Source organism: Acinetobacter kanungonis, from assembly GCF_009939195.1.
Taxonomy (GTDB): domain Bacteria; phylum Pseudomonadota; class Gammaproteobacteria; order Pseudomonadales; family Moraxellaceae; genus Acinetobacter; species Acinetobacter kanungonis.
The window spans coordinates 115,344-560,593 of record NZ_JAACKC010000004.1 but is presented as its reverse complement, the minus strand read 5'-3'; the positions used below and the strand labels follow the sequence as shown (position 1 = coordinate 560,593).

390 protein-coding genes, 20 tRNA genes, 2 other RNA genes and 8 pseudogenes (1 of these 420 only partly in view) are annotated in these 445,250 nt (G+C 42.1%); 263 read left to right on the top strand and 157 right to left on the bottom strand.

The window, feature by feature from the left end:
• Positions 1-99: 99 nt before the first annotated feature.
• From GWK51_RS10850 to hisC, 8 genes are all read left to right on the top strand, one after another.
• Positions 100-423: a cupin domain-containing protein gene (locus GWK51_RS10850; RefSeq protein WP_161933698.1), complete on the top strand. Its 324-nt coding sequence runs from the start codon at positions 100-102 to the stop codon at positions 421-423.
• Positions 424-785: 362 nt separating this feature from the next.
• Positions 786-2,237: an RNA polymerase factor sigma-54 gene (locus tag GWK51_RS10845; RefSeq protein WP_161933697.1), complete on the top strand. Its 1,452-nt coding sequence runs from the start codon at positions 786-788 to the stop codon at positions 2,235-2,237.
• 170 nt (positions 2,238-2,407) lie between these two features.
• Entirely contained in the window at positions 2,408-2,740 is a 333-nt protein-coding gene (gene hpf / locus GWK51_RS10840; protein WP_100242922.1) for a ribosome hibernation-promoting factor, HPF/YfiA family, read from the top strand.
• A 138-nt stretch (positions 2,741-2,878) separates the two neighbouring features.
• Positions 2,879-3,130, top strand: a complete 252-nt coding sequence (ibaG, locus tag GWK51_RS10835) for a BolA family iron metabolism protein IbaG (RefSeq protein ID WP_100242923.1) — start codon at positions 2,879-2,881, stop codon at positions 3,128-3,130.
• 6 nt (positions 3,131-3,136) lie between these two features.
• On the top strand, positions 3,137-4,396 hold the full coding sequence (gene murA / locus GWK51_RS10830) for a UDP-N-acetylglucosamine 1-carboxyvinyltransferase (protein ID WP_142767876.1): 1,260 nt from the start codon (positions 3,137-3,139) through the stop codon (positions 4,394-4,396).
• Positions 4,393-5,094 carry an ATP phosphoribosyltransferase gene (gene hisG / locus GWK51_RS10825; protein WP_100242925.1) on the top strand — a complete coding sequence of 234 codons (702 nt, stop codon included), beginning with the start codon at positions 4,393-4,395 and terminating at the stop codon, positions 5,092-5,094. The genes murA and hisG overlap by 4 nt, the downstream gene beginning before the upstream one ends.
• A gap of 230 nt (positions 5,095-5,324) precedes the next feature.
• Positions 5,325-6,626, top strand: a complete 1,302-nt coding sequence (gene hisD, locus GWK51_RS10820; protein ID WP_161933718.1) for a histidinol dehydrogenase — start codon at positions 5,325-5,327, stop codon at positions 6,624-6,626.
• Between the two features lie 165 nt (positions 6,627-6,791).
• Positions 6,792-7,883 (top strand): histidinol-phosphate transaminase, encoded by a 1,092-nt coding sequence (hisC, locus tag GWK51_RS10815; RefSeq protein ID WP_161933696.1) that lies wholly within the window; start codon positions 6,792-6,794, stop codon positions 7,881-7,883.
• On the opposite strand, the gene GWK51_RS10810 is transcribed toward hisC, so the two are convergent.
• Entirely contained in the window at positions 7,880-9,217 is a 1,338-nt protein-coding gene (locus GWK51_RS10810; RefSeq protein WP_161933717.1) for an anthranilate synthase component I family protein, read from the bottom strand. The genes hisC and GWK51_RS10810 overlap by 4 nt on opposite strands.
• A 258-nt stretch (positions 9,218-9,475) precedes the next feature.
• Here GWK51_RS10810 and filA point away from each other — a divergent pair, with 258 nt between their 5' ends.
• From filA to filF, 6 genes are all read left to right on the top strand, one after another.
• Positions 9,476-10,465 carry a putative pilus system protein FilA gene (gene filA, locus GWK51_RS10805; protein ID WP_161933695.1) on the top strand — a complete coding sequence of 330 codons (990 nt, stop codon included), beginning with the start codon at positions 9,476-9,478 and terminating at the stop codon, positions 10,463-10,465.
• A 195-nt stretch (positions 10,466-10,660) separates the two neighbouring features.
• Positions 10,661-11,494, top strand: a complete 834-nt coding sequence (filB, locus tag GWK51_RS10800) for a putative pilus system C39 family peptidase FilB (protein WP_161933694.1) — start codon at positions 10,661-10,663, stop codon at positions 11,492-11,494.
• 41 nt (positions 11,495-11,535) lie between these two features.
• Positions 11,536-12,612, top strand: coding sequence for a putative pilus system protein FilC (gene filC / locus GWK51_RS10795; RefSeq protein WP_161933693.1), 1,077 nt, complete (start codon positions 11,536-11,538; stop codon positions 12,610-12,612).
• Positions 12,613-12,624: 12 nt separating this feature from the next.
• Positions 12,625-14,289 carry a putative pilus system OmpP1/FadL family transporter FilD gene (filD, locus tag GWK51_RS10790; protein WP_161933692.1) on the top strand — a complete coding sequence of 555 codons (1,665 nt, stop codon included), beginning with the start codon at positions 12,625-12,627 and terminating at the stop codon, positions 14,287-14,289.
• Positions 14,283-15,698 carry a putative pilus assembly protein FilE gene (filE, locus tag GWK51_RS10785; protein ID WP_161933691.1) on the top strand — a complete coding sequence of 472 codons (1,416 nt, stop codon included), beginning with the start codon at positions 14,283-14,285 and terminating at the stop codon, positions 15,696-15,698. Before filD ends, filE begins: the two co-directional genes overlap by 7 nt.
• 21 nt (positions 15,699-15,719) lie before the next feature.
• Complete coding sequence (gene filF / locus GWK51_RS10780) at positions 15,720-17,648, top strand: putative pilus system protein FilF (protein WP_161933690.1); 1,929 nt, start codon at positions 15,720-15,722, stop codon at positions 17,646-17,648.
• Between the two features lie 73 nt (positions 17,649-17,721).
• On the opposite strand, the gene GWK51_RS10775 is transcribed toward filF, so the two are convergent.
• A complete protein-coding gene (locus GWK51_RS10775) occupies positions 17,722-18,270 on the bottom strand; it encodes an NUDIX hydrolase (RefSeq protein WP_161933716.1) in 549 nt (182 codons plus the stop codon).
• A 122-nt stretch (positions 18,271-18,392) separates the two neighbouring features.
• Here GWK51_RS10775 and GWK51_RS10770 point away from each other — a divergent pair, with 122 nt between their 5' ends.
• The 7 genes from GWK51_RS10770 to fghA all read left to right on the top strand — a co-directional run bounded on the left by GWK51_RS10770 (position 18,393) and on the right by fghA (position 24,385).
• Positions 18,393-19,022 carry an NUDIX hydrolase gene (locus GWK51_RS10770; protein WP_161933689.1) on the top strand — a complete coding sequence of 210 codons (630 nt, stop codon included), beginning with the start codon at positions 18,393-18,395 and terminating at the stop codon, positions 19,020-19,022.
• A gap of 2 nt (positions 19,023-19,024) precedes the next feature.
• A complete protein-coding gene (locus GWK51_RS10765; RefSeq protein ID WP_161933688.1) occupies positions 19,025-19,555 on the top strand; it encodes a gamma carbonic anhydrase family protein in 531 nt (176 codons plus the stop codon).
• A gap of 131 nt (positions 19,556-19,686) precedes the next feature.
• On the top strand, positions 19,687-20,352 hold the full coding sequence (tsaB, locus tag GWK51_RS10760; protein WP_161933687.1) for a tRNA (adenosine(37)-N6)-threonylcarbamoyltransferase complex dimerization subunit type 1 TsaB: 666 nt from the start codon (positions 19,687-19,689) through the stop codon (positions 20,350-20,352).
• A 12-nt stretch (positions 20,353-20,364) separates the two neighbouring features.
• Positions 20,365-21,189 (top strand): undecaprenyl-diphosphate phosphatase, encoded by an 825-nt coding sequence (locus tag GWK51_RS10755; protein ID WP_142767885.1) that lies wholly within the window; start codon positions 20,365-20,367, stop codon positions 21,187-21,189.
• A gap of 5 nt (positions 21,190-21,194) precedes the next feature.
• Complete coding sequence (locus GWK51_RS10750) at positions 21,195-22,007, top strand: class I SAM-dependent methyltransferase (protein WP_171519169.1); 813 nt, start codon at positions 21,195-21,197, stop codon at positions 22,005-22,007.
• A gap of 117 nt (positions 22,008-22,124) precedes the next feature.
• Positions 22,125-23,534 (top strand): C13 family peptidase, encoded by a 1,410-nt coding sequence (locus GWK51_RS10745; protein WP_161933685.1) that lies wholly within the window; start codon positions 22,125-22,127, stop codon positions 23,532-23,534.
• Positions 23,535-23,548: 14 nt separating this feature from the next.
• Positions 23,549-24,385 (top strand): S-formylglutathione hydrolase, encoded by an 837-nt coding sequence (gene fghA / locus GWK51_RS10740; protein WP_161933684.1) that lies wholly within the window; start codon positions 23,549-23,551, stop codon positions 24,383-24,385.
• Positions 24,386-24,406: 21 nt separating this feature from the next.
• Here the strand turns inward: fghA and GWK51_RS10735 are convergent, their stop codons facing one another.
• Positions 24,407-24,682: a DUF2218 domain-containing protein gene (locus tag GWK51_RS10735; RefSeq protein ID WP_161933683.1), complete on the bottom strand. Its 276-nt coding sequence runs from the start codon at positions 24,680-24,682 to the stop codon at positions 24,407-24,409.
• 157 nt (positions 24,683-24,839) lie between these two features.
• On the opposite strand from GWK51_RS10735, the gene rpe reads away from it, so the two are divergent.
• The 7 genes from rpe to GWK51_RS10700 all read left to right on the top strand — a co-directional run bounded on the left by rpe (position 24,840) and on the right by GWK51_RS10700 (position 30,950).
• Positions 24,840-25,526, top strand: a complete 687-nt coding sequence (gene rpe, locus GWK51_RS10730) for a ribulose-phosphate 3-epimerase (protein ID WP_161933682.1) — start codon at positions 24,840-24,842, stop codon at positions 25,524-25,526.
• A gap of 433 nt (positions 25,527-25,959) precedes the next feature.
• A complete protein-coding gene (locus GWK51_RS10725) occupies positions 25,960-26,382 on the top strand; it encodes a hypothetical protein (RefSeq protein ID WP_161933681.1) in 423 nt (140 codons plus the stop codon).
• 49 nt (positions 26,383-26,431) lie between these two features.
• A complete protein-coding gene (locus GWK51_RS10720; RefSeq protein ID WP_161933680.1) occupies positions 26,432-28,273 on the top strand; it encodes a copper resistance system multicopper oxidase in 1,842 nt (613 codons plus the stop codon).
• On the top strand, positions 28,263-29,156 hold the full coding sequence (locus GWK51_RS10715) for a copper resistance protein B (RefSeq protein WP_161933679.1): 894 nt from the start codon (positions 28,263-28,265) through the stop codon (positions 29,154-29,156). The genes GWK51_RS10720 and GWK51_RS10715 overlap by 11 nt, the downstream gene beginning before the upstream one ends.
• A 261-nt stretch (positions 29,157-29,417) precedes the next feature.
• Complete coding sequence (gene sugE / locus GWK51_RS10710; RefSeq protein ID WP_161933678.1) at positions 29,418-29,735, top strand: quaternary ammonium compound efflux SMR transporter SugE; 318 nt, start codon at positions 29,418-29,420, stop codon at positions 29,733-29,735.
• 41 nt (positions 29,736-29,776) lie between these two features.
• The gene (locus GWK51_RS10705; RefSeq protein ID WP_161933677.1) at positions 29,777-30,259 is read left to right on the top strand and encodes a methylated-DNA--[protein]-cysteine S-methyltransferase; all 483 of its coding nucleotides are present in this window, start codon (positions 29,777-29,779) and stop codon (positions 30,257-30,259) included.
• A 37-nt stretch (positions 30,260-30,296) separates the two neighbouring features.
• On the top strand, positions 30,297-30,950 hold the full coding sequence (locus tag GWK51_RS10700; protein WP_161933676.1) for a nuclease-related domain-containing protein: 654 nt from the start codon (positions 30,297-30,299) through the stop codon (positions 30,948-30,950).
• Between the two features lie 48 nt (positions 30,951-30,998).
• On the opposite strand, the gene GWK51_RS10695 is transcribed toward GWK51_RS10700, so the two are convergent.
• Entirely contained in the window at positions 30,999-31,766 is a 768-nt protein-coding gene (locus GWK51_RS10695) for a hydroxymethylpyrimidine/phosphomethylpyrimidine kinase (RefSeq protein ID WP_161933675.1), read from the bottom strand.
• A gap of 89 nt (positions 31,767-31,855) precedes the next feature.
• Here GWK51_RS10695 and GWK51_RS10690 point away from each other — a divergent pair, with 89 nt between their 5' ends.
• Positions 31,856-32,500 (top strand): HAD-IA family hydrolase, encoded by a 645-nt coding sequence (locus GWK51_RS10690; RefSeq protein ID WP_161933674.1) that lies wholly within the window; start codon positions 31,856-31,858, stop codon positions 32,498-32,500.
• Positions 32,501-32,578: 78 nt separating this feature from the next.
• Here the strand turns inward: GWK51_RS10690 and GWK51_RS10685 are convergent, their stop codons facing one another.
• Both GWK51_RS10685 and GWK51_RS10680 read right to left on the bottom strand, forming a co-directional pair.
• Positions 32,579-33,322: a sporulation protein gene (locus GWK51_RS10685; RefSeq protein WP_161933673.1), complete on the bottom strand. Its 744-nt coding sequence runs from the start codon at positions 33,320-33,322 to the stop codon at positions 32,579-32,581.
• A 106-nt stretch (positions 33,323-33,428) separates the two neighbouring features.
• Positions 33,429-33,893 carry an Lrp/AsnC ligand binding domain-containing protein gene (locus GWK51_RS10680; protein WP_100242952.1) on the bottom strand — a complete coding sequence of 155 codons (465 nt, stop codon included), beginning with the start codon at positions 33,891-33,893 and terminating at the stop codon, positions 33,429-33,431.
• Between the two features lie 141 nt (positions 33,894-34,034).
• On the opposite strand from GWK51_RS10680, the gene GWK51_RS10675 reads away from it, so the two are divergent.
• The 4 genes from GWK51_RS10675 (at position 34,035) to GWK51_RS10660 (ending at position 38,430) form a co-directional block, all read left to right on the top strand.
• On the top strand, positions 34,035-35,294 hold the full coding sequence (locus GWK51_RS10675) for a D-amino acid dehydrogenase (protein ID WP_100242953.1): 1,260 nt from the start codon (positions 34,035-34,037) through the stop codon (positions 35,292-35,294).
• A 44-nt stretch (positions 35,295-35,338) separates the two neighbouring features.
• A complete protein-coding gene (alr, locus tag GWK51_RS10670; RefSeq protein ID WP_161933672.1) occupies positions 35,339-36,442 on the top strand; it encodes an alanine racemase in 1,104 nt (367 codons plus the stop codon).
• Between the two features lie 12 nt (positions 36,443-36,454).
• Positions 36,455-36,814 carry a RidA family protein gene (locus tag GWK51_RS10665; RefSeq protein WP_142767898.1) on the top strand — a complete coding sequence of 120 codons (360 nt, stop codon included), beginning with the start codon at positions 36,455-36,457 and terminating at the stop codon, positions 36,812-36,814.
• A gap of 170 nt (positions 36,815-36,984) precedes the next feature.
• A complete protein-coding gene (locus GWK51_RS10660) occupies positions 36,985-38,430 on the top strand; it encodes an amino acid permease (protein WP_161933671.1) in 1,446 nt (481 codons plus the stop codon).
• A gap of 309 nt (positions 38,431-38,739) precedes the next feature.
• Here GWK51_RS10660 and GWK51_RS10655 read toward each other — a convergent pair whose 3' ends face one another.
• Positions 38,740-39,192: a CopD family protein gene (locus tag GWK51_RS10655; protein ID WP_161933670.1), complete on the bottom strand. Its 453-nt coding sequence runs from the start codon at positions 39,190-39,192 to the stop codon at positions 38,740-38,742.
• A 76-nt stretch (positions 39,193-39,268) separates the two neighbouring features.
• Positions 39,269-40,498 carry a beta-ketoacyl synthase N-terminal-like domain-containing protein gene (locus tag GWK51_RS10650; protein WP_100242959.1) on the bottom strand — a complete coding sequence of 410 codons (1,230 nt, stop codon included), beginning with the start codon at positions 40,496-40,498 and terminating at the stop codon, positions 39,269-39,271.
• Between the two features lie 271 nt (positions 40,499-40,769).
• Here GWK51_RS10650 and GWK51_RS10645 point away from each other — a divergent pair, with 271 nt between their 5' ends.
• The 7 genes from GWK51_RS10645 (at position 40,770) to rimI (ending at position 48,654) form a co-directional block, all read left to right on the top strand.
• A complete protein-coding gene (locus tag GWK51_RS10645; RefSeq protein ID WP_161933669.1) occupies positions 40,770-42,206 on the top strand; it encodes an EcsC family protein in 1,437 nt (478 codons plus the stop codon).
• Positions 42,207-42,360: 154 nt separating this feature from the next.
• Positions 42,361-42,735, top strand: a complete 375-nt coding sequence (gene rpsL / locus GWK51_RS10640; protein ID WP_000246374.1) for a 30S ribosomal protein S12 — start codon at positions 42,361-42,363, stop codon at positions 42,733-42,735.
• A gap of 177 nt (positions 42,736-42,912) precedes the next feature.
• Positions 42,913-43,383 (top strand): 30S ribosomal protein S7, encoded by a 471-nt coding sequence (gene rpsG, locus GWK51_RS10635; RefSeq protein ID WP_004694929.1) that lies wholly within the window; start codon positions 42,913-42,915, stop codon positions 43,381-43,383.
• Positions 43,384-43,514: 131 nt separating this feature from the next.
• A complete protein-coding gene (gene fusA, locus GWK51_RS10630; RefSeq protein ID WP_100242963.1) occupies positions 43,515-45,653 on the top strand; it encodes an elongation factor G in 2,139 nt (712 codons plus the stop codon).
• Between the two features lie 94 nt (positions 45,654-45,747).
• Positions 45,748-46,938: an elongation factor Tu gene (gene tuf / locus GWK51_RS10625; RefSeq protein WP_161933127.1), complete on the top strand. Its 1,191-nt coding sequence runs from the start codon at positions 45,748-45,750 to the stop codon at positions 46,936-46,938.
• 258 nt (positions 46,939-47,196) lie between these two features.
• The gene (locus GWK51_RS10620; RefSeq protein ID WP_161933668.1) at positions 47,197-48,078 is read left to right on the top strand and encodes a metal-dependent hydrolase; all 882 of its coding nucleotides are present in this window, start codon (positions 47,197-47,199) and stop codon (positions 48,076-48,078) included.
• Between the two features lie 117 nt (positions 48,079-48,195).
• Entirely contained in the window at positions 48,196-48,654 is a 459-nt protein-coding gene (gene rimI / locus GWK51_RS10615; protein ID WP_161933667.1) for a ribosomal protein S18-alanine N-acetyltransferase, read from the top strand.
• A 37-nt stretch (positions 48,655-48,691) separates the two neighbouring features.
• On the opposite strand, the gene GWK51_RS10610 is transcribed toward rimI, so the two are convergent.
• The 3 genes from GWK51_RS10610 to trxB all read right to left on the bottom strand — a co-directional run bounded on the left by GWK51_RS10610 (position 48,692) and on the right by trxB (position 51,297).
• Positions 48,692-49,507, bottom strand: a complete 816-nt coding sequence (locus GWK51_RS10610) for an arginyltransferase (protein ID WP_161933666.1) — start codon at positions 49,505-49,507, stop codon at positions 48,692-48,694.
• Between the two features lie 19 nt (positions 49,508-49,526).
• Positions 49,527-50,261 carry a leucyl/phenylalanyl-tRNA--protein transferase gene (aat, locus tag GWK51_RS10605; RefSeq protein WP_161933665.1) on the bottom strand — a complete coding sequence of 245 codons (735 nt, stop codon included), beginning with the start codon at positions 50,259-50,261 and terminating at the stop codon, positions 49,527-49,529.
• Between the two features lie 82 nt (positions 50,262-50,343).
• Positions 50,344-51,297 (bottom strand): thioredoxin-disulfide reductase, encoded by a 954-nt coding sequence (gene trxB / locus GWK51_RS10600; RefSeq protein ID WP_100243036.1) that lies wholly within the window; start codon positions 51,295-51,297, stop codon positions 50,344-50,346.
• A gap of 252 nt (positions 51,298-51,549) precedes the next feature.
• Here trxB and GWK51_RS10595 point away from each other — a divergent pair, with 252 nt between their 5' ends.
• Positions 51,550-54,639 carry a DNA translocase FtsK gene (locus tag GWK51_RS10595; RefSeq protein WP_161933715.1) on the top strand — a complete coding sequence of 1,030 codons (3,090 nt, stop codon included), beginning with the start codon at positions 51,550-51,552 and terminating at the stop codon, positions 54,637-54,639.
• A gap of 48 nt (positions 54,640-54,687) precedes the next feature.
• On the opposite strand, the gene GWK51_RS10590 is transcribed toward GWK51_RS10595, so the two are convergent.
• Positions 54,688-55,569: a LysR family transcriptional regulator gene (locus GWK51_RS10590; RefSeq protein ID WP_161933664.1), complete on the bottom strand. Its 882-nt coding sequence runs from the start codon at positions 55,567-55,569 to the stop codon at positions 54,688-54,690.
• 106 nt (positions 55,570-55,675) lie between these two features.
• Here GWK51_RS10590 and GWK51_RS10585 point away from each other — a divergent pair, with 106 nt between their 5' ends.
• Positions 55,676-56,578, top strand: coding sequence for an AEC family transporter (locus tag GWK51_RS10585; RefSeq protein ID WP_161933663.1), 903 nt, complete (start codon positions 55,676-55,678; stop codon positions 56,576-56,578).
• A 39-nt stretch (positions 56,579-56,617) separates the two neighbouring features.
• On the opposite strand, the gene GWK51_RS10580 is transcribed toward GWK51_RS10585, so the two are convergent.
• From GWK51_RS10580 to GWK51_RS10555, 6 genes are all read right to left on the bottom strand, one after another.
• On the bottom strand, positions 56,618-56,905 hold the full coding sequence (locus tag GWK51_RS10580; RefSeq protein ID WP_100243032.1) for a PA4642 family protein: 288 nt from the start codon (positions 56,903-56,905) through the stop codon (positions 56,618-56,620).
• Between the two features lie 96 nt (positions 56,906-57,001).
• On the bottom strand, positions 57,002-57,274 hold the full coding sequence (gene minE, locus GWK51_RS10575; RefSeq protein WP_100243031.1) for a cell division topological specificity factor MinE: 273 nt from the start codon (positions 57,272-57,274) through the stop codon (positions 57,002-57,004).
• 2 nt (positions 57,275-57,276) lie between these two features.
• Positions 57,277-58,089, bottom strand: a complete 813-nt coding sequence (minD, locus tag GWK51_RS10570; protein ID WP_100243030.1) for a septum site-determining protein MinD — start codon at positions 58,087-58,089, stop codon at positions 57,277-57,279.
• 63 nt (positions 58,090-58,152) lie between these two features.
• Complete coding sequence (gene minC / locus GWK51_RS10565) at positions 58,153-58,881, bottom strand: septum site-determining protein MinC (protein ID WP_100243029.1); 729 nt, start codon at positions 58,879-58,881, stop codon at positions 58,153-58,155.
• Positions 58,882-59,003: 122 nt separating this feature from the next.
• On the bottom strand, positions 59,004-60,053 hold the full coding sequence (locus GWK51_RS10560) for a preprotein translocase subunit SecA (RefSeq protein WP_161933662.1): 1,050 nt from the start codon (positions 60,051-60,053) through the stop codon (positions 59,004-59,006).
• A 4-nt stretch (positions 60,054-60,057) separates the two neighbouring features.
• Positions 60,058-60,996 carry an acyltransferase gene (locus tag GWK51_RS10555; RefSeq protein ID WP_161933661.1) on the bottom strand — a complete coding sequence of 313 codons (939 nt, stop codon included), beginning with the start codon at positions 60,994-60,996 and terminating at the stop codon, positions 60,058-60,060.
• Positions 60,997-61,263: 267 nt separating this feature from the next.
• Between GWK51_RS10555 and GWK51_RS10550 the strand changes: the two genes are divergently transcribed.
• From GWK51_RS10550 to GWK51_RS10505, 10 genes are all read left to right on the top strand, one after another.
• On the top strand, positions 61,264-61,911 hold the full coding sequence (locus GWK51_RS10550; protein WP_100243026.1) for an OmpA family protein: 648 nt from the start codon (positions 61,264-61,266) through the stop codon (positions 61,909-61,911).
• 148 nt (positions 61,912-62,059) lie between these two features.
• A complete protein-coding gene (locus tag GWK51_RS10545; protein ID WP_100243025.1) occupies positions 62,060-64,099 on the top strand; it encodes a UvrD-helicase domain-containing protein in 2,040 nt (679 codons plus the stop codon).
• 35 nt (positions 64,100-64,134) lie between these two features.
• Positions 64,135-64,587, top strand: coding sequence for a dUTP diphosphatase (gene dut, locus GWK51_RS10540; RefSeq protein ID WP_016167263.1), 453 nt, complete (start codon positions 64,135-64,137; stop codon positions 64,585-64,587).
• A 207-nt stretch (positions 64,588-64,794) separates the two neighbouring features.
• A complete protein-coding gene (locus GWK51_RS10535; protein ID WP_161933660.1) occupies positions 64,795-66,219 on the top strand; it encodes a phosphomannomutase/phosphoglucomutase in 1,425 nt (474 codons plus the stop codon).
• 12 nt (positions 66,220-66,231) lie between these two features.
• Positions 66,232-67,131 carry an acetylglutamate kinase gene (argB, locus tag GWK51_RS10530; protein WP_100243023.1) on the top strand — a complete coding sequence of 300 codons (900 nt, stop codon included), beginning with the start codon at positions 66,232-66,234 and terminating at the stop codon, positions 67,129-67,131.
• 146 nt (positions 67,132-67,277) lie between these two features.
• Positions 67,278-68,057 (top strand): GNAT family N-acetyltransferase, encoded by a 780-nt coding sequence (locus GWK51_RS10525; protein WP_161933659.1) that lies wholly within the window; start codon positions 67,278-67,280, stop codon positions 68,055-68,057.
• 99 nt (positions 68,058-68,156) lie between these two features.
• On the top strand, positions 68,157-69,005 hold the full coding sequence (locus tag GWK51_RS10520; RefSeq protein WP_161933714.1) for a class II glutamine amidotransferase: 849 nt from the start codon (positions 68,157-68,159) through the stop codon (positions 69,003-69,005).
• Between the two features lie 264 nt (positions 69,006-69,269).
• Positions 69,270-69,725, top strand: a complete 456-nt coding sequence (locus tag GWK51_RS10515; RefSeq protein WP_100243020.1) for a bacteriohemerythrin — start codon at positions 69,270-69,272, stop codon at positions 69,723-69,725.
• Positions 69,726-69,900: 175 nt separating this feature from the next.
• The gene (locus GWK51_RS10510) at positions 69,901-70,983 is read left to right on the top strand and encodes an SLC5/6 family protein (RefSeq protein ID WP_161933658.1); all 1,083 of its coding nucleotides are present in this window, start codon (positions 69,901-69,903) and stop codon (positions 70,981-70,983) included.
• The gene (locus tag GWK51_RS10505) at positions 70,983-71,306 is read left to right on the top strand and encodes an RnfH family protein (RefSeq protein WP_161933657.1); all 324 of its coding nucleotides are present in this window, start codon (positions 70,983-70,985) and stop codon (positions 71,304-71,306) included. The genes GWK51_RS10510 and GWK51_RS10505 overlap by 1 nt, the downstream gene beginning before the upstream one ends.
• A 45-nt stretch (positions 71,307-71,351) precedes the next feature.
• On the opposite strand, the gene GWK51_RS10500 is transcribed toward GWK51_RS10505, so the two are convergent.
• Entirely contained in the window at positions 71,352-71,750 is a 399-nt protein-coding gene (locus GWK51_RS10500; RefSeq protein ID WP_100243017.1) for an outer membrane protein assembly factor BamE, read from the bottom strand.
• Between the two features lie 114 nt (positions 71,751-71,864).
• On the opposite strand from GWK51_RS10500, the gene fur reads away from it, so the two are divergent.
• Positions 71,865-72,302, top strand: a complete 438-nt coding sequence (fur, locus tag GWK51_RS10495; protein WP_100243016.1) for a ferric iron uptake transcriptional regulator — start codon at positions 71,865-71,867, stop codon at positions 72,300-72,302.
• 100 nt (positions 72,303-72,402) lie between these two features.
• On the opposite strand, the gene GWK51_RS10490 is transcribed toward fur, so the two are convergent.
• From GWK51_RS10490 to GWK51_RS10480, 3 genes are all read right to left on the bottom strand, one after another.
• A complete protein-coding gene (locus tag GWK51_RS10490) occupies positions 72,403-75,999 on the bottom strand; it encodes an AAA family ATPase (protein WP_161933656.1) in 3,597 nt (1,198 codons plus the stop codon).
• A 9-nt stretch (positions 76,000-76,008) separates the two neighbouring features.
• Positions 76,009-77,262, bottom strand: a complete 1,254-nt coding sequence (locus GWK51_RS10485) for an exonuclease SbcCD subunit D (RefSeq protein ID WP_161933655.1) — start codon at positions 77,260-77,262, stop codon at positions 76,009-76,011.
• A 106-nt stretch (positions 77,263-77,368) separates the two neighbouring features.
• Positions 77,369-77,746: a VOC family protein gene (locus tag GWK51_RS10480; RefSeq protein ID WP_161933654.1), complete on the bottom strand. Its 378-nt coding sequence runs from the start codon at positions 77,744-77,746 to the stop codon at positions 77,369-77,371.
• A 308-nt stretch (positions 77,747-78,054) separates the two neighbouring features.
• On the opposite strand from GWK51_RS10480, the gene GWK51_RS10475 reads away from it, so the two are divergent.
• Both GWK51_RS10475 and GWK51_RS10470 read left to right on the top strand, forming a co-directional pair.
• Positions 78,055-78,501 carry an ABZJ_00895 family protein gene (locus tag GWK51_RS10475; RefSeq protein ID WP_161933653.1) on the top strand — a complete coding sequence of 149 codons (447 nt, stop codon included), beginning with the start codon at positions 78,055-78,057 and terminating at the stop codon, positions 78,499-78,501.
• Between the two features lie 67 nt (positions 78,502-78,568).
• On the top strand, positions 78,569-79,465 hold the full coding sequence (locus GWK51_RS10470) for a TIGR01777 family oxidoreductase (RefSeq protein WP_161933652.1): 897 nt from the start codon (positions 78,569-78,571) through the stop codon (positions 79,463-79,465).
• 17 nt (positions 79,466-79,482) lie between these two features.
• Here GWK51_RS10470 and thiO read toward each other — a convergent pair whose 3' ends face one another.
• Together thiO and hemB are read right to left on the bottom strand one after the other, a co-directional pair.
• Entirely contained in the window at positions 79,483-80,601 is a 1,119-nt protein-coding gene (gene thiO / locus GWK51_RS10465) for a glycine oxidase ThiO (RefSeq protein ID WP_161933651.1), read from the bottom strand.
• 16 nt (positions 80,602-80,617) lie between these two features.
• The gene (gene hemB, locus GWK51_RS10460) at positions 80,618-81,631 is read right to left on the bottom strand and encodes a porphobilinogen synthase (protein WP_100243009.1); all 1,014 of its coding nucleotides are present in this window, start codon (positions 81,629-81,631) and stop codon (positions 80,618-80,620) included.
• A gap of 108 nt (positions 81,632-81,739) precedes the next feature.
• Here hemB and GWK51_RS10455 point away from each other — a divergent pair, with 108 nt between their 5' ends.
• The 3 genes from GWK51_RS10455 to GWK51_RS10445 all read left to right on the top strand — a co-directional run bounded on the left by GWK51_RS10455 (position 81,740) and on the right by GWK51_RS10445 (position 85,176).
• Positions 81,740-82,237 (top strand): thioesterase family protein, encoded by a 498-nt coding sequence (locus GWK51_RS10455; protein WP_161933650.1) that lies wholly within the window; start codon positions 81,740-81,742, stop codon positions 82,235-82,237.
• A gap of 275 nt (positions 82,238-82,512) precedes the next feature.
• Positions 82,513-83,646, top strand: coding sequence for an HlyD family secretion protein (locus tag GWK51_RS10450; RefSeq protein ID WP_161933649.1), 1,134 nt, complete (start codon positions 82,513-82,515; stop codon positions 83,644-83,646).
• 6 nt (positions 83,647-83,652) lie between these two features.
• On the top strand, positions 83,653-85,176 hold the full coding sequence (locus GWK51_RS10445; RefSeq protein WP_161933648.1) for a DHA2 family efflux MFS transporter permease subunit: 1,524 nt from the start codon (positions 83,653-83,655) through the stop codon (positions 85,174-85,176).
• A 46-nt stretch (positions 85,177-85,222) separates the two neighbouring features.
• Here GWK51_RS10445 and glpK read toward each other — a convergent pair whose 3' ends face one another.
• Positions 85,223-86,707: a glycerol kinase GlpK gene (gene glpK, locus GWK51_RS10440; RefSeq protein ID WP_161933647.1), complete on the bottom strand. Its 1,485-nt coding sequence runs from the start codon at positions 86,705-86,707 to the stop codon at positions 85,223-85,225.
• Between the two features lie 128 nt (positions 86,708-86,835).
• Here glpK and ssrA point away from each other — a divergent pair.
• From ssrA to GWK51_RS10365, 18 genes and pseudogenes are all read left to right on the top strand, one after another.
• Positions 86,836-87,195, top strand: a transfer-messenger RNA (tmRNA) gene (gene ssrA, locus GWK51_RS10435).
• Between the two features lie 178 nt (positions 87,196-87,373).
• The gene (locus tag GWK51_RS10430; RefSeq protein ID WP_161933646.1) at positions 87,374-88,444 is read left to right on the top strand and encodes a protein kinase domain-containing protein; all 1,071 of its coding nucleotides are present in this window, start codon (positions 87,374-87,376) and stop codon (positions 88,442-88,444) included.
• Positions 88,428-88,913: a hypothetical protein gene (locus tag GWK51_RS10425; protein ID WP_161933645.1), complete on the top strand. Its 486-nt coding sequence runs from the start codon at positions 88,428-88,430 to the stop codon at positions 88,911-88,913. The genes GWK51_RS10430 and GWK51_RS10425 overlap by 17 nt, the downstream gene beginning before the upstream one ends.
• The gene (locus GWK51_RS10420; RefSeq protein ID WP_161933644.1) at positions 88,910-90,139 is read left to right on the top strand and encodes a tyrosine-type recombinase/integrase; all 1,230 of its coding nucleotides are present in this window, start codon (positions 88,910-88,912) and stop codon (positions 90,137-90,139) included. Before GWK51_RS10425 ends, GWK51_RS10420 begins: the two co-directional genes overlap by 4 nt.
• A 344-nt stretch (positions 90,140-90,483) precedes the next feature.
• Positions 90,484-91,452 carry a hypothetical protein gene (locus GWK51_RS16480; RefSeq protein ID WP_171519165.1) on the top strand — a complete coding sequence of 323 codons (969 nt, stop codon included), beginning with the start codon at positions 90,484-90,486 and terminating at the stop codon, positions 91,450-91,452.
• 126 nt (positions 91,453-91,578) lie between these two features.
• Positions 91,579-91,794: a transcriptional regulator gene (locus tag GWK51_RS10415; protein WP_161933643.1), complete on the top strand. Its 216-nt coding sequence runs from the start codon at positions 91,579-91,581 to the stop codon at positions 91,792-91,794.
• Positions 91,795-91,797: 3 nt separating this feature from the next.
• A complete protein-coding gene (locus GWK51_RS10410; protein ID WP_161933642.1) occupies positions 91,798-92,499 on the top strand; it encodes a phage antirepressor KilAC domain-containing protein in 702 nt (233 codons plus the stop codon).
• A gap of 3 nt (positions 92,500-92,502) precedes the next feature.
• A complete protein-coding gene (locus tag GWK51_RS10405) occupies positions 92,503-92,847 on the top strand; it encodes a hypothetical protein (RefSeq protein ID WP_161933641.1) in 345 nt (114 codons plus the stop codon).
• A 2-nt stretch (positions 92,848-92,849) separates the two neighbouring features.
• Positions 92,850-93,152 (top strand): hypothetical protein, encoded by a 303-nt coding sequence (locus GWK51_RS10400; RefSeq protein ID WP_161933640.1) that lies wholly within the window; start codon positions 92,850-92,852, stop codon positions 93,150-93,152.
• The gene (locus GWK51_RS10395; RefSeq protein ID WP_161933639.1) at positions 93,149-95,260 is read left to right on the top strand and encodes a DUF3987 domain-containing protein; all 2,112 of its coding nucleotides are present in this window, start codon (positions 93,149-93,151) and stop codon (positions 95,258-95,260) included. Before GWK51_RS10400 ends, GWK51_RS10395 begins: the two co-directional genes overlap by 4 nt.
• 420 nt (positions 95,261-95,680) lie before the next feature.
• Complete coding sequence (locus GWK51_RS10390) at positions 95,681-97,123, top strand: hypothetical protein (RefSeq protein WP_161933638.1); 1,443 nt, start codon at positions 95,681-95,683, stop codon at positions 97,121-97,123.
• Between the two features lie 47 nt (positions 97,124-97,170).
• Complete coding sequence (locus GWK51_RS10385) at positions 97,171-97,674, top strand: DUF1569 domain-containing protein (protein WP_161933637.1); 504 nt, start codon at positions 97,171-97,173, stop codon at positions 97,672-97,674.
• A 2,668-nt stretch (positions 97,675-100,342) separates the two neighbouring features.
• A pseudogene (locus GWK51_RS16645) lies at positions 100,343-100,812 on the top strand (ABC transporter ATP-binding protein); the annotation flags it as partial.
• Between the two features lie 90 nt (positions 100,813-100,902).
• Positions 100,903-101,052 carry a hypothetical protein gene (locus tag GWK51_RS16635; RefSeq protein ID WP_235941125.1) on the top strand — a complete coding sequence of 50 codons (150 nt, stop codon included), beginning with the start codon at positions 100,903-100,905 and terminating at the stop codon, positions 101,050-101,052.
• Positions 101,053-101,057: 5 nt separating this feature from the next.
• Complete coding sequence (locus tag GWK51_RS10375; protein WP_235941123.1) at positions 101,058-101,780, top strand: efflux RND transporter periplasmic adaptor subunit; 723 nt, start codon at positions 101,058-101,060, stop codon at positions 101,778-101,780.
• Entirely contained in the window at positions 101,738-102,010 is a 273-nt protein-coding gene (locus GWK51_RS16630; protein ID WP_235941122.1) for a hypothetical protein, read from the top strand. The genes GWK51_RS10375 and GWK51_RS16630 overlap by 43 nt, the downstream gene beginning before the upstream one ends.
• A gap of 38 nt (positions 102,011-102,048) precedes the next feature.
• Positions 102,049-103,242: an ABC transporter permease gene (locus tag GWK51_RS10370; protein ID WP_161933636.1), complete on the top strand. Its 1,194-nt coding sequence runs from the start codon at positions 102,049-102,051 to the stop codon at positions 103,240-103,242.
• Positions 103,243-104,220: 978 nt separating this feature from the next.
• A complete protein-coding gene (locus tag GWK51_RS10365) occupies positions 104,221-105,546 on the top strand; it encodes an NAD(P)/FAD-dependent oxidoreductase (protein ID WP_161933635.1) in 1,326 nt (441 codons plus the stop codon).
• Between the two features lie 325 nt (positions 105,547-105,871).
• Here the strand turns inward: GWK51_RS10365 and GWK51_RS10360 are convergent, their stop codons facing one another.
• A complete protein-coding gene (locus tag GWK51_RS10360; protein WP_161933634.1) occupies positions 105,872-106,792 on the bottom strand; it encodes an IS5 family transposase in 921 nt (306 codons plus the stop codon).
• Between the two features lie 265 nt (positions 106,793-107,057).
• Here GWK51_RS10360 and GWK51_RS10355 point away from each other — a divergent pair, with 265 nt between their 5' ends.
• On the top strand, positions 107,058-107,654 hold the full coding sequence (locus GWK51_RS10355; RefSeq protein ID WP_161933633.1) for a hypothetical protein: 597 nt from the start codon (positions 107,058-107,060) through the stop codon (positions 107,652-107,654).
• Between the two features lie 159 nt (positions 107,655-107,813).
• Here GWK51_RS10355 and GWK51_RS10350 read toward each other — a convergent pair whose 3' ends face one another.
• On the bottom strand, positions 107,814-108,629 hold the full coding sequence (locus tag GWK51_RS10350) for an IclR family transcriptional regulator (protein ID WP_161933632.1): 816 nt from the start codon (positions 108,627-108,629) through the stop codon (positions 107,814-107,816).
• A 141-nt stretch (positions 108,630-108,770) separates the two neighbouring features.
• On the opposite strand from GWK51_RS10350, the gene pobA reads away from it, so the two are divergent.
• Positions 108,771-109,985, top strand: a complete 1,215-nt coding sequence (gene pobA, locus GWK51_RS10345; protein ID WP_161933631.1) for a 4-hydroxybenzoate 3-monooxygenase — start codon at positions 108,771-108,773, stop codon at positions 109,983-109,985.
• A gap of 70 nt (positions 109,986-110,055) precedes the next feature.
• Here pobA and GWK51_RS10340 read toward each other — a convergent pair whose 3' ends face one another.
• The 5 genes from GWK51_RS10340 to paaZ all read right to left on the bottom strand — a co-directional run bounded on the left by GWK51_RS10340 (position 110,056) and on the right by paaZ (position 116,065).
• Positions 110,056-110,607, bottom strand: coding sequence for a GNAT family N-acetyltransferase (locus GWK51_RS10340; RefSeq protein ID WP_161933630.1), 552 nt, complete (start codon positions 110,605-110,607; stop codon positions 110,056-110,058).
• A 32-nt stretch (positions 110,608-110,639) separates the two neighbouring features.
• Positions 110,640-111,212 carry a helix-turn-helix domain-containing protein gene (locus GWK51_RS10335; protein ID WP_161933629.1) on the bottom strand — a complete coding sequence of 191 codons (573 nt, stop codon included), beginning with the start codon at positions 111,210-111,212 and terminating at the stop codon, positions 110,640-110,642.
• 491 nt (positions 111,213-111,703) lie between these two features.
• Positions 111,704-112,000 carry a hypothetical protein gene (locus tag GWK51_RS10330; protein ID WP_161933628.1) on the bottom strand — a complete coding sequence of 99 codons (297 nt, stop codon included), beginning with the start codon at positions 111,998-112,000 and terminating at the stop codon, positions 111,704-111,706.
• 317 nt (positions 112,001-112,317) lie between these two features.
• A complete protein-coding gene (locus GWK51_RS10325; RefSeq protein ID WP_161933627.1) occupies positions 112,318-113,763 on the bottom strand; it encodes a spinster family MFS transporter in 1,446 nt (481 codons plus the stop codon).
• Positions 113,764-113,956: 193 nt separating this feature from the next.
• A complete protein-coding gene (gene paaZ, locus GWK51_RS10320) occupies positions 113,957-116,065 on the bottom strand; it encodes a phenylacetic acid degradation bifunctional protein PaaZ (protein WP_161933626.1) in 2,109 nt (702 codons plus the stop codon).
• Between the two features lie 262 nt (positions 116,066-116,327).
• Between paaZ and paaA the strand changes: the two genes are divergently transcribed.
• From paaA to GWK51_RS10210, 23 genes and pseudogenes are all read left to right on the top strand, one after another.
• The gene (paaA, locus tag GWK51_RS10315; protein WP_161933625.1) at positions 116,328-117,272 is read left to right on the top strand and encodes a 1,2-phenylacetyl-CoA epoxidase subunit PaaA; all 945 of its coding nucleotides are present in this window, start codon (positions 116,328-116,330) and stop codon (positions 117,270-117,272) included.
• 30 nt (positions 117,273-117,302) lie between these two features.
• Positions 117,303-117,593, top strand: a complete 291-nt coding sequence (gene paaB / locus GWK51_RS10310) for a 1,2-phenylacetyl-CoA epoxidase subunit PaaB (RefSeq protein WP_016167097.1) — start codon at positions 117,303-117,305, stop codon at positions 117,591-117,593.
• A gap of 17 nt (positions 117,594-117,610) precedes the next feature.
• Positions 117,611-118,366: a 1,2-phenylacetyl-CoA epoxidase subunit PaaC gene (paaC, locus tag GWK51_RS10305; protein WP_161933624.1), complete on the top strand. Its 756-nt coding sequence runs from the start codon at positions 117,611-117,613 to the stop codon at positions 118,364-118,366.
• Between the two features lie 25 nt (positions 118,367-118,391).
• The gene (gene paaD / locus GWK51_RS10300) at positions 118,392-118,892 is read left to right on the top strand and encodes a 1,2-phenylacetyl-CoA epoxidase subunit PaaD (protein WP_100242700.1); all 501 of its coding nucleotides are present in this window, start codon (positions 118,392-118,394) and stop codon (positions 118,890-118,892) included.
• 67 nt (positions 118,893-118,959) lie between these two features.
• Complete coding sequence (gene paaE, locus GWK51_RS10295; RefSeq protein ID WP_161933623.1) at positions 118,960-120,018, top strand: 1,2-phenylacetyl-CoA epoxidase subunit PaaE; 1,059 nt, start codon at positions 118,960-118,962, stop codon at positions 120,016-120,018.
• A gap of 21 nt (positions 120,019-120,039) precedes the next feature.
• Positions 120,040-120,810 carry an enoyl-CoA hydratase-related protein gene (locus GWK51_RS10290; RefSeq protein WP_161933622.1) on the top strand — a complete coding sequence of 257 codons (771 nt, stop codon included), beginning with the start codon at positions 120,040-120,042 and terminating at the stop codon, positions 120,808-120,810.
• Positions 120,810-121,601: a 2-(1,2-epoxy-1,2-dihydrophenyl)acetyl-CoA isomerase PaaG gene (gene paaG / locus GWK51_RS10285; protein ID WP_161933621.1), complete on the top strand. Its 792-nt coding sequence runs from the start codon at positions 120,810-120,812 to the stop codon at positions 121,599-121,601. The genes GWK51_RS10290 and paaG overlap by 1 nt, the downstream gene beginning before the upstream one ends.
• 3 nt (positions 121,602-121,604) lie before the next feature.
• Positions 121,605-123,161: a 3-hydroxyacyl-CoA dehydrogenase gene (locus GWK51_RS10280; RefSeq protein ID WP_161933620.1), complete on the top strand. Its 1,557-nt coding sequence runs from the start codon at positions 121,605-121,607 to the stop codon at positions 123,159-123,161.
• Between the two features lie 13 nt (positions 123,162-123,174).
• Positions 123,175-124,386 (top strand): 3-oxoadipyl-CoA thiolase, encoded by a 1,212-nt coding sequence (gene pcaF, locus GWK51_RS10275; RefSeq protein WP_161933619.1) that lies wholly within the window; start codon positions 123,175-123,177, stop codon positions 124,384-124,386.
• A 59-nt stretch (positions 124,387-124,445) separates the two neighbouring features.
• Positions 124,446-125,738 (top strand): phenylacetate--CoA ligase PaaK, encoded by a 1,293-nt coding sequence (paaK, locus tag GWK51_RS10270; RefSeq protein WP_100242737.1) that lies wholly within the window; start codon positions 124,446-124,448, stop codon positions 125,736-125,738.
• A gap of 65 nt (positions 125,739-125,803) precedes the next feature.
• Complete coding sequence (gene paaX / locus GWK51_RS10265) at positions 125,804-126,745, top strand: phenylacetic acid degradation operon negative regulatory protein PaaX (RefSeq protein ID WP_161933618.1); 942 nt, start codon at positions 125,804-125,806, stop codon at positions 126,743-126,745.
• Positions 126,746-126,781: 36 nt separating this feature from the next.
• Positions 126,782-127,384, top strand: a complete 603-nt coding sequence (locus tag GWK51_RS10260) for a DapH/DapD/GlmU-related protein (RefSeq protein WP_161933617.1) — start codon at positions 126,782-126,784, stop codon at positions 127,382-127,384.
• Between the two features lie 210 nt (positions 127,385-127,594).
• Positions 127,595-129,292, top strand: coding sequence for a potassium-transporting ATPase subunit KdpA (gene kdpA, locus GWK51_RS10255; protein WP_161933616.1), 1,698 nt, complete (start codon positions 127,595-127,597; stop codon positions 129,290-129,292).
• 15 nt (positions 129,293-129,307) lie between these two features.
• Positions 129,308-131,317, top strand: a complete 2,010-nt coding sequence (kdpB, locus tag GWK51_RS10250; protein ID WP_161933615.1) for a potassium-transporting ATPase subunit KdpB — start codon at positions 129,308-129,310, stop codon at positions 131,315-131,317.
• Between the two features lie 9 nt (positions 131,318-131,326).
• The gene (kdpC, locus tag GWK51_RS10245; RefSeq protein ID WP_161933614.1) at positions 131,327-131,944 is read left to right on the top strand and encodes a potassium-transporting ATPase subunit KdpC; all 618 of its coding nucleotides are present in this window, start codon (positions 131,327-131,329) and stop codon (positions 131,942-131,944) included.
• 10 nt (positions 131,945-131,954) lie between these two features.
• Complete coding sequence (locus GWK51_RS10240; RefSeq protein WP_161933613.1) at positions 131,955-134,609, top strand: sensor histidine kinase; 2,655 nt, start codon at positions 131,955-131,957, stop codon at positions 134,607-134,609.
• 5 nt (positions 134,610-134,614) lie between these two features.
• Complete coding sequence (locus GWK51_RS10235; protein WP_161933612.1) at positions 134,615-135,313, top strand: response regulator transcription factor; 699 nt, start codon at positions 134,615-134,617, stop codon at positions 135,311-135,313.
• Between the two features lie 532 nt (positions 135,314-135,845).
• Complete coding sequence (locus GWK51_RS10230; RefSeq protein WP_161933611.1) at positions 135,846-136,622, top strand: class II aldolase/adducin family protein; 777 nt, start codon at positions 135,846-135,848, stop codon at positions 136,620-136,622.
• 402 nt (positions 136,623-137,024) lie between these two features.
• A pseudogene (locus tag GWK51_RS10225) lies at positions 137,025-138,032 on the top strand (DUF1254 domain-containing protein).
• A gap of 12 nt (positions 138,033-138,044) precedes the next feature.
• Positions 138,045-138,302, top strand: a pseudogene (locus GWK51_RS16625) (DUF1214 domain-containing protein); the annotation flags it as partial.
• Positions 138,303-138,473: 171 nt separating this feature from the next.
• On the top strand, positions 138,474-139,085 hold the full coding sequence (locus GWK51_RS10220) for a DUF805 domain-containing protein (RefSeq protein ID WP_161933610.1): 612 nt from the start codon (positions 138,474-138,476) through the stop codon (positions 139,083-139,085).
• Between the two features lie 377 nt (positions 139,086-139,462).
• Positions 139,463-139,831 carry a mCpol domain-containing protein gene (locus tag GWK51_RS10215; protein WP_161933609.1) on the top strand — a complete coding sequence of 123 codons (369 nt, stop codon included), beginning with the start codon at positions 139,463-139,465 and terminating at the stop codon, positions 139,829-139,831.
• A 3-nt stretch (positions 139,832-139,834) separates the two neighbouring features.
• Entirely contained in the window at positions 139,835-140,446 is a 612-nt protein-coding gene (locus GWK51_RS10210) for a Cap15 family cyclic dinucleotide receptor domain-containing protein (RefSeq protein WP_161933608.1), read from the top strand.
• A 59-nt stretch (positions 140,447-140,505) separates the two neighbouring features.
• Here the strand turns inward: GWK51_RS10210 and metG are convergent, their stop codons facing one another.
• Entirely contained in the window at positions 140,506-142,566 is a 2,061-nt protein-coding gene (gene metG, locus GWK51_RS10205) for a methionine--tRNA ligase (RefSeq protein ID WP_161933607.1), read from the bottom strand.
• Positions 142,567-142,974: 408 nt separating this feature from the next.
• Here metG and GWK51_RS10200 point away from each other — a divergent pair, with 408 nt between their 5' ends.
• A complete protein-coding gene (locus GWK51_RS10200) occupies positions 142,975-143,448 on the top strand; it encodes a hypothetical protein (protein ID WP_161933606.1) in 474 nt (157 codons plus the stop codon).
• Between the two features lie 48 nt (positions 143,449-143,496).
• Here the strand turns inward: GWK51_RS10200 and GWK51_RS10195 are convergent, their stop codons facing one another.
• Positions 143,497-143,799 carry a hypothetical protein gene (locus GWK51_RS10195; RefSeq protein WP_161933605.1) on the bottom strand — a complete coding sequence of 101 codons (303 nt, stop codon included), beginning with the start codon at positions 143,797-143,799 and terminating at the stop codon, positions 143,497-143,499.
• A 315-nt stretch (positions 143,800-144,114) separates the two neighbouring features.
• On the opposite strand from GWK51_RS10195, the gene apbC reads away from it, so the two are divergent.
• Complete coding sequence (apbC, locus tag GWK51_RS10190; protein ID WP_161933604.1) at positions 144,115-145,368, top strand: iron-sulfur cluster carrier protein ApbC; 1,254 nt, start codon at positions 144,115-144,117, stop codon at positions 145,366-145,368.
• 64 nt (positions 145,369-145,432) lie between these two features.
• Here the strand turns inward: apbC and GWK51_RS10185 are convergent, their stop codons facing one another.
• Positions 145,433-145,969, bottom strand: a complete 537-nt coding sequence (locus GWK51_RS10185; protein WP_161933603.1) for a DUF2062 domain-containing protein — start codon at positions 145,967-145,969, stop codon at positions 145,433-145,435.
• 372 nt (positions 145,970-146,341) lie between these two features.
• Here GWK51_RS10185 and GWK51_RS10180 point away from each other — a divergent pair, with 372 nt between their 5' ends.
• From GWK51_RS10180 to GWK51_RS10155, 6 genes are all read left to right on the top strand, one after another.
• Positions 146,342-146,935, top strand: coding sequence for a LysE family translocator (locus GWK51_RS10180; RefSeq protein ID WP_100242718.1), 594 nt, complete (start codon positions 146,342-146,344; stop codon positions 146,933-146,935).
• Between the two features lie 128 nt (positions 146,936-147,063).
• On the top strand, positions 147,064-147,633 hold the full coding sequence (gene dcd, locus GWK51_RS10175) for a dCTP deaminase (protein ID WP_004814752.1): 570 nt from the start codon (positions 147,064-147,066) through the stop codon (positions 147,631-147,633).
• Positions 147,634-147,925: 292 nt separating this feature from the next.
• Positions 147,926-149,323 (top strand): hypothetical protein, encoded by a 1,398-nt coding sequence (locus tag GWK51_RS10170; RefSeq protein WP_161933602.1) that lies wholly within the window; start codon positions 147,926-147,928, stop codon positions 149,321-149,323.
• A gap of 10 nt (positions 149,324-149,333) precedes the next feature.
• Entirely contained in the window at positions 149,334-149,951 is a 618-nt protein-coding gene (locus tag GWK51_RS10165; protein WP_161933601.1) for a hypothetical protein, read from the top strand.
• A gap of 23 nt (positions 149,952-149,974) precedes the next feature.
• A complete protein-coding gene (locus GWK51_RS10160) occupies positions 149,975-152,212 on the top strand; it encodes a DUF6160 family protein (protein ID WP_161933600.1) in 2,238 nt (745 codons plus the stop codon).
• A 26-nt stretch (positions 152,213-152,238) separates the two neighbouring features.
• Positions 152,239-153,540 carry a hypothetical protein gene (locus GWK51_RS10155; protein ID WP_161933599.1) on the top strand — a complete coding sequence of 434 codons (1,302 nt, stop codon included), beginning with the start codon at positions 152,239-152,241 and terminating at the stop codon, positions 153,538-153,540.
• A 56-nt stretch (positions 153,541-153,596) separates the two neighbouring features.
• Here GWK51_RS10155 and GWK51_RS10150 read toward each other — a convergent pair whose 3' ends face one another.
• The 4 genes from GWK51_RS10150 to GWK51_RS10135 form a co-directional block, all read right to left on the bottom strand.
• A complete protein-coding gene (locus GWK51_RS10150; protein WP_161933598.1) occupies positions 153,597-155,312 on the bottom strand; it encodes a proline--tRNA ligase in 1,716 nt (571 codons plus the stop codon).
• 89 nt (positions 155,313-155,401) lie between these two features.
• Positions 155,402-158,506: an efflux RND transporter permease subunit gene (locus GWK51_RS10145; protein WP_161933597.1), complete on the bottom strand. Its 3,105-nt coding sequence runs from the start codon at positions 158,504-158,506 to the stop codon at positions 155,402-155,404.
• A gap of 15 nt (positions 158,507-158,521) precedes the next feature.
• Entirely contained in the window at positions 158,522-159,631 is a 1,110-nt protein-coding gene (locus tag GWK51_RS10140; RefSeq protein ID WP_161933596.1) for an efflux RND transporter periplasmic adaptor subunit, read from the bottom strand.
• A 28-nt stretch (positions 159,632-159,659) separates the two neighbouring features.
• A complete protein-coding gene (locus tag GWK51_RS10135; RefSeq protein WP_161933595.1) occupies positions 159,660-160,301 on the bottom strand; it encodes a hypothetical protein in 642 nt (213 codons plus the stop codon).
• A 281-nt stretch (positions 160,302-160,582) separates the two neighbouring features.
• On the opposite strand from GWK51_RS10135, the gene pilG reads away from it, so the two are divergent.
• The 6 genes from pilG (at position 160,583) to GWK51_RS10105 (ending at position 169,138) form a co-directional block, all read left to right on the top strand.
• Positions 160,583-160,966 (top strand): twitching motility response regulator PilG, encoded by a 384-nt coding sequence (pilG, locus tag GWK51_RS10130; protein ID WP_004723803.1) that lies wholly within the window; start codon positions 160,583-160,585, stop codon positions 160,964-160,966.
• Positions 160,967-160,986: 20 nt separating this feature from the next.
• Complete coding sequence (locus tag GWK51_RS10125) at positions 160,987-161,355, top strand: response regulator (protein ID WP_100242727.1); 369 nt, start codon at positions 160,987-160,989, stop codon at positions 161,353-161,355.
• 3 nt (positions 161,356-161,358) lie between these two features.
• Positions 161,359-161,895, top strand: a complete 537-nt coding sequence (locus GWK51_RS10120; RefSeq protein ID WP_100242728.1) for a chemotaxis protein CheW — start codon at positions 161,359-161,361, stop codon at positions 161,893-161,895.
• 47 nt (positions 161,896-161,942) lie between these two features.
• Positions 161,943-164,015: a methyl-accepting chemotaxis protein gene (locus GWK51_RS10115; RefSeq protein WP_100242729.1), complete on the top strand. Its 2,073-nt coding sequence runs from the start codon at positions 161,943-161,945 to the stop codon at positions 164,013-164,015.
• A 157-nt stretch (positions 164,016-164,172) separates the two neighbouring features.
• A complete protein-coding gene (locus GWK51_RS10110; protein WP_161933594.1) occupies positions 164,173-168,669 on the top strand; it encodes a hybrid sensor histidine kinase/response regulator in 4,497 nt (1,498 codons plus the stop codon).
• Between the two features lie 4 nt (positions 168,670-168,673).
• Complete coding sequence (locus GWK51_RS10105) at positions 168,674-169,138, top strand: hypothetical protein (RefSeq protein ID WP_161933593.1); 465 nt, start codon at positions 168,674-168,676, stop codon at positions 169,136-169,138.
• A 65-nt stretch (positions 169,139-169,203) separates the two neighbouring features.
• Here the strand turns inward: GWK51_RS10105 and dapE are convergent, their stop codons facing one another.
• From dapE to GWK51_RS10090, 3 genes are all read right to left on the bottom strand, one after another.
• Positions 169,204-170,337 carry a succinyl-diaminopimelate desuccinylase gene (gene dapE / locus GWK51_RS10100; RefSeq protein WP_161933592.1) on the bottom strand — a complete coding sequence of 378 codons (1,134 nt, stop codon included), beginning with the start codon at positions 170,335-170,337 and terminating at the stop codon, positions 169,204-169,206.
• 118 nt (positions 170,338-170,455) lie between these two features.
• Positions 170,456-170,596: an entericidin A/B family lipoprotein gene (locus tag GWK51_RS10095; protein WP_100242733.1), complete on the bottom strand. Its 141-nt coding sequence runs from the start codon at positions 170,594-170,596 to the stop codon at positions 170,456-170,458.
• A 121-nt stretch (positions 170,597-170,717) separates the two neighbouring features.
• Positions 170,718-171,590 (bottom strand): DUF1853 family protein, encoded by an 873-nt coding sequence (locus tag GWK51_RS10090; RefSeq protein WP_161933591.1) that lies wholly within the window; start codon positions 171,588-171,590, stop codon positions 170,718-170,720.
• 96 nt (positions 171,591-171,686) lie between these two features.
• Here GWK51_RS10090 and GWK51_RS10085 point away from each other — a divergent pair, with 96 nt between their 5' ends.
• The 11 genes from GWK51_RS10085 to GWK51_RS10035 all read left to right on the top strand — a co-directional run bounded on the left by GWK51_RS10085 (position 171,687) and on the right by GWK51_RS10035 (position 174,389).
• Positions 171,687-172,052: a YbaN family protein gene (locus tag GWK51_RS10085; RefSeq protein WP_161933590.1), complete on the top strand. Its 366-nt coding sequence runs from the start codon at positions 171,687-171,689 to the stop codon at positions 172,050-172,052.
• Positions 172,053-172,103: 51 nt separating this feature from the next.
• Entirely contained in the window at positions 172,104-172,610 is a 507-nt protein-coding gene (gene elsL, locus GWK51_RS10080) for a cell wall-recycling L,D-carboxypeptidase ElsL (protein ID WP_161933589.1), read from the top strand.
• A 285-nt stretch (positions 172,611-172,895) separates the two neighbouring features.
• Positions 172,896-172,971, top strand: a tRNA-Val gene (locus GWK51_RS10075).
• Positions 172,972-172,996: 25 nt separating this feature from the next.
• Positions 172,997-173,073 (top strand) — tRNA-Asp (locus GWK51_RS10070).
• Positions 173,074-173,122: 49 nt separating this feature from the next.
• Positions 173,123-173,199: transfer RNA gene (locus tag GWK51_RS10065), tRNA-Asp, on the top strand.
• A gap of 22 nt (positions 173,200-173,221) precedes the next feature.
• Positions 173,222-173,297: transfer RNA gene (locus GWK51_RS10060), tRNA-Val, on the top strand.
• Between the two features lie 13 nt (positions 173,298-173,310).
• Positions 173,311-173,387: transfer RNA gene (locus GWK51_RS10055), tRNA-Asp, on the top strand.
• A gap of 95 nt (positions 173,388-173,482) precedes the next feature.
• A tRNA-Val gene (locus GWK51_RS10050) sits at positions 173,483-173,558 on the top strand.
• A 44-nt stretch (positions 173,559-173,602) separates the two neighbouring features.
• Positions 173,603-173,679 (top strand) — tRNA-Asp (locus tag GWK51_RS10045).
• A 95-nt stretch (positions 173,680-173,774) separates the two neighbouring features.
• A tRNA-Val gene (locus GWK51_RS10040) sits at positions 173,775-173,850 on the top strand.
• A 77-nt stretch (positions 173,851-173,927) separates the two neighbouring features.
• On the top strand, positions 173,928-174,389 hold the full coding sequence (locus tag GWK51_RS10035) for a DUF2750 domain-containing protein (RefSeq protein ID WP_161933588.1): 462 nt from the start codon (positions 173,928-173,930) through the stop codon (positions 174,387-174,389).
• A gap of 3 nt (positions 174,390-174,392) precedes the next feature.
• On the opposite strand, the gene GWK51_RS10030 is transcribed toward GWK51_RS10035, so the two are convergent.
• The 4 genes from GWK51_RS10030 to yccS form a co-directional block, all read right to left on the bottom strand.
• Positions 174,393-175,178: a YdcF family protein gene (locus GWK51_RS10030; RefSeq protein ID WP_161933587.1), complete on the bottom strand. Its 786-nt coding sequence runs from the start codon at positions 175,176-175,178 to the stop codon at positions 174,393-174,395.
• Between the two features lie 133 nt (positions 175,179-175,311).
• Positions 175,312-178,050 carry a PepSY domain-containing protein gene (locus GWK51_RS10025; RefSeq protein ID WP_161933586.1) on the bottom strand — a complete coding sequence of 913 codons (2,739 nt, stop codon included), beginning with the start codon at positions 178,048-178,050 and terminating at the stop codon, positions 175,312-175,314.
• A 163-nt stretch (positions 178,051-178,213) separates the two neighbouring features.
• Positions 178,214-178,774 (bottom strand): YcxB family protein, encoded by a 561-nt coding sequence (locus GWK51_RS10020; RefSeq protein WP_100243291.1) that lies wholly within the window; start codon positions 178,772-178,774, stop codon positions 178,214-178,216.
• A gap of 160 nt (positions 178,775-178,934) precedes the next feature.
• Positions 178,935-181,109: a YccS family putative transporter gene (gene yccS, locus GWK51_RS10015; protein ID WP_161933585.1), complete on the bottom strand. Its 2,175-nt coding sequence runs from the start codon at positions 181,107-181,109 to the stop codon at positions 178,935-178,937.
• 141 nt (positions 181,110-181,250) lie between these two features.
• On the opposite strand from yccS, the gene GWK51_RS10010 reads away from it, so the two are divergent.
• Positions 181,251-182,468 (top strand): multidrug effflux MFS transporter, encoded by a 1,218-nt coding sequence (locus tag GWK51_RS10010; RefSeq protein WP_161933584.1) that lies wholly within the window; start codon positions 181,251-181,253, stop codon positions 182,466-182,468.
• A 71-nt stretch (positions 182,469-182,539) separates the two neighbouring features.
• On the opposite strand, the gene GWK51_RS10005 is transcribed toward GWK51_RS10010, so the two are convergent.
• Positions 182,540-183,097, bottom strand: coding sequence for a hypothetical protein (locus GWK51_RS10005; protein ID WP_161933583.1), 558 nt, complete (start codon positions 183,095-183,097; stop codon positions 182,540-182,542).
• A 245-nt stretch (positions 183,098-183,342) separates the two neighbouring features.
• Here GWK51_RS10005 and GWK51_RS10000 point away from each other — a divergent pair, with 245 nt between their 5' ends.
• Positions 183,343-184,842: a cation:proton antiporter gene (locus GWK51_RS10000; RefSeq protein ID WP_100243295.1), complete on the top strand. Its 1,500-nt coding sequence runs from the start codon at positions 183,343-183,345 to the stop codon at positions 184,840-184,842.
• A 30-nt stretch (positions 184,843-184,872) separates the two neighbouring features.
• On the top strand, positions 184,873-185,208 hold the full coding sequence (locus tag GWK51_RS09995; RefSeq protein WP_161933582.1) for an MGMT family protein: 336 nt from the start codon (positions 184,873-184,875) through the stop codon (positions 185,206-185,208).
• A gap of 60 nt (positions 185,209-185,268) precedes the next feature.
• Here the strand turns inward: GWK51_RS09995 and GWK51_RS09990 are convergent, their stop codons facing one another.
• Positions 185,269-185,709, bottom strand: a complete 441-nt coding sequence (locus tag GWK51_RS09990; RefSeq protein ID WP_100243297.1) for a universal stress protein — start codon at positions 185,707-185,709, stop codon at positions 185,269-185,271.
• A 349-nt stretch (positions 185,710-186,058) separates the two neighbouring features.
• Here GWK51_RS09990 and GWK51_RS09985 point away from each other — a divergent pair.
• Positions 186,059-186,297, top strand: a pseudogene (locus GWK51_RS09985) (P-loop ATPase); the annotation flags it as partial.
• A gap of 60 nt (positions 186,298-186,357) precedes the next feature.
• Here the strand turns inward: GWK51_RS09985 and GWK51_RS09980 are convergent.
• The 5 genes from GWK51_RS09980 to carA form a co-directional block, all read right to left on the bottom strand.
• On the bottom strand, positions 186,358-187,086 hold the full coding sequence (locus GWK51_RS09980; RefSeq protein WP_161933581.1) for a hypothetical protein: 729 nt from the start codon (positions 187,084-187,086) through the stop codon (positions 186,358-186,360).
• 64 nt (positions 187,087-187,150) lie between these two features.
• Positions 187,151-187,771 carry a CatB-related O-acetyltransferase gene (locus GWK51_RS09975; RefSeq protein WP_161933580.1) on the bottom strand — a complete coding sequence of 207 codons (621 nt, stop codon included), beginning with the start codon at positions 187,769-187,771 and terminating at the stop codon, positions 187,151-187,153.
• A gap of 416 nt (positions 187,772-188,187) precedes the next feature.
• Entirely contained in the window at positions 188,188-188,664 is a 477-nt protein-coding gene (greA, locus tag GWK51_RS09970; protein WP_100243300.1) for a transcription elongation factor GreA, read from the bottom strand.
• A gap of 93 nt (positions 188,665-188,757) precedes the next feature.
• Complete coding sequence (carB, locus tag GWK51_RS09965; RefSeq protein WP_161933579.1) at positions 188,758-191,991, bottom strand: carbamoyl-phosphate synthase large subunit; 3,234 nt, start codon at positions 191,989-191,991, stop codon at positions 188,758-188,760.
• 15 nt (positions 191,992-192,006) lie between these two features.
• The gene (carA, locus tag GWK51_RS09960) at positions 192,007-193,149 is read right to left on the bottom strand and encodes a glutamine-hydrolyzing carbamoyl-phosphate synthase small subunit (RefSeq protein ID WP_161933578.1); all 1,143 of its coding nucleotides are present in this window, start codon (positions 193,147-193,149) and stop codon (positions 192,007-192,009) included.
• Between the two features lie 327 nt (positions 193,150-193,476).
• Between carA and GWK51_RS09955 the strand changes: the two genes are divergently transcribed.
• The gene (locus GWK51_RS09955) at positions 193,477-193,944 is read left to right on the top strand and encodes a hypothetical protein (RefSeq protein WP_100243303.1); all 468 of its coding nucleotides are present in this window, start codon (positions 193,477-193,479) and stop codon (positions 193,942-193,944) included.
• Between the two features lie 65 nt (positions 193,945-194,009).
• On the opposite strand, the gene GWK51_RS09950 is transcribed toward GWK51_RS09955, so the two are convergent.
• Positions 194,010-194,549 (bottom strand): DOMON-like domain-containing protein, encoded by a 540-nt coding sequence (locus GWK51_RS09950; RefSeq protein WP_161933577.1) that lies wholly within the window; start codon positions 194,547-194,549, stop codon positions 194,010-194,012.
• Between the two features lie 9 nt (positions 194,550-194,558).
• Entirely contained in the window at positions 194,559-194,882 is a 324-nt protein-coding gene (yhbY, locus tag GWK51_RS09945) for a ribosome assembly RNA-binding protein YhbY (protein WP_100243305.1), read from the bottom strand.
• Between the two features lie 185 nt (positions 194,883-195,067).
• Here yhbY and rlmE point away from each other — a divergent pair, with 185 nt between their 5' ends.
• The 5 genes from rlmE to GWK51_RS09920 all read left to right on the top strand — a co-directional run bounded on the left by rlmE (position 195,068) and on the right by GWK51_RS09920 (position 200,933).
• Positions 195,068-195,718 carry a 23S rRNA (uridine(2552)-2'-O)-methyltransferase RlmE gene (rlmE, locus tag GWK51_RS09940; RefSeq protein WP_044737920.1) on the top strand — a complete coding sequence of 217 codons (651 nt, stop codon included), beginning with the start codon at positions 195,068-195,070 and terminating at the stop codon, positions 195,716-195,718.
• 136 nt (positions 195,719-195,854) lie between these two features.
• Complete coding sequence (gene ftsH, locus GWK51_RS09935) at positions 195,855-197,744, top strand: ATP-dependent zinc metalloprotease FtsH (protein WP_100243306.1); 1,890 nt, start codon at positions 195,855-195,857, stop codon at positions 197,742-197,744.
• A 146-nt stretch (positions 197,745-197,890) separates the two neighbouring features.
• Positions 197,891-198,742: a dihydropteroate synthase gene (folP, locus tag GWK51_RS09930; protein ID WP_161933576.1), complete on the top strand. Its 852-nt coding sequence runs from the start codon at positions 197,891-197,893 to the stop codon at positions 198,740-198,742.
• A 161-nt stretch (positions 198,743-198,903) separates the two neighbouring features.
• Positions 198,904-200,496 carry a vWA domain-containing protein gene (locus tag GWK51_RS09925; protein WP_161933713.1) on the top strand — a complete coding sequence of 531 codons (1,593 nt, stop codon included), beginning with the start codon at positions 198,904-198,906 and terminating at the stop codon, positions 200,494-200,496.
• 122 nt (positions 200,497-200,618) lie between these two features.
• Positions 200,619-200,933 carry a DUF5713 family protein gene (locus tag GWK51_RS09920; RefSeq protein WP_161933575.1) on the top strand — a complete coding sequence of 105 codons (315 nt, stop codon included), beginning with the start codon at positions 200,619-200,621 and terminating at the stop codon, positions 200,931-200,933.
• Between the two features lie 56 nt (positions 200,934-200,989).
• Here the strand turns inward: GWK51_RS09920 and GWK51_RS09915 are convergent, their stop codons facing one another.
• Entirely contained in the window at positions 200,990-201,400 is a 411-nt protein-coding gene (locus GWK51_RS09915) for a hypothetical protein (protein WP_235941120.1), read from the bottom strand.
• Positions 201,401-201,454: 54 nt separating this feature from the next.
• Positions 201,455-201,540 (bottom strand) — tRNA-Leu (locus GWK51_RS09910).
• A gap of 211 nt (positions 201,541-201,751) precedes the next feature.
• On the opposite strand from GWK51_RS09910, the gene GWK51_RS09905 reads away from it, so the two are divergent.
• A complete protein-coding gene (locus tag GWK51_RS09905) occupies positions 201,752-203,536 on the top strand; it encodes an alkaline phosphatase D family protein (RefSeq protein WP_161933574.1) in 1,785 nt (594 codons plus the stop codon).
• A gap of 47 nt (positions 203,537-203,583) precedes the next feature.
• Here GWK51_RS09905 and GWK51_RS09900 read toward each other — a convergent pair whose 3' ends face one another.
• Positions 203,584-204,315: a hypothetical protein gene (locus GWK51_RS09900; protein WP_161933573.1), complete on the bottom strand. Its 732-nt coding sequence runs from the start codon at positions 204,313-204,315 to the stop codon at positions 203,584-203,586.
• Between the two features lie 172 nt (positions 204,316-204,487).
• Here GWK51_RS09900 and GWK51_RS09895 point away from each other — a divergent pair, with 172 nt between their 5' ends.
• Positions 204,488-204,661 (top strand): hypothetical protein, encoded by a 174-nt coding sequence (locus GWK51_RS09895; protein ID WP_158293850.1) that lies wholly within the window; start codon positions 204,488-204,490, stop codon positions 204,659-204,661.
• A gap of 146 nt (positions 204,662-204,807) precedes the next feature.
• Entirely contained in the window at positions 204,808-205,719 is a 912-nt protein-coding gene (locus GWK51_RS09890) for a helix-turn-helix transcriptional regulator (protein WP_161933572.1), read from the top strand.
• 128 nt (positions 205,720-205,847) lie between these two features.
• Here GWK51_RS09890 and GWK51_RS09885 read toward each other — a convergent pair.
• Both GWK51_RS09885 and GWK51_RS09880 read right to left on the bottom strand, forming a co-directional pair.
• Positions 205,848-205,933 (bottom strand) — tRNA-Leu (locus GWK51_RS09885).
• A 13-nt stretch (positions 205,934-205,946) separates the two neighbouring features.
• A tRNA-Cys gene (locus tag GWK51_RS09880) sits at positions 205,947-206,020 on the bottom strand.
• A 152-nt stretch (positions 206,021-206,172) separates the two neighbouring features.
• Between GWK51_RS09880 and folD the strand changes: the two genes are divergently transcribed.
• Positions 206,173-207,021 (top strand): bifunctional methylenetetrahydrofolate dehydrogenase/methenyltetrahydrofolate cyclohydrolase FolD, encoded by an 849-nt coding sequence (folD, locus tag GWK51_RS09875; protein ID WP_161933571.1) that lies wholly within the window; start codon positions 206,173-206,175, stop codon positions 207,019-207,021.
• Between the two features lie 299 nt (positions 207,022-207,320).
• Complete coding sequence (locus GWK51_RS09870) at positions 207,321-207,989, top strand: class I SAM-dependent methyltransferase (protein WP_161933570.1); 669 nt, start codon at positions 207,321-207,323, stop codon at positions 207,987-207,989.
• Positions 207,990-208,015: 26 nt separating this feature from the next.
• Here the strand turns inward: GWK51_RS09870 and GWK51_RS09865 are convergent, their stop codons facing one another.
• Both GWK51_RS09865 and GWK51_RS09860 read right to left on the bottom strand, forming a co-directional pair.
• Positions 208,016-208,447, bottom strand: coding sequence for a hypothetical protein (locus tag GWK51_RS09865; protein WP_161933569.1), 432 nt, complete (start codon positions 208,445-208,447; stop codon positions 208,016-208,018).
• Between the two features lie 129 nt (positions 208,448-208,576).
• Positions 208,577-209,896 carry an MFS transporter gene (locus GWK51_RS09860; protein WP_161933568.1) on the bottom strand — a complete coding sequence of 440 codons (1,320 nt, stop codon included), beginning with the start codon at positions 209,894-209,896 and terminating at the stop codon, positions 208,577-208,579.
• Between the two features lie 366 nt (positions 209,897-210,262).
• On the opposite strand from GWK51_RS09860, the gene glpD reads away from it, so the two are divergent.
• Positions 210,263-211,774, top strand: coding sequence for a glycerol-3-phosphate dehydrogenase (glpD, locus tag GWK51_RS09855; RefSeq protein ID WP_161933567.1), 1,512 nt, complete (start codon positions 210,263-210,265; stop codon positions 211,772-211,774).
• A 65-nt stretch (positions 211,775-211,839) separates the two neighbouring features.
• Here glpD and GWK51_RS09850 read toward each other — a convergent pair whose 3' ends face one another.
• Positions 211,840-213,684 (bottom strand): phosphoenolpyruvate carboxykinase (GTP), encoded by a 1,845-nt coding sequence (locus GWK51_RS09850; protein WP_161933566.1) that lies wholly within the window; start codon positions 213,682-213,684, stop codon positions 211,840-211,842.
• 413 nt (positions 213,685-214,097) lie between these two features.
• On the opposite strand from GWK51_RS09850, the gene GWK51_RS09845 reads away from it, so the two are divergent.
• The 5 genes from GWK51_RS09845 (at position 214,098) to GWK51_RS09825 (ending at position 219,279) form a co-directional block, all read left to right on the top strand.
• Positions 214,098-215,030: a diacylglycerol/lipid kinase family protein gene (locus GWK51_RS09845; RefSeq protein WP_161933565.1), complete on the top strand. Its 933-nt coding sequence runs from the start codon at positions 214,098-214,100 to the stop codon at positions 215,028-215,030.
• Entirely contained in the window at positions 215,011-215,769 is a 759-nt protein-coding gene (locus tag GWK51_RS09840; protein ID WP_161933564.1) for a metallophosphoesterase family protein, read from the top strand. The genes GWK51_RS09845 and GWK51_RS09840 overlap by 20 nt, the downstream gene beginning before the upstream one ends.
• Before the next feature lie 195 nt (positions 215,770-215,964).
• A complete protein-coding gene (locus GWK51_RS09835; protein ID WP_016167026.1) occupies positions 215,965-216,255 on the top strand; it encodes a co-chaperone GroES in 291 nt (96 codons plus the stop codon).
• Positions 216,256-216,314: 59 nt separating this feature from the next.
• Positions 216,315-217,949 (top strand): chaperonin GroEL, encoded by a 1,635-nt coding sequence (gene groL, locus GWK51_RS09830; RefSeq protein ID WP_100243216.1) that lies wholly within the window; start codon positions 216,315-216,317, stop codon positions 217,947-217,949.
• Between the two features lie 163 nt (positions 217,950-218,112).
• Entirely contained in the window at positions 218,113-219,279 is a 1,167-nt protein-coding gene (locus tag GWK51_RS09825; RefSeq protein WP_161933563.1) for a LuxR C-terminal-related transcriptional regulator, read from the top strand.
• A gap of 7 nt (positions 219,280-219,286) precedes the next feature.
• Here GWK51_RS09825 and GWK51_RS09820 read toward each other — a convergent pair whose 3' ends face one another.
• On the bottom strand, positions 219,287-219,661 hold the full coding sequence (locus tag GWK51_RS09820; RefSeq protein WP_161933562.1) for a diacylglycerol kinase: 375 nt from the start codon (positions 219,659-219,661) through the stop codon (positions 219,287-219,289).
• Between the two features lie 425 nt (positions 219,662-220,086).
• Between GWK51_RS09820 and GWK51_RS09815 the strand changes: the two genes are divergently transcribed.
• The gene (locus GWK51_RS09815) at positions 220,087-223,194 is read left to right on the top strand and encodes a multidrug efflux RND transporter permease subunit (RefSeq protein ID WP_161933561.1); all 3,108 of its coding nucleotides are present in this window, start codon (positions 220,087-220,089) and stop codon (positions 223,192-223,194) included.
• A 263-nt stretch (positions 223,195-223,457) separates the two neighbouring features.
• On the top strand, positions 223,458-224,042 hold the full coding sequence (locus GWK51_RS09810; protein ID WP_161933560.1) for a DUF4112 domain-containing protein: 585 nt from the start codon (positions 223,458-223,460) through the stop codon (positions 224,040-224,042).
• Between the two features lie 60 nt (positions 224,043-224,102).
• Here GWK51_RS09810 and htpX read toward each other — a convergent pair whose 3' ends face one another.
• Entirely contained in the window at positions 224,103-225,008 is a 906-nt protein-coding gene (gene htpX / locus GWK51_RS09805) for a protease HtpX (protein WP_100243211.1), read from the bottom strand.
• A gap of 131 nt (positions 225,009-225,139) precedes the next feature.
• Positions 225,140-225,997: a lytic transglycosylase domain-containing protein gene (locus GWK51_RS09800; RefSeq protein ID WP_161933559.1), complete on the bottom strand. Its 858-nt coding sequence runs from the start codon at positions 225,995-225,997 to the stop codon at positions 225,140-225,142.
• 493 nt (positions 225,998-226,490) lie between these two features.
• On the opposite strand from GWK51_RS09800, the gene ttcA reads away from it, so the two are divergent.
• Together ttcA and GWK51_RS09790 are read left to right on the top strand one after the other, a co-directional pair.
• Positions 226,491-227,414 (top strand): tRNA 2-thiocytidine(32) synthetase TtcA, encoded by a 924-nt coding sequence (gene ttcA, locus GWK51_RS09795; RefSeq protein WP_161933711.1) that lies wholly within the window; start codon positions 226,491-226,493, stop codon positions 227,412-227,414.
• A gap of 216 nt (positions 227,415-227,630) precedes the next feature.
• A complete protein-coding gene (locus tag GWK51_RS09790) occupies positions 227,631-228,014 on the top strand; it encodes an SCP2 sterol-binding domain-containing protein (RefSeq protein WP_142768025.1) in 384 nt (127 codons plus the stop codon).
• Between the two features lie 63 nt (positions 228,015-228,077).
• Here GWK51_RS09790 and GWK51_RS09785 read toward each other — a convergent pair whose 3' ends face one another.
• Positions 228,078-229,190: a transglycosylase SLT domain-containing protein gene (locus GWK51_RS09785; RefSeq protein ID WP_161933558.1), complete on the bottom strand. Its 1,113-nt coding sequence runs from the start codon at positions 229,188-229,190 to the stop codon at positions 228,078-228,080.
• Positions 229,191-229,556: 366 nt separating this feature from the next.
• Here GWK51_RS09785 and greB point away from each other — a divergent pair, with 366 nt between their 5' ends.
• From greB to GWK51_RS09735, 10 genes are all read left to right on the top strand, one after another.
• Positions 229,557-230,048 (top strand): transcription elongation factor GreB, encoded by a 492-nt coding sequence (gene greB, locus GWK51_RS09780; RefSeq protein WP_161933557.1) that lies wholly within the window; start codon positions 229,557-229,559, stop codon positions 230,046-230,048.
• A gap of 92 nt (positions 230,049-230,140) precedes the next feature.
• Positions 230,141-230,230: transfer RNA gene (locus tag GWK51_RS09775), tRNA-Ser, on the top strand.
• Positions 230,231-231,013: 783 nt separating this feature from the next.
• Positions 231,014-232,129, top strand: coding sequence for a carbohydrate porin (locus GWK51_RS09770; RefSeq protein WP_235941119.1), 1,116 nt, complete (start codon positions 231,014-231,016; stop codon positions 232,127-232,129).
• Between the two features lie 13 nt (positions 232,130-232,142).
• On the top strand, positions 232,143-233,432 hold the full coding sequence (locus GWK51_RS09765) for a serine hydrolase domain-containing protein (protein WP_161933556.1): 1,290 nt from the start codon (positions 232,143-232,145) through the stop codon (positions 233,430-233,432).
• Between the two features lie 340 nt (positions 233,433-233,772).
• Complete coding sequence (locus GWK51_RS09760; RefSeq protein ID WP_161933555.1) at positions 233,773-235,179, top strand: aldehyde dehydrogenase family protein; 1,407 nt, start codon at positions 233,773-233,775, stop codon at positions 235,177-235,179.
• 190 nt (positions 235,180-235,369) lie between these two features.
• Positions 235,370-236,032, top strand: coding sequence for a helix-turn-helix transcriptional regulator (locus GWK51_RS09755; RefSeq protein WP_161933554.1), 663 nt, complete (start codon positions 235,370-235,372; stop codon positions 236,030-236,032).
• 276 nt (positions 236,033-236,308) lie between these two features.
• Positions 236,309-236,809 (top strand): 2-oxo-4-hydroxy-4-carboxy-5-ureidoimidazoline decarboxylase, encoded by a 501-nt coding sequence (uraD, locus tag GWK51_RS09750; protein WP_161933553.1) that lies wholly within the window; start codon positions 236,309-236,311, stop codon positions 236,807-236,809.
• Positions 236,809-237,144: a hydroxyisourate hydrolase gene (uraH, locus tag GWK51_RS09745; protein ID WP_161933552.1), complete on the top strand. Its 336-nt coding sequence runs from the start codon at positions 236,809-236,811 to the stop codon at positions 237,142-237,144. Before uraD ends, uraH begins: the two co-directional genes overlap by 1 nt.
• A gap of 46 nt (positions 237,145-237,190) precedes the next feature.
• On the top strand, positions 237,191-238,570 hold the full coding sequence (locus GWK51_RS09740; protein WP_100243120.1) for a nucleobase:cation symporter-2 family protein: 1,380 nt from the start codon (positions 237,191-237,193) through the stop codon (positions 238,568-238,570).
• Between the two features lie 183 nt (positions 238,571-238,753).
• Positions 238,754-240,049 carry a hypothetical protein gene (locus GWK51_RS09735; RefSeq protein ID WP_161933551.1) on the top strand — a complete coding sequence of 432 codons (1,296 nt, stop codon included), beginning with the start codon at positions 238,754-238,756 and terminating at the stop codon, positions 240,047-240,049.
• Positions 240,050-240,154: 105 nt separating this feature from the next.
• Here the strand turns inward: GWK51_RS09735 and hpxO are convergent, their stop codons facing one another.
• Complete coding sequence (gene hpxO, locus GWK51_RS09730; RefSeq protein WP_161933550.1) at positions 240,155-241,312, bottom strand: FAD-dependent urate hydroxylase HpxO; 1,158 nt, start codon at positions 241,310-241,312, stop codon at positions 240,155-240,157.
• Between the two features lie 425 nt (positions 241,313-241,737).
• Positions 241,738-242,454 carry a FadR/GntR family transcriptional regulator gene (locus tag GWK51_RS09725; RefSeq protein ID WP_161933549.1) on the bottom strand — a complete coding sequence of 239 codons (717 nt, stop codon included), beginning with the start codon at positions 242,452-242,454 and terminating at the stop codon, positions 241,738-241,740.
• 163 nt (positions 242,455-242,617) lie between these two features.
• Here GWK51_RS09725 and alc point away from each other — a divergent pair, with 163 nt between their 5' ends.
• Both alc and GWK51_RS09715 read left to right on the top strand, forming a co-directional pair.
• Positions 242,618-243,625, top strand: coding sequence for an allantoicase (alc, locus tag GWK51_RS09720; protein WP_161933548.1), 1,008 nt, complete (start codon positions 242,618-242,620; stop codon positions 243,623-243,625).
• Positions 243,626-243,693: 68 nt separating this feature from the next.
• The gene (locus GWK51_RS09715) at positions 243,694-244,230 is read left to right on the top strand and encodes an ureidoglycolate lyase (RefSeq protein WP_161933547.1); all 537 of its coding nucleotides are present in this window, start codon (positions 243,694-243,696) and stop codon (positions 244,228-244,230) included.
• A gap of 13 nt (positions 244,231-244,243) precedes the next feature.
• Here GWK51_RS09715 and GWK51_RS09710 read toward each other — a convergent pair whose 3' ends face one another.
• Entirely contained in the window at positions 244,244-245,257 is a 1,014-nt protein-coding gene (locus tag GWK51_RS09710) for an isopenicillin N synthase family dioxygenase (protein ID WP_161933546.1), read from the bottom strand.
• Between the two features lie 662 nt (positions 245,258-245,919).
• Between GWK51_RS09710 and GWK51_RS09705 the strand changes: the two genes are divergently transcribed.
• Genes GWK51_RS09705 through GWK51_RS09690 form a run of 4 tightly spaced genes read left to right on the top strand, consistent with a single transcriptional unit; the run spans position 245,920 to position 249,990 of the window.
• Complete coding sequence (locus tag GWK51_RS09705; RefSeq protein WP_161933545.1) at positions 245,920-246,900, top strand: ABC transporter substrate-binding protein; 981 nt, start codon at positions 245,920-245,922, stop codon at positions 246,898-246,900.
• Between the two features lie 51 nt (positions 246,901-246,951).
• On the top strand, positions 246,952-247,773 hold the full coding sequence (locus GWK51_RS09700) for an ABC transporter ATP-binding protein (RefSeq protein ID WP_161933544.1): 822 nt from the start codon (positions 246,952-246,954) through the stop codon (positions 247,771-247,773).
• On the top strand, positions 247,766-248,560 hold the full coding sequence (locus GWK51_RS09695) for an ABC transporter permease (RefSeq protein WP_161933543.1): 795 nt from the start codon (positions 247,766-247,768) through the stop codon (positions 248,558-248,560). Before GWK51_RS09700 ends, GWK51_RS09695 begins: the two co-directional genes overlap by 8 nt.
• Positions 248,560-249,990, top strand: coding sequence for an amidohydrolase family protein (locus GWK51_RS09690; protein WP_161933542.1), 1,431 nt, complete (start codon positions 248,560-248,562; stop codon positions 249,988-249,990). The genes GWK51_RS09695 and GWK51_RS09690 overlap by 1 nt, the downstream gene beginning before the upstream one ends.
• Before the next feature lie 150 nt (positions 249,991-250,140).
• On the opposite strand, the gene pdxR is transcribed toward GWK51_RS09690, so the two are convergent.
• The gene (pdxR, locus tag GWK51_RS09685) at positions 250,141-251,625 is read right to left on the bottom strand and encodes a MocR-like pyridoxine biosynthesis transcription factor PdxR (RefSeq protein ID WP_161933541.1); all 1,485 of its coding nucleotides are present in this window, start codon (positions 251,623-251,625) and stop codon (positions 250,141-250,143) included.
• Positions 251,626-251,742: 117 nt separating this feature from the next.
• Here pdxR and GWK51_RS09680 point away from each other — a divergent pair, with 117 nt between their 5' ends.
• Complete coding sequence (locus tag GWK51_RS09680; protein ID WP_161933540.1) at positions 251,743-252,393, top strand: FMN-binding negative transcriptional regulator; 651 nt, start codon at positions 251,743-251,745, stop codon at positions 252,391-252,393.
• Positions 252,394-252,415: 22 nt separating this feature from the next.
• Entirely contained in the window at positions 252,416-253,003 is a 588-nt protein-coding gene (locus GWK51_RS09675; protein ID WP_161933539.1) for a GNAT family N-acetyltransferase, read from the top strand.
• Between the two features lie 177 nt (positions 253,004-253,180).
• Here GWK51_RS09675 and ssrS read toward each other — a convergent pair.
• From ssrS to GWK51_RS09660, 3 genes are all read right to left on the bottom strand, one after another.
• Positions 253,181-253,365, bottom strand: a non-coding RNA gene (gene ssrS / locus GWK51_RS09670) — 6S RNA.
• A gap of 100 nt (positions 253,366-253,465) precedes the next feature.
• Positions 253,466-253,750 carry a cell division protein ZapA gene (locus GWK51_RS09665; protein ID WP_161933538.1) on the bottom strand — a complete coding sequence of 95 codons (285 nt, stop codon included), beginning with the start codon at positions 253,748-253,750 and terminating at the stop codon, positions 253,466-253,468.
• Entirely contained in the window at positions 253,747-254,304 is a 558-nt protein-coding gene (locus GWK51_RS09660) for a hypothetical protein (protein WP_100243107.1), read from the bottom strand. The genes GWK51_RS09665 and GWK51_RS09660 overlap by 4 nt, the downstream gene beginning before the upstream one ends.
• Positions 254,305-254,368: 64 nt before the next feature.
• Between GWK51_RS09660 and GWK51_RS09655 the strand changes: the two genes are divergently transcribed.
• The 8 genes from GWK51_RS09655 (at position 254,369) to GWK51_RS09620 (ending at position 261,357) form a co-directional block, all read left to right on the top strand.
• Complete coding sequence (locus GWK51_RS09655) at positions 254,369-254,998, top strand: UPF0149 family protein (RefSeq protein ID WP_100243106.1); 630 nt, start codon at positions 254,369-254,371, stop codon at positions 254,996-254,998.
• Positions 254,999-255,073: 75 nt separating this feature from the next.
• Positions 255,074-256,396, top strand: coding sequence for a Xaa-Pro aminopeptidase (pepP, locus tag GWK51_RS09650; protein WP_161933537.1), 1,323 nt, complete (start codon positions 255,074-255,076; stop codon positions 256,394-256,396).
• A gap of 109 nt (positions 256,397-256,505) precedes the next feature.
• A complete protein-coding gene (locus GWK51_RS09645) occupies positions 256,506-256,904 on the top strand; it encodes an Imm63 family immunity protein (protein WP_161933536.1) in 399 nt (132 codons plus the stop codon).
• 93 nt (positions 256,905-256,997) lie between these two features.
• Entirely contained in the window at positions 256,998-257,438 is a 441-nt protein-coding gene (locus GWK51_RS09640) for a GNAT family N-acetyltransferase (protein WP_161933535.1), read from the top strand.
• Positions 257,439-257,622: 184 nt separating this feature from the next.
• Positions 257,623-258,132 (top strand): DinB family protein, encoded by a 510-nt coding sequence (locus tag GWK51_RS09635; RefSeq protein ID WP_161933534.1) that lies wholly within the window; start codon positions 257,623-257,625, stop codon positions 258,130-258,132.
• A gap of 361 nt (positions 258,133-258,493) precedes the next feature.
• A complete protein-coding gene (gene ubiH / locus GWK51_RS09630) occupies positions 258,494-259,702 on the top strand; it encodes a 2-octaprenyl-6-methoxyphenyl hydroxylase (protein WP_161933533.1) in 1,209 nt (402 codons plus the stop codon).
• Positions 259,699-260,931: an FAD-dependent monooxygenase gene (locus tag GWK51_RS09625; RefSeq protein ID WP_161933532.1), complete on the top strand. Its 1,233-nt coding sequence runs from the start codon at positions 259,699-259,701 to the stop codon at positions 260,929-260,931. Before ubiH ends, GWK51_RS09625 begins: the two co-directional genes overlap by 4 nt.
• 174 nt (positions 260,932-261,105) lie before the next feature.
• Entirely contained in the window at positions 261,106-261,357 is a 252-nt protein-coding gene (locus tag GWK51_RS09620) for a hypothetical protein (protein WP_142768078.1), read from the top strand.
• Between the two features lie 63 nt (positions 261,358-261,420).
• Here the strand turns inward: GWK51_RS09620 and rsmI are convergent, their stop codons facing one another.
• The gene (rsmI, locus tag GWK51_RS09615) at positions 261,421-262,257 is read right to left on the bottom strand and encodes a 16S rRNA (cytidine(1402)-2'-O)-methyltransferase (RefSeq protein WP_142768079.1); all 837 of its coding nucleotides are present in this window, start codon (positions 262,255-262,257) and stop codon (positions 261,421-261,423) included.
• A 358-nt stretch (positions 262,258-262,615) separates the two neighbouring features.
• Between rsmI and GWK51_RS09610 the strand changes: the two genes are divergently transcribed.
• From GWK51_RS09610 to GWK51_RS09600, 3 genes are read left to right on the top strand one after another with little or no spacing between them, the layout of a single operon-like run.
• Positions 262,616-263,044 (top strand): YraN family protein, encoded by a 429-nt coding sequence (locus tag GWK51_RS09610; RefSeq protein WP_268895802.1) that lies wholly within the window; start codon positions 262,616-262,618, stop codon positions 263,042-263,044.
• A gap of 60 nt (positions 263,045-263,104) precedes the next feature.
• Positions 263,105-263,800 (top strand): BON domain-containing protein, encoded by a 696-nt coding sequence (locus GWK51_RS09605; RefSeq protein WP_100243098.1) that lies wholly within the window; start codon positions 263,105-263,107, stop codon positions 263,798-263,800.
• On the top strand, positions 263,790-264,674 hold the full coding sequence (locus tag GWK51_RS09600; RefSeq protein WP_100243097.1) for an alpha/beta hydrolase: 885 nt from the start codon (positions 263,790-263,792) through the stop codon (positions 264,672-264,674). Before GWK51_RS09605 ends, GWK51_RS09600 begins: the two co-directional genes overlap by 11 nt.
• On the opposite strand, the gene nudC is transcribed toward GWK51_RS09600, so the two are convergent.
• The 3 genes from nudC to dnaQ all read right to left on the bottom strand — a co-directional run bounded on the left by nudC (position 264,663) and on the right by dnaQ (position 268,590).
• Positions 264,663-265,436: an NAD(+) diphosphatase gene (nudC, locus tag GWK51_RS09595; RefSeq protein ID WP_161933530.1), complete on the bottom strand. Its 774-nt coding sequence runs from the start codon at positions 265,434-265,436 to the stop codon at positions 264,663-264,665. The two genes, GWK51_RS09600 and nudC, sit on opposite strands and share 12 nt — an antisense overlap.
• Positions 265,436-267,085, bottom strand: a complete 1,650-nt coding sequence (locus GWK51_RS09590; protein ID WP_161933529.1) for a chemotaxis protein — start codon at positions 267,083-267,085, stop codon at positions 265,436-265,438. Before GWK51_RS09590 ends, nudC begins: the two co-directional genes overlap by 1 nt.
• Positions 267,086-267,210: 125 nt before the next feature.
• A complete protein-coding gene (gene dnaQ, locus GWK51_RS09585; protein WP_161933528.1) occupies positions 267,211-268,590 on the bottom strand; it encodes a DNA polymerase III subunit epsilon in 1,380 nt (459 codons plus the stop codon).
• A 219-nt stretch (positions 268,591-268,809) separates the two neighbouring features.
• On the opposite strand from dnaQ, the gene GWK51_RS09580 reads away from it, so the two are divergent.
• From GWK51_RS09580 to GWK51_RS09555, 6 genes are all read left to right on the top strand, one after another.
• Positions 268,810-272,004: a LysM peptidoglycan-binding domain-containing protein gene (locus GWK51_RS09580; RefSeq protein ID WP_161933527.1), complete on the top strand. Its 3,195-nt coding sequence runs from the start codon at positions 268,810-268,812 to the stop codon at positions 272,002-272,004.
• A 77-nt stretch (positions 272,005-272,081) separates the two neighbouring features.
• Positions 272,082-273,869: an extracellular solute-binding protein gene (locus GWK51_RS09575; RefSeq protein ID WP_235941128.1), complete on the top strand. Its 1,788-nt coding sequence runs from the start codon at positions 272,082-272,084 to the stop codon at positions 273,867-273,869.
• A 75-nt stretch (positions 273,870-273,944) separates the two neighbouring features.
• A complete protein-coding gene (locus GWK51_RS09570) occupies positions 273,945-275,009 on the top strand; it encodes a microcin C ABC transporter permease YejB (protein WP_161933525.1) in 1,065 nt (354 codons plus the stop codon).
• Entirely contained in the window at positions 275,009-276,019 is a 1,011-nt protein-coding gene (locus tag GWK51_RS09565; protein ID WP_161933524.1) for an ABC transporter permease, read from the top strand. Before GWK51_RS09570 ends, GWK51_RS09565 begins: the two co-directional genes overlap by 1 nt.
• Positions 275,997-277,589, top strand: coding sequence for a dipeptide ABC transporter ATP-binding protein (locus tag GWK51_RS09560; protein WP_161933523.1), 1,593 nt, complete (start codon positions 275,997-275,999; stop codon positions 277,587-277,589). Before GWK51_RS09565 ends, GWK51_RS09560 begins: the two co-directional genes overlap by 23 nt.
• A 98-nt stretch (positions 277,590-277,687) precedes the next feature.
• Positions 277,688-278,932: an NADH:flavin oxidoreductase/NADH oxidase family protein gene (locus tag GWK51_RS09555; RefSeq protein WP_161933522.1), complete on the top strand. Its 1,245-nt coding sequence runs from the start codon at positions 277,688-277,690 to the stop codon at positions 278,930-278,932.
• 831 nt (positions 278,933-279,763) lie between these two features.
• Here the strand turns inward: GWK51_RS09555 and GWK51_RS09550 are convergent.
• From GWK51_RS09550 to argG, 9 genes are all read right to left on the bottom strand, one after another.
• Positions 279,764-279,839: transfer RNA gene (locus GWK51_RS09550), tRNA-Glu, on the bottom strand.
• Between the two features lie 42 nt (positions 279,840-279,881).
• Positions 279,882-279,957 (bottom strand) — tRNA-Glu (locus GWK51_RS09545).
• Positions 279,958-280,201: 244 nt separating this feature from the next.
• Positions 280,202-281,629 (bottom strand): amino acid permease, encoded by a 1,428-nt coding sequence (locus GWK51_RS09540; protein WP_142768090.1) that lies wholly within the window; start codon positions 281,627-281,629, stop codon positions 280,202-280,204.
• Positions 281,630-281,740: 111 nt separating this feature from the next.
• Positions 281,741-281,816: transfer RNA gene (locus tag GWK51_RS09535), tRNA-Glu, on the bottom strand.
• 436 nt (positions 281,817-282,252) lie between these two features.
• A complete protein-coding gene (locus GWK51_RS16475; protein ID WP_171479112.1) occupies positions 282,253-282,405 on the bottom strand; it encodes a hypothetical protein in 153 nt (50 codons plus the stop codon).
• A gap of 102 nt (positions 282,406-282,507) precedes the next feature.
• A tRNA-Glu gene (locus GWK51_RS09530) sits at positions 282,508-282,583 on the bottom strand.
• Between the two features lie 20 nt (positions 282,584-282,603).
• Positions 282,604-283,263, bottom strand: coding sequence for a ribonuclease T (gene rnt, locus GWK51_RS09525; RefSeq protein WP_161933521.1), 660 nt, complete (start codon positions 283,261-283,263; stop codon positions 282,604-282,606).
• On the bottom strand, positions 283,248-284,282 hold the full coding sequence (pyrC, locus tag GWK51_RS09520; protein WP_161933520.1) for a dihydroorotase: 1,035 nt from the start codon (positions 284,280-284,282) through the stop codon (positions 283,248-283,250). Before pyrC ends, rnt begins: the two co-directional genes overlap by 16 nt.
• 265 nt (positions 284,283-284,547) lie before the next feature.
• Entirely contained in the window at positions 284,548-285,888 is a 1,341-nt protein-coding gene (argG, locus tag GWK51_RS09515; RefSeq protein ID WP_100241453.1) for an argininosuccinate synthase, read from the bottom strand.
• A 566-nt stretch (positions 285,889-286,454) separates the two neighbouring features.
• On the opposite strand from argG, the gene lldP reads away from it, so the two are divergent.
• The 24 genes and pseudogenes from lldP to def all read left to right on the top strand — a co-directional run bounded on the left by lldP (position 286,455) and on the right by def (position 317,409).
• Positions 286,455-288,128 (top strand): L-lactate permease, encoded by a 1,674-nt coding sequence (lldP, locus tag GWK51_RS09510; protein WP_171334050.1) that lies wholly within the window; start codon positions 286,455-286,457, stop codon positions 288,126-288,128.
• Positions 288,129-288,153: 25 nt separating this feature from the next.
• Positions 288,154-288,897: a transcriptional regulator LldR gene (gene lldR, locus GWK51_RS09505; RefSeq protein WP_100241451.1), complete on the top strand. Its 744-nt coding sequence runs from the start codon at positions 288,154-288,156 to the stop codon at positions 288,895-288,897.
• Between the two features lie 2 nt (positions 288,898-288,899).
• Positions 288,900-290,054 carry an FMN-dependent L-lactate dehydrogenase LldD gene (lldD, locus tag GWK51_RS09500; protein ID WP_161933519.1) on the top strand — a complete coding sequence of 385 codons (1,155 nt, stop codon included), beginning with the start codon at positions 288,900-288,902 and terminating at the stop codon, positions 290,052-290,054.
• Between the two features lie 192 nt (positions 290,055-290,246).
• Positions 290,247-291,944, top strand: coding sequence for a D-lactate dehydrogenase (dld, locus tag GWK51_RS09495; protein WP_161933518.1), 1,698 nt, complete (start codon positions 290,247-290,249; stop codon positions 291,942-291,944).
• Between the two features lie 182 nt (positions 291,945-292,126).
• On the top strand, positions 292,127-294,160 hold the full coding sequence (locus GWK51_RS09490; RefSeq protein ID WP_161933517.1) for an NADPH-dependent 2,4-dienoyl-CoA reductase: 2,034 nt from the start codon (positions 292,127-292,129) through the stop codon (positions 294,158-294,160).
• Between the two features lie 87 nt (positions 294,161-294,247).
• Positions 294,248-294,337: transfer RNA gene (locus GWK51_RS09485), tRNA-Ser, on the top strand.
• Positions 294,338-294,748: 411 nt separating this feature from the next.
• Positions 294,749-295,492, top strand: a pseudogene (locus tag GWK51_RS16620) (ESPR-type extended signal peptide-containing protein); the annotation flags it as partial.
• A 207-nt stretch (positions 295,493-295,699) separates the two neighbouring features.
• Positions 295,700-298,006, top strand: a pseudogene (locus tag GWK51_RS16470) (hypothetical protein); the annotation flags it as partial.
• Positions 298,007-298,073: 67 nt separating this feature from the next.
• The gene (gene tpgA / locus GWK51_RS09465; protein WP_161933516.1) at positions 298,074-298,856 is read left to right on the top strand and encodes a trimeric autotransporter adhesin/peptidogylcan-associated protein TpgA; all 783 of its coding nucleotides are present in this window, start codon (positions 298,074-298,076) and stop codon (positions 298,854-298,856) included.
• Between the two features lie 665 nt (positions 298,857-299,521).
• On the top strand, positions 299,522-300,445 hold the full coding sequence (locus GWK51_RS09460; protein WP_161933515.1) for a LysR family transcriptional regulator: 924 nt from the start codon (positions 299,522-299,524) through the stop codon (positions 300,443-300,445).
• A gap of 382 nt (positions 300,446-300,827) precedes the next feature.
• Positions 300,828-301,583, top strand: a complete 756-nt coding sequence (locus GWK51_RS09455) for a TorF family putative porin (protein WP_161933514.1) — start codon at positions 300,828-300,830, stop codon at positions 301,581-301,583.
• A 527-nt stretch (positions 301,584-302,110) separates the two neighbouring features.
• On the top strand, positions 302,111-303,370 hold the full coding sequence (locus GWK51_RS09450) for a Zn-dependent hydrolase (RefSeq protein ID WP_161933513.1): 1,260 nt from the start codon (positions 302,111-302,113) through the stop codon (positions 303,368-303,370).
• A gap of 76 nt (positions 303,371-303,446) precedes the next feature.
• A complete protein-coding gene (locus GWK51_RS09445) occupies positions 303,447-304,847 on the top strand; it encodes an aminotransferase (RefSeq protein WP_161933512.1) in 1,401 nt (466 codons plus the stop codon).
• Between the two features lie 195 nt (positions 304,848-305,042).
• Positions 305,043-306,458: an aldehyde dehydrogenase family protein gene (locus GWK51_RS09440; protein WP_161933511.1), complete on the top strand. Its 1,416-nt coding sequence runs from the start codon at positions 305,043-305,045 to the stop codon at positions 306,456-306,458.
• A 115-nt stretch (positions 306,459-306,573) separates the two neighbouring features.
• Positions 306,574-307,920: an APC family permease gene (locus GWK51_RS09435; protein WP_161933510.1), complete on the top strand. Its 1,347-nt coding sequence runs from the start codon at positions 306,574-306,576 to the stop codon at positions 307,918-307,920.
• Positions 307,921-307,994: 74 nt separating this feature from the next.
• The gene (gene aguA, locus GWK51_RS09430; RefSeq protein ID WP_161933509.1) at positions 307,995-309,098 is read left to right on the top strand and encodes an agmatine deiminase; all 1,104 of its coding nucleotides are present in this window, start codon (positions 307,995-307,997) and stop codon (positions 309,096-309,098) included.
• Between the two features lie 198 nt (positions 309,099-309,296).
• Positions 309,297-310,049, top strand: coding sequence for a histidine utilization repressor (hutC, locus tag GWK51_RS09425; protein ID WP_161933508.1), 753 nt, complete (start codon positions 309,297-309,299; stop codon positions 310,047-310,049).
• The gene (locus tag GWK51_RS09420; protein ID WP_161933507.1) at positions 310,046-310,627 is read left to right on the top strand and encodes a HutD/Ves family protein; all 582 of its coding nucleotides are present in this window, start codon (positions 310,046-310,048) and stop codon (positions 310,625-310,627) included. Before hutC ends, GWK51_RS09420 begins: the two co-directional genes overlap by 4 nt.
• Before the next feature lie 237 nt (positions 310,628-310,864).
• On the top strand, positions 310,865-312,541 hold the full coding sequence (gene hutU, locus GWK51_RS09415) for a urocanate hydratase (protein ID WP_161933506.1): 1,677 nt from the start codon (positions 310,865-310,867) through the stop codon (positions 312,539-312,541).
• Between the two features lie 88 nt (positions 312,542-312,629).
• Positions 312,630-314,159, top strand: coding sequence for a histidine ammonia-lyase (gene hutH / locus GWK51_RS09410; RefSeq protein ID WP_100241437.1), 1,530 nt, complete (start codon positions 312,630-312,632; stop codon positions 314,157-314,159).
• A gap of 92 nt (positions 314,160-314,251) precedes the next feature.
• Positions 314,252-314,365 (top strand): annotated as a pseudogene (locus GWK51_RS16820) (hypothetical protein); the annotation flags it as partial.
• A 138-nt stretch (positions 314,366-314,503) separates the two neighbouring features.
• A complete protein-coding gene (hutI, locus tag GWK51_RS09405) occupies positions 314,504-315,709 on the top strand; it encodes an imidazolonepropionase (RefSeq protein ID WP_161933505.1) in 1,206 nt (401 codons plus the stop codon).
• A gap of 34 nt (positions 315,710-315,743) precedes the next feature.
• Positions 315,744-316,664: a formimidoylglutamase gene (gene hutG, locus GWK51_RS09400; protein ID WP_161933504.1), complete on the top strand. Its 921-nt coding sequence runs from the start codon at positions 315,744-315,746 to the stop codon at positions 316,662-316,664.
• A gap of 259 nt (positions 316,665-316,923) precedes the next feature.
• Positions 316,924-317,409: a peptide deformylase gene (gene def, locus GWK51_RS09395; protein ID WP_161933503.1), complete on the top strand. Its 486-nt coding sequence runs from the start codon at positions 316,924-316,926 to the stop codon at positions 317,407-317,409.
• 16 nt (positions 317,410-317,425) lie between these two features.
• On the opposite strand, the gene GWK51_RS09390 is transcribed toward def, so the two are convergent.
• Positions 317,426-318,208, bottom strand: coding sequence for an AraC family transcriptional regulator (locus GWK51_RS09390; protein WP_100241466.1), 783 nt, complete (start codon positions 318,206-318,208; stop codon positions 317,426-317,428).
• Positions 318,209-318,310: 102 nt separating this feature from the next.
• Here GWK51_RS09390 and GWK51_RS09385 point away from each other — a divergent pair, with 102 nt between their 5' ends.
• Both GWK51_RS09385 and GWK51_RS09380 read left to right on the top strand, forming a co-directional pair.
• Positions 318,311-319,531 (top strand): MFS transporter, encoded by a 1,221-nt coding sequence (locus GWK51_RS09385; protein ID WP_161933502.1) that lies wholly within the window; start codon positions 318,311-318,313, stop codon positions 319,529-319,531.
• A 218-nt stretch (positions 319,532-319,749) separates the two neighbouring features.
• Entirely contained in the window at positions 319,750-320,217 is a 468-nt protein-coding gene (locus GWK51_RS09380; RefSeq protein ID WP_235941118.1) for a hypothetical protein, read from the top strand.
• On the opposite strand, the gene GWK51_RS09375 is transcribed toward GWK51_RS09380, so the two are convergent.
• Positions 320,214-320,417, bottom strand: coding sequence for an amino acid transport protein (locus GWK51_RS09375; protein WP_161933500.1), 204 nt, complete (start codon positions 320,415-320,417; stop codon positions 320,214-320,216). The two genes, GWK51_RS09380 and GWK51_RS09375, sit on opposite strands and share 4 nt — an antisense overlap.
• 228 nt (positions 320,418-320,645) lie before the next feature.
• Between GWK51_RS09375 and GWK51_RS09370 the strand changes: the two genes are divergently transcribed.
• Positions 320,646-322,505 carry a Piwi domain-containing protein gene (locus GWK51_RS09370; protein WP_161933499.1) on the top strand — a complete coding sequence of 620 codons (1,860 nt, stop codon included), beginning with the start codon at positions 320,646-320,648 and terminating at the stop codon, positions 322,503-322,505.
• Positions 322,506-323,576, top strand: coding sequence for an SIR2 family protein (locus tag GWK51_RS09365; protein ID WP_100241428.1), 1,071 nt, complete (start codon positions 322,506-322,508; stop codon positions 323,574-323,576). It abuts the gene before it with no gap.
• Between the two features lie 77 nt (positions 323,577-323,653).
• On the opposite strand, the gene metH is transcribed toward GWK51_RS09365, so the two are convergent.
• Positions 323,654-327,340 carry a methionine synthase gene (gene metH / locus GWK51_RS09360; protein ID WP_161933498.1) on the bottom strand — a complete coding sequence of 1,229 codons (3,687 nt, stop codon included), beginning with the start codon at positions 327,338-327,340 and terminating at the stop codon, positions 323,654-323,656.
• Between the two features lie 440 nt (positions 327,341-327,780).
• Between metH and GWK51_RS09355 the strand changes: the two genes are divergently transcribed.
• The gene (locus GWK51_RS09355) at positions 327,781-329,403 is read left to right on the top strand and encodes an inorganic phosphate transporter (RefSeq protein ID WP_142768115.1); all 1,623 of its coding nucleotides are present in this window, start codon (positions 327,781-327,783) and stop codon (positions 329,401-329,403) included.
• A gap of 362 nt (positions 329,404-329,765) precedes the next feature.
• On the opposite strand, the gene pgaD is transcribed toward GWK51_RS09355, so the two are convergent.
• The 7 genes from pgaD to rubA form a co-directional block, all read right to left on the bottom strand.
• Positions 329,766-330,191, bottom strand: coding sequence for a poly-beta-1,6-N-acetyl-D-glucosamine biosynthesis protein PgaD (gene pgaD, locus GWK51_RS09350; protein ID WP_161933497.1), 426 nt, complete (start codon positions 330,189-330,191; stop codon positions 329,766-329,768).
• A gap of 26 nt (positions 330,192-330,217) precedes the next feature.
• Positions 330,218-331,480 carry a poly-beta-1,6-N-acetyl-D-glucosamine synthase gene (pgaC, locus tag GWK51_RS09345; RefSeq protein WP_161933496.1) on the bottom strand — a complete coding sequence of 421 codons (1,263 nt, stop codon included), beginning with the start codon at positions 331,478-331,480 and terminating at the stop codon, positions 330,218-330,220.
• Between the two features lie 12 nt (positions 331,481-331,492).
• Positions 331,493-333,487, bottom strand: a complete 1,995-nt coding sequence (gene pgaB / locus GWK51_RS09340) for a poly-beta-1,6-N-acetyl-D-glucosamine N-deacetylase PgaB (RefSeq protein WP_161933495.1) — start codon at positions 333,485-333,487, stop codon at positions 331,493-331,495.
• A 308-nt stretch (positions 333,488-333,795) separates the two neighbouring features.
• Positions 333,796-334,695, bottom strand: a complete 900-nt coding sequence (gene oxyR / locus GWK51_RS09335; RefSeq protein ID WP_161933494.1) for a LysR family transcriptional regulator OxyR — start codon at positions 334,693-334,695, stop codon at positions 333,796-333,798.
• Between the two features lie 13 nt (positions 334,696-334,708).
• Positions 334,709-335,647, bottom strand: a complete 939-nt coding sequence (estB, locus tag GWK51_RS09330) for an esterase EstB (protein ID WP_142768120.1) — start codon at positions 335,645-335,647, stop codon at positions 334,709-334,711.
• A 58-nt stretch (positions 335,648-335,705) separates the two neighbouring features.
• Complete coding sequence (rubB, locus tag GWK51_RS09325; RefSeq protein ID WP_161933493.1) at positions 335,706-336,884, bottom strand: rubredoxin reductase RubB; 1,179 nt, start codon at positions 336,882-336,884, stop codon at positions 335,706-335,708.
• A gap of 58 nt (positions 336,885-336,942) precedes the next feature.
• On the bottom strand, positions 336,943-337,107 hold the full coding sequence (rubA, locus tag GWK51_RS09320; protein ID WP_100241419.1) for a rubredoxin RubA: 165 nt from the start codon (positions 337,105-337,107) through the stop codon (positions 336,943-336,945).
• A gap of 478 nt (positions 337,108-337,585) precedes the next feature.
• Between rubA and GWK51_RS09315 the strand changes: the two genes are divergently transcribed.
• Complete coding sequence (locus GWK51_RS09315; RefSeq protein WP_161933492.1) at positions 337,586-338,131, top strand: adenine phosphoribosyltransferase; 546 nt, start codon at positions 337,586-337,588, stop codon at positions 338,129-338,131.
• Positions 338,132-338,189: 58 nt separating this feature from the next.
• Here GWK51_RS09315 and GWK51_RS09310 read toward each other — a convergent pair whose 3' ends face one another.
• Entirely contained in the window at positions 338,190-338,693 is a 504-nt protein-coding gene (locus GWK51_RS09310) for a YqiA/YcfP family alpha/beta fold hydrolase (protein ID WP_100241417.1), read from the bottom strand.
• Positions 338,694-338,995: 302 nt separating this feature from the next.
• Here GWK51_RS09310 and GWK51_RS09305 point away from each other — a divergent pair, with 302 nt between their 5' ends.
• The 3 genes from GWK51_RS09305 to GWK51_RS09295 all read left to right on the top strand — a co-directional run bounded on the left by GWK51_RS09305 (position 338,996) and on the right by GWK51_RS09295 (position 342,681).
• Positions 338,996-339,436: an SRPBCC family protein gene (locus GWK51_RS09305; RefSeq protein ID WP_161933491.1), complete on the top strand. Its 441-nt coding sequence runs from the start codon at positions 338,996-338,998 to the stop codon at positions 339,434-339,436.
• A 129-nt stretch (positions 339,437-339,565) separates the two neighbouring features.
• Positions 339,566-341,092, top strand: coding sequence for a lysine--tRNA ligase (gene lysS / locus GWK51_RS09300; protein ID WP_161933490.1), 1,527 nt, complete (start codon positions 339,566-339,568; stop codon positions 341,090-341,092).
• Between the two features lie 140 nt (positions 341,093-341,232).
• Positions 341,233-342,681, top strand: a complete 1,449-nt coding sequence (locus GWK51_RS09295; RefSeq protein WP_161933489.1) for a capsule assembly Wzi family protein — start codon at positions 341,233-341,235, stop codon at positions 342,679-342,681.
• A 4-nt stretch (positions 342,682-342,685) separates the two neighbouring features.
• Here the strand turns inward: GWK51_RS09295 and GWK51_RS09290 are convergent, their stop codons facing one another.
• From GWK51_RS09290 to GWK51_RS09280, 3 genes are all read right to left on the bottom strand, one after another.
• Positions 342,686-343,153: a hypothetical protein gene (locus GWK51_RS09290; protein ID WP_161933488.1), complete on the bottom strand. Its 468-nt coding sequence runs from the start codon at positions 343,151-343,153 to the stop codon at positions 342,686-342,688.
• A gap of 257 nt (positions 343,154-343,410) precedes the next feature.
• Positions 343,411-344,100, bottom strand: coding sequence for a pirin family protein (locus GWK51_RS09285; protein WP_161933487.1), 690 nt, complete (start codon positions 344,098-344,100; stop codon positions 343,411-343,413).
• Between the two features lie 171 nt (positions 344,101-344,271).
• A complete protein-coding gene (locus tag GWK51_RS09280; protein ID WP_161933486.1) occupies positions 344,272-345,540 on the bottom strand; it encodes a L,D-transpeptidase family protein in 1,269 nt (422 codons plus the stop codon).
• A gap of 202 nt (positions 345,541-345,742) precedes the next feature.
• Here GWK51_RS09280 and hemE point away from each other — a divergent pair, with 202 nt between their 5' ends.
• From hemE to GWK51_RS09260, 4 genes are all read left to right on the top strand, one after another.
• Positions 345,743-346,813: a uroporphyrinogen decarboxylase gene (hemE, locus tag GWK51_RS09275; RefSeq protein ID WP_161933485.1), complete on the top strand. Its 1,071-nt coding sequence runs from the start codon at positions 345,743-345,745 to the stop codon at positions 346,811-346,813.
• Positions 346,814-346,839: 26 nt separating this feature from the next.
• Positions 346,840-347,634: a DUF817 family protein gene (locus tag GWK51_RS09270; protein ID WP_328703737.1), complete on the top strand. Its 795-nt coding sequence runs from the start codon at positions 346,840-346,842 to the stop codon at positions 347,632-347,634.
• Between the two features lie 142 nt (positions 347,635-347,776).
• On the top strand, positions 347,777-348,247 hold the full coding sequence (locus GWK51_RS09265) for a DUF3015 family protein (RefSeq protein ID WP_142768130.1): 471 nt from the start codon (positions 347,777-347,779) through the stop codon (positions 348,245-348,247).
• A gap of 61 nt (positions 348,248-348,308) precedes the next feature.
• Positions 348,309-350,192, top strand: coding sequence for an Lnb N-terminal periplasmic domain-containing protein (locus GWK51_RS09260; protein WP_161933483.1), 1,884 nt, complete (start codon positions 348,309-348,311; stop codon positions 350,190-350,192).
• A 53-nt stretch (positions 350,193-350,245) separates the two neighbouring features.
• Here the strand turns inward: GWK51_RS09260 and arsC are convergent, their stop codons facing one another.
• The gene (gene arsC / locus GWK51_RS09255; protein WP_161933482.1) at positions 350,246-350,668 is read right to left on the bottom strand and encodes an arsenate reductase (glutaredoxin); all 423 of its coding nucleotides are present in this window, start codon (positions 350,666-350,668) and stop codon (positions 350,246-350,248) included.
• 88 nt (positions 350,669-350,756) lie between these two features.
• On the opposite strand from arsC, the gene GWK51_RS09250 reads away from it, so the two are divergent.
• The 3 genes from GWK51_RS09250 (at position 350,757) to arsH (ending at position 352,991) form a co-directional block, all read left to right on the top strand.
• Positions 350,757-351,080: an ArsR/SmtB family transcription factor gene (locus GWK51_RS09250; RefSeq protein ID WP_100241405.1), complete on the top strand. Its 324-nt coding sequence runs from the start codon at positions 350,757-350,759 to the stop codon at positions 351,078-351,080.
• Positions 351,081-351,240: 160 nt separating this feature from the next.
• Complete coding sequence (gene arsB, locus GWK51_RS09245; RefSeq protein ID WP_161933481.1) at positions 351,241-352,290, top strand: ACR3 family arsenite efflux transporter; 1,050 nt, start codon at positions 351,241-351,243, stop codon at positions 352,288-352,290.
• Positions 352,287-352,991, top strand: a complete 705-nt coding sequence (arsH, locus tag GWK51_RS09240) for an arsenical resistance protein ArsH (RefSeq protein ID WP_161933480.1) — start codon at positions 352,287-352,289, stop codon at positions 352,989-352,991. The genes arsB and arsH overlap by 4 nt, the downstream gene beginning before the upstream one ends.
• A gap of 56 nt (positions 352,992-353,047) precedes the next feature.
• On the opposite strand, the gene folE is transcribed toward arsH, so the two are convergent.
• Both folE and GWK51_RS09230 read right to left on the bottom strand, forming a co-directional pair.
• The gene (gene folE, locus GWK51_RS09235) at positions 353,048-353,596 is read right to left on the bottom strand and encodes a GTP cyclohydrolase I FolE (protein ID WP_171334055.1); all 549 of its coding nucleotides are present in this window, start codon (positions 353,594-353,596) and stop codon (positions 353,048-353,050) included.
• A 93-nt stretch (positions 353,597-353,689) separates the two neighbouring features.
• On the bottom strand, positions 353,690-354,376 hold the full coding sequence (locus GWK51_RS09230; protein WP_161933479.1) for a Smr/MutS family protein: 687 nt from the start codon (positions 354,374-354,376) through the stop codon (positions 353,690-353,692).
• Positions 354,377-354,935: 559 nt separating this feature from the next.
• On the opposite strand from GWK51_RS09230, the pseudogene GWK51_RS09225 reads away from it, so the two are divergent.
• Positions 354,936-355,177: pseudogene (locus tag GWK51_RS09225) on the top strand (DUF2798 domain-containing protein).
• A gap of 61 nt (positions 355,178-355,238) precedes the next feature.
• On the opposite strand, the gene trpC reads toward GWK51_RS09225, so the two are convergent.
• The 5 genes from trpC to GWK51_RS09200 all read right to left on the bottom strand — a co-directional run bounded on the left by trpC (position 355,239) and on the right by GWK51_RS09200 (position 358,799).
• The gene (gene trpC, locus GWK51_RS09220) at positions 355,239-356,045 is read right to left on the bottom strand and encodes an indole-3-glycerol phosphate synthase TrpC (protein ID WP_161933478.1); all 807 of its coding nucleotides are present in this window, start codon (positions 356,043-356,045) and stop codon (positions 355,239-355,241) included.
• Positions 356,046-356,060: 15 nt separating this feature from the next.
• Positions 356,061-357,107, bottom strand: a complete 1,047-nt coding sequence (gene trpD / locus GWK51_RS09215; protein WP_161933477.1) for an anthranilate phosphoribosyltransferase — start codon at positions 357,105-357,107, stop codon at positions 356,061-356,063.
• The gene (locus tag GWK51_RS09210) at positions 357,108-357,692 is read right to left on the bottom strand and encodes an anthranilate synthase component II (RefSeq protein ID WP_161933476.1); all 585 of its coding nucleotides are present in this window, start codon (positions 357,690-357,692) and stop codon (positions 357,108-357,110) included.
• A 187-nt stretch (positions 357,693-357,879) separates the two neighbouring features.
• Complete coding sequence (locus GWK51_RS09205; RefSeq protein ID WP_161933475.1) at positions 357,880-358,203, bottom strand: putative quinol monooxygenase; 324 nt, start codon at positions 358,201-358,203, stop codon at positions 357,880-357,882.
• Between the two features lie 11 nt (positions 358,204-358,214).
• Positions 358,215-358,799 (bottom strand): NAD(P)H-dependent oxidoreductase, encoded by a 585-nt coding sequence (locus tag GWK51_RS09200; protein ID WP_161933474.1) that lies wholly within the window; start codon positions 358,797-358,799, stop codon positions 358,215-358,217.
• 1,021 nt (positions 358,800-359,820) lie between these two features.
• On the opposite strand from GWK51_RS09200, the gene GWK51_RS09195 reads away from it, so the two are divergent.
• The 4 genes from GWK51_RS09195 to GWK51_RS09180 all read left to right on the top strand — a co-directional run bounded on the left by GWK51_RS09195 (position 359,821) and on the right by GWK51_RS09180 (position 365,217).
• Positions 359,821-360,984, top strand: a complete 1,164-nt coding sequence (locus tag GWK51_RS09195) for an OmpP1/FadL family transporter (RefSeq protein WP_161933473.1) — start codon at positions 359,821-359,823, stop codon at positions 360,982-360,984.
• Between the two features lie 321 nt (positions 360,985-361,305).
• A complete protein-coding gene (gene atzF / locus GWK51_RS09190) occupies positions 361,306-363,177 on the top strand; it encodes an allophanate hydrolase (RefSeq protein ID WP_161933472.1) in 1,872 nt (623 codons plus the stop codon).
• Between the two features lie 217 nt (positions 363,178-363,394).
• Positions 363,395-364,081 carry a GntR family transcriptional regulator gene (locus tag GWK51_RS09185; RefSeq protein ID WP_161933471.1) on the top strand — a complete coding sequence of 229 codons (687 nt, stop codon included), beginning with the start codon at positions 363,395-363,397 and terminating at the stop codon, positions 364,079-364,081.
• Between the two features lie 140 nt (positions 364,082-364,221).
• Entirely contained in the window at positions 364,222-365,217 is a 996-nt protein-coding gene (locus GWK51_RS09180) for a CobW family GTP-binding protein (RefSeq protein WP_161933470.1), read from the top strand.
• On the opposite strand, the gene dctA is transcribed toward GWK51_RS09180, so the two are convergent.
• A complete protein-coding gene (dctA, locus tag GWK51_RS09175) occupies positions 365,214-366,503 on the bottom strand; it encodes a C4-dicarboxylate transporter DctA (protein WP_161933469.1) in 1,290 nt (429 codons plus the stop codon). The two genes, GWK51_RS09180 and dctA, sit on opposite strands and share 4 nt — an antisense overlap.
• Before the next feature lie 110 nt (positions 366,504-366,613).
• Here dctA and GWK51_RS09170 point away from each other — a divergent pair, with 110 nt between their 5' ends.
• The 3 genes from GWK51_RS09170 (at position 366,614) to GWK51_RS09160 (ending at position 369,506) form a co-directional block, all read left to right on the top strand.
• Positions 366,614-367,144, top strand: a complete 531-nt coding sequence (locus GWK51_RS09170; RefSeq protein ID WP_161933468.1) for a YaeQ family protein — start codon at positions 366,614-366,616, stop codon at positions 367,142-367,144.
• 28 nt (positions 367,145-367,172) lie between these two features.
• Positions 367,173-367,511, top strand: a complete 339-nt coding sequence (locus GWK51_RS09165) for an FKBP-type peptidyl-prolyl cis-trans isomerase (RefSeq protein WP_161933467.1) — start codon at positions 367,173-367,175, stop codon at positions 367,509-367,511.
• 189 nt (positions 367,512-367,700) lie between these two features.
• Positions 367,701-369,506, top strand: a complete 1,806-nt coding sequence (locus GWK51_RS09160; RefSeq protein WP_407925977.1) for a sensor domain-containing diguanylate cyclase — start codon at positions 367,701-367,703, stop codon at positions 369,504-369,506.
• A gap of 4 nt (positions 369,507-369,510) precedes the next feature.
• On the opposite strand, the gene GWK51_RS09155 is transcribed toward GWK51_RS09160, so the two are convergent.
• Entirely contained in the window at positions 369,511-369,954 is a 444-nt protein-coding gene (locus tag GWK51_RS09155) for a GNAT family N-acetyltransferase (protein WP_161933466.1), read from the bottom strand.
• A 263-nt stretch (positions 369,955-370,217) separates the two neighbouring features.
• Here GWK51_RS09155 and GWK51_RS09150 point away from each other — a divergent pair, with 263 nt between their 5' ends.
• The 4 genes from GWK51_RS09150 (at position 370,218) to GWK51_RS09135 (ending at position 372,323) form a co-directional block, all read left to right on the top strand.
• The gene (locus GWK51_RS09150) at positions 370,218-370,685 is read left to right on the top strand and encodes a hypothetical protein (RefSeq protein WP_161933465.1); all 468 of its coding nucleotides are present in this window, start codon (positions 370,218-370,220) and stop codon (positions 370,683-370,685) included.
• 124 nt (positions 370,686-370,809) lie between these two features.
• Complete coding sequence (gene pnuC / locus GWK51_RS09145) at positions 370,810-371,394, top strand: nicotinamide riboside transporter PnuC (RefSeq protein WP_161933464.1); 585 nt, start codon at positions 370,810-370,812, stop codon at positions 371,392-371,394.
• Positions 371,395-371,415: 21 nt separating this feature from the next.
• Positions 371,416-371,691, top strand: a complete 276-nt coding sequence (locus tag GWK51_RS09140; RefSeq protein WP_142768160.1) for a hypothetical protein — start codon at positions 371,416-371,418, stop codon at positions 371,689-371,691.
• A gap of 134 nt (positions 371,692-371,825) precedes the next feature.
• A complete protein-coding gene (locus tag GWK51_RS09135) occupies positions 371,826-372,323 on the top strand; it encodes a DUF2505 family protein (RefSeq protein ID WP_161933463.1) in 498 nt (165 codons plus the stop codon).
• A 94-nt stretch (positions 372,324-372,417) separates the two neighbouring features.
• Here GWK51_RS09135 and GWK51_RS09130 read toward each other — a convergent pair whose 3' ends face one another.
• From GWK51_RS09130 to GWK51_RS09125, 3 genes are all read right to left on the bottom strand, one after another.
• Positions 372,418-373,965, bottom strand: coding sequence for a hypothetical protein (locus tag GWK51_RS09130; protein WP_161933462.1), 1,548 nt, complete (start codon positions 373,963-373,965; stop codon positions 372,418-372,420).
• Between the two features lie 249 nt (positions 373,966-374,214).
• Positions 374,215-374,388, bottom strand: coding sequence for a hypothetical protein (locus GWK51_RS16465; RefSeq protein ID WP_158293822.1), 174 nt, complete (start codon positions 374,386-374,388; stop codon positions 374,215-374,217).
• 185 nt (positions 374,389-374,573) lie between these two features.
• Complete coding sequence (locus GWK51_RS09125; RefSeq protein WP_161933461.1) at positions 374,574-375,191, bottom strand: rhomboid family intramembrane serine protease; 618 nt, start codon at positions 375,189-375,191, stop codon at positions 374,574-374,576.
• Between the two features lie 159 nt (positions 375,192-375,350).
• Between GWK51_RS09125 and nfuA the strand changes: the two genes are divergently transcribed.
• Complete coding sequence (gene nfuA / locus GWK51_RS09120; RefSeq protein ID WP_100241381.1) at positions 375,351-375,989, top strand: Fe-S biogenesis protein NfuA; 639 nt, start codon at positions 375,351-375,353, stop codon at positions 375,987-375,989.
• Between the two features lie 210 nt (positions 375,990-376,199).
• Positions 376,200-378,446: a TonB-dependent siderophore receptor gene (locus tag GWK51_RS09115; protein ID WP_161933460.1), complete on the top strand. Its 2,247-nt coding sequence runs from the start codon at positions 376,200-376,202 to the stop codon at positions 378,444-378,446.
• A 27-nt stretch (positions 378,447-378,473) separates the two neighbouring features.
• On the opposite strand, the gene GWK51_RS09110 is transcribed toward GWK51_RS09115, so the two are convergent.
• On the bottom strand, positions 378,474-379,484 hold the full coding sequence (locus tag GWK51_RS09110) for a hypothetical protein (RefSeq protein WP_161933459.1): 1,011 nt from the start codon (positions 379,482-379,484) through the stop codon (positions 378,474-378,476).
• 12 nt (positions 379,485-379,496) lie between these two features.
• Positions 379,497-380,525 carry an alpha/beta fold hydrolase gene (locus GWK51_RS09105; RefSeq protein ID WP_161933458.1) on the bottom strand — a complete coding sequence of 343 codons (1,029 nt, stop codon included), beginning with the start codon at positions 380,523-380,525 and terminating at the stop codon, positions 379,497-379,499.
• A 317-nt stretch (positions 380,526-380,842) separates the two neighbouring features.
• Between GWK51_RS09105 and GWK51_RS09100 the strand changes: the two genes are divergently transcribed.
• Complete coding sequence (locus tag GWK51_RS09100; protein ID WP_100241376.1) at positions 380,843-381,457, top strand: carbonic anhydrase; 615 nt, start codon at positions 380,843-380,845, stop codon at positions 381,455-381,457.
• A 41-nt stretch (positions 381,458-381,498) separates the two neighbouring features.
• On the opposite strand, the gene GWK51_RS09095 is transcribed toward GWK51_RS09100, so the two are convergent.
• A complete protein-coding gene (locus GWK51_RS09095; protein WP_142768166.1) occupies positions 381,499-382,128 on the bottom strand; it encodes an arylesterase in 630 nt (209 codons plus the stop codon).
• 43 nt (positions 382,129-382,171) lie between these two features.
• On the opposite strand from GWK51_RS09095, the gene GWK51_RS09090 reads away from it, so the two are divergent.
• Both GWK51_RS09090 and GWK51_RS09085 read left to right on the top strand, forming a co-directional pair.
• Complete coding sequence (locus GWK51_RS09090; protein ID WP_100241374.1) at positions 382,172-382,870, top strand: ABC transporter ATP-binding protein; 699 nt, start codon at positions 382,172-382,174, stop codon at positions 382,868-382,870.
• A gap of 2 nt (positions 382,871-382,872) precedes the next feature.
• Positions 382,873-385,350 (top strand): ABC transporter permease, encoded by a 2,478-nt coding sequence (locus tag GWK51_RS09085; RefSeq protein ID WP_161933457.1) that lies wholly within the window; start codon positions 382,873-382,875, stop codon positions 385,348-385,350.
• A gap of 17 nt (positions 385,351-385,367) precedes the next feature.
• Here GWK51_RS09085 and GWK51_RS09080 read toward each other — a convergent pair whose 3' ends face one another.
• Entirely contained in the window at positions 385,368-386,186 is an 819-nt protein-coding gene (locus GWK51_RS09080; RefSeq protein ID WP_161933456.1) for a rhomboid family intramembrane serine protease, read from the bottom strand.
• 78 nt (positions 386,187-386,264) lie between these two features.
• On the opposite strand from GWK51_RS09080, the gene mtgA reads away from it, so the two are divergent.
• Both mtgA and ppk1 read left to right on the top strand, forming a co-directional pair.
• A complete protein-coding gene (gene mtgA / locus GWK51_RS09075; protein WP_161933455.1) occupies positions 386,265-386,939 on the top strand; it encodes a monofunctional biosynthetic peptidoglycan transglycosylase in 675 nt (224 codons plus the stop codon).
• 114 nt (positions 386,940-387,053) lie between these two features.
• Positions 387,054-389,135: a polyphosphate kinase 1 gene (gene ppk1 / locus GWK51_RS09070; RefSeq protein WP_100241370.1), complete on the top strand. Its 2,082-nt coding sequence runs from the start codon at positions 387,054-387,056 to the stop codon at positions 389,133-389,135.
• 48 nt (positions 389,136-389,183) lie between these two features.
• Here ppk1 and GWK51_RS09065 read toward each other — a convergent pair whose 3' ends face one another.
• The 8 genes from GWK51_RS09065 to GWK51_RS09030 all read right to left on the bottom strand — a co-directional run bounded on the left by GWK51_RS09065 (position 389,184) and on the right by GWK51_RS09030 (position 393,030).
• The gene (locus tag GWK51_RS09065; RefSeq protein WP_142768172.1) at positions 389,184-389,810 is read right to left on the bottom strand and encodes a helix-turn-helix domain-containing protein; all 627 of its coding nucleotides are present in this window, start codon (positions 389,808-389,810) and stop codon (positions 389,184-389,186) included.
• Between the two features lie 227 nt (positions 389,811-390,037).
• Positions 390,038-390,490, bottom strand: a complete 453-nt coding sequence (locus tag GWK51_RS09060) for a DUF2726 domain-containing protein (RefSeq protein WP_100241368.1) — start codon at positions 390,488-390,490, stop codon at positions 390,038-390,040.
• A gap of 43 nt (positions 390,491-390,533) precedes the next feature.
• Positions 390,534-390,609: transfer RNA gene (locus GWK51_RS09055), tRNA-Asn, on the bottom strand.
• A gap of 99 nt (positions 390,610-390,708) precedes the next feature.
• Positions 390,709-391,014 (bottom strand): hypothetical protein, encoded by a 306-nt coding sequence (locus GWK51_RS09050; RefSeq protein ID WP_161933454.1) that lies wholly within the window; start codon positions 391,012-391,014, stop codon positions 390,709-390,711.
• Positions 391,015-391,144: 130 nt separating this feature from the next.
• Positions 391,145-391,220: transfer RNA gene (locus GWK51_RS09045), tRNA-Asn, on the bottom strand.
• 4 nt (positions 391,221-391,224) lie between these two features.
• Positions 391,225-391,300 (bottom strand) — tRNA-Asn (locus GWK51_RS09040).
• A 147-nt stretch (positions 391,301-391,447) separates the two neighbouring features.
• A complete protein-coding gene (locus GWK51_RS09035; protein ID WP_161933453.1) occupies positions 391,448-392,074 on the bottom strand; it encodes a superoxide dismutase in 627 nt (208 codons plus the stop codon).
• A 197-nt stretch (positions 392,075-392,271) separates the two neighbouring features.
• Positions 392,272-393,030, bottom strand: a complete 759-nt coding sequence (locus GWK51_RS09030) for a Nif3-like dinuclear metal center hexameric protein (RefSeq protein ID WP_161933452.1) — start codon at positions 393,028-393,030, stop codon at positions 392,272-392,274.
• A gap of 167 nt (positions 393,031-393,197) precedes the next feature.
• On the opposite strand from GWK51_RS09030, the gene GWK51_RS09025 reads away from it, so the two are divergent.
• From GWK51_RS09025 to GWK51_RS09015, 3 genes are all read left to right on the top strand, one after another.
• A complete protein-coding gene (locus tag GWK51_RS09025; protein ID WP_161933451.1) occupies positions 393,198-394,379 on the top strand; it encodes a S1C family serine protease in 1,182 nt (393 codons plus the stop codon).
• Between the two features lie 147 nt (positions 394,380-394,526).
• A complete protein-coding gene (locus GWK51_RS09020; protein ID WP_161933450.1) occupies positions 394,527-395,519 on the top strand; it encodes an NAD(P)H-quinone oxidoreductase in 993 nt (330 codons plus the stop codon).
• 160 nt (positions 395,520-395,679) lie between these two features.
• Positions 395,680-396,186, top strand: a complete 507-nt coding sequence (locus GWK51_RS09015) for a hypothetical protein (RefSeq protein ID WP_142768177.1) — start codon at positions 395,680-395,682, stop codon at positions 396,184-396,186.
• 51 nt (positions 396,187-396,237) lie between these two features.
• Here the strand turns inward: GWK51_RS09015 and GWK51_RS09010 are convergent, their stop codons facing one another.
• The 3 genes from GWK51_RS09010 to GWK51_RS09000 form a co-directional block, all read right to left on the bottom strand.
• Positions 396,238-397,578 (bottom strand): CitMHS family transporter, encoded by a 1,341-nt coding sequence (locus GWK51_RS09010; RefSeq protein WP_161933449.1) that lies wholly within the window; start codon positions 397,576-397,578, stop codon positions 396,238-396,240.
• A 242-nt stretch (positions 397,579-397,820) separates the two neighbouring features.
• Positions 397,821-399,149 carry a hemolysin family protein gene (locus tag GWK51_RS09005; RefSeq protein WP_161933448.1) on the bottom strand — a complete coding sequence of 443 codons (1,329 nt, stop codon included), beginning with the start codon at positions 399,147-399,149 and terminating at the stop codon, positions 397,821-397,823.
• A gap of 127 nt (positions 399,150-399,276) precedes the next feature.
• Positions 399,277-400,266: a LysR family transcriptional regulator gene (locus GWK51_RS09000; protein ID WP_100241360.1), complete on the bottom strand. Its 990-nt coding sequence runs from the start codon at positions 400,264-400,266 to the stop codon at positions 399,277-399,279.
• Between the two features lie 655 nt (positions 400,267-400,921).
• On the opposite strand from GWK51_RS09000, the gene GWK51_RS08995 reads away from it, so the two are divergent.
• Entirely contained in the window at positions 400,922-402,526 is a 1,605-nt protein-coding gene (locus GWK51_RS08995) for an isocitrate lyase (protein WP_161933447.1), read from the top strand.
• A 78-nt stretch (positions 402,527-402,604) separates the two neighbouring features.
• Here GWK51_RS08995 and GWK51_RS08990 read toward each other — a convergent pair whose 3' ends face one another.
• Positions 402,605-403,072 (bottom strand): copper resistance protein NlpE, encoded by a 468-nt coding sequence (locus tag GWK51_RS08990; protein ID WP_161933707.1) that lies wholly within the window; start codon positions 403,070-403,072, stop codon positions 402,605-402,607.
• A 462-nt stretch (positions 403,073-403,534) separates the two neighbouring features.
• On the opposite strand from GWK51_RS08990, the gene GWK51_RS08985 reads away from it, so the two are divergent.
• Positions 403,535-404,128 (top strand): 1-acyl-sn-glycerol-3-phosphate acyltransferase, encoded by a 594-nt coding sequence (locus GWK51_RS08985; RefSeq protein ID WP_161933446.1) that lies wholly within the window; start codon positions 403,535-403,537, stop codon positions 404,126-404,128.
• A 69-nt stretch (positions 404,129-404,197) separates the two neighbouring features.
• On the opposite strand, the gene GWK51_RS08980 is transcribed toward GWK51_RS08985, so the two are convergent.
• The gene (locus tag GWK51_RS08980) at positions 404,198-404,428 is read right to left on the bottom strand and encodes a hypothetical protein (RefSeq protein ID WP_322869401.1); all 231 of its coding nucleotides are present in this window, start codon (positions 404,426-404,428) and stop codon (positions 404,198-404,200) included.
• Positions 404,429-404,723: 295 nt separating this feature from the next.
• Between GWK51_RS08980 and GWK51_RS08975 the strand changes: the two genes are divergently transcribed.
• Positions 404,724-405,791 (top strand): 4-phosphoerythronate dehydrogenase, encoded by a 1,068-nt coding sequence (locus GWK51_RS08975; protein WP_161933445.1) that lies wholly within the window; start codon positions 404,724-404,726, stop codon positions 405,789-405,791.
• Positions 405,788-406,765 (top strand): EF-P lysine aminoacylase EpmA, encoded by a 978-nt coding sequence (gene epmA, locus GWK51_RS08970; protein WP_161933444.1) that lies wholly within the window; start codon positions 405,788-405,790, stop codon positions 406,763-406,765. The genes GWK51_RS08975 and epmA overlap by 4 nt, the downstream gene beginning before the upstream one ends.
• A gap of 59 nt (positions 406,766-406,824) precedes the next feature.
• Here epmA and GWK51_RS08965 read toward each other — a convergent pair whose 3' ends face one another.
• The 6 genes from GWK51_RS08965 to ahcY form a co-directional block, all read right to left on the bottom strand.
• Complete coding sequence (locus GWK51_RS08965) at positions 406,825-408,066, bottom strand: multifunctional CCA addition/repair protein (protein WP_161933443.1); 1,242 nt, start codon at positions 408,064-408,066, stop codon at positions 406,825-406,827.
• Between the two features lie 81 nt (positions 408,067-408,147).
• Positions 408,148-410,427, bottom strand: coding sequence for an NADP-dependent malic enzyme (locus GWK51_RS08960; RefSeq protein ID WP_100241352.1), 2,280 nt, complete (start codon positions 410,425-410,427; stop codon positions 408,148-408,150).
• A gap of 144 nt (positions 410,428-410,571) precedes the next feature.
• Complete coding sequence (locus tag GWK51_RS08955) at positions 410,572-413,433, bottom strand: putative bifunctional diguanylate cyclase/phosphodiesterase (protein ID WP_161933442.1); 2,862 nt, start codon at positions 413,431-413,433, stop codon at positions 410,572-410,574.
• Between the two features lie 170 nt (positions 413,434-413,603).
• Complete coding sequence (locus GWK51_RS08950; protein ID WP_161933441.1) at positions 413,604-414,320, bottom strand: 16S rRNA (uracil(1498)-N(3))-methyltransferase; 717 nt, start codon at positions 414,318-414,320, stop codon at positions 413,604-413,606.
• Positions 414,321-414,345: 25 nt separating this feature from the next.
• Complete coding sequence (gene metF / locus GWK51_RS08945; protein WP_161933440.1) at positions 414,346-415,182, bottom strand: methylenetetrahydrofolate reductase [NAD(P)H]; 837 nt, start codon at positions 415,180-415,182, stop codon at positions 414,346-414,348.
• A gap of 180 nt (positions 415,183-415,362) precedes the next feature.
• Complete coding sequence (ahcY, locus tag GWK51_RS08940; protein ID WP_161933439.1) at positions 415,363-416,745, bottom strand: adenosylhomocysteinase; 1,383 nt, start codon at positions 416,743-416,745, stop codon at positions 415,363-415,365.
• Between the two features lie 230 nt (positions 416,746-416,975).
• Between ahcY and GWK51_RS08935 the strand changes: the two genes are divergently transcribed.
• The 3 genes from GWK51_RS08935 to GWK51_RS08925 all read left to right on the top strand — a co-directional run bounded on the left by GWK51_RS08935 (position 416,976) and on the right by GWK51_RS08925 (position 422,107).
• Positions 416,976-420,368: an SIR2 family protein gene (locus tag GWK51_RS08935; RefSeq protein WP_161933438.1), complete on the top strand. Its 3,393-nt coding sequence runs from the start codon at positions 416,976-416,978 to the stop codon at positions 420,366-420,368.
• Positions 420,369-420,431: 63 nt separating this feature from the next.
• A complete protein-coding gene (locus GWK51_RS08930) occupies positions 420,432-420,971 on the top strand; it encodes a cysteine peptidase family C39 domain-containing protein (protein ID WP_161933437.1) in 540 nt (179 codons plus the stop codon).
• A gap of 170 nt (positions 420,972-421,141) precedes the next feature.
• Positions 421,142-422,107, top strand: coding sequence for a DUF4424 family protein (locus GWK51_RS08925; protein WP_161933436.1), 966 nt, complete (start codon positions 421,142-421,144; stop codon positions 422,105-422,107).
• 38 nt (positions 422,108-422,145) lie between these two features.
• On the opposite strand, the gene GWK51_RS08920 is transcribed toward GWK51_RS08925, so the two are convergent.
• The 4 genes from GWK51_RS08920 to GWK51_RS08905 all read right to left on the bottom strand — a co-directional run bounded on the left by GWK51_RS08920 (position 422,146) and on the right by GWK51_RS08905 (position 425,225).
• Positions 422,146-422,658, bottom strand: coding sequence for a tetratricopeptide repeat protein (locus tag GWK51_RS08920; RefSeq protein ID WP_161933435.1), 513 nt, complete (start codon positions 422,656-422,658; stop codon positions 422,146-422,148).
• A gap of 86 nt (positions 422,659-422,744) precedes the next feature.
• On the bottom strand, positions 422,745-423,083 hold the full coding sequence (locus tag GWK51_RS08915; protein ID WP_161933434.1) for a DUF3325 domain-containing protein: 339 nt from the start codon (positions 423,081-423,083) through the stop codon (positions 422,745-422,747).
• Complete coding sequence (locus GWK51_RS08910; RefSeq protein WP_161933433.1) at positions 423,080-424,870, bottom strand: PepSY-associated TM helix domain-containing protein; 1,791 nt, start codon at positions 424,868-424,870, stop codon at positions 423,080-423,082. Before GWK51_RS08910 ends, GWK51_RS08915 begins: the two co-directional genes overlap by 4 nt.
• 1 nt (position 424,871) lies before the next feature.
• Complete coding sequence (locus tag GWK51_RS08905) at positions 424,872-425,225, bottom strand: hypothetical protein (RefSeq protein ID WP_161933432.1); 354 nt, start codon at positions 425,223-425,225, stop codon at positions 424,872-424,874.
• A 247-nt stretch (positions 425,226-425,472) separates the two neighbouring features.
• On the opposite strand from GWK51_RS08905, the gene GWK51_RS08900 reads away from it, so the two are divergent.
• A complete protein-coding gene (locus GWK51_RS08900; protein WP_161933431.1) occupies positions 425,473-425,787 on the top strand; it encodes a YqfO family protein in 315 nt (104 codons plus the stop codon).
• Between the two features lie 255 nt (positions 425,788-426,042).
• Here the strand turns inward: GWK51_RS08900 and GWK51_RS08895 are convergent, their stop codons facing one another.
• Together GWK51_RS08895 and GWK51_RS08890 are read right to left on the bottom strand one after the other, a co-directional pair.
• Positions 426,043-426,825 carry a nitroreductase family protein gene (locus GWK51_RS08895; RefSeq protein WP_161933430.1) on the bottom strand — a complete coding sequence of 261 codons (783 nt, stop codon included), beginning with the start codon at positions 426,823-426,825 and terminating at the stop codon, positions 426,043-426,045.
• A 118-nt stretch (positions 426,826-426,943) separates the two neighbouring features.
• Positions 426,944-427,744, bottom strand: a complete 801-nt coding sequence (locus GWK51_RS08890; protein ID WP_100241338.1) for an enoyl-CoA hydratase-related protein — start codon at positions 427,742-427,744, stop codon at positions 426,944-426,946.
• A 104-nt stretch (positions 427,745-427,848) separates the two neighbouring features.
• Here GWK51_RS08890 and GWK51_RS08885 point away from each other — a divergent pair, with 104 nt between their 5' ends.
• Together GWK51_RS08885 and GWK51_RS08880 are read left to right on the top strand one after the other, a co-directional pair.
• Entirely contained in the window at positions 427,849-428,418 is a 570-nt protein-coding gene (locus GWK51_RS08885; protein WP_161933429.1) for a nicotinate-nicotinamide nucleotide adenylyltransferase, read from the top strand.
• 88 nt (positions 428,419-428,506) lie between these two features.
• The gene (locus GWK51_RS08880; protein WP_161933706.1) at positions 428,507-429,046 is read left to right on the top strand and encodes a YceI family protein; all 540 of its coding nucleotides are present in this window, start codon (positions 428,507-428,509) and stop codon (positions 429,044-429,046) included.
• 34 nt (positions 429,047-429,080) lie between these two features.
• Here the strand turns inward: GWK51_RS08880 and GWK51_RS08875 are convergent, their stop codons facing one another.
• A complete protein-coding gene (locus GWK51_RS08875; protein WP_161933428.1) occupies positions 429,081-429,992 on the bottom strand; it encodes a LysR family transcriptional regulator ArgP in 912 nt (303 codons plus the stop codon).
• A 138-nt stretch (positions 429,993-430,130) separates the two neighbouring features.
• Between GWK51_RS08875 and GWK51_RS08870 the strand changes: the two genes are divergently transcribed.
• The gene (locus GWK51_RS08870; protein WP_100241335.1) at positions 430,131-430,736 is read left to right on the top strand and encodes a LysE/ArgO family amino acid transporter; all 606 of its coding nucleotides are present in this window, start codon (positions 430,131-430,133) and stop codon (positions 430,734-430,736) included.
• A gap of 46 nt (positions 430,737-430,782) precedes the next feature.
• Here the strand turns inward: GWK51_RS08870 and GWK51_RS08865 are convergent, their stop codons facing one another.
• The 6 genes from GWK51_RS08865 to dapD form a co-directional block, all read right to left on the bottom strand.
• Positions 430,783-431,241, bottom strand: a complete 459-nt coding sequence (locus GWK51_RS08865) for a peroxiredoxin (protein WP_161933427.1) — start codon at positions 431,239-431,241, stop codon at positions 430,783-430,785.
• Positions 431,242-431,244: 3 nt separating this feature from the next.
• Positions 431,245-431,943, bottom strand: a complete 699-nt coding sequence (locus GWK51_RS08860) for a Dph6-related ATP pyrophosphatase (protein ID WP_161933426.1) — start codon at positions 431,941-431,943, stop codon at positions 431,245-431,247.
• A gap of 70 nt (positions 431,944-432,013) precedes the next feature.
• Positions 432,014-432,424 (bottom strand): hypothetical protein, encoded by a 411-nt coding sequence (locus GWK51_RS08855; protein ID WP_100241332.1) that lies wholly within the window; start codon positions 432,422-432,424, stop codon positions 432,014-432,016.
• Between the two features lie 16 nt (positions 432,425-432,440).
• Positions 432,441-433,109, bottom strand: a complete 669-nt coding sequence (gene queC / locus GWK51_RS08850) for a 7-cyano-7-deazaguanine synthase QueC (RefSeq protein WP_100241331.1) — start codon at positions 433,107-433,109, stop codon at positions 432,441-432,443.
• A 29-nt stretch (positions 433,110-433,138) separates the two neighbouring features.
• Positions 433,139-433,849, bottom strand: a complete 711-nt coding sequence (queE, locus tag GWK51_RS08845) for a 7-carboxy-7-deazaguanine synthase QueE (RefSeq protein WP_142768205.1) — start codon at positions 433,847-433,849, stop codon at positions 433,139-433,141.
• A gap of 82 nt (positions 433,850-433,931) precedes the next feature.
• Positions 433,932-434,753: a 2,3,4,5-tetrahydropyridine-2,6-dicarboxylate N-succinyltransferase gene (gene dapD / locus GWK51_RS08840; protein WP_100241329.1), complete on the bottom strand. Its 822-nt coding sequence runs from the start codon at positions 434,751-434,753 to the stop codon at positions 433,932-433,934.
• A 292-nt stretch (positions 434,754-435,045) separates the two neighbouring features.
• Between dapD and carO the strand changes: the two genes are divergently transcribed.
• Positions 435,046-435,753: an ornithine uptake porin CarO gene (carO, locus tag GWK51_RS08835; protein WP_161933425.1), complete on the top strand. Its 708-nt coding sequence runs from the start codon at positions 435,046-435,048 to the stop codon at positions 435,751-435,753.
• Between the two features lie 63 nt (positions 435,754-435,816).
• Here carO and GWK51_RS08830 read toward each other — a convergent pair whose 3' ends face one another.
• From GWK51_RS08830 to GWK51_RS08800, 7 genes are all read right to left on the bottom strand, one after another.
• A complete protein-coding gene (locus tag GWK51_RS08830) occupies positions 435,817-437,025 on the bottom strand; it encodes an OmpP1/FadL family transporter (RefSeq protein WP_235941113.1) in 1,209 nt (402 codons plus the stop codon).
• A gap of 180 nt (positions 437,026-437,205) precedes the next feature.
• On the bottom strand, positions 437,206-438,129 hold the full coding sequence (locus GWK51_RS08825; RefSeq protein ID WP_161933424.1) for a CysB family HTH-type transcriptional regulator: 924 nt from the start codon (positions 438,127-438,129) through the stop codon (positions 437,206-437,208).
• Between the two features lie 49 nt (positions 438,130-438,178).
• The gene (locus tag GWK51_RS08820) at positions 438,179-439,240 is read right to left on the bottom strand and encodes a sulfate/molybdate ABC transporter ATP-binding protein (RefSeq protein WP_161933423.1); all 1,062 of its coding nucleotides are present in this window, start codon (positions 439,238-439,240) and stop codon (positions 438,179-438,181) included.
• A gap of 14 nt (positions 439,241-439,254) precedes the next feature.
• Entirely contained in the window at positions 439,255-440,136 is an 882-nt protein-coding gene (gene cysW / locus GWK51_RS08815) for a sulfate ABC transporter permease subunit CysW (protein ID WP_161933422.1), read from the bottom strand.
• Entirely contained in the window at positions 440,133-440,966 is an 834-nt protein-coding gene (gene cysT, locus GWK51_RS08810; protein WP_161933421.1) for a sulfate ABC transporter permease subunit CysT, read from the bottom strand. Before cysT ends, cysW begins: the two co-directional genes overlap by 4 nt.
• A 75-nt stretch (positions 440,967-441,041) precedes the next feature.
• Positions 441,042-441,647 carry an RBBP9/YdeN family alpha/beta hydrolase gene (locus tag GWK51_RS08805; protein WP_161933420.1) on the bottom strand — a complete coding sequence of 202 codons (606 nt, stop codon included), beginning with the start codon at positions 441,645-441,647 and terminating at the stop codon, positions 441,042-441,044.
• 30 nt (positions 441,648-441,677) lie between these two features.
• On the bottom strand, positions 441,678-442,688 hold the full coding sequence (locus tag GWK51_RS08800) for a sulfate ABC transporter substrate-binding protein (RefSeq protein ID WP_161933419.1): 1,011 nt from the start codon (positions 442,686-442,688) through the stop codon (positions 441,678-441,680).
• A 161-nt stretch (positions 442,689-442,849) separates the two neighbouring features.
• Between GWK51_RS08800 and pabC the strand changes: the two genes are divergently transcribed.
• The 3 genes in view from pabC to tmk are tightly spaced (at most 7 nt apart) and all read left to right on the top strand, a layout consistent with a single transcriptional unit that may run on beyond the window.
• Positions 442,850-443,662 carry an aminodeoxychorismate lyase gene (gene pabC, locus GWK51_RS08795; protein WP_161933418.1) on the top strand — a complete coding sequence of 271 codons (813 nt, stop codon included), beginning with the start codon at positions 442,850-442,852 and terminating at the stop codon, positions 443,660-443,662.
• Between the two features lie 7 nt (positions 443,663-443,669).
• Positions 443,670-444,734, top strand: a complete 1,065-nt coding sequence (gene mltG, locus GWK51_RS08790; protein ID WP_161933417.1) for an endolytic transglycosylase MltG — start codon at positions 443,670-443,672, stop codon at positions 444,732-444,734.
• 3 nt (positions 444,735-444,737) lie between these two features.
• A protein-coding gene (gene tmk / locus GWK51_RS08785) for a dTMP kinase (protein WP_161933416.1) crosses the window boundary here: on the top strand, positions 444,738-445,250 show its 5' portion. It continues 87 nt past the right edge of the window; only the first 513 of its 600 coding nucleotides appear in the window; it begins with the start codon at positions 444,738-444,740; its stop codon lies beyond the right edge, outside the window.

Sequence of the window (445,250 nt, the reverse complement as noted above, 5' to 3'; positions counted from 1 at the left end):
AGTTAGGGGGTGTTTTTTATTGCATATCAAAAAATCCCTGCGCTTCTCACTCGTTTTATGCTAAATCTGATAAGTACAAAAATTATAAGTTGAAATTTTATGAAAGTAACAAATATATTTGATTCACTTCCGCATAATTTAAATAAGGAGGTTTTTGAGAATCTAGTCAGTTCCTCTGTAGTCAGAATAGAACGTATTGTATCAAAAGGGCAAAGCTCACCTGACAAGGGTTGGTATGATCAGGAAGAAAATGAGTGGGTTATGGTTGTTGAGGGAAATGCCTGCTTGGAATTTGAGGATGGTTCTAAAAGTGATTTATCCGCTGGCGATTTCATTAATATTCCAGCACATGTTAAGCATAAAGTACTTTGGACAGATTCTCTGCGGATTACAATTTGGCTTGCTGTCTTTTATTCTTCCTAATAGTTCTGAATGGACATTGTGGAATTCGAATTAGGCATATGATGTACCCTGAGTTTGTAGAAACAACTCATCGCAGACTTGTTTGGCATAAATATCTAAAGAGATGGTTTAAGCTTTAGCGGCCCTGCCAATATCACCTCATTTATCTGCTTCAAATTACTCAGGTAATAATCTGCTTAGCCTTATACATATTGTTAATTTGAGGGGGGAACATAGTGATGATATGGAGAACTGTTGATTACATAAATTATAGATAAAATTATAGATAAAACTTTGTATGATTTTTAATAAAATTATGCTATAAAATTATAAAGCGGCATAAAAATTGCTTATATTTTATGATTAATAATGAGTAGGGTTGTATGAAGTTATCGGTTGGACTGAAAGTTGCGAACTCATTGTCATTGACACCTCAATTGCAACAAGCCATTCGTTTGCTTCAATTATCAAGTTTAGAGTTAGAACAAGAAATTCAAATTCAACTCGACAGTAACCCATTATTAGAAAAAGTAGAAGAGCAAAATAGTGTCGAAAGTTTATCGAACTTAGAAAAAGAACAAGATAATAGTGATTTAACCAATGAATTAAATGCAGATCATTTACCTGACGACTTACCTGTGGATACCGATTGGGATGATGTCTATACTCATCAATCAACCAGTTTAGGCAGTGCTGAATTTGAAGAGCGAGAGGATAATCGCCAAGGACATCTCGGTTTAAAAGAGCATATGCTGGAACAGATTAATCTGCTGCATTTCTCTCAAATCGATCGTTTAATTGCTTACTGCATCATTGATTCTTTAGATGATAAAGGATTTTTAGATGTAGAAATTTCGGAAATTACTTCGTCTGTTCAACATCTTTTAGAAAGTATGGATTATGACGAAGAAATCGAAGATGATGAAGTCCTTGTGGTCTTAAAGCATATTCAGCGTCTTGACCCGATCGGGATTGGTTCACGAAATCTGGCTGAATGTTTAATGGTGCAACTGGAAAGCTTACCAGTACAAACGGCTTATCGAAATGAGGCAATTATTCTACTGAAGCACTATGAGTTGTTGATTTCGAATGAACTCGCTAAGTTGCTTAAGCAAACAGGCCTAAATACCGACCAGTTAAAGTCCGCTGTGAATTTATTAAAAACCTTAAAAGCATATCCGGGACTAGAATTTGAAGATAAAGACTCTGATTATCAAATTCCTGATGTGGTGGTTATGAAACGTAATGATCATTGGCAAGTCCAATTGAATCCTGATGTGATGCCAAAACTAAGAATCAACTCGTTCTATGCCAATATGATTCGTCGGGCAGATCAAAGCGATGAAAATCAATATTTGCGTAATCAAATGCTGGAAGCGAAGAATTTTATTAAAAGTGTTGATGAACGACACAAGACTTTGCTGAAAGTAGCTTCTTGTATTGTCGAGCATCAAAAAGCATTTTTAGAGATCGGGGCTGAAGGCATGAAGCCTTTGGTACTGCGTGATATTGCTGAAGAAGTGGAATTGCATGAGTCGACCGTTTCGCGTGTAACGACCAATAAATATATGTTAACCCCGCGCGGTTTATTTGAGTTGAAATACTTTTTCTCAAGCCATGTGGGAACGACTTCTGGTGGTGAAGCATCTTCAACCGCGATTCGTGCAAAAATTAAAAAAATGATTGCTGAAGAAAATGTACGTAAGCCTTTGTCAGATAATGCGATTGCGAATATGTTGAAGGAAGAGGGGATTGATGTGGCACGACGTACGGTGGCAAAGTATCGTGAATCGTTACATATTCCGTCATCTTCTGAGCGAAAAGTCTTGATCTAAAATTTAAAGTATGACTATTCTAGAGATTCATTATGACGAAATAATGAATCTCTTTTTTTATTTTAAAGGATGGTTGAAATGATTTGATCAGATTGTGCAGATTCTTTTTCTGGCTGTGAAGCATTTCGGCTGTACCTTTGCTAATCCTAAAGAAGGTGAGGGATAGAATTATGCAAATAACAATTCGTGGTCATCATTTAACTATCACCCCTGCAATCGAAGAAAATATTCGTGAAAAATTTGCCCAAATGACGAAGCATTTAGATCAAGTCAACAGTATGCAGGTGAAGCTGTCTAAAGATCATCAAATTGATAAACATTCTAAAAAAGGAAGTGCGAATCATATTGCGGAAGCTATTATTCGTTTACCTGGTATAGAGTTGTTCGCACAGGCCACGGCAGATGATATGTACACTTCAATTAAAAAATTGACGGAAAAATTAAAACGACAATTACACAAACATCGTGAATTACAAATGGATCATGCACCAGTTTTAGCTTAATCTGGATTCCGATCTGAGGAGGTTTTGATAAACCTCCTTTTTTTATCGATAAAAATTGTGCGATGACTGCTGTATTTTACTTGATTTATAGTAAAATGGCGGGTTTTACACCATTGGTCCTGTATTGAGGTCTTTGTCATGAATAGTGAACAGCTCACTGAAATTTTAAAAGCTGCTTTTCCTGAAGCTGAAGTTGCAGTTAGTGGGCAAGCTGGCAAGTTTGATCTTCGAATTGTTGATGATCAGTTTGAAGGTAAGCGTCCTGTTGCGCGTCAACAGACTGTTTATGCTCCCTTGAACTCTTATATAGCCAGTGGTGAAGTGCATGCTGTGACCATCCGCGCAATGACAAAAGAAGAATGGCGCAAAGCAAGCCTTTTTGGAGCTTAAGATTTAATGGATAAATTTTTAATTCAGGGTGGTACCAAGCTCGAAGGCGAAGTTCGAATTTCAGGTGCAAAAAATGCTGCACTGCCTTTGCTTGCCGCCATGATTTTGGCTGACTCTCCAATTACATTAACCAATGTCCCGCATTTAAAAGATGTAAATACGTTGGTGAAGTTGATTGCAGGCTTAGGCATCACCATGACTTATGAAGGTGATACGGTTACTGCGGACACCTCGACTTTAGACAACCAGTTTGCACCTTATGAATTGGTTAAAACCATGCGTGCATCCATCTTAGTGCTTGGTCCTTTGGTTGCTCGTTATGGTAGTGCGAAAGTTTCTTTACCGGGCGGTTGTGCAATTGGTTCACGTCCAGTAGATCAGCATTTAAAAGCCTTAGAAGCTTTGGGTGCTGAAATTGAAGTTGAAAATGGTTATGTACATGCCAAAGTCGACGGTCGCTTAAAAGGTGGCGAAGTTGTCTTTGACATGGTGACCGTGGGTGGTACTGAAAATATCTTAATGGCGGCAGTTTTAGCTGATGGTGTTACTACCATTCGTAATGCTGCACGTGAACCTGAAATTACCGATCTTGCGAAAATGCTGATTAAGATGGGTGCAAAAATTGAAGGTTTGGATACAGATACCTTGATCGTGACGGGCGTAGAAAGCCTACATGGCTGTGAATATGCAGTCGTTGCGGATCGTATCGAGACGGGTTCATATTTAGCTGCCGCTGCGATTACGGGCGGACGTGTAAAAACCACTCATACCGATCCATCTTTGCTTGAATCTGTCCTAGACAAGTTCGAGGAAATGGGCGCAGAAGTGACCCGTGGCGATGACTGGATTGAACTGGATATGATGGGCAAACGTCCGAAAGCCGTCAGCTTCCGTACTCTTCCACATCCTGAATTTCCAACCGACATGCAAGCACAGTTGATGGCTGTAAATGTGATTGGTCGTGGATTTGCTACAATTTCTGAAACGATTTTTGAAAACCGTTTTATGCATGTGCCTGAATTGTCTCGTATGGGGGCAAATATTGAAGTTGAAGGCAATGATGCAATTGTGACAGGTGTTGAAAAACTTTCTGCTGCACCAGTAATGGCAACAGATTTACGTGCATCTTTTTCTTTGGTATTGGCGGCATTGGCTGCTGAAGGAGAAACCTTGATTGACCGAATTTATCATATTGATCGCGGTTATGAAGAGGTTGAAGCAAAATTACAAGGTTTAGGTGCTCAAATTAAGCGAGTAAGTGCATGAGTGACATGAGAAACGATGATCCGAATTTCAACGTAATGGGTAATTTTGATCATGGTTTAACATTGGCATTAAGTAAGGGGCGTATTCTCAAGGAAACTTTACCTTTACTTGAAACAGCGGGTATTAATTTACTCGAAGATCCTGATAAATCACGTAAATTGATTTTTCCTACTACGCATAAACAAGTCCGTATCTTAATTTTACGTGCTTCGGATGTGCCGACGTATGTGGAAAATGGGGCGGCGGATTTAGGCGTTGCAGGTAAAGATGTTCTGATGGAGCATGGGGCACAAAATGTCTACGAACCATTAGATCTTAAAATTGCCAACTGCAAGTTGATGACCGCAGGTAAGGTTGGTATGGAACGTCCGAAAGGCCGTCTGAAGATTGCCACCAAATATGTCAACTTAACCCGTCAATACTATGCCAGCCTAGGTGAGCAAGTCGACGTGATTAAGCTGTATGGCTCTATGGAGCTTGCACCTTTGGTGGGTTTAGGTGATTACATTGTCGATGTCGTGGATACAGGAAATACCTTGCGTGCCAACGGCTTAGAGCCATTGGAAGAAATTTGCAAAGTGTCTTCGCGTTTGATCGTGAACAAAGCCAGTTTTAAACGTAAACAAGCCTTGTTAAATCCAATTCTTGCACAGTTAGAAACAGCCGTTGAAGATCGTCAAAAAGCCAAACAAGCCTAATCAAAACGATATTCTAAAACCGTCCTTTGGGACGGTTTTTTTATGTTCTAAGAAGTAGAATAAAATCCTGATGTCAAAATGGCTGGCTAAATTAGCTATGAATGGTTGAAAGCCACAGAATTTTTTATTGATCAAAGTCATTTCCGATGGGACTAAGTTGAATTGCTGATGTTATCTTGCCCACAACCTCATGGAAACAAGGTAAACTAACGCTTTCTAACTCAAACCTTGTGGGTAAATTGATGCGACGTTTATCGACTCAAGATCAAAACTTCAAGCAAGCTTTTGCTGACTTGTTAGCTTTTGAAACTGTAAGTGATCCTGAACTTTTAAAAACCGTAGACCAAATCATCGCTGATGTTCGTCAGCATGGTGATGCTCATGTTCTTAAACTTACCCAGCAGTTCGATCGACATCCAGCGCATCAATTTTCAGATCTAGAACTGACCCAAGCAGAACTAAAAACAGCATTTGAAGGCTTAGATTTGGAAGTGCGAGAAGCACTTGAGTTTGCGGCAGAACGAATTCGTGAATTTCACCAAGCGCAAAAACAAGAAGGCTGGACTTATGTGGATGCTTTAGGTAATACACTTGGGCAAAAAGTTACGCCTTTAGATCGCGTGGGGATTTATGTTCCAGGTGGTTTAGCCTCTTATCCATCTTCAGTGTTGATGAATGCGGTCCCTGCGCATGTGGCGGGTGTGCTTGAAATCATTATGGTGGTTCCCGCGCCGAATGGTGAATTAAATCCATTGGTGCTCGCGGCTGCTTATTTAGCGGGAGTGACACGTGTATTTACCATTGGTGGTGCTCAAGCGGTTGCTGCTTTGGCCTATGGCACTGAAACCGTTCCTTGCGTAGACAAAATTACTGGTCCTGGTAACCGTTTTGTTGCGGCTGCGAAGCGTGCAGTGTTTGGGCAAGTGGGTATCGACATGATTGCGGGTCCTTCAGAAATTTTAGTTTATGCTGAAGGCGAAAATGATGCGAAGTGGTTAGCGATGGATGTCTTGTCTCAAGCTGAGCATGACACGGTTGCGCAAGCCATCTTTATTACCCCAGACGAACAATTGCTGAATGATGTCGCGCAAGCCGTCGAAGAGCATTTGGCCGTCTTGCCAAAAGCCGAAATTGCTCGTACATCAATTGCAAACCGTGGAGCATTAATACTGGTTAAAGATCGTCAAGAAGCAATTGATTTGATTAATCAAGTAGCACCAGAGCATTTAGAGTTGTGCTTAGATGAAGCACAAGAGATGTCTGAAAACATTCGTCATGCTGGCGCAATTTTTATGGGCAGATATACCCCAGAAGCGATTGGTGACTATTGTGCAGGTCCGAACCATGTCTTACCCACTTCGGGTACGGCACGCTTTTCGTCGCCACTTGGTGTCTATGATTTCCAAAAGCGCTCAAGTCTGATTATGTGCTCTCAAGCTGGGGTCAAACCTTTGGCGAAAACCGCGGATATCTTGGCACAACAAGAGAATCTGGATGCCCATGCTCGCTCGGCACGTTATCGCTATCAATAATCCAATTACATGTGTATATGCTTAGCTGGTGAGTTGTATTGAATACATCTGAGCTAAGCATATCACACCCCGAATATCGCAGTTTGGGATAGGTTTTCACCTTTCCCAAATTTTCTTCAAAGAGAGGAAGACTTACGCCAGTAAGTTGAAAAAAAGAGATTAATAATGTCTACAATTACTACAGCACAAATGCGTTTTTGGAGTCCTGTGGTCCGTGAGTTAGAACCTTATGTGCCAGGCGAACAACCGAAAATTCAAAACTTATTAAAATTAAACACCAATGAGAATCCTTATCCACCATCTCCTAAAGTGGTGGAGGCCGTACAAGCGGTTTTAGCCAATTCTGCGGATGCATTGCGGTTATATCCCGATCCAGATGCATCTGCGCTTAAACAGGCTATTGCAAAACAACAGCAGGTGGATGTTGCTCAGGTTTTTGTTGGCAATGGTTCAGATGAAGTTCTGGCACATATTTTTAAAGCCTTCTTTATTCAAGAACAGCCGATTCTTTATCCTGATATTACTTATAGTTTTTATCCTGTATATAGCCAGTTCTTTGGGGTGAAAACGCACGTTCTCCCCTTAAATGATGACTTTGAAATTGTTGTCACAGATTATAAGCAAGCCAATGGCGGTATCATTATTACTAATCCAAATGCACCGACCAGTATTGCTTTAGGTTTGGATGCAATTGAAGAAGTGTTGCAAGCCAATCCGGATTCGGTGGTGGTGATTGATGAAGCTTATGTCGATTTTGGTGCTGAATCTGCTGTGAAATTGGTGGAAAAGTATGAAAATTTGGTGGTCTGCCAAACCACATCTAAGTCACGCTCTTTGGCGGGATTACGTGTTGGTTTTGCGATTGCCCAGCCACATTTGATTGCTGCTCTGGAAGCCGTGAAAAATAGCTTTAACTCATATCCAATAGATCGCTTTGCGATAGCAGCCGCAGTCGCTTCATTTGAAGATCAGGCTTATTTTGAGCAGCAATGTGAGAAAGTTATCCAGAGCCGTGAAAAATTGGTCAGTGAATTGCAGGCGATAGGTTTCGTGGTGTTGCCATCTAAAGCCAATTTTATTTTTGCATCTTTACCAGGTAAAGATGCAGGTGAATTGGCGGCTGAATTACGTGCGTGTGGCATTATTGTGCGTTATTTCAATAAGCCACGAATCAATCAATTCTTGCGTATTACCATTGGTACAGATGAGCAAAATCAACGTTTGGTTGAGACCTTGAAGCAAGATATTTTGCCTTAAGACTTCGTTTTCTGCCATGTATTGAGTAAATTCAACATGGCAGAAACCTTATCAAAACATTCCTGATATTCTGCATCACAGTCCGAGGCAATGGTGATTCCACCACCTGCCCACAAAGAAATCTCTTGTTGATATTTCTGAATAGAACGAATCAGAATATTCCATGAACCCGTTCCATCAAAATTAAAATATCCCATCGAGCCACAATATGCACCGCGTGGTGCACCTTCTAGTTCTTCAATAATTTGCATGGCCCGAATTTTGGGTGCGCCTGTAATGGAACCCCCCGGCAGAGCCGCGAGTAACACATCCAAGGCTTTTACCTCAGGTTGAAGTGTCGCAGTGACTTCACTGACCATATGATGCACTTGATTAAAGGATTCAATGGCAAATAATTTCGGGGTTTTAACACTTCCCGTTTCGGCATACATACTTAAATCATTACGCAGTAAATCTACAATCATCACATTTTCAGCCTGATCTTTTGCGGAATGCTGTAATTGTAATTTGGATTGCAGATCTTGCTCTTGATCCGCGTAGCGTGGCATGGTGCCTTTAATCGGTTTGGTGACCAGTTTCCGCTTGGCAAGAAACTCAATAAATAGCTCAGGTGAACAACTGAGCAGCTCGAATGCTTCTGTTTTTAAATAGCCTGAATAAGGCGCATCAGTCAGTTGCCAGAACTCTTGTGCGACTGAAAGTAAGCGACCATCAGCCTGTCCGACAAACTCCTGAGTCAGGTTTATTTGATAACAATCACCTGCTTTAATATATTCCTGAACTTGTGCAAAAGCTGCTTGATATTGTTGTTTATTCCAACGTGCTTGGCAGGGTTGAGCGAGCTGTAATGGAGCTGTTTTAGGACAAGTCTCTAGCTTGCTTTGAATCAAGGCATAGATTTGGTCTGCTCCAGGTTCATCGCTATAAAAACACCAACCATCATCGTTCAGTTTTAAATAATTTTTGAATAAACCCAGCCAATAAGATGGTTGATTTTTTGAGTGAACTTTCACTTGCTGTGCGCTGGCATAGTCATAACTGACAAAGCCCATGACACCACCACAAAAACCAGCAGTATTTTCTGGGGAATGCTCAGTTTGCTCGAAACTCAGATGCGATTGAATTGGGAGATATTCGCATAAATCATTCCTTTGATACGTGTGACGAATACCTTGTTGGATATATTCAAATTGCAGGGGGAGAAATGCAATCACGGGTGCTGAATTATTTTTTAAATAAATTAAATGAGGCAAATCATCAAGGCGAGCAAGAATTTCTTGAGCATTAAGATTTTGATCAGAAATAACTTCTTTGAAAAAAGAGGGGGTGGTCATACGCTTAGGAAAAGCTGGCATTAAAACTATATTTTACATTTTACTCGAATGTGAATGAAACAACACGGTAAATACCGTTTGTCGGTAAGATTCATATTGCGACCAACAGCAGTTGAACAAAAAATAACAGACATATAACGTTGTCAATGCCAACGGATCGCTCAAGGAAAAATGTAGCGCTGTCGAAAAACAAATAAAACAGCGGGTACATCGAGTGGTTGACATTAAAGAAAAATAATACTCTTGGGAGAGTGGAACATGAAAAATTTGACTAAACTTGTTTTAGTTTCTTCGATGGCTATTAGCGCGAATGCGATGGCTATGCAAGCAATGGATGATGCTGCATTAAGCGCGGCAACTGGTCAAGATGGTTTAAATATCGGTATTGGCATTTCTAAAGTTGAAATTGAAAAACTCTTCATTCATGACAATGATGGTTTGGCAACGGCAGCTTTGGGTGGTACTTCTACTGCGGGTGCAATTGTGATTAAGGGCAATGCTAAAACGGGTGATGCCAATGAAACCAAAGGTATTGTGATTGGTGCGAACTATGACAATGCTGGCGCCTACTTACTTGCTTCACGTAACTTGGCAGATTTAACGATTGATACTGATGCAGGTACGACGGGAACTGGGGGGGCATTCCTTAACATTGGTGCACAAGTTTCTGGTTTAGATATCAAAATTGGTGAAATTGGGGTAACAGGTTCAGGTGCACTTCCAACGGCAGCCTCTACCAGTATTCGCCGTGGTGGAGATGATGCAAACTACAATGCGATCTTGTCTGGCCTATCTTTAAAAACAGGTCCAATGTCTGCCAATATTCAATTGGGTGCAGCTCCTCAAGGTGCGATGGTGAAATTAAATGCACAAATGATTGGTGGTCTTGAAATTACTAATCTTGGTATCTTAGATAACTCAACTAAACAAGGTAATGGTGATGGTACTGCGGGTAACCGTGCAGCAGGTCAAATCTTTGTGGATAGCATTAAAGTGGCAGATGCAAATGCCAAAAACTTGACTTTGAACCAAGCGATCAGCGTGATTGGTGCCGAAGGCACATCTAAAGGTTATTTACGCATTATCAGTTCTAGCGGTGCTGTAGATAACTATGTGAAAGGTGTGCATTTAGGTAGCCAAGGTGCGTCATCAATTGGTGATGTTGAAGTACAGGGTTTACAAACCTATTACAGTACAGCACCTATGACATATACCCCAGGTGCGGTGATTACCATTTCTGGTCACTAAGTTTATGATTTTAAAAGCGCGTGAATTCACGCGCTTTTTTACAAAAAATATTCAGTCATCGAGAAATGTAAGAAAAAGCTGTTTCTTTTTGAAAAAAATAGGTATCTTTCAAAAGACAAGGAAGTATAGAGTTTTTACTCTAGAAAAATAATAAAATTCAGGCACATCATGCCGAAAACTTAAAAGTTAGGGAATATGTTAGAGATCGCATTAGGCTCGGCATTGATGTTTTATTTTGCCACTCAAGCCTTTGAAATAAAAGAAAAATCACCTGAAACAGTCTATTACACAGAAACCTTAGATTCACGGCAGGACTCCTTTACCCGCATGCATCGTGAAACCGTACAAATTCAACCTGCACTTATTGATCAATTCCGTGGCATTGTCCGTCAAGCCTACGATTACAGTTGTGGCTCCGCTGCATTAACAACCTTGCTCAATGGTTATGTCGGGACTCAACTAACAGAGCAACAGACCATGACGGGTCTGCTTAAATTTGGTGAGTCCGAGCGAATTATTGAGCGTCGCAGTTTTTCTTTGTTGGATATGAAACGCTTTGTGGCTGCATTAGGACTCGAAAGTGGTGGCTATAAGGGGGCATTTGAAGATCTGGTTGCACAGGGGCAACCTGCGATTGTTCCTATTTCTTATGCAGGTTTTAAGCATTTTGTGGTGTACAAGGCGTACAAGGATGGCCGTGTTTATGTGGCAGATCCAGCCCTCGGTAATATTAGTTTTGATGAAGAACGCTTTAAACAGGTTTGGGAAAATAACACCTTGTTTTTAATTAGTGTGCCGCCAGAACAACGTAAAAATTTATTGGCATTACAGGAAAGTGATATGCGTCATGTTGAGGATGCAACAGTGAACCGTTATGCACTGGTTGATATTCAGTATCCTCAGTTTTATATGGAAAAACTGGCGGATCGGGGGGCAACCACCTCAAGAATTGTCAATAATAACCCTGAATCCGAGATGAACGGCCAATATGTTGATCGACATTTACGCCTATATTACAAGAGCAAATAGCACGGTTTAAAGCAAATAAAAAAAGAATAGAGTGGACGGAAATGAAAAATCAATGGATGAATAAAACATTATTGCTCCTGAGTATCCAAGTCTTGATGGGGACTGCTTATGCAGCGGATACCGTAACAGAAGCGCAAGGAACGACAGCTTCAGCAAATGTGGAAAATGAGAGTGTTGCCAATCCTCAAGAGGCATCAACGGCCTTGCAGCAACAAGAGGGGGACGCCACTAAACAGACGAATTTGGAAGAAGTTTTCACCTCAAATGAGCGTCAATATTCCTTGATTAAAAGAGGGGATATTTCTGCATTTTATGATGTGGATTATACCTATTACCGCGATACCCAGTTAGATTTAGAGATGGCTCAGGGCAGTCTTTATCAGTTACGGGTACAGGAAAATGCCAGCCATACTTTAACCAATACCTTTACCGTGCAGTACGGGATATTGGATAACTTAACCTTTACTGCATCCTTACCTTTAGTCGCGAAAACTGACAATTTAAAAGATACCTCTACCGCTGGTTTAGGTGATATTTCTTTAGGCACACGTTGGGAACCCTTTCCGTTAAAAACAGGTCGTTTACCTTTAATTTTATTTGGCAATGTATCGACCAAAACTGGGGATAGTCCTTATGAAATTAATCCCACGACAGACTTGGCAACGGGCAAAGGCTATTACTCTGTTGGTGTAGGCGCGAGTACACGTAAGTATATTGATCCTGTGGTCTTGTTTGCATCTGTTTCTGCCAACTATGGATTTAAAGAAACGGGTTTAGATCAGCGCCGCGGTCCACGGGTAATTGAAGAGTTTGATCCTGGTATGAGTGGTGGCTTTTCATTTGGTTTCGCCTACTCCTTTAACTATGATGTTTCTATGACCATGTCATATCAACAAAGTTTCAATACTGGGGCAGAATTCTTATATACCTCGGGTGAAAGCTATTCTCCTGCCGACCAAACCAGTTCTACCTTTGCCATTTCATTGGGTGTACGCGTGTCACCTGAAACTATTGTAAATGGCACGCTAGGCATTGGCTTAACGGAAGATGCACCAGACGTATCTTTAGGCTTGTCTTTCCCGTTAGATATTGCAGGTTTCGGTAAAAAAATTAGCTAAGAGGGCAGTCGCATGTACAAGGTACGACTTAGCCCGTTAGTTTCAGCGATAATTTTATCGGGCTGTTCAAGTATGGCTTTTGCTCAACTTGGGCAAAATTTATCAGTAGATATTCGATCATTGGCCATGGGGAATGCGGTTACAGCCGATCCTCCAGGGGTCAGTGCAGTCCATTATAACCCAGCAGCACTCACCAAAATTGAAGGGCTGCAAACCGATGTGCAGGGCATTTTGGCTGACTTCAACATTAAGCGTCAGTATTCTGCACCTGAAGGCTATAACGTTTTTGGCTATTCAGATGATCCTTTGGTTTGTAATGATGGTCCAGAAGTCGCTTCAGATTTATGTACCGACTACAAAGGTGCGGTAAATGGCGATGTGGAATACATCAGCCTGTATGTGCCTTTTTTAAAGAAAGTGGTGGATTTAGGTGAAGGTATGCCGATGCTGGCGCCAACAGCAGGTGCTGCCTATAAGCCGCCAGGGTCAAAAACCACGTTTGCAACAGCCTTCTATGCCCCGTTGGTTGCGGGCTTTGGTGCTGAAAATGGTAATCCCAGTAATTTTATGGGGCAACAAGTTGCCTTAGAACGTTTTACCTATTTATCACCATCTATCGCTTATGAAGTCAATGATGAACTTTCGATTGGTGCTTCGGTGGGAATGTCTTATCAAGCTTTTGCTTTAAAAACCGATCTACGTTTTCCCAATGAAATGATTGGGATGCTGCGTATGATTGATGAGGTGGTGTGTACCCCGTTTAAAGACAATTCTGATGTCATCACCGACATTTTATTGCTCGGAATTTGTAATGCTGAAGAAGGCATGAATCCATTTGGCCGCTTTGGACGGATGGAAGTCGCTATGGAGCAGTCGCTGAGTCCGAGTTTTAACCTTGGGGTCATGTGGGAACCAACCGATGAGTTTAGTTTTGGTATGGTGTATCAAAGTGCAGCCAAAATGCGCTTAAAAGGGAAATACACCATTGATAACTCGAAGGCACCCCGTGAACTCATCAATGGTTTGATGTCTTCACCGACAGGACAGATTCTTGCGGCCATTCTTGGTTTTCCACAGAGTATTCCTGCGACTGAATCAGGTCTAGTGTCGATGGATTTTGAATATCCACAGCATATTCAGGCAGGGATCAAATATATGCTTCTGCCAGATTTACAAGTCAATTTTGATGTGGGCTGGACAGATTATCGCGCTTGGGACAAATTCAAGTTTGAATTTGACCGCTCCATTTCTGCTTTAAAAATTGCGAAATTGTTGTCGCCTGATATTACTGACAACAGTTTAGCCTTGCCGTTGAAGTTTGACTCACCTTGGAACTATGGCATTGGGATTGAATATTCGGCAACGGATCGTCTGAAATTACGTGCAGGATATGAGCCACGGACCAGCGCGATTCCAGATGATAAGCGCAATACCATGGTCCCAATTAACAATGCCCAATTATTCGGTTTAGGCGTCGGTTATCGTTTTGATGCCGATACTGATCTGGATTTATCCATTGGTTATTTACGCAGTAAAGATAGTATTCCTGCAAATACCAGTAGCTTATCCAACCAAACTGGGGTGAACAATATTTTGCTAAACCCTTATGCTGGATTAAACGTAAAAACTGAAACCAGTATCACAATCTTAGGCTTGAGTTATCGTACGAAATGGTAAAACACAATAACAAGAATCAGCTTTTCGCATGGGTGTCATCTTCTACGTGGGTATTATGTGGAATGCTGGCATTGCCTGCGCATGCGGGTGAGTTTTATACCATTATTGGTCCAGATGGTCGCCCAATGGTGATTCCGCGTGTGCCCTCGGAAACCAAGCAAGTTGAAACCAGAACTCAGTTGGAACCTCAACAAGTAGAGAAAATTGAATCGAGGTTAAGTCAAACCCAGCAGACACCGTCTGTTCAGACTGCTTTACCAGTAGCAAAAGGTCAGATCTCCCAAGCACAAACCGCAGTAACAGTTAAAGAAGAAACAGTAACTAAACCCCAGCCGCAATCGGTCAAGGGAAAACCCTCAATTTTCGCTCAGCAGTCGGAAGTTGTAGAAAATGTTCCAGCTAAGACTGTTGCACATCCAGCCAAACTTAAAACTCAAGTTGAGTCATCAGTTGCTGTAAGTGTGCAACCTGTAGAGACTCCGAAACAAGCATCTCCTGTGCTTGTGACAAACATGAGTCCTCAAGAAGTTACCTCATCAGCGCCAGTTAAAAACCCTGCGCTGAGCAATAAAAATACCCAAACGACCACAACCGCGAAACAGGTAGATCGTGCACTCCATAAGATTGAGGCCAATACAGCAATCGAAAAAGCCACACGCCTAGCAAGTCCTCCAATGGCTGTTCCTGTCTTATCGAAGTCGACTTCAGATGGATTTCTTGAAATCAATGGCGACCGTTATGTCAAAAATGAATATCTAGAAGGGCAAGAGTTTAATTTAGAAAATAAAAAACGCTTTTACGTGATGCCAGAAGGGGTGGTGGACAAAGAATTAGGTGCACCGCGCTTACAAGTGGTGGAACGTGAAAAAGGGGTGAACCAAGGTGTACTGGATCGACTTTTTAAATCCACACAATCTACTGAAAGTACAGTCATTACGTTATCAACCCAGTATTATCCAATCGCCAAAGATCAAGTGGTGCAGAGTCTGGGACAAGCGTGTTATAGCGATAAAAAAATCAAAAAAGCCAAAGTTCTGAAAGCACAGCAGGATGTCAATGTGTGGCCTCGGCAACCGTTGAAGGATCAGTTTGATTATGAGGTAGTTGCTGTTCAGGCCGGCATCAAAAATGTACAGCTCAGCTCTTATGCTTCTAGTCAGGATCAGCCGAGTTTTTACTGGCCTTTCGTGGCATTTTTAGACGAATCAGGATGCGTGATTGAAGGGGTAACGGGCTTTAAAAATCAGAATCGGGAAGAAAACAAGTATCGCTATGCAGTGATGGACGGCATGTTACAGCTGCCGACACAGACCCGTTATATTTTGATGACGCCATTACTTTCGGCAGTAGATGTTGAAGACCAAATATTAAGTAATCAAGGACAAATCAAACTAACAGCCATTCGTTAGTTGAGAATTAGAGTGATAGGAATGAAAAATAAATATTTATTAACTTTGGCACTTTCGACGATGGTATCAGGGCTCACAGGCTGTGGTGGTGAAAGCGCAAACGTAATTCCAGAGAAAAATAATAACAGCACGGTCAATGGTAGTTGTAGCGCTGGTGCCAATAATTGTATTGAATTCGCACTTGATTATCCTTTGGATGGACTGAACTTTTCTTGTAGCAGTGATACGCAAAACACCTTTGTTACTTTGATGGATCTCGACAATGGAGTGGCAACAGGCACCTGTAATTATAGTGATACGGTAAATGTATTTTTGTTGGGTAAAGCGGATAAGCGTATTGCTTTGGGCTCGTTCCCAATTAGTAATATTGCCTTGGTCAGCACCAATCAGATTCCACGCTTAACTGTACTGGACATTGCAGTGGGAATGACCAATCGTAATGCGACTGTGTTAGATCCAAGTGATGTTACGGTCAAGACTGCCATGAATTTGGTCAAAATTATTCAGGCTCTGGCTCTACAGCAGAAAACCATTAACACGAAAACGGATATTCAAGCGCTGTATATGAATGATTCGATTCGTGAAGGTCTGGATAAAATTACCAATTCTGTCACGGCACAGCAGATAGTGAATGGCGATTATGCGGCAATCCTTAAGCCATGGTTAGATGTGTCGGTCATTTCTGATGCTGAGGCATTTGAGGTGGTCAGCAAGTTATTAAATATTAGTAATGCCGCCGTGTATCAACCTGAATTTTCTTTATTTTCAACTTCAGGCAGTGTCATTAGCAGCTTAACCGGTTCTGATGGTTTAACAGGCTGTAATAAAGATGTGTGTGAAGCCAATGACACCACCACCAAACATTTGTTTGGGCACTTTATGTTACTGACCGATCGTCAGGGTTATACCTTCGGTAGTGGTTTGCAATGGCGGGGTTTGGCAAAATCGGGACTCACGTCTATTGCAGGGGTAAATGCGGAATTAATTCGCAGCTATAAACCCACCCAGATGACGGCCTTACCGCAAAATCACTGGATTAATCCACTGAACAAACGCATTGATCAAAATTATTATATTGGTGTGAACGACTCAAATTCAGAAGATCTGATTATCAATCAAGGGAAGTTGTATAACGACTATATGATTGCTGGCAAGGAAAAGTTCTACAAGTTACTCACACAAAAAACCGCAGTGACCTCTGATGACCTCAAAGACTTGGGGCAATGGCAACAACGTTATGGAGTGAGCGATACCTATAAAGGCTCTCTAGATATTTTTAAGGTTTATCCAATCACTTATCTAGATAAGCAAGTGTTTAAATCTAACATCAATGTTGCGACAGGGGAGAGTTATATTTTTCCACTCTACGCCGATCTGACTTTCAAATTTAGCGAGAGCAGTGTGCCGAGTCTAAAATTGGGGATCGTGATTGATGAAAATGGTGATATCCGCACCAACATGAAAGCTGTTGCTACCGATACAGATATGAGTACAGGCAGTTGTAGCCTGAGCGTTGCAAGTAATTTAAAAGACAGTAATGGCGTACAGCAATACCGCATCGGTACGACTTCACGGGCTTTTATTGATGATCGTGCAATTTCAATCCGCATGATTTTGGGAGATGAAGCATTAAAATCGGTGAATGGTGCATTGGTTGGGGTCAACTCCACCATTCAAACCTCGGCTGCAGGTGAAAGTATTGTGGTCGGTGGTGCACTGATCCATTTACAGAATTTATTAAATGCTTCGGCAGGCACTACGGGACGGATTAGCTTTACCGATTCGGCGGGTGAAAGTGTGAAATGGGCAAATAGTTATGCCAGTTTCCAGAAGGTTTATAATGCCAACAATAGCGATGAAACCGCAGATGACACCGCCTTGGCAAAATTAAGCGGGGGAACTTTGGAAATGAGTCTAGCCTCTTGCTACGCGGTAAAGACGAAAATCTAAATCCTTTTCTTACAGACTAAAAAGCCGATTCAACTGAATCGGCTTTGATCTTTAATACCGTGGTTGCAACTGTTTAACCCGTATGATCCAGACGTGTACCCAAGGTTTCTAAATGGGTGACAAATTGATTGCTTTGACGATCGGCAAAATAATGTTTTAGGGTTTGTTCTACGCTTGGGAAAGCCAGTTCCGCCCATGGAATTTCATGTTCTTCAAATAGACGGCATTCAATACTTTCTTCACCAGCACCAAAAACGCCATCAATCAATTGACCTTTAAACAGCACATAAATTTGCCCAATACGGGGAATATTGTACATACAATAGAGTTGTTCGATGTCTACTTCTGCTTGTGCTTCTTCACGAGTTTCACGTGCAGCACCTTGTTCCATAGTTTCAAACAACTCCATGTAGCCTGCCGGCAAAGTCCATAAACCATAGCGTGGTTCAATCGCGCGGCGGCAAAGCAGGACTTTATCTTCCCAAAGGGCTAAAGCACCACAAATAATTTTGGGATTTACATAATGAATCTGACCACATTCTGTGCAAACGCGACGTAATTGATGATCGCCAAGCGGGATTTTTTCAGTCGTTTTGTGTCCACAATTTCCACAGAAGTTCATATTCATCATCAATGATAAAGGTGCCACTCAGCATAACTGAAAAAAACAAGTTTGACATCTATTCTCTCCAATCCGATCAAAATTCAGCTATGATGAAATGAAGAAGAATAGAGGTGAGTGATATGGATGATCGTTCATTAACACATGTATTACAGCAGCATTTAAGATTTTCAACCCGTAAGCGGGAAGCTGAAGCTGCTGTGTTAATTGCGATTACCGATGAAACAGACCCTAAAGTATTATTAACCCGCCGTTCTGTGTATTTATCCAATCATGCTGGTGAAGTCTCTTTTCCTGGGGGAAAACGCGATCCGCAGGATACCAGTAATATTGTGGTGGCCCTCCGAGAAGCCCAAGAAGAAACCGCTTTAAATCCGTTTGATGTGCAGCTACTGGGTGATTTACCCATGCAAAAAGCGCGTAATGGCATGCTGGTCAAACCGATTGTTGGACTGATTCCACCGCAGGTTGAACTGATTGCTCAACCTTCCGAAATTGATCGTATTTTCTTTGCCTCATTACGACATTTAATGGATGCACCACCTACGCCGCATGAAGTGCGTTATGCACAGCAGTCATTGTATTTTCCCAGTATGCGGGTTGAAGATGAAATTGTCTGGGGACTAACAGCCAGAATGCTGATTTCACTGTTTCAGTATGGATTAAATTATCAAAAGGAATGGCCGTTTTTATTAAATTCGCCATTATTTTATGCCCAGCAGGCATTATTAAAAACCAAAGGACGTAATTAAACATGATGTACAAATTTGCAGGACATTCACCGAAAGTGACGCATGCTCCCTTTGATGGCTGGGTGGCTGACAATGCCACCGTGATTGGTCAGGTGGAATTGGGACAACAGGTGAGTGTCTGGTTTGGTGCAGTAATTCGTGCAGATAACAGCAGTATTCAATTGGGGGATTTCACCAATGTACAGGAAAATGCGGTTTTACATACCGATGCAGGCATTCCCATGCAAATTGGCAATTATGTGACCATTGGGCATCAAGCCATGCTGCATGGTTGTACCGTTGGTGATAACTCCTTGATTGGCATTAATGCCGTGATTTTGAATAATGCGGTGATTGGTAAAAATTGTATTATTGGTGCGAATGCTTTAATTCCAGAAGGTAAGGTGATTCCTGATAATTCCTTGGTGATGGGTTCCCCGGGGAAAGTGGTGAAAACGCTGGATGCAGATGTTGAAGCCAAGTTGAAACTCAGTGCTTTGCATTATGCCGAGCATTATAAAAAATTTACGCAATTGGAAGTTTTTGAGTTTTAATTCAATAGCGTGTTTAAAACCAAGCAGTTGCTTGGTTTTTTTGTATCTATGCTTGGAAATTCTCGCGTCCAAGATATGAGTGGAGTATCATAGCCCTCGTTTTTTAAGATTAAATTGAAGCAAGGTTGAGCATGAAATTGCTGGCATTAGAAACAGCCAATGAACAGTGTTCTGTTTCTATCGTAGATGAAAATCAAGAACTGTTTTTCCAATTGGATACGCGTGCAAAAGCTCAAACGCAAACCATTTTGCCGATGGTCGAGCAGGGCTATGCTCAACTCGGTTTGAATACCGCAGATTTAACCGCGATTGCATTTAGTCGCGGACCGGGTTCATTTAGTGGTGTTCGTATTAATGCTGCGGTGACGCAAGCACTGGCTTGGTCACATGATTTGCCCGTGATTCCTGTTTCAACCTTACAAGCATTGGCGCAAGCCGCTTATCGACTGCATGGTTTAACTGCCGTAACTGCCGTGCTGGATGCCCGCATGAGTGAAGTCTATATCGCCAGTTTTCAGTTAAATGAACAAAGCATTATGCAGGCAGTTGATGCAGAACAGCTTTTAGATTATCAACAAGCGTCTCAAGTTGCTCAATTTACTTTAGTTGGTTCAGGTTCAGCTTTAATTAAGCCAGAAGCCTTAGAATTCAAAGACATTATGGCAACCGCACAAGATATTGCACAGATTGCTCGTGTTGCTGCACAACAACAGCAGTGGGTGGCAGCCGAACAAGCACTTCCTGTGTATTTGCGTGATAATGCGTGGAAAAAAATTCCAGAACAAGGCAAATCATAATTAGGATTTTGTATGGATCTTTTACTGCTGCTGAAAGCAGCGATTATGGGTATCGTTGAAGGTATTACCGAGTTTTTACCTATTTCAAGTACAGGACATTTAATTCTGGCATCAGAATTAATGAACTTCTGGACCAAAGAAAAAAGTGATGTATTTGTAGTTGCCATCCAGATGGGGGCGATTGCAGCAGTGATTTATGAATACTGGGCTCGCCTATGGGGCGCGGCAACGGGGATGTTCACGGGTGAACCAAAAGGTCGTCATTTGGGATTCAACCTGATTATAGCGTCTATTCCCATCATTATCATCGGTCTAACCTTTGGACAAATGGTTAAAGAATTATTATTCAATGACATTACCGTGGGGATGGGACTGATTATTGGTGGTTTGATTATCATGTGGATTGAAAGAAATCCACCGAAAGTCAATGCACAAGAAGTGGATAACATCAGCTATAAAGAGGCGATCTGGATCGGTCTGATTCAGGTACTGTCTTTGATCCCAGGTACTTCGCGTTCAGGAGCCACCATTATTGGGGCAATGTTCCTTGGCGTGTCCCGTAAAGCAGCGACCGAGTTTTCGTTCTTTCTCGGTATTCCCGTGATTGTTGGCGCAGGCTTGCTCGATCTATATCAAAGCTATGATGTGTTTCAAACCACTGAAGATTGGACCGTACTTGCTGTAGGTCTGATTGTTTCATTCATCTCGGCATTAATTTTAATCCGTGCTTTGGTGGCTTATGTTGCGAAACGTGATTTCATGGTCTTCGCTTGGTATCGCATCCTTTCAGGCTTGGTGATTTTATTGTTTGCCTTTACAGGTTGGAAGTTATGGTAAGCGTAATGCGCTTATATGTGGAAACTCAGTTTCAGGAACAGGCACAGCACTATGCTGCTGTGCTCGCTTCGCGTGGTGTTGCCGTTAAAATTGAAATAGTAGAAAAACTTAATGCACGTTTTCTACGTTTAAATCCTGAATTGGCACTTTGTGTGGATGAGTCTGGGCTGTGGTTATGTGCCAATGGCATGAAAATGCAGCCTGACTGGCAAGCCGAAATTCCACGTTTGAAACGTGCATCGCTCAAATCTGAGATGATTGCACGTGCTTGCAATTTGGCTGAAAAGCCCAATTTGATTGATGCTACCGCAGGTTTGGGGCACGACACTTTGTTGTTGGCAACGCTCGGTGCCACCGTAACTTTGGTTGAACGGCATCCGATTTTATTTACTTTGCTCGAAGATAGCCAGCAGCAAGCACTGAAAGATGCTTATCTTGCGCCGATTGTGTCGCGGATTCATTTGGTCTTTGCAGACTCTGCGGATTATTTAAAGCAATGCGCTGTGCAATCCCACTATCGTGATGTGGTGTATTTAGATCCAATGTTCCCACAACGTGATCAAAATCAGCAGGCTATCAAAAAGCAAGCGCAAGTCAAAAAACAGATGCAATTGCTGCATATGCTTTTACCTGAAGATGGGGAAATGGATTTGGGCGATCAGTTGTTACCATTGGCTCAACAGATTGCAAAACGGGTGGTGGTCAAGCGTCCTCGTTTGGCGGTCTTTCTGAATGAACAGCAACCCGATACCCAATGGCAGGGCGATGCCTGTCGTTTTGATGCCTATTTTCAGCTCGATCATCAGACCTTAGGATAATTGCTTCATTATTGGGCAAAGATTTGTTATATAGTGAAAAATAATATTGATAAAAACCCGATCAAGCATAAACTAACTATGCGATGAAGCGAGTAGCACTAGCCACCTGAAAACCTTATGAAGATTGATTTCAAACCCTCCATTAATTTTTGGCACGATTTTAAAAGCAACCAAACGGCGGGACTGTGGCTATTCTTGGGTTCGCGACGTGCATTACAGATTGTCCATCCCTCGATTCTACAGCTGATTTTTTGGGGCATCTTGGGTGGTTGTGCTAATACCTTATTTAGCTGGCTCGGTGCAGGTGAGGTCGGAGACTTTAACTCGCAAGGTTTAGTCAGTTATGCGCTATGGCCATTTATTGCCTTAATTGTCGGGATTTTCCTGTCGCAACGGGTGAATAACCCGCGTTTGATGCTGGTTCCCGCTTTGTTGTGGCTGGTGTTGGACACCCATATCGCCCTGCTACAAAGTTTGATCCAGTATTTGGGCATGATGGATGTCTTGCCATATGCCTTTTATGACTATTTGCCGACCATTTTTATGGTGCTGTTTGTATGGCAAAGTTTGGCGGTGGTCTGGGTCTTTGCACGTGAATTGAAATGGCCGTGGTGGGAACGTGCGCTGATTATGCTGGCAACCCTGTTTACGCTGGTGGTGTGGCAAATGTCAGTCAAAAGCCAACCAATCTGGAAAGTTGAAGAGGTTGCCCCAACTTTTGCCGAAGATGCCTTTTATGCACAAAGCCGATTATTGAATAAGAATTTACAAGCCATTGAATATGGTGAATTTGCGCAGTCTCATTGGTATTTCTTGGGCGTGGCAGGTGCCAGTTACCAAGATGTATTTATGTCTGAAGTAAAACGCATTCGTGAACAGTTTGATACGCGTTTTGGCACCTTTGGGCGCTCGTTGATCTTGGTCAATAATCCTGCAACACGTACTGAAATTCCAATCGCTTCACGTACCAGTATGGAGCTGGCGCTCAAACGTATTGGGCAACAAATGAATCGTGAGAGTGATGTACTGTTTCTTTATATGACTTCACATGGTTTACAGAACGAATTTGAGATGGAGAATGCGCCACTGGATTTGGCACAAGTCGATCCGAAGTGGTTAAGAGAGGCTTTAGACCGTTCAGGCATTCGTTGGCGAGTAATTGTGATTTCTGCCTGCTATTCAGGTAGTTTTGTGTCTGCCTTACAGAATGATAATACTTTGATTATTACAGCTTCCGCAGCAGATCGCGCATCCTTTGGTTGTTCCAATGAAGCAGACTATACCTATTTTGGACGTGCCTTCTTTGATCAGGCGATGCGTGAACAGCACTCCATGAAAGATGCCTTTGCACAAGCCAAAGACACTGTGGCGCAATGGGAAAGTGCTCAAGGTTTTGAGCCTTCAGAGCCACAATGGTCGATTGGTAAAAATATGGATTTGATGCTGCCACAACTCGAGCAGCGTCTATTTCCGCCTACAACAATGACTCCACCCGTTCAAGCGCAAGCGGTTGCGCATACACCCTAAAAAAGGAAACCAAGATGGAATTATTACAACAAAATCGCTGTTTTGATGGTGAGCAACGTATTTACCGTTTTAATTCCAACACACTGAAAGGCGATAGCCGTTTGGGTGTGTACTTGCCGCCTCATGCACTTGAAGGTGAGGCATGTCCTGCCTTGTTCTATCTTGCGGGTTTAACCTGTACCGAAGAAACTTTTGCGATTAAAGCGCATGCGCAACGTCTGGCTGCACAATTGGGCTTAATTTTGATTATGCCTGATACCTCACCACGTGGGGATCAAGTCGCGCAAGGCGATCATTGGGATATTGGTCAGGGTGCTGGCTTTTATATTAATGCCACGCAAGCGCCGTGGGCTGAGCATTATCAAATGGAAAGCTTTATTGCGGATGAACTTTACACTTTAGTGTTGCAACAGTTCCCGATTCAACAGCATCGCGTGGGTATTTTCGGACACTCTATGGGTGGACATGGTGCATTAACACTGGCATTTAAATATCCTGAGAAGTTCAAATCCGTTTCTGCCTTTGCGCCGATTTGCGCACCAAGCCAATGTCCGTGGGGAGAAAAGGCCTTTTCGAACTATTTAGGCAATGATCAAGCGGTTTGGAAGCAGCATGATGCGACGGCTTTGGTGGGTGAGAAAGGCGCCTTGTTTAATGAAATTCTGATTGATCAGGGCTTACAAGATCAGTTCTACGCACAGTTACATCCTGCTGCATATCAGCAAGCTTGTACGCAAGTGGGTCAAGCCCTGACTTTGCGTGAGCATGCAGGCTATGATCACGGTTATTACTTTATTCAAAGTTTTATGGATGATCATCTGCAATTCCATGCGGTACAACTTGAATCATAAGTTCGCCTGAAAAGCGGAGTTTTAACTCCGCTGCCATACTGCTTCAAATTCCTGCTGTGCCATACGGCTTAAATGATCCAGTACCACCTTTTCTAAATGATCTAGCTTTTCTGCGGCTGCGGTGATTTTTACGGCTAAGTATTCCGTCTGTGGAATCAGGCTTACCTGTGCTTCTGGCATGATAATTTCAAATTGCTGCTCAGATTCTTTGACTTCAAATTTGTGTTTCCAGTGATTATATAAACGCTTGGCGATACGGGCAGATTCTAGTGTGTCAATTTGACAGCTGCTTTTCATTTTTTTCGACCATGATGTAGGAACTTTACCATAACAAATTTGCTGCGCTTGAACAGTAGTCCATTGCAACGCAACGTTGCAAAAATGAAATGTCACAGACCTTTGTCACAGTTTGCTATAATATCCGCATTAAATTCATGAACTCTCAGGTTGATCCATGGCTAAGCCTTATTTAATCGCACCTTCAATTTTATCTGCTGACTTTGCACGTCTGGGCGAAGATGTTGAAAAAGTATTAGAAGCGGGCGCTGACGTGGTGCATTTTGATGTGATGGATAATCACTACGTCCCGAATCTAACTTTTGGTGCGGGTATCTGTAAGGCATTAAAAAACTACGGCATTAAAGCACCGATAGATGTGCATTTAATGGTTTCACCTGTAGATCGTTTGATTGGGGATTTCTTGGAAGCTGGTGCGGATATTATTACCTTCCATCCAGAAGCATCGGAACATATTGACCGTTCTTTACAGTTGATTAAAGCGGGCGGTGCAAAAGCAGGTCTGGTTTTCAATCCTGCAACGCCATTGCATTATCTTGACTATGTGTTGGATAAAGTCGATCAAATTCTTTTGATGAGTGTGAACCCAGGTTTTGGCGGACAGAAGTTTATTCCAATGACTTTGGAAAAATTGCGTCAGGCACGTAAGCTTATTGATGCTTCAGGTCGCGACATCCGTTTAGAAGTGGATGGTGGCGTGGGTCCTGCCAATATCCGTGAAATTGCGGAAGCGGGTGCAGATATGTTTGTTGCTGGTTCAGCGATTTTTGGTAAGCCAGATTATAAAGCTGTGATTGATGAAATGCGTGCAGAACTGGAAAAAGTCGGTTCAGTGAATGTTTAAGTCCTGTGAATAAATGCTATACGAGTTGTGGATAACTTTGTGGGTAAGCTTGTAGATATCTATGTAGATAACCTTATGGATATCTCGTTTAAACAATAAACAATTTCACATCAAGCGTTTATAGATTAGACTTATTATGTATAAAAAGAGCACATTTGTGCTCTTTTTATTACAATTACTGCTTGAAAAAATTGTTGTTTTATTCAGCAGGGATTAAAAACCACACAGATTAAAAAGTAATTAATATCGTAAAAATGATTTGGCTGAAAGTCAGATGAAATTGGGGATTTGTTAGAAAAAATTGTGCAACACTCATTTCTTGGTTATGCTGTATAGATGCATTTTGCTGAACTGACCTTGTTGATATAGGGTATATCTGGTGTCCACAACGCTCCGCAGACAGTCTTGGTTTGTTTGCCTGATGGCTTTTGTCATGGGGTGGAGTAGTCTTGTCTATGCATCAAGCATGCCGATGCATGCAAAAATGTTGCAACAGCAATCATCAACAGTTCAGCAGCCTTCCGCACAAAATGTCGCAGAACATCCGCAGCATCAAACTGTGCCTCAGGCTCAGCCCGATTGCCATGCCGCTGCGCCTATGCAGCATCAACAACATCTGGCACAGATGGATCTGCAAAAGCCCTGCGATAGTCATTCGAGTAGTAGTACGCCTGTAAAGCAATGTGCTGATTGTGCGCAATTGCATTGTCAGACTTTAAGCGTCTGGCTGGATACCGCAGTGGCAGATCCACTCCTTCATTTTTCATCAGACCCAGCAACCAATTTGCATGGCCGTTATACAGCGCAGCACTTGATTGGTTATTGGCAAGAGATTCTCCGACCGCCCAAAGCTTAACTTTATTCAAAACAAATTTTTATTAATTTCATGAATAAAGGTATAAGTCATGTCTATTATATTTCGACAAAGCCTCATGCTTGGGCTATGTGTATTCTCATCTTCATGGGCACTTGCCGCAGTCAAAGAATATCATTTGACCATTGATGAAGGGATGGTCAATGTTACGGGGAAACCGTTAAAACGAATTACCGTGAACGGAAAATTTCCAGCCCCATTACTGGAATTTGAAGAGGGTGATGAAGCGGTTATTCATGTACATAACAATCTAAAAAATCAGGACTCTTCATTGCATTGGCATGGTTTATTACTGCCAGGTTTAATGGATGGTGTGCCCGGATTTAACGGTTTTAAAGGCATTAAACCAAATGCTGATTTTGTCTACCGTTTTAAAGTTCGTCAAAATGGCACTTACTGGTATCACGCGCATTCCAAAGGCCAGGAACAGGATGGTCTTTATGGTGCCTTAGTGATTTATCCCAAAGGCAAACAACCTGTAGCTCAACACGAGCAAGCGCAACATGATTATGTGGTGATGCTGTCCGACTTTCATGAGTCGAGCAGTGATCAGATCATGAAAAATCTGAAAAAATCGGCAGAGTATTACCAGAATCAGCGTGAAACTCTGGCAGATGTGTTCAAGCAAACACAGCGTGAAGGCGTAAAAAGTACTTGGCAAGACCGTTCCATGTGGAACCAGATGCGCATGCTCAAGACAGATTTGTCCGATGTCACGGGTTATACCTTTTTGGTGAACGGCAAAACGCCTGAACAAAACTGGACTGGTACATTCCAGCCGAATGAAAAAGTGCGTTTGCGTTTTATCAATGCTTCCGCGATGTCATTTTATGATGTCCGTATACCTAACTTAAAAATGACCGTGGTCAGTGCCGATGGACAGCCTGTCAAACCAGTCGCTGTAGATGAATTCCGTATTGGTACTGCCGAAACCTATGACGTCATCGTAGAGCCGAAACAAACGAAATATCAGATTGAAGCCGAATCGATAGACCGTACAGGTTTTGCAATTGGCACTTTACAGCCTGAAGGCAGTGCTCAAACTCCGATTACGATACCTACTGCGAGACCGCGTGCACTCTTGACCATGGAAGATATGGGACATGGTTCAGATCATGCAGGCATGCAGGGTATGGATCATTCCACAATGAATCATACAGAGATGAAGGGTATGGATCATTCACAAATGAATCATGCAGGCATGCAGGGTATGGATCACTCACAAATGACTCATGCAAAGATGCAAAGCATGGATCATTCGAATATGAGTTCTGCATCATCAGAAAACCAGTCCCACGCACAGCACCAAGTGACAACAGCTAGTCCTACAACGAATACTCCAGTGCGAGGTTGGGCGAATGCAGCAACACCACAAGGGCAAAAAGCCTTGCAATACTCGGATTTAGTTTCTTTGGAGCCACAAAAAGACACCCGACCTGCCGAGCGCGAATTGGAAATCCGCTTGGGTGGAACTATGGAGCGTTATATCTGGACCATCAATGGCAAGAAATTTACCGACATGCAGCCCTTACAAGTGAAATATGGTGAGCGTGTCCGCCTGAAATTTATTAATAACAGCATGATGGCGCACCCAATGCATTTACATGGCATGTTTATGCAACTGGAAAATGGGCAAAGCCCAGCCAATATACCAAATAAGCACACCTTGATTGTCCCACCAGGCAAAACCGTGACCGCATTACTGACTGCCGATGAGTTGGGTGAATGGGCCATTCACTGTCATCTGCTGTATCACATGTCTGCGGGCATGATGAGTAAGTTGGTGGTCGCAACAGTTGATAAGCAACAAGCCCAAGGAGCCAACACGCAAGCGACACAGCCATCAAAGCAAGGAGTTGAACATGCGCACTAAATTTACTTTAACGGCGATCAGCTCATCACTCTTGCTGCTCAGTTCAATGACTTGGGCTGAAACCGAGCATGCGACATCTCATCATCATGATCATGCTGCAATGTCGATGCCGACTGAAAGTATGGCAATGCCTACGATGGATGTAGGGATGGAACACGGTCAGATGCAGCATCAGTCTATGGTGATGTCATCTGCTGTGATTGAAGATGTTGACCACAGTTCGCATGCCAAAGAGCATGGTGGACAGATTTATCAATCGACTACGCTAGAAAGTCGCTGGTTATGGAATGAAGACGGTGAGGGTACTTTAAAATCCGAACTGGAAACCCGTATCGGCACAGATGAAAACAAGCTGTTTATCAAACTGCATAGTGACAAAGCCGAATCGCATCGTGCCGAGACCGAAGCTAAGGTGCTCTATAGCCGCATGATTTCAGACTTTTGGGATGCGCAGGCGGGGATTCAGTACCGTAATGATCCGAACCGTCAGTTGGATGAAAATCAACTGGATGCCGTTGTCGGCTTACATGGTATGGCGCCGTATTTCTTTGAAACGGATGCCTATCTATATGCAGGTCAAGATCAGCAATGGCGTTTTAGCTTGGAAACTGAGCGAGACTTATTATTGACGCAAAAACTGATTCTCAAACCTTATCTGGATATGGATGTGGTTTTTAGTGATGACTCGAAATATGCCCAAAAAACAGGGCTGAGCCGCATTGCGACGGGGCTGGAAACCCGCTATGAAATCAGCAAGCAGATCATGCCGTTTATTGATGTGTCTTATGAATACCAAAAGGGTAATCAGGAAACCACTTGGCAGCAGCGCACTGATTCTGAACAAGGCTGGCTATATGGTGCGGGGATTCGCTTTAAATTTTAATTAGGATCTAGAGCTTTAATCTTAGTTAAATGGACTGGGTTGGTTTTGTATCTAGTGATATAGATTCGGGATCAACTCAGTCTTTTTTATGGAGGAGATAAATCAGATTTGAAAATGTGTATTTGCGCTATTTTGATGCGAATTTGCATATAATACAGTCCAGTTTTAGGAGGAACGACCTCCCTTGAGGCAAAAAGAAAGATGTTTGCACCAAGAAAATTCGTCAGGACGACCTGACTCTAATCAAATGGAGGAAGGCAAATGGCCTGGATTGTATTGGTGTTGGCGGGCATGTTCGAAGTGGTGTGGGCATATTCCATGAAAATGTCTGAAGGCTTTACCCGTTTCGTCCCGAGCGTAATCACCCTAATTTTTATGGTGCTGAGTTTTGCTTTGTTGGCGTATGCCATGCGCACTTTGCCCCTCGGCACAGCCTATACCATTTGGACGGGCATCGGAGCAGTAGGCTCTTTTTTGCTGGGCATTTTTATTTTGGGTGAGCCAGCATCTGCACTGCGTATGCTAGCCGCCGTGCTGATTATTTCAGGGTTGGTGCTGATGAAAGTGGCATCCAATTAATTTCTTCTTTTTATCTTTATGTCGCAGCACAGGAGTGAGCTATGCAACTTTCATTTATGTATATGCTCACGCCTGTGGGGCAATTGAAACTGGTTGCGAATGAAACCGCACTGGTAGCAGTACTGTGGCAAAATGAAAATCCAAAGCGTGTGCGTTTAGCGGAATTACTTGAACAACAGGATCATCCGATTTTATGCGCAGCGCAGCAGCAATTGGCTGAATACTTTGCTGGGACACGACAGCAGTTTGATTTGCCTTTGGACTTTGATGGAACGGACTTTCAAAAGCAGGTCTGGCAAGCGTTGTTGCAAATTCCTTATGGTGAAACCCGCAGTTATAAGCAGATTGCGGAACAATTAGGTAATCCCGAAGCAGTTCGTGCCGTAGGTGCTGCTAATGGCAAGAATCCGATTTCAATTATTGCGCCGTGCCATCGGGTGATCGGCGCGAGTGGTAAATTAGTCGGTTTTGCGGGTGGATTGGACAATAAACAGATCCTTTTAAAACTTGAGCAACTTCAATAAAATCGTTGACTTAATTCTTTATAATATTAAGTAAAAAATGATTGCACAGATTTTCGCACCGCTATTGTCCACATTCGGGTGGATCCTCTTACTGTTTATTGCCGTTGCTCTATTCAAAGCATTCAAACCCTTTTTAAAAGGGAAAATGGGTGAGTTTGCAGTGAGTGCGCATGTCAAACTGTATCTAGATAAAAACCATTATATTTTATTGAATGATTGTACTTTGCCTGACGAGCAGAACCAGACCACGCAAATTGATCACATTTTATTGAGCCCATTCGGAGTATTTGTGATTGAAACCAAAAACTACAAAGGTTGGATTTTTGGTGGTGAACGTCAAAAAATGTGGACACAAAAAATTTATAAAAAGAGTTTTAAATTTCAAAATCCATTGCATCAAAATTATAAGCATCAGAAAGTTTTAGAAGCAATTTTGGCGGATATTGTCGACCCAGCACTGATTCATTCCGTGGTGGTATTTATGCCCGATTGTGAGTTTAAAACTCAGATGCCTCAGAATGTGTTTCGAGGCGCTGCTTGGACAGATTACATAAAGAGCTTTACTGATCCTGTTATTCCGCCAATGAAGTTAAAACGGATTCAATTGCGCATTGAAAAAGAAGTGCTGGAAAAGTCGTGGAAAACCAATCGTCAGCATGTCGAGAATTTAAAGACGTATCGCAGTGAATAAAAATAACCCCGCAATGTCACTTGGTCATTGCGGGGTGAGCATATCCTTTTAAAAGCGCTTTGGAATTTTCTGTCCGTTTGGTACAGGGGTTTCAGCCAGTTTTAACACGCTAAATAACCAAGTTTCTGCATGTTGCACTGCGATTTTGAGTTCATCGCCCATCGCGAGACGACCTGCAATAAAGCTGGCTAGTGAGCAGCCTGAACCGTGGTATTCACCTGCTAGACGCGGGCAGTGACTTTCAGCCACAAATTCGCCATCAACATATAAAACATTACGAATATAGTCGGCAGTTTGTTCATGCCCACCTTTGACCAATACCGCTTTAGCACCCATTTCAAACAGTTTTTGGGTCGCGGTTTCGAGGTCTTGCTCACCTGTGAGGGCGCGTAATTCCACCGTGTTTGGCGTAATGATGGTTGCAAGGGGGATCAATTCCACAAAGGCTTTGACCAGCGTGGCTTGATCACCCAATGAGCCACCACTATTGGCAACCAAAACAGGGTCGAGTACATAACGGTATTCAGGATGTTCACGCAAAAATTCAGCCAGTGCGGCAATATTGTCGGTGGTGCCCAGCATGCCTGATTTTACGCACTGAATTGGCAAATCGCCCACTACAGCATGTGCCTGCGCCAAAAGTAATTCTTTCGAAGTTGCCTCAAAGCCAAACACTTGCTGTGAGTTTTGAATGGTCAGTGCGGTACACGCAATTGCGGCATGCGCACCACTTTGACCAATCGCTTCAATATCTGCTTGTAAGCCAGCACCGCCAGAAGGGTCTAAACCCGAAAAGCACAGTACAGTAGGGCGCATGTACATTTCCTTAATACATTCAATTTGCGATAGTATAGGCAACTTTGAGCGAAGTCTCGAGCGTAATTTTTCGGGTTTAGGGTCGGGTTGTGATTAAGAATATTTTAATTGATTTAGATGGAACACTGACAGATCCCAAAGTGGGCATTACTACATGCGCACGTTATGGTTTGGCAAAAGTGGGGCACCCAATTCCAGAGGATGAAAATATCGACTGGATTATTGGCCCACCGTTAAAAGCCTCTTTGGCAAAGCTATTGAATGTCGACAGTAATAATGTCTTGGCAGATCAAGCTTTATTGGGCTATCGGGAACGTTTTGCCGTAACAGGCTTATTTGAAAATCATGTGTTTGATGATGTTGCCCAGACTTTAGCAGCGTTGAAAAACAAAGGTTATCGTTTGTTTTTGGCGACTGCGAAACCAGAAGTCTATGCACGTCAAATTCTAGATCATTTTGAGCTGTTGCAATATTTTGACTATCCTTATGGCAGCGAACTGAATGGTGATCGGACCAATAAAGGCGAGTTGATTGCCTATATTCTAGAAAAAGAACAGCTCAAGCCTGAAGAATGTTTGATGGTCGGTGACCGTGAACACGATATTTTCGGTGCGCGCAGCAATGGCATTGAAACCGTTGCGGTGGAATATGGTTATGGTTCTCCAACCGAACTGGATCAGGCACAACCGAAAGCACGGATTCAACGTTTTGCCGATTTGTTGAAGCTGATTTAATTTTGCAGTGATTGATTGCGTAGCCCCACTTTTCAGTACAGCGAAAATCCGTACATAGCAAAGTGGGGTTATGTCTTTTTAAATGCCGAGTGTTCTGCGGATTTGATTGGCGAGAACTGCAGGATTGGCATGTTGATGCGGAATGGTGAAACTTTTAAAGCCGTCTCCTCGAAATTTACGATCTACTTCTAACAGCACATGGGTTTGATGTTGCTCCGCCACAAAGGAGACTTCAACTTCATTGATACCACTAAACAACTGTGCAGGTTTAAACTCCAATTCTTGGTAGCAACCAAGGGTAGAGTAAAAGCCGTTGCCGCGTAGTTGACCCTTTTCCACATCAGCCGTGACCAAGTGTAAACCGCATTGTTGCATGGCTTGAATAAAGGTGTACATGGTCGGTGTCGGGCTAATCTGTAGGTAGTCTTTATCGGTCGCGTCCAGTCCCCAATCAACATCTAAATGAGTATGTAACCAAACACGGGTTTTATTCATTCGGCAGGCTAAGTCAGTCAATGGCGTTTCAAAAGGCAATTGAATTGAAAACGGGAAGCTATGCGTTTGGTTGGCAAGTAATTCAAACGCACCACTAATATGCCATTCGGCAATGCTCAAATTGGTATTGTATTCCGAGTCATTCGATTCTACTTCCGCCGTGGTCATTAACTTTAAGTAGATACCATTGATGTGTTTGTTCGAAGCCGCACCTTTAAAAATCACTTCACCATTCAGCACTTGCCCTGCTTCTAATTGGCTGTTGTGAATGCGGGTGTCCACCTGAATGCCTTGTAGACCTAAGCTCGACATGAGTTTATTTAACATGATGTAAAAAATCCAAAAAGATCAGAAAACTAAGAAAGATCAGAAAATGAAAAATAAATGATTTCTAAAATAAAGCAGCGTGAGATTAGCACAGTTCAGCTAAGACTTAGCGCATATCTAAATACAACGTCTCTTTAATTTCTTCCATCACAATATAGCTATGCGATGAAGCGGAAGAGGGCAATTTTTTCAGTAAATCACCCAATAAGCGTCGGTATGCACTCATTTCTTTTAACCGAGCTTTAACCAGATAATCGAACTCGCCTGAAATCAGATGGCATTCCAAAACCTCAGGAATTTCGACCAAATCACGTGCCACTTGATCAAATACATCACCCGATTTGGCAGACAGTTTAATCTCCAAAAATACCAGTAAATTGCGATCGACCAGTGCAGGATTGAGCCGTGCATGATAGCCAGTAATAATGCCGTCACGTTCCAGTCGCTTGACTCGTTCCGAGCAGGGTGTGGTGGATAAATTGACCCGAGAAGCCAATTCACTAATCGCAATTCGTCCTTCCATTTGCAGAATATCCAAAATCAGGCGATCTACACGGTCTAATTTACGCATAAGCTTTTCTCTGTTTTTTGCCTTTCTTTAGTGAAAATTTCATGAATATCTCTTAACTATACCTGTTAAATCAGTCAAATTCACTATTGATGTAGAAATATACTAGGTAAATAAACTGGCGGCATCAGTGAGAGAAAGGAAATGCGCGTAATCGTTTTAGGTAGTGGTGTAATTGGTGTAGCAAGTGCATATTATCTTGCGCAGCAGGGAGCGGAAGTCACTGTGTTGGATCGCCAAGCAGGTCCCGCAGAAGAAACAAGTTTTGGTAATGCAGGTCAAATTTCACCAGGGTATTCGACCCCTTGGGCAGCACCGGGCATTCCGTTTAAAGCGGTCAAGTGGATGTTCCAGCATCATGCACCATTAGCCATCAATATGGATGGCAGCATGTGGCAGTTACAGTGGATGGCACAAATGCTGAAAAACTGTAATGCGCAAAGTTATGCAGTCAATAAAGAACGTATGACTCGTGTGGCGGAATACAGCCGTGATTGTTTACGTGACTTACGTAAAGACACCGGCATCAGCTACGAAAACCGTTCAAAAGGCACATTACAGGTGTTCCGTAATGAAGCACAATTAGAAGCGGTACAACGTGATATTCAAGTTTTAAAAGAGTGTGGTGTGCCGCATGAGTTGTTATTGAAAGACGACCTTGCGCGTGTAGAACCTGCACTTGGTTTTGCCAAAGATAAATTAGTCGGTGGTTTGCATCTGCCAAATGACGAAACAGGCGATTGCTACAAGTTTACCAATTCACTGGCAGAGATTGCCAAAGCCAATGGTGTAAATTTCCTCTTTAACCAAAACGTAGAACGTTTAGTGGTTGAAGGTGATGAAATCAAAGGTGTGGTGGTGAATGGCAAAGTCTTGACTGCAGACCGTTATGTGTTGGCGTTCGGTAGTTATTCACGTGATTTCTTAAAACCACTTGAATTGAATTTACCAGTTTATCCAGTCAAAGGGTATTCATTGACTGTGCCAATTGTAGACCCTGCGTTTGCACCACAATCAACGGTATTGGATGAAACTTACAAAATCGCGATTACCCGTTTTGACCAACGTATTCGTGTCGGTGGCATGGCAGAGTTAAGCGGTTTCAACTTGAAACTGAATGATGACCGTCGTGGCACGCTGGAAATGGTGACCAAAGATTTGTTCCCAGGCGGCGATTTACCGAATGCAACCTTCTGGACAGGCTTACGCCCGATGACGCCAGACAGCACACCAATCATTGGCGCGACGCGCTTCAAAAATCTGTTCTTGAATACAGGACATGGCACCTTAGGTTGGACCATGGCATGTGGTTCAGGCAAGCTAATCAGTGACTTGGTGATGAACCATAAACCAGACATCAGCATTGATGGTCTATCGATTGAGCGTTATTTGCACGCAGCATAATTCCTGAAATAAGGAAATGATTTAGATTTTAGGGAAGAAGGGTTATGCCACGTCCAATTACCGCAGTGATTCATCAAGCTGCACTCAAACATAATCTGGCTGTTGCGCGTGCCGCAATGCCAGACAGCCAAGTTTTTGCCGTGGTCAAAGCCAATGCCTATGGGCATGGCATTGAACGTGTATATCAAGCATTTAAATCTGCCGATGGTTTTGCTTTACTCGATATTGAAGAAGCAAAACGCGTGCGTGCCTTGGGCTGGACAGGGGAAATCCTGTTGCTGGAAGGTATTTTTTCAGCGCAAGATTTATATGATTGTGCGCAGTATCAACTCAGCTTTACCGTGCACAATGAGCTGCAAATTCAATGGTTACAGCAGTTTCCTGTTGCAGCAAAATTCAAAGTATTCGTAAAAATGAACAACGGCATGAATCGTTTAGGGTTCACGCCAGAACGCTATGTACAGGCTTGGCAACAACTGCAAGATTTGGCATGCGTTCAAGAGCTGGTGCATATGATGCATTTCTCCGATGCTGATGGCGAGCGTCAAGGTCAATCGGGAATTGAATACCAACATCAAGTGTTCCAGCAGATTGTAGAGCAGTATCCAGCACCTTGTTCAATTAGCAATAGTGCGGCAATTTTAAGATACTCGACCCAGCTACGCTCAGATTACGCACGTAGTGGCATCATGCTGTATGGCAGTTCTCCAGATTTTCCGAGTCATAGTATTCAGGACTGGAATTTACAGCCCAGCATGAGCTTGCGCAGTGAGCTGATTGCGATTCAACAGTTAAATCCAAATGACAGCATTGGCTATGGCTCAAGTTTTGTTGCAGACCGACCAATTCGCGTCGGGATTGTGGCATGTGGCTATGCCGATGGCTATCAACGCATTTCACCGACAGGTACGCCTGTACTGGTGAACGCTATTCGTACCCGCACTCTAGGGCGTGTCAGCATGGACATGCTTGCGGTTGATCTCGACCCGATTCCCGATGCGCAAATTGGCAGTGAAGTGGTGTTGTGGGGTCAATCGAGTTCGGGTGCCGTATTACCCATTGATGAAGTGGCAGCAACCTCTGGCACAGTCGGCTATGAGCTGATGTGCGCAGTGACTGCACGCGTCAATTTTTCAATTCAGGAATAAGGAATTTTAACGATGTCACAACAAGATATTCAGCGCTTCAATACCACTCCGGTGATGAGCGCCGTGACCGTTTTTAACAACGTGGTGTATTTGTCAGGTCAAGTGCCTAAAAATCCTGATTTGGATATTACGGGTCAAACACAAGATGTGTTGAACACCATTGACCAGTTATTGGCACAAGCCAATAGCGATAAAAGCCGTATTTTGTCGGCACAGTTATTTTTGAAAGATTTGTCTGATTTTTCTGTCGTGAATGAAATCTGGATCGACTGGTTGAAAGATCATGCAACACCTGCACGTGCCACCATTCAAGCCGATTTGGTTAATCCCAAATGGCTGATTGAAATTGCAGTGGTTGCAGCACAAAAGTAAGGCATCTAAGGACGGAGGAAGTACCGATGGTCAGTGCAGGCATTGTATCAACCAAGAAGGTTTAGATTGCACTGACAAGGACGAAGGTTTGGTTTTATTTCAGTAATGATTGCTCGTGAGAGCGAGATAAAGCCAAGCCATGGAAAGGAATAAAAAAAGGATGTTGAGTTATGACCACGACGCGTCAGCCACAAGCAGAACAGGCAACTCATGAGTTGCAACGCAAGCTCTCCAATCGTCATTTACAATTGATCGCAATTGGTGGAGCTATTGGTACAGGCTTATTTATGGGTTCAGGCAAAACCATTTCGCTTGCTGGACCTTCAATTTTAATTATCTACATGATCATTGGCGGTATGTTCTTTTTCCTGATGCGTGCATTAGGTGAAATTCTGTTGTCCAATTTGCATTACAAATCTTTCATCGATATGGCACACGATTTAATTGGTCCCGCTGCGGGCTATTATATCGGCTGGTCCTATTGGCTCGGTTGGATCTTGGTGGGTATTGCCGACCTTGCTGCCATCATCAACTATCTGAATTTCTGGTTACCACCTGACATGGCGTTTACCCCAATCGGGCAGGCGCTGATTAGTGCAGGTTGTGTATTGCTGGTTCTTGGTCTGAATTTGTTAACCGTTAAGCTCTTTGGTGAAATTGAATTCTGGTTTGCATTAATCAAAATTCTCGCCATTTTAGGCTTGATTGTGATTGGTGGCTTTATGGTGTTCAGCCATTTCCAAGCACCGCAAGGTTCAGTGGCCAGCTTTAGTAATGTCTGGGCAAATGGCGGCATGTTCCCGAAAGGTACAAGTGGCTTCTTGGCAGGCTTCCAAATCGCCTTGTTTGCGTTTGTTGGTGTCGAGCTGATTGGTACTATGGCGGCAGAAGCCAAAGACCCTGAAAAGAACTTGCCGAAAGCCGTAAATGCGATTCCAACCCGCATTATTTTGTTCTATGTATTGGCGTTGTTTATTGTGATGTCGGTCACTCCATGGAATGAAATTCCAGCCGATCAAAGCCCATTCGTGAGCTTATTCTTGCATGCAGGGATTGGTGGTGCAGCAGTGATTATGAATTTGGTGGTGTTATCTTCGGTAATGTCATCCATGAATAGTGGTGTGTTCTCGACCAGTCGTATGCTTTATGGTCTATCTAAAGGACGTCAGGCACCAAAAGCGTTGGGTGAATTATCCAGCCGTGCTGTTCCAGCCAAAGGCTTACTGTTTTCCTGTATCTTCATTATGGCGGGTGCGGCATTGCAGTATTTCGTTCCGAATACTGTAGAAGCATTCACTTTGGCAAGTTCATTGTGTGTGATTCTGTTTATCAGCATTTGGAGCCTGATTATGGTCTGCTATATCCGCTACCGTAAATTACGCCCTGAATTACATGCCAAGTCGAAGTTCAAAATGCCGGGTGGTGTCTGGATGTCCTATGTGGTGTTAGTGTTCTTATTCTTCACCTTGGTCATTTTAAGTCTAGAGCCAGATACTTTACGTGCCTTAATCATTAGTCCGATTTGGCTGATTATTTTGGCAATTACGTATCGCGTGTTGTATTTACCTCGGGTAAAGAAGCTGACTGCTCAAAACAGTCCTGAAGTGATGAATTAAGTAAAACTTTCCTATCATAAAAAACTCACCTTCGGGTGAGTTTTTTATGGCATCAATATTGTAATGAGCTAGAGGCGATTGGAGGAGGTTTTAAGCAGGGGATTGGATTTAAAGGATGAGCGGGGTGAATCTATTTTAAGGTTAAAGTCAGTTGCTCATTCACTAGAAAGTTATACATTGAATGCCTTTTGGCAAGATCCAAAGCGATATAAAGATCAATGCTTGGCGAGTCAGAGCCTTTGCTCTAGCATGAATTGATAAGTTTATCGACAATAAAAAAAACCTCCTGACGGAGGTTTTTGTTCGGGCTTAAAAATGGGGCTTAACCACCACTAAAATCACCACTGCAAATAAAATCAGTGTTGGCATTTCATTAAAGAAGCGCCAGAACTTATGCGATTTATAATGTGCATTGCCGATCAGCTTTTTGCGGTAATAACCACAGATCAAATGATAAATGACCAACAGCCCAACCAAGCCCACTTTGAGGTAAAACCACAATGCTTCGTGATAGTGACGCGTTGCATCGCCCCAATCCACCAAGAAATGTGCCGTAATTAGCGTGGCAATCATCGATGGCCACATAATACCACGGTACAACTTGCGTTCCATCACTTCAAAGCGCTGATGACTTAGAGCATCTTCACTCATGGCATGATAGACATATAAACGGGGGAGGTAGAAGAGTGCAGCGAACCAACAAACGACTGCAATGATATGTAATGCTTTTACCCAAAGGAAAGCATCAGAAGGAGCATCCATCAATTCACCCTTTTAAGGGCAGTGTGGAAAGTTGATCATTCACTGCATGGGCAATGAATGATCAAGATTTCTTAAATTAGCCTTCCCATTTTTTGAAAATGAGACAAGCATTTACACCGCCAAAACCGAAACTGTTACTCATCACAGTATTCAATTTTGTATCGCGTTTTTCAAGTACGATATCAAATGGTTTTGCGCCTTCATCAAGTTCAGTCACGTTGATGTTTGGTGCGATGAAGTCATTTTGCATCATCAATACAGAGTAAATCGCTTCTTGTACGCCAGCAGCACCCAAGCTGTGACCTGTCATTGACTTAGTCGAGCTTAGTGGAGGAACTTGACCTTCACCAAATGCACGTTCCATTGCCAACAACTCTGTTACGTCACCAGCAGGCGTAGATGTACCGTGTGTATTCACATAGTCAATCTTGTCTACGCCGTGTTGTTTCGCTTCTTCAAGTGCCATGAGTACACAACGTGTAGCACCTTCACCAGATGGCGCAACCATGTCAGCACCGTCACTGTTCGCAGCATAAGCCACGACTTCAGCTAAGATGTTGGCACCACGTGCTTGAGCGTGTTCAAGTGATTCAAGAACCACGAAACCACCACCGCCAGCAATTACGAAACCGTCACGGTCAGCAGAGTATGGACGAGACGCTGTTTCAGGTGTGTCGTTGTACTTCGAGCAAAGCGCGCCCATCGCATCAAACAACAAGCTTTGTGACCAGTGATCTTCTTCACCGCCACCCGCAAGCATCAAGTCTTGTTTACCCAGTTGAATCAGGTTGTACGCATAACCAATCGCATCTGCAGAAGTTGCACAAGCGCTGGTAATGGTGTGTGCAACACCTTGCATTTTAAAGGCAACGCCAACGTTCGCTGTAATGGTGTTCGACATGTTACGTGGTACGAAGAACGGACCAACTTTACGCGCACCTTTAGTGTCAAGGAGTTCTTTCATTTCAATAACAGAAGCTGTTGAACCGCCACCTGAACCACCAGCAATACCGTAGCGTGGGTTGCCGCCAATTTGTTCTGCTGTCAAACCAGCATTTTCAACTGCAGCCACTGCCGCATTGTAGGCATACATCGCACACACGCCCATAAAGCGTTTTAATTTACGATCAATGTGATCGAAATCTTGTTCTGCTGCTGCACTGATGTGACTTTTGAAATTAAGTTCAGCATAAGTCGGGTTGAAACGTGTTCCAGAAATCCCGTTTTGCAATGAATGAGTGACATCTTCTAAAGTGTTACCGATACATGAGTTGATGCCCATACCAGTAATAACAACACGTTTCATCTACAGATCCCTTATATGGTGATATTTTGCGTGACTGTATGCCGTCAGGGGAGAGCCTTTATGCTACAAGTCTTCATATGATTGATTTGAACTCATAATAGCAGAAAGATTTTTGAATTCTTATGGCAAATATGATGCGTATTTGGAACAGTGGAAAAAAGCCGATTTCGACAAAGTTCTTAACTAAAAGAAACAGTTTGATGTTGAGATAAACTTAGACTATACCTAGTATTTAGCGAGAAATGAAAGAATTGAACAAGAAGGGTCAAGAATGACAGAAGCTAATAATAAACAATCAACAGGATTCCTCTCAAATGCCTTTGGGGTGGCTAAAAAGCTCAGCCAAACAGGAATTGATGTTTTGCAACATGTTGCACCAGGCTCTGTAGCTGCCTATCCGCAAGGTGCGGGAAATTCAGCTTTTATTGAAGGAAAAGCGCATTCAAAGTCGGCTTTTGACAAGAAAAAATATCAAGATGCACAGCAGATTTTACGCGAACACTTTCCGCAAGTTTCTCGTCAACTTTTAGGTCGACATTATTCCAAAGTGAATAATGTGGCGAGTTTTGTGGCACCCCAATATACCGATAAAATTAGTGATTACTTTTTTGAACGTTTAAATGCTTTTAGTTCCGATATTAGCTCGGTGGATGATGTTCTGGATCAAGCTGGGGTGAAAGATCTTGAAACCCTGACCCAAGATGTCGATCGCTCCAAGCGCATCAGTCAGGCTTTGGCTGAACAGAATAAATGGATTGCTTCTTTACAAGGCATGCTCACGGGAGCTACGGGTACGCTTGGTTCCAGTGTCGATATTCCATTGTCTTTAATTTTATCGTTACGCACCATCTATCAAGTGGGGCGCGCTTATGGTTTTGAGCTGAATAAAGATACCGAACAAGATATCGTTCAGTTCATTTTTAAACAGATTGACCTTGGGCTGATCGCAGAAAAACAAACTTTGTTGATGGCGTTAAAAGCGTTGTCACAGATGTTGCAAACGCATGATCTTGGTCAGTTACAACATCTCCTTGGTTCGAGCAATGATATTGAGACTCTAAAAAAGTGGCTACACAATGAACAAGGCGACTACAAATGGGCTTGGATGAATAAAATTCCAAACTATGCGTTCTTAAGTAAACTGACCCCAGTTGCAGGCGCAACCTTAAGTGCGGTGTATAGCTGGAAACTGATTGAAGATGTTAATCAAAAAGCTCAGGTGGTGTTTGCACAAGCGCGACAATACATTCAGCAGCATAAAGATGTTGAGCTTTCAGTGGTAACCGCTTACGAGCGGTCATTGGCTTTGTTGGCGCAGGCAGCACCGAAACTACTCACTGAAACCGTACAGCCAAGCTTGGTGGAATCTGAGTCATTCAATGATGCAGCTGAGGTGACACTGGACCATCATCAAAATATTGCCAAGGTTCAGGTCAAGCGAAAAACTGCGGCTAAACCAAGAGATGAAACTGCTCAACAGCAGCAAATTGAGCAAGGACTGGAAAAATTAGCCGGGGATTGGGTTGAACCGCATGACCAAGTGCAGCAACAATCGGCATTAACATCTCAAGCCGTCGAGGTTCTTGTGGATGGCGCTGTAGAGCAGATTGAGAATCCTTTGGCAGAGCCAGTTGTTGCAGCAAAACGCCCGCGCAAGACGCCTGCAAAAAGGGTTACAAAAAAGACTACGCCACCGACTGAACAGTAAATATCGAAAAGTGTTTAAAAAATGGCAAGAAAAGCTGAAAGCCTGATGGATTGGTGCTTTGCTTAGGTTGACCATTTTTGCATCTTGACTTACAATTGCATGCCCTCAAAAAGTAGTATTTTTTGGGGCTTTTTATTAACGGGAGAATTGCCATATGGCAACAACAAATCAGTTGATCCGTAAGGGTCGTACGACTTTAGTTGAAAAATCTAAAGTTCCTGCGTTGAAGGCTTGTCCACAACGTCGTGGTGTTTGTACACGTGTTTACACAACTACACCTAAAAAACCTAACTCAGCAATGCGTAAAGTTTGCCGTGTTCGCTTAACTTCTGGTTTTGAAGTTTCTAGCTACATCGGTGGTGAAGGCCATAACCTACAAGAGCACAGTGTTGTTCTTATCCGTGGTGGTCGTGTTAAAGACTTACCAGGTGTACGTTACCATACCGTTCGTGGTTCTTTAGACTGTGCTGGTGTTAAAGATCGTAACCAGTCACGTTCTAAATACGGTGCTAAGCGTCCTAAGAAATAATCTTTCGAGATTAGCTTCTTAGTTCTCTAGAACTGCAATCCTTTATCGTCTCGCTTGTCTGATTTCTGCATTTATTTTGTGAAATTCAAGCGACGTGTAGTAAGGCCAGCGAAAGCACATGACACTTTGTGCTACGGCTGGATTAACCTGAAGTGTCATATATATAGGTAGTTTAAAATGCCAAGACGTCGCGTAGTTGCTGCTCGTGAAATCCTTCCGGATCCTAAGTTCAGTAGCCAAACAATCGCTAAATTCATGAACCACGTAATGCAAGATGGTAAAAAATCTATTGCTGAAAGTATCGTTTACGGTGCTTTAGACCGCGTTCAAGAAAAAAACAAAGTAGACCCAGTTGAATTTTTCGAGACTACTCTTGAAAAAGTTCGTCCTATGGTTGAAGTAAAAGCACGCCGTGTTGGTGGTGCTACTTATCAAGTACCTATGGAAGTACGCCCATCCCGTCGTACTGCCTTGGCTATGCGTTGGTTAGTAGATGCTGCTGCTAAGCGTTCTGAAAAAACTATGGCTTTACGTCTTGCTGGTGAGTTGCTTGATGCAGCTGAAGGTAAAGGCGCAGCGGTTAAAAAGCGTGATGACGTGCATCGTATGGCTGAAGCCAACAAAGCATTCTCACACTACCGCTTCTAAGCGACTAAAACAGCCCCTATTCAGGAGGGTGACAAGCTGGCTTACGCTAAATTGTCATCGAATCGCTTTAAGCTGTTCGCCAGCTTAAAGCGTCCTGTTTTAAACAACAAAATTTAGGAATGCAAGAAATCATGGCTCGTCAAACCCCAATTTCTCGTTACCGTAACATTGGTATCTCTGCGCACATCGATGCGGGTAAAACAACTACGACTGAACGTATTTTGTTCTACACAGGTGTATCTCACAAAATTGGTGAAGTACACGACGGCGCAGCTACAATGGACTGGATGGAACAAGAGCAAGAACGTGGTATTACCATTACTTCTGCTGCTACGACTTGTTTCTGGTCTGGTATGGCTAACCAATTCGACCAACACCGTATCAACGTAATTGATACACCGGGACACGTTGACTTCACAATCGAAGTTGAGCGTTCTATGCGTGTTCTTGACGGTGCGTGCATGGTTTACTGTGCAGTTGGTGGTGTACAACCTCAGTCTGAAACTGTATGGCGTCAGGCAAACAAATATAAAGTGCCTCGTTTAGCATTCGTGAACAAGATGGACCGTACTGGTGCAAACTTCTTCCGTGCAGTTGAGCAAGTTAAAACTCGTCTAGGTGGTAATCCTGTACCTATCGTTGTGCCAATTGGTGCAGAAGATACGTTTGCAGGTGTTGTTGACCTCATCGAAATGAAAGCGATTATCTGGGATGAAGCATCTCAAGGTATGAAGTTTGAATACGGTGATATTCCAGCTGACCTCGTTGACACTGCGAACGAATGGCGTACTAAGATGGTTGAAGCTGCGGCTGAAGCATCTGAAGAATTAATGGACAAGTACCTAGAAGAAGGTGATCTTTCTAAAGAAGACATCATCGGTGGTTTACGTGCTCGTACATTAGCATCTGAAATTCAAGTAATGCTTTGTGGTTCTGCGTTCAAGAACAAAGGTGTTCAACGTATGTTGGATGCGGTTATTGAATTCTTACCATCGCCTACAGAAGTTAAGGCGATTGAAGGTGTTCTTGACGACAAAGATGAAACTAAAGCATCTCGTGAAGCATCTGACGAAGCTCCGTTCTCTGCGTTAGCGTTCAAAATCATGAACGATAAATTCGTAGGTAACTTAACCTTCGTACGTGTTTATTCTGGTGTTCTTAAACAAGGTGATCCGGTTTATAACCCAGTTAAATCTAAGCGTGAGCGTATCGGTCGTATCGTGCAAATGCACGCGAACGAGCGTCAAGATCTTGATGAAATCCGTGCAGGTGACATCGCAGCGTGTGTAGGTCTTAAAGACGTTACAACGGGTGATACACTATGTGATGAGAAAAACATCATTACACTTGAGCGTATGGAATTCCCAGAGCCAGTAATTTCATTGGCTGTTGAACCAAAAACTAAAGCTGACCAAGAAAAAATGTCTATCGCTTTAGGCCGTTTGGCTAAGGAAGATCCATCATTCCGCGTTCGTACAGATGAAGAATCTGGTCAAACGATTATTGCTGGTATGGGTGAACTTCACCTTGACATCATCGTAGACCGTATGAAGCGTGAATTTGGTGTTGAAGCGAACATTGGTAAACCAATGGTTGCTTACCGCGAAACAATCAAAAAGACTGTTGAGCAAGAAGGTAAATTCGTACGTCAAACTGGTGGTAAAGGTAAGTTTGGTCACGTATACGTACGTTTAGAGCCAATGGATGTTGACGAATCTGGTAAAGAATACCAATTCGCTGAAGAAGTTGTTGGCGGTACTGTACCTAAAGAATTCTTCGGTGCGGTTGACAAAGGTATTCAAGAACGTATGAAGAATGGTGTCTTGGCTGGTTACCCTGTTGTGGGTATCAAAGCGACATTATTCGACGGTTCTTACCATGATGTCGACTCTGACGAATTGTCGTTCAAAATGGCTGGTTCTTACGCATTCCGTGACGGTTTCATGAAAGCAGATCCTGTTCTTCTTGAACCTATCATGAAAGTTGAAGTAGAAACTCCAGAAGACTACATGGGCGATATCATGGGTGACTTAAACCGTCGTCGTGGTATGGTTCAAGGTATGGACGATCTTCCTGGCGGAACTAAAGCTATTAAAGCTGAAGTACCTCTTGCTGAGATGTTTGGTTACGCGACTCAAATGCGTTCTATGTCTCAAGGTCGTGCGACTTACTCAATGGAATTTGCTAAATACGCTGAAACTCCACGTAACGTGGCTGAAGGCATTATCGCTAAATTCCAATCTGGCGGTAAAAAAGGTGACGACGAGTAATCTTTCGATTACTATAAGCCCAAACTAATTTTTTAGTTAATAACCAGTTGCTCATGCAGTGATCCTGCATGAGTAGTTTAAAAAGGAAAATCAAATGGCTAAGGCTAAGTTTGAACGTAATAAGCCACACGTGAACGTGGGCACAATCGGTCACGTTGACCATGGTAAAACTACTTTAACTGCTGCGATTGCAACGATCTGTGCAAAAACTTACGGCGGTGAAGCGAAAGATTACTCACAAATCGACTCTGCTCCTGAAGAAAAAGCACGTGGTATTACAATTAATACTTCACACGTAGAATACGATTCTCCAACTCGTCACTACGCTCACGTAGACTGCCCGGGCCACGCCGATTATGTTAAAAACATGATTACTGGTGCTGCTCAGATGGACGGCGCGATCCTTGTATGTGCTGCGACTGATGGTCCAATGCCACAAACTCGTGAACACATCCTTCTTTCACGTCAGGTTGGTGTACCTTACATCATCGTATTCTTAAACAAATGCGACCTTGTTGACGATGAAGAATTACTTGAATTAGTGGAAATGGAAGTTCGTGAACTTCTTTCTACTTATGACTTCCCAGGCGATGACACTCCAGTTATCCGTGGTTCTGCTCTTGCTGCGCTTAATGGCGACGCTGGTCAGTACGGTGAGTCTTCAGTTCTTGCTCTTGTTGAAGCGCTTGACTCTTACATCCCAGAACCAGAACGTGCTATCGACAAAGCATTCTTAATGCCAATCGAAGACGTATTCTCTATCTCTGGCCGTGGTACAGTTGTAACTGGTCGTGTAGAAGCTGGTATCGTGAAAGTAGGCGAATCTGTAGAAATCGTTGGTATCCGTGATACTCAAACAACTACAGTTACTGGCGTTGAAATGTTCCGTAAACTTCTTGACGAAGGCCGTGCGGGCGAGAACTGTGGTGTTCTTCTTCGTGGTACTAAGCGTGAAGACGTACAACGTGGTCAAGTACTTGCTAAACCAGGTACAATCAAGCCACACACTAAATTCGACGCAGAAGTATACGTACTTTCTAAAGAAGAAGGTGGTCGTCATACTCCGTTCCTTAACGGTTACCGTCCACAATTCTATTTCCGTACGACTGACGTAACTGGTGCGATCCAATTACAAGAAGGCGTGGAAATGGTAATGCCTGGTGACAACGTTGAAATGTCAGTAGAATTAATCCACCCAATCGCAATGGACCCAGGTCTACGTTTTGCGATCCGTGAAGGTGGCCGTACAGTAGGTGCTGGTGTTGTTGCGAAAGTAACTGCATAATCACTTTATTGTGTGAAAAAAGCGCTCCTTTGGGGCGCTTTTTTTATATGTATAGATTTCATAAAACGAATTTTTTATTTGATTTTGATTTATTAAACATAGTTGTAATTGTCAGACAATTTCCCCTTAAAACTGTCCTTAACTGATAGTTCCTTGACCCTATCTGCCCTTATCGCTTGTAGTGAAAAACGTAATATTAGAAACAAGAAAAACAAGCATAAAGCAGGTTAGACCGTAGGGGTCTATAGGAGTCTCAGGATGAATGCTAAGGTAAAAATTACCAATCGCGCAGGTGCAAGTTTCCCTGTACGCCGTATGAATTTTAATTTTGAAAATGTGCCTGAATATTGGATGAATGGTTCTGCAGGGCTGACACATTTTATGACCGCATTATCGGCACTATTTCCAGCAGGTGAGCAATTCTTTATTGATAGTGTACGTGCAGTTCGTTATCACCCCACCATTAAAGACAATCAGGTTTTGCAAAAAGAAATCAGTGCCTTTATTGGTCAAGAAGCCATGCATACCCAAGAACATGTGGGCTTTAATGCTTCGGCACAAAAGTACGGACATGATGTCGCGCGTTTAGAACAGCAAACCGATCAAGTCATTCAAGGTTTTCGTAAAACTGCCGCTATTTTGTTTAAGCCTCTAGGTGTTACCCAAGAAATGATCGACTTGATGGGAACTACCGCGCTGGAACACTTTACTGCAACCATTGCCTCGCAATTACTGATTAATCGACATATTCAGGAATTGATGACCGATGAAACCATGTCGACTATGTGGTACTGGCATGCAGTCGAAGAAAATGAACACAAAGCTGTAGCGTATGATGTCTTTGAAGGGGTTTTTGGAACGGGTATGAAAGCTTATTTCGCGCGTTGTGGCTCTTTAATTGCAGCCATGGCAACCTTATTTGTGGTGCAAAGCTATTTTGTCTTACGCTTATTAAAACAAGACAAGCAACTTAATTTTAAGGCTTTAAAAGATATCTATATTTATGGTTATAGTCCATCCAAAGGCATTATTACAGGGATGGGGCGAGAAATGCTGGCGTACTTTAAACCAAGTTTTCATCCGAATCATTTGGATACCATCAGTTTATTGGCAAATTGGAAGGCTAAATTAGGCTTGTAACGTTAGATTCTGAACTTGAAACAGCATGGGGAGAATAAAAATATCCCTGTTGTTGTTCGTTTCTAGGCAAAAAATTTTTATAATGCCTGTTCATATAGATCAGTAAGATGAACAGGCATGATTCGTTTTATGCAGCACAGCGATGTCAATGCTGTCGCTCAAATTGAAAAATTGGTGCAAAGCCATCCTTGGACAATCACGCAATTTCAGGATGCCGTAGAGAGTTACCAAAGTACGGTGATTGAGCAGGCTGGGCAAGTGGTGGGGTTTTGCATTTTACAGCCTGTATTGGATGAAGCGAATTTACTCTTGATGGCGATTCATCCGAATCAGCAGGGCAAAGGCTTGGGCTATCAGCTATTAGATCAATCGATGGCACTCTTAAAAAATCAACCTGTACAAATTTTTTTGGAAGTGCGGGAAAGCAATCAGGCTGCAATAGCATTGTATGAAAAATCGGGTTTCCATCAGATCGATTTACGCAAAAATTACTATCCCTGCCCAAATGGCGGACGCGAGCATGCCATTATTATGGTCAAAGCCTGTACCGATGATTTCTCGCAATTGTTTAAATAGCCTTGGGTGGAGCCAATTCACTCCATCTTATATGGGCTTATTTAATAATCGAATTGTTCCAGCCTGAGGGGAGTGTGGTCATTAAGGAGTTTCCCAACAGTTGAATTTCTTCTGCACTGAGGGAACGATTAATGCGACGCCATTGCCCGTCCAGCAATAATTCTAATGGGGTGTATTGCGATTTATAGTTCATTTTATTGGAATGTGGCACCCAGTAACCCAAATAGACATAGTCCAGCTGTTGCTGTCGGGCATATTCAATTTGTTTCATAATGGCAAAAGCTCCCAAAGAACGGCGGTTTTCATCGGGATCAAAAAAGGTATATACCGCAGACAAACCATCATCCAGTTGGTCACAGGTAGATACACACAGTAATTGTTCGTCTTTCCAAAGTTCAAGGAAAAAGCTTTCACTACAGCTATGAATCAGGAATTTTTCAAACTGATCATAACTTGGGGGGAACATATCGCCATCGGCATGTCGTTCACGGATGTAACGTTCATACAAGGCATAATGTACATCACTGGCATCTTTGGGTTGGCTAATTTTTACGGTTAAATCTTGATTGCGCTTCCATGCTTTTTTTTGCTGACTGTTCATTTGAAAGTCCTGTACTGGCACACGGCAAGACAGACACTGTCGGCATAGGTGACATTCAGGACGATAGACAAAGTCACCGCTACGGCGGAATCCAACCCGAGAAAGTTCGGATAAAGTCACCACATCAATCCGATGTGCTGGATCTAGAAAAACCATCCGTGCTGATTTTTTTTCAAGGTAACTGCATTCATGTGGTGGTGTAATGTAGTACTGCAAATCATTGAGCAGGGACTTCGGGTGATAAGAATTCATAAAGATCCCTCTATTGTTCTCATTCGATTAACTGCGCAGATAACGCTATTCTTTTACTTGAAAATACACCCTCTTGATACTTTTTCCAATCGATAGGGGGTTGTTTTATAATATCTTGTAACGAATTTAAGTACTCTTGTCGAGAAATCGTACAGGCACCGAGACTGAGCAAATGCTCATTGACCAGCTGACAATCAATCCATGCGAGTTTATTCTCCTGACCGAGCAGCATGAGGGTGTAAAACGCCATTTTCGATACGTCGCTACGAGTGCTAAACATGGATTCCCCAAAACAGCCCTTGCCAATGCTGACACCATATAGTCCGCCGACAAGCTGCTCCTGCTCCCAGACTTCCACGCTATAGGCATAGCCCGCAGCAAACATGCCCAAATAGCCTTGAATGATGTCTTCTGAAATCCACGTTTCATCGGCATAGCTACGCGGCAGGGCACAAGAGCGAATCACAGATTCAAAAGCATGATTGATGGTAATTTTATAGTCATGCTTCTTCATGTTACGCAGTAGGGATTTGCTTGGATGATACTGTTCAGGTCGAATAATGCAACGTGGCTCTGGGCACCACCAGCAAATTGGTTCATCGGCTGAAAACCATGGAAAGAGACCGTGGGTATAGGCTTCATACAAGGTGGAAGGGGAGAGGTCTGCACCAATACAAATCAGTCCATGTCCTTCTGGGTCAGAGGCAATCGGATCAGGAAATAAAAATTCAGAAGGCGCTAAAGTGTGTGGCATGATGTCATTCAAAGTGTCATTCTTTGCTCTATCATACATAAAAAAACCGCCCAAATTGGGCGGTCTTGTTTGATGTAAAAGATTATGAACCTAGTGCATCTAAATATTTTTCAGCATCGAGTGCAGCCATACAGCCTGAACCTGCAGAAGTAATGGCTTGACGATAAATACTGTCTGCAACGTCACCCGCTGCAAATACACCAGCAACTGAAGTTGCAGTGGCATTACCTGAAGTACCGCTTTGTACTTGAATATAGCCATCACGCAAGTTGAGTTGACCTTCGAACATGCCCGTATTTGGTTTGTGACCAATGGCAATGAATAAGCCCTGAACGTCTACATCTTGTGTGCTTTCATCAGTCGTTGATTTTAAACGTACTGAAGTCACACCCGTGTTGTCACCCAACACTTCATCGACTTGATTGTTCCAAAGAATGCTAATTTTGCCTTCTTTTTCTTTTTCAAATAAATGGTCTTGTAGGATTTTTTCAGAACGTAAGCTGTCACGGCGATGAACCAAAGTCACATGTGAAGCAATGTTAGACAGATAAAGTGCTTCTTCCACAGCAGTGTTACCACCACCCACGACCATGACTTTCTGGTTTTTATAGAAGAAACCATCACAAGTTGCACAAGCACTCACGCCTTGCCCCATGAATTTAGCTTCAGATTCTAAACCTAAATACTGGGCAGTCGCACCTGTTGAAACGATTAGCGCATCACAGGTGAACTCTTCCATATCACCTTTAAGCACAAATGGACGAACACTCAGGTCCACTTCATTAATGTGGTCATACACGATTTCAGTGCCAAAACGTTCTGCATGGGCTTGCATACGTTCCATCAACGCTGGACCTGTTAAACCTTCAGGGTCACCCGGCCAGTTATCGACTTCGGTTGTTGTGGTCAATTGACCACCCAGTTGTAAGCCTGCAATCAGGGTTGGTTTTAAATTGGCACGTGCAGCATAAACTGCAGCGCTATAACCAGCAGGGCCAGAACCTAAAATAATTAATCGTGAGTGACGAGCGCTCATTCGCGACATCCTTTTTTTCTTTCAAAATTTATGAAATTATACGTGAAAGTGTATAACAGTTGTGTGTGATCAATGTGGGTAATATTGATCATGCAAATCGATTTGAGCTATATAGAATAAAGTTAACAACAAGCCCTCATAATCTTGCATCTTTTTTACGTGAACAGGTGCATAATATCAGGTTTTATTAAGAAACAAATTCAGGTTGTTTTCCAGAAAAACATGAATGAAAAAATGCCTACAGGACAGAGTATGACTGCGGTGTCGGGTGCTTATGCACAGCGCTTAATGATGACATTATTTTTAGTCTCATTTGGGATTTATCTGTTCCTTGCAACAGTCACTTATACGCCTTTTGATCCAGGTTGGATGCATATTTCGAGTGACACTCAACAGGTGTCAAATGCAAGTGGTGTTGCAGGAGCATGGATTTCAGATTTATTGTTTGGATTTTTAGGCTGGGCAAGCTTACTCATTCCAATTTTTTTATTTATTGAAGCAATTCAGGTCTGGTGGCCACGTAGCTTTTTGAACCGACCATTTCGTTATGCTGCCCAATTTTTTATCCTGTTGGCAACGGCAACTTTATTGTTTTTATTCTGGGAAGTGCCTGCGGACACTTTAGCCAATGCCTCTGGTGGCATTATTGGTTATGAGTTGGGGCAAAGTTTAAGTCAGCTTCTGACCATCTATGGTGCAGCAATTTTCTTGATCGTCTTCTGGCTGGTATTGTTTACCCTCGCATTTGGCGTGAAGTGGAATAAGACTTGGGAGACACTGCAAGCGACACCGGCTTACCTACAAGATTTATTTTATAAAAATGTGCCTGAAAGTGAGTCGGATTTTGACCGTACCACACCGCAGGTGAAAAAACAGGTGGTTGCTGTTGCACCGAGCAAGGCTTCTGTAGCTGTAGAATCCACAGCTGAAACTCAGCCGCAAATACCTGTAGAGCAACCTTTCGTTGCAGGCGCTGCCGCAGAACGTTTGTTTGATGATATGGTGCAGAAAGAGTCCACCACGACTCAAGCTATGGCGATTGATTTAGATGATGACGAAGAGTTTGAGAAAACTTTAGCCAAAGCACACCAACTTGAACAAGACAGTCAGCGTAAAATTGCGACAGGTGAAGTGTGGCGAGCGCTGAATACCCATAATGATCATCAGCACAAACAAGATATTGATGCATTACTCAAAGCAGCCGAAGATGAAACGGTCATTCCCAAGCATGACTTTGGTTCGGTGGTTCAGCGAGAGCATCCTGCTGATGTCCAGCTTGACGTTCCAGCCAACAAAGCCAAAAGTAGTGTCGATTGGGACGACGACGAAATTTTTGATGATTTGCTCGCGGCTGTACCGAGTGGCAAAACGGCAACCGATATCCATACTCCATTTCAACGTCCTGAAATGCAAGTCATTCAACCTGTTGAATATGCGGCTGATCTCGCAATTGCCGAATCGGCAGTTGTGGGTGCAACCGTAGCAACAGTTACTGGCGTTGCTGAAGGTGCAGTCAAAGCAAGGTTATTGAATGATGAATTAGATCGTTTTCTGGATGATTTTGATGCGGAAGAGCAACAGGCTGAAGCTGCTGCTGTAGTAACGCAGCCTACGACATCATCCTATGCGCAATCTTCTGCCTTTGTGCAAGCACCGATTCAACATGCTTCGCCAGCAGTTGCTGCAAATACTGCCGTGCAGAGCAAAGCAGAGTTATCGAAAGAAGAATTTATCGAAGCGTGGCAAGAAACTGCAGGTAAACCACAAGACGAAGATGAATTCGATTTTGATGCGCCACTGACGGATGCCGCTGGACGACCGATGTCACGTGCCATGCAGGTGGCACAAAAGCGTCGTGATTTACCAACCTTACCGGGTTTGGAATTGCTGGATCGTGTCGATCCTAATAAAAAGGTCAATTTTACGGCCGAGCAATTGGCGCGCCTGTCTGAATTACTCGAAATTAAGCTGCAAGAGTTTAATGTCAAAGCCAAAGTGGTGGAGGCTCAACCGGGTCCAGTCGTGACACGTTTTGAACTGGATCTAGCGCCAGGGGTGAAAGCTTCTAAAGTGACCAATATCTCTAAAGATTTGGCGCGTTCTATGTCGATGGCTTCAGTACGTGTTGTTGAAGTCATTCCTGGTAAACCGTATATCGGGATTGAAGTGCCGAATAGCGCGCGTGAAATGGTGCGCTTGATTGAACTCTTGGAAACACCTGCTTACCGAGACCCTGCGGGCTTACTGTCTATGGCAATGGGTAAGGATATTTCAGGAAATCCTGTGATCACGGACTTGGGCAAGGCACCACATATGTTGGTGGCGGGGACAACAGGTTCTGGTAAATCTGTTGCAGTGAACTCGATGATTCTGTCGATGTTACTGAAATATACGCCAGATCAATTGCGCTTAATCTTAATTGATCCGAAGCAGTTGGAATTGGCGAACTATAATGATATCCCGCATTTGCTCACGCCTGTAGTGACCGACATGAAAGATGCGGTAAGTGCTTTAAACTGGTGTGTCAATGAAATGGAACGCCGTTATAAGCTCATGTCCTTCTTGAAAATTCGTAAACTTGCAGACTATAACCGCAAGGTTGAAGAAGCATTGGCGAATGGCGAGGACTTAATTGACCCAACGTGGAAAGCCAGTGATTCCGTAGTAGGTGAACGCGCACCGCGATTAACCCCATTACCTTCAATTGTGATTGTCGCGGATGAATTCGCCGACATGATTATGCAGGTGGGGAAAAAAGCGGAAGAAATGATTACCCGTTTGGCACAAAAATCACGTGCAGCAGGGATTCATTTACTCCTGGCGACACAGCGTCCATCGGTTGATGTGATCACCGGTTTGATTAAAGCCAATATTCCAACCCGTGTTGCTTTACGTGTGAACAGTAAAATTGACTCGCGTACCATTCTGGATGCTGGCGGCGCCGAGGATATGCTGGGGCATGGTGATATGCTGTTTTTAGGACCTGGTAAAATTGAGCCTGAACGTGTGCATGGTGCCTTTATTTCGGATGATGAAGTTAACCGCATTTGTGATGCATGGCGCGAGCGTGGTGATCCAGACTATATCGATGAAATTTTAACCCCATATGATGAAGAACCCACTTCACGTGGTTTCGAAGAGGGGGATGCAGGTTCTGATCGAGATGCCTTGTATGATCAGTGTGTTTCTTTTGTTTTAGAAACCCGTAAAGCTTCTACCTCGTCTTTACAGCGCAAGTTTAGTTTGGGTTATAACCGTGCTGCTCGTATCATTGACCAGATGGAAGAAAATGGCATTGTGAGTTCCATGGGTGCCAATGGCAAACGTGATATTCTGGTTTAATGTTGCTTCTCAAAAAAGCCTGCTTTCTAGCAGGCTTTTTTATTGGATCTAATCATAGAACATGGTCTGTGCAAGCTCGATAAAGGCGCGTGTTGCGGGGCTCATCAGTTTTTGATTGCGGACTGCCAGTCCAATCTCGCGTTGTGTATTGGGAAGCAAGGGTCTTTTCACAACGTTGGGATGTAGCGCCAGTAATTCAGGTGTCATCGCCATATCCGCCACAATAGAAATCCCTTCGTGCTGATTGACCATATTTAAAATGGTTAACAGTTGCGACAGTTGATACTGAATCTTGGGCTGAATTTCATATTGTTTGAGCAGTTTTTCAATATGCGTTTGACTGCCCGCTTTGGTCAAAATAAAGGGATAGTGTTTGAGCTGGGTAATATCCACCTGACTCATTTGTGCGATTGGGTATGAGTTGGGAATCAGCGCGATAAAAATATCTTTAATCAGCGGGAAGGTATCCAGTTGATGATTGGGCAGGACTGCAAATCCGACATCCACCTGCTGATTTAAAATCCATTGCGTGACTTCATCATCGGTGCCTTCTTCAACAAAGACCTCGATATATGGATATTGTGTTCTAAAAGCCTGTAGCAGTTCGGGCAAAAGGTGAATTGATGCGGATGCGCCAAAGGAACCAATTCTTAAGCTGCCTTGCTGTAGCCCATGCGTTGCTGCGACTTGCTGTTGCATCACTTGTGCTGTATTCAAAATTTCTTGAGCATGAATACGCAGCTGCTGTCCAATCTCGGTGAGTAGCACAGTGTTCTGTTCACGATTAAATAACTGCACACGCCAAAAATGCTCCAGACTTTTAATGGCATGTGAAACGGCAGACTGAGAAATTCCCAGTTGTTTTGCCGCATTGCTAAAACTTTGGTGCTTTGCGACCAATAAGAAAATTTCAAGCTGGCTAAAAGTCATTAGAGGTATGAGTAAATACTCATTTTATTATGAGTCTAGATAAGGATTATATTCTGATTGCAACACGAGTCAAAGCAGACTCGTGTACAGGAATTGGAACATTACAATGAATATGATTTTGGCACTCTTCCCATTGGTTGGCTTGATTGGGATGGGATACATCTTTAAACGAACTCAATTTTTGCAAGATGAATTTTGGGGAAATTCAGAGAAATTAAACTATTACATTTTATTCCCTGCGTTGTTGTTTAGCAATTTGGCGGATGTGAAGTTAGAGCTGAGTTCAATCCTGAGTCTCTACATCTGCTTGCTGCTGGTCATCCTGCTGGTCAGTGTGTTTTTACTGATTCTTAAGGTCTATGTGCGAATTCCTGTACGCCGTTTAGGTGTCTATCTACAAAGCCAGATCCGCTTTAATACTTATATCGGGCTTTCTTTAATGGGGCTGATGTTTGGTGCAGCAGGGATGCACTTATTTGCCATGATCATTGCAGTGGCAATTCCAGTGGTGAATGTGCTTTCGGTGTGGTCGTTTAGCCAGAGTACAACGGGGCAGTTTAGCCAGACTTTGATCTCGATTGGCAAGAATCCTTTAATTCTGGCGTGTCTGGCAGGAATTTTATTTAATTTGTCAGGGCTGAATTTGTATGCAGGCGCTGCGCAGTTATTAAAATTACTGGCAAGTACCAGTTTACCCTTGGGGCTGATTTCGGTTGGCGCTGCACTGCAATTTAGCCAGTTAAAACCTGATTTCTGGCGAGTGATGTTGAATAGCCTGTCGCGATTGCTGCTGGTACCTGTTTTGACCTATGCGATAGGTAAAGGCTTGGGGCTAGAAGCATTGCATATTCAGGTATTGGTGGTATTTTTTGCTTTACCTACAGCTTCGGCATCATATATTTTGACCCGATTCTTTAATGGTGACAGTCAACTCATGGCCGCGATTATCAGCATGCAAACCCTGTTATTTGCCTTGAGCTTTCCTGTGCTGATGCAATTCTTGTTTTAGCGTCGAAATAAAAAGCCTACACGAGGTAGGCTTTGAAGCTTAAGCAAATTTTGCCAATACTTCGAGGAATTCAGCACGTTGACGCGGGTATTCAGCAATCACATCATGAATACGCTGACCTTGCGGATTGGTTGCATTCACATCACGACCATCAGCAACAAATTGAGTTAACAAGCGTTGATAGTCCATTGGGCGCATGTGTTTGAATGCATGGTAAAGAACATGAAAGTCGGCATTTACTCCTGCAGGAGGAAGCTGATTTAAATAGGCAAAAACGCGCTCATCCGACCATTCTTCATTAAACGTTGCTGGCTGAGATAATGCCATCGCAAACTCCTTGGTATATTCTTTTCAAACTAAAAAGGCAAAATAGCTGTCGCTATTTTGCCTTGAATCAATTTGCTTGACTAATCAGAATTCAGATTATCGCTCTTCAGGCAAATTGATATTCATCTCAAGCATTTCAATATTTGCTTCTGAACGAACCGACATTTGAATGTGTTGTTCATCCACACCGCGGACATAGCGGTTGACCACTTGCATGATCTCTTTTTTCATTTGGTCAATTTTATCTTGGCTTAAACGTTTTCCTAATCCCTGTTCAGAAGCCACGATGACTTTCAAGCGGTCTTTCGCCATTTGCGCGCTTGATGGTTTATCGTCACTACTGAATAGTTTACTCCAGAATCCTGCCATATTTACGCTCCAAATAATCGTGCTAACCAGCCTTTAGGTTTGACTGTAATGTGACGGTAAGGACGTTCTTCACCCAAGAAGCGTGCCACGAGGTCATCATAAGCTTGTCCAGCTTCTGCTTCATTGAACAGAATCACAGGCTTACCTTCGTTCGATGCTTGTAAAACGCTCTTACATTCAGGCACGACACCGAGTGTAGGTACACGTAAAATGTCTTTCGAAATGTCATCAATGGTGAGCATTTCTTGCTTGTCTGCACGTTCAGGGTTGAAGCGCGTAATACACAAATGCTTGCGTATACGTCCTTCGTTCTGTTCTACTTTTTTAGTTTTGCTGTCCAGCATACCAATGATGCGGTCAGAGTCGCGTACTGAGGAAATCTCAGGGTTGGTGACAATAATCGCTTCATCGGCATGGTACATCGCAAGGATTGCACCACGTTCAATGCCTGCAGGTGAGTCACAAATAATGTAATCGAATTCCTGAGCTAATTCGTCCATTACACGCGCAACGCCTTCATCTGTTAACGCATCTTTGTCGCGCGTTTGTGATGCTGGCAAAATGTATAAGTTTTCAATATCTTTATCACGAATAAGTGCTTGTTGTAATCGTGCTTCGTTATTTAAAACATTCACAAAATCATAAACTACACGACGTTCGCAGCCCATAATAAGGTCTAAGTTACGTAAACCTACGTCAAAATCGATAACAACAGTTTTGTGACCACGTAGGGCTAAACCTGTTGCAAAAGATGCACTGGTCGTAGTTTTGCCTACGCCACCTTTGCCTGATGTTACGACAACAATTTTCGCCACCGAATCCACTCCTGTTATGGTATCCCCCCTTTAATTAGCGGGGTTTTGGTGTTTATTTATACATTAAAATTCCAGAGCTTTAAATTCAAGCTCTTGGTTTTCATTTAAATAAATATGTACGGACTTTTTTACGACATGGGGTGGAATATCATCAGCAACACAATATGTCCCCGCAATTGAAACCAATTCGGCCTCTAGCGAATGACAGAAAATGCGAGCAGCACTGTTTCCACCAGCACCTGCGATAACTCTACCACGAGCACTGCCATAAATATGTATATTTCCTGAAGAGATTACTTCCGAACCGCTGTTAATGCCTGCATTCACAATAATATCGCCATGATCTTGGACTAAGCATTGACCTGTACGCAAGATTTCATCGTGATAGGAGGTAATGTGACCAATGTGACGTGCTGGCGCCGCAGCTTTGGTTTCACTTTCATCGCTTTTCGGCTGTTCAGCCACGGTTTCAACAATCACTTGTTCTTGCGTGGCTTTAATGCGTTGTAACGGTTTATTGTCGGCTGGCAGCACAGGGAATTGAATTGCACGTGCTTGATCACCCAATAGTCCGTCAATCACCGCCATTGGCTGTAAATCTAAGTCGAGCAGCAGTTGAATCAGGGCAATCAGCTCCTGTTCAACAGTACTGTCTAAAATCACAAGAGCACCATGGGTGGTGCTGTCTTGAAGTAATTGGGTCAGTTGTTGACGAATGGCATTATGGTCATTTGTGTCGAAGGTTAATCTACTAAAGTTAACCATTCTACCGGTGATCCGAATATCAGCCATATTTTATCCTTGAGACTTCGAAGCTATTGGTTTTATGCCGAAGCGATGTTGTAAATAGAGCAAATCCTAGAACAAATTCCATGAATTCTCTAGCCAAGTTTGTAACTTTTTTATCTTAATGCTTATTCTTTAGCTTGATCGAGCTCTTCAAGGTCTTCCAGCCACTGTTTTACTTTCACTTGCTTCCGAATTGCATCCAAACTTTCATAGACCGCAGACTCAACCAACTGTTCGAGCGTTTCATTATCGATGTTTAATTCGCTGACTTTTTCAGCAATTAACTTATAGGTATGGTTGGGTTGTTCAGGGCTACCTGCCATTAAAGGCTCTAAAATACCGTAAGTAATATTTTCTCCTAAACGCTGTCCGATGCTCTGAATTTGATGTTCAATCCGACTGCCGACAATTGGAATTAAACGTAACAGTTGCGTGAGTTCAGGGGTGTCTTCAATCGATTTATTGACGATGGCGCCAATATTTTGCGCAATCACTGATTGTTGTTCTTTCAGTTCAACCGCCAGAGATTCTTGCAATACTTCAGCCAAGGCTTGGGCAAATAAGGTGCGATGGTGATCGACCAAATCATGAATGATTTTTTTATGGGTAGAACTGGTATTCAGTTCATGCTTGACGCCATCCAGAACGGTAATCACCACTCGATCGGACAATTCTTCCATAATCACGCGATAGTAAAATTTGGCGCGTTGCTGAATGGATTGCGGAATAACGTTATGGCCAAGTTCATGCAGGCGAAAAACAATAATACCTGCACGGAATAACCGCAAGAAACGCAAGTGCGGAATAATCGCAAGGACTTCATACCAGTGAATAAATGGGAAGAAGAACCAGCGTCGATGATGTCGATAAATGATGGCGATGATCCAACGCACCAGCAGCTCGGTAATTAAAAACAAGATAAACCAAGCTTCGGTGGTAATGACCCAAGGGTGCAGATGCGTACGATAGAAACTGACGACGTCATCTAAATGAATCGAGCTTAAGAACCAGCCACCAATATTGCTCATCAGGAAGAAATTGGCAGCCAAGCAGAACAAGTTGAAAATAATCAGGAATACCATAAAGGTGTCATAGATCAGATAGAGTTTGAATGACCAACTCTGTGGATCGACACGATGATATTTTGATTTGGGTGCTGAACTGTTCTGCTTCATCGGTTTATACCTTATGTACTTCAGCAGTTGTCGAATACTTGGCTTTCATCTGACTAATCAGCTGATCTTTCTCAGTCCAGAGTTGATCGACCCATGCTTGGAAACGCGCACGATATTCTTCATCATCCTCATAGTTTCCGCCTAAAACCCAGTCAGGAATGTCGATTTTACGTAAATTCACGGCAATGCGACCGACTTCTCCTAACCAGAATTCGCCATAACCAGGCGCACCGTCTGGATAGACAATAGTCATGTCGACCAAGGCATCAATTTGATCGCCCAGAATATTCAGGGCGAGAGCAAGACCACCAGCTTTAGGTTTAAGCAAATTTTGGTAAGGCGAGTTTTGCTGCTGATGTTTTTCAGGGGTAAAGCGCGTCCCCTCTAAATAGTTCAACAAGGTAAACGGCTGACTGAGCAATTGTTCACAAGCTTTGCGAGCTTCTTCCATGTCTCGGGTTTTGAGTTCAGGATTTTTGGCAATTTCTTCTTTAGTATGGCGCTTCATCATTGGGAAGCCCAAAATCTTGAAGGCTTGTCCAACAAAGGGAATAAAGATGAGTTCCCATTTGGTGAAGAAACGCGTCAGCGGCATGCGGGTCAGCCCAAAATATTGATTGACGGTGGTATCGACCCAACTTTGATGATTACAGGTCATGAGATAGCGACCTTGCATGCTTAAGTCGAGATCCTCATCGACAGTAATGTCCCATTTTAAATGTGGCAATACATTATCAATCAACCAGTTATTGACACCTAACCAGCTATTGGTAATGTGAATATTGGTTTCATCCACTTTACGTGACTGTTTAAACAGTTTGGTGAAACCGAGCGCCAAAACTGGCGGCCCATGAAAAAAAGTACTGCCTGTCATGACAGAGCCAACAGTCAGTCCACGTGTGATTTTTTTTAGTATGGGTTGTTTGTTTGCTTGAGATGACATATAAAAAATAATCCTGAGTAAAATCATCCATTATCGTTATCGAATATAGTTACAAATTCTGAAAATAAAACAAGCGTTGTGTTTCGTAAATTCTTCTTCATGATTGGAGAAACGTGTAGGGAATGTGATGAATGCGCATTCAAAAATGAAATTAATTATTACAAATTGTAACTGCGCAGGCTATTATTAACAAAAAATCAATGGTCTAAGTTATTTAATTAGGCGACCATTTCAGGCATAAACAAAACACACAAATGGAGGCATGTCATGCGTGCACTATTAATTTCATCAGCAGTAGCAGGGGCGTTGGTTCTTTCAGGTTGTCAATCTACTGGCACAGGTATGGAATATGACAAAGCGGCAATCGGTGCAGGTCTAGGTGCATTATTGGGTGCTGGTCTTGCATACTCAAATGCAGACAAAGATAAAATGGGTCAAGCAGCAGCGATTGGTGCTGTAGTGGGCGGTGGTGCTGGTCTACTCTTGGACAAAAAAGAGAAACGTTTACGTGAAGAACTTGCAGGTACTGGTGTAGATGTTGACCGTAACCAAGATGGTTCGATTAACTTGGTAATGCCAAGCGTGACCTTTGCTACCAACTCTTACACCATTCAGCCACGTTTCCAAACTGCATTGAACGATGTGGCACGTGTATTACGTGAAGATGGAACAGCAAACAAACTTGCACTTGTGATTCATGGTCATACCGACAACACAGGTACAGATGCCATTAACAATCCATTATCACAAAACCGTGCTAACTCAGTGATGAGCTATTTATCTTCTCAAGGTATTTCTAGCTCTCGTATGACTGCACGTGGTTATGGTTCATCTTCACCAATCGCAAGCAATGATACGGCTGCGGGTCGTGAACAAAACCGTCGTGTAGAAATTACTGTATTCGAAACAAAATAATGAATATTTTGTTTGCTTAGAAATCATTGAGTTTCGGAAAAGCCACCTTGAGGTGGCTTTTTTTTATGAACAGATAATCGACATTTTAGGTTAGGCATCTGGGGGTTTGATGTCTATAATCTAGCTCGGAGAAAAAAGAGGAATCACTATGTCGCTGGCAAGTCAACTCAATGACAAGCAACTTGAAGCCATGAAATACACTCAAGGACCCTTGTTAGTACTTGCAGGGGCGGGTTCGGGTAAAACCTCGGTGATTACCCGTAAAATTGCTTATTTGGTTAAGCATTGTGGTATTCCTGCGCATCGTATTACAGCGATGACCTTTACCAATAAAGCCGCACGCGAGATGAAAGAGCGTGTGACTAAGCTATTGTCACGTGAAGAAGCCAAAGGGCTGTCGGTCTCGACTTTCCATACCTTTGGTCTGAACTTATTACGTCTCGAACTTAAAAATACGCCATTAAAAGCCAATTTCTCCATTTTGGATGCCGATGACTGTAAGCGAATTCTGATGGACTTGATGCATCGCGATAATATGTCGGGTGCAGAAAGCAAAGAGTTGATTGCCAAAGCCATGAAAATGATTTCAGACTGGAAAAATGATTTGATTCCACCTGAACAGGCGCATACGACTTGTGAAACGCCTGAAGACATTCAAATGGCGCATTTGTATCAATTGTACGAGCGTAATTTGCGTGCCTACAATGCAGTGGATTTTGACGATCTGATTGTGATGCCAACACGTCTATTACAAGAAAATCAAGAAGTACGAGATCGTTGGCAAAATCGTATTCGCTATTTATTGGTCGATGAGTATCAAGATACCAACACTGCACAGTATATTTTGGTGAAACTTTTGGTCGGCGTGATGGGGCAATTCACCGCGGTGGGCGATGATGACCAATCGATCTACGCATGGCGTGGCGCAAAGCCAGAAAATATGGCATTGCTAAATGAAGACTTTCGCAATTTAAAAGTCATTAAACTGGAACAGAACTATCGTTCGACTAGCCGTATTCTTAAAGCGGCCAATACTGTGATTGGCAATAATCCGCACATCTTTGATAAAAAATTATGGTCGGATAAAGGGCATGGTGAAGTCATTCGCGTGATTACCTGTCGTAATGACGATGATGAAGCAGAACGCGTAGTCAAAGACCTGATTACGCACAAGTTGATGAACGGTAAAAACTGGAAAGACTACGCGATATTGTACCGTGGTAATTTCCAAGCGCGTATTTTAGAGACGCAACTGCGTCAAATGCAGATTCCATACAAATTGTCGGGTGGTCAGTCTTTCTTCGCACGTGCTGAAATCAAAGACATGATGAGTTATTTGCGTCTGATCATTAACCCAGAAGATGACAGTGCTTTCTTACGGATTATTAATACGCCCAAACGTGCGATTGGTCCTGTGACGCTAGAAAAGCTGGGTTTATTTGCGCAGGAAAATCATCTGTCGTTGTTGGCTGCGGCGGGGGATCAACGTCTGACCATGGCAATTCCGAAAAAGGCCACTACACAACTGGCGGAATTTGCTGAGTTCATTAGCAATTTCACCCGTGAATTGCTGGAAGATGATGAGCCTGTACCAATTATTCGCCAAATGATGTTGGAAGCGGGTTACATCGATTATGTCAAAGAGACTGCGGCGACACCTGCGCAGGAAAAAACCAAACTCGACAATATTGAAGTCCTGTATAGCAGTATTCAAAGTCTGATTAACCGTGCGGAAGATGTAGATGAGCGCAATATTGAAAGCGTGATTCGCAAAATGGTGTTGCTGGATATGCTGGAGCAACAACAGGAAGAAGAAGACACGGATAAAGTCAATTTGCTGACCTTGCATGCATCCAAAGGTTTGGAATTTCCATTCGTGTATTTAATTGGTTTGGAAGAAGAGTTATTGCCGCATAAAAACTCGATTGTGGCAGAAACGGTCGAAGAAGAACGCCGTCTGATGTATGTGGGCATTACCCGTGCGCGTCAGGGCTTGACCATTACGCTGGCGGAACAGCGCAAGGCGGGTGGACAAATGCGTCAAATGACCCCAAGCCGTTTCTTGGATGAGTTACCGCAAGACGAGCTGGAATGGTTAGGGCGCAAGAAAAAGTTGGCTGGCAATGTCGATCCGAAACAGCAAGCTCAGCATTATCTCGAAAATTTACGCGCTTTAATTAAGCGTTAATTCCGATATTTATTTTTGAAACAGTAGGAAACAATATGAAGGTTCAAGTTAAAGTTCTAGATGCACGTTTAGGACAAGAATGGCCAATGCCAACTTATGCGACGCAAGGTTCAGCAGGTCTGGATTTGCGCGCATGTGTAACTGAACCAACAGTGATTGAACCAGGTCAAACGGTATTGGTGAAAACAGGTTTAGCCATTTATATCGAAGATACAGGTTTTGCAGGTTTAATTTTGCCACGTTCAGGCTTAGGTCATAAACATGGCATCGTTTTAGGTAACTTAGTTGGTTTAATTGATTCAGACTACCAAGGCGAGTTAATGGTTTCGGTATGGAACCGTGGTCAAGCTGCATTTACTTTAGAGCCAGGTGAGCGTTTGGCACAATATGTGCTCGTCCCTGTGGTACAAGCTGAGTTTGAACAGGTTGATGAATTTGTGGCAACTGAGCGCGGTGCAGGTGGTTTTGGACATACTGGTAAAAACTGATGTGAAGCTGGAAGAGCCCTGCGGCTCTTTCAGTCTGAAATATAAAAGAATTTACAACGCATGACTTTATAACACGTGCCAATAACTTAAATAGTATTAACAGTTCGATTGTTTTCGGATATAAACTAGAAATATTTTAAAACATTTATGTTGTGTGAATAAGGCAAACGCATATGCGGTTTTGCTGGATTCTGAAGTTCCAAAGATATGAATATTCAACAACCTATCTTTCCATGGCAGGTCTTTCGGGCCTATGATATTCGTGGAAAAATCACATTTTTAACACCCGAGTTGGTAGAAGCGATTGCCTATGGTCTGGTGTGCCAGTACCAGCAAGCAGCGCAAACAACTGTGGTGATTGGCTATGATGCTCGTTTGAGTAGTCCTGCTTACGCCCAAATTATACAAACAATATTCGAAAAACAAGGTTTTAATGTGGTGAACGTGGGCTGTTGTTCTAGCCCAATGCTGTATTACAGCGCGCGCCAGTTTGCAGGCAACGGCATTATGGTCACCGCCAGCCATAATCCAAAAAGTGACAATGGCATTAAATGGATTATGCAGGGACAACCGCCGTGCCCAGAGATGATTCAACAGGTTGCCTATGTTGCCAGTTTGCAGTTTTCACCACAACGCAAAGTGAGCATGCCTACTTTAAGCCATCAATTTGATGTCAGTTATTGTTTGCAGTATCAACATGCCATTTTAGATGATATGCAACTGCAACGCCCTTTTCATGTTGTGCTTGATGGTTTACATGGTTCTGCAGGGCGCTGCGCCGTTTTGGTATTACGAAAGTTAGGCTGTCAGGTCACGGCATTACGCTGTGAAGCGAATGGTGAATTTCCAGACCATGCGCCAGACCCTTCACAAGCGTGCCACTTAACGGCTTTGACGGCAACAGTGCAACAGCAACAGGCAGATATTGGGATTGCCCTTGATGGTGATGGCGATCGTTTGGTGCTGGTGGATGAACATGGCACCATTATTAGTGCAGACCGTTTAATGTCCTTGTTTGCCGAAATGTGCCTTGCAACGCATCCTCAGCATGAAATTGTTTTTGATGTGAAATGTTCGACTATGGTGCGCAATACGGTACAAGAACTGGGTGGGCAGCCGACCATGATTCGGACAGGCAGCACGTTCTTGAAGAAATATCTCATGCAATCGCAAGGGCAGGCGGTCTTTGGGGGTGAGTACGCAGGGCATTATGTGTTTAACGATGGTCGTGGTTTTGGCTATGATGATGGCTTATATGCCGCCTTGCGTGTGCTTGAATTTTTGAGTCAGCGTCCAGATTTCACTTTGTCACAAGCCTTGGCCAAATACCCTGAACGTTGTGGTACCGAAGATACCTATATTAGTACCTATAGCACCGACCCAAAATCTTTACTGGCCGATATCGAATTACATAGCCATCAGCTTGCCGCGCAACTCAGTAATATTGATGGGGTAAGGCTTGATTTTGAAGATGGTTTTGGCATTATTCGAGCATCGAATACGGGTGAATTTTTCACAGTTCGTTTTGATGCCGATAATCCTGCTCGTTTAAATGATATTCGGCAATCATTTGTTTCCATGTTAAGTGATCGATATCCTAAAATCGCACACGACATTTTAAATGCTCATTGAGGAGAGAGGCGAATGCCACATCAGCAGACTGGCATCGACAAAGCACAAATATTGACTGAAGCTTTGCCGTATATTCAACGTTTTTCAGGTAAAACGCTGGTCGTAAAATATGGCGGCAACGCAATGACCGATCCAGAGCTAGAAAGCTCTTTTGCACGAGATATTGTGCTGTTAAAAACAGTCGGTTTAAACCCGATTGTAGTGCATGGCGGTGGTCCTCAAGTTGACTCTTTCTTAAAGCAATTGGGGCGCGAATCGGATCGTATTGATGGTATGCGTGTGACCGATGCTGCAACCATGGAAGTGGTTGAAATGGTGTTGGGCGGCAGTGTGAACAAATCCATCGTGAACCTGATTAACCAGCATGGTGGTCGTGCCATTGGTTTGACGGGTAAAGATGGCAATTTAATTCGTGCGCGTAAGCTGTTGATGCAAAAGAATCAGGAAGATGGTTCGGTCCAGCACATCGATTTAGGTTTGGTGGGTGAAGTCGTTGGGGTAAAAACCGATGTACTGGAAATGTTCACGCAAAGTGATTTCATTCCTGTCATTGCGCCTTTAGGCGTCGATGATCAGGGCAACACCTATAACATCAATGCGGATCTTGTGGCAGGTAAAGTCGCTGAAGCCCTCGGTGCGGAAAAGCTGATTTTACTCACCAATATCACCGGTGTATTGGATGAAAATAAGAACTTGCTTACAGGCTTAACCACGCAAGAAGTCGATCGCTTGATTGAAACAGGCGTAATTTATGGGGGCATGATTCCGAAAGTGGGTTGTGCACTTGATGCGGTGAAAGGCGGTGTAGTCAGCGCACATATTGTGGATGGCCGTGTGCCTCATGCGACTTTACTGGAAATCTTTACAGATCATGGTGTCGGGACTTTAATTACCAACCGTGCCAAGCACTAATCCAGCAGATCATTCTCAGATCTAAAACCAGTCCTTCGGGGCTGGTTTTTTATTGCGTGTAAATTTAGAGGTTGCCTGTTTTTCCGTCATTGTATTGTCATGTGTATTGCCTAGTGTATGAACAGAACAAGAGGAGAGCATGATCAATGTTTGAAAAGCTGAATCTATATCGTCAAAATTTTACTTTGCCCTTACACAAGAAAAATACCCAGCAGACCCAGTATCGTTTTGAGTGGGCGAAAGATTTAAAACAATTACAAGAAATCCAGAAATTTCGTGCAGAACAATTCTCACAGCAATTTGGCATTGGATTCGATCAAGGTCTCGACCAAGACTTATATGATTTTGGCTGTGAACATGCAGTATTACGCGACAAATATAGTAACGAGATTGTGGCCTATACTCGCTTAAAACTGTTGCAGGGGCAGGATTTGGCGCATAGCTATAGTGCGCAAGAATTTAAAATTGTAGATGAGCTGGGACACTTGTCCAATATCGTCGAAATTGGACGTACCTGCGTGCATCAGCGTTATCGTTCAGGGCGGGCACTTTCGGTGTTATGGCTAAATTTAGTGCCGAAAGTCATGTGGGAAATGCGGGCAAAATATCTGATTGGCTGTGTCAGTATTCGCATGGAAGGCAATCAGGCACGTGCTTATTATACCCATCAATATTTAAAGCAACTGAGTCCAACTCAGACCTGTTCGATTCAACCGCAACAGGCTTTTGAGCCGACACATCCTGAATACAGTTTCCCGCAGGATGAAAAGATTCCCAAGCTGTTTGATGTGTATTTAAAGATGCATGCCAAGTTATCGCAACAGGCGTTTTACGACCGTGAGTTTAACTGTCTGGATTATTTTGTGCTGCTCGAAGTGAATAAAATGGCAAAGAGTTTTGTCATGCAAAAGCGCAGACCACGTTAAGCATTAAAATTACTGAAGCTAGCACAGATTCAGATTTACAAGCCTCACTTGCGTCATGCACAATAAACCCATAATTAATGAATGTGTTTATTGTTGCTTATGTGCCAGTTGCTCGGAATGAATTGTGCGACCCCAACGGATATTACCTTTTCGTTCCGTGGTTTTTCGCAGCGGGCGGGCATTACTTCCGATCATTGTGATGGTTTTGGAATCGCTTTTTTTGAAGACAAAGCCTGCCGTTTATTTGTCGATAATCAGTCCGCAGTGGAATCACCGATTGCGGAGCTGATTCGTAATTATCCGATTAAATCACGCAACGTGATTGCTCATATCCGTAAAGCCACCCAAGGCAAAATTAATCTGGAAAACTCACACCCGTTTATGCGGGAGTTGTGGGGGCGTCAATGGATTTTTGCTCATAATGGCGATTTGCTGGATTTTGATCCACCGTTAACTGGGCGTTTCACCCCGATTGGCAATACCGACAGTGAGCGTGCGTTTTGCTTCTTATTGGATCAACTTGTGGCTAAGTTTGGTTATGTTGAACCATCATTGAGCCAAGTCTTTGAGCTGTTATTAGAAATTTCACCGAAAATTGCAGAACACGGCACCTTTAATTTTTGTCTTTCTAATGGTCAGGCATTATTTAGTTATGCGATTACCAAACTGCATTGGCTGGTGCGTGAATATCCGTTTAAACCTGCGCAATTGATCGATCTGGATGTCGAGGTGGATTTTAGTCAGGTCACCACACCTGATGATCGTGTCGCGGTAATAACCACGGAACCCTTGACGCAGAATGAAGTCTGGCAGGCCTTTCAGCCTGGAGAAATGATTTTATTTCAGCATGGGCAGCCGATACAACGCGCCTTGACGCAGGTCGAGCGGTTGCAGCGTGAACACGCCAATCCTGCACTGAAACGTGTGACTCGCGCTGATCAATACTAAGATTGGCGTGAGAATTGCATACTTAAAAATACATGAATATTAAAATTAAGATTTTCATAATTAAAGAAAAAATAATCTTTGTGGTTAAAAAATATCTTATTCTTTTGATCGGGTATAAATTAATTAATATATATTTATCATCATCTTAGTCTTTATATTCCGCTAAAAGCCTGAATTCAGAGTAATTTACTTGTTTTTTATTTAAATTCAATCTCGTTACTATCCTTTTCCAGTAACGAATAATGAATGTTAAATGGGGGGCGTATGAAGATGAAATGGGTTCCAGAATATAATACCGGTATCGATGTAATTGATGATCAGCATAAGCGCATCCTTGATTATATTAATGAAATTGATGATGTTGCGCTTCACACTGACCGTGATCGTATTAAACAAATTCTCGATAATATTATTGATTACACCCAGTCGCATTTCACTTTTGAAGAGTCCTTACAAGAGGAAGCGGGTTATAAATACCGTGTGCCGCATAAACGCGTGCATGACTTATTTATTAAGAAAATTGAGTCGTATCGTGACCGTTTTGAAATGGGGCACTCGATTGAAGCGGAATTACATGAAGTTTTGTCAAAATGGTTGATTAACCATATTCAACACGATGACGCGGACTATGTCGGTGCCGTAAAAGAAAACATGATGGGCATTATTAAAGAAAAAGAAAAGAAAAAGGGTAAAAACTGGTTTGCACGGTTCTTCTCTTAAGTACAGCAAGGGCTGAGATTCAGCATGGAGGGGCTGTGCAAAAGAATTATAAAATTGAAAAAAATAAATAAACGCATTGGCGCAGCAGACCATCGCATTAGGTGGTTTGCTTTTCTTTTTGATTTTCACGCATGAGAAAGGCAAAATAGCGATAGATTTTTTTTAGGAATGCATCATGCAGGACAATGCTATGTCACGATGGTTATCGCCGCTGATGGCTTTTTGTTTGTCATTCATCATTATCGCCACTTTGGCACCGATTGTGGGAATACAGGCAGAGCGTCAACTCGATTTCTGGTTGCTTTGGTTAGGCACTATGTTGGTGTTGGCTTTACCGATTTGCTATTTAGAAATTGCTTTGGCCAAGCGTTCAAAAACCACTGCTTTAAATGCATTGTCTAGCTTAACCCGTGATGCCGATGCCTCTCCAAGATGGCGTCTAGTTGGCTGGTTGGCTGTAGTGTTTATCCCGTTCCTTGCGGGTGCAATGCTCTCTAGTGTCAGTCAATACAGTGCACAATGGTTAATTCAAGGTGTGGCACCTCAATTGATTTTTGTGGGGATAGCAATTGCTGCGCTGGTGTTATCACTGCTGCCTCGTTTAGCTTTGGCAGGAATCACCGCTTTAGGTGTGATTGCAGCGCTCATTTTTGCTCAAGTAAGTGGAACAGCTTTGCCTGAATGGCACATGACCGCACTGGAATTTGGCGAGTGGGGCAGTGCGACAGTTCTTGCTTTAGTCGCGAGTGGTTTAGGCTTGGGACTGTATTGGCAGACTAGCCTCGTGCAAGCCAAACAGCAAGATATCGCCAGTAAGACAGTATTACCGATTTGGTTTGCACAGTTGGTTGCCGTATTGGCATTTGCTTATTTTGCTGTAGCAGCACAGTTACCTGTGATTGCATTATTGGTTGCGACCATTGCAGGCGCAGCATTGCTACTGCAACTGTCACGTGAACAATTGGCTCAGCGTCAGATGGTCGTGGTTGTACAATGGGCGATTATTGCAGGGGCTGTATTGATCTGGGCCATTCCAGAAATCACCGCCATCTTTAATGTGGTCTTGGTACTTTGGGGCTTGGTGATTTGCCTGATTTATTCTCTTTTTGCAGGCTGGATTATGAAAATCAGCCATTTGCGTAAAGCAATGAATTTCAGCAATGAGTTATTTTACAATGTATGGCGTATAGCCGTGCGTATTGTACTGCCATTGTCAATTTTACTTGCGATTGTTTCCGTATTAGGGCAATTGATCTAATGACTGAGCAGGCAAAAGTCTGGGTGGCCTATGCCACGCCAGAACAGCAATTTCATCTAGAAGTACCTTTTCAATCAGGTATGACTGCCTTAGATGCCATTCAGCAAAGTGGTCTACGTGAGCAGGTTGAATTGCCAGAAGTATTGCAGTTGGGGATTTTCGGTGTACGCCTGCAAGATCATGCACAGGCGTTGCAAGCAGGGGATCGGGTCGAGATTTATCGAGCACTCACCATTAATCCGAAAGACATTCGACGTAAGCGAGCAGCACAAAATCCCGTCGGACGCTTTGCCAAAGGCAATCGCTTTAAACAATTGAAATGATATAAAAAACCCCTCAATGAGGGGTTTCTTTTTATTTTAAAGCGTCTATAGTGGGGGCGCAGTTAAAATTGCTTCTTTAGAACCCGGTAGACCAGGTTGTGATTCAGGAATGGTTTCTAGTCCTTCAATCTTGTTCACAATACCGTTTTGATCGAAGTAAATTTTCAAATGTTGACCATGCGCTGCTGGAATCTTGGCTTTTTTAGCATAAGTTCCTGGGATATAATTGTAGACGTAGTCCCATCGGTAAGGGTTTAACGGATCTGTAATGGTTGGACTACCCAGTAAAAAACGCACTTGTTGGTGACTCATGCCGACTTGGATTTTTGACGCTTGGGCTTGGGTTAATGGTGTTCCTTGAGGAATATCCACTTTATAAACGCCCAAGGTCGAACAGCCCGCGAGCAGTGAAGTGACGAATAACGTCAACATGATTTTTTGCATTTTGCTACACTATCCCAAATTAATTTTGATGCATTTGATCCACGGATAGATCATACTGCATCTTAACTTTGTTGCATATTCCAACTTTAGATTTGTTGAGAGAGACCTTTTTTCATGCCTATTTCAAACCAAGACTTACGCAAAGCTGGACTTAAAGTTACACTTCCACGAATTAAAATATTAGAATTATTAGAAAATTCAAAACAGCATCATTTAAGTGCGGAAGATATTTACAAGACTTTACTCGAACAGGGTGAAGATGTCGGTTTAGCAACTGTTTATCGCGTGTTAACGCAATTCGAAGCAGCAGGCATTATTCAGCGCCATCATTTTGAAAACAATCACTCTGTTTTTGAAATTATGCAAGAAGATCATCACGACCACATTGTATGTCAAAACTGCAACAAAGTTGTTGAATTTACAAATGAAATTATTGAGCATGAACAACATGCAGTGGCTGAAAAGCATGGCTTTACCTTAACTGGTCACTCACTCAATCTTTATGGTTACTGTGATGCACAGGAATGTCAGGATGCATTACGTAAAAAGTAATGTAACTTGATGATGTTGTACATCAAAAAAAGGCTTCTATTCAGAAGCCTTTTTTATTGCGTAAATGTGCGAAGTAATGACAGATTATGATCAAGGAGACTTAAGACACAATTTTAATTTGGCTCGAACCTGAACCAATCGGTTGCACCTGAATCTGGACTGGAATCCGTTCATGCATTTCTTGGATATGGGAAATCAGCACCACTTTGCGACCTTGATTTTGTAATTGATCGAACGCATTCATCACCATATGTAAGGAAGAAGCATCTAAGGTTCCAAAACCTTCATCAATAAAGAGTGATTCAATTTTCATGGAACCCGAAGCCATATTGGCAATCGCGAGAGAAAGTGCCAGAGCCGTCAGGAAAGATTCTCCACCTGAAAGCGAGGCGACTGAACGGGTTTCTCCATCCATATCATGGTCAACAATTGCCAAACTGAGTGAGTTATCCAGACGTTTTAAAGTATAGCGCTGCGAGAGCTGCGCCAATTGCTGGTTGGCATACTCAATTAAAATATCCAAATGGTATTGCTGTGCCAAGTCGCGGAATTTTTTGCCTGTGGCATCGCCCATTAAACCTGAAATTTTTGCCCAACGATGTTCTTGCTGCTGAATTTGCTGAATTTGAGTCGCGAATTGTTGTAGTTTCGCTAAATTTTGCTGATGCAATTCCAGTTTTAATTTCAATTGATCGCGCTGTTCAGCCTGTTGTTGCAATTGTTCAGTATTGGCAGCAAGTAATTGCAGCAGTTGTTCATGCGTGATTTGAGGTTGCTGTAACAGGTGTTGCTGTAATTGATTTTGTAAAGTGCTCAGTGCATAAGTTGCTTCATTCAACAGACGATCTGCCTGTTGCAAGCTTGAACGCAACTGTTGTTCCTGTGTTGAAGAAATCGCAAGCAGTTCGGTTAGCTGTGACGTGGTGAAATCAGAGTGTTGATTTAACCATGTTGTGATGTCGGTTTTGACCTGATCAAGGGCTTGCTGCTGCTGTTGCTGTTGTGCATGCAGTTGTTCCAGCGCATTTCTGTGTTGTTCAAAATTTTGACGTACCTGTTCAAAACTTTGTTTAAGTCGCTGATATTGTTGCTGTAACAGTTGACGCTGTTGATCATGCTGATGCAGCCATTCAGTGGCTTTCAGTTCGGTTGAACCTGCCATCTGTACGATCAATTGATGGGCTGCTTCAGTATTGTGTTTGCCTTTGGCTTCCACGTCCTGAAGTTGTTGCGAGAGTTCTTGATGTTGCGACTGAAGATTGTCGAGATTGCTTTTCAGTACTTGCAGCTGTTGGGTTGAATGCTCCTGTTGTTTGACCAAGAATTCAACATGCTCAAGCTGTTGTGCACGTTGCTGTAAAAGTTGCATGCACTGTTGCGCAATGGAAAGAGGCTGCTCCAGCCACATTGCTTTTTCATGTGTCGATAGACAGTCCACAACCTGCTGGATGTGCTGTTGCCACTGTTGCACAGATTCTAGTTGATGGGAAATCTGTTGCACAGTTTGGGTCAAGCTCAGTTGATCTTTATGTGCTTGATTCAGCTGTTGTAAATCAAGTTCCGTTTGCTGTTTGAGTTGTGTGGTTTTTGCAATGAATTCTTGGAGAGTTGCCGAGATGTGCGATTGCGTCTGGTCTAAATCTAAAGCAGGTCCAGATTGGGTTGAATTTTGCTGTATTTCATTCCGTTGGAGTTCAGCTTTTGTCTCTGACTGCTGCAACGCCTGTTGCAATTGTGTTTGCTCAGTACTTAGCTGGGTCAATTGTTGTTGAGCTGTTTGCCAAAGTTGCAGACAGTGCTGTTCCTGTTGCAGGGCTTGCTGTTCTTGCTGTTGCTGCAATTCATACAACGCCTTCGACACCAATTTCTCGTCATCACGATAAGGGTGTTCTGTACTGCCGCAGACGAGGCAGGCTTCGCCTGATTTTAATTCAGCACGTAAATGTTCAATATTCTCGGCATGTAGCAGGCGTTGTTGCTGCAAGAAAGCCTGCAACTTTTCACGTTCCGTTTTTGCAGACTGGAACTCTGTTTCAGCCTGTTGAACGTATTGTTGAGATTGCTGATGTTGCTGTTGAATCGCATTTAACTTGTCATGCAGACTCAGCACTTCGCTCTTTAACGCAAACCATTGTTGTAATTTTTGTTGAATGGCATCCAGATGATTCAGTTGAGTGAGCTGTAGTTCTTTATTTTTCTGATGCTGTTCTCGTTTAGTTTCAATTTGAGCAGTTGTCCCAAATTGCGCCACTAATTTTTGCAGTTGAGCTTGGTCTTGATCAAGCTGTAGCTGTGCTTGTTGCAGATTACCCAACGTATTTTCGACTTTTTGATAGTGCTGAATAAACTGCTGCAATTGCTGCAGATGTGCGTTTAAGCCTTTATCTAAGGGCGTAAAGTGATGGCTGTTGTGTAGTTGTGCCGTATAGGATTGCTGCTGGGCAGCCAACTGTTGCAACTGTTGAGCTAACTGCTGTTGCTGTTCGAGCAGAGGTTGCTGCTGTGCATCTAATTGCAGCAAACGGCTTTTGGTTTTCTTATATTCTTCGGCAATGTAGTCCCGTTCTTGCACATATTTACGTACTTCAGCCAGTTCTTGCTGATGTTGCAGCTCGAAATTTTGTAATTGCTGCAATGCAGTTTCGGCTTGAAGAAACTGCGTTTTCTCTTGCTCAAATTGAGTGGATAGCACAGTGAAGTGCTGCTGTTGTTGCTGAATTTGTGGTGCAAGTTGTTGCAGGGTATTGAGTATTTGTTGTTGCTGAAATACCACGGGGCGTATGGCAGAAAAAGTCTCAAGCTGGGTCAGATGCTGGCGATCTGCTGCTAAAGCAGCATGCGCTTGTTGTTGTACCTGATGCTGTTGCTGTTTAAGTTCAATATCCTGCTCGAATTTATGCAGTTGCTGAAACCATTGCTGCTGTTGAGTGAATTGAATTTTTTCTTGTTCGTATTGTTGAACCTGTTGTTGTACCGTTTTGAGCTGGCTACTCAGTTCTGCCAGTTCTTCTTCAGAGAGCAGTTCGATATGGTCTAAAACATTTTCCAGTTCTTTACGTTGTGTGGCAATCGATTTGGTCTTTTCAAAAGCCAACTGTCCAATTTTGCCGAAAATACTGGAGTTGGTCAGGTATTCTAATAATTCGCCACGTTCATTGTCACGGGCTTTTAGAAAAGCTGTGACTTCGGATTGCGCCAGTAACACGGCACGGGTGAACTGTTCAAAGGACAATTGGGTAATGGATTTAATATTTTCATCAACGGCTTTGCTCTTATCCGCAATCACCACATCATCGGTTAAACATTTTAAATAACGTTGTACATTTTGCAGTTTGCCCGAAGCACTTTCACGTGCGCGTTTGACTTCCCAACGTGCCAGATAACGTTTTTGATCTTGTGCAATAAAACATAATTCGGCAAAGCCATGACCCGTACCGCGACGTAACACGGTCAGCGGGGAGTTGGTCAGTAATTCCGAACCATCGCTGTCGAGGAGTTTGCCATCGCTGTCTTTGAGACGTGGGATTTTATTAAACAGTGCCAAGCACATGGCATCCAGAATGGTCGATTTACCCGCCCCAGTTTTGCCGACAATGGCAATTAAGCCTGCACTGGCTAAGGGTTCAGCATCAAAATCTATCAGATGTTCACCCGCTAGTGATGCCAGATTTTTAATTCGAATCGATAAAATTTTCATGGCAAGCCTTTAACAGTTGGGTTCTTCTTCTAAAGATTTTTGTGCTTCATTCACCAGACTCATAAAGTCTTTCAGGACCTCATCATCAGCGGCATAGCCTTGTTTTTCCCATACATTTTGGAACAATTGTACGGGTGTTGGTGGTTCAAGTTGTAGGGTGTACGCATTTGAAGCATTTTGTTCCGATGCTAAATATTGGCGTGAGATACGAACCAAACGGTAGCGATTTTCAGGCAAGGCCTGTTCAAATTGCTGGCGTAAATTAGGGGGTGGCGGGGTCAGGCTATAGTATTCAATATCGACATATTCGCGTTGATCAATACTTTCGATTTCGCCCGTAGCTAAGCCTTGCAGTTGTTGTAAAACCTCATGCATTTCACCACGAATACGATGCAGAGCAACACTGCGCGGAATGGCTAACACCTGCATTTGCAGGCGATCAGAGCTTTCTAAATTTGGGTTAATACAAATCTCTAAAACTTGATGTTTATAATTCTCTTCACTAAAGGACAGCGGAATTGGCGAACCACTATATCGGATATGTTCTTGCCCAACTTTTTGTGGTTTATGCAAATGCCCTAAAGCCACATAGTCAATCACCTCATCAAACAGTGCGGTCGAAAGCGCTTCTTCATTGCCAATAATAATTGGGCGTTCCGAGTCGGACGTTTCCGCGCCTTGCATATGTGCATGTGACATTAAAATGAGGGCTTGATCATCGCTTTTACGTCGTTTGGCTTCGGCAATCAATTGCTGGTGTAAATGTGCAATCGCATCTTTGCTGTCACTGGTCTGTTCATTGATGCCTGTGATTTCGGCAGGGCGTAAAAATGGCAGACTTAAGCACCACGCCACAATTTGCTGTTGCGTATCATAAATTGGGATCAGTAGGCGATTGAGATCAAGTTGACCTTCGGCATTTTTATGAATGACTCCGACGGCTTTGGCATTGTATTTGGACAGTAAGGGTTCCACCTGTTCAATGCGATAGCCCGAGTCATGGTTACCAGCAATCATAAGGGTTTGCATGTGTGGCGCGACGGCATGTGCATCAGCCAAGAATTGATACAATTGCTTCTGCGCACTGGATGCAGGATTGATGACATCGAAAATATCACCTGCAATCAGTAAGGCATGCGGTTGTTTCTGCTTAATTTTTTCGATCAACCATGCTAAAAACTGTTCATGTTCATACTGGCGGGAATGATTATAAAAAAACTGTCCCAAATGCCAGTCGGAAGTATGAAAAAAGCGTACAGTCATGTGATCTCTAGGAATAAGAATGCCGTGTATAACTTAGCATATTTTCCCTAGTTAAATACGCTGGAGATGTTGAAGGCGACAGCTAAAGTCGCAAGAGCACCAGTCCTTAGGCTGCATGGGGATCGAGCTGAACCAAACCAAAAGTATTGTGATCAGGATCAATGAAATAGCCTTGCCAGCATTTATTCGGAATGGCAAATTTGGGCATGGCTTCCTGTCCACCCAGTGCCAAGATTTTTGCAGCCGTTGCATCAAAGTTTTCCACTTGAATGGAGCAGGTAAAGGCATTGGTACCGCAATGAGTCGGTGGAACGTCAACAGGTCGTTTTAATAAACCACCATGCAGGTTGGCGGTTTCAATTTGATAATACTCAATCGGGAGTCCATCTACCTTGCTAAACTGCCAGCCAAATACCGCTTGGTAAAATTGCACATCGCGTTCAGTGTTGGAAGATTGAATTTCAAAGTAAACCAGTGGCTGCATTGTGCTTATTCCTATTTTTATTGTTCTGAAAAATAAAGACCGACGATTCGAGTGATGATGAAATCGTCGGTCAAAAAACGGTGGAACTCTCAAACTTTTAAGCTGCTGTTTTAAAAGTTTGACGTTCACGCCAATCTTGTTGCTTTTGGTCGAAGGTCGCCGAAAATATTGTGGATGCCGGTACAAATTAACGGTTTTCGAACCTTGTACTCTTAATAACGCCAGTGAGTTTGAATTGGTTGACAAGAAAATTAAAAAAAAGCGAAATTTTTTTTATAATAGAATTTTGCCCTGATTGAGCTGCATTCATGATACCACTCCATCGATATTTCATCTGGTTTTTTGTGCTGTGCTTTTTGTTCACATGTATTTGTGGCGTATTGGCAGCCCTGATGCCGCGCGGGATGGGAGGTATACTCACCGCAGTCCCGTATTTGGTGGCAATGATTTGGGTGCTGTTTAAATTTCTGAAACAGCAGAAACGCGCACCGACACAGACCGAGCGTAAACGGTTTACTTTAGGGTTTAGCCTGATCTTCTGGGGCTACAATTTGCTGGGGCTATTGGGTGGAATTTATTTCTTCTCACGTAGCAATCCGACGATTTGGCAAGACCTGCTGCTCTATCTGCAAAACCCGCAATTTATGGCAGTGGTGTTGATTATGTTTTTGTTAATCGCCATCCCGCTTTATTTGCTCACCTATTGGTTTTACGGGGCTCAGGCACAGCGCATGGCCAGCAAAATGTTTGGTTAATGCATGAAGGCTTGTATTTCTGGTCTATCTCATTTATAGATAAATAATCTAGCCAAGAGATTGTTTTATGTACAAGCCTGTGGTGTTGATTACGGGAGCTTCTGGATTTATTGGTTCCCATTTGCTGCCTTATTTACTGGAGCGAGACTATCAGGTGATCGGGGTTTCTCGGAAACCACAACCGCGAACCCATCCTGATTTGAGCTGGATTCAGCAATTTGACGAACTCCAACTGCAATCCATTGATTATGTGATTAATCTGGCAGGTGAAAGTATTGCGCAGGGGCGATGGACTGCGCAGCGCAAACAAAAACTGATTCAAAGTCGCGTCAGAACGACTCAAGCTCTTTATCAATTTTTACAACGTCGACAAATTTTCCCAAAATGTATCTTGTCGGGGTCGGCTGTGGGGTATTACGGAATTGATTCTGCTGAGCAATGGCAGCAAGTCTGTACAGAAGACTCCCACGGACAAGCAATTTTTATGTCGCAGCTCTGTCAAGAATGGGAACAGGCTGCCCGTGCAGATGCGATACAGCACACCAAAATTATGCGCCTTGGTGTGGTCTTTGGACGCGGTGGTGGCATCTTGCCGCAGATGTTGTTTCCAATTAAATGGAATTTAGTGCGTCGCATTGGTCATGGTCGGCAGCCTGTGGTTTGGGTGCACATTCAGGATGTACTCCGTGCAATGGAGTTCATTCTGACGAATGACACCGAACAGCAGGTATTTAATGTGGTGGCACCTGAAAAGCTAACCCAATGCCAATTTGCCTATGTTGCGGCTCAATGTTTGAATCGACATCCGATACTCAATATGCCAGCTTGGGTGTTTAAGACTCTTTTGGGGGAGCAGTCACAACTGATTTTAAATGGTCAGTTTGTGCAGCCGCAAGCCTTACAGCAGGCAGGCTTTGAGTTTAAGTTTCCGACCTTGAAGGAAGCCTTAAATGATCTGGCGTAATGGGATGCGCAAGGTATTTATCCCGCGAGTATTTCAGGCTTGAGCAATTGAGCTGGGTTATACGCTGTCACATCGAGCGTAGTCGCTTGCTTCAATATCAGTTGACGTAACAATTGTGCCGATGCAGGTCCCATACATAAGCCATTTCTAAAATGACCGAGATTGAGCCAGACATTGTCGAGATGCGGCAGTTGTCCAATATAAGGAATCCCTTCAGGAGAGCTTGGGCGTAAACCTGCCCATTGCTGCACCACAGGGAACTGAGCGAGTTCAGGCACCATTTCATAAGCAGCGTCTAAAATGGTCTGCTGAATCTGCTCAGACGTTTCGGCATTGAACCCACACTCTTGCATGCTGGAACCACAAACAATATGTCCATCCATGCGTGGAATTAAATACATCACCCGATTCATACACATGGTCGGTAACCAATGAGCAGGGGCTTTAATCAATGCCATTTGCCCTTGGACTGGACGAATGGGAAGCGTTAAACCCAGTTGTTGTGAGCATAAACCCGACCATGCACCTGTGGTCAGCACAAATTGATCGGCATAGACTTTTTGTCCAGCTTCAGTTTCGACATATTGCACTTTATCGTTTTGAAGATGAAATTTCTGAATCGGGGTTTGATCGAAAAATTGCACCTTCGGATGCTGTTCTAAATAATGGCGAATCGACTGCAACAGGCGAGGATTACGCACATTGGCAATTTCAGGGAAATAAATCGCATGCTGAAATTGCTCGGCAAGATGTGGATTGACCTGCTCTAATTGTTCACGTTGCAAATATTCGCAATGCTGCATTGGTTCTTGAAACTGGGTTTTATAATTTAAACCAACTTCAAAATCTGCCTCATCTAAAATCAGCATGCCTGTTTCATGAATCTGAAAATCAATGCCTGTGACAGGCTGTAATTTTTCATTCCAAGTCTGATACAGGGCTTTGCCGTGCTGTGCCAAATGATTGACGGCACGTGGATAGCGCCACGGATACATCGGGGAAAGAATACCGCCACCAGCCCAAGAGGCTTGACCTGCATAAGTCTGGTTATAAATACTGACCTGACAGCCTTGTTCAGCCAGTTCTAAAGCTGACAATAGACCACTAATGCCCGCACCAATAATGACGATATTCATAAGGATTCTATGTGATTTAGTTCATGGCTTTAAGTTTGAGGGCAGCTTCTTCGGCAAAGTAAGTCCAAATTCCATCGGCACCTGCACGACGGCAGCTCATCAAGGATTCAATAATCACTTGATCGGATAACCAGCCGTTTTGAATCGCGCCTGCCAACATGGCGTATTCACCACTGACTTGATAGACGAACGTTGGAACACCAAAGGTATCTTTTACTTCACGCACGATGTCTAAATACGGCATTCCTGGTTTCACAATCACCATGTCTGCACCTTCCTGAATATCCAGTGCAATTTCATGCAAGGCTTCAGCGCGGTTACCGACATCCATTTGATAATTGTATTTATTGCCACCTTTCAGGTTGCTGGCAGAACCCACTGCATCACGGAACGGACCGTAGAAGCTGGATGCATATTTGGCTGAATACGCCATGATATTGGTATAGATATGACCATTGGCTTCCAAGGCTTGGCGAATTGCACCAATCCGGCCATCCATCATGTCGCTTGGTGCGACCACATCGGCACCTGCTTCTGCATGGCTGAGCGCTTGTTTAATCAGACATTCTACCGTTTCATCATTCAGCACATAGCCAGTATCATCAATAATGCCATCTTGACCGTGGGTGGTATAAGGATCCAGTGCGCCATCGGTAATCAGCACCATTTCAGGCAATTCTTTTTTCAGTAGACGAACGGTGCTTTGTACCAAACCGTCGTCACGCCATGCCGCTTCGGCAGTGAGGCTTTTATCTTCTTGTGGCGTAACAGGGAACAGAGCCAGTTTAGATACACCGAGTTCCAATAAGGTTTCGGCTTTCTTTAATAACAGATCCGCAGAAAGACGCTGAATCTTCGGCATGCTGGGAATATCTTGGGTTTGATTTTGACCTGGCAATACGAATACAGGATAAATCAAGTGATCTGTGGTGAGTTGTGTTTCCCTGACCATGGCGCGTAATTGGTCATTCTTTCGAATACGACGCATACGAGTGGCAGGAAATGCTGGACGATTGAACGTATAAGTCATAACAATCTCACTGATCAGTATTAAACTAGGCGGTATTGTAGACCCATCCCACTGCTTTAGGTGCAAAATGCGGTCGTTTTTTCAAAATTTAAGGTGTTTGAACAATTTATGAGCGATATGGAAAAGAAATGGACAGGGGGCATTCATTTGGGCTCGAAAGTCGATATTGATGTGGTCTTGCAACAATTGTGTCATGCCTTTAACAGTTCGCCATTCTTCTCCCATAATGGCATGACGATGCGCGTGGTCGATCAGCAAATTGAAGCGTATATTGAAATGCAGCCTTATTTGATTGGTAATGTTGCTTTTCAAATTTTGCATGGTGGTGTTGCTGCAACCATTTTGGACAGCGTGGGTGGTATTGTGGCGATGGGCGAGTTGTATAAACGCGCTGAACCTGAGCAATTGCCCGATACCATTAAGAAGGTGACGCGACTGGCAACGGTGGATATGCGGGTTGATTATTTAGCCCCTGGGCGTGGCAAGTTCTTTATCGCCCGTGCTGAAACCTTACGTTTAGGGCGTAAAGGCTGCACCATGCGTATGACTTTGGTAAACGACGAAGATAAAGCCATTGCAACGGCAATTGCCTCTTATGCTTTCTAAAGTAGTTGAAAAGTAAATTATTTTGTTTGAACCTTTCTCCCAAGACAAGATTTGAGTTGCCTAGATAATGGCAGCTTGAATCAATTAATAAACCGACCAGTCTAAAAAATCATTTCTCAAATGATGAGTTTTTTATTTAAAATTCCTAGCCAAATTTATATTAAAGAAATGACTTTCTCATCGACACGAATCTTCAGTTTTTAAAAATAAGCAAAAAAACTGTTTGAGTTGTGGATTTTGTGGTGACCAAGTCTGTCTGGCTGAAGGAAAAAACGATGACAGAAGCTCCAACTACTCCACCACAATCCAATGCTGCGAATATGCAAGCCAAGCGTAAAAAGTCTTTTGCTATTTTTGGTGCAATACTGGCTATTGTTGCTGTGGGTTATTCCATTTGGGCATTCTTTTTAAATCATTCGGTCAGTACGGATAATGCCTATGTAGGCGCTGAAACAGCCTCGATTACTTCGATGGTGAATGGGCAGGTACAGCAAGTCTTGGTCAAAGATACCCAACAAGTGAAACAAGGCGATGTACTGGTTCAAATTGATGATCGTGATGCCAAAATTGCGGTTGCCGCAGCTCAGGCAGAACTGACCAAAGCCAAACGCCAATACAAGCAGACCCGTGCCAACAGCAACGCCTTAAATTCACAAGTTTTTGTCAGTGATGATGGCATTCATAGTGCCGAAGCACAGGTGCAAAAAGCACAAGTCGATTTAGGCAAAGCGGAAAAAGAATTGCTGCGTCGTCAGCAGCTCAGTGCCACGGGTGCAATCTCCAAAGAAGAATTAAGTTCGGCTGAAATTGCGGTAGCCAATGCACAGGCAAGCCTCTCGGTTTCTAAAGCGGCTTTGGCGCAGGCAAAATCGAGTCAGAAAGCAGCACAAAGCACCTTGGCGGCAAATGATGCCTTGATTCTTGATAGTGATGAAAACTCGACTCCTGATGTGTTGATTGCGGAAACCAAATTAAAACAAGCCTTGCTGGATTTAGAACGTACCCAGATTAAAGCACCGCTGGATGGTGTTGTGGCACGCCGTAACATTCAGGTGGGGCAGCGGGTTGCACCTGGAACAGTAATGATGATGGTGGTGCCAGTTTCACAACTGTATGTCGATGCCAACTTTAAGGAAAGTCAGCTAGAAAAAGTCCGTGCAGGGCAAAAGGTGAGTTTGGTTTCCGACCTGTATGGCGATGCAGTGGAGTTTCACGGAACGGTACAAGGGTTTTCTGGCGGTACAGGTTCAGCCTTTGCCTTGATTCCAGCACAGAATGCCACAGGAAACTGGATTAAAGTGGTTCAGCGTTTGCCAGTCCGTATTGCTTTAGATCCCAAAGAATTGGCGCAACACCCTCTGCGTGTTGGACTGTCCATGGAAGCCAAAATCGACTTGCGTTCGAAGTAATTTGTCATGAACCAGTATCGTCCATTTGGAGATTTACAAGGCGGTCGCTTAATGCTGGCTGCCTTTGTACTGGCATTGGCAAACTTTATGGTGGTGCTCGACATGACCATCGCCAATGTTTCAGTACCACATATTACCGGTAGTCTGGCAGTTTCAAGCTCACAGGGCACATGGGTCATTACCTCATATGCCGTGGCAGAAGCGATTTGTGTGCCTCTAACCGGTTGGTTGGCAGGGCGCTTTGGTACGGTCCGACTGTTCGTGATTAGCCTGATTGGTTTTACCACCTTTTCCGTGCTGTGTGGGCTTTCGACCAGTTTAGAAATGCTGGTGTTTTGCCGTATTGGTCAGGGGTTGTTTGGTGGTCCAATCATGCCACTCAGTCAAACCTTGCTGATGCGGATTTTCCCACCTGAAAAGCAGTCCCAAGCCATGGGCATGTGGGCAATGACTACAGTGGTTGGTCCCATTTTAGGACCCATTTTGGGTGGTTCGATCAGTGATAACTGGTCTTGGCACTGGATTTTCTTTATCAATATTCCAGTCGGGATTATTTGTGCCGTGGCTGCAATACGCTTATTAAAGCCTGCGGAAACTGATAAATTTCGCCTGCCGATTGATGCAGTCGGGCTGGCATTACTCATTCTTTGGATTGGTGCTTTACAGTTGATGCTGGATTTGGGACATGAAAATGACTGGTTTAGCAGCAGCTTTATTTGCCTACTTGCGGTGATTACGGTTATTGGTTTAGTTGCCTTTATTATCTGGGAACTGACCGAACAACATCCAATTGTCAATATTGCCATTTTCCGTTATCGCGGGTTTACCATTTCGGTCTTATCACTGGCGTTTGCCTTTGGCGGTTTCTTCGCCAGTATTGTATTAATTCCACAATGGGTGCAGGTGAATTTAGGATATACCGCAACGTGGGCGGGCTATCTGACCGCGACCATGGGCTTCGGTAGTTTGACCATGTCTCCAATTGTTGCACGACTGGCGACCAAATATGACCAACGTGCTTTAGCCAGCTTCGGTTTAATGTTGATGGGAATCGTGACGCTAATGCGTGCTTTTTGGGTCACAGATGCCGACTTTATGACTTTGGCCATGCCACAAATGCTGCAAGGTTTTGCCGTACCATTCTTCTTTATTCCCTTGTCCAATATTGCTTTGGGTTCGGTGTTAATTACTGAAATGGCATCGGCAGCGGGTTTAATGAATTTTTTAAGAACCATGGCAGGCGCGATCGGTGCCTCCATTGCGGTCACCATTTGGGATGATCATGCTAAAGTTGCACGGACTGAAATGGTGTCGAGTTTAAATCCGACTGAAATTCAAAATACTTTGCTGCAAAATGGCATGAGCAATGAAACCACATTAGGCGTGATTTCAAACTTGGTGGATAAAGAAGCCATGACCATGTCGGTTGATCATGTGTTTTTGATTTTAACCTTGGTCTTTGTGGTGGCCAGTTTAATCATTTGGCTTGCTCCGAAACAGAAGATTAAAGTGACTGGACCAAGTCATTAATATCTATAGCGAGCACCACAAGCCATAGTTTGTGGTGCTTAATGTTCTAGATTTCAGATTTTGCCCGCTTTAACGCCGTGCGCCATTGCTGTAAATGTTGCTGACGTTGATCTTCCGACATTTTTGGTTCAAAGACTCGATCGAGCTGCCAAGATTCGGAAATTTCAGAAACATCTGAAAACACACCCATCTTCAGTCCCGCCATTGCTGCGGCGCCCCATGCGGTAGATTCCAGCATTTTAGGGCGTAGCACAGGGACATTCAGCATATCGGCTTGGAATTGCATCAACATATCATTTTGACTGGCACCACCATCTACCCGTAATTCTTTGAGGGGCTGGCTAATATCGGCCTGCATGGCATTCAATACATCTGAAACTTGAAAGGCGATGGATTCTAAGGCGGCACGGGCAATATGCGCTTTGTTGGTACCGCGTGACATTCCGCATAGTAGGGCACGTGCATTGCTGTCCCAATGCGGCGCACCTAAACCCGTGAAGGCAGGCACCAACACGACGCCATCCGAATCATGGACTTGGCAAGCCAGTTTTTCTACGTCGGAGCTGTGCTGAATAATCCCGAGACCATCTCTGAGCCATTGCACAATCGCTCCTGCCATAAACACGCTGCCTTCCAGTGCAAAGGTATTCTGTTGCTGGCACTGCCAAGCCAGTGTGGTGAGCAATTGATTTTGACTATACTGAATTTGATCTCCCGTATTGAACAGCATGAAACAGCCCGTACCATAGGTGTTTTTTGCTGTACCTGCTTCAAAGCAAGACTGACCAAATAGAGCAGACTGTTGATCTCCTAAAATACCTGCAATCGGAATTTCGGCGCCCAATAAACCTGGGGCAGTATTGGCAATATAGCGGTCAGAAGAGATGATGGTCGGCAGTACAGAGGCAGGAATATTAAACAATTCTAATAATTCTGCGTCCCATTGCTGGCTGGCTAAATTCATGAGCATGGTGCGTGAGGCATTGCTGGCTTCAATCACATGTTCCGCCCCACGGGTCAGATTCCACACCAACCAGCTATCGATGGTGCCAAAAGCGACATGACCTTGTTCGGCTAAGGCTCGAAGACCAGCTACATTTTCCAGTAACCAGACCAGTTTGCCTGCACTGAAATAGGGGTCGATTCTTAAGCCAGTTTTTTTATGAATAGTGGCTAACAGATTACGTTTGGCCAATTGCTCACACCAGTCTGTGGCACGACGATCTTGCCAGACAATGGCAGGGGCAAGCGGAATGCCAGTACGTTTGTCCCAAACCACAGTGGTTTCTCGTTGGTTGGTTACCCCAATGGCTTTAATGTCTTTGGCAAATAAATGGGCCGAGGCAATGGCTTGCTGGACAACAGCAATTTGTGTGCTCCAGATTTCTTGAGCATCTTGCTCGACCCAGCCAGAATGAGGGGTACGAATTTGAGTTTCGCGTTGAGCCGTCGAGTAAATTTTTCCATGTTCGTCAAAAATAATGGCTCGGCTGGAGGTGGTTCCTTGATCAAGTGCAAGTAAATAGCTCATGTTTTTATTTTTAACTCTTGAAATATGAAAGATTACCGCAATAATGTAATAGAACGCAGTCAGTTCTGTAAATACTGTGAAATTGCCTCGTAATTTTCGATATTTATGCTATGATTGCAGCGTACTTTGGGGGTGTTCTTGGCTTCGACGCTGATGATGAAACTCATAGATGCATGCCGAGAGCGCATTTCCTCTCGTAAATCAAATTTGCATTTTAATAGTCGCAAACGACGAAACTTACGCTCTAGCTGCCTAAGGGCCGCTTGTCCGCTTCACTGAATACTTGTGGTCAGTGAACCCGACCGAAGCGAACGCACACAAGTCCGTATAGAGTCAAGCCTCGGGGCTTTATACCAAACTTAGAGGATCGCGTCTTGAACCCTGTTCGTCGGGTCTCTTGATGTTAAAACAATAGACGATATCTAAGCATGTAGTATTCTCGAGCGTAGTGTTGGCGGACGCGGGTTCAACTCCCGCCACCTCCACCAAATTCCTAACAAAACATACCAAAATATGTTTTAAATAGTAGACGAAAGGCTTGAATCTAAAGGGTTCAGGCCTTTTTTCTTGCCTGAACATACCCAAACATAACTAGCTATAGTGTACATGCACCGTGTACACTGTCATGTACATTGCAATATTTATTGAACTCATGGGTGTACAAGGGTGTTAATTGAATTATTAAAAAAACTAGATTTAGATAAACGACTTTCTGAATATGAATTTATTGAAAATATATCAGGTACTGGTAACTCTTCGGCAATCAAAGCCTTAAATAGGAAAACTTCGCAGTACGTTTTTATTAAATTTTTACTTTTTCCAAGACACGAGTCAGAAATTAGTAAATTCCAAAATGAAATTTATATAACAGAGAAGCAAGGCAATTATTCAGTTTTCTCATGTTTTCCTCGGTATTTTGAAGGCGGGGTGCTTGTAGAGAATTATATTTATTATTTTGTAACGGAATGGATTGATGGCATAACTCTAAAGAATCTGATCCCAACTCTGAGAGAGGCGGGTGATAAAGAAAAGTTATCCGTATTTTATCAAATTGTAAGAGCGCTAACAGCTTGTCTAGGTATTGAACACAGAGATTTACATCCGAATAATATTTTTATAATTCAATCAAAATTTGAAGAATTTCAAAAAATTGGGTATCAAAATGATAGTGTTTCACCTGGAATAAAAATCATAGATTTTGGTGAGGCAACGATGCCAATGGCTACACAATATGATGATTCACCAGATTTTCTGTATGAGTCCTATTTTCAGAATGGAAAGAGAATTGTTACAGCATTTAATTATCTTGCTCCGGAACTTTTTCTTCCACTTTTAGATAATAAATTTATCAGACGTTTGAATGAAAATAGTGATTTGTGGTCTTTAGGAATAATTTTTTATCTTATTTTTTTTGAAGAGAATTTGTTCTCATATTCTGATATTGGGTCATATTTAGAAAGTATGAATAATGGATCAATGAAGAGACGTATTGAGCAAGCTTCAGAAAGTTTTTTACGCATCGAACATCCTTCTAAAGAAGTAATTCATCAACTATTTAATAATATTATGAAAGTTAATTATAAAGAAAGATTAGATCTTGGAGATATTCAAAACATACTTTGGCAAGTTATCAATAATGAAATCGCATTCAGTACAAATGAAATCCATGAATTAATTAAAAATCCTATCAATTTTTTAGATAAAAAGGGACTATTAGAAGATGTTGAATACTATTGATTTATCAAGTGTTGGATTTTACCGTGCTTTTGGAGCTAATATTTCAAATGGAATACATCAAAATCGTTATATTAATGGAACACGTAAACCAACTCATATGCCTCTAGAGGCTCATCACATTATTGATGATTGGTTTGAACTTAAATTTGGTATTAAAGCTCGATCAAGCACTATATTTATAGGTATTACACGAGAAAGTGTGAATAAATATGCCCAATACAATAGTTGCATTGTAAAAAGAATTTCATTTCCTAATAACTCCCAATTTATATATAGCTTAAAAATTGAAGACTTGTTTGTTGATATTGAGGATTTGCAACATACCAAAGGCGAATTGACTAAAGAGGATATTTATCAACTTTTAGAAAATGCTGAATATCAATTAACAAATAATCCCGAATCTATTCCTGTACGTTTTTCAGGTGAAGTTATGGCTTATTGCCACAGCTTTCTTTTGGAGGATGCATGAAAAGAACAGATATCAAACGTCGCCCTTTGTCAGATACCGTACTTGCTAACCTTGAACCTGAATTAAAAGAATATCGGGAGTTAGACGGCGATGGCTTATATTTTCGTGTAAAGCCTGATGGTAAGAAAGCGTGGCTATTCAGGTATAAAAAGGCGGATGGTAAGTGGTCATGGCTTGGTATCGGTACTTACCCTGAATTGTCGGGTAAAGGTGCTAGAAAGAAAGCATCTGAGATTATTTTAGATATATCCCACGGCGATAATCCAATCATTACTAAACAGGAACGCAAACGCCAAGAGCTGGACCACAATAATGCAACCTTTGAAGTACTGGCACGTGAGTGGTTAGAAACCAAAGTAAATACATGGGTGCATGACACCATGACCCGAAATAAAGGTGCATTGGAAAAGCATATATTCCCTATTTTTGGCAAACGCCTATATACAACAATCAAACCGATTGAATGGATAAAGCATTTAAAAGGTATTCAAGAATCACAAGGCATTTTTGAGCAAGTAAATCGTATTCGAGCTATGTGTCGTGATATTTACGATTATGCAAAAGTGACAGGGCGTATTGACTACAACCCTCTAGAGGGAATTCAAAAATATTTACAGCAAGGTAAAAAGGAAAATATGGCTCATGTGAGTGAGCAAGAACTTCCAACATTAATCAGAGCTATCAATAATTATCCAACGATGGATGTCCGAATGGGCTTACAGCTTTTGGCTATGTTGTTTTGCCGTCCTACTGAGCTAAGGGGTGCTAAATGGACTGAGTTCGACCTAGAACAAGGTTTGTGGAATATCCCTGAGGAACGCATGAAGAAACGCCGTGAGCATGTTGTGCCTTTGCCTAAGCAAGCCATTGCCATCCTCAATGAATTAAAAAACTATGAAACCAATTCTGAGTATTTATTCCCAAGTAGATCCGATAAGAGTAAGCCTAAGTCAGATACAGTTTTTATCATGGCTTTGCGCCGTATGGGATACGAGGGCAGACAGACACCACATGGATTTAGGCATATAGCCAGTACACTACTAAATAACCGTGGCTTTGATGAGCGTCATATTGAATCGGCATTAGCTCATGTTAAGGATGGTGTAGCAGGGGTATATAACAAAGCCCAGTATTTAGATGACAGGGCACATATGATGCAGTGGTACGCCAACTATTTAGAAGAAATTGCGGACCAGAGCATTATTCAATTTAAAAAGACCAAGTGATATATCAGATAGTTCAATCTGCATCTTAGATCTTCTCTATAGATATACCGCGTAAAAGCTTAATTAATATATTTCCCCTTAGAAATGTTGCGTTTTTGCGATTTGGTTTTGTATGTCCTGATGTATAAGGATTTGAACTTCGCAAAGGCAGTGCGATTCATTTGCGATAGACGGCGATTCGTATGTTTTATTGCGACACACGTTGTCACTCTACTTACCCAAATATACACATTTATATTTAAATATCGTTTATGTTCAGTTTGCTAGGCCTAGGAGGCATCCGAAAGCATATACCCAATATGTTGACCTAGTGACCTTTTGGGGATGCTGTGGGAGGCAAATAAATGAACTTACCTTTAAAGACATTTTATTGTTTAGATGAGGCTGCAAGTCTATTGCGTGGGCTATATCCTCAACGGCTTGATATTGATGATTCTTACTTTTTTCAATTAGCCATCAAGGGGCATATTAGACTAGGTGTTTTTAAAGATCTTGATCAAGATAAATCTCATATTGAAAATGGGACATTAAATTTTGATTGGTATGAAGGGACTGAAGACCAAGTATTATTAATAAAGCATGTTAAGTCTGTGACATATTGTCTTTCTACGATTGAAGAAGAAGGTTCAATTTTAATTTTAAGTGATGGATCTGTTAGAGATCTATATCTTAAAGGTGAGCAAGCGATTTGTGATACAAGGTTTGACAACCTTTTCTCGTTAACAAATTCTGAGTTTTGTATACCAGAGGAAATATTAAAAGATTTATTTTTCTTTCAATATGCCGATAAATTAAGGTTTCACAAACTTTACGAGTCAATATTTTATTCAGACTCTACCAATAGTATTTACTTTGTTTTCAATGAAGATGATGGGAATTATTACGTACCAACAGAAGATCATGAAGTCCCAGATTGGGTATGTGGTTTTTGGTTTGATAGATTTGCCAATAGTTATGAGGATGAAGACAAATTTTCTGATCGAAAGATTAAAAAAGAAGAATGTTTAATATTTGGTGAAGACTTGCAATTACTGATAGATGGCAAACATAGAGAGCCTATCGAATTTAATTCTAGAATTAAAGGTGTTAATACTGAGGCAGTAAAAGAACAAGTAAGATTACACCCTAAAAGAGCCAGCTCTATAAATCAAATAATTTACGGCTTAGCTAAAATGGCTGATTTAGATTTGTCACAGCACCAGTCTGCTTATACACAATTAGAGGCATTTTGTAGTGGTCATGGTATTAAAATCCCTGAAAAGGATACATGTGGAAACTTATTTAAAGATGCTTATAGAAAGTTTAATACTTAATCCTCTAATTAGAATCTAAATAGAACGAAAGTCACTCTAAATAGAATAAGATGTATTCTATTTAGAACAATATATTAAAAATCATAAACATACTAAACCCATATTCTTTCATATATGGGTTTTTTTATGACTATCAAACCAATTCACGTCCAATTCAAAACGGCGTGCGAGTTATTAGACGTAAGCCGTGAATCATTGCGCCATATCGTGCGCACAGATGCCTCATTTCCCCGACCAATTAAAACAGGGGAGAGTAAGCAAGCCTCGGTCTACTTCGACTATGCCCAGCTTGTTGAATGGCATAACAAGCAAATGCAAAGCCTTGCAGTACTGGAGGCTTAATTCATGGATCAATTTTTACCTTTTCGAAGTATCAAAATGGATCATTTAGAAATTGCCAATTTGGTCCACAAACGTCCTGATAATGTTAAGAGAACTATTGAGAGCCTTGTCGATGCAAACATTATTGCCCATCCTCAAATTGAGGATGGGATTAAATCGGCAAATGGAGTAATACCTAAGGTCTATGTCTTTTTGGGTGAACAAGGTAAGCGCGATAGTATTGTCGTTGTAGCTCAGTTATGCCCAGAATTTACAGCTCGCTTGGTAGATCGTTGGCAAGAACTGGAATACCAATCCAAACAGCACACTGTAGACATTAACAATCCTCACGCACTACGCAAGGCATTACTTGAATATACAGAACAGGTTATCGAGTTAGAGCATAAAAATACTGGCTTGGAAAAATCCATAAAAGTAATAACTCAAACCAATCACGGCGTTAAATTCCAACAAGCTTGCAAGATTCTTAATATTAAGCGTTCTGTGTTAGCTGATTGGCTCAGTAAACATGGTTGGGATAGACGACTTAACAATGCACGTGCATCTACCCACTATAGCCAAGAACGAGGGTACTGCGAAACTAAGTATGAAGATCGCACAAAAATCAAAGCCAATGGTGAGCTAGGAAGCTATAGCCAAATTGAATTTTTTATTCTGCCTAAGGGGATGGAAGTTTTAGCTAAACATTTCGGAATAAGTGTGTGACGCATGAAAGAACTCACTATAAACCTTTTAAAACTTGCCCTTGTTTGGTGTATCGCTATTTTACTTATTGCAAGCTGTGGACATTCCGCTTATGCTAACGGCGTTCATCAGAAAGCAGATGAGCTAACCTTGGCCGGTTACAAGTTTTCACTAGGCGCACAGTCCGCTCATAGGACTTTTTTTGTGCGTGAAATCTCTATGCATTCGCATGTTATGGCGGGGCTGGAGAGGGACACCTTCGGGTGTGCAGGTGACCTAGTGAGCCTGTCGGCCAACCCTTTTCAGCTTCGCCACCCTCATTTGGCCGTGAATGGTGAAGCTTCTAATGAATCGCTAGGAGCGCATTAATCATGCCTAATAAAAATTCGTCTTTAAAAAAACAGAATCCAATATATAACTCTGGTGATTTGTACGAAGCCTACTCTTTGGCTTATGAGCAAATGGCAGATACCAGCACCATGCTAGGCGCTATTTCTAATGAATTTAAGAATCTGAAAGACTATCTAAGTAAGGTTTATGACATTCCAGATAGCTGTTTTAACGATTTAAAACGTATCATTGCTATAACAAATACGATGATTCAAGAATCAGCAGACTTTAATCAAAATCTTGAACAGCAATACCAGAATGAATATGAGGAGTCACAAGCATGATTTCTCAAAACTCCTTAACTGATTCACCTATAGATATTCTGGCGCAATGCTGGGAGTTTCTTCCTGCCCAAACTGAGTATATTCAACATCCAATCATTCAGCGTTTTGGCAGTCCATCACAGCCGATCTATATTGATCAATACAATGTAGATATAAACGGCGTGAGCTATGACAATCCTTTGATTCTGCCTATTTATGATGGGCAATTAGATCTTATTCAGTGTGCAGTGCTTCAGGACAAACAGCAAACCCAAGTTATCCCTAATGGACTGGCCAAAGGCTTTGCTATGTTCGGTGAGTTACACCAGGATAAACCTATCATCATCACCTATAACCTTGAGGCATTCTTTAAGATTGCTCAAACTGGTTACGCCGTAGCATTAGTACTATTACCAAGCCTTTGTGATAGTCATCATACCGAGTTAAAGCCATTTGATTTTGAGCAGATAGCTTTCGTAATTCACCAATTGGCAAAAGCAGGTTATACCAAGCTCTATATGCCAGTACGCCCTGAGCATATACAGCTCAAGGTATTCCAAAACCTTGAGAAAAATAGCCCCGTTCGATTGCTCAATCAATTTCAAAAGGCAGGTGAAAGCGAGTTTTTGACCGAGATTTCACAGGATGATGATGTAGAGGAAGTAAAAGCATTTCTTGATTATGCCATTGAGCAACTACCACCATTAAACCAATGGGGTGAATTATTGCCTCTGGTACAAGCTAATACAGCGTTAAATAGCCCTTATCCAATTCAGGCATTGCCACCACTGGCAAGGGATGCTGTGATAGCGATTGCCGAGCATGTACAGGCACCAATAGCAATGACAGCTCAATGTGTGATTGGTGCTATGTCGCATATTGCTCAAGCTCACGTAAATGCACCACATCCATTTAGCTCTCATGGTGAGCCGTGTAGCCTTTATCTACTCACGGAGGGGCAAAGCGGTAGCCGTAAAAGTACCAGTCGCAATATGGCAGACAGAGCCATTATTCAACATGAGCGCAAACAGTACGAGCAATATCGCCGTGATCTAGAACAATGGAAAAGTGGGCAAGCAGGATTAAACAAAAAGGATAAGGAGGCATACGGTGCAGAAAATCCACCACCACATGACCCAAGCACGCTATACAGTGACATCACTTTAGAATCTATCGCAGGGCTTTACGTGGATGGCATATTAAATAATGCATCGATTGCCAGTGATGAGGCTGGACAGTTCTTTGGTGGCTATACCATGAAAGGAGATACACGTACTCAAGCCATTGGAGGTTATGCCAAGCTATTTGATGATGGCTTTGTGGAGCGTACCCGGTCTAAATCCAACTTAAACGGCAGTGGTCGTGCTTATGATGTTCGCTTGACCTTTAACTTACAGGGACAGCATGAAGTGCTATCCGAAGCCCTTAAAGATCCTGTATTACGTGGTCAAGGCTTCCTGCCTCGCTTTATTTTAACCATTCCTGAGAACTTGGCTGGTACACGCCTACAAGATGCTATCTACCGATCTAAGAATGCCAATCATGACCACAGGCTTATTGCCTACTGGACACGGTGCGAATATTTACTTGATGACTGCCCTAGACCGCAAGGAGGGCAAGAACTGCATAATGGGCGTTATGTCATTCCTATGAATGATGAAGCAAGGGAAATAGATGCATCGTTCTACAATATGTTTGAAGAACTACAGGGCAAAGGTAAGCGTTATGAGTATCTACAGGCATTTGCCAGTCGTGCCAGTCAATTAGCACGCCGTTTGGCTACTGTATTCGCTTATTTTGAGGGTATACAGTGGATTGATGCCAAAACATTAACTGGTGCTTGTGAGGTCGTTAAGCATTCCCTGAATGAATGGGCGATGTATGCAGATATTGAGGTTAAAGCGGAAAGTGATGCTGAACGCTTGATTAAGTGGCTTGTTCGGAAATGTGTTGAACAAAAGACCAGTAGCCTTTCTAAAACATTGGCCATGAAAGGCGCGCCGTCACATCTAAGAAAAGCCAAGGAGTTTGACCCTTGTATCAATGAATTGATCGAATTTAATTATGTGCGATTGGTCACCATCAACAAATCCACATACATTGAAGTAAATCCTTTATTACTGGAATAAGCGCGATTCTGCGATTTTAGGCTGTACTCCTTGCTATGTAAGGGGTTAAGAATCGCAATTGGCTTGCGATAGCACTGCGATAAGCTGCGATTCCTTTGCGATTGATACGAGGAATCGCAAATCGCAAAACCACAAACTATATGGTTGCGACATTGAAAGCCTTACTACATAAGGTTTACAGGGTGAAATCGCAGAATCGCAAGGCTTCTATAGGTAAATATAAATTTAGATGGGTAAATAAAGCCAAACACAAATTAATCCATTGTTTTGGGAATATTGAATTGTGATTTTTAAATAATACAAAATTTTAAAAATATGACTGTTACTTAGTCTAGTATGACCACAATGCAGTACTAGACTTTTTCAATATTTTCTATATTTAATATCCAGTTTAAGTTTATTAAAAACCTTAGGTTTACCATGTCAGCGCAAGAATCAAGAAAAATTAATGGGGTTTGGTGTAAATTCAATAATCAAAATAGAATGTCAACGGTTACGCTTGATGAAGTGCGTATATGTTGTATCAAGAGAGGGATTGAGGTTATTAAAATTGAGGAATGTAATTTTGGTTTTAACCTAAGCATTCCAGCAATTAAGATTACAACTGTAAATGATCGGACAGCACTATTACCTCGCCATAAATTAATTGATATTAAAATTTATAAAAATAATATTTTACCATTCCAAAAAGAAGAAATGTTTTGGAAAAAAGTTGACTGGTTTCCACCAGTATTTATGAACCGAGAACAAATAGGTGAAGGCTTCAAAGTAGCCAATTTGAAAATTGGTTACCATGAGATTTTGCCTAAAGACGAGTTGCAGAAACGCTTTCAAGAGTTTTTCCCAACTGTATATAATTTCTCTAATATTATTCCAATAACTGTACAAACTTTTTCAGGCTCAGTAGCTATATCAAAGCATGTACCATTAATAAAAGAATCAATTTTAGCTTTTTATAGCGGAATGAGGGTAACTTCTATAGCATCCTTAATTCCGATGATCGAAGATATTTTAAATACTATCATTGAGGATTCATTTGAGGATATTGATTTAAAGACTAAAGTTGATCTATGTATAAGGCGTGCTAGAGAGAATATAAAAAATGAACATATACTAGGTGTGGATTGGATTCCTGAGGAGTATATCCAAGTTGATGTGCTGAAAGTCATGAATGAGCGCATTAGAATCATTGAGCTGATAGGTAATTGGCTTAAAAATAGTTTTTATGAGAACACTAAAAACTACCAAAACACTTCAGGATTTAATCGACATTTTTTTGCTCATGCTAAATCTGAAATTTGGCAAAATCAGTCTAATTTTTTTCGCGCCATGGGGTTAATTCAGGCATTGGCATTTATTGAATGTTTTGCAATGAAAGAGTCTAAGTTATCAATTTTCCCTCCAACTCCAGATAAAAGATCAGAGTCCTTTTACAAGGATGTATATGCTTGTTTAAATATGCAAGTCATCAAAAATACTATTTTGCAGCAATTACAAATCAATGGATGCTTACCTTTCAACCCAACAGCTTCAGATGATGGTTGGTTAAGTCGTTCAGCAATTTTATCAACTAAAATGAATGATGAAATAGTCAAAAAGCTTCGTGATAATGGATGGCAATGTCATTGTTTTGGCGAACCCATCAAATCAGGTGAATATATAACTGTACAAGCGTCAAAGAATGGTAAAAATATAAGCATAGCACTTTTATACAGTTGTGCTACAGATAATAGAATCTATAAAGAACTTGAAAAAACTTGTGATTATATCCTTTATCAAGGAGCTCCTTACAGTCAATCTTCTTATGCTCATGGAGTTAAGAGTTATGTAGGCCCATTAAATGCTTGGTTGGTTCCAGATTGAGATAGTTTTCACTATAAAATGACCTACCTTCAAGGCAAATTGTCACCTTGCAGACATCTGGAAAAATACAGGCCTCATATAATCAATTAAATTTTTTAAATACTCTTGGTATGAATCTTTCTACAATCACTGATCTTCAAGGTTTACGTAATTATCTTATCCAGCAATCTGGCTTAAAAGCAGTTACTCAACACTGGTCACTTATGCATATTTGCACACACTGTTCTCAAACCATCTTATGTGCAATGACTGGGTATCCAAAGCTAAAGCCATGGCTGATAAGAAAGACAGTTGGACCCTGCATTCTGAGTTGGTTCTTTTATCGCAATCAAATGCACCATAATTTACAGGCCGAATTAATAGGTGCCACTCCCATTGATGTGAATAATCGTGAAGCCCTTGATGTTCTCATACAAGCAATTGATCAATTCTTAGATTACAAAGGGGAGCTACAACCTCATTTTGTCTTTGGTGACTTAAATAAAGCTCAATATGATAGGTATTTCACCTTGCACATTAAAGATCATTTAAACGAAGTTAGATTTACCTAATTAGAAGGTCGCTGGGAAATGAGAGATTTCCTTAAGGGTTCCCCCTATTTTTGTATAGCTATGTAAAGCAAAATTCATGATTTAGAATCCGAAATTCACCCTTATGGATTTCAAAACTGATAGAGGACAAGTACTGGTATTTATTTAATAGTATCGCGGGCTATGACTAAAAACTACTTCTTTATGATGTTTCTAATCCTCTGAAGCTCAACAATGATAAGCATTTGAGGCGTATTTGTCAGAAGTAGATATAGTAGTATGGTGCGATTTTAAAATTCATACAGATATTAAATACTGCGAGGTCTTTGCCCCCGCTTGGGGTGCCCCCGAGGAAGTACCTACGGAAACTATTAATTGATGGTGTTGATTAAATGGAGGGGGAGGTCGTTATATTTTTCTATTTGTTCTAACGGCGAAGTACTTTTAGACCTACGCATCGTCTGACATGTCAGACAGCTAGTGTTCTTCATTGCATTTGATTCTACCACAAGGACAGAAAGCAAGCCATCTATACACTGTGTGAAAGAGCTGGTACTGGATGCATGATTTAATCATATGCCACACTGTTTGAACTCATATGCATAACACATGTTACAAGCTTCGCATCATGTGAGTAGTTCGCTCTCCCATATGTCTAGATCCTCTCGTTGCCCCACACAACCTAACGGTTATGCAGTGTTGCATTATGAAATAATCGTAGTAGGTCTTTAGATAAAAGGTGTGCCTTTAACTTTTGCCAATGATGCATTTAGAGCAAATCATTAAATACTCTTCACCATCATTTGCAAATGTCATGATTTCCATGATGGTTGACGCAAAATTGCGCTGTCTAAAGGTAGAAATCAAATATCAGGTTTTATAAGGTTTTTGCATATTTAGAAGTTAACGAGAGAGGTTAACTTTTGACATTCAGAGTTAACTTTTTAATATTGGGAGTTAACTTTTTTTAATGCCAAAAATCCATAAAATCCTTGCTACACAAGGGATACAGCAACATCAAAGATGATTGCCTTTAAAATTGAGGAGTTAACTTTTTGCTGAAAAGGGAAATTTTTTTATACGTGAGATAGGCGGTGGTGTCCGTTATATGGATACTCTTAACTTTTTACCTCCCCCCTCACACCTCATTGTTAAGTTGTGTTGTATTACGAAGTATTCGTAGTAGATCCTTTAATAGAAGATGTACCTTTAACTTTCGCCAGTGGCGAAAATTAAATAACAGTTTTACCTAGCCGATATTATTTTACTACGGCGTATTATGCATTTGATAGGAGGTATCTAGGCTGGCTAATTTGAGCATGAGATTAGCTTATAAAACACGTTTGAATTGTCCTTGATGAGTTATTACTCTAGTTTCATTTAAATAGGCTGTAAGTCATATGTGGTATGGCTTAGCACTATTTGATGGTTATTTGATTCCATCAAGGAACATCAAGGAAAACTATAACTAAAATTAGTATGTTTTTTACACATATCTACCGTTACACAGCGAAAAATTGTGCGTTACATGGAAAATTATGAATTTTCTACAGGCTATTACATGAATTTTTCTTGTGCGTTACACGGCAAAAATACCGCCGTTACATGGAAAATATGTCGCCATTACATGGAAAATTAATAAGTGTTACTAACATAAAAGACATAATTAACTGGCTGTTTCTTACTTTTAAAATATGCATTTCCAACAGAACTTAGAGTGTTTATTACAAGTAGTATTACTTGATCTGCTAATTGATAGAGTGGGACCGCATTTCAAATGTCACTCTTTGGTTTATTGGAACCAAATAAAGTTCTTGGTCGAATTTCAAATGTGAGCAGGCAATGGTTGAATGACAATGCTAATCATAAGGATAAGCTTCCAAAGCTGATCCGTTTAACATTTGAAATGTGAACGATATGTCAACCCACTAAATTTTTAATTTCGCGTATGTAAAAATTTGCCTTAGGGGGCGGTCATGTCAAAAGGTTGATTTAAACTTTTTAATACCCCCCTCCCATAAGCATTTTAAAACCTAGTTGTACTCCTGATATAACAATCAAACTGAATGAAATAAGCCTAGCAACAGATAATTTGTACACTGTGGTGTACACTGGGATTTTAAGATAAAAAATAATTATTAAATAACATATATTTACCTATTTTGTTCAATTGACGCCACCCCAAATACCTAGCTTAATATGACTGAATATGATGTTATATAAAGCGGAAAGGCTTAAATCTAAAGGGTTTAAGCCTTTTTTTATGCCTATAGATAATCCAATAGAACCAGTTTTAAAGATGAATGCACAGAATGGGGTGTCCTTATGTTGAGTGCTTTTTATGCATCAGGTAAATGTATTCTCTTAAACAATGCTATTAGTCTTAATGAAGTTAATGGTTAAGCGAGAGGGATGCGTACCGTTGCATCTGACATTATAAAAACAGAGTAGGATTCACTTTAGTGTAATTAGCATCCTACTGCGTAGTTCAATTTTGGGGTGCTAAAAATTCCATTGATCTGCGGTTATGCCATAGTATATGGTATTAATTAGAATAAATTTTAATCTAAAAAATGCGAGATCCGCCATAACACTTAGCCATAACGTAGCGGACATAAATATAAAAGCCGAGAGACCGTGCTTGGTGAAGTAAAACATTTTTCTGTGACCAGACATAAGGATAACAACTATGAAGTCGAGTCAGGATGTCCTCATCAAGTGTTCTGGTATCATCAAGGAATATGGTGTCGGTGAAGCCAAAGTGACCGCATTGCGAGGGATCAATCTTGAGGTCTACCGCGGGGAGTTACTGATTTTGGCTGGTCCTTCTGGCTGCGGAAAAACAACCCTAATTTCAATTATCGGGGGGATTTTAAAACGCGACGCAGGCACATGCAGCATACTCGGCAAAGACTTGGAAGAGATGAACACAGCTGAGCGCGCACGTTTTCGCGGAATCTCGATAGGCTTTGTATTTCAGACTTTTAACTTACTTCACTCATTGAGCATTGCTGAAAATGTTGCTGTGCCGCTATTAATCATCGGCGAAGAGCGCAAGGTTGCCCTGCAACGTGCTCGGATTGTTCTGATCAGATTGGACTTTCGGGACGCGAAGATGCACTTCCCAGTCAACTCAGTGGTGGACAGCAGCAGCGTGTCGCCATCGCGCGTGCGCTTGTGCATGAGCCTAAAATCATTATTTGTGACGAACCAACGAGTAGTCTGGATCATGCCACGGGACATGCCATGATGCAGATCTTGCGCAATGTGGCGCAAGCGCCAGATCGTGCTCTGGTCGTCGTGACACATGACACGCGTATTTATGCGTTTGCTGACCGAATCGCACACATGGATGATGGCAAGATTGCTGATATAAGCATTCAAACCGAGGAGGCGTAAGTACAATGATGCGTAAATACTTGCTCCCCATACTCGCACTGATTGGTTTACTGCTTGCCGTGACGATGGTACTGATTGGCAATAGGCAATCCCCATCATCCCAACCAATCGTTCAACCGCCAAAATCACCTTTCCCGAGCTATGTGGCTGGAGCAGGGATTATCGAGGCGAGTACTGGAAATATCGTAGTTGGCACGCCTGTGTCTGGTGTTGTGGTCGAGCTGTATGTACATGAAGGCAGCCCAGTGCAGGTTGGTGATAAGTTATTTAAGATTGATGATCGTGAACAGCAAGCGCAACTGATACCAGCCCTAGCGAAAGTCTCAGAAATTGCAGCACGTTTGGCGCAAGCCAAGAGCCAATTCGAACTCGCGAACAGCTTATCGGATAAACGTGCGATCAGCGTCGAGGAGTTAAATAATCGGCGCTTTGCAGTCAAACTTGCCGAAGCTGAGCTGGCATCAGCCCAAGCGCAAGTCAAGCAAATACAGATGGATATTGAACGCTATACTGTACGTGCATTAGTTCGTGGTCGAGTATTACAAAACAAGATTCGTATCGGTGCATTCTTAGAAGGTGGTGCACCCAGTGACTCTTCGATGTTGCTAGGCAATGATGATCGGCTATTTGTACGTGCTGACATTGATAAAATGATGCATGGCGCATCCAGCCAGGCGCATATGCCGTGGCATTTGTACGGGGTAATCCAAACTTACACACCGCTCTGAAATTTGAACGCGTGGATCCCTATGTGCTGCCCAAAACCTCATTGACGGGCGATAGCACCGAGCGGGTCGACACCCGTGCCTTGCAGGTTATTTATAGTTTTGATCACAGCACCTTGCCCATTTATGTTGGGCAGCAAGTCGATGTATTTATTGAAACCCAAGCGAATCCATCCTCAAATGGCAAACAGCCTCAAGCCACATTAGCGGCATCTTCTACGAAGGTCTTGTGAGGATCCAGACTATCTGCATGCATTGAAGGAGTACCCCAATGTTACGTATAGCCTTAAAAATGCTGCTGGGTGATCGTGCCAAATATGTGGGTTTAATCTTTGGTATTACCTTTACCTCATTCTTAGTGACATTCGCGGCATCCTACTTCGCTGGAATCATGACGCGCGGCTATGCACCCATTTCTGAGAATGGTTCTGTAGATGTATGGGTGATGGATCCTGCGGTAACTTCAGTGGAGCAAACCACCAATATGTCCTTGCAAACATTGGCTAGAGTCCGCAGTGTAGCAGGGGTGCAGTCAGCTGTACCGCTGATGTTTGCCACGGCAGATGTCCGCTTCCCAGATGGGCGCTATCAGCCCTTTCAGGTAATTGGTGTCGATGATGCAACTTTGCTTGGCATGCCGAGCATCCAAAATAAGCTAATGCCTAGCTTGCTGAGAGTTCCTGATGCTGTGGTGATTGATGCAGGGGGAACCAGTGGTAAGTTGGAAACTGCAATGCAAATTTCGGAGCAACTGCCACAAGGTAAAATAGATTTTGATGGGCCAACCCGTGAACTGACCACAGGCGATGAATTACTCCTAAATGATCATAGCGTACGGATTCTAGGGCAATCGCAAGGACTGCCTCGATTCCCACCACGTCCGTTGCTCTATACGACTTTTTCGAATGCAATTCGCATTTTGCCGCCAGAACGACGTCAACTGACCTTCGTGCTGGTGACCGCGGCACCGAAAGAGCATCCCGAGGACTTGGCAGTGCGCATTGAGTCGGCAACGGGGTTGCGTGCACGAACATCGACCGCGTTTAAATCCGATACGGTGCATTGGTTTCTGCTGAACTCTGAAGATGTGGGGGACATCGGTGCAATGCTCACCTTGGCCATGTCTGTCGGCTTTGGTGTAACAGGTGTCATGCTTTATATGTTTACCAACGAAAACCTGCGGAATTATGCGGTTCTCAGTGCGATGGGAGCCACACCGAAACTGCTTTTAAGCATGGTATTTGCTCAGGCAGGGCTGTGTGGACTTCTTGGAACGGGGCTTGGGCTGGGACTTTGTGCCATGATTGGGCAAATGGCAATAATGGCGGGATATCCATTTCGGATGATGTGGTTTACGCCAGTGCTGGGTGCCGTGATGGTTGTGTTGGTTTGTGTGGTTGCCGCTGCACTGAGCGTACGTCCTGTATTGAAAATGGAACCAAGCCAAGTATTTTCGGGACGCTGAGTGGATTTGTGATGTCTCCTTGGTTTAGTAGACATGACAGCAAAGAGGAGTTGGCGGGTTCTTTCTGATAAGATAAAGAAGAACTTGAAAACTTCTAAATCTATTTGCTAAGGTTGCAAACTATCCAGTACAACATTAAAAACTAATCGAATAAAAGTTTTAGTCTTTCCTGAAGCAAGTCATTGATCAAGAGCTGCGCAATAAGGTAAACGGTCTGATGTAACTGATGTAACTGATGTAACTGATGTAACTGATGTAACTGATGTAACTGATGTAACTGATGTAACTTACGTAAGTTTATTGTTTTCATATTTTCTAAGTTCATGAATAAACTTGAGATAAGACCGTTACCATAAAATTAGCATGTACTTTTGCCAGACATTCAATTGGATGCGCATGGTCGAATTCAGTCCCTTCTTAACTCAAAATATGATGTTCAGCAATTAAAGAATCATCCATAAAAATGGCTGTGATCAGTTTTCTTTTTGATTAAATTTGTTAAATATTTATTTTAAATAAAATTTATTTATGCTGGTTTGGTGGACGTTCATTTAAACGGATGTTGAGTCACTGCAAGCTTATTTGAGCTTAAAGAATGATGTAATTGAATAATAAAAAATTTATTTTTTCTTAAATGTCAATATTATCTCCATGTGATAGATAATGGCATTTTTGTAGATGAGTCATGGATTTTGAACAGTCATTTTAAAGTTAAATTTAGTTAATAAAATTTTATAAAACAGATATATATCATGGTTTTAATTGAAATTTTATGATTCTTAAAATAAAGCTTTAACGATGATTTTTGTCACCTTAAAGTATAAACATTTTCTGAAAAAATGTTGGCTATCACTCTTGTTTATTTTAAATATTTAGGATACATTTTGAAACATCTTGAAGGATGCTCATTCCTGAGACAATTATTTGATGGCTATGTGTCGTATGTTTCATAACCATCAAACAATTGGAGAAACAGCTATGCTGCTGAAAAATAGTGAAAACAAAAAGTGTAAAACGCGGATCGTGATTGTCGGTGGTGGCGCAGGTGGACTAGAACTTGCGACACGCCTTGGGAATCGTTTAGGCAAGAAAAATAAAGCCGAGATTATCTTGGTGGATGCTACGCTTACGCATATTTGGAAACCACTTTTACATGAAGTGGCTTCGGGCACATTAAATTCTCATGACGATGAATTGAATTACTTTGCACATGCCAAGAAGAATAATTTTGAGTTTTATTTGGGGAAAATGATTAATATTGATCGGACCCATAAAACCATTCAACTGGAAGAATTAAGTTCGCATCAGGGGGAGACAATCGCACCCAGTCGCGCGCTTGCCTATGACGTTTTGGTGGTTTCAGTCGGTTCAACCTCCAACGATTTTAATACTGAAGGTGCTAAAGAGCATTGCGTGTGTTTAGATTCACGTGCGCAAGCTGACTACTTGCAAAAAGAGTTTTTAAATCTATATCTGCAAGCACAAGCCAATAGCTTAATCGAAAATGAAAAGCCGAGTTTACTGAATATCGCCATTATTGGCGCGGGTGCTACGGGGGTGGAGTTAGCCGCCGAGCTGGATTTTGCCGCACATCAATTTTGCAAATATGGTTTGGATAGTATCAAACCCGACAATGTGCAGATTACCTTAATTGAGGCGGCGGATCGTGTCTTGCCCGCATTGAACGCCAAAATTTCCAGTTTGGCTGAGGAAGAGTTGCTCAACATGGGTATCCATGTGCGAACTCAGAGCCGAGTGAAGAAAATTGATGCAACGCATATTTATTTTGAGGATGGCACACAATTACCAGCGGACTTAAAGGTTTGGTCTGCGGGCATTAAGGCGCCTGATTTCTTAAAGAACATTGCCGATTTGGAAACTAATAGAATCAATCAATTGGTAGTTCAATCTACTTTGCAAACGACCCGCGATGATTGCATTTTCGCGATGGGGGATTGTGCAAGCTATACCCCAGAGGGTAAGGACCGTCCTTTGGCACCACGGGCACAAGTGGCAAATCAACAGGCCATTTTTTTAGAAAAGGCGTTATCGGCTTATGTTATGGGGCAACCTTTGCCACAGTTCGTCTTTAAAGACAAAGGATCCTTGGTGTCTTTAAGCGATCGAAATAGTGTGGGACATGTGATGGGTAATATTAATATTGAAGGCTTTATCGCGCGCATGATGTATATGTCACTATATCGATTCCATCAAATCGCCTTGCATGGGTTATTTAAAACAGGCATTTTGATGTTAAAAGATGTCTTAGCCAAGTCTTCTCGACCACAATTAAAAATGCATTGATTGAGACTAAGTAAATACATTTTTTTGAAGAAGAAAGTGTTTTACAAACAGACTCAATCGCTAAGCAATTGGCGGTTGAGAGTCAAGAGAGGTTTAAACTGCAAGGGTTTAAGCCTTTTAAAAATCAATCGTTATTCAAATTGATCCAACTGAATGTCGATTGTGAAAAACATTGAGAGTGATCAGAGGCTCAGGTTTAGCCAACAAACATGCAATCCTCCTTTCATCCAATTTTGACATTAAAGGCCTAAATTAGAGTTTTAGTGTCAAAGTGGCTTTGTTGCACAAAGATTTAAAAATTAAAGCTACTCTGAGCTGGTCAAATTTAAGACACAACTCGGGTATGAGGTCGGCCTAATTCCGTAAATTTATTTAATACTGCCACACGTGCATGAATCTCATTCACTTGGCTTTGAAAGTTTCTCGCACTGAGTTTATCCCCTAATAATTTGATGCAATGCATCTTATTAGTTTCTACCAAGCTTCGGCGATGATACCCAGACCACTTTTTCCAAATTGTTCTTCCTAGGCATTTGACCGTTTTCAACAATTCATTTCTCTCTAAAGATCTCAGCTTTTTGTCTTTCCAAGGCTTCGCATTTTTTCTTGGTGGAATCACCGCATATGCCTGTCGATCTGAAATGACTTTTCTGCAGTGTTTCGTATCATAAGCCACATCTGTATAGACTGAATTAATCCGCTCATCAAGTAAATCCCCGAGTACTTGTGAGTCACTGACATTGTTTGTCGTGAGCTGAACTGCCCGTATTTGCAGCGTTTCAGCATCTATACCAATGTGAAGTTTACGCCATTGGCGACGATATTCAGGCTGATGTTTCTTTCGTTTCCATTCACCTTCACCTAAAAACTTCAAGCCAGTAGAGTCGACGAGTAGGTGGAGACCATCACGACTTTTTTGATAGCGAATTGCAATATCAATATGCTTTTGTCTTCTAAAATTAGTTGAATAATCTGGTGCTATCCAATCTAATCTACAAAGTTTAATGAGGCTCTGAACAAAGCCAGTGACCATACGTAAAGAGAGTCGAAATAAGGATTTAATCATTAGGCAGCATTGGATGGCTGCGTCAGAATAAGTTTGATTTCGACCATGTTTACTTTTTGGTTGAGCGTACCATTGAGTTTTAGGATCAAACCAAATCGAAATGTTTCCTCGATTAATTAAGGCTTGATTGTATTTGGACCAGTTGATTGTACGGTAGATATTAGGTGTAGGCTGCTTCATTCGGAAATTATATTGCTGAATTAGAGCTTACGAACAGCTTTGTGCAACAAAGCCAGATGAAGCATCATGATTCTGATTTTTATTTAAATTTTTTGTTTTTGTAATATAAGGTATCCATGATATTGACTTCGCTTAGCCATGGTTAAAAAATAGACTCTATAAGGATGATAATCTTGAATTTCATTCCATTTATAAAGCTATGGCAGGTGTAGTGCAGAACGGAAGTTTGCATGACACAGCTCACCTCAAAATCGGAGGATATGCCATGAATTTCCTTAAATTTTTAATCACCGCTGGATGTATTTCTTTATTGACCCCGATGGCTTTCGCAATGGAATCCCATGGAGGTTCAAGTATGGAAGCATCGATGCAAAGTTCACTTTCAGCAGATGATAAAAAAGCAATGATTAGTGCCATGAGTGCGGCACCGATTAATGTCAGTGCAGAAGCAAAAATTGTTGCGATGGATGCAAAAGGTAAAATGCGGACCCTACGCAAAGGACAAAATAATTTTACCTGTATGCCAGATAACCCAGCCACTCCTGGACCAGACCCTATGTGTATGGATCCCGCCGCTTTAGCATGGGCAGAAGCTTGGATTGGGCACACCAAACCCGTTGAAGGCAAAGTGGGATTTATGTACATGCTCATGGGAGGGACTGATGCGAGCAATGTAGACCCTTATGCCACCAAGCCAAGTGCGAACAATCATTGGATACAAACTGGACCTCACGTCATGATCGTGGGCGCTTCACAAAGTTTTTATGATATGTATCCAAAAAGTGCGCAACCAGATACCACTGTCCCTTATATCATGTGGTCAGGTACGCCTTATCAACATCTGATGATTCCTGTGAAATAAGTAGGCATCCCACATCTTGTTATCTTCTCTCTTAGAAAAAAAGCCACGCAATTGTCGTGGTTTTTTTGTATGGTTATTCAGATGGATGTCAGTTTAGTTACCTGTTCTGGGGTGGATATTACATGTAAATATCGGCTTAGATTTAAGCCGCTGTAGCGTTTAAATTAAACCACGTAATTCGTTGGCAGCATGCCTTAACAACGGTAACACCTGCTGAATCAGATAGTCTTCACTGGTACGGTTGCTCTGTGACATACAGTTAATTGCAGCAATGGTTTGACCTTGCGCATTTAATACGGGTACTGCAAGCGCAATAATGCCTAACTCATGTTCTTCTTTCGACAGGCAATAGTCCGATAAAGCGACTTTTTCGAGTTCAGTAAAAAATTGATCCTTATTGGTAATCGTCAGTGGGGTTAGACGTTTCAGCCCGTATTTTTCTACCCACGCTTGTTGTTCATCTTTCGATAACGCCGCCAATAAAACTTTACCTGTCGAGGTGGCATGCGCAGGCAAGCGATTGCCTAAATGCATACCATAAGGGTTGACGCGAAACTGGTCTTGTTGAGGCAAATAGCTGCGGGCAATCGGCACCACTTCATGTTCATCCAGTACCACCATGGAAAAGGTCAAAGAAGTTTGCGCACAGAGTAAATTGAGTAAGGATTGCGCCACTTTTGGAAGATGCGCCGAACTTAAATAGGCACTGGAAAAGCGTAACACCCGTGGGGTAAGCCAAAAATAGTGTTCGTCGGTATCCAAATAGCCTAAAAATTTCAGAGTTTTTAAATGTCGTCTTGCTGCAGTCCTGCTGATGCCTGTGCGTTCAGCCACTTGGGTCACATTCAGGCGCTGTCGATCGACTCCGAAGGCTTCCAAAATATGCAAGCCTTTGGCTAAACCTGCAATGTAGTCTGCTTGCAGTATCTCGTCTTGTGAATGTGGATGTATGACCTTGTTCTGCTCAGCTTCCATACGGCTTATCCTGAAAAATGAATTGCTTTTGTCCGATATGCGGACAACTCTAATGATATACGGTCAATTTCAATATGGCGATATAGCTCAAAAAAACATCCCAGCGTAATCTGAAATCAGGAACGAACAAGGATGAACAGCATGGAAATTGTAAAAACAAAAGTCGCGATTATTGGTTCAGGTCCCGCAGGATTACTCCTCGGGCAGTTGCTCTATAAAGCTGGGATTGAGCATGTCATTATTGAGCAACGCAGTGCTGACTATGTGTCATCGCGTATCCGTGCAGGGATTTTGGAACAGGTTTCGGTAGATTTGTTGACCGAAGCAGGTGTCGATCAAAACCTTAAAGCCCACGGTTTACCGCATTCAGGTATTGAAATCCTGACCCAAGGACAAAAACATCGAGTGGATTTGGCTGCACTGACAGGCGGCAAGCAAGTGACCGTGTATGGTCAGACCGAAGTCACCAAAGATTTAATGCATGCCCGTGAGCAAGCGGGTTTAAGCTCGTACTATGAAGCACAGAATGTACAGGTTGATGATTTTTATACGCAGCCGAAAGTGACTTTTGAATATCAAAATCAGTCCTATCAAATTGAGTGTGATTTCATTGCTGGCTGTGATGGTTTTCATGGCGTGTGCCGTGCCAGTGTGCCTGAAGATAAAATTAAAACCTTTGAAAAAGTCTATCCTTTTGGATGGTTAGGCGTATTGGCTGATGTACCGCCTGTGGCAGATGAATTGATTTATGTGCAGTCTGAACGTGGCTTTGCCTTATGCAGTATGCGTTCAGAAACCCGCAGCCGTTACTATTTACAAGTGCCGTTGACCGATCATGTCGACAACTGGTCAGATGAACAGTTCTGGGAGGAATTGAAAAACCGCTTAGACCCTGAAAGTCGAGAAAAACTCGTTACAGGTCCATCCATTGAAAAAAGCATTGCGCCATTGCGTAGCTTTGTGACCGAGCCAATGCGTTTTGGCAAACTGTTCTTGGCTGGTGATGCTGCACATATTGTTCCACCAACAGGTGCTAAAGGCTTGAATTTGGCGGCTTCAGACATTGCCTATTTATCCAGTGCCTTAATTCAGTATTATGTAGATGGCTCCGAGCAGGGCATCGATGAATATTCGGAAAAATGTTTGCAACGGGTCTGGAAAGCAGAACGCTTTTCTTGGTGGATGACTCATTTATTGCATCGTTTTGAAACCGAAAGCGAGTTTGATCATAAGATTAAACAGGCAGAATTGAGCTATATCCTTGGCTCAGATGCAGGGCAAACCACATTGGCAGAAAATTATGTCGGTTTACCTTATGAAATTAAGCATTTAAGTGAGTTTCAGCAAGCCAGTTAAATGGTTTGTTACAGCATAAAAATGAGAGCTTTGTGCTCTCATTTTTATTTTAAACTATCTGCAATTGAGTTTAACCATCCTGAGGATGTAGCGGAGTCGTGAGTGTCAGTTGGTAAAATGCCGCGTCTAACCAGCGACCAAATTTAAATCCTGCCTGCTGAATGGTGCCTGAATGGGTAAAGCCCAGCTTTTGGTGTAATTGAATACTGGCAGCATTGTCGGCATCGATACAGCCCACCATCACATGTAATTGCTGTTGTTGTGCTCTTTCAATCAATGCCTGCATCAGGATTTTACTGAGCCCACCACCGCGATGTTCAGGGTGAATATACACACTATGTTCGACCGTGTATTTATAGGCAGGAAAGGCTCTAAAACTCCCCCAACTGGCAAAGCCCAGTAATTTCCCTGCGGTGTTGATGATGCCGAGCACGGGAAAATGCTGCTCCCGTTTGGTGGCAAACCATGTTTGCATACTTTGCAGTGTGCGTGGCTGATAGTCATACAGGGCGGTGGAATTCAAAATCGCCTCATTCAAAATTTCTAAAATGGCAGCGGCATGCTCGGTTTCATTACAGTCAATCAGTTTAAATTCGGTTGCAGTGGCTTCACTTTGCGACATTGCAGGCTCCAAGCAGGAATAAGGGGAAATATTTATGGGGTTTTGCCATCTTCAATCGCTAATACATAGCGACAAGGTGCTGCGTTTGGATTGCTAAAAATAATGGGGCGATCTACACAGATGGCAAGACAATCGCCCTGATACAGTTGATAAGTTTGATCACCCAGTTGAATCTGCAATTGCCCAGCGATGATCCAGATTTGCTGTTGAATAGCATGATCACGTTGCGTGACGTCGTAGGTGATGCGCCCCTGTGCGGGAAAAAGCACTTCGACCAGTTGCACTGAAGTTTTCGAAGCCTGAGGGGTAAGGCTACGCCGAATATAGCCAGATTCAGGATCTTGCCAAACTGGTTGCTCGGCATGGCGTAACAGTGGATCAAAGGATGCAGAGGATTCCACGCCACCGAATAAACTGGCCAGTGAAACTTCCAGTCCATTCGCCAGTTTATCCAATACCACCGCAGTCGGGTTGGCGGTGGCACGTTCAATCATGGAAATCATGGCGCGGCTGACATCACTGCGTGCCGCGAGTTCTTCCAAGGTATAGCCACGTGCTAGACGCAGTTCACGAATACGCTGTGAAATCTGTTGATGTATATCCATGTCGGCATCTGATAAGAATTTAAATCTAGTATATTAGAAATAATTTAAGATACTAGATTTATGCCGCAAAATGACGCCAAGCAATATCCTGAAGGTATAGTTTCGTATACGGGAATCGAGATCAATTAATAGCAGATCACTGGAATTTATTGAAAAATCATCAAGAAGCGTGAATGAAGATGGGATTGATATCTTATTGAAAAATCATTAACTACTTGGACATCTATTCTTCATTCATCTGGATAATTTTTATCTTTTAGGAGTAAATGAGGCTACACAAACTGTGGAACATTGTTTAATAAGTAATTATGGAACATGATGAACTATTAAAAAATCCCAAGACATCTGTGTTGGGATTTATTTAGTCAATTAAGTTTTTGAATTATATGGGTAAAAAATTAAATTGCATATAACGTGCAATATGTTAATTTTAGATAAAATAAACATAATATCCAATAATCAAGATTAGAATTGTTTAAGATAACGGCTAATTATTTATTCAGATCTATATTTTGAAGGACGATATAAACCAATAACTTTTTAAATAGCTCCCAATCATTATCATCTTTAAACTTATTTTTTAATGTAGATAAGTTTAGACGTTTATACATCTCTTCCTCACATTTAAAATTCAATAGATCCTGTATAGTTGATACTAGTTCATGAGGTTGAATATGTTCTGGAAGGTCTTTATTTAACTGAAGTAATATAGCCTCTAATGATGATAATTTACTTGATTTTATAAATATTCCATTATCTTGATTACTCGGAGAATAACTATTAAACATATCTGTCTTCATATAGGGCTTATGATTGAACTATTAAAACAGATGTTTCCTCTAAATGTCTCCATTTTAAATAATGGCGATTATAAGAAATCAAAATGTTAGAACCCATTTAAAGTGTACAAATTAGATACGACTCTCTGTTCATTTGTTTGTGAGAATCTGGTGTCTATTAGAATAAGAATATGCGCGGGGGGTAGAAGTGATTTCTGCTCAATGATGGGTTGAAAATAGGCCGATTCAAGGCGTCTTGCCTTGATTATTCAAAATGAAAAAGCGAAAGGAGAACCTTTCGCTTAATTTGATTGAGGCATGAGAAATTATTGTGCGTGTTCAGCGTTTTTCTCAAGCTGAATACTGTCACGGTAATATTGGCAGCCTTTATACAATAGGAACGTACCGAGTACACCAGCAATAGCATTGACAATCGAAATTGAATTACCCACCATCACGGTATTTTGGAAATACTTATCGGTAATTAACGCAACCGCCGTGGTGCCAATGCCTAATGCAATCAAGTTTGAAACCAAAAGGAACTTGGCAGAAACTTGCGCACGTAACTGGTTTGGCGTGAGCATTTGAGTCGCTGCGGCAGAAGCTGGAATCGGGAAAGTCGAGAAGAACATTGCCACAAAAATTAGCGCAAACGAAAGGTACATGTTATCCACTTGGGTAAACAAGACGCTTGGAATAATCAGGGCTGCACAGCCGATCATGCCGCTACGAATCGCTGCATCGCTGTAGCCACGTTTAGAGAACCAGTCGATCAACCAACCACAGAATAAAGCCCCAGAAGTATTGGCAACCAAAATGATTATTCCGAGGATATAACCTGTTTGGCTCGCATCCAAACCATGATTACGCATATAGAACGCAGGTGCCCAACCAAGTAATGCATACAGCATCATGGTGTAAAAAGAGAAACCGATGAAATGACAGAAGAAGGTCTTTTTATGAGTTTTAATAAAGGCAATCGAGTTCTTGAAAGAGGCTTTTACCACTTGACCATCTTGACCAATTTTTAAACCCTTACGTTCAGGCTCGCGTACCGTCAAAATCATCAACAACGCCAATAATACCCCGGGTAAACCGACAATCATAAAGGTCAGTTGCCAAGTTTTAATTTCACCAATCACTGGCAGAGTCACCAAGTTTACATTTTTAAGTAAACCAATCACGTAACCGCCAATCAGGAAGGCAAGCCCTGAACCAATGAATGCCCCAATCGCATATAGACCAAGGGCACGACCGAGTTTTTCTTTCGGAAAAAGATCGGCAACAATGGAATAAAACGCTGGAGAGAGCGCAGCTTCACCTGCACCGACACCAAGGCGTGACAGGAACATTTGTAGAAAGTTCTTGCTCAGACCGCAAGCCGCCGTAGCAAAACTCCAGAAGGCGATCCCGATGGAAATAATTTTAATGCGTGATTTCTTGTCTGCGAGTGCGGCAATCGGTACGCCCATAAAGGCATAGAACAATGAAAATGCCAGACCTTGCAACAAGCTGAATTGGGTATCACTCAGCATCAGGTCATGTTTAATCGGTTCAATCATCAGGGATAAAATTTGACGATCTACAAAAGAAAGAATGTACGCCACCATACAGATGACCACCACATACCAGTGGTAGGCGCTGCTACGGCTTTGTGCCGTTGGCTCATGTGTAGGCGAATGTTCTGAAACTGGGTGGTGTTCAAAATTTTGAGTTTGTGGTTGAATCGTCCTTTCAACCAGTTCTATATCGATTGATTTATCATTCATCATGCAACTTCCTGTGCTGACTGTCTAAAAATACTTGATACAAAATTTTTAAATATTATATTTATTATGTATCGTCTTATTTTTAATCTACGGTTTTAAAATGATTCGGTCAATCATTTTGTTATAAAAAGATACATTTATTTTTTAAATACAAAAAAAGGGAATCATATGATTCCCTTTTTATGGTATGCCATGCTTATGCAGCACGTTCGACTAAGGTCAGGATGTCATAAGTTGCAACCAATTCGTTGCGCTGGTTTTTGACTTTAATGTCCCATACCACGACACCATGTGGTTTTTGCTCAGGGTCACGTAAAGGTTTCGGTGTTTTTTGCTTACAGGTCAATTCGACTTGAATGGTATCGCCAATTTTCACAGGCTCTACAAAACGCAGATTATCCATACCGTAGTTGGCAATCACTGGACCTGCTGCGGCATCTACAAACAGACCAGCGGCTGCAGAGACAATGAAATAGCCATGCGCTACGCGATCACCAAACAGTGAATCTGCCGCAGCAATTTTGTCCATGTGGGCGTAGAAGTGGTCGCCACTTAAGCAGGCAAAATTCACGATGTCAGCTTCAGTCACGGTACGACGCGCCGTGAGTAAACGTTCACCCACGCGGAGTTCATCAAAGTCTTTCTTGAATGGATGTACGCGGTCTTCGAACACTTGCGCGCCCGCTGTCCAGCTATGACCGACTTGGGTCATGGCATTAGGCGAACCTTGCAAAGCGGTACGTTGCATATAGTGTTTCACGGCACGTAAACCACCGAGTTCTTCACCGCCACCCGCACGACCTGGACCACCATGCACCAAGTACGGTAATGGTGAACCGTGACCTGTACTTTCTTTCGCGCTTTCCGCATCCAGAATGTGTACACGACCATGCCATGGGGCAATTTTGGTAATCAAGGCTTCGATATTTTCATCCACATTACGGACTACAGAAGCCACCAAGCTGCCTTCACCGCGCGCCACTAAATCTGCCAATTCAGCCAGATTTTGGTATGGCATCAAGGTAGAAACTGGACCAAATGCTTCCACTTCGTGAATATGCTGAGCTTGAGTTGGTTGCTCACAAACAAGCAAAGTTGGTGGATAAAATGCACCTTTATCTACATTTTTAGCTTGAATTTGGAAATCTTGGCGTAAGTGGCTACCCAATACTACTTTGGCATCTTGGCTGAGTTGTTCCACTTTTTCAGCGACACTGAACTTTTGTTTCACGCTCGCCAACGCACCCATTGTCACGCCTTCAATTTCAGGGTCACCCACCACCACTTTTTGTAGTTTTGCTACTAAGCGTGTTTGAACGGTTTCGAGTAATGCTGCTGGAACAAAGGCACGTCGGATTGCAGTACATTTTTGACCTGCCTTCGTCGTCATTTCACGGAACACTTCACGGACAAACAAATCGATGGTTTCATCGTTGGCTTGTTCAGTCAAAATAGCACTGTTAACAGAATCTGCTTCCATACAGAATGGAATTGAATAGTGATTTAAGTGTGGATTTGCACGTAGGCTTTGACCTGTTGCTGCCGAACCTGTAAATGTAACAGTATCTTGTGGATTTAATTGTTCAATTAAATCATAAATTTGACCACAGATGAGCTGTAACGAACCCTCTGGAAGGAAACCACTTGCCAGAATGTCTTTCACCACGGCATGGGTCAGTTCAGCACCTTCAGTTGCTGGTTTCACAATACATGGCACACCGGCTAAAAGTGTTGGTGCAATTTTTTCTAACATACCCCAGATTGGGAAGTTGAAGGCATCAATATGCAATGCCACACCGGCTTTAGAGGTTAGAATATGTTTGGCACCAAAATTACCGTGTTTCGATAATGGAATCCATGCATCTTCAACCAGCGCAGTTTCATCACTCAGTTCACGACGTACAAGGCTTGAATAAGCAAATAAGGTTCCAATACCACCTTCAACATCAATCCATGCATCTTTACGGGTACAGCCGGTTGCTTTTGCCAGCTCGTAATAGTGTTCTTTACGTTCTAATAAATACTGTGCTACTTGTTTCAGGGCGTTGGCACGTTGGTGGAAGGTCCATGTGGCAATGGTGGAACCTTGCTTTTTCGCATAGTCCACAACGGCTTTGGTGTTGATGCCATGGCTACTGACTTGGTAGATCGCTTCACCTGTAATGGCATGATAAACCGTACGCAATTCCGCCTGAGATGAATATTCTTGTCCATACACCAATGAGCTTAGGGTTTTAAGTCCCTGAGCATGGTTGTCTTCAGTTGTATCGTGTTGCTCCACTGAGTTGTTTTCTAACTCTAGCATGGTAAAACTCCTTTTATGATACGTTTTAAGATGTTTTTTAGTTTTGATGTTTCATAATTTGGTATTAAAACGTGTAAAAGTCAATCGTAATTCGTATGCAAAAAAAACAAACCAAAAAAATATTTTAAATAAATACATAAAAAACAATGGCTTGGTTAAAAAATGAAATTTTAATTAAATGATACTTTAAAATTAATATTGATTTTATTTATGTATCGTTTTAATTTAGTCGTATCAACACTTGGGATAAGTGAGGGAAAAAATGAATAACCAACAACAAACGTTTGATCAGCGCATTGAAAAGGACATTTCAATCGAACCAAAGGATTGGATGCCAGACGCTTACCGTAAAACTTTAATTCGCCAAATTGGTCAACACGGCCATTCTGAAGTGGTTGGCATGTTGCCAGAAGGCAACTGGATTACGCGTGCGCCTTCGTTAAAACGTAAAGCAGTATTGTTGGCAAAAGTACAAGATGAAGCTGGACATGCTTTATACCTCTATAGTGCTGCAGAAACTTTAGGGGCTGACCGTGATGACATGATGGATAAGCTCATTGCAGGTCGTATGAAATATTCATCGATTTTTAACTACCCAACACTGACTTGGGCAGATGTTGCTGCGATTGGCTGGTTGGTTGATGGTGCTGCAATTGTGAACCAGGTTGCACTTTGCCGTACCTCTTACGGTCCTTATGCGCGTGCCATGGTGCGTATCTGTAAAGAAGAAAGTTTCCACCAGCGTCAAGGCTTTGAAGCCATGATGCAATTGGCGAACGGCACTGAAGAGCAAAAGCAAATGGCACAAGATGCGGTGAATCGTTTCTGGTGGCCAGCCCTCATGATGTTTGGTCCAAGTGATGATAATTCTCCAAACAGTGCGCAAAGCATGCAATGGAAAATCAAATTATTCAGTAACGATGCATTGCGTCAAAAGTTTGTCGACAACACCGTGCCACAAGTCTTGCAACTAGGCCTTACCGTTCCAGATCCAGACTTAAAATTCAATGAAGAAACAGGTCATTATGAATTTGGTGAGGTGGATTGGAATGAATTCTTTGACGTGATTGCTGGTAAAGGCCCATGTAACCACGAGCGTATTGAAGCACGTCGTAAGGCATGGGAAGGCGGTGCATGGGTACGTGAATCTGCCGCAGTGTATGCCAAGAAACAGCAAGAACAGCAGCAAGCACAGAAAGTTGCTTAATTCAGATCAGAGATGAAGGGAAATAAGGTCATGGATAACAAAAATAACTGGTCACTTTACGAAGTGTTCATTCGCAGCAAACAAGGTTTAAGTCATCGTCATGTGGGCAGCTTACGCGCATCGGATGATGAAGTGGCACTGCAAAATGCACGTGATGTGTATACACGTCGCAATGAAGGCATCAGCATTTGGGTGGTGAAATCTGAACTGATTACTTCTTCTCAACCAGATGAAAAACCAGAATTTTTTGATCCGTCTTTAGACAAGGTCTATCGCCACCCAACGTTTTACAACATTCCAGATGGCATTGAGCACATGTAAGGGAAGGGAGAAAAACGATGAGTACACAAGTTTTAGCAGAATTCCTGTTACATGTGGGCGATAGCCAATTAATCCTGTCACACCGTTTGGCAGAATGGTGCGGACATGCACCAGAGCTAGAGTTGGACATTGCCTTAGCCAATATTGGTCTAGATTTGTTGGGTCAGGCACGCACAGCTTTAAGCCTTGCAGGTCAGATTGAAGGTTTAGGTCGTGATGAGGACCAACTGGCGTATTTCAGAACCGAACGTGAATACCGTAATTTATTGTTGGCTGAACAGCCGAATGGTGATTTCGCCCAAACCATCGTGCGTCAATGGTTGATGGATCACTACCATGCCTTGTTATTGGCGGCACTCACCAACAGTAGCCATGCCGATGTGTCTGCATTTGCAATGAAATCTTTAAAAGAAGTGAAATACCACTTGCGCTTTTCGACCACATGGATGGAGCGTTTGAGCTTGGGCACTACCGAAGCACATAAGAAAACCCAACAAGGTATCAATCAGTTGTGGCGTTTCACCCAAGAATTGTTCCAACTTAGCGCTGCTGAAATGCAGTTGGTGGATACAGGTCTGATTCCAAATCTTGAGATTTTAAAAGATCAATGGTTGGAGACCGTGCAATCAGAATTGTCACGTATGCAACTCAGTCTGCCAGAAACAGGTGCATACCGTAGTGGTGCAAAACAAGGACTGCACACTGAACACCTCGGTTACATCTTGGCAGAAATGCAATATATGCAACGTTCATATCCAAATATGGCTTGGTAAGACGAAATCACAGGGAGTGAGTCGTATGAATTTAATTCGACATGTCGCAGATGAATGCTGGAGTGTTTTGGCTGAGGTCTCTGATCCTGAAATTCCAGTTTTGTCAGTACTCGACTTAGGCATGATTCGTGGCGTTGAACTCAATGACCAGAATGAAATTGTCGTGCGACTCACGCCAACCTATAGCGGTTGCCCCGCAACGGATGTCTTAACGGCAGATATTACCCAAGCCTTTGCAGCCAAAGGTTTGACGCCAGTAAAAGTGGTGGTGGATCTTTCTGAAGTTTGGACCACGGATTGGATGAGTGAAGCTGGCAAAGAAAAATTGCAGCAATATGGCATTGCACCGCCGCAGGGTAATTCTCACAGTTGTGGTACGCATGTCGCTTTGACCGATGGCATTCAATGTCCGCGTTGCCACAGTCAGCACACCAAATTATTAAGTGAATTTAGTTCGACAGCATGTAAAGCCTTATATCGTTGCCAAGACTGCTTAGAACCTTTCGATTATTTCAAGTGCATTTAATTCAAGACATTTGCAAAGAACCCATGTCTCACACATTGAAAAATCGAAAAGAAAGAGGGAATTTTAGATGAGCCAATTTGTACCATTAACGATTAAATCCATTCAGCCACAAACTGAACAGGCAATTTGCATTGCATTTGATTTGGCACCTGAGCAGTTTGCTGCATTTGAATATCAACCAGGTCAACACTTAACGATTCGTCATATGACGGATGAAGGTGAATTACGTCGTTGCTACTCGATTTGTAGTGATGTGGCAGAAGACATGAGCATTGCGATTAAGAAAATTGATCAGGGTCAATTTTCAACGTGGGCGAATGATCACTTAAAGGCAGGTGATGTGCTTGAAGTGATGCCACCTCAAGGCGTGTTCTTCCAAAAAGCCGCGAAAGTCGGTGGTCAAAATTACCTTGGCTTTGCCGCGGGCAGTGGCATTACCCCAATCTTATCGATTGTGAAATCGGTTCTCAACCGTCAAGCGGATGCGCAGTTCACGTTGGTCTATGGCAACCGTTCTTGGAAACAAACCATGTTTGCAGAACAAATCATGGATTTAAAAGATCGTTTTAAAGAGCGTTTGCAACTGATCAACATCTTTTCTCGCGAAATGAACGACAGTGAAATTTTTAATGGTCGTATTGATGCAGAAAAATTACAGCAATTGTTTAAGGCTGAATTGATTAATGCCGACACGGATCATTGCTTTGCTTGTGGTCCAGAAGAAATGATGACAGCTGTGGAAACTGTACTTCCAGAATTTGGCATTGAACGTAGCAAAATTCACACTGAACGCTTTAATACAGGCACTGCGCCACGTGCAACTGCACAGCAGATCGAAAGCCGTAGCGAAGAAAAGGTCAACATTATTCTGGATGGTCGTGAACTGATCATTGAAGTGTCTAAACAAGATGACAGCATTTTAGATGCAGCGCTGCGTGCAGGTGCGGACTTACCGTATGCATGTAAAGGCGGTGTTTGTGCAACCTGTAAATGTAAGGTGCTTGAAGGTCAGGTCGAAATGGCGATCAACTATAGCCTTGAACAAGATGAAGTTGAGAAAGGCTATGTGTTGAGCTGTCAGGCATTACCAACGTCAGCCAATGTTCGTTTGAGCTTTGACGAATAAGTCTGAACAAGGAGCTGCAGCATGGAATACATTAAAACCAGTTCTCCAAAATCGGGCGTGGTACTGATTGAACTGAATCGACCTGAAAAACGTAACGCTTTAAACAATGCCACCTTGCAAGAAATTGCCGATTGTCTACAACAGCTCGAAGCGGATAGCGCAGTGAAAGTGGTGGTGATTACTGGTAATTCACAATGCTTTGCTGCAGGTGCAGACCTGAATGAATTGTCCAAGCTGGATGTGGTCAGCATTCAGCAGGACCTGCGTCCACAGTTGTGGAAGCGTATTGATGAGTTTTCTAAACCGCTAATTATGGCGATCAATGGCTATGCCTTTGGTGCGGGCTTTGAATTGGCACTGCATGGAGACATCGTGCTTGCGGGTGAAAATGCACAATTTGCTTTGCTAGAAATTGGTTTAGGGATGTTGCCAGGTGCAGGTGGCACACAGCGTTTAGCACGTTTGGTCGGACAGCAATTGACGATGCGTTGGGCGATGACGGGTGAAATGATTTCTGCGCAAACAGCTCTGCAACATGGCATTACCAGCCAAGTGTGTCCAGTCGGTTTAACCGTGCAATATGCCGTGGAATTGGCGGAAAAAATTGCCAAACAAGCGCCATTGGCGATCCGCGTGATTAAGCAATCTTTGAAATCGATTCATGAAGTGACCTTAAGCCAAGGCTTAAAGCTGGAACGTCAGCATTTTGTTTGGTTGGCGGCGACGCAAGATCGTCAAGAAGGCATTAATGCGTTTTTAGAGAAAAGAAAACCAGAATTTAGAGGTGTGTAATGGAATACCAAACAGTTATTGTTGAAGAAAAAAATGCAGTGGGCTATCTCACCTTTAACCGTCCACAGCAGCTCAACAGCTTTAATGAAACCATGCACAAAGAAGTCTCGAGCGTACTTAAAGCGTGGTCTAAAGACAGCACGATTCGTGCAGTGGTGATTTCTGCTGAAGGTCGTGGTTTCTGCGCAGGTCAGGACTTAAATGACCGTGTGGTTGACCCAAATGCCGATTCACCAGATTTAGGCTTGTCGATTGAAAAATATTACAACCCATTAATCAAACTGATTACTGAAATGCCAAAACCGGTGATCTGTGCCGTAAATGGTGTAGCTGCAGGTGCGGGTGCCAATATTGCTTTGGCATGTGACTTGGTGGTTGCTGCAAAATCAGCATCCTTTATCCAAGCGTTTTGCCGTTTAGGTTTGGTGCCAGATTCTGGTGGGACATGGTTCCTGCCACGTTTGGTCGGTCGTGCTCAGGCCATGGGTTTAGCCATGTTGGGCGATAAAATTCCTGCTGAACAAGCGGTGCAATTGGGCATGATTTGGCAAGTGGTTGAAGATGATGCCTTGAAAGCTGAATCACAAAAATTGGCTGAACATTTGGCGAAGCAACCGACTTATGGTTTATCGCTGATTAAGAAAGCCATTCATGCCGCTGCACACAATAATCTGGATGAGCAGTTGATTCTAGAGCGTGATTTACAGCGTTTGGCAGGTCGTTCAAGCGATTACCGTGAAGGCGTACAAGCCTTTATGCAAAAGCGTACTCCAGAATATAAAGGTTGCTAAAACATGGAAAAGATCAATTTACAGCAGGCTCCTGTCGCTGTAATTGGTGCAGGTACCATGGGAATTGGTATCGCCCAATTGGCTGCGATGCATGGGCATCCAACCTTTGTGTATGATGTGGATGCCAGCAAAACTGAAGCTGCGTTACAGCAACTTGCTGCACAACTCACAAAGCGTGTGCAAGCAGGAAAAATGACGCAGGAACTGTATGACAGTACTTTTGCCAATTTAAGCGTTGCGCATGAGTTAGCACAGTTAGCTTCTGCACAACTGATTATTGAAGCGATTGTTGAAAAGAAAGAAGTCAAGCAAAGCTTGTTTCAACAGTTGGCTGCAGTGTGTACTGAACATACAATTTTTGCATCGAATACGTCTTCAATTTCAATTACAGCCATTGCTGCTGCGATTCCACATCCAGAGCGTGTAGTGGGTTTGCATTTCTTTAACCCAGCACCTGTAATGAAACTGGTGGAAATTATCCGTGGCTTAAAAAGTTCAGTCGCAATTGCAGATGCCTTGTTGAGCTTGATGAAGTCATGGAACAAAGTGCCTGTCTTGGCAAAATCGACACCAGGTTTCATCGTCAATCGTGTTGCACGTCCATACTATGCGGAAGCTTTCCGTGCGCTACAGGAAAATGTGACACGTCCGGAAGAACTTGATTTTATTCTGCGTGAATGTGGTCGCTTCGCGATGGGTCCATGCGAATTAACCGATTTAATTGGTCAAGATGTGAATTTTTCAGTCACGCAAAGTGTCTATCAAGAATTCTTTTATGAGCCGCGTTATCGTCCATCGTTGATTCAAAAAGAATTAGTAGATGCAGGCTGTTTTGGTCGTAAAACCAAACAGGGTTTTTACGATTATGCTCAAGCAACGCCAACTCCACAGTATGAATTGCCTGTACGTTATGCCAAATCTGTTGAGAAATTGGCGATCACCGTGAAAGGTGATTGGAAGCATTCTTCTGGTTTGATTCAGCGTTTGGCACATGCTTCACATTTAGATGTGAAATTTGCTGAAGGTACACGTGATGAAATTTTGGTGGGAGAAGTGTCTCTTCGTCTTTCATTGGGTGAGTCGGTCGATCTGGATTATGCTGCTCAGAAAGTTGTACTGATGGATTGGCATGCGGACTGGGAACAAGCCAAAGCAATTCCAGTGGTGGCTTCAGTGGCATGTGCGGAAGTTGATCAGTCGATTGTTGATAATTTGTTCATTGGCATGAATGTGATACCACTATGGACACAGGATCATGCAGGACTTTATGTGTTACGAACCATTTCAATGTTAGTGAATGAAGCATGTGAAGCGGTGTTACATGATATTGCATCTGAGCAAGATATTGATTCTGCAATGAAATATGGTGTGAACTATCCGCAAGGTCCGTTCCAGTGGGCGGAAAAAATAGGATACAACACTATTTTACAAACTCTGAAAAATCTGTATCGTATTTATGGTGAAGAACGCTACAGACCAAGTATATATTTAGCGAAGAAAACTGCACGAGGAAACGTGCAAAACAGCCCGCAATCACAACAATTTCTTATTGCTGGCTAAAGGAAGAAGACAAATGGAACAGGTTTATATTTTAGATGGCATCCGCACCCCAATTGGTCGCTATGCTGGTGGTTTAAGTGGCATTCGTGCCGATGACTTGGCTGCATTACCGATTCAGTATTTGAAAAATCAACATCCACATTTACCTTGGAATGAATTGGATGAAGTGATTTTAGGTTGTGCCAACCAAGCCGGTGAAGATAACCGTAATGTCGCGCGTATGGCATCTTTATTGGCGGGTTTACCTGATTCAGTCCCTGCCATTACCGTGAACCGTTTATGTGCTTCGGGCTTAGATGCAGTTGGACTGGCAGCACGTGCGATTAAATCGGGCGAAGTACAGTTTGTATTGGCGGGTGGCGTTGAGTCAATGAGCCGTGCACCTTTTGTACAATCGAAAGCCACAACCGCATTTAGCCGTACGCCTGAAATATTTGATACCACGATTGGCTGGCGCTTTGTTAATCCAAAATTCAAAGCGAATTTTGGTGTGGATAGCATGCCTGAAACCGCTGAACACGTGGCTGAGAAATATCAAATTAGCCGTGATGACCAAGACTTGTTTGCTTATCGCAGTCAGCAAAAAACGGCAGTTGCACAACAAAATGGTGTTTTGGCTGAAGAAATTTTGCCTGTAACCATTCAAGATCGTAAGAAAAACAGCATTACCATCGATACCGATGAGCATCCACGTGCAGATACTACCGTTGATGCCTTGGCCGCTTTAAAAGCGCCTTTCCGTAAAGAAGGTGGTTCGGTCACTGCGGGTAACGCCTCAGGTGTTAATGATGGTGCAGCTTGTATGTTATTGGGCAGTCCAGAGTTTGCAAGCAAGCATGGTTTAAAACCGCTGGCAAAAGTGGTGGCAATTGCGCAAGCGGGTGTTGAAGCCAAATACATGGGTATTGGTCCTGTGCCTGCGGTACAAAAAGTATTGAAGCAAACGGGCTTAACGCTTGATCAAATGGATGTGATTGAACTGAATGAAGCCTTTGCAGCGCAGTCGCTTGCGGTGATGCGTGAACTCGGTTTGCAAGATGATGATCAACGTGTCAATCCAAATGGTGGTGCCATTGCACTGGGTCATCCATTGGGCATGAGTGGTACACGTTTGGTGATTACCGCCATGAAAGAATTGAAGCGTCGCAATGGAAAATACGCGCTCTGCACCATGTGTGTCGGTGTAGGACAAGGTGTCGCACTGATTATAGAAAATGTGGACTAAGGAAATAGTCTAAAACGGAATAACCCGCAGTCAGGATGACTGCACTAGGAGTACAGAATATGAATAACAATGCAATGGAAAAGATTGAAACGGTTTCAGTGGACGAGTTACGTAGTGTGCAATTGGAGCGCATGAAAAAGACACTGCAACACGCCTATCAAAATAGCCCAGTGTATAAGCAAAAATTTGATGAAGCAGGGGTACATCCTGATGATTTCAAATCTTTAGAAGACTTGGCCAAGTTCCCATTTACCACCAAAAAAGATTTACGCGATAACTATCCGTTTGGCATGTTTGCGGTGCCACAGGAACAAATTATCCGTATTCATGCTTCATCAGGTACTACAGGTCAGCCGACCGTGGTCGGTTATACCCAAAACGATATTAATGTCTGGTCAGATGTAGTGGCACGTTCATTACGTGCAGCAGGCTTATCGAACAAAGATACCATTCAAGTGTCTTATGGCTATGGTCTGTTTACAGGCGGTTTAGGTGCACATTATGGCGTAGAACGTTTGGGCGCAACCGTGATTCCAATGTCAGGTGGTCAAACTGAGCGTCAAGCACAACTGATTCATGACTTTAAGCCAACGGCATTAATGGTGACTCCATCGTACTGCTTAAATATTATTGAAGCGCTAGAAAAGAAATTTGGTACGGCAAAAGACTGTTCAATCAAAACCGGTATCTTTGGTGCAGAGCCATGGACCAATGAAATGCGCCGTGAGATTGAAGATCGCCTAGGCATTGATGCTTTGGACATCTATGGCTTATCTGAAGTGATGGGTCCGGGTGTGGCGATGGAATGTCTTGAAAGCAAAGACGGTCCAACCATTTGGGAAGATCATTTCTATCCAGAAATCATTAACCCTGAAACTGGCGAAGTATTACCAGATGGTGAGTTGGGTGAGTTGGTATTCACGACGATTACCAAAGAAGGCATGCCTGTGATTCGTTACCGTACCCGTGACTTGACCCGCTTATTGCCAGGTACTGCGCGTACTATGCGCCGTATGGATAAAATTGTCGGTCGTAGCGATGACATGATGATTATTCGCGGTGTAAATGTGTTCCCATCACAAATTGAAGAACAGATTTTGCATATTCCACAATTGGTGCCGAACTACCAAATTCAAATTTGCAAACAAGGACACTTGGATACTTTGCATATTCGTGCTGAAATGCGCAAAGATGTGAGTGAAACGTTAACTCCGCAAATTGCAGCCTTATTGAAAACCCAGATCAAAACCATGGTCGGTATTTCAGTGATGGTTGAAATTTTACCAGAAGGCAGCCTGCCACGTTCTGAGGGGAAAGCGCAACGCGTCTTTGATATTCGAAAATCGGCATAAGTTTTAGTTGAATGATAGATCACATGATTTATCATTCTGATCTGACAAGGTAATAGTTGAACGCAATGAATCTCAAATTAAAACAAGTTATTGATGATTTCATTAACAACGAAGCACTGAGCGGTACCTCGCTGATTATGACCATCTTTGGTGACTGTATTTTTCACCGCGGTGGCATTATCAGCCTTGCCAGCTTAATTCAGTTAATGGATGTGTTTGGTTTTAACGAGCGTTCGGTTCGTACAGCCGTATTCCGCCTTGTCCAGAATGGTTGGCTGATTTCCGAGAAAATCGGACGGACCAGTTACTACCGTGTCACGGAAAGCAGTCGCCAACGTTTTATTATGGCAGACCAGAAAATTTACAGTTTCACGCAACAAGAGTGGGACCAAAAATGGGATCTGGTGTTGCTCAGTTCGGTCGAACTAGAAAATAAAGTCACCCTGAAAAAAGAGCTGGAATGGCTCGGTTTTGCCAATATTGCCACCAATGTCATGGCGTATCCGGGCTGTGACCATCTCAAACTGCAAAACCTATTATTGGGTTTAAAGATGACTGACCAAGTGGTGATCTTTAAAGCCGAAGCTTTGCAAATCTGGCAAGAATCTTACCCAACGGTCAAACGCATGGTCGAAGTGAACTGGCCTGTGCAAGAACTGCATCAGCGTTATGAAAAATTCATCAGTGATTTCAGAGAATTCTTTAATTTGGTCGACAGTGATGAAGAACTCAATCCGATGCAGGCCTTCCAGATTCGTATTTTATTGATTCATCAATATCGTCGAATTTTACTCAAAGATCCGAATTTACCTTTTGAATTATTGCCATCGAACTGGCTGTCGCTGAATTCACGTAATTTGAGCAGTAATCTGTATCAAACCGTAGTGTTAGCAGGCGATGAATTCTTTATGGACATTGCGCGTACTTCAGAAGGTTCAATGCCACCTGCACATCCGCAATTCTATAAGCGTTTTGGTGGCTTAAAGCAGGAAGAGCCGAGCTACTAAGCAGATAAAATAGACTCACAGTTTAAGGAATAAACTATGCCGTGTTATGCCATTGATGGTGTCATTCCCGTGGTCAGTCCCAAAGCTTTTGTGCATCCGACTGCGGTGCTGATTGGCGATGTAATTGTCGAAGATGGGGCTTATATTGGTCCATTCGCAGCTTTACGTGCAGACTTTGGCGGGATTCATATTCATCAAAATGCCAACGTGCAAGATTCCTGCATCATTCATGGTTTTCCGAATAATGTCACCGTGGTGGAAGAGTTCGGGCATATTGGACATGGTGCAATTTTGCATGGTTGCCGTATTGGTAAAAATGCCTTGATTGGTATGAACAGTGTGATTTTGGATGAAGCTTATATTGGTGAAAATACCATTGTCGGGGCCAATAGCACAGTGAAAGCCAAAGCCGACATTCCTGCTAATTCGATGGTGGTGGGGAGTCCTGCGCGTGTGATTCGGACTTTGGAAGCCAAAGAAATTGCATGGAAATTCAAAGGCACACAGCAATATATGGATTTAACCGCACGTAGTCTGAGCACAATGCAAGAAGTTGACCCTTTAACTGAAAATTCGGCTGAGCGTTTAACCCATAGTCATTTTAATTCTGATCATGTGATCAAGAGTCACGCCAGCTAAAAAATAACGCATCAGAAGAGTAAGGCTGTTCTGATGCGTGCCTCTCTACCAAGTAAAAATCATGCTGTTCATTTCCATAATTCATATCCTTTAGCTGACTTTCACTTATAAAAATTAACGCAAAATTTACGCCAACCTCTGTTTTGCATATAGAGAATTTACGCGCCTGATTTCCATACTAATGCTGACCTATTTTCGATGGCATTTGTTATGTGGGAATTTATTTCCGTATTTATTCTGGCATTGCTTTTGGCTTATCCGCTTGGATGCTATTTGGCCAATATCATGCAAACCAAACCCATGAAAAGCGATGTGCTGTTCAATTGGATTGAACGTCCTATTTATGCTGCCTTGCATATTCGTGCGCAGGGCATGACGTGCCGACAGTATTTAACAGCGTTTGTCTGTACCAATATTCTGCTGTTAATCACGAGTATTGCTGTGCTGATGACCCAAGCATGGCTACCATTTAATCCCGATCATATTCCAAATATGCAGTGGGATTTGGCATTACATACCGCTATTTCATTTTTAACCAATACCAACCAGCAACATTATTCGGGACAAGCTCAGCTGTCGTATTTATCACAAATGACTGTGATTGTTGGTCTGCAATATTTATCGCCATTGTTGGGGCTAGCCATGCTGGTGGCGATGTTAAGAGCGTTGTTTTTACAACCTAAGACTCAAACAGCACAAGGCAAAACCACATGGGACAAGATTAATTTGGGCAATTTTTGGATGGACATCATCCGTCCTTTGTTGCGCTTTTTTATCCCTTTGGCGATGCTATTTTCCTTGTTGTTCACCTTTCAAAGTGTACCTTCTACACTGTCCTCTGGTCCAGTAGTACAGGTACTCGATCAACAGGCTAAAGTTCAAACTCAGCATATTCCACTAGGTCCAGTTGCGCCAATGGTGGCGATTAAACAGTTGGGCAGTAATGGCGGAGGCTGGTATGGACCGAACAGCAGTGTACCACTAGAGAATCCAACACCGTTTTCCAATGTTTTAGAAATGCTGGCCATTTTACTGATTCCATTATCAGTAATAGTTATGCTTGGGCGTTTTATTCAGCGTCCAGCATTAATGTGGATGATCTTTGGCAGCATGTTATTGATGTCATTGAGCTCAACCGCGCTCAGTTTTTGGACCGAACAATCTTCCTTAGCTGCCAATACCGCATTGATGGAAGGTAAAGAAATGCGCTTTGGGGCAGAAGCCTCGGCATTGTGGGCAAGTTTGACCACGCAAGTGAATAATGGTTCGGTCAATATGATGCATGATTCTGCATCCCCACTGACAGGGTTGGTTGCACTGTGCAATATGCTGATTAACGCCATTTGGGGTGGTATTGGCTGTGGGCTATTACAGTTCTTTATCTATCTATTTTTAGCGGTATTTATCGCGGGATTAATGACAGGGCGTACCCCAGAGCTGTTTGGTCGAAAAATTGAAGTGACTGAAATCAAGCTACTGGCTTTGGTCATTCTGTTGCAGCCTGTGGTGATTTTAGGCTTGACTGCCATTGCGATTGCATTCCCTGCACTGACAGGAAACTCCAACCCTGCATTTCATGGCATTAGTCAGGTGTTTTACGAGTATGTTTCCGCCTATGCCAATAATGGTTCAGGTTTTGAAGGGCTGGGCGATAACACGGTGTGGTGGAATTTAAGTGCCAGTGTCGCTTTGTTGGCAGGGCGCTATAGCGTACTGATTATTCCAGTCCTGATTGCAGTGAGTTTGGCAACTAAACCTCAAGCACTCGCAGGTAAAGGTTCACTTCAAATTGAGTCGGTGACCTTTGCACTGACCATGGTCGGTATCGTGCTGATTCTTACAATTTTGCAATTTATGCCTGTAATGGTTTTAGGACCCATTGCAGACTATTTGACGATTCAAAATTAAGGTGGAGCAACTACAATGCAACATTCCAATGCGACACAACTTGATATTTTAAATAAAGAAATTGTTCAGCAAACTTTTTATAAATTGCTCCCACAGTATGCATTTAAAAATCCTGTCATGGCATGCGTATGGTTAGGAACACTGTTCAGTTTTATTGCAACGGTGTTGGGAACCACCAGTTTGGTTTTTGGCTTGCTCATCAGCCTAATTCTGTTCATGACGGTACTGTTTGCCAACTATGCCGAAGCCGTGGCAGAAGCTAAAGGGCGTGGACAGGCCGCATCCTTACGTCAGGCACGTGAAAACTTGATGGCGAACCGCGTGGCAAATCCAAATGCTGAAGCAGAGGTGATTTCTGCCAACCTGTTAAAAAAAGATGATTTGGTTGTGGTTCATGCAGGTGAAATTATTCCTGCGGATGGTGAGATTATTCAGGGTTTTGCCACTATTAATGAATCTGCGGTTACAGGTGAGTCTGCACCCGTGTTACGTGAAGCCCATACGGATCGTTCAGGGGTCATAGGTGGAACCAAAGTTTTGTCTGACCGCATTATTTTACGAGTTAGTAGTGAAGCAGGACATAGCTTTTTAGACCGCATGATTGCTTTGGTTGAAGGTGCAAACCGTCAAAAAACACCGAATGAAATCGCCCTCAGCATTTTACTGAATATTATGACCATCACTTTTGTGGTGGTGGTGGCGACTTTGCCATTTATTGGCGCGATGGTGGGCATTAAAATCAGTCTGGTATTGCTGGTGGCGCTGCTGGTGTGTCTGATTCCGACCACGATTGGTGGCTTGTTACCTGCAATTGGGATTGCAGGCATGAACCGAGCCTTAAAAGCCAATGTCTTGGCAAAATCGGGGAAAGCAGTCGAAGTTGCAGGTGACATTGATGTGCTGTTATTAGATAAAACAGGCACCATCACCTATGGTGATCGCCAAGCGACAGCTTTTCATACGGTACAGGGTGTTTCCATGCCACAGTTACGCCAAGCTGCGTTGCTATCTTCTTTGGCAGACCCGACCCCTGAGGGCAAGTCAATTGTGAAATTGGCTCAGCACCAAGGGGAATCCGCTTCGTCAGATCTGCAGATGGAGTTTATACCTTTTAGTGCTCAGACCCGTATTTCAGGGGTAGATTTGGCAGATCGGCGTCAAATTCGTAAGGGGTCTTATGATGCGATTTTACAACTTCCACATCAAAATTCATCGGTACACGCTGAATTAAAACAGATTGTGGAAAACATTGCACGTCAAGGTAAGACGCCATTGGTAGTCATGGATCAACAGCTACTTTTAGGTGTGATTGAACTGTCGGATGTGATTAAGCAGGGGATTAAAGAACGTTTTGCATTGTTGCGTGAAATGGGCATTAAAACCATTATGGTCACAGGGGATAATCCACTAACTGCTGCTGCGATTGCTGCCGAAGCTGGGGTGGATGATTACATCGCAGAAGCCAAACCTGAAGATAAATTGGACTGTATTCGCAAGGAACAGGCTGCGGGTAAATTGGTGGCGATGGTGGGGGATGGTACCAATGATGCACCTGCATTGGCACAGGCAGATATCGGCTTGGCCATGAACTCCGGTACGCAAGCGGCAAAAGAGGCGGGCAATATGGTGGACTTGGACTCTGACCCGACCAAGCTGCTGGATGTGGTTGAAATTGGTAAACAACAATTGATTACCCGTGGCGCACTGACTACATTTTCATTGGCCAATGATGTCTCGAAATACTTTGTAATTTTGCCTGCATTGTTTGCCGTGGCGATTCCACAATTAGAGGTGTTGAACGTTCTCCGTCTGAGCAGTCCGCAAAGTGCCATTATTTCTGCGTTAATTTTTAATGCCTTAATTATTCCGATGCTGATTCCACTGGCATTAAAAGGGGTGCAATTCAAACCTGCCAGTGCCTTGCAACTTTTACGTCGTAATATGCTCATCTATGGCGTGGGTGGTGTGATCTTTCCTTTTGTGGTCATCAAATTGATTGATCTTGTTGTGTCATCGTGGATTTAGGAGCTAAACATGAATACCTTACTCGAACTTCCCTTATCTCATCAGTCACAGTCTGTATTGCGTCCGACTATCGGTTTAATCTTAGTGGGATTCTTGATCGCAGGGATTGGCTATTGCAGTGTTAGTGTTTCTCTGGCGCAGTGGCTGTTCCCCGTACAGTCGAATGGGAGCGTGCTTGAGCAAAATGGTAAAATGATAGGCTCACGACTGGTTGGGCAGCAATTTGTCAGTCCGCAGTATTTCCATGCGCGCCCGAGTGCGGTGAATTATAATGTCGAGGCGATGGCAGGCAGTAATCTGGCAGTTTCTAATCCAGAATTACAACAATTGATAAGAGAAAGAGCCAAGCAGTTTGCGCAACAAAATCAGGTGGCTGAACAAGATGTCCCTTTGGAAATGCTTGGTGCCTCAGGTAGTGGCATTGACCCCGATATTTCGCCTAAAAGTGCCTTGTTACAGGTCAACCGTATTGCCCAGCAGCGTCAGTTAACTGTACAAGAAGTTCAGGCTTTGGTTCAACAGCATATACAAACACCACAGTTCGGAGTGTATGGGCAAGCCCGAGTTAATGTTCTGGAGCTGAATTTGGCTTTAGATCAGTTGTCCTCTAAAACAATAACAGAGTAGCGCGTACCTTATGCAGATCGACCGTAACAGCAAAGCAGATGCATGGTTGGCTCACAGTCAGCGTGAGCAATCGGGGCGTTTAACCATTTTCTTGGGGGCGGCACCAGGTGTAGGAAAAACTTATGCCATGCTGAGCCGTGCCCATGAGTTGATGCAACAGGGGCATCAGGTGGTGGTAGGCGTGGTGGAAACCCACGGTCGGTCTGAAACAGAGCGTTTAATTCATGGATTAAATGTTATTCCGAAAAAGCAGGTGAGCTATCAAGATCGTCAATTAGAAGAAATGGATCTGGATTGCCTCTTGCAGCTCAAGCCTGACATTGTGTTGGTGGATGAACTGGCGCACCGTAACATTCCCAACAGTCGGCACGAATTTCGCTGGCAAGATGTGAATGAGTTGCTTGATGCAGGCATTAATGTCTACAGCACCTTGAATATTCAGCATCTGGAAAGTTTGAATGATGTGGTCTATCAAATTACAGGCATTCGGGTACGTGAAACAGTGCCCGATGCGTTACTGAAGCGCCTGAAAGATATTCGTCTGGTCGACTTACCTGTACCTGAATTGCTGGAACGCATGCATCAGGGCAAAATTTATCTGCCTGATGTTGCACCGCAAGCCTTACAGGGATTTTTTAAACCTGCACACCTAACTGCTTTACGTGATTTAGCCATACAAACCGTGGCGGGGCAGGTCGAATTAGACTACCGTGAAAAGTTTATTGCACAAGGGCAAATTGTTCCGATACAAAATCATGTGCTGTTAGCGATTGATGGTTCGGAGTACTCGGAAGATTTGGTGCGCCGTGCCCATCGCATTGCCGAGCGTCGCAATGCTAGTTGGAGTGTGATTTCCATTCAAAAAAGCCAAGCGGAATCATTACAGACACTGGCGGTGACCAAAGCCTTTCATTTGGCACGCAAACTGGGTGCAGAAACCAATTTGTTGTATAGCAATCATATTGCGACTGCCATTTTACAGGCGGCTTATGATCATGGGGCATCCAATATTCTATTGGGAAAAAGTCCGCAAAAGTCGCTGTGGCAACGTCTATTTTCAGACCATATTGCCGATCAACTGTTAGAACAACAGCACCCTTTTGAAATTACCTTTGTGCAGCCGTTAAAGGAAAAAAATGTCGCAACAACCCGACAAACTTCGGCGGCGACATCATCTTTATTTGGACAAACAGAGTCGGATAATGTCAAAGAAATCCGCGAAAGTGTGTTGATTGTGCTGGCGGGTTTTGTGGCTGCCATGATCAGTGATCATTTTATTGGCTATACCGATTTGGCGCTGATTTTTATTGTGACTGTGCTGTTGGTGGCAATGCGTACGCGCATGCTGATTACCAGTATTAGTGTGTTTTGCTGTTTTCTTTTATATAACTACTTCTTTATTGAGCCGCGTTATACCTTTAGCATCAGTGCCGAGCGCGGGGTCATTACCATTATGACCTTTATGATTACTGCACTGTTGGTCGGGCGTTTAGCCAACCGTTTAAGGGTACAGGTGTTAAATTTACGTGCCGCCAATTCACTATCGCTCCAGTTGCAAGAATTGGAGCGTAAGCTGTCGAGTTGTGTCGATATTCCTCAAGTATTGAATATTGCCAAACAGCATCTGGAACATGTCTTGAATGCGCAAATATGGCTGAAAATAGGCACAGTAGAAACGGAACGACCGTCCAGCCTGAATGAAAAAGACCTAATCGCAGCAGAGTGGACTTTAAAAAATGGCAAATCTTGTGGGCGTTTTACCCAGACTTTAAGTCAATCGGAATGGTGGATGAATCCCTGCTTAGTGGGAGATGAGCGCGGAGTCATCGCCATTCGTTTTTATCTGAACATCACCACGATTAGCTATGAACAACAGCGTTTGGTCGAACTCATGATAGAGGACATTGCCCAAACCGCCGCAAGGATTCAGCTTTCACAACAACTGGAAAACTCGCGTGTAGTCGCCGAAACCGAGAAATTACGCTCGGCCTTGTTGTCTTCGGTTTCACACGATTTACGTTCGCCCTTGGCTGCAATGATTGGTTCGGCAGACAGCTTAAAATATTATGGCGAGCAGATGTCAGAACAAGATCGGCTGAGTCTACTCGACACCATACATATAGAAGGTGAGCGCCTAGACCGCTATATCCAAAACCTGTTAGACATGACCCGTTTGGGACATCAGGGTTTAACACTGGCAAGAGCTTGGATATCGGTGGAAGAATTGGTTGGTTCGGCGACTCAGCGTTTAAAACGCTATCAACCGCATATCCATATCGAAATGGAATTACCATCCGATTTACCTGACTTGTATGTGCATCCTGCATTAATTGAACAAGCACTTTTTAATGTATTGGAAAATGCCGCCAAATTTTCTCCTGAAGAAGTACCTATCTCAGTTGCTATTCAACAATTTGACGAAGTTCTACAAATTGATATTGCCGATCAGGGCGTGGGGATTCCTGAAGCGGAGCGTGAGCAGATTTTTGATATGTTCTACACCATGCAACGCGGAGACCGTGGTAAAACTGGTACAGGCTTGGGCCTAGCGATTGTGAAAGCCATTATCGGCGCACATATGGGCAGCATTGAAGCCTTGGCGGGCAGCTATGGTCAAGGCACCTTAATTCGCATACGATTACCCATTCAACAGGAGCAACCCTAAGATTTATGCCACACTCCAGCCCACTTCAAGGTTCAATTTTAATTATTGATGATGAACCACAGATTCGAAAGTTTCTCGACATTGCTTTTCGAGCGCAGGGCTATCAAGTGCTGATTGCCGAGAATGGCATGCAGGGGCTGGAAATTTTGGCTTCACGTGGAGCCGATGTGGTGATTTTAGATTTGGGTTTACCCGACTTAGACGGACAAGAGGTACTGAAAGAGCTGAGACAATGGTCAGAGGCCCCCGTGATTGTGCTGTCTGCTCGTCCTGATGAACAACAAAAAATTATGTTATTAGATGCAGGTGCAAATGACTATGTCACTAAGCCCTTTAGTATTCAGGAGCTTTCTGCCCGTATTCGGGTCATGTTCCGCAACAAACCACAACAAGCTGCACAGAATGTGGTATTTGATGATGGTCAGTTATGGGTCGATGTGGCTGAACATAGTGTCAAAATGGCAAATCAAGACATTCTACTCACCAAAAAAGAATTTCAATTATTGGCTTTATTAATTCGTCATCAAGGCAAAATCGTGCCACAAAAGCAAATTATGACGGAGCTTTGGGGTAGTACTCACGAAGAAGACACGCATTATTTACGCATTCTGGTCAAAAAGCTAAGAACAAAAATAGGCGATTCGGCATTGACCCCAAAATATATTCACACCATCGCAGGCTTAGGGCTGCGTTTTGAAGCTTAATCTAAAAGACTTATTCGTGTATTGAATCACTTTGGTTCACCCCCCCCCCCTTTATTTTTGAAACAAACGTGCACATTTCTAATGCCCGATAAAGAAAACTAAGCAGTTTCCATATCAATTAAAAATGGAAAGTTTGGCAATCGAGCTAGAGGCGAAGAAACGTTAGGAAATTAAGCTTCACCAACTGAACCTGCACTAGAACTGCAATTTAGTCGGAATCTTTTGCAGAAATCACATTATTTACTGTCAAATCTTGCAATACCTAAGCTTAGAGGTGGATGAAAATGACATTGAGCATTTGGAAATGCTGCGCTAAGTTCACCAACAAGGCTTGAGTAAAGTTTTAAATTCTTTGCTCTATGTGGTGCATGGATATGCTTCTCATTTTGAAGTATTTGCTCGTGAGCAATACTAAAAAACTGATCACGATAGCCCCTAAGCCATATGATCGCGTTTATGGAAAAACGGTAACTTCACGGAATGATGCCGTGAGGTGGTTCAACAATAATGGAAAAAAATGAAGGATTCATTGATGACAAGTTTACAAGCCCTGCAAAGTCTTAAAGAAGTTGTGTCTGAAACCGAATGGGAAGCACGCTGCCAACTGGCAGGTTTATATCGCCTAATTGCGCATTTCCGCATGACGGATTTAATTGATACCCATATCAGCTTGCGTGTACCGGGCGAAGAAGGGCATTTCCTGATTAATCAGTATGGCATTCCGTTTGAAAAAATGACGGCTTCGCATTTGGTGAAAATTGATTATGAAGGCAAAATTGTTGCGGAGTATGATCAAGGAAAAATGGTCAATACGGCGGGCTTCGTGATTCACTCAGCCATTCATGATGCACGTAAAGATGTGCACTGCGTGATTCATACCCATACTGCGGATGGGATTGCGGTTTCTGCACAAAAACACGGTTTGTTGCCACTGTCACAACATGCTTTGAAGTTTTATAACAAAGTCAGCTACCACGAATATGAAGGCGTGGCACTGTTGACCGAAGAACGTGAGCGTCTAGTCAAAGACTTGGGACAAAACCGCGTCATGATTTTACGTAATCATGGTTTGTTATCGACAGGTGATAGCATTCAACGTGCTTTCCACGAAATTTACTTCCTAGAGCGTGCTTGCCAAGCGCAAATTAAAGCCATGGCAGGAGGCGCAGAATTACATCTTCCTTCCGAAGCCGTGCGTCAACACACCACGCAGCAATTTGAAGGTGAAATCATTGAGATGGTGATGCTGAAAGCATGGAATGCAGCACTGTCTTTAATTGAGCATCAACGCGAAGAATATTGCTCTTAAGCGTTTCAAATTATTTTCCTGAGCGTTGTGTTACAGCTAAACATTGCCCAAGGCTTATTCATTCAATGACATTGTCGGAATGAATAGGCCTTTTTTATTCGTATTCACTCAATATACGTGACTGACCAGAGTGTTGAATTTTAAAAAAAGATTTTTCAAGCAGATAAAGCCAGCCCGTGAATATTACCCATTTCAAAATGAAGAGGACTTAAAAAACCAAGCATCACACCTCAGCGCATAGTTTTATATAAAGTGCTGTTTTTACGAGTGAATATTTTTTTAATTTATGTTTGAAAATCAAGCGAAAAACCTAGTGAAAGCGAGATTAAAAAGTGATAAAAATAATATAAAATTTATAACACAAAAGCGATAACATGAAAAAAAACAGCACTTCTTTCCCTTATGATGCTTGGAGCAGTAAGCACAATGTCCAATGCAGCAATTCCCGATAAATTAGCAGAAGATGCTTATCTGTACGGCTATTCAATAGATGAAGCCTATAAATTTTTCTATGAAACGGCAGTAGAAACCAAAACTCCCTTAAACCGTTTCCAAAACATTCGCCATATCGCAGACGATACCTATACCGCACCCCCCACCATCAATAACGATACCCTGCATTTAATGGGCTGGTTAGACCTGGGCGCTGAACTTGTGATTGTGAGTATTCCAGATTTTGACCAAGGTCGTTACTGGATTCTGCACACTATGGACATGGGACACTAGACTACCGCGATGATTGGTGCGCGTACCCGTGGCACCAAAGGTGGTCGTTTCATGTTCGCGCTTAAAAACTGGAAAGGCACAGTCCCAGACAGTGTAGATGAAGTGATTTATGTCGATTCTGATTTGCAGAAAATGATGGGTCGTATTATGGCGACGGGCAAAGAAGATGAGAAAAAAGCCCTCAACTATATGGACCAATGGAACATTCGTACCTTATCTGAATATTTAGGTGTCGCGGGACCAGAGCAAAAAGTCAGAACTTATCCAGACCCTGCAAAAACCTCTTGGTTAGAGCGCGTCAACTTCATGTTGTGTGAAGGCACCATGGCGGAAGCAGATAAGAAATGGGTGAGCCAATACAAGGCGATGGGAATTGCGCCATGTAATTATAAGTTAACACAAGAGCAACTCGCTGCTGCAAAAGTGGGTGAAAAGCTCGGTATGCAACATATTATCGATCTTGCTCCGAAAATGACCAATGCAGGTAAATTACTGGGTATACGTGCACAACTGGGCGATGCACAACGTGATCTATTTGCAGAAGGTACATATTTAGGTCAATGGGGCTTACCACCAGATGAAACCGTTTACTTAAAAACTGAAGTGGGTTCAGACGGTAAAAAAATTAACGGTTCCAATGGGAAGAAATACAAAATTCATTTCAAAGCACCAAACGTGAGCTAGTTCTGGTCATTTACCGTTTATGGTTCGGATGACCGACTCATGGCACACAATAAAATGAACCGTCATAGCCGTGGTGACCGTACCCTTAAACCAGGTGCAGACGGTATGTACACCATTGAACTCAGTTCAGATGAAAAAGCCAATGCCAACAATCCGAACTACTTGCCAATTCCAAACAAAGACTGCTACATCATTTTACGTATGTACGGTCCAGATAAGGCAATTCAAGACGGCAAATACCCAATGCCAGTCGTGCAAGTGGTGAAATAAGCCTAACTGATTTTACTTAAAAATCTTTTTAAATAGTCCTCGCATGAGGGCTATTTTTATTTATATAGTCATTTAAGAATTGGTTACAGGAATATATTTTAGAAAAATACACTGTTCCAGTATGATGGCATTTCCAACAATAAAATATTGAATATCAATTGGAACTTTATAATGAAAGGTACATTAGCAGATTTTAACTTCCAGATTAATGAAGGTGTGATTCAAGGGGACGATGGTAAGCGCTATAGCTTCTTTGGTTCAGAGTGGAAAGACCAAACCTCTCCCGCACGTGGGCAATATGTCGATTTTTCAGTCAATGATTTAAATCAGGCTGTTAGTATTTATGTGATGGCATTTGCTCGCCAACCCGCTTTTTCAGCAGTAAATAATGCACATTCCGAACAGTTACAAGCCGAAGAAAATTTTGGTTTCTTCGACTGGTCAATGAAATGTTTAAAAAATTACGTCAATTTTTCAGGGCGAGCGCGCCGTAAAGAATATTGGTATTTTTATTTGTTCCAAATTTTAATTGGACTGATTCTGGGAATAAGTTTGGCAATTATAGGCGTGAGTGACGCTGGTATAGATGCAATTTCTGGCTTACTTTCATTGTTCTTTTTATTGCCATCTCTTGCTGTTGGCGCACGTCGTTTGCATGATGTGAACCGTTCAGGTTGGTGGATGCTGTTGGCACTGACCATTATTGGGCTTATTCCATTGTTGATTTGGTCTGTAATGGAAACCAAGCCTGAATCGAACCAATGGGGAGAGCCAGCGAAGTAAATATATGCATTAAGACTTGATCTGACAGTGACATTTTTCTAGTGTTGCTGTTAGATGAGTTGAATACCTTTTACCTCAAGATGAATTGCTATTTTTGATTGATATTAGTGGTAATCAGTGCCCCTTTTTTGTTGTTGGATTGGAGCAACGAGGGAAGTCAAAAAGGCTTAAATATTGATAAAATTAGAGCGAAACAGTGCAGAAATAAGTAGTTTATTTATTAATCTTTACAAGTCAATTTATTTTTTGATTGAGGCTTTTTTTATTTAGTTTTAGTGATTAGGAAAACTGAGGTTGAAATATTTGATATTTAATAAAAATTAAAAATTTGCTATCTTTAAAATATCTTCTATAGAAATTTTTAACACAGATATATTATGTTCTTTATAAGTATTGATGGTGATGATATTGGGCAAAAAATAACTGCTTCTTATTTAAATAATGACATGGATAGCCTGAAGGAAATCAACTGTCTAGTTAATCATAAAACTCATCAAATTGCTGATTTTTTATCAAATATTGGTTTTACAATTATGTTCTGTGCAGCAGATGGTGTCGCGGGATTCATAGACAATGTACAAATAGATGAATTTGAATTATTCGATGAGATAAAGGCTTTTATAGGTAATGAAATAACTTTTTCTATGGGCGTCGGCGCAAGCATGCGTGAATCTTATATCGCATTATTGTCTGCCAAAAGTCATGGGAAAGATCGTGTCCATAGCTACAATGATTTAAAGGGATAACATATGGGTAAAATAATTAATATTTACTCATTAATTAAATATATTGTAACTATTACAATTATTGTTAGTTTATGTATTTACTATGGAGTTAGCTATATTTATAAGCCAATATCATTTTATCGGCTTATTACAATCGCACCTTGGGTTTGCCTTTTCATAATTTTTTTATTGAGCAACAGTACAATTAGTAGACTAATATGGGGCTTAATAGGTTGGTTTAATAAAAGTTTATATCCAGACTTGAATGGTCATTGGGAGGGAAAAATTACAACTGAAAATAATTTAGAAATCCATGTTAGAGCAACAATTATTCAAACCCTTTCAAATACTCAAATTAATATTCATACTGAAACTTCTAAATCAGAGACACTAGAAGCAACCCCATCCCATATTCATGGGACATCAAAACTTTTCTATTTGTATAGATCCATCCCTAAAACGCCTTCTTGGAGTATCTATACAGGCATGACAATTTTTGATATTCGTAGAATAAATTTTAATAATGCACAAACATTAGAGCTATCTGGTGCTTATTTTACTGATAGAAAAAGTGTGGGAAGGATTTCTTTAGTACAAAAAGGTACTGATATAAATAAAGATATTTCATTTTATTAGAAATAAATTAATCAAAGAGCAGGGTGCTCTTTGATTAATATAAAAAATTAATAGTCTACTTAAGAAACTTTATCACCAGCTTTAGCGCCAGATTCAGGTGAAATTACCCAAACACCTTCGCCATTACCCGCTGCAAGTACCATCCCGTTAGAAATACCAAAACGCATCTTACGTGGCGCAAGGTTCGCCACCATCACCACCAATTTGCCTTTTAAGTCTTCTGGTTGGTAAAACTCACGAATACCACTAAACACGTTACGCGGTTCAGCTTCACCAACGTTTAAAGTCAATTGAAGAAGTTTATCCGAACCTTCAACCGTTGCCGCTTCTAAAACTTCAGCAACACGAAGGTCAACCTTCATAAAGTCTTCAATGCCAATAATTTCCGCTTCACCGACTTTAGGCTCAGGCTTTTTCTCGGCTTTCTTTTCTTTTTTCTTTTCAGCTTTTACAGGTTCAGCAGCAGGCGCAGCTAAAGAGTCTTTAGATGCATCCACCATTGCAGCAACCGCTTTAGGGTCTACACGTTGCATTAATGGTTGGAACAATGCAATTTCATGATCCACTAATGCAGTTTTTGCTGATGCAAAGTCAAAGCGATCTAACTTCAAGAAGTCTTGTACTTGAGCCGCTAAAGTCGGAAGGACAGGCGCTAAGTACACCGCCAATTGACGGAATAGGTTAATACCCACAGAACATACATCGAGAACTTGCTGTTCTTCGCCCTCAATTTTCGCTAAAGCCCAAGGCTTTTTCTCATCAATGTACTGGTTGGCTTTATCCGCAAGCGCCATGATTTCACGAATCGCAGTCGAGAATTCGCGAGCTTCATAGGCTTTGGCAATCGAATCGCCTGCATCAATAAAGCTTTGTACCAATTCAGGCTCCGCACATGTTGCAGATAACTTGTTATCAAACTTGGTATTAATGAATTTTGCACAACGGCTGGCAATGTTTACTACTTTACCGACCAAGTCCGAATTCACTTTTTGTACGAAGTCATCAAGGTTCAAGTCTGAATCTTCAACTTTGTCCGAAAGTTTAGATGCGAAGTAGTAACGTAAATATTCAGGGTTTAAGTGCTGTAAATAAGTTTCAGCTTTAATGAAGGTACCGCGAGATTTCGACATCTTCTGACCATTCACGGTCAAGAAACCATTCACGAATAAACCCGATGGGGTACGGTAGTTGGCACCTTCAAGCATTGCAGGCCAGAACAACGCGTGGAAGTAAACAATGTCCTTACCAATGAAGTGATAAACTTCATTTTTAGAATCTTTTTTCCAGAAATCATCAAAGCTGAGTTCAGGACGTTTGGTTTTAATGTAGTTTTCAAAACTTGACATATAACCAATCGGGGCATCAACCCAAACGTAGAAATATTTGTTTGGTGCATCTGGAATTTCAAAACCGAAATAAGGCGCATCACGAGAAATATCCCAATCTGCCAAACCTGCTTCAAACCATTCATCTAATTTGTTGGCAATGGAAACAGGTAAACGACCTTCATCACGGGTCCACTTCTGTAAATATTCACCAAAGTTTGGCAATTTAAAGAAGTAGTGGTCAGAAGATTTCTCGACTGGTGTCGCACCGCTTAAAGTCGATTTCGGATTCAACAATTCAGTAGCGTTGTAAGTCGTACCGCACACTTCACATGAATCGCCATATTGATCTTCCGCCTTACATTTCGGGCAAGTGCCTTTAATGAAACGGTCAGACAGGAACATGCCTTTTTCAGGATCAAACAATTGTGAAACTGGGCGAACTGCAATGTTGCCTGCTTCGCGGTTTTTGACATAAATTTCAGAAGCACGGGCACGGTTGGTGTCGCTATGGGTTGAATCATAGTGGTCAAAGTGCACACCAAAACCGTCAAAGTCACGAATGTGTTCTTTTTGCACATTGGCAATTTGTTGTTCTGGGCTAATGCCGTTGGCTTCAGCACGCAACATGATTGCCGTACCGTGAGCATCATCCGCACAGACATAAGTCACATCATGTCCCATTGCACGCATGGCGCGAACCCAGATATCTGCTTGGATATAACCGAGTAGGTGACCCATATGGATCGGACCATTGGCGTATGGAAGGGCGTTAGTGACTAAAATATTGCGCACGGATATAACTCTCTCATTCGTAGTTAATGCAAGGGCATTGATTTTACCTTAGTTGCTGCAAAGTTGCATAAGGGATTGCGTGAATTCTTTGCAAATCCATCAGACTTTAGCGCAAGGGCAAATAAAAATAACAGCCAACAAGAAAACCTCAGGCTTTTCTATCTCTACATCTAAAGCTTAAAAATAGGAAACAAAGTTTGAAGAACAGAGGATTCAGATGCTCCAGATGACAGGGTATTGAGGGTGCAGTAAGCCAGATGACTTGCAGAGATAAAGCCAAGGATTGAAGATCAATTCACCTGCGCAACATTCTGTAGCGTCTTTGTTTCAATATGCTGTTTTGTATTTTATTCAATACAGATCACGGTATAACTATAGGGAGATGCCATAACAGAAAAAGGTGTAAAAATGACCGTTGAAAATAAAATTGATGAATTAAAAGATAAGGCTGCGGAACTTGGCGATGACCTGAAACAAGCCGCACAAGATGCACAAGCCGAAGGTGAAAAGGCCATTGAGGATTTAAAAAGTGCTGCTGCCGAAGTGAAACAAGATGCAGAACAAAAACTGGATGATGTGAAGCAGAAACTGGACGAGCAACAGGCTGCGGATGAAGATGCAGGGTTTGATAGCACCATTGAAGATGCCAAAGCCAAGTGGGCAGAAGTACAGCATCAGGCACAGGAAACCTATGAACATTTAAAAGCAGAAGCCAGCCATCTATTGGATGAAGCCAAGGTGAAATCGGCAGAGCTTAAACAGGAAGCTTCGGTTAAATTTGACGAATTGAAAGTTCAAGCGACTGAAAAGTTTGATGAATTGAAAAAAGCGGCAACCGATACCCTGAACAAATTCAAGAAAGATGATCACGATCAATCTTAATTTTTATTGTGGTCATCATTGCTCACTCGGCATGGATGTTGAGTGAGTTCAGGGATCAAGACTGATCCATTCAATTTGACGAATGAGGTTATCCACGATCGTCAAAAAATACTGCTTTCCCTCTATTTCATAGACATAACGCATGGCTCGGTATTGTTTCTGATTTTCGGTAAAGGTATAGAGACTCATCGAGCTGGGTGATTGTCCCATGCGCGTCACCAGATCATGAAAGCTGTCCCCAACTTGAATGGTGCTGCCTGAAGCCGTTTTGACACTTGAAGCTTGAAAAGTTTCAGCTTTCAGCACAGGGGAAAATGTCAGACCCAGAAAAAGCAGAAGTGGTAATTTCATAAGCGATGCCCCGTGTGATTCAGCAGCACTTTATAATTTTTAAAAGTGGTGATTGATGCTGTGATCTATCCAATCTAGGCGGAAATAGGGTGGCTATCATCAGGAGATTTGTTATTTCAGACCAATCTCAGCGCATGGGTTGATGAAATCAAAAAGCGGCTTGTGTATCTATAAAAGATTTTTGCTTAAAATCTGACAAAATTACTTGGTTTTTAACCCCTGATTTAAAAAGCAACGTAGTACAACGCTTAACCTGATTGAAAATAACCGTTAAACTATGCCATTCAGCTGTATATCCAGACTTGGAGTAAATGTATGTCGTGGCTTTCTTCACTTAAATCTGTTTTTTCGCCTGCGCAGGAGGTGAAAGAAGAAGAAATCCAGCAGGTTTTGCAGCAGTACATTTTGCCGAATTCAAATCACGCCTTAAAAGATCGTATCTCGCAAATTAATGTACAAGGTCGAGTTTTACAAATCACCATTAATACCTATCCTGAAGAAGCCGATCATTTGCAGCAAATCCATGATGATTTGGCAGATGCCCTCGAAAAATGTGGCATTCAGGAACTGAATATGCATGTGATTCAGCAAAAGACTGGACACAAGACGGGTGGCTGTGGACATGACCATGCCCAAGGCGAGAGCTGTTCTACACCTGCCAAAAATGAAAAAAGCAATTTACCTCCTGTGATGGATGCTGCTGCCCCAGCTCAGACTGAAACAGAAACCGATCCGAATAATCCACCAATTGCCAAGGCTGCACCGCAACAACGTGATGTGCCTAAACATCCACGTATTCAAAATGTGATTTTGGTGTCTTCGGGTAAAGGTGGTGTCGGTAAATCGACCACGACGGTCAATCTGGCGTTGGCATTACAGCAATTGGGATTAAAAGTAGGTGTACTAGATGCCGACATTTATGGTCCAAGTATTCCAACTATGTTAGGCAATGCAGGTAAAACCCCAATGATCGAGGCGGAAAACTTTGTTCCGCTCGACGCTTATGGTCTTGCGGTACTTTCGATTGGGCATTTGACGGGTGATCACAATACCCCAGTGGCATGGCGTGGTCCTAAAGCCACGGGTGCGCTGATGCAATTGTTCAATCAAACCTTATGGCCAGATTTGGATGTGCTTGTGATTGATATGCCACCGGGTACAGGAGATATTCAATTGACCCTTGCACAGCGTATTCCTGTAACGGGTGCCATTATTGTCACCACACCACAAAACGTGGCACTCATGGATGCAACCAAAGGAATTGAGCTGTTTAACCGTGTACAGATTCCAGTGATGGGCGTCATTGAAAACATGTCGACCCATATCTGTTCAAATTGCGGATTCGAAGAACAAATTTTTGGTACAGGTGGCGGTGATAAATTGTCTGAGCAATATCACATTCCGCTTTTAGGACGTTTACCTTTAGATGCAAAAATTCGTGAAAATGCAGATGCAGGTCAGCCGTCGGTCATTGCAGGAGATGCTGCTGCGGAAAGCTATTTAGCCATTGCAGAAAAAATTGCAGAGAAGTTAACAAAAGCAGAAAAAGACAAGAATCGTATTTTTTAAATTAACAGAAAAAAGGATGTCTTAAGACATCCTTTTTTTAATAGTTATATAAATGGCGATTGTATTATTGCACGCGTTTATTCCATTTACGCAGGACAGTCCAGCGCCAAATAATCCGAGTACTGAGATAGAGCAGCAGCGCAGCCAACAACGCTTCAAGCACCAGTCCAGTCACCAAAATTTTGGCGAGATGCAAGTCTATATGTCCATGCCCAAAATTTTTAATCCAGTTCAAAATTTGATGCAGTACGCCTAAAATCATATCTTTATCAATCATGTTGACTTGGAATATCTTACTGCCCAGCCAAAAACCCAGATATAAAATAGGTACAACGGTAAGCGGATTAGACAACCATGCCAGCGTCAAACTGAGCGGTAAATTGACTTCAATCAGTAAGACGGTCAGAACAATAAAGACACTGTGAAAAGGAACAGGCAAAATGCCCCAGAACGTTCCAATAAAGACCGCATGAGAAATAGATTTTCGATTGACGTACCAAAGCACGGGATTTAAGGTGCGTTGACCAAAAATCCGCATAAATTTGAGTTGGTTGACTTTTTCGGGAGAGGGAAGCCAAGATTGGAAAAATTTCTTTGCCATGCGAAATCAGCTTTTCAGGACAGGGTATTGTGCATGATTTGGGGGTGAAACGATAGTTCAATTCCCTTAACAGCTGTAAGGAAATATGCAGAAGTTTCACGCCTAAAACTGAAAATAAACTTAAAAAAATCGTTTATTCATGAATCTACCTTATATTTAATGAGATTTAAAACACAAATTTCAAGTTAAAAGTGAAATATATTCTTACAGAATGACTTTAAGGTTTTGTGTTACATTTTTACTGTAATTATTTGATTTATAATTGTTTAGTGTGCAAATGCTAGTCAGATAGCGGTTTTCCTTTACAATTATTTTTTTGCTATATTGAATCAATTGAACTAGGCTGCATTCACTCAAATGTGAGGTGAGCGTATGGTTTCATTGTTCTTTATAGGATTGGTGGTTTCGCTATTATTAACCCCTGGTCCAACCAATACACTGCTTGCATCATCTGGCATTCAAGTTGGCATTCGCAAATCTTTTCGTCTTATTCCTGCCGAAGCCTTTGGCTATCTCATCTCGATTACCGTTTGGGGTGTTATTATTGGCACGGTTTCTCGGCATTACCCCTTAATTCCGACCTTGCTCAAACTGTTTAGTGCTGCTTATATTCTATTTTTGGCAATTAAGCTCTGGAAAACTGCGGATGTTGAAGAGAGCTTTACTCAGCCGAGCATCCGTGCGCGTGAACTGTTCCTTGCAACGTTGTTAAATCCCAAAGCATTACTTTTTGCATCAGCAATTTTCCCAGCCATTGTTTGGATCAGAGCAGATGCCTATGTGGCCCATATGCTGGTTTTTCTCATCCTACTTGTTCCGATTGCCTTTTTCTGGACCTTCATAGGCTCTATTTTGGCAACCAATCGAGTACGCTGGTTGACCAAGTCCAATCTTCAAAAAACCGCCTCGATTGTTTTGGTGAGTTTTTCTATTCCGCTTAGTTATTCTGCACTTCTGAGTCTGTAATGATGTTGCTGCGTTTGTCCTTGCCACATCTGCAAAGATGATGTGTTCAGGGGCGTTCGTATTTCCATTAAGGCTGAATTAAGTTAAAGTACAGCGCAAGAATTGATTCAAGTTTTGGAAATAGAAGAATGGCTATAAAGTCTGATCGTTGGATTCGCGAAATGAGCGAAAAACACGGCATGATTGAACCGTATGCTGAAAATCAGGTGCGTTTTGATGAGAATGGCGAAAAGCTCATTTCTTATGGCGTATCGAGTTATGGTTACGACGTTCGCTGTGCACGTGAATTTAAAGTGTTCACCAATGTTCACTCTGCAATTGTCGATCCAAAACATTTCGATGAAAAAAGCTTTATTGATATCGAGTCGGATGTTTGTATTATTCCGCCAAACTCTTTTGCTTTAGCACGTACAGTCGAATATTTCCGTATTCCGCGTAATGTCCTCACGGTATGCTTAGGTAAATCGACTTATGCACGCTGCGGTATTATTGTGAACGTGACGCCATTGGAACCTGAGTGGGAAGGTCACGTGACACTTGAGTTTTCCAATACCACAAATTTGCCTGCTCGTATTTATGCGGGTGAAGGCGTCGCACAAATGCTGTTCTTTGAAAGTGATGAAGTGTGTGAAACCTCTTATAAAGACCGTGGTGGTAAGTATCAAGGTCAAACAGGTGTAACTTTACCGAAGGCTTAATTTTTCCTTCGATTTTGAAGCAGCCCAAAAACCTATTTGTTCAGACAAATAGGTTTTTTTATTTCCTGAAATAAGCATTCAGCACCTTATTTATCAATGCTTCATTCATCGGAAAATGCAGACATTTTCCGAGATTTTTTTGCAATCGTGTAATTATTCAGCATAATGAGGATTAAAAATGTCTTGGTGAAATGTTTCCCTCAGGGTCACATTTGACAGTAAAACAAAGCATAACCAAGTCTAGGATGAACAAAATAATGATGCGGAGCATCAAATAACAAGGAAGGTCGCGATGACGGATCGGCATACGACAATTTTGCGTAAAACAATGCTCACCAGCATGCTGAGTCTTTGTTATACATATAGTTTTGCTTTAGAAGCACTGTCAGATCAAGCTCTAAGTAATTCGACAGGTGAAGGGATTGCCATTCTGCCTGAAAATTTCAAAATGGTATTTCAAACCGCGGAAGATGGTCTGACGGCTGCACAGAATCAAAGTCGTTTAGCGAACCGAAATTATGATACGGGCTTTATCCGTTTCATACCTGTAGGTCCGCTTTCAGAGACTGCTAAAACAGCAGGTGCCAAAAAAGCAGATGTGTTTTTGTATGGTTTAGCCTTATCTGCATCAGACAACAATCTAAACTCCCGCTTTAGTAACCTTGGTTTTCACTGGGGGCAAGAAACCAATCCTTGGGTATTTAGTGTGAAATCCATCAGCACGACTGCCAACCGTGTGGTGTATGACTTTGCTGGGGTTGCACAAGACTTTAGCTATTTATCCTTGGAAGCACCATATGTATTAGATGGTGCAGCCAATACGGCAACTGACAACAATATTAAATTAGGTTTATGGGGTGATTTCTTTGCGCGTAATCCTTTGGTTGCGGCACCTGTAGATGCAAAAAATGGCGCACCAGCCAATTTAAATGGTTTGGATCAACGTCTGCGCTTACAACTGGTGGAAAACGGACTGTCGCTAAACGGATCCAATCTGAAGCTGTTTCAAACTCTGGGAGGAGCTGCGAGTTCTTCATTGCCAACCTCTTATAATAATACGCTGGGTTTAGCTGCACTGATTCGCTTGAATACTAATGATAATCCATCAACAGCGACTGAAGACAGCTCTAAAGCTTTACGCATCAGTACAGCAGAAGCATTAACTACTGATATTAATAATGATTTAACGACCCCTGCCATTTCTAAAACCACTGCCCCTAACTTTAATGCCAATGATGGGGTGTATTTATATAGCCCGAATATCAATTTGGTATTGGGTAGTGTTTATCAACCCCTTATTGTGGATACTGCTGCGGATGGTCAGAATTTTGTGATTGAGCTGACCCGCATCCCGAATAAAGCCAATGTCTATCAACAGATTTACACGGATTACACGGCCTTAGCCAGCGGTACAACTTCGGCTTATAAAGGTTCGACTTGTAACATTCAATACTGTGGTGATGCAATAAGCATGGGACAAACTTATCAGGGCAATACTGCAACCCACAGTAGTATTTCCATTGGTACAGTTGGCTTTATCAATAACAATAAATTTTTAAAAGCCGATACCAGCAATAATGCGGTTGGGGTGAGTTTTGTAACACCTACAGGGACCAAAACCAATTTAGGTTCTGCTGCCATTGATGGGGTTTTGATTCAACATTTAAAAATTACCACCACTGGGCTGTAAGGGGGAATAGATGAAGCCGTTTTTTCTAGCTGTCCTGTGCTTAAGTTCTTCAATCAGTTGGGCGGGTTTGGCCGAGTTGGATAGCACACAATTGTCGGATGTACGTGGGCAAGGTGGTGCTGACTTGAGTTGGTCATTTTCACTCAACCACACATTACCGACCAATGCCAGCGAAGTGCCTTATGAATATTCTTGTAACGGGGCGAGCAATGAATTTTGCCGTTTAGCCTTCAATGTCAGTAATCGAAAAGATGCCAGTGGCAATTTATATTGGCTGGTATTTAAGAAAATACAAGGAACGGTCGCAATTGATAAATTTCAACTCGATGGTACGACAGTGACCACCAGTGCAGGCTATAAAACTGCAATGAAACTGACGTTTTTGGATGGTTATCCAATTCAGATTCGGAATTTTGGTTTTGAAGCACTCGCGATTGAAAAGGACACGGGCAGCAGCGATGCACAAAAAGGATATTTAAAGCAAACCACATATAGTTCGACACATGAGTCGGTATTTGACCGTGGATTAGAAACAGGATTCACAGGTTTGAATATGCACGGCAATCTAGCCATGTCTGGAACCATGAAGTTTTTTAGCTGTAATTCTTCTTCGACGTCGCGTTGTTAATTCAATCACACAAGGAATGGTGAATGAGTACAAATAAAATTATAAAACTCAGTGTATTGGCTTCAAGTATTGTATGGACACAGCAGGCATTGGCTTTAGAAGCCCTTTCAGATCAAAGTTTGCGTAAAGTGTCTGGACAGGATGGTATTAGCCTGACCTATGAAACAGACCGAGTGACGATTGATCAACTAAATTGGAAAGACAATACTAATTTTGCCAATGGGACTTCTGGAAATTTAAACCTGTCTTTAAATAATATTGAGGTCAATAAAATTGACAACAATAAGATTGGAGGGAGCGTTAAGCTGGATGTAGGTACTAATGCCAATAAAACAGGTATGCGGATAGAGGCAGTGGTGAATCCAGCAAATATTCATATAGGCAAAGTCGCGGTATGTGGCGATGCTTCACGCGGAGCGGATTGTTCCAGTCAGAATACATTGGGGGCTTTAACACTCCAAAATCGCTCACCGATGAATTTTGTCTTAGAAACCAAAAGTGGGCTTTTCAATTCTAAAGACAAAGCATACCTTGAATTTGGTCTACAGAATGCCAATATTTTCCATACGCTCAAAAATGGCAGTGAATATAACCAGTTTATTTTAAAAGACTTTAACTTTAATTTTAAAGGAACGGGTTATTTATACTTAGATGCCGATAAAGGCATGGTACTTTCCACTAGCTCACCCAATGCTACGGACAGTAGTATCAATGAAGTGGTATTGGAGCGAGTTCAAGATTTGGATAATCCGGGGAAAACCCGACCTGGTTTTAATATTGATCTTAGATATAAAACCAATGTCGGCAGTGATGCCAAATCCTATACCGCCAATGACAATACGGATCAGCTCAACTCCATTATTCGTTTAGGTGCTTCTGGGCGTTTACGTAATGCAGAAATTTCAGTGAATGCAGATCGAACCAATTTAGGTGGCGCGGAAGATTCATCTATTTCCAGTAATCAAATGACAGGTTCTACAGGTCTGCATCTCAATGTAAAAACCAGTTTTACTCGTGATGAAAAAAATGCATTGGGAGTTGTTACAGCTGAAGGAACCAAATTCGAGCTTGGACATACGGGTAAAAATTCTTATGCGATAGAATTTGGTAATTTAACGCCGTTACAAATTCGGACTCAAAATGGCTCCAGTTTAGTCGACAACAATAGTTTGGCTTATGTTAACTTTGGTGACATTTATATCAATGCCGTGCAAACCAAATCATTGGAATTTGAAATTGGGCAGAACATTGCCAAATTATTGGGTAAGCAAGCTGGCATCGATCGTTATAACTTAAGTAATAAGGCGCAGAATGCCGTGGCCATTGCGGTACGTGGTATGGATTTTCAAGCCATTGCTCGAAATTCAAAATTTATTGCCAATAATAGTAATGATGCAAGCCATCAAATTACCACCCAAAGTGCGACATGGGGTTTGGGGATTCCCATATATAACTTGAATGCAAATTTAGGTATTTATGGCACCACTTATGGTGCAAACAATGCTGAAGCAATCGGTTTTGGCTTAACCATGTCGACACAAGGTCGAGACACCGCAGGTTCCAAAACAACTTCCATTATCCTGATTGATGGCGCACCGAATAGTTTTAATACCGCTGAAGAAGTGAATTATTATACGGGGCTGCGCAATATCGATTTCTTCATGGATACTCAAGGTGTATTGGCCATGGAGCAGGCGGGAATCAAACTGGACTTGCCGCGGTTAGTCATTGCGATGGGCGCAGAAATAGCCTTGGGGCAGCTACCGGGTAGCCGTTATGAAGCCGCAGGTTGTGCGACGGCTGCAACATCTAATCTTAGCTGTTTTGTACCTGCAAATAGTTTTACCAATAGCAATGATGTCTTGTTCGGGCTCGCACTGCGTTTGGACTCTTCTGCACAATTGATGATCTTACCTGGTACAGCCGCGGATAATCATTTAGCCATTCAAGGCAATATTAAGCTGAATGCTTCAGATGCAACCACCAATAAAAACTACTTGCACCTTACTAATGTCCAAGACAATGCAACCATTGGATTCGACCGTATTCAAGGTGAACTTGATTTGAATGCGAAAATTTTGGTCGAAAAAGATCAGGTTAAATTTAACAATAACATCCGCTTGAATCCGTCTAATCAGGCAGCAGGGGTCTTAAAAGCAGATGTTAATTTATACCCAACAGTAGATCGGGCACAGAATCTAGGCACAATGGTAATTACAGGTGGCAATATACGCAGCAGTTTTGGCATTACTCCAAGATAAAAAGAATGAAAGGAATTTAAGTGGTCATGAAGACAAAGTTATTATTAAGCATTTTACTGGCTACCGTTGCTACACCTGCCATAGCAAAGAGCATGCAAAGCCTTTCTGATCAGGAACTTTCTGCTGTTTCAGGACAAGCATTGTTAACGCTTCAATATTTGCAGGGAACCTCTCAAACCGATTCTACCGGTACAACCTATAATCAATCTAATATTGGATTTTATAAGCTAGGTTTAGAAGCGGTTATGGAGTTGAATGCCAATATTAATAAATTGGCGTTGGGCTGTGGTGGTGTCAACAACAGTGTACGTGCCAGTAGTTGTGATATTGATATTGATAATATTTCATTAAGTGGTTTACCCGCAAACGCTAACTATACTTCAGATGAGCGAGCAGCCACCTCAGCAAAAATTACCAACCCATTTTTGCAATTTGCCATTAAAAACCCAAATTCAGCAGCCACACGTGAAGTGGTAGGCTTTCGGGTCAGCGCAGAAAAAATTTCAGGATTGATGACTTTAGGCACCGAGAATTCTGCCACTCCGAATGGGATTAATACCTTTAGTGGTTATATGAAAACCAAAACAGCTTCTGGAACGGCAGTCACTACTCAACGAACAATGACTTATGCGGATACTGGTTTGGAAATTAAAGGAAAGGTTAAAGGTACAATTCTGGGAATTCCAACAACTCTAGATTATACCTCTGATAACTATTCATTAACCCTTTCATCAACATCAGCACCATTTACCATTAATTCAACAGTGGTTTCGGGAACACGTTTAAAAGATGTGGTATTAAAAGGCAGTGGCACCGTTGGACAAATTGATTTTTCAGGGCCTCTTACAGCGGATGTATTAGGGGGATTATTGCCATTACAAAAAAATGTAACTGGTAATATTACAGGTTTAAAAACAGATATTACCGTGAATCAAAATTTGGGTTTAATCCATGCTTTGTATCTGAATAACCCAGCATCCTTATCCTTACAATCCCAAAAAATATTATGGCCTGACGCTGCCGTTGCTGCAAATCAGGGGTGGTGGTTAGCTATGGAAGATGAAGTCGAACTCGGAAGTTTAAGCCCAACCACACAAGTGGCAATTAGCAATGCCGTGTTAAAGCAAACCATTGCTGGAATTAATAAAGACTTAACTGATAATCCTCGTGATTGTGGTCGAATCCTCGGAAGCTGTGTATTTAGTGGAGATTTGGCTGTAGGAAATATTCCTATGAATACTACGACTTTAGATTTTCCACTGACGAACTTAACCTTACAGGGGCAGAATTTCCGTTCTAACTGCTTTGGTGGGATGAAATTTTGCTAAGTTAAACTCAATAAAAAATCCCGCAGTAGCGGGATTTTTTATTCTAACTCTAAAAATTATTTGGCAATTTTTGCGAGTAATTCATCTTTAGAAATGTTCACAGATTCAGCATCGGTACGACCTTTATACTCAAAAGTACCCGCATCCAAGCCTTTCTCACCAATTACGATACGGTGTGGAATACCAGTTAACTCAAGATCAGAAAATTTCACGCCAGGACGTTCATTACGATCATCCAGTAATACGTCATAACCCGCAGCAGTTAATTCCGCATAGAGCGCTTCAGCAGCCTCAACGGTACGTGGAGATTTGTGTGCATTCATTGGCACAATAGCAACTTCAAATGGTGCAATTGCTGATGGCCAGATAATGCCTTTCTCATCGAAATTCTGTTCAATTGCAGAAGCAACAACACGTGTTACCCCAATGCCATAACAACCCATAGTCACAGTAAATGGCTTGCCATCTTCACCGAGTACTTTACAGCCCAAAGCTTCTGAGTACTTTTGACCGAGTTGGAAGATATGACCGACTTCAATACCACGTTTAATTTGTAAGGTACCTTTACCATCTGGAGAAGGATCACCTTCAACCACATTACGTAAGTCGTAAACTTCGGTGAATTGCGCATCACGTTCCCAGTTCACACCAGTCGCATGTTTATCTGCTTCATTTGCACCCGCAACAAAGTCAGACAATACCGATGCCGCACGGTCAACAATCACAGTAACGCCTTTTTCAACAAGACCTTGTGGACCGCAGAAACCTGCAGTTAAGCCAAGTGCTGTAAGTTGCTCATCAGTTGCAAAAGTTAATGGTGATGCAATCAGCGGATGCTTTTCAGCTTTGATTTCATTGAGTTCATGGTCACCGCGCAAGAACAAGGCGATAACAGGTACTTGACCCTTCTCATCGGCTACACCTTGAACCAGCAATGCTTTGACAGAATGTGCAGGATCAGATTTTAGGAATGCAGATACATCTGCAATAGTTTTTTGATTCGGTGTATCGACCAAAGTGAGCGCTTGAGTTGGAGCAGCACGCTCACCAACCAAGACGGCTTCAGCCATTTCAATGTTGGCTGCGTAATCAGATTCAGTCGAGAAGGCGATATCATCTTCACCACTTGAAGCCAAAACGTGGAATTCGTGTGAACCTGAACCACCAATCGAACCTGTATCGGCTTGTACTGGACGGAAATCTAAATCTAAACGCGTGAAAATGTTGCAATAGGTTTGGTACATCAGATCATAGGTTTCTTGTAGAGACGCTTGATCCGCATGGAAAGAATAGGCATCTTTCATAATGAATTCGCGTGAACGCATTACGCCAAAACGTGGGCGGATTTCATCACGGAATTTGGTTTGAATTTGATAGAAATTAATTGGCAGTTGCTTATAACTTTTTAGTTCATTCCGTGCCAAATCAGTAATCACTTCTTCATGGGTTGGACCCAAAACGAATGGATTATCATGACGATCTTTAAAACGTAATAATTCAGGACCGTATTGTACATAACGACCAGACTCTTCCCATAGACTTGCAGGTTGAGCCACAGGCATGAATACTTCTAAAGAGCCTGAACGGTTCATTTCTTCACGTACAATCGCTTCGACTTTATTTAGCACACGTACGCCCATCGGCAGCCAAGTGTATAAACCTGAAGCCAATTTACGAATCATACCCGCACGGAGCATAAGTTGATGTGAAATGACTTCAGCATCGTTTGGGGTTTCTCTTAACGTTGCAAATAAAAAGCGACTCGCGCGCATGAAAACTGTCCTAATATTAATCGTGAAGGATAATCCAATCTAGAATGAATCGGTCATGCATTGCTGACCGTTCATTGAACTGCCATGGATTATGCCATGATTTTCTGTTTGAGACGAAGTAGAAAATTCTTAAAGTCATCTAAGTAAGTAAAGATCACAGGCACCACCACCAAGGTCAGCAGGGTAGAGGTAATCACTCCACCAATCACCGCATGTGCCATCGGGGCACTTTGTTCTCCGCCTTCACCCAGTCCAAGCGCAAGCGGAATCATGCCCATCACCATGGCACTGGTGGTCATCAGAATCGGGCGTAAACGGGTTTTCCCTGCCTGAATAATGGCATCGTAACGGCTGCTGCCAGCTTCCATGGCTTTTTTAATAAAGTCGATCAGCAGGATGGCATTTTTGGTGACCAAACCCATGAGCATAATGATGCCAATGATTGAGAATAAGTTCATGGTCGATTTAAACAGGAACAATGCCAGAAACACGCCAATTAAAGAGAGCGGCAGGGATGCCATAATTGCGGCAGGATGGATAAAGCTATTAAACTGTGAACCCAAGACAATATAAATAAAGACAATCGACAGGGTGATGGCAGTGAGGGCATAACCTGCGGATTCAGCCATATCGGCATTTGCCCCTTGCGTATCAAAGCTATAACCCGCAGGCAGTTTGACGTTCTCCTGAATTTTCTGAATATCAGCACCAATGTCACCCGCAGGACGTCCCGCAGTATTGGCTTCTACCAATACCTCACGTGCTAAATCACGTCGATTAATCTGAGAGGCGCCGAAAGTTTGTTCTAAGCTGGCAATACTGCTGAGCGGCACCAAAATATTTTGCCCAGACTGATCCTGTTTAGTCGAATTAATGTATAAATTGCCGAGATCGCTCGGGAGTGTGCGCTGGCTTTCCGCGAGACGGACGTTTACATCATAGCTTTCACCCTGTGCATCTTGCCAAGACGTGACATCATCTCCTGCGATTAATGGACGTACTACATTAGCAATTTGACTGACGGATAAGCCGAGGTCATTGGCTAAGACGCGATTAATATGCACCGCCAAAGTGGCTTTAGGCTCTTTCAGGGAACTTTCCAAATCGACAACACCTTGGACTTGAGCCACTTCTGTCATAAATTGATCGGAGATTTTTTGAAGTTGCGCTAGGTCAGGACCTTTAATAGAGATCATGATGGGCTTTTGACCGCCAGAAACATTTTCATCGGCAGAGGCAACCGAAGTCACACGAATCCCAGCTATGCTTTTCAAACGATCACGGAATTCATTATTTAGCTGTACCAGAGTTTGACTGCGTTGTTGGCGGGGCGTGACAGTAATGCGCAAACTGACATGATTTTTTCCCCGATCAGTTGCCCCATTAATCACACCGTAAGTGCCTAAAACTTCAGGATGCTGCCTGAGAACTTTTTCTACTTGTAGTAATTTGGCTTGTGAATATTCCAGTGAAGCATTTACAGGCGTTTCAAATTTTATTCGAATTTGGGCTTTATCTGGTGTGGGAACAAATTCAGTCCCAATCATTTTAGACAAAGCTAAAGCACCAAACAGCGAGGTAATTGCGATTGCAAGCGTAATCAAGCGAAAACGTAGTGCCAGTTTTAATAAATATTCATAGAGTTGCGTTAAACGGTCAAGTTGCCGTGCAATTGCATTAAAAAAGCGTTGTAACCGGTTCGGTTTTGGGTTTTGCTGATGTCGGTCTGTCCAATGTGCAGACAACATTGGGTCTAAGGTAAAACTGACAAACATGGAAATCAGTACGGCAGTACTGACGGTGACCCCAAATTGATAAAAGAAACGTCCAATAATGCCCCCCATAAAGGCGACAGGTAGAAAAACTGCAACAATTGTCAGCGTCGTGGCTAAAACGGCTAATCCAATTTCTTTGGTGCCATCCAGAGCGGCAGTGACATGGTCTTTGCTCATATCGGCATGGCGGACAATATTTTCCCTGACTACAATCGCATCATCAATTAACAAGCCAATACTCAATGAGAGAGCCAGTAAAGTCATCATGTTAATACTAAAACCAAACGCCCAAATCATGGCTAAAGTACCCAATAAAGAGATGGGTAGGGTTAAGCCTGTGATGATGGTGGAGCGGAATGAACCCAAAAACAGCAAGACAATTAAAACTGCTAGTATTGCTCCTTCAAGAATGGTTCGAGTGACATCTCGAATACTGCCGCGAATGCCTTGGGAACTGTCGACCACGACTTTGGCACTGACACCTTGTGGTAGTTGCTTTTCAATCTTGGCGAGGGCTTTGTAAGTACCATCCACCACTTGAATAATGTTGGAGTCCGAGTTACGTAACACATCGACAGAAACAGCAGGGTTGCCATTTAAAAAAGCACTGGATTCAAGCTCTGCCTGACTGTCTTCCACGGTAGCGACTTGTTTAAGAAAAATCGGTGTCCCATTTTTTGTGGCAACAATCAGGTCTCCAAAGGCATAAGGATGAATGATTTTGGATTTAATTTCGACCACAAGTTCGGAGTTGGCTTGTTTGAGTGTGCCTCCAGGGACTTCAATATTTTCACTTTTCAGGGTGTTGATGATCTGGTCGATCCCGATGCCGTAGCTCTGTAACTTATAAGGGTCAATTACGATACGAATTTGACGCTGACTATCGCCCAATAAATTAACCGCACCTACGCCAGACACTGTTTGTAATTCTGGCACGACCTTTTGGTCGATATAGGTACTCAGTTCACGCAAAGACTGGGTCTTCGACTCAAACACAATCGACATGATGGCACTGGCTGTTGGGTCATAACGTTCTACGACGGGGTCTTGAATTTCATCGCGAAATTCTGCCGTGACTGGGGCGATTTTGTCGCGAATATCTTGTGCAGCGACAGCAGAGGGGACATCTAAATTAAATTCCACAATAATCGTGGATAGTCCTTCGCTGGATTGCGAAATGACCTGTTTTAACCCTGAAATGGTATTGATCTGATCTTCCATTTTCTTGGTAATTTCATATTCAATGGTTTCAGGTGATGCACCAGGGTAAGTGGTATGAATAACGACAAAGGGGAAATCGACATCAGGAAATTCTTCCACGCTCATGCGTTGCCATGACGCTAAGCCAAGCACCATCAAGGACAACATCATCATGATGGTAAACACGGGATATTTTACACTGATTCGGGTTAACCACATTTTCAGGTCCTGAATTTATTTATTTTTCTGAATGGTTACAGTCTTGTGGATATCGCTATCGCTAAATTTAACGCGGCTAATCTGATCACCTGTCCTAAGACCTTCGACTACAGCAAGGTTCTCACTATAACGTTGTTCCAGAACATTGATGGGAACCCGTTCAATTTTTTGTTGACGGATGACCCAGACATAGGGGTTTTGCCCGAGGTCTTGAATGCTATCTAAGGGAATGAGTTGTCCTGAGATCGTAGCAGATGCCAGAATATTTCCTTCGACAAAGGCACCTATGCTGAGAGGATTTAATGCAGAATTCGAGCTAGCATAGAACTCAATTTGGCGACTATTTAAATCCGCTAGAGGGGATATTCGGCTCAGTGTTGCTTGTAGTTGCTCCGAATTGCCTTGTAGATGAAATTCAATTTTCTGCCCTATACGTAAGGCATTACGTTGATCACTGGGTAGGCGTGCCTGAAGTTCTAAACGTGTTGGATCGACAATTTCAAAAAGGGTTTGTCCAGCCGCAACGGTTTGACCTGGTTCCACTTGGCGTTTGGTGATGATCCCTGTAATTGGACTGCGTAAAGTACCATCTTGTTCGGCTTTAAGCGCAATATCTACTGTAGCTTGCTGTGCTTTGACATTTTCTAATTGTGCCTGATAGTCGACTTGGCTTTGTTCAAACTCAACTCTGGAAATGAAGCCTTGATCTAAAAGTCGCTGTTTGCGCTGCATCATGTTTTGAGCTAGTGTTGCCTGCGCTTTGGTTGCTGCTAAATTGGCTCTTGTTTGGGCTAAACGCGCTTCATTATCTTGATTGTTTAACTGGACCAAGATTTGCCCTTGTTGCACTTTATCACCGACATCGGCTCGCACAGCAGTCGCTGTTGCAGTGACTTGGGATTGCAAACTGCTTTGATTCACAGCACGAATGCTGCCTGTGAAAGAGGTTTTCTCGACGGACTCACCGTAATTCAGTGGTACTAAATCCTGCTGTATTAGCTCGATATGACTCTGGCTTGGCGTAGCGGCAGTTTCAGATGGCTTTTGACAGGCTGTAAGTAAAAGGCTAGTCGCGATGCAGAGGCTCAGGGTTTTAAAATAAAATAATCGAGGTACAAGCTGCATCTAAACATCCTTTACTGAATTTTGCGTATTAGTTTTCCATCGCTTTTAAGCGCGCCACAATATTCGCGTACTCAGCCTGCGTATCACGATAGTTGTTTTGTAATGATTGAATCTGTTGCTTTTTATTGCTGATGTTCGTGGCATTGTTGGTCAGATTACTTTTGAGAATAGCGGGTACTGGGTCACCTTTTCGCAAGTATTCCATTTCTTGGCGTTTGAATAAAATACGATCACTTTGCAGTTGTTTAAGTTGCTCTTGCTGAAAACTGATTTGTTTCTTGAGATAAGCTAGTGCATCATCTCGCTTTTTTATAGCAACTTGACTGTTAGTATAAGCGCGTTTTAATCGTAAATCCGCTTCGCGCTGTTTGGCTTGTGCTGCCCGTTGTGGTGCTTTTTTCTCTTCTATAGCTGCATTATAAGCACGGTTGCGTTTAATCACTTGCATATTGCGATCAAGTGCTTCATAACCATAGCGAATATGATTAGGGGTCACATTGGTACTGATATTGGCGACACCTTTACTGTCGTAGTAGCGATACCAGACTGCTTTCACTTCCTCTGCGAAGGTAAATGCCGATTGTATGAATAAGAGGCTAAGCAGTAATAACCTTAAAGTTATTTCCTTTTTTGCAATGAAAGCAAGTCTGCAACTAAACTGACTTTTCATTGAGTCCCCCGCAAAGTTAAAGTTGACTAAATTACTTATTTTTAAGTAATAATAGAGTTATATTAGAACTAATCTGTACAATAAAAAACATCTATTCATTAAAAAAAAAATTGTGAGGAATTAAAGTGTGAATTTATTAGCTAAATTAGACAAAAGTGTCGATTAAGTTCAAAACTGTTCATTGAAAATACAAGTAAATATATGTTAAAAATGTTGGCAACTTGTAATAAAACTTCATATACCAAATGAATGTACATTCTAAAAATGGGACGGGTCATTAAATGGACGATAAATTTCAAAATCTAAAAGTCATGGTAATTGATGATTCAAAAACCATTCGTCGTACAGCAGAAACATTATTACAGCGTGAAGGTTGTGAAGTGGTCACCGCAGTAGATGGTTTTGAGGCATTGTCAAAAATTGCTGAAGCAAATCCTGATATTGTTTTTGTTGATATCATGATGCCACGTCTAGATGGCTATCAAACTTGTGCACTCATCAAGAATTCACAAAATTATCAAAACATTCCAGTCATTATGCTATCGAGTAAAGATGGCTTATTTGATCAGGCTAAAGGTCGTGTTGTCGGTTCAGATGAATATTTAACAAAACCATTCAGTAAAGATGAACTATTAAACGCAATTCGTAATCACGTAACAGCATAAGTTTTGCATTGGGGAAGAGCATGGCTCGTATTTTGGTTGTAGATGATTCGCCTACAGAAACATTTCGTTTCAGAGAGATTTTAGGCAAGCACGGTTTTGAAGTGATTGAAGCTTCAAATGGTGCAGATGGGGTAACAATGGCGCAAGCTGAACTCCCTGATCTTGTGTTGATGGATGTGGTTATGCCAGGCGTAAATGGTTTTCAGGCGACGCGTCAAATTGCGCGTGGAGATACCACAAAACATATTCCAGTGGTTATTGTGAGTACCAAAGATCAGGCAACTGACCGTGTTTGGGGAAAACGTCAGGGTGCATGTGATTATTTGACTAAACCTATTGATGAACAACAATTAATAGACACCATCAAGCAGCACCTCAACGCAGGATAAACTATGGCAGCGAACGGATTTATCGAATTACTTCGCTTGGCGAAACGTGGCAATAAAAACTACGTTTCAACCGAGAATGAAGTAAACCGATGGTCAGGGATTGCATTTGAAATGATGGGGCAATATTTCGTTGCCCCTTTAGGTGAGGTTTCGGAAGTTATTTATCCACCAAAATATACGCCAGTGCCAAATACTCAATCATGGGTCATGGGATTGGCAAATATTCGTGGACGACTGCTTTCAGTTGCAGATTTAGCTCATTATATTTCTGGACATCGAAGCCAATATTCACCGACTCAAAAAGTCTTATGTATCAGTCATCATGATCATTATGTCGGTTTAGTCGTCGATCAGGTTTTGGGCATTCAACACTTTAATAAGAAAAGTTTCTTCTCTAAACACAATGATTTAGATAGTAATTTACAAGAATATTGCCAAGGGTATTTCCATCAGCATAACCAACAATGGCATGTCTTCTTATTTAGTCGTTTATTGCAAAATCCAAAATACATGAACGCATCTATAAAACTTATAAATTAAATAGTCACACTCATTAAGAATGAAGGCGAAACTCGGGGAGAAGCTGCATGGGCTTTAAACTAAAAAAGAAAAATGCAGGTGAAAGTACCAACCGTGCGGGTGGTAATGCTTTAGTAGCAAAAATTCAATCACAGACGGAACAGTTTTCACGTGTATTCGGTGACAGTGAAAAGTCCAGACCATTAATTTTGGGTGCAGCGTTTTGTATCATCTTGGCCCTATTCCTTCTGTTATATCTTTTCTATAGCGTACCGCGTAATAACGAATTTACACGTAGCTTGGGTGATTTGCGTCTTTTGTCGCAAACGATTTCGCGTCAAGCAACTGAAGCAACCGCTTCAGGTACACCAGAATCGATCAAGAAATTAACAGATTCTCAAAAAGCTTTTGCTGAAAACTTAGAAACAGTTAACGATATTCATGCCAGTACGCAAGCATTGCGTGAAGTTGATGAGCAATGGAAAAAAGTATCTGAAAATATTGATTTAATTGCATCACAACAAAAAATCATTAACCAGTTATACGACACCAACATTGCCATCAGTGAAAGTATTCCAGGCATTCAGGCTGAATATAACTTGATGGTTGACCAAATGGCACGTCAAAACATGCCAAGTAGTCAGGTTGTAATTGCAAAAAACCAGGTATTCATCGCGGAACGTATTTTACGTTCAATTAACTCGGTGTTAACGGGTACAACCAACTCAAGTGCTTCAGCGGATGACTTTAGTGCCGATACTGAAACATTCGGTTCGTATTTGAATGCACAAATTAATGGTAGTGCTGAGCTGGGTGTTCAACAGATTTCTGAGCCTGCATTGCGTGAATCTTTAGATGGGATTAAAGCTGAGTATGACGAAGTATTAAAATCTGCTGCAGCAACAGTGTTAAAGAACTCTTCGCAAATTGTTAAAGTTCGTCAAGCATCATCTTCAATTTTTGAGCAGTCTGATGCCTTGTTAACTAACTTAAACAAGTTATCTGGTGGTACAGGTTGGGCAATTGCAATTCCAGCATTGGGCTTAATTCTGGCACTGATTGGTTTCTTATTCTGCGTATTTAAATTACTTGTACTTCGTGGTGAAGCCGATAAAGTACGTGTATCACGTTTACAAGAAGAATATGACCGTAACCAGAACGCGATTTTACGTTTACTGGATGAAATCGCCGACTTAGCGGACGGTGACTTACGTTCTTATGCAACGGTATCTGAAGACTTTACTGGTGCAATTGCCGACTCGATTAACTTTGCGATTGACCAGTTACGTGAGTTGGTATCACGAATTACGGAAACGTCTGCAGAAGTTGCACACTATACGCAAAACACGCAGATCATTACCAACCAGTTAGCGGAAGCTTCTGAGCATCAGGCCCAAGAAATTGCTGGTGCATCTGCCGCGATTAATGAAATGGCAATGTCCATTGACCAAGTATCTGCAAACGCATCTGAATCTGCTACGGTAGCAGAACGTTCGGTACATATTGCATCGAATGGTGCAGACGTTGTAAACCGTTCAATTGAAGGTATGGATATTATTCGTGAACAGATTCAAGAAACGTCTAAGCGTATTAAGCGCTTGGGTGAATCTTCACAGGAAATTGGTAACATTGTCGCGCTGATTAACGATATTGCCGACCAAACGAACATCTTGGCATTAAACGCTGCAATTCAAGCATCGATGGCAGGTGAGGCTGGTCGTGGTTTCGCGGTTGTAGCCGACGAAGTCCAGCGTCTAGCAGAACGTTCTGCATCGGCAACCAAGCAGATTGAAACACTGGTTAAAACGATTCAGACGGATACCAACGAAGCGGTTATTTCGATGGAACAAACCACTTCTGAGGTTGTACGTGGTGCGAACTTGTCTAAAGATGCGGGTGTTGCACTGGATGAGATTCAAAGCGTATCGGGCAACTTGGCAAAACTGATTGCAAGCATTTCTGATGCAGCAAAACTTCAGTCAGCATCGGCGGGTCATATTGCAACTACGATGAACGTTGTACAAGAGATTACCTCTCAGACCACGACAGCAACGTTCGACACAGCACGTTCGGTTTCTGAGCTTGCCAACATGGCGGAATCTTTACGTGAATCTGTAACGGACTTCAAACTACCTGAATAAGTTAGCTATTTAAGGGGATTCCGAGCGCTTCGAGTTCGGAATTCCCATCTAGTTTTAAGCATCGACCCGAGGGACTTTGAGCATGAAGTTCAGCGTGATGATTACACTCAGGTTTGAGCGCCTTTTATGGTGGCAAAGAACGTAAGAAGCCAAAGCTATGAAAGAAATATTAAAAAATTTAGTCGATACGACAACGCTTCCAGAAGATAGTTATCTTGAACAAGATGCTGAAATTCTCGAGATCTTTGTAGAAGAAATTGAAGAAATTTTTGAAGAGCTAGACAGCGTTTTTGCGCAATGGTTAGCGAATCCCTCAGATCAAGACACCTTAACGATCATTCGTCGCCACTTTCATACACTGAAAGGTTCGGGTCGTATGGTGGGAGCTAAATCTGCAGGTGAGCTAGCGTGGTCTGTGGAAGATACATTAAATCGTGTCATTTTTGGTTCAGTGGCGCTAGATAGCAAGATCCAAAAATTTGCCGAAACGGTTTATCGTATTTTCCAGTACAAGCTGTATCCTCAGTTTAAATCGGTTCAAGCAATTGAAATTGACTTAAGACCATTGGTGCTTCTAGGACAGCAATTGCAGCAAGGGCTTACACTTGAGCCTGCATTGGAAGAGTTATTGTTATTGGCGGATCAACTGCATTCTCCAGAACAAATGACTGGACTTGAATTCACTTCAGCTGAAACGGAACAGGTGCTAGAAGAAGCACCAGTAGCAGTAGAGGCACAAGAAGAATCTATTCAAGAAAGCACTGATCTTCAAGAAGTTACAACTTCAATCTTTATTGAAGAGGCAGAAGAACATCTAGCGACCATTGATCACTTCTTAAAACAAGAAGCGGATGAAGTGCCAGATTATAATGGGCTGATTCGTGCATTGCATACCTTGCGCGGCAGCTCGTCGATGGCACATATCCAGCAAATTTTTGATGCCAGTTCTAAAGTTGAAAATTTATTTAAGACGCTATTACAAGAAGATATTGTTTCGAGTTCAAATGAAACGGCATTGTTAATTCAATATGCTGAATTTGTACGTGATTTCTTACATATCCTCCGTCAAGGAAAACTTGAAGATCTGAGCCAAATTGATCAAACCTTTAATCAGGCATGGGAAGATTATGGCTTTAATCAAGAAGACTTTGATGCTACAGCCAATCCACAAGGTTTAGTCTCTCAGCTCATTGAATTAGATATTGATCTGTTGTTGGATGCGGAACTTGAATTTGAAAAACGTGCTAAAACTGAATTCCCTGCGTACATTGAGCAGCTAAGTCAAAAGGCTCAGTTACTGGCTGAGCATACCGATAATCGCGCTTCGCAGGGTATTCATGGGTTTGTACAGACTTTAGATGAATGCTATCAAGCATTACTTGCCAAAGCAGCGTTATTAAATATTGATTATGCCTATGAGTTATTTGCGCAGGCGCATCAAGAGTTTATTTACCTGTTCGATACTTTGGCAGCAGGACAGCGTATTAGCCTGTCTGAGCAAGCACAGCACGTTCTTCAAAACTTAACTGCATTTGTGCAGCAGGATTTGGAGATTTTTGATGAGGCTGAACTTAGTACGCTAGAAGACACTGTTTCAACTACGCTTGAAGTTCCAACACCTGTTGAAGAAAGTACGAAAGGGACTACAGTCGACTTTGCGGTACTGTCTAAACGTATTCATAGCGATGCTCAACTGCTCGATGCAGAAGATGCGAACCGTCAATTTGATGATGATCTGCTGGATATTTTCCTTGAAGAAGCAGATGAATTGCTCATGGGGATTGACCAAGATGTCCAGACTTGGAGTCATGATCAGTCGAATACGGCAGCACTGAATAATTTAATGCGTTATTTGCATACCTTAAAGGGTGGTGCAAATATGATTCAAGCCACTCATATTGGTTTAATCTCGCATGAGCTAGAAACCATTTATGAGCGAATTATCAATCAGCAAATCCAAGCTTCACCAGCTTTGATTCAGATTATTCGTTTGGTACAGGATAATATTGCGGATCGTATTCAAATCATTCGCGAACAACATGTCGATTATCCAGCACCAGAAGCCATTGATATTCTGAATAATATTCAGGCCTTGGTGGCTGGTGTGGCTGTTTCGACAGTTACTGAAACTGTAGTTGAGCATAAGCAACCAGCAGTGGAACATGTCGCAGTCTATGCGACCACCTCTGTAGATGCACCTGTGTCACCACCTGTACAGCCTGTAATGACGCCTGTAGCAGAAGAAGAGGACGAGGAAATTGTTGCTTGGGTTGCACCGAAAGATGTGGTGCAGTCTTTAGCTTCAGAAGAAGATGACAGTGTACGCTCAATTGTTGAAGAAACTTTCCTTGAAGAAGCAGCTGAAATCTTCGATACGATGGAGTCGTTACTGCAACAGTGGATTGAACAACGTAGTGATCGTAGTTTATTACTTCAATTACAACGTGCAGCGCACAGCCTGAAAGGTGGTGCACGTATGGCTGAAATTGAAGCTGTAGGTGCAATTTCCTATCGTTTAGAAAGTGCTTTTGAACAGTTTGCAGTGCATCATTTCAATTCGAATGTCTATGATCCATTGTTAAAAACCACTATTGCATGGTTAAGACATGCGATTTTTGAACATGATTACAGTAATTTCGATAGCTTGAAGGCAAGTCTGGAAGCGATTGAATATGCGGATGTCACGGTTCAATTACCAACACGTAATACTCCAGCTCAAGCGCAAATTACAGCGCCAAGCTTCGAATTTATTCAGGGTGATGGTGCTGAGCCACCAGCCATGATGGGTGAGTGGGAGACTTCAGGTCAATCGGATCAATCTAATGAAATGATTCGAATTTCAGCTGATCTGATTGAAAAAATGATCGATCTATCAGGTGAGAATTCGATTAACCGTTCACGTATTGAAATGGACCTTGGTCAATTAGGCAATACCTTGAATGAGATGGAATTGGCGATTAAGCGTCTAGCCGACCAGTTACGTCGAATGGAAGGTGAGTTAGAGTCTCAAATTATTGCCAAACACGGCAGTGAAGTTGGGCGTTATGCAGACTTTGACCCGCTTGAAATGGACCAATATTCATCGCTGAATCAGTTGTCGAAGTCGTTGGCGGAATCTGCATCGGATTTGGTCGACTTCAAAACGACGTTGGCTGAAAAAATCCGTGATACCGAAGGTCTGTTACTGCAACAATCGCGTATTCAGGCAGAGATTCAAGAAGGCTTAATGCGAACTCGTTTGGTTCCATTCTCGCGTTTATTGCCGCGATTACAACGTATTGTGCGTCAAACAGCTTCTACTCTAAATCGCCCTGCAGAATTGCTTGTTAACAATACTGAAGGTGAGTTAGACCGTACTATTCTCGAGCGTTTGGTGACACCGCTGGAACATATGTTACGTAATGCGGTCGATCATGGTATTGAAGATCCTGAACAACGTCAGTTAGCCCATAAACCTGAAGTTGGGAAAATTGAACTCAATATCAGCCGTCAAGGTACGGATGTGGTGGTTGAATTCCATGATGATGGTAAAGGGATTGATGTTGCCAAAATCAAAGAGAAAGCCATTTCTTTAGGTTTGATGAAAGCCGATCAGCAGCTTGAAAAGCAGGAAATTCTACAGTTTATTTTCCATCCTGGATTCAGTACAGCCCAGCAAGTGACGCAAATTTCAGGTCGTGGCGTAGGTCTTGACGTGGTGCAGAGTGCCATTAAAGCGCTTGGTGGTCATGTCACGGTGGATTCGACTTTCGGCAAAGGCACCAGCTTTAGCATTCGCGTACCAACGACGGTAGCTGTAAGCGATGCCTTGATGGTGAAATCAGGGGATCAGCAGTTTGCGGTTCCATTGGCGCAGATTGAACGTATTGTTCGAATTGCACCGACTGCCTTGGAAAGTTACTTCAACAGTAAAGACGACTACTTCAAGATTGATAATGAAAGTTACAAACTCCGTTATCTGTCAGAGTTTGTCTCTAATCAGCCTTTACCTCGCTTGGGTAGCATTGCGCATTCATTGCCAGTGTTATTAATTAAAGGTAATAGTGGTCAAACCATTGCCTTATTGGTCGATCAGTTGATTGGCTCACGTGCACAAATTGTGGTGAAACCAATTGGTCAGCAATTCTCTGCTATTGGTGCTATTGCGGGTGCGACGATTCTGGGTGATGGTCAAGTGTGTCTGATTCTGGATGGACAGAATATTGCACGTCAGATCCAAACTACACAACGTGTGAAGCATGCCAATGATCAGCGTGATACCTACCGTTATAGTGATACACGTCGTTTAATCATGATCGTGGATGACTCGGTGACGGTACGTAAGGTAACTTCGCGTCTGTTGGAGCGTCAGGGTTATGATGTGGTGACTGCAAAAGATGGTGTCGATGCCATGGAGCAGTTGGAAAATGTGAAACCAGACTTAATGCTGCTGGATATTGAAATGCCGCGTATGGATGGCTTTGAAGTAACCAACTTGATTCGTCACCATGAAGTGCATAAGCAGTTGCCAATTATCATGATTACCTCACGTACAGGTGAAAAACATCGTGAACGTGCATTCAGTTTGGGTGTAACTCACTATATGGGTAAACCATTCCAAGAGGCTGACTTGTTGAATAACATTGAAAGTCTATTGACAGTGAAACAGGGGTAAGGTGATGAGCGAAAATAGCGCGAGTAAATCGGTCTTAGATCAAATTAGTCAGCAAGAGTTACATCATCTCATCACTGTTTCTACAGGGTTTATCGATGCCTATATCATTCAATGCTATGGCAAAGTGGCAATGTTGTTACCACAGAATATTGTACTCTCTGCACTAGACAGTCCAACGCATGTTACTTCAGTGGAATGGCATGATGTCAAACTACCTGTTTATGAGGTGAATGATCCTGCTAAGAACTCTGGCGTTGCGCTTGTGATTGAAGGGGATGAAATTGATCAGCGTTTTGCCCTGATGTGTAACGAGATGCCAAAATCGGTACGTGTACGTATTTCCGAGGTTGTTGATGAGGAAATGACAGTCACTGATCCAATGGTGTTCCAGTACGTACGCATGGGTGAGCAAACCTTTCAAGTCCCAAATGTCGCGCAGATTCAAGCTAGTTTAGGCATTGGTTCATAATGCTTTAAAAATAAAAAAACCCATGTTCAACATGGGTTTTTTTTATTGCTTGTCTAGTAATGATCTTAAGCCAATAAGCCTTCAAGAATTTGTTCATAAATTTCGGCTAAAGGTTCTAAATCGTCTACATTCACATGCTCATCAATTTGATGGATGCTGGCATTCAATACGCCAAGTTCGAGCACTTGTGCACCTGTAGGGGCAATAAAACGACCGTCTGAAGTACCACCACTGGTTGATAATTCAGTTTCACGACCTGTTACATTACGAATCGCATTTTTTGCTGAGTTTACCAATTCACCTACAGGGGTCAAGAAGGGTAAGCCTGAGTGTGTCCAGTGAATTTCATAGGTCAAACCATGACGATCTAAAATTTCTAAAACACGTGCTTTCAACTCTTCAGCCGTTACTTCTGTTGAATAGCGGAAGTTAAAGGTTACAGTCATCGTGCCTGGTATAACATTAGTTGCACCTGTACCTGCCTGAATATTAGAGACTTGGAAAGACGTGGCAGGGAAGTATTCATTGCCTTGATCCCAAACCGTATCACATAGCTCAGCAACAGCTTTAGACGCCATATGAATCGGGTTAATCGCAAGATGTGGATAGGCAACGTGACCTTGTTTGCCTTTCACGGTTAAAACGGCATTTAAAGAACCACGACGACCATTTTTAACGATGTCGCCTAAATGATTCGTACTAGAAGGCTCACCCACTAAACACCAAGTCATTTTTTCCTGACGTGCTTCAAGAGTTTCAATAACTTTCACTGTCCCATTGATAGCAGGACCTTCTTCATCAGAGGTAATTAGAAACGCAATTGAACCTTTGTGGTTTGGATGTTTGCGAACAAAACGTTCAGAAGCAACCACCATCGCTGCAAGTGCAGTTTTCATATCTGCACTTCCACGCCCATACAGCTTCCCATCACGAATTTCAGGTACAAAAGGCTCAGAATGCCATGCATTTAAGTTGCCCGTAGGTACAACATCGGTATGCCCAGCAAAACAAAATACAGGAGATTCCGTCCCTTTACGCGCCCAAAGATTATCAACATCATCAAAACGCATTGATTCAATGTTAAAACCAATTTTTTCTAAGCGTTCGGCCATAATATTTTGGCAATTATGATCAACAGGTGTCACGGAAGGTTGACGCAGCAACTGTAAGCTAAGTTCGAGAGTTTCGGAGTGATTCATAGGAGGGGAAAGCAAATGAAAAATATGCGGCTATGATAGGCGAATCGAGTCAATAAAGGGAGTTTTGATATAAAAAAACCTTATCGTTTTGATAAGGTCTTGGATTGGCTTTACATGATTACAATTTATCCGCAGTTTTTTCCGCACTATCCGTCACGACATCTCCAACTTTAGAGACGTCTTTACCCACACCTGCTACTGTATTACAACCTGCGAGAAAAAATGAAAGTAATAAGGAAATAGCGATCATTTTTTTCATGACTTACTCCAAAGTTCATTATCATCTATTGGGTTAGATTAAAAAACAACCATGTTTAAAAGTAGAATCATTTCATTATAAAAAGGTTAAGGAATGTATAGCCGTATACATTCCGATTAGGTTAAGCCCGATATTGCAGTAGCGGTCGGTGACGATACATATAAAAATTTTGCACGTCAGCTTGCTGTTGATAGCAATATAAGCCATCCGTCCAAAGATGCGGAGCATGACTACTTGGAGAGTCGTTTGGACACAACCATTCGTGGCGTTGGAGTCGATGTGGCGTATAAGCCTCAGGAATAAACTCATAACCCCATAAGCCGATTCTACGTTGTAAATTAACCCAATCTGGGACTTGCTGAATGGTTGTATTCAGCGGCACATAAAGCTGACCTTTGAGCATGACAAAGCGTTGTTGAATAGGGTAGTCAAGTGCTTGATCAAACTGAAATTGCTTTTGAGTAAAGTGATTGAGCTTTCGTTTTAAGGTATCGGTACGGTTGAGTCCATACCAGTGCGAAAAGGAAAAATCACATTCGGCTAAATAATATTTAAGAGCCACTTCCCAATGTTCAATCTGCTGGGTTTCAGTATTTTTCAGTAAAAAATCCAGTTCTCCGAGGGTTCTGGCTCCAGCAATTTGCTGAATACTGTGTCCTAGCAACTCATAAGGATGATAGTCAGAATCACGTAGCCAAAACCAGACAAACATTTCAAAGCGCAAACCTAAGCGTGTGCTTTTTAACTGGTTTAGAAAGTCTTCCAATTCATGTGGATGCTGATCTAAATATAATAATCTAGATTGATATAAGTGAAAGTATTGTTGCCAGACCGTTTCGGCGTGCAATTGAAAAGGCTGATGAATCTGAAACTGATCGGGATACGCTTTCAGAATGTTGGGACTGGCAATGCTGAATGCTAGTTGTCGTACTAAGGGATTTTTAAAGTTCAACCATGGCTCAAAAAGATGGTCTTGTTGTAATGTTAAAAACATAGTGGAAACCAAAATGGCAGAACAATGTACAGAATTTAAAAAGGATAAAGTGTAAAAACATTTTATACTAGCGCAATTCTAGATTAGGGCTTGAAGATGAAGATATTGTTTTGGCGAAGTTTGGTGGTGCTCTTTGTCATCCTCGGCTTTATTGGAGCAATACTCCCAGGTATGCCAACAACAGTATTTTTAATTTTAGCTGCTTGGGCGGCTTCCAAAGGTTGGCCGCAAGTAGATGATTGGCTCATGAATCATCCGAAACATGGAGCAACACTGCGTGCATGGCGCGAAAATGGTACAGTCCCGCGTAAAGCCAAATGGATTGCTTCAATTATGATGCTGATCAGTGGTGTGATCATGTTATTTACTACGGCACCTTTTGCGGTCAAGGTTTTTACGGATTTAACGATGCTGATTGTAGCGATTTGGTTATGGCTACGCCCTGAACCAGCAGCAAATTAAGTACGATCAGTTATGCTTATCCAGAGTCGCTCTTATACGTAGGTTTCTCGAATGCAATATTCATTACAACAAGCAGATATTCTGATTGATTTGGCAGAACAAACCTTATTACTGCCTAAGCACAATAAATTTTATGTGATTTCTTCTGGAAAAAATGGCATTGGCGAGCAGGAGAATAGCGGTAAAACGCCTCGTGGCTGGCATGAAGTGGCGTTAAAATTTGGTGAAAGTGCTCCCCTGAATGCGGTCTTTATTGCACGTAAAGAAACAGGCGAGGTCTATGATCAAGAACTCGCGAATGAATTTCCTGAACGGGATTGGATTTTGTCACGCATTTTATGGTTGTCAGGTTTAGAGCCTAAATTTAATCAGGGTGAGGGTTGCGATACCTTCAATCGTTATATTTATATTCACGGTACACCAGATAGCGAACCTATGGGTATACCGATGTCACATGGCTGTATCCGAATGCGCAATCAAGATGTGGTCGAGTTATTTGAGCTGATTCCAGAAAATGCCTTGGTCTATATTTCGGAGCAGCGTTTGAATTTGAGTTAATCCTCTTGGGATTTTTTTTTGCAAAAATTATCTGCGTAGAGTGATGAGATACGTCTGATTAGGAGCAGGATAATGCTTGTTTCAGATTTTTATGTTGAAGATGAAGAACAGAGTAGAGTGAATTTTGCACATATTTTCTAAATAACTTGCAGAATTTGCTTGTTTTTATAGCAAAACACTTATTTTTTAATCACTCAAACATAAAATCATGAAAACTGTGAGAAAAGCGTTTGACACTCGTTAAAGATTCTCTATAATGCACCTCACAAACGATGAAGACGTTAAGGGCGCTTAGCTCAGTTGGTAGAGCGTCTGCCTTACAAGCAGAATGTCGGCGGTTCGATCCCGTCAGCGCCCACCAAGCCTTTACGTTAAAGATCTTACGTGCAGCGGTAGTTCAGTTGGTTAGAATACCGGCCTGTCACGCCGGGGGTCGCGGGTTCGAGCCCCGTCCGCTGCGCCACTTAAGATGTTTAATATTGTTTGTACCACATTAGTGACTTTGTGTAAGTGCAGCGGTAGTTCAGTTGGTTAGAATACCGGCCTGTCACGCCGGGGGTCGCGGGTTCGAGCCCCGTCCGCTGCGCCATTTATACAAAATTATTTAATGAGGGCGCTTAGCTCAGTTGGTAGAGCGTCTGCCTTACAAGCAGAATGTCGGCGGTTCGATCCCGTCAGCGCCCACCATATTCTTTGCGATGCAGCGGTAGTTCAGTTGGTTAGAATACCGGCCTGTCACGCCGGGGGTCGCGGGTTCGAGCCCCGTCCGCTGCGCCATTTCAAAGAAATTATGCAACCTGACAAGTTGCGAAAGATAATCCTTCGAGTTTATCTTGCATCCTAAAAATAGTGATGCTATTTTTAATGCCTTAGGGCGCTTAGCTCAGTTGGTAGAGCGTCTGCCTTACAAGCAGAATGTCGGCGGTTCGATCCCGTCAGCGCCCACCATAATTTTGACAGATTATGGATTATGGTTTTAAAGATTCCGTGTTGCAGCGGTAGTTCAGTTGGTTAGAATACCGGCCTGTCACGCCGGGGGTCGCGGGTTCGAGCCCCGTCCGCTGCGCCATTTTAATGTCTTATTTCCCTGAATAAGATGTTCAATCTAGATAAAGAGCACTTTATCTCGGTTTTATAAAAATAGGTCTCTATTTTTATTCTTCAGGGCGCTTAGCTCAGTTGGTAGAGCGTCTGCCTTACAAGCAGAATGTCGGCGGTTCGATCCCGTCAGCGCCCACCATATATCTCTTATATATTGTCTCTACTGCATCTTTTATATAGAATTTATTTCATAATAATTTCAATATAAAAATTTGTATGAGAAATCCTTATCAGCGTAAAGCTGCGCCTAAAACATCAAGTTCAAATGACAATGTGAAAGAACTTTATAAGCAGTTCATTGAAAATATGGTTGCGCAAGGTTCAATTGTGGCTTTGTATCAAGAAGGCTGGGCAATTTGTACCACGCCGACAGGGCAACGTGGATTTCCAATTTGGCAAAATAAAAGCCTCGCCAAATTGATGATTAAAGATACTTGGGCAAATTATCAAGTTCAGGAAATTCCCATCAAGAATCTGGTCGAACAGCTTATTCCGTATTTACGTCAGCAAAAAACCACCATTTCAATGGATCTTACTCCTGATGGGCATAATTTGATGGTTTTGCCAGAAAAGTTTTTGTTAGATTTAAAAAATTATTTATATCAACTGTATTTGCAAAAACCTGAGTTATTCCAGAGTATGAAGTTGCCTTTACCCCGTCAAATCCGTTTAAATTAATCCTTAAAATTCATTCAGCACCCATCCACTGAGGTAGGCGAAATATTCTCGCAGCCAAGAGTTATAGCGGTTCACCAATGGTGTAGGGGCGGCAACAGCAATAATATGGCTATAGCCTTGTTTTTTGGCGATTGCAGCCGCTCTTAAAGTATGAAAATCACTGGTAACTACTGCAATAGGTTCATTGAGCTGAATATTGAGCTGATTCAAAATGGCTTGGCTATTTTTGAGATTTAAATCGGTGCTGGTGCTTTTATCTTCCAGCCAAATACGATTTGAGGCAATTGCATAGTTGTGCTGTATATACTTCGACATAATTTCAGCCTCGGTATATTGTTCTCTAAAATCCAGCCCACCCGTCATAATCATGGGTGTTTGGGGTTGTTGTTTTGCTAGTTCAGCTGCACGATCCAGACGTTGTGCTAAAGTTGCTGAGGGCTGTCCATTTTCAATACCACTCCCCAATACAATTATGGCTTTAACAGGTGCAATTTGAGCATGACTTTGAGTTGCAAGATGCAAATACATAAAGAAGCACAGTACAGTCATGCTCCAGAGTAGAAAACCTGCCCAGCTCAAACGCCAGAGCAGGGTTCGTAAAGGTGTTTTTTGAACAACAATCTGAATCTTCTGATAAAAAATGGCAAAGCAGAGTAATCCGAACCCGATCAATACAGGCAGCAACGTACCTAAATGAATTTTATTGAGGCTGACTAAATAGATACCGTCAAGGAAGAGAATACTGCCGATAAAAGCTGAAATAAGCCGTTTAAATGGGATGAGTTGCATTGTTATTGATTAGAATCTGAAATGTTCAGATGAAATTGTAGCTTAATTCAGATGGGGAGATACTGATCTTTGCTCAGCATAAAAAAACCGAGCCCATGAGCGCTCGGTTTTTTTGAATTTAGTTGACTAGGATTTAGTACACATCTCGGCGATAACGACCTTCTTGACGAAGTTGTTCCACTGTATTTTCACCAAGAATATCATTCAGCGCTTGGTCGACATCACTTGCCATGCCTTGAATGCTACCGCAGACATAAATAACTGCGCCACGATTCATCCATGACACCAGTTCGGCCGCCTGATTGCGAAGTACATGGTGTACATAAACTTTTTCGGCTTGATCACGAGAGAAGGCTAAATCTAGACGCTCCAGCATCCCTGTGGTTTGCCACGCTTCGATGGTGGTTTGATAGAAATAGTCATGTTCACGTTGGCGTTCACCAAAGATCAGCCAATTCTGGGTGTAATCGGCACGTACACGCGCATGTAAAAGGCTCATCAGTCCCGCAATCCCTGTACCATTACCAATACAAATGATCGGACGGTTGTCATCAATCAGGTGGAACGATTCATTGTTGCGAATACGCAGGGCAATTTCTTGTCCAAGTCCTGCATGAGCAGTTAACCAGCCAGAGCCTAAACCCAATTCGCCTGTTTGATTGCTTTGCTGACGCACCACCAAGCGGAGTTTTTGTTGTGCAGGTATGCTGGCAATTGAATACTCACGTGAAGGTAAGGTATGTAATTGCTCCAGTAAATGCTCCATATTGGCAAATGGTTCAATTTCAGTATTGAGCTGTTTGTTCCATAAAGCTTGTTCAATAGGCATGCCTAGAGATTCAACGGCTGTATTCGCAGCAATCTGATGTTGAGCCATGAAAGCTTGAATACGTGCAGTGCTGTTACCCGGTTGAATTTCTGCAATATCACCAGCTTGCCAATGGGCTTCATGCTTGGCTTGCAGTTCAATATTAAATGCAGGTGCACCTAGACTCGCTGGATTGAGTAATTCACGCTTGATGAGCATCCAACTGTCAAAAGTTTTGTCAATATGCATGGCTTGTAAATCAAGCTTGCTGACCTTGGCAAGCGCGGTATTCCAACGCTGTACATCTGCAGGGTTGGCATTATCCACTTCAATGGTTTCAAATAATGCCTGTGCTTGATTCTGCTTTAACCATGTAGCAATGGCATGTCCAAAACTGCAATAACTGTCAGGATATTCTTTTGAGCCTAAGGCCAAAATTGCGAAGTGGATGTGGCTTAAATCTAGTGTGCTATTTAGCATTTTCTTGGCAAAACCAGAAGCCAAATCAGGTGCATCACCCGTACCATAAGTACTGGCAACAAACAGAACTTGCGGTGCAGTTTTGAGATCATCCAGCGTCAGTTGTTGTACGGTTTTCACCGTTACAGGTTGGCGGGCTTCCTGTAGGCTGGTTGCAGTACGCCAAGCCAGTTGCTCTGCTACACCTGTTTGTGAGGCGTAAACAATTAGCCATGGTTTGGCATTTGGGTCGATACTCACCGTGCTATTGCCTAAACGTGCTGCTTGGGTCAGTTTCTTTTGCTTTCGACGCTTCAGATACAGCATCCAGCCAGTAACAAAGAACAATGGCATTGCCAGTGCAGCAAGCATGGCAAAGAATTGATAAATCGGACCGAAGAAGCTACCGCGGTGTACAGGCAGCATGCTGCTCATGATTTTTTCATTGAGTTTTTTATCTTCATACAACTCAACATCTTGAACTTTTGCAGCTTGATAATCATAAACCGCTTTATTGCGTGCACGTTCATGTTGTGGAATTGGATCGACAAAACTGAGTTCAACTTTTCCATCTGCTTTTTTCGGCAGATTCAAAGTCAGGGTTGAATAATCATGTCCGAGTTTGGCTTGAACCCCCGTCCAGGTTTGGGTGAGTACAGTTTGCATTTGCTCAGGGCTCAAGCTCGCTGCATCTGCTTTAGAACCACGACCTTCACCTTCAGCACGTCCTCGACGTTCTGAATCACCTTTTGTAGCATCCCATGCTTGACGAGCCTCTGGATTCCGCGCATTCTCTTCAGATTGACCACGTCCTTCAGTAGGTCGTCCTTCTTCATGCGGTCGACCCTGTGGACCATGTTCACCCCGTTGTTCACCTGAAGCTCCACGTGGACCTTGACCTTCTGGCTTGCCACCTTGCATTTCAGGTTTTGGTTGTTCTACGCCCAACACCTTGAACATGCCACTCCGCCACCAATCATAAGACCAGTAGAGTCCTGTACATGCCAAAAGTAGATAAAAAATTACCACCCAAGTGCCCACTACGGCATGTAAATCCCAAAGGAAGTTACGACCTTTCAGTTGTGGTTTAACCATAAACCATTGCTTGAGCGAGTGCTTTTTCGGCCAGCGTAAGTACAAACCACTCAAGACAAAGAAAATCAGCATGAGCGTACAAGCGCCTGTAATCTGCTTTCCTACAGGACCTACAGTCAAGTTACGGTGAAGTTGTTGTACAAATTGAAAGAAGCCTTGTCCTTTAATTTCTGGCAACACTTCAGCGGAGTAGGGGTTGACCATCATGTTATAGCCACGTCGAGCACCTTCTTTCACAATATTCACGGTACTTGAAGCGGTTGGATCTTTGGCAATGGTAATGCTGTTAATCTGAATATTCGGATCGACCTGCTGAAAATGCGTGTAGAGCTCGGCAGGATTGAGCTTGTCTCGATTTTCTGCATGGACGACATAACTGTCCGTGTTGATCCATTTTAGAATTTGTTGTTCGTAAGAATAAATCGCGCCAGTCACGCCCATAATGGACAGTATTAATCCAGCGGTAATCCCCATAAACCAGTGAATTTGGAAAAATGTTTTTTTCAACATGATGGTCAAGTGTTGGATGTGTGAATAAATTGGCGAAATTATAACTGAAGATTTAGCAGATAATGTGGATTTTGCAGGTAATATTTATTCTCATTATCGTTTTTAATTAGTTTCGTAAAAAAGCCTTCATATTTCAGAAGGCTTTGGAGGAAAGGGAAGATGCTTAGATCTTCTTCGCTTCACCGACAGATTCATTTAAGTGCTTACGAATGGTCTCGAAAGAGAAATTACGTGAGTCCATACGTTTAGGTAGAATATATGCACCTTGTTGACCTTTTACTTTAAAGTTCAACAACATAAATTCTGGTGTGTTATACCATTCATAAATGTCTTTCCAACCAATTGCACCCACACCTTCTTGCATGCCCATTTGCTGGCGCATCACGATGCCGTGCGGTTGTACCCCAAGTTTCACGCCTTTAATTTCCTGCACTGGAAACTCGTTCATTTTGCGTTTCACATACCATTCTAAACCGTAAGTACGAATTGCAAGGTATAAAGCCACCCCTACAATTGCCACCCAGCAGAAAATAGTCGAGTAGTTTTTTAATAAGATGATGCCCAAAATCGCAAGAGCTACGATGGCACCCATAATCATCCATGCTTTGGTGCTAATTTTATTGGTACTACGCCAAATCACCATCTGAGCATGACGTTGCTCAGCTTCAGAGATTTCGTAGTTCACAGGTTGTAGCGTATAAGCGTATAAATTTTTTGCGGTCATAGTGAAAAGAGCACATTTAAAACTGGAGAAAGTTTAGCATTAAATACACGGGGTTGATACGTTATAAATGCATTGTATTGCGGCTAAGACGCTGCTTTTTTAATAGCAAAATCATCACATAGCCGCAAGTGTTTTATTCTAAAGTGTAAGGATAGACCGTTTAAAGTGATGCAAATTCAGTCGCCTGATCATCACGTTCATTGCTCAAACTTTGTTTGAGATGACTGAATTGTTGCAAGATACTGAACATTAAAGACAATTGCTGCAAAATAATTAACGACAATTGATCTTCCTTTTTGTCTTGGGTGAGACGTTGCCGAATGGTTTGCAACATGTTCTGCGCAGTCAAATCGGGCATTTCATCTTTCAATAGTGCACCACGAATATCATCCAGTGCCTGATCCAGCAGATTCAGGATTTCAGGATCACGAATTTGTGCACGATGCGCGCCGAGTGCTGCGATATAACTCAAGAAGGTATGGTTCAGGCAGAGAAATTCAAATGCCTGACTTTTTTGGCTTGGGTCGAAATCTGGTTCCGTAGCCAAGGTTGAAATAAGGGATGCCACATCGGCATCGGTATTGTGTGCTGCACGACGCACCACCCGATAATTCAAGCTATTATTACGTCCCTCTTTGTACTGCTGAATGACTTCATTTAAATAGGTACATTGAGCTTGTAAGCTACGCTGAATGATGTGTGGCAGGCGACGGAACTTCCAGTCAGGGAAAATAAAACTCACCCCAAGCCAAGCAATCGCACAACCAATCAGGGTATCAATCATACGAGGCAGCGCAGCAGAAAAACCTAAACCATCCAGATTAAAGTTAATCAGTGCCAAGATGGTAATAAAGGCAGTTGCTTGCGCATACTGTTTACTGCGTAATTCAAAAAACAACACGCCACTGAGAATCAGCAAGAGCAGTTGACCTTCCACCGAAGGAATGAAGTACAACACCGCTTCACCGATGATAATCCCGACCAAGGTGCCAACGATTCGTAAGCGCAGTCGGCGTTTGGTGGCGTTAAAGTTGGGTTGGCAGACAAACAGGGCGGTTAAGATAATCCAGTAGCCATATTGAATCTGCGTCACTTGCACAAAAATATAGCTGACCAGCAACACAATCGAAAGTCGGATGGCATGGCGGAATAGCACAGATTCAGGGGTCAGATGCTGTTTGATCCGAATGACAATATCATCCCAGCCTTTTAAGTCATCATCTTTGAGCTGATTTTCAATATATTTGCTCTTATCGAACACGATATTCTGTTCAGTTTCCAAGTTGCGTAGTTGTGCATCAATTGACTTCAGGTTTTGGTACAGTGCAAACAAGGCATTCACCCAAATCGGGTCATAATGATTGTCATCCCGTAATTTTTCTAAAGACACTTTCAGATTTTGAAAGGCATGCTTAAAGCGTTTGTTATGTTTATAGTTCTTGCGCAGCAAGATACTTTCACTTAAATCCTTACAGGCTTTGCCCTGAATGGAGAGAATACGTTGGAAGCGAAACAGAATATCGCTATGTTCAAACACTTTAGTCAGAATCTGATAATCAATGTGGGCAGAATCGGCACGTTCATGAATGTCCTGCGCAACAAAATAGTATTGCAAGCTGCGACGTGTATCGCGCTGACCACGGTCACCTTTCAGGCGAGTTAGCAACGCAGTTTTCATTTCATTGAAAATGCCCACCAATTTGCCGTTTTCCAATGACAAATCAATCATGCTTTGTTGATAGCTTTGCGGTGTCATGTCCACATCAAACAGATTGGATTTAGCAAATAGGAAATTTCCCAGTGAGGAATAACACTCGGACAATTTGTCCTGCACTTGGCGCACAGGGAACAACAAGAAACTGATGGTCGAAATCACTCCATACCAAGCTGCGCCTGCAACCAGCAGCGAGGGTTGCATATACCATTCTTCAAACAGATGCACACCCAGCATGGAATAGACGGAAATGACCAAACAACCATAGGAAATGGTGGCGTAGCGACGACCCAAAGAACCCAATAAAATAAAACCGATACAGGAGATAATTAGCCCAATGGCGAACAGAAACGGGTGCGGGAACAGGAAGTAAATGGAGGTTGCAGTAACAAAAAAACCAATATAGGTATAAACCAGATTTAAAAGCCGTACCGAGAAGCGATCATCAATATCACTCAAACCCGCAGCAACGACCCCTAAAGTTAGTGGGATAGTTGCCAGTTGGTGACCTAAAAAGTAGGGAACAAAGGCTGTACCAGAGAACGCAATAATCATGCGCACGTTATACATAAAAGTGGTGTTATAAGTGGTTTGCTTCAGACGAGTAAGCCAAGTGTTCAAGTGTTTTCCTTCAATAGACGTAGGTCAAATCTTTATGCAAAAAAAGAGATTTGAGTCAGGATTAATTTCACTTTTTTGATCAAGAAATAATACTATGGAGAGTGTAAGCTTGTCTTGTTTCTTCGCAGTTAAAAATTAAATATGAATACTCCCCAATCTCCCGCAACAAAGACCTATTCGACCTCTTGGATTATGTTATTGGCGTTATTAACCGCCTTAGGTCCACTTTCCATTGATATGTATTTGCCTGCTTTGCCGCAAATGGCACATGATTTTGGGGTGACTACCCAAATGGTGGCAAATACTTTGCCTGCATATTTTTTAGGGTTGGCGATTGGGCAATTGATTTATGGACCTGTGAGTGACCGAATTGGTCGTAAGAAACCGTTGTATTTTGGATTAACTTTATATGTTGTGGCCAGTTTATTGTGCGTGCTTGCTACCAATGAATGGGCATTGATCGCAGCACGTGTATTACAGGCACTGGGTGGATGTGTTGGGGTGGTCATTGCGCGAGCGGCCATTCGTGATCGTTTGGATATGAATGCTTCAGCACAGGCGTTTGCCAGCATGATGATTGTGATGGGGGTAGCACCCATTTTGGCACCAACCTTGGGTGCATTGGTGCTGAGTTATTTTAATTGGCATGCCATCTTTGTATTTCTGATGCTGATTGGCGTTGCATGCTGGTTATGTATTCATTTTTTCTTTCAAGAAACCTTACAGCCTGAACGTCGCTTACGTTTAAGTCTGCCTCAGGTTTTTCAGTTGTACGCTGCTATTTTTCAAGACCGCAGTTTCCGTATTCCAATGCTGGCAGGGTGTTTTTCGGGTGGGGTACTGTTCTGTTATATCAGCTCATCTGCATCGGTGCTGATGAATGGTTATGGTTTAAACCAGCAGCATTTTGCCATCGCTTTTGGTTCCAATGCCTTTGGCATCATGCTGTTATCCACCGTGAATAAAAAATTGGGTAAACATCTTTCCGTCTTTAGCCGTTTGAAAATTGGTGGATTTGTTCAGCTTTCAGGTGCTTTGGTGTTGGTGCTTGCAGGCATGTTGCAGCATGCACCGATTGAACTGGTGTATGTGGGGATGTTCTTGGCGGTTTCGGGGATTGGTTTTACAGGTCCGAATGCCATGGCATTGGCCATGTCTGAGCAGGGTGCGCGTGCAGGAACTGCTAGTGCCGTGATGGGCAGTATGCAATTTGCCTGTGGCTTGCTGGGTGGGGTGATTCTGAATTTCTTGGTCTGGAGCGACTTAATGAATATGGCTACCTTAATGCTGTGTTTCGTTGCCATCGCCATGCTGGCAATTTTTAGTTTGTCGCCACAAAAAGTGATGGCGCAATCCTAGAGCTGGATTGAAGCAGGAACAGTCATCACTTAAGTTATGAGTAATGACTGTTCCTTGAATGGATCGCTAATTTATTTACGTAGGAACTGCTTAAAGTTACGCAGAATGCGGAAGCTCACATACAGCGCGATGAGGGCAAAGATTGCAATGCCGAACACCACATATTTTAATTGCTGAATGTCTTGTTGGAAGAAGGCTTGGACTTGCATATCGCTATATGCAAAACGGCTGACTTTCTGCGTTTGGCTGTCATGAAATTGAATATGTTGAATGTAATGCTGCTGCCCAATTTGCTTTAAGCCTAGCACATCAATTTGACGTCGATGGGTTTGATTCTCTGCATCGGTACACAGGTCTTGGGCATAATGCTCGCAGCTCATTTTAGCTATAAAACCTTGGTTGGCGACCAGAATAAAAACAGACTCGTCAGGCTTTTGGTTATTGGTGACCAAGACGAGCGGTTTTGAAGCAGTCGATTTAAGTTCAAACTGCTGAGCTTGAGCCAAAGCTTGCGTGGCATTTTTAATTTCTAAAGTTTTGACGATACAGGTCCAGACCAGAGCCAAAGTAATTAAAAAAATACTGGCGGCGAAACACAGGCGAAAAACGGTTTTAATGGTCTGGTGCATAGATAAGCCAATATCCTAAAAGTGTATAGCGCAAAAAGGGGAGTCATTTTAGTATGAATTCAATCTAAATGCTTTGCTCAATCCTGCACAAGTTTTATGTTAAAAAAATTTAACGAAACTAGGAGGCGCACTTTAAAAGGCTGTACACTGAAAAATGTAAACAATAGTGTTTAAGCCAATATTTAGCTTGTAAATCATTGAGTTCATTCGCTCGGTTTCATCCCTTAGTTAGCTTCGGAACTCGCATGGGTAATTTTTTATTTCTTCAAATTTTCACGGTTATTTTTGCATTATCAATTGCGACAACGATTTTTAACAAGCGAATTTTAGGTTTCCCGCAAGCGATTGGCGTTCCGATTGTTTCGGCAATTTTTGTCTTTATTTTGCAGTGGGGCGCAAGCCTACTGAATGGTAATCAGTTTATTACCATCAATATTCATAATATTGAAAATGCTGTACGTCACATCGATTTTTATGACTTTCTGATTAATGGTGTGATCTGTTTTATTCTGACCTCTTCGGCCTTGAAGTTTAAAGTTTCTGATTTAAAAAGTTATTGGAAGCCGATCAGCATTTTAGCCAGTATCGCACTGGTCCTCTGTGCCGTGTTCTTTGGGGTCGTGCTCTATGGTTATCAATTCTTGGTCGGGCAGCATGTCGACTTACTGGTGTTGCTGCTTTTGGGGGCAGCCCTAGGAGCAACTGACCCGATTGGCATTAAAGGGGTCTTAAGTTCGGTACGTGCACCGCATCATTTAATGGTCAAATTGGAAGGCGAATCCTTATTTAATGATGCCATGTGTATTGCCTTGTTCATGACCTTACTGAATGTGTTGCAAGGTGAGCATTTTAGTCTAATCGGTACGCTGCAAACCCTGCTGTATGAGATTGTGGTGGCAATTATTATTGGCTGGGGCTTCGGTCTTGCCATTCTCAGATTGCTCCGCGGTAAACATGAAATGGAATCGCTGATTTTAACAACGGCTTTACTGGCTTGTGGCTCATACCTGATTGCATTGTTTGCACATGCTTCTGCACCGATTGCCTGTGTGATTGGCGGTTTAATTGTCGGTAATAAATGGAAAGAAATTCTACAAGAGCGTGAAATCCGTGAAGTGAATCATTTCTGGCATACCGTGGAAGGGATCATCAATTCATTCTTGTTCACTTTAATTGGTTTGGAACTGTTTATTTTAGATTTAAGTGTCAGTCTGATTTTGGGCGGTATCATTGCCTTCATTATTTTGCATGCTTCACGATTTGCCGCCAATTTTCTTGCATTTGCCTTTTTCCCAAGTTTTCGGAATAAAAGTTATAACGGTAGTTTAGCGATTCTGTCTTGGGGGGGAGTCCGTGGCGGGATCTCGCTGGCTTTGATTTTGGCAGTGGCCAACATTCCACAACTGAGTGAATACAGCAGTATATTGATTGGTTATACCTTTATTAGTGTACTTTTATCTGGTTTGGTGTGTGGACTTGGACTTCCAGCGGTGATGAATGCTTTTTATTACAATCCAAATGAAGAAACAGAAGGCTTCAAAGGTTGGTATCAACGTTTGTGCCATAAAATGAACCGTAAGGGATTTCAATATATTGTGGGGGAAGATGCAACGGGCAATGAAACCATTACCATTTATAACCCTGATGCCTTTGTCGATGTCAAAGCCGATGATGGCGTTGCCGCCGTGCACAATCCTGAAAAAGTCCAAGAAGTAAAACGTTTGGAAAGCCCAGGAAACTTCTAATACTTTAACGGCAAAAGGAAGATCTATTAGATGTCCGTGATGCAAACATCTTCAAAAGAATTGGCACAGTTAATTTTGCAGGTGGTAGCTTTAATTCCTTATGGAAAAGTCGCGACCTATGGGCAAGTTGCCAAGATGGCGGGTTTACCTAAACATGCTCGTTTAGTCGGGCGGGTGTTACAGCAAGTTGAAGATGCACAGTTGCCTTGGCATAGGGTGATTAATTCGCAAGGTAAAATTAGCCTAAGCAAACTCGATGCTCAGGGTGATAATCTACAAGTTGTAAAATTGCAGGCGGAAAATATTGCTGTGATTGCAGGGAAGGTGAGCTTAAAGCAGTATCAGTGGAATGGTGAGATTGAGTAGATTAGTGAGGTCTTACACCCAGTGCTGAGTATGAGTGTAAGACCAAGTCGATAAATTCAATTATTGGCGAACCACCAATACAGGGACACCTGTATCGCCAAGAATGTTTTGTGCAACGCTACCTAAGAATAATTTTTTCAGTCCTGTACGACCATGTGAACCAATCACAATTAAATCGGCATTGGTTTCTTTCGCTGCGTTAATGATTTCTTGATGAATCACTTGACCTTCAAGTAGACGTGCTTCTACTTGCAGACCTTCAGCGCTAAATTTTGCTTTTGCTTCCTCAAGGGTTGCTTGAATAGAAGTACGTGCACGTTCAATTAAATCATTGGTTTGTGCAGCAGTAATATATTCGGCTGCAATGTAAGGGTCTAAAGCAAGCACTTGTACAACAGTAATTTTGCTGCCAAATGCTTTAGCAAGCTCTGCTGCTTGTTTTACTGCTGCAAAAGAGGTTTCTGAACCGTCCACTGGAACCAAAATATTTTGATAAGCCATCTGTGTTACTCCTTGTTTTCATTACAATCATTCTAGAAGCTGTTTTATTTGAGAGTTGCGACTCAAAATTATTGTTTATGCTTTTATACTAACTCTAATTTTGACTTTATAAAACCTAGTATTTTCATAAGGATAAGGCTTTATAAACCGTCGATTCCATAACCTAACTTAGCATGTTTTTTGCCTAAAAAGTATGCGTTGTTGTACTAAAGTCGGGTAAAAATTGTGAGAAAAATGAAACAGCTAAGATAAGGCATCTTTTTATTTCAAATAGACGTAAATGAGTGAAACTTGGTCACATTTATAAGGCGTAGTATGATGTTGCTAACTTATTAATAACAAACAATACATGACTGATCAGACCCAATTAAACTGGAATAGAACGAATTTAGATAACATTCAAACTGCTTGGGAAGGTGATCTTTGGGATCGGGAACGTTTAGGCATTCAGTTGATGAACTATGTTGATCGTCTTAACTGTGGTGCTGTGCTTGCTTTGGATGCACGTTGGGGAGAGGGGAAACGTGGTTTGTAAGGCACTGGCAAAAGCATCTGGAAGATGATAAGCATAATGTAATTTATTTAAATATAAAGAAACCACTTTTTACAGGGTTTCTTAATGAGGTAAAACTCTATTCATAGTTCAAACTAATTTGGAAGTTGTTGAATAATTTGCTGGAAATTTAATGCAATTTGAGAACCACTTTCTAATATCTGTAATACAGCCCCTACTTTAAGAAGCTCATCCAAAAAGGATTTGCCTTCAGATGTTTGCTTTATATAAGAGCTATATTCTTGGTCTGTAATAATATGCCCTATAGTTTCATCAATTGATTGATGAATTTCTTTAATTCCATAGAGATTGTATTCTTTTATGTTCTTAATTAGAGAGGTTATCTGTATATAGATGTAATTTTTTACTTTTTCAGATGCATTGCTTTCTAAAATAGAATTTAGTTGGTTAGATAAATTCAGGATTAGTCCGTCTAAAGTTTGTTGATCTATTATTTTATAAGATTGGTATTTTTCTACTAATGCATCGTGTGTTGTTTCAAGTAGAAATAAATGTTCATCCGTATAGCTGTTAATAAACTGACTATGTCTAGTCAAGAGATTAACGTTTAAGAAAGCTTGATTAATAGGTTTAGACCATTTATTGAATTGTTTTTCTAATGATATAGTTCCATTGCAAAATAGTTTAATTTCTAAAATTTGTTTATGTAATTTAGCAATATTTTCTAAAATTTCCGCAGGATTATTTTCATCTATTTTAAAAAAATCAGAGAATACTCTAAGCATTTGAGTATTCATGAGGTTTGGGGAGCGTAATTCTAATAATGCCTGATGTAATTTGAATGCTTGGTTATCGTAGATCAATGTTTGTCCTTTTTGTGCCGAAATAGATCTAAAAAATTATATTATTTTATTTAAAGGTTTCAAGTTAGTTTTTTAAAGCCTTATAAATTTGAATAATATCATCTGTTTGTAACTGCTCACGCATCTTTAAAAACTGCTTTTCATCTAAATCATAAAGTTTAAGGGCAAGCAGTTTTTGAATGTCTTCTTCGGAGAAGCGGTATTTAATCACTTTGGCAGGCACACCGCCAACAACAGCATAGGGTGGCACATCTTTGGTGACGACTGCACCTGTTGCAACCACAGCACCTTCACCAAGTGTAACGCCTTGCATAATCATGGCACGGCTACCAATCCAGCAACCATCACCAATAATTGTATCTCCAGCAGGGACAAAACTACGGGTATCAAATGGAAAAGCTGAAATCCAGTCGGTACGATGCAGTTGATTTCCACCCATCATAATCACGCATTCAGCGCCAAAACACACAAAGTTGCCAATATGCAGTTGGTCAATCGGCTTTTCAGGTGTAGACGGTTTGTCATGTAAATAACGCACGACACAGCGTTCAAAGCCCTGATCCCAATAAGCCGAATAGTATGAATAATTCCCTTTAATGTGAATGTTCGGATTCCTCACGGTTTTCGAAATGAATTCGAATTCACACCAGTGTTTGACAGGGGAATTAATCAAAGGTTCAGACATGGTCGGCATCAAAAGGTATGGATGTGTGGATTATAGCGGATTGTGTGGCATTTCCCTATGGAGCATGGCGGATCATACAGCATTGGTTTAATTTACGAATGAGCGATGAGCTAGCGAAACAGATTCCAGAATAATCTGAACCAGTGTTGAATCGAATTAGGAAAAAGAAAACCCGCTATAGAAGTAAGTGCTGCTGTGACCAGAATAATCATTACAGAGCTGGTATGACTATTGATATGAATTGACCATGAAATTGCTATGAGGATTCCCAAAAAGATTCCACCAAGCGCATAGTAGAAGGCTTGAATTATTCTGTTGTCCATTCTTTGCATTGTTGTTTTGAAGATGCTTTGATTTTAAATGCTTGAGTACAAAAAAGCCCCTCTTTTGAGGGGCTAGAATCTTTAATTCAAAAATTAAAGATATTCAACGCTCACAATTTCGTATTCAACTTCACCTTGTGGAGTTTGAATTTTTGCTTCGTCGCCTTCGTTTTTACCTAAAAGACCACGTGCAATTGGAGAGTTGACAGAGATTTTATTGATTTTGAAATCTGCTTCGTCATCGCCCACAATCATGTAGGTCTTTTGTTCTTCGGTATCTAAGTTTTCAATGGTCACCGTTACACCAAAAACAACGCGACCGTTTTGCTCTAGCTCTTTTACATCAATGACTTGAGCTGCACCCAATTTACCTTCGATATCTTGAATACGGCCTTCACAGAAACCTTGTTGCTCACGTGCAGCATGGTATTCCGCGTTTTCTTTTAAATCCCCGTGTTCACGTGCTTCAGCAATAGCCGCCGTAATACGTGGACGTTCAATACTTTTTAATTGATGTAATTCTTTCTCTAAGGCTTCTTTGCCTTGGGGAGTCATAGGATAACGTTGCATTGTTGTCCCTCAAGTGTGTGAGTGTAAAAAATACAGGTTTATAAATGAAAAAAGCCCGCCACCGATAAGGTGGCGGGACTTATCGGAAACGAATTAAACTACTGTTTGTAAATCTTGCAAACGGTATACATCCATTGGTAATTGGATTCCAAATGCTTGGCAAACTGCTTCAGCACCGTTAATGGTGGTTGTGTAATACACTTTACCTTGTAACGCAGCACGACGGATCATAGCTGAGTCATACTGAGCACGTTTGCCCTCAGTGGTATTGACAATAAGGTGTATTTCACCATTTTTCAAGCGGTCTACAATGTGTGGACGGCCTTCGGTTACTTTATTTACACGTTCGCATGCTAAACCTGCTTGGCTAAGCACGTCATGTGTACCGCCAGTTGCAACAAGTTTGAAGCCGTAAGAAACAAGTTTCTTCGCAATATCAACAATGTATTTCTTGTCAGATTCACGTACAGACAAGAATGCGTGTTTAACTTCGCCTTCTGTCGGTAAACCTGGTAAGCGTTCATTTGAACCAAGCACTGCTTTGTAGAATGCTTCACCAAATGTTTTACCTACACCCATTACTTCACCTGTAGATTTCATCTCAGGGCCAAGCATTGGGTCTACACCAGGGAATTTCGCGAACGGGAATACCGCTTCTTTTACCGCAAAGTGAGTCGGAATAATCTCTTTGGTGAAACCTTGAGATTCTAAAGACTGACCCGCCATACAACGTGCAGCAACTTTCGCTAAAGATTCGCCAATACATTTCGATACGAATGGAACCGTACGTGATGCACGTGGGTTCACTTCAAGTACGTAGATGTCATCGCCTTTTACAGCAAACTGAACGTTCATCAAACCGACAACGCCAAGCTCTTTTGCCATCGCAACTGTTTGGCGACGCATTTCGTCTTGAACTTCTTGCGAAAGCGAGTATGGAGGAATCGAACATGCTGAGTCACCTGAGTGAATCCCTGCTTGTTCAATGTGCTGCATAATCCCGCCAATCACTACATCTTTACCGTCAGATACGCAGTCAACGTCAACTTCTGTTGCATCATCTAGGAAACGGTCAAGAAGAACAGGTGCTTCGTTAGACGCTTGAACTGCTTCACGAAGGTAACGTTTAAGTTCTTCTTCGTTATATACGATTTCCATTGCACGACCACCCAATACATAAGATGGACGCACAACCAGTGGATAACCCACTTTCGCCGCTTCAGAAATACCTTCTTCAGCAGATTTTACGATGCTGTTGTTTGGTTGACGTAATTGCAGACGTTGAATCATTTGTTGGAAACGTTCACGGTCTTCTGCACGGTCAATCGCATCTGGAGATGTACCGATAATTGGAGCACCAGCTTCTTCTAAAGCGCGCGCCAATTTCAACGGAGTTTGACCGCCGTACTGAACGATAATGCCTTTTGGCTTTTCAGTACGTACAATTTCTAACACATCTTCAAGTGTAATCGGTTCGAAGTACAAGCGATCAGAAGTGTCATAGTCAGTTGAAACTGTTTCAGGGTTACAGTTCACCATAATGGTTTCGTAACCGTCTTCACGCATAGCTAAAGCAGCGTGTACACAGCAGTAGTCAAACTCAATACCTTGACCAATACGGTTAGGACCACCACCGATGACCATGATTTTGTCTTTAGTTGACGGGTTTGCTTCACACTCTTCGTCATAAGTTGAGTACATGTAGGCTGTATCAGATTCGAATTCAGCTGCACATGTATCTACACGTTTGTAAACTGGAGTGACGCCCAAGTTCCAACGATGCTTACGGAATTGCTTTTGCGAAATACCCATCAAGTTTGCAATACGAAGGTCAGATAAACCTTTACGTTTGAATGAACGGATGTTTTCAGCAGTTAAATCACCAAAACCTAAAGTTTTAATTTCATTTTCAGTTTTGATGATGTCTTCGATTTGAATCAAGAACCATTTGTCAATTTTGGTAGCTTCAAACACTTCATCTAAAGTGAAGCCGTGGCGGAATGCATCCGCAACATACCAAATACGCTCTGGACCTGGAACTTTAAGTTCAACCAGAATCTTTTCACGCGCACCTTCAGCACCGACTTCGATTTTTTCATCGAAACCACAAACACCAACTTCTAAACCACGAAGAGCTTTGTTCATCGATTCTTGGAAGTTACGGCCAATCGCCATGACTTCACCCACAGATTTCATCTGTGTCGTCAATACTGGTTCCGCTTGTGGGAATTTTTCGAAGTTGAAACGTGGAATTTTAGTTACGACGTAGTCAATCGCAGGTTCGAATGATGCAGGAGTTGTACCGCCAGTGATGTCATTTTTCAATTCATCAAGGGTATAGCCTACAGCAAGTTTTGCTGCAATCTTCGCAATTGGGAAACCAGTTGCTTTAGATGCTAAAGCCGATGAACGAGATACACGTGGGTTCATCTCGATGATCACCATACGACCATCTTTTGGGTTAATACCGAACTGAACGTTAGAACCACCTGTTTCCACACCAATTTCACGTAAAACTGCTAAAGAAGCATTACGCATCAACTGGTATTCTTTGTCCGTTAGAGTTTGTGCAGGAGCAACAGTGATTGAGTCACCTGTGTGCACGCCCATTGGGTCAAAGTTTTCAATCGAACATACGATAATACAGTTGTCGTTTTTGTCACGAACAACTTCCATTTCGTATTCTTTCCAACCAATTAAAGATTCATCGATCAATAATTGTTTCGTTGGAGAAAGATCGAAACCGCGTTCACAGATTTCAATAAATTCTTCTTTGTTGTATGCGATACCGCCACCTGAACCACCCATTGTGAATGAAGGGCGGATAATCACAGGGAAGCCGAAGCGTGCTTGAATTTCTAAAGCTTGTTCCATTGATTCAGCAATGTCAGCTTTTGGACATTCAAGACCAATTTTACGCATCGCGATATCGAAAAGTTTACGGTCTTCCGCTTTTTCGATTGCTTCTTTGGTTGCACCAATCAATTCAACATTGAATTTTTCTAAAATGCCATGCTCATCAAGTGCAAGGGCGCAGTTCAATGCAGTTTGGCCACCCATCGTTGGAAGAACTGCGTCTGGGCGTTCTTTCTCAATGATTTGTGCAACAGTTTGCCAAGTAATCGGCTCAATATAGGTTGCATCTGCCATTGATGGGTCAGTCATAATGGTCGCTGGGTTAGAGTTCACCAAAATAACACGGTAGCCTTCTTCACGAAGGGCTTTACAAGCTTGCGCACCTGAGTAGTCAAACTCGCAGGCTTGACCAATCACAATCGGACCAGCACCAATAATTAAGATGCTTTTAATATCCGTACGTTTAGGCATTATTTCGCTCCTTAATTACTTCTTAGATGCTTCGATAAGTTCGATGAAATGATCGAACAATGGGGCACAGTCATGTGGACCAGGGCTTGCTTCAGGGTGACCTTGGAAGCTGAACGCTGGTTTGTCTAAACGATGGATCCCTTGCAGGGTTTGGTCGAATAAAGACTTGTGCGTAGCTTTTAGGTTTGCAGGTAAAGTTTCTGCATCAACCGCGAAGCCATGGTTCTGAGAAGTAATCATCACAGTACCATCTTCAATGTTTTGTACTGGATGGTTTGCACCGTGGTGACCATGCGGCATTTTTACTGTTTTAGCGCCAGAAGCCAAAGCAAGAATTTGGTGACCCAAGCAAATACCAAATACAGGTACGTTGCGTGCATCTTCTACAATTGTTTTTACAGCTTCAATGGCATAGTCACATGCTGCAGGGTCACCAGGACCGTTCGATAAGAACACGCCATCTGGATTTAAAGCGAGTACTTTCTCTGCAGGAGTTTGCGCAGGAACAACGGTGAGTTTGCAACCGCGGTCTGCGAGCATACGTAAGATGTTGGTTTTGACACCGTAGTCGTATGCTACAACGTGGAATTTATGTTCAGGTTGAGTAAAGCCTTGACCAAGAACCCAAGAACCTTCAGTCCATTCAAAGCCTTCAGGATCACAGCATTCTTTTGCAAGGTCTAAACCATTCAAGCCACCGAATGCACGAGCTTTTGCTAAAGCTTCTTCTTCAGTAATATTTTCGCCAGCGAGAATACAACCGTTCTGCGCACCTTTGGCACGCAAAATACGTGTTAATTTACGTGTATCGATATCGGCAATCGCAACGACATTGTGCTCTACAAGGTATTCACCTAGAGATTGTTCTGCACGGAAGTTGCTATGCAATAAAGGTAAGTCACGGATAATTAAACCGTTAGCCCACACTTTATGAATACGGCCAGACTCTGCATCTTCAGAGTTGCAACCTGTATTACCGATATGCGGATAAGTTAATGTCACAAGTTGTTGTGCATAACTTGGATCGGTCAGAATTTCTTGATAGCCAGTCATGGCTGTGTTAAAAACGACTTCACCAGTCGTACTTCCCGTTGCGCCGATAGACGTACCTTTAAAGATTGTACCGTCGGCGAGGGCTAAAATGGCGGGGATGCTCAAACCAAAGCTCCTGAACTAAAACCACAAAAATAGGGCTGTAAAAAAGCGAGTAGACGAAAAAAAAGGAAGGCTATTAAAAAAACCTACCCTCCCTCGTGTCTGCTCGCTTGTAACTTAACAGCGCATTATACGCATCAGCTATGAAGAAGTCCACGTAAAAACCAAAGAATAAAAAGATAAAAGACTTGCATTTTTTAGATCGTTGTTTTGTCGCACAAAAAATGGAAAATGTAAGCAATTAAGAATTGTCTGACAAATCAAGCCCTAAATTTGAACACATCCAGTTAAGCTGTAAATCTTCCTTACTATAAGAACAGGTTGTGCATCATGACAGTAGAAAAAAAACCGACAGAAGTGACCGATTCCCTGAAAGAGGTCGTCACTGAAAGTTCCGCAAAATTGGAAAAAGTGGCAAAGCAAGCGAAACAGCAGGTGACAGAAGCTGTGACCGAGGCTGAAGAAAAAGTCACTGAAGAGGCGAAGCAATTAAATGCCACTGTACAAGATCAAATTCGTCAGCTCAAAGAAGATGTAGTGCAGCGTATCGAGAGTTTGAAATCACAATTGAACTTGTCACAGAAAGATTTAACCGATCTGAAAGACTTTGTGAAAACGGAAGTGAATGCGGTAATTGAAGATTTGACCAAATTTGGTAAAGAGCTGAAAGATGATGTCAGTCAGATCTCGGTTAAGCATAAAGACCAATTAACTGAAACCTTTAAACGTTCTAAAGAACATACTTTAGAAGCGTGGAATAAAGTTTCGAGTAAAGATGCTTCGGAAAGCCAACCTTGAGCGAATCATGAATTTATAAAGAAAAATTTCACCTCTCCTTGTAAAAGGAGAGGAGTTGGAGTGCTTTAGAACTGATGTAGCCAATCGCGTTTATTGTGAAAATCCGCTGTTGGACTACTGTGTTGCATGGCGTAGAACTGCTCACCTTGGGAGGTCTTCAGTACAGCGGTCAAGCCAAGGAATAGATCGGACCATTTGAGCTTATGCTGCAACATAAATTCAGTTAAATCTACACTCACATTGAGTCCATAGTGCGTGCGCTTGAGTTGGTTCAACTCAATATCATACGCAGCATGCGGTGGCATATCTTCAGGATAGCGATACTCTTCAAATTGGTAGGCTTGCCATGCTTGAGAAGGGGCTAAATTGATTTCACGATAAAAATCTTCGTGCTTCACACCAATAAAAATCTCAAAGCAGGTGTTTTCCCAAAGAAAATCCTGACGTGGATGCGCTGCAATTAAAGCAGGCCAGTCAATCCACTGGTTCGGGTCACGAATCCAAAAGCCGACATTCAGCGTAAAAGGGCTGACTTGTTCAATCGCACCCACTACAGAAATGGCTTGGAAGCGTCGGTCAAATGCGCTGAGCTCGTAACTTGCCATAAATCAAAATTACTTAGATAAATGAGCGTGGCGAACAAGGTTCGAAAGTTTTGGATTTTGCTGTTTCGCTTTTTTGTAAAGCAGGGCAATTTTACCAATCGTTTGTACCACTTCAGCACCAGTCACTTCTGCAATTTCAGCAATTACTGCGACACGCGCTTCACGATCTTCACCTGCAATCTTAACTTTGATGAGTTCGTGATCATTTAATGCACGGTTGGTTTCCTCAACGACATTCTCAGTCAAACCTTGACCACCAATCATCACAACAGGATTAAGTGCATGACCAATTTGACGTAAACGCTTGCGTTCCTGAATAGATAAAGCCGCCATGAAAGATAACCTAATTTTAAAAACGACCTAGTATAGCAAAAATGAGTTAAAGCGGTTGAAATAATCGATCTTGTTGATTGAAAAAAACAGGCGGTTTAAGTCGATTTAGATACAGATGTATACTGCAAGCACTTGGTTTTTCACGTACAATAAAAAATTAGAAGTTTTTATATACATAGAGAGTTATGGCCACACGCATTACCAACCAAAAATTATCCAAAAGTAGTCGTGCGTGGATGAGAGAACATCTTGATGATCCTTTTGTGAAAAAAGCGCAGAAGGAAGGTTATCGAGCACGTGCTGCTTATAAGTTACTTGAAATCCAAGAAAAATATAAAATTATTAAGCCCGGTATGACCGTGGTGGATTTGGGTGCTGCTCCAGGAAGTTGGTCCCAAATTGCAGGAAAACTGGTCGGTGACAAAGGTTTGGTTATCGCATCAGATATTTTAGAAATGGATGCTTTACCCGATGTGACTTTTTTACAAGGTGACTTCCGCGAGGAAGAAGTCTTCGAAAAATTGTTAAATATTTTAAATGGGCGTGTTGTTGACGTTGTAATTTCAGATATGGCCCCCAATACATCAGGTAATAGAGCTGTAGATCAACCTCGTCAAATCTACCTGTGTGAACTAGCACTGGACTTTGCCAATAAGGTTTTAGGACCAAATGGGCAGTTTGTAGTGAAAGTTTTCCAAGGCTCAGGCTTTGATGAATTCCGTAAACAAGTGGTCGATAGTTTTGACGTGTTGAAGACGGCTAAGCCAGCTGCATCACGTGCTCGTTCGAAAGAAGTTTTTTTAATCGGCCAAGGGCGCAAGAAGGCTTTAAAGTAAAGTTTACTTGCCAACTCGTTAAAAATTGTGCATTTTGTACTTTTTTACATTATTGAACAGCTGGGTTTACAGCTTACATTATTAAGGTCACCCATCCTTGGGCATGATCAAATTAGATTGATATGGGAATAAAGCTTTGAGCGATCTCTTCAAGAATGCCGTGTTGTGGCTCATTATACTGGGTGTGCTGATTTTGATCTTCAGCAACATCAGTGACCGTGATAAGCCAACTGCAATGAACTATTCAGAGTTCGTTACAGCGGTGAATGCTGGTCAAATTAAGCAAGTCACAATTGATGGTGAAAGAATTAGTGGCACTAAATCAAATGGATCTGAGTTTGAAAGTATCCGTCCAGCGGTGCAAGATCCTGAATTGATGCCTAGCCTGATTAAAAACAATGTTGTCGTTGAAGGTACTGCACCACAACGCCAAGGTTTGTTGATGCAACTTCTGATTGCAAGCTTCCCTGTACTCTTAATCATTTTGTTATTCATGTTCTTTATGCGCAACATGGGTGGCGGAGCAGGTGGTAAAAACGGTCCAATGAGTTTTGGTAAGTCAAAAGCAAAAATGCTGTCTGAAGACCAAATTAAAGTTACATTTACCGATGTAGCGGGCTGTGATGAAGCGAAGCAAGAAGTAGTCGAAATTGTAGACTTCTTGAAAGATCCTGCGAAGTTTAAACGTCTTGGTGCAACCATTCCGAAAGGCGTGTTAATGGTTGGTCCACCGGGTACAGGTAAAACTTTACTGGCGAAAGCGATTGCTGGTGAAGCGAAAGTGCCATTCTTTAGTATTTCTGGTTCTGACTTCGTTGAGATGTTTGTCGGTGTGGGTGCATCACGTGTACGTGATATGTTCGAACAAGCCAAACGTCATGCGCCATGTATCATTTTCATCGATGAGATTGATGCTGTTGGTCGTCACCGTGGTTCAGGTACAGGTGGTGGTCACGATGAACGTGAACAAACCTTGAACCAGATGCTGGTAGAAATGGATGGCTTTGAAGGTAATGAGGGTATTATCGTCATTGCTGCAACCAACCGTGCTGATGTATTGGATAAAGCCTTATTACGTCCTGGTCGTTTTGACCGTCAAGTGATGGTGGGTCTTCCTGACATTAAAGGTCGTGAGCAAATTCTGAATGTTCACTTGAAGAAATTACCTTCAGTGACAGGCGTGGACCTTAAAGTTTTGGCTCGTGGTACACCAGGCTTCTCTGGTGCGCAATTGGCAAACTTGGTCAATGAAGCTGCATTGTTTGCTGCTCGTCGTAATAAAAATACGGTGGATATGCATGACTTTGAGGATGCCAAAGACAAAATTTACATGGGTCCAGAGCGTAAATCGATGGTGCTTCGTGAAGAAGAGCGTCGTGCAACGGCTTACCATGAAGCGGGTCATGCCATTGTGGCTGAAATTTTGCCGGGAACAGATCCTGTGCATAAAGTGACAATTATGCCGCGTGGTTGGGCATTGGGTGTGACTTGGCAGTTGCCTGAGCAAGATCAGATTAGCCATTACAAAGACAAGATGTTGAATGAACTTTCGATCTTGTTTGGTGGTCGTATCGCGGAAGAAATCTTCATTAACCAGCAATCTACAGGTGCTTCGAACGACTTCGAACGTGCAACCAAAATGGCACGTGCGATGGTGACCAAATATGGTATGTCGGATAAACTTGGTGTGATGGTTTACGAAGATGAAAACCAAAATGGTTTCTTTGGTAATGTCGGTAGCCGTACTATTTCTGAAGCGACGCAACAAAAAGTCGATGAAGAAGTACGTCGTATTCTGGATGAGCAATACCGTGTAGCACGTGATGTCTTGGAAAATAACAAAGATATCGCTCATGCGATGGTGAAAGCTTTGATGGAATGGGAAACGATTGATCGTGATCAAATTCGTGACATTATGGAAGGACGTGAACCACAACCACCTAAGGTGTATGTGGCTGAGAATCCTGTGATTGATGTGACGCCAACCAGCGGTCCATCTACACCACCACCATTACCAGCAAGCTAAGCTGCAAAGGTAATGTAAAAGAGAGTCTCTAAATGAGGCTCTTTTTTTATGCTGTTGCCTTAAGAATAAAAGTCGAATTGAAAAGTTTTCAGCCTGAAATAAGATTGAATTGCTACACTAGCAGCGATTGTTTCAGGAGTGTATTTATGCAACTTATGCCTTTACCGAATCGCGTTCTCAGCTGTGGTCGTTTGCGTTTAGATTTATCCCAACCACATGTGATGGGGATTCTAAACGTGACACCTGATTCTTTTAGTGATGGCGGCTTGCATAACTCCAAGGATGCTGCGGTTGCACGTGCATTACAAATGGTGGCAGAAGGAGCAACCGTAATTGATGTGGGGGGCGAGTCCACACGACCAGGCGCATCGGTGGTTGAGGTTGAAGAGGAAATTCGCAGAGTCATTCCTGTGGTGCAGGCACTCGCACAGCATGATGTCATTATTTCGATTGATACCTCGCAACCTGAAGTGATTCGCGCGGCTGTTGCTGCGGGGGCGCACATTTGGAATGATGTGCGTGCACTGACACGTCCACATGCACTAGAAACTGCGTCGGAGTTGAACATTCCAATTATTATTATGCATATGCGTGGTGAGCCGACTACCATGAATAATTTGGATCAGTACCAAGATGTGACTGAGGATGTAATTGCGGAGTTACAGCAGCGTGTTGATGATGCTTTAGCGGCTGGGGTAAAACCTGAACATATTATGATTGACCCTGGTTTTGGTTTTGCCAAGAATGCTCAGCAGAACTTGCGACTGTTAAAAGAGTTCTGGAAGCTAAATCGTATGGGTTATCCCATCTTATCTGCATTGTCGCGTAAGCGCTTTATTGGTGAGGCACTGGGCGGTGCTGATGTAGTAGAGCGTGCAGTGGGTTCTGTTGCAGCACATTTGCTCAGTATTCAGCAAGGTGCAAGCATGGTGCGTGCGCATGATGTGAAAGCCATGTCTGATGCGATTAAAGTGTGGCAAGCCATGCAATCTGCTTAAAAAGCTGCTGAATTTAAATATGCTGCTGGATATAGAACGATAAATGATATGTGATGCATCGCTCTTAGGTATTTTTTCAAGGAACGTGCGTTGTAATACGGGGCTATGTTTGCAGAATGATGGAATTGAAATTTAAATAAAATAACGTTGGATAAATCATGATGTTAAGACCTAAATTTTTAGTGCTTGCTGTAACGGGGATATTGTTGGCTGCCTGTGGTCAGGTTCCGCCACAGCAAATGTCGATGAGCAGAGCGGCAGCTGTTGGTTTGGCGATGCCTGCACCAATGGCTATGATGAGCATGCCTGAAAATATGCCATTGCCTATTGAAAATACTGAGAATTATCAGAAAATAGAAACCAATCCTGTGCATGTGGTTGCGCAGCAGCCTATCTCTACCTTTAGTATTGATGTGGATACGGGAAGCTATACTAATGTTCGGCGCTATTTGACACAGGCAGCGCAATTGCCTCCTGTGGATGCTGTACGCATAGAAGAAATGGAGAATTATTTTAACTATCACTATCCAAATCCTGTGGGGCAGCATCCATTTTCGGTGAATACTGAAGTGGTTAATTCTCCTTGGCAGCAAAATGCCAAAATTATCAAGATTGGCATTAAGGCTAAAGATTTGCAGATGCAGCAATTGCCACCTGCCAATCTGGTATTTTTGGTGGATGTCTCTGGCAGTATGGATGCGGAAAATAAATTACCCCTCGTCAAAAAGACTTTAACTTTGCTGACAGAGCAATTGCGCCCGCAAGATAAAGTCAGCATTGTGACCTATGCTAGCGGTGAAGATTTAGCACTGCCACCCACTTCTGGCGCTGACAAGGACAAAATTTTAAAAGTCATTCATCGCTTAAAAGCAGGCGGGGCGACCTCAGGGGAGCGCGCTATTCAACTGGCGTATGATCAAGCGCAAAAGTCTTATATTCAAGGTGGCATCAACCGTATTCTGATTGCAACCGATGGTGACTTTAATGTCGGAATTACTGATTTTGACACCTTAAAGGGCATGATTGCGGAAAAACGTAAATCAGGCATTTCCTTTTCCACTTTTGGCTTTGGTTCTGGAAACTATGATGAGCAGTTAATGGAGCAATTGGCAGATGCTGGAGATGGGAACTATAGTTATATCGACAATGAGCGTGAAGCCAAGAAGGTATTACAGCGTCAACTCAGTTCGACACTGGCAACCGTTGCACAGGATGTCAAAATCCAAGTCGAGTTCAACCCCGCAACGGTCAAAGAATATCGTCTGCTCGGTTATGAAAATCGCCTATTAAAAAATGAAGATTTTAATAATGATCGTGTAGATGCAGGGGATATTGGGGCGGGGCATACGGTCACAGCCTTATATGAAATTATTCCAGTCGGGCAAAAAGGCTGGCTGAATGAATCGCGCTATCAGGCACCTATAAATTCAAGCAAAGCCAACACGCAAGAATATGCTTATGTGAATGTGCGCTATAAACAACCGCAACAGAGTCAAAGTATTTTGTTGAGCGAGCCAGTGCTTACACGGAGCCAAGACTTGGCGCAGGCATCGGCTGATACGCGCTTTGCGATTGCTGTTGCGGCTTATGCACAGCAATTACGGGGTGGGAAATATAATGCGCAGATGCAATGGGATGATATTTTCAAGTTAGCACAAAGTGCAGCACAGCCAGATGAGTTTGGCTTACGTGCCGAGTTTCTGGATTTGGTGAAAACAGCAAAAAGCTTGAGTACCGAGCCTGTTAAACCTTAATTCTAAGTTTCTGTATTTTTTCATGATATTTAAGGGTGGAATTTAATCTGCCCTTTTTTATTTGGTAAAAGCCAGTCTTTATGCTATATAGGCTCGCGTTTATTAGTAGTTTGAGTGGCTGTATGTTTGCAGATTTACTTCTCCCGATGTTTGATGATGAATATTACCCAGATGTATTGGTGGCTGAAGTGCAGCAATGCATTGTGCAATTTGCCAAGAAAGTGGCAAAGGTTAAGGACAGTACATCTGAAATTTATCGATTTGCAAATGATACTGTTTCTGCAATTAATGAAATGAAGCCTCAGTTTGAAGATTTAGATTCATCGCTCGATGATACTGCGGCTGATTATATTGCTGAAGCCATGATGATGGTGGTACAAGAGCATGGTCATTTCGATGTGGAAATGGAAGAGCTGATTGCGAATCGAGAGTGGTGAGTCACTCTCTGTTTTTTATGTTGGTGAGATGAATTGGATTAATGCAAGATTGAGGTTTACAGTTCATCTAAAAGGTCATTTAAGTGACAGCTTTGATTTAAGTGCTCATCTTCAATTGCATTGACCGTCATCACATATTCATCTTTGATTTTTTCAGCATTGGCACTGAGATTCAGCCAAAACTTTGGATAAGTTTTTATGAGTGTGCGTATGTGCTGTTCATCACGTATATGGTTAAAACTTAACTTAAACTCTGCATCTACAGACTTACATACATGTAAGTAAAGCTGCTGGTCTTTTTCGAGAATCGTCCCAGCAAACCGATCATAAAATTTTTCAGTATTTGTCTCTACAGCTTTGGTTTCTGCGTGAGCAAGGTTTGAAAGACTCAGGATTAAAGTCGTAAGGTTTAGAATTTTTTTCATCTTGTCATGGTTGAATGATTTTAATTTATAAATTATAGACATAAAAAAACCAGCTTTCGCTGGATTTTTATTGCACCATTTTAAGAAGTATTAAAATGGTGCCCGGGGCCGGACTCGAACCGGCACGCTTTGAGGGCGGGGGATTTTAAATCCCCTGTGTCTACCTATTTCACCACCCGGGCATGAGCGCAATAATAGAGTACCAATTTATTCTTTGCAAGATGATTTCTTAGTATTTGCTTTATTTTCAGACAATTCATGAATTTGTGATCAAAAAATCACAATTTTAACGACAACAGGTACTTGCCTTGTCATCATATGTTCATGCAATTGAGATCATCATTAAATATTCTTTGCCTATTTTTTAAGTCACGTTTCTAGTGGATTAAAAAAATGACAAATACATTAACGCGCCGTGAACTCATTCAAAAAACTTTAGCTGGTTTTGGTGCGGTTTCCTTACCTCTTTCACTCACCGCATGTGGTGATGACTCGGATAATGCTTCGGGTTCAGGTGTTAGTGTGCAATTTGCACATGGTGTTGCCAGTGGCGACCCGTTACAAGATCGTGTGATTATTTGGACGCGTGCAACGCCTAGTGAGCTGCAAGCACGCTTAGAAATTGTTTGGGAAGTGGCAACTGATCAGCAATTTACTCAAATGGTTGCGACAGGCAAAGTACAAACCAGTCCAGCACAAGACTACACGGTAAAAGTGGATGTCACAGCACTCTTGCCACAGCAGCGCTATTTTTATCGTTTCCGTTTTGGGCAAAGCGTTTCACCGATTGGACAAATGAAGACCTTGGCTGTTCAGGCTGCTCAGGTGAAATTTGCAGTTTGTTCCTGTTCCAATTATCCCGCAGGTTATTTCTATGTTTACCGTGAAATGGCGAAACAGGATGTCGACGTGGTGCTGCATCTGGGGGATTATATTTATGAATATGGCAAAGATGGCTACGCAACAGAAGATGCGGAAAAGCTCGGGCGTTTGCTTGCAGATGATAATAATCAGGAAATTATTGGTTTAGATGATTATCGCAAACGTTATGCTTTGTACCGTCAAGATTTGGATTTGCAGGCATTGCATCAGCGGCATCCTTTTATTGTAATTTGGGATGATCATGAGCTAGCCAATGATACTTGGCGCGATGGGGCGGAGAATCATACTGAGGCAACTGCACAAGCGCAAAATGAAGGGAAATTTTCTGAGCGTAAACTGGCAGCGTTACAAGCCTACTTTGAGTGGATGCCAATTCGTCCAGTGTCAGAAGATGATCATTTACATATTTATCGTCAGTTTGATTTTGGTTCACTGGTGCAGTTAACCATGCTGGATACACGTATTATCGCGCGGGATCAGCAATTGGACTATGCTAATTACTTGACTGCACAAGGTTTGAATGCGATGCAGTTCCAGCAAGACTTGTTGGCGCAGGATCGGACTTTACTTGGCTATGAGCAGCGTGACTGGTTGTTGCAAAAATTAATGAGTAGTAGTGCCACGTGGAACGTATTGGGACAACAGGTACTGATGTCAAAAATGTTTATTCCTGCTGAGCTTTTGTTGTCTTTGGCTGAAATCAGTAGTGGCACGGTTACGACTGAAACATTGGCGAAGATGAATGCGCAAATTACAGAGCTGGTTCAAATCAAATTACGGTTACAGGCGGGTGATCCAACTCTGACTGACTTAGAAAAGGCACGGGTCAATACAGTTGCACCGTATAATTTGGATGCATGGGATGGTTATTTTTATGAGCGAGAAGTACTGTATGCAACCCTAAAGAACTTGAATAAGAAAGTCGTCGTCTTGGCAGGGGATACACATAATGCTTGGTATTCTGAGTTGCTGAACAAAGATCAAGATATGCTGGGCGTGGAGTTGGCTACCAGTTCGGTGTCTTCACCTGGTTTGGAAAAATATTTAAGTATTCCTTTGGCACAATTGCAGCAATTTGAATATGCATTTCAGACTTTAATTAATGATCTGGCATACTGTAATTTGAATCAGCGGGGTTATTTGTTGGTCAATTTTACCGAACAGAATATGCAGTCGAATTGGATCTTTGTTGACAGTATTAAAGAGCAAAGCTACGCGGTTGATGAATCACGAGGTTATCAGCTCATTTTCAATTCGCAATTACAGTTGTTGGAAGATTTACCGCAATCAGCTTAACTAATCATCAAAAACATAAAAAAACTGGGTCAAAGCCCAGTTTTTTATTACATTAAACTATCGAGATAATTCTCTAAATCCTGATGCTTGTGGGTTAAGCATAATTGTTGTTCCATCTGCATGGACTTTAAATGCAGGTTTTTAAAATGCTGTAATTGCTTGAGTTTCTGTTGATATGTTGCCGTATTTTTTTTGCTAAATTGCAGTATTATTTTGAGTCGAATAATTTGTTTATAACTCCAGAAATTAAAGCGGCGTAATTCCTGTAAATAATATAGTCCAACATGTGTAGCGCTATTGCGGAATAGATTTTCTTTATAAAACTTTACAAAGCCAAAACCCATGGCAAAGAAAAACAGCACAATTTGTAAAAATGTACTTTCGATAAAGGCAATATTGACCGCTTGTAAAATAATAAGGGCTGCAATTTTAATTGGTGCATGCTGCTGTTGTTCATAATAAGAACGAGAACTGTGCTTCATTTGTTTGAGGACAAGCGGAACATAAAGCATGTAAAGCAGCATAAAGCACAGCGCAGAAATGCCTTGTGCTTGAAATGTAGTAAAGCGTAGGAAATGCGATTCGATATAGTGACCAAGGCTTAAAGACAGTGAAACGAAAATCATAATGGCTAAGATCCAAGGAATAAACTCCTTAATTTCATCCATTAAACCTTTGGTTTTCAGCATGCCATAAAATACAAAATTACGTCTAAATGCAGAGGGATACTGAATCTGTAATTGTTTTAAAAAGAGCGCAGCCTGCTTGTCACTGACCATAAAAATAAGTACTTGAAAGTTGCCGTATTATAAATCAGAAAAGCATATTTGGGTCAAATGATATTAAAACCAACTAAATTAGTAGAAAAATTTTACTATTTAGTGAAATCGTGACACCACCTGACCAGTTGATAGCATATTTTACAAAAACTGTGATCGGTTGGAGGGTTTTATGAAAATTATCGCTGGACCATTACATTTTTTGCATATTAAAAAAGCAAAGAGTCGAATGATTCGAGGGTTCATTCGTAAAGAATTAAAGACTGAAAAATTCAGTCATTTTTATTTTTCATTGATTCATATGGAGCAATATAAAGAGCGGTTAAAACTGAATATAAAGTTGTAAGTGGTAAAAATTTCTGTTTGCTGTATTTTCTTTTGTCATTAAATGCGGTATTCATAAATAAAACGATGCTTGGATTTTAAGCCGAGCAAATACTAAATGAATTAAATATGACTTGATAATAATTTTGTGGGTAAGGGTGTTTTTTTATGGAGCGTCAAGCTTCTTCTCATGAGCGATTAGCGGAACGCTTGGCCAGTATTGTAATTAAATTGAATAATGGTCAAAAGTTAAATGCCAAATTGTTAGCTCAAGAGTTTTCCGTCAGTCCGCGAACGATCGTGCGAGATTTCGATCGCTTAAGTATTCATTTGCCGTTGGTTCATGATCAGAAATCGAAACAGTATTATTTAAAGCAGCATGATTCAGGTCGCATTCGAGCGCAGGATGTACAGAGTTTTGCTGAGCTATCGGGGATTGGGAGTTTGTTTCCCAGCCTTGAATTGCCATTCCTACGAGAGTTATTCGGCAATCAGGCGCAGAAAACCTATATGGCAAAAGGCTATAGCTTTGAAGATGCGACACAGTTTCTCGGGCTATTCCAGTATTTTTCCAAAGCGATTCAGGCACAACGTGAAGTTGAGTTTTTATATCGCAATGAATATCGACGGGTACAACCTTATCGCCTTATTCATCATTTTGGCAGTTGGTATCTGGCAGCTGTCGATGATGATCAATTAAAGGCGTATCGCTTAGGTCGCATACAATTGATGAATCCTCTACAAGAGTTATCGCTATTTGAGCAAAGTGCAGCAATTCAAGAGCAGCTTGAACAGGAGCAGAGTATATGGTTTGGGAAAGAAAAGCAGGAAGTGCATTTACTGGTCGATGCTGAAGTGGCTTCTTTTTTCAAATTCAAAAAGCAATTTCCTCAACAAACCATTCTCAAAGAAATGGAAAATGGCAATTTGCATTTGTCTATTTGCATTACTCATCCGAAGCAATTACTGCCTTTTGTACGTTACTGGATTCCCTATGTACAAATTCTGGAGCCGACTAGCTTAAAAGAGGATTTCTTTCGAGAGTTAAAAGCCTATATGCAGCAAGCATTAACAGTATAAACAACGCTGTACTATTTGAAATTTAACTTTGCTGGCTTGATTTACGGATTGGGCAGGAGGAGTTTTTAGACATAAAAAAACCAGCTTTCGCTGGATTCTTTATTACACCATTTTAAGGAGTATTAAAATGGTGCCCGGGGCCGGACTCGAACCGGCACGCTTTGAGGGCGGGGGATTTTAAATCCCCTGTGTCTACCTATTTCACCACCCGGGCGTTTTAACAAGATTGGAGGCGGAGGTCGGAATCGAACCGGCGTACACGGAGTTGCAGTCCGCTGCATGACCACTCTGCCACCCCGCCATGTCTTGTTGATGCACATATTAGCAACCTTTAAAAAAATTACAATACTTTAAATCGTGCATATGCACATAAAATCAGCATGTAGAATAAATTTGCCTAAATAATCATGTATTATTTGCAAAATTGATTCATATCTACCTTGGAGATGTGCTGTGGCATTAGTTTTAGATGGTCGTGCGTTGGCTAAACAAATTGAAACTGACTTGTTAACACGTGTTGAAGCGTTAAAAGCAAAATCAGGTCGTACCCCAATTTTGGCAACGATTTTGGTCGGTGACGATGGTGCATCAGCGACTTACGTGCGTATGAAGGGTAATGCCTGCCGTCGTGTAGGTATGGATTCATTAAAAGTTGAGCTTCCGAAAGAGACCACAACCGAGCAATTATTGGCTGAAATTGAAAAATTGAATGCGAATCCAGATGTGCACGGTATTTTGTTGCAGCACCCAGTGCCTGCGCAAATTGATGAGCGTGCGTGTTTCGATGCCATTGCTTTAGAAAAAGATGTGGATGGTGTGACTTGCCTTGGTTTTGGTCGTATGGCAATGGGTGAGGCGGCATATGGTTCTGCAACTCCAGCAGGCATCATGACAATCCTTAAAGCAAACAACATTGAAATTGCAGGCAAACATGCTGTGGTTGTGGGTCGTTCTGCAATTTTGGGTAAACCAATGGCTGCGATGTTATTGGAAGCGAATGCTACCGTAACGATTTGCCATTCTCGTACCCAAAACCTTGCTGAGTTTGTTAAACAAGCCGATATTATTGTGGGTGCCGTGGGTAAAGCTGAATTGATTCAAAAAGACTGGATCAAGCAAGGTGCTGTTGTAGTTGATGCTGGCTTCCATCCACGTGATGGCGGTGGTGTAGGTGATATCCAGTTGATGGGTATTGAAGAGATTGCATCTGCTTATACACCTGTTCCTGGCGGTGTAGGCCCGATGACCATTACGACTTTGATTCGTCAAACAGTGGAAGCGGCTGAGAAAGCATTAGGTTAATGTTGTAAGTCCACTTCTTAAAAGCTGTATAGCATCAAACTATACAGCTTTTTTTATGGGAGAAATTTCATCTAGGTGAATTATAGGCTTAGTCAAAATCCTCTGTTCAAGCCACCTTGAGTGATGGTGCAGTTTTGCTATACGGATTATTACTTTTCAGTCATGCGAAGCTGGATTATGATCGCCTGATCTGTTGATTTAAGCGATAGCGGTGATCCGTATTTAAATGGCAGTTTCAATACGACTCGGTGTTGCTGAACGATGCATATTTTGCATAGCGTTAAAGGTTTTTAAATTTAATGAGCTGTACTTTTCAAATGGCGAAAGCACCACAACATTTATTGGATGCACTGCATGAGGTGATTCCTCAGGCGGAGTTATTGGCACAACAGTTGCCAGAAACTACCATTTCTTTGTGGCTAATTCCACCCGTATTTCCGACAGATCGGCTAGATGATGAGGTGATTCGTCGTATTTGGAATGAAACGCCGTACTGGATATTTTGCTGGGCTTCGGGGCTGGCAATGGCACAGTGGCTATTGGCCGAGCCGCATCATGTAAAAGATAAAGTCGTGCTGGACTTTGGTGCAGGTTCAGGTGTAGTTGCGATTGCTGCCAAAATAGCGGGTGCGAAACGCGTCATTTGCTGCGATATCGACAAAGTGAGTTTGGCATCGTGCAAGGAGAATGCGATTTTAAATCAGGTCGAATTGGAATATTTAGACGATTTGTACCAATCGGAACAGGTCGATGTGTTGTTGGCAGCAGATGTCTTATATGACCAATGTAACCGCTTTTTTCTAGATGAATTCTTAAAATTTGCCCCCGAAGTTTGGGTGGCAGATAGTCGCGTGAAAAACTTTAGTCATCCCCAATATATGAAAATTGAGGAACGTAGCGCGACAACTTGGCCTGACTTAGATGAAGCGAAAGAGTTTCGTAATGTCAGTTTTTATAAGACGCTATAATGCATAGCGTCTTATAACATGATGCTTTATGAGCAGCTATAACGCACAATACGCAAAGTACTTGGGCGGGCCTCTAAAGCCTGACGTGTCGCATAATCTTCACCATTATGCAGGTCTGGCGTATTGCTCAGACCAATAGAAGTACGTGAGTTACCAATTTGGCGACCATAACTGTCAGAGGTCACAGCAGCAGGATTCGCAACTTCATTCACACTTAAGATTTGCAGTTTAAAGGTTTTATTGGTGCCTAAAACTTTTTGGCAGGCACGTTGCAGTTTTTTCGCATCCAAGTCCTGATTTTGACGACCAGCAAGGGTATAGGCGAGGGTTGCTGAGTCCGCAGTTTGGCTTTCTACACGGTAACCGACTTGACCATTATACTGTTGGGGAGTGCTTTGGCAGGCTGCAAGTCCCAAAGCGATAAAACCAAGCCCTAAAAATTGAAACGTTTTTTTCATCGTGAAAGTTCCGTGTTTTATTCTTGCGCACAGTATGCCATAAGCCTGTGAAAATAACGATGTAGTTCAAAGTAAAAGGACCCGCCTGTAACAAAATAAAGGCGGGTCGTCCGTGCTTATTTTTAGTGTTTAATGGTCAGTGATCAGACTATGTTTTTTGGTGTCTTTCATGAAGATATAGGTGATCAGTGAGAGACCAATCATGAACGTAATATAGTAGAAGAAGTAACTTTCATGTCCTGCATTTTTAAAGCTTAAAGCCACTAATTCTGCTGTACCGCCAAAAATAGTATTGGCAATCGCATAAGGTAGCGCAACACCTAAGGCACGAATATGCGGTGGAAATAATTCAGCTTTCACCACAGCGTTAATGGCGGTGTATCCTGTGACAATAATCATGCCACTCATACACAGTAAGAATGCCGTGGTGGCATCTGTGGTGGTGCCTAAACGATTGAAAATCGGTACGGTAAACAGTACCCCGCAAATACCGAAGGCAATCATAATTGGCTTGCGTCCGATTTTATCGGACAAGGCACCTACCGCAGGTTGAATCAGCATAAAAATAAAGATGGCTGCCGTGGTAATTTCAGTGGCGGTACTTTTGTCAAACCCCGAGGTATTTACCAAGTATTTTTGTAGATAAGTGGTGAAGGTGTTAAAGGCAAGTGTTCCGCCAGCCGTCAGCATAATCACGGTAAAAGCTGCTTTAGGATGCTTGGTAAATAACTCGATAGCTCCTGATTTTGGTCCACCTTGTTTGGCTTGTTCCTGTGCTTGTTTGGATGATTGGGTTTCAACCAAGCCACGACGAATCCAGAACACCACAATCGCCAGCATGGCGCCAATCAGGAAGGGAACACGCCATCCCCAAGCATGCAGGGCTTCTTCCGAAAGCGTGTGTTGCAAAATAATCAGTACACACAGCGCAATCAGCTGCCCTGAAATTAAGGTCACATACTGAAAGCTAGAGAAAAATCCACGATGGTTTTTACCTGCCATTTCGGTCAGATAGGTGGCACTGGAACCATATTCTCCACCGACACTGAGACCTTGCAAGAGTCGTGCAAACAAGAGAATTGCGGGAGCTAACATACCCGCAGTGTCATAAGATGGGGCGCAGGCAATCATCAATGAGCCGATACACATCAAGGATACAGAGAGCGTTAAACCAGCTTTACGCCCCTTACGGTCTGCATAGATGCCCATAATCCAGGCACCAATAGGGCGCATGAGGAAGCCTAGAGCAAATACGGCTGCTGCTTGTAACAGCTTGACGGTTTCATTGCCTTCAGGGAAGAAAACAGGGGCAAAATACAAGGTAAAGGCAGCATAGACATACCAGTCGTACCATTCGACCAGATTACCCGCTGAACCACCTAAAATGGATTTAAAACGCGTTTTTCGATCAAATGGCGTCTGAGCACTTTGTGGGGATGAGTTTGACACAGGAAATTCCAAAGCTGTGGCAAAACACATTCTTTTAAATTCTTCAGATGGGAGAGAAAAACTTAAAAATATGTATTTTGAAAAAGGGGAGATATGTTACTTTTCACATATCTTTTATACGCCGATGCGATTGAGTCTGCATTCGACATTAGTCTTAGGCCGGGTGATGAATCGTATAAATGCTGGGCAGATGGTGAATATCAACGGTGGCTGAGCAAGAGAAAGCTTTTGAGACAAAAAAATTCAATTTAACCATCTTGGTTGGACAATTCATCTCAGGGGATTTGAGTTTTCTGTTAGGATTGAGGAAAGAATAAATAACAAATAAATGTTGCTTAAAGCACGCAGAATAGGAGGAACCTGAATATGGATCAACATCGTACATATGACCTAGTGGTGATTGGTGGAGGGATCAATGGTGTTGGTATTGCTGCCGATGCTGCGGGACGAGGTTTATCTGTTTTGTTGTGTGAAAAAGATGATTTAGCCAGTCACACGTCTTCTACCAGCAGTAAATTAATCCATGGTGGTTTGCGTTATTTAGAGCATAAAGAGTTCCGCTTGGTTCGAGAGGCTTTGGCGGAGCGTGAAGTGCTGATGGCAAAGGCACCACATCTAATTCGTGCCATGCGTTTTATTATGCCGCACCGTCCACATTTACGTCCCGCATGGCTGATTCGGACGGGTTTGTTTTTCTATGATCATTTGGGTAAGCGGGAAAAGTTAGCAGGCTCGAATCTGGTAGATTTCGATCCAGAAACCAGTCTGTTCAAGCCAGAAATAGTGAAAGGATTTGAGTATTCGGATTGTGCTGTAGATGATGCACGTCTGGTGATTGCGAATGCCATGCAAGCGCGTGAGCATGGCGCAAGTATTCAAACACGTACACGTTGTCTTGCTGCACAGGTCGAGCAAAATGCGTGGACGGTACAGCTACAAAATGCACAGAGTAGCTTTACGGTGCGTGCCAAAGTATTGGTGAATGCAGCAGGACCTTGGGTGACTCAGTTTATCCAGCAAGACTTGCAGATGAAAGCCGCCTATATGATTCGCTTGATTCAAGGCAGTCATATTATTGTGCCGAAGATTTATGCGGGAGATAAGGCCTTTATTCTGCAAAATGACGATCAACGTATTGTTTTCGCGATTCCATATTTGGATGAATACACCTTAATTGGCACCACAGACCAGCGTTATTTGGGGAATGCGGATCAGGTAGAAATTACTGAAGGTGAAATTGATTACTTATTGAAGGTTATGAATAGTCATTTTCAGCAGCAACTGACCCATGAGGATATTATTTCGACCTATTCCGGTGTACGTCCTTTGTGTGATGATGAATCGGATAATCCATCTGCCATGACCCGTGATTACACCTTGGTGCTTTCTCAAGAGCAATCTGCGCCGCTGCTTTCAGTCTATGGTGGAAAGCTTACGACTTATCGTAAATTGGCTGAATCTGCCATGCATCAACTCAAACCCTTCTTTCACAAGTTGAAACCTGATTGGACGGCAAAAGCATTACTGCCTGGTGGGGAAAACTTTTTCGATGAGACACGTTTGCTGGATGAGTTGCAGCAGCGTATTCCAGAGGTGCCGCCATTACTTGCGAAGCGCTGGATCCATGGTTATGGTTCGCGGGTCTGGAAGATGTTGAATGGCTGTGAAAGTATTGCGGCATTAGGGCAGCACTTTGGACATGGGTTATATCAACAAGAAGTGGATTATCTGGTGGCTCAGGAATGGGCGGTGAGTAGTGACGATATTTTAAAACGCCGTAGCAAACTTTATTTGAAATTTAGCCAAGATCAGATTGCTCAATTGGATGAATATCTGATTAAGCTACATAAGCGTCGTGCACAAGAAAAGGCAGCGTAGTTGGTATTAAAAAAGACGAGAATAAAAAAGGTCGCATATGCGACCTTTTTTAATTTTTAGCTGAATTAAGCAGATTGCTTAACTGCTGCTTTAACCGCAGCTAAAAGTTCGTTTTGACGCGCTTTTAGTGCTGCTGGTAGGCGATCACCTAATTGATTGAACAATTCTGTGTGGCTCTCAATTTCTTTGATCCATTGATCTTTATCTTGAGAAGTTACAAGCTCAAACTGTTCTTTGGTGAAGTCTGAACCCGTCCAGTTTAACTGTTCATAAGTTGGTACTAAGCCAATTGGTGTTTCAACAGCGCTTGCACGACCTTCACAACGATCGATGATCCACTCAAGAACACGCATGTTTTGACCGAAACCAGGCCATACAAAGTTACCTTCAGCATCACGACGGAACCAGTTCACGTTGTAGATACCAGGAAGTTTGTTGCCAGCAGCTTTTGCTTTCGCTTCAACTTCTTCACCAAGTTCTAACCAGTGAGAGAAGTAATCTGCCATATTGTAACCCGCGAACGGAAGCATAGCAAACGGATCGCGACGAACAATACCTTGTTGACCAACAGCAGCAGCAGTAGTTTCAGAACCCATCGTTGCAGCTTTGTACACGCCATCAACCCAGTCAAATGCTTCTGAGATTAATGGAACTGTGTCTGCACGACGACCACCGAAGATGAACGCAGAAATTGGAACACCTGCTGGATTTTCCCAGTCAGCGTCAATAGAAGGGCATTGACCTGCAGCAACAGTAAAGCGTGCATTTGGATGAGCTGCTTTTTCAGTACCTGTATGCGGTTGACCTTTCCAGTTGGTCAGGTTTGCAGGTGCTTCTTTAGAAAGGCCTTCCCACCATACTTCACCATTGTCAGTTACAGCAACGTTGGTATAGATCACGTTTTTGTGAAGTGTAGCCATACAGTTTGGGTTAGTCTTGGTATTTGTACCAGGTGCAACACCGAAGAAACCAGCTTCTGGGTTAATTGCATATAAGCGACCATCTTCACCTGGTTTGATCCAAGCAATATCGTCACCTACAGTTTCAATTTTCCAGCCTTCGTAGCCTGCTGGTGGAATCAACATAGCAAAGTTGGTTTTACCACATGCAGAAGGGAATGCTGCTGCGATGTAGTGTTTTTCACCTTGTGGATTAGTCACGCCAAGGATCAGCATGTGTTCTGCTAACCAACCTTGTTCACGACCCATTGCAGATGCAATACGGAGAGCTAAGCATTTTTTACCCAATAATGCGTTGCCGCCGTAGCCAGAACCGTAAGACCAAATCTCACGAGTTTCTGGGTAATGTACGATATATTTTTCAGGGTTGCATGGCCATGCAACGTCTTTTTCACCTTCAGCAAGCGGAGCACCTACTGTGTGTACGCAAGGGATGTACTCGCCATCAGTGCCAAGAACGTCATAAACGGCTTTACCCATACGTGCCATTTTAGACATGCTTACGGCAACGTAAGGAGAGTCTGTTAATTCGATACCAATGTGTGCAATGTGGCTGCCCAAAGGACCCATAGAGAAAGGAACAACGTACATTGTACGACCTTGCATAGCACCGTCAAATAAACCATTTAAACGAGCGCGCATTTCTGCAGGAGCTTCCCAGTTGTTTGTCGCACCGGCATCTTCTTCTTTTTCAGAACAGATATAAGTACGACCTTCAACACGAGCAACGTCAGAAGGGTCAGAATTTGCAAGATAAGAACCAGGGTGTTTTTCTTGGTTTAAAGCTTGCATAGTGCCGTTAGCGATCATCAAGTCGATAAGACGTTGATATTCTTCTTCGCTGCCGTCACACCATTCAATCTTTGCTGGTTTGGTTAATTTCGCAATTTCTTCAACCCATGCAATAAGCTTAGGGTGACGAACGAATTCTGGTGCGTTCACTTGGGTCATGGTGAGGCCTATCTTAAAAGTGTACAAATTTTGCACAAAGTACAATCTAAGTAATCAGGTTACCTAGATGAAAGTAAAAAAAAGTGGCAGTATTAAAGCACAAAATGATGAAAAAAATAAGACACCCCTATCTACTTGTAGCTATTGATAATTTGTATTGGACTTTAGTTTTTATTATATAAATCAATTATTTAAATTTGTTGAGTTGAATTAATCTTTATATTTATTTTGTTTATGAGGGTCATTTATTTTAATTATTTTATTTATTTACAATAACTTATGAGTATTTTTTTTATGAGAATTATTATTGATTAAATAAATGGTGGTAATTTGAATTTTGCATAAGGGCATTGTTAATTGATGATAAATTGGACAAAATTAGAGCAAATACTTCATAGAAGTGAATCGCTTGCATGACTTTAAAACCTCTCTCCATTATTTACAATGCACGCTCTGGTTTTCATGCCAGCAATAAAGAAGAAGTCTACGAACAATTGCTGACATATTTCACTGAACACGGTTTTGAAATTCAGGCTTTCGAGCTGGGTGAACAAAAAGATTTTCCTGCTTTGATGCAATCAATTATTCAACGTCATCAATTTGCAGATGCTAAAGGGGTCATAGTTGCCGCTGGGGGAGATGGCACCTTAAACGCGGTTGCGAAAGCGTTGATGGGCAGCAATATTCCTTTAGGGATTCTTCCTTTAGGCACATTCAATTATGTTGCTCGGGTGTTAAATATTCCGCTTGAGATTATGCAAGCCGCAGCTGTGATTGCCACGGGGCAACAACGCCCGATTCATGTCGCAAAAATTAATGATCAAATTTACTTAAACAATGCAAGCTTAGGTTTATATCCTTTATTTATTCAACGTCGTGAACAGTACAATGCCAAGTTCGGGCGTTTTCCTTTGCATGCTTATACTTCGGGTTTGGCAGTGCTGATCCGAGACCGTAAAGAGTTAAAACTTGAAGTTGAGGTCGATGGAAAAACGTATCCTGTGAAAACACCGCTCATCTTTTTTGGCAATAATCAGTTGCAGTTAGAAGAAATGAAATTGCGGATTGCCAAATGCGCAGAGCAGGGGCAAGTTGCAGGTGTGGTGGTTGCAAAAAGTGATAAGCTGACGCTATTTCGTATGCTTTTACAGTTGATCCGTGGTCAGCTAGAAAAAGCACCGAATGTTTATAGTTTTTCCGCAGATGAGGTAAACGTCTATTCCCGACGCGATAAACTCACTGTAGCAATTGATGGTGAAATTGTGGAAATGCGTCCGCCTTTACATATTTCAGTGCAAAAAAATGCAGTCAATATGATGGTGCCTTATGCTGCTGCATCTGTCTGATCTGCATTTTGGTACAGAGCGCCCTGCGTGTCTGACAGCCATTCAGGAATTTTGCCGTGGACAGCAACCTGAGTTGGTGGTGGTCAGTGGTGATTTAACCCAGCGCGCACGTTATCGTGAGTTTTTTCACTGTAAACAATTTTTGGACAGTTTGAATTGCCCATATTTGGTGGTACCAGGCAATCATGACATTCCGCTGTACCATGTCTGGGATCGGATCTTTAATCCCTTTACCCGTTACCAACTGTTTTTCGGCAATATGGAAATGACCCTAGAAACTGAGCATTTTTATGTGATTGGGGTAAACAGTATTCGTCGCCGTTACCATACGCGGGGGCATATTTCCTTGGAGCAAATCCAGCAGATTGATCAGATTTTAAAACAGGCACCTGCAGATAAAATCAAAATCATTGCAGCACATCAGCCGTTTTATACCCCACCAGATGATCCGCATGGCATTAAAGATTGTCCTTTACTGGGGCGGATGGCACTGGAAGTCTGGAGTCAGAGTGGCTTAAAGGCCTTATTGCATGGTCATCTACATCAATCGGCAGTGTTCGATTTAAACTCTTTATATCATTTGGGTGTTGGGCATCCAGTCTTGGATATACATGCAGGAACGGCAACCTCGTATCGTTTACACCATGCGTTGAGCAACAGTTTTAATGTGATTAATACGCAGGCCGATGTCCGACATTATCAATTTAATTTGCAGCAAGCGCGATTTGAGTTGCTCTAGTTTGATGAATTAAACAACGAATCTTTCGCAATGGATAAAAAAAATACAAAAAAGATGCTTTTTTTTAAATGCAGCCCTTGAAGCGCTCTTTTCCATCCCCACAAAAGTGTCATCTAAATTCATTTTGATGATGACCAAAGGAATAAATAAGTCGTCATCAGTCATCTTAATAGACTTAGTCTGATGGAGTTATTTATGAGCAACATTCGTCCATTACATGATCGCGTAGTTATTCGTCGTGTTGAAGAAGAAACGAAAACCGCTGGCGGTATCTTATTGCCAGGTTCTGCAGCTGAAAAGCCAGCACAAGGTGAAATTATTGCTGTAGGTAATGGTCAAATCACGGACAACGGTGTTCGCGCTTTAGACGTAAAAGTTGGCGATAAAGTATTGTTCGGTACTTATGCAGGTACAACTGTAAAAGTACAAGGTGAAGAACTTCTTATCATGAAAGAGTCTGACATTTTAGCTGTTTTAGAAGGCTAATTCGTCCTTACTCGTTCAATATCAGATTAGTAAAGATTAAAATATTTCGGAGTCTATAAATGTCAGCTAAAGACGTAAAATTTGGTGATTCAGCTCGCTCAAAAATGATTGCAGGCGTTAACGTACTTGCAGATGCTGTAAAAGTAACTTTAGGTCCTAAAGGCCGTAACGTTGTGATCGACCGTTCTTTCGGTGCGCCGCACATCACTAAAGATGGTGTATCTGTTGCGAAAGAAATCACGTTAAAAGACAAGTTTGAAAATATGGGTGCTCAACTTGTACGTGAAGTGTCTAGCAAAACTAATGACATCGCAGGTGACGGTACAACGACTGCAACTGTACTTGCACAAGCGATTTTAAATGAAGGTATCAAATCAGTAACTGCGGGTATGAACCCAATGGACTTGAAACGTGGTATCGACATCGCTGTACGTGCAGTCGTTGCAGACATTAAAGCAACGGCTAAACCTGCATCTGATACTAAAGCGATTGAGCAAGTGGGTTCGATTTCTGCAAACTCTGATGAAACAGTAGGTAAACTCATTGCTCAAGCAATGGAACGCGTTGGTAAAGAAGGCGTAATCACTGTTGAAGAAGGTTCAGGTTTTGAAGACGCGCTTGACGTTGTTGAAGGTATGCAGTTTGACCGCGGTTATATCTCTCCATACTTCGCGAACAAACAAGACACCTTAACAGCTGAATTAGAAAACCCGTTCATCTTGTTGGTTGACAAAAAAATCAGCAACATTCGTGAATTGATCACTGTTTTAGAAGCAGTTGCTAAAACTGGCAAACCACTTTTAATCATCGCTGAAGATGTTGAAGGTGAAGCGTTAGCGACGCTTGTAGTGAACAACATGCGCGGCATTATTAAAGTATGTGCGGTTAAAGCACCTGGCTTTGGTGATCGCCGTAAAGCAATGCTTCAAGACATCGCAATCTTAACTGGCGCGACTGTAATTTCTGAAGAAGTAGGCATGTCTTTAGAGCAAGCTTCTCTTCAAGATTTAGGTACTGCACACAAAATCACGGTATCTAAAGAAAACACTGTAATTGTGGATGGTGCTGGTGATGCAGCTCAAATCTCTGAGCGTGTGACTCAAATCCGTGCTCAAATTGAAGAATCTACCTCTGAATACGACAAAGAAAAACTTCAAGAACGCGTTGCTAAATTAGCAGGCGGTGTTGCAGTGATTAAAATCGGTGCTGCGACTGAAGTTGAAATGAAAGAGAAGAAAGACCGTGTTGACGATGCGCTTCATGCAACTCGTGCTGCGGTTGAAGAAGGTGTTGTTGCGGGTGGTGGTGTTGCGCTGGTACGTGCAGCAGCTGCGCTTGACGGTGTAACGGGTGCAAATGATGATCAAAATGTGGGTATCAACATTTTACGTCGTGCGATCGAAGCGCCTCTTCGTCAAATCGTTGCCAATGCTGGTGATGAGCCTTCAGTTGTCATCAATGCTGTGAAAAATGGTGAAGGTAACTTCGGTTATAACGCTGCAACTTCTCAGTATGGCGACATGTTAGAAATGGGTATTCTTGACCCTGCTAAAGTAACGCGTTCTGCACTTGAGCACGCGGCTTCTGTTGCTGGTTTAATGTTGACGACTGAATGTATGATCACTGAAATCCCAGAAGACAAACCTGCGATGCCTGATATGGGCGGCATGGGTGGTATGGGCGGCATGATGTAATCATCAGCTTAGCTTTACCAATCTAAAAAATCCCCACTTTTTGTGGGGATTTTTTTATTTTTGTCGGTATAATTGAGTCAGAAAAATATTCATTAAGAATAAATTATAAAAAACAAATCATTAAGGTGATTAATCAGTCTTTTTTGCTTCTGGGGAGAGGGAAATGGAGCAAGAACATGAAATGGTCGAAATGATTTATGAAGCGACCATGCATCCTGAGTTATGGCAGCAAGTTCTGATTCGGCTGGTGCACTATACGGGCAGTCAAAGTGCTATTTTTACCGCCATTGATCAGCTCAATCCAAAATTCAATTTCACCTTTACTCATAACATTTCCGAAGCCGCTTTAGCTGCCTATCACGATGAAAAAATTCAAATGATCGATATGCAACTGCATGCACCGATTTTGAAGCAGCAAGGGCTAGGGGAACCTGTAGTGTTAGACTGGACCGCTTATGCAGCTCGACAGGGCAGTGATGAATATAGCTTTTATGAAAAATGTGTAGCCCCTTCAGGGATTGGTTCAGCACAAGGTATTCTTTTGGAAACGGGGCAATATCGCTGGGCAGTCTTGGGGATTCATCGGGCAGACAGTGTCCCGATGTATGCAAAACCAGAAACGGAACTATTAAAAAGATTAGCCAAACATTTTCGACGTGCCTTACAAATTCACCGTCAGTTCAGTTTGGTACAACAGGAAAATCTGGATTTATATAAGCTATTTGATGCATTAAAAACGGGTGTGATTTTATTGGATGCCAATGCCAGTCTGGTCTATTCCAATGCCAAGGCACAAGCTATTTTAGAAACTCACCAAGAACTCAGCCTAGACCATTTTAACCGACTTAAAGCAACCAGTGCAGATCAAGCCAAATTAGAACAATACATTGCCAGTGCACTTTTTCAAGATGTTTCAAATGAGACGCATGCGGATGCACAGGCTGGTGGAGTACTGCCGATCCGACTCAGTAAAAAGTCGCAACCATTGATGCTTAGTGTGGTGCCCTTTTCCAGTGTTTGGCAAAAGATGCTGAATGAGCAGGTGATGGAACAGAAAGTTGCCGTGTTTTTGACCGAGCCAGATAAGCAGTACCAACTGGCACATGAGTTTTTAAAACAGCACTATCAGTTGTCACAACGTGAAATCAAAATTTGTGAACTGTTTGTGAATGGATACAACCTCGAGGCAATTGCCGTAGAGTGTTCACTGACATTGAGTTCCGTGCGCACCTATATCAAATATATTTTTGCCAAAACCCATTGCTCCACCCAAGTTGAGTTATTTCGTCTATTGGCAGGCTTAACCCTAGATTTTGAACATATCCCTTAATTACAGCTTAAGCCAATAAAATCAGTCCCCAGGTTATGGCAATAATGCTTAGGGCGACGAATTGCGCTGCACTGCCCATGTCTTTGGCATTTTTAGAAAGCGGATGCCGTTCTAAAGAAACACGATCAACAATGGCTTCCAAGGCAGAGTTAAAAAGTTCGACAATGATTGCCAATAAACAAACCGCGATCAGAACGGCTTGTTCACTGCGACTGACATCGAGGAAAAAAGTAATCGGAATCAGTACCAGATTAATATAAATAATTTGTCGAAAAGCCGCTTCATGCTGGAAAGCGGCTTTAAAGCCCGCCATTGAATAGCTGGTCGCATTTAAAATACGTTTTAGACCAGTTTTACCTTTGAGGGGAGAATATTCGCTCATGATGGATTAAGTCGTTTCAGATAAGTGAAGAATAGCGCTAAAACATTAAAGTCGGCTTAAAAATACCGAGTTCTAAGTTACAAAGTTTAACATGGATTTTTGCTCAGCAAATGCGCCAAAAGTGGCAATTTATTTGAGCCAACAAGAATGCTTTTTCATCGACTTTGAATCATTCAAAATCCAGAGAGAGTGGTTATAGCAGAAAGATGTCCCTGCAAAATTCAGTATTTCAGCTTATCACTTGATGAGATGGATAGTAATTGAAGCCGAACCTCATCTTCACAATTTCTCCATAATTGATCAATACATCCGTAACTATGTTAATAATGATTGTGTTTTAAAGTTGAGTCATTGAATATCAACACAAATTTGCTAGTTTTTTCGACTCTTCCTTTTTACTTCTTCTAGATAAGTGGCGCAGACCTATGTTGTCTAAGTTTTTTATACAACGTCCCATTTTCGCAGGTGTTCTTGCAATTATTGTCATGGCTTTGGGGCTTTTTTCCGTTCTGAATCTGCCTGTTGAACGTTATCCCGACATTGCACCACCGCGAATTACCGTGAGCGCCACTTATACAGGCGCGGCTGCAGAAGCCGTTGAAGAAAGTGTCACGCAAGTTCTTGAACAGCAAATTAAAGGTATTGATCATCTCCTGTACTTTAGTTCTAGTAGTGATTCTTCTGGACGCAGTCGAATTAGCATCAGTTTTGATAATGGGACAGACCCAGATACTGCTCAGGTTCAGGTACAAAATGCGATTAATGGTGTGGTCAGCCGTTTACCAGAAGATGTGCAACGTCAAGGCGTGAATGTGTATAAGTCACTGGGTGATACCCATATGGTGATTGGCTTATATGATGCCTCAGGTCGTAGCGATAATATTGAATTGTCCGACTACATGATGACGCATTTGGAACAGGACATTGCCCGTATTGAAGGAGTCGGTGAAGTCGATGTCTTTGGTTCACAATATGCCATGCGTATCTGGCTCAATCCAGCCAAGCTGAAGCAATATAGTTTAATGCCGTCTGATATTCGTGCAGCGATAGAAGCACAGAATACCCAAGTGGCTGCGGGGGGCATTGGGGATTTACCAACAGTCGAGCATCAATATCTAAATGCCAAAGTGACCTCAGGCTCACGTCTGAAAACCGTACCTGAATTTGAACAGATTATTGTCAAGTCGAATCGAGATGGGAGTTTTGTTTTTTTAAAGGATGTGGCGCGCATTGAACTGGGTGCGGAAAACTATCAATCCTTTAATACCATTAATGGCTATCCTTCCGCAGGCATGGGGATCTCTCTATCTTCAGGTGCCAATGCTCTGGCGACCTCTGCCTTGATTAAAGCTGAAGTGGAGCATTTATCCAGTAAATTACCAGCGGGTTATAAAATTGTTTACCCACGGGACAATACGCCGTTTGTGCAGGAATCTATTAAGGAAGTGGTGAAGACCCTGTTTGAAGCGGTGCTTTTAGTAATTATCGTGATGTTCCTGTTTTTACAGAATTGGCGTGCCACTTTAATTCCGGCCATTACCGTACCTGTGGTGATTTTGGGAACCATGGCGGTGCTGTACGCCCTCGGGATGAGCATTAATACATTGACCTTGTTTGCCTTGGTTTTGGCGATTGGGTTGCTGGTGGATGATGCAATTGTGGTGGTCGAAAATGTTGAGCGTCTGATGCATGAGCAACAACTCTCGGCCAAAGATGCCGCAGTCGAATCGATGCAGGAGATTAGCGGAGCACTCGTTGGCATTACCTTGGTACTGACCGCGGTCTTTATTCCCATGGCATTTTTTGGTGGCTCTACAGGGGTTATTTATCGGCAGTTCTCCATCACGCTGGTTGCTGCAATGGCCTTGTCGCTTATGGTGGCTTTGGTATTAACACCTGCGCTATGTGCCCTAATCCTACAGCCAAGCCTTAAACAGAAAAAATGGGCGCTGTGGTTTAATCAAAAATTGGAGCAGTTAAAAACTCATTATCTTAAATTGACGCAATTGACCATGAAGCATAAGCGGATCAGCTTGGTGGTCTTTACTGCGTTAATCGCCGTGTTCGCCGTGTTCTATCGTGCCTTACCGACCAGCTTTATTCCGAGTGAAGATCAGGGCATGTTGAGCGTGCAGTTTGAGCTGATCAATGGCGCGCCGATGTCTAAAAGTCGCGAAGTGGGGGAAGAAATTCGTCAATATTTCCTGACTCAAGAAAAAGACAATGTCAATTTGGTGATGGTGCGTTATGGACGTAATTATTCAGGCACTGGGCAGAATTTAGGTCAGGGTTTTATTGCATTGAAGCACTGGGATGAACGGAGTAGTCAATCCAACTCCGCTCAAGCCATACGAGAACGCGCGATGCAGCATTTCCGTCAGAGCCGCAATGCCAAGATCATGGTGAACATGCCTGCATCGGTAAGTGGGTTGGGGCAAACCGATGGTTTGGAGTTCTGGATCCGCGATATTAATGGCAATGGGCGTCAGTTTTTAGATGCCGAATTTAAAAAGCTACAAAGTGCAGCAGAGCAGTATAAGAGTTTTGAGAACTTAGATAACAAGGCCAATCCTGACAAGGCCGAGTTACAAGTCAAGATTGACCAAAAACAAGCCATGGCTTTAGGCCTGTCGCAATCGGCAATTAACAGTACCTTATCCGCAGCGTGGGGCGGGGCTTATGTGAATGATTTTATTGACCGTGGGCGGGTGAAACGGGTGATGATGCAGGGCGATGCTGAATTCCGTGCCAAACCCGAAGATTTACAGCAATGGTATGTCCGTAATGATGCCAATCAGATGGTGTCTTTCGCGAGTTTTGCCAATGTGAATTGGGGTGGTGGCCCCGAGGTGGTGAAACGTTTTATGGGCTATACCGCACTGGAAATGGAAGCCGACACTGCCAAGCATGTCAGTTCAGGTGTTGCGATGGGAGACATTCAGAAGTTAGTCGAACAGCAGCCTGATATAGATTTGGCATGGAGCGGGCTATCACTTCAGGAGCAAAAATCCAGCCATCAAGCTTTATGGTTATATCTGGTTTCGATTGGATTTATTTTCTTATGTCTGGCGGCTTTATATGAGAGCTGGACGATACCTACGGCAGTGATGAGTGCCATTCCTTTGGGGATTGGGGGCAATATTCTGTTTAGTGCATGGACAGGTTTTCCGAATGATATTTACTTCCAGATCGCCTTACTCACCACCATTGGTTTGTCGTGTAAAAATGCCATTTTGATTGTGGAGTTTGCCTCTATGGCGCAAACACGTGGTTTAACGGTGATGCAGGCCGCGATGGAAGGTGCGAGCCTGCGCTTGCGTCCAATTTTGATGACTTCTCTGGCTTTTGGAGCAGGCGTGATTCCATTGGTCTTTGCCTTCGGTGCGGGGGCGGCAAGTCGTCAGGAAATTGGGGTTAGTGTTCTGGGTGGTGTGATTTTTGGTACGGTTCTGGTGCTGATTTTTATTCCTTTTATGTATGTCCTGATTCGTTCGCTTTTTGCTGGGAAGTCATCTGAGGCTAAATCTCTATAAGTGATGAAGTTTTAGTGTTTTACGCTAAATTGATGGCTTAGCTTGGATGATTGACCGCATGAAGATGCTTATCTTGAAAATGGTTTCAGGATAAGCCTCGATCTGAAATGAGATGTGTGTGATTTCGGGTTGAAGGTACTTGAGTAAGTGAGACGGTTGATCTGAGATTGAAATGCCCCATAGTTTTGAATAACCCTTTGTTACTTATTCAACAATCAAAATGCTTTAAGCTGTAGTGAAATCAACTGCCTATCGACAGACATATGCCTGAGCAGCCTTTATCGACAAGAAAAACACCACAAGAAGTGATTCGTTTAGAGCGTGATTTAGCGAAATATTCCAATCTGATGGATTCACTGATACGTATTCCATTTACCAAGCAAGGGGTAGGGGCAGATGCGGCTTTAGGGACCATCCCAGTGGCAGGTGACATTGCAGGCTTTGCCTTAACCTGTTATGCGGTATATAAAGCCAAGCAAATCGGGGTGCCGCAGCATAAATTAAATGTGGTGTATAAACTCGCAGCTATGGATCTGGTAGTGGGCTTTATTCCGATTGCAGGCACCGTATTTGATATCTTTATTCGTCCGAGCCGTAAAGCACTGGATATTGTGCATGAGCATATTCGTGAAGAGTATCAGATCCGCGATACGAAACATGTTGAACATCCTTATTTGCATGAAAAGTTAGAACAGAAGCAGCAGTCTTCAGCATTTTGGCGACAGCCTGTGATTGCTTGGCTGTGGTTACATATTCCCGATTTGATTGGTCTGATGGTGATTGTTTTGCTGTTCGTGGCCTCTTGGTATGGCTTTACCGCAGTATGGTCGTGGTTTCAAAATGGGTGATTAAATCAATGAGTCAATAAAAAAAGCCTCCATGTCGGAGGCTTTTTTGAATCTTTAAACTTATGCGCAGTCTAATTGATGTAAGGCTGCTACACGTTGTTCAATCGATGGGTGGGTTTGGAATAAGGCTGCTAAGCTAAAGCCTTGTTCTTTACCTTCCGCAATTGAGAATGCTTTCATTTCTTTCGGCATTTGGTCTGGAAGTTCAGATTCTGCTTGTAAACGGAGTAGCGCAGAGATCATGGCTTGTTTACCTGCTAAACGTGCACCTGCTTCATCGGCACGGTATTCACGATGACGCGAGAACCACATCACGATGGCAGACGCTAAAATACCAAATACGATATCCAGTACAATGGTAATCCCGAAGTAAGCCAAGCCTGGTGCTTCGCCATCTTCACGACCGAAAACGTTACGGTCGATGAAATCACCAACTACACGCGCAAAGAACATCACGAAGGCATTCACGACACCTTGAATCAATGCCAGTGTCACCATATCACCATTGGCAACGTGACCAATTTCGTGAGCCAGTACTGCACGTAATTCATCTTTGTTCATACGCTCAAGTAGACCTGTCGAAACAGCAACGAGCGCATCATTTTTATTCCAACCCGTTGCAAATGCATTGGATTGGTAAGATGGGAAAATACCCACTTCTGGCATTTTAATACCAGCGCGTTGAGACAATTCCGCAACTGTTTGTAGCAACCAAACTTCTGCTTGGCTACGTGGAGCATTAGGGTCAATAAGTTCAGTGCCAGTTGTTTTTTTCGCCATCCATTTCGACATGAACAGAGACACTAAAGAGCCAACCATACCAAACACGAAACAGACGACTAAAAGGTTGCCTAGATTCAAGCCACCCGCGCCATGGTAACTACCGACACCGAAGAGTGACAAAATAATGCCAGCTACAACCAGTACCGCGAGGTTGGTTAGCAAGAACAAACCAATCCGCATCATTGAGAAAATCCTCTTAATATAGAAATATAATCTGATTTATAACTTATAAATCATCAGGATCAATATGCGGTGAATAGTGCAAAAATTCAAGAAAAAAACGTAATTAGACGCAAAAAATAACGAATTTCACTTCAATAAATTCGTGCAGATGCCGACGCATGTTCTGTGGAGTAACTCCCAGATCTTGGGGCATCGGTATAACTGCCATCTGCGGCCATTATAATTTGACGCTGGCTGCTATTTCTTGAAGGTGTGCTCGGAAGAGATTCCGTTTGAGCTGGTGGGGTGTAGTTGACGGACTGCGCAAGGACTTGCCCTGAACTGCTGCCACTACTGATCAGGCCACCTGAATATAGGTTGCTATAACGACTGCTGACACGACGTACATAGTCTTGAGTTTCTTTAAAGGGAGGAATGCCACCGTATTTATCGACATTGCCTTCGCCAGCATTATATGCAGCGAGCGCCAGTGACGTATTGCCATTAAAGCGTTTGAGTAACCAGCTTAAATATTTGGCACCCCCCATGATGTTTTGCTGCGGATCATAAGCATTTGCGACATTAAAGCGACGTGCAGTTGCAGGCATTAGTTGCATTAGCCCTTGTGCACCGACAGGTGAACGTGCATTGACGTTAAAGCCAGATTCAGTATGCATCACTGCTTTAATGAGACCTTCCGAAACACCATGTGTTTGAGCGGCTTGGCGAATCATGGCATCAAATGCATTGCGATTACGACTATAACTGGGCAAAACTGAAGATTCTGAACTGCCCCAGTTGCTATAGCTGTGCATATTACTGTCAGGGTAATAAGTCTTCTTTTCGACTTTGAGATGACTATATTTACTTTTTTTATTGGTCAGCAGGGTTGTACCATTCGATTCAGTTAGCTGATAAATGGTTTCCCCAGCCACACAGACAGGGCTGATCAGTACGATAGACGCACAGCCAAGAAGGTAAGCTTGCAAGTGATGCCATTTATTTTTCATTTTTATCAGTTTATCTGTCCCCAAACAGTCATCATCAGTTTAGCAAAAAAATACGGCTTAAAAAGCCTTGCCGAATTTTATTTTTCACGACTTTGTAAAAATCAAGTTTAATTGTGGACTTAATAATCAAAAAAAAATTTAATTTTTTTTTAATCAGGATTGCTTGACTATGATAAGTCACTGATATTTATTAATAATAAAATTGATCAAAAAATGATCAATTTAAATAGAAGCCTTAAACTATGGGAAGAATCACCTGTCAAGTGTTTTGAAATCCACAAAGTTATCCACAGCTTTTGTGGACAACTGTGGAAAAGTCCAAAAGATAAGCATTTGGGCTAAAAAATGAACTGCAACGTTCAAATTTACCTGATCTGCAAGACGGGAAAATGACAAGTCGGATTGTTCATGAGAATTTACATTCTTTAGATGCGATTGCTTGGCGAATCGGATAAAATTGCGCGGTATTTTTATTTATGGGTTAATCGTGTCTATGTACTCGCCAGTTGAGTCCGAACAAGGGTTTAATTTCAAGCCAGAACTCCCAACCAGCTCTGCCTATTATCGTTTGCTGAAAAAGCTGCGCCGCCAAGTCGGTCATGCCATTCGTGATTTTAAAATGATCGAAGAGGGCGATAAGGTTATGGTCTGTATTTCTGGTGGTAAAGACAGTTATACCTTGCTGGATATCTTATTGCAGTTTAAACGTATTGCACCGATTAACTTTGACGTGGTTGCAGTAAATCTAGACCAAAAGCAACCAGGTTTCCCTGAAGATGTATTACCGCGTTATTTAGAAGAAAATAACATTCCTTATTATATTTTGGAAAAAGACACCTATAGCATCACGAAAAAGTTAACCCCAGAAGGGAAAACTTACTGCGCGGTGTGTTCACGTTTACGTCGTGGTTCATTGTATGGCTTCGCGCAAGAGATTGGGGCGACCAAAGTGGCACTTGGACATCACCGTGATGATATCTTAGCGACCTTCTTCCTAAACTTGTTCCATGGCGGCAGCTTGAAAGCGATGCCACCAAAATTATTATCTACGGATAAAAAGAACATCTTGATTCGTCCACTGGCGTATGTGGAAGAAAAAGACATTATTAAATATGCAGAAATGCGTCAGTTCCCAATCATTCCTTGTAATTTGTGCGGTTCGCAGGAAAACCTGCAACGCGCGATGTTGAATGATATGCTACGTGCATGGGACAAAGAGCATCCGAAGCGCTTGCACAGCATTTTTGGTGCTTTGCAGAACGTTTCTCCATCGCAGTTGGCAGACCGTGAACTGTTCGATTTTGAAGTGCTCGATTCACAGCGTGAATTTGACTTTAAAGAAAGTTGTTCAACAGAAGAAGAACCAGGCATCAATAAGCGCATCAATATGGTGAACTTAGGTTTTGCCGCAGAATAAAGTCAGCAGACACCACTGTATGTAGCAGTGGTGTCTGCTTTTGTTATTCATTGATTTTCAACATGTATAAAAAGAATAAAAACTGAACGGTCCGTACAAAAAACTTTAGCCCAATATTTGATTTACGTGCTATAACAGGCTTCAAGCAAAACAGCTTCGCTATGATGTTGTCTGGATAGGCGACAGAAAATGAACAAATAAATTTGAGGAAACATCATGCCTGCCTTTTTAACTGATGATTGGTTTTCAACTGTGGAAACTTTGACTGCGCAAGCAGGGGACTTGAATTTGCCACCCGCATTGGCAAATTTAGCCATCAACTTGGTGGTGACAGATACCAGTGGCAATACCGAATTGGCTTTAGATGGCGGCAGAATCTTAAAAGGTTTGTCTTCAAATGCCAAAACTACTTTAAACATGGATGCAGAAACTTTACGTAAAGTTTTCCTAGAGTTTGATATGTCTGCTGCTATGCAAGCCTTCATGACCGGTAAAATTAAAGTGCAAGGTGATATGTCTCAGTTAATGGCGTTGCAAACAGCGAAGCCGAGCCAAGAGCAAAAAGATTTATTCAAGAAAGTGCTTGAGCATACAGCTTAAGTTTTCTTCATAAAAAAAGCTTACCCGAGGGTAAGCTTTTTTTTGCGCTCAATGCATGACTATTTATATGTTCACCAATTGAGGCGTATTTTTGATGTATTCCAAATAGGCACGAATACGCGTGACATATTGCACCGCTTGACGATAGCGTCCATTCTGGGCTTTATGACCATCTAAATAGCTATAAAGATTGACCCAGTTGTTCGGATCCTTGCCTTGCGCACTAATACGCTTTTGAATCTGATCGACTGCACCTGGACCCATATTATAGGCAACCAAGGCATACCAGTTACGATCTGGATAAGGCACTTCGTCAAATCTACTTAGCATCTGGTCGTAGTACTTTGCACCACCCTGAATACTTTGTGCAGGATCGGTACGGTTACTCACGCCCATGGCTTTGGCGGTACTGTTGGTCAGCATCATAATGCCGCGCACACCCGTCGGTGAAATTGAATCGGGTTTTAAGTACGATTCTTGATAACCGATGGCTGCCAAGAAATGCCAATCGAGATCATATTTCTCGGCGGTACGTTGGAAGCTGGCTTTATAAATCGGCATGCGTTTAGTCAAATCACGTTCAATAGAATCCCATGATTCGGCCTGTACCACATTACGGTTATAAAACGAAGCCAATTGGCTGATTGAACCTGACTGTTTGCCTTGGCAAACATAACCACTCGCTGTCTGTGTCAGGGGATCATCCGCATGTTTAAATACCCAGTTGAGTTGTGTATTTAAACCATTCTTCTGCAGGCTATATAAGTCACCACAGGTGGCTGAAAACGAAGTCAGCTTTTTGCTTTCGATGTTTTGAACGCTTGATGTGGTGATGGCAAAGTTTACTTTACCTTGATCGACCAGCTTTAATGCCGTGGCATTGTCAGGTACGGTCGTAAACACCAGCTCTACATTCATACTGTCAGCATAGTTACGGGCAAGGTCATAACCAAAGCCATGTAAATACTGTCCATCTTTAAAAACAGTCGATGGATTTTCTACACCAACCACTGTGAGTTTGTTGTTATTCACAACAGCATCATATTGGTAAGCCTTGCTCGCATTAATGGTATGAAACGGAATTAAGGCGGCGGTGAGTGCTAGGGCTTTTAAAGGGAGTGAGAAAGTTAATGAGTTAAGGCAAAGCCTCGACCCAGAAGATGAACTACTGTGCATGTTGTCTCCGCTACAAGTAATTTATGCCCTAAAAAGCCAAAGCAAACGAGGCCTTAAACTTTTATAAAGTTTGATAAATTCAATAAGGGGTGGGCAGTCATGACGTCATTCAAAATGACATGGGATAAAAGGAAATTATGTAGAAAAAAACTACATAGGTTAAAAAGTACACGAAACTAAAGATGAGGGCATAATAAAGTCGGAAATTGGGATTGTCAAATTTAGTACAAAAAATAGTGAAAAAATGTACCATAAATACCTAATTTTATTAATAAATTATTTTTATACCCTTTTGTTGTGGTGAAATTGAGCATAAAATAGCTTAAAAATGTATCTGTTTCGTACCCTGAAAAGACAATTTGTAACATGAAATCCAACTTAATTACCCGCGCTGGACACGATAAATTGGTGGCTGAACTTCAGCATTTGTGGCGTGAAGAACGCCCCGAAATTACCAAAAAAGTGAACTGGGCTGCCAGCCTTGGCGATCGCAGTGAGAACGCGGATTACCAGTACAACAAGCAATTGTTACGTAAAATTGATCGTCGCGTGCGTTACCTCGGCAAGCGCTTGGAAGAATTACGCATTATTGATTTTTCTCCTGAGCAAGAGGGCAAAGTTTATTTCGGGGCATGGGTCGAAATTGAGAATGAGCAGGGTGAACAAAAGCAACTGCGTATCGTCGGGGTAGATGAAATTTATGATCATCATCCGCAACATATTTCCATAGATTCCCCGATGGCGCGTGCGTTATTGTCCAAGCAAGTGGATGATGAAGTGGAAGTGATGACACCATCTGGAAAAAAGACGTGGTATATCAATACAATCCGTTATGAAAAGCCAGAATCGGCATCCTAAAGGTGTTTTTGATTTTATTTTGTGCAGTTGATGATAAATTTATACAAAAGTATTTGCCAAGTTAGAAAAATATTTATATGATAGCCGCCATTGGAAGCGTGGCAGAGCGGTTTAATGCACCGGTCTTGAAAACCGACGAGGGTGTGAGTCCTCCGTGAGTTCGAATCTCACCGCTTCCGCCAAATTCAAAAAACCCTTGCACTGCAAGGGTTTTTTTATGTCAAAATTTTTTGTTGGCTGAATTAACAACTAGAAAAGCACTGCATATTCCGCGGAAACCATACCTCGCAATGGGGTCATTCTTCTCCATTGATTCATCACAATTTTCTTCAGTTACTTGATACGCCGAGTGTGTAAATACGCCAAGATCATGAGTTTGGTTGATCTATTGAAAGCATCCATATTTCCTGATGTTAGGGCATTAAGGTCCTTGCTCTGAAGTTTAAGCATAAGCCGTCTAATGTCAGAATTACAGCATCATCCTGTTGTGCATTTTTAAGTAATTGAATCAATAGAAAATGCAACGTATAGATATTTCCTATTGCGATTGAACTGTATGGAGGAGATTGAGGTCACTTACTGTTGTTGCATTTTGGATGTAGGTAGATAAATATTTTAACTAATTGAATTTAAATATAATAAATTTATGATACGTAATTATTAATTATATATAAAAAGAGAATTGTTTTTTTCAATAGCACTCAGAAATCATCCTTTAGGATGATTTTTATCCGATTCTATAGCGTTAAATTTTGAGCACACTAAGTTGTGTATTCAATTACATGAATTTTGTATACAAGTTCTAATATTTCGTTTCAAAACACAATCTATATGAATTTAAGTATATGATTTTTATGTATAAATAACACTGTGGTGACGAATAAAGGATTTTTCGTAATTAACGAGCTTCGGAGATCGTAGTAGTGCCACATATTAAAGCTTTGAATTTGATGTGCTATTTATCAATGCTCATTTCTACGCCAATTTTAGCAGATGACCATTTTAAGTTTTCAGCAAATCTTGTCGATTTGGCGATGTATAGTGATGAAAGTAGTGTAGATGATCAATTTACCAATTCAGGTGCTTTAATCTTAGGTGCAGATTACAAAATATTTGGCACGGACTACGATTTTGGGACTTTAAAGGCGCAATATACCTTCAATGGATTGAACAATGATGCCCAGTTAAATACCACGACCAATTGGTTTGGCGGAGTGGGCAGCTATGTTGGGGGTGCCATCGCAATGAATGATATTGCACCTTCACAATTAAGCTTACTGACTTGGGACAAGAAATGGGGGAATGATCAAGTCTTTACTTCTGTGGGGCGAACCAACTTAAGGCGCTATTTTCTATTTAATAATTGTCAGAACTTAGCGATTTGTACTGATCCAATTAAAGGCAGTATGGGTTCATTGCCAGCCAACTACGGATATTGGGGAGCTTACTTCAAATATAACTTCAACGAACATCTGTATTTCCATAGCGGGATTTTTGAAGTTAATACGGATGATTATGTGCATGAAAAGAAAGGTTTAGATTTCTCTTTTCATCATGATCTCGGCTATACCCAAGTCTATAGTTTTGGCTACAAAAATGATCACAGTAAAGTTGAAGCGCTGTATTTTAGCAATGATTCTGAATATGCCAATGCATTAACCAAGCAGAAATATAGTGATACGGATGGAATCAATGTCAGATTTAGCTATGATTTTAAAGATTCATATCTGTCGAATTTGTATGGGGCGTATTCTCAAATTCTAGAAAAGAATCAGCCTTATGATCATTACTGGGAATTGGGAGCGATGCATAAGATCAATGCAAGAGGTGACCATATAGGCTTAAAGTTCGGGCAATCTGAACTGAATGATGATTTTTACGCCTTTACCCAACAATTGAATGGCAATCAGCATAAAACCACGACATTTGTCTCCTTCGATGCCGCGATTAAATATAAGAAAGTGACGTTTAGTCCATTTGTTCAATATATCTGGAATCCGGATAACTACTATCGCTCAAATCAAGGTGGATTTGATCATAACGTCATTATGGGATTGTTAACCCAAGTGAAACTTTATTAAACGGAGTTAAAGTATGAAATTATCTAAAATCGCGTTATGTTTCGGAACGCTGATGATGAGCGGGACGATATTTGCAGCGTATAGCTGTGAACAGTTAAAGATTGTCGATTGTCCCAATCAGGTCGATCAACAGCTCCCTGATCCACATGATATGTTAACGTGGAATCAAGAACAGCGCCTGATTGGATTTCGAAATACTTATCGCAGTTATGATGGCAGTGTTTTTTACGCCAACAAGAACAATGTTTTGAAGTTGCCCAAGTATAAAAAGACCATTAACAATCAAAACATCAGTTTTAGCTTGGACAATAAAACCTATCATTTGAATGACTATTTACAGAGTCAGGATGTCGCAGGTTTGATGATTTTAAAAAATGGTCAGATTGCTTATGAATATTATAAAAATGACAATGATGCCACGACATTGTGGACGTCTAGATCGGTTGCAAAATCGATTGTGGCAACGCTGATCGGGGTGGCGGTTAAACAGGGTAAAATTAAATCCTTAGATGATCCGATTATTCAGTATTTACCTGATCTTAAAAATACAGCATGGGAAAAAGTCAGCTTAAGACAGTTAATGCAACACACTTCTGGGGTTGCATGGAGTGAAGACTATAAAAACCCAGAATCAGACTTTTCCCACATGACCTATTGTGAGGTGAAAGACGATCCTGATGCGTGTGTATATGAGCTGGTCAAAAACTTAAAAGCGAAACATGCGCCTGGAACGGTGTGGTCTTATTCTACGGGCGGGGCATATCTAGTGGGTAAAGTGCTTGAAGCGGCGACCCATGAGAATATTGCTTCTTATTTAGAGAAGCATGTTTGGCAAAAAGCTGGCATGGAAAAAAATGGGATCTGGCAATCCTATCAACGTGGTGTTACCGATATGGGCGGGCATGGCTTTAATGCCACGCTGCGCGATTATGCACGTTTGGGCTTGTTCATTATGAATGAAGGTCAGCTTTCGAATGGCACAAAACTGTTGCCAAACGGATGGACCAAAGCGGCAACCGACTGGACCAAAGCTCAGAATTCGGTCTCGGAAGCTTACCCACATGGCATCTATGGCTTTCAATGGTGGAATTCACATGCCAAACATGGCTCACCTTTAACGACTAAAAATGCAGAACATACCTATTGGGGCTTTGGTATTTATGGTCAGATCATGGCGATTAATCCGAAAGATCAAATTGTCATGATTCAATGGAGCACTTGGCCAAGTGCAATGCCTTCTGAAAAAATCATGGATGAAAACAGTTTATTCCTAAATGCAGTAACCAATTATCTAGAGAAATAAGCCAGCCTCAATTTTTGGGCAGCAGAACTTTATCTTTTATATGGGGTTCGGATTTAATTCAATATTGAAAAAAATCACTCTTCGGGGTGATTTTTTATGCACACTATTTTCAACTCAAAGCAGGGGCAGATGATTACATCCGCCCAAGCTGATTGAAAAGTGTGGTTTAGGCGGCTCAATTATTTATCAATATTAATAGTGATACTAAATAAAAAAAAATAAAAAAAAAGTGTATTGTTTTTGCGCAAAGTTGCGTTAAAATCATCCTAAAGGATGAGTTTATGAATAATAATCAGCGATAAACTCCATGGAAAAGAACATCAATACGGATATGAGTTAGATGAATAGCAACATGTTGTTTAATGGTGAAACAGTTGTCGGTCAAGGTGCAGCATTTGCAGTACTCAACCCTGCTACAGAGCAAACTATTGTTGAAATTAACAGTGCAACTGTCGAGCAAGTCGATCAAGCGGTGCAAGCAGCACGTGCGGCGTTTAAAACTTGGCAGCATGTTTCAGATCAAAACATTAATGAAAGCTTCCTTAAAATTGCCCAAGACATTCGTGCTGAAAGCGCTGAAATTGCCAAACTGATTACCACTGAACAGGGTAAACCTCTGGCTTTGGCACAGTTTGAAGTCGAAGCAGGTGCGAATTGGATTGAATATATTACCAGCCTAGAAGTGCCAGTTGAAACCATTCCAGATCCGAGTGGTAAAACCATCAAGGTGTATAACCGTCCGCTAGGTGTGGTGGCGTCTATCACGCCGTGGAACTGGCCATTTATGATTGCCATTTGGCATTTCTTCCCCGCGTTGAAAACCAAAAATACGGTGGTGAATAAACCTTCTGAATTTACACCACTCAGCACCATTAAATTGGTTGAAATTATTAATCGTCATTTACCAAAAGGCGTATGTAATATTGTCTTGGGTAAAGGCGATGTGGGTCAGGCACTGAGCGAACATACGGATGTTGATAAAGTCACGTTCACAGGCTCGACCCGTACTGGTCAAAGCATTTTAAAACATTCAGTCGATACCCTAAAAAGCGTGGTGCTTGAGTTAGGTGGCAATGATGTCGGCATTGTTTTAGACGATGTGGATGTCGATGCTGCAGCTGAGAAAATCTTCGGCTCTGCCTTCCTGAATATGGGACAAACTTGCGCCGCATTGAAGCGTCTCTATGTGCATGAAAATGTATATGATGCGTTGACGCAGAAACTTGCTCAAATTGCCAATGCACAAGTGGTTGGTAATGGCTTGGATGCAACAACGACTTTTGGTCCAATCCAAAACCGTCCACAATACAATAAAGTGAAAGCCTTGATTGAGGATGCTGTGGTACAAGGTGGTCAAATTATCACTGAAGCGAAGTCTGTCAGTGATCAGGGTTACTTTATTCCACCGACTTTGGTAACCAATGTGAAAGAAGGTATGCCACTGGTAGATGAAGAGCAGTTTGGTCCTGTATTACCAATCATCAAGTTCAGTGATGTGGACAGTGTGATTGAGCGCGCGAATAACAGTGAGTTTGGTTTGGGTGGTTCAGTTTGGAGCAAAGACTTAGATCGTGCACAAGAAATAGCCAGCAAACTGGAAACAGGCACAGTTTGGATTAACAGCCATTCGGATGTATCTCCAGCAGCGGAGTTTGGCGGCTGGAAAATGTCTGGTCTTGGATATTCATTTGGTTTAAGCGGATTGTTATTGTTTACGCATAAACAAGCCATTCATATTTCTCAATAATGTAGTAAATAGATCCATCTGTCTTGCTGAGGTATTCGGTTATGGCTTGAATATAAAACATATTGAAGCCATAACCGATGATTTAAAATTGATGTTTTAGATTCACCCTCAGTCAGGCTGTATATTGGCAGGATGCTAATTATATTGATCTATCGACTTTATTAAATTTTCAAAAGGATGATGAAAATTTATGTCCAATCGTAATTTTATTCAGCAATTTAGTCAGAACTTTATTGCCCAGATTCAGCATGTTTCGCCTATTGATGGGTTTTTGACCTATAAAATCGATAATATTCAACATGCCTATGATTTTGAACAAGATGGTATCGCCAAAAGTGCAATCGATGAATATTTAAATGGAAAAATTGAATATGATCCTGTGAGCTTTCGAAATTTTTATCATGGTGATCAGAACATCGTACTTTTAGGACAACATCAGCCCAATGAAATATTTTTGAATTTTATGAGTCGTTGGCAAGTTGAAGATACGGCTGAATTTTTCTTTAGAAAACGTGATGGGCAACCGATTTTCGGGTTGAGTGTTTTTCGAGAGCAGGGTAAAGCAAAATTCACTCAGCAAGAACAGAAAGTGTTTGAAGCATTTCATCAACTTTCGATTGAACATTTTCATCATCATGTCGATGTGATTAATAAAGATAAAATTATTGATCAATACCATTTGACCAAAAAGGAAATGATTATTCTGGAAGAATTATTTACCAATTTGGAAGCCAGTCAAATTTCTAAAAAATTAAATTGTAGTCTTTCGACCGTAAAAACCCATGTGCAGCATATTTATCAAAAAGTGAATGTCAGTAGCCGCCAAGAATTGGTGTGCAAATTTTTAAGATAACTTTGGCTGAGTTCGAACTGAATTAAATCGAATAACGATGACTTTATAATAATATTTAAAATCACGCGGAATGAAGACCTCCTTTTTCTTGTCTTAATGTTTTCATCTACATCTACATCTACATCTACATCTACATCTACATCTACATCTACATCTACATCTACATCTACAGTTTTCCGATAGTTTAAAAATTGTGACTACAGGATTGGCATATTCATTGCTTATTTTATGTTATCTGGTCAGACCAGTCAGACAATGCGTTGATATGGAGCAACAATGGATTTACAGCAATTTAACCAGTTGAGTCGTGCACAGGCCCAAGCGCTCTTGCAGCCTTGCGTACATATTCCAAATTGGATTGATGCATTAATTCAACAGCGCCCATTTTCCACTACAGATCAACTGTTGCACTATGCAGGTGAACAGGCGAAGAGATGGAGTTGGACAGAAATTGCAGAAGCCTTGGCGCAACATCCACGCATTGGAGAACGCAAAGCAGCGGCGAAACTGTCGGCCAAAGAGCAGAAATTTTCCACCCACGAGCAATCCCAGTTAGGTGCAGATGCCGCATTACAACAAGCACTGTATCAGGGCAATCTGGATTATGAGCACAAATTTGGACATATCTTTCTGATTCGTGCTGCAGGGCGTACAGGGCAAGAAATGCTGTCGGAATTGCAACGCCGCCTCGGCAATACCATGCAACAAGAACAGCAAGAAGTACAGCAGCAATTGACTGAAATTGCGGTACTCCGTTTAAAACAGGAAATTCAATAATGGCTGGAATCAGTACTCATATTTTAAATGCGTCGATCGGGCAGCCTGCCGTCGGTGTCATGGTCAAATTAAAGCGTCAGTTTGACGAGTCATTTGTACTGCTGGATACACAACGCACCGATCAGGACGGTCGAATCAAAGCCTTTGATATCGTTCATTTGGAGCAGGGCAACTATCAATTGGTTTTTGAAATTGCTGCGTATTTCGAGCAACAGCAAGTTGCCAGTTTTTATCCCCGTGTCTGTCTTGATTTTAAGGTCGCGGATGAAACCCAGCACTACCATGTGCCGTTATTAATTAGCCCATTCTCTTATTCAACTTATCGCGGTAGTTAAAGGTCAGAGCAGCCTTCACTAGATTCAGGACTTTGAGGAACAACAGATGCAGCATCAGAACACTCACTCCGAAACACCGAATATTGCCCCAGAACATCAACATCTGGGACTCAATAAAAATGTCATGTTTGGCTTACAACATGTTTTGACCATGTATGGCGGCATTATTGCACCACCGCTGATTATTGGTGCAGCGGCAGGATTGGCGCCAGCAGAAATTGGGCTATTAATTGCAGCCGCCTTGTTTGTAGGCGGTTTGGCAACCGTGTTACAAACCATCGGTTTTAAATACTTTGGGGCGAAATTACCGATTGTACAAGGGGTGTCGTTTGCGGGAGTGGCGACCATTCTGGCCATTTTAAGTACAGGTGGGGGTTTGCCAACGGTTTATGGCGCGGTGATTGCGGCTTCTTTAATTGGTCTAGCCATCGCACCATTCTTCTCCAGAATTATTCGCTTTTTCCCACCTGTGGTGACGGGATGCGTGATTACCATGATTGGGATTTCACTAACACCCGTGGCAATTCGCTGGATTATGGGGGGCAATCCTAAAGCTGAAAACTGGGGAGATCCAGCCAATGTTGGATTAGCCGCACTGACTTTAGCCATCGTTTTGATTTTCAGTATGTTGCGCAGTGTCATTTTACGTCGCTTGGCGATTCTGGTGGCGATTGTACTGGGTACGCTCTTCGCTTGGGGCATGGGCTTTACCGATTTTAGTAAAGTGGCAGCAGGTCCAGTATTTGCGGTACCCAATCTGTTTCATTTCGGTCTACCTGTATTTGAAGTCACCGCCATTCTTTCTATGCTGATTGTGACACTGGTGATTATGACCGAAACCACAGCGGACATTATTGCGCTTGGGGAAATTGTGGGAACGCCAGTAGATGCAAAACGGATTGGTGATGGTATTCGTGCCGATATGTTATCTAGCGCTATTTCACCTTTATTCGGTTCATTTTCTCAAAGTGCTTTTGCTCAGAATGTTGGCTTGGTGGCCATTACTGGGGTAAAAAGCCGTTTTGTGGTGGCAACAGCGGGTGGCATTCTGATTGTATTGGGATTACTGCCAATTGTGGGGCGTTTAGTAGCCTCGATTCCTATGCCTGTTTTAGGCGGTGCAGGGATTGTTCTGTTTGGTACGGTTGCGGCAAGCGGGATTCGGACACTGGCAAAAGTAGATTATAGCGAAAATACCAACCTGATTATTGTGGCAACTTCATTGGCAATCGGCATGATTCCGATTGTAAATCAGGAGTTTTATGCACAGTTCCCAACTTGGGTGAAAACCTTATTGCATTCAGGCATTAGCTCAACCTGTATCAGTGCCATTTTGCTGAACTTGCTGTTCAATCATTTACCACGGACTCGCCCACAATTGGGTTTAGATCCAGTTGCATCTGAAACGAAGCATACGCCTTCATAACTCGGCTGCGGTTCACTTAATTCTTCAATTTTTAGTCAAAACTTAATTTAAAAGGTGCTTATTCAATTTTGAATAGGTCTAGGGGAGCTGTTGCTTTTAAAAAGCCCAATAGTCCATTTAAAAAAACACAAATGATTGTTTATTAAGAATAAGTACCTCTTAAATATTTATCTTGGGGTTGTTATGCAAACGTTTAAATTAAAATCAGCACTGTGCATGCTCGCGATGACATCGGCAATGCAAAGTTGGGCAGCAGACACCAGTCTGAATGGGATGTTCAATATGGGGCAAGATTGTCAAATCGAATCTAATTCGGTGGCAAGCTTCGGCGCTGCACTGGGGTGTGGTGCAGTGCACGGGGCGGTAAAAAACCTGTACTATTCGACCAATAATGCCTATTTTGTTGAAGGTTTAAACCAAGACACGGTTTCGATGGGAGGCTATATTCGCTATGAAACAGCTCCTTTTTATGGGGTGCAAGCCGCGATAGGTTATGACCTGCAACGCCGCTTGGATGAGAAAAATAAGCATCCAGAAGTTTCAGAACTGAAAGAAGACCGTGATGGTTTGGCAGAAGCCTATATCTCATGGAAAAATGACATGGCGCGCGTGACCATTGGTAATCAGCGTTTAGATTTTCCTTTTATGGGAGACTATGCAGACTGGCGTGTGCTGATGTATCTCTATCAAGCGGCTGATGTGAAAATTGGCAAGAATGATGATTTTCTACGTTTCACCCAAGTGAATAAATATAAAAGCTATGCCAATGATGAATTCACTGAAGGTTCACGTCAGAATGCCAATGCAGATACCGATGGGGTTTGGTCTGTGGGTTTAGGTAAAGCCTTTAATTTTGATCATGAGAAAAAACTAAAAACACAATTCTGGTATCAAAGTTATGATGATTATACCCGCCTGATTTATACCCAAGCTGATTTTGCAATGCCGCAGGTAAAAACCGCACCAGTCATTTCAGCGCAATATATCAATGGGCAAGAACAAGGCAAAGCTTTAGCGGGAGATGTGAACAGTAATATTTTTGGTGTTCAAGCAGCGCTGAAAGTCGTGCCGAAAGCCACCTTAAAACTGGCATATGACTATATTAAACCTGATCATGATAGCTATTTAAATGGTGCCTTATTAACCCCTTATGCTACGCAAACCTCGTCTGGGCAAATTTTTGCGCAACCGCTGTTTACCAGTACGCAGGATTTAGGCGCGGGCAATGCACTGATGATTTCACTGGATGGCATGTTGACCGATCAACTGATTGGTGGAGTGCGTTACTCATTCATGGATTTGAAAGAGGCTGAAAATGTAGAAAGCCGCAATCAATCAGAATATATGCTGTTTGGGATCTACAATTTTAAAGGGGCATTGAAAGGTCTTAGCGTGAGTAACTTTGCAGGGATTCAGACTTCACCTCGCTACAACAAAGACTTTTTACAAAACCGTTTTGCCATTTCTTATAAATTTTAAGATCTGAACAGCAACAGCATTCTGGCTCGAGCAAGAATGCTGTTTTTTTGCTGATACATAGACATAAAAAAAGCCCCGAACTTCGGGGCATTTTTATAGCAAGCTTTAGTCTAAAGGGTTACCGACAATATTGCTGATAATGCCTTGCATGATATGGGTACCTTGTTCTTGATACAGCGATTGATACCATTCTTCAGTCAATTGACGATCTTTCATGTGGGTCACATCACAACGCTTACGGGCACGTAGCACCATTTCACGAGTACGTTCATTGCGTTTGTTTTGATAGCGGGTTAAGGCATCATCCAAACCAAACGTATTGATTTGTAAGGCACGCGCCAAATAAATGGCATCTTCCATGGCTTGGCAGCCCCCTTGTCCAATATCAGGAGTGGTGCTGTGCGCTGCATCGCCAAGTAACACCACACGTCCTTTATAAAAGGTCATAAATGGTTCGATATCATGAATTTCAACCCGATTGGTTTTCTGCTCATCAATGCTATCAATCAGCTGCTGTACAGGCGTACACCAACCTGCAAAGTATTGTTTTAAAGCTGCTTTGTATTGATCACGTTGATTCGGTAAGCCTATATCCAAAGGCACGTCAAAGAAGAAATAGAAACGATTGTCGGCAACAGGCATTAGCGAGACCCGTTTACCTTCGCCAATATACGTGGTCCACTGTTGCGCTGGCGCCAATCCTTCATTAACTTCGACCAGACCATTCCAATTGACATAGCCTGCATAACGTCGTTCAACTGTATGTCCTAGTACGTGTTGGCGGGTGAGGGAGTGGGTACCATCAGCCCCAATCAGTAAATCCGCTTCGACCGATGATCCATCTTGAAAATGAATGCAGACCTGCTTAGCTTGGTCTTCAATGCGAATCATTTTTTTACCCAGTTGAATATCTTGCATGCCAAAATGCTGCATCAATAGGTTTTGCAAATCGGCACGCGACACAGGATAGGCTTTTTGCCCGACTTCTTTATACAGCGGCGTCAGGCTAAATTGGGTCATGATTTGTTGATTTAAGCCATCCACATACGCCAGTGATTCCATTTCACCACCCAGTGCTTGAATCTCATGTGTCAGTCCAAGGTAGTTCAGACATTTCACCCCATTCGACCACAGTGAAATTGCAGCACCAACAGGTAAAATTTCAGTGGCTTGTTCGTAAATGGTGACTTCATGCCCGAATTTTTTTAAGGCGATACCTGCGGTCAAACCGCCCATACCTGCACCGACAATTGCAATTTTCATGGATGAGAACCTTATCGATTTTGTTAAAACAATTAAAATGTATAAGGCGGTTTAAGCGAGAACTGTGCCAATTTTGCATTACTGGTTTTACTGGTATGACCAGTGTTTATGCATCATAAAATTGCAGAAAAATACAGGGTGAGCTTTGTTGATTCAAAATATGGGAGAAAGTGGTGCAAGACAGGAAAATAGGATGCTTTACTGTGGTTTTAAAGTGATGCGTGCACCTAGAAATACAAGAGAAGATATTCCTCAGTGATTAGCTTCAATAGATGAGCCACATTTTAACCTGCGCCGAAAGGACCATGATATTGAAAGGATGTCAGCAGGAAATGGCTCGATTTGGAGGCTGAAACAGGGGAGATAAAAATAAACGACGGTCATGTTAAGACCATCGTTTAAATTGCAGCTCGCAGAAAGCGGACTTAATTGAAGGCTTGATGTCTAGAGAAATACACCCCAGCACGCTGTGCAGCACCAATGATATGGGCTTGCATGGCTTTTTCAGCCGCTAAAGCATCTTGCTGGCAGAGTGCTTTTAAGATGGCTTCATGTTCTTGCACGGTTTTAAAAGCTAAATTGGGCTGTAAAAAAGGCAAGATCTGACTCTTTTTGGTCCATTCGGTATGCATTTTAAGTGTTTGAATAATAGATTGATTGTGACTTAACTCAATAATGTGTTGATGAAAGGCATAGTCAAATTCGGAAGCCGCTTGCCAGTCTTGTTGCTGTATCGCATGGCTAAGTTGTTCATGGTATTGCTGTAACAGGACTTTGTCTTCAGGACTTAAATATTCACATGCCAATAGCGCCGAAAAACTTTCTAAAACATACCGTAATTGATAGAAATCTTTTAAGGATACGTGATGCTCGCCATCCCATTGTTCCGAGGCTTGGCTGTGTTGCGAAATCACATACACCCCTTTGCCTGCTTTAATTTCCAGTAAGCCTAAAGCAGAGAGTCGGGTCACGGCTTCACGTAAAGAGGCACGACTAATCCCCAGTTGTAGCGCCAATTCACGTTGTGAGGGCAAGACTGAACCGACACCATAAACACCTTGCTGAATGCGTTGATGAATGACTTCAACAGCTTGCTCAGTCACCTGAGATGATTTTCCATTGAGCATGGCTTGAGGCTTCATAATAAACGCCGCATCCTATTTAAAAACGAACAACTTGATTCTACACAAAAAAACGAAAAGGATTCGTTTTTTGCAGCAAAATAAGCGAGAATTTCACAACAGGTCAGACCAGTTGGACTGGTTTTTGCATAATTCAAATCAAAGATAATTTTAGGAATGTTCAATGACGGTGCATATTGCCAAAGCGGTTACTTTACCAGACGCGTTAAACGGTCTCACCAACTTAGCGGATGCGCGTATTGGTGCCAGTATTGTGTCTTGTTCGGATGAGTTTTTTGCCAAAGCAGAGCGCATGCTTCAAGCCGAACCCGCACAATTCATCGAAGGTAAATATGATGACAACGGTAAATGGATGGATGGTTGGGAAACACGACGCAAGCGCGAAGCGGGTTATGACTGGTGTATTGTCCGTTTAGGCGTGGCAGGAATTGTGTCGGGTTTTGATGTGGATACTTCTTTCTTTACAGGCAATTATCCAGCATCGGCTTCGATTGAAGGCTGCTATGCAGCAGATGATCAGCTTGAACACGCCGAATGGTTGCCGTTACTGAGCAATTCTGTACTGTCACCCGATCAGCATCATGTTTTCCAGTGTGACCCGCAAAAAGTGACCCATATTCGCATCAATATTTTCCCTGATGGTGGCATTGCTCGTTTACGTGTCTATGGTCAGGTGGTGCTGGAAAAGATCAATCCTGATCAAGTGCTGGATTTAATTGGACTGAAAAATGGTGGACGCATTGTGGCATTTAGTGATGCGCATTTTGGTCATCCAAGTAATTTGATTAAGCCTGATGCAGGGTTAAATATGGGCGATGGCTGGGAAACCAAACGCCGCCGTGCGCCTGGGTTTGACTGGTGCATTATTGCCTTGGGGCAGGCAGGGCATGTCGATCAGATTGAAGTCGATACGGCATTTTTTAAAGGCAATTTCCCTGCATTTTGTTCGATTCAGGCGGCTTATGTGGAAAATGCTACGGATGCTCAGCTTATTCCGCAAAGTATGTTTTGGTCGTTCTTGCTTGAGCAGCAACCTTTAACGATGGATCACCAGCATGCGTATAGCACTGAAATTTCATCGCATGAAAAGGTCAATTATATCCGCGTCAATATGATTCCAGATGGTGGCATTAGCCGTATCCGTCTCTGGGGAAAAATGTCAGCGCAATAATCTGCCCAGCAGTTTCAGCATCTTGAATGAGATGCTGACTCAGAAAAATGAGAAGAGAAGAATGAGATATGCATGAACCAGCCATTATGATTCAACCTTTAACCCGAGAAAGTTTCGCACCTTTTGGTGATGTGATTGAAACGGAGGGAAGGGATTATTTTCCAATCAATCAAGGATTGACTCAGCGTTTTCATGCACTGTCTTTGACCCAAATGGGGGGCGAAAATGGGGCAGTAGGACTGAGTATTTTTCATAATCTGTTGGCTACGCCTGTGCCGTTTAAAATTGAGATGCTGGAGCGACATCCGCTGGGTTCGCAATCTTTTGTACCTTTGGCAGGACAAAAATTTCTGATTGTGGTCGCCCTTCCTTTCGATCAAGCGCATCCCAATGAGCAACGCATCTCTGCCTTTCTCAGCAATGGTCAACAAGGGGTTACTTACCATCAAGGGGTGTGGCATCATCCTTTGATCACGCTTGAAGCGAACAGTGATTTCTTGGTGATTGATCGGATTGGTGAAGGTCACAATTGTGATATTCATACCTTATCGCAGCCAATTTGGGTGGTCGAGTCGTGTACACAGTCAGAGATGGTGAGTCTCTGACTGTGTGATGCTGTTAGTATTTCCCTTCAAAGTTGGCGCTAATACGCTGTTTTAAATATTCTTTTGCCGTGATCGCAGGATATTTTTTTGCAGGACTTTCAATCAGCACATCTTCGTTGGCTTGGCAGAAAAATGCCAAACTATAACGTGCACCTTGATATTCATGGGCTTCAGGGTTTTTCACGCGATGGAAGTTGGATGGCAATTGGTCATCACTCCAACGCATCAACATATCGCCAATATTGCAGGTAATCACATCATCACGGGGTTCAATGCTGGTCCATTGCTGCTGTTCCATATCTTTACCCGGACAGACTTGCAAACCACCTTGACCCTTGCGCTGGAACAATAAGGTTAAGCAGTCGAAGTCGGTGTGCGCACCGGCACGCCATAAGCCAAGTCGATCTTTCAGTGCAGGATCAACCGCATAGTAATGCAGCATGCGCAGGGTACTTTGATAGCTTTCTTGCTTTGGATCATGTGCATGCGTAAAGAAATCATCGGCAAAACCAAGTTTATAGGCAAAGCAGGACAAAATTTTCATCCCCACTTCCCAGCAAGCCTGTTCAAACTGCAACATGGTTTGTTTGAAGTTCGGTAACTCTTGCTCAGAAGGGTACAAGCCCGCCATGCGCGGGCGGGTAATTTGATAGGATTCCTTTTGATCAGCTGTATGTGTTGAGGGACGGACTTGAGCCTTACTTTCCCAGCCTGCATTACGGTTGAGTGGATATTGGGCTTTGACGGGTTCAGGCAGTTGAAAGAACTGCTGTGTCATTTCGAAGGCGCTATTGATTTGTTCTCGCGGAATCCCGTGATGCGAAACTTGAAAAAAACCAATATCAGTTGCGGCTTGCCAAAGCTGGTCAGCGATTTCGTATTTGCGCTGTTCAAAATCTGATAAATCAATCACGCGGACTTCGCGTTCAAAGGTTTCTTGACCGAAGGCGCCCATTCGCGCTTCTTTTTTTAATTCATCTAGGCTGTAATCATCTTCAGCAATCGGGTTCAGGGTGGCATGGTTCATATCTCTACCTCAAATTTTGGATAAACATGACCCAATCTTGCTGTAGACAAGAGAAAGGGTCATTTTGGTCAAAAAAAGCCACACATTCTTTAATGAAGAACATGGACATATTTCTGAGCAATGACCCACAAAGATGACTGAAAGAAAAATCTTTGCTGAACGCTTCTACTCTGCTTCAAGATAAGCATTTTTTATACCAAGACATCGAACGGATAAAAAATTAGTAAATATCGCGTGTGAAATCAGCAATTTTTAACTTGTAATGAAGCAGGGTGGAATGGGACTAAATGAGTGAATCATTTTTGCACATTGGGTTGCTGTAAATTGGTGCATCAGTGGACTAATCTTACCGAGTAAGTTTAGGTTGGGAGTGGATGCTGCTTCATCTACGATTTGAAAAATGATTAAGGTTGGGTCTTATTTAATTTAAGATATTGAAAAATAAATAAAATTACAAATTGGCACAGAGCTTGCTAAATCTAGCTCGAGTATAAGCGGTTAGTGTGTAGCTTACACATGGGACATTGCTCTACAGCGTTGGCTGTTCCTCTTTTAGGGGACAAGGCGAAGCATGGCTTGGCTTTGAGAGAAAATGTATCTGACATTTTACCCCTAAAAAAGAATAGCAAAGTGAGTTCATGCATAGATTAGGGGTATTACTTATGAAAATTCATCACCGTGTAGGCAAAGGTCGTTTAGCTCTCCTTGCGGGTGCTTTACTTTGGAGTTCTTTCTCACAGGCTGCCGATAAACTGGTTTTGCAAACCACTTGGTATGCACAAGCCGAACAGGGCGGTTACTATCAAGCTTTGGCACAAGGCATTTATAAAAAATACGGATTAGATGTCGAAATTAAAATTGGCGGTCCACAAGTCAATAATATGACGCTGCTGTTATCAAAACGTGCCGATATAATTATTAATTATGATTTACAAGTACTGAAAGGCATGGAAAGTAATTTTCCAATTAAAGCCATTGCGGCACCGTTCCAGTTTGACCCGCAAGGCATGCTCACCCATGCCGATGTCAAATCCCTATCTGGGTTAAAAGGCAAAACAATTCTAGTCTCGACCAGTGGTCAAGCAAGCTGGTGGCCGTGGTTAAAAAGCAAATATAACTTAGATGCTGCGCAAGCTCGTCCGTATACCTTCAATATGCAACCGTTCCTTGCGGGAAAAAATGTCGCCCAACAAGCCTACGCCACCTCAGAAGTTTTTCAAGCCAGAAAAGCAGAGCCTTCAAGTAAGTTCTTCTTATTTGCCGATGCAGGCTATCCTGCGTATGGCGGAATTTTAGTGACCCGTAATGATGTGATTCAGTCTAAACCTGAGGTGGTCCAGCGTTTTGTCAAAGCTTCAATGGAAGGCTGGAAAAACTATTTAGCCGATCCAAGACTCGGCAATGCCATCATTAAAAAAGAAAATCCAAATATGCAGGATGATCTATTGGCATTTTCTGTGGGGCAAATGAAGCAACTGCGTCTGATTGATGGTGGCGATGCCAAAACCAAAGGCATTGGTGTCATGACCGATGCACGTTGGAAAGCGACCCGAGATTTTATGGTCGGTGCAGGTTTATTAGATGCCAAGGTCAACTGGAAGAGTGCTTATACCACCCAGTTTGTGAATCCTGCCAAAAAATAACACCCATAACAGGTTAATAAAATAAGGCAGTTTGCCTGAAGGGGAAACCTTATGAATTTTGCATTACCCATTGAAGAGATGCTGCAAGAATCAAGCAGCTTTATCCCCCCGATGCTGATGGCTAGAGGCGTGGAAAAGATCTATCCCAATGGAACCAATGCCTTACAGCGTCTGGATTTAGATATTGCCCGCGGGGAAATTGTTTCTCTGCTCGGACCTTCAGGTTGTGGCAAAAGTACCTTACTGAAAATGTTTGCCGATCTGGAACAACCTACTGCTGGACAAGTGCGTTGGAATGGAAAAAATGACATTCAGTCACAGTGCAAAATGGCGATGGTGTTTCAGGAAGCGACCCTGATGCCATGGGCGAATATTGAAGACAATGTGCGCTTGCCGTTGGATTTACAAGGCGTATCTAAATCTATCAGTACGCCAAAAGTCCAAGAGGCTCTGAAAGCCGTAGGATTAGAAAAATTTATCCAAGCCTATCCGCGAGAACTGTCGGGCGGCATGCAAATGCGGGCATCTTTAGCCCGAGCCTTGGTCACAGAACCCGATTTGTTACTCATGGATGAACCCTTTGGGGCTTTAGATGAATTTACCCGTCATAAACTCGACAGTGATATCCGCCAATTATGGTCGGAACGTGATTTAACCGTGGTATTTGTCACCCATAGTATTTATGAGGCGGTGTATTTATCCTCTCGTGTCATTGTCATGGGCGCACGTCCAGGGCGGGTGGTGGCGGATATTGAAATTGATGGTCCTTACGAACGGGATGAAAGCTTCCGTACATCAGCCACATTTATTCAACAATGTTCATATCTCTCGCAAGTATTGGCTCAAGCAAGTGGAGGGCATGATCATGATTAAACCGTTAATCAAGAACCCTGCCATTCAACGCATCGCGGCACCCCTGATGTTAGGTTTGTTGTTGCTGCTGACGTGGCAAATCAGTTTTCAGCAACTCGAGGTGCCAGTGTATATTGTGCCGAAGCCAAGCGATATTGCCATGACTTTGCTGAATCAGTCAGGCTTGCTCTTCGGAAGCTTGTGGGTCACTTTAAAAATCACCTTATTGGCATTTTTCAGTGCAGTGATTATTGGCACGCTGGTCGCGTTTCTATTCGTACAAAGTCGTGTGATTGAAGCCTGCTTTATGCCTTATGCCATTTTATTTCAAGTCACCCCGATTGTTGCGATTGCGCCTTTGGTGATTATCTGGATTCAAAACACCACGCTGGCTTTGGTGGTCTGTGCCATGTTGGTGGCAATTTTCCCGATTTTGACCAATACCACTTTGGGGCTGCGTAGTGTCAATAAGGGTTTGTTGAATTTATTCCAGATTAATAAAGCCAGCCGCTGGCAGATTTTGATGCGCTTGCGTGTGCCGAATGCGCTGCCGTATTTCTTTGGCGGGCTACGGATTTCCTGTGGTTTGGCACTGATTGGTGCGGTGGTTTCCGAGTTTGTGGCAGGGACGGGTGGAACCAGTGCAGGTTTGGCTTATCAGATTTTACAAGCAGGTTTTCAACTGGACTTACCTTTAATGTTTGCAGCGTTGTTACTGATTACCTGCACAGGTTTGGCGTTATTTGTGCTGATGTCTTGGATCAGTACTCTGTTTTTAAGTAAGTGGCACGAAAGTGAGCAAGTCTAATGAATACTCAATATCTAATTAAAAATGCATATGCCATTTTGACGGGTTTATCTGGCGATGCAGCACGTTCTAGTGCAACTGATATTCGTATTCGGGATGGAAAAATCAGTGCCTTAGGAAAGCTCAGCCCAGAACCAGAAGATATCATTGTGGATGCCAAAGATTGTGTGCTTTACCCAGCATGGGTGAATACGCATCATCATCTGTTTCAGTCCTTACTGAAAGGGGAGCCGCAGGGTTTAAACCAAAGCTTAACCTCTTGGCTGGCCAGTACACCGTATCGATTTCGTGGTGCGTTTGATGAGGCAACCTTTCGTATCGCTGTACGTATTGGGTTGATTGAATTATTGCGCTCGGGCTGTGCCACAGTGGCTGACCATCATTATTTATATTGGCCGAATATGCCGTTTGATGGTGCTGCAATCTTATTTGAAGAAGCTGAAAAACTCGGGATGCGCTTTGTGCTGTGTCGTGGTGGGGCAACCCAAACCCGTGGTTTGGAAAGTGAGTTACCTCAAGCCTTGCGTGCAGAAAAGTTTGAAGACTACATGTTAGATGTAGAGCGTTTGGTGCAGCAATATCATCAGCCTGAAGGAAATGCCAAGCGAAAAATTGTCATGGCGCCAACCTCCAGTTTACATTCGACCACGGCACAACAATTTAGAGAAAGTGCTAAATTTGCACGTCAACTCGGGATTGGACTGCATAGCCATCTGTCTGAAACCGTCGATTATTTGGATGCGGCCAAGCATAAATTTGCCATGACACCTGTACAGTTTTGTGCGGAACATGATTGGGTAGGTTCGGATGTCTGGTTCGCGCATCTGGTGAAATTGTTGCCAGAAGAAATCCAAATTTTAGGTCAAACCCATACAGGGATTGCGCATTGCCCACAAAGTAATGCGCGTTTAGGTAGTGGTATTGCCGATTTGGTGGCTTTAGAACAGGCGGGCATGACCATTTCAATTGGGGTGGATGGCGCAGCCTCGAATGAAGCAGCGGATATGCTGTCCGAAACGCATGCGGCATGGCTCATGCAACGCGCGCGTAAAGGCATGTTGGCGGTTCCTCAATATGATGGTGGATTATTTGAAGGTGGTGCAGATGCCGCCACGATTGAAGATATTGTACGTTGGGGCACTGCGGGCGGTGCCAAAGTTTTGGGGCTAGATCAGGTAGGAACTATTGAAGTGGGTCAGCAGGCTGATTTTGTTCTGTATCAGTTAGATGATCCACGTTATTTTGGTCTACATGATATTGCGATTGGTCCGATTGCAAGTGGTGGTCGGGCACATATTAAAGCCATGTTCATCGCTGGAAAAATGGTGGTACAGGAGGACCAAATTCCAGATGTAGATATGAAGGAATTGGCTTGGCAAGCGAGGCAGGCGGTACAGTTACTCCAACAGCGGACTTTACAAGTGGCTTAGAGATGTACGGGAAATTATTGTAAATAGGCTAATTATGTTCTAGATGTCGTTATGATCCATCTATAGATTTTTACAGTTTTCTAATGAAGTCATTACTGTTTAAACCGTAAAACTCTAAATCAAATCTCCAATCAATGAGGCGTTAGCGCCTCATTTGAGTTCTAGATGCTGCCGAATGATTTGGGCCAAGGTTTTGATTGCATTTTCAATTTGCAGAAGATCAAAATCACCAAGTCCTAGAATTAGCCCAGCGCGTTGAGCTGCATGCGAAAAGGTGGGGGATACGGCTTTAATAGAAACTCCTGATTCAACTGCGGTTTGTGCAATTTTTAGATCATCCGCAGGAGCCGCCAACCAGAGCACCATGTGCATGCCTTGATCCCCAGCCTCCATGAAAGCATGTGTTTTCGGAATATACCGATCAATCAGTTGGATAATCTGTTGACGATTTTCAGCATACACATTGCGTATGCGACGAATATGTCGTTCTAAATAACCTTCTTGTATAAATGCCGCCAGCACATGCTGATCCGCAGAGGGAGGGTGACGGTCTATCAATGCTCGCAGTCCGCAAAAGGGTCCCACCAAGACTTTTGGTAATACCGCGTAACCCAGTCTCAACGAAGGAAAAAGTACCTTACTAAAGGTTCCAAGGTAAATGACCTGATCAGGTGCCATCGCTTGTAGTGCGGGAAAAGGCTGACCCGTGTAACGGAGTTCACTATCATAATCATCTTCAACAATCCATGCACGTTGCTGTTTCGCCCATGCAACCAGTTCGGTGCGTCGAGCTAAACTCATTGGCATACCCAATGGATATTGATGCGAAGGGGTGACGAAGGCAGCTCGTGCTTGAGGTGCGAGATCAATTCCTTTTTGGACTAGAATTCCGTCTTCATCGACAGGAACGCGGTTGATGTGAAGCTGAAGTAACGAATTTTCCAGAATAGCTGTTGTACCGCGATAAGCTGGGTCTTCAACCCAAACTGAGTCTTGGCGGGTAAATAAAATCTGGCTACAAAGATACAGCGCTTGCTGAATACCACTGGTAATCACAATTTGCTCGGGTTCGCACTGAACGGAGCGGGAGCGTCGAACATAGTCGGCAATTGCAGAACGGAGTGCATATACACCTTGAGGGTCATCATAGCCCGAGGGTACCGCTACCCCGCGTGCGCGAAAGCGATTGCCAAATTTGCGCCAAGCGTCGCTAGGTTGTGTACGTCCTGTGGGAACAGAAATGGCAAATGGTCGATGTGCTAAAGGTTTAAATTCCTTGAAAATCTCAGCATATTTTCGTGCTGCATCGGTCAGAGACTCAGTATCAATCGATTGGGTTGATACTGCTTGGGGGTTTGGGGTTTTGAGCGCATGCGAAACAAACGTTCCCTGTCGTGCACGTGCTTCTAAAACACCTTCAGCAATCAGTTGATCATAGGCCTCAATAATCGTCCCGCGGGCAATGCCTAAAGTTTGAGCCAGTTCACGTGAAGAAGGCAGCGGATCGCCAGCTTGCAAATCTCCTTGTTGTACCGCTTCTCTCAAAATTTGAATCAGTTGCGAGCCAATCTGTCCCGCAGCTTTATTCAGTTTAACAATTGAGGGAAGGTCGATGACTTTTGCGATTCTGGCCATAATTCTGGTCTACTTAAAATAAAATAAACTGGTTCTTTTAATAATCCAGTGAATAGGAGAAATTTACAACAATAAAGTCATCTTCATTTTTGAGTCACCATTAAAAGAGTGTAAGCCATGTATATCCCCGCAGATTTTGACATCCCGCAAATTGACGTCATGCATCAACTCATCAAACAGCATGCTTTGGGTATTCTGTTTACGCATGGCAGCAGTGGTTTGGATGCGAATCATCTTCCTTTTGAACTCAGCACCGATCAGTCAGAACTAGGGGTATTGCATGCACATGTGTCGCGAAGTAATCCTGTCTGGCAAGACATTCAAGATGGGGATGAGGTACTGGTGGTATTTCGGGCGGGAGATGCCTATATCTCGCCACAATGGTATCCGATTAAACAGGAGCATCATCAACAAGTTCCAACGTGGAACTACAGGGCAGTACATGCTTATGGCACCGTGAAAATCCGCGATGATGAACGCTATGTTCGAGGTGTGGTGGCACGCTTAACGCGTACACATGAAGCCACACAAGCAGAACCTTGGAAAATGTCAGATGCACCAAAAGACTATTTAGAACCGATGCTAAAAGCCATTGTGGGGATTGAAATACAAATCACCCGATTACAAGGCAAAGCCAAACTTGGGCAAAACAAGGAATATCGGGATGTTCTAGGTGTTGCCAATGCTTTAACAGCAACGGGGCAACATGCTATGGGGGATGCCATGCATCAGGTCGCTGCATCAAAAATAAAACAGTCATGTGAATAAAGAACAAGGTGAGGAATCCACGATGCAATGGATAGAGCCCGTGACATTGCTTGGGCAGCATGTCATTTTAAGACCACTCGATGAATCACATCATCTTGAGTTAAGTGAAGCCGTACAAGATGGCGAGTTATGGAAACTTTGGTTCACCTTCATTCCAAGCCCAGAAAACATGTTGGCTGAAATTCAAAGGCGTTTAGCGCTGCAACAGCAAGGTCAAATGTTGCCTTTCACAGTGTTTGAGCGCCAAAGTGGCAAAGTATTAGGTATGACCAGTTTTATGCATATTGAGGCTGCACACCGTCGTTTGGAAATCGGCTCGACGTGGTATCGCCAATCAGCACAGCGTAGTGCAGTCAATACCGAAGCCAAGCAACTCTTGCTGAACCATGCTTTTGAGGTTTTGAATTGTATTGCGGTTGAGTTTAGGACATCGTCCTTTAATTTTAAAAGCCGTGCTGCGATTGAACGCCTAGGTGCCAAACTGGATGGGATATTAAGAAGCCATCAGATTGTAAAAGACGATATTTTACGCGATACCTATGTGTACAGTATTTTGCGCAGTGAGTGGCCTGCGGTCAGACAGAATTTAGCCTTCAAATTGCACGGATAAAATGAGGCGAGGGAATTGGAAAGATTTCTTTGCAGTGTTATTGATCTGACTCTTCCAATTACTAGGCAATATCCAGCTAAAAGCATGGCGTTGTAAAATACTGGGAATATAGAGATCAAGAGCACTGATTTGAATTCAGTAATTTAAGCGTTTGTTATAATTATCATTGAAAAAATGAAGCACTCCGATGATGCCGCTGCATGTGTCGTTACCCTGAACCCGATGAGTTCAAGGTGGACGCGACGTATACTTGCTGGGTTTCCCACTCGAAGGTGGGCATACACTCTAAATATACAGAACGCAATCCATAAGTTTAAGTATCGGCAGGGGAATAGACCCGCTGGCGAACATCTCAGAGTTAAGCCTAGTATAACGGATAATGAAATACTGGCAAATCATAGTAGGCAAAGAACTGTAAAGTTTGGTGCTGTTTGTCGAGAGATTATGCAAATAAACGTGAAACTAGGTAAGTGTTTGCACTTCTTCAAGAATGGTGCTTAACAAACGTTCGCAATGTGCATATTCCTGTAAAGACTTATTCATGGCGAGCACTTCTTGCATCAATTCCAGTGCCACCATAATAATCAGCTTGCTCGGTTCTACACGGGGCGCTTGACGACGGAACTCATCATATTTGTCATTCAACAATTGTGCGGCACGTTCTAAGTCACCCTTTTTATCTTCAGTGGTGGCTAAACGGAAGCTATGTCCCAATACACGTAGTTCAACAGGAATTTGTTCACTCATGATTGCATTTCCTCATTTACTTCGGTGGGATGAGCCAATTGTTGAATTTCTTGCGCATGCTGATCTTGCTCAGTGCCTAAAATAGACAGACGCTGAATAATGGTTTCAACTTTGGTACGCGCCAACTCATTTTTTTGTAACAAGCGTTCACGCTCTTGCTGCAAACCTTGAATTTCTTGCTGCGCATGACGTTGTTCATTCTGCATTTTTTCTTTAATGGCACGTAACTCATTACGTTCACTCAGAATATCCTGAAAACGATTCTTTAAATCGGTACAGCTTTTTTCCAAACGGCTATAACGGTCCGCCAAAGCGGTTGCATCCGTATTCAGTTGCTTGAATTGAGACTGTAACTCGGTCAATTGTTCAGTCAGGGTTTCAATTTCTTCTTGTTTTTTGATAATAATGCCGTTTTTATGCACAACTTGGGCATGATGTTGCTCAGCGGCAGTTGCGCTGGCTTCAGTCAGGGCATTATTTTCGGTTTCATAATGCGCGAGTCGGGTTTTTAAAACGCCAATATGCGCTTGTAGACGCTGTAATTCTTCTAACATAACGTAGTCGCACAGTGTTGCAAACAAAGGTAATATATAAGAAGTATAGAGATTGGATAAACGAATGCAAGACGATATTTCAGGTTGGTCGGAATGGCACCAACATTTTTCTCAAATTGAAGAGATTTCAAGCCCAAGTGAGTTACATGGGTTACTGACAGGTATCGTTTGTGTGACTCAATCACCAACGCGTGAAGAGTGGCAACAAATTTTGGCGACCTTAAATGTGCCAGAATTGAACGATTTAGCCTTAAGCATGCTCACAGATGAAGCTGAAGACGTGTCACATGCACTGTCTGAAGATGAATTGGACTATTTACCGTTACTTCCAGATGATGAGCATGTACTGGCAGATCGCGTACAAGCCTTGGCAGACTGGTGTGCTGGTGTGGTATTGGGCTTTGGTTTAGCCTCAGGGCATATCCGTCAAGATGAAATGGAGCTGATCGAGCATTTGCAAGATGTGGCTGCGGTTGAGTTTGAAGACTCTGACAATGACGAAGAAGGCGAAGACAGTTATCAAGAGCTGTACGAGTTTGTCCGTTTGATTCCAGTGAGCTTGGCTTTAGGACGTAAGAAAGTAGCGGTAGATGAAAGTTCATTGCTACAAAACTTTCACGCCAAAATGCAGCAGCAGAAAACTGGTGCAGAAAACAATGTTGTAGAAATGTTTACACCGCATCGACCAAGTTAATTTTGGTCGATTTTTTGCTTTAAGATCACAGCACAGCAACCCTATTCTTTATTAAACAAGACTGAAGAACATTCAATGAAAAAACTGACTCAAGTTGATTTTAAGGAACGTCGTGACCGCCTCGCAGAGGAAATGGGACCACACAGCATCGCGATTATTGCAACCAGCCCAGTGGCAATTCGTAACCGAGATGCAGACTACAAATTTCGAGCGGACAGCAGTTTTTTCTATTTGACAGGTTTTGCAGAACCAGAAGCGGTTGCTGTGATTGAAACGTATGAATCTTTAGACGAAGGCTATACCTATAGCTTGTTCTGTCGTGAACGTAACCGTGAGATGGAAATCTGGAACGGATACCGTGCAGGCATTGATGGCGCAATTGATGATTATGAGGCCGATGAAGCCTATGCCATTGATCTGCTTGATGAAGAAATTATTGAAAAATTAGTTAATAAACAGAAATTATTTTATCGCATTGGACACAGTTCCGAGTTTGATGTCCGTGTCAGCAAATGGATTCAGCAGGCAGATGCACAGCAACGCCGTGGTAATGAATCACCTGCACAAGTGATTCAACTGGATCGCATTCTAGATGAAATTCGTTTATTTAAATCGGAACAAGAAATTGAATTGATGCAGATTGCATCGAATATTAGTGCAAAAGCACATACCCGAGCCATGCAAGCGGTGCATGTGGGCATGATGGAATACGCGCTCGAAGCCGAACTGAATTATGTATTTGGGCAACAAGGTTGCGTACCAGCCTATAACAGTATTGTCGGTGGTGGTGCCAATGCCTGTATTTTGCACTATGTTGAAAATAATCAAGAATTAAAAGATGGTGATTTGGTTCTGATAGATGCGGCTTGTGAATACGAGCTTTATGCATCGGACATTACCCGTACTTTCCCTGTAAATGGCAAGTTTAGCCCTGAACAAAAAGCTTTATATGAAATTGTATTAAATGCTCAGCTTGCAGCGATTGACGCTGTGCAAATTGGCAATTCTTATAAAGAGCCACACAATGTTGCGGTGCGTATTTTGGTGGAAGGTTTATTGTCTCTTGGCATTATGCAGGGTGATCTCGAACAAATTATTGAAACCGAAGCTTATCGCCAATTTTATATGCATGGTACTGGTCACTGGTTAGGCATGGATGTGCATGATGTCGGTGCTTATAAGCACGCTGGGGAATGGCGTCCATATGAAGCGGGTATGGTGGTAACCATTGAACCAGGTCTTTATATTGCCCCTGATGATGAAACGGTGGATGCGAAATGGCGCGGTATTGGTATTCGTATTGAGGATGATGTGGTAGCAACGACCAATGGTCCATTGGTTTTAACCAAAGATGTAGTCAAATCAGTAGAAGCTATTGAAGCTTTGATGGCTCAGTAATCATAATTTTAAAAAAGCCGATCAGATGATCGGCTTTTGAATATTTGGATTTTGTAGAAGAGATTTTATGTTAAATAGATATTAAAACAATTTGGAGAATCACAGAATAATGCTTACCTTTCTAGAAATTCAGTCTAAGGTTGATCAAATTTGTGAAAAAATTGGGCTAGAAAAAAAAAGAGTTTGGCCCGCAGTTCAGAATGATGGAACTCCATATGTATTAATCCATGAAGATAAATATTGGTATATTTCTGCAGAAAGAGGAGAGGTGTATTTTGAAAGAAAAACCAATGATTTTGATGAGTTGTGTTATTGGATAATGGATGATTGTATATCTAGTTATTCGTTTGATTTTGAATTTAAAAATAGAACTAGAGGACAAGATTTCCGTCGTATCGTTTTTGCAAAACGAATTGAACTTTTTGGTTTAATCAGTGATGAATGGAAAGTAAAAAAAGAAAAGAATATAAAAAAAATATTAGAAAGATCCCCTTTTGAAGATAATTAATGTATTGATTTATAAAATTTTATTTGGTTATTAGTACCTGTATTTCGTATAACGTGAATTATGTTATTTTAGGAAATTTAAAGAGAGAGGATCATGCAAGTAAGAAAACTTCTAAAACAAGATTATGAGAATTGGTTAAATCTTTGGAAGGGATATCAGGACTTCTATAAAGTGAGTTTAACATCAGAGCTTTCTAAATTAACTTTTAATCGTCTAATTGATGAAAGTGAAGGAATGGGGTGTTTTGTGCTTGAAGTAGATAAGAAACTAATTGGCTTAGTGCACTATATTTTTCATCGTAGCACCTGGACAGAGGGTGATTATTGCTATCTTCAAGACCTTTTTGTACAAACAGATAATCGTGCTAAAGGCTGTGGTAAAAGTTTGATAGACGCGGTATATGCTGAAGCTCATAAGAAAAATTGTTCTCGAGTCTATTGGTTAACTCAAGAAACAAACTATCAAGCAAGAATTTTATATGATCAAGTAGCGATAAATACTGGCTTTATTCAATATCGAAAAAATCTAGTTTAAAAAATAAAAAAATGCGGCCTTAAACGTCCGCATTTCGCATAATCCGTATTATGTTTATTTTAGAAATATTTAAAAATGAAAAAATTAGAAATCATCTTTTTTGTAATTTTAATTTTAGCTTTTTTGTGGGGTATACAATGGATGTTTCATGGCTTTCCAACAGGAAATTAAAGAGTAAAAATGAATGGATTTAAAAACTTTTGAATTATTAGCTCGATATAACGTTTGGTCTACCCGCAAATTAAATCAAGTTTTAAAGAGTGTTTCTGATGCTGATTTCAATGCCGAATGTGGACTTTATTTCAAAAGTATCTCTGGAACTTTAAATCATTTGCTTGTTGGTGAACACTACCTGTGGTTTCCTCGTTTTTTAGGAAAAACTTCACCTGTACTTAAGTTAAACACTATCATAGAAAATGATAAAGATAAGTTGATTTATCAGCTAGAGGACAAAGATCATAATTGGATAGATTTTTTAAGAGATGTTGATGTTGAAAAATTCAATTATGATTTAAAGTATAAAACATCTTCAGGTAAAGACATGAGTTTGCCTTATGCCGCCACTCTATTGCATGTTTTTAATCATGGGACTCACCATAAAGGACAAATCACAACAGCTTTAACTTCAATGGGATATCTTTGCCCTGAGATGGACTTGGTCTGCATGCTAATTGAAGAAAATTGCTCCATTTAACATAATGCACGTTATAGAAATGCTCTTTTTTATTTCATTTAATTCATAAGCTTATATCAAGCTGGTCTAGTGTTCAGCGCACTAGATCGACTTTTTTGTGATTTTTCATGTTCCACGAATAATGATTCAACATTGTTTCACGTTTTCTATAAGTTAGCTTAAACAAAAACTTGAGTAAGTCTAGCAATAGCCGACGGGACATACTTTTTCAAAATCATGACTGCACACTTTACCTTGATAGTACGTAAAACCGTCCATTCCATTATAAAAATGAAACGCTTTCATGTAATATAAAATCCATTAAAACTTATAGGTATTTTGAGGCTACTCACCTCGAATACGCCATAAAAAGGATACAAGCATGCAGCAAGAAGTCATCATTGTCGGTGGTGGAATGGTCGGACTGAGTCTGGCTTTAATGTTGGCGAAAGCAAATATTGCAGTCAAACTGCTCGAAGCCATCAAATACCCAAATTATGATGACATCAATCTTGCGCCTTACCATTCCAGTTTCGATGCACGAAATAGTGCTTTATCTCGCCGTAGCGTTCAAATTTACCAAGAACTCGGCTTATGGGATGCCTTGCAACAACATGCCACGCCTATTTTACAAGTGCATATTACAGAACAGGGCAGCTTTGGTAAGGCACGTTTATTGGCAGAACAAGAAAAAGTCGAAAGTTTTGGTCAAGTTATTGAAAATGCGTGGTTAGGACGTGTTTTACTCACGCAAGTTCGCCAGCAAGCTTTAATCGAACTAATTGATGGCGTGCAAGTTACTTCACTCACACAAGATGCAGAGCATGCGTATATTACGGCATCACGTGGTGAAGAGCAGCTCCAGCTACAAGCTAAATTGGTAATTGCAGCCGATGGTCGAGATTCATTCTGTCGTCAAGCGCTGGGTGTGGGTGTTTCTGAGCATGACTATGACCAAGTGGCAATTGTCACTACAGTACAAACCTCAAAACCGCATCAGCACGTCGGCTTTGAACGTTTTAGTCCACTTGGACCGTTGGCGTTATTGCCTTTACCAGGGGAATACCGTCGTTCAGTGGTATGGCCTGTGAAAAAGGGCACTGAACAGGAATGGTTGGGTGAAGAAAATGACCAGCATTTCTTGGATGCCTTACAGCAAACTTATGGTGACCGTGCGGGTAAATTCCAGAAAACGGGCAAGCGTTTTAGCTATCCATTGTCACAAGTATTAGCAGAAAAGCAGGCAGTAGGTCGTGTGGTGCTCATGGGTAATGCCGCACATACCATTCACCCCGTAGCTGGACAAGGATTTAACTTGTGTATGCGCGACGCATATGTATTGCTGCGTTATTTAGAAGCACAACAAGCCGCAGGTGCTGACATTGGCGAGCCAAACATGTTACTTGAATATGAACAAGCCCGTTTAAAAGACCAGCAACGCGTGATTAAGTTCTGCGACAGCGTGGTACGTGGTTTTAGTAATCAAAATCCGATGCTGAAATTATTACGCAATACAGGACTCATCGCCTTTGACTTGATTCCAGGGATTAAGCCACTTGTCGCCACTTACGCAATGGGATTAAAAGCATGAGCCAAGTTCTCGATGTCGTGATTGTCGGTGGTGGATTGGTCGGTGGATTAACTGCCTTATTACTGGCCCAAGGCGGTGTACAAGCTACCGTTTTAGATGCTGCACCAATTCTCGATGAAAGCAAGGTGTTGGCAGTTGCCAATCCTCGCGTGCTGGCTTTGAGTCAAGCCACCATCCATTTACTAAAAACCGTTCAAGTTTGGGATTTGCTAGCACGTCAGATGCCCTATAGCGGCATGCAAGTCTGGAATAAAAATGGCTATGGTGACATCAATTTCGGGCATGCCAGTGAAAAAACACCTTCCATTGAGCAAGCATTAGGTTCAATGGTGGAACCAAGTATTCTCAACTTGGCCATTCAGCAACGCATGTTGAGCCAAGTGAAAGATTATCGAACTCAAGTAAACGTGACACGTGTAGAACGTGGCGTGGGTGTTTGGCATATTCACTTGGCAGATGGCACGCAATTACAAACTAAACTGGTGATTGGTGCGGATGGTGCAAATTCTTTTGTTCGCGAACAGGCATTTATTGATCTGGATATCTTGGATTATCGTCAAGCAGGCGTGACCTGCGCCATTCGTACCGCACAGCCGCATCAACATGTAGCACGTCAAATCTTCTTGGAAACGGGGCCTTTAGCATTTTTACCAATGGCGAGCCTCAACCCAGAGCAAGATGGTTACTGGCAGTCAATTGTCTGGACCTTACCCGATGATTATGCTGAAGAATATACTGCATTGGACGATCACGCCTTTTTACAGCTGTTGACACGCGAAAGTCAGCATATGCTGGGAGAAGTCCTTGAAGCCACACCACGTGCCATGTTCCCTTTGAAAGCACGTGCAGCGCAGCAATACATGACTTCAGGTCTGGCGCTCATTGGTGATGCAGCACATGTGATCCATCCTTTGGCGGGGCAAGGGGTGAATATTGGCTGTCTAGATGCTGCGGTACTTTGTGATGCCTTGTTGCATGATTTATCGCGTGGAGTCTGGGCGCATGACCAAACCTTGCAACGTTATGAACATAGTCGTAAAGGGCAAAACGATGCCATGATGCACAGCATGTCGGCAATTGGCTGGTTAGAGACCACAACTTTGTTCCCAATTATTTGGGCACGTAATGTCGGCTTAAAACAGGTGGAGCAGCAAGCCGTATTGAAAGATGCCTTTATGCTGCAAGCTAATGGTTTACAGGCACTCAAAAATACCCGTTATGCAAATTAGATTTAAATAGATAGTTTTTAGGCATTTAGTTAAAGCTGATTACGAATTTGATTAAAAAAGATACGATTTTTTTGCATTAAGTACTAGGCGAAATCGATTTAGATTGTTAAATTTCTTCGTAATTCGAAACCGATTCGAAACGATGTAGATAGAAGTCATTGCGGGGAGAGAAAGATGACGGACATGAATGATTATGACGACGTAGAAGACTCAGCAGTGGATGAGGACGAAGCGAAGGCTGCCGAAAAAGGTGCTTCTGATGAAGCAGCAGAAGGTGCTTCTGATGGTGATGTTGCTGAGGCAGAAACATTAACCGTGACGGCTAAGCAAAAGCAACGTCAGGCATTGGAAGATGAAGTGGCAGCATTTTTGGCGCGTGGTGGGCGAATCACCGAAGTGCCACCAGATGAAACTGCACACGACTAATTTCGGCATAAAAAACCACTCCTGCGAGTGGTTTTTTATGCGCTCTGCTTTAAAGCGATTGCCTTAGTCAGCCGTAAGTTCTAATGCACGCTGATAGGCGATTTTTTTCTTAATACCTGTTAAGTCCGCAGCCAATTGCGAGGCTGCTTTGACAGATAAATCTTGTAGCAGGCGTTTCAGAAGTTGATCCAGCTTTTCTTGTTCCATATCTTTTTCTTGGGTTGCACCACCCACCACCAAGACGATTTCACCTTTTTGCTGATTATGGTCAGATTCAATGAACTGAACCAACTCACCCAACGTCATTTTACGAATAGTTTCAAAGGTTTTGGTAATTTCTCGGGCAAATCCAACAGGACGATCAGCACCAAAGACTTCCGCCATGTTTTTGACACAGTCTAAAATTCGATGTGGTGCTTCATAAAAAATCAAAGTTTGGGTTTCATCTTTAAGCTTTTCAAGTTGAGCAAGACGTTGAGTCGCCTTAGAAGATAAGAAGCCTTCAAAGCTAAAACGGTCACTTGGTAAACCGACACTACTTAAAGCGGCAATCGCGGCACAGGCACCAGGGACTGGAATTACACGAATGCCATGCTCTTGTGCAGCACGTACCAGTTTAAAACCAGGGTCGCTAATTAAGGGGGTGCCCGCATCACTGATCAATGCCATATTTTCGCCTTTTAACAGGCGTTGCACCAAGATATCAATTTTGTTGCTTTCATTGTGGTCATGGCAGGCAGTCAGTGGGGTCGAAATATTAAAATGTTTCAGTAATTGCGCCGAGGTACGGGTATCTTCAGCCGCAATGACGCTGACAGATTTCAAGGTATCAATTGCACGAAAAGTCATGTCATCTAAGTGCCCGATCGGGGTGGCTACAACAAATAACTGAGCACTCATGTGAAGTCTCCATGCCAAAAAAGAATAAGTAAAAGAATGATGCGCTCAAAGTTGTGCGGGAACAGGATTTCCCCAACGCGCTAGAATACCCCTATTCTACCTGAATCCACGTGCTAGACGCGAATTAGATTGGATGGACGTGGACTATTCAGCCTGTAACATTGTGTTATGCGATGCAGATTGAAGCATGAGCAAAGCTCAAACAGGATGAAAATACAGATTTTTAATTAATGTCATCATCGCTTTGCATTTGTGAACTGATCCTGACTTTTACTAGAATAATCTGAGATCAACATAAAATCAGTCCCTTAAGATGAAAATTAAAACAGATGCTTGTAATAAAAATGGATCAGAAAAATTGAGTGGCAAAACGACAGCACAAGCCCTTGGTGATTGGGCGGAAAATGAAGCACTCATGCTTTTACAGCAGCAAGGTTTTCAATTGGTGCAACAAAATTATCATAGCCGTTATGGTGAGCTGGATTTGGTGGTGCAACAAGGCGAGGAATTGCTCTTGGTAGAGGTGAAGGCACGTGCTTTGACCCGCTTTGGACATGCCAATGAAGTGGTATCCGCTTCGAAACAGCGTAAATTAATTAAAACCGCGCTGTGTTTTTTACATGAATATCCTGAATATGAGCAGTTCTATTGTCGATTTGATGTGATTTGTTTTGATTTTTATCAACAATTTTCAAAAACAGTACAGTATGACTTTTCCAGTTTCACTTATGATCTGCAATGGATAGAAAATGCTTTTACTTTTGATTCAGAGTTCATTAATCTTTGAAGGAACAGGAAGCATCAATGCTATAGAAAAATGAATGAAATAAGTGAGGAGTCTTGCTGAGTGTTGAATCGTATTGCAATGACAGTGCTTTGTGTCGCAGGTCTTAGTTTAACGGGCTGTGCGAGTTTTATTTCAGGTGGTACAGGGACTGCACCAGTTGGAACCGAAAGTGGGGTACGCTCACTTGGACAGGTCTTTATTGATTCCTCAATTGAACGTACAGCGAATATTAATTTATATAAATTAGATTCTCGTTTTAAACAGTCACGCGTCAATATCGAAAGCTTTTATGGCAACGTATTATTGACTGGGCAAGTGCCAGATCAGCATTTAAAACAACTGGCTGAAGACAATGTCCGCGCGATGAGTGATGTAAAAAATGTGCATAATTTTATCACTGTAGGTGATAAAATTGGTTATAACACCATTATGCAAGATGCGACTGCGACAGCAAATACACGTGGTTTGATTATGAAAGCTCCAGTGGTTGCAGACAGCAAAGTCCGTGTACATACTGAAGATGGTGTGTTGTACGTGATGGGGCGTTTGAATAATGCTGAAATCAATGATTTGAACAACGTGTTACAGCAAGTGGGTAACGTCACTAAAATCGTGACATTGGTTGATAATGTCGATCAAGGACAGAAGTCAATAAATTCTAGTTTGGTAAGCCCTGTAGCCAGTAATGCGCAGCCCGAAGTTCAAACGCCTGTAGCTATTGACCCAGATCAGGTAGAACCGACGAATGTTCAATAAATCCGAATATTGGATTAGACAATTAAATGACACCGTGGGGACTGCGAAAGATTTTATTCGAGACTTTCGCATCTACGATGTCGGCAGCTATGCATTGAATCAACTCACACCGCGTGAGGGATATACACTGCATGAAAACATTGCTTATGGCTTAAAAGCACGTCATCGTCTCGATTTATTCAAAGCGCACAAACCGCAGTTGAACCAACCCCTGATTGTATTTGTGCATGGGGGTGCTTGGACGCACGGAGATAAAAGTTCTTACCGCTTTGTAGGGGAAGCTTTTGCTCGTGAAGGTTATGATGTTGCTGTGATTAACTATCATCTTGCACCGCAGTATATTTTCCCTAGCTATGTGGATGATTTAACCCTCGCACTCAATTTCTTGAGTCTGCATCAGCACAAGCTGGCGATTCGTACCGATAATGTGGTGTTGATGGGGCATTCGGCTGGGGCATTTAATGTCATGTCAGCCGTCTATCATCCACAGCAGTATGAGCTGCAATGCCGTGCACAAATCCGCGCCATTATTGGCGTTGCAGGTCCTTATCATTTTGACTATAAAGGTGACCCACTTTGTGCAGAGGCATTTGATCAAAGTGTACCTTTCCAGCAGGTCATGCCGTATTACTTTGTGGCATCCAACAGCATTAAACATTATTTGGTGATGGCAGAGAATGACCAAATTGTGGGACATAACAATACTGAAGATTTTGATCGCGTACTCAAAGAAAAAGGCAATCACAGTAAAATGATCGTCATTCCTCGCACAGGGCATATTACTGTGATGGGATCGGTCTCGAGTTTGTTCAGCCGTTATTTTGAAACCAAAGAACAAATTTTGGTGGCAATTGAGGAAGCGCTAAAGCCATAGATGCGTGTCATCTGCAACAGGCTGTCCTTGAGTCACATGCATGATCATGGCGTATGCAATACTCCCTTTGAATGGAATCTGAGGGAGTTGGTCAAATTTGAAAAATTGCGCATCGCTGATTTCTTCTTCTTGTAATGCAATATCACCCGCGGCATATTCAGCACGGAAGGCAATCATTAAATTACTCGGGAAGGGCCACGGCTGGCTCGCCAAATATTGAATATTCTTGAGCTTTAAACCGACTTCTTCTTCAGTTTCACGACGGACCGCATCTTCCAAGGTTTCACCCACTTCGACAAAGCCTGCAATCAGACCATACATATTGTTGGTGTTTTTTGCGTTCTTGGCCAAAAGTATTTCATCTTCACCGCGGGTAATCACGGTAATGACACAGGGTTGAACCCGTGGATATTGATGATAATGGCAAGCAGGGCAGATCATGGCATATTCAGTGGCATGTACTTGCGTTTCATGCCCGCAATGACTACAGAATTTATGATTGCGACGCCACTCGAGAAGTTGTAGCGCACGACTGGCTTGCTCAAACTGCTTGGTGGTCCATTGGGTTAGTAGCTGGCGAATAGGCACCAACTGTAAGCCGTCTGGAATGCTTTCATGGGCGAGAAGATCACGGGCAATGACAGTATTGCCCGTGTGTAAATGCAGATCACTTGCTAAACGCTCAACTTTAGGCAGTTGGAGCTGATCATCGACGAGAAGTTGTTGTTGATGAAAAATATAAGCAAGTGATAGTTCTGACATTAGGCGGCTACTTCGGCGTTTAGTTTTTGACTGCTGTTTAATGCTACATCAAACATTGAGTGTAATACAGGCTGTTTGTTCTTCAGGTTGTCAATCATCATTTCCGCACCCGCTAAAGTGTCCAAAATGTAATTTACTTCCTGTTGAGAAATACTGCCTGATACTTCGAGCTTTTGTTGTACAAAATTTGCAGCATTTTTTAAGGCTTGTTGACCTTCTGCAGAATTTAGGAATAACAGCGCACCACTGATTTCATGCAACTGCGCAGGGAGATTGCCTAAAGCACCCAAGAATTGATCTTGAAGATATTGCACCAAACTGGTTGCAGAACTGTCCACCAAGGTTTTGGTTTCATTCAGCAAGGCTTCATGTGCTTCATCAAGGCGATCCAGAGAAACATTCATGTTGTTCACACGAAGCTGCAAACGGTTCGAGGTATGATGACGTTCAAGAATGCCAATTGAATTCATGGCAGATAAGATGCCTTTCATCAATTGTTGAGCAAAGTTTTCATCTTTTAATACATCGGTCTGATTCAATGTTTCAGCCTGACGAGATAAGTCTTGATAGGCTTCATTCAGATTTAAGACTTTGAAAATATTCGCTAACTCTTTAATTTTAGCCTGTAACTCTTGTGTCTTTTCTACCGACATGGTTTGGTAGTTGTATTCAATTTCATTACGAATTTGTGCCATTTCAGTGGTTACAAGTCCGCTAATGGTGTGAATGGTATTAAAGTCAGGACCATATAGATGGCGACTAAATACATGCAGTTGCGTGTCGGTGAGTGCATCATCCCCAATATTGAGTTGGTCACGGATGCTTTGTGCTGACTCATCTTCTTGGCTAATACACAAGCTCAGAATATTCGACAGGTCTTTTAAATTGGCATTGAAGCTTTCAGGCGCAAGGAAAAATGCGGCCATATTACGTTCGATGTCAATCAGACTGCGTAAGCGGGCATCGGTAAACAGTAAATTATCAATTTGGTTGAAAGCAACGTGTACCAGCCCCCAGTATTGTTGGCTTGGTAACTGATTTGCTAAACCTGCGAGATAAGTTCCAACAAGACGAATTGCCTGTAAATCGAGTTCAGTTTCTTGCTGCTTCAGCAGTTTATGCAGGGCAAGTTTATATAAACGATGCACATATTCAGACTTTTCAAGGGTCGGAATGGTTGGTAACTGGAAGTTTGGCTGAACAGTGTTTAACAGTGATTCAAGCTGATGACCTTCATGCGTGAGTGGTTTACCTAAGGCAAGTTCCAGACGGTTGAGGGTATCGAGTAGAAACTGAGGAATTTTAACTTCACGCAGGCAGATAAACTCAATATAGCGTTTCAGCATGGTGGTGCCTTCACTGAGTGCGACCACATCCTGTGTATTGATGTTTTCTGGATTTGCCATGATTTTGCGCATCAGTTCAGCAGAATACTGTGCAATTTGCCCTAAGTTTGGCATGTCGATTAACACTAGAACTTGTGCGCATTGTTCAAACTGATTCAGTGCATCATCAATACCAAACGGTAGAGCATGATCCTCTGCTAAGGTACTGACCGCAGCTTCAACTAACTTGATCGAGTTATCAACCTCATTTTTTATTATCAGTAAGGCCGTTGGATCAAAATGAATAGAGGTTTGGTAAGACATTTATCTGCACCTTTCCTAATGTATTATCTGTTTATGTTTGGCTGAGTTAGAGCGTTATTTCTTGTGTTTAACTATAACTGATGTCCCCAAGGTTTAAATACAAAAAATAACAGAATCTCTAGAAATTATTTTGAAAAAAAGCAAGGTTTGCCCTGTTTTTCCTCAATTTGTTTGACCCAAGTCTCATGTGCAGCCAATTCTTCATCTGAAGGTAAAATTACAGCGAGACCTGTTTCATCAATTTGACGTCTGCCACTCGAACCTTGTTGCTCTTCACTTTGTGACAGGGCATCCATATCGAAGGAAACCTGTCCGCCCGTCATGGCTAAATACACATCTGCCAGAATTTCAGCATCGAGTAATGCGCCGTGGAAGGTACGGTCGCGTTGAGCGATTTCATAACGTCTTACCAAAGCATCCAAGGAGTTTTTCTGTCCCGGATGCTTACTTTTCGCCATGGCTAAAGTATCGGTAACTTCACAAACCTCAGAGAGTGGACCATGACCTGTACGTTTAAACTCCATGTCCAAGAAGTTCATATCGAAGGTCGCGTTATGCGCAATAATTTCTGCGCCTTTTAGGTAGTCAAACAGCACATCGGCAATTTCTGCATACTTCGGTTTGTCTGTTAAAAACTCATCGGTAATACCGTGGACATTGACCGAATCACCCACTTCTTTTTCAGGGTTGATATAAATATGAATCGAGCTGCCCGTGAGTTTACGATTGATCATTTCAATCGCGCCCACTTCAATAATGCGGTCACTGTCTTGGAAATAGAAACCCGTGGTTTCCGTATCTAGAATGAGTTGTCGAGGACCAAAAGCTTCAACGGTTGCGGGTGTAATCACAATCTGTGGATGAGAACTAGTCGTTGTTGCTGTCGTAGAAGTCTCAGCCGCTAGAGGAGCTTCCACGTGAATGATAGTCTCCGTAATTTCTTCAATGATTTCAGGTTCAGCCAATTCGGTTTCTTCAGCTGCGAAATCTAGTCCGAAAGGGTCGTCAAACAGCCAGTCAGATTCCGCTTTTTTTTTATCTTCTGTAGGGGTTGCAGTGGCTGCTGTTAAGGTTTTTGCGGCTTGGTCTGCACCTAAATTGGCCAGTTGATCTGCCATTTCATTGCCAGGGTGACCCGCATGTCCTTTAATCCAGTTCCATTCAATTTCGCGACATTGACAGACGCTATCCAGCTTTTGCCATAAGTCTGGGTTTTTGACGTCTTTCCAGTTTTTCTTTTTCCAGCCATGAATCCATTCGGTAATGCCTTGTTTGACATAGTTGGAGTCGGTCCAAATAATCAGTTTGGCTGTTTTCGGGCAGGCCAGTACACCTTCAATCGCGGCAGTCAGCTCCATACGGTTGTTGGTGGTTTGCGTTTCCCCCCCGAAGATTTTACGTTCTTCGTGCTCTGTAACGATATAGGCTCCCCAACCTCCGAGTGCGCCATCTTTACCATTTCCACGGCAAGCGCCATCGACATAGAGCGTAATTGTTTCAGACATACAGGATCATCCAGCCAGCAAAGAAAATTAACAGAAGCGAATTCAATCTTATATTGTATAACGCATTTGTGCTTGGGAAGTGTATTACATGGTTAAATTTTAATTTCTTGTAACATTTATCCTAGAATCGCGCTAAATTATTGCCTTGAGTCTCTGCCGTGCTTCACTACAATGGCAGTGCTAAAAAATAAATTTTATACGAGTTGTTTGGATTTTTTTATGTATAAACCAACCACGTTCTTGTGGCAGCCCTCGGTTCCAACATTATTTAAGATTACTGTATTGGGTTCTGCACTCGCTGCATTAGGATTAACCACAGGTTGTGCATCGAGCCAAAGTGCGACCAAGGCTGCATCATCAAAACAGGTTGGCTCTAATTATTTAGATGCAAATAGCTTGGATTCTTTAGAAGATCTTTTGTCTGCGACGGATATGCGTGCTGTGGAAGGGGATCGTCTACTCATTTTAAAACATGGTGATGTGTGGAAACGCATGACCGTGGGTTTCAAAATGGACACCAATCATTGGGATCCGCGGATTGAAGCACAGCGAAATTGGTTTGTTTCTCGTCAGCCTTATATTGATCGTTTGAGTGCACGTGCATCACGTTATCTTTACCATACAGTAAAAGAAGCAGAGCGCCGTGGTTTACCCACTGAATTGGCATTGTTGCCAATTATTGAAAGCTCCTATGACCCTGCGGCAACCAGTAGTGCAGCAGCAGCAGGATTATGGCAGTTCATTCCAAGTACTGGTCGTATTTACGGGCTAAAACAGACGGGCATGTATGATGGCCGTCGTGATGTGGTTGAGTCAACGCGTGCCGCGTATGAGTTCTTAGGAAGTCTCTATAACCAGTTTGGTTCTTGGGAATTGGCTTTAGCGGCTTATAATGCAGGTCCAGGTCGTATTCAACAGGCGATTAACCGTAACCGCGAGGCAGGCTTACCAACCGATTACTGGTCATTACGCTTACCTCAAGAAACCATGAACTATGTACCGCGTTTCTTGGCAGTGGCACAAATTATTAAAAATCCGAATGCCTATGGCGTGAGCTTACCGCCAATTGCCAACCGACCTCACTTTAGAGAAATCACGGTGGGTCCTGCAAATCTGAATGATGTGGCGGCAATTACAGGTCTAAGCCGTGCCGAACTGTATGCACTGAACCCCGGACATCGTGGTGACCGCATTGACAGTGGTAGCCCGATGCGCATTTTGATTCCTGCGGATATTAGTCCTACGGTAGATGCGAAACTGTCTAAACTGCAATCGAGTTCAGGTGGTTTATGGGCAAGCACTGCTCCTATTACGAATAGCTCGACTACGACAACAATCACCCCAAGTAAATCGACACCTCCAGTATTAGTCGCAAGTAACACCACTAAAACGGCTGATACCACCGCCAAAACCACGGTTTCGACCAATACAGGACGTCCATTATCGACCACGCCACGTGGTGCGGATGCTTTAGCTGCGTTTGCTTCGAGTACCGTCGTACCGAGTGCACCTCGTATTCCTGTTGCCGTGACGCCAGCCAAGAATGTACAGCCAGTCAGTGTTGAACCACCGATTTCAGCAGCTGAGCGCGAACAAATCAGAGCAGCGGTTCAAGCCGAAGATGCCACCAAAACAGTGGAACAGGTGTTACAACCTGTAGCGACCAAAGCTGAACAGGAACAAGTGGTTGCTGAACTGAAAGAGATTGCGCCACAAGGTACTGAAATTGTCGATCCTTATGATGGCAAGATTAAGTTGACTGCAATTCAGACCAGCCAGTCGGTTGCTGAGCAACAAGGTAAAGAGTTAACCAAAGGCTTCTCTTATCCAAAGTCGGTGACAGACAATACCAAACTTGATTCTGATGAAGCACAGCTAAATAAAGACAAGAACTATGTCAAAACAGCTTCTGAAATTGTGGTTGTGCCACCTAAAGGCAAGCGTACAACCTATACCGTACAGTCGGGCGATACTTTAGCGACCATTGCACTGAAGAATGGAGTGAACTGGCGCGATATCGCGAAATGGAATCAGATTGATCCGAATGCAACCTTGTTTGTGGGCACCAGTATTTATTTATACGATGCCAAACCAGTTCAGGATCGTTCTTCTACGACCAATAGCAAACCTGAGAGCTATGTGGTACAAGCCAATGATAACTTGACCAGTGTGGCGAGCCAGTTTGGTCTTTCGGTCAAACAGTTGGCGGACTATAACGATTTAACCGTGACCAGTGGCTTGTTTGTGGGGCAGAAATTATCGTTAAAAGACAATGGTGCTAATAGCGCAAAAAATACGACTGAAAAAGCGACGAGCAAGAACAGCATTAAAACCAAGTCCTATGTGGTAAAACGTGGCGAATATTTAAAACTGATTGCTGACCGTTACGCATTGTCGAATCAGGAGCTGGCAGATTTAACCCCTGGTTTGAATGCGGGCAGTAACTTGTTGGTTGGGCAGAAAATTAATGTTCCGTTGAATAGCGTGAATGATGAGGCTTCATCTTCAGAAAAAGCGGCAGTGAAAATTGATGCCGTGAAATCTGCACCGAGCATTAAAACTGAAACTTATAAAGTTCAGCGTGGGGATACCCTGTATAGTATTGCGGCACAATCCAAAATGTCACTCAGTGATTTGGCGGAGCTGAACCAAATTTCGAGCAATAGCGGCGTGTATGTGGGGCAAAGCATTAAGGTGCCTGCGGGTTCGACAGTACCTGAAACCTATGTGGTGCAATCGGGTGACAGCTTGTCTGCCATTGCCAGCAAATACAATTTAAGCCAAGACAATCTTGCGAACTTAAATGGGATTGGGCGTAATGCCAATGTCCGTGTCGGTCAGCGCCTCAAGCTGACTGGTGAAGTAGCTGAGGTTGAGAAAGAAAGCACGACAACTACTGCTGAAAAAGATATTCATGTGGTGAAATCGGGTGAGACTTTGGGCAGCATTGCCAAGAAATATCATTTGCAGTTGAGCTATTTGGCGGCACTCAATGATCTTTCGACCAATGCTTCTTTACGTGTCGGTCAGCGTTTAAAAGTTGATGGTGATTTACCGACGAAAACCACGACCAAAGCGGACAGCAGCCCGAAAAAGAGCAGTGTGAGTAGCAAAGACACCGAGAAGTATACGGTGAAATCGGGTGAGTCACTGAATTTGATTGCCAGTCGTGTGGGAGTTTCAGTGTCTGAGTTGGCAAGTCTGAATGACTTAAGTCCGCGTACAGGCTTACAAGTCGGTCAAAGCATCTTGATTCCGAAAACAGTGAAAGACTATAAAGTCAGATCCGGGGATAACCTGATTCGTTTGGCTGCACGTTACGGGGTTGAAGCCAGTGCTTTGGCTGAAATGAATGATATGAGGCCAACAGCACAATTGAAAATTGGCGATGTGATTAAAGTTCCGAATCTTTAATTCACGACGCTGATAGGTTTGCCGTGCATATGACGAGCAAAACAATTGCCATTTGCCTGCTCTACGCGAGCAGCATCATGGCTATGCAACAGACGTGGTCGGCTGTACAGACCACGCCTTATATTGCTGTGCATAGTCCACCGAAATATGCGGGTTTAAAGGCGATGCCTTATGCCAATCCGCACGCGCCTAAAGGTGGCTATCTGAGTACTGCGGCAATCGGTACTTTTGATAATCTCAACACGATGAATGGCAAAGGCAGTGCCACCGAGGGTGTGAATTATTTATTTGATACCTTAATGGATAATTCGCTGGATGAAACAGGGGTGATGTATCCTTTGTTGGCTAATCAAGTGACCTTTGATCCGGCCAATCCTCAATTCATTATTTTTCATTTGAACCCGCAAGCGCGTTTCAGCAATGGCACGTCTGTCACGGCTGAAGATGTCAAATTTAGTTTCGATGCCTATCAAACCAAAGCCAATTTAGGCTTACAGATGTATTTGTCCAATTTGGCCAAAACCGAAGTACTATCCAAATCTCTGGTGAAGTTTAGTTTTAAAACCAATAAAAGTAAGGAAATGCCGCTGATTGTGGCAAGTCTGCCGATCTACTCTAAGCAAGACTGGAAAAATAAAGATTTCACCCGAATTACCCTGCAACCGATTTTAGGCTCGGGTCCTTATGTCATTGAACGTATTGATGCGGGTCGTAGCATCACTTACAAACGTAATCCCAATTATTGGGCGAAAGACTTAATGGTCAATCGTGGGCGTTACAATTTCGATCGCATGCAATATGTGTATTATCGGAATAACGACATTGCCTTTGAAGGTTTCAAGTCGGGGCAATATACCTTGCACGAAGAAAAGAAAACCAAAACTTGGGTCACAGGCTATCAATTTCCTGCGGTAAAAGCGGGAATGGTCAAGCAATATAGCCAGCGGCTGGCACGACCTGTCATCAATCAAAGTCTGGTATTAAATACCCGTAAAGCGCCATTGAATGACATTTATTTACGGCAGGCGCTGAGTTATGCCTACGATTTTGAATGGCTGAATAAAGCTTTATTTTATGGGCAGTATCAGCGCCTACAAAGCCATTTTCAAGGCAGTGAGTTGGCGGCCGCAGGGCAGCCGAATGCTGCGGAATTGAAACTGTTACAGCCTTATTTATCCAAGCTCCATCCATTGCAACGACAAGGCGTATTGTCGAACTGGAAATATCCTGTGTCCGATGCAGGTGGCTTTAATCGTCCAAATTTACTGCAAGCACGTAATATCTTGCTACAAGCAGGTTATCAGTATCGGCAGGGGCAGTTGTATAGTAAAAACGGCCGTGCAGTTCAGTTTGAAGTTTTGCTCTATCAAGAAGGTGCGCAACGGACCGTCATGCCGTGGATGCGTAATCTGAAAAAACTCGGAATTAATGTCAAATTACGTCAGGTGGATGTATCGCAATATATGGAACGCATGCGTCGCTACGAGTTTGATGTGACCACCTTGGAAATGCCACAGTCGCTGACTCCAGGCAGTGAGCAGGCGCAAATGTGGAGTAGTGGTGCTGCACGTGAGTTCGGAAACTATAATTATGCGGGCATTCAAAATGCCGCCATTGATCATGCGGTGCAGCAGGTCATACAAGCACCGAACCGAGAACAATTGATTGTGCGAACCCGAGTTTTAGATCGTTTGTTACGCGCGGGTTATTATCAAATCCTGACTTATGGTAAAAATGACAATTGGTATGCCTACTGGAACATGTATCATCAGCCGAAAGTGAAGCCGAAATTGTCCTTGGGACTGGATTACTGGTGGAGTGATCCGGTACAAGCCAAAAAAGTCAGCCAATACCTCGGTAAATAACGCGAGAGGGCTGTTAGGGCATTTTAAGTGATACCTGTCAGACGTTTAAATCATGCAAAAAATAAGGATACGCAATTGGGTACGTATATTCTAAAAAGGCTATTCCTGATTATTCCGACCTTATTTTTAATTTTATGCATTAACTTTGCCGTGATTCAGATTGCCCCGGGTGGACCTGTTGAGCGTGCCATTCAACAAGCCGAATCTTTTCAACGCTTGCAAGCGGTTAAAGCGGGTATTGCACCTGAAAGTAGCAATTATCAAGGGGCCAAGGGACTTAGTGAAGACATGCTTCGGCAAATTGAAGCGCAGTATGGTTTTGATCAACCGGCTTATATCCGTTTTGCTGTCATGCTGAAAAACTATCTGAGTCTCAATTTCGGTACCAGTTTTTTTAAAGATAAGCCTGTGACTCAATTAATTTGGGAAAAAATGCCCGTCTCAATTTCGCTGGGGCTCTGGAGTAGCTTGCTGATTTACCTAATCGCGATTCCATTGGGAATTCGAAAAGCCAAACAACATGGCATGCTATTTGATAAAACCACCTCACTGATCTTGGCGATGGGTTATGCCGTGCCTGCCTTTGTTTTTGCCATTTTACTGATCGTGTTCTTTGCGGGTGGTAGTTATTTTCAGTGGTTTCCATTACAAGGGCTCGTTTCGGATAATTTTCAGCAACTCAGTCTTCTGGCAAAAATCCGTGACTATTTCTGGCACTTAAGCCTGCCAATCTTGGCGATGGTGTTGGGTGGCTTTGCCAGTCTGGCATATTTAACCAAATATTCATTTTTGGAAGAGCTGAATAAGCCTTATGTCTGGGCTGCACGTGCCAAAGGATTGAGCGAATCTCAAGTCCAGTATAGGCATGTGTTTCGTAATGCCATCTTGGTGATTATGGCGGGTTTACCCGAAGCCTTGCTCGGCATTTTCTTTGTCGGTAATTTATTTATTGAGATTGTCTTCAATCTGGATGGCTTGGGCTTATTGGGTTTTGAGGCGATTATTCAGCGCGATTATCCCGTCATCTTCGGTACATTATTTATCTTTACCTTATTGGGTTTAATCCTGCGTTTAATCTGTGATGTGCTGTATCAATGCATTGATCCACGGATTGATTTTGAATCACGAGGTACGCACTAATGTCCCCGATGATTCAAGCACGGCTACAGCGCTTTCGACAAAACCGTTTGGGATATTTCTGCTTTATTTTATTCAGCCTGATTTTTGTGTTGTCTTTGGGTGCCAACCTGATTGCCAATGAAAAGCCATTGCTGGTGAAGTATCAGCAAGCTTTGTATTTTCCTGTTTTTAAGGCTTATCCCGAAACTACCTTTGGCGGGGTATTTGAATCAGAAGCGGACTATAAAGATCCAGTGGTACAGCAATTGATTGACGATCATGGCTGGGCCATTTGGCCTGTGATTCGTTATGCGGCACAAACGCCTAATTTGGATTTGGCCGTGCCTGTTCCTTCTGCGCCAACTGCACAAAATTGGCTAGGCACGGATGATCAGGGGCGGGATGTGTTCGCCCGAATTTTATATGCCTTACGTGTTTCCCTGTTATTTGGTTTTGCCTTGACCGTGTTATCGGCCGTCATCGGGATCTTTGTTGGAGCGATACAGGGTTATTATGGCGGTTGGATCGACTTGATCGGACAGCGAATACTGGAAGTCTGGGGTGGTTTACCCATGCTGTTTATGGTGATGATTCTGGTCAGTATTTTTACCCCGAGCGTGTACTGGTTATTTTTAATCATGCTGTTTTTTGGCTGGACCACCTTAGTCAATCTAGTTCGAGCAGAATTTTTACGTGCTCGTAATCTAGATTATGTTCGAGCCGCGCGCGCTTTGGGTGTGTCCGATTCGCGAATTATGGTGCGGCATATTTTACCCAATGCCATCAGTTCCAGTTTGTCGCAATTGCCATTTATGCTAACGGCCAATATTACCGCTTTGGCTGCGTTGGACTTTCTCGGACTGGGGTTGCCTGCAGATACCGCTTCACTAGGTGAAGTTTTATTACAAGGCAAAAATAACTTAGATGCGCCGTGGTTGGCTTTGGCAGGTTTCTTTACTTTGGCCATTGTGTTGTCACTGTTAATTTATATTGGGGAGGCGGCACGCGATGCATTCGATCCAAGACAATAATCAGGCGACCACTGTCGTTCTTGAGGTCAAGCAGCTTCAGATCCGACATGAACAGGTTACTTTGCTCGAGAATTTATCCTTTCAGTTACGTCAGGGGCAAACACTGGCTTTGGTGGGGGAAAGTGGTTCGGGTAAATCAATTACTTGTCTGGGATTGTTAGGCTTATTACCCCAAAGCCTGAACCGATCTGGCTCTGCAATCTATGCCGATGTTGATTTATTGAGCTGTCCAACACAGCAACTGCAAAGGATTCGTGGACATAAAATTGCCCTGATTTTCCAAGATCCGATGACTGCACTAAATCCTTTACATCAGGTGGAAAAAATTGTTGGAGAAGTCTTAATTTTACAAGGCTTATCCAAACAGCAGGTACGTCAAAAAGTGCTGCAGTTATTGCAAGATGTGGGCATCAACTCCCCCGAACACATGCTAAAGCGCTATCCGCATCAACTTTCGGGTGGGCAGCGACAACGGGTGATGATTGCCGCGGCTTTAGCGCTAGACCCTGAAATTTTGATTGCGGATGAACCGACCACCGCTTTGGATGTCACCCTGCAAATACAAATTCTGGATGTGTTAAAAACTTTGCAGCAGCAACGCAAGATGTCATTGATTTTGATTAGTCATGATTTGAATCTGGTCCGCCAGTATGCAGATGAAGTGATTGTGATGAATCAGGGGCGAGTCGAACAGCAAGGCACGACTGAGCAGGTCTTTCAATATCCAGTAACACCCTATACCTGTGAATTGATGAATCATGATTTTGGTCAAGCATTAGCACCTGTTCTGACCATGCCAGTACTGCAATTAGAACAGTTGTTGGTGCAGTATCCCATCAAGCAGGGTTGGTTAAATCGTGTCACGGGGCAGCACACTGCTGTTGCAATAGACCATCTGCAATTACAACAAGGCGAGTGTTTGGGCATAGTCGGAGAAAGTGGTTCGGGTAAAAGTTCAATGGCTTTGGCGATTGCACGCTTAATTCAGAGTCATGGGAAAATCTGGTTTCAACAGCAGAATTTAAATAGCTTGAATCAAAAACAATTACGTCCATTACGCGCAAACTTTCAGATGGTTTTTCAGGATCCATTTAGCAGTTTAAACCCACGTTTAACTGTGGAGCAGATTATTGCTGAAGGGCTAACGGTTAGGCAGCAACCAGAGCGTGAGGTTGCTGCCAAAGTGAGTCAGGCTTTGGCTGATGTTGAATTGGATGACAGTTTCAAGCAGCGTTATCCGCATGAGCTATCGGGTGGGCAACGGCAGCGGATCGCTTTGGCGCGAGCCTTGGTGTTACAGCCGCATTTGATAATTCTAGATGAGCCGACCTCATCCTTAGACCGCAGTACACAGCGGGCAATTGTGCAGCTCTTACGCCAGTTACAACAGCAGTATCAACTGAGCTATGTATTGATTAGCCATGATTTACATGTGGTACGTGCCATAGCGCAAAAAGTCTTGGTGCTGCGTGATGCGCAAGTGGTCGAGATGCAGACTGCAGAGGCATTATTTACCCATCCGCAAAGTCCCTATACGCAGCAACTGATTCAAGCAAGCCAGTACAGTTAAATTGGTAAAGTTGACAAAACAAATTGTCAAAAATGACTTGACCTCATAGCTAAACACTTTAGAGTAAAACCTCTAAATAAAAGAATGAGGAATACCCTATGAGCCACATTGCTGAGCCTTTACAGATTCGAAATACCACATTTAAAAATCGTATCATCAAAGGGGCAATGAGTGAGGCGCTAGCCAACCCCGCAGGGCAGCCGAATCATTTACATTTGGGCTTATATGAGGCTTGGGCAAAAGGTGGCTTGGGGTGTGCCATTACTGGCAATGTCATGGTCGATATCCGTGCCAAGAATGAACCGGGTGTAGTGGTGGTTGAATCTGAACGTGATCTTGAGCAATTGAGCCAATGGGCGAATTTGGGACAACACTATGGCATGGTGCAGTTGGTGCAATTGTCGCATCCCGGTCGACAATGTCCGAAAGGCTTGAATAAAGAAACGGTTGCGCCTTCGGCAGTCCCATTTAGTCCAATGTTGGCGACGACCTTTGGTACACCGCGAGCATTAACAGAAGACGAAATCTTGGAGATTATTCAACGTTTCGCGCGTTCAGCACAGATTTGTGAAAAAGCTGGATTTGAAGGGGTGCAATTGCACGGCGCGCATGGCTATCTGATTAGCCAGTTTTTGTCGCCTTTGACCAACAAGCGCCAAGATCAGTGGGGTGGTAGTATTGAAAATCGCATGCGCTTCCTGATGCAGATCTATCAAGCAGTACGTGCAGCAACTTCAGAGAATTTTATTATCTCGGTCAAGCTGAATTCAGCCGATTTTCAGCGTGGTGGTATTAGCGAAGAAGATGTGATTGCAGTATTTAAAGCGATGGATGCTGCAGGCATTGACTTGATTGAGATTTCTGGCGGTACCTATGAAGCACCTGCAATGGCTGGTGCCAAGGAAGACAAACGTAAAGCCAGCACTATTGCGCGAGAAGCCTATTTCCTCGATTTTGCCGAAAAGATTCGACAGCAAGTCGGTTGTCATCTGATGGTGACGGGTGGCTTCCGCACCGCTCAAGGCGTGAATGCTGCACTGGAAAGTGGAGCATGTGACTTTATTGGTATAGCACGTCCATTTGCGGTCGAAACGGATTTAGCGGATCGTTTGCTGGTTGGGCAAGATGTCCGTTATGCCGTGGATAAAATTAAAACGGGTATTCCAATGGTCGATAAAATGGCGATTATGGAAATTATTTGGTATGCCGCTCAATTTAAGTCGATTGCTCAAGGTAAACGACCAAACCCAAAACTATCCCCACTGAAAGTGTTCTTCCATTATGTGAAGGGCAATTTAAAAGCCGTGATTCAAGGGCAAATTAACTCGCGCAAGAGCGCATAGGATTCGTTTGCTACTGACCAGTACTGTTTGAAAATTGAGGCAGACCAGTCACCTTTTCATAAAGCGCGTTGAAAGGCTGGTCTGTCTTGAATCTGTTGTAAATAGTGATTGGTTGCAGGGTAATCTGCATAGCATGTAGCTAGATGGGTACACGCTTGTAATGCAAACTACAGCAAGATATCGGCAATGGTGAATTGAGAATCTGCAATCCATGTCTTTGCAGTGAGATGTTGGTGAATGCCCTGTATTTGTTGTTGCATCAAGGGGGGAAATAGCCTTGGTTAAAGCATATTGAACGCTAAGCGGAATAAAACGCTCAGGCCAGGGTGTGCCTAGGCTTAGTTGAGCAAAGATTTGCTTGAGCGCTAAATTGGGCATAAATGCGGCTTCTGCAAAGTTTTTCCAATAGTAGTCGTCTGCTAACGATGTGTTGTCTAAATCCATCGCAGTTAAACGCTGAGCGTGATGACTCAGCCATTCCGCAATGGCACTGGTTTCGGCTAAAAGCAGGGTTTGCTGATTTTCTATAATGGATGGTGAGAAATTTTGCTAAAGGATGAGTGTATTGTAATTGACGAGCTTGGGTGTCGAAAGCGTCTTGATCATTGACTAAACTGTAATTGAGTTCGAGTTCTTCTAAGAGCCATATAATTCATTGTGAGCGTGAATTTGGCTTGTGATAAAGTTGAATATCCATGTTCTGTGGACAATCACTTTTTTGAATCATGTTGTTTTTATCGTGCATCGTCAAAGCATAACGGATGCCACAGGCATAAAAAAACCTGAGTCATAATGCTCAGGCTTTTTTATGAGATGAAACATCTCGAAATATGGCGTCCCTACGGGGATTCGAACCCCGGTTACCGCCGTGAAAGGGCGATGTCCTAGGCCTCTAGACGATAGGGACTTAATGAGGCAGTTACTTCTGAAAACTAAACCATCTATTAAATGGCGTCCCTACGGGGATTCGAACCCCGGTTACCGCCGTGAAAGGGCGATGTCCTAGGCCTCTAGACGATAGGGACGTTTCAGAGGTGGGCGTATATTAGGGTGAATAGCGGGGTGTGTCAAACATTTTTCTGCAATAAAACTGAAAAAAACATGTGGGTGTTTAAAATTAAAACAAATTATTGAAATTTGACTAAATAATGTCCATTTTTCTCAAAAAGACAGGAAAGAATCATTATTTGGAGTTCAGCATGTGTCGGGATGCCATTGTTTTTTGATGGCTCAAAAAAAGAGCGATCTGAATCGCTCTTTTTCATGTGCTTATGCTTGAGGTGTTTTAGGGTGATAAAACACGTAGTAGCTGAGATAGCACAGAGCAATAAAGATTAAACAACCAATAAAGCCTGCCCACATTTCTGGGTCGGCTGCCATACTAATACAGGTGATGAAACAGAAGACAAAACCTAAAATCGGCACAATCGGGAACAGGGGTGCTGCAAAGCCAAGCTCTTTGGCTGTGCGCCCTTGTTTATACCATTGGCGGCGGAAATTGAACTGGCTTAAGCAAATACTCATCCATACCACGACCATCGTAAATGCTGCGACACCCAAAAGGTTTTTAAAGATGGTTTCAGGTGCAAATTGCTCCGACAATAAACCTGGAATCGCACCAAACATGGTGACAATAATCGCAACGGTTGGAATACCTTTGTGATTCACCTTTGAGAATACTGCGGGTAATTGCTTCTTGTCGGATAAAGCCCACATCATACGCGAAGCCGCATATAAACCTGAGTTTGCCGCTGAAAGTAATGCGGTAATAATTACAAAGCGAATGATGTCTTCTGCGTGTGGAATACCAATGTAGGTAAAGACTGTTACGAATGGACTGCTACTGACACCACTACCCCCTAAGCCTGCCATTTGATGTGGCAGAAGGGCACTAATCACCACAATTGTACCTACAAAGAAAATCAATAAGCGCCAAATCGCAGCATTGATGGCTTTGGGTACATTTTTCGCAGGATCTGCAGTTTCACCTGCTGCCACACCAATTAACTCTGTGCCTGAGAAGGCAAAGTTTACAATTAGCATGGTGGCAAAGATGGGGAAGAAGCCCTGTGGGAACCAACCCTCTGCAGTGAGGTTGCTAAACAAGGGGGCCGAGCTATACCCTTGGAATGACAACACACCAAAGATTGCCAAAAGACCCAAAATAATAAAACTGATGACCGTTACGACTTTAACCAGAGACAGCCAGAACTCTGATTCAGCAAATAGTCGGGTTGAACTCATGTTTAGGCCAAAAATAATGGCAGCAAAGATGAGCGTCCAAATCCAGACAGAAATATGTGGGAACCACTCCTGCATCAGCAATGCAGCGGCCGTGAATTCAGTGCCAAGCGTTGCTGTCCATGTCAGCCAGTATAGCCATGTAATCGTATAGCCTGTCCCTGGACCAATGTATTTTTGTGCATATGCGCCGAAAGAACCCGATACAGGCATGTGTACCGCCAGTTCTCCCAGACATAACATCACCATATAGGCAATTAATCCACCTAAAATATAAGCGATGATGGCACCTACAGGCCCCGTTTGTGCAATGACTTCACCCGAACCTAAAAATAGACCTGTTCCGATTGCACCACCAAGTGAAAGCATGACCAGATGTCGAGTACTCATAGCGCGTTTTAAAGGCGCAGAATTGCCCTGATGCATAGCATCATTCGGAGATTGAGATGACTGCATAAGAGAGAGAAAAAATAGAATGATGAAGCGCGCTATTGTAGTGCAAAACTACAAATCTGCAATGTAATAATAATGAATTGTGAGTCTTGAATGATCGTATGAAACGAAATATGGCGTCCCTACGGGGATTCGAACCCCGGTTACCGCCGTGAAAGGGCGATGTCCTAGGCCTCTAGACGATAGGGACGTTACGAGGTGATGCGTATATTATGTATTTTTTTCTTGACTGTCAAACAGGTTATTACAATATTTCGAAAAAATGGGTTTGTTTGTGTAAAAAATATCTTACTTGTCGAATTCAGCGCAATTTTTTACGTGCTAAGCGGATTGAACGTGCTTTTTCATCGTCTAGGTAGTCTTAAAAGTTTGAGTCAAATTTGTATCTATTACGTCAAGATTAGAGCCAAACGAATGTTTCTGAAATCATCTTGAGCTGGTTTATCCAGTTTTGGGTTTAAATTCAGATGAGAACAGGCAAGGCTGATGAGGGTGGATTGGAGGATCAGTGATTCAAAGGGTTTGGAAGAATGATATCGTTGAGAAAATGCATTGTTTTAGGGATTGTGGAACAAAGCGATTTATTCAAGTGATAAACCGCGGGATCCATCAATTGATGACCTGACTCAATGGTCTGGTGTTTGATGTGGATTGTGTACCGTCTCAGATGGAGGCGTTTGAGTGGTTGAAGATGCTTTTGGATCATCTTTCGATGCAATATACAAATAAATCGCTGATGGAGAAAGAATTAGTAAAACCAGTAAAATTTTCTTCAACATAGGTCAATCAGAATCGAAAAATAAAATTGCGAGTATACCTAATTCTAGCTGTGAGAATGAAGGTTGAATGTATCGATGTGAATTTTTGCGAGAGCAAATAGATGGCGTCCCTACGGGGATTCGAACCCCGGTTACCGCCGTGAAAGGGCGATGTCCTAGGCCTCTAGACGATAGGGACGTTTAGAAGATGGCGGTATCTTATTGATCCGCCATCAAAGTGTCAAGTAGGTGTGGAGTGAGTTTGTTCAAAATATAGCAAAACAGTTCTGCAGTCTTTTGTGTGTCATACAAAGCCGAGTGCGCTTCTTTGCCATCAAACTCGATTCCCGCTTGAATACAGGATTTGGCAAGGACAGTTTGACCAAAGGCAATTGCACTCAAAGTCACAGTGTCAAACACTGAGAAACTGTGAAACGGATTTTGATTTTTGGTACCAGTACGCGCAATCGCTGCTTGGACAAAACCTAAATCAAAATGTGCATTGTGACCGACTAAAATGGCATGGGTACAATTCTGTTGGCGACGAACTTCATTCACTGATTTAAAAATACGTTTCAGTGCTGATTTTTCATCTTCCGCCATCGCGACACGCATTGGGTTAAATGGATCAATGCCAATAAAGTCTAACGAACGACGATCTAGATTTGCACCTTCAAACGGATTGATATGTGCATGGTGAGCTTCGCCCGGAACGAATTTACCTTCATCATCATAAATAATTGGAATCGCTGCTATTTCTAACAGTGCGTCAGTTTGGGAATTAAAACCTGCGGTTTCGACATCGACCACCACAGGTAAAAATCCACGGAAACGCTGACCAATTACTGGTAGAGTTTCATTTGTCACACTTTTCTCCAATGGATGGTTTTACCTGCATAAAGCGGGATAATCTTGTCACCATCTAAATAATCAAAACTTTCAGGAATCACTTGATCTTCTTTTACCAGTGTAATGGTTTCGGTATTACGTGGAAGACCATAGAAGTCTGCACCAAAGTGGCTGGCAAAGCCTTCTAAGCGCTCGAGTTTGCCGACTTGGTCGAAGGCTTGAGCATAAAGTTCAATCGCGGTTGGTGCGCTATAACAACCTGCACAACCACAAGCATTTTCTTTGGCATTTTTTGAATGCGGTGCACTGTCTGTGCCTAAGAAGAATTTAGGATTGCCACTGGTTGCCACTTCCAACAGGGTTTGCTGGTGCGTTTGGCGTTTTAAAATGGGTAGGCAATAGAAGTGTGGCTTGATGCCGCCGACCAACATGTCATTACGGTTAAATAATAAATGTTGTGGAGTGATGGTTGCAGCAACATTGCGGTCTTGTTCTAAGACAAAATGCGCAGCTTCACTGGTGGTAATGTGTTCCAGCACCAATTTTAATTTCGGGAACTGTTTCAACAGCGGTGATAAAACTTCATCGAGGAAGCGTTTTTCACGGTCAAAAATATCCACATGATTATGGGTAACTTCACCATGTAACAATAACGGTACTTGGTGTTCTTCAAGTTGCTCAATTACAGCATAGACTTTGCGAATATCGCTGACGCCATTGTCCGAGTTGGTGGTTGCACCCGCTGGATAAAGTTTGATGGCATTCACGAATTCTGAATCTTTAATCTTTTTGACTTCGCTTGCAGGGGTCGTGTCAGTAAAGTACAGCACCATACGTGGGTCAAACGGGTTGCCCTCAGGTACATGCGCCATAATTCGTTCACGATACGCAAGCGCTTCTTCCACGGTTTTCACTGGTGGAACAAGATTTGGCATACAAATCGCACGCTTAAATTGCTTAGCTAAATCTGGAACAGTACGTTGCAGTGCAAGGCCATCACGTAAGTGGGCATGCCAATCGTCTGGCTGCAAAAGAGTAATCGTATTCAAGGCGATTTCGGACTAAAAAATAAAACAGATGATAATCTATATCAGCTTGCAATGCTAAGTCGAATTACAGATAAATGGCTTAATTCAGGTAAATATAGACGGCATTTTTATTGTTTTTCTGTGAGGAGTGAATCGAGAAAAAGAACCCTTCCTATGATTTGGCTTATTTTATCTGCGGTTCAGCATGGTATGAAACAAAACGGTATAAAAGCAAAAACCGCCAAGCTGTGGCGGTTTTTGCTTTAGGTATTCAGAAGCTGAAACCTTAGTTTTTGTCTTTCAATTGTGGTACAGCAGAACCCGCACCAATCGACAATAAACCCGAATTTGTATAGATACCGAGTTTCGCACGGGTATCAGTAATGTCGAGGTTACGCATGGTTAACTGACCAATACGATCCATTGGGGTAAACATTGAATCACCTTTCTCCATGGTTAAACGCTCAGCTTCATAAGTGAGGTTCGGAGATTCAGTGTTCATAATCGTATAATCATTACCACGACGTAATTCTAAAGTCACAGTACCTGTAATGGCTTTAGCAACCCAGCGTTGTGCAGTTTCACGTAGCATAAGTGCTTGTGAATCGAACCAACGACCTTGGTACAACAAACGACCTAAACGTAAACCGTTAATACGGTATTGTTCAATCGTGTCTTCGTTATGAATACCCGTCACTAAACGCTCGTAAGCAATATGAAGTAACGCCATACCTGGTGCTTCATAAATACCGCGAGATTTTGCTTCAATAATACGGTTTTCGATTTGGTCAGACATACCTAGACCATGACGACCACCAATACGGTTTGCTTCAAGAATGAAATCAACTGGATTTTCAAAACGTTGACCGTTGATTGCAACAGGGAAGCCTTCTTCAAAGGTGATTGAAACTTCTTCAGCTTCAATTTTTACGTCGTCTTTCCAGAATGCAACGCCCATGATTGGATCTACAATTTTGATACCCGCATTGAGGTATTCAAGATCTTTGGCTTCGTGAGTCGCACCCAACATGTTTGAGTCAGTTGAGTAAGCTTTCTCTTTCGACATTTTGTAGTCAAAACCATTGTCGATGAGGAACTGTGACATTTCTGCACGGCCGCCTAACTCATCAATAAAGGTTTGGTCTAACCAAGGTTTGTAAATTTTAAGCGCTGGGTTAGTCAACAAACCATAACGGTAGAAACGCTCAATGTCGTTACCTTTATAAGTTGAACCATCACCCCAGATGTTTACGTCATCTTCTTTCATTGCAGTTACAAGCATGGTACCTGTTACTGCACGACCCAATGGAGTCGTGTTGAAATATGGCATACCGCCAGTGCTGATATGGAATGCACCACACTGAATCGCTGCAATACCTTCAAGTGCAAGCTGTAAACGGCAGTCGACTAAACGTGCTTTTACCGCACCGTACGCTTCTGCTTTTTTAGGAATGGCATCGTAGTCATCTTCATCAGGCTGACCTAAGTTTGCCGTATATGCATAAGGCTCTGCGCCTTTTTGTTTCATCCACAATAAAGCAGCTGAAGTATCTAGACCACCAGAGAAGGCAATACCAACTTTTTTGCCAACTGGGACATTCTGCAAGATAGTTGCATTATCAGTCATTGTTAATCCTAACGATATAAATATAGGCACCGAGAATGGGTGGCCTGAAAGAATACATATTTTTGCGATTGTAGCACTTTTCTAGACGCTTGTTTTCGCAAAACAAAGTCAAAATAAAAAAAACAGTAAATTTTCTGAGAGATAAACGAGGATTTAAGTGATTAGAAGCAATATTTTGCTGCATGTTGGGCGTTTGTAATTCACATAAAAATCAGACAAGTGTTCGGAGGTCTGTATAAATGTGCAACAAATGAATCCATTCGACTAAAGTTGAATAAATAGCCAGTTTGGTTGAGTGGATTTAAAAAAAATAAATAAAAACAGGGACATTAAGTGGATTGCGTATTTTCTCTAAAAACAGAGGTTTTTATAAATTGATCAAATATATTGGTCTGACCAATGTATTTATTATGCTTTTTTATTGACCTGTTTTGGGTTTAAAACTACTATAATAATGCACACTGTGATTATTTTTTTACGCTTTTGGTTTATTGGTCTGACCAATTTGGTATTTTTACCTCAGGATGATCTGACCAACTCAAGGTTCTAGCAAGCATTTCAAGGAGATGACAATGCTTCAACATTGGCAACAAGTTTACGATCCTATTGGCAATATCTGGCTGTCCAGTTTAATTGCGCTTATTCCAATTATCTTTTTCTTTTTAGCGTTGGCGGTATTTCGCATGAAGGGCAGCGTGGCTGGGACAATTACCGTTGTTTTAGCCTTATTGGTGTCTTTATTTGCTTATCAAATGCCGACCATGATGGCATTTGCTTCTTTGGTTTATGGTTTCTTTTACGGCTTATGGCCAATCGCCTGGATTATTATCGGGGCGGTGTTCCTGTACAAAATTTCGGTGAAAACGGGTCAATTTGACATTATCCGTTCATCCATTCTGTCCATTACTGAAGATCAGCGCTTACAAATGCTGTTGGTGGGCTTTGCCTTTGGTACTTTCCTTGAAGGTGCAGCAGGCTTTGGTGCACCAGTCGCAATTACCGCGGCTTTATTGGTCGGGCTTGGCTTTAAACCCTTATATGCAGCGGGCTTGTGCTTAATTGTGAACACGGCTCCTGTTGCGTTTGGTGCCATGGGTATTCCAATTATTGTGGCGGGTCAAGTGTCTGGTGTAGATACGCACGAGATCAGCCAGATGGTGGGTCGCCAACTTCCGTTTATGGTGCCTATCGTATTGTTCTGGATTATGGCGATTATGGATGGCTGGCGCGGTGTTAAGGAAACTTGGCCTGCGGTATTGGTCGGTGGCGGTTCATTCGCATTGGCGCAATTCCTGACTTCAAACTATGTCGGTCCAGAATTACCAGACATTACTGCGGCAATTGCTTCTTTGGTGAGCTTGACCATTCTATTGAAATACTGGAAACCGAAACATATTTTCCGTTTCAAAGCTGAAGATATGCATATCGATGCGAATAGCTTGAATGCAGATCAACAGAAGAAATATTCAATTGGTCAAATTGCGAAGGCATGGTCTCCATTCATGGTCTTAACTGTAATGGTCACGATTTGGAGTATCAAACCGTTTAAGGATTTGTTCGCCAAAGATGGTGCATTACATGATCTTGTGATTTCAATTAAAGTGCCGTTCTTGCATCAAGTCGTGCAAAAAATGCCACCTGTGGTGCCTGAAATCAAAGACTATGATGCCATTTTCAAGTTTGACTGGCTGTCTGCGACAGGTACTGCAATCATGATTGCAGCAATCATCACCATCATTTATTTAAAAATGAAACCACGTGAAGCGGTAGTGACCTTTGGTGAAACCATCAATGAATTAAAAACCCCAATTTATTCAATTGGTATGGTGTTGGCATTTGCTTTTATTGCCAACTATTCAGGTATGTCTGCAACACTGGCATTGGCTTTGGCACATACTGGACATGCGTTTACCTTCTTCTCGCCATTCTTGGGCTGGATCGGGGTATTCTTGACGGGTTCAGATACTTCTGCGAATGCCTTGTTCAGTGCGCTACAAGCGACCACTGCACAACAAATTGGTGTACCAGAAGTGTTGTTGGTGGCTGCCAATACCAGCGGTGGTGTTACCGGTAAAATGATTTCCCCTCAATCTATTGCAATTGCCTGTGCGGCAGTGGGCTTAGTGGGTAAAGAATCTGATTTGTTCCGTTTTACAGTGAAACACAGTATCACTTTTACGGTAATGATCGGTATTATTATTACCTTACAAGCATATGTGTTCCCATGGATGATTCCATAACACCCGTAGATTGAAGGACAGCGGTATGAAAGTCTCCGACAGAGTTTTACAAAGTTTGCGTCATTTGATTGAGTCTCAACAAATGAAAGTCGGAGACCGTTTACCCGCTGAAAGAAAGTTGTGTGAGCAACTCGGTGTATCCCGTTCCTCTTTGCGTGAGGCTATTCAGCAATTGACCAGTCAGGGCATGCTGGTCAGCAAGGTGGGAGCGGGAACTTATTTACAGCAATTACCCAGCTCGTGGTCACAACACCAAATTGTGCAACCTCTGAGCGAGTTAATTGATGAGGATCCTGCCTATCGTTTTGATGTGCAGGAAGCTCGAATTATTTTGGAGGGTGGTACCGCTTGGCATGCAGCTTTGCGTGCTACCCCTGAAGATATTCAGCACATCCGTGATTGTTATGACCAAATCACTCACTTCCAGTCTTTGGGCGATGATGAGCAAGCTGCACGTGCCGATGCCAATTTTCATCTGGCAATTGCAGAAGCTTCGCACAATCTGGTGCTGATTCAAGTCATGCGTGGCGTGTTCGATCTGTTGCAATTTAACGTGGCATTAGGACGACGCAAAGTCTATTCCGAAGCCCATCGTTTTGACCAATTGCATGAACAGCATTTACAAGTGATTGATGCCATTGAGCGCCGAGACCCAGAAGCCGCACGCAAGGCTGTGTGTGGGCACATTGAGTTTGTAGTTCAGCAAGTACGTTCGATTGATGAGGAAGAAGCCCGTCGACAACGTTCGAGCCGTTTAAACAGGATATAACCATGATTATTTCTTCTGCAAATGATTATCGCGAAGCTGCGCGACGTCGTTTACCGCCATTCCTTTTCCACTACATTGATGGTGGGGCATATGCAGAATATACCCTGAAGCGAAATGTAGAAGATCTTTCGAAAGTTGCCTTAAGACAACGTGTTCTGAATGATATGTCAGCGTTGAGTCTTGAGACCAAACTGTTTGATGAAACCTTGTCGATGCCTGTGGCTTTATCGCCTGTGGGTTTAACGGGTATGTATGCACGTCGCGGTGAAGTGCAGGCGGCAGTTGCAGCAGATAAAAAAGGCATTCCATTTACGTTATCGACTGTGTCGGTGTGTCCAATTGAAGAAGTTGCACCTGCCATTCAACGTCCAATGTGGTTCCAGTTGTATGTGCTGCGTGACCGTGGCTTTATGCGCAATGCTTTAGAGCGTGCCAAAGCAGCAGGCTGTTCGACGCTGGTATTTACCGTAGATATGCCAGTACCCGGCGCGCGTTATCGTGATGCGCATTCAGGGATGAGTGGTCCTAATGCGGCAATGCGTCGTTATATGCAGTCTTGTTTCCACCCGCATTGGGCTTGGAATGTAGGCTTGATGGGACGTCCGCATGATTTGGGTAATATCTCTAAATACTTGGGCAAACCGACAGGTCTGGAAGATTATATCGGCTGGTTAGGCGCTAACTTCGACCCATCAATTTCATGGAAAGACCTGGAATGGATCCGTGAGTTCTGGGATGGTCCAATGGTGATCAAAGGGATTCTTGACCCTGAAGATGCCAAAGATGCCGTGCGTTTTGGTGCAGATGGTATTGTGGTGTCAAATCACGGTGGTCGTCAGCTCGATGGTGTTTTATCTTCTGCACGTGCCTTGCCGCCGATTGCCGATGCAGTGAAGGGTGATATTAAAATTTTGGCTGATTCAGGCATTCGTAATGGTCTAGACGTGGTGCGTATGCTGGCGATGGGTGCGGACACCTGTATGCTCGGTCGTGCTTTTGTTTACGCATTAGGTGCTGCGGGTGGAGCGGGTGTTTCAAATCTTTTAGAACTGATTGATAAAGAAATGCGTGTTGCCATGACTTTAACGGGTGCTAAAACCATTGCCGATATTACTGAGGATTGCTTGGTTCGTTTAGAGCGCGAATTGGTCGAGTGATTTTATTCTTAAAACAAGTGATTAACTGAGAAAAAATCCCTCCCAACCTCCCTTTTTAAAAGGGAGGGGCTGACTAATTTTGATTTGAGCTTGGCGCTTTAAACTACTTGCCTCTTTGGAAAAAGGGGCAAGTATCCAAAAAATTTCAATACATACGATTCCATATTCAAATTTGGGAGAGGAACATTCCTTATGCAACCCCATTCAGATTCACAGCAAACCATTCAAAAACTCATCGAGATTGTGGGTAAACAACACGTTTTAACGCAGGAAAGTGAAACACGCTTGTACCGCCAAGGACGTCGCTATGGTGCAGGGCAAGTGCTTGCAGTGGTGGTGCCGGGGACGTTACTGGAACAATGGCAAGTGTTACAAGCGGCTGTAGCTGCAGACTGTATTGTGATTATGCAAGCTGCCAATACAGGATTAACGGGTGGCTCAACGCCTTTTGGTGATGATTATGACCGACCTGTGGTACTGATGAGCACGCGACGTCTGGCAGGCATCCAAATTATCCGTGATGGGCAGCAAGTGATTTGTTTACCTGGGGCAACACTCGACCGTTTGGAAAAAGAGCTGGCGCCGTTTAATCGTGAACCGCATTCAGTAATTGGGTCTTCTTGCATCGGGGCATCAGTCTTAGGTGGGGTGTGTAATAACTCAGGTGGTGCGCTGGTACGTCGTGGTCCTGCATATACCGAATTGGCATTGTATGCGCGAGTGAATGAATCGGGGCAACTGGAACTGATTAACCATTTGGGTGTGGATTTGGGAAATACACCTGAAGAAATTCTATCACGCCTGCAAAATCAGCAATATCAAACGGGCGATGTGCAGCATAATCCAAGTTGTTGCGCTTCTGACCAGCGTTATGCGCATGACGTTAAACAGGTGGATGAAGCCACGCCAGCACGTTTTAATGCCGATCCATCGCGCTTGTTTGAAGCATCGGGTTCGGCAGGAAAAATCTGTGTATTTGCAGTTCGACTGGATACTTTTGAGAAGATCCCAAGTCAGGTGTTTTATGTTGGCACCAATACGCAGGATGATCTGACTGAAATTCGTCGTTTTCTCTTGACCGATTCACCGCGCTTACCGATTGCGGGTGAATATATTCACCGTGTGGCATATGACATTGGTGCAGAATACGGTAAAGATACCTTTGTCTTTATTGAAAAATTCGGGACAGCCAAAGTGCCTGCTGCTTTTGCCATGAAAGACAAAGTCGATGGCTATTTAGAAAAAGTCGGCATGAAAGGACTGTCGGATAAAGTTCTGCAATTGATCACCAAGTTTATGCCGAATCATTTGCCTGAACGCATGAACCAATTCCGTGATCTGTATGAACACCATTTGATTTTACGGATTGAAAATCAGGATGTAGAGCAAGTACAACAATTCCTCAGCAGCTATTTCACGCAGCGTGCGACGGGCGGTTTCTTCCATTGTACAGATGAGGAAGGTCGTAAAGCCTTTTTACATCGTTTTGCGGTTGCAGGTGCAGCCATTCGCTACCGTGATACCCATCGTAGTGAAGTGGAAGATATACTGGCGCTGGATATTGCTTTACGTCGTAATGACCGTGAATGGGTGGAAACCTTACCCAAAGAAATGGACGAGATGATCGTACATAAACTGTATTATGGTCATTTCTTATGTCATGTTTTCCATCAGGATTATATTGTTAAAAAAGGCGTTGATCCTTTGGCGATGGAGCATCAGATGTGGCATTTGCTGGATGATCGAGGTGCTGAGTATCCTGCGGAGCACAATGTCGGCCATTTATATGTGGCGAAGCCCGCCTTAAAACAGCACTATCAAAAACTAGACCCAACCAATAGCTTTAATGTCGGCATTGGGCAGACTTCGAAGTTAAAATACTGGAAGTAAATCCAACCGCTGATGGATCAGTTGTGATAAAAGTGTAGTCAACCCGCAATAGCGTTTGGCTACACTTTTTTTATTGGCTGATTATTTAGAGAATCAGCCACATACAGCCATAAACAAAATAAAAAATCACGTTAAAGTATTATGCAACAAGTTGCAAAGCTAATAAATTATAAGGATTCGCCATGACAACACCATATGCAAATATTTTGAAACCACTCCATCTGGGTTTTACCACCATTAAAAATCGTGTGGTGATGGGTTCTATGCATACGGGTTTAGAAGACCGTTTTTATAATTATCCCAAATTGGCTGCCTATTTTGGTGAACGAGCAAAAGGTGGAGTTGGACTGATTATTACTGGCGGGATTTCGCCAAATCGTCAGGGGTGGTTACTGCCTGCGGGTGGCACCATGAATAGCATTGGCGATATTGCCCCCCACCGTTTGGTGACCCATGCCGTGCATAAGCATGGCGCGAAAATTTTGATGCAAATTCTACATTCTGGACGCTATGGTTATCAGCCTTTTGTGGTATCTGCCAGCCCAATTAAATCGCCAATTTCACCATTTAAGCCACGTCAAATGAGTGAAAAACAGATTTTGAACACCATCGAAGACTATGCACATACCGCACATTTAGCCAAACTGGCGGGTTATGATGGTGTGGAAATTATGGGCTCTGAAGGTTATTTGCTGAATCAATTTTTGAGTCGACATGTCAATCAACGTAAAGATCGTTGGGGCGGTTCAATAGACAATCGTATGCGTTTGGCCGTGGAAATTGTTAAAGCCATGCGTCAAAAAGTCGGTGAAAAATTTATTATCTGTTTCCGTTTATCCATGTTGGATTTGGTCCATGATGGCAACACGATGCAAGAGGTGATTGCTGTTGCGCAGGCCTTAGAAAAAGCAGGCATTACTTTGCTGAATACGGGGATTGGCTGGCACGAAGCACGCATTCCAACTATTGTGACTTCGGTGCCGCGTGCAGCTTTTGCTGACTATACCGCAGAAGTGAAAAAGCATGTGACAGTGCCAGTGATTGCTTCCAACCGCATTAATATGCCTGAAACCGCCGAAGCCATTCTGGCGCAAGGCAAAGCTGATATGGTGCAGATGGCGCGTCCATTCTTGGCAGATCCATACTGGGTCAATAAAACCGCTACTAATCGAGTGGATGAAATTAATACCTGTATTGCCTGTAATCAGGCGTGTTTGGACCATACTTTTAAAAACCAGCGTGCAACCTGTTTGGTCAACCCACGTGCAGCATTTGAAACTGAATTGGTTTATGTCAAAACTGCAAAACCAAAACGGGTTGCTGTGGTGGGGGGCGGTGTGGCAGGCATGTCAGCCGCAACGGTAGCAGCAGAGCGTGGGCATCAAGTGACATTGTTTGAAGCCGGTCATGAAGTAGGTGGTCAATTTAATTTAGCCAAAGTCATTCCAGGCAAAGAAGAATTTCACGAAACCATCCGTTATTTTAAAGTGCAACTCGAAAAAACGGGTGTAGAGTTACGCTTAAACACCAAAGTGAACCAAGAACAATTGGAGCGTGAAGGTTTTGATGAAGTCATTGTTGCGACGGGTGTAGTACCACGTTCTTTAAAGATTCAGGGCAGTGATGCGCCCAATGTACTGTCTTATGCTGAAGTATTACGGGGTGCAGCAGTGGGTCATCGCGTTGCAGTGATTGGTGCAGGTGGTATTGGTTTTGATGTGTCAGAGTTTTTATTAAAACCGCCACATCAACCACAGCCACAACCTTTAGCGGATTGGAAGCGAGAATGGGGCGTTGATGCGGAAGCCAACTACATGACTGAAGGGGGTTTACAGCATCCTGAAGTGGAAGCCCCTGTGCGTGAAATTTATTTATTACAACGCAAAACCACGCCATTAGGAATTGGACTGGGGAAAACTTCGGGATGGGTGCACCGTGCACAATTGAAAAAGCATGCAGTGCGTATGTTACGTGGCGTGCAGTATAAAGCTGTGACTAGTGAAGGCTTATGGGTGGAAATGAACGGGCAAGACCAACTGCTCCGTGTCGATACGATTGTGGTATGTGCAGGGCAAGAGTCTGTCAAAGATTTGATGCCGCAACAAGGACAAGCGGCTTTAGCCAATTACCATATTATTGGCGGTGCAAAACTTGCAGCAGAGCTAGATGCGAAGCGTGCGATACGTGATGGTGCTGAAATTGCAGCCAAACTTTAAGGAATTGATGAAACAATATGCACTTGAATGCTTTAACACTATTTTTTACTTGTCTAAAATGAAAAAGCTTAGTATTCTTGCGCACATGGAAGCGTGGCAGAGCGGTTTAATGCACCGGTCTTGAAAACCGACGAGGGTGTGAGTCCTCCGTGAGTTCGAATCTCACCGCTTCCGCCAAATTCGAAAAGCCCCTGTGTAAATACTCAGGGGCTTTTTTTATGCCCAAAAATTTCTATTCAATATTTCATTTAAAACTCCATTAATTATTTGTTAATTTTATCTAATGATATTTTTTAGTTTTTATATTTAATTGTTGGCTTTAATTGTAATGATTCTTATTTTAAAAAATAATAAATATTTTCATATGGTTATATTGTTAATTATATTCTTTGGTAAATTTTTATATCACATTATTTTTAAAAAGTGAGATGTTTTATGATTAAAACCAGAGAAACGATAAATAAAATAAGTAAATAATTAAAAATGTGATTTACATCACTATTTATCGTCTATAAGATTGGCAAAAAATTACTCAAAGTTACAAAAAAGAGTAATTAAACATTTTTGTTTAATCTGGTACGTGATGATATGAATAAAGTATACAAGGTCGTTTGGAATGCATCTTTAGGCGCTTGGGTGGCGGTTTCAGAGATTGCGAAGGGGAAAACGAAAACAACATCGATCAGTAAATCAGTTAGTGCAATAACTGTTGCTGTTGCAGTAAGTTTTTCACCGAATGCATTTGCACAAACAGGTATTAATGGTGGGACAGGTAGTGGTACAGCAATTTCACAATGTAATGGTAGTAATCAAGCAAATGCTGTAACTCAATCAGACATTGCACTTGGTTGTAATGCATATGCCAATGGTACTCAAGGAACAGTTGCAATTGGGCAAGGAAGTTATGCTGTTGGCAAACAAACTACAGCAATAGGATCACAAGCACGAGCTACGGCCTCTCAAGCCGTAGCGATTGGTAATGATACTTCAGCGTCTGGGTGGGGGGCTATTGCAATTGGGGGAGATGATTTAGATGGATCTTCAGGTACAAGTAGATTCAGTCAATTTGTTATTAATAAAGGATTGAAATATCAGACTGCTAATGATTCAGTAGATCCCTTTGGTGTAGCTGGATCTTCCACAGGATATTTAAAAACACAAGCTAGTGGTTTTGGTTCTACAGCAATTGGTACTATGGCTATTGCTGCTGGTGGTAGCAACTCAAACGATGGGGGGGCGACTGCAATTGGTACGGTTGCTATTGCTCAAGCTAAAGATTCTTCAGCAATTGGTAGCTTATCTCATGCTTCTGTGGTAGGTAGTGTTGCTATTGGTGCATATAGTTATGCGAATACAGCAGCAGGGGCTATAGGCTATGTACCTATTGGTTCAACAGTTACAGCGACAAATGCTATTAATTCGACAACTAGTACTCTAGGTGCAATTAGTATTGGTGGAACGTCAGTTTTAGATGGTAAACAAAATTATCGACAAATCACTAATGTGGCGGCAGGAACAGCAAATAGTGATGCAGTTAATGTGGCACAGTTAAAAGCTACAGATGATGCTGCAGTTAAATACGATGATGCGACGACCAAAGACAAAGTGACTTTAGGTGGTGTAGGAGCGACTACAGCAGTTAGCTTAACCAATGTGAAAGCGGGTGCAGTTAACTCAACATCTACTGATGCGATCAATGGCAGCCAACTATTTAACACAGCGAACAATGTGAAGAATATTGTAGGTGGTACAACGACAATTGACGCAACAACAGGTGTGATCACAACCAGCAACATAGGTGGTACAGGATCGAACACGATCGATGGTGCAATCAGCAACGTTAAAGAAACAGCGACCAAAGCGAAAACGACAGTCACGGCAGGCAACAACGTTNGTTGTTACTCCAAGCACCAATGCGGATGGATCAAGCAACTATCAAGTCTCGACAGCACAAGAAGTTAGCTTTGATAAAGTGACTGTTGGTAATGTTGTGATTGACAAGAGCACCAATACAGTTCAAGGGTTGAGTAACAAGACTTGGAATGCTTCTAGCATTACCAGTGGTCAAGCTGCGACAGAAGACCAGCTTAAAACAGTCAGTGATGCCCAAAAAGCTACAGATGATGCTGCAGTTAAATACGATAATGTGAGCACCAAAGACAAAGTGACTTTAGGTGGTGTAGGAGCGACTACAGCAGTTAGCTTAACCAATGTGAAAGCGGGTGCAGTTAACTCAACATCTACTGATGCGATCAATGGTAGCCAACTATTTAACACAGCGAACAATGTGAAGAATATTGTAGGTGGTNGAGTAACAAGACCTGGAATGCTTCTAGCATTACCAGTGGTCAAGCTGCGACAGAAGACCAGCTTAAAACAGTAAGTGATGTACAAAAAGCTATACAAGAGGCTGTTGTATCTAGTCTTGGTGGTAATGCATCTGCCAATACTGATGGCTCAATTACAGGCTTAACATACAATATTGCTAAAGGCACACAATACACTGTAGGCGATGCTTTAAAAGCATTGGAAACTGTTATTACTGATGCGAATGATGCAGTTAATGCTGGATGGACACTTTCTGCAAACAGTAATACTGCAACGAATAAGCAAATTACACCAAATGGCAAAGTTAACTTTGTTGGAGACAGTAATTTAACTGTTGCTCAGACAAGTACAGCAGATAATGAAGGCAATATTCAATTAAGTCTAAATAAAAACCTGAATGTTGACAGTATTACCGCAGGTAACACAGTCCTAAGTACATCAGGTATTACATTAGGCTCTACAGTGAGTATTAGTAATTCAGGTTTAATTATTGCTGGTGGACCAAGTGTAACGACTACTGGAATTAATGCTGGTAATAAAGTCATTACCAATGTTGCAGATGGTCAAACTGCTACGGATGCTGTAAATAAAGGTCAATTGGATAGTGCGGTGGGTACGTTGACAAACAATGTAACTGCACTGTCAGATAGCGCTGTACAGTATGATAAAAACACTGATGGCTCAACAAATAAAGACTCAATTACGCTTGCCGGTGGAACTAATGGGACAAAAATTACCAATGTTGCTGATGGTAATGTCACAGCAGGTTCAAAAGATGCAGTGAATGGTGGTCAACTAGCGGCAGTTCAGGAAGATTTACAAAGCCAAATTACAGCGAACTCTACCGATATTACTAATATTAAGAATGAAATTAACACAGGTGCTGTTGGACTTGTAAAACAAGCAAGTTCGGATGCTGAAATCACTGTTGCTAAAGATAGTGGTGGTACTAAGGTTAATGTATCTGGACAGTCGGGTGATCGAGTAATTACAGGTGTTGCAAGTGGTTCAGTGAGTGCTTCATCTACAGATGCTGTTAATGGCGCACAGTTGAACACATCGAATCAATATATTGTGAGTTCATTAGGTGGCGGAGCGGGTTATGACAATATCACGCAAAGTTTTACTGCTCCAAGCTATAAGGTTGGAGAAAGCTCGTATAACAATGTTGGTGATGCAGTTACTGCATTAAATGATGCTGATACAGCGCTAGGCAATCGAATCAACAACTTAGGTGATCAATTACAGCAAGCCTTTTATAGTACCAATGAACGTATTAATAGCGTTGAAAAGAGAGCCAATGCAGGTATTGCGGCAGCAATGGCAATGGAAGCAGCGCCATACATTTCAGGTAAATATACCTATGCAGCAGGTGCATCTTATCACGGTGGTGAAAATGCGATTGGTGTAACCCTTCGTAAAACTGCTGACAATGGACGCTGGTCAGTCACAGGTGGTTTTGCAGCGGCTTCACAGGGGGATCCTAGTGTTCGTATTGGTATCAGTGGCGTAATTGATTAATTTTTAATGAGTATAGTAAGGAAGATGTATTCATTTTCCTTACTTGTTCTCGGCGAGTAATAATATGAAGACTATCGTAAAAGCATGTTTAATGGGGATGTTCTCAAGCTTTATTATGTTGAGTCATGCAGCAGAACCTATTGATCAAGAAGAAATTAAATTTCCAGAAATAAAAAAGAGTTATTTGAAACAAGTACAACGTTATGAATACGATAATGTTTCACGTTTAGAAGTCGGGCTGACTAAAGATCAAATCAGGCATGTGCTTGGAGATCCGCATTTCAGTGAAGGCTTATTTGCAGTAAAAACGTGGAATTATATTTTAGATATTCGTTTACCAAACACTCAGAATTATGAGCGCTGCCAATTAAGAATTGATTTTGATAATAAGTATATCGCTGATCGTTTAGCTTGGAAGGGGCAAGTCTGCCAAGGATTAATGTCACAGCCTACGAATATGCAAGGATCTCCTGCAACAGCATTGTTAACCCAAAACTCTGCGAGTGTATTTTTTGCATTTGACCGTACAGATATCAATGGAATTGATCAACAGCAAACCTCAATTGCGGATATCGCAAATGCTATAGCATCTTCTGCTCCTGCACATAATATTGTAGTTTCAGGTTATGCAGATCGGTTAGGTGGTTTTGCTTATAACCAGCAACTTTCTGCGCAGCGAGCAAATACTGTTGCAAAGCTATTGATTCATGAAGGAATTCAGGCAAGTCGAATTAATATTGAAGTAGTTGGAAAAACAGATATTTATCAAGAATGTAGTGCAAATCAGCACAATAGTGCATTGATCAAGTGCCTAGCTCCCAATCGAAGAGTCAATATTCAATGGTGAGTTGTAACTTAAGCATCGGCATGTAACTTTAAATAAAAGGCTTGTTCAATACTGAACAAGCCTTTTAATTGAATATTACTAATTTTTAAATGGGCATTTATAACGTTGTGTAGACAAATCGATACATTATAAAATAGAAGTATATAAACTTTATCTGATGATTAATTGGCACTCATTCGCCACCCTTAAATGGCTCTCGTATCTCTCCATAAAAAAGTTAAATTAGCAGCATAGGGCAGAGTTCCATGCTTCTAAAGGTCTGAAGGGGAGGACCCATCTCTTCAGACCTTGTTTTATTTCCAATATGCAGTTTCTAAAAATCACTAAATTTAAAAGAATTCACATAAAAAAATTGAGCGGGTTAATTCTAGGATTCCCTGTTTGATGAACGCGTGACAATAGCCCTGATAACTCTTGCCCATAGAGAACAATTTCCTTTTAAAAACATATCGATCTACAAATAAGTCTCTTGAGTGTTAATGTTCATAGAGTCATATATTGAGAAATTTGTATTCTGCTTTTTGATCAGCTATTCCAAAGAGCTTGGTGCAATATGGGATTATAATTTTGCTCTGCAACCCAAGCCAAAAAGAGGCAGTGAGTCCTTGGTAATTTTGCTATGATCAGCAGGGACGTTGTGAGATTGCATCATCAGGGAGGACAGCATGAGATCAAATGTTTTGCTAGACAAATGTAATTGGTCTTTGCTGCGTATCTTTCGGGTCATCGTTCAAGAAGGTAGCTTAAATAAAGCAGCGGTCAAATTGTTCTTAACCCAGTCTGCCATAAGCCAAAGTTTAAAAAGATTGGAAGAACAAATTGGCGACACACTCATTATCCGAACAGGGGGGAAATTTTATTTAACCGCTACGGGTGAAATTGTGTTTGAAGCCAGTATGATGATTTATAGTCAATTACTGGATTATGAAGAGCGTTTAAATACCGAGAAAAACAGCTTATCGGGCACCATTAAACTGTTGGTGTTAAGTCGTATTGAATCCAGACGCTATGATCAGTTACTGCATGATTTTCATCAGAAATATCCATTGGTGGATTTTCAGGTCGACGTATTAAAAAGCAAGGAAATTCAGCAGTTGTTACTGCAAAAAATTCCTGCACTTGGAATAGGAATTAATCAAGTTTTACATCCTAAATTAAACTATCACACTTTAATTAATCAAAAATATGCGTTGTTTTGTAGTGAGAAGCACGCGCTATATACAGAAGATATTCAAAGCATTGATCAAATTAAGGGGCATGGGTTTATTTCTTTTCAAAGTGAACAATTAAATAATCCCAGCTCACCATTAAATGAAGTGCGAGAAACGATTTTAAAAAATAATAAATTACTGGTCACCACCAATAATATGGATGAAGTGATTCGTTTTATTAAAAGTGGCATTGGTATTGGTTTGTTGCCTAAAAATATTATAGAAAAAAATGAAAATTATCATTTATTTAAACAACTGCCACCCTTTCCTTATGTTTCTATTATTCCGATTTCATTGGCATGGCATAAAGACCGAGAGTTGTCCTTAGTCGAGCAATATTTTATCAATGAACTCAGAAGTGTATTTGCTGCGCATTAATCGAAGCATAATGAGTAACATTTGAAGATAAAATCAGTGCTCATCAATTTTTGATGATCTTTTTTTATACTTGAAAATGAATTCTTGCACTAGCGTTGCTAGAGTCATCGCAATCTAGTCCCTGAAATAAATACGGCTAACATATTGATAAATATCTCCTTAAAATACAATTAAGCGTATTGACGGCTTAGAAAAAAAGCCTGATTGGACTCAGCATGGTGCTCTTAAATATGGGCTTTATTTATATGATATTGGCTCATTTCCTCATCATTTTTTTACCAAAATGGTTCCTGTGGTTTTGTTGAAATTGGTTCTATGTTTTTGAAAAAAAAGACACAGAATAAAAAAGCAAAATAAAAATCATGGAATTGATTGGAATAAAATGATGAAAAACAAGCTTGTATATGGTTTATTGGCAGCACTCGCAGTTTCACAAGCGCAGGCAGAGACAGCTGAAGAACCGACTTTCCTGAATAGTTTCTCCAGCAGCGGTAGCATGGCTTTACTAACAGATTACTATTCACGAGGCTATTCACAGAATCAGGGTAATCCAGCCGTACAAGGCTTTTTCAGGCTAGAGCATACGTCGGGGTTATATGCACAACTGTTCGCTTCCAATATCGATTTAGATATTGGCAGTAGCCTAGAGTTGGATTATTACTTGGGTTATGACTACTTGGTGAATGATCACTTCAAGTTGAATGTCCAGTATTTGGATGTGAACTATCCTGGCGCAGATAAAAGCATACCAAACCCAGATTATGAGGAATATTCCGTCAGTGCGATTGGGATGGGCTTGCTTAAAGAAGAAGATGAGCTGAATTTATCGTTCTATTATTCACCTGAATATTCCTTCCAGACAGGTAAGGAGTTGCGCTACGAATTGAGTTATCTGTATCCAATTGCTGGAAACTGGGGTGCTTATGCCCAAGTTGGTTATAACCAATTCTCCAGCAAGGATGCTTATGCGGTGCTGTGGGCAACTGATCAAAAAGATGCTTATAGCGATTATAAAATTGGTGGAAATTATAGCTACAACGACTTTATTTTTGACTTGTATTATGTTGATTCTAATATGAATAAAGATATTGATAATGCAGATGATGCAGTGATTTTTAGCATCACCAAAGAGTTTTAATCACGGCATCATGATTTAAAAGTCGAATGTAGAAATTAAACAAGGATTACGCTGGAATATTCAGGGTAATCCTTTTTTAATGAGAAATTTATGAGGTTCATCAAGGGTTTTATTATGTTGAGCTAGCTAGATATGCAGTATCTGTGATTGATATGAGCTTAAAATATCAGCATTTTAAATTGGATATGCACCATTTTGTAACAATTGGAATATCGATCTAAATTTATCCAGAGATGTTTTTAAATGTTTCAGTGGTGAATTTTACTCCATTTTTAATTTTCAGATATTTCAGTTGTTTGAATAATTTTGAATGTCACGTTTATCTATTTTACTTTGGTTTATCAGATTATTTCTTTAGCATGCGCTAAGCGTACAAGTGTTATTCAATTTAAGGGTATTAGTTTTTCTAATGTCGTGCTTAAAAATATATCGCTTGTTGCTGTTCGGTTTTTTTTCTAGAGTGAATTTACGAAATTAGGTGTCATGTATGACACATAAAAGTATTTATAAAATGGATGTTCTAGTAAATGAAAGCGAATGCGGAACGGTTGTGGCAAATGCTGATGGAAATGGCAAAAATTGGCGCAACAGATAAAGGTGGCAACACACGCTTGGCGTTATCTGATGAAGATGTTGCTGGGCGTTCCTTGTTAATTGAATGGGCAAAAAAGATCAATCTTTCAATTCATTATGATGAAATTGGAAACCTGATTTTAAGACGTGCAGGTCTTTCTGCAACCGCGCTACCAATCGTGATGGGCAGCCATTTGGATACTCAGCCTAAAGGTGGTCGTTTTGATGGTATCTATGGCGTATTGGCGGGTTTGGAAGTCTTGCAGCGTTTGAGCGAAGAAGAGATTAAGACTTACCATCCGTTGGAAGTGGTGGTGTGGACCAATGAAGAAGGTGCACGTTTTACCCCAGCGATGATGGGTTCTGCAGTATTTACAGGCTTGTTGTCTAAGCAAAAAGTGTATGAAAGTACAGATAAGCAGGGTGTGACGGTTTATTCCGAACTACAACGTACAGGTCAATTGGGCGAAACGCCTTTGGCGCGTCCGTTTAAGGCTTATTACGAAGCGCACATTGAACAAGGTCCTGTTTTGGAACAGAACCATGTGGCGATTGGTGTGGTGACTGGTGGGCAAGCGATTCTCTGGTTAGATGTTGAAACCAAAGGTAAAGCAGCACATGCGGGCACAACCCCAATGTCGATGCGTAAAGATACCATGGTGGGTTCGGCAGCGATGATTGTGGAATTGGAACAAAACATTCGTAAACGCTTCCCTGAAGGCTTGGTGACTTTTGGTGAAATGCAGGTGGCAAACTCATCGCGTAATACCATTCCAGGTCAAATTCAATGGACCATTGATTTACGTAATCCGAATGATGCGGCATTGAAAGAGATGGAAGTGGAAACACGTAAAATTCTACAGACGCTTGCCGAACATCATGATTTAGACATCAGCATTTCGGAACATTGGTTCAGCCCAGCGACTTATTTTGATGCGGCTTGTGTTGAGACTGTTCAAAAAGCGGTAGATGGTTTGGGCTATTCCAATCAGAAAATCGTCAGTGGTGCAGGACATGATGCAATTAATATTGCCAAGCACTGTCCAACCACCATGATTTTTATTCCATGTATTGATGGTTTAAGTCATAACGAAGCCGAAGATGTCTATGCGCTAGATGCGGCTCAAGGTGCAGATGTGCTGTTAAATGCCATCCTGAATTATGACGCCATGCAGGCAGAAACCAGCGAAACTCACTGCGCGCAAGCAGTTTAAACAGCAAGATGAACGAATAAACCGTAGAATGCAGCCGCCAGGATTGGTGTGCAGCAAAGCGTAAGGAAGGAAACGTATGAACTCTAAATTACCCGTAGAAGTTGATATTCAAGATATTTGGCAAAAAGACAAAGACCATGTGATTCATCCATGGACAGATTTCACCACATTTAAAGAAGAAGGTTCTTTAATTATGGCGAAAGGTGAAAATGTCTTTGTTTATGATGCACATGGCAATAAATACCTCGATGGTATTGGTGGTTTGTGGTGTGTCAACGTGGGTTATGGTCGTCAAGAAATTGCGGATGCGGTTTCTGCACAGATCATGGAACTTCCATACTTCTCACCATTTGGTCATCAAACTACAGCACCAGCAGCAAAATTAGCTGCAAAACTGGCTGAACATGCACCAGAAGGCTTAAATCATGTGTTCTTTGGTTGTGGCGGTTCGGTAGCAAATGACACGGCAGTGCGTTTAATTCACCATTATTTCCATCAAATTGGTCAACCTTCTAAGAAAAAATTGATTGCGCGTAAAGATGCGTATCACGGCAGTACGTATATCAGTATGAGTCTGACAGGCATTGAAGCAGATCATATTGGTTTTGAAATTCACAACCAGTTGGTGCATCACGTTTCATGTCCGAATCCATACCGTAAGCCTGAATCGCAATCGATGGAAGATTTCTGTAATGAAAAAGTACAGGAACTAGAAGATACGATTTTAGAATTGGGTCCAGACAATGTCGCAGCCTTCTTTGCTGAGCCAATTATGGGTGCGGGTGGTGTAATTGTACCGCCTGAAGGTTACCACGCGAAAACTTTAGCAGTGTGTAAGAAATACAACGTGTTGTATGTATCGGATGAAGTTGTGACTGCATTTGGTCGTTTAGGACATATGTTTGCTTCTGAAGAAGTGTTCGGCATTGTTCCAGACATCATTACCTGTGCTAAAGGCTTATCTTCAGGTTATTTACCTTTGGGTGCGACCATTATTTCTGATGAAATTTATGAAGCCATCAGCAAACCGCATCATAAGGGTGGCTTATTGACGCATGGCTTTACTTATTCAGGTCACCCTGTAAGTTGTGTGGCAGCACTGAAAAACATTGAAATCATTGAGCGTGAAAAGATTTGTGAGCACGTGCAAGATGTTGGCGTGTATTTTGAAGAGCAGTTAAAAACCTTAGCTGACTTGGAAATTGTCGGTCAGGTGCGCGGTAAGAAATTCATGATGTGTATTGAAAACTTGCGCAACAAAGAAACCAAAGAGTTGTTTGATGGTTCAGTGGGTGTGGGTAAACGTATCGCGAATCACTGCCAAAAGCTCGGCTTGATTGTACGCCCAGTCGGACACATGAATGTGTTGTCTCCACCGTTAATTTTAACGCGTGAACAGGTTGATTTTGCAGTGAAAACCTTACGTCATGCGATTCAAAATACCATTCAAGAGTTAAAAGCTGAAGGTCATTTATAAGTTTTCACTGTCATTCACTAGCGTACAGCCTGATTCACCAGAATCAGGTTGCTCGGAAGTTGTCAGCCTGAGCAACAGGTTGTGGCAGAAAAAAAGATTAAAAATAGTCAAAAGCAAAATGGAACAATAGTTGTGCTGTGCGGATGAGACTGTATCAGTCTTGAAAAATGCCATCATGCTAAAGCGAGTAGGAAGATGAAAAATTATATCAATGGACAATGGGCTGCAACGACAGGTTCTACCGAGATTGCGGTGATCAATCCGCGTAGTGAACAAGCACTCGCGCATTTCATTGCAGCTTCTACCCATGATGTGGATGCTGCGGTTGAAGCAGCAAATCAAGCTTTGGCAAGCTGGAGCAATACCAGTGCAGCAGAACGTGCAGCATGGCTGAATAAAATTGCAGATGCGATTGAACAGTCTAAAGATAAACTGGTAGAACTGTCCCATCACAACAATGGCAAGTCGATCAGTCAAGCCAAAGTCGATGTTGATAACAGCATTAAATGCTACCGCTACTATGCGGATTTAGTGCAGAAATTTGCCTTTAGTAAAACCAGTCAAACTGATCACGGCACGGAACTCACTCATCAGCAAAACCCAGTGGGTGTAGTGGCATTAATTACCCCGTGGAATTTTCCTTTAATTACCAGTGCATGGAAAATTGCCCCTGCATTGGCAGCGGGCTGTACCTTGGTATTTAAACCTTCTGAACTGGTGCCCTTACCAGAACTCGAATTCATCAAACTGCTCAATCAAATTGATTTCCCGCAAGGCGTATTTAATTTGGTCTTGGGGGATGCCGTTGCAGCTGAACATCTCGTACGTCATCCAGAGGTACAGAAAGTCTCTTTCACCGGCAGTACCGAAATTGGTATTCAAGTGATGCAAGCTGCTGCAAGTTCAGTCAAACGTGTGACCCTAGAACTGGGCGGAAAATCGGCATTCTTGGTATTAGATGATGCCGATCTTGATGATGCTGTGGAAAAAGCCGTGGGCGGCATGTTCTATAACGCAGGTCAAATGTGTTCTGCCATGTCGCGTGTGTTGGTGCATGAATCAATTGCTGAACCGTTCTATCAAAAACTAAAGCAAGCCACAGAATCCATTTTATTGGGTCAAGAAGCCGATGGTCAGTTCAGCATGGGGCCAATGACCACGCACAAACAATTCAAAAAAGTGCATGAATATTTAGCCATTGCAGAGCAAGAACAACTGACCGCATTGATTGATGCGGAAAACATTCAATGTCCTGCACAAGGGTTCTATATTCGTCCGCAAATTTATATCAATGTTCCGACAGACAGCCGTCTGTGGAAAGAAGAAATTTTTGGTCCAGTCATGTGCTGCCGTACTTTTAAAACTGAAGATGAAGCTGTCGCGGTAGCAAATGATTCGGAATTTGGCTTGGCGGCAACCATTATGACCGGATCAGTCGATCACGGTAAAACCATCGCGAAACGACTCCGTGCGGGTCATATCTGGATTAACTCTTTTCAAATGATTCATCCAAGTTCTTTATGGGGTGGCTTTAAAAAGAGTGGCACTGGGCGTGAGCTGGGTGAATCGGGTATGCAAAGCTATTTAGAGGAAAACGTCATTACGATTTAGATGTAGTTTTAAGGGTTATTGAAAAGGAAAAGGACGTCTTTTTCAGTAAGTGTGTTGTTCGGTGGAACACCGATTGCACGAAAAAAAGTGCTTGCATTGCTACAGGAGTAAAAGCATGGAAGGCGAGAATAAACACAGGAGTCTCTCCCTTTGGCAAGTGGTTGTCATTGGGGTTGCCTATATGGCACCAGCAACGGTATTTGATACCTTCGGCATTATTTCAAGGGTCACCAATGGTCAAGTACCATTAGCTTATTTGCTGGCACTGGTTGCCATGCTGTTAACCGCATTCAGCTATGCGCGTTTTAGTCGATTGTCACCCAAAGAAGGTTCGGCTTATACCTATACCACTGAAACCTGCGGTAAAACCATGGGCTTTTTTGTGGGGTGGTGTTCATTACTAGATTATATGTTGCTACCGCTGATCAATGCGTTGTTGGCTGGGTTCTATTTAAACTCCATCTTCCCAGATGTGTCTTATACCACTTGGGTGCTGATCATGGTGGGATTGGTGACCCTGATTAACAGCTTCCGCATTAATATTTTAGCCAATTTCAGTTTTGTTTTTGTCCTCGCGACTTTGGTGATGATGTTGGTCTTTATCTATCTAGTCGTGACGGGTATTGGAAGCACGCAAGGTTATAGTCAGGTAATGACGGTAAAGCCGATGTTTAATGGCGATCCAGAACTGGCAACACTGGTCGCGGGTGTATCGTTGGTTTGTTTCTCTTACTTGGGCTTTGATGCGGTCTCGACTTTGGCGCATGAAACCAAGAATCCAACCAAAACCATTCCCAAAGCGATTATTTGGACGACGGTGTTGGGTGGTGCGATTTTCATTACCGTATCTTGGTTCGTTACTTTACAGTTTCCGACCTTGGCGCAATTTAAAAATCCAGATGAAGCTTTGCCTGAAATTGCCTTGATTGTCGGCGGTGCAGCATTTCAGACCCAATTATTAACCGTACAAATTATGAATGCCTTTGCATCGGGTTTAGCAACGCATGCCAGTGCTTCGCGCCTGATTCATATTATGGGACGTGATGGCATATTCAATAAACGCGTTTTTGGATCGGTCAGTAGCAAACTAGGCACTCCGCTGTATTCAATTATCTTTGTCGGATTAATTTCCCTGCTGGCTATTTATGTCGATTTGGCAATGGTGGTGAGTTTTGTCAGCTTTGGTGCGCTGATAGCCTTTACCATGGTGAATTTCTCGGTATTTATGAAATTCTACGTGATCCGAAAGGAACGTTCAGGCTTGAAGAATCTGTTTATGAATCTGTTTTTACCCCTCGCATCGGTACTTTCCTTGCTGGGGTTATGGATCAATCTGGAAATGTCAGCACTAGAGTTTGGTGGGGTCTGGTTATGTGTAGGAGTGGTCTTGGTGGTGTACAAGAAAATTAAAAAGCAGCCGATTTCTTTAGGCTCACCTGCGGAAGAAGTTTCAAACGGTTAAACAAGTGTCAGTGAACGACTTTAATTCACTAAAGCAAAAATTTGGAAACATGCAAGATTAAAGAGAGTGGAAAAATGGAACTTGTGGTAGAAAAGCAACACACAGTGAAATCGCCTAAGCAACAAGGTTATAGCATGCCAGGTGAATGGGCAGCGCAAGAAGCCGTTTGGATGATTTGGCCATACCGTACCGATAACTGGCGTGACAATGCGCAACCAGCACAGCAAGCCTTTGCGCAAGTTGCGGCAGCCATTGCACAAAAGACGCCTGTCTTTATGGCGGTACCTGTTTCAGAAATGGAAAAGGCACGTCAGATCATGCCTGCTGAAGTCACTTTGTATGCCATGGAAAGTGATGATGCATGGACGCGTGATACTGGTCCATCAATTGTGAAAAATGCACAAGGTGAACGGATCGGTATTGATTGGATTTTCAATGCGTGGGGCGGAGAAAATGGCGGTCTATATTTCCCGTGGGATCAAGATCAGTTGATTGCCAAACAAATTTCTGCAATGCATGAACTCGATACTTATTCAGCACCTTTGGTTTTAGAAGGTGGTTCGATTCATGTCGATGGTGAAGGTACGTTGCTCACCACAGCAGAATGCCTGTTGAACCCAAATCGTAATCCTGATTTAACTCAAGACGAAATTGAAGAAATTCTGCAAGAATGCTTAGGCGTGACCAATTTCATCTGGTTGCCTGAAGGTGTCTTCAACGATGAAACTGATGGGCATGTCGATAACATGTGCTGTTTTGTTCGTCCAGGTGAAGTGGCATTACACTGGACTGATGATGAAACTGATCCACAATATGCACGTTCTATGGCGGCATTGAAGGTTCTGGAAAATACAGTGGATGCACAAGGTCGTCGTTTGAAAGTCTGGAAATTACCAGCACCGGGTCCACTTTATGCGCGTGAAAATGAAACCCACGATGTGCAAAAAGGCAATGCGATTGAGCGTGTTGAAGGCAATCGTTTGGCAGGTTCGTATGTGAACTATTTGATCAGTAACCAGCAGATTATTTTCCCGTTATTCGATGAAAGCACGGATCAACAAGCACAGGCATTGTTCCAGCAAATGTACCCTGACTATTTAATTACAGGTGTGTCTGCACGTGAAATTTTGTTGGGTGGTGGCAATATTCACTGTATTACTCAGCAAATTCCTGCTTAATATTTTTGGGGATATCCTCCAGCAGTAAGCCCAAAAAGCCATGCATCAGCATGGCTTTTTTGTGTATGGATATGAAGTAAGGACAAAACTTTTGATCAATTTGCATATTTAAAAATGCGCTATTTGTATGAACTTGTATATACAAATATGTATAGGGTAAGATAAGATAAATTTGATTATTTTGTATGGGTTTAGCAAATGCCAAGAGGGAAAACACAACACGATTTGGAGTTATCTTTAGAAGACGATAGTCCGGTGCCATTGTATTTACGTGTCAAACAAATGATTTCACAGAAAATTTATGAAGGCACATGGGCAGTCAATAAAAAGATTCCTTCTGAAAGTGAATTGGTGAATTTGCTGGGCTGTAGTCGTATGACCGTGAATCGCGCCTTACGTGAACTGACCACCGAAGGTTTACTGGTTCGAATTCAAGGCGTAGGTTCTTTTGTTGCCGAAGGTCAGGGACGCACCGCTTTATTTCAAATTAACAATATTGCGGATGAGATTATTGCCCGCAACCACAAGCACCATGCCGAAGTGTTGGTGCTGGAACAAATCCAAGCCAATCCTGAACAAAGTCTGTTGATGCAGGTGCGAGAAGGGCAGAAACTTTTTCACTCGATTATTGTGCATTATGAAAATAATGTGCCTGTACAGATTGAAGACCGTTTGGTCGATCCGAACATTATTTCCGATTATCTCAGCCAAGATTTTACTAAAATTACCCCGAATGCTTATTTAATGTCGAAAGCCCCGGTGACGGAAGGTGAGCATGTGGTCACGGCCATTCAAGCCTCTGCACAAGAATGTAAATGGTTAAAAATCAACAAAACTGAACCTTGTTTACTGATTCGCCGTCGCACATGGTCGAATAAACAACTGATTTCTAGTGCCAGACTGATTTATCCGGGCAGCCGTTATTATTTGGAAGGTAAATTTACCCCATGATTGAGTTGCTGACACTCAGCGACTACCGAAAAATGCGCTGGAAAAATGGAGCAGGCTATACCTTAGAACTGGCACGCAGCGCAGGGGACGATCTGGCTGAATTTGACTGGCGCATTTCTATGGCGGATGTCACTACGTCGGGTGCATTTTCTCCTTTTCATGGCATGCAGCGCATACTGACAGTATTAGAGGGCGAAGGTATTGCCCTACAGGTGAATGGAAAAAGTCATACCCTTCGAAGCTTGCAGTCGCTTCCTTTTAGTGGAGACAGTACGGTCAGTTGTGAATTATTGGCAGGTCCCATCCGTGACTTTAATTTAATCTATCAGCCCGAGCACTATGCTGTCCGCTATCAATGGATCGTTAGTCATCAAGCGACTGAATTTTTTTCCTCGGCAGATATCCTCTTCATTTTTAACTCAAGTACGGAAATGCTAGACATCAGGATAGAGGGTGAACTTTTCCAGCTTGAGCAACAACACAGCCTCTATCTACATTCTCATCAAAATGTGAAACATCTCCTATTCCCAAGCTCAAGGTTAAGACAATGTTGTCTGATTGAACTCACCAAAATCTAATTTTAACCTGTGTCATTGAAACACATACAATTTGTAGTTGTATGTGTTTTTTTATTGCTATTAATAAATAAAATTATCAAAAACATATAGTTATTAATTTTTAATAAAAAATATAAAAAAGCATCTTTTCAATCATTTTGTTTTGTGTAGTATATGGATGTATATACAAGTTAGTACATCATTGTACAGATAAGGCAGATCCGATCTGCTGAAAAAATTAAAGGAAGGAGTCCGATCGTGACAGCAGCAACAACAAAATTTCGCGATGTAGAAATTCGCGCACCACGTGGTACACAACTGAATGCGAAAAGCTGGTTAACTGAAGCACCACTGCGCATGCTCATGAATAACCTTGACCCAGATGTTGCAGAAAATCCAAAAGAACTCGTGGTTTATGGTGGTATTGGTCGTGCTGCGCGTAACTGGGAATGTTTCGATAAAATCGTTGAAACTTTAAAAAATTTAGAAATCGATGAAACTTTATTGGTGCAATCTGGCAAACCAGTCGGCGTATTTAAAACCCATAAAGATGCACCACGTGTTTTGATTGCTAACTCAAACTTAGTGCCACACTGGGGCAACTGGGAACACTTTAACGAACTCGATGCCAAAGGCTTGGCGATGTACGGTCAAATGACCGCAGGTTCGTGGATCTATATCGGTAGCCAAGGCATTGTACAAGGTACCTATGAAACCTTTGTAGAAGCAGGCCGTCAGCATTACAACGGTGACTTAACTGGTCGTTGGGTGTTAACTGCTGGTTTAGGTGGTATGGGTGGTGCACAACCTTTGGCGGCAACATTGGCCGGTGCATGTTCACTGAATATCGAATGCCAACAAGCAAGTATTGATTTCCGTTTACGTACCCGTTATGTCGATGAACAAGCGACTGACCTTGATGATGCTTTAGCGCGTATTGAGAAATACACCAAAGAAGGCAAAGCCATTTCAATTGCACTGCATGGCAATGCTGCAGAAATTTTACCTGAATTGGTTCGCCGTGGTGTGCATCCAGATATGGTGACGGATCAAACCAGTGCGCATGACCCACTGAATGGTTATTTACCAATTGGCTGGACGTGGGAAGAATATCGCCAACGTGCGAAAACAGAGCCTGAAGTTGTGGTGAAAGCAGCCAAACAATCGATGGCAAAACACGTACAAGCGATGTTGGATTTCCAAAAAATGGGCGTACCAACTTTTGACTATGGCAACAACATTCGTCAAATGGCGCAAGATGAAGGCGTAGAGAATGCCTTTGATTTCCCAGGCTTCGTTCCAGCGTACATTCGTCCATTGTTCTGCCGTGGTGTCGGTCCATTCCGTTGGGCGGCACTTTCAGGTGATCCAGAAGACATCTATAAAACTGATGCTAAAGTCAAAGAATTGATTCCAGATGATGAACATTTACATCGCTGGTTAGACATGGCGCGTGAACGCATCAGTTTCCAAGGTTTACCAGCGCGAATTTGTTGGGTGGGTCTAGGCTTGCGTGCAAAACTGGGTCTGGCATTTAACGAAATGGTGCGTTCGGGTGAATTATCTGCACCAATCGTGATTGGTCGTGACCATTTAGACTCAGGTTCGGTGGCAAGTCCAAACCGTGAAACAGAATCGATGCAAGATGGTTCAGATGCCGTATCGGATTGGCCATTATTGAATGCTCTGTTAAATACGGCGGGTGGTGCAACTTGGGTATCTTTACATCACGGTGGTGGTGTGGGTATGGGCTTCTCTCAACACTCTGGCGTGGTGATTGTCTGTGATGGTACGGATGAAGCAGCAGCACGTATTGCACGTGTATTGACCAATGATCCAGCAACTGGCGTGATGCGTCATGCAGATGCAGGATATGAGATTGCAATCGACTGCGCAAAAGAGCAAGGTTTACACTTGCCAATGATCACCAAATAACATCATTTACGGACATTGATTACGGTGCTGTTGATCAAGCAATTCCAGCACCGTAATTTCACCTAATCGTGCATAACAGGACGAAAACATGGAACTCTTACTGCAACCTGGTCAACTTACCCTCGCAGATCTTCGCCAAGCTTATTTAAATCCAATTAAAGTCACTTTGGATGAAAGTGCTGGACCCGCAATTGATGCTAGCGTGGCATGTGTTGAAAAAATTGTAAATGAAGGTCGTACGGCTTACGGGATTAACACAGGCTTTGGTTTATTGGCATCAACCAAAATTGCCCCAGAAGATTTAGAACAATTACAGCGTTCTTTGGTGTTGTCACATGCCGCAGGTGTGGGTGAAGCACTGGACGATGCCATGGTTCGTTTAATTATGTTGCTGAAAGCGAATAGCTTGGCACGTGGTTTTTCAGGCATTCGCCGTAAAGTGATTGATGCTATTTTTGCATTAATCAATGCAGAAGTTTATCCGCATATTCCATTAAAAGGTTCTGTAGGGGCTTCAGGTGACTTGGCACCATTGGCACACATGTCTTTGGTGTTATTGGGCGAAAGCAAAGCACGTTATAAAGGCGAATGGTTACCAGCGGTTGAAGCACTGAAAATTGCTGGCTTAGAGCCAATTTCATTGGCAGCTAAAGAAGGTCTTGCATTATTAAACGGAACACAAGTTTCTACAGCATATGCATTACGCGGTTTATTTGAAGCAGAAGATTTATTTGCAGCGGCAACTGTGTGTGGTGGTTTAAGCGTAGAAGCAATGCTCGGCTCACGAGCACCGTTTGACGCGCGTATCCATGCGGTGCGTGGTCAACGTGGTCAAATTGATGTGGCTGCGGCTTATCGTGATTTATTGACTGAATCGAGTGAAATTGCACACTCTCACGAAGACTGTAGCAAGGTGCAAGACCCGTACTCACTCCGTTGCCAACCACAGGTGATGGGTGCATGTTTAACCCAAATTCGTCAAGCGGCTGAAGTGTTGGAAATTGAATCCAATGCCGTATCGGACAACCCATTGGTGTTTGCTGCTGAAGGTGATGTGATTTCGGGCGGTAACTTCCACGCGGAACCTGTCGCGATGGCAGCAGACAATCTGGCTTTGGCAATTGCAGAAATCGGCTCACTGTCTGAACGTCGTATCTCGATGATGATGGACCGCCACATGTCACAACTTCCGCCATTCTTGGTAGCCAATGGTGGTGTCAACTCAGGCTTCATGATTGCTCAAGTAACAGCAGCCGCATTGGCCAGCGATAACAAAGCCTTGGCGCATCCAGCCAGTGTGGACAGCTTGCCAACTTCTGCAAACCAAGAAGACCACGTGTCTATGGCTCCGAATGCAGGCAAACGCTTGTGGTACATGGCAGACAACGTACGTGGCATTTTGGCAGTGGAATGGTTAGGCGCATGTCAGGGCTTGGACTTCCGCGAAGGCTTAAAAAGCTCTCCAAAATTGGAACGTGCACGCAAAGTTTTACGTGACCAAGTGCCGTACTACAGTGAGGACCGTTTCTTTGCACCAGACATTGAGCAGGCAAGTGAATTACTCGCAAGCGGCTGCTTAAATGAATTGTTGCTGCCAGATTTACTGCCAAGTTTGTAAGAAAAGTGATGAAAAAAACGGCCACATGAAGTGGCCGTAACTTAATAAATTTCCTCAATAATTGGGGGTAAGAATGTCACAACAGGCATCATTATGCTCCAGCATTTGCCATTGTATTCATGCTGTTCATTTTAGCGATGATGGGGTATTTCCCAGATACCCGTTCTGTAATTAATGCAGGTGCTGGCTGGCTGTTGTCACTGTAGATTGCTGATATCACTTAGGTGAAACCAAAGCAAAATACAGTCGAAGTTGAGCAGCAAGACTGACCAAATAACCTTGAAATGGAAAGCTAAACACGATGCGACTCAATTTGTCACGCTGGGTCGTTTGAGGAATGACGAATGAAAAAACTTTGGCACAACTGTCACATTGCAACCATGCAAAATGGACAATATTCCAGTATTGAACAGGCAGCCATAGTCACTTCTGGACAGCATATTCACTGGATTGGTGCTGAGCAAGATTTGCCTAAGGATGATTATGCCGAAAGAATCGACCTGAATGGTGCCTGGGTAACACCAGGTTTAATTGATTGTCATACCCATAGTGTTTTTGGTGGCAACCGCAGCGTAGAGTTTGAAAAACGATTGCAAGGCGTAAGTTATGCTGAAATTGCAGCCAGTGGAGGCGGTATTGCCAGCACTGTGCGTGCAACCCGTGAAGCGACAGAAGAACAACTATTGGCTTCAGCCTTAAAGCGTATTCGTTGCATGCAACGAGATGGGGTCACCACCATTGAAATTAAGTCTGGTTATGGGCTGGACTATGCCAATGAGCGCAAAATGCTGCGTGTGATTCGTCAAGTGGCTGAAGTGTTACCGATGACGGTCAAAAGCACCTGCTTAGCAGCACATGCTTTACCGCCTGAATATAAAGATCAAAGTGATGCCTATATTGAGCACATTTGTACCGAGATGTTGCCTAAACTGCATGCCGAAGGTCTGGTCGATGCGGTAGATGCTTTTTGCGAATATTTAGCTTTTTCACCCGAACAAGTGGAACGGGTGTTCAAAGCCGCACAAGCCCTTAATCTTCCAGTCAAACTGCATGCGGAACAATTGTCCGCTTTAGGTGGTTCAAGCCTTGCAGCACGTTATCATGCACTTTCGGCAGATCATTTGGAATATATGACAGAAGATGATGTGAAAGCCATGGCAGCAGCAGGTACGATTGCGGTGTTATTGCCGGGAGCATTTTATCTGTTAAGAGAAACCCAATTGCCACCGATGCAAAGCCTACTGGAACATGGCGTACGTATTGCCTTATCCAGTGATTTGAATCCGGGGACGTCGCCTGCATTGTCATTACGCTTAATGCTGAATATGGGCAGCACCTTATTCCGTTTAACCCCTGAACAAGCCTTGGCGGGGGTGACCCTTCATGCCGCACATGCGCTGGGTTTACAGGACACACACGGCAGTTTAGAGCAAGGCAAAGTGGCTGATTTCGTGGCGTGGGACATTGAACACCCTTCTGAAATTGTCTACTGGTTAGGTGGCGATTTACCAAAACGTATTGTGCAGCATGGTGTAGAAGTGCAGTGCTAAGCCTGTCATGGCGATGAAATAGAGTGAGCAACACATGAATACAGCTTTTATTTGGCAAGGTCGACATGATGGGGATGGGCAAGAGCATTTGCGTATCCACCAGATCATCAACCGCAGTGCAACGGCAGACTATGCCCTCATTGGCTTTAGTTCCGATGAAGGGGTTAAGCGCAATAAAGGGCGTGTAGGTGCGGCAGAAGCCCCAAATGCGATTCGTAGTCAGTTGGCGAACTTGCCTGTCCATCAACCCCTCACGTTGCAAGATTTAGGGAATGTGATTTGCCAACAGGACCAACTGGAACAGGCACAGGCTGAATTGGCGAACCAAGTACAATACAGTCTGGAAAAAGGCATGCAGCCGATTGTCCTTGGTGGTGGTCATGAAGTCGCTTTTGGTAGTTTCTCGGGACTGTTCCAATATGTGCAGCAGCATCAACCACAGCAGAAAATCGGCATTATCAATTTTGATGCACATTTTGACTTGCGCGAAGCCGAGCAGGTGACGTCAGGTACGCCATTTTTAAATGCAGCACAGCTTTCGGCACAGCATCAGCAAGAGTTTCATTATTTGTGCATTGGTGTCGCCAAACATGCCAATACCAAAGTGCTGTTTGATACCGCAGATCGTTTGCAGTGTGACTATATTTATGATCACGAATTACAGGTCGCTCAACTGCCAAGTCTGATTGCAAAAGTGCAAGCCTTTATGGCGAAAGTTGATGTGCTGTATGTGACCATTGATTTAGACGTTTTTCATGCCAGCATTGCGCCTGGGGTCAGCGCGCCAGCGGTAAAAGGCATTGATTTGAATGTCTTTGAACCTTTATTCCAAGCGATTAAACAGACAGGCAAAATACGGGTGTTTGATGTGGCGGAGTGCAATCCGCAGTTTGATTTGGATAACCGAACCGCCAAACTTGCAGCCTATCTGATTTTTAACTACCTATTTGATTAAACGCATCTGATTTGAATCAAGCTGTTCTGTCCTTTCAATAGGTTTTATTGCAATCGCTCATCTTAAAAGTTGGGCGATTTTTTATGCGGGGGGTGTATTCTGTTTTTATCTTTGAAATAGATCCATTACATTGCCAAAGGCTGCACAAGAACGCTTAAAGCATCGAAATCCATCATTAAACTGCGGATTTCATTTTGTGCAGAACTGGTTCAGAATAGGATTGAACCAAGCATTGAGTTGCGACTTTTAGGAACCGTGTATGAGCGTGATTTTACCTGTGGCACAACGTGGAGAAGACATTTTAAATCTGAAAGCTGCCCCTGTTGCCGATACTGAATTTAACAGTGAATGGCTGATGCAGTTGGCATCTGCCATGCACGCGACCATGTTGGAACGCAATGGAGTCGGCATTGCCGCACCGCAACTCTATATCTCTAAACAAGTCATTATTGTGGCGTCACGTCCGAATCCACGCTACCCCGATGCACCTGAAATGGATGCGGTGGTGATGGTCAATCCACAGATTTTAGAATTTTCTGAAGCCACCTGTTTTGGTGAAGAAGGCTGCCTGAGTGTGCCAAATGAACGAGGTCAGGTCGAACGTGCACAAGCGATTAAAGTGCTCTATCACACCTTGGCGGGAGATGTGATGGAAACTGTGTTCGAAGGCTTTCCCGCACGCATCGTGCAGCATGAAGTCGATCACCTTAATGGGGTTTTATTTATTGACCGTCTGATGGCCTAAGTCCTTGGTTGCTAATTTATTCCTCTTTATATTTAAATTGCTGCGGTGTTTGTCCCAAATGCCGCTTAAACATGGCACTAAAGGCACTGGGGTTGGTATAACCCAGTGATTCCGAGATCTGGGCAATCGACTGACCACTGGCAATTTTACTCAAGGCTTGGGCAATGTGCATTTGCTGCAACCATGCCCGATAGGACAGCCCCGTTTCCTTCTGAAACATGCGCATCAAGGTTCTGGCACTGGTGCCAATTTCATCTGCCCATGTGCTTAAGTCCTTATGCTGTTGTGGTGCCTGTAACAGCGCTTGGCAGATACTCATCAGGCGTTTGTCTTGCGGCCATGGGATCTGAATCGGCAACGAATTGGCTTTCTGTATTTCATCAAAAATTAGAATTTGTATGGCATGAGAAAGCTCATCAGAGCTGAGTAATTCGGAGGTCGGAATGTGCTCAATCGCATTTAAACGAATCAGCAGTTCATGCAACAACTTGCTGACCCGAATAATAAAACACTGTTGACCCAAGACTGATGCCGCTTGCGCTTCCACCAGAGCGGTATTCATTTTGACCCGACTTAAAGAAATGACGCTATGTTCCACATAGGCGGGAATCCATAGTGCACACATCGGTGGAATCAGCCAGACATGATTGGGGGTAAAGACCTGAATAATTCCTGTCGAAGCATACAGAAACTGGGCCCGTGAATGGTGATGGGCAGGGGTAATTTCGCGATAAGTATGTTCAGAGGAAAGTCCAATCACCAGTTCGGACATTTCCGTTTCAATCAGTGAATCTGAAATGTGCATGAAAATTGTCACTTAGACAGGGATTATTGGAAGATAACCTTATGAATGACATTTTACAATATTAGTTGAAATATCAATGATTGGAGTTTTTCAGCTATGACGTCTTCAATACAGGCGAAGGAAAGCATGGATGAAGCTGTGGCAAGTCTTCAGCCACAAGGGATGATTGTGAAAATCGTCGGTGCGGTGGCACTGGCACATTTACTGAATGACTTGATTCAAGCCGTTCTGCCAGCCATTTATCCGATGCTGAAAACCAATTTCTCGCTGAGTTTTGCTCAAGTTGGGCTCATTTCATTGGTCTATCAAATTACCGCCTCGCTGCTGCAACCGTGGATTGGACTGTATACCGATAAACATCCCAAACCGTATTTATTGCCTCTCGGCATGGTGGTGACTTTTAGCGGTATTTTGTTGTTGGCATTTTCCCCGAATTTTATGGTGCTGTTGATGGCATCGGCGTTAATTGGAGTGGGGTCATCGACCTTTCATCCAGAAGCTTCGCGTGTGGCGCGTATGGCATCGGGCGGGCGTTTTGGTACGGCACAATCGACCTTTCAGGTGGGTGGTAATACAGGCACTGCAATTGGACCTTTGCTGGCGGCATTGATTATTGTCCCGTTTGGACAACATGCGGTGGCATTGCTGATTGTGTTTGCGTTACTTGCCATTTGGGTGTTGTTTGGTGTGAGTCAGTGGAGTATCAGTCACAGCAAAAAACAATTGGCTGCCAAGGCACATCAGGTGCAAAGCAAATTGCATGGACGTCAGTTGATCATCGCACTCTCGACCATTTGCGTGTTGATGTTCGCCAAATTTACCTATATCGCCAGTATCAGTAACTACTTTACCTTTTACCTGATGCATAAATTCCAGATCAGTCTGCAATCGGCACAGTTACATTTGTTTGCCTTCTTGGCTGCGGTGGCATTGGGGACTTTTGCAGGTGGACCGATTGGCGACAAAATTGGACGTAAAGCGGTCATTTGGATGTCTTTTGTCGGCATGGCACCATTCGCTTTAATGATGCCCTTTGCCAATCTATTTTGGACGACTATCTTGTCAGTGATTATTGGCTTAGTCATGTCTTCTGCCTTTGCTGCCATGGTGGTATATGCACAAGAAGCTGTACCGGGTCGAGTCGGCATGATTGCAGGTTTAATGTTTGGCTTAATGTTTGGCGTGAGCGGGATTGCCGCAGCAGGGCTGGGCTATTTGGCAGACTTGAAAGGCATTGAATGGGTGTTTGGCGTGTGTTCGTTATTGCCCTTACTTGGTTTTGCGACGGCATTTTTACCGAAGACCCAAGCAAACTAAACCGATTACAGCAGAACTTTACGTACAGACGCGCTATCTTATGAGATAAGGAAGATAGCGCGTTTTTTGCTTTTGCATAGGTTTCAATGACATGCTTAAGAGATTTCTTTGATAGTCCCTTGTATTTCCCTAAGAAAGAAATAAGTAGGGTTCAGCCATGATAAAAGAAGTCGGATATTCAAGCTGTTTACGCGCTTTAGTTTTGGAGGATGACGGCTATGAACAGTCCTGAGGTTGCAATCAAATTTTCTTTAGGCTTGGAGCAGCTCAGTTTCGACATAGACGGGCAGCATTTTCAGGTCGATAAAGGTTTAGGCTTTATTCAGTCGAACAGTATGCGGCATGGGGTGCTGGATGTACTTGCAATTGAGCTGATGATTTATGTGATTGAAGAAATACTAGAATCTGTTCCCATTCAGTATACCCTCCCTAAAATGGCAATCAGTGCGGATGCTTTATTTCAGCAAGTTTTAACCTTATTTTTTCCGAATCAGCACAGTATAGATAGAGTCCAGCTTGAAAGCGGCTTTAACGAGTTTATCGAGCGTCGGGAATATTATGTTTGTAAAGTGGCGGAACAGGGGGTATTCAGTCTGGTTTACTTTGTATTTTTACGTGAGATGATGCATCACTGGAATGTGGTCGACATTCAATTTGCATCACTTGAAACAGCTCAATCGCATTAAAAACGTAAAAAATAGGGAATGACAGACAGCAGAATCCCAATGCCACTCAGCAAGAGATTACTTTCTATAAAATAAGGGAAAACCATTAGAACCAGACCAGCAACAAATGGTACGGTCATTTTTTGTTTTTTGCCATAGAGAAAATAGCCTAAACCAATTGAGCTAAAGATCACACCGAGTAAGAGTTGAGTGCTGTTCATGATGATGTTTCGTGCATTGTTATTCTCTGGCAGATATTATGCCAAGATTCTTAAAAGAAGATCATATAAATTTGAGTCTAGTGGATGAGAATAAGTGCTAAGGGAGGCTATACATACAAAGGAATAATAGACTTTATTTTTAATAGAAGAGACTTGAGTCAACTTAAAGTTGTAATTGTTTAAAAAACATGCATAATTTTATTAGCTATTACTTTAAATAATGAGATTATGAATATAGAAATTAATTTTTTTGAGTTAGAAGAACAAAACTTTGAATTAAATCTTTTCTTTAGAGAAGTTAATGATAATGATGAAAAAAAATTAACAATTGAAAATTCGCGGCTTGTAAATTTAATAGAAGAAACAAGTAAAAAGTTATATGAAGTCTCAATGACTAATCAAAATGGGTTTCACAAAAAGACTCTTTCAAGTTTAGAAAATCCATACTTAACATTGTGGTATATATCTCAATTAATTAGAGCTACTAATTTTTATGAAGAATTCGAAAATTTTGAAAAGAACAAGCTTAAATTTTTTATAAAAATAAAATCCAATATATTTGGAAATCAAGGTATTACAATTCAACCTGAATATATTGAAATAGATAGAAAGTTTGGTTTATTAATAGATTTTCAATTTAAAAAATCAGCCGATTGCGTGAATTTTACACAAGTCCAAAAGTTATCTTTTTCTTTAACAAACAATGGAAAGGTAAATGGATTTCAAAATAAGAATATACGAGAATTTATTGAAAGAAATTTTGAAAATTCTGTAGATGAAATTTTAAAAAAAATTGGGATAAGAATAATAAAAAAATGGTATTCTAAGAATTGTTCTTTATTGGATAATTGTTTTTATAGTAATGGTAGAATCGAGACTTTATCAAATATTGACTTGATTAGAAATTATCCAGATAAAATACGTTTTGCTGATAATAAAAATTTTTATTTCTTGTTTGATGAGAGAAATGTTAATTTTGCACGTAATGTTTATAAGGCATTGATAGGAGATTTGTTTAAAAATTATTTTTCAGGTATGAAGAAGTTTTTTAATATGGATGTTTCTAAAGATAATGTGCAAAAACATGAGTTAAATGGTGATTTGTTAAGTAATTTAATAACCATTGAAGAAAATATTTTAAAAAAAGATAAAAATGCATTTTTGATTATTTGTTTGCATGGAAGGGAAGAGTATAAGTCTAGTCAGTTTTATACTGCTATTAAATTACTTTGCTTGAAATATGGAGCTGGATCACAATTCTTATATAGTGATAAACTTTCTAATGAGAATACTTTAAAATATAGTATTTCGAATGTGGCTTTACAGATTTTTTGTAAAGCTAATGGAATTCCGTGGAGCGTCACTAACAGATCTGATGATAAGGATAGTCTAATAATTGGTATTGGAACTAGCCATAAACAAATAAATGATACCAAAACAGTTTTTCATGCATATGCAATGTGTACAAATTCTTCAGGAGTTTTTAGTTCTTCAATGACATTGGCTCACGCTGAGGAGAAAGATGATTATTTTTTAGATATTGAGAAAAATTTAATTACACTGAAAGAGTCTTCAAATCTAGATAGTTATAAGCAAGTAGTTTTCCATCTTACTAATAAAATAAGTAATTATGATATAAGAAAGTTGAGCGGTATTATTAAGGCTATATTTAATGATAGGGCTGATTTAGTGATAATGAAACTGAATAAATCTAATAAATACATTGGTTTTTCAGGAAGAAATGATTGTGTAGTAGCTAAAGGTGTTTGTATAAAATTAAATCATAAAAAATACCTAGTTTGGACGGATGGGCATTGTAATGAAAATATTTATACTAATCGTCCATCTAAACCAATTGATGTCGAGATATTGCACAGTCCGAAAGATATTTTAATGAAGAGTTTATTGGAAGATATCTTTAAATTATCAAGTGCAAATTGGCATGGATTTAAAACAAATTCATTGCCTATTACCTTAGTATATTCAAAGAATATTGCTAATTTTATATATTATGTGCATGAGAATGGATTTGTAAATAATTTTAAAGAGTTGCCTAATCTTAAAACTTCTAGCCCATGGTTTTTGTAAATGAATAAAGATTATTTTAAAGATAATACACTCCTTTTTATTTTGGGGGCAGGTAGTAGTATTGATGCGGGAATTCCAACAGCATATAAGATGGTTACTGACTTTGAAGAAAAAATTAAAAATGATGATGAACTTAAGAAACTATATTCTTTCTTTAAAAGTGCGATTGTTTTCCAACGTGGGCTAAAGAGTTATGCTCCTAATATATCAGTTAGTATTGAGGAAATACTGAATGTTATAGAGGCACTTAACCTACAAGAGGATAATATACTTTACCCTTATATTGGTACTTGGTCTCAACATTTTTTAAAAACTTCTGGGGCGGATTTTGAGAATGTAAGAAAGTTAGATGAAAGAATTAGAGAGTTATTATTTTCATGGGTAACTTTGAATGATTATAGAAAATCAAAATATTTTTCAAATATAGGAAGACTTTCTGCTGAGATAAACTCCTCTATACGAATTTTTAGTTTGAATTATGACATATGTGTAGAAAAAGCATTTTCCATTTCTAATATGCGCATTGAAACTGGTATTTCACCTGAAACTTATGAATGGTCATCACTTCGTTTTGATGATTTGCCTGAGGATGAAATTCCCGATGCATATTTATATAAACTACATGGTTCTATTGATTGGGAAAAGCAAGATTCTGGTTTACCTAAATATTCAGAAACCCCCATTAAAGATGATCCACAAGTAATTTTTGGCACAGCTGTAAAACTTAGATCTTTAGATCCATATTTGTTTAACTTATATGAGTTGAGGAAATATTCATTACATGAGAATCTGAAATTCATAGTTATTATAGGGTATAGCTTTAATGATGATCATATAAATCGTCTTATACAGCAATCTCTTATACAAAGAAAATTAATAAAATTAATAATAATTGCACCTGATAATTTAGGGCAGGACTATGAAAAATCTGTTCGAGAAAAGTTTTTATCAGAAAATATTGAAAAAAATAGATTAATTTTCGTTAATGCATTTGCTAAGGATTTTTTTGAGAATCTTAATCTGGATTTCTTTAATCAATATTATCAAGAAGATTCAAGCTTACCATTTTAAAATTATGTCTAGTTAATTGAAAAAGAGTACCCAAAGTGATCTCCTTTAATAAAAGAAGATCACTTTTGATAAATTTATTAAACAATCGAGTCATCCAAATTCGGTGCTAACCAACGCTTCGCTACATCCAGTGACCATCCCTTACGTTTCGCATAATCCTCAAGCTGATCTTGAGAAATCTTGCCCACGTTAAAGTATTCACTTTCAGGGTGTGAGTAATAGAAACCACTGACGGAAGAAGGCGGCATCATCGCAAAGTGTTCAGTCAACTTGGTACCAATCTTCGCTTCAGAACCTAACCAGTCGAACAATGCCGCTTTTTCAGAATGTTCAGGGCAAGCAGGGTAGCCTGGCGCAGGACGAATACCGACATACTTCTCTTTAATCAGTTCTTCATTACTCAAGGTTTCATCGGCTTTATAGCCCCAGAACTCTTTACGAATACGCTCGTGTAAGTGCTCTGCAAAAGCTTCAGCAAAACGGTCTGCCAATGACTGCACTAAAATCGCAGAGTAGTCATCACCTTTGGCTTTATATTCATTTGCCAATTCTTCCGCACCGAAAATCGACACGGTAAAGCCGCCCAAATAATCTTGCTCAGTCGTTGTCGGTTTAATGTAGTCCGCCAAAGACAAGTTTGGTTTGCCTGTCACTTTGTCAGACTGCTGGCGTAAATGCTCAAAAGTATGCGTAACGGTTTGCCCCGCCTCATCAAACACGCTGACGGTATCTGCACCTGTACGTTGTGCAGGGTATAGACCAAACACCGCACGCGCATCGAAACGATTATTCTCGATAATGTCTTTCAACATCGCTTGCGCTTGATTGTACAAATCAGTCGCAGCTTCACCCACCACTTCATCTTCTAAGATTTTCGGGAATTTACCCGCCAAGCTCCAAGAAATAAAGAATGGGGTCCAGTCAAAATATTCAACCAGTGTTGCCAATGGGTAGTTGGTGATGACTTGTGTACCCAAAGCATTTGGCTTTGGTGGTACATAGTTGTCATCAATCTTAAAGCCATTTTCAACTGAATCTGCATAGCTGAGCTTCGCTGCTTTCGGCTGTTTATTCGCTAAACGTTCACGAATTTTGGCATATTCAGCACGATGCTCGGCAATAAAGTTGCCACGCATTTCTTTAGACAATAGGGTGGTTGCCACACCAACAGCACGTGAAGCATCAGCCACATAAATCACAGCATCATTTGAATATTGCGGGTCAATTTTGACTGCGGTATGTGCTTTAGAGGTGGTTGCACCACCAATCAACAATGGAATGTTGAAGCCTTTGCGCTGCATTTCTTTGGCAACAAATACCATTTCGTCTAAAGATGGGGTGATCAAACCCGATAAACCAATGATGTCGCATTTCTCATCAATTGCGGTTTGCAGGATTTTTTCACATGGGACCATCACGCCAAGGTCAACAATGTCGTAACCATTACAACCAAGGACTACGCCCACGATGTTTTTACCAATATCGTGTACGTCACCTTTTACGGTTGCCATCAACACTTTACCTTTAGATTGGCTACCTGTTTTTTCAGCTTCGATGTACGGGTTCAACCATGCTACGGCTTGCTTCATTACACGTGCAGATTTCACCACTTGTGGTAAGAACATTTTGCCCGAACCGAACAAGTCACCGACTACGTTCATACCATCCATCAGTGCGCCTTCAATCACATCTAGAGGACGCTTAGCTTTGAGACGCGCTTCTTCGGTATCTTCATCAATATACGTGGTGATGCCTTTGACCAGTGCGTACTCAAGACGTTTTTCTACCGATTCATTGCGCCATTCAAGGTTTTCCGCTTCACGTTGCGCACCACTGTGACCACGGAATTTTTCCGCAACTTCGAGTAATTTCTCTGTTGCATTTTGACCAGATTCGCCTTGGTTCTGGTTCAGAATAACGTCTTCAACTGCATCTTTCAGTTCTTGCGGAATGTCATCATAAATCGCCATTTGACCAGCGTTCACAATGCCCATGGTCATGCCTTGTTTGATGGCATAGTAAAGGAATACCGAGTGAATCGCTTCACGCACAGGCTCGTTACCACGGAAAGAGAAGGAGACGTTAGAGACACCGCCTGAAATCATGGCATGCGGTAAGTTCTGTTTGATCCAGCCTGTCGCTTCAATAAAGTCAACGCCGTAGTTATTGTGTTCTTCGATACCCGTAGCAACAGCAAACACGTTCGGGTCAAAAATAATATCTTCAGCAGGGAAGCCAACGTCATTGACCAATACATCATAAGAACGCTTACAGATTTCACGTTTGCGTGCAGCAGTATCGGCCTGACCTGTTTCATCAAAGGCCATGACGATGATCGCAGCACCGTACTGACGGCATAAACGCGCTTTTTCGACAAACTCGTCATAACCTTCTTTCAGGGAAATAGAGTTTACAACGGGTTTACCTTGTACACATTTTAAGCCTGCTTCAATGATTTCCCATTTTGATGAGTCAATCATGATTGGCACACGTGAAATATCAGGCTCAGATGCAACCAGATTGAGGAAATGCACCATCGCATTTTGCGAATCGAGCATGCCTTCATCCATGTTAATGTCGATGATCTGTGCGCCTGCTTCAACCTGTTGCTGGGCAACTTCTAAAGCTTCGGCAAAGTTTTCTTCACGGATTAAACGCAGGAACTTTTTCGAACCTGTGACGTTGGTACGTTCACCGACGTTCACGAATAGTGAGTCTTTAGTAATATTAAATGGTTCTAAACCACTTAAACGGCACGCAGGAATCGTTTCAGGCACCTGACGCGGTTTAATGTCTTTTACTGCATTGTAAATGGCACGAATATGGTCAGGCGTCGTACCACAGCAACCACCTGTAATGTTAATCAAACCACTTTCAGCAAACTCTTTTAAGAAGGCTGCGGTTTGCTCAGGGGTTTCGTCATATTCACCAAAGGCATTTGGTAAGCCAGCATTTGGATGTGCTGAAACAAAAGTATCGGCTACATCGGCAATGGTTTTAATATGTGGACGCATCGCGTCTGCACCGAGCGCACAGTTAAAGCCAATCGAAAGCAAGTCACCATGACGTACCGAGTTCCAGAATGCTTCCGCAGTTTGACCCGTTAAAGTACGACCAGAGGCATCGGTAATGGTGCCTGAAATCATGATTGGCAGTTCACGACCAATTTGCTTGAACACTTCTTTCACTGCAAAGATTGCCGCTTTACAGTTCAAGGTATCAAATACAGTTTCAATCAGGATGATGTCTGCACCACCTTCAATCAACGCATGCGTCGCTTCAATGTAGTTTTCTTTCAGTTCATCAAAAGTAATGTTACGGAACGCAGGGTCGTTTACATTGGGTGAAATAGAGCAGGTACGTGATGTGGGGCCTAATACACCTGCCACAAAACGCGGTTTGTCTGGGGTTGAATATTTTTCACAAGCGGCTTTGGCTAAACGTGCTGCTTCACGGTTAATCTCAGGAACCAAATCTTCCATATGATAATCCGACATGGAAACGCGTGTGCCGTTAAAGCTGTTGGTTTCAATAATGTCAGCGCCAGCATCTAGGTAGGCTTCGTGAATGCCTTGAATAATTTGCGGCTGAGTCAGCACAAGTAGGTCATTGTTGCCTTTTAGGTCATGTGCCCAATCGGCAAAACGCTCACCACGATAATCTTCTTCTTCAAGCTTATGGCGTTGAATCATGGTGCCCATTGCACCATCAATAATCAATATACGCTCGGCGAGAAGCTGTTTAAGGGTGGTAAGCGTCGACATAAATAACCCCAATACACGACAAATCTTGAAATGGCGCATATTTTAGCAGAACTCAGGCTTATTTTGAGTTTAATTCAGCTTTTTGACTGATGGGTTAGCAGTATTCATGCATAAAAATGCTGTTTTTATCTCATTTCATAGAAATGAAATATTACACAGGCAAGATGAATCCGTTTCTTTTTCAAGGTGAAAGCTCATCGACGGTCGATAATTTTTTTTACAATTCAGAAAATCAACTACTTTTTTTAATGAAATATTTTTTTGTTATAAGTATTTGAAAAAAACTGATTTACAGCAAAAAATCATCCCCATGATAGGGCAGAATGATTTAAAACAGGTCAATTGTTAAAAATTTGGCTTTATATGACACCTGTTTGTCATATAATTGTCATAATTTAATTTAACAATAAGGGGATTTTATTATCCTCTTAACCGTCTGCATGAATTCAAAAATTCCTCCCGTCCAAGATCGTATGCACTCTGCATCGAACAAATCGACGAACGTGCATGTTCCGACACCGAAATTTTTTATGCCGGTGTTTTTTACGGTCATCATTTCGACCCTAATTTACATTGGGTTTCAAGTCTCTGCTGACTTGTCGCATGTACCCCCGTTAAGTTTGTATTCAGTTATTCTTTTAGCGACGGCATTACTCATTGCTTTAGGCTTTGAGTTTGTGAATGGTTTCCATGACACTGCCAACGCAGTTGCAACCGTGATTTATACCAATGCCTTGTCTGCACCTGTTGCGGTGATGTGGGCTGGTTTTTGTAATTTCCTTGGGGTCATGGTTGCCAGCGGTGCGGTTGCTTACGGCATTATCGCCTTGCTGCCTGTTGAACTGATCATGAATGTGAGTTCGGGTGCAGGTTTTGCCATGGTATTTGCCATGCTGATTGCGGCCATTCTATGGAACTTGGGTACGTGGTTCTTAGGGATTCCAGCATCAAGTTCGCACACTTTAATTGGTTCAATTTTGGGTGTGGGCATCATGAACTACCTGTTGCATTCAGGTAGTGGTGCCAGTGGCGTAGACATGGACCAAGTGATTAAAGTGGGTAAAGCACTGTTGTTTTCTCCTTTAATTGGTTTTGCATTTGCGGCAGTGGTGTTCTTGTTGGTGAAAAAAGTCTTCAAACGCCAGTTGGAATTGTTCCAGCCACCTGAAGGCAACAAGCCACCACCACCTTTAATTCGTGCCATTCTGATCTTCACCTGTACAGGCGTAAGCTTTGCACATGGTTCAAACGACGGTCAAAAAGGCATGGGCTTAATCATGTTAATCTTGATTGGTTTGGTACCGTTGGCGTACTCACTCAATAAGAACCTTGATCAGGCGCACATCCAGTCATTTGAACAGTTGTCATCTCAAGCGGCTGTGGCAATGTATCCTGCGCATGCCGACATTCCAGATGAAAAAGCACGTCAAACCATTACCACGTACATTCAAACCAAAGAAATTACACCTGAAGTGGTGCCTGCTTTGGCAAGTTTGACCGATCATTTGGGTGACCGTGTTGCGCAATATGGTGATTTGAAAAACATCCCTGAAGATGCTGTTTCTTCTATTCGTAATGATATGTATTTAAGCACGACAGCATTCAAACGTCTGGATAAAGCACACCAATTGCCTGCAATGCCAGAAGCGGATCAGAAAGTGGTGAAAGAATACCGTAGCAGTTTAGATGGTTTCTTACAGTACATTCCAACGTGGGTAAAAGTGGCTGTTGCACTGGCTCTAGGGTTGGGGACGATGGTGGGCTGGAAACGTATTGTGGTGACTGTAGGTGAGCGTATTGGTAAGCATCACATGACATATGGTCAGGGGATGTCTGCTGAACTTGTGGCGATGTCGACCATTGCTGCGGCAGATGGTTTTGGTATGCCTGTGTCGACGACTCACGTGCTGAACAGTGCGGTAGCAGGTACCATGGTTGCCAATAAATCAGGTCTCAATTTTGCCACAGTGAAGACCATTCTTTCGGCATGGATTTTTACACTTCCGGCCACCATCTGTTTGTCAGGTGGTTTATACTGGTTATTCCTCCAGTTCGTTGCTTAAGTTGTTCTAGGTAACGAAATAAAAGCGCTGCATAGTCAGCGCTTTTTTTGTGCCTGTGCAATCTGTGTAATCAGTGAATAGAGAGCTGATTGATTCCCTATTTCTGGTTTAAGCGCTGTTATTTACAGGGATTGAACAGTTCAAGCACAACCTAAAACACTCAGAATCTAGAATGATTAAAGCAGAACAAATGAACGAAGTTATGCAGGATGCAACAAGATAAGCTTGGTTGCTGAGGGTGCTACTAAGTACACATGCAGTCTGTCGAATGACTGATCATGATTGCTTAAATCGCATAAAAAAGACCTCAAGCAGGACTTGAGGTCAAAGGTGTTTACAAAGGGTGGTTATTTTTGAATTGATTATTCGAGATCAATAATTTGTCCATGGGCATTGTGATGCACCATGGTAATTTTATGCTGTCGTGATTGCTCAATTTTCTGGTGACTTAGCTCAAAATAATCAGCATATTGCTGGGTTGCCATTGGTTGCTCGTGTGATTCAACTTTGACACTCGCAGAGGGCATAAAACGGCTCCACAGCAATAAGCCCACACTGCACAGTACAAGCTCCAAACCACCATATTCAAGGCTGATGCTTAGAGCATTCAACAGATGATGTACGGCTGCACTTTTCTGTAATTGGATAAGAATCCAGACCAGCAAGAAGGGGCGCCAGAGCATCAGCCAAGCACCCCACATCAAGGCTGTGGTGGTGTTCGACACATAGCGTTTATGCCATGGCAGTAAATGACGCAAATCAATCACTAAGTCATGTTGTGATTTCATTCTAAGATACTCTAAATTAAGGAGTGTTATAAACGAATGCCACGGTCTGGGCTGACCCAGCGCGCACGTTTATCTTCGCCACGTAATAGTACTTTTGGAAACGCCATAATGGTGGCACTGATGGTGATCAGCCAGAACACAAACGGATACCAAATCATCCAAAAGTAGTTTTTACCTAAGTTGGGTTCATAACGACTATCCATCCATTTGCTTAACGCAAACTGAATGAGACAGGTGGCACCAAGCAAGACACCGCTGCCATAAGGTAAAAATGGCGAACTAATTCCACTGAGTGCAGCAATTGGCAAGATCAAATGAATGATCCATAGAATAGCCAAGAGCAACATTAAGTATGACCAGACCAAGGTTAAGCAAAGCTCTAACATCAGTGGCCATAAAAAGTTGAGTTTGGGTTGAACGAAGACATCCAGATTCTTAATGAGTACCTGAGCACCACCCATCGCCCAGCGCAGACGTTGTTTCCATAAGCCCGAAAAGGTTTCAGGCATCAGAATCCACACCAATGCATTCGGTTCAAACTGAATGTCCCAACCCGCACGCTGCAATTTCCATGTAATGTCGATGTCTTCTGTGAGCATGTTGGGTGACCAGTAGCCGACCTGATGTACTGCACTTTTACGGAATGCTGTAATCACCCCAGACACGGTAAACAAGCGTCCAAAGGTACGTTGTGCACGTTTAATCATCCCGACGATAGATGAGAACTCACCTACCTGAATGCGACCCAAGAGTGTTGAGCGAGTGCGAATACGTGGATTACCTGTTACCGCAGCAATTTTAGGATTAGCGATAAAATGTCGCATCATCCATGTCGCAGCATGCGGGTCGAGTAGGGCATCGCCATCGATGCCCAAGAGGAACTCAGCATCGGTCACTAGGCTACCCGCTTGTAATGCCATGGCTTTGCCTTGGTTTTGCGCAAGATGCACCACACGCAAACGCTCATGCTGATGCGCCAAGCGATTCAAGACTTCCGCAGTATTGTCCGAGCTGCCATCATTAATCGCAATCACCTCAAAATTTGGATAGTCTAGTTTTAAAGCGTGGCTAATGGTTTCTTCTGCATTGTCTCCCTCATTAAAACAAGGAATTAATACGGCTACCAAGGGCGAGTGGCTTAGTACTTCTGGTTGTTGATAGGCGGGTTGCTTGCGTTCTTTGGCATAGAAAATCAATGCCCCCAACATCCACAGGTAAGACATAAACAAGGGGTAATAAAATACAAAGTTGAGTGCGTGACGCAACCACAGATTGAAATGAGGAAACATGCTCAACTCCCGTTACGGAACTAATTGAGAAGATTGGGTTGCAAAGACATCATGCATGACTTTTGGATCGGGATGTCCTTGAATTGGATCATCTGGATAGTAGCCAACGTGCATAAGACCTTGCGCATAAAGAGATTGAATGGTGGATGCCAATTCCTGTGACGAGACTTTTTGGTTGGTTCTCCAATTGGTCGCCTGCAATTCAAACACAGTCTTTTTCATGCCATTGGGAAAGCTTTTCACCCGTTGTATCAGGTCACGATAAAACTGGTCTGCGTCAGGTGCTTGTTCCATATAAGGCATCGCCATAATTGCAGTAAAGTCATAACGTTTTAAGGATTCTTCAAGGGACTGTGAATACCAATTTTCTGCATAAGGCTTAAGAGCAACTTGTGCATAGAGGTTGCGTGCAGTCAGTAAGAAGGGTTCATATTGGCGTACTTCACTCGCTAACTGCATGGCAAAATCATCGATGGTTTTGGTTTTGTAGGCGGTCCATTTCTGCAATAGGGCATCATCCGCTCGGATTTGAGCTAAATCCGTCGGCAAGCCTTGAGCAGCATAGGCCTTTAATGCATCGGGGCTAGCATCTTCATAGTCGGACAGGGTGGTGTCGTCATGGAATAGAATGCCGTTAAATGGGGTGGACTTTGCCAAGTCTTGGTAAATCTCACGAATCGTTTGGCGCGCTTGAGCTGAATAAGGTGATAAACGCAAATAGCCCATATTCAGGTGATCCTGACTGACTTGTTGGGTTTCGACCACGTCTTTGCTGACAGGATCAGTTTTCGGTAATTCCCAAGCCAATAACGGCATCCACGCGTAGATCCGACTGACTTGCGTCCGCGTCTGAATCTGCCAAGCGGCATGATTAAACAAATCTGCACGCATAGGTAAATGCCGATTTGGGAAATACACCATATTGGCTGAGCCATCCCCATCAGAATCGGAAAATGCCTGTAAATAAACGGTATTTACCCCCATGGCACGAATGCGGTCGAGCAAAATGCCGAGATTGCGTTCTTGTTGTTTAGGATCGGGGTCATACACATAGTCCAAATCGATATGCATGATTTTTTGCGGGCGGTTGTTATCACCCAGATTCATTTCGCGATTTTTAATTTCCTGTGCCAGATCCGCCGTGCTCATATTGCCTTCAATCAAAATGCGGTTCAGGGTTTGCAAGGAACCTCGCACATGATCAGGACCATCATCCAGTGTGATGGTAATTGGCATGCCTAATTGTTTGGCAATCTTCACATCCTGCATGTTATAGCGACCATAAGGCCAGACCATGACACGGGGTGCTTTTAAACCGTGGGCTTGGAGTAACGCATTGTTCTGTTTTAGATCTTGGGTAATACGACGGGTAAATTGCTGGTCGTTTTCATAACGCTGGTGTTGTGCATCATATTCACGGGTGATGGCCGCGGGTTCAGAATTGCCTTGCGGGTTGGCATTAATACCACGATGCAAATTAAAACTATGATTGCCAATTTCGACCCATCCGCTGTCTTGCATTTCTTTTAATTCTGACCATGTCAGAATCTTGTCACGTGAAATAACATCATCACCAAAATGGACAGGTTGATTGGTTTTTGGGGTGAGCCAAGAACCAACCACAGCCAGTACCACAGGAATATGTTTGGCTTTTAGAATGGGGTAGGCATGGGTGTAGAAAGATTGATAGCCATCATCTACCGTCAGTAATACAGGTTTACTTGGTAAATGGTATTTGCCTTGATGTGCCTGAATAATTTGATCGACATTCACAAAGTGAAAGCCATTGTTTTGTAGCCAATCCAAGTGCTGGCTAAATTGCTGTGGCGTCACCGCATAATCAGGGATTAATGCATTCTTTTGATCGGTAATCTCATGATAGCCAATGATAGTTAGGGTCGATGGATCAACTTTTGGTGGCTCTGCTGCTAGAGTAACGGTTGCAGCCAGTGTGCTGAACAAGCCGAAAGAGAGGGACAGTAAAGGAGATGCGAAGCGAGCAAGCATAGCAATATCTTCTTAAAAACGATGCAATTTTTACGGGAGATTAGTGATCACAAAAACTCAAAATTGTTTTTATTTCTGAGAGTCGACTAAGGTCTTTTGTTCATCGCGCATTTATAAATTCTGAACCTGAACGTTTTCTTAAAAAATATTATTTTTAAATGATGGATACACAACAATAACAATAAGATGTAATTGTGAACTGCTGTTGTGGGAAATGATGCAATAGGGATTGTTATTGGTTTGCTCTAAATGAAATAGCAAAAAGCCCAGTGATTTCACTGGGCTTTTTCAAGATGGCATAGAATGCATCAATCTTGGGTGATTTTTTGCAGAATCTGTACCAGCACATCAAATTCACTTTGCAGTGGAGTACTTTTACGAGTAATCAAAGCCAAGGTGCGGCTCGGTGCATCTTGAATGGGTTTCACCACCAAATCAGGATTGGCTTTAATCATATTGGTGTGTAGCGCAATTTCAGGCAGTAAGGTAAAGCCCAAGTTTGCAGAGACCATCTCAATCAGCGTTGGTAATGAGCTTGCTTTTAAGCGGTGATCATTCTTGCGCTCACCAATTGGGCAGGCACTTAAAGCATGGTCACGTAAGCAATGTCCTTCTTCTAGCAACATCAAACGCGATAAATCCAAATCTTCCAGAGATGCCGCTTGTGCTGAACGTTGGTCAGATTTGTGGCACACCAAGAACAAGTCTTCTTTGGCAATTTCGGAAACTTTCAGTCCACGCGTATCAAATGGCAAGGCCAGCAATACCATGTCTAAGTTGCCATGTTCCAGCTTCTCAACAATTTTTTCGCTTTGCGCTTCATGCAAATGCAACTGAATTTTAGGCAATTGTTTATGCACTTCATCCAGCAATTGCGACAAAATAAATGGTGCAATGGTTGGAATCACGCCTAAATGCAAGTCACCAGTCAAAGGCTCACTCATTTCACGACTTAAACGCATTAAGTCTTGAGCATCAGCAAGTAGAACACGGGCTCGGGCGACCACTTGCTCGCCAAGTGGAGTTAAACGTACATTTTGGCGATCACGTTCAACGAGTACGCCACCCAGTAAACGTTCAAGTTCCATGATCCCACCCGAAAGGGTAGATTGGGTCACGAATGAACGACGCGCCGCTTCAGTGAAGTGCAGCGTTTCAGACAGCGTTACGAGATATGACAGCTGTCTCAGGGATGGTAATGCAGCCATAGTGTCCTAATCATTAAGATTTAAAGTGATGAGCAAATAATCCGCTAAGATGAGGAATGAAATGCGGTGGGATATCATGCCCCATTCCATCAATTAATTCAAACTTAGCGCCTGTAATTGCTTTTGCAACAGCTTTACCATGGCTAGGTGGGAGCAAGCGATCACGCGAACCATGCACCACAAGGGTTGGTTGTTGTATCTGCTTATCCAGATGTAGCAAGGAGCCTGTACATAATATTGCTAAAAACTGTTGAAGTACACCCGCTGGGTAATAACTTCGTTGATATAATTTGCGTGCGGTTTGCATGGTTTCAAGTTGATTGATATAACCAGGCGAACCAATAATATTAAAGACTTTTAAACTGTGATTGATAATTCCTTCTTCGTCATTCGATTCAGGTCTGCCAATCAGGCTAAACAGTTGTTTTGGAAATGGTGGCGGGAGTAACGGTTGATTGTTACTGGTGAATACCAATCCCAGTTTGCTGACTTTATCTGGATTTTTAGCCGCCAAAATTTGTGCGATCATGCCACCCATTGATGCGCCGAGCACAAAGACATTTTCAAGTCCCATGCGCTCAATCAACAGCGCAGCATCATCTGCCATATCATGCAAATTATAAGGTGCACCTTGGTTTTCTAAACCCAGAGCAAAACGTCCCATCAATTTAATTGTATTCAGGCGTGGACCTTGGTGGCGTATTTTAGAAGATAATCCAATATCACGATTATCATATCGCACTACACGATAACCATGATCAATCAGGGTTTTACAAAAGAAATCGGGCCAAAATAACAGCTGTGCGCCTAAGCCCATAATCAATAAGATGGTCGGATGATCTGCTTCTCCACCGACTTCGACGTGTAATTCAATACCATTCCCCAAGTCTACCTTGGTTTCATGCATAAACGGGGTGTAAGGTGAATTTTTGAATTGTAATGCGCTATTCATTCTTCTTTCTCCCCTTAAGAGGACATTCAAAAATGTGAACGTCCTCTATATATTGAACTTAAACTGATACAGGAATCAAGTCTGGAACCAACTTTGTCAACGCTAAACGTTGTTTACCTGCCGTAGCACCCAAAAGGACAAAACCACGCAGTGTTCCAGTACTGTCTAATGCTTTAGCCAACATGCCATCTTCAAACTCTTCAGTTTCCCAATTTACCTCTGCATCAATTGGTGCAGGCAGTACGGTAAGCGGTGCCGCAGGTGTTTTTACCGCAACAGGCATGGCCGGGTAATGCACTGCGGTATGTTCACCATTTAAGGTTTTGGCTAAAGCGCGCGCTTGTTGCATGATCGGCATGACATAAGGCAGTAGTGTGCCATTCACTTCCGCACAGTCACCCACAGCATAAATGTCTGCTTGATTGGTTTCCAAGTGGCTATTGGTCAGTACACCACGGCTGGTGTGAATATTGCCTGTTTTCGCCAAGCTGATATTCGGTTGTAAACCAATTGCAGAAAGCACTATATCAGCAATGACGGTTTGTCCATTGGCTAAAGTGACGAGGTAATCGCCATTTTCGACTTTAGAGACTTTTTCTACGGTTGTGCCCAATACAAAATGAATCCCTGTTTCTTCCAGATTCTCTTGGAATGCAGTCGCAATATGGGCTGGAAGTAAACGTCCTAAAGGCTGGGAAGCCAAATCAATCACTGTGGCAAAATGACCTGTATGTTGCAAATCATTGGCAAACTCACAACCAATTAATCCTGCACCTAAAATCACAACCCGTTTGTCTTGGCGTTTATCAAGATTTTCACGGAACAGTTTATAGTCACTTAATGAGTTCACGACATGAATATCATCACTACCATCACCCGCAATCGCGAGGCGAATTGGGTTTGCACCTACGGCAAGAATCAGTTTGGCGTAGTCTAAGGTGCTGGTTTGACCCTCTTTTTCTAAAAGAAGTTGATGTTGTTCGCTACGAATTTCTTTGACCCGTGTATGCGTTTCAATACGCATATTCAGTTGGGCACTCATTTTTTCAGCATCACCAAGCGCAATTTGTTCAGGAGATTTCTTGCCTGTTAATGCATTCGATAAGGTAGGCTTTGCATAATTACTGGCATCATCCGCAGTAATCATAACCAGTTGTTGTTCTGCATTGAGTTTGCGGAATTCGCGTGCCACAGTATAGCCAGCCATGCCTGAACCAATGATAACGATAGGCTGCATTTCTTTCTCCCAAAATAAGCTGTAAAAAAAGACCGCTAGGTGGGTCTTTTAGTTATTATTAAATTTCAATCATTTCAAAGTCGGCTTTGGAAACACCACAATCAGGGCAAGTCCAATCATCAGGAATATCTTCCCATTTGGTGCCCGCAACGATACCGTCTTGTGGCCAGCCTTCTGCTTCGTCGTAAATCCATCCACAAACGATGCATTGATACTTTTTCATCTGATTCTCCAATTCTGATCGGGTCAATTTAGATCAGCAATAACTCATATACCGCATGGCTCTAATGATCTAATTGCTAGCGTTATTTTCGCCTAAATTTTTACGCAGTTCTAGGACGAATGTAAAGCAAATATCGGATTTTAATTGGAGAATCCTGAATCTGAATGGCGGAGGAGGACAAAACTTATCAATTTAAACATGGCGTTGTATTTTTGTTAGACAATCTTCAATTGCATGATACAAAGCGATGGTTTGAAGCTTTATCCGACTAAAGTCGAGCAGATAGAAAAGCTATAAATTGCTATATTAGAATCATACAAGTCTATAGTTAACATTTTATATAAAAATTATTTATAAAATTCAGTTTGTTATAAATTCACTCTAAAAATATCCTCGCCTGAAAAGCTGGCTATTATCTATCCTGAAAGTTGAATAAGCGTTAAAATTCACCTATTCCTTTGGTACTAAATTCTCTCCCATGAAAAATTTGTCTGCTGTATTGTGGTCGCACATTCGTACTGTCCAAAATTTCCCAAAACCTGGGATTTGTTTCTATGATTTAACGCCGTTGTTCATGAGCAATATCGGTCCATTAGCCGATGCATTAATTGCTAGCATTCCTGAAGAACAATTGGCTGAAGTGGAAAGTTTTGTGGCTGTAGAAGCACGAGGCTTTGTACTTGCAAGCTTGCTGGCACAACGTTTAAATAAAGGGCTATTGTTGGTGCGTAAAGCAGGTAAATTACCACCACCAGTGGTTGGCGTGGGCTATAGTCTAGAATATGGCGTAGATCGTTTAGAAATCGCTGCCAATATTCAGCCGCAAAAAGTCATTATTGTGGATGATGTTCTTGCGACAGGTGGAACGCTGAAAGCTGTGAAGCAATTGATGGATAAATGTCATCATCAGGTATTGGGCGCGAGCATCTTTTTAGATCTTCCGACATTACATAAAGATTTAGGCTTTAAGGTATGGACTGTGCTAGAAGAAAGCTCGAAGCCTGTAGAAGCTGCTGTCGCTTAACGCAGTGATATTTTTAAAAAGCCAATCGATGAGAACCGATTGGCTTTTTTTATGTTCACTAAAAAATAAAGGTCTGCTCCATATAATGAATCAGTTGATTAAGATGTTCAGGTGCTGCCAGTCGATGGTGTCCACCCTCAACAGCATCGACTTGCATATACGGTTCTAAAAAAGCGGTGGTGGCGTACATGTCCAATACTTCATCACCCAGTTCAATATATGCAATTTGCGGAATATCGTGTTCTAAATCTTGTTCAGTGATTGCTGGATAATCTGCTCTAAAATCAGGCATTAAACTCGGATTGGCGATGATGCAGGGAATACGGTGTTGCAAAGACATTTTGAGCGCCCAATAGCCACCTAAACTATGACCAATCAGTAAGTCAGGTTTAATGGTAGATAAGGCATTTTCATAAAACTCGGCAACAGTCGCGTAGTTTAAATTTCTATAATCCACATCAATACAGTATTTTTTAGCAGAATCGATGGCATGGAACTTGGTTGATTCTTTAGATGAGTCTAAGCCATGCAAAAAAAGAATTTTTGATTGATCTATATTCATTGTTATCGCGTTCATACGGTCTCTTTTCACAAAGATAGAACGAATTAAAAACGTTCACTTTCAACTATTTCAAACTTTTATAATTGTACGAATCTTCAGGAGGCTTTGATCTTAGCATTTGGTCTAAGATTTTTTTGAGCGGTAAAAAGGATGGTTTTACTGAACAATAAATAAAACAACAACATGTGTGGAAATGGGTGAATTGAGAATGGATTTTTTAAATAATTTCTAACGATTTATTTTACTGCACCTGCAAAATATTCAGTAGTTTGGAAGAAGGAATCCATAAGGAGAATAATAAAATGGTAGAGCATCTACGTTATCACATCACTATTGATGCAAGTCCTGAAAAAATATGGAATATTCTTTGGTCACCAGACACTTATACAGAATGGACAATTTATTTTGCAGAGGGATCGAAAATTGAGACCGATTGGACGGTAGGTGGCAGAGCTTTATTTCTAGATCATAGTGGCGATGGACTGATTACCACGATTCTGGTGTATATCCCGAATCATTCGGTGATTTTTCAATATCAGGGACTGTTGCAAGGTGGAGTGGAAGATGTCAGTAGTCCAGAAGTACTTGAATGGCAGGGGGCATTAGAACAATATACATTGGAAGAAGTGGATGGAAAAACAGTGCTGACAGTAGAACTGGAAACGACTGAGGCTTATCAAGATATGATGGAGCAAGCCTTTGAGCATGGATTAAAACGAGTGAAAGAATTGGCAGAACAATAACGCTCAGTGATCGCCTGACAAAAATCAAAATTGCGGGTCATATATTTGTTTGTGAGAAATCATACGAATTTATGAAGGAATCTGCTATGCTAGTGCACTTCATTTTTTAGTAAATTTTTCGAGGCAGAGATGACGCAAAACAACGCTCAATCGACTTCAGAACAACCTATTTCCGAAAACGATTTAATTGCACAGCGTCATGCCAAATTGAAGCAAATTGAAGAACAAGCCAAACAAACGGGCGTTAGCCCGTGGCCGAATGCATTTAAGCGCGAACATTATGCGCAAGATTTACAAGAACAATTCCAAGATCAATCGAAAGAACAGATTGAAGCGGCTAAACATGTTTATGTAAAGGTTGCAGGTCGTGTCATGTTAAACCGTGGATCATTCATTGTGATTCAAGATATGACAGGTCGTATTCAGCTTTATGTTGCACGTAAAGAATTAGACGAAGCTACTTTGGCGACGATTAAAGGTTTAGACCTTGGCGATATTATTGCTGTTGAAGGTTACATTGGTCGTTCTGGTAAGGGTGACTTATATGTGCATATACAACATTTTGAATTATTGACTAAATCTTTACGTCCATTGCCAGACAAGTTCCATGGTCTAAATGATACGGAAGTAAAATACCGTAAGCGTTATCTTGACTTGATTGTGAATGAAGAAACACGTAAAACTTTTGAGATTCGTGCCAAAGTGGTTGCGGGCATTCGTGCATTTTTAAACAATGAACGTTTCATGGAAGTTGAAACGCCAATGATGCATGTGATTCCTGGTGGTGCTTCAGCGCGTCCATTTGAAACACATCATAATGCTTTAGATATGCCATTGTTCTTGCGTATTGCGCCAGAGCTTTATTTGAAGCGTTTAGTGGTGGGTGGTTTTGAGCGTGTATTTGAAATTAACCGTAACTTCCGTAATGAAGGGGTTTCAACACGTCATAACCCAGAATTCACCATGATTGAATTCTACCAAGCCTATGCAGATTACAAAGACTTGATGGCTTTGACTGAAAATATGCTGGAAAAATTAGCTTTGGATATTTTGGGTACCACAGATGTGCCATATCAAGGCGAAGTGTTCAGCTTTAAAGGTCCATTCAAGAAAATTTCAATGTTTGATGCGATCTTAGAAAACAACCCTGAGTTTACGCCTGAAAATGTGAATGATCGTGAGTTCTTGGCGAAGTTCACCAAAGACGTATTGAAAGAAGAAGTAAAGCCAGGTTTCGGCTTAGGTAAATTGCAAACTATCGTGTTTGAAGAAACAGTTGAGACGAAATTACGTCAACCAACGTTCATCACTGAATATCCTGCTGAAACTTCACCTTTAGCACGTCGTAATGATCATAATCCACATATTACGGACCGTTTCGAGTTCTTTATTGGTGGTCGTGAATTGGCAAATGGCTTCTCTGAGTTGAATGACCCGATTGACCAAGCGGAACGCTTCCAAGCTCAAGTTGAAGAGAAAGATGCGGGTGATGACGAAGCCATGCATTATGATGCAGAATTCGTTGAAGCTTTAGAGTATGGTTTACCTCCAACTGCGGGTGAAGGGATTGGTATTGACCGTTTGGTGATGCTGTTTGCTGATGCGCCAAGTATCCGTGATGTGATTTTATTCCCACATATGCGTCGTAAAGACTAAGTCTAAATACGATTTCAGAAAAACCCGCTTTATGCGGGTTTTTCTTTGCAATTTACAACAAAAATCATTACTCCAGTTGCAATCTTGTATCAAAGAAAATATGGTAGTCGGCAGAATTAAGTAACGAGAAAGTCACGATAATGTATTTAAAAAAATCTTTAGTTTCGGCGTTGTTTATGTTGTCAGCGTCATCGGGTTTTGCGCAAGGGATTGTCGTGAATAATGAAGATTTACGTTCAGATTTGAACTGGTTAAATCAACAGGGTGTTATTCAAATCAGTACCTCTACATGGCCAATGAGTGGCGATGAGATTCAACGCGCTTTATCTCAGGCTCGTATTAGCCAACCTGCACAGCAAAAGGTGGTGGATTCAGTTCTGGCCAGCTTGAAAGCAGACAATCATATGGCTAAAGTGAGTTTATATGCTGCAACGGATGAAAAGCAGTTTCCACAAGCCTATGCTGAAAGTAATAAAGCACAGTATGTTGGTGCCTTAGAGCTCAATGCGGGTGGTGCAAACTGGGATGCCAAATTAAAGATAAATGTAGAGCAAGGTCCATTAATTGATAACGGTCAGGATCGCGATATCAATGTCGAGGGATCATACCTAGCAGGCAAACTTTGGAACCAATGGTTGATTGCGGGTCAAATGCCAACCTATTGGGGATCAGGTCATGATGGTAGCCTCATTCGTGGTGATGCAAGCCGTCCCGTCTATGGTTTAACCATGCAGCGAGCTGATCAAAGTGCCTTTGAAAGTAAATGGTTGTCTTGGATTGGACCATGGCAATATCAAGCTTTTGCTGGACAACTTGATGATTATGATGCGGTTCCAGATGCAAAACTCATTGGTTTACGTGTAACAGCACAACCTTTACCTTATTTGGAATTGGGTGCATCGCGTGTGATTCAGTGGGGTGGTGAAGGACGCTCAGAAAGCTGGGATTCTTTTTGGAATGCCATTAAAGGCAATGATAATTTCTACAATGCAGATGATGATAAGTCCAATCAATTGGCTGGATTTGATGCACGTTTGAATTTGAACCAGTGGTTGAATACCCCAATAAGCCTATATGGCCAATATATTGGGGAAGATGAAGCGGGATTATTACCTTCGAAAAAAATGTATTTGGCAGGTGTCGATTACTCTTCAAATTTTAAGAACATGCCATTTCAACTGTATACAGAATGGGCGGATACCCGTACCAATGGCGATGTAAAAGGTATTTCTTATAATCATTACGTGTATAAAGATGGTTATTACCAACATGGTTTCCCTTTAGGTCACGCGATGGGCGGGGATGGAGAAATGTATTCTGTCGGTGGTAATATCCGATTCGATCGAATGAATCGTGTCTCTGGTCGTGTATTGTTTGCAAAAGTGAATCAATCGAATTTGGATATCAATCAAGCATTTCCAGAGAAAGATGAAGTGAAAGCACTCGACTTAACATGGTCACATTATCTTCGTCCAGATATTCCTTTGAAACTCAATGGTTGGGTAAGCGATTCTGATGTACATGGTAATGATACTGGGCTTTCAGTTGCTGTAGATTTACCATTAGATCCACAAGCGTGGGGTTATTAATTTTCTAAGATAAAAAAACCTCACCATGGTGAGGTTTTTTTATGCCTGAATGGCTTGTAGGATTCTGACTTGTCATCGACAAGAGCTGTTTATAAATAAATTGTTCAATCCATTTCATTGGTTTCCCTATAGGTGTGATTTTGATTGCAGTTTGAATAAATGCCAATGGCTCTATTCGGTTTAGTTCATCGTGTAGGTGTTCTTCAAGTTTAGTGGAAGGTGAATGTAGCGGAAACTCCAGCAGATAAAATCCTTTGGGATAATTATAAAAGCTATACACTAGATTAAAGGCACGTTGTTCACCTTTCAGATTTTGTATTGCAATTTCATATTCTCGGTTGGGATTACTGTGGGTCATTCCAACAAGTAGGCTAAGCGAGTCAGTATTGATGTGAATTGCAAATTGTAGCCCAATTTGATTTCCACTTAATTCATGTTGAGCAAATACATTAAAAGCGCTTCCGCCTTCCATGAAGGGTTCTTGTAAAACTAATATTGAATTGTGTTGATGGATATGTCCAGCCAGATGATGGGAGATAATTCGGGATTTTATGTTCTCGATGTCCAAAATGGAGACTCTGAAGCTTAGAGTTCTAAAGTTTAGTTATTTTGTGAATCGGTGCGAATCTTTGGATAATATCCATAATGTCTAATTTAATAAAAAGCAGTTGTTGGATTTAGACATCATATGGAAATCTATCCCGCGTCGAAACACGGGATAGAGGTGAATTAAATAGGTAAATCAAACCAGATAAATTGACTGTCATTCAAGGCTTTAAGCTCAGTCTCTTCTGCAAATGCTAAGGCATCGCCTGCATGTAATTTTTGACCTAAGATTTCGATTTCACCTGAAATCACATGAATGTAATTCAATTTCTGCGTAGCTTTTACCACTAAGGTATGAGAAGTTTGTAGGAAAGCAGTTTTAACTTCTGCTTGCTGACGAATGTGCATGGCGGCATGCTCATCTGGACCTGCAATCACATGCCATTGATTCGGTTGTAACTTCGGATCACACTGGATTTGCTGGTAGTTAGGTTCAGCATTGCGTTCATTTGGGTGGATCCAGATTTGCAACATGTGTACAGGAGTATCTCTCTGATTGATTTCACTATGTTGTACGCCTGTACCTGCACTCATCAACTGCCATTCACCTGCAGAAATATGACGTTCATTGCCCATACTGTCTTTATGGGAAATTGTGCCTTCCAGTACGCAGGTCAAAATTTCCATATTGTCGTGCGGATGAGTGCCAAAACCATTATGGGCTGCAATCCAGTCATCGTTAATGACACGTAATACACTCACACCCATGTATTTAGGGTCGTACCAACTCCCGAATGAAAAACTGTGTTTGGATTCTAGCCATCCCGCTTTGACATGACCGCGATCTTCACTACGATGTAAATAACTTTGCATGACCGTTATCCTGTTTGAATTTATGCTTAAGTTCATCATAGTGTTTCATTGTTAAGGGTTAAATATTATTAAGGCGACAAATCATTCTATATTTGCAACAAAAGGCTGAATAAAATTGTTTGCATAAAAAAGCCTGCAGAAGCAGGCTTTTTGATTTGAGGATAAATAAAATTACTCAAGGAATTTAACTGTTACGCCAGAACGGACTTTTTTACCTAAATCATTGGCATCCCAGTTGGTCAAGCGGATACAACCGTGTGATGCAGTTTTAGAAATCGCAGACGGGTTTGGTGTACCGTGAATACCAAAAGATTTTTTGCTTAAACCAATCCAGATGTTACCCACTGGACCATTCGGACCTGGTGGTAAAGACAGCGGTTTTAAGTTTTTGCCTTGAACAAAGTTACTTGGTGAATAGCTGTACCAAGGATTTGGAGCCACACCCGTCACTTTATAGGTGCCTTCTGGAGAAGGAGTGTCTGAGCTACCAATCGTAGCAGGGAAAGATGCGATCATTTGATTGCGGCTATTAAAGAGATACAGTTGTTTTGCACCTTTATGCGCTACGATCAAATGAATGTCTTCAGGTAATTCATTGCGAATATTGGTCACAATGATTTTTTCACCCGCTTTTTTAAAGGTTGCTTTTGGATTGAGTTTCTTTAAGAAATCTTCATCCATATGGAATTTTTCACCCAACATTTCCGTGACACGGGTGTAGTACAAACCTTTCATTTTGGCTTGTAATGCATAGTCGTGCGGAATAGAAGGTGCATATGGACCTTGAAGGTCAGCATCGGTAATGGTGTATTCTACAAATGCAGGACGATTCCCTTGTTTAGCAATCAAGGCATCCCAAGTTTCTTGGGTTAATGTTCCAGTTGGTTTTAGACCATTCATTTGCTGGAATGTTGCCAATGCTTTTAAGGTATTCTTACCACTGGTACCGTCAATTGCACCCGGTGAAGCATGTGCATTGTTCAACATGACCTGAGTACGTGCATAGACAGGAAATTGACCTTTGCCAATATTGTCATACCAAGCTGCATTGTTTAAGCCATCAAGTGTCCAAGATGCTTTAGCCGCTGGCGACGTTGCAGTCGTGGTTGTAGAACTTGCAGTTGTTGAGCTGGTTGCAACAGGTGCACTTGCAGGGGCTGCGCCAATATCTGCAGTGTTGTCTTCAGTTTGTTGAAGATTTTGCAGGGTTTGAGAAGCTTTGTTTAAATCCTGTTGTTCTTGAGGCGTAATTTGCGCATCAGCATTGACATCTTGAGCTGAAGAAGCAGAGCCTATCGCAAGAGGATTAATTGGATCTTCTACGGCAGTATTGGCAACGACTTTGGGATTTAATGGTTGTTCAGCAGTAGTAGCTGTGGCAAAAGCTGTGCCAGCAAAAATGCAACTTAAACTCATGGCGAGTATTGTGCGAACGAACATGTAATTCAACCTTAAGAATTATTCATTTACTAAGTGACAAACGACGCAAGTATTGCAGAAAAATCGGGGAGATGCAGTATTTGTTTTGTGTAAATGTACGCTTTTAAGTGCAGAACATTGCATTTTAATCGTACGAGAAGTTATTAAAATTTAGTCCTTTTTGCTATGATGCTGCAAAGATTAAATTAAGTTAGGAAAGTCAATGGCGACCTTAAAAAATGATCGTTTTCTGCGTGCCTTATTGCGTGAGCCTGTTGATACTACACCTGTTTGGATGATGCGTCAGGCAGGGCGCTATTTACCTGAGTATCGTGAAACACGTGCCAAAGCGGGTGACTTCCTTTCTTTATGCAAAAATACTGAATTTGCCTGCGAAGTCACGTTGCAACCATTACGCCGTTATGACCTAGATGCAGCAATTCTTTTTTCAGATATTTTGACTGTTCCAGATGCTTTGGGTTTAGGGCTTTATTTTGAAGCGGGCGAAGGTCCAAAATTTCACAAAACGATTCGTACTGAACAAGATGTCATGAATTTGCCAGCATTCAATGCAAAATCCGATTTAGATTATGTCATGAATGCCGTTTCGACAATTCGTTCCGCTTTAGCCGGGCAAGTCCCATTAATTGGCTTTTCGGGCAGTCCTTGGACTTTAGCTACTTATATGGTTGAAGGTGGTTCGAGCAAAGATTTCCGTTTCACCAAACAGATGATGTATGCGCAGCCTGAAGTGTTACATGCCTTGCTTGATCGTCTCGCGATTGCTGTAATTGATTATTTAAATGCACAAATTGATGCGGGTGCACAAGCCGTTCAGATTTTTGATAGCTGGGGCGGTGCATTGGCGCATCGTGAATATATCGAGTTTTCTTTAAACTACATGCACAAAATTGTGTGTGGATTAAAACGTGAAAAAGATGGTCGTAAAATTCCTGTCATTTTGTTCACCAAAGGTGGTGGTCAGTGGTTAGAGCCGATGGTTGCTACGGGTGCGGATGCGTTTGGTTTAGACTGGACCACACCACTTTCCGCTGCCCGACGTGTAGTGAATGGACGTGCAGCCTTGCAAGGTAATTTAGACCCTGCAACTTTATATGGCTCATCAAAAACCATTCAAAAAGCGACCCAAGCGATGTTGGATGAAGCGTATGCCAATGGTGAGAAAACAGGTTATGTTGCGAATTTGGGACATGGCATTACCCAATGGGTGAACCCAGATCAGCCAAAAGTGTTTATTGACACGGTACATGAATATAGCGCTAAGTATCTATAACAGGGCTGAGTTGTATCGTGTTACGCATCGCTCAATCTTGTTTTGAATTTTCCTCTAAGGCAGCTTCGGCTGCCTTATTTGGAATTTTATTGCTCATCGCTTTTGTGGTGACAGCCCCTTTAGGCTATGAACAGCATTTTGGTTTTTATCGCTATGACTATTTATTGTTTTATGCGCTGATTATTCAATGTTGTTTATTGTATTTAAAATTAGAGTCATGGGCTGAAGCCAGAGTCATTGCACTGTTCCATATCATGGCAATGGGGATGGAAATTTTCCTGACTCATCCTGCGATAGCCTCTTGGCAATATCCTCAACCAGCAATCTTTAAATTGTGGACCGTGCCTTTATTTGCTGGCTTTATGTACTCTGCTGTAGGCAGTTTTTTTGCACGTTCCTTACGCCTGTATAATGTGTCATTTGAGGCTCTACCCAAATTTAGCCACATGCTGATTTTGGCGGTATTGTCCTATATCAACTTCATGAGCAAGTTCTTTATTCCAGATATTCGCTATGTATTGTTTGGCTGGAGTGTGCTGATGTTCTGGAAAACCAAAATTCGTTTTGAGTTGCAGCATCACAGCATACAACTGCCAATGTTACCGATTTTATGGCTATTGGCTTTTATTATCTGGATTGCTGAGAATGTCAGTACTTTTTATAAAATCTGGCTGTATCCCAGTCAAGTAGATGCTTGGCACATGGTCGGATGGGGCAAGCTCGGTTCATGGTACTTGTTGTTATTGCTCAGTTTAGTTCTGGTGTTGAAAATACTTGGAACACGGGATTTACAAGGCTGTTGGAAGCTAAATAATGATTGATTTCAGTTGCTTAAAACGAATTTTATAACTTTAGTATAAATTGTTTTGCGTTATTAGAGATATACGGATAATCTAAGTTTGTGTAATCCATCATTACATGTAAATAATTAGAACACTCAGAGAAAAATTCTGGAGAAGTGCAATGTTAAAAAAAGTAGCGTTAGCAGCAGTATTGGCGATAGGTTCTACAGCAGCATTTGCAGATAACGATGCAGGTTGTGGTATTGGTTCTGAGATTTGGGCTGGTCAATCAGGTAAAGTGGCAAAATTACTTGCTGCAACAACAAACGGTCTATTTGCTAACCAATTATTCGGGATTACGTTCGGTACTTTAGGTTGTAGTGGTTCTGGTACAGTCACTGCGCAAGTTGTCACATTCACCAATGAAAATGCAGAATCACTTGCACGTGATATGGCGGTAGGTCAAGGCGAAAGCTTGAATGTATTGGCTGAGTTAATGAATATCAAAGCAGAAGATAAAGCTCGTTTCTTCGCAGTATCTAAGCAAAACTTTGCTGAAATTTACTCTACAGAGAATAAAGATTCCTACAAAGTTTTGACATCGTTACAGTCTGTCATGGCTAAAGATGAAGTTCTCAAAGCTTACGTCTAATTGATTCTTATAAAACCCTGTCAACAAGACAGGGTTTTTTATATCTAAAAATTATATTTGAATGAAAAAGATTGCATTATTTACCGCTTTATTGAGTTCAGGCATGGTCTATGCCATTGAACCTTCATCTTCCATTCCTTATGTGCAAATGGCGACACAGAAACAACTGGCACAAAGCACCACATGGCAACGCTTAATGTATGCTGATGCGAAAGGGCAGAGTGAGGTCAGCTATGCAGGTTATTTTGTCAGTCCTGATGGTGCCAAGCATTTACAAAATGAACTCAATGCCAATATTGACGCCTTATTCTTAACAGCAGCGCCAAATCAATCGGTACGTTGCCGCTTTCCCGCCCGTAGCCAATGGTTGATGCAGCAGTTGAATATTCCTGCAACAGCGTTGCCTCAGGTTGAATGCCCTGAACTGGACAAGTGGATTGGGGAAATTAAACCCTATAAAGCCACGCTGATTTATGCCACGGACTTTATGGGCAATCCAAGTTCGATGTTTGGACATACTTTGCTGCGCCTTGATCCCAAAGACCAAAAGCAGTTAAACCTTGTATCTTATGCTGTAAATTATGCAGCGACTGTGGCGGGTGCAGATGGCTGGTCTTTTGCTTGGAAAGGCTTAACGGGACAGTATCCAGGTGAGTATTCCTTAATGCCCTATTACCGCAAGGTAAAAGAATATGGGGATTTGGAAAGCCGTGATTTATGGGAATATGAACTCAATTTAAGCCCTGAAGAAACTCGTTTTTTGGTGCAACATATTTGGGAAATGCAGCATGTGAGTTTCCCGTATTATTTCGTCAGTGACAATTGTGCTTACCGTTTATTGGGCTTGATTGATTTGGTTCGACCAGAACTCAACCTTAAACAGCAGTTTAAAGTGGCTGCAATTCCGATGCAGACCATTAAAGCCATAGATCAACAAGGCATAGTCAGTGATACGGTTTATCGTCCAGCATTAGAAACGCAATTATTGGCGCAAGCGCGACAGCATGGACAGAGCCTTGCACAAACTGCACATCAGGTGGCCTTTGCAGAGCAAAAGCAACGCGTGGACATTTTGGCACCTTATTCAGCAGTGGATCGTGCCAAAATTTTAGAAATGGCCTATGACGATTTATATCTCCAATTTGTGGCGCGAAAAGTCGAGGTGGCTTTTGCACAACCTAACTTACGTGAATTATTGACCTTACGTAGTGAGATTGATCTAGATAAACAGCGCCAAGCACCTGAGCGACCACGGATAGATCCGACTCAATCACATGATGCACGTAATTTCTCGTTCAAAGCGGGTACTGTGCAGGGCGATGAATTTATTGAACTGGGACATCGACAGGCTTATCACGATTTGATTGATCCGCAAGGCGGCTATCGTGTGGGCACGCAACTCTTATTCTGGGATGGCTCGATTCAATACCGTCAGGATGAGTTGAAACTGGAGCATTTTGACTTTCTTACCGTGAACTCTTATAACCCGATTACGGCATTTAAAACACCGCTCACGTGGGGATTTAATTTTGGCTGGCAGCAAGAAGCACTGACCTCATCAGGTAAGTTTAGCGAGCAGGATCAACATGGTGTAGTGAGCCTAAAAACCCAAATGGGCTATAGCTATGCCGATGCTAAACGAGAGAATTTGTGCTATGCCCAAATGCAAACTTATCTGCAAGGTGGAAAATCTTTAGATAAAGGCTGGCGTATAGGAATGGGACCAACCGTGGGTTGTCAGAATATTTGGACCGATCGGATCAACTCGATTGTGCAAGTTGAATTGCCTTACTGGGAAGATTCACATCAATGGCAAGTACGATTGAACTCACAAGTGCAATATGCATTGAATGCGCAGAATGCATTAAGAGTGGGTTGGGAATACCAAGTGCAAGATCATCAGGACTGGAATAAACTGAGTTTTGGTTATGTGCGGTTTTTCTAAATAAGAAAATAAAAGAAGGCACTTTTAAAGTGCCTTCTTTTTTACTGTCTATTTTATTTTTTGATCAGTTGACCTTGTTCATCGATGAGTAATTCACCATCTTCTTTGCTAAAACTACCACGTTGTGGGGCAGACAGAAGATCTAAAACAACTTCTGAAGGACGGCATAATTTTACGCCAAGCTCTGTTACAACGAAAGGACGATTGATTAAAATTGGATATTGCAGCATAAAATCAATGAGTTGCTCATCAGTGTGGGTAGACTGTTCGAGCTGTAACTCTTCATATGGTGCTACTTTTTTTCGTAAAACTTCACGAACTGAGAGGCCTGAACGCTTGATTAAATCGATCAATTCCTGTTTAGTAGGCGGGGTTTTGAGATATTCGATAATTTCTGGTTCTTGGCCTGTATTTTTTATCAGACCAAGGGTATTTCTGGACGTACCACAAGCAGGATTATGATAGATCTTAATCATTTCGACATCTTTTTTTCGTTAAAATAAACTCTGTTGCATTTATATATGGATATCCGTATATTTGCAATCATTAATTTTGGGCTGCAAAATGGATCAAACTGATTTCTTCAAATGTCTCTCTGACCCAACTCGCTTGGATATTATGAAGTGGGTAATGGCAAGAGAAAATGTCTGTGTGTGTGAGTTGACTGAACTATTACAACTGAGTCAGCCAAAAATTTCACGGCATTTGGCTTTATTAAGAAATTTGTCGGTTTTATTGGATCAGCGTCAAGGGCAGTGGGTGTATTACCGAGTGAATCCAGACTTACCAGAATGGGCAAATGACGTGTTATCCATTATCGCCAAGACAGCAGAAGCCAATCCTCAGGATTCTTATTTGAATTCGACTGTCAGTGTTCATTGTGAATAAGCATCTCAAATTAATGATTTAGACTTTGATGATTGGTCAAGATTTGGCGACCTGATTGCCTATTTTCCTGAGAACAGTCTGAAAAGGTATAAGCCATTCGAGCCTTATCAGCTCGAATTTAATAACACCATCATTAAAATCTCCCAGATTGAGAATACACATGTCGACGTCCAGACTTTCTTTTTTAGACCGCAATTTGACCTTGTGGATTTTTATTGCCATGGCACTTGGGGTGGCAATCGGGGTATTTTTTCCTCAAGCTTCAGTTGCTTTAAATCAAATGCATGTCGGCAGTGTCAATATTCCGATTGCGATTGGTTTGATTGTGATGATGTATCCACCGTTGGCAAAAGTGGACTATGCTGCCTTACCTGAAGTCTTTAAAGATAAATGCACCTTGACACTGTCACTGGTACAAAACTGGTTGATTGCACCATGTCTGATGTTTGTCTTGGCGATCGTGTTTTTACAGTCTTATCCTGAATACATGACTGGACTGATCTTAATTGGTCTGGCACGTTGCATTGCCATGGTTTTGGTCTGGAATGATCTGGCCTGTGGGGATAATCAATATGTTGCAGCATTAGTCGCATTCAATAGTATTTTCCAGATTTTATTCTTCAGCAGTTATGCATGGCTGTTCTTGAGCTTCCTGCCACCGTATTTTGGTGTTGAGGCGCAAGTCATTCAGGTCAGTTTCTGGATGATTACCCAAGCGGTGCTGATCTATTTGGGCATTCCATTTTTATTGGGCTTTTTAACCCGTCTGATTTTAGTCAAACAAAAAGGCTTGGCATGGTATCAAAGCCACTTCCTGCCAAAAATTGGACCGCTGAGTTTAATGGCATTGCTGTTCACGATTGTGGCGATGTTTAGCCTCAAGGGTGGTGAAGTGGTCAGCTTACCGATGGATGTACTGCGTATTGCGATTCCATTGACCATTTATTTCGTGGTGATGTTCTTTATTAGCTTCTTTATGAGCAAATGGATGGGCAACAACTACGCACGTACCACTGCGATTTCATTTACGGCTGCGGGTAATAACTTTGAATTGGCATTGGCTGTTGCGATTGCAACTTTTGGATTGGCATCGCCAGTGGCATTTACCACGGTGATTGGTCCATTGGTGGAAGTGCCTGTGCTGATTGCATTAGTCAGTGTGTCGCTGTGGTTGCGAAAAAAATATTTTAAAACAGAGGTGTTGGGATGAGTTTAGCCAATATTGATTTAGCGTTATTACCAAAGCCAACCCTAGAACAGGTACAAGCAAAAACCGTTGAGCATCCACCACGCATCTTACTGTTGTATGGTTCAAACCGTGAGCGTTCGTATAGCCGTTTGGCAGTGCAAGAAGCGGGTCGAATTCTGGAATACTTTGGTGCTGAAGTCAGAATCTTCCACCCTAAAGGTTTACCTTTGCCAGAAGATGCGGATCTAGAGCATGTAAAAGTCAAAGAGTTGCATGAGCTGTTGGCTTGGTCAGAAGGCATGGTTTGGTGTTCACCTGAACGTCATGGTTCCATGAGTTCGATTTTTAAAGCACAGATTGACTGGATTCCACTCGCTGCAGGTGCCATTCGTGCCACACAAGGTAAAACACTGGCCTTGATGCAAGTCTGTGGCGGTTCGCAATCGTTTAATGCAGTCAATCAAATGCGCATTCTAGGACGTTGGATGCGCATGATCACCATTCCAAACCAGTCTTCCATTCCGAAAGCATTCTTGGAATTTGAAGAAGATGGCTCAATGAAAGCTTCCTCTTTCTACACGCGCATTGTAGATGTGATGGAAGAATTGTATAAATTTACGTTAATGACCCGTGGACAATCCACCTATCTGACCGATCGTTATTCTGAACGTGTTGAAACCGCAGAGCAGTTGTCGAAGCGCGTGAATCAGCGTTCGCTATAAGATAAAAATAAACCCCGAAAGATTCGGGGTTTATTTTTGCAATTCTTTTGAGTGAATTAATAACTTTCTGGCACAGCACTGAGGAATTCACGACGTGATTCTTTATCAGTTTTGAACTCACCGACAAAGGAAACAGTACGTGTCGTCGATTCTTGTTTGCCGACACCGCGCATCATCATGCACATATGCGCAGAATCAATCACCACGGCAACACCGCGGGCTTGCGTAACTTCGGCAACTGCTTCGGCAATTTGCTGAGTCAAGTTTTCTTGAATTTGCAAACGACGTGCGAACATTTCAGTAATACGGGCAAATTTCGATAAGCCAAGCACATGACCTTCAGGTAAATAGGCAATATGTACGCGACCATAGAATGGAAGGAGATGGTGTTCGCAAAGCGAATAAAATTCAATATTTTTCACCAAGACCATTTCACGGTTGTCCGAAGGGAACACCGCTTTATTGGTAACTTCTTCTAACGTCTTACTATAACCAGACGTTAAATACGAAAACGCTTTAGCAGCACGCACAGGTGTATCAACCAAACCTGGACGATTTAGGTCTTCACCAACGGCAGTTAAAATATTTGCGTAGGATTGCTGCATAGACATTAGACGTTTTCACTTACTCTTATATTGAACAAGGACGGCATTGTACCAGAAAACAGTAACAATGCCGTGTTTAATATCAAAATCCGATTATTGATTGTACTTCGGATTTTTCTCTGAACGTTTTAGGAGGACTAAAACCGCACCCGTACCACCCTGATTATCAGGTGCACTCACGAAGGCAAGTACGTCACGATGCTGACGTAACCAGCCATTCACATAGGTTTTTAAAATGGCTTCAGGTCCTTTGCCATGCACTATTTTAATCACATTTTGATTTTCATCTTTTGCTATTTGAATAATTTGCAGGACTGCAGCGCGAGCTTGTTCGATGGTACAGCCATGTAAATCCACGGCTTCAAACCAGCGTAATTTTCCTGCTTTTAAATCTTCAAATACCTTATGTTGTAGCGTTGCAATGCGATAACTCAGGTTGGCTTGGCTCGCCACAGGGTTGAGCATCGCTTGCGTATCTGAAAGTTCAGTCATTTCCGATTCAGTTGGACCTACCGCGGCTGCACGCTTTGCCAGCACTTGCGCATCCAATTTCTTTTTCGGAGTTTTAGCTATAGGCGCAGCATTGCCTGCATCCATTTTTTGCACGCCTTGCATGGATTTTAGAAAGAGTTCGGCATCATCGGGTTCAGCTGCTGCAGTCTGCTTTTGAGATTCAGCCTGCTGTGCAACCGAAGTTGATTGGGGATGATTGATTTGCTTTTTAAAGGCTTTCAGTAAGTTGTACTGATCTTTAGAAAGCGATGAATCATGTTTGCTCATAATGTCCGAAATAACTGCAAGATAAGGTTTAAGCAGCAATTATAGTCGGATTTTCCCGTAATTTGAACTGTATTGCATTTAAGGGGTTGATAGATCTAAAACAATCAGAGGTATTTAGAATCCAAAGTGCGTGTGAATGGACTTGGGTTCACTCAAGCTGAAAAATTTATCTAAAGATGTGCTACTGGCGAAATTATTTTGATTGTCTGATAAAAAATTAGCGGCTGATTTATCGATATTTCTTAGAAGAAATTGTATTGCAAAAGACAGAATCATTCACCTAGGAAAATCAAGAGATGAAAAAATATAAAAGATATATTAAGATATATCTTATTAAGTCTTTCCGATACAGTTGATGCATGAAGATTTGCATTCTCTGTATGCATTTAAAGCTGATGGGAGAGGTGTTGCTTGAAAATCAAGTGATTCCTTTATTGAAAGTATTTTTACAGCAGTTAATTAAGTTTATTCAAGTGCTTAGAAAATCTTTAAGTGCATTCCAAAGTCCGTTCTCCGAATCTCAGTTTGATTGTTCTTATGTAAAAGGTTTTTGAATTTTATGTTAAAAATTCACGTGAAACATATGTCTTGGCTGATGCCTTTATTTTTATCAGGGCTGATGAGTGGCTCACTGTCCTGTTTTATCTTTTTATAAATAGAGGGTTAATGCAAGGTTTTGTCGAAAAGTGGTTGGCAACTTGGGCAATGTCTTGGTTGGTGGCTTATCCACTTATTTTAATTTTCATTCCACTGGTCAGACGACTGTTAATGTTGATTGTTCATGTTCCTGAAAAGTCATGAGCTTCTCATTTTGAACAAGAGCAATCATCAGGGCAAAAGTTTGCCCTGATGCTGTAAAGGCTTAAACTTCTACAGGCTGACCAAATAATGCAGTGAAGGCATGATCAGGGCGGGGTTGCTTCATGAAACTTTCACCGACAAGGAAGCTGTGGATATCATGCTCTTGCATCATACGCACATCTTCTGGAGTCGCTATGCCACTTTCGGTAATCAGCAAACGAGAAGGATCCAGCAATTGCTTTAAACGAATCGAGGTGTTTAAGTCCACATCAAATGTTTTAAGATTGCGGTTGTTTACACCCAATAAGCAGCGATCAGACAATTGCAGCGCACGCTCAAGTTCTTCTTCATCATGCACTTCAACCAATACATCCAAATTCTGCTCGAATGCAGTTTTTGACATTTCTTCGAGTTGTTGATCAGACAAGCATGCCACAATCAGTAAAATACAGTCGGCATTCAAGGCACGTGCTTCAATGACATTGTAAGGATCGACAAGGAAGTCCTTACGCAATGCAGGCAAAGCACAATGCGTACGTGCAATTTGAATATTCTCATCTGCACCTTGGAAAAAATCGACATCCGTTAAAACTGACAAGCAAGCTGCACCTGCTTGCTCATATTGAGCTGCAATTTCAGCAGGATTAAAGTTTTCACGAATAATCCCTTTTGAAGGTGATGCTTTTTTGATTTCAGCAATCACGCCTGGACGTTTCTTCATCAGTGCTTGAGCAAAACCACGCACAGGTGTCGCTGCTTGTGCCCATTGTTCTACATCATGTAGGCTGCGTTGCTTCAGGCGATCTGCCAGTTCTTCATGCTTACGATCAACAATTTTACCTAAAATCGTATTTGCGATATCAACCATGTGGGCATCCTTTCCTTAAGCTTCGTATTGTTTGAGTGTTTTGGTAAATTCAGACAGCACACTCATTTTTTCTAAAGCCTGCCCACCGTAAATAATGTCATGTGCTAAAGCCACACCTTGTTTATAGCTGTTGGCTAAACCAGACACATAAATGCCTGCACCTGCATTTAAGGCAATCATGTCTGCGGCTTTGGCGCCACGATCAGATTTTTTGCGACCCAATGCATCTTTAATCAGTGCCAAACTTTCAGCAGAATCTTCAATGATTAAACCTGTTAGCGTTTGCGATTCAATATCGACATCTTCAGGATTAATCACCCATTCCGTCACTTCACCATCTTTCAGTTCTGCAACATAAGTCGAGGATGCAAGGCTAATTTCATCTAGACCATCTTTGGAGTGCACCACCATCACGTGTTCAGCGCCAAGTTGCTTCATGACTTCTGCAATTGGGCGGCACAATTCATTCGAGAATACGCCAATCACCAAACGCTTTACACCAGCCGGATTCGTAAGCGGGCCGAGTAAGTTGAAGATGCTGCGAATGCCGAGTTCCTTACGTGGACCCACTGCATATTTCATGGCTTTATGATGATTCGGGGCAAACAGGAAACCCACGCCAATTTCACGAATGCAACGCTCAGTTTGTTGCATGTTCAGGTCAAGGTTAATTCCTGCTTGTTCTAACAAGTCAGATGAACCTGATTTGGTTGATACCCCTCGGTTACCATGTTTGGCAATGGTGGCACCAGCCGCCGCGATGACAAAGGCTGAAGCAGTCGAAACGTTAAATAAGTTCTGTCCATCACCACCCGTACCGACAATATCAATCAGGTTTGGAATATCGCTGACATCAATTTTTGTAGCAAACTCACGCATTACGCGTGCAGCCGCTGTAATTTCATCAATACTTTCACCTTTTAAGCGCAATCCCATCATGAGCGCACCAATCTGTGCATCGGTCGCTTCGCCACTCATGATGGTCCGCATGACCTCTTCCATTTGTGGCTGGGTCAGGTGAATGTTCTTGGTAATATGATTTAAAGCTTGTTGAATATTCATTTATGCATAAATCTCTAAAAAGTTTTTGAAGATTTGGTGTCCGTGTTGGCTCAGAATGGATTCAGGGTGGAACTGCACACCTTCTACAGGGAGTGTCTTATGTTTAACGCCCATAATTTCTTCCATAGAGCCATCCACCTCTTGGGTCCAGCAAGTCACTTCTAGGCAATCTGGCAAGCTCGCTTGATCAATCACCAAAGAGTGATAGCGGGTTGCAGAAAACGGGGAAGGTAGATTGCTAAAGATACCTTTGTCACTGTGATACATGTCCGACAAACGACCATGCATGACGGTTTTGGCACGTACAATTTTGCCGCCAAAGGCTTGTCCAATGCTTTGATGACCTAAACACACGCCCAACAACGGAATTTTTCCTGCGAAGTGCTGAATGGCAGGAATTGAAATACCCGCTTCAGACGGAGAGCAAGGTCCTGGACCAATGACCAAATACTTCGGTTGCCATCGTTCAATGTCCTCCAACGTCACGGCATCATTACGGACGACTTTCACTTCTTGATTCAACTCGCCAAAATACTGGACGATGTTGTAAGTAAAAGAGTCATAATTGTCGATCATGAGAAGCATTTCAGATGTAACCTCTTGAGTTGCATAAAGTTATAGCTAGGAATTTTTTTATACTCTTGATGTTGCCCATGCTCTTGGGCACGCGATTTTAATGTGAGCATAAAAAAGCCTGCTATGCGCAGGCTACTTTAGCAGTTTTTACAGGATTTGTGATAATTTCATGCACAATCATCTAGCTAGGACAGGATTAAATTTGTGGTAAACCCAATTGCATGATTCTAATCTTGGTGTCCTTGACGGCATCTTGGACACGGGTTTGAAATTCTTGCATATGTGGAGTCTGTATATGTTGTTCCAAATGGGCTAAAGATTGCCACTTTTCAAACATAATAATTGAATTACAAGACTTGTACTGGAAACTAGCAGTGGTGGCTTGGTCAATATATAGCTCATATCCAAAACAGCCTGACTCCTGTAACACCAAAGGTGTGACCTTTTGAAAAGCCTTCAGCACCGTTTCAAAATGTTCAGCACCTTCATGAATTTGAATTTCTGCAATCACTGTTAGCATATTAAAGCCCTTTATGCCGCAAACAGCGTATCTAAATGTGCACGATAAGCGTCTAAATATTGCGGGACATTGGGCTCTTTAATCACGTCATTCACTATAAACGTGTCTAAACCTTGCATCCCCAAAAATTGATTGGCTTTATGGAATGGTAAATAGACTCCATCCACACCCACACCTTCAAAGAACTGATCTTGATCTTCAAATGCTTCCATTGGGGCATTCCACGTCAGAGAAAGCATATATTTTTTATCGTGAATTAAACCACCTGAGCCATATTTCTTGTTTGCATCACTGCGTGAACGACCATCATTGGCGTATAAAGTCCCATGTCCTATGGTAAACACATCATCCATATATTTTTTCATGGTCCACGGGGCACCCATCCACCAACCTGGCATTTGATAAATAATCACATCCGCCCAAACGTAGTTGTCAATTTCTTGTTGAATGTCATATTCACTATCCGCTCGCGTAATACGAACATTGCATCCCAGTTGGCTTAAATGGGTTTGGGCAAAATCCGTTAAGGTATTGTTCAGTTCACCCTTTGAATGTGCGAATTGTTTTGCACCGTTGACAATCAGAATGTTTTGCATGGTATGACCTTAATAGAATCGCTTGAATTGGGCGAGAGTATAGGGAAGTCATTTGCTTGGAAAAATCGATGAATCTGCAAAACATTATTGACTAAAAATCAATAATTGGGTTTTAGAATTGCATACTGGTCTTAGAATGGACATTCTGAAAAGCGTATTTCAGTCTTGTAATAGCCGCAGATATGGTCATAAACATGAAGTAATTGAGCGATTAAAATCATGATGAATCAATAGATTGAGCAATCTCATTTTCGAGTCTAGGCTTCAATATTCAAAGATTATTCCTGTGTAGAGAAAAATCAAATCCATTCTTTCTAGCTGATTTATCCAGCGATATTCCATGTTTTTGCTTTTTTTTTCTCCAAAACCATTCGGTAACCATTCTTTTGCATGGTTGTTCCATCTTTTAAGGCTGCTACTCTTCAGAAACGGAAGACATCTCAGTGAATGAGTGAAATTCCTAAGTAATATTTTTAAGAGACCCATAATTAGGGACGACTATGGTTTTCTTGGAAATATTCAACTTGTTGAAGATATCGATGTGAAATCGAATGCTTAAAGATAGTAAATATCAGATTCGAAAATAACATAGATATTTGGCTCTTGCGGGATTGCAAGGAGTTGTAGCTAAAAAGGATGTGTAACCATGATGGTTGATAATAAAGAACGAATTGCGATGCAAAAGCAATGCTTAACTTTTAAGCGCTGTGAGCATGAGTATCTTATCATTTTTTCGGCTCTACACAGCTATGTTGAGCAGAATGCTCTTAATTTTGAATTTAACCTTGTTTCCTTGAATGCATTGGATTGAACCGAGTATCCAAATAACGAGCGTTACTTTCTGAATGACAGCTTTAAGAATTGAGAACGACTGCGTAAAAGCAACAAGCTAAAAATATTGAATTGCCCTGACGGGTAGCCATCGAGATTAAATATTCCATTTAATCCTAAATGAGTAGGTGTTTTTCATTGGACCGAAAGACAGTTACTGATTTAAAACCTAACTAAAGGACTAGAGAAGATGATATTGAATAAGAAAAAGTACCTTAGCATTGCCATGCTATCTGTATTTGCAGGTCAAACTTTTGCTGCGGGTTTAGAGCGTTCTCCACAGCAAATTGATGCGTTGTTTGAAAAGGGTACATATGCAGAAGTAAGCTATACCTTTATTGATCCAAATATTACAGGTAAAGATGCGAGTGGACATCATCTTTCTGATATGGCAGAAGATTTCCAGACAGCGGGTTATGCTGCTAAAACTGATTTAAGTTCTGATTTTCGATTAGCCGTTATTTATGATGAACCTTATGGGGCAAAAGTTAAATTCGAAGGTGAAAATGATTTTAAAGCAACAGGTTTGCCAGAAGATGATGCTCATACTCGTGTAGAAGTAAAGTCAAAAAACGTGACCACTTTATTGGGTTATAACCTGAATAAAAACTTTATGGTTTATGCTGGACCTGCATTACAAGATCTACAAGCTGATGTGCATTTGCGTGGGAAATCATACGGTCCTGCAAGTGGTTATAACAACAGTTTCTCTGATATGTCTGTAGGTTGGGTTGCTGGTATGAGCTATGCCAAACCTGAGTTGGGCATTTTGGCATCGTTAACCTACCGTTCGGAAATTGATCACAAATCGACTATTCATGAAGATTTCCCTGCGGCAGGTCTTGTTGGACAATCTAATAAAGGCACAATTACAACGCCAGAGTCTATTAATTTAAACTTACAAACAGGTTTAAACCCAACAACTGCTTTATTTGCCAAAGTACGTTGGGTGCCATGGAGTAATTTTGAATATCGTCCGCCGTTGTTAAAAACAGTGACTACGTCACAGGCACAGCCGAATGGCTTACCGCTACTTGATTACTCTGATGATCAAACAGCTGTTGAAATTGGTTTGGGTAAACGCCTGTCACCAAAACTTGCAATGTCAATTTCAGGCTCATGGGATTCTGGCGCAGGTAATCCTGTAACAACTTTAGGTCCTGTAGAAGGTTATTGGGGGGCAGGTTTAGCGGCTAAATATAATATCAATAATAACGTTGCTTTCAGTATGGGCGGTCGTTATATGTGGTTTGGTGATGCTAAAGGTAAAGTCTCAAGTGGCGCTATTGTGGGTGACTTCCAAGACAATGACGGTTTCATTGTGGGTATGAAGCTTTCTTATTCTTCTAAATAATTATTACTTATTTTTACCAGTTTAGGTCCTTCCTTCTCCCTGAAAATGGGGGAAGGGAATTTTTTTATTATCTTCTTAATTTTCTTTCAAGATTTTTCTGTCTACGCGCTATTCAAACATTCCTCAATTTTTTTATGATCCAAAGTACAGCAACTTTAAGGCATCGTTGGCCTTATTGAGCTAAATCAAGGCAACTTTGCAATCGATTGCTAATCAGTAGTACAGCATTTTTATTTAAACCTATGTTTTTCATGTAAAAATTGAGTTGGCATAAAATTCGCTTTAACAATCTTAACTTGTATACAAGATAGGATGCATAAAGTGAGCAGACTTCAAACTCTCGGTTGGACCATTGCAGAATGGCAAAATGCCTATAAAACCCAACAAATTCAATTGTCCGATTTAATCTCTTGGGTACAAGGATTTGAGCAGCAAGATACAGCATGGATTGCGATTGCGACGGTTGAGCACCTACAGGAACAAATCGCAGAGCTGCAACAACGAACAGTTGAAAGCAAAGCGCTCTTTGAACAGTTTCCGCTTTATGGTCTTCCTTTTGCAGTAAAAGACAATATTGATGTTGCAGGTTTCGCAACCACAGCGGGATGCAAAGTCTTAAATGAGGTTGTAGCGGCAGATGCAGAAACTGTACGTTTGCTCAAGCAAGCAGGGGCGATTGTGGTCGGGAAAACCAATCTTGATCAATTTGCGACTGGCTTGGTGGGAACCCGTTCGCCATTTGGCGCAGTCGTGAATAGTTTTAACCCTGAATATGTCAGTGGGGGTTCAAGTTCAGGTTCTGCCAGTGTGGTTGCGCGAGGATTGGTTCCATTTGCATTAGGCACGGATACCGCAGGGTCGGGTCGTGTGCCTGCTGCCTTTAATAATATTGTCGGTTTAAAACCCACTAAAGGTCGTTTTTCAAACTCTGGCTTGCTACCCGCAGTGAAAAGTATTGACTGTATTTCTGTGTTTACACTAACTGTTGCAGATGCAGAAGTTGTGGCAGAGGTGTTAGAACATTTCGATGTACGGGATAGCTACTCACGTCATAACCCAAAAACTGCGCCTGCAACACTGTCTTCAGTGTTAAATTTTGCGATTCCTAAAAGCTTACAATTCTTTGGTGATGTGCAAGCCGAGCAAGCCTTTCAGCATGCGGTTGCGCAGTTAAAGCAAATGAAAGTCACTTTGACTGAAATTGACTTTACCATTTTTGAACAATTGGCAGCCCAGCTGTATCAAGGGTCTTGGGTTGCTGAGCGAACTGTAGCCGTCGAAGCATTATTGGAACAAGTACCAGAAGCATTTGATCCAACGGTTTTTGAAATTGTGCAACAAGGCAAAAACTATACGGCACTCGATGCCTATAAAGCCGAATATCTCAAAAATGATTTGGCTCGACAAATTCAAGTGCTATTGTCTGAATTTGATGCCTTGGTTGTGCCCACGTCTCCAACGATACATACCCTTGCAGAAATGCAGCAGGAGCCGATTCAGTACAACTCGCATTTTGGCACCTACACCAACTTTACCAATTTAGCTGACTTGAGTGCTTTGGCATTACCCGCAGGTTTCCGCGAGGATGGCTTACCGTTTGGTATCAGCCTGATTGCACCTGCATGGCATGACCGTGCATTGGCAGATTTTGGCCGAAAATGGCAAGCCCATCTGCAATTACCTTTAGGGGTGACAGGGCGTGCATATCCTGAAAATGAATCTTCTGTGTCCGCGCCATCTGCACAGCATATTCGTGTGGCGGTGGTGGGCGCACATTTGACTGGAATGCCACTGAATTTTCAGCTCACCACACGTCAAGCGGTGCATGTGGAAACCACTAAAACTTCAGCGAATTACACCTTATATGCACTGAATGGCACCATTCCGCCAAAACCTGCTTTGGCGCGTCAAGCAGAAGGGCATGAAATTATTGTGGAACTCTGGGATATTCCAACCTCGCGTTTTGGCGAGTTCGTTGCCGAAATTCCAACACCACTGGGCATAGGGAATATCCAACTGATTGATGGTCGCTGGGTGAAAGGATTTATCTGTGAACCGTATGGTCTAGCTGATGCTGAAAATATCAGTCACTTTGGTGGATGGCGTGCCTTTATACAGCATAGAAATGCACAACAGTTGCAAGCAACAGATTATTTTGATTCCCGAAGAGATCTGTTTGGATCAAGCACATGAATGCACTCATGAAGATGAAGTGGAGCATAAACCTTCTTTTTAAAGCTTCGAACATTGTGCTGATCTAAATGGTATTTACTGGGATGAACTTTGCATAAAACTTGCAGTACTAACTGCAAGTGAATGATGTAGATCAGCGTATTGCAATGCAAAAACAATCATCTACTGAGTGGAATGCAGGCTTAGGGCTTGGTAGTAAACGGATTGGGAAGACGAAATGAAAAGTGCGACAAGTAAAAGCGCAGACAATTTATCTGCGCTGGTGTATCAACGCATTAAAAACGACATTTTTGATTTTAAACTCATGCCGGGTGAGCGTTTTACCGAGTCCGAAGTTGCGCAAGCTTATGAAGTCAGTCGAACCCCGATTCGGCAAGCCTTGTATCGTTTGCAACAAGAGGGTTATGTCGAAGTGAGTTTCCGTAGTGGTTGGCAAGTCCGACCACTAAACTTCCGCTATTATGAAGAACTGTATGATGTGCGGATTGTGCTGGAAAAGGATGCGATTGATACACTGACGCAACAGGGCTGTGAGCAATCCAGCGAATTGCAAAAACTGAAAGCAATTTGGATGGTAGAACCGCAAGACTATCTGAAGGACCTCAAACAACTGTCACAACTGGATGAAGATTTTCACTGTGCCTTGGTTCGCGCGGCAGGGAACCATGAGATGGCTCGGATTCACCGCGACTTGAGTGAAAAAATACGGATTATTCGCCGTTTAGATTTCTCGAAACAGTATCGTATTGAAGCGACTTATCAGGAACATCAGCATATTTTAAAGCTGATTTTTAATCGGCAAACGACTGAAGCAATCACAGCCATTGAAACTCATATTCAACAAAGTCGCGATGAAGTGAAAAAAATTACCTTGCATATGTTGGATCCGAGCCAGTTTGTTTAGGGTGCTTGAGGAACTTAAGCGCAAAAAATGAAGATGTCATTTCAATGCTTGCTGCAATAAGCACCTGCTATGCACCTGAAGATTTTGTTATACTATTACATTAAACTTCATCTTTCATTTGGCTTGCGAGCATCTTCATCTTGAAACTGTTGCCCCCACAAAAATCCGTACCCACCCACATTATCTCTGGATTTCTTGGTGCAGGAAAAACCACTTTACTGAACAGTTTATTGGCACAAAAACCTGAAGATGAAGTGTGGGCAGTGCTGATGAATGAGTTTGGTCAAATTGGAGTCGACCAAAATCTGTTGCCGCAAACGGATGGCTATGCAGTCAAAGAACTGTTGGGTGGCTGTCTGTGTTGTAGCAGCCAATTACCGATGCAAATTGCCTTGTCTCGTTTATTGTCTGAAGCCAAACCCGACCGTTTATTCATAGAACCGACTGGCTTAGGGCATCCAGCCCAACTGTTAGAGCAACTGACTGAACCGCATTGGCAAAGCCAAATTCAGATGCGTGCGCCAGTCACCGTGGTGGATGGTTCGCGTTTACATGAGCAAGAATGGGTAAAGCAAAATCTGTATGCCGATCAGCTAAAAGCTGCGCAAATTGTGGTGATTTCCCATACAGAACAAATGCATGCGATAGATGAGCAGGCGTTGCAGCAATTGCAGCAGGAATATCAGGCTTATGCTCAGACATGGTTGAGACCTGCTTTCGGGCAGTTGCAACTGGCACAAATTGATCTGCCTTACCAAGGGGTACAGCGCAGAATTCAGCCCTTAATCCAGATTCAGAAACAGTACAACAGCGATTCCGTTCTGCCTGAAATTAAGCAGCTCCCTTATCATTATGTCGAAACTGCACAGGGCTATAGTGTTGCTGGATGGAAGTTTTCAAAACGTTGGCAATTTGATTTTTATGATTTGCTCGACTTGCTCTGTGAGCAACAGGACTGGCTCAGAATTAAAGGGATTTTCAATACCAACCAAGGCTGGAAAAATTTTAATTTCAATCCCAATCAATTCAATTATCAGTCTGCACCTGAGAATGTCGACAATCGGATTGAAATTATAGTGCCTCAAGAACGGGATTGGGCGTTGTTTGAAGCACAATTATTGGCGTGTCGTATTTAAGCATCTTGTGCCGTTTCAGTAATCGGTTGGGGTTGATTCAGTACTGATTGTGCCTTGGCATGGTCAATATCATGTTCCCAATGTGCAATCACCACCGTGGCGACACAGTTACCGATCAAATTGGTACAAGCACGCATAATCCCAATAAACCAGTCGACTGAAAGTAATAGCACCAAACCAATGGCAGGCAGTGCAGGAATGACCGATAAGGTTGCGGCTAGAATGACCAAAGCTGAACCTGGAATACCGTGTGCACCTTTTGATGTGACCAAAGAGACCAATAAAATGCTGAGTAAGTCGGTCATGGATAGGTCGATATTGCAGGCTTGGGCAATAAAAATAACAGCCAAAGTGAGATAAATGGAAAAACCATCAAGGTTAAATGAATAACCTGTCGGAATGACCAGTCCTACAGTTGAATCTTTAATGCCTAATTTTTTCAGTTTTTGCATGACCCGAGGAAGCACGGAATCGGATGATGCTGTGCCTAAAACAATAGAAAGCTCCGCTTTAAAGTAATTTAAAAACTTGAAAATATTTAAGCCTGTCATTCTTAAAATACTGCCTAGGAGCAGAATCACAAAAGCGATGCAGGTGATATAAAACAGGAGCACCAAATAGCCAAGCTGAGCGAAGGAACTGAGTCCAAACTTTGCCGTGGTATAGGCGACTGAACCCAAGACGCCGAGTGGTGCCAAACGAATGATGAGACCCATCATTTTAAAGAAGACTTCAGAAAATGCTTCTAAAGCTTGGCGTACAATTTCAGCAAATTTTTTGGGAATCAGTAGCATACTGATGCCAAAAATAATGGCAATCAGCAGAACTTGTAAAATATCACCGTTGTTAAATGCAGCAAAAATGGTTTTAGGAATAATGTTTAAAATAAAATCACTGCTTGAACTCAAATGTTCTGCACGTTCGGTATAGACGGCTAAATCTTTGGCATCCAGTGCATTCAGGTCAATATTCATGCCTGCGCCAGGTTTGAAAATATAGGCGACGGCAATCCCGAAAACCAAAGCAATACTGGTGACGATTTCAAAATACAGAATGGTTTTTGCACCCACTTTGCCCATTTTTTTGATGTCTTGTGCACCGTAAATTCCAAGCACCACCACGCAGAAGACAATCGGGGCAATCAGCATTTTAATCAGAGAAATAAAACCATCACCTAAAGGTTTTAAATTAAGTGAAAAATCATGGAAACTAAGACCGAGCGCAATGCCGATCATCAGTGCCAAGACCACTTGTAGGAAAAGGTTATGTTTGAGGTTCTGCCACATGAGCTTCATCTTTTATTCTAGTGTCAGCACTGAAAAAGCAAAAACTCTGCCAAGCTGTCCCAAGGCAGTCAAAATCGAGTATCCTAGTCGCCAAATTTGAGGAACATTTCATGGCGCTAAAAGCAACAATTTATAAGGCAGATTTGAATATTGCCAACATGGATAGTCACCAATATGGGGATTATCAACTGACGATGGCTTTGCACCCATCGGAAACCATTGAACGATTAATGGTACGTATTTTGGCATTTGCTCGTTATGCCAGTGAACAGTTGGAATTTACCAAAGACCTATTTGAAACTGACGAACCTGCATTGTGGGAAAAAGACTTAACAGGTCAATTGGTACGCTGGATTGAAGTGGGTTGCCCTGACGAAGATAAAGTTAAAAAAGCCAGCGCGCGTTGTAAGTCGGTCGCTGTGGTTGCCTATGGCACAGCAGTAGAAGAATGGTATAAGCGTAACAGCAAGTTAAAGACCTTGAGCAATGTTGAGGTGTGGCAATTAACACCTGCAACCACCGAAGCCATTCAGCAACTATGTGAGCGCACCATGCAATTACAATTGAATGTGATGGATGGGGAATGGACACTGATTGGTGATCAGGCACAAGCTCAAATTGAGTGGATTCAGTTACAGTAAAGACAAGCAGATTTGAGGAGTAAGCAAGATGTCAAACGAATTGCAGATTATTGATTTAGTCGTGGGTGAAGGCAAAGAAGCGGTTAAAGGCGCTTTAATCACCACACATTACACTGGCTGGTTAGAAGATGGCACGAAATTCGATTCTTCACTGGATCGTGGCAATTATTTTGAATGTGTCATTGGAACGGGTCGTGTCATTAAAGGCTGGGATCAAGGCATTATGGGCATGAAAGTAGGTGGTAAACGTAAGTTGATTGTGCCTGCACATTTGGCTTATGGCGAACGTAAAATGGGCAATATTATCCCTGCAAACTCAAATCTCATTTTTGAAATTGAGTTATATGATGTGAAAACACGATATTAAGATTATATGAAAAATAAACCTTAGCATGTTGAGGAAAAAGCATGCTAAGGTTAACCCATTACTGAGAATCAACGTATTTTTAGTGTATTAAACTTTATATTAAGATCAAATTCGCGCATAAGGAAAAAACGCGACTTGAATATAACAATACTCAAGCCCTATACGATCCTACATTTTATTTTATATGGGCTGACCTGCTTATGCTTGCTGCTTCAGCAATCCAGTTGGGCACTGTATGAACCAGTCCCCGAGTCTTATTACGTTCATCAAAAAAATATTAATACAGTCAGTTTTGAAGAAAATACCACCAGTTATTTAGCGGGACAGTGGCAGTTTTATCCCAAGCAATTCTTGCAAACAGCGACTCCAGCAATACCCTCTGAAACCGTAATTTTACCTATTTCATTTAAAGAGTTGGGCTATCCGCAAGATACTTACGGGACGTTTGTCGGTCATTTTAAAATTCCCGAAGAGTTTGTTGGACGTCGTATTGGTATCTGGATTCCGAACCAGTATGGTGCTTACCGCATGTATTTAAATGGTGACTTGCTGTTAAGACTGGGTGAGGTCGGTACAACAAATCAAACGCATCAAACTGAAAATGCACCGCGCTTTGCCTATTTTATTGCTGAAAATGAATATTTTACCGTTACCATGCAAGTTTCGAGTTTTCAAAGCTTACATGGTGGTTTAGAAAACCCGATGCGGATCGGGTTGGGTAAAACCATCAACCGCCAATTCCAGCAGTTAATGATGAGTATTGCGGGGGTATGTGGTGCGGTAATTGGTGTGGGCATATTTACCATTCTGTTTGGATTTTTCCGCGGCGTGAAGAATAGTCAGAGCCAAGGTTTCTTGGTTTTTGGTATTTTTATTATCTTTTTAGCCTTACATAATCTCTTTTCAGCACCTTATGTCTATACGGTGTTTACCAATATTGATTGGTTATGGGGAACACGGCTGGAATATATTTTTACCTATTTATCTGCCTTGTTCTTTATTAATTACATGTTTCTGCTCAACAGGCGCTATCTACACCCCGCGATTTATGCCTTCGCCGTGTTTGTGCTCAGTTTTAATATTGTCATTACTTGTTTGTCTATGCCAAATGTATTTGAGCGTTTGGCATTTTACAGTTTCTTGTTCGGCATTATTGTAGTACTGAATTTCGCTTACGGTTTTTATTTAACCCTCAAGCGGCATGAACATTATTCCAGTATCAATTTATGGGCAGTAGTGCTGTTGTGTGTCACGTTCTTGCATGATTTTTTACTCAGTCTAAATTGGATTGATTCGATTAACCTCTCTTTTGCTTCGACCAGTTTTTATGCCTTTTTGATTATGGTGCAACAGTCAAAAAGTTATGCTTATCATTCAGATCGCATTGAGAAACTGAACAATAATTTATTGGAACTCAATTCATCTTTAGATCAAAAAGTGAAAGAGCGGACAGTTCAACTCAGTGAGTTAAATGAAAAGCTGGAGCTACAGGCGCAAACGGATGCCTTAACTGGCGCATTCAATCGCCGTGCCTTAAATACCGAAATTCAGCGCCAATTTAATGAAACGTCACAGCAGCACAATGCGGTGTTGGCTTTTGCCATGTTAGATGTGGATTATTTCAAAAATTATAATGATTACTACGGACACCTAAAAGGCGATGAAATTCTGCAACAGTTGGTACAAGTCGTTCAAAGCAATTTACCAGAACATGCTTATTTGGCGCGTTATGGCGGAGAGGAGTTTGCGGTGATTATCCGTAATATGCCTGTGGTGGTGGTTGAACAGACTTTGCAGCATGTATTGCACATCATTAGGCAGCAGCAATTTGAGCACTTAAATCGTGGCGATCTGAAGCAATACGTCACTATCAGTATCGGGGCGGCGTATATGGATCGTAAACATCAGTATCATGACATCCATGCCTTAATGAAGGCTGCTGATCAACAGCTTTATCTCGCCAAGAATGCAGGGCGAGATCAACTGAAAATTTAACGGTCTAAAGGTACTTAATCATGGGAATGGTTGGCTGTTCGGGTGCGGCATACGTACGAATTTGGAAGCCTTGTTTTTGATAAAAAGCAAGTGCTGTTTGCGTGCTGTCTAGAGTAATCTGTTCCAGATTTCTCAGTTTTAAATGTGCTATTACACTGTTGAGTAAAGCGGTGCCAATGCCTTGACCTTGCAGATCGGGCAGGGTGTAATTCAGCAATATCTTGCCAATATCGCTGACCATAATAAAACCGACTGTTTGTTGGTTTATACTGTAGATCCAACTGTCATTATAGTGCATCCATAACAACAGGTTGCCGTGTGTCATTTTTTCCAGCCATGCCTGAATCTTACTTTCCTCACGTTGATGATCTTGCACACAGGAACGAATACTTTCCTGCAAAACATGAAGAATCTCAGGAATATCCTGAATTTTTGCTGCCCTAATCATTGTTTGTTCTTATTTCCTGAAAACAGGCTTATTTCATGTGAATTCGCCTCGGGATAACAGTGGCGATTTGTTGCTTTTTATGGGTGTTTTGCTATCTCAAATTTATGTAAGCAAATATATAAGAACTTGACCAAGATCACAAAATTGAATGAACTGTATATTCATTTATCTGATTTTAAAGATAATTGGATCAATGCTTGAGTTAAATAGGCGTATTATAGATAGAACTGTAATGCTGAATATACGCCTTATAAGGGGGCAATATGTTTAAAATTATTGTTTTGTGTTTATTGGGCTTTGCCCTTGTTGCGGTTTGGCAGATTTTAATCAAAATTAAAGTAACGGAAAAATATCGCAATCGCTATTTGCTTAAAGCTGTGCCTGCGAATGATGCAATTGAAGTACAGGCAGACCGTTCTGTAGAAGGTCTGATTATTGAAATTGAATATTGTGATCAGGTTTTGTTTGATGATGCGGTGCAGCTGTTTTTCGAACAGAATATTCATACCCGAGATATAGAAGCGGCTGAAGATATTCAACGTAATTTGTTGAAAAAATTACCTGCCAAAGCCTTAACCCAGATTCGTAAACTGGATTTAAATGAGTGGTCGATTTATTGGAATTTCTATGACCAATCACTTGAATACTATGTTGGAAAATACGGGGTGTTTTGCAGTCATGTCGATCGTTATGGCGAAGAGCACAAGTCTGAGTTCAAAACGAAAAGTTAAATGGATGTTATGACTAACACGCGAGTAATCGAGGATGCACCTCTATTGTCCCATCATTTTTTTGGCTTGTGTTCTGTGCAGAATTTATCATAATGTGCCATCGTGTTCATAAAGTGATGGGTTGATGTCTGGACTGGAAATTTTTGCTGTCATCATCAGTGTGATTGGCGTGGCTTTAACAATCAAGCGCAACATGTGGTGTTGGTGGTTTAACTTTCTCGCCTTTGTCTTGTACGCCTATTTGTTCTATACCTTTAAACTCTATGGGGAAACCATCCTGCAGTTCTTCTTCATGGGGCTAAATTTCTATGGTTTCTATCACTGGTTGAAGGGTAAGCAGCAAGACCATGATATTCGCATAGAACCAATCGCCACGCGTACCGTCATTTGGCAAATGGCATTGGCTGCACTGTGTGGTTTGCTCTTTGGTTTAAGTTTGAAATTCTGGACCGATGCAGCAGTCCCGATGCTGGATGCACAATTGGCAGCATTTAGCTTATTGGCAACTTACTGGACCAGTCGTAAGCATATTGCGACGTGGGTATTGTGGGTATTTGTCGATATCATTTACGTTGGGATGTTTATCTATAAAGATCTGCTCTTAACGGCAGGTTTATATGCTGCTTTTGTAGGATTGGCAGGGTTGGGTTGGTGGCAATGGCTGCAAGTCAAAAAGAAACAACAGTTGACCTCAATCAAATCTGCCTAAGCCGAGCTGAGTGTTGTCGTCATGCTGATTGATTTTAACCAAGCCAAATTGAAGCAGTTTGATGATCTCGCGCTCAAGATTATTACTGCACCGCAGGACTACCTGCAATTTGATTCGGTGGCGGACTTTTACCAAGCGACATGGTTGCAGGATTTTCCGAAAGGCACCACGTGGTCTGCTACGGGTCTGGATGATGGCGCGCTCGAGTTTTATGCCCTGATTCAGTATCAGCAGCATTATTTACACATCAATTGTTTATCTGAAATCAGTGCAACTTTTGGCATTTCCAAGTATTAAAACCCAAAACAGGTCAATGACAGCCTGAACGGAATTGATTTAAATCAAGCATGACTGCAATGTGGCATTCATATTGCTTTTTTATGCTGTATAGGCATTTTTATCAGGACAAAACAGAAAAATAAGGAACCGTCATGGCACATCAGTTCACCGTCAATGCAATTATTCGCGGCGTATCACTGAACGAATTTAAGCGTTTAGCAGCAGATACCAGTTTACATGAGAATGTATGCCGTCGTATTCCAGGTGAAAATCTGGAAATTTTGGAATCTAAAAAAGAAGGGGATAGGTATACTTTAAAACGTGCCTATAATCTGGATGTGAATATTCCAGATATCGCCAAAAAACTGTTAAAAGACGCTTTTCGCTTACATCGCACCGATATTAGTGACCTTGAAGCCATGACGTCAACGGTCGATTTGGGAGCAAACCTACCTTTGCATGCGAGCTGCAAACGTTCGGTTAAAGGTTCTGAGCATCACATTGAGTTTCAATTGGAATGGACAGTAAAAGTGAAAGTCCCTTTAATTGGGGGCATGCTTGAAAAACATGCTGAAGGGGAAATTCGCAAGTTTAGTGAGATTGAATTGACCATTGTCGAAGACGAATTAAAAAAGAATCTAGCTGCTTAATTTAAGTCGTGTTCGCTTAGATAGAGAAAGGGCGCCATATTGATGACGCCCTTTGTTTTGGAAATTGCTTATAGCTTCAAAGAAGCTCTAATGCTTAGCTTTTAAATTTGGCAAAGGCTTTTTTTAGTGGCAACTTATCGGTTGCAAAGCCATAAATCGCAGCAAACGGTAATGCAGTACGCGCCAAATATGCCACTCGCCATAAACCACCATGGTTGGCACCGTGCATCATCAGTTCTAGCGGATGTTCCATCGGGGTTTCTGGGTTGGCAACAGATTCAGGATTGCGCAAATCATGAATCCATAGGGCTGCCATAATCGCATTGGTGGTTTCGGGTCTAAACGCTTCCACATCAAACAGGCTGGCGCCATTGAAAGCCGCTTTTAGAAGTGGATTTTTTGTGACTGAATGCGTTGTGGTTGATGGGGCAATATTGATACTGACACGTTGTCCTTCATGACGTGCCAAAGTTGCACGCCATTGCTGAATACGTTTTGCCAAAGCGTAGTTTGGACCTTGTTCGATCACCAGACAGTCTGCAATGCCATATTCCTGACCATTGTCGGAACGAATCAGGTTATGCAGATTCTTTTGGAAAAAGTGTTTTAAAGATGCTGTAGCTACACCTTTGGTCACCAGTTTTTGAATGTGCGAACGGTAACGGAATTTTTCTTCTGAAGAAGCGACCACCTCTTTCGGTACAGCATATACATCCGTTGGGGTGCACATAAACATTAAGCTGGTATCCGCTTTGTGTTCACTCACCACTTTCATAATGCTGTCCATTGCCATGGCAACACGCACGTGCTTTTCACCATCTAAATAGGCGATTGCAGCCAAATCCAGTTGATGTTCACTTTGTAATAACCATTGTGCAATTTCAGGGGTTTGGGTCAGTAAATTAGCCCCTAATTTTGTACTTAATTCACGTGTCGGTGTATCTTCTGCAAGCTTGGTTTGACTTGGTGCATATAAGGTGGCATTGCCGTCTTGAATGGTATTTAAAATTCTTTGCCATACTTTGTTGTTCGGCAGATCGACCGCCACAATATTGGCTTTCCACTTGGACAACCATGTCAGTGGACCAGCTTCAGAACCCGCCCCAAACAGCACCATGGTACGGTCAGATAAATCGAACCATTCAGGGTGCGCATTGGCGAGGCGTAGGGCATCGGCATGCGAAGGCTCAATAATGCCTTCTTGCTCCCATTTCTGTACTTGTGCCAGTAAAGCTTCACCTTTCAGGTTTTCACCATGATAGGGAATATACCATTCAGGTTCAGACTGACCTTCGCCCTTCAACTGCACGGTATGTAACTGAGCTAAAGGCACGTCCATCATGTCTTTTAACAAATAACGTTGACCGTCACGGTAAAACTCGAAACTGTGCTGTGCTTTATGCAGACCTTGTTTGGCAATGGTAATCGGGTTGCTACAACTGCGGATACCATGCTCGACCAAGGCTTTAAAATATTTCGGATAGTTCTTGCGCCATTTTTTTTCTTTTAAGGCTTCCTGTGCAGCTTTGTGATCTACGATCGATAAAGCTTCAGCAATAATTTCCTTGCCTGTGCGGGTAGTACTTGGTTTTTGTGTATCGGGTTGAACAGGGAACTGTAGACCCTCTAAAGAGCTGGACATGCAAAAAATCTCGTCTGATTACAGTATTAATATACAGATGTATTCATTATCTATGCCAAATTAAAGTTTGGGGTGGCATTAACTACCAATTTATGCCTCGAGCGTCTAAATTTTTAAAAAAGGTAAACGACAAAATTGGGATATGAGTAGGAAATTGAAATTGGGCGAGAGGAGGGTTGTGTAAATTAGAAAACTGTCAGTCAGGACAATGACCAACAGTTGTCAAAATACTTTTAAATCATGACGTAATTAGCAACGCCCTTTTTTGGCTTGACCAGGTGGGCAGAAGTCTCCGCCATGTTCATAGTGACCTAAGTTCCCATTCGGGTCGACCACAATACTACCTTCCGGGGTATGCACGGCACATGCAGTCAAAGCGCTGAAACTTAAGCAGGTCGCAATAATCATAAGAAATTTATGCATATATTCATTCTCCATCTTGTTTTGATCTTGGTTTATTTTGAGAAAAACACTTTATTGTTACGATTTATTCTAGGTGAAAGGAAAGTTGAAATAAAACATTATTTGAAAATGTTGCGGAGAATGGCTGAGGATGTGTGATGGTTCAGCCATTCCCGAATGTTTATAAAAGATGGATCACGTTGTGTTTAGAAAGGAAGCTGCGCGAGTTTATTGAGGAAGTGTGGAATAACGCGTGGTTCAATTAAAATCGTGACGACTACGCCGTAAGTGGCTCCCCAAAGGTGCGCACTGTGATTGATGTGAGAGTTCCCACGTTTGCCTGACCAAATGCTATAGGCGACATAAAGCACCGCAAAAATGATGGCAGGTACAGGAATAAAGAATACGAAAATTAATTTCCAAGGTTCAAACAGAATGTAGGCGAAAAGTACGGCAGACACAGCACCCGAAGCGCCTAAACTTGCCCATTGGAAATCATTTTTATGCTTTAAATAGCTCGGTAAAATGGCAAAAATCAGACCACCCAAATAGAACAGGGCAAAGCCTAGGTCAAAAAAATACTGACGATAAAAGCTTTCAATCACGCTGCCAAAGAAAAACAGGGTAATCATGTTAAATAGGAGATGAGCACCATCCGCATGCACAAAGCCATGGGTGATGAAGCGGTCATATTGCCCCTTTTGCATGGCAGGCGGCCAAAAGATCAGTCGACTCATCAATTTCTGATTGGAAAACGCCAGAAGTGAAACCACCACAGTAATGATAATCAGCGCTACAGTATGGTTGAAAGGCAGATTGAGCATATAGAAAAGGTTCAATTTTGAATGACTAAACCTTAATAATGCCATTAATTGTCTAATTGCACAGAACTTTTAGAATAATTCCGACAATTTTGGTTGATTTTTTTTAATTTAACCGCATCTTCAGTTAAAATAGCGACTTCAGCTTGAGGAAATATTGTTATGTCGACTGAGAACACCAGCACTGCAGTTGCAGAAGAAATTCCAAACTTATTGATTACACCAACTGCACAAGAGTATTTACGTGATTTATTGGCGAAACAAAATACTCCAGGGATTGGTGTCCGTGTTTTTGTGGAAAATCCTGGAACCCCTCGTGCTGAATGTTGTATGGCATATAGTGCGCCTGAAGAAGTTGTGCCAACAGATTATAAGCAAGACTATCCAGATTTCCCTGCCTATGTAGATGCACCATCTATTCCGTATTTATTAGATGCCGTAATTGATTACAACAAAGACCGTTTTGGTGGTCAGTTGACTTTCCGTGCACCAAATTCAAAAGTGCCACGTGTCGGTCCAGATGCGTCTGTCGAAGAGCGCATTACTTATGTTCTACAATCTGAGATTAACCCAGGTTTGGCAGGACATGGTGGTAACTGTGCATTGGTCGAAGTGGTTGAAGATGAAGAACACGGTTTGACTGCGGTACTTAAGTTTGGTGGTGGTTGCCAAGGCTGTTCAGCAATTGATGTGACTTTGAAACAAGGTGTAGAAACAACCTTAAAACAACACGTACCAGAGTTACAACGTGTGATTGACCAGACTGACCACAGCCAAGCAGAAGGTGCATACTTCAAGTAATTTTTGGCAGTTAAGTGATACCGAAAAAACCTCCAAATTTGGAGGTTTTTTTACGCCTGTTGAAATCAGAAGCCTGATTATACAGGATCATTTCCATTTAATAATGAGAATTATTATTAATAGTAATTGCATTTATATTTATGTTTGTTACACTCTGAAACCGAAATTTCATGTTGTTTTCTATCTTCCAACAGTTTTTGGGGTAATCGAATGAACAGACGCATTGTCCAATCAGCATTAGCACTATCCATTTTGTCAGTTATGAGTGTGCTTGCGCATGCTGAGGATGCACAAACAGAACAGCAAGCATCTGCAACAGAACAGGTGACGGCTCAATCTACAGATGCGACCAAACTAGAAAAAATCGTGCTAACGGCTGAAGAACAAGTCAAGCAGTCTTTAGGGGCATCCATCATTACAGAAGAAGATTTGGAAAAACTTCCTGTCGTGAATGATATTTCGGAATACGTACGCCGTATGCCTGGGGTGAACTTAACCGGCAATAGTGCGACAGGTCAGCGCGGGAATAACCGTCAAATCGATATTCGCGGCATGGGACCTGAAAACACCTTGATTCTGGTGGATGGTAAGCCTGTGACTTCAAGAAACTCAGTACGTTATGGTTGGCGTGGTGAGCGTGATACCCGTGGGGATTCGAACTGGGTTCCTGCTGATGCCATTGAGTCGATTGAAGTATTACGTGGTCCAGCAGCAGCACGTTATGGTTCTGGTGCCATGGGTGGTGTGGTCAATATTAAAACCAAAAAAGTCACCAACGAAGTACATGGTTCGGTCGAGTTATATACCAATCAACCTGAAGATTCTAAAGAAGGTGAATCTGGGCGTGTAAGTGTCAATCTAAGTGGTCCGATTATTAAGGATATTTTATCTTATCGTTTATATGGGAACTTTAATAAGACCCAGCCTGATGCCATAGATATTAACAAGTCCATCAATAGTACCGCAGCGGGTAGAGAAGGGGTAAAAAATGAGGATGTATCGGCGCGTTTGGCTTGGCAAATCACAGACGGTCAAACTCTAACATTAGATGCAGCTTCGAGCCGTCAGGGTAACCTTTACTCAGGTGATTCTCAGTTGAATGCAGATGCCGAAGCGAATGCTATTTTGTCAGCTTTATATGGCACTGAAACCAATACCATGTACCGTGAAAGTTATGCATTAATGCATGATGGTGAATGGGACTGGGGAAATAATAAATTAATCTTTCAATACGATAAAACGAAGAACAAGCGTTTATTGGAAGGCTTAGCGGGTAGTGCCGAAGGACGTATTAACACAGAAACAGACAAGTCCACCTCGACCTTAGATACTTTCCGTATAAATGGCGAAGTGAATCTTCCGTTTGAATTTTACATCCCTCAGAATTTAACCCTTGGTGCCGAATGGATTGAAGATGATTTCACAGACGAGGCAAATACATCTGTTGGTTCAACTGGCAGTTCAGCAGGTTTAGATGCGATAGCACCACAAGATCGTAGTCATATGAGTTCGCGTATTGCATCACTATATGCTGAAGACAATTTAAAAATTACGGATTCAACAGATTTGGTATTAGGTTTGCGTTTTGATGATCATGATAAATCTGGGTCAAATTGGAGTCCAAGTCTTAATATAACGCAAAAACTAGGTGATTATTTCACGGTTAAAGGTGGAATCGCGAAAGCTTATAAAGCCCCAAATATGTATCAAAATGCAGAAGGTTATTTATTATCGACGAATGGGAATGGTTGTCCAGCGACGATTCAAAACCGTTGTTTACTTCAAGGTAATGCGGATTTAAATCCTGAAACATCGGTGAATAAAGAATTGGGTATCCAATTCGCCAAAGATAATGTTAACGCGAGTTTTGCATGGTTCCGTAATGATTATAAAGACAAAATTGCGGCAGGGACTGAAATTATCACCACGGCTACAACGACTTCAGGAACGACTTGGAATGTCTTACGTTGGGAGAATATCCCTGAAGCTTTGGTTCAAGGCTTTGAAGGTAGCATTGGTCTAGAATGGGATAATATCAGCTGGACCAATAACTTTACCTATATGATGGATTCAGAAGATAAGTCGACAGGTAATCCGCTTTCTCTAGTGCCTAACTATACGCTCAACTCAATTTTTGACTACGATATTACTGATCAATTGGATGTGAATTTTGTTTATACCCAGTATGGTCGCCAAAAGTCTCGTCAATATGCTCAAAATCGCATTGAAGCGGGTGTAGGTTCTGGTGGTACGGATGATGCATTAAAACCAAGTACCGTGAAAAGTTATGGTATTGCAGGGATTAATATGGGCTATAAATTTACAGGCAATCTAAGTACCCGTGTAGGAATCAGTAATCTATTTGATGAGCAGAAATTAAGAGATAGTGAGTCGACAAGTCAGACGTATAACGAACCCGGTCGCGCCTATTATGCCTCTTTGAAATATTCGTTCTAAGCTGAGGCTTTATACAGAAAGACGCAGTTATGCGTCTTTCTGTTGTAAAATTTCCAAAGTACTGCTTGAGTAATAAAACTTTTCTAAATAATGACGCGCACGTTGCGCTAAATATTCTGATTGCACCAAGTTCACAATGATTGGTTCTAACAGCTGCTGTAATTGATGTTGAATCAGAGCTTCATCAATATTTAAATCACGCAATAACAAATCAAAACTACGCTCTTGGTTACGTGCATACCATGCATACACGCCATCTTTCACTTGTTGTTCTAAATAGGCTGTTTGGCGCAAATGATCCCAAATTTCATGCCCTAAACCAACCGTTTGTGGCAGATCATCGATCTCAATGTAATTCTTTAAAACATTCAGTGGTAAGTCTTTAATTTTATGCCACAAATTGGCTTGAAAATGATAAAGCTTATCGTCATTGAAATGTTGATTTAGCACTTGCTCGCTCATTTGGCTAAGCTTTTGAATGTTCTTTTGCAAATAATGCTGAATCGCCTGATCCAGATTAGAATCAGTCACGCTTTCTAAAACCGATTTCCCCATTTTCATAAAACGGGACACGCCTGGTACATGCTTGACCATGACGGAATTATCTAAATAGTCATGAATGGCATGTTGAATCAGTTGCGTGATCATGGCTGAAAACGCAGGATTATTGACCACGGTATGAATCAAGCGGCGTCGATGCCCACTTTTACTGGCAACATATTGGGCAATTTTATCGACCGTGAGTACAGGAATGGCATCTGCAATTTTGGTCTGCTCATTCGCGGGATGAACCAGTGCAAAGCGTATATGCTCAGCAATTTGCTCAATCAAGAATGCACTGGCAGGAGTATTTAGAATTTGCTGTTGAATCAGTTGATGAATCTGCTCAACTGTCCAAATTTGTTTTAAATTTTGCTTTCGAAACCAATGATAAAATTCAACGAACTCATTTTGAATGGTATTTGACTGAGAGAATTCATCATTTAAAAATTGAATATGAGCCTCAATCAGTTGCTCAATCATTGGGTGTTTTTGCATAAAAGCTCAAATTTAATGTAAAGGAATCAATTGATCCGCCAAAGGATTTTTCAGACTCTGGGTTTTGGCAAGAAACGGCAAATAGTAATTTGCGACTTGTTTATCTGCTTCCAATAAAGGCATATGACCAACATTGTTAAGGATGACAGGTGCTTCTGCACGTTTCAACAGAGATTTTAATTCATCTGCGACTTCAACATTAAAGATTTTGTCCTGTTTCCCCCAAAGAATCAGGGTAGGTGCTTCGACATTATGGGTAATACGTGCAAAACTTTCAGGGGTATAAATTCGATTCAGGGTCGAAATTTGCTCGATCACTAAATTATTACGTCCCGCCTGAGAAATTAGCAATTGCTCTTTGGCACGTTGCAATTCAGGGGACAGTTTGGGGGGATTTTGCATAATCTCTTGGCGAACATCGGCATAATCACCAGGTTTAGCCACAATCAGATGTTTGAGAAAGTTTGGGTCTTTGGTGTAGGGCGTATTGGCTTTTTTATAGATGCCCGCACTGTTCAGTAGAAATAAGCTTTGGGTATCAAAGGGATATTGTGCAGCGTATAAGGTTGCAATAGAGCCACCCAGAGAGTGACCTGCAATATTCAATTTATTTTCAATATCAATTGCTTCGGCAAACTGTCTGAGGCTCGAAGTGACATTCGGAACGGCAATATCGAAATTTGCTGGAACTCTGGTTTCACCGTAGATGGGTAAATCAGGCACAATCACATGATAGTTGGGTGTCAAATACGCTGCGACACGGTTCCAGTTATCGCGGTTACTGGCAATACCGTGTAATAGTAAAACGGTTGGCTTCTGGGGCGAACCGCCTTCGTTATAGCTCCAGACAATATCGCCCACTTTAAGGGTTTTACTTTTCAAGCCACAGGCTTCACGTTCTTGTTGCAGGTAGTTTTGCAGTGAAAGTTGTTCGGCAGACGCTTGCGTGGTTTTGGCAGACGCAAGATTGGGCAATGACAGGGTAATTAGGATTCCCATTGCAGTAACAAAATGAGAAAAATATTTACGTCTTTCAGTCATTGACTTAAATCCTTATGGCTAAAATTTTCTGCTTCGAAATCCATTTTGAAACAGGAGATAAGATTGATTTGGTCTAAAGAATAACCTTTAAATTTATGCGAATCTATTTTAAATACAATACCTAGAAAGTCACGAATAAGTTTATTGATGTACTTGATATTCAGTTTTAATAATGTGACTTGGTTCAATGTAATGCTAAATGGGATTTGAAATTTTTTGCCAATTCGTAAAATGCAAAACTGTATCCTTTTTTGCAAGTGACAATCAATTTTGCTGGCATTAGAATATTCAAACTTCAAATCATGGTGGGAAACAGAATGCTAACGGCTCAAGAAGCATTAGAACGTCTTAAAAAAGGAAACCAACGTTTTGTCTCTGGGGAAACAACCCACCCTAAACAGTTGTCGCACCAAGAGCGTGCTGAAATGGCAGAAGATCAAAACCCTTTTGCGATTGTACTCGGCTGTTCGGACTCGCGTGTCCCTGCTGAAATGGTGTTTGATCAGGGTTTAGGTGATCTGTTTGTTATTCGTGTTGCGGGTAACGTGGTTGCGCCTTCACAAGTCGGTAGCGTGGAATTTGCTGCAGAACGTTATGACTGTGCAGTCGTGGTGGTATTGGGACATAGTCACTGTGGCGCGATCAAAGCGACGATTGATACTTTGATGAATCCAGATAGCCCACCATCAAATAACTTAATGTCAATTGTGAACCGTGTTCGTCCATCAGTTGAAACCTTGATGCAAACTGAATTGAAAAATGATTTAGACAAGCTTTCAACGCATGCGGTACGTTCTAATGTGTTTGCCTCTGTAAATCAATTACGTCATGGTTCAGCGGTGTTAGAACAGTTAATTGCAAAAGGCAAGATGATTGTAGTCGGTGCAGAATATTCGCTTGAAACAGGTGAAGTGATTTTTTTTGACTTCTAAGTCTGACCGATTTAGAACAGAACATCATGATTAAAGGCGCTTTATAAAGCGCCTTTAATGTATGGGTAAGCCAGATTTAATAATTTCGGTTGCGCCTGTGCATTGGGATGGATCAAATCTTTTTGCATCAGGTTTTTCTGTCCCGCAATGCCTTCTAAAAAGAAAGGCAGCAATTTCACTTGGTAACGCTGACTGATCACTGTGTAATTCTGTTCAAATGCCTTGCTATAGGCAGTGCCGTAATTCGGCGGAATTTTCATTCCAAAAACAACAACTTTTGCTTTTGCTTTTTGACTTTGTTCAACCAAGCGGGCAAGATTCTGCTGAATCATTTGTGGCGGTTGTCCACGTAAACCATCATTGCCTCCTAATTCGATCACTACGATATTTGGCTTGTAAGTTGCAAGTAATTTTGGCAAACGTGCCAAAGCACCACTGGTGGTTTCACCACTGACACTTGCATTGACCACTTGATGTTGTTTCGGATACTGTTGCTCTAATCGTTTTTGCAACAATGTGACCCATCCTTGCTGAGGCTGTAGTCCATAACCTGCACTAATACTGTCACCCAAAATTAGAATAGTTTTGGCAGAAGCCATCATGGGGCTGAGGCAGAACAGCAGACCTGCGAGCCATGAACAAATCAATACTTTAAAACGATATCGACGCATAGTGACTAAAGAAAACCTGAGCACAAGAACAGAGAGATTTATCATGCCACAAGCCGTAATTTCTGCCCAGAATTTGACACAAAAAATACAACTTGCCGACAAGAGTCTCTCCATTTTTGAAAATTTAAATCTCGAAATTATTGAAGGCGAACAAATTGCAATTACAGGACGTTCAGGTTCAGGTAAGTCTACCTTATTGGGGATTTTGGCGACTTTAGATCAAGCCAGCAGTGGTGAACTCAGTGTGTGTGGAGAGAACATTACCGCGCTAAATGAAGAGCAACGGGCACAGGTACGTTTAAACTATATCGGCTTTGTCTTTCAGTCCTTTCAATTGTTACCACACCTCACTGCCCTAGAAAATGTGATGTTACCCTTACGTTTACATCCAGAGTTCCACTATGCCGAGGCAGAACAACGTGCTTTGGAATTGCTGAAAAAGGTGGGCTTAGAGCGTCAAGCCAGTCAAACGCCTAAAGTCCTTTCAGGGGGAGAACAACAACGTGTCGCAATTGCACGGGCATTAATCAGCCAGCCAAAAATTATTTTTGCCGATGAGCCGACAGGGAATTTAGACAGTCAAACCGCAAAAGAAATTGAACAGCTTCTATTTTCACTGAATCGGGAGTTGGGCACGACATTAGTGTTGGTGACACATGACTTAAAACTGGCAAGACAATGTCAGCGGCATGTGCATTTATTTGAAGGTCAGTTACATGAACATGTGCAGGCTGGAGAATAAGCATGAGTGCCTTATTTCGCCCCTTATTACAGCAAAGTCTGAAAAGCAGTGGCATGTATTTGCTGATCATGGCGTTGGTCTTGGCAATTAGTGTCACCACAGCCCTGAAATTTAGCAATGAACAGATTCAGAATGCAGTGACCTTGCAAGCAGCAGAGCTGATGGCTGCAGATTTAGTGTTATCAGATCAATCCGCGATTGAGCAACACTGGAAAGACCAAGCCAAAGTGCTGGATTTGAAGCAGTCGCAGGTGACGGTGTTCAATTCCATGGCCCATACCGAATCACAGTTTGTCATGGTCAATGTTAAAGCCATTGATGCCCATTTTCCGTTACGAGGACAGTTGCAACTACAACCGGCGCTAAATCGTTCAATACAAAGCGGTGAAGTATGGCTAAGTCCACGGGTCATGGATTTGCTAAAGGTCAAATTGGGGGATCAGATCCAGATTGCAGATGGCACGTTTAAAGTGACTGCGGCCATTCAACATGATTCAAATCAGGAACTGGGTTTTTCAGGCTTTTCACCCACAGTCATGATTGCACAACAAGATGTGGCACGCACCAATGCGATTCAGGTGGGTAGCCGCATTGATTATCGTCTGTTAATGGCAGGTCCTGCGAATAACATTCAACAATTCCAAACCCTGTTTAAACAGCAGCAACAAGCGGAAAAGCAGTCTGCTAACTCGAATGCAGATGAAGCCAATGGCCTGAAACTCAGAAATGCCAGCGAAGGCAATACTCGTCTAATGCGCCCGATTGAAAATCTGGATACCTTTTTACAGTTGGCAAATATCCTGACAATTTTGTTGTGTGGAATCGCAATTGCGCTGACCAGTCAACGTTACGTTCAACAAAATCAAGACTATATTGCCTTACTGCGTTGTATGGGGACATCCAAATCGCAAATTCTTAAAGTCTATGCCTATCTACTCTGCTTTATGTTGGGGATTGCAATTTTCATTGGTGTAGGTGTCGGCATTGCTTTGGGTTATGGACTGTTGCAACTCATGCTGCAATTGATTCCAAATTTACAACTGCAATTTTCAGCTTGGGCGATGTTAACGGGGCCTTTGCCAATTGCCATTTTCACCAGTGCTGTGGTGTTAACAGGATTTATTTTGCCGCACCTATGGCAGTTGATGTATACACCGCCGATTCGGGTGATTCGTCAACAGGCGCAGTCGATGCCTATTTTACTATGGACCTTGCTGACGGGAACACTGAGTCTGTTTGTATTCAGTGCCATCTTGACGGACAATCTATTGCTGACCAGTTTGGTGATTGGCGGCATTTTGGTCTTGAGTGCAGTGCTGTATCTAGTGGTTTGGCTAGTTTTAAAAGCCATTAAAAAACTCAAGATGGCGATTTCAGCCTATGTGAAAGTGCCTTATCAAACTTCTTTTCAGATTACGGCTTTGGCTTTGGGGCTGAGCCTGATCACGGTACTCGCCGTATTACGCACAGATTTATTAGAGCGTTGGCAGCAACAGTTGCCGCAAGGCACGCCCAATCAGTTTGTGTATGGCTTGCCTCCGTTTGATGTTCCCCAATTCAAGCAGCAATTAGAAGCATATGGTTGGAGTAGTACGCCGTTGTATCCGAATATTCGGGGCAGATTAGTCGCAAAAAATGAACAGCCCTTTGCAGAACAACTGGTACAGCAAAATAATTCTTTACGCCGTGAGCTGAATCTGACGCAAAGCAATAGCCTGCCAGCGGACAATAAGATTGTGCAAGGGCAAGCTAAATTTAGCCATACTGGGGAGGTTTCTGTAGAAGCCAAAACCGCAGCAGAATTGGGTATACAGGTGGGTGATCGTCTCAGTTTCAGCTTGCCTGAAGGGATGTTACACGCCAAAGTGGTGAGCTTGCGAGAGGTAGAGTGGGAGAGTTTTAGCCCCAATTTTTTCTTTATTTTCTCACCACAAACACTGGATGAAAATGCAGGCAGCTATTTGGGCAGTTTTTATGTCCCAGAACAAGACAAGCCACAATTGATTCAATTGATTCAGCAGTTTAGTAATACCGTGTTTATTGATGTCGGTTTGATACTGGATGAAATTAAACGGTTGATGAACGTCTTGATTCAAGTGGTGACTATTTTGGCGCTACTGGTCAGCCTTGCAGGCATTCTGGTGTTAATCGCCTGCCTGAACTTGTTGATGGATGAACGGAAACAAGAAGTGGCGTTGCTGCGCTCATTTGGCAGTTCCAAACAAACGCTAAAACGGATGTTGACCCTAGAAATTGGTTTTATGGGATTATTGTCAGGAATTGTGGCCTGTTTCTTTGCCGAATTGATTAGTGCAATTGCCAGTTATCGTATGAATCTCAGTATTCAGCCGCATTGGGAAATTTGGTTGATTTTACCGCTCAGCATGATGCTGCTCTGTGCACTGATTGGGCGTTATCGCCTGAGTTATCTTTGCGATATCCCGCCATTACAAAGTTTAAGAGAGATGAACCAATCCTAGGGTTCATCTCCGCTAAATTAAAAATGATAGTGCTGACGCATGGCTTGCAATAATTCTGCCCATAGGGGTTGAATCAATTGTAGCAGTTGTAGACAGTATTGATAGAGCAGCCAGCAGCTACTGATGGCAATAATCGTTGCTAGAATTAAGCTCAGGGACGGTTTCTGCCATTTTTGGCACAGATACCAAATACCCGCCAGTACAGCGCCCATCAGCATGCCGCCAACATGGGCAGCATTGTTAATGCCCGAGATGGTCAGCCCAATCACCAAGTTGACTCCCATGACCATAATTAGGGTCTTTTTATCGAGGATAAACCGTTGTCGCGGCAAGATTGGAAACAGGGACAGCAGGGTGAGCGCACCGCCCAAGCCCATCACCGCACCAGAAGCACCTGCACTGACATGCGGCAGCAAGTCTGGGTCAATTGCTTGCATATTTAACATGGCAACGCTGTCATGAATCGCTAAATAACCACTAAACAGGCTGCCCATTAAACCTGCAGCGAGGTAAAGCATCAGAAAGTACAGCCGTCCAAATAGCTGTTCCGCGACACTACCAAAAATATACAGTGCCCACATGTTTAACATCAGATGTACCATGCCAAAATGAAAAAACATGCTACTGAACAGTCGGATGGGTTCCTCTAAAAAGGTTAAAGGTGCATAATCAGCTCCCCAGCGTATGGCATCTGGCAGGCTTGGATCACTGACATTCACGCCTGAGAAAATTTGCCAGAGGAATAGCCCGACATTGATGGCAATGAACAGGGCAGTGAGCCACCAATCCTGCATATTCAGTTTGCTCGGAACCCAAGGTGGTGTTGAATGAGACATGCGATGCTTTGACTTTCGATTGATATTTGAATCAAGCTTAGCACGAAAGAATGCAAATATTTGGAGCAACCTACTGACATGAAAGCCTTTTTTGTTCGAACTTTGTTAGTCGTTGTCAGTTTTATTCTCCTTGTTCAGCTCTGGATTTTTAGCAGTTTGGTATGGTGGCGAACGCATCCTGTCGAAACCACCATGTTCATGCGTCTGGATTATTGGTCAGAACCATCTGAGCCAATTCATCATAAATGGCGTGATTATGATCAAATCAGTGATTACCTCAAACGCGCTGTGGTAACGTCAGAAGATGGCAAATTCATGCACCATCATGGTTTTGATTGGGAAGGCATGCAATATGCATTAGAACGTAATCAGGATAAAGGCAAAGTGGTTGCAGGTGGATCGACCATTTCCCAACAACTGGCGAAAAACTTATTTTTATACAATAAGCGTTCTTTTATCCGTAAAGGGCAAGAAGCTGTTGCAACTTGGATGATGGAGCGAATGTGGTCCAAACAGCGCATTTTGGAAGTTTATTTAAATTCAGTCGAGTTTGGTGACAATATCTATGGGGTAGAAGCTGCATCACAGCATTATTTTGGCAAAAGTTCACGCAGTCTCAGTCGTGATCAGGCAGCATTCTTGGCTGCAATTTTGCCTAATCCTAAATATTATCAAGAGCATCAGAATGATCGACGCATTCAAATTCGCAAGAAAATGATTCGTAAATATATGCGTTATAGCCAAATTCCATAAAGTGCAGAAATTAGCAGCGAAGCCCAAATTATTTTGGGCTTTTTTATGAAAATGTCACAAAATTGAAGCATACTTATGGAGATACAAATAACGTCTTAAAATCATGGGTTGATTATGAATACGGCGGCACAGACTCCTTTAGAGCCAGTTGAATATACTTATAATGATCGATTTATTAATCGTGAACTTTCTATTTTAGATTTCCATTTACGTGTTCTTGAGCAAGCTGTCGATCCGCTGCATCCACTCTTGGAACGCATGAACTTCTTGCTTATTTTCTCACGTAATTTAGATGAGTTTTTTGAAATTCGTGTCGCAGGCATGATGGAACAGCTTGATTTGGGTAATGAAAGTCACACCCCAGATGGGCTGACGCCGAAACAAGTGTTAGAACAGATTTCACAAACTGCCCATGCGGCGATTGAACGTCAATACCGTATTTTAAATGAAGAAATTTTGGCGAAACTGCGCGAAGAAGATATCTGCTTCTTACGCCGTGGAGAGTTGACGCCAGCCCAATCTTCTTGGGTGAAAAAATATTTCCAAGAACAGGTTGCGCCTGTTTTAACCCCAATTAGCCTAGACCCTGCACATCCATTCCCGCGTTTAGTCAACAAAAGCCTAAACTTTATTGTGACGCTAGAAGGGAAGGATGCTTTTGGTCGTCAGATTGACTTGGCCGTTGTACCTGCACCACGCTCATTGCCTCGTGTGGTGCGTTTACCGGATGAACTGACGGGGGGTAAAGAACATCATGTGATGTTGTCTGCCATTATTCATGAGCATGTGTCTGATCTCTTTCCGGGGATGACGGCAACGGGCTGTTATCAGTTCCGTGTGACGCGTAATGCCGATTTAGCCTTAAATGAAGATGTGGAAGACTTGGCGAAGGCACTTAAGGGTGAATTGAACTCTCGCCGTTTTGGTCGTGCAGTACGTTTAGAAGTGACCGAGAACTGTCCGAAACATATTTATGATTATTTGCTGAATGAGTTTGATCTTGAAGAAGAGCAACTTTATAAGGTAGATGGTCCAGTCAACTTGGCACGCTTACTGTCTAATTTTAAGCGCCCGCATTTACGTTATGACACGCATACACCTGTAATTCCGAAGGTGCTGAAAAAGTCTGAAAACATTTTTTCTGCCATGCAAAAGCAAGACATTCTATTACACCATCCGTATGAATCTTTTGCGCCTGTGATCAATTTACTGCGTGAAGCTGCACGTGATCCGCAGGTATTGGCAATCAAGCAAACCTTGTACCGCAGTGGTGCCGATTCTGAGATTGTACAAGTATTAGCAGAAGCTGCGCGTAACGGTAAAGAAGTCACTGCGGTGATTGAGTTGCGCGCGCGTTTTGATGAAGAATCCAATATCGCTGTAGCGAATGTGCTGCAAGAAGCAGGTGCAGTGGTGGTGTATGGCATTGTAGGTTATAAAACCCATGCCAAGATGATTCTGGTGGTGCGTCGTGAAAACAACAAATTGGTACGTTATGTCCATTTAGGTACAGGTAACTACCATGCGGGCAATGCACGTATCTATACCGATTACGGTTTACTCACGACTGATAAGGAACTCTGTGAAGATGTGCATCGCATTTTCCAAGAGTTAACGGGTATGGGTAAAATGGCTAAGTTGAAAAAGCTGTTGCATGCGCCATTTACCTTGCACGCACAACTCCTTAATTTCATTGATGATGAGATTGCCAATGCCAAAGCAGGCAAACCTGCGCAAATCATTGTCAAAGTGAATGCACTGACTGAACTGCAATTAATTAATAAACTTTATGAAGCGTCACAAGCTGGCGTACAAATTGATCTGATCATTCGTTCCATTTGTTGCTTACGTCCAGGTTTGCCAGGTCTATCTGAAAATATTCGTGTACGTTCAATTGTCGGTCGTTTCTTGGAACATACCCGCGTTTATTATTTTAGCAATAATGGCAATCCGCATGTGTACTGCTCAAGTGCAGACTGGATGGATCGTAACTTGTTTAATCGAGTTGAAGCGTGCTTCCCAATTGAAGATCCAGCACTGAAAAAGCGGATTTATCAGCAAGGTTTATTTAATTATTTAAAAGACAATCAACAGGCATGGCTATTACAAGGTGATGGCTCATGGGTGCGTGCGCAAGTGGCACAGGGTGAAGATGCTTATAACGCACAAAGGACTTTGTTGGAAATGATTAAATAAGCGTTCTTAAATAGAGCCCAAAAAAAAGAGCCTAAATTTGGCTCTTTTTTATTTATGACTGAGATGTCGATAAATTGATTTTATGCGGCCTTCTACACTGTAGAGGGGAATCCCCAATTGATGTGCAACTTCACGGGTATTCATGTGTTCAGCCAATAAGGTCAGAATCTCAAATTCCAGATCAGAAAATTGGGTGGCGGGTTCTTTAAAGTGGTTGATAAATTGACGTGCAGGGCTGAGGTTTTGTGCATCTAAAATGTATTGTGCTAACTCGCTATGCAGGCTGGCCCCCCCTCTTAAAATGGTCCGAATCTGTTGTAAGATTTCCCGATCGGTTTGTTCCACAAAAAAATAACCATGCGCACCAGATTGAATCCCGCGGAAGATTTGTTCCGTTTGTCCGAAGGGTGCAAGTAAAATTATTACCACATAAGGGTGATAAGCTTTAAGTGTGCGGATCAAGTCGTGTAAGGGAACCTGACTAAAATTCAGATCAATCAAAACAATATTGGGAAGATGTAAACGATAAATTTCTAGGGCATCATCTAAATAAGGCGTTGAGTGAATTAAATGCGCAGGATAGCCCAACTCCATCAATAATATCTTTATGCGAAGGTCTAAATTAATTTCTTCTGAGAGAATTAAAACGGGTGCTGGGAGTAAAAGCTCATTCACTTTGTTATAGTCCTAAACTTGAGCATCCAATTATCTTTTGACTGTGTTCCAAATGACGAAAATGTTCTATACCTGTAAATTGGGATTTTATCAATCTCAGGTTAGTGTAAGTGTTTGTTGAATAAAAATTAATTGAAAACGGTTTTAATTTTGTTGTGAATTTGAGGTAATTTGTTGAGATTGTTTTTTATTTGCAGAATTATTGTGCGAAAGCAGGTGAGAGCCAATCAGAGTAAATCTTTACGCAGTTCACGGGCACTGGGGATAGATGTGTAACGGAACACGGTATAGCCAGCCTCAGTTAACATGGCATCACGTTGGCGATCTTCATCTTCTTTTCCTAGATGGCTGGGATCATCCAGTTCCACAATCGCAAGCACTTTCATATCGCGATTCAGCACCACAAAATCTGTGACTTTTCGATTGAATTGTTGGCGTATTTTAAAATGGTCACTGGTAATCAGCGCACTAAATGCGACTTGTGCCAAAATATGATGCTCAGGCAATGCTTCATTCAGACGCACAAACATTTTCTGTTCAAAGGCAGTGATTAATGGCTTTTGATAAAATTGCTGACGTTTCCAAAAGAAATGCTGCAGCAGCATGACCAGCAACACGAGACTTGCCAGACAGCCAATCATGAAAAATAGCGTTTGAATAGATGTAAACACAAATTGCATCCAATAAAAAACCCACTACGTAGTGAGTGGGCTTTTAGAATCTTGGCTCTCCAACCTGGGCTCGAACCAGGGACCTGCGGATTAACAGTCCGTCGCTCTACCGACTGAGCTATTGGAGAATCTGGAACGCATTTTAGGGGGCTAAGTGTAAGTGGTCAAGCAAAAAGTGAAAAAATTCAAATATTTTGAGTTGATCGAGCTAAAATTAGACAAAAAGGTTATTTAATGTCCTGGATGGCTTCAATATAAGTTGCTTGCGTTTTAAGAGGGTTGGCTTGACGACAATAATTGATTAATTGCATGAGTTCTTTTTGATTCATATCTGTATGAATCTGTTTTTGAATTGATGCTAGGATGGTTGGGTGTTTCCCAGATAGATCACGGCTGCATTGATATAAACGTTCATACATGAGAGCAGAAGCAGACGTATTGTTTTCAGATTTTTGTGAACATTGAAACACAGCGAAAATAACCACAATCACAATAATCCAAAAAATTAGGGACTTTAGCCAAGGCATATTCATTCTTCTTCTCTGAGTTGTTGTTATTTAGTCAAGATATTTAAAATTTTGGGGAATTACAATTTGAAATTAGACTGTTTAAAAATAAGCCAATAAAAAACCCACAACGTAATGTGTGGGTTTTTTAGAATCTTGGCTCTTCCACCTGGGCTCGAACCAGGGACCTGCGGATTAACAGTCCGTCGCTCTACCGACTGAGCTATGGAAGAATAGTGGCTCTCCAACCTGGGCTCGAACCAGGGACCTGCGGATTAACAGTCCGTCGCTCTACCGACTGAGCTATTGGAGAATCTGATGCGCATTTTAGGGATGAAAACCCAAGTCGTCAACCCGTTGCTGAAGATAATTGTTTTATTTGATTTATAATTATTCAGTTAAAGCTAAAAAAATAAAAAATCACCCATAAAGGGTGATTTTTTATGCAGAAAAATAAAAATTATTTTTCAACACCAGCTGCTTGACCAGCATATTTTGCATTTGCATAGTCCCAGTTCACTAAGCTTTCTAAGAAAGTAGTGATGTATTTAGGACGCATATTGCGGAAATCGATGTAGTAAGCGTGTTCCCAAACATCAATTGTTAATACTGCAACTTTACCATGAGCAAGTGGAGTATCCGCATTTGCAGTTTTCATAATAGAAAGTGCGCCATTTACTTCGTCAGCCACTAACCAAGCCCAGCCTGAACCGAACTGAGTTGTCGCTGCTGCAGCAAATTCTTCAGCAAATTTTTCGTATGAACCGAAAGTTTCATCAATTTTTGCTGCTAATGCGCCAGTCGCTTTACCGCCACCGTTTTTAGCCATACAGTTCCAGTAGAACGTGTGGTTCCAAACTTGTGCTGCATTGTTGAAAACACCTGCTTTAGCTGCATCACCAGCAGAAGCTTTGATGATTTCTTCTAAAGTTTTACCTTCAAGGTCTGTACCCTTGATTAAGTTGTTTAAGTTAACAACATAAGTATTGTGGTGTTTGTCGTGATGGTATTCTAAAGTTTCTTTGCTGATGTGAGGAGCAAGATCTTCATAGCCATATGGAAGTGCTGGTAAAGTGATCGTTGTCATGATTTCAATTCCTTGCTTTTGCTGGGTTTTGACATTAAGTGGCACTATTGTAAAGGATTCGAGGCTGAATTTGCGCAATACTTTTAAATAACAATACAGAATAAAGCTCGAATTTATACGTATATAAAAAATACTGTACACCAGATCACGCTGTTTGAAATCCATACATTTAGTAAGGAAAATCAGCCATATCCAAATTAAATCGGATTGTTTAATTCGAAATAACTATACTCAAGATTAAACTGTTCTGAAATAGCTTTGCCTAAACGTTGTACTCCATAACGCTCGGTCGCATGATGACCACAGGCATAGTAATGCACATCCAGTTCTTTGGCTTCGTAATAGGTGCGTTCACTGACTTCACCTGAAATGTAGGCATCACAGTTTTGTTCGGCGGCTTTGCTGATAAAGTCCTGCGCTGCACCCGTACAGAAACCCACTTTTTGAATGCTTGCTTTATGTGCAGGTAAATGAATAGTTTCAAAGCCCAAACGTTCTGTGAGCATTGCCTTAAAAGCATCAGGCGATAGCGCTTGTTTTAAATAACCAATGTTGCCAATCGGATGGCGTTCTGAAGCATCTAAAGCTTCAAAAATTTCCAGTTCCAAAATATCTGCAATGGCTGCATTGTTCCCCAGTGTTGGGTGTGAATCTAAAGGTAAGTGATAGGCAACCAAAGAAATATCATGCTGAATGAGCGCTTTAATCCGCTTTCCGCGCATTCCTGTAATCGGGTAGGGTTCGCCTTTCCAAAAATAACCATGATGGACCAAGAGCAGATCAGCCTGTTGAGCAATTGCCGCATCAATCGCGTCTTGTGATGCCGTGACGGCACAGAGAATTTTTTTGACCTCTGAACGCCCTTCAATTTGTAAACCATTCGGTGCATAGTCTTTAAATTCTGAAGTCTTTAAGGTGTCATTACACCATTGCAAAATTTCTTGTAGCGCAGCCATAAAAATCTCTTAAGTAACGAATTAATATCATCAAAACATATTTTGAATTGTAACTAAAGCATCACAAATCTCTTGCATGAATTTTGTGTATCGAGCTGTATTTGCCTTTACAATAAGCAGAAATTCTTCGTCATTAAGAAATTAAAATATATTAAGAGGATAGAAACGTGCGCCGGACCTTTACATGGTTACCTTGGGTGTTACTCATTATTGTCATTATTGGTTTTATTGCATGGCAACAATACCAAAAACCAAAAGCGCCTATCGCCTCGGATGGGGTGAAACTCCCAGCAGAAAAAGTCGAGCCCTTAATTAATACCAGCCGAACAGGTGGCGTGGTTTCCTATAGTGCTGCTGTGAAAGTTGCTGCGCCTGCGGTTGTGAATATTTTTACCACCCAAAAAGTGAAACAACTCGATCATCCTTTATTGAATGACCCAGCATTCCGTGAGTTTTTTGGAAATCAGATTCCCGATCAACTCGATCAAGGACAGAATGAAAATAGCTTAGGTTCAGGGGTAATTGTTCGCCCTGATGGTTATATTCTGACCAATAATCATGTGGTGTCGCAAGCCGATCAAATTATTGTGGCTCTACAAGATGGTCGACGCGCGGCTGCCAAAATTATTGGGACAGATCCTGATACTGACTTGGCTGTGATTAAAATTGAGCTGGATAAATTACCCGTACTGCCGTTTAAACTCAGTGGTAATGAAGTCGGTGATGTGGTCTTAGCTATTGGTAATCCATTTGGTGTGGGGCAAACCGTCACACAGGGGATTATTTCTGCAACAGGTCGCTCAGATTTGGGTATTAATACCTATGAAGATTTTATTCAGACTGATGCAGCCATTAACCCAGGTAACTCAGGTGGTGCCTTAATTGATGTGGCAGGGAATTTGATTGGTGTGAATACCGCAATTTTCTCGCAATCAGGTGGCTCACTGGGAATTGGTTTTGCGATTCCTGCCAAAGTGTGTGAACAAGTCCTGAATTCAATTTTGAAAGATGGTCGTGTGGTTCGTGGTTGGTTGGGTATTAGCTTAATGCCAATCCAACAAGAAAATATTGTGCAGCCGAAACAGGCGGGTGTAGTGGTTGCAGATGTGCTGAAAAATGGACCTGCTGCACAAGCAGGTTTAATGAAAGGCGATAAAATTATTCAGGTGAATGATGAGAAGATTACATCAGCCTCACATCTGATCAATTATGTGGCATTACAAGCCCCGAACAGTACGATCCAAATTCAAGTACAACGCGGTGATCAGGCATTAACCTTAAATGTGGTAGTGGGTGAACGTAAAGTCCAAAATTCAGATTCCCAATATATTCCATTACCAAAACGTTAATACTTGCTTAAAGCCCCGAAGTCGGGGCTTTTTTATTTGAAAATATTCAATTCTTAGCCGAATTGTTTAAGTGAGTTGGCTTCAATCGGTTAAGCGTTTATGCTCAAATACGGCATGAAAATACAAATGAATACATAGGGAAACGTCATGACAAATCCAATGATGCATCAGGTGGTGATTACCGAAGCGGGTGGACCTGAGAAATTAGCGATAGAACAAACCACTGTACCTGAGCCGAAAGCAGATGAAGTGCTGGTTCAAGTGCATGCTTTTGGCTTAAATCGCCCTGATATTTTACAACGTCAAGGTCTGTACCCCATGCCTAAAGGGGTAACGCCAGTACCTGGTTTGGAAGTCGCTGGCGAGGTGGTGGCTGTTGGTGCCGAGGTTCAGAATTTTAAAGTGGGCGATCAGGTTTGTGGCTTGACCAATGGTGGGGGCTATGCGGAATATTGCGTGGTGCCTGAAAGCCAAACGTTGAAAATTCCTGCGGGTTTGGGCTATGTGCAAGCTGCAGCAATTCCTGAAACTTTCTTTACCGTCTGGGCAAATGTATTCCAAATGGGCAAAGCCAAAGCTGGTGAAACAGTGCTGATTCATGGTGGAACCAGTGGGATTGGGACTACAGCATTAATGCTGTGTAATGCCCTTGGTTTGAAAACCTTTGCAACCGTTGGTTCAGATGAAAAAGTTCAGGCGATTGCACATTTAACCGATGCGATTAACTACAAAACCCAAAACTTTGAAACCTATATTCAGGAAAAGACCGAACAGGCTGGGGTTGATGTCATTCTGGATATCGTTGGTGCACCTTATTTAGAGCAAAACCTGAATTTATTACGTAAAGATGGTCGTTTGGTCTACATTGCTTTCCTTGGTGGGGCAAAGGCGAAAGAGGTCAAACTTGGTCAAATCATGATGAAGCGTTTAACCATCACGGGTTCAACCATGCGTGCACGTAATACTGCGGAAAAAGCCGAAATTACCCAAGGGTTGTTGGAACATGTATGGCCATTGTTAGAGCAAGGGCAATGTATTCCAATGATTTATAAAACCTTTAAGTTTGATCAAATCCAAGATGCACATCGTGCCATGGATACAGGCGAGCATATTGGTAAAATTGTGGTGGAAGTCATCTAAGCACAGTAGCTATACATCTCAGCGTTGGCTTTAAGGCTTCATGTTTAAGCAGGTTTTAAAGCTACTTGGATGTTTGTATTGGTGCCGAGTTGTAAAGACTGCTCTTTATGTTGGAAGTATGCGAGAATAGCACTTTATTTTTAATGTAAATGAGCAGTGCATGACTGAACAATCTCCTGAGCAATTAAGTGATATCGAAATTTTAGACATTTTAAAGTCTATGAAAAACGATAAGCTCGATGTTGAAGCCAAACAAATCATTCGTGATGGAGGCAAGGCTGGGCGTCAGGAAGCACATAAACAAGCGCTAGTTGCATTACACCAATCGTTTGAAGAGAAGTTTGTAGAAGCAGTAACCTTGGCTTTGAACTTGAACTCAACTCAAGCGAAAAAGATTCGTTATAAAAAAGACCGTATCCGTATTTTAAAAGCACAAGGCATTGACTATTTGGCAATCGATGGTGCGGAAACGGCACAAGTCCTTGCACAAATTGCCCAAGCCATTACCCGTGAAGATGCAACTGTAACGGAAGATTTGCACAATGTATTCCCGTTCTGGAAACAGGGCTGGCCAATGGTGCAATTTGACAATGCCTACAAAATTCTTGAAGAAGATATCCTAATTCATTATCAAGCAGTATTAGACGCTTTACTTGAAAATTTCTAAACAGCGATAAAAAAAGAGCATCCTTGGATGCTCTTTTTTATGGAAAAATCTTTACCCAAGTGTCGAATAGAGTGGGAAAATACCGAAGATGACAGCGGTCACCAACATCACTAAACAGGTAATCACTGCCCATTTAATGGTGAATTCTTGATGTTCACCAAAATTGATCCCCGCCAGTCCACATAATAAGTAGGTGGATGGCACCAAAGGTGAAAGTAAATGCACAGGTTGCCCAACAATTGAGGCGCGCGCCATTTCTGCTGGAGTAATTCCATAATGTCCTGCGGCTTCCGATAACACGGGTAAGACACCAAAATAGAACGCATCATTCGACATAAAGAAAGTTAATGGCATGCTGATCACTGCGGTGATTGGTGCCAGATAAGGTCCCATACTTTCAGGAATAATCTCGACCAATTGTTTAGACATGGCATCAACCATACCTGTACCTGACAGAATTCCTGTAAAAATACCTGCGGCGAAGATAATACCCACTACAGCCAAAGCACTGGCGGAGTGATTACCCACTAAACGCTTTTGCATATCCAAATCTGGATAATTCACAATTAAAGCAATACACAGTGCCACCATGAATAATATTGGAGCGGGTAGAATGCCCATCACCAGCGTAATCATCAAGCCGAGTGTAAGCAAAGCATTGAAGGTACGTAAATGATGGCGGTTGGCTTCAGGGACTTGCGAGATTTGAATATTGTCACCATGGCTAATATCCAGTTCAACAATACCAATGCGTTTACGCTCCATACGCCCATACATAAAGCCCAAGAAATATAACCAGATAATGGCTACAAACATCGGGAACAGCATCGGTACAAAAACATCGTTTGGATCGACATGCAGTGCAGTTGCAGCACGTGCTGTTGGTCCACCCCAAGGTGTTAGGTTCATAATGCCACTGGCGAGCATCATTAAACATGCCATGATCAATGGGCTCATGCCTATGCGTTTATACAAGGGCAGCATCGCAGCGACACAGATCATATAGGTTGTAGAGCCATCGCCATCCAATGACACAATCAACGTCAGGGTAATCGTGCCTAAAGTCACTTTTAGGGGATCCCCTTTGACCTGTTTTAAAATCCATTTTACCGATGGATCAAACAAGCCTGTATCAATCATGATGGCAAAATACAGAATCGCGAATAACAGCATGACGCCCGTCGGGGCAAGTTTTTTGATCCCCTCCATCATCATGGGGCCTAATTCCGAAATATTAAATCCTGCTAGACTTTCAACAAAGAAGCTTAATGCGTAAGTAATGAGAGCAAAAAGAATAGGTATTAAAGTTAAAGCTACGAGTGCGCTCAAACGCTTGGACATGATTAAATACATAAAGCAAATAATCATGCCTAAGCCTAAAATAGTCAGCATGGATCAGTCCTTTGAGTGTGATAGTTTTATTTAATATTCAAGTGAACTTGATACTATTTAATTCAACCCATTTTTTAAATATTATTTAACAAATGGTATTTTTTATTCTATTTTTCTAATAAATAATATATATCCATAAAGTATGGTGAAATGCATGATAAGTATGGATCAGCATTTCTGATATGTAATAAAAAAAGCCTTGCAGTTCATACAAGGCTTTAGAAAAAGAAATATTAATCAACTTATTCTTCAGAATCAGATGTTTCCGATTCTTTATGGTCTTGAAGTAAGCGGGTAACCAAAAGCTGATCAATTTTAAAGTGATCCACATCCACAACTTCAAACTTATAGCCGCCAAAAATTACAATATCAGCAGGGCGTGGAATCTTGCGTAGGCGATACATCATAAACCCAGCCAAGGTTTCGTAATTTTCTTCATCTGGCATTTCATCAATTTCAAGCGCATGCTTCATGTCTTCAATTGGGGTACTGCCATCAATCAACCAAGAATTATTATCGCGTTTAATGATTTGCTGTTCGGCTTCGATTGGTGTAACCCAGTCGCCCATGACCGTAATCATGATGTCAGAAAGCGTGATAACGCCCACGACCAATGCATATTCATTAATCACGACTGCAAATTTTTCTTTACTCGAGCGGAAGCGATCCAGTAACTCAGACAGCGTAAGCGTATCTGGAATGGTCAGCACATTACGAATAGTGGATTCATTTAACTGATTAATTTTTTGATTATTGAGGATGCGGACTAAAATATCTTTGGCATCGACATAGCCAATTACCTGATCAATATTGTCATTACAGACTAGAAACTTAGAATAAGGATATTCAGCCAGCTTTTGGCGAATACTGTCTTCGGCTTCATTTAACGTAAAGAAAATGACATTTTCACGGGTGGTCATACTGGAAGGGACATTACGTTCTTCCAGTTCTAGTACGTTCTCAATAAAGTGATGTTCTTGTTTTAACAAGACACCTGCTTGAGCACCAGCATCCATCACCGCAGAAATATCGTCAAAGGTGATGTTGTCATCACGTATGGTGTTGACCTTAAACAGGCGAAAAAGCAGATTGGCAAGGGTGTTGATGATCCAAGCCAATGGTTTACATACTTTAATAAAGACTTGTATCGGGTTAATGACTGCAATCGAAATTTTTTCAGGTGCGATCATGGCCAAGCGTTTTGGCATTAAATCGGCAAATAAAATAAATAAAGAGGTCACTAAGGTAAAGGAGAGGGCAAAACTGATACTTTCTGCCCAAGGCCCTGTATAGAAGCGTGAGACAAAGCTGAGGAAATAAGGTCGAAAGGCACCTTCACCTAGAATACCGCCTAAAATGGCAACCGCATTTAAACCAATTTGTGATGCAGCAAAAAAGTCAGCGGAGTTTTCTTGTAAATCCAAAACTTTTTGTGCGCGTTCATCGCCTGCTTCAGCCAGAATTTTGAGCTTGACCTTGCGCGCACCAGCGAGGGCAATTTCAGTCAGGGACAGAAAGCCCGCTCCTGCAATCAGAAGTGCAATGATTATAATATTCTGGAAGAGGCTCACGAATCCACCTGCGGATCATCATTATTATGAAATATTTTTAACACAAAAAAGCACTTGGGGAAGAATGGAAACCTCCCGAAGTGCTAACAGTATAATCTTAAAAAAGAAGAATTTAAGAAAAATCTAATTAATAATGTGAAAATTGTGTGTTATTTAATAAAAATTCACGATTTTCCTCTTCAATCATCTGACGCGCAACATACAGAATAAGTTGACGTAACCAACGATGTGCAGGGTGATGATGCAATAACGGACACCATGCCATCTTCAGTTCAAATTCTGGAATGTAAAAAGGTGGATCTTTAATCAGAAGGCTTTGGCTCTTGGCTTGTAAGCGCGCAATGCGTGTCGGTAGCGTTGCCACCAAGTCGACATTGGATGCCAGCAAAGCAGGCATTTGGTAATGTCGGGTAAACACTGAAATTTTACGCTTTTGACCAATACGCTCTAAAGCTTGATCAATCCAGCCTAAACCTGCCTGTTTTTCAGGGTTTACACCAAAGCCAACGCCCATACCTGTTTTAGATACCCAAATATGTTGGGCATCGAGATAACTTTTTAAGTTTAAGTTAGATGCAGCAGGGTGTTTACTGTTGAGTAAGCATGAAAAACTGTCACGCCAAACCAATACTTGGTGGAAACTTTGCGGTATTTCATTAAAGCGGTTAATGGCTAAATCGACTTTACCTTGCTCCATGTCGCGATAGGACACATCACTCGGGGTTAAGAAGTCTAAAACCACATTAGGAGCTTCAGAACGTAAGGCTTTAACTAGGCGAGGGACGAGAGTCGCTTCGGCATAGTCCGAAGTCATGATACGGAAGACACGATTCGAGGTATAAGGACGGAATTCTGTACGTGGTTCTAAAATCATCGAAAGGTCAGACAAGGCATCACGAATGCGTGGCTGTAATTCAAGCGCACGTTCGGTTGGTGTCATACCTTCAGATGAACGAATCAAGAGGGGATCATTAAAAAGATTACGCAGGCGACGTAAGATGTTACTCATTGCAGGTTGGGTTACACCCAATTGCTCTGCTGCACGTGTGACGTTTTTCTCACGTAGTAAGACATCAAGATAAATGAGTAAGTTAAGGTCGACCCGCTCCAGATTCATAAAATAAATACCAAGAATAAACTTATGAAATTATGTTGATTATGCCATAAGCGACAAGGCTTGTGTAGAAAATATGATGAAAAATGCAGGGGAAAAGGGTGAATCTTTTACATGCGCATAGTAGCTGAAAACACTGAAATAGAAAAGTGTTGGTGCTTTAAAAGCGGCAGTTGCCAGCACAGGTTGATACAGCATCTATTCAACAAGATTGAGTAAAATTAAGCCGTTTTATTTTTAAGAAGGAGCAATATTAAGACTATATTTTATACATCTGTATTTTAATTTTTAAGTTTAAAAATATAAAAATTGCTGGCAAAAAGCACGCTAAAATGGAAGAAAATAGCAGGTCAAGACTTAAGTCTAATGTTGGATTTTTAATCATTTTTCTTAATTTGTAAGAATTCATAAAATTTCAACTTAGGAATTAAATTATAAATAACAATTATTTAAAATAAATCAATCTGCTTATAATACGACTTTGATCTATATATTTTTTTAAAAAATACTGAAAATTACTTGAGGATATTGGATTAATTTTACAACTCAATCTAATCTGTATTCATCGTAATGAAGTGTAGTAAATCTGAACAAAAATCATTATTCAGATTCTAATGCTTCAATTGATGAAATCCTAATATTATTACAGGAAAATATCATGACTACATACCAAACAGCGATTGATGCAATCCGCGAATTAAAAGCAAAATTCGGTAACACATGGGCAGACATCAGTCCTGAAGATGCTGCGCGTATGCAATTACAAAACCGTTTCAAAACTGGTTTAGACATTGCTAAATACACAGCTGCGATTATGCGTCGTGATATGGCTGCTTATGATGCCGATTCTAGCAAATACACTCAATCATTAGGTTGCTGGCATGGTTTCATCGCACAACAAAAAATGATTGCGAACAAAAAATACTTCGGTACAACTGAACGTCGCTACATCTACCTTTCTGGTTGGATGGTTGCTGCGCTTCGTTCAGAATTCGGTCCACTTCCTGACCAATCTATGCACGAAAAAACTTCAGTTCCTGCATTAATCGAAGAAATCTACACTTTCTTACGTCAAGCTGACGCTAAAGAATTAAACGATTTATTCCGCGCACTTAAAAAAGCTCAAGAAGCTGGTGACACAGCTAAAGCTGCTGAAATCACTGCTCAAATCGACAACTTTGAAACTCACGTTGTGCCAATTATTGCTGACATCGACGCTGGTTTCGGTAACGAAGAAGCGACTTACTTACTTGCTAAGAAAATGATCGAAGCTGGTGCTTGTGCGCTTCAAATCGAAAACCAAGTATCTGATGCTAAACAATGTGGTCACCAAGCTGGTAAAGTAACTGTTCCACACGAAGACTTCATCGCTAAAATCCACGCATTACGTTATGCATTCTTAGAAATGGGTCTTGACGACGGTATCATCGTTGCACGTACTGACTCTGAAGGCGCTGACTTGACTCAAAAAATCCCAGTGGTTAAAGAGCCAGGTGACATCGCTTCTCAATACATCAGCTACTTAGACACAGTTGAAATTGACATCGCTGATGCTCAAGAAGACGAAATTCTTATCAAACGTAACGGTAAATTACACCGTCCTAAGCGTTTAGCTTCTGGTTTGTATCAATTCCGTGAAGGCACTCAAATTGACCGCGTTGTACTTGACTGTGTGTCTAGCTTACAAAACGGTGCTGACCTTCTTTGGATCGAAACTGCGACTCCAAACGTTGACGAAATCGCTCACATGGTTAACCGTGTACGTGAAACAGTTCCAAATGCGAAGCTTGTTTATAACAACTCTCCATCTTTCAACTGGACGTTAAACTTCCGTCAACAAGCTTACGACCGTTGGGTTGCTGAAGGTAAAGACGTATCTGCTTACGACCGTGCTAAATTAATGAGCGCTGAGTACGATGCAACTGAATTAGCTGCTGATGCTGATGAGAAAGTACGTACATTCCAAGCAGATGCTTCTCGTGAAGCGGGTGTATTCCACCACTTGATCACTCTTCCGACTTACCACACAGCTGCTCTTTCTACTCACGAGCTTGCTCAAGGTTACTTCGGTTCTGAAGGTATGTTGGCTTATGTTGCTGGCGTACAACGTAAAGAAATCCGTGGCGGTATCGCTTGTGTTAAACACCAAGCAATGGCTGGTTCTGACATCGGTGATGATCACAAAGAAATCTTCTCTGGTGACAACGCTCTTAAAGCGCACGACGATGCTAAAAACACTATGAACCAATTCGCTGCTCACTAAGTCGCGAACTGATTCGAAAAAGCCCTGCGAAAGCAGGGCTTTTTTTATGAGAAAATTTTGAACAGTAGCTGAACTGTTTTAATTGATGGCTTTATTCAAAATGTAGTGTTGAGCCAAGTTACCTTCAATTTTTTTACCCGCTTGATCAAGTGCATAAAGTTGATTTTCCGCAACAAAGTATTTACGTGGATCGCCATTCTGATCAAGGGTGATGACACTTCCTGTATTGTCAAAACTGAATTGACCTGAAGATTTAAATGGATGGTCATCGCCTTTGCCTAAGTATGTTTCCGTCATATTATACGTTGAATTGGCATTTAAGGTGAGTTGCGTTTTAATGCCTTCACAGTCTGCGCACGGCAACGTTCCCTGATAATCGCCAGCCCAATCTAGTGAACTTTGCGCATTGTGGGCAGTATCGGTATTTGCAGAAGCTGTGACTTGAGTTTCCGTACTCGTTGCATAAGTTTCAACATTTTGTGTGGGCTTGGCACATGCGACTAATCCAAGAGAGCAGAAGAGTGCGGTAATCAGCATTTTATTCATCATCGAATCCTTAAGCCTATTTTTACTGTATAAAGTTAATTTTTAGATCAATTGGTAAAATAAATGTATTGATAAAATGATGAAATATTGAAAATGTTAAGCTTGGTTGTATTCTGTAATAAAAGCGGTATTGAATATTGATGTGACAGCAGAGTTCAGGATGAATCAGTCTGATTAAATCAGGAGATATTTTCTTACAAATAAAGAGCAAAAGCTGAGTCAGAAGAGTCACGCAAATGCATAAGAATTTTCAAACTAATTATGGGGTTTTTAGAATTTTAAACAGGCTTAAAATTGTATGATGCAAATTGCTGGAAAAAATAAAAAATGAATTGAAAATGTAGAAACTAACATTTTATACATTTATATATTAATAGATTTATTTTTAAACAATGGGTACTTTTTTTATTCAAATAGGCTGATAGAATTCGCTGTCTTTTTTTTGTTGCTTTTGGTGTTGCTGTGTTTGAGAAGTTGGCTGAACAATCTTTGGCATTAATGGGTTGGAAGACTGATAACCATTGGCCTGAACATTTAGAGCAATGTGTCATGATTGCGGCACCACATACCAGTAATTGGGATGCGCTTTATGCACGTTTAGCGTTGAAAGCACTTGGCGTCAATGTTCGACTGACCATTAAAGACAGTTATATGAAATTACCTTTTGGTCCATTTGTGCGCGCCATGGGTGGAATTGGAATTGACCGTCGTCCGAAAAAAGAAGGTGAGGCTCGACCAAGTATGGTTGAACTGATGACGGACTTATTCAAAACTCATCCTAAACTGGTGATGCTGGTTACACCCGAAGGGACACGTTCTAAGCAAGAACAATGGAAAACGGGTTTTTATCATGTTGCGGTCAATGCGGGTGTACCGATTGCCTTAGCCTACATGGATTATGAAAAGAAAGAAGCGGGCGTCGGTAAAATTGTTTATCCAACAGGAAACTATGAGCAAGATATGCAGGAAATTATGCAGTTCTATGCCAGCATTCAACCGAAATTTCCTGAGAAATTCAGCATTGATACCCGCTATTTGAATCAACAAGATGCTTAAAATAACTGGGTAAATAAAAAAGCGAGGTTAGTGCGGCTATCCTCGCTTTTTTTATCTGAATGAATGGGCTTATTGGCTTAAGCCACCCAGTGACTGGCAGGCTTCTTTATAATGTTCATATTCAGCCGAAATAACATCAGGCAAGGGTTCATGGAACAGAATGTCTCCATCTTTATAACTTTGCACATAAGCCTCTACTTTTTGACGACTGTTACCTAGGGCATGCTCATGATAACTATTGATCGGGCTATGCATCATTTGGCTGGATTCAATATTGTGGCATTGAAATTGTTCGAGCATTTTTTCGGCTTGTTTTATTTCTTTACTGGTGCCGAAAGTGCAGCCTGCAAACAGCAGAGCGCAAGAAATTAAGGAAAGGCGTAACATGTCGCATGGTATATAGTGAAAGTGCTGTGCATTCTAAGTGGCAATGTGCTGAGATGAAATATTTTTAATGTATAAGTTTGATATTTTGAGTGCAAACTAAACAGAAGTACGGCAAAACACCATCATAAAAATTGAATCACTCGTATTTGAATAGTCAGTGTAATTCTAAAGCAGTAATATAGTTAAGAATCCATAGCTGGTCTAAATCATGAAAATTGTGGCTGATGAAAATCTTGCTTTTACCGATTATTTTTTTTCGGAATTCGGTGCAATCCAACATGTTGCAGGTCGTAACCTGAGTCATCAAGACGTTGTTGATGCTGATGCACTTTTGGTTCGTTCCGTGACCAAGGTGAATGCGGCTTTGGTGCAAAATACGGCATTGCGTTATGTCGGGAGTGCGACGATTGGTACAGACCATCTGGATATTCAAGCTTTAAATGCCGCAGGTATTCCATGGTCGAATGCTGCTGGATGTAATGCACAAGCGGTCGCTGAATATGTGATTACGGCACTTTTACATTTGAAACCTGAATTAATTTCTGTCGAGCAAAATTTTTGCCTAGGGATTGTCGGTTTAGGGAATGTCGGTTCACGTCTTGCGACGATGGCGCAATTGTTGGGCTGGCAGGTCATTGCTTATGATCCATTGGTCAGTAAAGAGTCTGTTACTCAAGTGGATTTTTCAGCATTATTAGCTCAGGCGGATGCCATTTCAATTCATGTGCCCTTAACCAAAGTGGGACAATATCCAACTCACCATCTGTTTAATGCTACATCTTTGGCACAAATGAAACCGAATGCCATACTCATTAATTCAGCACGCGGTCCAGTGGTTGAGGAAGCAGCCTTAATGCAGGATATTCGTGTCACGCATCGTAAAGTGGTATTGGATGTGTTTGAACATGAACCTGAAATTTCGGAAGAGTTGTTACAGTTGTTAGCCCTCGCGACCCCACATATTGCAGGCTACAGTCTCGAAGGAAAAGCACGTGGTACGCAGATGATTTATGAAGCCTTTTGTCAGGTTTTTAATCTAGCAGCTACAAAACGCTTTGAAACCCAGCTGCCAAATGGCGAACCATACTTTGCTCAAGCAGATTTTAAAACGGTTCTAACCCAATATTTAGCTCAAATTTATGATATTGCACAAGATGATGCCAATTTAAGAGCTTGTGTAAAGCAGGGTAAAGTTGAACAACACGCTTTTGACACTTTAAGAAAAAATTATCCGCTGCGACGTGAATGGGCAGCACATGGGGGTCCGCAAGCATGAGTCAAATTCACTATCAACCGACGTGTGATTTAGCGGCTATGCAGGCGCGTGCCAAAATGTATACCCAGATTCGTCAATTCTTTGCTGAACGACAAGTGTTAGAGGTGGAAACCCCAATTCTCTCACAAGCTGGGGTGACCGATGTGCATCTGGCTTCAGTACAGGCACAGCGTCATGTACAGGGAAAATTGGCTACACATTATCTACAGACTTCACCTGAGTTTGCGATGAAGCGCTTATTGGCGAGTGGTAGTGGTCCAATTTATCAAATCTGCAAGGTTTTCCGTGATGATGAACATGGGCGTAAGCATAACAGTGAGTTTAGTATGCTGGAGTGGTATCGTCCGCACTTTAGTTTGAAAGATTTGATGTTTGAGGTGGCAGATTTACTGAATGTGACTTTGGCACAGCGCTTTGGTGAAATTCGTCCGACCATCTTAAGCTATAAACATGCTTTTATGGATCGTTTGGATTTGAATCCATTACAAACCACACTGAAAGAATTGAAAGATTGTTGTCAGCGAGTGGGTTTAAATCTGGACTTGGGTGATGATCGATTAGGCTATATCGATTTATTGTTTTCGCATTTTGTCGAGCCAAGTCTTGGTTTTGATACGGCTGTGTTCTTAACGGATTTTCCACCTGAATTGGCGTCTTTAGCAAAAACCAAACTCGATGAAGATGGCGAACTGGTTGCTGCACGTTTTGAGCTATATATCGAAGGTTTAGAGCTTGCCAATGCTTATGATGAGTTGATTGATGCAGATGTGTTGCGTCAGCGTTTCGAGGCAGATAATCAAGAGCGTGCCCAGTTAGGTTTGCATGTGATGCCTATTGATGAATATCTATTGGCTGCTTTACCGCAGATGAGTGAATGTGCGGGGATTGCTTTGGGCCTTGATCGTTTATTGATGGTTGCGACTGAAAAAATGCGTTTAGAGCAGGTAATTACTTTCCCTGCACAGATTGCATAAATTTAAATCTTTTAAGTCAGTCAAAAGCCCTTTATCTAATCTGGATAAAGGGCTTTTTGTTACTGCGGATTGTCTATTGCATGGTGCTGGGCTTTATAGGCTTCCAAGGCTTGAATGCGACGTTGAATCAGCATCTCACCAATTTCGGAACCTTGAATGTCAGCAGGTAAATCCTGAGCTTTAATGCCGCGCACAATTTCCATGGCATTGCGGACATATTCAGCTTGAGGATATTCACGATCTTCAAGTCCTAGACGTCCGCGGGCATCACATTCACAAGCCTGAATAAATGCTTCAACACGTTCTGGGCGACGTAGCACGTCAAGACGCTGCAGCAGACGCCAGAGGGTGCCAGGTTTCAGTGCAAAGGCTTGATGACATTTTAAATGTTCTTTGCACACTGCCAAAGCCAATTGCTTGGTTTGAGTCGGCACTTTCAGTCGATCACAAACTTCGGTGACAGGTTGAATGCCACGTTCTTCGTGCATGATATGCCGCGGTAATTCATGCTCAGGAGTCAGCGCTTTACCTAAATCATGCACCAGTACTGCAAAGCGAACATCCAGCGAGTAATTGGCTTTACAAGCTTGATGCAGGGACATCAGGGTATGAATCCCGCAGTCAATTTCTGGGTGATATTCAGGACGCTGCGGAATACCAAATAAAGCTTGAATTTCGGGGAATAAAACCTTTAAAGCACCACAGGCTTCCAATACTTCAAAATAAACATCCGCATGGGGTTCCATGAGTGCGCGCGAAGTTTCTTTCCAGACACGTTCAGGAGTCAATGCGTTCAATTCACCTGATTCTGCTAATTGACGCATTAAATCCAGTGTTTCGGTGGCTATGCTGAAACCTAAAGGCTTATAGCGCGCAGCAAAACGCGCAACGCGTAGTACCCGTAGTGGATCTTCAACAAAGGCATTGGATACATGGCGTAGAATTTTATTGGCGAGGTCTTGCTGACCCTGATAGGGATCATAGATTTGACCCTCTTCATCCATTGCCATGGCATTGATGGTTAAGTCACGACGAATCAAGTCATCTTCTAGGGTGACGCTGACATCGGTATAGAATTCGAAACCATGATATCCCTGTCCTGACTTACGTTCAGTGCGGGCCAATGCATATTCTTCTTTTGATTCTGGGTGTAGAAAAACGGGAAAATCTTTGCCTACAGGCTGATAGCCGAGCGCAAGTAATTGCTCTGGAGTAGCTCCAACAACGACATAATCTTTTTCGTGATAGGGGTGTCCGAGTAAGTGATCTCGTACTGCACCGCCTACTAAATAAACTCGCATGAAAAAACCTCTATTCTTCAAGCAATCATGCTACAGAATAGAGGTTTTCTCAAGTCAATAACTTGAGCTTTTCACTAAAGATTAAAGCGCTTCAGTTTCAGCTTGCTGAATTTCAGCCACAGTGAGTGCTGTCATGTTAACTAAACGACGTGTCGTTGTCGTTGGTGTCAGAATGTGAACAGGTTTCGCTGCACCAAGTAAAATAGGACCAATGGTAACGTTGTTACCAGAAGTTGATTTTAATAGGTTGAATGAAATGTTCGCAGCATCAAGGTTCGGCATAATTAACAAGTTTGCAGAACCTTTGAAACGTGAGTTCGGGAAGGCAAAGTGACGAATAGTTTCATCCATTGCTGCATCGCCGTGCATTTCACCTTCAACTTCAAGTTCAGGTGCAATTTCACTCAAGATTTCAAAGACTTTACGCATTTTTTGCGCGCTTGGATCATTTTGATCTGAACCGAAGCTCGAATGTGAAAGTAATGCAATACGAGGTGTCATACCGAAACGACGAACTTCTTCAGCAGCTAAAATCGTCATTTCAGCCAACTGTTCAGCAGTCGGGTTGGTATTTACATAAGTATCAGCAATAAACAGGTTACGGTCTTCAAGCATTAATGCGTTTAAGGTGAAGAAGTTGGTACGACCTTCTTTCAAACCAATCACATTTTTCACGAAGTCCAAGTGAATGTCATAGCTTGAGTAAGTACCACACAACATACCATCAGCAAGACCATGTTTAACCAACATACCCGCGATTAATGTTGATCGACGGCGCGCTTCACGGTGTGCGTATTCAGGTGTTACCCCTTTACGTTGCATGATGTCGTAGTAGTCTTCAGCAAATTTTTCGTAGTTTGGGTTCTTTTCTTGGTCAACAATTTCAATGTTCACGCCATGTTCTAAACGTAAACCTAATTTTTTGATGTTGGCTTCGATGACTGCAGTACGGCCCACCAAAATTGGCTTCGCCATACCTTCATCCACCGCAATTTGTACAGCACGTAATACGCGAAGGTCTTCACCCTCTGCATAAGCAATACGTTTAGGATCTGTTTTTGCTTGTGCGAAAATCGGCTTCATCATGAATGCAGAGTTATAAACAAACTCAGACAAGCGTTGACGGTAAGCAGAGAAATCTTCGATTGGACGAGTTGCTACACCAGAATCCATAGCGGCTTGCGCAACTGCTGGTGCAATTTCAAGTATCAAGCGTTGATCAAGTGGGCGAGGAATCAAGTAGTCACGACCGAATGATGCAGATTTTTCACCATAGGTTGCAGCATCGGCTTCAATGTGTGCCATACGTGCGATTGCGTATACGCAAGCAATCTTCATTTCTTCGTTGATGGTGGTTGCACCAACATCAAGTGCACCACGGAAGATGTACGGGAAGCAAAGCGCATTGTTGACTTGGTTCGGATAGTCAGAACGACCTGTCGCCATAATCACGTCTGGACGAACTTCGTGTGCGTGCTCTGGTAAAATCTCTGGATCTGGGTTTGCCAATGCAAAGATGATTGGATCATTTGCCATTTCCTTAACCATTTCTTTGGTTAAGATGCCTGCCGCAGAAAGACCAAGGAACATGTCAGCGCCAGCAATTACATCTGCCAGTTGAGTGCCTTCGATATCTTGTACATAACGCAATTTTGATTCATCAAGACCTTCACGTTTGGTGGTTAACAAACCGCGTGAATCCGCAACAATGATGTTTTCTTTCTTGGCACCAATTGCACAAAGTAAATCTAAGCATGAAAGGGCAGCAGCACCTGCACCTGAAGCTACGATTTTGATTTCTTCAATTTTTTTGCCATTTAACTGAAGTGCATTCAGTAAAGCAGAACCTACAATGATTGATGTACCGTGTTGGTCATCGTGGAACACAGGAATGTTCATGCGTTCACGTAGTTTACGCTCAATGTAGAAACATTCAGGCGCTTTAATGTCTTCGAGGTTAATACCGCCAAATGTTGGTTCTAACGCTGCAACAATATCAACGATTTTGTCTGGATCATTTTCAGCGATTTCGATGTCAAATACGTCAACACCAGCAAATTTCTTAAACAGTACGCCTTTACCTTCCATTACAGGTTTTGACGCTAATGGACCGATGTTGCCTAGTCCAAGTACAGCAGTACCGTTACTGACAACGGCAACTAAGTTACCACGTGCAGTATATAGGGCTGCAGTTGAAGGGTCGCGTTCAATCTCTAAACAAGGCGCAGCAACACCTGGAGAGTAAGCAAGGGCTAAGTCATGTTGGTTGACCAGCTGCTTACTTGGTGTAACACTGATTTTACCTGGGGTTGGAAACTCGTGATAATACAAAGCTTGCTGTTTTAATGATTGATCGTCCATCTGAATCTCGTTTGTTACTGAGTGGTCCAGCGAGGCTGGTGGTTTTTGCTGAATTTGCTCGAATATACCATTACTTGCGTTTTAAGCACAGTCGAACACGTTTCTTTTTTGCACAAACTTAGACCTTCAGCCTATTGACTTAGATTAAGAGGGTATAAGTTTGTGTTGTTGAAGGTATTCAGTGGCATTTTTCTCAGATAAAGGCTTGGAGAAGAGATAGCCTTGGGCGATGTCGCATTGCAGTTTTTCGAGGTAACAAAGCTGCTGTTCGGTTTCAATTCCTTCAGCCACAACGGTCAATCCCATGGCTTTACCCATGGCGACCATCGCGCTAATAATGGCATCTTGTTTACCATCACCGATATTGGCAATGAAAGCCCGATCTATTTTTAGAATATCAATTGGGAACTCGGCGAGATAAGCCAGTGAAGAGTAGCCTGTACCAAAGTCATCTAGAGCGATATTGATATGGCGTTGTTTAATTTGATCCAGCAAGAGTTTGACGTTTTTTGAGTTTTCAATCAGTGAAGATTCAGTAATTTCCAGCTCTAAACTTTCCCCAGAAATCTGATAAGTCTGAATGGCATCATCTAGATCGGAAAGCAGTTGCCCACGTTGCAGTTGTTGAGCCACGACATTGACAGAAACACAAATGTTTTTGAAGCCAATGGAATTCCAGTAACTGATCTGTTCCGCTGTTTTGCGAATTACAATGCGTCCAATATCTGAAATCAGGCTGGTTTTTTCCGCCATTGGGATGAACAGTGCAGGTGGAATAATGCCTTTGGTGGGGTGATTCCAGCGTACCAAGGCTTCGAAGCCATAGACATGCTGATCTTTAAAATTGATCTTCGGCTGGTAATAGACGATTAACTCATCATTACGAATGGCTTGGCGTAAATCGCGTTCCAGATAAATCCCTTGCTCAAGCAATGCAGTATTGTCACTGGAATAATATTTAATGGTATGCCCACCTAAACGCTTGGCTTCAGTTAAGGCCTGTTCCGCACAATTATTCAAGTAGTCGAGTTGGCGACCATGTTCTGGGTAGAATGAAATCCCCATGGATACGGTAATAAAATGTTCTTGCCCAAACACATCGAAAGGTTCTGCAAAAGCTTCCTGTATCCGTTCACAATGCTGCTGAATGGAAGGGCGGATATGCGAAATCTCATAGACGATGGCAAAGTCATCGCCATTTAGATGCGCAAGGAACAGTGCTTCAGTATTGGTGAGACGTAGGCGCTGTGCGACTTGTCGTAAAAGCTCATCACCACCATTGTTGCTTAAGAATTCATTCAGTGGACGGAAACGGTCAATATTGAGTCGAATGACAGCCAGTTGCTGAATCGAATCTTGATGCGACACCAAGTATTGATGCAATTGATAGTTATAGTAAAAACGGTTGGGTAGATCGGTTAAAGTATCGTAGTTTTCCAGATAAGATAAACGCTGTTCTTGCAGTTTGCGTTCTGTTAAATCAGAAACAATGCCAATGTAGTTGATGACACGGTTATGCTCATCGTGAATGGCATTAATATGCAGCCATAAAGTCAACTCTTTGCCAGAGCGGAATTTCTCAGTCAGTTCACCGTCATATTCACCAGTGCGCTCTAATTGTTCAAGAATAGCATGCTGATTTTGTTGTTGATGAGACTTTTTGTTTGTCGTAATGGCAAACAGGTGTTGTCCCAAACAATCTTCTTTATTAAAGCCTGTAATTTTTTCATAAAAAGGATTTACATTTACATAATGTAAGTGCTTGTCTAGAATGAAAATGCCTTCGGCTGCTTGTTCTAGTACGCTGGCTGCAAGTTTTAAACGTTCCTGATCGGTCCGTTCGCGGTGAATATCGCGTTGTATACCGACCATGCGTAACGGCTTTTTATTGATTGGATCGCGCTCAATGACGCGACCAATATCATGCACCCATGTCCATTCATCAGTGTTTTGTTGTACGCGATACGTTGCTTCGTAACGGTCAGTTTCAGCACGAAGATGTTGTTTGAGTGCGGTCTTGAAGCCAAGTAAATCATCTGGGTGAATGATGTTTTGTAATTGAATACTATGCTCTTTAGAGTGTTTGCGTTTTTTCTGTTGTTGGTAATCATTGACCGAGATATGACGCTCTTTAATGTTCCAGTCCCAAGGTTTTAACCCTGCAATTTCATGGGCAAGATCTAAATTTTGTTTCTGATTTTCTAAGTTGAGGTTCATCTGTTCAATATCGAAAGTGCGTTCTTTAATCTTTTGCTCTAAAAGTTGGTTATTCTGTTGGAGCTGTAATTCAATTTCTTTGGATTTGTCCATCTCATTTTTTAATTGTACACATAAGTCTTCAGTCCAAGCCACTTGCTGTTCAGCATTTTTAATCAGTTGATTGTTCCGTAAAAACAAAGCAGACAAGCGCTTATGAATGCGGGTAGTGGAATTGGCGCAGAGCAGGATGACAATGAGCACAAAGTTGACGGTGAGATGGAAGAGTTGATTAATTTGGTCAGTCAGAATGAATTGAGAGACAAAGTAAGGAATGATAGAAGGAATAAAAATTAAGCAAAAATAGTCTAGACGTTGGGTCAAAAAGGTTAGGGCTAAGGTTTGTGTCACAATCAGCATTAAGGCGGATAAGGTTAATGCATGTACAGGTTCAAAATTTGGGTTGACTTCAGGCAAGTAGTAATAAATCAGGGTGATTCCAATTGCGATTAAACTGCCAACACTAATGCAAAGAAATTGTACCCAGCGATGCGCCTGAGAGACTTGATATTGTTCGGATTTAAACCAGAGTGCGGTGAGTAACCAAAACAGACTGACACAACATGCGGTCAGAAAAAACCAAATATTAAAATAAACGGAAAAGTGTGAAAAATTAAACTGATAAACGCAATAAACATATAAAAAAATGATGAGAATGCTGGCCAAAAATAATTGGATATGTCTTATGGAATTATGAATTTGCGCAGCGCGTAACTGCGGTCTAAGATTCGCATCTAAAAAATCTGGCATAACATTCATAACCTTATTTTTGTTTTGTTCTAGATACAGTATAGGTTATACGTTCCATTCATTTGTTTAGTCGTTTAATCAGATTACAAAATATTGAATCACATTTAGATTAATCAGGTTATTCATAAATATCAATCTAATCCATCTGTATTTTCATCATTTTAGAAAAACTATGGTCTAACATTGTAATTAAGGATAGACAATGCAACCACAGGTGCAGTTTCGGTACGCAATACACGTTCGCCAATACACCAGTTCATAAAGCCAACTTCATTTGCAGCCTGAATTTCAGCCTCACTCAAACCACCTTCGGGACCAATCAACAATGCAATGTTTTGACTGGCTTGCGTTAATGGATCGGTTTCATCTTTATTCGGTGCCAGCACAAGTTTAGTCGTTGGCAATTCAGACGCAAGCCATTTCTCTAAACTGAGGGGTGCAAGAATTTTTGGCACAATATTCATGCCGCATTGTTCACAGGCAGCAATCGCGATGCCTTGCCAGTGATCTAGTTTCTTTTGGTCGCGGTCATACTTTAAACGCATTTCACAGCGTTCAGAGGTTAACAGTTGAATCTCTGAGACGCCCAGTTCGACTGCTTTTTGAATGGCGTAATCCATACGATCGCCTTTACTCATGACTTGTCCGAGTAGGGTGCGAATAGCAGGAGTGCGATTGGCAGGATTAAAGGTCAGTACCTGAACAGTTGCTGATTTTTTTGCAACTTCGGTGAGTTCAACTCGGTATTCACCGCCTTGTCCATTGAACAAGGTAGCTTGATCACCAACTTGAGCGCGAAGTACTTTACACCAATGATGAAAAACGGTTTCAGTCAGTTCAATCTGGGTATCAACCGCTAATTCAGCTTCAATAAAAAAACGTGGCATAAAGTACAACTCGTCAAAGTCAGGATTAAACTAAACCAAGGTCAGTCACAAGCTGACGGGTTGGATCAGTGGTGTTCATGGTGTAGAAGTGCAAACTTGGCGCGCCGCCAGCCAGCAAACGTTCACAAAGTTTCACAACAACTTCATGACCAAAGGCTTTGATACTCGCGGTATCGTCACCATAAGTTGCCAATTGTTTACGAATCCAACGTGGGATTTCAGCACCCGTACCATCTGCGAAGCGAATCAGATTGCTGGCATTGGTAATCGGCATGATGCCTGGTGCAATTGGAATATTCACACCTTCTTTTTGAATGCGCTCTACAAAATAGAAGTAGGCATCTGGATTAAAGAAGAACTGGGTTAAACCAGCATTCGCACCAGCATTGGCCTTGTCGCAGAAACGTTTGATGTCTAAATCAAAGCTTTCAGCTTGAGGGTGCATTTCAGGATAAGCGGCAACTTCAATATGGAAGTGATCACCGGAATGTTCACGGATAAAGCGCACGAGGTCTGTTGCATATGGCAACTCGCCTAAACCGACTTGTCCAGAAGGTAAATCGCCACGTAAAGCGACAATACGGTCAATGCCTTGATCTTTATAGATGTCAAGTAATTCAGCAATGCGCGCTTTGTCATCGCCAATACAAGATAAATGTGGCGCTACTGGGGTGCCTTTACCATTGAATTCAGCAATCGCAGCAAGGGTGCGTTCACGAGTAGAACCACCAGCGCCATAAGTAATTGAGAAGAACTCTGGGTTTAATAACTGAAGTTCTTGGTGTACGACTTTAAGTTTTTCTGCGCCTGCATCAGTTTTGGTTGGGAAAAACTCAAAAGAAATAGGAACTTTTTTGCTCATCATCAAATCCTTTTTTATAAATGCTTTTTCTAATTTTTTAACCTCTCCTAAATCCTCTCTTTCACTGAGTTTAAAAGCGGTACTTTAAACTCGCTCAGGAGAGGACTTCCCTTGAAATTCATTAAGATAATGAATTTTCCCTCTCCCTAAGGGAGGGGGCTAGGGAGAGGGTATAAAAACTTAGTATTTATAAGCGTCAGATTTGAATGGACCTTCAACAGCTACACCTAAGTAGTCTGCTTGTTCTTGAGTTAATTGAGTCAAGACACCACCAAAACCAGCAACCATTGCCGCAGCAACTTCTTCATCTAATTTCTTAGGAAGCAGTTCTACACGAATCGCAGCTTGTTTTTGATCTTCAGCAAGATCAGCAAATTTTTCAGCGAACAAGTGCATTTGACCGAGTACTTGGTTAGCAAATGAACCATCCATGATACGTGATGGGTGACCTGTCGCGTTACCAAGGTTAACCAAACGACCTTCTGAAAGAAGAATGAGGTAGTCGCTGTCATTTTCTGAACGGTAAACTTGGTGTACTTGTGGCTTCACTTCAACCCATTTGTAACCACGTAAGTAGTTGGTGTCGATTTCAGTGTCAAAGTGACCGATGTTACACACCACTGCACCCGCTTTTAATGTATCTAACATTGCAGCGTCACATACGTGGTAGTTACCAGTTGTCGTTACGATGAGATCAGTATTTTGAAGAAGGTCAACATTGATGTCTTCTTTCTGGCCAGTTTGTACGCCATTTTTGTATGGAGATACAACTTCGTAACCGTCCATGCATGCTTGCATAGCACAGATAGGGTCAACTTCAGTCACACGTACAATCATGCCTTCTTGACGAAGTGATTGAGCAGAACCTTTACCTACATCACCATAACCAATCACAAGCGCACGACGACCAGATAAAAGCATATCTGTACCGCGTTTGATTGCATCATTCAGTGAGTGACGGCAACCGTATTTGTTGTCGTTTTTAGACTTGGTTACAGAGTCATTGACGTTGATTGCAGGAACTTTCAAAGTGCCATCACGAAGCATTTCATACAGACGTTGAACACCTGTCGTGGTTTCTTCAGTTACACCGTGGATTTTTGCAATTACTTCAGGATATTTTTCATGAACAAGTAATGTTAAATCACCACCATCATCCAAAATCATGTTGGCATCCCAAGGGGTACCATTGACATTGATTTGTTGTTCTAAACACCACATGTATTCTTCTTCTGTTTCGCCTTTCCAAGCAAATACAGGAACACCAGACGCAGCAATTGCGGCAGCAGCATGGTCTTGAGTCGAGAAGATGTTACAAGAAGTCCAACGAACTTCTGCGCCTAATTCAACTAATGTTTCAATTAAAACAGCAGTTTGAATGGTCATGTGGATACAGCCAAGGATTTTCGCACCTGCAAGTGGTTTTGCAGCAGCATAACGCTTACGAAGACCCATTAAAGCTGGCATTTCAGCTTCAGCAAGTTTGATTTCTTTACGGCCGTAATCAGCTAGATTGATGTCAGCAACTTTGTAATCTGTAAATGAAGCATTAACCGCGTTCATTACGATCTCCTTATAAAAACAAAAATTGATCATTATGTTCGCGGATGCCGTTGTTGATTAGAACGAGCGTCTAACCGAATCGTCGAGCCTAGCGATCTTACATTTAGTACCTGTAAGAAAGTCGCAGCATCCCTCGACTGCGGGCTATTGTACTTGGATTTATCTTGAGTTCCAAATGTAATTTGTACATTATGAAACCGTATAATTTATAGAATGTTAATGAGAAATTGATGATGAAGTTTGGAAGTGTTGATATTCCAGTAAATTTGATTAAATCATTACAAGAAAACAAGGTGATTATCTTTGCGGGTGCTGGTGTTTCGATGGGATCGCCTGCCAATCTTCCCGACTTTATTACTTTAACTCGCAAAATATTAAACTTAGATGAGCTTGAAAAATTTGATAATCCAGATCAGAAACTTGGTGAAGGCTTTGATCAAGGAGTAAGAATTCATGAGCAATGCATAAGAGTTTTAAATCAAGGTACACCAGAGCCAACAAAGTTGCATCATGACATTTTCAAACTTTTTCCTAAAAAGCCACGTATTATTACAACAAACTTTGACCTTTTATTTGAAACAGCTTTTAAAAATCTAAATCCTGATGGTGTAATCAACAAATTTAATGCGCCAGTATTTCCGTTAGGGAACAATATTGAAGGTGTTATTTATTTACATGGCAATGTAACTGAACCAAGTTCAATGGTCTTATCAGACTCTGACTTTGGAAGAGCATACCTTTCTGAAAGTTGGGCAAAAAGATTATTAACCGATGCTTTCTTAAATTACGATTTTATATTCATTGGATATTCTTATAACGATACGATTCTAAAATATTTAACTCGTTCTTTACCTAAAAATAGGAAATCTAGACTCTATGCTTTTGCAAATATTGAAGATGGAAATATTCAGCAGGTTAATCATTGGAAATCGTTAGGGATAGAGCCTCTGATTTATCAAAAAGAAAATGGAACGCATCTACAATTACCAGAAGCCGTAGAAAAAATTGCACATTTTTTAAATTTAAGTATTTCTAGTTATGAAGAATTTATTTGTTCTAAAGTTATAGAGTATGAGCAGAATCAATTAGAGGATGCTAAAAATTATGTAAAGTTCTTTTTAACATCAGATGATGCTTATAAACATTTTTTTAAAGTTGCAAAACCTGAAGTTTGGTTAAAAAAAATAAAAGAAGATCGGTCTTTATTTGATGCAGTAATGAAACATGAAGATGAATTCTTTCAGTGGGCTGTATGCTACTTAGATCAACATAGTGATGAATTGATGGAGTTGATCATTCAATATTCGAATTTAAAGAACAATCAGAATTTATTATGGAGAATATTTAGAAAATTAGATGATTCTCAAGAAAAAAACTGCTATTGGAAGTGGTTTTTATTTTTGGAAAAGGATTTATATGCCCAGAACAACTTGCATAACGGAGTGCATTCGTGGGTTTGTAAAAAGCTAATTGATTTTGATTTAATTAAAGAGTTTGGGCGTGCATTTGAAGCTTATTTGAGTATCCAAATTAAACCTGAAATTCAATTTTCTATAAGTGAATATGAGTTTTTTTCTATAATTGAACGAGTTAAAGGAAACAGATTTTTTTATCACCAGACAATCCAAATTTTAATAAATAAGGTAGAAGAATATGACAATATTTTAACGTTGTATGGCAAACAAAAAATACATACATTATGGACAAAGCAAGAAATTTGGGAAAAAGATAAAAATTACAGTACAGAGCTAGATTATGACTTGGTTGATGGCATTGTAGATTTGTTTTCGGAAGAAAAGTTATCTAATGATATTGTTAATCATTTTTCAAAAGAGTGTCTATCTTCAAGCAGTATCTTGCTAAAGCGACTTGGAATTTATTTATTGAGTCAGTTTAGTTCTTATGATGCGGATTTTATTTACAGCTTAATCAACTTGAAGATTGATTGGTTCGATATAGAATTTAAGGCGGAAGTTTTTAAATTTTTAGAATTGCAGTACAAAAAATTATCAGATGCCAGAAAATTGGAAATCATTACACAAGTTAAGAATAATGAAAATTTTAGTAATTACACAAAATTCGAATGGTATGCTTGGATTATAAGAAATGATCCTGATTATTCTTTAGCTCAGGAAGAGTATGATTTGGTAATATCGAATAATTCTTATTTTGAGTTAGATGATAAACCATACTTATCTTTCCGTTCATCAGGGGGATATTCTGTAATTAATATTTCTCCTTTTGATGTAAATGAAATTCAAGCTAGAAATGATTATATTTGGTATGTAGCATTATTGGAGTATAATTTTTATCAACCTTCATTTAACGGTGGTAATGATTTAGGGTATGTTGGTCTTTGGCAAGAAATTGAAAAAGCAGAACCTAAGTGGCTACTAGATTTTATTAATTTTGCGATAGAAGCCACCCCTGAGCATCCACTTATTGAGAGAATTCTAATAAGGGCGAAAAGTTGGCAATTTGATCAAACAGTGCACAAAAGTTTTTTTGTCACTTGTCAGTCGATCATACGGTTGAAGCATGACCAGAAGTTATATGCACTTGCAGATTTTTTACATGATCTACATAACATAGATTACTACCTAAAAGACTTAAAAAAATATAGTGAGTGGATAGAGGTAGCTGAAATAATCCTTAATTTAAATCAAAACCAAGGATCTTCTGTTTCAGGTGATGTTGATAAATTTACTCTTAGTCTAAATAGTGTGAATGGCTTTTTGGCGTGGTTCATAATCAAGTTATACGAGCTTTCTAAAGACGAAATAGGAATACAAAAAGAATGTGAGATATTTATAAAGTTTTTAATTACTAAAGATAGCGAAGGTTATGGGGTAATCAGGTTTATGAGTTGCTACTCGTTTATTAAGCAACGCAATTCATTGTTTGCTCAAAAAGAGTTATTTCCACTTCTCTTGTCAACTGATAGCAAAGTTCAATTACAAGCCTGGAATGGATTTCTAAGAAATGCACACTTGGAGTTTGCAGAATTCAGAGAAATTAATAGAGAGTTCTTTAGTATATTACAATGTGCTTTAAATCATAATGATAAGAAACTTATTCAAGGTTTAACAGAATTATATGTATATAGTATTTATTTTGAATATCATGAAGATTCAATTAAGTCTTTAAGGAAATTACAGAGATTAGAAAACCAAGAAATTACTGAACAAATTTTAGATACAGTACGGAAAATTTTGCCTAAAGAAAATGATATTGAGAAAGTTTGGTCATGGTTGGGAGAGTATATAAAGGATCGAATAAATCAAGTTAATCAGCTATTAACTAAAAATGAAATTTCGAAAATTTGGTATTTGTTGACTGATCATTCAGCCATTATTGTTAATTTGAAAGAGATTGTTGTACAACTTCCTTTTAAGGAGGAGTGGGTTGGATTTTTACATGATATGTCCAGAAATCATGTAGATCTTGTTTTAGGTCAGGAAAGTTTGTGGTGTGAGATTCTAGGTTTCTATCTTGATAATCAAGATGATCGAATCACTGGCTTGATTTATGATGATGAAAGAAATTTTTTAAAATCACTCATTGATTATGATGATGAGACTATTCTTCAAACTGCATTATCAAAAAAAGGGATTCGGCTTTAATAAATCTTAATTTTTGAGATAGTTTTGTATATCATCCGCCCATTACATCTTGAGATCAAACCTATGGCTTTAGAGATTCCTGATTCGTTACTGAATCTAGAAGCAAACTGTGGTGTCTTTGCGGTTTGGATGTTGTTGCAACATCATGGCGTGCATGTCGATATGAATGAGCTGATCAAGTTATGCCGACATGATCATCAAGATGGCACGTTTACCATTGCTTTAGCGGTTGCCTTAAAGAAGATTGGATTTAAGGTCTCTTTCCATACAGACCCAGATCCGAATATTGACCGTACCGAAAGACAAAGCTATAGCGAGGCGAAAGCGTTGCGCATCCCGATTGAGCCTGCCTTGAGTTATGCGCAAATTCAGTCGCAAATTAAGCAGGGAAAAATGGTGATTGTGTACTACGATACACTGGATGAAGTCGGTAATCAGTCCTTGGTCTATTCCATTGATGATCAGGAAATTTGTTTCTTTGATAATTTTGAGCCGATGCCTGCACAAGTATTTGAGCAACAACGTAAAGCCGAAGGCATCTGCCGACAAGCGATCGTGATTGATGATCGTGAAGTTAAACTGCAATCAACGATGTTGAACTAATTGAGTTGAATTTGGGCTTTATCTATTCAATTAAGACGCTGAATAGATAAAGTCATCTTGTTGTGTAGATTTGAATAGTTTGAGAGAAGCGTACTATTTTATCTGATTCTCAATCATCGGGTGACTTGTAGTGTATTGAAGAATTACAACATAGAACAAGGAAGAATAAGATGAAATGGGGCTATGCTTTAGGTCTATTCTGTATCTGTGCTTTGGTCAATGCCAATGACAGTACAGGCTTTGTGGGAACAGGTGGAATTGAGTATATCCATAACCCCAATATTTCAATGCAAAGCGAAGACTTATTTATTAGTAAAAAACAGATTCGGGTGGATTATCAATTTAAGAATCTGACTTCTCGAGACATTACCGAAACGATTCTATTTCCTTTACCTCGAGTCGGTAGCTCAAGAGAAAGTGATTTTGCACATACTGACCAATTGCTGCAAAGCTTTAAAGTACAGGTGAATGGAAAGGACATTCAACCACAGCAACATGTACGCGCTTTTTTACCTAAATTGACTACGCGGGGTGAAATTAATAGGGAGGCTGATCCTGTTGATGTGACCGCTGCTTTAAAAAAATGTGGCTTTACTGAACGCGATTTAATATATCCATGGAGTATGCAGCAGAATGTTGATTACAGTCAGCGCATACATGCCTGTAAAGATCCTCAAGTACAGCAGCTATTAAAACCATATCAAACTGACGATGAGATTTATTGGGAAGCGCAGATGATTTATAGCTGGCAGCAGACCTTTAAAGCCAATACCATCACCCGTATCCAACATCAGTATCGACCTTTAGTGGGAGGCTCGGTGTCGCTGTATCCCGCTGAAGATGAAAAAGCCTATTGTATGGATTCAGCTTTCAAAGCAGGTTTACGTAAGGCACAGGCACAACATGCGCCGTATAGTGCACTGAGTTATATCCTGACCACAGGTGCGAACTGGGCTAAACCCATTGCAGATTTTAAACTCACGGTTGAACGTGATGCTGGGGAATTGGTGTCTTTCTGTTGGGATGGTAAAGTACAAAAAATCAGTCCAACCCGCTTTCAAATGTCGAAAAAGAATTTCAAGCCGAAACAGGATTTGAATATTATTTTTGTGAATACGCAATTGCGATTTGAATAAAAAGCCCATGCTGAACATGGGCTTAAAATGAATTGAGCTTAGCTGAATTGTTGGGCCTTGAGTGACCATTCATCTGCTTTGGCTTCATCGACGTCAACGCCCAAACCATGCTCATAGATACAGGCCAAATCACGCATGGCTTGTACTTCGCCTAACTCCGCAGCTTGCTGTACTAAGGCAACAGACTTGGCAACATCTTTTTCTACGATATTACCGCGGCGGTAAAAACCAGCTAATTCTAAAATTGCAGCAGGATGATTCAAGGCACTGGCTTGTTTGAGCCAGTGATAGGCATGTTCAAAATAAGTGTTGGCTTCGGTCGGATCTTCTTCAAGCAGTTCTTTGGCATAGACCACATAGCCTTCACCTAGCCAGTACATGGCTTCCACATGACCATTGCCCGCAGCCTTGAGCGCCCATTCTTCGGCACGTTCAATATCCTGCTCATCTTCACTTTCCATGTAGAGATTGGCTAATTCAAACTGAGCTTCGGCATTACCTGCACTTGCTCGATTAATCAGTTCCGCAGAAATAGAGGGAAGACGAGACATAACAATTCCATTCACAAGCAATAAAAAAGCCAATCCGAAGATTGGCTGGGAGATTATAACTGAAAATTCGAGATGATTGTGTAGCTTTAAAACAGAAGAAATCCTGCGGTGATTACTGTGAGTCCGATCAGTAGGTAAGCGAGACTTTTTATTTTATCGGAGTAGTAACTCAGCATGAGCCCAATCAGTAAAGCTGCGAAAGTTAAGACACCAACCCAATAGCTGAGCATGCTGCTGATTTTTCCTGAAAGCAGACAAATCACGAGGCTGATCAATAAGAGTAGCCAACCCGAGATAGCAGCAATACGGCTTTGAGCAGGATGAAGCTCGCGATTAAAAATCTGTTTCTGGTGCTTCGTCATGGCACTTGCTAAAGCGGTGAATGCCAAACTGGAGATTGACCAAATCAAGAGAAAAAAGCTCATGGACTGATCTCCTGTGGTTTTTGCGGCACTTTCTTCGGTTTTGCCACCACGCCTTTGTGCTGCTTAACTTTGCGATACGCCAGATAAAAAATTCCTGCCAATACCCAAGTCATTAAATCGAAACTGGCAATCATCCATTGACTATTGGCAATGCTATGCCACAGTGGTTGTCCACCTGTAACAACATTCAGAACGGGTAAGCCTGCATACACAAGGCTGCTGAAGAACAGCAGTTCGAGCCATGCTTGGCGATGGTTACGGAACATCGCATAGAGGAGGCTGAATAGCCATGCCATCAAGAAACTGCGGATTTCCCATTCGGCACGCGCTTCTAACTGCAAAGGCAATAAGCGATTGGCATAGAAATATGCAGCACACGCAAGAGGTAAGCCAATGATGGCGGCAATATTGGTGACTTCGACTAAGCGATAGCTAAATGATTTATAACCTTGCTTTTGTTGTTGAGGGGCACGTTTTACACACCACAAAATTAGTCCTGTCGCGACCATTAAGGTGCCTAAAACCCCTGAGCCGAACAGTAACCAGCGTAAGCTTAGGTCTAAGCCACGCGCTTCGTGTAATACGGTCACCACATTGTAAATCCCCATGGGAACTGAGGTGCGGTAAGCTGTTTGCGGGTCTGTGGTATTTTCTCCAGTAACTCCATTAAATTGAAAACTCGGCATGATATTCCGGGCAATGACACTTTCAGCATACAGCGCTTTAATTTCGACTGTGGCATCTGTGGTGTTGGGTGCAATGATTTGGATGGAACCGATCGAATTGCTTTGCCATTGTGCAGCGGCATAATTTAACATCGGGGTGAGGTCTGCCAGTGCTGCGGCTTGACTTGGTTTTTCATGGTGCTCACGGGGTCCATGTTCGCCATGACCTTGTCTCCCACGGCCAGATGAGGGTTCACCTGAACGGACTTGCATATTTTGTTGTTCAGATGGATTGGTTGCTGTACGAGGATGCTGATGCATTCCTGCATTTTGTGCTGAAGGCTCAGGAGAGCGTGTTTCAGATTGAGGTTTAGCGGGCTGAGCATTGGTTTGTGGACGTAAATCTTTTAAAAAATCCTGCCGATCTGAATAGACCTGATTGATTCCCCAAGGCATCAGCATGAACATTAACAGGAGCAAACCGCTAAAGGTGATCATGATGTGAAAAGGCAGGGCAAAGACGGCTGTGGCATTGTGAGCATCAAGCCATGAGCGTTGTCCCTTACCTGAACGGAAGGTGAAAAAGTCTTTAAAGATTTTTTTATGGGTAATTACACCACTGACGATTGCAACCAACATCAACATGGTGGCAAAACCGACCAGCCAGCGCGTCCAGAGTCGGGGTAATCCATACAATTCAAAATGGAAGCGATATAAAAAATTCCCGCCACGCGTGTCGCGTGCAGTTAAGACTTCACCCGTTTGGATGTCTAGGCTGATCCGTTCACCGCCGCGCCGTGCATGCGGGTCTTCACCTTGTTTGCGAACAATCAGTTCGGTGGTGGTTTGGCGTGAATTCGGTAATAGCATCATCCAGCTTGCCGCATCAGGATAGTTTTTTTGCAGATAATTTAAGGCAATTTGAGTCTGTTGGATCTGGGTATTATTGGCTACCGACTGATGTAACTCAGGTTTCATCCAGACCGTAATTTCATTCTGAAAAAAACTCAGCGTGCCTGTCACAAAAATCGCATACAGTAACCAGCCTAAAATCAGACTAGCCCATGTATGCAACCATGACATCGATTGGCGTGGGCCTTCAGTTTTATAATCTACACGCATTTCAAGCCCCTAAGTACAGTGTGATTGCCCAGAACAGGAGGCAGGGTAAGACAATGCCGAGCGTGGCTTTTAAGGTTTTGTGTACCATGAACACCCAAATAAAAGCAGCACAATGCATGCTAAACGCCAGCAAAGTTGCACTCATGACAGCGGCTGCACGATATTCACTGAAGGCTTGTGCGACAGCCATTGCTGTGAGGGATGCCAAGGCATAACCACCAACAATCGCCAGCAAGAAACGATAGAACACCATAAAGCGATATTTAAGTAAGCTAAGGTCTGAATGCTGGAGTTTTTTCGGTTTCCCCACAGCCAGAGAAGCTGTAAGTGAATTTGCAGGATTGGAGTTATTCATGGTAGGGGCTAAAGTTAGTTATGTAATTTAATATTAATGCAAATGATAACAATTATTATTAATAATTAAAACCAGCAATCTAAAATTAGCTGACAAGTTATTTATTTTTGAGAGAAAGGTGAGCAGTTAAACAGTTAGGCAATGATTTAAAAATACGTTGAATGGAAATGACATCATCACTTGTGAATCAGGCATTAACTCCTTCAAAATGGGATTAAATACATGCGATTCATAATAGGAATGAGACGTGCTGAAATTAATTTATTATGTACCTGAAAGTCATTTAGACGCGACCAAACAGGCCATTTTTGCAGCTGGTGCTGGGGGCATCGGCAATTATGAACACTGTGCATGGCAAGTTTTAGGCACAGGGCAGTTCAAGCCTGTACAGGGGGCAAATCCATTTATTGGACAACTGGACAGTTTAGAACAAGTACCTGAGTGGCGTGTGGAAACCATTGTTCCAGAAACACAGGCGAAGATGGTGGCGCAAGCGCTTAAAGCGAGTCATCCTTATGAAGAACCTGCTTTTGAATTTATTCAAATTCTGGATATTATTTAGCCCAAATAGATTTCCAAACTGAAAATTAGATACACGGAAATGTCATCTGCAATTGTTCGAGGCTGGATAAATTATGAAAAAAATGTTTCTGCGAAGTACTGAGATATAGATGGGTATCAGCCGAGTTTTGCAGATCTTGCGCTGCTATAGTCGCACCTCAGGTTTTGCCTACTTTTCCCGAAAGAAAAGTAGGTCAAACCGAAGGTTAGTTTCACAATTAAAATTTTCTTGAAAAGATTCTAGTGAGAAAATGCTTTAAACCTTCTGAATAAATAATTCACGATCAAAACGGTACTGTGGAAAAAATACACCGTCTTTGGCACGTTCACCTGCACCAATCACCATGACTGGATATTGCTGATCATTCAGCTTTAAGATTTTTCGAACCATTGGTTCATCAAAACCTTCCATCATACAACTGTCAAACCCATAGGCACGTAAGGCTAAAACCAGATTCTCACAGGCCAGAGCTGTAGTTTTAGTTGCCCATAATTTTGCATCGGCAGGGTTAAACGCCGTCACAGGCAATTGTTTGTCAAAGGTACGCACCAACTTAAATGCAACTTTTTTGACATTGCCCAAGGTGTTGAAGTATCCCGTTTTATAATTGTAGGGAATCACCCGATAATATTTTTGTACCGCGGGTGGCGTTTCGGGGAAAGGAAATTCACTGATATTGCGCTTCGCCATGTCATCCAGACGATCTGTACGTGCAATACAGACAATCAGTTCAGCCGCAGTTTTGGCTGCCAATTGATTTAAACAGGCTTTGACCAATTGCTTTTTCTTGGTTGGACTTTGAACCAGATAAAAAGTCCACGGTTGTAAATTGGAAGAGTTGGGTGCGAGCAGTGCCAAATCTAAACAGGCATCTAATACCTCACTTGGAATGGCACGCTTAGTAAATTTTCTGACGGAACGTCGACTTTCGATGACCTTGCGAAAATTGGCAACATCAATATCTTGCGGAGCAGGTTCGTAATAGCGCGGTTTGCCTGATTCATCAGGAAGGAATTGGGGTTGATCTGGATTAGTCATAATTGGAATTTATAAAGTGAAGTTGTGTTGTTTTCAGCATATAACGCGGAAGCTTTAGCTGTTGTTGTATTTGGGTGAGCCAAAACAAAAGGGGCAAATTGCCCCTTTAGATACTCAATTAGTTAAATTGAGAAAAATCAGGTTTACGTTTTTGCATAAAGGCAGCTACGGCTTCCATCATCTCTGGTGAGCCAACACGGTCCATGAAGATTTCAGCTTCGTGGTCAATCCAAGCCACAATTTCATTGACATTGTGCTTCATCAGGCTTTTAGATTGAACTAAAGAAGCGAGCGGTAACGCAGACAATTGTGCAGCTTTCTTGGCAGCTGTCGCATAAACATCATCTTCAATACTATTCACAAGGTTTGCAGAAACAGCAGTTGCACTATCAAATTTTTGCGCAGTGAGCAGCAATTCTGAAGCTTTTAGGTAGCCCGCTTGCTGAACCAATAATTTGCTTGAAGCCCCTTCAGGTGATAAACCTAGGCTTACAAATGGAATTTGAAAGAGTGCCGTATTGTCGCTATAGACCAAATCGCAATGTAAAAGTATCGTTACCCCAATGCCAATCGCCACACCACGCACTGCAGCAATTAAGGGTTTTGAAAACTTGGCAGCAGATTTAAGGAGAATAAATGGAGGACCTTCAGATGCAGGTGCTTGGCCTTTTTGCGCAGCAGATTTCATAAAGTCCTGCATGTCATTTCCTGCAGTGAAATCGGCGTCTTCACCACGTAAAATCACCACGCGTACATCTTTAGATTGATCCGCTTCATCAAGGGCCTTTGCAATCCATAGATACAATTCACCATACAGTGCATTTTTTGCTTTTGGGCGGTTCATGGCTAAAGTCAGAATACCGTTGTCTAAATTTGCATTTAAATGTTCATGTGGTTGTTGAATACAACTGAGTGTCATCGTACTATCCTTGCTTTAAAATTTAGTTAAATTTTATGTGCCATTATGTCGTATCTTGATGAAGAAGGGTGCTACTGATGAGTTCATAAAAAAGTTCATGTCCTATGAAACATACATTTGATTATCTGGTTTTTATTGGTCGTTTTCAGCCGTTCCACTTGGCACATATGCGGACTATTCAAATCGCACTGGAACTGAGTGACGCTGTGATTTTGGCTTTGGGTTCTGCACAAATGGAACGCAATATTAAAAATCCATTTACCGCCCAAGAACGCGAACAGATGATTTTATCGAATTTTTCTGAGGAAGATGCAGCGCGTATTCGTTTTGTGCATGTGATTGATGTTTATAACGATAAAAAATGGGTCAATCTGGTGAAAACCTTGGTGGCCAATGTGGTTCAACCTGAACATAAGGTGGGATTGATTGGTCATTTTAAAGATGAATCTTCTTATTATTTAGAACTGTTTCCAGAATGGGAAATGGTGGAAATTGATAGTTTGGAAGATGCAATGTCGGCGACGCCAATGCGGGAAGCCTTTTACCGTGGTGAAATTTGGGAAGACCGATTTCCTCAAGGAACAATTGAGTTTTTACAAAAGTTCAAGCAAAGCGCGATTTATCAACAATTACAACACAAATACCAGACCCAAGATAAAAGCAATCTTGAGTAAAATAAGGTTTCATCTCCTCTGCTGAGGAATGGACATGAACACCAGTGCTGTTAATCATCAAATCTCGCATAGACCGCATGTTTTTTGGATGTACTCCTGTGTCTTTGTCATGTCTATGCAGGTTGCCCAAGCGGGTGTATGGCATCTCACCTCCGATTCCGAAGTCGGCTTTCATATTGATTCTTTTGGGGTAACTTTTGCCAAAGGACAATTTGAACAAGTTCAGTCGACCATGCAGTTTGATCTAGAACAACCTGAACGTGCCAATGCTCAGGTGGTACTGGATATCAACAGTATCAGCATGAGTAAGCCTTCCTTGAAAGCCATGGTTTTAGGTCCAGATTTGTTCTATGTAGACAAATATAAAACAGCCACTTTTAAAAGTACCCAATTTAAAACGCTCGGTAATGATCGCTACCAAATTCTAGGCAATTTAACCCTACGTGGGGTGACCCGTCCCATTACGTTTGATGCCAAATTAACGCCACATTCCGAGCATCCAGACCTGCTCAATGTCGAAGCGCATACCATCATTCGCCGCAGTGATTTTGGAATGAAAAAAGCCATGGGTGGTATTGGGGAAAAAGTGAATATTCAGGTGATTGGGCAGTGGAAAAACAGCGACTAAGCACTTTGTATTCTCTGTACTACAGGTGTTTCAATTAAAAAGAAGTATTCATTTGCTGGTTCATATAGCTTGGCGCTTTGTCAATAATATCGCGTGTCAGTTGTGCCAACGACGGGGATTGCTGTTTCCAGTGATGCCAGTACAACTGAATATTGATATGCGCATCGGGTAAAAGCTCCACCCATTCTCCTGTTTGTAGGCGTTGCCCAATTTGATAATCAGGCACCATGCCAAATCCCAAACCATATTCAATTGCTTCAATAAAAGCGGTGGAGGATGGAATAAAGTGGTGTGGATAGCTCTCGACCGTTAAGCCAAATTTTTCCAAAATCATATCGGTATGTAGATGGTCTTTATCATTATAAATCACGGCTGGCGCCATTCTTAAACTTTGACGATTTAAACCTTGCGTAAACCAGCGTCGAGTGAATTCAGGGGTCGCCACCATTCGATAATTCATGCTGCCCAAACGTGTTGCAACACAGCCTTTCATGGCGTGTTGCTCCGTAGAAATGCAGGCACTCACCAAACCTGCCGCAAGTAAATGATGGGTTTGCGTTTGATCATCGACCTTGAGATGTACCACAATTTTTTCACGTAACAGAGTTTCACGTATCGCTCGCAGTAACCACGTGGCGAGGGAGTCATCATTGCTGGCAATATTGAGTTGGTAGAATTGCGATTCGTGGGTTTGCCCCGTTAATTCCTGTAACAGGTTTTGTTCTAATCGCCTTGTGTGCTGCAAATAGTGCAATAACGATAAGCCTGCCTGAGTAGCGCGGCAAGGACGTTCCCGTACAATCAGTAAATGACCTAAAGATTTCTCCAGACTTTGCACGCGCATGGTCACTGCCGAAGCAGTGATGCATAAACGTTCGGCTGCCAAGTCAAAACTGCCTGTTTCAGCGACAGCTAAGAAGGCGTCACATTGTTTACTATTCAGCATGGAGAAGCTCAGGTCTAATCATTAGTCATGCTGATAATCTAAGATAAATTGAGTTAAATTGATATTTTTTTAGTTTTATTTAGTTGAATAAAAAATCCTTGATAATGCGATGAAGCAAAAAATCTGAGTGGAAAAATCATGCTACAAACGTATTTACAAGGGATCGCGATAGGTATGAGTCTGATCGTGGCGATTGGGGCGCAAAATGCGTTTGTTTTAAAACAGGGTTTAAAGCAACAGTCTGTATTTTGGGTCTGCTTCGTTTGTGCATTGTCCGATTCTATTTTAATTCTTCTAGGGATTACGGGTTTTTCTGTGGTGCTTCAGCATTACCCTGAAGTGCTGGGTATGGCAAAGTGGGCAGGGGCGTTATTTTTATTTTGGTATGGCTTTCAACATTTGCTTGCTGCATTTAAATCGAATCAGGGTTTACATGCAGCACAGCAGAATGAGACTAATTTGGGTCAAATCTTGTTGGTGTGTTTGGCTTTAACTTGGCTGAATCCGCATGTGTATTTAGATACCGTGGTGTTGATCGGTTCTATTTCAACTCAATTTGAGCACAGCAAACTTTATTTTGCTTTAGGCACCATCACGGCATCTTGGTTATTCTTTTTTAGTTTGGGCTACGGGGCACGACTATTAACCCCAATTTTTGAAAATCCGAAGGCATGGAAAGTTTTGGATGGATTGATTGCCCTGATTATGTGGAGTATTGCGCTGTCATTAATTGTGGATGCATAAGTATAAAAGCCGCTACGTTGAATGAAAACGATAGCGGCTTTATTGATTAAGCTTGTAGAGCTTTTAAGTCTGCAAGCACTTGCTCAGCATGTCCCGCTGCTTTAACTTTGCGATATTCTTTAACGAGTTTACCGTTATGGAAAATAAAGGTTGAGCGTTCAATGCCCATCACTTGTTTGCCATACATATTCTTTTCTTTAATGACATCAAAGTGTTTGCACAGGACTTCTTCTTTATCACTGATCAGGTTAATGCTGAGCGATTGTTTTGCGGTGAAGTTTTGGTGCGCTTTGACCGAGTCACGAGAAACCCCAAAGATGGTGGTATTCAGCGCATCAAACTGGTCTTTTAAACAAGAAAAGCCAACTGCCTGAGTGGTACAGCCAGGCGTTGAATCTTTCGGATAGAAATACACAATCAGCCATTCAGTTGGGACTTCAGTTAAGTTGACTTCACCTGTGGTGGTCGGGAAAATTTGATTTGGAAGTTGGATGCTATCCGTCATGGTTTATCCTTCAATCTGGTGTTGTTCTAGTTCAAGCGGTAAAAAGGCGTAGTTTTCGTGATAGAGAATATCACCTTTCACAATATTCAGGGCATGTTGGAAAATAGGGCCATCAATTACGGTGGTGTGAAACTCACCCGCTTCACCGCAAGGGTCAATCCCTCGGTCTACAAGTTGTTGAATATAGTCCAGTGTCAGGACTTGTCCCAAATCTTCAACTTTCATGCCTAAGTTTAAATTAACCGTGACAATGATGCTTTGAAATCCAAGTGAGATAAATTCCTGCACAATCTCGAGGCGCGGGCGCTGCCAAAGCGGCATGCATAAACTGAGCTGGCTTTTATCACATACTGACTGATTCCATTCTGCATGCGCCATCAAATCAATATCACCTGTCACCAAAGTCTCTGCACCTAAGGCTTGGGCTTTTTGCAAGAGTTGAATGAAATGACTTTCATAATCTTGCCAAGTCGCCGAAGCCGTGAAGATGGGGAGTCCAATCGCCTTGGCCTGCGCATGAATGATGTCGAGTGACATGCCATGTGAGCGTGACTTTAAACCTTGTTCTTCCAGCATCACAATCAGCGCAACTGCTTCGCCCATTTGCATGGCTTGGTAGAGTGCAAGGCTGCTGTCTTTACCGCCACTATATGAGGCGACAAATTTTTGACCTTGAGCATTGGTATTCCATTCAACAAGCATAGTTTAGCTCTTTCAATTTTATGGCATAGAAAAAGCCTGCATAAAGCAGGCTTGATTCACGGTTCACGAATTATTTTTTCGCTTGCGCGTTTTTCATTGCTTCTTCAGTTAAAGACTTTAATTTAGTGGTTAACTGAGGACCAAAGCAGGCTTGTAAGTCTTTGTTTTGCTTTTGAACGAAAGCAAGTGTACTCGGACTTTTCTTTTGGTTAATGGTGCTTTGAATTTCCCATTTTTGCGCATTGGTTAATTTACCGTCTGCTTCCACTGCACAAGTACAGTATTTGCTTACTTCAGCACTTGATAATTTATTACCTTTGGCTGTTTCTTCTTTACAAACATTAATTAACGCAGATTTTACATTGGTGCTTTTATACGCTTCTTGTAGTTTGTTCGATTCAGCAGCATGTGATGCAGTTGCAAACAATGCAGCTGCTGAAACCAATGTAGAAAGAATAATGTTTGATTTTAAATTTTTCATAAACTGTACCCTGTTATTACGGTATATAACGTGTTGGGTCTGCTACGCCTGCATCTTCAAAGCCTTGTTTGCGTAAGCGGCAGCTGTCGCATTTACCACAAGCACGTCCTTGGTCATCTGCTTGGTAGCAAGACACCGTTTGACTATAGTCTACGCCATGTTCAATACCTAAGCGAATGATATTTGCTTTGGATAAATGTAACAGAGGTGTTTCAAATTTAAGAGGTTTTCCTTCCACACCCACTTTGGTTGCCAAGCGTGCCATGTTAGCAAAAGCTTCAATATATTCTGGGCGGCAGTCAGGATAGCCTGAATAATCAACGGCATTCACGCCAATTACAATCGCTTCAGCACCAAATACTTCAGCAGCAGCTAGGGCATATGACAAGAAAATCGTGTTACGTGCTGGAACATAAGTTACAGGAATACCTTCTTGCAGCTGTTCTGGTACATCAATACTGTGGTCAGTTAAGGCTGAACCACCTAAGTTACTTAAATCAATATTAATAATACGATGTTCAACACCAGCACGTTGCGCTAAGGCTTTTGCAGCATCAAGTTCTGTGGTAGAGCGTTGACCATACATGAAGCTAATCGCCATGCATTCATAACGTGCTTGCGCCCAAGCTAAACAAGTAGTTGAGTCTAAACCGCCAGATAACAAGACTATGGCACGAGTGCGCATATGTGAATCTCCTAAATATCTAAAAGCAATTAACGACCAGTTTCATCGTTCCACAACAGTTTATGTAGCTGGAGCTGGAAACGAACAGGGAGATGGTCTTCTAAAATCCATTGCGCTAAGTCACGCGCAAGTTGAGGTAAGCGCGCAGCACCTTTTTCTACAGCAAAAGCAGGGGAGAACCAAACGGTACTGACTTTATCCTGTAGTTGATACTGGGCAAGCTGTTGTTTTGACCATTCATAGTCTTCACGGTTACAAATCACGAATTTAATCTGATCATGCTGAGTTAAGTGATCAAGGTTAGACATTAAATTACGTTGTTCTTCACCTGAAGTTGGAGTTTTAAGGTCTAAAACTTTGGAAACACGCGGGTCGACTTTAGACACATCTAAAGCACCGCTGGTTTCTAATGATACCTCACAGCCTAAATCGGCAAGACGGGTCATTAAGGGTAATGCATTCGGTTGAGCCAGTGGCTCGCCACCTGTGACACACACATACGGTGTTTTAAAGTCCAGCGTGGTTTGAATAATCTGTTCGAGCGATTGGCGCTCGCCACCTTCAAACGAGTAGGTGGTATCACAATAAGTACAACGTAACGGACAGCCCGTTAAACGGATAAATACCGTTGGAAGTCCTGCTGTATTGGCTTCACCTTGTAATGAATAGAAAATCTCCGTGATGCGTAAGCCCGCAGCCGGATCAGAAACAGGAATAGCCGAAGATCGGAGAGTATTCATAGCACAAGATAACCACAAGATAGAAAAATAAAAATCTCTACGATCATGACTGATCGTAGAGACCGAAAAGCATTTTGAAAAATTAGTCTTCGCGTAATAATTCGTTCAAGCTCGTTTTCGCACGAGTTTTCGCGTCAACTTTTTTCACGATAATTGCAGCATATAAGCTGTAAGTACCGCATTTAGAAGGAAGGCTACCAGAAACAACAACAGAACCTGCTGGTACGCGACCATAGTGGATTTCGCCAGTTTCACGGTCATAAATCTTGGTTGATTGACCAATGAATACACCCATTGAAATAACAGAACCTTCTTCAACAATTACGCCTTCAACGATTTCAGAACGTGCACCGATGAAGCAGTTGTCTTCAATAATGGTCGGGTTCGCTTGTAAAGGCTCTAATACACCACCGATACCTACGCCACCAGACAAGTGAACGTTTTTACCGATTTGTGCACATGAACCTACAGTTGCCCATGTATCAACCATTGTGCCTTCATCTACATAAGCACCAATGTTGACATAAGATGGCATTAACACCACGTTTTTCGCTTGGAAGCTGCCTTTACGTGCAACTGCTGGTGGCACAACACGTACGCCAGCAGCTTTGAACTGTTCTTCAGTCCAACCAGAGAATTTAGTGTCAACTTTGTCGTAGAAACGAAGATCACAAGACTCAATTGGCTTGTTGTCGTTCAATTTGAACGATAACAACACTGCTTTTTTAAGCCATTGGTGAACAACCCATTCACCGTCGATTTTTTCAGCAACGCGTAATGTACCGTTGTCTAAACCAGCAATCGCCTGTTCAACTGCATCACGAATTTCAGCAGAGCAATCCGCTGCTGTGAAATTAGCGCGGTCTTCAAAGGCTTGTTCGATAATTGTCGAAAGCTGAGACATGATCTTCCTTCCAAAAAAATTTTGAAGATTTTACACTATATTTGCCCCAAAATAGATGAAAAATCGTCTTAAGATCGGAATTTATAATTAAGGTAGTTCTGTAAAAAACGATGTGAACTTGTATAAGTTGTTAAACAGATTATTATTTGCAAACTAAATTTACTGAAATATGTATCAAAACTTAACACAAACCTAGCAAATCGTTCATAAAAAGTACTGATGTTCTGGTCTAGGATGAGTTCATCAAAACAACTTCACGATTAAAAAGTTTAATCATCTGAGGAGACCAGCAATGAAAAAATTAAGTTTAATTGCGATTGCAACAACAATGACCGCTTTTGCAGGGACAGCAATGGCAGAAGAACCTGTGATCAACGATGGTCGTGTTTCGAATCAGCTTATGCCAACGTCTGTACGTGCTGAGGCTGGAACGACGGGATATGGTGGCGCAGTCACTTGGACCGCTAACCCGTATGTGGGTGTAACTCTCGGTTATAATGGTGGTGATGTATCTTGGTCCGATGACTTGTCTGTAGATGGCGTTAAATACGACATGGACATGAAAAATAACCTGACTTACTTGAATGCCGAAGTGCGTCCTTGGGGTACCAGCTCCAACATGTGGGCGAACTCACTTTACATGGCAGCAGGTGTAGGTTATGTCGATAGTGAATACACGCTTAAATCAAAAGCAGGTAGTGGCAATATTGAAATTGATGGCACGAAAACCAGCTTTGATTCTGTGACAGGTAAAGTCAGCTACAACAATGATATTGCGCCATATTTGGGTCTAGGTTTTGCACCTAAAATCAATGACAAGTTTGGTGTATTTGGTGAAGTCGGTGCCTATTACACAGGAAATCCACAAGCCAAAATGACAGGTGTTGGTGGTACAGCCGCGGATCAGGAATTGCTAGCTGAACATGAACGTAATGTCGCAAATGATGACAAATATGAGTGGATGCCAGTGGCGAAACTCGGTGTTAGCTATCATTTCTAAATGATAATTTTGATAGAAAAACGGGCTGAATGCCCGTTTTTTAATGTTGCTTAACAACGTATATTAAAAATGATGTCCGATTTTCCCACCAAACACCCAAGCATCATTTTGATTGACCGAATATAAAGTCGCAATTTTACTTTCAGCTTCGGCATCCTGTGCGGTTTTGGCTTTGTTAAAGCGTAAATAGTTTGTTCCCAAGGCAAAAAAAGATTGCGGTTGCCAGTAATAAAGCGCACCCAAACCGAGGCCGTAATAACCATCCACTGGGCTTAAGGTCGAAGCGATATTGCCACTGCCCGAATCCCAACCAACATCGATGGTGGAAACCCAGCGCGGGCTGATTTGATGGGCAATCCCAATTTTCCCAGACCATTGATCTTCTTGATATTGAATCATTTTGAAGGAACCAATTTCAGGTGCATATTGCGCTGCACTTGCAATGATGGCGGCAAACTGGGTCGGTTGAATAACGTAATCGCTCCAATTCACCCAACGTAGCGAAGCATAGAGTAGATTGCTTTGTGAAAGTCCCATTTGGAAATCTAGATTGACTGAGGCAGGTGTTTCTATTGTGGTTTTATCTGCTGTGGTAAAGGTGATGGGCTGGTTTTGTATCGACTCATTTACATGAACTTGATGTTTTATTGCCGAGCGATAGGTCAGACTTGTACGTAATGCATATTCGGGTATTTGATAGCTAGCACCTGCCAACCAGCCGAGGGCATAATCTTTTTCAAATTCGGCACGATACCCGTTCAGGAAAGAAAAGCTTTGCCCAAAAACTTCTAGATTTCCCTCGAAACTTTGCAGACCCAGCCCTGCATACACTTGCCATGAGGGATTGAGCTGATAACCAACAAGGCTGGTGATGTTGTGGCTGTCAAAATCGATTTCAGTGGCTTCAATTTCAATTGGTCCAATTACGGTATTGGGGCGGTAATGGTATTGAATATCGACACCAAAGGGTTGGTCAAAGATCAGTCCTATAGACACTTTTGGATGAGGCTGAAATTTTAAAGCTGCCTGTACAAAATTCCGATCTTCGACAAAATTTCCTGTAGAAAAGTCGGTGACTCCAATTTCAGCCAATTCTGCTTGGTGTTGAACCTGACCTGAGATATCTGCATTTAAATGGGCGACGGTGAGTTCGGCATAGTTGCCTTTTTCATAAAATGACCAGATGGACTGACCTGATAGTTCCATGCCACCCGCCTGCAATGTGGGGGGAATAAAGATAACCATAGAGGCAAAGATTCGAATCACCCACATATTGAAATACCTTGAATTATTATTAAATGAAGTTTTGTTTTGTGTGCGAGCGGTTTTATTGTGGTGAATTCTGCAAAATGAAGCAAGAGTTTTATATTTTTCGCATTTTTGATGATTGATTTAGCTTATAACAGGCGTAAAGAAAATGAAGGCAATAATAAATTGCCTTCATTGCAGGTTTTATTCTTCAGGATAAGCGACTTTTTTCAAGGCTTTGATATCGGTTTCAGGTGAGCATAGAGAAATAAACTCATAACCATAGCCACGAAGGAGATGTCCTTTACGCACAGCCAACCATGTGGTGTTGATGCCGAAAATATCAGTTTGAATTTGCTTCAAACGATAGTCACGTTCAGCGTCATAAGCGACATTGTTGACAATACCGACCCCCATGCCTAGCTCGACATAGGTCTTGATGACATCGGCATCGAGGGCAGACATTACGATATCGGCATCGATATGCGCTGCTTCAAAAGCTTTGTCAATTTTAGAACGACCTGTGAAACCGCCGTGATAGGTAATCAATGGGTATTGCGCCAAATCAGCCAACTCAATTTTTTCTTTTTGCGCTAACTCATGTTGCTGCGGGGTAATAATGCAGTGCTGCCAGTTATAAAACGGTACGCTTGCAAGATTATCCTCAGTGGTTAGTGATTCAGTCGCAATCCCAATATCCGCTTCGCCTTGTAACAACATTTCGGTAATTTCAACTGGGCTAGCTTGTTGCAAAATCAAGTGAACCTTCGGAAACTCTTTTTTAAATAAGTTGACGATTGGTGGCAGGACATATCGTGCTTGAGTATGCGTGGTCGCGATGGTTAAGGTACCTTCATCGACTTTATTAAAGTCATCAGCTAGACGTTTAATGTTGTCAGCATCCACCAGCATGCGTTCAACAATGCCGAGCAAGGCTTGTCCTGGTTCGGTTAAACCGAGTAGACGTTTGCCTTTACGGATAAATAGCTGTACCCCTAATTCATCTTCCAGATCTTTAATATGTTTACTGACCCCAGATTGAGAGGTGTATAACGCTGCAGATGCTTCGGTCAAATTGAAGTTCTGTCGCACTGTTTCTCGAATAATTCTGAGTTGTTGGAAATTCATTTCTCTATACCTTAAAGCGGTGAGGTGGAGATGCCTCACCTAAATGTCTCTATGCGACTTGATTTTCGAATAAGTGTAATGCAGTTGCACTTAACCAAACAGTTTGATTTGGTCTAAATTGATGTAATTTTGACTCTTCTGGGCTGAGTGTGATTTCAATCAGGTTGCCCTGACGGTCTTGTAACTCTGCCAAAACTTTACCCGCAATCCAAATTTCACGTAAAAAAGTGGCTTGAATGGCATTGTCCTGTGGCTGGGTATGAATGCGTAATTCATTCGGTCGGGCAAAGGCAATCACATTACCATGCGGTGCATGTTGCGCTGTATCCAAATGAATACGATCTTCACCGAGTTGAATCATGCCTTGATGATGATGTCCTTCAAAGCGGTTCGCCTGACCCAAAAAGTCGAAGACGAATGGCGTCGCAGGTTTTTCATAGACTTCACGTGGTGAACCAATCTGCTCCACATTACCTTTGTTCATCACAATAATCTGGTCAGCAACTTCAAGTGCTTCTTCCTGATCATGGGTCACAAAAATTGAGGTGATGTGCAGTTCATCATGCAAGGTACGTAACCAACGACGCAGTTCTTTACGTACTTTGGCATCCAGAGCACCAAAAGGTTCATCTAATAACAGGACGCGTGGTTCAACAGCTAAGGCACGTGCCAAGGCAATACGTTGGCGTTGTCCCCCTGAAAGTTGTGCAGGATAGCGATCTGCCAAGAAACCCAGTTGTACCAAATCCAGTAAACGTGTCACGCGTTTTTTAATTTCAGCTTCTGAAGGACGTGTCGCACGTGGACGTACACGCAAACCAAAGGCAATATTGTCAAATACAGTCATGTGACGGAACAATGCATAATGTTGGAACACAAAACCCACTTGACGTTCACGTACATGCACATCGGTGGCATCTTGACCTTCTAAAATGACTTGCCCGCCATCTGCTGATTCTAAACCTGCAATAATGCGGAGTAGGGTGGTCTTGCCGCAGCCAGAGGGTCCTAAAAGAGCAACCAATTGCCCCTCAGGGAAATCTAAAGAAATATTTTTTAGTGCATGGAATGCACCGAAGTGTTTTTCAATATTTTTTACTTGAATACTCATGGCTTCATTCCTATTTAAATACTTGAACTATGGTTCTGTTTTTCCTGACGATACTCGACCCATGTTTTTAAAATTAAGGTCACAATTGCCAGTAAAGCCAGTAAGGAGGACACTGCAAAAGCCGCGCTAAAGGTGTACTCGTTATAAAGAATTTCAACATGCAGCGGTAAGGTGTTGGTTTCGCCTCGAATATGTCCAGAGACCACGGATACCGCACCAAACTCACCCATCGCTCGCGCATTACACAGGATCACGCCGTAAATCAGACCCCATTTAATGTTGGGTAAAGTCACTTTCCAAAAGGTTTGCCAACCTGAAGCGCCAAGTACCATCGCAGCTTCTTCTTCTTCCGTACCTTGTGCTTCCATCAGTGGAATTAGTTCACGTGCCACAAAAGGAACCGTAATAAACACGGTCGCTAAGACAATGGCAGGTACGGCATACAGAACTTTAATGTCATGATCTAGTAACCAGCTCCCCATCCAGCCCTGAGTACCAAAAATCAGTACCAGCATTAAACCTGCAATCACAGGGGAAACTGAAAATGGCAGATCAATTAAGGTGGTTAAAATCGATTTGCCACGGAAATTAAACTTGGCGACCGACCATGCTGCGGCGACACCAAACACCACATTCAGTGGAACGGCAATAGCAGCCGTGAGTAAGGTTAATTTGACGGCAGATAAGGTGTCAGGATCGATTAAAGCCTGAACATACACAGCAACACCTTGCTTAAGTGCTTCAACAAAAACCAGAATTAAAGGCAGCATTAAGCAGCTTAAAAAGAAGATTAAGGCAATGCTGAGTAAGGTGTAGCGTACCCAAACGGGTTCGCGAGTGGCATCACGAGATTGCAAGCGTTCAGCAAAAGCATTGCCATTGGTCACTGAGCTCATATTGCTGTTCTCCCTGTACGACGGCTTGCCCATGCTTGTAATAAGTTGATTAAAAACAATAGTGCGAATGAAATGAGCAGCATCACCACGGCAATGGTCGTTGCACCTGCATAATCATATTCTTCTAAGCGTGAGATGATCATGAGTGGCGCAATCTCGGTTTTGAATGGCTGATTGCCTGCAATAAAAATCACGGATCCATATTCACCAACACCACGTGCAAAGGCCAATGCAAAACCTGTGAGTAAGGCAGGGAACAAAATTGGTAAAATAATTTTGGTCACAATTTGTAGACGATTAGCACCTAAGGCTGAAGCTGCTTCTTCAAGTTCGGTTTCTAAATCGCTTAATACGGGTTGAACAGTCCGAACCACAAAGGGAATGCCAATGAAAATCAGGGCCATGGTAATGCCGATCGGGGTATAAGCCACCTGAATGCCTAAAGGATCAAGATATTGTCCGACCCAGCCTGTTGGTGCATAGAGCGAGGTTAAGGCGATACCTGCCACCGCAGTGGGTAGGGCAAACGGTAAATCGACCAAGGCATCGACAATACGTTTCCCCGGAAAACGGTAACGTACCAAGCACCATGCGAGTAATAAGCCGAAGATCACATTAATGAACGCAGCTAATAACGCCGTGCTAAAGCTGAGTTGCAGGGATTTTAAAATCCGTTCAGAACTTAAAATTTCCCATAAACCTGTCCAACCAATGTCTAAAGATTTAATAAAAACGGCTGAAAGTGGAATCAGTACGATTAAAGATAAATAAGCGAGGGTAAAACCTAGCGAAAGTCCAAACCCTGGCAGCACTCGGGATCGCTGCAACATAACAATTCCTCAAAACTTGAGCAGACTGATCCAATAAAATCAGCCAAATAATTTGTGAATTAACTTATGCAGACCTTAGAGTGCATAGTTTAGAAAATGGGGGGAGTCATTAGACAGTCGCATTCGAGACATAGACTGTTCTGGAATCAGGTAGTCATAGATTTCAGGAAATGGACCGAAGCCTGATGCCACATTGATATGACCGACTTGACCTAAATTGATTGGTTTCAAATTCCAGTGCTGTGCCAGTTGCTGAGCATCTGCAAAGCTTAACCATGGGTCGTTTTCACTGATCAGCATTGTGGTCGGAACTTGAATCTTCAGTTGCTGAAAAAATGCTTGATAATCCTGTTGGCTGTCTCTCGCGAAACCTGCTTCACCAAAACGGGCAGGATTGGCAGGTGCCACCAAAACCAAATTTTTCACACGTTTTGTGAGTTCAGGATGCAGTGCCAATGCTGCTACAGTGGTTAAACACCCAAAGCTATGCGCCACAATCTGAAGGTCACTTTGAATCGGTTTTAGTGTCTTAACAAATTGTGCAATCCAGTCGTGCAAGATTGGCTGGTTCCAGTCAGCCTGATGCACACGAGAGCAAGACATGAGATTACGTTGTAACCAAGACTGCCAGTGCTGTGCTTCACTACCACCTACACCCGGTACGATAACGGTATGAATCATGACGTTGCTCCTTCGTGAATATATGATCGATTATTTAGCGTTGTTGGCTTTCACGATCTGATCGAATACACCACCATTTTCAAAGTGTTGCTTTTGAACTTTTGCCCAGCCACCGAACTCCTGATCAATCGTGACCAGTTTTAAAGGCTTAAATACATTTTTGTACTGCGCCAAGATTGTGGCATTTCGTGGACGATAAAAATGTTTGGCTGCCAATTGTTGTCCAAGTGGTGAATACAAAAAGTTTAAATAGCCCTGCGCCAGATATTGCGTGCCATGCTTGTTCACATTTTTTTCAACAATCGCCACTGGTGGTTCAGCCAGAATTGATAAAGATGGCGTCACAATTTCAAATTTGCCCGGTTGTTCACGTACCGCAAGATAAGCTTCATTTTCCCAAGCCAGCAACACATCACCTATGCCACGTTCAGCAAAGGTTGTGGTTGCACCGCGAGCGCCTGAATCCAGCACTTTGGTGTTTTTATAAATTTGGCGGACAAATTCTTGTGCTTTGGCATCATTGCCATTGGGTTGGTGTTTTGCCCAAGCCCAAGCGGCTAGATAATTCCAGCGTGCACCACCCGAGGTTTTCGGGTTTGGGGTAATAATGCCCACATTGGGTTTGACCAAGTCCCCCCAATCTTTAATGCCTTTAGGATTGCCTTTACGGACTAAAAAGACGATGGTCGAGGTATAAGGGGTGGAGTTTTGAGGCAGTTTTTTCTGCCAGTCTGTTGGCAGCAATTTAGCTTTCTCTGCAATCACGTCAATATCGGCAGCCAGTGCTAAAGTCACGACATCGGCTTCAAGTCCATCAATCACAGCACGGGCTTGTTTGCCTGAACCCCCGTGAGATTGTTTGAAATTGACCTGTTGACCAGTACGGCTCTGCCAGTATTTGCCAAACTGTTTGTTGACATCATCGTAGAGTTCGCGAGTAGGATCATAAGAAACGTTTAAGAAATCTCGTGCCGATGCATTCACGGAAGTGATGGAAATCAGTGCAGCGATCACCCCAAGTTTTAAGCTAGAAAAGCGCATGTGTTGCCTCAGTAATTCTGTGTGTTTGTGCTATGAGGCAAGAATAACGCTGAGTTTTTTGCAAAAAAAATAATAAAAAACGAATTTTATATGAATAAAAAAGCAATAAAATTTAAACTAGACTGCCTACACTACGGCAGGATCAAAAGGACCGTTCAATCATGCTCTGTTTTAAAAATACGCAAGAAGTCAAAGACATTGCTTTGCTTGATCGAGCTTTTCACTATGGTGATGGTTGCTTTACCACGGCACGCATTGTCGAGAGTAAAATTGAGCTGGAAGCCTTGCATTACAGGCGTTTAAAGCTGGCTTGTGAACGTTTATCGCTGGATGTTGATTGGGATGTTATTGCAACTACATTGGCATTAATGCAGCAGCAATGCTCTGATCTAAATGGCACGTTGAAGGTGATTATCAGTCGTGGTGAAGGGCAACGTGGTTATAGCTTGCCGAATCATCCAGCCGATTTATGGGTGTTTTATTATCCTAAAACGGTTGAGCGTTTCCATTATGAAAAAATTCAATCAGGTGTCTTACAGTCGGTAATGGGCTTGAGTATGCCAAACTTGGTTGGCATCAAAAGTTTAAACCGCATAGAGCAGGTCTTGCTAAAACAGGAAGCCGATCAACGTGGCTGGTTAGAAGCCTTGGTGCTGGATGTTCAGGGTTTAGTTGTAGAAGGTGTAAGCAGTAATTGCTTCTTTCGCATAAATGACACATGGATTACGCCTGAACTTCGTTATAATGGCGTGCATGGTGTCATGCGTGCTGAGATTCTTGGTCGTATGCAGCAGCAGGGGATTCAATGTGAGCAGCGTTTGGTCGATGCCATAGAGATTCCAAATATCCAGAGTCTGTTTTTCTGTAATGCCTTGCAACCTATGAAAATTGCCACAGAGTTGGATCAGCAAACTTTAATGGTTGAACCCTGTATTGAACTTTTTAATACCTTAAAATTTAATCAGATAGCCTAATTTTATTATGAGCAGTAAACCAAAACCGAAAAAAAAGCCTGCAAAGAAAAGCACGTCGACTTCAAAATTCTCCGCAAAAAAATGGGGAATTTTTATTGGGCTATTCCTTGTGGTTGTCGTCACAGTACTTTGGTCAAGCTTGTTTAAGGCTTATCCTGTGGAAGGGAAAAAGCAGCTGTTGGCGATTGGGCAGGGCGATAGTTATTCAGGCTTGATTGATCGTTGGTCGAAAGAAAGTAAGATTCATTTTCCAATCATTTTAAAGCTCTATCAAAAAGTGATGATTCATGACAGCTTAAAAGCGGGCGTGTATGAAATTCATCAGGGCATGAGTGTACGTCAGGTATTGGAATTGGTTTCTAACGCTGAAAATGCACAGATGAATCGGGTCTTGGTGATTGAGGGCACGACCTTTAAGCAACTGATTGAACAGTTAAAACAAAATTCGATGGTGACCAAGGAAATTTCGAATTTACCGCAAGCGGAGATGTTACAGGCGCTCAATATTCCATATTCGCATCCTGAAGGGCTATTTGCGCCTGATACCTATTTCTTTAACAAAGGCGAGTCGGACAAGAAGATTTTAACCGATTTGTACCGTCGCCAAATGAAGAATCTAGATCAGGCATGGGAAAAACGCGCCCCAAATTTACCGTATAAAGATAAATATGAAGCGCTGATTATGGCGTCTATTGTTGAAAAAGAAACCAGTCTGGACAATGAGTTAGAACAGGTGTCTGGAGTGTTTGTGCGTCGCTTGCAAAAAGGAATGCGATTACAAACTGATCCGACTGTCATTTACGGGATGGGAGATCGTTATCAGGGCAATATTACTCGTCAGGATTTAAGAACACCGACCGCATATAACACCTACACTATGAGTGGCTTGCCGCCAACACCAATCGCATTACCAAGTAAAAAGGCCATTGAAGCCGCGATGCATCCCGACAATGCTGACAATATTTATTTTGTTGCAACGGGCAATGGTGGACATAAATTTAGCGCGACACTGGAACAACACAATCGCGCGGTCAAAGAGTATTTAAACGTTTTAAAGTCGAAGCAGGAGTGAGACATGTTTATTAGTTTTGAAGGCACGGAAGGTGTCGGGAAAACCACTCTGATTCGTAAAATTCATGAGCATTTTCAACAGCAAGGCAAAGATGTCGTGCTAACGCGTGAGCCAGGTGGAACGCCAATGGCTGAGCAAATTCGCAGTCTACTGCTTGCCGTGAATCATGATGAATTGATGTCGAATGACACTGAACTCTTGTTGATATATGCAGCTCGTGCACAGCATTTACAGCAAGTGATCGTGCCTGCTTTAGAGGCAGGTAAAACAGTGTTATGTGACCGTTTTACCGATGCCAGTTTTGCTTATCAATGTTCAGGTCGTGGCTTAGATCAGAGCAAATTAAACTTATTAAACGACCATTTTGTTTCTCATATGCCCAATATTACGTTTTGGCTGGATGCTCCAATTGAAACAGGTATGGCGCGTGCCCGTGAACGTGGTGCTTTGGATCGTTTTGAGCAAGAAAAAGTCAGTTTCTTTGAAAAAGTTCGTGCGGGTTATCAAACCTTATGG

Coding starts and splice junctions, on each gene's coding strand:
- GWK51_RS09645 (WP_161933536.1), top strand. CDS start 256,506: ATGCTTACCTTTCTAGAAATTCAGTCTAAGGTTGATCAAATTTGTGAA.
- ubiH (WP_161933533.1), top strand. CDS start 258,494: ATGCAGCAAGAAGTCATCATTGTCGGTGGTGGAATGGTCGGACTGAGT.
- GWK51_RS09170 (WP_161933468.1), top strand. CDS start 366,614: ATGGCGCTAAAAGCAACAATTTATAAGGCAGATTTGAATATTGCCAAC.
- rubB (WP_161933493.1), bottom strand. CDS start 336,884: ATGCAGCCTATCGTTATCATTGGTTCAGGCATGGCTGGCTATACTGTG.
- GWK51_RS09105 (WP_161933458.1), bottom strand. CDS start 380,525: ATGACTGAAAGACGTAAATATTTTTCTCATTTTGTTACTGCAATGGGA.
- fusA (WP_100242963.1), top strand. CDS start 43,515: ATGGCTCGTCAAACCCCAATTTCTCGTTACCGTAACATTGGTATCTCT.
- GWK51_RS09090 (WP_100241374.1), top strand. CDS start 382,172: ATGCCACAAGCCGTAATTTCTGCCCAGAATTTGACACAAAAAATACAA.
- GWK51_RS10645 (WP_161933669.1), top strand. CDS start 40,770: ATGACAGAAGCTAATAATAAACAATCAACAGGATTCCTCTCAAATGCC.
- GWK51_RS09840 (WP_161933564.1), top strand. CDS start 215,011: ATGCTGCTGCATCTGTCTGATCTGCATTTTGGTACAGAGCGCCCTGCG.
- pabC (WP_161933418.1), top strand. CDS start 442,850: ATGCTCTGTTTTAAAAATACGCAAGAAGTCAAAGACATTGCTTTGCTT.
- GWK51_RS09230 (WP_161933479.1), bottom strand. CDS start 354,376: ATGAGCAAACATGATTCATCGCTTTCTAAAGATCAGTACAACTTACTG.
- GWK51_RS09835 (WP_016167026.1), top strand. CDS start 215,965: ATGAGCAACATTCGTCCATTACATGATCGCGTAGTTATTCGTCGTGTT.
- GWK51_RS10010 (WP_161933584.1), top strand. CDS start 181,251: ATGAATACTCCCCAATCTCCCGCAACAAAGACCTATTCGACCTCTTGG.
- GWK51_RS10500 (WP_100243017.1), bottom strand. CDS start 71,750: ATGCAAAAAATCATGTTGACGTTATTCGTCACTTCACTGCTCGCGGGC.
- hemE (WP_161933485.1), top strand. CDS start 345,743: ATGGCGACCTTAAAAAATGATCGTTTTCTGCGTGCCTTATTGCGTGAG.
- GWK51_RS09020 (WP_161933450.1), top strand. CDS start 394,527: ATGACAAATCCAATGATGCATCAGGTGGTGATTACCGAAGCGGGTGGA.
- GWK51_RS10520 (WP_161933714.1), top strand. CDS start 68,157: ATGTGCCAGTTGCTCGGAATGAATTGTGCGACCCCAACGGATATTACC.
- GWK51_RS10755 (WP_142767885.1), top strand. CDS start 20,365: ATGGATCTTTTACTGCTGCTGAAAGCAGCGATTATGGGTATCGTTGAA.
- GWK51_RS08880 (WP_161933706.1), top strand. CDS start 428,507: ATGTACTCCTGTGTCTTTGTCATGTCTATGCAGGTTGCCCAAGCGGGT.
- GWK51_RS08870 (WP_100241335.1), top strand. CDS start 430,131: ATGCTACAAACGTATTTACAAGGGATCGCGATAGGTATGAGTCTGATC.
- GWK51_RS09575 (WP_235941128.1), top strand. CDS start 272,082: ATGGCTATGCAACAGACGTGGTCGGCTGTACAGACCACGCCTTATATT.
- yhbY (WP_100243305.1), bottom strand. CDS start 194,882: ATGGCGGCTTTATCTATTCAGGAACGCAAGCGTTTACGTCAAATTGGT.
- GWK51_RS09800 (WP_161933559.1), bottom strand. CDS start 225,997: ATGAAAAATAAATGGCATCACTTGCAAGCTTACCTTCTTGGCTGTGCG.
- GWK51_RS08995 (WP_161933447.1), top strand. CDS start 400,922: ATGACTACATACCAAACAGCGATTGATGCAATCCGCGAATTAAAAGCA.
- GWK51_RS10810 (WP_161933717.1), bottom strand. CDS start 9,217: ATGACCACCCCCTCTTTTTTCAAAGAAGTTATTTCTGATCAAAATCTT.
- GWK51_RS09490 (WP_161933517.1), top strand. CDS start 292,127: ATGACAACACCATATGCAAATATTTTGAAACCACTCCATCTGGGTTTT.
- trxB (WP_100243036.1), bottom strand. CDS start 51,297: ATGAGCGCTCGTCACTCACGATTAATTATTTTAGGTTCTGGCCCTGCT.
- murA (WP_142767876.1), top strand. CDS start 3,137: ATGGATAAATTTTTAATTCAGGGTGGTACCAAGCTCGAAGGCGAAGTT.
- GWK51_RS10485 (WP_161933655.1), bottom strand. CDS start 77,262: ATGACTGTACGCTTTTTTCATACTTCCGACTGGCATTTGGGACAGTTT.
- GWK51_RS09700 (WP_161933544.1), top strand. CDS start 246,952: ATGAATTTTGCATTACCCATTGAAGAGATGCTGCAAGAATCAAGCAGC.
- GWK51_RS10155 (WP_161933599.1), top strand. CDS start 152,239: ATGAAGACAAAGTTATTATTAAGCATTTTACTGGCTACCGTTGCTACA.
- GWK51_RS10400 (WP_161933640.1), top strand. CDS start 92,850: ATGCCTAATAAAAATTCGTCTTTAAAAAAACAGAATCCAATATATAAC.
- pgaC (WP_161933496.1), bottom strand. CDS start 331,480: ATGTTTCCTCATTTCAATCTGTGGTTGCGTCACGCACTCAACTTTGTA.
- GWK51_RS10030 (WP_161933587.1), bottom strand. CDS start 175,178: ATGCAACTCATCCCATTTAAACGGCTTATTTCAGCTTTTATCGGCAGT.
- GWK51_RS09095 (WP_142768166.1), bottom strand. CDS start 382,128: ATGCGTCGATATCGTTTTAAAGTATTGATTTGTTCATGGCTCGCAGGT.
- GWK51_RS10395 (WP_161933639.1), top strand. CDS start 93,149: ATGATTTCTCAAAACTCCTTAACTGATTCACCTATAGATATTCTGGCG.
- GWK51_RS09015 (WP_142768177.1), top strand. CDS start 395,680: ATGACTGAACAATCTCCTGAGCAATTAAGTGATATCGAAATTTTAGAC.
- folP (WP_161933576.1), top strand. CDS start 197,891: ATGCAACTTATGCCTTTACCGAATCGCGTTCTCAGCTGTGGTCGTTTG.
- GWK51_RS08885 (WP_161933429.1), top strand. CDS start 427,849: ATGAAACATACATTTGATTATCTGGTTTTTATTGGTCGTTTTCAGCCG.
- GWK51_RS09420 (WP_161933507.1), top strand. CDS start 310,046: ATGATTGAGTTGCTGACACTCAGCGACTACCGAAAAATGCGCTGGAAA.
- GWK51_RS09445 (WP_161933512.1), top strand. CDS start 303,447: ATGAACTCTAAATTACCCGTAGAAGTTGATATTCAAGATATTTGGCAA.
- GWK51_RS10035 (WP_161933588.1), top strand. CDS start 173,928: ATGAGAAATCCTTATCAGCGTAAAGCTGCGCCTAAAACATCAAGTTCA.
- sugE (WP_161933678.1), top strand. CDS start 29,418: ATGGCCTGGATTGTATTGGTGTTGGCGGGCATGTTCGAAGTGGTGTGG.
- arsB (WP_161933481.1), top strand. CDS start 351,241: ATGTCGACGTCCAGACTTTCTTTTTTAGACCGCAATTTGACCTTGTGG.
- GWK51_RS09580 (WP_161933527.1), top strand. CDS start 268,810: ATGTATAAACCAACCACGTTCTTGTGGCAGCCCTCGGTTCCAACATTA.
- GWK51_RS10470 (WP_161933652.1), top strand. CDS start 78,569: ATGTACAAGCCTGTGGTGTTGATTACGGGAGCTTCTGGATTTATTGGT.
- GWK51_RS08860 (WP_161933426.1), bottom strand. CDS start 431,943: ATGCTTGTTGAATGGAATACCAATGCTCAAGGTCAAAAATTTGTCGCC.
- pepP (WP_161933537.1), top strand. CDS start 255,074: ATGAAAAAACTGACTCAAGTTGATTTTAAGGAACGTCGTGACCGCCTC.
- filE (WP_161933691.1), top strand. CDS start 14,283: ATGGTAAAACACAATAACAAGAATCAGCTTTTCGCATGGGTGTCATCT.
- GWK51_RS10390 (WP_161933638.1), top strand. CDS start 95,681: ATGTCAGCGCAAGAATCAAGAAAAATTAATGGGGTTTGGTGTAAATTC.
- GWK51_RS09975 (WP_161933580.1), bottom strand. CDS start 187,771: ATGTCTGAACCTTTGATTAATTCCCCTGTCAAACACTGGTGTGAATTC.
- GWK51_RS10360 (WP_161933634.1), bottom strand. CDS start 106,792: ATGAAGCAGCCTACACCTAATATCTACCGTACAATCAACTGGTCCAAA.
- elsL (WP_161933589.1), top strand. CDS start 172,104: ATGCAATATTCATTACAACAAGCAGATATTCTGATTGATTTGGCAGAA.
- fur (WP_100243016.1), top strand. CDS start 71,865: ATGCCTATTTCAAACCAAGACTTACGCAAAGCTGGACTTAAAGTTACA.
- hutI (WP_161933505.1), top strand. CDS start 314,504: ATGAAAAAACTTTGGCACAACTGTCACATTGCAACCATGCAAAATGGA.
- arsH (WP_161933480.1), top strand. CDS start 352,287: ATGAGTTTAGCCAATATTGATTTAGCGTTATTACCAAAGCCAACCCTA.
- GWK51_RS08925 (WP_161933436.1), top strand. CDS start 421,142: ATGAAATGGGGCTATGCTTTAGGTCTATTCTGTATCTGTGCTTTGGTC.
- GWK51_RS09865 (WP_161933569.1), bottom strand. CDS start 208,447: ATGAAAAAAACGTTTCAATTTTTAGGGCTTGGTTTTATCGCTTTGGGA.
- GWK51_RS10125 (WP_100242727.1), top strand. CDS start 160,987: ATGGCTCGTATTTTGGTTGTAGATGATTCGCCTACAGAAACATTTCGT.
- paaC (WP_161933624.1), top strand. CDS start 117,611: ATGAGTACACAAGTTTTAGCAGAATTCCTGTTACATGTGGGCGATAGC.
- GWK51_RS08980 (WP_322869401.1), bottom strand. CDS start 404,428: ATGCTCGAACAATTTCAATGCCACAATATTGAATCCAGCCAAATGATG.
- rpsG (WP_004694929.1), top strand. CDS start 42,913: ATGCCAAGACGTCGCGTAGTTGCTGCTCGTGAAATCCTTCCGGATCCT.
- GWK51_RS09950 (WP_161933577.1), bottom strand. CDS start 194,549: ATGGCAAGTTACGAGCTCAGCGCATTTGACCGACGCTTCCAAGCCATT.
- epmA (WP_161933444.1), top strand. CDS start 405,788: ATGAGTCAAATTCACTATCAACCGACGTGTGATTTAGCGGCTATGCAG.
- GWK51_RS10515 (WP_100243020.1), top strand. CDS start 69,270: ATGAAGATGAAATGGGTTCCAGAATATAATACCGGTATCGATGTAATT.
- GWK51_RS09660 (WP_100243107.1), bottom strand. CDS start 254,304: ATGTTAGAAGAATTACAGCGTCTACAAGCGCATATTGGCGTTTTAAAA.
- GWK51_RS10005 (WP_161933583.1), bottom strand. CDS start 183,097: ATGCACCAGACCATTAAAACCGTTTTTCGCCTGTGTTTCGCCGCCAGT.
- paaZ (WP_161933626.1), bottom strand. CDS start 116,065: ATGCTAGAGTTAGAAAACAACTCAGTGGAGCAACACGATACAACTGAA.
- GWK51_RS16480 (WP_171519165.1), top strand. CDS start 90,484: ATGAACTTACCTTTAAAGACATTTTATTGTTTAGATGAGGCTGCAAGT.
- GWK51_RS10240 (WP_161933613.1), top strand. CDS start 131,955: ATGCAGATCGACCGTAACAGCAAAGCAGATGCATGGTTGGCTCACAGT.
- pnuC (WP_161933464.1), top strand. CDS start 370,810: ATGTCTGGACTGGAAATTTTTGCTGTCATCATCAGTGTGATTGGCGTG.
- arsC (WP_161933482.1), bottom strand. CDS start 350,668: ATGATTAAGATCTATCATAATCCTGCTTGTGGTACGTCCAGAAATACC.
- minC (WP_100243029.1), bottom strand. CDS start 58,881: ATGGCTGATATTCGGATCACCGGTAGAATGGTTAACTTTAGTAGATTA.
- GWK51_RS09150 (WP_161933465.1), top strand. CDS start 370,218: ATGTTTAAAATTATTGTTTTGTGTTTATTGGGCTTTGCCCTTGTTGCG.
- GWK51_RS10195 (WP_161933605.1), bottom strand. CDS start 143,799: ATGAAATTACCACTTCTGCTTTTTCTGGGTCTGACATTTTCCCCTGTG.
- GWK51_RS10555 (WP_161933661.1), bottom strand. CDS start 60,996: ATGTCATCTCAAGCAAACAAACAACCCATACTAAAAAAAATCACACGT.
- GWK51_RS09295 (WP_161933489.1), top strand. CDS start 341,233: ATGTATTTAAAAAAATCTTTAGTTTCGGCGTTGTTTATGTTGTCAGCG.
- GWK51_RS09310 (WP_100241417.1), bottom strand. CDS start 338,693: ATGAATATAGATCAATCAAAAATTCTTTTTTTGCATGGCTTAGACTCA.
- hpxO (WP_161933550.1), bottom strand. CDS start 241,312: ATGAAAATTGCAATTGTCGGTGCAGGTATGGGCGGTTTGACCGCAGGT.
- alc (WP_161933548.1), top strand. CDS start 242,618: ATGACGGTGCATATTGCCAAAGCGGTTACTTTACCAGACGCGTTAAAC.
- GWK51_RS09740 (WP_100243120.1), top strand. CDS start 237,191: ATGCAGCATCAGAACACTCACTCCGAAACACCGAATATTGCCCCAGAA.
- GWK51_RS10665 (WP_142767898.1), top strand. CDS start 36,455: ATGTCACAACAAGATATTCAGCGCTTCAATACCACTCCGGTGATGAGC.
- GWK51_RS10135 (WP_161933595.1), bottom strand. CDS start 160,301: ATGAAAAGTCAGTTTAGTTGCAGACTTGCTTTCATTGCAAAAAAGGAA.
- GWK51_RS08875 (WP_161933428.1), bottom strand. CDS start 429,992: ATGCTGAATAGTAAACAATGTGACGCCTTCTTAGCTGTCGCTGAAACA.
- hisC (WP_161933696.1), top strand. CDS start 6,792: ATGTCTACAATTACTACAGCACAAATGCGTTTTTGGAGTCCTGTGGTC.
- GWK51_RS10415 (WP_161933643.1), top strand. CDS start 91,579: ATGACTATCAAACCAATTCACGTCCAATTCAAAACGGCGTGCGAGTTA.
- GWK51_RS10695 (WP_161933675.1), bottom strand. CDS start 31,766: ATGCGCCCTACTGTACTGTGCTTTTCGGGTTTAGACCCTTCTGGCGGT.
- GWK51_RS09640 (WP_161933535.1), top strand. CDS start 256,998: ATGCAAGTAAGAAAACTTCTAAAACAAGATTATGAGAATTGGTTAAAT.
- GWK51_RS10120 (WP_100242728.1), top strand. CDS start 161,359: ATGGCAGCGAACGGATTTATCGAATTACTTCGCTTGGCGAAACGTGGC.
- GWK51_RS09725 (WP_161933549.1), bottom strand. CDS start 242,454: ATGAAGCCTCAAGCCATGCTCAATGGAAAATCATCTCAGGTGACTGAG.
- paaA (WP_161933625.1), top strand. CDS start 116,328: ATGAATAACCAACAACAAACGTTTGATCAGCGCATTGAAAAGGACATT.
- GWK51_RS09600 (WP_100243097.1), top strand. CDS start 263,790: ATGTTCAATAAATCCGAATATTGGATTAGACAATTAAATGACACCGTG.
- uraH (WP_161933552.1), top strand. CDS start 236,809: ATGGCTGGAATCAGTACTCATATTTTAAATGCGTCGATCGGGCAGCCT.
- filA (WP_161933695.1), top strand. CDS start 9,476: ATGAAAAATTTGACTAAACTTGTTTTAGTTTCTTCGATGGCTATTAGC.
- GWK51_RS10210 (WP_161933608.1), top strand. CDS start 139,835: ATGGGTAAAATAATTAATATTTACTCATTAATTAAATATATTGTAACT.
- trpD (WP_161933477.1), bottom strand. CDS start 357,107: ATGAATATTCAACAAGCTTTAAATCATATTACCAAGAACATTCACCTG.
- GWK51_RS10020 (WP_100243291.1), bottom strand. CDS start 178,774: ATGACCGCAAAAAATTTATACGCTTATACGCTACAACCTGTGAACTAC.
- GWK51_RS08915 (WP_161933434.1), bottom strand. CDS start 423,083: ATGAGCTTTTTTCTCTTGATTTGGTCAATCTCCAGTTTGGCATTCACC.
- dut (WP_016167263.1), top strand. CDS start 64,135: ATGAAGGTTCAAGTTAAAGTTCTAGATGCACGTTTAGGACAAGAATGG.
- paaE (WP_161933623.1), top strand. CDS start 118,960: ATGAGCCAATTTGTACCATTAACGATTAAATCCATTCAGCCACAAACT.
- dnaQ (WP_161933528.1), bottom strand. CDS start 268,590: ATGTCTGAAACAATTACGCTCTATGTCGATGGCGCTTGCCGTGGAAAT.
- GWK51_RS09265 (WP_142768130.1), top strand. CDS start 347,777: ATGTTAAAAAAAGTAGCGTTAGCAGCAGTATTGGCGATAGGTTCTACA.
- GWK51_RS09115 (WP_161933460.1), top strand. CDS start 376,200: ATGAACAGACGCATTGTCCAATCAGCATTAGCACTATCCATTTTGTCA.
- GWK51_RS10420 (WP_161933644.1), top strand. CDS start 88,910: ATGAAAAGAACAGATATCAAACGTCGCCCTTTGTCAGATACCGTACTT.
- GWK51_RS10750 (WP_171519169.1), top strand. CDS start 21,195: ATGCGCTTATATGTGGAAACTCAGTTTCAGGAACAGGCACAGCACTAT.
- thiO (WP_161933651.1), bottom strand. CDS start 80,601: ATGAATATCGTCATTATTGGTGCGGGCATTAGTGGTCTATTGTCAGCT.
- GWK51_RS10560 (WP_161933662.1), bottom strand. CDS start 60,053: ATGAAGCAGAACAGTTCAGCACCCAAATCAAAATATCATCGTGTCGAT.
- GWK51_RS10220 (WP_161933610.1), top strand. CDS start 138,474: ATGAAAGGTACATTAGCAGATTTTAACTTCCAGATTAATGAAGGTGTG.
- cysT (WP_161933421.1), bottom strand. CDS start 440,966: ATGTTGCAGCGATCCCGAGTGCTGCCAGGGTTTGGACTTTCGCTAGGT.
- GWK51_RS10180 (WP_100242718.1), top strand. CDS start 146,342: ATGGTTTCATTGTTCTTTATAGGATTGGTGGTTTCGCTATTATTAACC.
- paaK (WP_100242737.1), top strand. CDS start 124,446: ATGAATAACAATGCAATGGAAAAGATTGAAACGGTTTCAGTGGACGAG.
- GWK51_RS10660 (WP_161933671.1), top strand. CDS start 36,985: ATGACCACGACGCGTCAGCCACAAGCAGAACAGGCAACTCATGAGTTG.
- GWK51_RS10725 (WP_161933681.1), top strand. CDS start 25,960: ATGGGGTGGAGTAGTCTTGTCTATGCATCAAGCATGCCGATGCATGCA.
- GWK51_RS09555 (WP_161933522.1), top strand. CDS start 277,688: ATGAGCCACATTGCTGAGCCTTTACAGATTCGAAATACCACATTTAAA.
- GWK51_RS10770 (WP_161933689.1), top strand. CDS start 18,393: ATGGATGATCGTTCATTAACACATGTATTACAGCAGCATTTAAGATTT.
- GWK51_RS09755 (WP_161933554.1), top strand. CDS start 235,370: ATGTCCAATCGTAATTTTATTCAGCAATTTAGTCAGAACTTTATTGCC.
- GWK51_RS09770 (WP_235941119.1), top strand. CDS start 231,014: ATGCTCATTTCTACGCCAATTTTAGCAGATGACCATTTTAAGTTTTCA.
- GWK51_RS09560 (WP_161933523.1), top strand. CDS start 275,997: ATGCATTCGATCCAAGACAATAATCAGGCGACCACTGTCGTTCTTGAG.
- GWK51_RS09635 (WP_161933534.1), top strand. CDS start 257,623: ATGGATTTAAAAACTTTTGAATTATTAGCTCGATATAACGTTTGGTCT.
- hutH (WP_100241437.1), top strand. CDS start 312,630: ATGGAACTCTTACTGCAACCTGGTCAACTTACCCTCGCAGATCTTCGC.
- lldP (WP_171334050.1), top strand. CDS start 286,455: ATGACAATGCTTCAACATTGGCAACAAGTTTACGATCCTATTGGCAAT.
- GWK51_RS10650 (WP_100242959.1), bottom strand. CDS start 40,498: ATGAAACGTGTTGTTATTACTGGTATGGGCATCAACTCATGTATCGGT.
- GWK51_RS08910 (WP_161933433.1), bottom strand. CDS start 424,870: ATGCGTGTAGATTATAAAACTGAAGGCCCACGCCAATCGATGTCATGG.
- GWK51_RS09080 (WP_161933456.1), bottom strand. CDS start 386,186: ATGTCTCATTCAACACCACCTTGGGTTCCGAGCAAACTGAATATGCAG.
- GWK51_RS08865 (WP_161933427.1), bottom strand. CDS start 431,241: ATGACGGATAGCATCCAACTTCCAAATCAAATTTTCCCGACCACCACA.
- GWK51_RS09705 (WP_161933545.1), top strand. CDS start 245,920: ATGAAAATTCATCACCGTGTAGGCAAAGGTCGTTTAGCTCTCCTTGCG.
- GWK51_RS08905 (WP_161933432.1), bottom strand. CDS start 425,225: ATGAATAACTCCAATCCTGCAAATTCACTTACAGCTTCTCTGGCTGTG.
- GWK51_RS10335 (WP_161933629.1), bottom strand. CDS start 111,212: ATGGATATACATCAACAGATTTCACAGCGTATTCGTGAACTGCGTCTA.
- lldD (WP_161933519.1), top strand. CDS start 288,900: ATGATTATTTCTTCTGCAAATGATTATCGCGAAGCTGCGCGACGTCGT.
- GWK51_RS10620 (WP_161933668.1), top strand. CDS start 47,197: ATGAATGCTAAGGTAAAAATTACCAATCGCGCAGGTGCAAGTTTCCCT.
- GWK51_RS10200 (WP_161933606.1), top strand. CDS start 142,975: ATGACCGTTGAAAATAAAATTGATGAATTAAAAGATAAGGCTGCGGAA.
- GWK51_RS10450 (WP_161933649.1), top strand. CDS start 82,513: ATGACAGAAGCTCCAACTACTCCACCACAATCCAATGCTGCGAATATG.
- GWK51_RS10525 (WP_161933659.1), top strand. CDS start 67,278: ATGTTTGAAAAGCTGAATCTATATCGTCAAAATTTTACTTTGCCCTTA.
- GWK51_RS09665 (WP_161933538.1), bottom strand. CDS start 253,750: ATGAGTGAACAAATTCCTGTTGAACTACGTGTATTGGGACATAGCTTC.
- GWK51_RS10090 (WP_161933591.1), bottom strand. CDS start 171,590: ATGTTTTTAACATTACAACAAGACCATCTTTTTGAGCCATGGTTGAAC.
- GWK51_RS09135 (WP_161933463.1), top strand. CDS start 371,826: ATGGCACATCAGTTCACCGTCAATGCAATTATTCGCGGCGTATCACTG.
- tsaB (WP_161933687.1), top strand. CDS start 19,687: ATGAAATTGCTGGCATTAGAAACAGCCAATGAACAGTGTTCTGTTTCT.
- GWK51_RS10480 (WP_161933654.1), bottom strand. CDS start 77,746: ATGCAGCCACTGGTTTACTTTGAAATTCAATCTTCCAACACTGAACGC.
- aat (WP_161933665.1), bottom strand. CDS start 50,261: ATGCCACACACTTTAGCGCCTTCTGAATTTTTATTTCCTGATCCGATT.
- GWK51_RS09210 (WP_161933476.1), bottom strand. CDS start 357,692: ATGCTTCTCATGATCGACAATTATGACTCTTTTACTTACAACATCGTC.
- metH (WP_161933498.1), bottom strand. CDS start 327,340: ATGTCGACGCTTACCACCCTTAAACAGCTTCTCGCCGAGCGTATATTG.
- GWK51_RS10735 (WP_161933683.1), bottom strand. CDS start 24,682: ATGAAAAGCAGCTGTCAAATTGACACACTAGAATCTGCCCGTATCGCC.
- GWK51_RS09100 (WP_100241376.1), top strand. CDS start 380,843: ATGCTAACGGCTCAAGAAGCATTAGAACGTCTTAAAAAAGGAAACCAA.
- GWK51_RS10260 (WP_161933617.1), top strand. CDS start 126,782: ATGCCGTGTTATGCCATTGATGGTGTCATTCCCGTGGTCAGTCCCAAA.
- GWK51_RS10845 (WP_161933697.1), top strand. CDS start 786: ATGAAGTTATCGGTTGGACTGAAAGTTGCGAACTCATTGTCATTGACA.
- ppk1 (WP_100241370.1), top strand. CDS start 387,054: ATGAATACGGCGGCACAGACTCCTTTAGAGCCAGTTGAATATACTTAT.
- aguA (WP_161933509.1), top strand. CDS start 307,995: ATGGAACTTGTGGTAGAAAAGCAACACACAGTGAAATCGCCTAAGCAA.
- GWK51_RS10110 (WP_161933594.1), top strand. CDS start 164,173: ATGAAAGAAATATTAAAAAATTTAGTCGATACGACAACGCTTCCAGAA.
- GWK51_RS10410 (WP_161933642.1), top strand. CDS start 91,798: ATGGATCAATTTTTACCTTTTCGAAGTATCAAAATGGATCATTTAGAA.
- filB (WP_161933694.1), top strand. CDS start 10,661: ATGTTAGAGATCGCATTAGGCTCGGCATTGATGTTTTATTTTGCCACT.
- ahcY (WP_161933439.1), bottom strand. CDS start 416,745: ATGAACGCGGTTAATGCTTCATTTACAGATTACAAAGTTGCTGACATC.
- GWK51_RS16475 (WP_171479112.1), bottom strand. CDS start 282,405: ATGTTGAAGAAAATTTTACTGGTTTTACTAATTCTTTCTCCATCAGCG.
- GWK51_RS10405 (WP_161933641.1), top strand. CDS start 92,503: ATGAAAGAACTCACTATAAACCTTTTAAAACTTGCCCTTGTTTGGTGT.
- GWK51_RS09925 (WP_161933713.1), top strand. CDS start 198,904: ATGTTAAGACCTAAATTTTTAGTGCTTGCTGTAACGGGGATATTGTTG.
- GWK51_RS10505 (WP_161933657.1), top strand. CDS start 70,983: ATGACTGAGCAGGCAAAAGTCTGGGTGGCCTATGCCACGCCAGAACAG.
- GWK51_RS10025 (WP_161933586.1), bottom strand. CDS start 178,050: ATGTTGAAAAAAACATTTTTCCAAATTCACTGGTTTATGGGGATTACC.
- rimI (WP_161933667.1), top strand. CDS start 48,196: ATGATTCGTTTTATGCAGCACAGCGATGTCAATGCTGTCGCTCAAATT.
- GWK51_RS09620 (WP_142768078.1), top strand. CDS start 261,106: ATGACGGACATGAATGATTATGACGACGTAGAAGACTCAGCAGTGGAT.
- GWK51_RS09250 (WP_100241405.1), top strand. CDS start 350,757: ATGGATCAAACTGATTTCTTCAAATGTCTCTCTGACCCAACTCGCTTG.
- GWK51_RS09460 (WP_161933515.1), top strand. CDS start 299,522: ATGAGATCAAATGTTTTGCTAGACAAATGTAATTGGTCTTTGCTGCGT.
- GWK51_RS16465 (WP_158293822.1), bottom strand. CDS start 374,388: ATGCATAAATTTCTTATGATTATTGCGACCTGCTTAAGTTTCAGCGCT.
- pdxR (WP_161933541.1), bottom strand. CDS start 251,625: ATGGCCAGAATCGCAAAAGTCATCGACCTTCCCTCAATTGTTAAACTG.
- GWK51_RS09810 (WP_161933560.1), top strand. CDS start 223,458: ATGCCTGAGCAGCCTTTATCGACAAGAAAAACACCACAAGAAGTGATT.
- rpe (WP_161933682.1), top strand. CDS start 24,840: ATGGCTAAGCCTTATTTAATCGCACCTTCAATTTTATCTGCTGACTTT.
- GWK51_RS10375 (WP_235941123.1), top strand. CDS start 101,058: ATGATGCGTAAATACTTGCTCCCCATACTCGCACTGATTGGTTTACTG.
- GWK51_RS10720 (WP_161933680.1), top strand. CDS start 26,432: ATGTCTATTATATTTCGACAAAGCCTCATGCTTGGGCTATGTGTATTC.
- dld (WP_161933518.1), top strand. CDS start 290,247: ATGCAACCCCATTCAGATTCACAGCAAACCATTCAAAAACTCATCGAG.
- pgaD (WP_161933497.1), bottom strand. CDS start 330,191: ATGAAATCACAACATGACTTAGTGATTGATTTGCGTCATTTACTGCCA.
- GWK51_RS10675 (WP_100242953.1), top strand. CDS start 34,035: ATGCGCGTAATCGTTTTAGGTAGTGGTGTAATTGGTGTAGCAAGTGCA.
- GWK51_RS09315 (WP_161933492.1), top strand. CDS start 337,586: ATGAAAAATTTGTCTGCTGTATTGTGGTCGCACATTCGTACTGTCCAA.
- GWK51_RS09675 (WP_161933539.1), top strand. CDS start 252,416: ATGCAATGGATAGAGCCCGTGACATTGCTTGGGCAGCATGTCATTTTA.
- GWK51_RS09850 (WP_161933566.1), bottom strand. CDS start 213,684: ATGACCCAAGTGAACGCACCAGAATTCGTTCGTCACCCTAAGCTTATT.
- GWK51_RS10290 (WP_161933622.1), top strand. CDS start 120,040: ATGGAATACATTAAAACCAGTTCTCCAAAATCGGGCGTGGTACTGATT.
- GWK51_RS09455 (WP_161933514.1), top strand. CDS start 300,828: ATGATGAAAAACAAGCTTGTATATGGTTTATTGGCAGCACTCGCAGTT.
- cysW (WP_161933422.1), bottom strand. CDS start 440,136: ATGAGCTCAGTGACCAATGGCAATGCTTTTGCTGAACGCTTGCAATCT.
- GWK51_RS10365 (WP_161933635.1), top strand. CDS start 104,221: ATGCTGCTGAAAAATAGTGAAAACAAAAAGTGTAAAACGCGGATCGTG.
- GWK51_RS10550 (WP_100243026.1), top strand. CDS start 61,264: ATGCGTGCACTATTAATTTCATCAGCAGTAGCAGGGGCGTTGGTTCTT.
- GWK51_RS09440 (WP_161933511.1), top strand. CDS start 305,043: ATGAAAAATTATATCAATGGACAATGGGCTGCAACGACAGGTTCTACC.
- rpsL (WP_000246374.1), top strand. CDS start 42,361: ATGGCAACAACAAATCAGTTGATCCGTAAGGGTCGTACGACTTTAGTT.
- GWK51_RS08825 (WP_161933424.1), bottom strand. CDS start 438,129: ATGAATTTCCAACAACTCAGAATTATTCGAGAAACAGTGCGACAGAAC.
- carO (WP_161933425.1), top strand. CDS start 435,046: ATGAAAAAATTAAGTTTAATTGCGATTGCAACAACAATGACCGCTTTT.
- GWK51_RS09625 (WP_161933532.1), top strand. CDS start 259,699: ATGAGCCAAGTTCTCGATGTCGTGATTGTCGGTGGTGGATTGGTCGGT.
- GWK51_RS09815 (WP_161933561.1), top strand. CDS start 220,087: ATGTTGTCTAAGTTTTTTATACAACGTCCCATTTTCGCAGGTGTTCTT.
- GWK51_RS10765 (WP_161933688.1), top strand. CDS start 19,025: ATGATGTACAAATTTGCAGGACATTCACCGAAAGTGACGCATGCTCCC.
- rlmE (WP_044737920.1), top strand. CDS start 195,068: ATGGCCACACGCATTACCAACCAAAAATTATCCAAAAGTAGTCGTGCG.
- GWK51_RS09565 (WP_161933524.1), top strand. CDS start 275,009: ATGTCCCCGATGATTCAAGCACGGCTACAGCGCTTTCGACAAAACCGT.
- GWK51_RS10715 (WP_161933679.1), top strand. CDS start 28,263: ATGCGCACTAAATTTACTTTAACGGCGATCAGCTCATCACTCTTGCTG.
- GWK51_RS08800 (WP_161933419.1), bottom strand. CDS start 442,688: ATGCGCTTTTCTAGCTTAAAACTTGGGGTGATCGCTGCACTGATTTCC.
- GWK51_RS09990 (WP_100243297.1), bottom strand. CDS start 185,709: ATGGCTTATCAAAATATTTTGGTTCCAGTGGACGGTTCAGAAACCTCT.
- GWK51_RS09905 (WP_161933574.1), top strand. CDS start 201,752: ATGACAAATACATTAACGCGCCGTGAACTCATTCAAAAAACTTTAGCT.
- GWK51_RS09590 (WP_161933529.1), bottom strand. CDS start 267,085: ATGTCTTACCAAACCTCTATTCATTTTGATCCAACGGCCTTACTGATA.
- folE (WP_171334055.1), bottom strand. CDS start 353,596: ATGCAGCAATCCTACGCAAATATTTTAACTGCCGTTGGTGAAGACCTA.
- GWK51_RS10680 (WP_100242952.1), bottom strand. CDS start 33,893: ATGCGTAAATTAGACCGTGTAGATCGCCTGATTTTGGATATTCTGCAA.
- GWK51_RS09010 (WP_161933449.1), bottom strand. CDS start 397,578: ATGCTGACTATTTTAGGCTTAGGCATGATTATTTGCTTTATGTATTTA.
- GWK51_RS08820 (WP_161933423.1), bottom strand. CDS start 439,240: ATGAGTATTCAAGTAAAAAATATTGAAAAACACTTCGGTGCATTCCAT.
- GWK51_RS08920 (WP_161933435.1), bottom strand. CDS start 422,658: ATGTCTCGTCTTCCCTCTATTTCTGCGGAACTGATTAATCGAGCAAGT.
- GWK51_RS09920 (WP_161933575.1), top strand. CDS start 200,619: ATGTTTGCAGATTTACTTCTCCCGATGTTTGATGATGAATATTACCCA.
- rsmI (WP_142768079.1), bottom strand. CDS start 262,257: ATGAGTGCTCAGTTATTTGTTGTAGCCACCCCGATCGGGCACTTAGAT.
- GWK51_RS09155 (WP_161933466.1), bottom strand. CDS start 369,954: ATGATTAGGGCAGCAAAAATTCAGGATATTCCTGAGATTCTTCATGTT.
- GWK51_RS08990 (WP_161933707.1), bottom strand. CDS start 403,072: ATGAATAAAATGCTGATTACCGCACTCTTCTGCTCTCTTGGATTAGTC.
- nfuA (WP_100241381.1), top strand. CDS start 375,351: ATGTCGACTGAGAACACCAGCACTGCAGTTGCAGAAGAAATTCCAAAC.
- GWK51_RS10745 (WP_161933685.1), top strand. CDS start 22,125: ATGAAGATTGATTTCAAACCCTCCATTAATTTTTGGCACGATTTTAAA.
- GWK51_RS09845 (WP_161933565.1), top strand. CDS start 214,098: ATGACTTTAAAACCTCTCTCCATTATTTACAATGCACGCTCTGGTTTT.
- GWK51_RS10370 (WP_161933636.1), top strand. CDS start 102,049: ATGTTACGTATAGCCTTAAAAATGCTGCTGGGTGATCGTGCCAAATAT.
- GWK51_RS09900 (WP_161933573.1), bottom strand. CDS start 204,315: ATGGTCAGTGACAAGCAGGCTGCGCTCTTTTTAAAACAATTACAGATT.
- filF (WP_161933690.1), top strand. CDS start 15,720: ATGAAAAATAAATATTTATTAACTTTGGCACTTTCGACGATGGTATCA.
- GWK51_RS10580 (WP_100243032.1), bottom strand. CDS start 56,905: ATGGCATTATCTCAGCCAGCAACGTTTAATGAAGAATGGTCGGATGAG.
- GWK51_RS09820 (WP_161933562.1), bottom strand. CDS start 219,661: ATGAGCGAATATTCTCCCCTCAAAGGTAAAACTGGTCTAAAACGTATT.
- GWK51_RS08975 (WP_161933445.1), top strand. CDS start 404,724: ATGAAAATTGTGGCTGATGAAAATCTTGCTTTTACCGATTATTTTTTT.
- GWK51_RS09140 (WP_142768160.1), top strand. CDS start 371,416: ATGCTGATTGATTTTAACCAAGCCAAATTGAAGCAGTTTGATGATCTC.
- GWK51_RS10145 (WP_161933597.1), bottom strand. CDS start 158,506: ATGTGGTTAACCCGAATCAGTGTAAAATATCCCGTGTTTACCATCATG.
- GWK51_RS09365 (WP_100241428.1), top strand. CDS start 322,506: ATGAATAAAGATTATTTTAAAGATAATACACTCCTTTTTATTTTGGGG.
- estB (WP_142768120.1), bottom strand. CDS start 335,647: ATGAATAGCGCATTACAATTCAAAAATTCACCTTACACCCCGTTTATG.
- GWK51_RS09690 (WP_161933542.1), top strand. CDS start 248,560: ATGAATACTCAATATCTAATTAAAAATGCATATGCCATTTTGACGGGT.
- hisG (WP_100242925.1), top strand. CDS start 4,393: ATGAGTGACATGAGAAACGATGATCCGAATTTCAACGTAATGGGTAAT.
- dapE (WP_161933592.1), bottom strand. CDS start 170,337: ATGAATCACTCCGAAACTCTCGAACTTAGCTTACAGTTGCTGCGTCAA.
- GWK51_RS09305 (WP_161933491.1), top strand. CDS start 338,996: ATGGTAGAGCATCTACGTTATCACATCACTATTGATGCAAGTCCTGAA.
- GWK51_RS10185 (WP_161933603.1), bottom strand. CDS start 145,969: ATGGCAAAGAAATTTTTCCAATCTTGGCTTCCCTCTCCCGAAAAAGTC.
- carB (WP_161933579.1), bottom strand. CDS start 191,991: ATGCCTAAACGTACGGATATTAAAAGCATCTTAATTATTGGTGCTGGT.
- GWK51_RS09760 (WP_161933555.1), top strand. CDS start 233,773: ATGAATAGCAACATGTTGTTTAATGGTGAAACAGTTGTCGGTCAAGGT.
- GWK51_RS10170 (WP_161933602.1), top strand. CDS start 147,926: ATGACGGATCGGCATACGACAATTTTGCGTAAAACAATGCTCACCAGC.
- groL (WP_100243216.1), top strand. CDS start 216,315: ATGTCAGCTAAAGACGTAAAATTTGGTGATTCAGCTCGCTCAAAAATG.
- dctA (WP_161933469.1), bottom strand. CDS start 366,503: ATGTGGCAGAACCTCAAACATAACCTTTTCCTACAAGTGGTCTTGGCA.
- paaB (WP_016167097.1), top strand. CDS start 117,303: ATGGATAACAAAAATAACTGGTCACTTTACGAAGTGTTCATTCGCAGC.
- GWK51_RS09280 (WP_161933486.1), bottom strand. CDS start 345,540: ATGTTCGTTCGCACAATACTCGCCATGAGTTTAAGTTGCATTTTTGCT.
- GWK51_RS10235 (WP_161933612.1), top strand. CDS start 134,615: ATGCCACACTCCAGCCCACTTCAAGGTTCAATTTTAATTATTGATGAT.
- pilG (WP_004723803.1), top strand. CDS start 160,583: ATGGACGATAAATTTCAAAATCTAAAAGTCATGGTAATTGATGATTCA.
- queC (WP_100241331.1), bottom strand. CDS start 433,109: ATGCGCACTCGTGCCATAGTCTTGTTATCTGGCGGTTTAGACTCAACT.
- GWK51_RS09355 (WP_142768115.1), top strand. CDS start 327,781: ATGAATTCAAAAATTCCTCCCGTCCAAGATCGTATGCACTCTGCATCG.
- GWK51_RS09680 (WP_161933540.1), top strand. CDS start 251,743: ATGTATATCCCCGCAGATTTTGACATCCCGCAAATTGACGTCATGCAT.
- GWK51_RS10850 (WP_161933698.1), top strand. CDS start 100: ATGAAAGTAACAAATATATTTGATTCACTTCCGCATAATTTAAATAAG.
- GWK51_RS10000 (WP_100243295.1), top strand. CDS start 183,343: ATGGGTAATTTTTTATTTCTTCAAATTTTCACGGTTATTTTTGCATTA.
- filD (WP_161933692.1), top strand. CDS start 12,625: ATGTACAAGGTACGACTTAGCCCGTTAGTTTCAGCGATAATTTTATCG.
- GWK51_RS09375 (WP_161933500.1), bottom strand. CDS start 320,417: ATGAACAGCACTCAACTCTTACTCGGTGTGATCTTTAGCTCAATTGGT.
- GWK51_RS10545 (WP_100243025.1), top strand. CDS start 62,060: ATGTCGCTGGCAAGTCAACTCAATGACAAGCAACTTGAAGCCATGAAA.
- GWK51_RS09125 (WP_161933461.1), bottom strand. CDS start 375,191: ATGCTCAATCTGCCTTTCAACCATACTGTAGCGCTGATTATCATTACT.
- GWK51_RS09285 (WP_161933487.1), bottom strand. CDS start 344,100: ATGCAAAGTTATTTACATCGTAGTGAAGATCGCGGTCATGTCAAAGCG.
- GWK51_RS10330 (WP_161933628.1), bottom strand. CDS start 112,000: ATGTTTAATAGTTATTCTCCGAGTAATCAAGATAATGGAATATTTATA.
- ttcA (WP_161933711.1), top strand. CDS start 226,491: ATGTACTCGCCAGTTGAGTCCGAACAAGGGTTTAATTTCAAGCCAGAA.
- GWK51_RS09785 (WP_161933558.1), bottom strand. CDS start 229,190: ATGCACAGTAGTTCATCTTCTGGGTCGAGGCTTTGCCTTAACTCATTA.
- argG (WP_100241453.1), bottom strand. CDS start 285,888: ATGACTGATAATGCAACTATCTTGCAGAATGTCCCAGTTGGCAAAAAA.
- GWK51_RS09085 (WP_161933457.1), top strand. CDS start 382,873: ATGAGTGCCTTATTTCGCCCCTTATTACAGCAAAGTCTGAAAAGCAGT.
- GWK51_RS10455 (WP_161933650.1), top strand. CDS start 81,740: ATGAGCGATATGGAAAAGAAATGGACAGGGGGCATTCATTTGGGCTCG.
- mtgA (WP_161933455.1), top strand. CDS start 386,265: ATGAAAGCCTTTTTTGTTCGAACTTTGTTAGTCGTTGTCAGTTTTATT.
- GWK51_RS09260 (WP_161933483.1), top strand. CDS start 348,309: ATGAAAAAGATTGCATTATTTACCGCTTTATTGAGTTCAGGCATGGTC.
- GWK51_RS09130 (WP_161933462.1), bottom strand. CDS start 373,965: ATGTCCAGCTCTTTAGAGGGTCTACAGTTCCCTGTTCAACCCGATACA.
- GWK51_RS10535 (WP_161933660.1), top strand. CDS start 64,795: ATGAATATTCAACAACCTATCTTTCCATGGCAGGTCTTTCGGGCCTAT.
- GWK51_RS09655 (WP_100243106.1), top strand. CDS start 254,369: ATGCAAGACGATATTTCAGGTTGGTCGGAATGGCACCAACATTTTTCT.
- GWK51_RS08930 (WP_161933437.1), top strand. CDS start 420,432: ATGGCTTTAGAGATTCCTGATTCGTTACTGAATCTAGAAGCAAACTGT.
- tuf (WP_161933127.1), top strand. CDS start 45,748: ATGGCTAAGGCTAAGTTTGAACGTAATAAGCCACACGTGAACGTGGGC.
- GWK51_RS10590 (WP_161933664.1), bottom strand. CDS start 55,569: ATGACTTTTAGCCAGCTTGAAATTTTCTTATTGGTCGCAAAGCACCAA.
- GWK51_RS09450 (WP_161933513.1), top strand. CDS start 302,111: ATGAAAGCGAATGCGGAACGGTTGTGGCAAATGCTGATGGAAATGGCA.
- GWK51_RS09765 (WP_161933556.1), top strand. CDS start 232,143: ATGAAATTATCTAAAATCGCGTTATGTTTCGGAACGCTGATGATGAGC.
- kdpC (WP_161933614.1), top strand. CDS start 131,327: ATGAATACCTTACTCGAACTTCCCTTATCTCATCAGTCACAGTCTGTA.
- GWK51_RS08855 (WP_100241332.1), bottom strand. CDS start 432,424: ATGAAAAATTTAAAATCAAACATTATTCTTTCTACATTGGTTTCAGCA.
- GWK51_RS09165 (WP_161933467.1), top strand. CDS start 367,173: ATGTCAAACGAATTGCAGATTATTGATTTAGTCGTGGGTGAAGGCAAA.
- GWK51_RS09195 (WP_161933473.1), top strand. CDS start 359,821: ATGATATTGAATAAGAAAAAGTACCTTAGCATTGCCATGCTATCTGTA.
- GWK51_RS09385 (WP_161933502.1), top strand. CDS start 318,311: ATGACGTCTTCAATACAGGCGAAGGAAAGCATGGATGAAGCTGTGGCA.
- GWK51_RS10085 (WP_161933590.1), top strand. CDS start 171,687: ATGAAGATATTGTTTTGGCGAAGTTTGGTGGTGCTCTTTGTCATCCTC.
- greB (WP_161933557.1), top strand. CDS start 229,557: ATGAAATCCAACTTAATTACCCGCGCTGGACACGATAAATTGGTGGCT.
- GWK51_RS09110 (WP_161933459.1), bottom strand. CDS start 379,484: ATGCAAAAACACCCAATGATTGAGCAACTGATTGAGGCTCATATTCAA.
- GWK51_RS09715 (WP_161933547.1), top strand. CDS start 243,694: ATGCATGAACCAGCCATTATGATTCAACCTTTAACCCGAGAAAGTTTC.
- GWK51_RS10705 (WP_161933677.1), top strand. CDS start 29,777: ATGCAACTTTCATTTATGTATATGCTCACGCCTGTGGGGCAATTGAAA.
- GWK51_RS10475 (WP_161933653.1), top strand. CDS start 78,055: ATGATACCACTCCATCGATATTTCATCTGGTTTTTTGTGCTGTGCTTT.
- GWK51_RS09000 (WP_100241360.1), bottom strand. CDS start 400,266: ATGAATCTGGAGCGGGTCGACCTTAACTTACTCATTTATCTTGATGTC.
- queE (WP_142768205.1), bottom strand. CDS start 433,849: ATGAATACTCTCCGATCTTCGGCTATTCCTGTTTCTGATCCGGCTGCG.
- GWK51_RS10340 (WP_161933630.1), bottom strand. CDS start 110,607: ATGTCGCAAAGTGAAGCCACTGCAACCGAATTTAAACTGATTGACTGT.
- GWK51_RS10115 (WP_100242729.1), top strand. CDS start 161,943: ATGGGCTTTAAACTAAAAAAGAAAAATGCAGGTGAAAGTACCAACCGT.
- GWK51_RS10230 (WP_161933611.1), top strand. CDS start 135,846: ATGACAAGTTTACAAGCCCTGCAAAGTCTTAAAGAAGTTGTGTCTGAA.
- GWK51_RS08890 (WP_100241338.1), bottom strand. CDS start 427,744: ATGACACTCAGTTGTATTCAACAACCACATGAACATTTAAATGCAAAT.
- hpf (WP_100242922.1), top strand. CDS start 2,408: ATGCAAATAACAATTCGTGGTCATCATTTAACTATCACCCCTGCAATC.
- GWK51_RS10325 (WP_161933627.1), bottom strand. CDS start 113,763: ATGATGAATGATAAATCAATCGATATAGAACTGGTTGAAAGGACGATT.
- GWK51_RS09870 (WP_161933570.1), top strand. CDS start 207,321: ATGAGCTGTACTTTTCAAATGGCGAAAGCACCACAACATTTATTGGAT.
- GWK51_RS10140 (WP_161933596.1), bottom strand. CDS start 159,631: ATGCAGCTTGTACCTCGATTATTTTATTTTAAAACCCTGAGCCTCTGC.
- uraD (WP_161933553.1), top strand. CDS start 236,309: ATGGATTTACAGCAATTTAACCAGTTGAGTCGTGCACAGGCCCAAGCG.
- hemB (WP_100243009.1), bottom strand. CDS start 81,631: ATGACTTATACGTTCAATCGTCCAGCATTTCCTGCCACTCGTATGCGT.
- pcaF (WP_161933619.1), top strand. CDS start 123,175: ATGGAACAGGTTTATATTTTAGATGGCATCCGCACCCCAATTGGTCGC.
- GWK51_RS08965 (WP_161933443.1), bottom strand. CDS start 408,066: ATGCGAGTTTATTTAGTAGGCGGTGCAGTACGAGATCACTTACTCGGA.
- GWK51_RS09290 (WP_161933488.1), bottom strand. CDS start 343,153: ATGGAAGGCGGAAGCGCTTTTAATGTATTTGCTCAACATGAATTAAGT.
- dcd (WP_004814752.1), top strand. CDS start 147,064: ATGGCTATAAAGTCTGATCGTTGGATTCGCGAAATGAGCGAAAAACAC.
- GWK51_RS10280 (WP_161933620.1), top strand. CDS start 121,605: ATGGAAAAGATCAATTTACAGCAGGCTCCTGTCGCTGTAATTGGTGCA.
- greA (WP_100243300.1), bottom strand. CDS start 188,664: ATGCAACGTTATCCTATGACTCCCCAAGGCAAAGAAGCCTTAGAGAAA.
- GWK51_RS09895 (WP_158293850.1), top strand. CDS start 204,488: ATGAAAATTATCGCTGGACCATTACATTTTTTGCATATTAAAAAAGCA.
- GWK51_RS10595 (WP_161933715.1), top strand. CDS start 51,550: ATGACTGCGGTGTCGGGTGCTTATGCACAGCGCTTAATGATGACATTA.
- hutG (WP_161933504.1), top strand. CDS start 315,744: ATGAATACAGCTTTTATTTGGCAAGGTCGACATGATGGGGATGGGCAA.
- glpK (WP_161933647.1), bottom strand. CDS start 86,707: ATGAGCTATTTACTTGCACTTGATCAAGGAACCACCTCCAGCCGAGCC.
- GWK51_RS10215 (WP_161933609.1), top strand. CDS start 139,463: ATGTTCTTTATAAGTATTGATGGTGATGATATTGGGCAAAAAATAACT.
- fghA (WP_161933684.1), top strand. CDS start 23,549: ATGGAATTATTACAACAAAATCGCTGTTTTGATGGTGAGCAACGTATT.
- rubA (WP_100241419.1), bottom strand. CDS start 337,107: ATGAAAAAGTATCAATGCATCGTTTGTGGATGGATTTACGACGAAGCA.
- paaD (WP_100242700.1), top strand. CDS start 118,392: ATGAATTTAATTCGACATGTCGCAGATGAATGCTGGAGTGTTTTGGCT.
- GWK51_RS09030 (WP_161933452.1), bottom strand. CDS start 393,030: ATGGCTGCGCTACAAGAAATTTTGCAATGGTGTAATGACACCTTAAAG.
- GWK51_RS09995 (WP_161933582.1), top strand. CDS start 184,873: ATGTCCGTGATGCAAACATCTTCAAAAGAATTGGCACAGTTAATTTTG.
- GWK51_RS10775 (WP_161933716.1), bottom strand. CDS start 18,270: ATGAACTTCTGTGGAAATTGTGGACACAAAACGACTGAAAAAATCCCG.
- lysS (WP_161933490.1), top strand. CDS start 339,566: ATGACGCAAAACAACGCTCAATCGACTTCAGAACAACCTATTTCCGAA.
- GWK51_RS09035 (WP_161933453.1), bottom strand. CDS start 392,074: ATGACAACGATCACTTTACCAGCACTTCCATATGGCTATGAAGATCTT.
- metF (WP_161933440.1), bottom strand. CDS start 415,182: ATGAGCAAAAAAGTTCCTATTTCTTTTGAGTTTTTCCCAACCAAAACT.
- GWK51_RS09695 (WP_161933543.1), top strand. CDS start 247,766: ATGATTAAACCGTTAATCAAGAACCCTGCCATTCAACGCATCGCGGCA.
- GWK51_RS10095 (WP_100242733.1), bottom strand. CDS start 170,596: ATGAAAAAAATGATCGCTATTTCCTTATTACTTTCATTTTTTCTCGCA.
- argB (WP_100243023.1), top strand. CDS start 66,232: ATGCCACATCAGCAGACTGGCATCGACAAAGCACAAATATTGACTGAA.
- lldR (WP_100241451.1), top strand. CDS start 288,154: ATGAAAGTCTCCGACAGAGTTTTACAAAGTTTGCGTCATTTGATTGAG.
- GWK51_RS09735 (WP_161933551.1), top strand. CDS start 238,754: ATGCAAACGTTTAAATTAAAATCAGCACTGTGCATGCTCGCGATGACA.
- GWK51_RS08955 (WP_161933442.1), bottom strand. CDS start 413,433: ATGCCAGATTTTTTAGATGCGAATCTTAGACCGCAGTTACGCGCTGCG.
- alr (WP_161933672.1), top strand. CDS start 35,339: ATGCCACGTCCAATTACCGCAGTGATTCATCAAGCTGCACTCAAACAT.
- GWK51_RS10510 (WP_161933658.1), top strand. CDS start 69,901: ATGCAGGACAATGCTATGTCACGATGGTTATCGCCGCTGATGGCTTTT.
- GWK51_RS09435 (WP_161933510.1), top strand. CDS start 306,574: ATGGAAGGCGAGAATAAACACAGGAGTCTCTCCCTTTGGCAAGTGGTT.
- trpC (WP_161933478.1), bottom strand. CDS start 356,045: ATGGTTGATATCGCAAATACGATTTTAGGTAAAATTGTTGATCGTAAG.
- GWK51_RS08805 (WP_161933420.1), bottom strand. CDS start 441,647: ATGATTCATACCGTTATCGTACCGGGTGTAGGTGGTAGTGAAGCACAG.
- GWK51_RS10610 (WP_161933666.1), bottom strand. CDS start 49,507: ATGAATTCTTATCACCCGAAGTCCCTGCTCAATGATTTGCAGTACTAC.
- GWK51_RS10105 (WP_161933593.1), top strand. CDS start 168,674: ATGAGCGAAAATAGCGCGAGTAAATCGGTCTTAGATCAAATTAGTCAG.
- GWK51_RS09540 (WP_142768090.1), bottom strand. CDS start 281,629: ATGCAGTCATCTCAATCTCCGAATGATGCTATGCATCAGGGCAATTCT.
- GWK51_RS09825 (WP_161933563.1), top strand. CDS start 218,113: ATGGAGCAAGAACATGAAATGGTCGAAATGATTTATGAAGCGACCATG.
- tpgA (WP_161933516.1), top strand. CDS start 298,074: ATGAAGACTATCGTAAAAGCATGTTTAATGGGGATGTTCTCAAGCTTT.
- GWK51_RS09915 (WP_235941120.1), bottom strand. CDS start 201,400: ATGTCTATAATTTATAAATTAAAATCATTCAACCATGACAAGATGAAA.
- GWK51_RS10165 (WP_161933601.1), top strand. CDS start 149,334: ATGAAGCCGTTTTTTCTAGCTGTCCTGTGCTTAAGTTCTTCAATCAGT.
- htpX (WP_100243211.1), bottom strand. CDS start 225,008: ATGATGCGGATTGGTTTGTTCTTGCTAACCAACCTCGCGGTACTGGTT.
- paaX (WP_161933618.1), top strand. CDS start 125,804: ATGAATCTCAAATTAAAACAAGTTATTGATGATTTCATTAACAACGAA.
- apbC (WP_161933604.1), top strand. CDS start 144,115: ATGTCGTGGCTTTCTTCACTTAAATCTGTTTTTTCGCCTGCGCAGGAG.
- GWK51_RS10685 (WP_161933673.1), bottom strand. CDS start 33,322: ATGTTAAATAAACTCATGTCGAGCTTAGGTCTACAAGGCATTCAGGTG.
- GWK51_RS09380 (WP_235941118.1), top strand. CDS start 319,750: ATGAACAGTCCTGAGGTTGCAATCAAATTTTCTTTAGGCTTGGAGCAG.
- GWK51_RS10160 (WP_161933600.1), top strand. CDS start 149,975: ATGAGTACAAATAAAATTATAAAACTCAGTGTATTGGCTTCAAGTATT.
- paaG (WP_161933621.1), top strand. CDS start 120,810: ATGGAATACCAAACAGTTATTGTTGAAGAAAAAAATGCAGTGGGCTAT.
- GWK51_RS08960 (WP_100241352.1), bottom strand. CDS start 410,427: ATGGACGATCAATCATTAAAACAGCAAGCTTTGTATTATCACGAGTTT.
- GWK51_RS09200 (WP_161933474.1), bottom strand. CDS start 358,799: ATGCAAAACATTCTGATTGTCAACGGTGCAAAACAATTCGCACATTCA.
- def (WP_161933503.1), top strand. CDS start 316,924: ATGAGCGTGATTTTACCTGTGGCACAACGTGGAGAAGACATTTTAAAT.
- GWK51_RS10655 (WP_161933670.1), bottom strand. CDS start 39,192: ATGGATGCTCCTTCTGATGCTTTCCTTTGGGTAAAAGCATTACATATC.
- GWK51_RS10150 (WP_161933598.1), bottom strand. CDS start 155,312: ATGCGCGCGAGTCGCTTTTTATTTGCAACGTTAAGAGAAACCCCAAAC.
- GWK51_RS09955 (WP_100243303.1), top strand. CDS start 193,477: ATGACAGTAGAAAAAAAACCGACAGAAGTGACCGATTCCCTGAAAGAG.
- GWK51_RS10585 (WP_161933663.1), top strand. CDS start 55,676: ATGAATATGATTTTGGCACTCTTCCCATTGGTTGGCTTGATTGGGATG.
- GWK51_RS09890 (WP_161933572.1), top strand. CDS start 204,808: ATGGAGCGTCAAGCTTCTTCTCATGAGCGATTAGCGGAACGCTTGGCC.
- filC (WP_161933693.1), top strand. CDS start 11,536: ATGAAAAATCAATGGATGAATAAAACATTATTGCTCCTGAGTATCCAA.
- GWK51_RS09185 (WP_161933471.1), top strand. CDS start 363,395: ATGAAAAGTGCGACAAGTAAAAGCGCAGACAATTTATCTGCGCTGGTG.
- hutC (WP_161933508.1), top strand. CDS start 309,297: ATGCCAAGAGGGAAAACACAACACGATTTGGAGTTATCTTTAGAAGAC.
- GWK51_RS10700 (WP_161933676.1), top strand. CDS start 30,297: ATGATTGCACAGATTTTCGCACCGCTATTGTCCACATTCGGGTGGATC.
- GWK51_RS10350 (WP_161933632.1), bottom strand. CDS start 108,629: ATGGAAGCTGAGCAGAACAAGGTCATACATCCACATTCACAAGACGAG.
- pgaB (WP_161933495.1), bottom strand. CDS start 333,487: ATGCTTGCTCGCTTCGCATCTCCTTTACTGTCCCTCTCTTTCGGCTTG.
- GWK51_RS10355 (WP_161933633.1), top strand. CDS start 107,058: ATGAATTTCCTTAAATTTTTAATCACCGCTGGATGTATTTCTTTATTG.
- kdpB (WP_161933615.1), top strand. CDS start 129,308: ATGCAACATTCCAATGCGACACAACTTGATATTTTAAATAAAGAAATT.
- GWK51_RS16635 (WP_235941125.1), top strand. CDS start 100,903: ATGCAGATCTTGCGCAATGTGGCGCAAGCGCCAGATCGTGCTCTGGTC.
- GWK51_RS09205 (WP_161933475.1), bottom strand. CDS start 358,203: ATGCTAACAGTGATTGCAGAAATTCAAATTCATGAAGGTGCTGAACAT.
- GWK51_RS08895 (WP_161933430.1), bottom strand. CDS start 426,825: ATGACTAATCCAGATCAACCCCAATTCCTTCCTGATGAATCAGGCAAA.
- nudC (WP_161933530.1), bottom strand. CDS start 265,436: ATGTCAGAACTATCACTTGCTTATATTTTTCATCAACAACAACTTCTC.
- GWK51_RS08935 (WP_161933438.1), top strand. CDS start 416,976: ATGATGAAGTTTGGAAGTGTTGATATTCCAGTAAATTTGATTAAATCA.
- mltG (WP_161933417.1), top strand. CDS start 443,670: ATGAGCAGTAAACCAAAACCGAAAAAAAAGCCTGCAAAGAAAAGCACG.
- GWK51_RS09370 (WP_161933499.1), top strand. CDS start 320,646: ATGAATATAGAAATTAATTTTTTTGAGTTAGAAGAACAAAACTTTGAA.
- GWK51_RS10490 (WP_161933656.1), bottom strand. CDS start 75,999: ATGAAAATTTTATCGATTCGAATTAAAAATCTGGCATCACTAGCGGGT.
- glpD (WP_161933567.1), top strand. CDS start 210,263: ATGGATCAACATCGTACATATGACCTAGTGGTGATTGGTGGAGGGATC.
- oxyR (WP_161933494.1), bottom strand. CDS start 334,695: ATGGCTGCATTACCATCCCTGAGACAGCTGTCATATCTCGTAACGCTG.
- GWK51_RS09050 (WP_161933454.1), bottom strand. CDS start 391,014: ATGAATATGCCTTGGCTAAAGTCCCTAATTTTTTGGATTATTGTGATT.
- ibaG (WP_100242923.1), top strand. CDS start 2,879: ATGAATAGTGAACAGCTCACTGAAATTTTAAAAGCTGCTTTTCCTGAA.
- GWK51_RS10425 (WP_161933645.1), top strand. CDS start 88,428: ATGTTGAATACTATTGATTTATCAAGTGTTGGATTTTACCGTGCTTTT.
- minE (WP_100243031.1), bottom strand. CDS start 57,274: ATGGCAGGATTCTGGAGTAAACTATTCAGTAGTGACGATAAACCATCA.
- GWK51_RS10445 (WP_161933648.1), top strand. CDS start 83,653: ATGAACCAGTATCGTCCATTTGGAGATTTACAAGGCGGTCGCTTAATG.
- GWK51_RS08830 (WP_235941113.1), bottom strand. CDS start 437,025: ATGTGGGTGATTCGAATCTTTGCCTCTATGGTTATCTTTATTCCCCCC.
- GWK51_RS08950 (WP_161933441.1), bottom strand. CDS start 414,320: ATGCCACGTTTTTTTATTGAAGCTGAATTAGCGGTTGATACCCAGATT.
- GWK51_RS09790 (WP_142768025.1), top strand. CDS start 227,631: ATGCCTGCCTTTTTAACTGATGATTGGTTTTCAACTGTGGAAACTTTG.
- pobA (WP_161933631.1), top strand. CDS start 108,771: ATGGAAATTGTAAAAACAAAAGTCGCGATTATTGGTTCAGGTCCCGCA.
- GWK51_RS09060 (WP_100241368.1), bottom strand. CDS start 390,490: ATGCAATTTGTGTTTACATCTATTCAAACGCTATTTTTCATGATTGGC.
- GWK51_RS09710 (WP_161933546.1), bottom strand. CDS start 245,257: ATGAACCATGCCACCCTGAACCCGATTGCTGAAGATGATTACAGCCTA.
- dapD (WP_100241329.1), bottom strand. CDS start 434,753: ATGTCTCAGCTTTCGACAATTATCGAACAAGCCTTTGAAGACCGCGCT.
- kdpA (WP_161933616.1), top strand. CDS start 127,595: ATGTGGGAATTTATTTCCGTATTTATTCTGGCATTGCTTTTGGCTTAT.